The organism is Fulvivirga sp. (genome assembly GCF_040218215.1).
Classification (GTDB): Bacteria; Bacteroidota; Bacteroidia; order Cytophagales; family Cyclobacteriaceae; genus Fulvivirga.
This window is the reverse complement of the sequence record NZ_JAVJQL010000013.1, coordinates 1-341329: the sequence shown is the minus strand read 5'-3', so window position 1 is coordinate 341329 and position 341329 is coordinate 1. Positions and strand designations below refer to the sequence as shown.

Below are 341329 nucleotides of genomic sequence, written 5' to 3'. Positions count from 1 at the left end.
CCATCCTTACCGAATAGGGATTTGCCTGACTTGAACTGAGCAAGTGCTTTGCTCTGTAATTGGTCAATCTCTTCTTGTGTCATTGTCTATCTAAGTTAATTGTTAAAATCTTCTTAGACAGAGTTTAATTTACAGTCTCTTCGTGCCTCCGTAAATCTTGCCGTTTCCAAACCTTATCCCCTTACTAAATACTGTACCTAATAGCATTCGTCATGTCGATATGGAGTGCAACGGAACGAGACATCTCCTTTGAAGAAAATACATACTTTATAATAGCGAGACTTCTCACTCCACTGCGTTGCGTAGTGAGTGACGATCATATTTGATACATCTTCACTATATTTAACCATGGCAGGTTTAGCGTCAACTATTGTAAACAGTATTTCCAGGGGTTTTGTGTTCGGTCAAATTACCAAATACATAAACCCGGAACTGCTCTCAGCCTGCATGTATTTTGGAGTATTATGCTCAGCCGGTTTTCTAGACTATAGTACAGTTGAGAATTTTGGCAATTATATCATCGTTGAATTCCTGATGATCCACTCCAATGTAGGTATTGCGGTAGCACTATTCTTTTCTACAAATGAAAGCACCAAAAATCTTCTTCTTTTGGCTACTGGTGCTTTTTACTTTCTTTTCATATTAGCTATTGCAATAGGTTTTGGTGCCTGGTGGACAGCCATAATTTTCGTTTTGATTATATATTCAAGAATGAACGTGCCTCATACTAAAAACAAGAAAGATGATTTAATGGGAGAAATCATGATCACTTTCGGGAGGTTCTTTATTTATATGATTTGCGCTGGCTTTGGTTTTTTAATAGCAGAATACCTCTTTGGTGGTGAAGATGCCCTTGGCATGATAGTTTGGGCAATTATTTATTATTTACTACTCTTTTTGCTGCGGAACAAATTGGTTTTATTGCGGACGGTTTTTACTAGATGACAAATGAAGTGAGCGATAAAATTCCTTTTTTATTACAAACAGATCGGCTTATCCTGAGAAAAATTACACTTCAAGATGCCCCTTTCATTTTAAACTTAGTCAATACGCCTGGCTGGCTACAGTTTGTGGGTGACAGAAATGTGCACAATGAAATGGGCGCTAAAAGTTTTATTCAAACCTGGGCATTAGACAGGTATAAAACCTTTGGATATGGCCCTTATATGATCCAGTTAAAATCAACTGATCAGCTTATCGGTATTTGCGGTCTTTTCAAGCGTGACTATTTAGAATACCCTGATTTGGGTTTTGCCGTGCTACCCGAATATAACGGAAAAGGCCTGGCACATGAAGCGAGCAAAACTGTAATTAAGTATGCTTTTGAAGTGCTAAAAATACCAAAGCTTTATGCCATTACTGCTCAGAAAAATGCTAATAGCTCAAAGCTTCTAACCAGACTAGGCTTTAATGAAATACCTCCTTTCAACGGCAGCACCGATAAGACCTTTGAGCTAACGCATTAATTTGAGCAAGTCGCCAAAATTAAAACCCTAATTTCTTAGTTTTACTCCTTCAAAAAATTGTAACTCAATGGAAAAAGCCAACTGGATAACCGCCAAAGAATATACTGATATTACCTATAAAAAATCTGGTGCTACGGCCAGAATAGCCTTCAACAGACCCGATGTGCGTAATGCTTTCAGGCCTAAAACTACTGCTGAGCTTTTCGATGCATTTTTGGATGCACGGGAAGACCCGAATATTGGAGTAGTGCTGCTTTCCGCTGAAGGACCTTCTTCAAAAGATGGTATTTATTCGTTCTGCTCTGGTGGTGATCAAAAAGCCAGAGGTAAAAGTGGTTATGTAGATGAAAGCGGTGTCGGCAGACTCAACATCCTTGAGGTGCAGCGATTGATAAGATTTATGCCAAAAGCTGTTATTGCCGTGGTGCCTGGCTGGGCTGTTGGTGGTGGCCATAGCTTGCATGTGGTTTGTGATCTGACTTTAGCCAGTAAAGAACATGCTATCTTCAAACAAACCGATGCTGATGTAACTAGCTTTGATGGAGGATACGGTTCAGCGTACCTTGCCAAAATGGTGGGCCAGAAAAGAGCCCGTGAAATCTTCTTTTTAGGAAGAAATTATTCTGCACAAGAGGCTTATGAAATGGGCATGGTGAATGCCGTTATCCCTCATGACGAGTTGGAAGATACTGCTTACCAATGGGCACAGGAAATTTTGGCTAAATCTCCAACTTCAATTCGCATGCTGAAATTTGCTTTCAACCTTACAGATGATGGCATGGTTGGCCAGCAGGTGTTTGCAGGTGAAGCTACAAGGCTCGCTTACATGACGGAGGAAGCAGAAGAAGGAAGGAATGCATTTTTAGAGAAAAGAAAGCCTGATTTCAGTAAGTTCCCAAGAGTGAGTACCTAACGCTTAACTAGCTTCAATCCTTTTTTACGTCTTAGGTAGCCGAACAAAGGCATAATCAGCCCATATAACCAATAGCTGATACCTGCTATAAAGGCATTAGAGACCAAAGCAAAGAAAACAGAGATCAGGGGCACAGTGGCCATTAGGAAGTTGTAGTATACATTTGTTTTAGTGTGAAAGACTTCTAAAACAGTCAGTTTTAGATCATCTCTTCGTTTATAAGCAAGTACATACATAATGCCCAGCGTACTAAAAACCGCTGCCGCACCTAGTCCATAAATCACCATCAAGCTTGTCATCTGATCAGGCTGGATTACATCTGTAAATATCAGGTCTAGTGCTGCCTGATCTCCTGCAATCAGGGCGATATAAAGGTGCACAAGCATCTGGAACAAAAACTTGAGTGGGTAGATGTATGTCAGAACCAGAAACAGTAGAAAAGAATTGATCACAACTATCTTCAAATCCTTAAACCCATACCTAATAAAGAAGATATAGTGCTGAAACCAAATCATCATAAGCAGGGTAATGCAGATACCAAATGGAATAATGTTTACAAATGATTCAAGAAGCTGATCATAAGTAGTTGGTACGGTAGACGATAATACCAGCAATGTAACTGCCAATGCAAAAACGGCATCACTGAATGTTTCAATCCTTGTCTGTTCTTCGCCCCTATTCTTAAATTCAGGATTGATACCTAACGGGGAAGCCTTCAGCTTTTGCCTTACCATATTAGCTTGATGTTTAAACAGTTAAATCATTACCGTTCAAAATAGCTAATTGAATAATGACAACAAAAATTTACTAACACTATTAATGCTTTATAGCATATGTGAGGACTGGCTTTTTTGTATGATTTACTACTTCCTCAGCTATACTGCCACCTATCAAATGCGCCAGACCGGTTCTTCCGTGCGTTCCCATCACTATCAAATCGGCATCAACTTCATTGGCAAAATGTAATATCCCCTCCTCCTCAGACACATCATTATAAATCCTTAACTTATAATTGTCTATCTGATTGTTGTCTGCAAATGCCTTAAGCTCTAGTGTAGAATCACGATCGGTAAGGAAATTATTTGGGGTATTTACACGCACCAGATAAATGTCAAAATTATAGAACTCCCTAAGTGCTTTTACCACATCCAAATGTTCACCACCACCAATTTTACCATCGGTTGCAAATGCAACTGTACTTAATTTGAGTTCTTCGATATTATCATGAATAGTCAAAACGGGGCATTTAGCATGCCTTACAACTTTCTCGGCATTAGAACCTACCAGGAATTCCTGTATACCACTTGAGCCCTTGGTGCCCATTACAATAAGGTCAATATCAAAATCTTTGATAATCTCCTGAACCCCATAATACGGATTGCCGATTTTTATTTCTTCCTGAAATTTTATAGCAGGGTATTTCTTCCTTAGCTCCTGAAACTGATATTTAGCTTTTTCTATCAGTTTATAGATATACAATCGGTCTTCAATACCAGGCATGGCAATTTCACCTGTATAGCTGACCATAGAGATGGCATTATCTTCAATAACGTGAAGTAAAATAATCGAAGACTTGGTTTTTTCGGCCAACTTAGCGGCTATGGCTGTAGCGTTTTCAGCTTGCTTGGAAAAATCGGTAGGGACAAGTATAGTTTTCATGTGTGTAGTATTTTCTTACTTCAAATTTGAATAAAGAAAATAAGCCATTCCATGAAGGAAATCAACCAAGAAACTGACTGTTGTCATTTATAGAAGTTGACCAAAGCCAAAAAACAGGATAAATGCCAAAGTGGACAAGGCCATTTGCTTAAGATAAGGATCAAGCTCTTTAGCACTTCTTTTGTTCTTAACAGCTTTGATATTAATGGCAAAAAGCGGTGTGACAGCCACAAAGTAAAATTGGCTTATGGAGTGGTAATTGATAAAACAATATACAACCGAGGCCAAAACGCCAAAAAGAATAAGAGCGACATGATACCTCACTGCTGCTTCCCGGCCTATCCTTACCGGAATAGAATATTTACCGGCTTTTTTATCAGATTCTATATCCCTGATGTTGTTCACATTTAGCACTGCTACAGAAAACAAGCCGCATGAAATAGCAGGTAAAATCAAATCCAGACTTATGGAATTAGTATACAGATAGTAGGACCCCATCACCCCTACCAAACCAAAAAAAGTCAAAACCGACAAATCACCAAGGCCCATATAGCCGTATGGTTTTCTGCCTGCCGTGTAAGCTATAGCGGCAAATATTGCCAATATACCGAGGCCGAAGAAAAACAAGAAGGCCTGCATGTTTAGCCCAAACGAAACATAAAGCAACAATATTCCTGAGATAAGGCACAGTACAATAAAAACAGCAATGGCCGCCTTCATTGCATTTAAAGAAATCTCCCCTGATTGAACCGCCCTTTGAGGCCCTTCACGATGCTCGCTATCCGCCCCATTTACGGTATCGCCATAATCATTGGCAAGGTTAGAAAGTATCTGCAAGAAGATGGTAGTAAGGGCACAAAGAGCAAAAATACTCCACCTAAATTGTCCTACGGCAGCAGCCAAAAAACTACCCATTCCTATGCTGGAAAGTGCTAGGGGAAGTGTTCTCAACCTAAATGCCGAAAGCCATTTCTTCATTGCCAAAACAAATTAAAATAATTATATTTATACACTAGCCCTTTAGAGCATTCACAAAAATACACTGCCATGAAAAAGAAACTGCTATTAAGTATAATATTTCTCCCGCTTATTGTTTCCTTTTCAATGGCGCAAATCAAAAGTGATTTCACCTATGAGGCTCCATCCTTTTTAACAAGTGATTTTCAACATGTAAAAAGCACTAAGTTCAAATCAGGCTTCGAATTACAGACTTTAACCACTCATTCAAAAATTAGCAATCCGATAATGCAGAGTCAATTTGGCCCTGCCAAGGATGTATGGATCGGTGAAACTCAAACTTCGGTGATCAACTTTAAGAAGTTAATGATTAGCACCAATTATGATTTTGATGTACACGGCACATTAAAGAGAACCACTACCAACATCAGACTGAATAAACTTATCAGCTATAGGATATTTTAACCTACATCCTGCTCGGCACCTTGATGCCTAACAAGCCCATTGCCTTTTGAATAGTCTGTGCAACCACTGATGACAAAGCAATTCTGAACTTTAAAGCGTCCTGATCTTCTTCATTGAAAATAGATATCTCCTGATAGAATCGATTGTAATCTTTGGCTAAATCATACACATATTGGGCTATCACATCTGGTGAATAGTTTTCACCAGCCTCCTTTACCTTTTTCGGGTAGTCAGAAAGTGTGCCTATTATTCCTACTTCACTTCCATGCAAGGAGCTTAGATTATCGAAAGAATTGTAATCTGGCCTGATACCCAGTTGATCAGCTTTTCTTAAAATCGCTGATATTCTGGCATGGGTGTATTGTATAAATGGAGCTGTATTTCCATGGAACTGTATAGACTCTTCCGGATCAAAAAGCATGCGTTTTCTTGGATCAACTTTTAGCAAAAAGTACTTTAATGCACCCAGTCCTAATATTTCATAAAGTTCTTTAGCTTGCTCCTTGGTGAAATCATCAACTTTGCCTAGTTCAGTTGTATGGGCCTTCGCTGTATCTACCATTTCCTGCATTAGGTCATCAGCATCTACTACTGTTCCTTCCCTGGACTTCATTTTGCCAGTAGGTAAGTCAACCATGCCATAAGACAAATGGTAGCACTCTTTAGCCCATAAATATCCTAGTTTGGCGAGTATTTTGAACAAGACATTAAAATGGTATTCTTGCTCATTACCCACAGTATAAATCTGCTTTGAGATCTTAGGGAAATCGGTAAACCTTAAAATGGCCGTGCCTATATCCTGGGTCATGTAAACTGACGTGCCATCAGCCCTAAGCAGCAATTTCTGATCAAGCCCTTCGTCAGTTAAATCAACCCAAACCGATCCATCCTCCTTCTGAAAGAAAACGCCTTTTTCAACTCCTTCTAGTGCCTGTTCCTTACCTAACAAATAAGTGTTTGATTCATAGTAGAGTTTATCAAAATCAACACCCATGGTTTTGTAAGTCACGTCAAAACCATCATACACCCAGCCATTCATGGTTTCCCAAAGCTGATAAACTTCAGGCTCTTTGTTCTCCCACTTTAAAAGCAGTTCCTGAGCTTTTTTATAAATTGGTGCTTCCTTTTCAGCCAACTCCTTAGCCATACCTTTGGCCTCTAAAGCAGCAATTTCCTTCTTATACTCCTGATCGAACTTCACATAGTAATCACCAACAAGCTTGTCCCCCTTTTTGCCTGATGATTCCGGAGTCTCACCATCACCAAAAAGCTGCCATGCTACCATTGATTTACAAATGTGAATGCCCCTGTCATTAATAATCTGAACCTTATGAACATTATAACCATTGGCCTTCAAAATCTCCGCAACGGACCAGCCTAAAAAGTTGTTTCTCAAATGCCCCAGGTGCAATGGCTTGTTAGTATTCGGTGATGAATACTCGATCATCACTTCCTTACCATTAGCTGGATGAAAGCCGAAATTTTCAGCATTGAAAATATCCTTAAAAGTCCCAATCCATGTAGTATCGTTCAACACCAGATTAAGGAAACCTTTAACAACATTAAAATCTTCAACTAACTGAGAATGCTCAACAAGATGGGCACCTAAGAGCTTTCCAGTTTCTTCAGGGTTTTTCTTTGAAAGTCGGGCATATGGAAAACACACAAAAGTATGAGAGCCTTCAAACTCCTTTCTGGTTGGTTGCAGTGCGATTTCCTCTGCTTTTAGTTCGGCCTGAAATAAGCTGGCAAATGCCTTTGAGATGTCTTGTTGAAGACTCTTTTCTATGTTCATTTATTTCTTCAATTTAATGGCGTAGAGGTCGTGTCTACGGTCTTTTAAGTTTCTTACACTTCCGTGTGTGTGCAAATGTTTCAGATCATTAAGATCTACATCGCAGATAATTGTATTTTCAGTATTTGGTGTGCCTTCAGCAACAGTTGCATTAGATGGAAAAGCAAAATCAGAAGGTGAAAACACCGCTGACTGTCCGAATTGGATGTCCATATTAACCACTTTGGGCAAATTGCCAACACTACCGGATATGGCTACGTAACACTCATTTTCTATGGCCCTGGCTTGCGAACAAATTCTAACTCTTAAGTATCCATTTTGCATGTCAGTAGCAAAAGGAACAAATAAAATTTGTAAACCTTGATCAGCTAAAATTCTGCCCAATTCAGGGAATTCTGAATCATAACAAATCAAAATGCCTATTTTGCCTGCATCGGTATCAAACACCTGTACCTTATCACCGCCTGTCATTCCCCAGTCTTGTCTTTCTGCAGGAGTAACATGTATTTTCTTTTGTGTTTCGAATGTGCCATTTCTGCGGAACAGATAAGCTACATTGTAAAGCTTTTCATCTTCATAAACAGGCATGCTACCAGCAATAATATTGATATTATATTCTAAAGCATATTGCTGCAATCGCTCACTTATTTCATCAGTATAACCAGCTAGTTTCCTAATAGCAGTAGCAGCATTATCTTCATTAAACTCAGCCATTAATGGCGCATTGAAGAGCTCTGGAAAAAGAACAAAATCTGCCTTGTAACCACTTACTGCATCAACGAAAAACTCTACATTTTCAAAAAATGACTCCAGGTTTCTTACTGTCCTTAGTTGCCACTGCACTACGCCAATTCGGGCATGAGATTTCGCAGCGCCAATATCAATATTATCCTGATAGTAAATATTGTTCCACTCAATTAAAACTGCATTTTGCTTCGAGTCCTTGTCATCAGGCAGGTAATTTCTCAACACCTTTTTAACGTGAAAATCATTACTCATCTGGAAATACAATACCGGATCATAGATCTCCTTTTCACGAACTTTTTGAATATACTCTTTTGGAGAGAGCTCTTTGCTATGCTTATGATAATTTGGCATTCTGCCACCTGCCACTATGCCCTTAAGGTTCAGGTTCTCACAAAGTTCTTTACGCGCGTCATACAACCTTCTTCCTAACCGTAATCCCCGATATTCAGGATCAACACAAACATCGATACCATACAGGGTGTCACCTTCATCAGTATGTGAATCAAAACTGGCATTTTTACCAATTATCTCAGCATAAGTATGGTTATCACCAAACATTGAATAGTCGATAACAATCGAAAGGGCAAACGCCACTAAGACACCGTTATCCTCAACACAAATCTGCCCTTCAGGAAATATACTTAACAGCTTTTGGATGTGTCTTTTGTCCCATGTCTCGTTCATGGAAGGATAACTCCTGTCCATGACCTCAATCATAGTTTCGTAATCATCTATAGAGAGATTTCGAATATTTAATAGGTATGATCCGCTATCTGTAGTTTTAGTTTCCATTTTACCAACCTAATATATAGGCGAAAATTAATGGGGCAACAATTGTTGCATCAGATTCTACAATATATTTGGGAGTAGTGATATCGAGCTTACCCCAGGTTATTTTCTCATTAGGAACCGCCCCGGAATATGATCCATAACTTGTAGTAGAATCAGATATCTGACAGAAATAACTCCAGAATGGAATACTCTCCATTTCCATATCCTGATAAAGCATTGGCACAACGCAAATAGGAAAATCACCAGCAATACCTCCACCAATCTGGAAGAAGCCGATACCTTTGTCTTCAGCGTTTTTGGTGTACCAATCAGCAAGAAATGTCATATACTCTATTCCTGACTTCATGGTAGAAGGCTTCAGCTCACCCTTGATGCAATAGCTGGCAAAGATATTTCCAAGAGTAGAATCTTCCCATCCAGGCACTACCATTGGCAAGTTCTTCTTGGCAGCTTCAAGCATCCAGCTGTTTTTAGGATCAATTTCATAGTACTGCTCCATCACGCCTGAATTCAACAACTTGAATAGGAATTCATGAGGGAACATTCTTTCACCATTATCTTCGGCATCTTTCCATATTTTGAAAATATGCTTTTGAATTCTTCTGAAAGCCTCTTCTTCAGGAATGCAGGTATCTGTAACCCGGTTAAGACCCTTTTCCAGCAAATCCCACTCGTCCTGAGGCGTTAAATCCCTATAATTAGGCACTCTTTTATAATGTGAATGCGCCACAAGGTTCATTACATCCTCCTCAAGGTTAGCACCTGTGCAGGAAATGATATGCACCTTGTCCTGTCGGATCATCTCTGATAATGATTTTCCTAACTCGCCAGTACTCATTGCTCCGGCTAAAGAGATCAACATTTTTTTATTTTCTGCCAAATGCTTTTTGTAGCCCTTAGCTGCATCCACCAGAGCTGCTGCATTAAAGTGCAGATAGTGGTGTTCTATGAAATCTGAAATTGGACTGTTTGCCATAATCTTATTTTTTGGGTAAAAATACTTCCGCCATCATACATCTTGCACTTCCACCACCAAGGGCTTCAATTGTGTCTAAAGAGCTGTGGATTATTGGGCAGTATTTTTCTATTTTATTGATTTGATCTTTGTTTAATGATTGGTATGCCACTCCGGACATCACCAAATATAGTTCGTCATCTTTTGATCGTACCTGCAGCATATTGCCTGCAAAATGGTGTTTCTGATCTTCAGATATTGATATAACCTCCTTACCAGTGCCTTCAAGTTTATCAATAACCGCCTTTCTTTCATTTTGGTCATCAATACTATCAACACATAATATAGCAAATTCATCGGCTACACACATCATTACATTAGTATGATATATAGGTAGTCTTTTGCCATCTACATCCTGATTAGCCACAAATTTAACAGCTTCATAGCCAAAAGCCTCACAAAACTCATCAAGTGGCTGCTCCTGGGTACGCTCAGACATGGCGGCATAAACTATCTTATTCGGCCTGTCCAGTATCATGCTGCCAGTGCCTTCCAAAAAGACATTTGAGCTTTCAAACTCGGTGAAGTCAACAAGAGCACTTACTGAAAATTGATCCCTCAGTTTTTCAATAATGTCACTTCTTCTTTCCAATCTTCTGTTTTCAGCAAACATAGGATACAAGCCGATTCTTCCATCATCATGAAAGGATATCCAGTTGTTAGGGAATATAGAATCAGGGGTATCCGGATCTACGGTATCATCTACTACAATAACATTCACTCCCTTTAGACGTAACTTTGCTACAAAGTCATCAAATTCGGCCAAAGCCTTTTCCTGTACCTGATCTGCCGTGAGACCATCTAATACTTTTTGATAATAGTTATTTACAGCCGTTTGTTCGTTCATTCTAAAACGAACAGGCCTGATCATCATTATTGTATCTGTACTCTGTTTAGTCTCCATCAATATTCTCTTTTTAATGGTAGTGTTGAGCATCTTAACAAGCCTTCCATTTTAGCAATCTCTGAATATGGAATTTCTTCTACAGTCAACCCCCAATCCCTTAACTGATTATTAAGCCTTGTAAATCCCCTTTCTGACACTACAACTTTTGGCGATATCGAAAAGACATTTGAGTTCATATCAAACATCTCTTCTTTGGTGATATCAAATACATTTTCCTTACCAAAGAAGTCTACCAAAAAGCGATAATCTTCTTCATTTTTAAAGCCCTCTTTATGAATAATGGCCTTCTCTGTACCTACCGGCTGAAAGCAGCAATCTAAGTGAAGCGCATTATCGTAGGCATTGTCATCAGACTTATGAAGCTCAAAGGCTTTAACAGTTTTAGTCGGAAAAGTATCCATTAAAAACTTCACCCCATCTTCATTAGTTCTGGCTACAATATACTCATCGAAATCAGGCTGTTTTGAAAACCCAACAAAGATATGATCATGCCAGGGCATCACATCACCACCTTCTATCTGCACACCTTCAGGCACATTTATTACCTGGTCTTCAGGTATCTTATCTATAATGTATTGTATGCCCTCAATTTCCCGTCTTCTGTTTTTCAGAATTCTTGGCTTAACGAACTTATCCTCGATAACAAATCCAATGTCTCTTGAAAAAATCTGGTTATAATTCTCGATAACCTGTGGCCGGTACACTTCAACGCCATATTTTTTTAAAACGGCCTCAAAGGCATCCATCTCCAAAACCATATCTTTCTCTACAGGAAATGTGCCTGCCTCTATATGCATCTTACTTTTAGGATCATACGCATCCTCTAAATCCGGTTCTTCTCCGATTCCCTTTGCAGAACCTAAAATCACCGCTTTTAATGGAGCCGTTTCGTCTAAAATTTGGACATCTATCATAAAATATTGAGTTATCAATTTCAGGTCGCAAATGTAAGTATATCGCATTTCAAACCATAACATTAGATATTTAAAAAGATACTGTTATATTATCCCGCAAGGAAATAGGAAATTAGTATAGTTATTAACACCTATTCATTAAAATTGCATTAAGTAAAACTAGATAGACATTGAAAAAATACGTTGATTTAATAGAGCAGACCTTCTATTTTCCACAGAAAGAATTCCAGGTCACCAATAACGAATTGTACTTTCATGATGTCCCTTTGATGGATATTATTAAGCAGTATGGCACACCACTAAAGCTGACCTATTTGCCAAAAATTGGTCAGAATATAAGATATGCAAAAAAGCTTTTTGCAGATGCATTTAAAAAACATAAGTACGAAGGTTCATATACCTATTGTTATTGCACTAAATCATCGCATTTCAGTTTCATATTAAACGAAGCCTTAAAACACGATATCCATATCGAAACTTCCTCCTCTTATGATATTCCAATTGTGAGAAAGCTTTATGAGAATGGGAAAATAAGCAAGGACACTTTCGTTATTTGCAATGGCTTTAAAAGGCCTCTTTACAGGGATAATATTACAGGACTGCTGAATGATGGCTTCAAGAACTGCATCCCTATTTTGGACAACCTTACAGAGCTTAGCCATTATGAAGAACATGTAAAAGGCAGCTACAACGTAGGCATCAGAATTGCCGCTGATGAGGAACCAAACTTTGAGTTCTATACTTCTCGTTTAGGTATTCGCTATAGCGATATCAATCATCTCTATAAAGATCAGATTAAGCCAAGCAAAAAGGCGAAGCTTAAGATGCTTCACTTCTTTATTAATACAGGAATCAAAGACACTGCCTACTACTGGAGTGAGTTGAGCAGGTTCATCTTCAAATATTGTGAACTTAAAAAGGAGTGTCCGGAACTTGACACCATAGATATTGGTGGTGGTTTTCCTATCAAGGCTTCATTGCACTTTGAGTACGACTATAAATACATGGTTGAGCAGATCATTGAAAATATCAAATGGATTTGTGGAAAAAACAATGTTCCTGTTCCTAATATTTTCACAGAGTTTGGAAGTTTCACAGTGGGTGAAAGTGGCGCGGTTTTATATTCGATAATGAATGAAAAACTTCAGAACGATAAAGAATTGTGGTACATGATTGATGGGTCATTCATCACTCATTTACCTGATGCGTGGGGACTGAATCAGAAGTACATTATGCTTCCGTTAAACAAGTGGGACAACATGTATCACAAAGTGAATATTGGCGGCCTGACTTGTGATAGTATGGATTATTATAACTCTGAGTCGCATACGAGTGAAGTGTTTTTACCGATGCAGGATTCTAACCAGAGTGAACCATTGTATATCGGCTTCTTCAATACAGGGGCTTATCAGGAGTCTTTAGGAGGCTATGGTGGCATTCAACACTGTCTGATACCTGCACCTAAGCACGTATTGATAGATAAAAATGATAAAGGTGAAATAACTACCAGCCTGTTTGCTGATGAGCAAACCAGCGACTCGATGTTAAAAACATTAGGGTATTAACCTAATATAACTTCAACGGCAGCTGGCAGATCTGCAACTTTGTAATCTGCCAGTATGCTGTCTGAATGATCCACCTGGATGCATTTGATTCCTAACTTTTTGGCAGGCACCAAGTCTCTATGTTTGTCGCCAACCATCCATGACAGACCTATATCAATATTATGCCTGGCAATGGCGCGCTCAAACATTAATGAGCCTGGCTTTCTGGAAAGGCTTTCTGATTTTGAAGGGTGGCCCGGAGCAAAATATATATCATCGATAACACCTCCACATTTTTCCTGAATAATTCGGTGAACATTATTCATATCCTCTTCTGTGTATATACCTTGTGAAATACCTGATTGATTGGTGATGATTACTAGTAAGTAGCCAGCATTTTTCAAAGATTCAAGAGCATTTTCAACTCCTGATAAAATAAATAACTTTTCTTCAGAATAAACATAATCGACAAAATCTTTGTTTAAAACACCATCACGGTCAAGGAAAATACATTTATTCAAAATAATGAGATTTTTTGATACAACATTAAATCTCAAAAATAGTATAATGAGTAGAAAATTGATCAAAAGGTCAGAAAGATTGAAGAGTATTTATTATTTTTGAAACCCTGCATTAAATCTTTTTAAGTGAACGACAGTCTAGTAATTATTCCAACTTTTAATGAAAAAGACAATATTCGTCTGATCATAGACGCGGTCGTTAATTTACCCAAACCCTTTGATATTCTGATAGTTGACGATGGATCACCTGATGGAACGGGTGAAATTGTTAAGGAAATTCAAGCGGCAGGATTGCCAAATAGAACGCTGCATCTAATTGAGCGACAGGGCAAGCTAGGTTTGGGCACTGCTTATATCCGAGGATTTAAATTTGCGATTGAAAAAGGCTATGATTACATCTTTGAAATGGACGCTGATTTCTCTCATAATCCTAAAGACTTATTGAAGCTGTATGAAGCATGCACAACAGGCGGCAGTGATGTAGCTGTTGGCTCGAGGTACATATCAGGTGTTAACGTAGTAAACTGGCCAATGGGTAGGGTTATCATGTCCTATTTTGCCAGTATTTACGTTCGTTTTATCACCGGTATGCCAGTCAATGATACAACAGCAGGTTTTGTTTGTTTTAAGCGCATTGTCCTGCAAACGATTGACTTAGAGAACATTAAGTTTATTGGTTATGCCTTTCAAATAGAAATGAAGTTTACCGCACTCAAATTTGGCTTTAAGATCAGTGAAGTGCCTATTGTTTTTACTGATCGTACCAGAGGAAAATCCAAAATGTCAGGATCAATATTCAAAGAAGCATTTTTTGGTGTGATCAAGATGAAAGTAGATAGCCTTTTCAAGAAATATGTCCCAGCTTAATCATACCGAAGGGATAATATACACAAAACAAAAATTAAAAAAATTCATTTTTCAATTTTGTTCAATCGCAAAAAATCATAAATATCTGATTTACAAGTAGTTATTATTATTTCAATCGTTTTCCATTAGGTAAATTCACCTAATAAATAGATTCATTTTCCCTAATCCTTTCCCAATTTTTGGGCTCTTACAGGTTTTTAAAAGCTTAGCTTTTTACTTACCATTGAGTAAGATTAATCAGTACTATAAGAGAGATTTATGACTACACTAATAAAGGAAACGGCCAAAAGTAAATTATTGCCATTTGAAGGGTTTGAGGCTAAAATGGTGATGATACTTCAGAATAAGAGGGATAGAGATCACTTAAACAGTCTTACTAACGATAATGCCCGTTATGAATTCTTTATTAACCATTTCATAATGTCAGACATGGAGATGAGGCAGATACGCTCGTTTATTATTAGCTACGGCCTGCAATCTTTTATGACTTTACTGAAACATTACCTTGACCAAACTTCTGGTAATTAGCCTATAAAACCTTCTTTTTTGTGCGATCCGTCACAGAAAGGTTTATTTGAAGAATGTCCGCATCTACAGAAAGATGCAGCAGTCTCCTTCACTTCTGATGACCCGTCTTTATGAGTTATTTCCAAATCGCCAGTTACTCTTAACGGCCCATTCTCAAAGACCTGTATCTTAATCTTGCTCATAACTTCTTCTTTTGATTTTTCACTATTTACATAAGCCGAGAGTGCACCAGATGGGCACTTGTTAACCTGGCTCATCATTTCAGCACTTGTTGCCCCAGAGGTATCAATCCAGGGTTTCTCCTTTGGCTTGAATACGTTAGGGAGTCCGTGAAAACAGTTTTCTGAATGAATGCATTTTCCTGGTTGCCAAACCACGGTAATGTCTCCATTGGTGTATTCCTTTTTTACGTCCATAGAGTGTTTGTTATTTCATCAATTTATACATTAATACTGTCTTTATCAATGGCTAATCAAACTTGATGCTTTTGATTGGTTTAATTCTGGCAATTACAGCGGTAGGTAGAGCCACTATCAGGGTGACAATAACAAAAGTAAGTAGGTTAAGCGCTATCACAATGTCCCAATTCCAGCTAATTGGCACATAACTCATGTAATAGTCCGCAGGATTTAATCTGATGACCTGAAAGTAATATTGCAGTGCGCAAATTGTTAACCCCAAAATATTGCCAAGTACAAGCCCTTTAAAAATGAGCTGAACACCGCTGTAACTAAATATCCTCCTGATAAGAGCATCTGTGCCACCAAAAGACTTTAGCAGGCCAATCATTTGTGTGCGTTCCATAATAAGGATAAGGATGATGGAAACCATATTTACACAGACTACAAAAAGTATAATGCCTAAGAATATATTGACCTGTCGGCTGATCAAAAAAAGCCACTCAAACACCTGAATATATTTGTCACTGACCTTTTCTACATATAAATCTAAAGGTACAGTGGCATTGAGCTGCTCTTCAGCTTCGTCCATTTTATCTACATCATTAACAAACACTTCAAGTCCACCAGCCAATGAATCTGGCCAGTCATTAAGACGCTTAATTAAGTCAATATCCCCGATGATGAATTTATTATCATAATACTCGGACAAATTGGTTTCATATTTACCCACCACAGTAAGTCTTCTTACCCTTGGAGGATTTTGAAAAAAATGAACCAGTATATCCTCATTAAGTTCAATATTGAGCTTGTCTGCAATAACTTTACTAATAACTACCTCCTTGGAATAGTCATCTGAATCAAATTCGATAAACCTACCTTCAATTAGGTTGGTATTGAAGTTTGCAGTATCAAACCGGGCACTAACTCCTTTAAATACTATGCCTAGTACCTCATCTTCAGCCTTTATAAGACCTGCCTTATGGCTATACTCCTGCACATGCCTGACATAAGGAAAATCTTCAGGGTTGGTGAAAATCCCAGTATTAAGTGATATTGGCACCTCTTCAAATGAATTATCAAGTGTGTATTTTGTTAGCTGCAGGTGAGCACTAAAACTGTAAATTTTATCCCTTACCGTATCCTGAAAGCCTCTGAGGATAAGGAATGACACAATCATAGCTCCTAAACCAACAGCAATACTTCCTATAGCTATTTTGTGAATAGTGGATGAAAAACTCTGTTCTTCATTATCAGCAATTCGCTTGGCTATGAAATATGAAAGGTTCAACCGTTTTGATTAATTTTAGCGTGCCTCAAAGTAAAAGAAAACAAAAATGTAAAAAGTACTTTATCCCTTTCTTTTACAACATGGAGGGCATGTAATTGTAAAACATAAATATTAATGCGGCATTATTTTTTTCTCATCTTAATTATCATCTCTTCAAGTTGCAAAGCACAACAAGAGCAAAATCAAGCACCCGATAAAACCATTAGAGTAGGGGCCGAAAGTTTGGATGAATACTTACCCTTATTAAAAGACAAAAAAGTTGCACTACTGGCCAACCACTCTTCTTTAGTGGGTAAAACACATTTGGTAGACACGCTTCTAAGTAATGATGTCGATATTGTAAAGGTCTTTGCTCCAGAGCATGGTTTTAGAGGTGACAGACCAGATGGAGCCACCATAGACAATACCAAAGATCCTAAAACGGGCATTCCGATTGTATCGATGTACGGAAAAAATAAAAGCCTGCCTGTAGAACTTCTTGAAGGAGTTGACGTGCTGATCTTCGATATTCAGGATGTAGGTGTGCGATTCTTCACCTACATAAGTGCTATGGCTTATGCCATGAAATCATGTGCTGCTTCGGGGACTAAATTTATAGTGTTGGATAGACCAAACCCCAATGGCATGCTGGTAGATGGCCCCATGCTTGACTCTGCTTTCTCTTCCTATGTAGGTGCTTTGCCTTTGCCTGCTGTACATGGACTAACTGTTGGCGAGCTGGCTAAGATGATCCATGGCGAAGGTTGGACAGGAGATAAAAAGTGCGACTTGACGATTATACCTGTTAAAAACTATGATCATTCTATGCCCTATATTTTGCCAGTAAAACCATCGCCTAACTTGCCAAGTGATAAATCTATTATCCTGTATCCATCGCTAGCTCTATTTGAGGGTACTGCCATAAGTGTTGGCCGGGGGACTTACAAGCCGTTTATACAGTATGGGCACCCATCTTTCACAGATTTAAAACACACCTTTACTCCTGTCTCCATTCCCGACATGTCTGCTAAACCACCACTGGAGAATCAAAAATGTTATGGCTATTCATTTGAAGACAAAGATGTGAAACATGAATTCACATTAAAATATCTTTTGGATGCCTATAATAAATTTGAAGACAAAGAGTCCTTCTTTCTCAAAACCAACTATTTCAATTTGCTGATGGGTACTGATAAAACCATGCAACAGATCAAAGCAGGAATGAGCGAAGTAGCTATTAAAGCAACTTGGAAATCAGACCTTGACACCTATATGGTCATGCGAAAGAAGTACCTGCTTTATAAAGATTTTGAATAGCAGTATGGCTAGTTTTGCTGCAATTATTTAAGATATGCAAGACTTAAGAATCATATATATGGGAACGCCAGAATTTGCAGTTCCCTCTCTGGAAATACTAATTGGAAACGGGTTTAATGTAGTAGCTGTTATTACTGCACCCGACAAACCAAAGGGCCGGGGCCAGCAGTTATCAACATCACCTGTTAAGGATTGTGCCGTAAAACACAACATTCCTGTTCTGCAGCCTACCAATTTAAAATCACCAGAGTTTATAGAAGAGTTGAAAAGCTACAACGCCAATCTTCAGGTTGTAGTTGCGTTTAGAATGCTCCCTGAAATGATTTGGAATATGCCTGAAATAGGAACTTTTAACCTGCATGCTTCCCTCCTTCCGCAATATCGTGGTGCAGCGCCTATCAACTGGGCTATTATTAATGGTGAGAAAGAAACAGGAGTATCAACTTTTTTTTTACAGCATGAAATAGATACAGGCAAAATCATCTTTCAGGAGAAAGAAACTATACATGAAGATGACACGGTAGGTGATCTTTATGGCAGACTAATGGCAAAAGGTGCAGGGCTGGTATTAAAAACAGTGCAGGCCATAGCCAATGAAGATTACCCTCAGGTTGATCAGGATGAAAATCAGGAGTTGAGATCTGCTCCAAAAATATTCCGTGAGACCTGTGAAATTAATTGGGATCAACCAACTGTCACAGTTTATGATTTTGTAAGGGGTTTATCTCCCTACCCTGCTGCCTGGACTACAATAAACGATAAGAATTTAAAAATATATAAAGCCTCAAAAGTTGGAAAAAGACCTAATGGAAAGTCATCTGGTGATTATGTATCTGATGGAAAAACCTATTTGCATTTTGTAACAGCTGATGGCTGCTTAAATGTTAGTGAACTTCAAATAGAAGGCAAAAAGCGTATGGGCATTGAAGAGTTTTTAAGAGGGAATAAAGTATGAAAATATCAATGATAGCGGCAGTAGCCGAAAACGGGGTAATAGGTAAGGACAACGATCTGGTATGGCGGCTACCGGACGATATGAAGTTCTTCATGCAAAAGACCACTGGCCACCATGTGATTATGGGGCGTAAGAATTTTGAATCGCTGCCTCCCAAATTCAGCCCACTGCCTAACAGGACCAATATCATTATCACCAGGCAGAAAGACCTTAAGGTTGAGGGTGCTCATGTTGTTAATTCATTACATCAGTCATTAGAAATAGCCCGCATCAACAATGAAAAGGAAGCCTTTATTATTGGAGGTGGAGAAATCTACAAGCTCGGACTGGAAATTGCCGATATCATGTACATCACCGAAGTAAAAGGCACTTTTGAGGGTGATGCTTTCTTTCCGGAATTTGATAAAAATGAGTGGAAAGAAATCGAAAGAATTCCACATGGTATTGATGAAAAACATCAATATGCTTTTGACTTTGTAACCTATGCCAGAAAATAGCCCATGGATAAACCACTTACCAAAGAATTTGAAGTAAAATGGGCAGACCTTGACCCTAACAGGCACATGCGCCACTCTGCTTACAATGACTATGCAGCTCACATGCGTGTGAAGATTTTAGAAGAAGCCGGCTTGACCATGAGCAAGCTAGAAGAACTGAAAATGGGACCCATCCTATTTCGTGAAGAAACAAAATTTTTACGTGAGGTAGGCATGGAAGGAAGTATTACCATCACTGCGGCTTTGTCTAAATCCCGTGCTGATGGCAGTCGATGGTCATTCCGTCATGAAATGTTTCGGTCTGATGGCATTAAAGCAGCAATTATAGAAGTAGATGGTGCATGGTTAGATATTTTACAAAGGAAACTGGCCATACCTCCAAAAGAGATAGCTGACTGGTTTTTATCGATGCCTAAAACTGAAGATTTCATCTTAGAGTCAGCAAAATGAAAGTAAAAGATAAAGTTATTTGGATAACTGGCGCCTCCTCGGGTATTGGTGAGGCCATAACTTATGAATTGGCCAGAAAGGGTGCCAGACTGATACTTTCCGCACGAAGAAAAACAGAACTGGAAAGGGTAAAGAGCTCCTGCCCTGCTGAGGCTCAAAAATATATCGAGCTGCTTCCTCTGGATTTGGCTCAGCCCAATTCCCTTAAACTGATAACTGAAGCCGCTGTCCAGCTTTTTGGGCATGTTGATATCCTGATCAATAATGGTGGAATAAGTCAGCGCTCTTTGGCTGCCGAAACAAGTCTTGAGGTGGACAGAAAACTTATGGAGGTCAACTATTTTGGCACTATTGCCCTTACCAAATATCTTCTCCCGCATTTCACAGAAAGAAAACAAGGACATATAGCAGTGGTTTCCAGCCTTGTGGGCAAGTTTGGGTCGCCCTATCGCTCAGGTTATGCTGCCTCCAAGCATGCCTTACATGGCTTCTTTGATTCATTACGCGCAGAACTCTTCAAAGACAACATTAAGGTCACTATGGTGTGTCCCGGTTTTATAAAAACCAATGTTTCTGTCAATGCGCTGACTGAAACTGGTGATGCGCTCAACAAAATGGACGATGCCCAGGCCAATGGTATGGCGGCAGATGTCTTTGCAAAAAAAATGATCAAAGCATTAGAGAAGGAAAAGAATGAAGTTTATATCGGTGGCAAGGAAAAATACGGAGTGTATTTGAAAAGGCTTTTCCCTAATCTATTTGCCAAAGTTTTAAGGAAAGCCAAAGTGAGATAACTCACCCACTCCCCTTTGCCCTGTTGTACATTTTATTTGGTGGCACCAGAAATATGGAGAAGCTTAGATATGGTGTTGGGTCAGCGTCTATTTTCATTAAAGCATCTGCACGTCTATCTCCTGGTTCGGAAATGAACAGATTGATGGGAAAACGATAGCCTGCTGTTACACCAAACCACAACCAGTCATGGAGCTCGCGTTCATAAGTTAACAGGGCACGTACTGATGACCTTCTAAATTCTAAAAGATCGAAACCACTAAAAAGGCTGTCCTGCAGGCTATAGCTGGCACCTTGCAGCTCTAGGGCTCCTATAAAATGATTTGAAAGATTAGGAGAGTATCTCAATTTGGCGCTTTTTGGCAGCAGCAACTCATAGCCCCAGTGAAGGGAAAAATCATTATTGAACATCAACACAGGGTAAGCCGCTGGCTGACCAAAATCATAGCCAAAGGAGGCTCCAAAGCCCAACTGCTTGTGGGGGCCGCGCTGCTTGCCATAAATACCCGCCACCGACCATTTCAGCTGATAGTTAATATTTTCAGAACCAGGCCTGTCGCTATTCAAAGAGCTGTTAAAATAAATATAAACAAACTTTTTTTCCTTTAAAATCTGCTGCATGTAGGCGCTAAAGCTTAACCGCTTCAACGACTTATCATCAAAGCGGGTGAATAGTGGGTACACCTCGTCAGACTGTTCACTGAACTTAAACTGCTCGTGCCTGTAGCCTAAACCACCAATGATTTTGGTGCGCTCTTTTAGTACCATTGGAAATTTCAACTTTCCCTCCCTGATCAGGTTTTGCGACACATTGGCCTGCGCATCTCCTACTATAGCCGAAGTGGGTATAACCGTAAAATCCCTGAGCAGTTCCGTTTCGTAGACCAAAAACTTGGGCCTGGGTTTGAAACGCGTGGCCGCTTCAATGATAGGACCCTCAGCCTCAACATTGTCAGGAGCCACCTCCTGCGCACAGACACAGGTTGCGCTGAGTAGCAGACCAAATGTCACTAAAAATAAATAAAGCGTATGTTTTGCCAACAAAGGAAACAGGTCAGGTTTGAACTATAAATTAACAATTTGGCGAATTATTGTTCTTATATGCGAGAAAACATTTTGGATTTATAAAATTAATAGTCTCGTATCCACTTGCCCAAGAGTTAGCTTCATTTCAAAACACAAATAAATAACAATTAATTGCTATTTTTAGAGTAACAGCAGGGTATCTGTAAAATTCACAAATGACAACAAATGCTTACAAATAAAAAGGTGCGTATATCTGGTTGTTGTCAGCAAGCTTTTTCGGGAAAATGAAACAATTACGGACGACAACCTTACTGATGCTTATTTCAATTAGTTAATTTGGACAACAATATAACTTTGACCTTGATAAAATAAAGTTTAATGGACTTGGACTTATGACGACCAAAAAAGTAATAACAGAAAAATTCGAACAAGGAAGACGAGTTGAAACAAATTACGAATGTGGTTTCTTCACCAATGACTTACCTGGCGGGCCATAATACCAATTGGTGTATACTGACTTCACTTTTATTGGAAGTGACAAGGAATACTTCTACTTACAAAGTGTAAACTTTTTTCAGGACGAGTTAAATGAAACTCCACCATGCGGACAAAGTATTGAATGGGCAGACGACAAAGGAAGAATTCATTAAATTATTTGGCGATACCGTTAAGCAACATTTTGACAACCCCGATAATAAAGTAATTGTTTTAATAGCAACTGACTGTGACGATGGAGCAAGATTTACATTCAAAGACGGACGACCTGTGAGATTTGAGTATTGGACACCGCGTTCAGTAGAAAAAGCCAACGAGCCAACAAAGGATAGCCCACTTCTACTGAGTGAAGAATGCCGGGCGCCATGCAGAGTACTAAAGCAAGGGTGGAAATTGAATTTTCCGTCATGATTGAGGTTTTTTACAGCTACTGGTTATTTAAATCCAAACATTCCATTGTTGTGGGCCAAACCTTCGGTACGTATTTCCTTGATGACGTCCCAGTGCTCTACAATTTTGCCGTCCTTCATTCTGAATAAGTCGTAGAACGCTTGCGATTTACCACTCCACTCTCCTTCACTTACCGTAAGCACGAAATTCCCTTCGCCTAGTACCTTCTGGATTTTGGAATACTTAAACATGTTATTTTGCGAAGTGAGGTACTCAACGGCTTCTACAATTCCACTCAAACCGTCTTTTATCCTGGGGTTGTGCTGGTCATATTGTTCGGCACTAACATATTCTGTAATCTTACCTGGGTTCTTACCCATAAGCACATCTTCTATCAAGGCTACGGCCAGCGCTTTATTTGCATCGGTTTTATCCAGGTCTTCCACGGTGGTTGCCCCATCGGTTTGGGTTCTTCCACTGGCGGTTTCTTTCACAAGGGTCGTAATAGCATCCCAGTGCTCAGCAACTTTTCCGTTTTCATCTATACGTATAATGTCAAAGGCCACCATTTCGTTTGCACCAAAAGGTTCGGCATTTTTCCAGATATTGTGCATAAATACATAATCCACATCTACGAACATTCGCACGTTTTCTGCATACGTTCCATGTTCTTTTAAGACAGGTAAGAGTTGGATAAAGGGTTCCAATCCTGTCGGTAGGAATGGATTGTGCCGGATATAATCAGCATTTGCAAATTTGCGCATTGTATCTTCGTCTTGGTCGGCTACAGCACCTAAGAAAGTGCTTACGATTTCTTTGTTATTCATTGATTTAGCTTTGAATTTGTTTCGCTTATTAATTTTGTTTGCGCAGTTCCACAGGAAGCAAGAATGCCTGACAACACAAAGACGCTTATTACTTTTTTCATTGATCTTGTTATTTGATGAATACTTATTACTTTTGTTTTGCAAGCAATGATATAAAATAACTTACAACATGCAAGTAATAATTGAAATAACTTGCATTTAACAAGTAATAATTTATATATTCTTAACCTATGCCACAAGATTTCAGGTGTAATTGCCCGTTTACTTCAGCCTTGGATGTTTTAGGCGATAAGTGGATGTTGGTTATCGTAAAGCAAATGCTCATCGAGGGAAAAGAAACTTTCAAAGACTTTACAAAAAGTGATGAAGCCATTGCTACAAATATTCTTTCTGCCAAACTCAAACTACTAGAGGAAGTAGGGATAATCATAAAAACACAACGACCAGACAATAAAAAGACCAACCTCTATCTTTTGACTGATAAGGGATTGGCTTTAGCACCTGTACTTGTAGAGCTTGCCAAATGGAGCGATAGTAATCTCAGAGACATCAATCCGACTATTGTGAACGGAGAAGAAATGAAATTTTTACGAACTGATAAATCTGCTTTTACGAATGTATTAGTGACGAAATATAGAGAAAAACTGGCTACAACATTGTATAATAGCAACCTATAAAAAGGTTCAATTTATGGAAAAAACACAGACATTAAATTACATTAAACAAGTATTAAAAAACATGCCTTCGGATTGGCTTAGCCTTACTACTCATCGGCTTGATATTTATAATGAGAAGCTTGCCAAAGTTGAGTTTTTACAGGATTTTGACCAGTTAGCAAAAAACAATAATGCTGAAAAATCAGCTTTAAGTGAGTTGCCAACTGCTTATGATTATATCAGATTGGGGCATCCTTTATCATCTGTTTTAGAATGGACAATTGCTCAATTTTTAAATCTAGAAGCCGAAAGTGTTGTGAGCTTTTCATCAAGAACGGCTCCTGTCCTCGCCATTTTGCGAAAGAACTTTATTGAAGGTAAAAACACACGAATTATTCATGTCAATCAGCTTCCAAAGTCTTTTGATGCTGAGCTAATCCATCGTGTTTATGGCTATCACTTTGAAGCACAGCAAGTAGAGAGTATCCAGGAAATTCAGGACTTTGCTGGCACTACCATTTTCGTAACTGAACAAGAAATAAGTGAATCCCTTGAGTTGCCATCTAATATTGATTTCTTGATTAGTATGGATGATAAGCTTGGCAGCATTTTGATAGTTAATGGCCATGATAACAAGCGCTACATTTCCGAAATACAGCATGTAAGAAGAAGGGAAACTATTGCCATGACTCCTGATGATTGCTTTATTGCATTGGAGAAGTTATCTGAAAATGGTGCCGATCATTCTAAGGTCAGAAACCGTGTGGCTGATCAAAATGCTGTAGAGAAATGCATTCAGGAGATTACTGCTACTGACAATAAACCTCTGATAGGCTCAAGCGGATTGTCCGTTCAATATGCGATTATGATGGGCCTTGTTGACCATGCGCTAGAAACGTACCCAGGAAAAGATATTAAGTTCATTGTGCCCCCCAATTGTTATGGTGGAACTAACGATCAGGCCAGGCGAGTTGCGGCTTGCAATGACCGTATAGAAATCATGGACCTATTGGTAGATAGGGAAAATAACATGGTTCAAAGCATTGATGCTGTTTTAGATGCAGTGGCCTCGCAAGATGCAGTGCCATATATAATAGTTGAAATACCTACCAACCCACGGGTAGAAGTGCCAGATCTGGGAAATTTAAGAACCGTACTGCGTAAGTCACGAACTACCTCTCAGGGTACAGCTTCTGTAGCTCCTGTTTTTATTCTGGATCAAACTTTTTGTCCGAATGTGCGCTTTTTGGGTGAAGAGGATATACTATCAGGGATCAACGCCATTTCATATGTCAGTGGTTCTAAATTTCCTAGCGGTGGTAAGTGTACGGCCGGCTATTGTGTTGCTAACCAACAGGCAGCACATTTAATGGGGAAAATAGAAACTCACCTAAAGCTTTGTGACAATGAGTCCACGGATTTGCAAATGGAGCTACTTGCGCAGCAGTTGCCATCAATGAATGAAAGAATTGAAGCGGCTTATCAATACACCCGTGAGTTTGTTAATTTCATTCAACAGACGCTACCCGAAGCTAAAATCAATTTCGTTTCAGAAGAGCTGGCAAAACAAGGATTCACGCCATCTGTTTTTTCACTCGACCTTCCTACCAAAGGAGGTACTGACGAAGAAAGAGAAGCCTATAAGCGCGCACTAAACCTGAAGTTAATCAACTCAATGATTAAAGAAATACCTGAAGAAAGTAAATATTGTGTGAGTTACGGACAGCTAAAAGGCTGCTATTGGACCATTCCAGCAACCTCTACTCAGGGCACGACCAAAGAAGGTGATAAAGATTATATTGCACGTGTGGCATTGTCTGCAAACATGGATTTAGAACGTCATAAAAAAGTATTCTCTCAATTTGCAGCAAGTATTTAGTCTTATTGGCAGATTATGAAACAGGTGAATTTTGGACATTTATTAATTGCATGCAGCATCATATTTCAGACATCGGCATGCGGACAAACGAAAAGTGAGTTTACCTGACTTAATGGTGCTAAAGCTGCTATTTGCCTGACTTATGATGACGGTCTTTCGAGTCATGTCAATACTGTTGGTCCGGCACTAAAGAAATATAATTTCAAGGCCACCTTCTACCCTACGCTCGCTTCATCTTCTATTTATGATGAAATGGATAAGTGGAAATTGTTAGCTCAGGAGGGTCATGAGTTAGGAAACCACACCTTATATCACCCTTGTCAAAAATCGAAGGGTGGAATGGACTGGGTTAAGGATTATCAGGATTTAGACAAATATACCGTTGACCAGCTGTTGGAAGAAATTCAACTGGCCAATAGCTTTTTATCAGCGCTGGACGGAAAGAAAACCAGAACTTTTGCCTATCCATGTGCCCACTATTATGCTGGTGGTGTTAATTATAAAGACAGTATCAGTAAATATGCTTCAGCGGCAAGGGGCAGCTCTGGAAAGCAAGAGTCTCTACAAATTCCTGACGAAATAGATATTTACAATGTTACTTCCTGGGCACCTAACAATCATGATGCTGATGACCTTATTGCATATATTGATAAGATTATAGAAAGCAACTCCTTCAGCACATTTACTTTTCATGGCATAGGTGCCGAGCACTTGGTTGTCTCCAAAAAAGACCATGAGGCGATGCTCAAATATCTGGATGCCCATCGTGATAAGATTTGGGTGACCACTTTTAAGGAAGCAACAGATTATTTGAGATCACAACAGTTAAAAAAATAAAAATATGAGCTCTGGAATAAAGAAGATTGAAGATTTCTTCACTATATACAAAGAGTCCGCCTGGAACAAAGATTCAGTCTCCATGATCAATCTATACGATCATCAGTCGATCATATTTGATATGTGGGATAAAGGCAGTATTACTAATGAAAAAGAGTGGGTCAAACTTATTGAAGACTGGCTAGGCTCCTTAGGTGATGAAAGCGTGAAGGTCGATTTCGAAATGGTGAAAATTCAGGAATCAGATAATGTAGGTTTTGCAACTGCCTTCATTAAGTTTCAGGCTATCTCTAAAGAGGGAGAAGTTTTGAGAAGTATGAAAAATAGAATTACACTTGGTTTTACAAAGCATGAGAGCCAATGGAAAGTAATCCACCAGCACACGTCCGCACCAATAAGTTCTGAAGACCTCTCCGCTATTCTAGATCTATAGTCTATTTTGTAAATGACAGGAATAGCTGATACCAAAATATGGCTTAATCACGCTTAGGAAATAAATTTTCGCTATGTTGTAAATAGTTTACAGTGAAATAAGTGTGCCCCATCATTTATAAATTAAATGAGCGCAATTTTTCCTTCTTAACACCTTCATTCTTTCAATTTCAGGATTCATCATACTGACCCTCGCGGCTCCTCCATTATTTGTTAAAGAAAAACCATGAAAGGCTAAACGTGAATTTATAATCCAAATATTTACTATCATAACCGAAGCCACAGCAAGTTCATCATTAATGCATTCGCCAAATTCCATGATCCGTTTTGGTATTTGGTCTTGTGAATTATACGGGTTTAGAAGAAGACACTGATATAGAAATATTTTATGTAGAGTAGACACTCGGGTGAAGGTTTGAGGCTTGAGTATGTTATGCGTCTTTGATTTTCAAAGAGCAAAGCATATTAAATCATCTTGATACCACTGATCATAAATCGCTATAAATTCTTTCTTCCAAACAATATTCATTCGCTTTTGATTTGTACTTTGGCATTAAGATGAAGGGAAGGCTCAAAATCAAATTATACAGGCAAATTGGTCTCTTAGGACTAATAGCTACTGGGGTTTGCTCCATGCTTGGAGCCTCTATAAATGTTGTGCCATTTATGATTCAGCGCAATGTGCCCGGTATAGGCCCTTATGTGCTTCCGGCTTTTGTTTTCGCTGCTATACCAGCCATTTTCGCTGCTCTTGCTTATGCTATTTTATCTTCATCTATGCCGCGGGCAGGTGGCAGCTATCTGTATGCAAGTAGAGGCTTAAATCCCTATTTAGGGTTTATCGCCAGTTTCTCTCAATGGTTTGGTTTATCCATTGTTATTGGGGTGATTGCTTATGTGTGTGTGCCATTTATGCGAGACGTAGCCATTGGAATGGGTTGGGATGAACTTGCCGTAACTTTGGAGATACCTGTCATCAGAGTAGGATTGGCACTGGCGCTCATTTGGGTTTTTGTAGGTGTAAATATCCGCGGAAATAAAACCTATGAAAGAATACTTATTCCGATGATGTTCATGATGTTCATTCTAGGCAGTATTGTTATAGTCTCAGGCTTTTCATTTAATACAGAAGATTTCATAGCCGCTGTTAAACTTAAAGATAACGTAGATGTAAAATTAACTTCTGCTGAGGCCTTGGATTGGCGAACTTTTCTCTCAGCAGCAGCATTGCTTTTTTCCAGTTTTATAGGTTTCGATTCTATAGCCCAGGCTGGAAGCGAAGCGAAAAATCCTACAAAATCACTGCCCAAAGCCATATTGCTGACAATAATAACCGTTGGTGTATTCTATTTCCTTTTTACCTCTGCTGTCTACAATACCGTACCCTGGAGTTATGTGGCATCAGAAGCTATGGTCAAAGATATTAGCGCCCCTGGCCTGTTGAGCTATGTGTTACCCGCAGGGCTTGGTGTGGCCATTTTGCTTGGCGCTGCCATTGCCCTGATCAATGATTTGCCTGCCATGTTACTATCAGTTTCAAGATTAATGTTTGCCTGGGCAGAAGACGGCATTTTTCCCGCATTCATCGCCAATGTGCATCCTAAAAGACATACACCACATGTTGCACTTATTACTGCGGGTATTATGGCAAGTGTTGGCGTGCTCGGTTCTCACTTCGCTGGTGACTTCTTTTTAGGTATAGACATTATGGTGACTTCCATGATAGTCAACTTTCTTCTGATGTGTATAACACTTATTACCATTCCAATAGTAAACCCCGAACTGGCAAAGGAAATTTCAATTATCAAAGAGCGGCCTTTTCAACTATGGATTGGCTGGTCCGGCACTATTTTCTTAGTTGCTTTTTTAATCATTCACACCTATAAAGACCTTACAGCTGATGCCAGCGCCTGGTATTTTCACTCCACGCCAATCTGGTTGATAGTTATGGCACTTGCCAGCCTGCTATTTTATTCCAGATGGCTTGGCTTTAAAAAGGCAAGCATTAACACCAAAGAAAAATTTAAACTCCTTCCTGAAGAATAGTTATGAATAATTCAACCGCCTTAGCCTCTGACCTAACCATATCAAAAATAATTACCGGACTCTGGCAGATTGCCGATATGGAAAGAGACGGAACAACCCTTGACCCTCTTGAAACTTCCCTGGCAATGGAACCCTATGTAAAAGCCGGTCTCACCACTTTTGACATGGCTGATCATTATGGATCCAGCGAGATAATTACAGGAACATTTAAAAACACCAATCCTTTAGGAAGTAAAGTTCAACTTTTCACAAAGTGGGTGCCTGCTGCTGGAAAGATTAGTAGAGAAGATGTACGCGCAGCTGTTAATAAAGCATTAGATAGAATGCAGCAGCCATCCATTGATTTGATGCAATTTCATGCCTGGCACTACCCTGATCCTAGTTGGTTGGATGGCCTATTTTATCTGAATGAGCTGAAAGCGGAAGGACTAATTAAGCATCTTGGAGTCACTAACTTTGATGCTGCCCACCTGAGGGTGGCCTGTGCTTCTGGTATTCCATTAGTCAGCAATCAGGTGTGTCATTCATTAATTGATCAAAGGGCTTCAGGTAAAATGGCTCAGGTCTGTAAAGAATATGGTGTTAAGGTTCTAGCCTTTGGAACGCTGGCTGGTGGTTTTCTTACTGAAAAATGGTTGGGAAAACCAGAACCAAAGATAGATAGCCTGGAAACCTGGTCAGAAATGAAATACAAAAGATTCATTGATGCAGCCGGTGGATGGGAACCTTGCCAAAATCTGTTGAAAGTTGTAAAAAAGGTTGCTGACAAGCATCAGGTTTCGATGGCCAACATCGCCAGCAGGTATATTCTAGAAGGTGAGCATGTGGCAGCAGTAATAGTAGGTGCCAGACTTGGCAAAAGTGAGCACATAGAAGACAACGCTAAGCTGCTCAGCATTGACCTTAGCCATGAAGATATTAATAATATTAAAGTTGCACAGCAAGCGCTAAGCCCTATTCCAGGTGATTGCGGTGATGAGTATAGAAAACCACCCTTTTTAACTGCCTCAGGTGATTTGAGTCATCACATAGATGCAATACCTAAGGCTTTTGACCCTATCAACACAGCTGAAGACAGGACACAGGTTTTTAGCGGAACAGAATGGGAAGAATATGCTGGCTATTGCAGGGCAGTTCGTGATGGAAATAGAATCCATGTGTCGGGTACCACTGCCACTCATGGCAGCATGATGATTGGCGGCAATGATGTGGCAGCACAGACTCATTTTGTCATAGACAAAATTGAAGGAGCTATTGAATCTATGGGAGGCAAATTAAGTGATGTGGTTAGAACCAGAATTTTTGTCAATAATATTGATGACTGGGAGCCAGCGGCAAGGGCGCATGGTGATAGGTTTAATGGAATTAATCCTGCCAACACTTTGGTTGAAGCCAAGTTGGTTGGTGAAGGCTATCGTATTGAGATTGAGGCTGAGGCGGTGGTTAAATAGTAAAATTCATCTTCAGAATTAAGATACCGGATAAATAAACGTGAGATAAGTACAATGTAGATCGTCATGCCGGAAAAATCAGCTTTAATTTTTTATAAAGCTGATTTTATCCGGTATCTCAAAAACTAACTTGGGAGATTGCGGATATTTTTCTTCCATTAAAAAAATGATTGGAAGAAAAATTCCGCAATGACGCTCTGGGACAAGTATTTTATTAAACTCATGTAAATAGTACTGAGGACGGGCATGACATTCAATTTTTAGTACTATTCCAGCTTTTTAAAACCCAAATCTAAAGCATTATACGCTTCGGCAAATGTTTGCCATTCATTAGTAATAAACTCATCAACCTTAGTGGTAAATTCATCAACCAATTTTTTAGCATCATCAATAAGCTGAAGCTCTTGAGCAGAGGGAACCCTTACTCGAGACATAGCCACCATCAGCGCATCATTCACTTTTGAGTAAGCTGTAGTTTCATTGGATTGCCACGCTCCAACCTGTCGCTTAGGTCTTGGTGTCTGACCGTTGGCTCTCAAGGTTTCTAATTTCCCCTTCATCTTATCTAATACACTAACCACAGAATCTTTATTAGAGTAGTCAGATTCCTTCAATTGTTCAATCAATTTATCCAGGGATTTAATCCGGTCATCAATTGACAACAAAGCTTTTGAGAGTCTGTCAACCTCTTTATCAATTGCCTTATTATAAGCATAGAGCTTTTCGTCAACCTCCGGATTCAGATCAAATCGTGGATCTGCAATTATATTAACAGTAGTCTCATCCTCCACTTCTTGATAGCTCAGTACAATTTTATATTCACCAGGCAAAACAGGTATGCCTCTCGATTCTTCGTGAATCCATGCCCCTGGCAGATTTGAAGACTGCTCATCCAATTTCCAAATCAAATAATTCAGCCCCTTTTCTGCAGGTTTGGATTTAACAGTGTTAATTAATGCGCCAGCTTTATTGTAAATCTTGGCTACAACAAATGCTGATGTATCAGTTAATGAGTTGACAAAATATGGAATCTCAGTCTTTTGAAAAACCCTATTTTCCCCTTCAAATGTGGTGTGGAATCCTGTCCAGATGTTACCTGGAGGTGCTATAAAAAGCCCTTTCACCTGAACAGCATCATTCATCGGCAATGCGGTAATTTCTGGCTTTAGTCTATTGGCTGCAATTTCTCTAAGTGAAAGGAGGTCATCCAAAACCCATATCGCTCTTCCAAACGTTCCAATGATTAATGCCGATTCTCTCTCCTGAATGGTCAAGTCCATAGTAGAGACAGATGGAAACCCATTTTTCATTTGTTCCCAAGTATTGCCTTCATCTATACTTACCCAAAGGCCATTTTCCGTGCCTAAGAAAACCAGTTTTGGCTCTTTAACATCCTGCATGACTGACAAAGCATAACCTTTCACCTGAGTTTCATCAGCTAGCCGCTTCCATGATTTTCCAAAATCTTCAGTCTTGAACAAATATGGTCTGTAATCTCTCTTTCTGTAGTTATTCACCACCATCCAGGCAGTGCCTGCCTCATATCTCGATGCCTTAATCTGTGCTATCCATGCTTCATTAGGAAGTCCCTTTATTTGTTTAGTCAGATTCTTCCAGGTTTTGCCTCCATTTCTTGTCAATTGCACTTGTCCGTCATCTGTTCCTGCCCATATCACTTCTTTATCAACAGGACTTGCAGCAATGGTTAAAATGCTGTTGTAATTCTCAGCGCCAGAGATATCCAAAGTCAAGCCACCATAATCTTCTTTTTGATGCTCAGGATTGTTCGTTGATAAGTCGGGCGAAATGACTTCCCATGTGGCTCCCTTATCAGTTGATTTGTGCACAAATTGAGAGCCATAATAAACCCCGTTCTTATCAAAAGGATCTTTCTCAAATGCAGCATTCCAGTTAAACCTGAGTGTGGTTTGTAAATCAGGCGCATGAGGTTTTATACTGCTGTAATACCCTGTGAGTTTATCATATCTGTACAAATCACCGTTCTGAGAAGTGCCATAACCAAAGCGGCTGTTATCTAAGTCGGGAGAAATGTAAAAACCATCACCACCAACCAAGTATTGCCAATAAAGCGTTCTTATTCCTCCACGTTTCCATGTATATCCCGGACCAGACCAATTGCCATTGTCCTGCATGCCACCATAGACATTATAAGGCATATCATTGTCCACATTGATATGATAAAACTGAGCCACAGGTATAGTCTCTGGAAAATACCAACTTTTACCGTGATCATTGGTAATCCCTATTCCCCCATCGCCACCTATAATAAAATGCTCAGGATCATTGGGATTCATCCAAAAAGCATGGAAATCTGCATGGATACCTTTGGTTTCATCTGCCGGGATCATTGGAGTAGGGTCAAATGTCTTGCCACCATCATAGCTCACACTTAGCGGTTGATATATATTATACAGCCTATCAGGGTTTTTTGAATCAACTGCTAATTCCTGAAAATAGAAAGGTCTGTTGTTAGTAAATCTGGGGTTATCGTTAATCATCGTCCAATTTTCACCGCCATCATCACTTCTATATAAGGCATTCTTTTTGGCCTCTACCTTTGCGTAAACCCTACTGGTGTTGCTTGGAGCTATGGCAACTCCTATTCTTCCTAATTCTCCTTCTGGTAATCCATTTTGACTATTTAGTTGTTTCCATGTTTTACCCGCATCTGTAGTTACATAAAATCCAGAACCAGTGCCACCAGAAGTAAAGTAATATGGTGTGCGTCTGTGCTCATACATGGCAGCAAAAATCTTATTTGGGTTTTTAGGATCCATAACCAAGTCGGCAATACCAGATTGGTCATTCGTATATAATATTTTATTCCATGTCTGTCCACCATCAGTAGTTTTATAAAGCCCTCGATCTTCATTTGGTGTAAAAGGGTCACCTAAAGCCCCTACATAAACAACATCTGGGTTTTGCGGATCAATAATAATTCTATGAATAGTTTTAGTCTTCTCCAGCCCCATGTGCTTCCATGTTTTGCCACCATCCAAACTTTTAAAAATTCCCATTCCCAAATTCATTGAATTACGAGGATTTCCTTCTCCAGTGCCTACCCATACCACATCAGGATTATTTTGCTGAATAGCAATTGCGCCAATATTTTGAGTAGGTTGATCATCAAAAACAGGCTTCCAGGCGCTGCCTCCATTCTCAGATTTCCATACACCTCCTGAAGCGGCTCCCAGATAAATCAGCTTCGTATTAGCGGTATGGACGTCAATGGCTGTAATTCGGCCACTCATATTAGCAGGGCCTACATTTCGAATTTTAAGATTTTTGATCAATGACATGTCCAACTTCTGCCCAAAGCCTAGAGATATTGATAAAAAAAGGACTGCAGTTAATGTGATTTTTTTAGTCATAGGTTTACTGATTGATGACAGTAAGATACAACATACCAACCATCTTTGTCATGTCGAAAATGTATGAACGGTTATTGAGTTATAAGAATAATTAACCAAATTGAACTTTAAGAATCATAACCCATATTATCACTATGCTCAGACATGCTCATCTCCTTTCTATAGTTCTTGTAATTACTCTTTTGGGCTGCCAAAAGACAGAAGAACCCAAAGTAACCAATCAAGAAACAACTATAGCTTATAGCTCAGACAGCTATGATGATCTCGTGAGTCTTTTTAAGGAATGGCGGGCATTTGAACAGCCGCCATTGAAAGATGGTGCCCCTGATTATACAAAGGCAACTTTCCAAAAGAGATGGTCCGAATTCAAAGCACTGCAAGCAAAATTAAATGACATTGATAAATCAGGCTGGCCTACAAACCAGCAGGTCGACTGGTACATTGTGTGGGCAGAGATGAATGGCTATGACTTTAACCACAAGATTCTAAAACCATGGGAACGTGACCCTGCCTATTATAAAACAGTATGGATGGACAGAAGTGACGTACCTGCCCACGAAGGGCCTACTCATCACATGACCGCAGAGGTGTGGACTTATGACTTTCCGTTAGATAAAGCAGCAAGGGATAAGTTTATTGCTGATATTAAAGTAATTGCACCACTTAACGAGCAGGCTAAAATCAATTTAACAGGAAACGCCAAAGAATTGTGGATAGCAGGAATTAGGGATATAAAAACCCAAAGCTCAGACCTTAAAAACATACTGACATTTGAAGGTGTGCAATCAGATTCAGAATTGGTAACGGCTATCGAAAATGCCATCAAGTCTACTGACGATCTGGCTGCATGGTTAACTCAAGAATCAGCTTCAAAAACAGGTCCATCTGGAATAGGCAAAGACAATTACACCTGGTATTTACAGAATGTTCATTTGGTGCCACTAACCTGGGAAGATGAAGTGATGATTCTCAAAAATGAACTGGCAGGTGCGTGGACTTCCCTTAAGCTCGAAGAGCATAATAACAGAAACCTTCCAGAGCTTGATGATGCCAGTTCACAAGAGGAATATGCCGCTATGGCAGAAGCCTCAGCCACCAGTTTGATGACATTTTTGAAGGATCAGGATATTGTTACTGTTAAAGACTATTGGGAACCCGCATTAAGGGAGCACTTGGGCAGATATGTACCTAAAGAGACGCGTAATTTCTTTTGGATAACGGCACATCTGGACCAAAGACCGCTCTACTCCCATTTCTATCATTGGTTCGAGCTAGCCAGAATGGACACTGAGCCACATAAAAGTGAAATAAGAAAAGGCCCTTTATTGTACAATATTTTTGACTCCAGAAATGAGGGAACAGCCACTGCCGTGGAAGAGATGTTTATGGAGGCGGGACTTTACAATGACAGCCCCAGATCAAGGGAAATTGTTTATATCATGATTGCCCAAAGAGCTGCCCGAGGGTTAGGCTCTTTGTATGCACATGCCAACGAAATGACCATGGAAGAAGCCGGAAGTATTCACTCTGACTTTACACCAAGGGGTTGGATGAAAACAGAAAAGGAATTGCTTTTATTTGAGCAGCACCTTTACATGCGCCAGCCTGGATATGGCAGCAGCTATATTACAGGTAAATACCTGCTTAAAGATGCCATGCAAGACTATGCCATGCTCAAAGAATCAAAAGGTGAAGCATTTGAGGTGAAAGAATTCTTCGATAAGTTAAACAGCATAGGCAATATTCCAATTTCACTAGGCAATCTGGAAATGACCGGAGAAAATGATGAGCTGTTAGATATTATAAATGCTCAAAAATCAATTCAGTGATAAGCGCCAAATTCTGTAACTTTATTATGTGAACAGAAGAGTATTTACCGAAAAATCATTGAAGGCCGCAATGTCTTATGGCCTTGTGAGTTCATTAATTCAGACGCAAGCTATTGGTAAGCATATTCTTCCCATCACAAACCATTGGTCAATTGAGTTGAATGACTTTTGTCATGACTTAAGGAAATCAACCATTGGTGTTATGGAATGGCAACAAAAGGTTGAGGACTTGTTCGATAAAGTGCCTTTACAGGATTTGCTAAACTTTATAGATTTTGATCAGCTTATAAGAGGCTTTAATTACCCTGATCTTGGGGTGAATACGAAAAAAGTAACCTTTCCTAAATTGGATGGTCTTCCTGAAAGAACTGCTTTTGTCAAGAAGATTTTTGGAATGAAAAAGGACAGGGCCATCATTCCGCACGGGCATGCGAATATGTCTTCTGCCCACCTTGTACTCAAAGGAGGAATGCGTCTCAGGCATTACGATAATTTAAGGGTAGAGGATAATACTATGTTGATCAAGCCTACCATTGATAAAACTATTGCCGCTGGCGAATCTTCTTCCATCTCTGACGAGAAAGATAATGTGCATTGGTTTATCGCAGAAACAGAAACGGCCTTCACTTTTGATGTAATCATGCTAGACCTTGATGACAAACCTTACGACATCTACAACCTTGACATCCAGGCCAAGGAGGACCCGAACAATGGCAGCTTCAGGGTGCCCATTTTAGATGTAGATGCTGCTTTGAAAAAGTACGGTAAAGAAAGTCATCATTAAAAAACCAGTCAATAGGTTCAATCCCCTTTGCGACTTCCTTTCTATTTTATACTTTATCTTACATAGACTAGTATAATTCCAATCATATCATTCCCTTTGCGTCTTCAAATTTTTTACCACTATGAATAAGTACATTTTTACTTTACTTTTTTTAATACCTACATGGTATTCGTATGCTCAGCAAGACTTCGAGGATGGTCTTGTAATTACAAATGAAGGGGACACAATTAAAGCCAAAATAGAAAATAAGGATTGGAAGAAGAACCCCGAAAGCATTAATTATCAATCAGCAAAGGGAACCTCTGCCAGCTATTCACCTACTGATATTAAGGGCTTCTTCATTGAATCAAGCAAAGAATGGTATCAAAGTGCCATAATGGAACTTGATAAAAGCTCATTGAAAGACGGTGATGTAGTTAATGGCAGACATCAAATCGGAGTTAAACTGGATACAGTTTTTCTTAGACTTCTTATCAAAGGTAAGTTAAGCTTATACACCATAACTGATGAGAACTCTAGAGAACATTTCGTAATTGATGCTGGCAATGGACTTGAAGAACTAAGAATAGGTAAGAAGAAAGTTACCGAAGAATATCAGGGTATTACAGTAAAGGAAGGGGTTGTTAATTTAGACTACTGGAAGCCTCAACTTGATGCTGCCATAGCAGATTGCCCTTCAGTTACATACAAACAAAGGATTGCGCGTTACGAAGAAAAAACATTTGTGAAATTGATTACGGCATACAACAACTGTAATGGCCAGAGTGAAATTTCATATGCTAAACCAACCGAAAAAGCCATTCTTAATTTAGCATTTAGTGCAGGTGTAATACAATCTAAAATGAAGTTGGATGGAGATGATTATGGAAGAAATGTAAACAAAGATCCAGACGCCTTTATAACACCTTATTTTGGGTTTTCATTTGATGTGCTTCTGCCTAGGAACAATCGGTCATGGTCAATTAGTAATGATTTAATCTACAGAAGTTATAATATAGATGACTTTTTTAAAGTCAGTCAAATAAAAATATTAACAACTTTAAGATACAGGTTTCCATCACAAAGTAATTCCAGATTCTTTATTGGCGCAGGTCTAAACAATGGTATCGCTGTTAAAAGAGAAATAGAAGGAAAAAAAGGAAATGAATTTATGAGAGTGCATGAACAGGGTTTACTTTTTGAGCTTGGTCTCCAATCAAAAAAACTTGGATACATTTTCAGGTATGAATCAAAAAATGGATTTTCTCCATACCTAGAAACGAATACTGTATTCAAAAATTTACATTTCGGTTTAACCTATCTTTTAAATCATTAAAAAGAGTAAGCTCCATGATTAATCTCGTGGAGCTTCACTTTTTCAATCAATATTTCTATTCTTTTATATTTTTTGACGCGATAACTTATTAGCTTCATCGCTTCAATTTTGAGGTATGCGTCAAAATCTATTGCGACAGGGAGCGGATGAGCTCAGTTATGAAATCAGAGGTATAGTAAAAAAGGCTGAACAGCTTCAGGCACTTGGCTATAATATCCATTGGGAGAATATTGGTGATCCTATTCAGAAGAACAGGAAGCTACCCAGCTGGATGAAAGAAACGATCATCGAGCTATTGCGAGATGACAAAACTTATGGCTATAGCCACTCAAAAGGGCTTTTAGAAACCAGAAGGTTTTTAGCAGATAAAAACAACAAACTTAATGGCGCACAGATAGGCGTTGATGATATTACTTTCTTCAATGGACTTGGCGATGCTATTGCCAAAATCTACCAATTCCTCACTCCTAGTGCCAGGGTAATTGGCCCTTCTCCTGCTTATTCTACCCATTCCTCGGCAGAGGCAGCACATGCAAATGCCCATCCGGTAACCTATAATCTCGATCCTGAAAACTCCTGGTATCCTGATCTTGATGACTTGTACATGAAGGTGAAGTACAATACAAGTATAGTTGGGATACTGGTCATCAACCCAGATAATCCAACGGGAATGGTTTATCCCAGGCATATTTTGGAGCGTATGGTGGCCATTGCCAAGGAGTTTGACCTCTTTCTCATTTTTGATGAAATCTATCAAAACATAGTTTACAATAATGCCAGTACTGCAACCATGGCCGAGGTTATCGGAGATGTACCTGGCATTTCCCTTAAAGGAATTTCAAAAGAATTTCCATGGCCTGGCTCAAGGTGCGGATGGGCTGAGTATTATAACAGAACTACAGATTCGGATTTCAACAAGCTTTGCAGCACTATAGATAATGCCAAGATGATTGAAGTGAGTTCTACCACTTTGCCACAGCGAGCCATACCTAAGGTAATGAGTGATCCTCGTTATACTGAATTTTTGAAGGAAACCAATGAGCAAATTGGTCAGCGGAGTAAATATTTGACGGAGATTTTTTCTGATGTTGAAGGCATTCAGTTTAACCTCACGAACGGTGCTTTTTATAATACAATTATCTTTAAAAAAGGTGTTTTGCATCGGAACCAGAAAATGGCCATTGAGGATAATAAGGTAGAAGAACTGTTGGACAGTTGGCTTACTTCAGACATGCCTTTAGATAAGAGGTTTGTTTACTATCTGCTGGCTGCCAAGCAGGTATGCGTAGTGCCCATTTCGGCTTTCGCTTCTGATTTGCTCGGATTTAGAATGACATTGCTTGAAGCCGATGAGCAGGAACAGATAGAGACCTATAAAAGGATAAAAGAAGGGTTGATTGAGTATTTGGGTTCGTAATTACTGGATGTCATGCCGGAAAATAAAGACTTAACTTTTCAAAAGTCTTTATTTATCCGGTATCTCTCAACTGGTTAAAAGAGATTGCGGACATTTTTCTTCCTTTTAAAATATTGGAAGTAAAATTCCGCAATGACGTTAATGTATGTATTTCGTCATGTCCGAAATGAAGTAAAACGTAATGAGATATCCCCTTAAAGGTATTGCATTCATAACTAGAAGACTTCTCAGTCGTTCCTCCTGCGAAGTGACGAAATACTATTTTGTTTTAGTGGAAGGCTTAACCAACTCTTTTAAAAACCCAACACCATAGGCTGTGAGCTGTGTGAATGATGTAGCCATACTTAGAAATGCTACTTTAATGCTTTTGTTTTTCAGCAAAGAGCTTGAAAAGTTCAGTGCTAAAAATAGAAAATACACTCCAATTCCGAAGGCAGCTAATGGCCAGAATAAAAAATAAATTATTGGCAGGCTCAAAAAACCTAGTGTAAATAAAGATGGAAACCAGTGAAGCAATTTCACTTCTTCCGGGTAAAACCTGCCTACGTTAATTCTTGCCCGGCCAAAGAAATGAAGCTGTTTGTAAAATTGAGATAAGCTTGTTCTGCGCTTATGATACACAAAAGCATCTTCAATTAAAGCCGTTTGGTAGCCAGCTTTGATAATACGCATGCTAAACTCCAGATCTTCACCCATTCGGGTAATTTTATAGCCACCTACTTTCTCATAAACGTCCTTCGAAATGCCCATATTAAAACTACGTGGGTGGAAAGTGCCATAATGTTTTTTATTGCCTCTTATGCCGCCAGTTGTAAACGGTGAGGTCATTGAATAGCTAATGGCCTTTTGCATGGCTGTAAAGCTTTCATGGGCTTTATCTGGCCCACCAAAGGCACCAACAGGATTATCTTTCAAATAGTCTTCAACGGCCTGAAAATAGTGCCTTGGTATGATACAGTCTGAATCAAAGACAATAAAGTAGTCACCTTTGGCCTGGTCAAAACCAAAGTTTCTACTAAAACCTTGTCCTGTGTTAGGCTTAAAAAAATAAGTTATTTTTAGTTTATCCTGGTATTTAGGGACGATATGATCGCACTTATCTGAAGAGCCATCTTCAACTATGAGTACTTCAAAGTTTGTATAGGTTTGTTGAGTAAGACTTTCAAGAAGCTCATCAACTTCCTGTGGCCGATTATAAACGGGAATGATTACAGAATAGAACATTAATCAAGGCCAATCTGCTCTGACACTAAATAATCCTTTGATGAATTGGATTTCATCGCCAGCATTTCTGCCAGGAAGCCTGTAAGAAAAAGCTGGACACCTATTACCAGAGCAACCAGTGCTAAAAAGAATAACGGCTGATCCACAACGTCCCTTGCAGGAAGTTTATAATGAAGGTTATAAATCTTCAATCCTACTACCCAGCAGGTAATGGCAAAGCCTCCAAAAAAGGACAAAGAGCCAAGTAACCCAAAAAAATGCATCGGTTTGCGCTGAAACCTGCTCACAAAGGTTATTGATAGCAGATCGAGGAACCCATTAATAAAACGCTCCAGACCAAACTTGGTAGTGCCATATTTTCTTTCGTGGTGATTGACCACCTGCTCACCAATTTTGGTAAAACCATTCCATTTGGCAATAACAGGGATATAACGATGCATTTCGCCATATACCTTAATATTCTTAACCACTTGCTCTTTATAGGCTTTCAGCCCACAATTAAAGTCGTGAAGCTTAATGCCAGAAATCTTTCTGGTTACAAAATTGAAAAACTTGGAGGGTATAGTTTTAGAGATAGGATCATGGCGTTTCTTCTTCCAACCACTGACCATATCATAGCCTTCTTCTTTTATCTTTTTATATAGAGCGGGTATTTCATCGGGGCTGTCCTGAAGGTCAGCATCCATAGTGATTACCACCTCACCATTAGCCTTTTTAAAACCCGTATTTAGGGCTGCAGACTTGCCATAGTTTCTGTTGAACTTAATACCCTTGATGTTATTGTTGTTTTGTGATAAGGTATTGACTATCTCCCAACTGCTGTCGGTGCTGCCATCATCTACCAAAATCACTTCATAAGTAAAGCCGTGCGTTTGCATCACACGGCTTATCCAATCACATAACTCGGTGAGTGATTCTTCCTCATTAAAAAGTGGAACCACTACCGAAATATTGTTTTTATGCATACTTAATAATCGAGCTCTGGATTGCTATTTTTAGTTATAGCACTTACTATCAAAGATACTACAAAACCCGCAAACACAGCAAAAACTATAGCAAATACAGCCATTACGCCAGGTGTCATGAAGCCTTCTGACATACTCATAGCCGCTTCAATCTCGCTATCGCTCATCCCTTGCTCCTGAAATTGTGTAAGCTGAGCATCCTTTATGGCATCAATATATGTTCCATCAATAAATTTCACATAAATGAAAAAGAATGCTGTAGAAATAATTGATGAAATGAGGGAAATTAAGGTACCCATACCAAGGCCCTGACCATAAGACATATAGCCATCACCACTGTCTTTAAACTCTTTATGAGCCAAATAGATAACAACTATTGTAGGGATTAGACCAATCCATTGCATAGCTGAATTGCCCTGAAGCCCTCCTAAGGCAATAATTAGAAAAAAGCCTATTGAAATTAATCCCATGATTAACCCCCATTTCATTGCTAAAGACTTAACGGTGGGTGCTTCTAAATTTTCTTCCATTGTTTTTTTGTTTAAGGTTGTGGTTTGATTTTATACACTAAATGTATTAGTTCAAATTCACCTTTCAAAATTACATGTCATACAAGGTTTTTTTCAGCGCTGAGTGGCATATTGAATAAATAAAGGTTTTTTTACCTATTCATTAGTAAACCTGCTCTCTGATCTACGGAGTATTACGGCCATTATTATGGTGATGAAAAAGCCTAGCAAGCAGCTCTTTATGAAGTAATCTATACCCAGAACGTAAGTTGGTGAAGCTTTGAGCATTTGCTTCTGATTTTCAAATTCTTCTTCACTAATGGTTATTTTTCCCTGGCCTACAAGCTGCTCTTTGTCCAGCTCCAGTCCTCGAAGTGTACCTTCGATATAAGAATTATGAAAATCCGGTACCACACTGGAAAATGAAATAACAAAAATAGCTACCACCAAACCGATGATCACATAAATACCGATGCCAATGACCATACCCTGCCAAAACTGAAGGATTTTATTGTTGTAGTAATCCTTAAACTCCTTAAGCGCAAAGAAGATAAACAAACCAAAAAGCAATATTCTATAATCAAAGAAAATAGGAATGAGCAAAGGATGTTTGCCCATATAGAACAGCGCAACTATTAATACAATAGCCAATAAAGACCCGATGAGCCCATACTTAATGGGCACGCTATAAATAGGTTTTAGTTTGTTAAGCATTATTTATCTGATATTGACCATTATTGAAAACTGCAACAGCTTTTCCTTTTAGCTTTTGATTCCAATAAGGAGAATTTACCGATTTGGATTTGTTTGATTTACCGTTTAATGTCCATTCGGCATTTGGATCAAAAACTGTTAAGTCCGCTGAATTTCCCTCTTCAATAGTTGCAGCATCTAGCTTTAATAAGTTCCTTGGCGCTGATGTTACTTTCTCTATGAGCAGCTCCATTTCAACCTTTTCTGAGAGTTTGGCTATGTCCGTGGCTACTGTTTGCAGACCATTAATTCCAAAATCAGCAAGATCATATTCCAATTTCTTACACTCTTCATCATGAGGTATGTGAGAGCTCACTATTGCATCTATGGTGCCATCTTGCAAGCCTTTTATAATTGCCTTGTTGTCTGCTGCGGTTCTAAATGGAGGATTCACTTTATAGGCAGAATCAAAGTCGTGCAGAGCACTGTCATCAAATGATGTTTGATACGAAGCAATGTCACAAGTAACATTTAAGCCTTTCTTCTTAGCATTTTTTATCAGGCTCAAGGCGTGTGGTGTAGATATATTAGTCATATGAAGTCTACCTCCAGCATAAGCCAGAATATCCAGATTCCGTTGCACAATAATATCTTCAGCAAGATTTGGCATGCCTTTCATTCCCAGCATGGTGCTGTTAATGCCCTCATTCATTACCCCAAACATGTTCAAATGAATGTCCTCAGGTTTGTCGATAAGCAGACCATCAAACTTCTGTAAATATTGAAGGGTTTTAAGTAAAATATCTGAATGCCAAATTGGTTTTAATCCATCAGAAAATGCTATTGCCCCTGCCTCATGAAGGTCAATCATTTCTGTGAGATCCTCACCTTTGACATCAAGGGTTACAGCTGCAATTGGGTGCAATTGGGTTAGTGCCTTTTGATTTCCAGCTCTAACATAGGCCACATCATTCTTAGACTGGGTAACCGGTTTTGTATTAGGCAAAACAGCCACATGGGTAAAACCACCTGCCATGGCAGCCTCTCTACCAGACGTTAAATCTTCCTTATGCTCATACCCGGGATCAGCCAGCCATGCCCGCATATCCACCCAGCCCGGAGATAGAATTTTTCCTTTCCCATCTATCACTTCATTGGCCTTGGCATCAATCTTACCTATTTCTTTGATCTTGCCATTCTCAACCAACACATCTTTGGTCTTACCATGATGGCTCGACTCCTTATCAAGAATTTTAATCGATTTGATTAAGATTTTTGTCATAATATCTTCGAGTTAGGGAAAAAACCTGATTAATAAAACCTCAATAAGCAAAAATAACAAAGCCAGCATTATGGCATATTTCCATAATGGTTGGCCTATATATTTACTTTCCACCGCCTTAGAGAAGCTCGCTTCATCTGCAGCACTTATAACTTCATACTTACCTTGAAAATATTGATTCAAATCGTCTACAGGTGCTTGCCTTAGGTCAGATTCCTTTGGTGAATTATTGAATGCCAAGGTTGTAACTATCTCATCTGAGATTTTAACATCATAATATCCAGCCTCTAATTCATTCTTAGGTATCTCAAGCAATACCGACTTGTTATTCAATCTTTGAGAAGGAATAAATTCACCCTGCTCGCTTGATAGTTTAAAAACGTTATCTGCCAGCAGCGTATCGGTTTGCATGCTAACATAGTCATCGTCAACACTGTAATACAACCTGTCAATATCTTTACTGCTTGAAACTGCCATGCGATACACAATGGGCAAAAAGAGTGCATGATTTTGCAAGGTGTTGAACTCATTAGTCAGAGGGGAAGCCAATATATAAATGCCCTGATTTATCTTGTTTAAATAGGTTTGTCCATTGGTGAAATTCAAAAGTGCATTTCTATCGCTGCCTAAATTCAATAAAGGATTGGCTTTGGGCATCACCACTCGCTGGTTGCGCTCTTCAAAAATATTGGCAAAGAAAGGATTGTCAAAGTCTGGGGTGGTCAAAGACATCTCGTTACGGTCTTCAGCCATTTCAATAAACTGCAATCCGTTGACCAATTTGTACGAGTTGATATCAATTTCTTCAGTTGGAACAATGAAAATCTGTCCGCCTTCAAGCACTCTTCCATTGAGCGTTTCTGCCAAGGGTCCATTGATAGCCGTAAGGCTATTAACAACAACCAAATCAGATTGACGAACAAGATTATAATCAAGATTATCAACGCTCTGGGAAGTGAAATTAAAAAGCCTGTCATTTCCGAATACACTCTGAATATAACGCCCGTGATTATTTTCATGAACTTCCAGCACATTAATCTTTCTTGAATTGTTAAAAACAAAATAGAAGTCGTTGTCAAAAGTCACTGGAAAATCTTCAATACTTATTTTTCCTTTGCTCCACTTATTGCTATTAAATGACAAGTCGAAAGTTATTGTTTCAAAGTCATTGGCTTTTACGCCTACCGTAGCCGTTGCTGCCTGTAAGTCATCAATAAATACTTTGATGTTCATGTCATTTCTATCGATAGCACCTTTGTTTGAAACAATGACATTTAACTTCAGCTGTTGATCTCCTATTAAAAATGGATTATCCAGGTAGATGGAATCAATAAAGACATTGTTAACACTGGTAAACTGTAAAGGCACCAGATTGACCTCCATTGTTGAATCTAAAACTGCATGATCTTTACCTAGAGTAGATGATTGAAAATCGCTGAGCCAAAAAACATCGGGCTTAACAGTTTCTGTATCAAGCTGTATGCGGTCGTTTATCTCTTCAGTAGTTCTGGTCACTCCCGTCATCTGCTGCTCGGTGAGCAGTTCTGATATTTCGGTGCCACTTTTATAGGAATTGGAAGCAGCCTCAAGATCGTTGGTGATGAGTTTATATTTTGTAGAGTTTGGGTATAGCCCAATCAATTTATTGATAAAACCGATAGACAAGTCAAAAGCAGAAAGGTTATCATCTGCTTCATTGCTCATGCTATAGGAGTTGTCAAGGTAAATGGCCACTTGATTAGATACAAACCCATCCTTGGTTGAAGGAAGGTAGGGTTGAGCAAAGGCCATAACCAAAAAGAAGATGAACAGTAACCTTGAGAGTAAAATCAAATAATGCTTTATCCTCAGTTTAGAGCTGCTTGCCTCTTTTACTTTCTTTAAAAACCGGGTATTCGAAAAGTAAACCTTTTTAGTTCTTCGGAAATTAAAAAGATGAACAATAATAGGAATGGATAGTGCTAAAAGACCGAAGAGGAGCTGAGGGTACAAAAAATTCATTCGTGTGTAAAATTATAAAAAAGGAACGAGCTAAAGGCATGCAGGTTGCAAGATTTATATACACGGAAAAATAAAGGGGCTATAAACTCCAAAGGCGAGCAATGCTCGCCTTTGAGTTGGACTGTCATTGAAGTTATAATTTCAATGTACAAAGTACCATCTTTTCTGTGAACACCTCATGGTCAGTGACACTATGAAGTGCACAATAAAATTAGTAAGATGATGGTATTAAAAAAATGATAAAAATCATGTTTTTACTTTTTCCCACCAATCATCAACAACTCGTTCAGGTTTATCTCTGTGACATACCTTTTCTCACCTGCAGATGTTTCATAAGACCTGTGCACAAGCTTACCTTCAATGGCTACCTCCTGCCCTTTCTTCAAATAGTCACCAGCTATCTCTGCTGTCTTGCCCCAGGCCACCACATTGTGCCACTGTGTGTCTTCTACTTTTTCGCCTTGTGCATTTTTATAGCTGTCTGAAGTAGCTAAACTGAATGTAGTTAGGGTTTTGCCGCTGGTCAATTTTTTAACTTCTGGATCCTGACCTAATCTTCCAATTAACTGAACGCTGTTTCTTAAATTTTTCATGATAATAAATTTTAAAATGTTTAATAAATAATTTTTTGTAATCGTCTATCGGGTTTGTTTCGATTTGACAGTGGCAAAGAAAAGGCGAGAAAAAAGCGTTAGTCGTATGATAAATGCTTGTATTCGTTTAAATTACATTTGTAAACGTTTGTAAACGGATATATTACTGATTATCAATATTTTAAAAAAATGGAAGAAAAACAGTGTATTGAGTGTGGCACTAAGATATTTGGCAGAAATGACAAGAAATTCTGTTCTGACCAGTGCCGAAACAGCTACAATAACAAGCTCAATAGCGACTCTAACAACTACATCAGGAATGTCAATAATATACTCCGTAAGAACAGGCGCATTTTAGAAAAGCTCACGCCCAATGGAAAAAGCAAAGCTAATAAAACCAAACTAATAGATCAGGGTTTTGACTTCAACTTCCACACTAATACCTACACCACCAAGGCTGGCGCAACCTACTACTTCTGCTATGAGTATGGCTATTTGGAACTAGACAATGACTGGTACGCTTTAGTGAAGCGGGATGACGGGTGATATAAAATTCCTTAATAAGGTTTGGTATAATGAAGTGCTAATATGTGCTAATTTGTTTTTGTAATTCCTGTGCAATGCATAGAGTTTTGAATTTTAAATGATTAATACAAGTCATTTTAAAAAAAGGGATTTCGATAAATATCAAAATCCCTTATTAATGAACAAATTAATAGACCTCTAATCGGTAATATCCTAACTCAAGAAAGTCTAAAAATTAACACTTAACGACATAAACCAATTTCGTCCAGGAGCATAGATTGGATTACTAGTTCCTCTGACAGAACGACTCAGATGCTCATAAAAATTCTCATTGAATAAATTATTCACACCTGTTTGTAATTTGAATTTTTCCGTAAAACTGTAGCCAACTTTTATATCAAGTGTGGTAAATGAAGGTGTTGCTGTCTCACCAAACTCTTCTGAAATACCAGATTGTTCTAAAGCATGACGGACTACAACTTCAGGTTTTAGCTTATTGCTCAAATAAGACCCAATTAATACATAACGTACATCTAATGGTGGTATCTCTGGTAGTGCTTGATCTCTTTCTAAATCCTGAGCATATGTATAGGCCATACCTAATAGATGTTTCAAGCTTTTAGTCAAGTTTTGTGTCCATGTAAATTCAAAACCTGTTTTATAAGCATCTTGAATATTAATAAACTGACGTACACCTGGGCTAGAAGGTATTCTAGGTGTCAAGTCAGTATCAATCACCGAAGAAATATAATCTTGCATATAGGCAGCAAAAAGGTCTAGATTCAGGTTTGAACTTCCAGTCTGCCATTTAATTGTTAAGTCTATTTGATTATTCACTTCAGGATCCAATTGAGGATTACCAAGCATCTCGTAGGGATCTTGCCCAACAGGGAAATAGTTTATAAACCGTTCTGTTAAGCCAGCACTTCGTTGAGCTCTACCCAACCATAATCCCGCGCTGGCATTATTACCAAGTGACTTTATCATACCCATACTGAAACTAGGGTTAATCTGTGATATTTCTGTTTCTGGATAAACTGTTACAAACTCTGCGGTTGCCTCATTAACTGTGGCTTGATTAACCTCTACTCGTCCAGAAAAAACATAATTAAATAGCATGCCCACTGTTTGAAATTCAGCAAATAGGCCTGTTTTACTAATGCGTCCATCCTGCCAAACATTATCTTTTACAATATTTCCAGCGTTTGGCCCCATTAAAAACTCCCTAACTCTTGTTCCGTCAGCACCTTCAACCCTCAGATCTGCTCCGGAAAATAGCTTGCTATTAGAAAATTGCCAAACACTCTCAGTTCTGCCACCATAATTATAGGTTGTAGCAGCAGTTTCAGCGTTCATCATTCTTGGATCTAATGGTTTAAGTAAGTTATCCATCAAATGATCTACAAATGATCCAAAGACTGTGGTATTCCAAGATTTAAGGTTTCCCTTTTGGATTTGAATATCATGTCTGGCATTAAACATCCATGTATTGTCTTCTCTCAGATCCATAGCTAGAGCAGCAAAATCGGCATCTCGAGCCATATTATAGATTGCAGAGACCGCTAATTGTTGATACTCCGATAATTTAACTCCAAGATTAGCACCAAAACTTCCCCTTAAGAATCCAGCAGGCACTGTTTGACTGTTACCTGTTTGGTAATCGTTACCTTCAGACCATGAACCAAAAAGGCTTAAATCGTACTTTGAACCACTAAGTCCAATTTGCCCTTCTCCACGTACTATATTGCCATTACTTTCGTACCCACTTGAAAGCCTTCCATAAACTTTTGAAGCACTAACAAATCTTGGTTTTAAAGGTATAAAATTGATGGTGGCTCCGAATCCGGTGCCAAATCTAAGAGAATAAGGGCCTTTAAGAACTTCAATTCGCTCCATCATATTGGGTGCCATTTGGCTCGTGGGTGGGTCCATACGATTTGGGCAGGCTGCCGTGGCACTTTGTGCCCCATTTAACACTATATTCAATTGATCAAATTTAAACCCTCTGAATACAGGATCAAATCCATAGTTTCCGCCTTTACGAATGCTATTAAAAGCAGGTATTTGATTGAGTATGGCAGCACCATCATGTTGCATTCTCTCTTGATAGTCAATATTCACGCGTTCATCAGGTTGCTGCCCAGGCCTCACTCCAATAATGGTTACAGGGTATAGGTTAACACTAGTCTTTTTCCGACTGTATTGCTTACCCGCCAAATCTTTAATTTTCTGAGGGCCAAATTCCCAAGAACCATAACTGATATGTGATAATTTCATGATATCACTTTCTGTATATCGAAAGGAAATGACACCATCCTCATCAGACATTCCTTGCTGATCGCCATACAAATAGGTGGCGCCCACAATGGGTGTAGCGTCTTCCTTATCAAGAAGTTTAATTTGAACACTCTCTTGAGCGTAAGATGTCAAGGTGATTAAGGCACCCAAAAGAATTAATAATAATGTATTTATTGATTTCATTTTATTGATTTTCATAAGAATAGGACAGCCATCATTCAGGTTATACTGTACAGAATAGTCTGCAAGCACATACTGAAAGCGTATGCCCATGTGTTAAAAAAATAGTAATTAGGATTTTAGATTAATCCGGCAAAGAACTTATGAAAACTGAGGTGGCTTAAAAATATGTTTGATGAAATTACGGGTATGACCCGCATCAAAAGCGGAGCTGATTTGTGCACTATCCTGCTTATTCTTGGTGGGGAGATTCAACTCTGAGATAAGATGTTTAAAAAAAGTTATTTCAACTGTTCTTTTAACATCAGTGCCGTCTTCCTGGTGCTCTGCAGCCTTTTTAAATTGCTCACTTAAGTAGCATTGACCACCACATACAGTAATAGGTTTATCTCTGTTGATGCATAAAACTTTAGCTATATAATCTCTGCGTAGTTTGAAATCAATATGAATCAAAGGCATCATTAGTGAACCCACCATGATGTTTAATACAAGATAATATGATGTTATAGCCTTTATCACTTTGAATTATAAGCAGGTATCAATTTAACATATGAATATTGAGAATTTTCAATGAGATAAGTTAGGATTGAATTTCTTGAAAAACTTGAGTTTCATATCATCAAAAAAATCAGAATATAGTTATTCTTAATTTTTCTTATTGTTCTTACCCCCATGCATTTCCTTTTCATGTTCTTTAAACCAACTGGGTTCTTCTATCTCATTTTCATAGATATAAGTAACAATCTTTCTTATTTCATCTTCATTTAAGGCTGTTTTTGGCATTAAACCAAATCTTTTAACAGGTCCCTTCATTAGAGCTGCTTCTGTATTGGGAGTAAAAATAAAGCCAGACATGCGATTAATAAAGTCTTCCTTATCATTGGTCGCATTTATATACCTCATTTTGATTCCTGCAAGTGGTGGTGCTAAGATTTCGTCATGAGAATTCGTATTTGGATTGTGACAGGCATAGCAGTTAACAGATAGCAAGTTTGATACTTCTGAGGATTCAGATCCTGTTATGTTATCTGAAGTGATTTCAGCTTTTTGACCATTAGTACTATTACATCCAACCTGAATGATTGATATGATTACAAAAAGACTACTAATCAGTATTTTTATTTTCTGTTTCATGAGTATAAGACCCTCCTATTATTTAATTATTTCTTCCTTTACCTTTTCTTGCACCTCTCCCTTGCTCCATATCTGCATTGATAATTTCATCATATGCTTCTTGGGTTAAGTATTGCGGTTTATAGTCAATTCCTAATTTTGATAGGTTTTGAACAAATGATCTCAAATGATTTCTTGATCCTCTCAATAGGTTTTCAAACGTAAATATAATGTCCTCATTATCGACATTTGTATCTAGCTCTCGTTGAAGGTCCAATATATCTATTTCCTCTATTGCTGCACCTACTTTAAATGCATCCACCTGACTTAAGTTTCCTTTTTCTATTAAATCATTGTAAAGCATTTGAAGGTCTGAATTAACAAACTTTCCAGGTATGTCATTCTTAGCTGGATCTTCTAGTTCATATTTATTGATCAATGCAAGTACCGCATCCATGTGAGTCTGCTCACTTGAAGAAATGTTATCAAAAGATATTGAATTCCACTTGACAAAAAGAAAGTCGTAAACATCACGCGCGAGCTTTTCCTCCTCGCGCATAAAAATCAATGCAGCCCCTTCCGAATCATTTAAAGGCTCTATTGGAAACTCATTAATTTGTTTGACCATTTGATCATTTTCATTTGGATTAACTTCATTTGCTGCATCATCGCAAGATGCTGAAGTGAATAAAAACCCGAGTAAAGCGATGTGTATAATTTTCATGGCTCCCGTGCATTTGTATAATGTAAATAGACGAAAGTTCTAGGTAGTAATTAGTAACATTTGTTACGTTCGAATCAACTCATTTCATCAATTAATCAAGTTAGAGCAGTTAATTTCTTTACTTGATATAATCACAATATTCTAAGTCATTCCATAATTAAAATTGGCTTACAACTGATTTGGATAAACAGCTTACTTAATACTTTTCAAGTAGTTTATCACTTCGTCCTCTGCAAATGTAATGCTCCATATTCCTCTTAGATCTCCAAGTTCATGGTTCAATGCCTCATCGTTAGGATATAGTTCATGTATTAGTTCATACGTCTCGGTCAGAACTTGACTTCCAACTTTACCATGACAATTAAGACACATAGGATTATTCAGTAAAATTGGTTTTGCAAAAAGCACCTCTTTAGTTTCAAGTACTTCAATGGCAGCTTTTAATTCAGTTCCATTATCTAATTGAACCATATACTCTTCAAGTATTGCTCTTTCCGTTAGTGTAGGTTTATCTTTTGGGTTCCTTACCCGTAGCGAAGCTCGTTTTATAGTAGCCTTTAATTCAGTTTTTAAGGTATCAATTATTGTAAATGCTGCCGCATTACAAAATTGCACTGCATGAACTGGTCCATTTTCAACCATTGCTTTTTGAAGCTGTCTACCCAATGCTTGTTGGGCTGCTGAAGAGATCTTTTCGCCTTGTATTTGCACCACATTTATTATCTCTTTTCTTGTTGGTTCTGACTTGTCTTTTTGCTCGGTACAACTACTTAGCATCAGAACAAAGAATGATATCACTAATAGTCTCATCATTTAAAGTTTTTTACTAAAGATAGAAATAAAACACCTTCTCCTTGTGTAACATTTGTTGCATTAAACATCAATTAACATGTGTAAACTTGGTAAGTAAATAAACACAAATAACATGTCCAAAATAGTAATACTCGGAGCAGGAATAGCGGGCCATACTGCAGCCTCTCATTTGCGCAGAAAACTTTCAAAGGAGCATGAGGTGTTAGTTGTTTCACCTAACCACAATTATCAGTGGATACCATCTAACATTTGGGTGGGTATTGGCAGAATGAACCCACAAGAAATTATTTTTCCATTACCACCATTGTACAAAAAGAAGGGTATAAATTATAAACAAGCCAAAGTAGTTTCTTTTCATCCTGAAGGTGATTCTGAACACTCTCCCTATGTAAAGGTCGAGTATGTTTTTGGACAGCAAAAAGGGGAGATAGAAAAAGTTACTTATGATTATCTCATAAATGCTACTGGCCCTAAACTAGCCTTTGAACAGACCGAAGGATTGAATCCTGGTACGAATGATGTCTATTCTGTCTGCACCTATGACCATGCTCAGCATGCTGCCAGTGGTTTGGAAAAACTAATTGAAAAAGCTAAACATTCAAAGGAGAAACTTAAAGTTTTAATTGGAACCGGACATGCAAAAGCCACTTGTCAAGGTGCGGCATTTGAATACATTTTAAATGTAGAGCAAGAACTAAGAAGAAGAAAAGTTAGAGATAAAGTAGAAATTAAATGGATTTCTAATGAACCCGCCTTAGGTGATTTTGGAATGGACGGCATGCTATTATCTTATGGTGGGAAACCAATGAAGTCTAGTGAGGTGGTGGAAATGGTTTTTCGTGATAGAGGAATTGAGTGGGTTTTAGGAGCGGGCGTCACTAAAGTTGATGAGGGTACAGTGAGATATGAAAATTTAGAAGGAGAGATAAAGACAGAAGCTTTTGACTTTGCAATGTTAATTCCGGCATTCTCAGGCCACGGGTTTAATGCGTACGATAAACAAGGCGGTGATATAACAGATAAACTTTTTAAAGGTTTTATGATTGTGGATGCTGACTACGCACCTAAACCTTATGAGGAATGGACAGTGCAAGACTGGCCTGAAACTTATCAAAACCCAAGTTATGCGAATATTTTTGCCCCAGGTATTGCATTTGCCCCACCACATAGTATTTCCAAACCAAGAAAAAGCCCCAATGGAACAGAAATCTTTCCTTCTCCGCCAAGAACAGGTATGCCATCTGGCATCACTGCTAAACTTGTAGCTGATAACATTATTGATACAATAAAAAATGGTAAAGCAGTTTTAAAACATAAGGGTTCCATGGGAAATATGGGAGCCGCATGTATTGCGTCAGCTGGTTATGGACTTACCACTGGAAGTGGCATTAGCATCACGACCTTTCCTATAGTTCCGGATTATAAAAAATTTGAAAAGACTGGTGGTAGAGATATTAAAAAGACTTTTGGCGACATAGGATTGGCAGGTCATTGGGTCAAACTAGCATTGCACTATGCCTTTATTTATAAAGCAAAAATGAAACCCTTCTGGTGGCTCATTCCAGAGTAAATATTAATAACATGGTAAGAAAAATAACTAAGGCACAAAAGGCCTACATGAAGAATCCAATCATTCAATTTTTCAAATTTATCTATTTGAATATCAGGATAATGAGGATAGTAGCAGGTGGGCATGGCGGTACAAGAAAGTAACGTCTTTGGCTGGAATACTTATAATTTAATATATGGCGCCAACGTAACATTTGTTACGTCTTACAAGGCTCATTAATCGTTAATTAGAGTAAATCAAATAAAAATCAAGACGATGGAAGATAATATAGAAAACAACATTATTCAAATGCCAAGGATTGGAGATCAGGCGCCTGAATTTACTGCAAAAACAACCAAAGGAGACATCACCCTTTCTACTTTTGCAAAAGACAAGTGGATTGTGATGTTTTCTCACCCTGCCGACTTCACTCCTGTTTGCACAACTGAAATGAGTGGGTTTGCATTGAGAAAAGGTGAATTTGAAGCGCTTAATACTGAGCTTTTAGGATTAAGTATTGACAGTATTCATGCTCACTTAGGTTGGGTAAATAATGTTAGAAATAATACTGGAGTCTATTTTGACTTCCCAATTATTGCCGATTTGGACATGAAAGTGTCTAAACTCTACGGAATGCTGCAACCCAATGAAAGTGAAACTGCTGCGGTTAGAGCAGTATTCTTTATTGATCCGAAGAAGAAGGTCAGACTAATTATGTATTACCCTCTTAATGTTGGACGAAATATGGACGAGATATTAAGAGCATTGGAAGCCTTACAAACTTCTGATAAGTACAGTGTAGCGATGCCATTGGACTGGAAAAAAGGAGATAAGGTAATTGTGCCACCACCAAAAACCCTTAAAGAAATGGAAGAGAGATTGGCAGATGATACTATCGAACGAGTAGACTTCTACTTAGCAAAAAAAGAGTTGGTGGGTTGATTTGGTTTTGGTGGTCGTAGAGCATGTCTTTGCGATCACCTTTGCTTTATAATAATTACTGCCTTTTAATACATAACACGTAGGTGGTCAATTGCAACCTCACATCTGCGCCCTTGGAACTAGACAATATTTAATTTGGCTTACCAAAAGGGATAACTAGTGATTATATACAATAACTTTCAGATTATCTGAAAAATAGGTGAATACATATCCTTTATCATTAAAAACAACAAAAGGGGCCAAAAGCCCCTCTATACATTTCTATTAAACTAAATGGATTTACTTTATTACAAATAATTATAAACCACTTTTGGCCAATCTTCAACAAGCATTTTCTCGCTCTTAAACCAATCGGTGAGAGTTTTAAAATAACTGCTCAACTTAAATGGAGCAAAATCAAACCAAAGTTTAACTTCTAATGATTCATCGCCATTGATGATCAATCCATTTTTTATTTCAAAATCAAGAAACTCAATGTTGTTGGCAGTTACTACCTCCCCATTACTTTTAATAAAGCTGTTGTCCATGTTATTCAAATAATAACGCAAGGTGGTATAGGTGCCTGGTTCTAGAGCAACCATGCCGGCCGCTTTAATGAAGTGCCCTGTACCCAAGCCTTTAAATGTGACTGGGGTTTTACCAGAAAAATCCTTGATAATACGCTCATGCCCCTTGTCATCTATGGCTGAAAATCTGGTTATATTTAAGTTCATTTCAGAAACTTCAGCCGCTACACTAGAAGAACTGTTTAGAATCAATTCTTGTACTCGTCCACCATTCTGGAAAAAATCCGAAGCCCCATCAAGTTTATAGGGCACTGGCCACATAGAAGGATAAAATGTTAATCGTTTCATAATTGTTGTATTAAATTATACACTGCAAAGCTCAGCAGGAATTTCTAACAGAGTAACGACCATATTATCTAATTATGATACTAAATTAACCTAAAAGTAATAAAATCGATTTATTAATGATCAATATAAGTCATATGTAAGGTTTGACTTAGAATTTCAAATAAGAAAATTAGCCGAATCAGCCCTCTTCTTTGAATCTCTGAAACTATTGGATCCTATTCAGATTTTAACGCTTTTACGGGATTGGTAATCGTAGCCTGATAAGCTTTGAAACCTGTTGTAACCATGGCTATTATCAAACTAATAGCCCCAGCAGCTATAAACAGCTCCGGACTAATGTCAACCCTGAACTCAAAATCGTTGAGCCAGTTTTGAGCCACATAATAACCCAGCGGAACGGCCAAAACAAAGGCAATAACTATAAGTAAGGCATAATCCTTTAACAATAGCACAAAAAGCTGGCTCGATTGCGAACCCAGAACTTTTCTGACCGCAATTTCTTTTGAACGTTGCTCCACCGAAAATGTAGAAAGTCCGAACAGCCCTATACATGAAATAAAAATAGAGACCATAGCAAACAGTCTTACCAAAGTAGCGGCCGTTTCCTCACTCTGGTAGTTAGCTTGCAATATCTCATCTGTAAACTGATAATCAAATTCTTTAGAAGGGAACATTGATTTTGTTACACTTTCAATTTCACTAATAGCATTGCCAACATCACCATTTAATCTGACTATAACATGTGACAAGAACCTCGTCTGATAGCATGATAGTATCACCGGAGCAATGGGTTGATGAAAATTGCGCATATGAAAGTTTTTTACAACGCCAACGACCTGACCTTCGATGCCCCAGAACGAGAGTCTTGTGCCTATCAAATTGTCAACACCTATGATATCGGCCATTACCTCATTGACTACAAAACTGGTAGAGTCGGCTACTCGCTCATCAAATGCTCGTCCCTCAACAATTTCCATTTCCATGGTTTCGATAAAATTGCCATCTGCAAGCAACACGTTTACTTCGAAATCTTTGGTTGGATCTTTGCCTTCCCAGTTTGATGAGCTGGTTGAGCGCCCATAAGATGCAGGGTTACCCATGCTGGCCGTTACAGATTGTACCTGACTTAGCTTTGCAAGTTCTATTTTATAGGCATTTAGTTGTTGAAGTGAGTCAGCACTTAGCCTTATATCCAATAGGTTATCCTTATTGAGCCCTAGGTTTTTATTACTCACATAATTCATCTGAGCACTAATAACACCAGTGGCAATAATTAAAATGGTTGAAATAGTGAACTGCACAACCACGAGACCTTTTCTGATGAATGAATTGCCAGGAGCATTCTGATGTCTTAAACTTCTGTTGAGGTTTAAGGCCGGAAGTATTATGGCAGGGTATGTTCCAGAAAGAATGCCAATACCCAAAGCAAGGCCAACTATGGCATACCAGGTCTCAAGTGCATAAAAATCAAGCAGCAACTCTTTATCAACCAAAAGATTGAAATATGGCAGTAGTAGATATGCTATTAAAACAGAAGCGGTGACGGCAATAACAGAAAACAACAGCGCTTCGGTATAAAACTGTATGGATATGGAAGCTTTCCGTGCACCCAAAGCCTTTCTTACTCCTATTTCCTTAGACCTTCTGTCTGCTCTGGCTGTAGTAAGGTTCATAAAATTTATACAGGCGATCAGTAATATAAGAACCATTACTGCTGTCATTATACGCACATAATCTATTCTCCCTCCATCAACCACACCATTAGTAAAGTTTGAGTATAAATAGTAGTCTGCAAACTTGTGTAAAATCAATGTTTCATCCCCTGAATTTGCAGCTCCCTTGGTATGCTCCTTTATCTGATTAAAAATTCTTTCCGCTACCACTGGTACATCAGATTTCTGCGGGATACTCGCATAGACCATAAAACTGCCATTGCCCCAGTCATTCACCCAGTCATTAAGAGCAATGAAGGCTGCCGATGTCAATAGGAAATCAAATTGTAAAGAAGAGTATTTACCGGGATCTTCATAAACCCCGGAAATGATCACCTCGTATTGGTCATCAACAAGAATGGTCTGCCCTATGACAGATTCATCCCAGGTATCTCCAAAATAGTTTTTTGCCAACGTCTCAGACAGCAGAATATTCATTGGGTTATCAAAAACATTTTCTTTATCCCCCTCCAGAAGGTTGAAAGAAAACATCTGCATAAATTCTGGAGAAGCGAACCTTCCTCTCTGTTTGGAACTGGTTTGTTTATCGCCAATTTTAAATTCCATTAAGTTGCTCAACAGTGCTACACTCTCCACTTCCGGAAACTCCTCCACCATAAGATCCGCTGCCGGTTTGGGTATGTTTTCAGTGGTGATCACGGATTCATCGGACTGCTTCATATTTCTGAAGAGCTGATAAATGTTATCTCCATTGGAATGAAACTGATCTACTTTTATTTCATCATTGATCCAAAGTAATATAAGTATGCTGGATGTTATTCCTACCACTAACCCGAGGAGATTAATGACAGAATAGCCTTTATAGAGAAAGGCATTTCTTTTGGCGATTTTGAGATAGTTTGAGAACATGTCGTAATTTATTTTGGTTTGAAATGGTTTGAAGTTTTTGACAATTCCGGGCCGGAAAAGAAGAAGTACATCCTTCCAATAATGTAGTCTGGCCTTCCATTTTGAGCGTTCCGTTCGCTCAGCATAAAGCTCATAGAGGTCTCCCTCCACATCCTCCAAAATGTCAGGGTCGCAAAACCAATGGAGGAATTTATAAGCTGTTTTGGGAGGGCTTTTCATGCTAGTTTAAAATCGAAAGCCACAGATGGAATTGCATCCCATAGGTTTTTGCGTGTTTCCATCACCTGTTCCAGTGCTTCCTTACCAGACTTGGTCACTCTAAAATACCTTTTGCGCTTCCCTCCTCTTTTGGCTGTTGCCTCACCAAACTCAGATTTTAAGAAGCCTTTGCGTTCCAATCTGCTGAGGGCAGTACGCATCGCACCCACACTTACATTTCTTTTTAGCCTATTTTCTATTTCTTCTTTAATGGATATACCGTAGGCATTTTTATAAAGTAAAGCCACCGTTAAAAGAACTATTTCTTCGAATTCTCCTATTGAATTTTTACCCATAATATTTAATTTAAATCCTAATTGTATCTATTATATAAAAGTCCTAAACGTAGCTTTTATAATTAGGTTATGCAATGGATGGAATTTTAGCCATGATTAAGACAAAAGTGTAAAAGAAGTTTCCACTATATAAAATTGATATGTACCCACTATAGGGTATTTATAAAAATATTTAACCATCTATCATACCATAGTTAGGAAATGAATCCTGTTACCCTTAAATTATGTGTTTGTTTAATTAGACATCACTATGAATCGAATCTTAACTATTCTCTTTCTTTTTCTTATTTCAAGCTTCTCTTTCGCACAGACTTGTCCCGGTGATATAATTATTCTAGAGGATGAAAATCTATCCGTTTGGAAAGTAGAAAGCAACGGCACCCAAATTTTCTCTATTGCAGGATTTGTTGGAACCATTAACATTGGAGATTCAACTTATTTTCAGGAAGACATCGGACTTGGAGAAACAGGGCTTGTTCTAATGGCCCATGATATTTCAGGCAGTCTTCTATGGTCCAGAAAACTTGGTGGTATTTCATATTTTACAACAAACCCGGGATTGGCAGCAAACACAAATAATGTATATGTGGCTGCTACATCTGTAGCTAACGGAAATACGATTAATGACTTTAGAGTAGAGTCTTATTCAGCCCTTGATGGATCACCAGTTTGGTCTAACTCCTATATATCAACAATAACTAATAATAGTCCCATACCATATGATGCACAGGTAAACCCTTATGCCGCTGATATTGATAGTAATGGAAGACTTATAGTGACAGGTACTTTCTCAGATGTATTGAATATTGGCAGTGAGACTCTCTCAACAGTTTCTGGCATGTCTGAATCATTTGTAATGGCGTTGGATATAGCAGATGGTGCTGATTTATGGGCCATACAATCGACAGGGTCTAATGGTAGGGGTAGAGCATGGACTGTAGCCATATCACCAGCCAATGAGATTGTTCTTGGTGGCAGCTTTACTGGATCTATAAGCTTTGGTGGTGCTCCATACATAGCAGTAGATAACACAACTGCAAGTCCTTACTTGGCCAAATTAGATCCCATAGACGGAAGTGAGCTATGGCTCCAAGCCTTTGAAGGTCAATCTGGAGGTAGTTTCAATAACATTTATGACATCGATATCGATCCAAGCGGCAACATTTATTATGTTGGCTCCTTTCTTGACGCAATTGACGTGCAAGGAAATCTAGTTAACAGTGCACAGTCAGGTGATGGCAGCCTTGATGCGTTAATAGGATCTACGAACTCAAATGGGCTTTTTAGATGGGCGAATCAACTAGGTGGTAAAAGCACAAGTGATGAATTTGCTACGACAATTACTTATAGCGACACTAACAGCTCATTATTTGTTGGCGCCCAGTTAGTCACTGATTCTTTATTTTATTCAAACAATTATCTTACCCTGCCACCATTAGCCGGTCACTATGTTTTGGATGTCTCACCACTTGACGGATCCTTAGATCCAAACGTTGGCAATGCTATTACATTTGAAAGTAACTTTGGTTACAGTGCCCAATATGATGATGATACAAACACATATTTTAGTACTTCTTTAGTTGGAGGTAACGGAAAGAATATAGTAGCTGCCCAATGGACAGTAAGTAGACCCATTCCAATTGCTCACATCAGCCTCCAAGATGGATTACTAAACCCTACAGAAACACTCACGGCATTCGACCCGGGTGGCGGACTTTATACCTATCAATGGTATTTTAATGGTGCCCCAATTGCAGATGAAGTAAATTCAACTTATTTAGCAAACCTTAATGGCTTTTACTCTTTAGAGGTTGCAAACAGCAATGGATGCTCTATATTTTCAGAAGAAATTACCTTACTGGATGGTACAACCCTGGAGAGTGATTCGCTTGCATTGGTAGACTTTTATAATAAAACTAACGGGCCTGGCTGGAGTGATAATACAAACTGGCTAACAGGAGATGTAAGCACCTGGACGGGAGTCTCAGTCAACCTTGGTAGAGTAACTGAAATTAATTTAGAAAGCAACAATTTGGCTGGAAATATTCCAGCTTCTATTGGTAATTTATCTGAATTAAATTATCTATTCTTAAATAATAACCAGCTTAGTGGCAATACCCCCACTTCTTTGTGGAATCTCTCTAACCTCATAGAGATGGTTGTTCATGACAACCCCAATTTAAGGTTTAGTATAGAGCCCAACATAGGTTTAATGACCCAACTAGTAGTGATTCGTGCTTTTGAAACTAATATAACCGGTGTACTGCCTGTAGAAATTGGTAATGCAACAAATCTAATAGAGCTTAACATGTATACAGGACTAGGTCATTCACTCTCTGGCTCTATACCTGCCGAAATCGGGAATTTAACCAACCTTCAAATCCTAAATTTGGGTGGTGGAAATCTTACTGGTCCAATTCCTACAAGTATTGGAAACCTAACCAATCTTACATATTTGGCGTTCTGGGACAATAATCTTACAGGCCCTATACCTGCTGAAATTGGTAACCTGGCAGTGTTAGAGCAATTATATATGGATGATAATCAGATAACAGGAGCACTCCCATCTCAAATTGGTAACCTTACGGTACTAAGAGAATTAAATGTAGCGAGAAACAATCTTAATGGACCGATACCTTCGACTATAGGTAATCTGGATTCATTGCGAGTTTTAGAGCTCCACTCAAACCCAATAAATGATATAATACCGATTGAAATTGGCAACATGGATAAGCTGGAGTTTTTTCTGGCTGAAAACTGTAATTGGCAAGGTGCTATTCCAGATGAGCTATGGCATTTACCAACAATTAAAGAAATTGTCGTATCTCAGAATCCAGATTTAGATCAAAATTTTCCTGATGACCTCGAGACTTTAACACAGCTTCAAAATCTAACATTGTGGCGCACTAAACCAACAAATGTTCCCTTCCCTGAGGATTTATATAGCCTTACAAACCTGTTGAATCTTGATGTAGGAGGACTTCAAATGACTGGTGAAATAGACTCAAGAATCGGCAACCTTGTAAACCTTCACTCTCTTTATTTATGGGGCAATCAATTCACTGGTGATTTCCCAACAGAGATTAACAACATTACAGGATTACAATATTTATCTATTGGTGGAGACCTATTCAACAACTTCCCTAATGTCAGTTCAATACCAGAATTGATTAATGTTGATATTTCAAATAACAATCTTGATTTCAACTCAATTGTACCAAATATTGGTATTCCTGAATTCTCCTATGCCCCGCAAAGGCAGCGCGGTGTATCAGAGTATTTTGAAGTTAATGAAGGAGAGGACTTACCATTAGTGAATGATTATTCCGCTGCCGGAAACACCTACCAATGGGTGCGGAATGCTACAGATTCGATAGCAACTTCACAGGATTTCACTATTACAGCGACTGAATTAAGCGATCTTGGAGGATACTTTGCCTGGGTTACCAACCCTGGAGCCCCTGACCTTACCCTTCGAACAAGGTTTTACAATGTTGCTTTCGCGGGTGCACCCAGAAGCTGGACCGTAGATAACGACCCGGAGTCATTGGCAGACTTCAAGTCATTATATGCCGGAATCTATGGTACCAATACTGGCGATACTTTATATGTGGCTGGTTCTGATACACCGTATTACGAAAGTAATATGCGCCTGGAGCAGCAAAGGATTATTTATGGACCAGGTTACTTCTTGGGTGAAAATCCAGAAACACAGGCCAGTATAAAGGAGGCACTTGCACCATCCATAAATATAGCCAAGGGATCAGAAGGTACTGAAATTTATGGTATGACCTGGAATCAGATACTAATAAATAATCAGGCTTCAGCCATTGATGATACTGTTAGAAATATCCATATCATTAATAACAAAATAAATGAGATGAGTATTAATGACGACAGTCAGAATATATTGATTAGTAAAAATTTCATCAATCAATTTACTTTTGCATCCACCCCGTTAGTTGGTGTCAGCCGCTCTTATCAAGACATATTCATTGAAAATAACATTATTGATACGGTGACCACAGTCTTTGCCAAGGCAACTGTTGACAAAAACGTGATGAGTAATGTGAACTTTACCAGAAACACTATAAATGTGTTTACTGATAGTATTGAGAGTGCTATACTATCTAATAATATTATCAATGACTATCAGGCTACAGCCAATACTAACAATGGAACAATAGATTATGCAGGATCAAGCTTCTCTGACAATGCATTGCTGGTGGATAACGATTTCGTTTCCACAACCAATGTTGATGCCGGTGCTTTCAGTGGATCTGAACCTTATGTCTTATCCGGTTTACCTCCTGCTCCTCATATTTATGAACTTGTGGATGCAGGAAGAATCAGGTTCAATGTAAAGGCCAAAAATGAAAACCCTGAAGATATAGTACTCCTGAATTATAAGATAGGACAAGGAGGCAATACTGTTCTTACCGGTACTGTGAGAAGATTAGAGGCTGGTAACCCAGTAGAGGTATTATTCAGGCCAAAAGTTTCTGCTTTAACCCCTGGAGGCACATACAATATGATGATCTGGACAAAAGATGCCAATGGAATAAAAAGTATTCATCATAATGCGATTTTCACTGCTGAGACAGCTTCTGCTGGTGGTCAAATTTTTACATCAACTAATCAGCCGGTAACAAACGGTGAGGTTTTGCTTTTTGAAATTAACCAGGAGCAAACTGCCTTTGACACTTTGCAAACCACCATTAATAATCAGGGGCAGTTTACCTTTGGGAATATTGTAGTTGGCGACTATTTAGCCCTTGGAAAAGCGAATATATCTCAATTTCCAGACCAGTTACCTACCTATTTTACACAAACAGATTTATGGGAAGAAGCTGACACGTTGTTAATTGACGCCTCTAGCCCAACATTTGATATAACACTGTTAGAAGACCCCAAAGAAGATACTGGAGCAGGAGTGGTTGCTGGTACTTTAGTGGAAGAGCTGGATGAAGGGAATTCTGGTGGAAGAATCGAAGCGAGAGGAAGGGTTGCAGGAGCAGGCGTTTCAATGCGCAGAGCAAGAAGAACAGGCCGGACAGAGGAAATTGTCTATGAACTTGTAAATTATACATTTACCGATGAAAATGGAGAATTTTATTTTGAAAACCTCCCTGCTGATAACTATAGAATTAACATTCAATACCCCGGATACCCAATGGATACACTTACGAATGTTGACTTAATAATTGAAGAAACCAAGAATAATAACTATAGCCTTGAGGCCTTGGTAGATGAAGGTAAAATTTCAGTTACTATTCTTTCTACAACGGGTATCTTAAAAGATTTGGTTAGAGCAGTAAATGTATACCCAAACCCAACAGTAGAAAAAATAACCATCGCATTTAATGAAGATTTTAATATCAAAGGAAATGTGGATATTGAATTGATCTCTACAACTGGTGAAATGGTCTACCGAGGAAACTATTCTGCAGATCAAATCAATAAATTGGGCGAACTCTCACTCCCCGTAAGTCAATATCATCATGGAGCCTATCTGCTAAGAATAACTCAGCAAAAGAAAGAAATAGGTGCCATTAGGATTATGGTTGTTAAATAAACATATTACAAACTAATACAGTGAAGGTCAACCGATCGGTTGACCTTCACGCTTTATAGGAATATTTAAATAATAAAATTGTTTCCTTAAATTCGCTCAGGTATATGAATAGAAGCGAAAGGAAGTAAACGTAACATGAAACTCGAAAAATACGGATTCATTGTTGTCTTGTTATTGATTTTTGGGGCAGTGGCTTGCTCTAAATGTGATGAATGTCCTAATGACTTCTCTGCCCGCTTTCGATTTGTAGATACATTGAGACAGGAGATAAATGAAGACCCTGCCTTAATTGAAATGATTGACCTTTTCGGAAACTCCTATGAGGTTACTAGAAAAGAAACAGAAGCAGATACTTTTCATATAGTTAATCTAATGTCCATCTCCTCAGAGTTTGATAACCCAGATACGCTGCTTCTTAGGTACAACAATACATTTATAGATACAGTAGGTGTCGGCTATACGTTTAGTAGCGATAGCAGATGCTGCACCAACACACTAATGGTTGGGAAACTGGAGTTTTTCAACAAAACCTCAACACGTAAAATCAAACCTGAATTTGTTATTTACGATATCCGAATTGAAGACTAAGACTTCTTCTTAGTACTTATTCCGAATGGAAGATAAAGTGGACAAAAACTCATAAAACTGGTTGCTAAAAAAATAATAGCAAACAAACCAAAAATAATGGCTGCTGTTCCACTAATAAGCCCAACATAATACAAATAACCAACAACTGCTGCAATGATGACTCTGATGACCCTGTCTGCAGTTCCCATATTTGCTTTCATAATAGTTAAATTTAGTTTCTAATTTTCAATAACTAAATCTAACCATCAAAATGGGCAGATTACATGACCAAAATCAGTTTAAATCATTTCTTTAGTACTTTGAACTCAACCCTTCTGTTAAATGCCCGGCCTTCATCAGTATCATTTGATTCCAAAGGCACAGTCTCTCCGTAGCCTCTGGCCACCAGCCTGTAGCTATCCACGCCATGCTCAATCAAATAGTCAACTACAGCCTGTGCCCTACCTTGAGAAAGATTCAGGTTATAATCGTCAGAACCTTTACTATCAGTATGTCCGGAGATCTCAATTTCCAACGATGAATTGCTGGTAAGAAAATCAACTACTTTATCAAGTTCCACAAAAGATTCGGATTTCAGTGTGGTCTTGTCAAAATCAAAGAAAATGTTATTAAGTCTGACCGTTGTTCCTATCTCGATAGGTTTAAGGTAGATGTCTTTGGTGTATGATATTTTATCCTCACTGATATGCTCAATGCTGTCATTGCCATTAAGATAACCTTCCGCTTTTGTCACTATTCTGTACCATCCTGTTTTTGGAAGCTCCATCTGATAAAAACCAACATCAGAAGAGATAAGCTCCCTATTCAAATTATCCCCGTCAAGGCTAATATTGAGTTTTGCCGTTAATGGTTCATTGGTCTTTTCATCATAAACTATTCCACTCATCATCACTTTCTTCTTAAGTGGAATCATATTAATGTCTTTAATAACTGTTGTGTCGTGCACCACTTCACCAAGTGTAAATTCTGTGATTCCCGAATGATATTCAGGTGCTGTGGCATTTAAAACAAAATCACCATTACCTTCGAGCAAGACCATAGCATAAGTTGCCTGAGGTGATGCTCTTAATGTATCTATTATTTCACCATTTTTAGTCAGGGTTATTTGCGCATCCGGAATACCAAGGCCTGTTTTCTGATCTACTACCAAACCCTTGAGGTTGATATGAATATCCTTCAACTGCAACCAAAAAATATCAAGGTTTCCTCCATCAATGGTATTTCCTGATTGAGTAGTGAACACGTTATTATGCTTATCTACCGACATATATGCATCGAACGCCCTTGTGTTTAATGGCCTTCCTACATTTTCAGGATCACTCCAGTTTGTCCATGTATCGTCTTTCCTTATCACCTTGTAAATGTCCGACCCACCTATACCCATATCTTTTCTGGTACTTGAGAAATACAATGTTTTGTCATCAGGTGCTAGAAAAGGGGCAAATTCATCTCGGCTGGTATTAATATTAGTTCCCAGCTTAACTGGACGGGTCCATTTATTACCTTCTATTCTTTTACTTGCATACAAATCACTAAATGTACTGTTCTCCTTTTCGCTGAAATAAAGAATCATGTTATTACCATCAGAAGACACTGTAGCACCATAGAATTTTCCTTTGCGCATATTTTTAAAATCATCAATATCTATTTCATCAGGATTGCTCCAGCTACTGCCTACTTTCTTAGTGAATGAAAACCCATCCCTATTTTTTCCGGAACCTCCACGGATGAAAAGTGTCTGATTATCAGGCATAACAGTAAACACCTGATTTGCCTTATGGTCATTCAATGGTTTACCCAAATGCTGTGCCTTCCCCCACTTACCATCTTCCCCAAGTTCGGCAAACCAGATATCCTGACTACCTTCTTTGCCATAGGTGTTTTCCGGATGATTATGAACAAAGAAATATAACGTCTTACCATCTGCAGAAACAACAGGTGCTCCTTCATGGTAAGCAGTATTTACATCCCTCCCAAGGTTCACCAATTCATAGCGTTGGCTATATTCCTGAGCAAAAACAAGCGAACAACAAAAGACAAGTAAGATAAATAGTGATAGGTGCTTCATAAATGTTGGTTTTGAAAAGTAAAGATATAAAAATCCTGAGGTATAGTTAAAATTTCTTGAATTCATCAAAATCGCATCCTTTAATGCACCAGATACGTATCTTTGAGGTAATGAAGTATTTGCTCTCAACATTATTATTTTGTCTTTCGCTAGCAGCATTTGCACAAAATAAGCCAATAGAAATAATCGGTGAAATCCTTGATCCTGAGACGAATGAAGCCGTGCCTTATGTGCATGTTGTGAACCTTAGAACAAACAAGGGTTTTGTCAGTAATACAGAAGGTAGGTTTTGGATTAATATGGCCAAGGAAGATACTCTGATGTTCTCAGCCATTGGTTTTGAAAAATATCACTTCACTTTAAAGGAAAATGTAACAACTGATAAGCTGATTGTTACCATAGAACTAAGGCACTCAACGCTGGAACTGGAAACTGTAAAAGTGTTTGCATTTAAAGATGAGCATGCCCTAAAAAGAGCATTAATCGATGCAAAGGTACCTTTGCAAGATGAAAAACCCGGGCTAAAAATTCCTGGTGTTAAAACTTATAGAAGTGCTGAGAATGGTGGACTTGCCATTGGAGGTCCATTAACAGCGATTGGAAACCTGTTTAGCAAAGAACACAAAGAGCAAAAGAAATTAGTTGAAGTGTCTGCTGATTATGATTTTCAGAAAATAATCCGTGCTAAGTATAATGAAACGATCGTAATGAAGATCACGGGCATTCCTGAAGATAAAGTTGAGGATTTTATGAAGTTTTGTAAGATTGAGGATTCTTTTGTCAGCCGTGCCTCAGAGTACGAACTTACTGTGGCTATCCAGCAGTGCTTTACAGATTTCACAGCTCTAGACCTCAAAGACAATTAAAAAAACCTCCCCAATTATCAATCAGGGAGGTTTGCAAGCAAAGAGTGAATAATTAAATTAATTAGTCTAATCTACACGTTGGGCAATCGATTGTCAATATCCGTAAACATAAAACTGCATCAATTTCTTCAATGTAATTATAATTCAATTCATTTTCTTCTATTATTAATTCTCTACTAAAACGAACGCTCCCCAAAAGTATGGGTCTTTATATTTGGATTTTAATGATAGTTGCGCTTGCTTAAATGCCTTTTGTCTGTTACCAGATTTCAACCAATTGGCATAAAAACTCGTCATCAATTCCTGAGTTGCCTCATCGCTCACCTTCCACAAACTCATGAGCAATGATTTGGCGCCCGCACTCAGAAAGGCGCGCTGAAGTCCATAAACACCCTCTCCAGCTTTCACATCTCCAACAGCAGTTTCACACGCACTCAACACAACTAAATTCGTATTATCAAGTTTCAAATTAGTGGCTTCATAAGCAGTAAGTACCCCATTATTACTGTCATTCAATGAGGCCATCTGATCTGCTACTGTGCCTGCATTAGCCAATAATAAGCCCGACCTCAACAATGGGTTGTTCTTGGCACTCTCTGCACTAATACCAAATACTTTCTCCTTGTTTCCGTCAACATCCTGTAAAAAGTACCCGTGTGTTGCAATGTGCAGAATGGCAGGGTTATCAACTTTCTTGATATTTACTTCGGTGGCATCAGCCGCCAAATATTGACTGATCTTGTAACCATTGGAAGTCATTAGTTTTGAAACTGCCAGCAACTCACTTTTGGTGCCTGGAAGTGGGGCTATTTCAGAACCCCCGAAGGTCGGGTTGCCTATTAGAAAAGAGTTTTTAGTAGAAGTAGAAATGCTTGCAGCACCTAAGTTTTTACTACTACCCAGGTAATGAATATCATATTGCTCCAATAATGATTTGCCATCCTTTGATAAAGTATTCAAATTGATCTGATTGTAAATACCATCTGTTGAAACAAAAAGTGTGCGCTTGCCAGTGACTAGTGGTGATATGGTGGCCCAATACTGATCATAAGAATAGGTGTCTTCTAATTTTTGGTGAATGACATTGTTATAATATTTGAAATAGCGGGTCTCAAGGTGTGCCCCATTTTTTAAAATGGCAACATCCGGCACTGATGTGGTGCTGGACAGCACCAGCGCAGCATAGTAAACTTCATCTGTCCAGGTATTATCAAAATAACGATACCTTACAAACTCTATAGCCCCCTGCCCCTCTTTCAATTTAGCCTTTACCTCCTCAAAAGTCACTTGCTTCAACTGATACCCTTCTGAAAAAAGGTCGGACTTCTCAGAAAGCCTCTTTTCAGATTGATTGGTTGCTGATTCCAGGGAATCCCTGTTAATATTCTGCTCTTCCAGCTCTTCTTTAGAATAAGCATAATATTGCGCCAGCGTCTGTTTTTGGTCTATCCATAACAGGTATTCATCTATCAAAGCCTTATCACCGCTATTAAGTATTTTACTTTTAATCTTGTTGGTAGAATTTAACAATAGACCTTTAGTGGCAATATGATATTCATAAACGTCTTTTACTAAAGCCTTATCACTTTCACTTTGATCAAATGCAAATGAATAAAACCTTTCAAATCGGGGTCTCAACTTGTCCCAGTACTTAGTCTTCTCAGATTCACTCATTGGAGGAAAATATTCATTGATAAAGTCGAGTGACTGATTAAGGGTTTCTAAATATAGCTTCTTGGCCTCGGCAATATTTCCCAATTTCCATTCCACAATAGCCATGTCCTCTTTGCCCTGCACATATTCGGGGTGATCTTTACCCAGGGCCTTAAGCTTTATTTCCACAGCTTCTTCGAGCAATGGCTTTGCTTCATCATATCGCTTTGAGAACCTGTAAAAATTACCAAGATCACTCAACGAACTGGCATACAAGCTGTGCTCATCACCAAACTTCTTTTTGTAAATGTCCCTGGCCTCTTTGAGTAAACCTTCCACCTTATCTACCTTACCCATTTGAATATAAAGGGAGGCCAAATTGCTAATAGTGTGCGCATAATCAGGGTGATTAGACCCCAATCTTCGCTCCTTTACGCGCATCAACTCATTGTAAATCTCCTCAGATTGCTCGTATTTCCCCATCTCCTGATAAAGGAAAGCCTGATTGGACAGGAACTTCTGATGGTTATTGGACTTCTCACTTTGAAGTTCCTTAGAAATGGCAATGGCATTTTTTAAAATCTCATCAGCTTGCTCATATCTACCCACAGCCTGATACAACATGGCTTCATTGTTTAAGGCAATGGCGAGAGGCATACTCTCTTCACCGGAGGCAGCCCGTAGCACTTCCACCGCCTGCTTTGCGTTTTTCTCAGCCTCATTATAACGGCCGGTTTCCTTTTGCAGCACAGCCAGGTTATTCAATGAAGCACCATAACCGGCACTCTTCTCTCCAAGCTCCTCCTTTCGTTTCTCAAGTGCTTTAATATTAAACTCTTCCGATTTGGCATACCGGCCCATAGTACCATAAAGTAAACCCAGATCAGAAATTGTAGTCAAATAATTAACCCCACTGATGCTGTTGGTTTCATATTTTAGCATTGCCGATGTTAGCAACACCTCTGCCTTATTATAATAACCTTTGGCATAGGCCAGCTCACCAGCATCAAGCAGCCTACGCGCTTTTTCTTCTTCGGTAGACTCCTCATTGGTCTGCAGATTGGTAAAAGCTTTCAATACTTTATCGCTGCCTGTATCAGTATCGAAAAAGTCGGCATTATCGTTGACCGAAATGGCAAAACTGAAACTAGTAGAGTCCATTTCAGCCCGTGCTTCGTTAAGTTTATCTCCGGCTAGTCCTTTAAGCTTATTAATATTTTCCTGTGAGGCCAAATTCTTGGCCTTTTCTTTTAATAATTTTCCGAATTGCGCATAACTGCAAGTAGCAGTAAGTAAAATAATTAGGGTGGCTATTAGTCTCATATTGAGTGATTTGCCTCCTAAATTAGAAATAAGATCAGACACATAAAAACTATCGATAAAAACGGATTTATTGCTGCATTTTGTAATTTGGCCGCTTGAACTGATATGATGAGAAAGGTACTTTTAAAAATTTACATGGTTTGGGTGTTATTGGTGTTCAGCATATTTATGCTCCTGCTACTCCCTTTAATTGTTCTGCCTATATTGATAAGCACCCGAATTGGAATGGGCACCTTTTACGGTCTTAAAATATGGGCATGGATTTTTAGTAAATTAAATTTCATTCCATACGAAATATCAGGCCGAGAGAACATAAAAAAGGGACAGTCTTATATCTACACTTGTAATCACACTTCATTTCTTGATGCTCCGGGTATTGCATTAGGCATCCCCACCCAATTTAGGCCATTGGCAAAAAAGGAGCTTTTAAAAATACCAGTATTCGGGCTAATAATAAGAGTTGTAACCATTATAGTTGACCGTTCCAGTCAAGAAAGCAGAAAGAAAAGCCTTAAAGTGCTAAAAGGAATTTTGAGCAATAACATTTCAATTCTCATATTCCCTGAAGGGACCCAGAACAGAACAAAAGAGCCTCTTCAGCCCTTTTTCAGTGGAGCATTCCGAACAGCAATTGAAACGGGGACCCCAATTATGCCAATGGTGGTTATCAATGCTGGCAAGCTCATGCCTCCGGGAACAATGAGCATCAAACCCGGTAAAATAAAAGTGGTATTTGGTGAAGCCATCGACTGCTCAGGATATACCATGACCCAGGTTAATGAGCTAAAAGACCATACTTTTGAGGTGATGAGTAAGCTGTTGGAGGATAATAAATTTTAATCACTATTACACTCATCAAAATTAACAAAGCCCAAGCATTCAAAATAATCATAATTAATTACTATTTTTAAGTGAATCAGTCTGAGTTCTGGTAGCTAATAACGTTGCCAGATTAACCATCAAATACTGATACTAAAATGAAACTAACAACCAACCATTTCAAGGCTTTAGCTCAAACCCTGATACTATTTTTAACGCTTGCATCTGTCTCCGCATTAGCTCAAAACATTACAGTAACAGGTACTGTAACTTCTGAAGATGATGGGTCTGCCTTGCCGGGAGTAAACATCATTGAAAAAGGAACCACTAATGGAACGGTTTCTGATATTGATGGTAATTACAGTATCAACGTTGCCCCGGATGCTGTTCTTATACTTATATTTCTAGGATATGAAACAATAGAAATTAAAGTTAATGGAAAAACAGTTATAGATGTAAAACTAGAAGCAGCTGTATCAGAGCATTGGCCATTAGTTAACACAGGGTATGGTTTTATAACTTTAGTTGAATCCTCCTACTCCAATACTCGTCTCACATCTTCAAGCTACAATCAAGGTTATATTTATGATCCCTCTGAACTATGGCAGGCAAGGGTTGCAGGCTTATCCATTTATAAAAGAGGAGACAACCCCCATGAGGAAAGTGTGATGCGTATCAGGGGACTGACTACTTTCGATGAGGAAGCAGCCCCTCTAATTGTAATTGATGGCGTACCTATGGCTACTATGCATAACCTCGATCCACAGGATATTGAATCGATAAATGTACTCAAAGATGGATCTGCAGCAGCCATATATGGCATGCGTGGGTCTCAAGGGGTCATTATCATAACCACAAAACAAGCCACTTACGGCAGAAAAATTTCGGTATTAGCAAGTAGTGAAGTGGCAGCTTCAGTAATAGCTAAAAAACAACCAGTTATGACAGCCAATGAGCACATAGCGGCTGGTGCCAACGACTTGGGCTCCTCTACAGACTGGCAGGATGAAATAACGCGAACTGGCATATCAACAGGTCATCATGTTACTATTTCAGGGGTTAGTGAAACATCATCCTTCAGAGCATCTACACACATCAGGCAGGTTGAAGGTATTCTTTTGAATTCAGGTTTTGATCAAATAAATACAAGAGTCAACTTAAAACACAGAGCTATTGACGACAGGCTCCGATTTGATTTCAATATTGCCGTAACAAACAGAAAAAGTAATTTTTCATTCCCTGATGCATTTCGGTTTGCTAATGTATTCTCTCCATCCGCTCCCGTAACTTTCCCTAGTGGTGATTACTATCAGCCCATCTTATTTGACAACTTCAATCCTGTTGCCATACTCAAGCAAAATGTAAATTTGGGTAGAAGAAGGAACACCAATTATGGCGCTAAAATCGACTTTGATATTTTGGATGGTCTAACAGCAACTGTCAATGTTGCTCAACAATTTGAAAGTAATTTCAATGGTAAATATTATTCCAGAAACTCCCTATATGAAGGTTATAATAGAGGTGGTCTTGCACAACGTTATACTGATGACCAAAGTTTTACATTAGCCGAGAGTTATCTGACTTATGATAAACACTTCAACAATCTTAAACTAAATATGGTAGCAGGTTACTCTTACCAGGAAGATCGTTTTGAAAGTTTTGGTGCTGAACTAGGAGACTTCCCTAGTGATGAGCTTGGTTATAATGCAATCGGTTACTCAGCCGATATACTTGCAGGAGAAGAATACCTTATTGATATATCCAGTACTACTTCCCCTGTTAATACTATAAAAGGTGCTTTCTTGAGAACTACTGTAAGTCTGGATGACATAGCCACTTTCAATGTCTCTTTGAGAGGAGACCAATCGAACAAACTCGGAGAGAATAAGCAAAGTGGATTATTCCCGTCAGCAGGTATTAACCTCAATCTTCTACATTATTTGAAGAGTTTGAATTTATCACTACTCAATATGAGATTGGGGTATGGAGTTACCGGATCTATTCCATCGCAGTATGGCTTGGCTAAACAAAGGTTTGACTACTCATTTCAGAATGGAGGAACTGTCAGAATGGTTCATGACGCTAACCCTGACCTAAAATGGGAACAAAAGAAAGAGTTGAATCTTGGTATTGATCTCAATGCTGGCTCATTTTCTGCCATTCTAGATCTCTATCAGCGTACAACTAGCGATATTATTCAGTCAGTTAGGATAGACCCTGATGACTTTTTTTCAGATGATCGCTATGATAATATAGGAGGACTTAAAGGGCGAGGTTTAGAGCTAATGTTGAGCTATTATATTGGAAGTTCTTACGATATCAGTTGGCAACCATCACTAGTGATTAGCACCAACAGAACACTGCTTGATGCCTATAAAGTGACGGAGGAAGTAGGAGGTTATACAGGTGAGACAGGAGGGGCGGGTAATTCACGACCTATCAGAATTGCCGTTGGTGAAAAGGTTGGTGAAATATGGGGGCCTGTGTTTGAAGGTGTAAATACTGATGGATCTCCAATTTTAAAGGATGTTAATGGAGATGGGCAGTTAATGACAGATAATGGCAGCGCGCTACTTCCCGATACAGACTTCACAACATTAGGTAACGGCATACCTTCATGGGAGTTAGGATGGAGCAACCAGCTTAAATACAGAAATTGGGAGATCAACATGTTCTTTAAAGGTGTTTTTGGCCACAGTTTAGTAAATTCGTTGAGGCTTGGTCATGAAGCCGGTGCTTTAAATTCCTATAACAGCGTTATAACTGATAAAGCGGTTGATGGTCTCGCCTGGACGCAATACAGTTCTCTTTATGTTGAAAAGGCCAATTTCTTTCAATTGGATAATATTTCCCTTGTTTACGCACTTCCTATAAAAACTGATTCCTGGCTACGTTCCCTAAAAATCCGCTGTACCATTCAGAATGTATTTACCATTACCGACTATACTGGTGTCAACCCAGAACCTAATCTGGTAAGAGGTTTAGCATCAGCCCTTTACTCTGCTGGCCCAGATGTGCTAACACCTGGTATTGATCACAATAGTAGCTATGCTCCTGCTAGAACTTTTATGTTCGGTTTATCTTTGGGTCTATGATATTGCCATGAAACTAATAATACTTGGTATACTAATTTTCGCCATGCAAGCATCTTACGCTCAGGACTGGGCCAATACTGAAAGATATAAAAACGAAAATGCTTTACTTGAGGAACCTAAACAAGGAGAAAACAGGGTTGTTTTTATGGGCAACTCCATTACTGAAGGGTGGATAAATGCCAGACCTACTTTCTTTGAAAACAAAACCTTTGTCAATAGAGGTATTGGTGGACAAACCACACCACAAATGTTGGTTCGCTTTAGACCGGATGTGCTCAATCTAAAACCTGAATTGGTTGTAATCCTTGCCGGCACTAATGATATTGCCGGCAATACCGGGCCTTCCACTTTAGAAATGATTATGGATAATCTAATATCAATGACTGAACTTGCCTTGGCGAACAACATTAAAGTGGTGCTCAGTTCCGTGCTGCCAGCCTATGACTACTCATGGAAGCCCGAGCTTGAGCCTGCGCAAAAAATAGTAGCTTTAAACAAGATGATAAAAGATTATGCTGAAGAAAACGGCATTGTCTATCTCGATTATTTTTCTGCTATGGCCGATGAGCGTAACGGCTTGAAAGATGGATACACCTATGATGGTGTACACCCAAATGAAGCGGGATATAAAGCCATGGAGCCTTTGGCTTTGGAAGCTATAGCAAAAGCCCTTACAGAAAATTAATTGACTTAAAAATTGACACTTGAAACAAAATAAGCCCCCTCAAACCAAGCTCGAAGAGTGGTTCAATACCTTGTCTCATGGTATTACTGCCTTGGCCGCTATTGGAGGTTTGGTCGTGCTTATTGTGTTTGGTGCCCAAAGTGACAAACCGTGGAGTTTGTTCAGCGCGCTGTTCTATGGATCCAGTTTAGTATTGCTCTATACCTTTTCCACCATCTATCATGGACTAAGGCACGAGAAAGCCAAGCATGTTTTTAATATTTTAGACCACTGTGGTATTTACCTGCTTATTGCAGGCACTTACACCCCAGTTTTGCTCATTAGTATTGGTGGCACAGTTGGCTGGATTTTCTTTGGTATACAATGGGGTATGGCTCTGACAGGCATTATTTTAAAGATATTTTACACTGGCAAATACAATTTGATTTCCACATTAATGTACGCCTTCATGGGATGGATCATTGTTTTTAAAATTGAGTTGGTCAAATCAATACTACCTGCACCTGCATTTTGGCTTTTAGCTTCCGGTGGCTTTGCATATACAGTCGGCATTGTGTTTTATATCATCGACCACCGCATGCGGCTGGCACATTTTATTTGGCATCTTTTTGTGATGGCGGGTAGCATTATACATTTTATAATGATGGTAATGTACATCTTCAAATAATAATTACTCACTTCAATAAACCCTAATTATCATTTTTATACCCTCATGTTTTGATGATTCTTCAATAAGTCTTTAATTGTGATTTAAACCACAATAGGTTTATGTTGTTATCCTTTATAATTAACACAATTTAATCTGCATTTTGAATTTAGAATTTGTAAATCCGCTTGTTTGGGGTGTTCCCCTATTTATAGTCATGGTGCTTGTAGAGCTTACTTACAGTCACTCCCATGACAAAAATCTGTATCAATGGAAAGATCTATTGGCCAGCTCGGCAATGGGTCTGGGCTCCGTGTTAATAGGGCCAGCTATTAAGCTAATATCTGCTGCCTCTATCTTTTATGTAGTTTATGAAATCTTCAACCCTGAAGCGAATGGTGTGAGAACCAACATCATGGGCTATGAGTCATTCGGCTGGGCGTGGTATGTCTGGCTTATCTGCCAATTTTTAGATGATTTTAGTTACTACTGGCTGCACCGATTCAACCATACTGTTCGTTTTATGTGGGCGGCTCATATTGTGCATCACTCCTCAAAAAATTTCAACCTGGGCACTGGTTTGCGCAATGGCTGGTTTACCTTACTTTACAAACCCTTGTTTTATATGTGGCTGCCAGCTATTGGCTTTCACCCTGAAATGGTATTGGTATGTCTGGGTATAGAAGCACTGTGGCAGTTTCAATTGCACACACAGTTTGTGCCCAAACTCGGTTTTTTGGAAAAATTCCTGAACACTCATACTCAGCATCAAGTACACCATGCAAAAAACCTTGAGTACCTCGATAAAAATCATGGTGGTTATTTAAACATCTTTGATAAAATATTTGGTACCTGGAAAGAGCTGGATGAAAATATAGAGATTGAATACGGTGTGGTTCATGACCCAGAATCTTATAACCCATTTGTAATTGTTACCCATGAGTACAAAAACATCTGGCGCGACATCAAGAAGTCTAAAAATCTGTATGAGGCCTTTATGTACACTTTTGGTGAACCCGGCTGGAGTCCTGACGGCTCATCACTGACGGTAAAGCAGCTTCAGCGTAATTAATAAATCGGTTATATTAGTAAGAAAAATTGGCAGCACGATAGGATTTCTACACCCCTAATGGTGTACTTTCTTCATGAGAAAATTACTAATCATTACAATAGGAGTTTTATTGCTCTCATGCAATAACCGAGTTAAAAGATATCCTGGGATAAGTCTTTCTTTTGACGACAGATCGATAAATGAATGGTTTGAACTACGAGAATTGTTCAATGAAAATAATGTTAGAGTCACTTTCTTTATCACTCAACCAGATTCACTTGATAGCCAAGAAATTCATAAATTAAGATTGTTAGAAAACGATGGCCATGAAATTGGCTTTCATGGAAACATGCACGAATTATCCGAATACTATATTAAGGAAAACTCATATTCTGACTATTTAAAAAATGAAATTGATGAAGGAATGAGAAAAATGGATTCTCTAGGATTTGATTGTGTCTCATTTGCCTATCCTTATGGAGCAAAGTATTGGTTCACAGATTTCTTATTGCTTAAACAGTTTAAATTCTTGAGAGGAGTGGCTCCTTTGAATAAGGAGAAAGATATATCAAAGATTGATGAGGTCTATTACAAATTTGATGATGATAGAACTCTTTCAGCAATAGGTTTTGATAAAATTTCAGAAGTTACACCAGGTATGATAAATACTGCATTGGAGCGATCAATTGAGAATCAGGAAATATTGTTGATGTATGCCCACAGCCCGAGTATTAGTAATCAAGATCATGACTATACTTTTAATATCGACTTGCTCAAAAGTATCATCCAACTTGCAAATCAAAAAAATATTGGTTTTTACCCAATAGGAAAAATGAAGTTCAATAACAGCTCCCACTTGCGCTCGTTTCCAGAACGAGTGCATTGACTAAACCTATTGGCACTTAAGTAGTCAATCGATACAATTACACGACAGAACGAGCTTTATTCATTGGATGACTATCTGCGTGGCGAAAGATAGTCATCCGATGAATTGTGATGTTATCCAGGAATTTGATTCTTACATTTCCGAAACAGCATAAATTCATTTTCCCTATCTTTATTCGATAACTACTATATGAATGATGAAAAACTATACAGCAATACTATTATGTCTATTTTTATTTCTTTTTGCCAGCATTAACGTGAGCGCCCAGGTAGACAGGTTTGCGCCATTAAAATATGAAGATGGGAAAGGTGGTGTTCTAAACTATCAAATGCTTTTCCCTGATGCCAATCCGTCCAGAAAATATCCTTTAGTAATCTTTTTGCACGGTGCGGGTGAGCGTGGTGATGACAATAAAGCGCAGCTAAAATGGGGGGTACAGAATTTTGCTACTGATGAGTATATGTCAAAATATCCTGCCATTGTGATAGCTCCGCAGTGCCCTAAAGATATGCAATGGTCTAACCTTGATTTTGACAGGGAAGCAGGAACCATTACACTTAAAGAGTCACCTTCCAAGACAATGGAAATGCTTATCCAACTCATTGAAAAAACAATGAAAGAAATGCCTGTAGATCCATCAAGGGTTTACATTACTGGCTTGTCAATGGGTGGCTTCGGCACCTTTGACCTTACTATGCGTAAGCCTGATTGGTTTGCTGCCTCTGTGCCTGTTTGTGGTGGTGGTGATATCTCTAAAGCTTCAACCATAGCCAAAATCCCCACATGGGTTTTTCATGGTGCTGAAGATGCGGTTGTACCTTCAAAACTGTCAGCAGATATGGTAGATGCGCTTAAAAAGGCAGGAGCAAACCCTGGTTATACCGAGTATCCTGAAGTAGGGCACTTTTCATGGTTGATGGCCTACAGCGATCCATTAATGATCGAATGGATGTTTAGGCAGAGGAAGAAATAAGCCACTTCCTTGCCGGACAAAGTTCCGGCATCTCTTAAGCTATATTAGCTTTTGAAGTAAATTACGCTTACATGGATGAGACCCCGGAATAAATACAGGGGGGGGTGACAACTCCAAGCAAACTTAAAACCTGCCTTCCCAATCAGACGCCTGTCTCAATTTTTCGATTCTGCTTTTCACTTTAGGGTCATCAAGTACGGCAGAGCGTTCGCCCTTTGAGGTAAAATGATAGCCATCGCAAATATTGCAATGGTAAACATTAATGGGTCCGGCACCATGACTGAAATGATTTCTGCCCAAATGCTCTATCAACGCTTCTATAGCGGTTTGTTCATCAAAATAATAGTTCTTGCCGGTAGAGCAGTTCTTAATCATCAAATCAAAATTAAAGATTTAAGCCGGGAAACTGATTTCTGATTTTCGTATTTTTAGCCCAATAATCAAATCTTAAGTTATGTTGAAATCCCTATTTTCCATACTGATAGTAATTTCATTAATCATATTGGGATGCCAAAGCCAGAATAGCAGCAACTCTGACAATGAAACTAATAGTGAAGAGCAAAAGCCAATTCCTACTGGTGATAATAGCCAAAATTCACTTGACTGGGCTGGCACTTACCAAGGCACACTGCCCTGTGACGATTGTAAAGGTATCCAGACAGAGATTATTCTTAAAGGTGATGGGTCATTTACCATGACTACTCAATATTTAGGAAAGAGTAAAACGAGAAACACCGGCAACGGAACCTTTAGTTGGGATGAAACAGGCAGCAATATAACCTTAAGAGTTGATGGTACGAATAACCAGTACAAAGTTGGTGAGTATGTGCTTTTTAAACTGGACAATGAGGGCAACAGGATTACTGGCGATTTGGCTGAGAACTATATGCTGAGAAAGATTGATGATCAGATTACCGAACGCTATTGGAAATTGATATCACTTAATGGAAAGGCAATTGCCATGACCGAAACACAACCTCGGGAGGCACATTTTATTCTGAAAAATCAGGAACAGAAAGTGAATGGTCACACAGGGTGCAATACAATGAATGGAAAGTTTGAAACTGGCCCTGACCGGAAACTTGAATTTAAAGGGATAATTTCAACCAGAATGGCGTGTATGGATGTGCCATATGAAAGTGAATTTACTAAGATGCTGGATAAGGTTAGAACCTATAGCCTGGTAAGCGATACTTTGATATTAAGAAGTGAAGCTGATGCCGAGCTGGCCAAACTTTATTCAGTATATTTCAGATAGAAGTAAATAATATCTGACTAAACCCTACTTAAAGCAGGTCCATATGAAATTATATATTATCTTCATCTTTTCAACATTGTTGCTTATCTCCTGTCAGGAACAAAGTGAACAGGACATAAGCTCTATAGATCCGGTCAATTGGGATAAGAAAAAAGTAACAAGTCCTCTCCCTGATTCTGTTATAGAAGGAAGAACCTACCTTTCCGTATATTCTCAAATTTATACCCAGACAGAACACAAACAACTTGATCTTACTGCCACGGTAAGCTTGCGCAATACGAGTGACTCTGATACCATTTATATCTCAAAAGCAGAATATTTTAATACTTCAGGAAAGGCGCTTAGAAACTATTTTAAAGGAACCATCTTTTTAAGACCTATGGAAACAGTAGAAATAGTGATAGATGAAATTGACAAAGAAGGTGGTACCGGGGCAAATTTTATTTTTGACTGGAAAACAAAGCCTGGCACATCAGAACCACTTTTTGAATGCGTAATGATTTCCACGGCCTCGCAATATGGCCTTTCATTTAGCACCTTTGGTAAAAGATTGTATTAGTCTAGAACAACAGTCTTTCCAGTCTTAGCACTTTTACTGGCAGCTTCCAGTATCTCCATCACTATCATATTGTTTTCCAGCGAGGAGAGGTCGTAGGGAGGCAAAGTGATTTTTCCATTTACCACAGCAGCCAATAAAGAAAAAGGATCATCATAAGGAGAAGGCATCTCTTCCAGTTTTTCCTTTTCTTCCTGAAAGCCGTCATAACCTTCTGCCATCCGAACTCTGAAATCATGCCTGTTGTCAGCATAAATAGCACCCGTCAGCCCGTAGATTTCCATATCCTTTCTGCCCATCGGCCAGTTCCAGGAAGCTTCAATAATGCCTTGTGAAGTTTTATAGGCCAATATGATGGTGGCGTCATCATCCACCTTTGGATTATTTTCAGGCTGGAGTTGCTGCGTGACAGCAGTTACGGAAACTGGCCTTTCACCTTTATGCAGCCATGTCATTAAATTGGCACCATAGCAGCCAAAATCCATAATAGCCCCACCACCATTCTCCTTAGGGTCCAAAAGCCAATCTAAAAATTCACTATTAATATCCAGTTTTTTGGGTCCTTTATGCCCATCTCGAACAATCACTTTTCTGGCCTCTCCTATCTTGCCTTCGTGATATAATTTATAAGCCTTTTGATTGGTTGGGTACCATGTAGTCTCATAATTAGTGAGCAAATGTATGTTATGCTTTTTAGCCAATGCTTGCATTTGGTTCGCATGATCCAAGCTTACTGCAAGGGGTTTTTCCACCATAACATGAATGCCTAAAGGAGCACATTTCTGTACCACTTCCAAATGTTCATATATAGAACCAAACGCTGCAACAGCCTTTGGCTTAGCAGCAGAAATCATCTCATCCATTGTATTATAAACCAAATCCATAGAAAAACCATGTTGTTCTGAATACCGTTTAGCGAGTTCTCCATTTGATTCTACTATGCCTACAATCTCAATATCCCCTTTATCTGGCCTGCCCAATATCCAATGAACATGAGTGTGGGTAAGTCCGATAACACCTACTCTGAGTTTTTCTCCTGTTGTATTCTGTGCAAGAACTTCATTGGTACTTATTCCACAAATTATAAGTAAGAGTAATGCTATATTAAGTTTCATCGATTTTAGGATTTTTTGCTGTTGTTGATTCTAAAATTAACTGAAATATAGGCTAATATTAATGCTTGATTTAATTTTAGTGCATGAAGCAATCTTTTTTAATCTGTCTGCTACTGATTAGTGGCAGAGCCGCAATGGCTCAAGAGAATATCTATGAGTCTGAAAATCTTGTCATAGAACAAATCACTCCAAATTTTTATTTGCAAAAAACCTACCTTCAGACCAATGATTATGGAAAGGTTGCTTGCAACGGAGCCATTTTTATAAGTGACAATGAAGCGGTTATTTTTGACACGCCAAGTGACAGTATTTCCAGCGTTGAGTTGATCCACTTTGTTAAAAATACACTTAAAAGCAGTATAAAAGGAGTTGTGATTAACCATTTTCATATTGACTGTCTTGGCGGATTGAAACAGTTTCATAATCAGAATATCGCGTCTTACGCCAGTAACAAAACAATACAGCTGGCCAAAGGTGATCAGCAGGAAGTGCCGAAAAATGGCTTCGGTAATACTGATACATTGACCATTGGGAATCAGTCTGTGATTAACACATTCTTTGGGGAGGCACATTCCAAAGGCAACATTATCAGTTACATACCATCTGAAAATGCGCTATTTGGTGGATGTCAGGTAAAGGCTCTTGGAGCGGGAAGAGGAAATCTTGAAGATGCAAATATCCAGGAATGGTCAAATTCTATAGAAAATATAAAGAAGGCCTACCCGCAAATTCAATTTGTTGTACCCGGGCATGGCAAAGTTGGCGGCATCGATTTACTGGATTTTACTATCAAGATGTTTGAGGGCGACAGGGTCAATTAATCAAACTGAAGTTTCATCCGTTTTACTCTGTCCTCCAGTTTTTCTGAGGATAATTTTTCTCTACTCAGCCTGTCCACCATGATAGGGAAAGCAAAAGGTGTAGGCTTTTCAGGCTCGGTGATCACAATTTTCTGTTGATTGATTCTTTCCAGTGCTTTTCTAATTCTGGCTTCCTCCAATTGAAAATCCATTACCTCCTCATAGGCCTGTAACAGCAATAGGTTGGTGGAATCATGATCATTAAATACATCAAAAAACAACTGTGAAGATGATTGAATGTGACGGTCTTTAATCTGATGACCAGGATACCCTTTGAAAACCAGGCCAGAAATAGAGGCAATATCCCTAAACCGTCTACGCCCCATTTCCACTGAATTGATACCCGCTTGGATATCTTGCCAAAGATTGTTGGTAGTAAGTATATCAGTTTCTATGGCTTCATAAATGGGGATCTCCTGATCTGATAATAGCTCAAATCCATAATCATTCATGGCGATGCTAAAAGTGATAGGCATCATCCTTGAAATTCTCAATGCTAACAAAGCTGCAATACCTTCATGTACTGCGCGCCCTTCGAATGGGTACATCAAAACATGGAATCCCTCTTTGCTCTTAAAATATTCAACCAGAAATTCTTTCTTATTTGGTAGATGCGATCTTTCTTTCTGCAAATCCATTAAAGGCTTTAGAAATCTAAGTTCTACATCCTTTTGATTTGGCTTGGTCAGCTCATCAAGCTTTTGTCTGAGCATAACGGAAAGCTGTGAAGAGAGCGGCATTCTTCCACCCTGCCATGATGGAACAGATTTGGCCTTTTTATTACTGTTTCGAACCTGTATTTCCATTCCCTTAATTCGAATCAACTCTAAGTTTCTTCCCGCAAACCAAAAAACATCACCCGGATTAAGCCTTGAAATGAAATACTCTTCAACGGTACCAATATATTTACCGCTTGTATATTTCACTTTGAGTGAGGCATCACTCACAATCGTCCCGATGCTCAAACGATGCCGCATGGCTATTCTTCTGTCCGTAACCTTATATACGTCTTCCTCAATTTCTACTTTTCTATATTCATTATAGGCTGTCAGCGCCCTTCCTCCTGTGGTAATAAAATTCATTAACCAGCCCCACTCCTCCTCATTTATACTATCATATGCAAAGGTTGATTGTACTTCCTTGAATATTTCTGCAGGCACAAAACCATCAGAAACTGCCAGCGTTACCAAGTATTGGATCAACACATCAAATGAGCGTATGTACGGAATCCTGTCCTCTACCAATTTCTTTTCAATGGCCGCCCTTAAGGCCGCAGCTTCTATCAATTCCAATGAATGTGTGGGTACAAAATAGATTTTGCTGATGGCCCCCGGCTGATGGCCACTACGTCCGGCACGCTGCATAAACCGGGCAACACCCTTCGGACTTCCTACCTGAATTATGGTCTCTACTGGCCTGAAATCTACACCCAAATCAAGACTGGAAGTACACACCACGGCTTTGAGCTGACCATGATACAACTGATCCTCTACCCAATCCCTGAGTTCCCTGCTTATAGAACCATGATGCATCGCCATGATTCCCGCCAGTTCAGGCGCCCTTTCCAGCAATTTTTGATACCATATTTCTGCAAAAGATCTGGTGTTAGTAAAAATCAGGGTGCTTTTACTTTGCTTGATAATGGGTATTACTTTATCTATGAGATTGACACCCAGATGCCCAGCCCAGGGCAATTGATCAACATCATCAGGAAGCACCGATTCAACTTCAATCACTTTCTTAATGTCAGACCTGATGATTTTTAATTTCTTGCTATTGCCAAGAAGTGCTGCAATTGCTTCATCCATATTTCCAATGGTGGCTGATATTCCCCAGACCTTTAGGTTTGGACAAATGCTTTTGAGTCTGGAAAGCGCCAGTTCTACCTGCACTCCACGTTTGGAACCCATCAGCTCGTGCCACTCGTCACAAACAATGGCCCTTAGGTTTTTGAAGTAATTGGCATACCCTTTTTGAGCAAGCATCAGGTGCAGGCTTTCAGGAGTGGTAATCAGAAATTCCGGTGGTGTTTGCTTTTGTGCTGCCCTCTGCTTTGTTGTGGTATCACCAGTTCGTACACCAACCTGCCAGTCAACACCCAACCCTTCCAATGCCTTTTGTGTTGAATTGGCAATCTCCTTGGCAAGTGCCCTGATAGGAGTAATCCAGATTACTCTTAGTCCGTTGGAATTCTTAGAACTATTGCCTTCCTTAATAAATTCAAGCAGGGTTGGCACCACCAAGGAGTAAGTCTTTCCACTACCAGTAGGCGCATTGACCAACCCATGAAAGCCCTGCAAATAAGCTGCCCAGGCCTGCTGCTGAAAAGGAAATGTACTCCATCCTTTCGACTGGAACCACTCCTCTCCTTTGGCTATTAATTCATTGTTGGTCATTGATACTAAAGATAACGTTTCATGTTAGTATCATTCCAACCTTAAGGGAAAATAAAGGGTCATATAGTCAAGAAAACTTAATTTTAAACCCATGAAAAAAATCGTGAGCTACATAATTTTAGCCCTTGCCCTAATAGCTTGCAATACGGATGAAGGGCCTTTGTTTTTGGTAGAGCAACCAACTGCAGAGGGAGAATACATTTTGTTTGGTACATATGCCGGGGAATGTTCAGGAGAAGAATGTATTGAGATTTTCAAATTAACGGGAACAACCCTGTCAGAAGATAAAAATGATAATTATCCTAACACTCAAACTTCCTATTCAGGTGATTTCAACTTGCTATCAGATGAGAAGTTCGAAATTGCCAAATCGCTGTTATCAAGCACTCCAGCGTCATTGCTAATAATTACAGACACCATTATAGGACAGCCGGATTATGCAGATGGAGGCGGTATTTATTTTGAATACAATGTGAATGACATCCATCGTTATTGGCTGATTGACCAAGTTCAGTCTAATGTTCCTAGCGCCCTTCACCCATGGATGGATAAGGTGAATTCAGTTGTTGATCAAATCAATGAATAACAGATTTTTTGTATATTGAGTGTAATCAAAACTCAATAATTATGAAAATCAAAAACAACATGGTAGGCTGGTTTGAAATGCCAGTGGCCAATATGGAACGTGCAATGAAGTTCTATGAAGCGGTATTTGAAGTTAAAATAGAGCGGCATCAGATGGGTGAGTTGGATATGGGGTGGTTCCCAACAACTCAGGAGGGCTCAGGCGCAATGGGATCATTGGTATGCATGCCTGAATTTTACAAGCCCAGTCAGGAAGGTGCGCTGGTATATTTTACTGCACACTCAGGAGATTTAAATAATGAACTTGGCCGGGTTGAGGCTGCAGGAGGAAAAGTGATGATGCCCAAAAAGCTGATTGCCGAAGGCTATGGTTATATGGCCTTATTTGAAGATTCAGAAGGCAATAGAGTGGCGATGCATTCGCATGGATAAAATAAAAGGCCAATTCAACAATTGTGAATTAGCCTTTTATTTTTACTTAAGCATTAAAGTAAAAACGCTCGTGTTTTACATGATCGCCTTCCCATTGCTTCACAGCAACTTGCTCCAGTTTTATTGGGGCATCCATTCCTTTAAAAGTAACTTCCATCCAAACTTCAGCACAAGTAGTTGCTTCTTCTTCGTTAGAAGTAATCTTAGTGATACCAGCACCATGAAATGCTTCTACCTTTCCAAGGAACTCAATTTCGTGCTTTCTTGCTTCGTCTTTACCTACAAACTTATCTCCTGTTGGCTCCACCAACACAACATCTTCAGCATAAAACTTTTCAAATGCATCCATTAACTGACCAGAGTTTACCATGGTCTGTAGTTCTTTTTCTTTTTCTAAATAGCTCATATTTTTAATATTGATGTTTAAACATTGATTATACCCAAGTAACGGAATCTAAGTTTTAATGTTTAAACACTGATCAATTATTTTTGTGTGGAAATGAAAAAAGAGGATTTTTAGTCCTCTTTGAAATTTTATTCTATATCAGATAAGCGCTAGTCCTTCACCTCTTCCGTGCCATCAACATGTACTGCAAAGCGGCCTTTCTCTCTTGGGTGCACGTGCTGATGTGATGTCCAAGGCCAACCACCAAACTGTGTGGATTGGTAATCACGCATGGCCTCTTGAATTTCTGCCTGGGTATTCATCACGAAAGGACCATACTGAGCTACCGGCTCATTGATAGGCTTACCTTGAAGCAGCAAAAGTCTGGCTTTTTTGCTTCCGTTTTTCAGTTCCACTTCCATTTCAGGGTTCAGCTCTACTCCGTGATAATAGGGGATCTCCTGCCCTGCTACTTCCAAACCCTCGCCTTCAAAATAATAGATGGTTCTATTGGTACCTGCCGCGGTAGACGGAATAGTCCACTCTGCATTCGGCTCCATATCTATTGTCCATATGGCTACATCATTATCATCTGTAGCGGCCCACGATTTAGGTGGTGGTGCAGGTGCGTCATTATCATCCAAATTACCGGCAACAACCATCACTGAAGTTTTATTGCCGCTTTCATCTTCATATTCCAGCTGCGGAATGGTATCGTTCCATAGCATTGCAAAATGTGGTTCAACTAGTTTATGAGCCTGAGGCAGATTAAGCCAGATTTGAAAAAGCTCCAAAGGATTAGGGTTATTCTTATCCAGCAACGGGAACATTTCAGAGTGTTGCACGCCCTTACCCGCAGTCATCCATTGCACATCTCCATTCCCAAATCTTGCTGCAGCACCTAGTGAATCCGAATGATCAATAAGTCCTGTGGTGCAAATGGTAACAGTTTCAAAACCTCTGTGCGGATGCGCAGGAAAGCCCGGCACAGTTTCACCATGGTACATTCTCCACCCGTCCTTTATGGTAAAATCCTGACCAATGTTTCTGCCTGCAAGAGAAGCATCAGGACCTAATTGATCATTACCTTTTGGATAAAAATCGGCATGATGGACACAGAATAAAAAAGGATCGCTGGTTTGCCATGGAAAACTCAACGATTTGATTTTTAATATTGGTGATGACATAATTTCTAATAGTTGTTTGAACCAGTTATAAGAACAACATCAAGTTAAAGAAGTTCTCCAACAAATCTAAAATGACAATATTCATCTGTGCAAGAATCTAACTTTTATTTTACCCTTAAATGATGACGCAAAAATTCTTTTAGAAATTTTGGTCAGGGTAATCCAGACAACCAGCTTTTTAACGGCTGGATCGTCTGCCCTTGTGACAAATTATGCATTGAAGCATAATTTGGGATGAACGGAAAAACAAAATAGCTTCTGAGTTGTAACTTAGGGTGAATTAACCTAAAACCAATATGAAAAGAATTGCCCTTTTTCTATTAATTGTTGCCGCAGCCTGCGAGCAAAAACCAAAGACTATCATTCCTGCATGGGAGCCTTATGACGAAACAGCATGGCTTGAAGAAAATGCTGCTCACGAGTCAGTAAGAATGCAATACAAGTTGATCCAATCTAAAATATCAGACAAAAATGATATGCTGAATCAGATTGCTGATCAGATCATATACTTCTCAAAGGAGGATTACCAAAAGCTAACTCCCTTTATCTTGGAGCAAGATATTCCCACCATCCAGTCACATATTAAATCTGGCGATCTTTCTTATGAGACACTAACACAATGGTATTTGTATCGCATTGCACTATTTGAAAATAGTAAGGACTCAGCACTTAACAATATTATTGCCATCAATCCGAAGGCTGTGGAAGAAGCCAGAAAGCGTGACAAGAACAAGTCTGACAGCGACCATCTTATTTACGGCATGCCGATACTGTTAAAAGACAATGTGAATTTTGAAGGCTTACCTACTACTGCAGGTGCCGCTGCTATGGTCAGTAATTATGCTGAAGATGCATTTATTGTAAAGCGCATGAAGGAGAAAGGTGGAATAATTTTAGGCAAATCCAACCTAAGCGAATGGGCCAACTATTATGCGATGGTCAATCCAAATGGATATAGCACGGTTGGCGGACAGACGCTAAACCCCTATGGGCCAAGAAAATTTGATACTGGTGGCTCAAGTTCTGGAAGTGGCTCAGCCATAGCGGCCAACTATGCAGCAGTTGCCGTAGGTAGTGAGACTTCAGGCTCCATCTTATCACCATCAAGCTCTAATTCCATTGTCGGGCTTAAGCCAACCATCGGGTTATTAAGTAGAGGTGGAATCATACCAATTTCCAGCACGCTGGATACTCCTGGTCCTATGACCAAGAGCGTTATTGACAATGCTATTTTCCTTTCGGCCATGACTGGCAAGGATGCCGAAGATGCAGCTACTGCTGACAGTCCTGAAGGCCTTAAATATTATGAAGATATGAAAACCGGAACAGTTGAAGGTCTACGCTTTGGCGTGATCAAAGGATTTCTTGCCGACACAACCTATCTGGAAAATGTAAGTAAAATAGTGGCCATGGGCGGTGATACGGTAGTTATTGCTCCAGAGCAAATGGATTATAATGGTTTTACCACACTGCTGAGTGGCGATATGAAAGTAGACCTTCCTCATTATTTTAAAACTTATGCTGGCGATTCTATCAGCTATACAAGCGTGGGTGACATCGTGGCTTTCAATAAAAAGGATACAACTATCAATGTGCCTTATGGACAGGGTAGATTGGAGGAAATCGCAGCGCTGGACATTACCATGGACTCGCTCATTAGCCTTAGGGCAGAAATGAACAGAAGAGGTAAAAGCTACTTTGAAAAGCCTATGCAGGAGCATAACCTTGATATTATATTGTCGATAAACAACTGGACTGCAGGACAGGCGGCAGTGGCCAAATATCCTTGCCTTACTGTGCCAATGGGCTATTCCAAAGAAGGACAGCCAAAAGGCATTACTTTCATTGCAAAACCTTTTGAAGAGGCCAAGCTGTTGAAAGTTGGTTATGCTTATGAACAAGCTTCAAAATTGAGAAGGCTACCTAAGGCTTATCGTTAAGAAAAACATCACTATTGAGGATTAAGCTTTATTTCTCCTTCGATTAATCTTTGTGACTCTGTTAACACTGTGGTAAGAAAACTAACCGCAGATCGCGCGGAGAACCACAGAGAAGTAAAAGATATTGTCCACTTTACAGGTATCAAAACGATCAAGTGAGACTTTCAATATTATCAAATCAATAAATCAAAAATAAAGCGCAAGATTTAACATTGGCTCTATTATCTTGAAGTCAAATACAGTATTATGAAAATATCATTCCTTAAATACCTCCTACTATTTATAGTTGTTATTGGCTGCAATGCCCCTGACAAGGCCACAACTGAGGTCAAGACTTCTCCAACATTCGAGCATGATCTACAAGAAGGCCCTACCCCATGGACAAGTACAGAATTTGAATTGGAAGAAGACGATTTCACCTTTGCCATTATTTCCGACCTTACGGGAGGTGAAAGACCCGGAATTTACAAGACAGCCGTTGCCCAGCTCAACAGACTTGACCCAACTTTTGTATTAAGCGTGGGTGACCTGATTGAAGGAGGAACCGAAGACCCACAGCAACTGGCAAAGGAATGGGATTCTTTTAATGCGCGAACGGAACATTTGAACATGCCGTTCTTTCATCTGGGTGGCAATCATGACCTGACCAATCCTGTGATGAGAAAAGTTTGGAGTGAGCGCTTTGGCCCCACATACTATCACTTTGTTTATGAGAATGTGCTGTTTCTAATGATGGACACTGAAAATTATGAAGAAGCCAGGTTGATTGAAGTGAATAAGGCCCGTGAAGAAGCTTACAAAGTTATCAGAGGAGAAAAAGAAGGTAATTATGCAGATACAGAATATGCCAACATGCAGGAGGCCAAGACCGGAGGCATAAGTGCAGCTCAGCATGACTATTTCAAAAAGGTACTGACCCAACACCCAGAGGTACGCTGGACGTTTGTATTGATGCACAAGCCAACATGGAAACTGGATGGCGATAAAGGTTTCGGGCCATTAGAGGCCCTCCTGTCAGATCGTAACCATACACTTATTAATGGTCATGTTCATTCTTTCTCGCACCGTAAGAGAAACGATATGGATTATATAACTCTCGGCACCACAGGTGGTTTCCAGGCTGAAGATGATTCAATGGCCTATGATCATTTTACATTAGTACGTATGGCTGAAAAACCCGTGATCACTCATCTAAAAATGAAAGGAATTTTGGATGAGACCGGGGCTGTGCCTGGTGGTAATTAAATTTTAGCATTGTCACCTTAAATCCTCCAATTGGTGGAGAGAGGTCTCCGATAAGCCCAACGTCACCTCGAATCCCTCTTAGGGTGAGAGGTCTCCTTATTTGCAATAATGAAGCATTAGGTCGCTTTTATCGATTAGGAGACTTCTCATTACGCTGCGCTGCATGTCGAAGTGACGTTACTATTTTAGTTTGTTATTATAAGGACGTGACAACCTCTTAGAATAAAACCTGAAAGGTTTGATATTCCGTGCGCAGATAAACCTATGAGGTTTGATGCAAGTTCCTCCCCGGATTCCTGTCTGCCGACAGGCAGGTATTCCGGGGCCTCTTATTAATAAAGCCATCATCTTAAATACAGAGATGCCAGAATAAATCTGGGAATATAATTTTATAGTTAGTCCAGGTACTCACGCACACCAGTCTCCCTCTAACTCTTCATTTATTACCTTAAGTGCCTAGCATGAGCTCTTATCATCATTTGTGACTATTTTGAATCTTTCGATTACTCCAATTAGGGGGATTAACTAAAACTAATAGATGTTTAAATTCATTCTATACATTTTATTAATCACTAAATGAAATAGAATTTTTACTTAACTATAAATTTTTAGACCATGAAAAAGATAATTGTGTTGGCGTTATGTCTTATAGTAAGTCTAATCGCAAATGCTCAAGAAAGTGAGTTTGTAGCCCATTCTAATGGATTAATTTATAGCGAAACAACAATGAGTAAACTAACTAGTATCGTTGACTCATTGAATCTTAAATACCTGTCTTGCGAATTAAACAAAACTTATTTAGGTAAAGCGCAAACTGTGGGTCATTCCATAAAACTAGAGCAGGGCAATATATCAGAAGTCATAATAGACCTTGAAAATAATATCAGTTATGAAAACTTTAAGGAGAAGTATGCAAAAGCCGAGATTATGGAAAATGTACTTGTTGTTAGATTTCAATATCAAAATTATAAGGGGAAAGATATTATAGAGTTTAGTGAGATCGATGTAGGAGATGGTTATGGAATGGAAATAAGCTTTGATAAACAACTTGATGATTACAAAGGAGATTTGAAATCACCATGGATATATCATCACATTAAAAAAACTGATTACTGGGAAGAATCTATTAATATATTTTATCTGCCAAATAAACTAGAAACAAAGCCTGTACCGGATAAGTATGCAAAAATGATAGGCTATGCCGACTGCTTGATAGATACCACTACAGCTAAATTCAAAAAGAACCTAAAACGTGGCTGGGTAGATCTACCACGTAACTGGGAGAAATTATCACTTAAAAAACAAAGTAAAATACTCGATGAAATGAGGTCTACTCAGGTTGTAGGTTCTTGCAGTCAAGACAGCAGACCCAGAATTCATGCTATTAATATTGCCATTTTAGCAGCATCAACTGCAAATTGGCAAGTGTTTTTAAAATCACATTTAGATATAATGAATGACCGGTTTGACAGAGCCTCTGATGGAAGTTATGCATGGGCACAACGTAAAACATATATTAAAGAATTAGAGGAGTTGAATATAAATGTTCTTGATTTAATTCTGGGTATTTCCTTGCGTACGGAAAACCCATCTGAACATCATTATTATGGTAATATCCGCAGAATTGGAAGAGCTTTGGCGGAAGCACAACATCGCGAAAATGTTGAAAGTGAGCTAATAGCAATGATTAGCAATGATGAATTGGATGACTACAATAGGATATTGGGATATTATGTATTTCTTAATTATTTCTACTCTACTGAAGATGAAAGCTTGAAAGAGGTTAATAAAGCTAAATTAAAAAATGCCATCTCTCACCTTCCAGGCTATATAAGTGACAAAATTGAGATTGATTGATAAGTTAACTTTTGTAATTGTGAGAACGAGTCCATGGTGAATGCCATATTTTCGATATAAACCTCATAGATTTAATTTTCAGTGTGCAGATAAACCTATGAGGCTTGACTTGTTGTTCTCTTGGTTAAATTTCAATTTAATTCAGTATTTTTATTACTATTACTTAGATTAATACAATATATTTAACACATATTTCGAATAGCAGGACTTTACTACATGCGAAATAGCAGGCATGCCCGCTATCCTGTTGTTGGCGGTAATTTGAGAAAACGAGACCATTCAATTGAAATGATAAACTTTGACAACATAAAAACTTATTCAACTGACTTTCCAAAGACTTGGAGTTTTTTGTGGTCGCCTGAAGAAGCCAGTCAAATACCGCAGGAACATAAAGACCAAATCTTCTTTCTAAATGATGAAGCAAGCAAGTTTGTTAGAAACTATATTGACAGCTCAAAAATGATATCAGGGCCATTATGGAAACCTTTTAATGAAAAATACTTTAAGACAATACAAGAATTTGAAGTGACGGAAAATTGTGAGAAGGAAATTAAAAAATGGCTTTACTCAAAACCTATTACGTTTGAAAAATTTGTATTTATTGATAGTGAAAGAAGTGGACAATCCGTAACACTAACCTGGAAGATGGTAATTAAGTATTGGGAAGGGCTTTTCTTTTCTGACGACTTGATAATATTTGACGAGACACTAAATTGGGGGCTTTTTTATTTTCACGAAGACAGGCTTTACTTTGGGTCGGATAAGATTTACGACAAAGAAGTTGAATATGAAAAAACTAGAGAACTTAACGAGTTGAAACAAAAATATTTCAATAAAGACAATTTGAGTTTTAGTAATGAAGACAAGAAAAAAGCGGTTAGAAACTTAAAGGAGAAATATAAGATTGACAGAATTGAATAAAAACTACCGCCAATCGAGTAGACGGCCGTGAGCCATAAGCCCACGGTGCGCCTCTCACATGCTTGCGCTAAAGCTTCAGCGTAGGCGCCACCACCCAGCGTACGGTTCTCGTACTGGGCGGTTCGTAAAGCATAGCATCATCGCTCTTTACACCGATGATACCTTTCCGCTACTTTTAAGTATAGGCTATCCGCCAGATGGCGGATTCCTATACGAATTTTCACTTCACAATACGTTCAGCCCTTCGTTACCTTGTAAGACTTCCCTGTCTTTCAGGGCTTGTTGCCAGTAACTAATATGGCCTCTGCTGACTTCTCCCTATGTACACGACATAGTGAGATCTCCCCAGGTAAGGGCATATTCCTTCCTCCGATTCCTGCGGCATCTACCTAATAGAGATTATTGGCTACGGGTGTCACAAAGATGTGCTTGCTTACCCTCTCTATCTGGCCTCCGTATGCCGTTCCTGTTCGTCAGTACCGGATTTTGTAGTCCCGCTTTCTTCACTGCATTCCTCGCGGAAAACCAGCTTGCGGCTTACCAACAGGCTTCACCAACTTGCCTGTAAGGGACTTGCACCCTCTGGAATAATATGGTATCTTAAATACCAGATGCCCATACTGGGCACACACACCCAATTCCTTACCCCAAATTCAAACTCCAAGGAATTGTCATTCCATAAAAAAACCTCCCCCGAGTTAACGAGGGAGGTAAAAGCTAAAAAAAGTTGACAGGGCAGCACCGGCCAAAAAATTACAACCAACAACCACTACGAATTGGAAAGTAAGCCGGTTTTAATGCTGCGATGTCAAATTGTGGATCTAGTCCACATTATCATGCAAGAACTTGTTGTTGCCTAAGATCTGATTATCATCATTTAAATTATACTTACTTACATGTGGCTCGCTTGAGTGCGGTACATTCTGAAGCCTTACATCTTTGCGCAAAAATGCAGGCACATCCAGTTTGTCCTTAAATTCATTGGCACTCATCTCAGCTTTGTTCAGCCCTTTAAGCTTGTTAATGCGCTCCTCAGCCTGCATTCTTAACCGCTCTTTGGTGCTGTTCACTTCCATCATACCATCATCATTGATATGCTGATCGCTATCGTCTTCATCAACAATCTCAAACTCATCTTCAAGCTCGGCAAACAAGCCGTCTTCACCATCCATTTCGTCTTCTTCTATCCTGCTTTCAGGTCGGCCAAAAGCATAGCGTGGTGCCTCCTCTGCAGGCTCCTGCTTATCTTCCACCTCTCTTGAGGTAATATCCTTTTGGTTGAAGTCGTTAACCGTTTTGTCAGTATGAAAAAGATCTATCTGCTGTGGGGCTTCCAGATCATATACCCTGCGGCCATTATCTTCTGCCTTTTTAGGCTCGTCTTTAGTATATAGGTTATTGCTCTGCACCTTATCAAAACCAGTGGCAATAACAGTAACCCTGATGCTTTCTTCCAGATTAGGATCAACACCGTGGCCGAAAATCACTTCAGCTTCATCACCTGCCTGCTCCTGGATGTATTCTGTAATTTCAGTAAGCTCATCCATTTGCAGCTCTGCCTGGTCGCCAGAAATAATTGAAAGCAATATTTTCTGAGCTCCATTGATGTCTCGGTTATCCAATAATGGTGAAGCCAATGCCATTTCAGCAGCCCTGCGCGCCCTGTTTTCACCTTTGGTTTCTGCAGAACCCATAACCGCTGCACCAGCGTTATACATTACTGTTTTAACATCCTGAAAATCGACATTTACATATCCAGCTACAGTAATAATCTCAGCAATGCCTTTGGCAGCTGTAGTCAACACATTGTCGGCCTGAGCAAACGCATTACCAATAGAGAGGTTACCATGGATCTCTCTCAGCTTGTCGTTTAATATTACCAACACTGTATCGCAGCTTTCTTTCAGTGCATCAATACCTGCTTGGGCTTGAGCTATCTTCTTTTTACCTTCAAAAGAGAAAGGCGAAGTAACAATCCCTACGGTAAGGATGTCCATCTCACGGGCTATTTTAGCAATAACCGGAGCGGCTCCTGTACCAGTACCTCCACCCATTCCGGCAGTGATAAATACCATTTTCGTATCTGTGCCCAACAGGTCCCTAATATCTTCTTTACTTTCTAAAGCGGCATTTTTTCCTACTTCAGGATTGGCACCTGCGCCAAGACCTTCAGTAAGGTTTACCCCTATCTGTATTTTAGCGGGTATAGCGCTAGACTTTAAAGCTTGTGAATCTGTGTTACACACAACAAATTCCACATCTTTAATACCCTGATTGTACATGAAGTTTACAGCGTTGCTTCCGCCTCCACCCACACCAATCACTTTTATGATCGATTTATGATGTTTCGGAATCTCGAATTTATATCCATTGTCATCCATAATATTATTATTTAGTGGTTTGCATTAGTTGACTAATAATCTTTGCCCCCATCGAGGTCATCGATTAACAGTCCTTTGGTTTTGTTAAGTATTGATCTGAAAAAGTCTCCACCTCCGGATTCTTTTTTCTTTGCGGTAAGTTTACCGCCACCTTGCGCTGCCTTGTATCGGTCTTCCCTGTTATCTATGGCCCTGAACCCTGATAACACTAAGCCAACTGAGGTAGCATACATGGGGCTCTTAACACTGTCAACCTTGCTTTTACCAAGATGCTCGTTAGGATAACCGATTCTGGCATCCATGCCAGTCATATATTCTACCAATTGCTTCAGGCTGTTCAACTGAGAACCACCACCTGTGACCACAATGCCACCTGCCAGTCTGTTCTCAAATCCTGAAGTAATAATTTCTGTATGCGCCAGTTCGATAATCTCTTCCATTCTCGCCTCTATAATGTTGGCAAGGTTTCTTACTGAGATTTCTTTTGGTGCCCTGTTTCTAATACCCGGTATAGACACAATCTCGTTAGGGCTAGCCTCTTCTCCAATCGCCTTGCCGAATTTGGTTTTTAGCAATTCAGCCTGATGCTGCATTACCATACAACCCTGCTTAATGTCAGAGGTGATGATGTTACCACCGAATGGTATTACAGCAGTATGTCTGATGATATTGTCATGGAAAATGGCGATATCTGTTGTACCACCCCCAATATCGATAAGACAAATACCGGCTTCTTTCTCCTCGTCACTAAGTACCGCGATGCTCGATGCCAAAGGCTCAAGAATCAGGTTCTCAATTTCAAGGCCTGCTCTACGCACGCATTTGTTAATGTTGTTGATAGCATTAGTCTGTGCTGTGATAACGTGGAAGTCAGCTTCCAGCTTAACACCGCTCATCCCTACAGGATCTTTGATACCATCTTCATAATCCACAGTGTAGTCTTGTGGCATTACGTGTATGATCTGGCTCCCGGGAGGTATCACAATGCGATACATGTCATTGGTAAGCCTGTTAATGTCTTCAATAGTAATTTCGTCATCATTGGAAGATCGGGTGATGCTTCCATGATGGATAGAGCTTTTAATATGCTGGCCTGCGATACCAACATTGACCACCCTGATATCTATACCAGATTGATCTTCAGCCTCCCGCACTGCTTTTTCGATAGCGTTTACCGTTTTGTCAATGTTAGTGACAATGCCGCGGATTACTCCGTCAGATTCGGCTTTGCCCATTCCCAAAACTTCAAGTTTGCCAAACTCGTTTTTCCTCCCCACAATTGCGCAAATTTTTGTGGTTCCGATATCGAGTCCGACTACAATTTTGTCATTTTCCATGGTTGTAAATTTATTTTTAGTGGTTGTTTCTATTCTTAGTCATTTAGTCATTAGTCGTAAGTACTTTCCACTTACTACTCGCGACTAGAGACTTACTACTCTGCGATTATCTGATCTTTATATTCCAAATTCACGCGTTCATAAGTATTCCAGCCCTTTTGAGGAAGTATCTGCTTATAGAAAACTTTTAGTTTCTTAAACTTCGCTTCCAGATCATCTGGCTGTCCAAATTCTACAATCTGCTTTGTCACCTGTGGGTAGATCAAAACATTCATTTTCTTGTCAATATCTATTTGTGCTATCTGAGCTTTCCAGAACTTGTCACCATCGATAAACTTCAATAGCTCATATATTTTTTTACCCTCTTCTGTAGCGGTCAAATCGCTTTTTACCAACTCTTTCATAAAGCTCCCGCTAAGGATGATTGTTCTGGAAGTATACTTTCTGGATGGCGGTAAAATCACACCGTCTGTAGAGATATAACCTCTGGGCACTGAAGGCTCAACAATCCTGGCAAATGGCCTTCTTAGCTTGGCATTCACCAAAATATTGCCTTTCAAATCCCTATAGATTTCAGCTTTTTGCAAGAACTTCTGGGTTCTTACTCTTTCTTCAATGGTTTTGAGGTTGATCTCTTCGAAGTCCTTTCCAATGATAATGTCATCACCATCATCAGTCATTAAAGCGATAATGTCATTTTCATCGATAAAGAAATTGTCATACTGGTTGTCAAGCTTCACAACAATGTCCCGGCAGACTTCTGCTCCTTGTTTGCGTTCGGCAAAGCTGATAACTGACAGAAGCACGACTGCTGCCGCTATTATTTTTACTCCTTTACCGATCCTGATTTTTTTAAGCATGGTATTTTTCGGTTAAAAGGTTTTCAATAGGTTTTACTAGTTTGTCAATGTCTCCTGCACCAATAGTGGCCACTACCTCTAGCTCATAGTCATAAAGAACATCGAGCAAATCTTCTTTACTGCACTTTGACTTCTCGGTATTAATGTCTTTAAAGACAATGTCAGAAGTTACTCCCGGAATCGGCTCCTCCCTGGCAGGATAGATATCCAAAAGGATAACCTCATCGGCCAGGCTCAGACTTTCAGCAAATTCTGCGGCAAAATCCCTGGTGCGACTGTAAAGGTGCGGCTGGAAAATAGCCGTCACTTTTTTGTTTGGATACAACGCCTTCAATGATTTCAAGAAGGCCTCTATCTCTACAGGATGATGCGCGTAGTCATCAACAAATACTACTTTTTCAGACCTGATAATAAACTCAAACCTGCGTTTTACGCCTTTGTAGCTTTCGATACCTGTTCGTATCTGCTCTACAGTAAGGCCCAATTCCAATGCTACGGCTATAGCCACAGTAGCATTTTCAACATTATGAAAACCGGGGACGCCTAGCTTAAGCTTATTAATGCTGTTGATCTCGTCAGTGTAGTTGAATTCAAAAAAACCATTACCCATGGTTATATTGCTGGCAAAAAATTGCCCCCGGTTTAATCCATATGTGTTCACCGATTTGGTAAAATCTGTGGACACTAAATCTTTTGTTATTTTCTCGTTGATAAAGAGTTTGCCAGTGCTCTTTATCTTATCAATAAATGCCTTGAAAGAATGCTCCAAATGTGCTTTGTCTCCATAAATGTCCAGATGATCTGCATCAGCAGAAGTGATCACGGCCAAATCTGGATTAAGCGTTAAGAAAGAGCGGTCGAACTCATCAGCTTCTACAACAGCCACAGTATTTGGCGTAAGTGCTTCATTGGCTATGAAGTTCGAGTTGTAATTAGTAGCAATACCTCCTAAAAATGCCGCAATATCACGACCTGCGTGTTTCAGCAAGTGTGCTATCATGGAAGAGGTGGTAGTCTTACCGTGAGTACCAGCTACCGCTACTAATTTGAAATTATCTGAAATGACGCCAAGCACCTCTGAGCGCTTAAGCATCTTATAATTATTATCCTTAAAGAAATTGAGCTGCTTATGTGCTTTTGGGATAGCAGGTGTTATGATGATCAAAGTGTTATCAATATCTGATTTCACACTGTCACTGATAAAGCTCATATCATCTTCAAAATGAATGTCAATACCTTCTTTTATCAACTGGTCTGTCAGCTCAGTTGGGGTACGATCGTAGCCTGAAACAGCAAAACCATTGAGGTTAAACCATCTTGCCAAAGCACTCATGCCTATCCCTCCGATGCCTAGAAAATGGACGTTATGATATTGCTTCAAATTCATTTGATCATGTCCATTAATTCATTCACAATTTCTACAGCGGCATTTGGTTTGGCCAATGTTTTTATATTCATGGAAAGCACCTGCTGACGCTCTTCGTCCTTCAGGAGCTGTATCACTTCAGCGACCAAATTATCTTTGGCCCTATCATCTTTTACCATTATGGCTGCATCAATAGCTGTTAAGGCAGCGGCATTTTTTGTTTGATGATCCTCTGCCACATTGGGCGAAGGCACCAAGACTACTGGTTTGCCTACAATGCACAATTCTGAAATAGACAATGCACCCGCTCTGGATATTACTACATCTGCAGCAGCATAAGCCAGATCCATTTCCTTGATAAACTGCACAATCCTTATGTTGGTAAGGTCATAAACCTTTGCCCTGGCTTTAATGTCTTCGAAATAGAATTTTCCGGTCTGCCAGATCACCTGATAGCCATTCTTAACTACCTTATCCAACTCTCCTAGCACACTGTTATTAATTGTACGGGCACCAAGGCTTCCGCCCAACACTAATATTGTCTTCTTACTGGGATCTAGTTTAAAATGCTCAACACCCTCATTTCTTTTGGCACTAATGTCCAAAATATCCTTTCTTACAGGATTACCCGTCATGCTTATGCTGGCAGCCGGAAAGTATTTATCCATACCATCATAAGCCACACAAATGCGCTTGGCCTTCTTACCAAATTTCTTGTTTGTTAAACCAGCATAGCTGTTTTGTTCCTGAATTAAGGAAGGCACTTTTAACGAGTTGGCAGCAAACATCATTGGCCCACTTGCATAGCCGCCAAAGCCCAATACTGCATCCGGACGATAACTTTTTACAATGCGTTTAGCCACAAGGAAACTGTAAATCACCTTGATAGGAAACATCACATTATCAAGTGTCATTCTGCGTTGCAGTCCACTAATCCATAGCCCTACAATCTTGAAGCCTGCTTCAGGCACTTTGGTCATTTCCATTTTGCCTTTGGCTCCTACAAAAATGATTCGGGCATCTTCATACCGGCTCCTGATCTCATTGGCTACTGCCAATGCAGGATAGATGTGACCTCCGGTTCCCCCGCCACTAATTATGAATCGATATGGTTTTGTATTACTCAATTATGCTGCTTTAGCAATATTTCTTATTTCTCCTCCGGCACTCTCCCAGCTAGAGTCCGTCTCTCCACGGCTCACACTGATGATAATACCTATTGACAATCCTGTAAATAATAATGATGTACCCCCCATACTGATCAATGGAAGTGGTAATCCGGTAATTGGCCCCAAGCCTACAACTACACCCATGTTTACCATGGCCTGAAGCACAATGGCAAAACTCAGCCCTGCCGACAACAGCCCTCCAAAGGCGCGCTCACTATTAGTCACTGCCTTCATACCCCGTGATAGTAAAATCAGATAAAGTAGAAGCACCACTACGCCACCTACCATTCCGTACTCTTCAATAATGATGGCATACACAAAATCTGAATATGGATGAGGGAGGATATTTCTTTGCTGGCTTTGTCCTGGGCCTTTTCCAAAAACACCTCCGGTAGCAACAGCAATACGTGCATGCTTGGCTTGGAATGGCAGTTCATCGCCATTGATAAAACTCTCGATCCTGCTCTTGGCAGTCTCACCTCTAACCCCAAATGTAAGAGCGGCACCTCCAGCTAAAATCCCGACAAAAACTAGCATCGCCAGATATTTAATTGGCACCCTACCTATAAACATTATCAGCATGCATGTTAAGAATAGCAGAATAGCTGACGATAAGTTTGTCAATGCTATCAATCCACATATTACTCCACACCAGATCAGGATAGGAATCAATGATTCTTTAAAGTCCGCAATGTTTTGCTGGCGCTTTGAAAGCATACTCGCCAAACTGGTGATCAGTGCTAAACTTGCTAAATCTGACGGCTGGAATGATGCGTTGATTACAGGTAACTGAATCCAACGGGAAGCATCGTTAAGGCTTACTCCATTTGTAAATGTGTATATCAATAATGGTACACTTAACCATAAAGCAAAGCGCGACAGTTTTGAATAATATCTATAATCCACCTTATGGGCAACCCACATGGCCAAGACACCAAGCCCTACAAGCAAAGTATGCTTGATTAAGTAAGACTCTGGGTTGACCATTCTTTTGAATGCCAGTGTACCCGTTGCGCTATAAACCACTAATATACTTATTAGCGAAAGCGCAAAGATCACTGCCCAGATTACCGGATCACCTTTTAAGTTTTCATCTACCCAAGCTTTTACTCTATTCATTGTTCTAAAGCTTTAGATTCATGTGTATTGTTTATTTTCATTTGCCACATGGAATTCGCAATATTTGAGGCAATATTTTTAATTAATTGTTCCATCGTTTCTGCTCATTTCAAATTCATTTTTCAATTCAAGCACTGCTTGTCTAAACTGCTCACCACGATCTTCATAATTTTTGAACAGATCGAAGCTTGCACATGCCGGAGATAGTAGCACCACATCATGCGTAGCTGCATAATTCAGGGCCTCTCGCACTGCAGTTTTCATATTGTCAGTCTCAAGCATATTGATAATCTGGCCATGAAAGGCATCCCTTAGCTTGGAGTTATCTTTACCGAGGCACACCAATGCTTTTACCTTTTTATTGACAGCCTCCATGATTAAGTCATATTGATTGCCTTTGTCTATACCACCGGCTATCCAAACCAATGGATCCGAAAAACTTTCCAATGCATATTGCACAGCATCAACATTGGTAGCTTTTGAGTCGTTGATAAACCTCACATCATTAATGGTAGCGATGTACTCCATACGATGCGGTGCATTTTTAAATGTCTTAAGCGAAGATTTTATGCTGTCGGCACTAACACCAACCTCTAATGCAGTACTTATTGCCGCCATCATGTTGATGGCGTTATGTTTACCCAGAAGCACGGTGTCTTTCTGATCAATGTGCACTTTACCAAATAGGTGCATCACCTGATCATCAAAATATGCAGTAGCAGATTCATCAGTTAAAGAAATGGGTACCAAATTGGTATTATAGACCTTTTCTTTAATCGCCTCTTTAATCAATACATTATCCTGATAGTAGATGAAGTAGTCATCACGACCTGAATTCTGGGCTATTCTAAATTTAGAATCAACATACTTATTGATATCATATTCATACCTGTCCATATGGTCAGGCGTGATGTTCAGTAATATTGAGATATAAGGTTTCAGTAGATAGCATCCATCTAATTGGAAGCTGCTCATCTCCACCACATAATAATCAAACTCATCTTTGATCACCTGTTTAGCTAAGCTATGCCCAACATTTCCGGCCAGTCCAACATTAACCCCGGCTTCTTTTAGTAGGTAATAAGTCAATAAAGTGGTTGTGGTCTTGCCATTGGTTCCGGTGATAGCTATTAACCTTGCCTTAGTGTAGCTAAAAGCAAACTCTATTTCATCAATGATTTTTATACCTGCAGCTCTAATTTCTTTGACAATCGGAGCCTTTTCAGGGATACCAGGGCTTTTTATAACCAGTTTTGATTCTAATATTTTTGACTTAGAATGCTTTTCTTCTTCATAGGCAATACCTTCCGCCACAAGTTCCTGCTTGTACTTATCGGCAATCTTTCCGTTGTCAGAAACGAACACGGCATAGCCCTTAGCTTTTGCCAACAAGGCTGCTCCCGTTCCGCTTTCGCCTGCTCCTAATATGGTAATTAAGTGTCCTATTTTATCTAAGCTTTAAAGTTGCCAAAGTCATAATCGCCAGTAGTATTCCTACCATCCAGAACCTGGTGACAATTTTTGACTCATGTATTTCCATTTTTTGATAGTGATGGTGCAAGGGTGACATTTTAAAAACCCTCCGCCCTTCACCATATTTCCTTTTAGTATACTTGAAGTAGCCTACTTGTATCATCACAGAAAGACTTTCTATCAAGAATATGCCACATAACAATGGCAGTAAAAGCTCTTTTCGTACAATTAAGGCAAGTACAGCGATGATACCTCCAATTGTCAAACTGCCAGTATCACCCATAAATACCTGTGCCGGATAAGCATTGTACCATAAAAATCCGATGCAGGCTCCCACAAATGCCGCACAAAAAATTACCACTTCACTTAAATTCGGGATGTGTAGAATATTTAGATATTCACTAAAATCAACACGGCCAGAGAGATAGGCCAATATGGCAATGGTTAAGCCAATAATGGCTGATGTGCCTGCTGCCAATCCATCAATACCATCGGTTAGATTGGCACCGTTGGAAACGGCAGTTAATATGAATATGACAACAATCACATAAATAATCCATGTGGAATCATGGGTCAGGAATGGTATTACTTTATCATAATCCAATTCATTGTCCTTTAAGAAAGGAACCGTAGTCTTGGTGGATTTGACATCCTCATATTCCCTTACCACTTCATTTTCAGCATTGATGGTCTCGTCTCCATATTCCCTGACCACCACATTTTGATTAAAGTAAAGTGTAAGGCCGACAATAAGGCCGATTGAAACCTGACCTACAATTTTAAATTTGCCTGCAAGGCCTTCCTTATTCTTTTTAAAAACCTTGATATAATCATCCATGAAACCTATTAACCCAAGGGCCAGAGTAACACCAACCAGCAGAATTACATATACATTTTCCAGACGGGCAAAAAGAAGAACAGGGATCAAAATGGCACTGATAATGATAAGCCCTCCCATGGTTGGCGTTCCTTTCTTAGCCATTTGGCCTTCAAGGCCTAAATCACGAATGCTCTCTCCTACCTGCTTCTTTTGAAGGAAGTTAATGAGCCTTTTACCAATTAAAATGGTAATAACTAGCGATAAAACAGCGGCCATACCAGCTCTAAACGAGATGTATTGAAACACACTCGCCCCTATAAGACTATATTGTTTTTCTAAATAATCGAATAGGTAGTATAGCATAAGTTAGTTCGCAAATAGGTTTAACATTCTTCCCAATACTTCTTTATCATCAAAGGGGTGTTTCACTCCGTTGATTTCCTGATACTTCTCATGACCCTTTCCAGCCACAAGGATGATGTCCTTTTCTTTAGCCAAAAGGCAGGCTGTTTTAATGGCCTCTTCACGATCCATCAAAACCACCGTTTTTTTATAATCTGAGGGACTTACGCCCTGTTTCATGTCATTGATAATCTGCTCTGGATCCTCGTTTCTTGGGTTATCCGTAGTAAAAACCACCTTATCGCTTAACTTACAAGCTATAGAAGCCATTAGTGGCCTTTTTGCGGCATCCCTATTACCTCCACAGCCAATGACTGTGATTACCTGCTCATTGCCTGTTCTGAATTCAGCTATAGTTTCCAATACATTTTTTAATGCATCAGGAGTGTGCGCATAGTCTACGATAGCTGTGATGTCCGAATTATTGTCCACCTGCTCGAATCTGCCTAGTGCTCCATTTAATGATGAAAGCGCTGTAAGCACAGTATCAGAATCTTCGCCAAGCAGCATGGCTGCAGCATAAACGGAAAGCAAATTATAGGCATTAAAATCACCTATTAGCTTAAACCATACATGCTTGTTATCAATCTCGAGCTCAAGTCCCTGAAGTGTATTAGAAACCAGCTTGGCCTTAAAGTCTGTCATGCTTTTAAGCGAATAAGTTTTCTTGGCAGCTTTAGTGTTTTGTAACATGATCAGTCCACGCTTATCATCTTTATTCACCAAAGCAAAAGCCTCGCTAGTCAGTCCGTCAAAAAGTTTCTTTTTGGCTGCTATGTAAGCATCAAAAGTTTTGTGGTAGTCTAAATGATCATGCGAGATGTTAGAGAATATAGCTCCAGTAAAAGTCACCCCGGCTATTCTATACTGCTCTATAGCATGTGAACTCACTTCCATAAAACAATATTCGCAGCCCTTATCGACCATATTGGCTAAAAGCTCATTAAGTCTAAGCGCATCAGGTGTGGTATGCATTGAAGGCAGAACTTCGCCATCAATTCTATTATCTATAGTAGATAGCAACCCTGCCGCATACCCAAGTTTTTGGAACAGGTTGAAAAGTAATGTGGCCACGGTAGTCTTACCATTAGTTCCTGTTACACCCACAAGTTTTAGCTTACTACTTGGGTTTCCATAGAAATTAGAAGACACTATGCCCAACGCTTCAGCGCTGTTCTTAACGGCTACATATGTAACATCCTCATTAACTTGTTCAGGTAGTGTTTGACAAACAATGGCAACAGCCCCTGATTTAATGGCATTGGCAATATATTCATGACCGTCAACCTGAGTGCCCTTAACAGCTACGAAAAGCGCTCCTTTTTTGACTTCCCTTGAATCAAAGCTAACCTGACTAATCTGGCGCGTCATGTCACCACTGGCAGATACCAGCGAAACCTTATATAATATATCCCTTAACTCCGCCATCAGCTCAACTTGATCGTTATTTCATTACCATTAGAAATCTTTGTTCCCGGAATTTTAGACTGCTCAACTACGCGTCCTTTGCCAGAAACATTGACTTTTAAACCTGTGCTTTCCAATAAGAAAAGGGCATCACGTAGAGTCATACCTTTTACATTCGGTACCAGGTTTTCAATTACTTTATTTTCTTTCCACTTTACCGAATTGCCATAGCGCTCAGTAACAACCCAGTCCTTATCTGTGGCGCTGTGATTTGAAACGCCTAATTCATTGCATAGAAATTGCAATTCATCTTGCTTTCCAGACTGGATAAGAGGGAAAACACCTGCTTCTGCGGTAAACTCTTTTGGAAGAGGGGCGTGCATATCTATATCTCTTGAATAGATATTGTCAGCAATCTCTTTAAATACCGGAGCAGCCACATTACTGCCATACTGGCGCCATCCCTTTGGATTTTTAATCAATACTATAGCGCTGTATTTTGGTTGTTCGGCAGGAAAATACCCAGCAAATGAGGTAATGTACTTTTTGGTATATCGTCCATTTTCCAATATCTGAGCAGTGCCAGTCTTGCCTGCTATTTTATAATGGCTATTTTTGATATTCTCTGCAGTACCTCGCTCAACAACACCTTCAAGCATGATTCTTAATTTTATCAATGTCTCATCTGAGCAAATTTTATCATTAAGCACCGTTGGCTTGATCTTCTCCACCACCTTATCTGCCTTTCTTATTTTCTTAACAAAAACAGGCCTGATCATTTTTCCATTGTTAGCCACAGCATTATACAAAGCCAATGTCTGTAGTGGTGTTAGTTCCAGGCCATAACCATAGGCCATCCATGGTAAAGTAATCCCACTCCAGTCTTTATCGGTTGGTCGTTTAATGATAGGAATACCCTCTCCTTTAATCTGAACACCAAGTGGCTGAGATAAACCAAGCTTATCAATCTGCTCTATAAATTTTGATGGCTGTTTACCAAAATATTTGTCTACCAATTTGGCCATAGCCACATTAGATGATACTTCAAAAGCCTCCTTTACGGTGATAGTGCCGTAGCCACCTTTTTCGTGATCTCGCACAACATCCTTATAGAATTTATGAACTCCATTTCCTGTATTGATTGTGTCACTCAACTTGATATTGGTATTTTCAAGTAACGCAATCATGGTAGCCAACTTGAATGTTGAACCTGGCTCCCTCAATCCGCCAACAGCATAGTTGTAACGCTCATAATAATTGCCTTTGCTGTTTCTGCTGAGGTTTGAGATGGCCTTTATTTCACCAGTAGCTACCTCCATCACTGCCACTACTCCGTAATCGGCTTCATGATATTCTAATGCTCTTAACAAAGCTGTTTCACTCACATCCTGAAGGTTGATATCTATTGTCGTTTCAATGTCAAGTCCTTGTTCCGTTTTAATTTCCGTGCCATCAAAAACAGGCTTCCAGCTACCTCCCGCTATTCTTTGGTAAAGTGCTTCACCATCTTGTCCGGCCAGCTCATCATTAAAACTATATTCAAGACCCGCACCACGCTCATTTTCGTTGATGAATCCGATAGTTCTTAAGCTTAAATTTGAGAATGGCCTGAATCTCTTATCAACCTTTTCAAAGATGATTCCGCCCCTAAGCCTTCCCGCCCTGAAAATAGGCCACTCCTCCAGGGTCTTTTTATCCTGATAGCCAATAGTTGTAGAGCTTAAAGGTGTATATTGACGATTTGCCTCTCTTGCATTTCTCAGCATTCGTTTGTAGGCTTCAGCGCTTTGATCCTTAAAAAACCTTGAAAGCCTATATGCTAAAGAGTCTATTCCATTATTAAAAAGCTCATCAGAAGCAATAGTAGCATCAAATGCCACCTTATAAAAAGGCAATGAGGTAGCCAATAAGCTACCATTATCACTATAGATATTACCACGGGTAGCTTTCACCGGTCTGTATTGAAAGCTCATCTGATCGGACACCTCTTTCCACTTCTCCCCCTCAAAAAACTGAATGCGGCCCACTTTTATGGCAACCGCAGTAGCAAAGACGAAGACAAGCAAAAATGCTATCCGTACCCTGAGTAATATGGACTTTTTAATGTTCACTATTTATCACTATTTTTTCAGGTGGTCTTAGACTTTCTGTAATTCCCTTTCGGGCAATATTTTTGGCAACTTCTGACTGCTTTCCGGCAAACATATAGTCTGCCTTAAGTGTAGTATAATCTGCTCTTAGATCTTCAACTTCCTTTTCAAGGGCATCTATTTTGCGAACATTTTTTTCAGCATAATGACTGTTGCCGATGTAAAACAATCCGATAAATGCTACAAACAGAATGTGAGGTACAAACCTGACGGGGATTCCACTTTGAAAAGCAGCATCCAGCTTTAGAAGGTTTTCTAATTTAGAAAACACGCTTCCTCCTTTTTGTTCCTTCTTTATTCTAAATGTGTTTGTAGACATCTCTATATTTTTTCGGCTATCCGCAGCTTAGCACTCCTAGCCCGGTTGTTTATTTTCAATTCTTCTTCAGAAGCCTCTATTGGCTTTCTTGTTATCGCATTAAAAGGCTTAAGTACATTTCCATAAAAATCCTTTTCCAGCTCTCCCTGCACTTTGCCCTTAGCTATGAAGTTTTTCACCATTCGATCTTCTAGCGAGTGATAAGACATGATAACCAGCCTTCCCCCCTCTTTCAAAACCTCTTCACTTTGAACCAGTACTTCTTCTAATGCCTTCAGTTCTTCATTAACCTCAATTCTAATGGCCTGAAAAACCTGTGCGTAATACCTATTCTCTTTGCCTCTTTTGGCAAACCGGCTCAAAATCTTTTTAAGATCTTCAACCGTTTTAATTTCCTTATTTATCCTTTCGGCTGCTATGGCAGCGGCTAAAGTCTTTGCATTTCTCACTTCTCCGTACATTCCCAAAAGTTTGTGAAGTGCGTCCGTGCTATAATTATTCACTACAGTCTTGGCAGTCACATCAGCAGATTGATCCATTCTCATATCAAGCTCCGCATCAAACCGGGTAGAAAACCCCCGCTCTCCATCATCAATCTGGTGGGATGATATTCCCAAGTCACCTAAAATGCCATCTACCTGTTTTACACCATAAGCCTTTAGGTATCTTTTTAAATACCTGAAATTGCCCTCTATCAGCGTGAACTTGTTGGGATCCAGACCCTCTGCATTCTTAACAGCATCCTTATCCTGATCAAAGCCATATAAATGGCCACTTTCAAGGTGCTTTAGGATTTCTTTAGAATGACCTCCGCCACCGAATGTCAAGTCTACATATAGCCCGTTTGGCTTTATGTTTAGGCCTTCAATACACTCTTGAAGCATAACTGGCTGATGATATTCGTAGTCAGCCATTTCATTCATCTAAGTACTTCTGAGCCAATTTTGAGAATTCATCCGGATCATCGATCAAATGATTATTGTATTGCTCCGGATTCCATATTTCCACTTTATTACCCATTCCTACCACAATGGCATCTTTCTCAAGATGAGCATAACCCATCATCAATTTTGGTATGAGCAAACGGCCTGCGCTATCCAGCTCTACAGTAGAACTACCTCTAAAGAAGTTCCTTTGCAGCTTTCTGTATTCCTCATTGAATTCGCTTAGGCCAGCTATTTTAGAATAGATTTTTTTATACTCAATCATAGGATAAAGTATCAGGCATGGCTCGAAACCCCTGCGCACAACAAGCTCATTACCAGATGTTTCTGGTAAGCTCGCTTTGATTTTTGCCGGTAGGGCAAGCCTGCCTTTAGCATCAATCTTGCATTCGTACTCACTGGTGAAAAATGCCATTATCGCTTATATGCTACTGTTCTAATAAACAAACATATAAAAATATTTGACATTTTCCACCACTTTACTCCACTTTACTCCACTTTTTAACATTTTCTTACATAATTATTACACAGAAGCAAAAAGCTGCCACATGTCAGCCAAAGCGCTGAAATTATAGAAATTACAAAATGTTAAGAGTGATTGTTGCTTAGAGATCTAAAACGCCCTTTTTAGCCATTTCAGCTATATCATCGGCAGAAATTCCCAAAGAATTCTCCAGAATTTCCGTGGTATGTTCCCCATATTTTGGTGGTGGGAGAATGTGGGAGGATTTTGAACCTTTCTCGATATATGTGCGAATACCTTCAAGTTTACCCTGTCTAAATAGGCCTATATTCTTCGCATAGGCGCCAATTGCATCCGAAACCTCGTTAACCAAGCCCACAGGTACTTTTCGGATATTCAGCAAATCAATTAATTCCTGAGCATTATATTTTCCAATCTCTGTGGTCAAAAGACTATTTAAAGATTTCCTATTTTCCACTCTAGCTGAATTCTCTGAGTATTGAGGGTTGCCAGGAAGTTTTAGAACCTCAAATAGTTCCTTGAATTGTTTGTTATTACCTACCGCAAGCATAACCCTCTTATTGTCAGCTGTTGTATATGTTTCACCATACGGGGCGATGTTTGGATGTGCAGATCCTTGCTTTTTGGGCTCAACTCCCACTTTCAGATAATTAGAGGCCTGATTGGCAAGTGAAGCTATACCTGCATCTATTAAGGAAACCTCAACTTTACTTCCTTCACCAGTCTGTAACATTTTGATATAAGATAACAAAATAGCTTCCTTTAGTTGATGACCAGCTAGAATATCTATAAGAGCGACAGGCATCTTCAAAGGCTCAGAGTCAGGCTCACCATTTATCTTCATAAAGCCTGCCTCAGCTTGAATAATGGCGTCATATCCAACCTTATCTACATCGGAACCATAGCCAGTAATTTGACCATAAATAATCTTAGGGTTATGTTGTTTCAATGATCCATAGTCAACCCCAAACTTCACATCATCACCAGGCTTATAACTAGTAACTACTATGTCGGCTCTTTCAACTAATGAATACAGAATGTTCAACCCTTCTTGTTGTGAAATATCAAGAGCGATAGATTTTTTACCCCAGTTGATGCATGAAAAATAGGCTGAGTTATCATCTTCATTTTCACCTATAATTCGCCATGATCTGGTTACATCCCCTTTGGTTGTTGGGTTTTCAACTTTAATCACCTCTGCTCCAATCTCGGCAAAAAATTGTCCAATACTGGGGCCTGCCAGAACCGATGCTAATTCTAATACCTTTAAATTTTTAAACAACCGGCTCGAATCACTCATATCAGTAGACATCTTTTATTAAAATCTCCTACAAATTTGTTATATTCAAATGTGAAAACGACTATACTTATATTCTTTATTGCCTTAATTGGCTGTGCGTCAGCTGATAAGCAAACTTCCTCTGTGCAAGTTCAGCAGGATGTAGTTTCAAATGAACTTACCCCGGGTGACAACAGCACCTCTCTTGCTGATTATCTTAAAAGAATTCCAGGTGTTCAAATTCAAGGCCGTGGCCCCGAGGTTCAAGTCCTAATTAGAGGAAACAATACTTTCTCAGAAAATCGAGAGCCATTATTTATTATTAATGGGCTCAGGGTGGGTACCAGCTATCAATCAGCCGCTCCGTTAGTTGATGTGGCAGACATTTCAAATGTAAGAGTACTAAAATCAGGGTCTGAAACTGCACAATATGGAATGCAGGGTAATAATGGTGTAATTCTTATTACCACAAAAAAGAGATCATAATTTCAAACTTCCATTTAGCATGCCGCTAGTTAGCCATAATAGTTACTAGGTTTCCCTCTATCGTAATATTTAAGTATTTCATTTACAGAATCAAATTCACAAATCTTCTGAATAAATGAACGATTTTGACTTTTAATGACTTTAATTATTTAAATCAAATAATACTAGCTTTGCAATAATGAAAAGAGTGGTAGTAGGAATGTCAGGAGGGGTAGACTCCAGTGTAGCTGCATACTTGCTTAAAGAGCAGGGGTATGAAGTTATTGGTATGTTTATGAAGAACTGGCATGATGATTCGGTAACCATAAGCAAGGAATGTCCATGGCTTGAGGATTCCAATGACGCTATGATTGTAGCTCAGAACCTTGGTATACCATTTCAGGCAATAGATCTGAGTAAAGAATACAAAGAGCGCATTGTAGACTATATGTTTGATGAGTATCAGAAAGGAAGGACTCCCAACCCTGATGTGCTTTGCAACAGGGAAATCAAATTTGATATTTTTCTGAAGGCAGCTATTAAACTAAAAGCGGACTATATCGCTACCGGCCACTACTGCAGAAAAGCTGAAGAAGTGATTGATGGTGAAACTACCTATAAGCTACTGGCAGGTAAGGACAATAATAAAGATCAAAGCTACTTTCTGTGCCAATTAACGCAAGATCAACTATCAAAGGCGTTATTTCCTATTGGTGAATTAACCAAACCAGAAGTGCGTGAAATAGCCAAAGAAATTGGATTAATCACAGCTGATAAAAAGGACAGTCAGGGCCTTTGTTTTATCGGCAAGGTTCGCCTACCTGAGTTCTTACAACAAAAGCTTGAGCCAAAAAGAGGGAAGGTCATCGAAGTGCCTGCAAATGCCCCTATGTATCAGGAGCAAGTGTTGGCTGGTAGTGGAAACAATTTCGATTTAGCTGAAATGACTAAAAGCATTACCTATTCGGAAGACGATGGCAAGGTTGTAGGTGAGCATACTGGTGCCCATTACTTTACTATTGGTCAGCGAAAAGGGCTAAATATTGGTGGCACTCCTGAACCATTATTTATAATAGATACAGATACTACTAACAATATTATATATACAGGACAGGGCGAAAATCATCCAGGTCTTTATAAGAAAGGTTTATTAATAAACACTGATGACATCCATTGGGTAAGACCTGATTTGGAAATGCCTATTGGCTCAAGTAAAGATTACCTTGTAAGAATAAGGTATAGGCAACCATTAGAAAAAGCCACGTTGTTTAGAGAGGGCAATGGTCTTTATATGATCTTTGACAACCCACAAAAAGCAATCGCTCCTGGGCAATTTGCAGTATGGTATCAGGATGACGAGTTAATTGGATCTGGGGTTATTAGTTAATTAACCCCAGATCCAATTATCTACATTGACATGCTGTCCAGTTGATAATGGATCGTTCTGTAAAATCCAGTGCTTTCTGAATAGTCCCTGACAATATCAACTATTTCCTTCTTTATCTTCATCTCCCGTACCAACTCTCGATCAAGGCCATAGTATACATCAAAAAAACCATCTTCAGGATCAAGATTTTTGACTTTGCCATTGTAAGAAAACGAACTATAAGAAACAAAAAGGCTGTCCTCAGTAACGTCAACCACCTTCCACAAATAGTATTTATACTCTGTAGGCTCTGTTTCGTCTTTCAATGTATAAACATCACCTATGTTAGGATTTTCAAAAAAGTCGGCCGTTTCCTTTTGCTTTACACCACCAGCATAAGTTAAATAGCCAACCAATAAGGCTATAACTACCAACCCTGAGAATAAATATTTAGGCGTTGGTACTGATGATTTTAGTGCTGTGATGATATCTTTCTTATCAGATGACATCTGTTTTTCTTCAGTTGCCTTTTGGCAATGAAGGCAGTGTAGAATGGCTCGCTTTTTATATGGGAATAGTGGTATCCAAAAAATATGCGCATAAATCGAATAAATAAGTAATTCTGATTGCTGTTGATTACAACTATCGCATACCTGATTTTCTAAAGGTGCTTGCTTAAGCAGCTTACTATTAGTTCCGTAAATAATCATATCTATTTCTCCTCTAAACCAGAAACTCCACCAGACACAACAAATTTCATTGCTGCAGTAGAACTCATGTTTAAAGGTGTTATAAATTTCTTATCTACCAAAAATTGATTCCCCGACCACGCGTAAGAATGGGGCATATAAACAGAGATATAGCCTTCTAAATCTATTGTTTTTAGTGATTCATTAGTTACGAACCCAAGTTTTAACAACCTTCGGTTCTCATCCATAGCCACAAGAACAGGTTTGTTAAATTTCTTTTGATCACCTACAAAGGCACCTATCAAATCTTTCAAGGAACTATAGATAATATTAACCAAAGGAATCTTAATGAGGTATTTTTCGAAATACTCAAAGAATGGTCTTGTGATAAAAAATGAAACTAAAAAACCAAGAAAAGTGACAGCAGATACTATAAGTATAAAACCAAGACCGGGAATATCAACAGGTATCAAACCGTCTATCCAGTCCAGGCTCTGAAAAATAACATAAACTGTAAGTGCCAAAGGAACGACAAAGAGCAACCCTCTTAAGAAATAGGTTATAAATCGATTGAAAGTGAATTTTGACATAGCGGTAAAGTATTGCCCATAAAAAAAGGGCTTCATAGAAGCCCTCTAAATTACTTTATAATAATTATCAAATGGCAATACCTATAAACGATTTAAAAGCAATACCCATCAACCCTGTAATAAGCATTGTTATTCCAAGTCCCTTCAAACCATCAGGTACATTTGAATATTTAAGTTTCTCACGGATAGCTGCCAATGCAACAATTGCCAATAACCATCCAATCCCTGATCCAAATCCAAATACTGTAGCTTCAGCTAAAGTATAATCTCTTTGAACCATAAATAATGATCCTCCTAAGATTGAGCAGTTTACCGCTATAAGTGGCAAAAATATACCTAGCGATCCATACAATGCAGGTGATACCTTTTCAACTATCATCTCAACCAATTGCACCATACCCGCAATAATAGCAATGAACATAATAAATTGAAGAAATTCCAGGTTCACATCTGTAAATCCAGCTCCTAACCATGTGAGAGCGCCTTCTTTAAGCACATACTCCTGAATCAACCAGTTGATTGGAACCGTTATACTTAATACAAATATAACTGCTGCTCCAAGGCCTATGGCTGTACTAACCTTTTTTGAAACTGCAAGAAAAGAACACATGCCCAAGAAATAGGCGAAAATCATGTTCTCAATAAATATTGATTTTATTCCTAAGCTTACTAACTCCATAATTTCTAATGTTCTACGTAACCAGTTTTAGATCTCTGAACCCAAATGATAATTCCTAATATCATAAATGCACCAATGGAATCAACCATTAAACCATTTGTTACAAAGCTATCTAAACCAATAGCCTCAAATACTTTAAAATCAAATACAGATCCTGAACCGAACAGCTCTCTAAAGAAAGCCACGGCCAATATAATCCATGCATAGCCAAAACCACTGCCCAATCCATCTAATATAGAATCGTAAGGCTTATTCCCCATCGCAAATGCTTCTAGTCGTCCCATAACAATACAGTTGGTGATAATCAAACCAACAAATGCACCTAATACCTTGTACATATCATAGCTATAGGCTTTTAGCACTTCACTAACTAGTGTTACCAAAGTAGCCACTACAGCCAGCTGAACGATAATCCTTACCCTACTTGGTATTATATTTCGCATCAACGAAATGATGACATTGGAGAAAACTATTACAAAAACCACAGCTATTGACATGATTAATGTAGGCTCCATTTTAACAGTAACAGCTAATGCAGAACATATACCCAAAACCTGAATGGTTATGGGATTATCCTCATTTAATGGATCTGTTACAAGTCTTTTACGTCTCTTGGAAAACAGCTCCTCCGTTGGGGCCTTTACTGCTTCTTTTGGTTGTTCTAATGTTTCAGTACTCATTTTTACGCATTAAAGCTTAAAATATTTTTACAAACTGGCTACACCAGTTGATTTAACTTTTTTGAAATAAGATTGGTAAGAATTCAAATAGTTTTCAAGCATATCATTCAATCCACGACCGGTAATTGTAGCTCCTGACATCCCGTCTACTTGATGTTCAGATAACCCTACATTACCTTCTCCCTTAACCATGCTTACAGAAGCTATCGAACCAGACTCATCCAAAATTTTCTTTCCTACAAATCTGTTTTGTATTTCAGGCGTAGCTATTCTTGCACCAAGGCCTGGTGTTTCAGATTTGTGGTCAAAAGATGCACCGGCTATAGTATTCAAATCACCTTCCAAGGCAATAAAACCCCAAATCTTATCCCATAATCCTGCTCCATATAATGGTAAAATATATGCATCAACATTCCCTGAAGATGCATCTTTTGAATATTTAAACACAGGGTACATCCTTTCTGATGGATCCTTCTTATAATTCTTCAGGATATCTACTTCTTCAGCAATAATTGGTTTCCCTTTTGCATCTTTCTCAACAACATCGCCATTGATATCAACTACAAGTGATGTAATAGATTTATCGTAAACATCAAGAATTTCTTCCCTCGTCATGGTCGACAATTTCTTTCTATCCATAACAGATGATAAAATCTGACTTTTAGTATCTAACTCAACCGACTTCTTCTGTGCAGGAGCAAGCCCTTGAGAAGCCAATGACAACAACCCTCCTACTACTATTGTAAGACCGGCTGTGAATAATAAAACATAAGCATTAGACTGTCGCACGTTGTAACCTCCTTTTCTTGTTAGCGTTCACTACATAATAATCTATAAGCGGTGCAAAGACATTCATTAAAAGAATGGCTAGCATAATTCCTTCTGGATAGGCCGGGTTGAATACTCTAATAACAACAGTGAGCACTCCAATTAAAATTCCATACACCCATTTCCCTGTTTCCGTTTGAGCGGCAGTAACCGGATCAGATGCCATGAACACTGCTCCAAAAGCTAAACCTCCTATTACCAGATGGTAATGCGCAGGCATAAGCATAAATTCATTCAATCCAATGGCGTTCATTCCAAGGCCCATAAGGTAGGCTCCAGCAAAAACACCAGTGATAACTTTCCAGCTTCCTACGCCTGTTAAGATAAGAATGGCAGCACCTATTAAACACATTAATGTTGAAGTCTCACCTATACAGCCAGGAATAAAACCGAAGAACAAATTAGAGAACTCAAACATTCCATCTGCCCATCCAGTTCCAAATGAACCGAGTGATGCAACAACATTTTCACCTGTTGTTAATGACTGTGCTCCTATTGCTAAAGGTGTGGCTCCAGAAAATCCTGATACTGCACTTCCATCTCCAAGATAAGTCCAAACATCACCAGAGATTTGACTTGGATAAGCGAAGTATAAAAATGCTCTGGCAGTAAGTGCAACATTCAATATATTCATTCCTGTTCCTCCAAACGCCTCTTTAGCTATAATTACTGCAAAGACAGTGGCCAAGGCTACTTGCCATAATGGAATATCAGGAGGCATAACCAAAGGAATCAACATACCTGTTACCAGATAACCTTCATTTATTGGGTGTTGTCTTATTGTAGCAATTGCAAACTCAGTTCCCAATCCCACTGCATAAGAAACAACTACTACAGGTAGCACCTGAATAGCACCGATAAGAATAATATCCAATAAAGCTGCCTCTTGACCTAATGCCAAAAAATGTTGGTATCCAACATTGTAAATACCGAACAACAAACATGGTATCATAGAAATGATGACAGTCATCATCATACGCTTCATATCGATAGCATCCTTGATTTGAGCTCCTCTTGTTTTTGTCGTATGGTTTGGAACAAAAAGTAAGGTTTCGTGTGCCTCGTATATGTAATAGAATTTCTCCCACTTCCCACCTTTGTGGAAATGCGGCTTAACTTTATCTAACTGATCTCTTAAAAAACCCATGCTTTAAATAATTAACTATACTGAACTAAGTCCAAACCCTCTCTAACAATTGACTGAACGTCATGCTTAGAAACATCTACAAATTCGCAAAGGGCCAAATCCTCTTCTATTATTTCATATATTCCCAAAGCTTCCATATCATCAAAATCTTCAGCCAAAATCGCCTTAAGAAGATAAGTAGGAAGAATATCCATTGGTGTCACTTTCTCAAATACCCCAGTCTGTACAAATGCCCGAGGCTCACCTCTTTCATTTGTATCCACCACATATTCTTTCTTAGGATTAAGGAAAGACAACAGTCCAAATGCTCTTTGGAAGCTTAATTTTTTAGTAGTTGGAAGAATCCATCCAAACATTTCATAATAATCACCTTCTGGTAGAACAGTTACTAAGTTGTCATTATAGCCAATATGACCATCAGCATCTATTTTCTCACCTGTAAGTACGTTTCCAGAAACATATCTAACATTATCAGACTTAATATTGCCAGTCACCATCTTCTTGATAGATGCGCCAGTGTATGTTCTATAATATTGGGGATTTGTAACTTCTGAGCCAGCCAGAGCTACAACCTTAGAGGCATCATAAACACCTTCTAAGAATAGTTTTCCTATCTGAATAACCCCAAATGGAGAAATAGTCCATGCCACATCACCTTTGTTAATTGGATCCAAATGGTGAATCTGCACACCTACATTACCTGCAGGGTGCGGGCCAGAAAATTTATTAACCTGAACATTCTTAGCATGAGAAAATATCTGCGATACCTCAGCGTCAGAATTAAGGTTTAAATGGATAACTCCAGGAGTCAACTTTTTCAACACATCAATACCCGCCTGAAAGTACTGCTCTTCACCTTTGAACAATAAGTCGTAATCAGGTGCCAGTGGGTGGGAATCAAATGCTGAAATAAATATTGCCTTTGGAGATTCGTCAGGATCAGCAATGACACCAAAAGGTCTTTGAATCAAATTTACCCAAGTACCAGAGGCAAGCAGGTGCTCAACAGCTTCTTCTCTTGATGCATTATTGATATCTGAAACTGAATATTTTTTGTGCTCAATGTGCTCGATTTTTTTATCTGCAAGAATAACGATTTCCAGAAGCTTTCTTTTTTCACCTCTTTTAATCTCCACAATTTCACCACTTACCGGTGCAACGTGTTTTACTCTGTCATTTTTTTTGTCGAACAAGATTGGTGTTCCCGCCTTGACATTATCGCCTTCATTGACCGTCAATTTCGGCCTTAATATTCCATGAAAACTAGAAGGTTTATAGGCAAAGGTTTCAGGTTGATCAACTTCGGCAATTTTCTTTTCAGCTTTGCCCGCTAAGTTGATATCAAACCCTTTTTTTAGCTTGATGAATTTAGACATGTTTTCCTTTAAGATTCTTATCTATCGTTGAAAAATCGAAGTCAAAATTAATAAATTTTGGTACAATAAAAATCGATTACCGCAATTTAAGTCAAATAAAAAACGCACAATTCACGCTCTCATTAACAACCTGCTTAAGTATCAATAATTTTACTCAAAGCAAGATTTATAACTTCTTCAACTTGTTCTTCTAATGTTCTAAAAGTAGTATCAACAACAACAGCATCTTCAGCCTGTTTTAAGGGGCTTTCTTCCCTTGTTGTGTCCAAATGATCCCTACTTTTTAAGTTCTCTAATATCTCTTCCAAATCTACCAACTGCTTCTTTTCAAGATATTCTGCCTGGCGTCTAGCACCCCGAATATAGATATCAGCAACCATAAAAACTTTAAGCTCAGCATCCTCAAAAACCACCGTACCAATATCGCGCCCATCCATGACCACACCCTTCTTCTTCCCGAGCTTGCGCTGTTGCTCTACCATAGCATCTCTAACAGCCTTTATACTGCTCACCTGGCTCACTTTATTGGAGATATACATCTTCCTTATTTCCTCCTCCACATTTAGCCCATTGAGGTAGGTCTCGTTTAGACCACTTTTGGGATTAACAAGAAAGGTGATATCAATGTTTTCAAGAGCCTTTGCAATCTCATTCTCATTAGTGAGGCTGATATGGTTCTGTTCAAAGTACAAAGTTACAGCCCTATACATAGCACCTGAGTCAATGTAAGTGTAGCCCAAAATTGACGCTACCTGCTTAGCTGTAGAACTTTTCCCACAAGCTGAGTATCCATCTATTGCAACAACTATTTTCTTCATCGTATTAGCAGTCTTTTTGTGGACAAGGGATAGGCTTACCTTTTTTCAATGTACCATTTCGCTTATTACCAGATGCGCAAGCGCCTAGTAAAAAAACCAGTAAAAGCCCGAAAACAATCGTTTTTGATTTATTGATAAGCATATCAATACAAATATAGTGATATATGCTGCCGAATAAGAATGAGAACATTTAGAATTTCCCAGCTACTCCATTTTTTGTTGATAGCTCATCTGAAACCCAATCTTATAGCCCGCCCCTAAGGCTTGGGTTTTTTCTATTTTTTGATTTAGCGAAATCACTCTAATATTGGGGAATGGAGATGTAATTAAGTCATTATCAATAGATTGACTAATAACCAGCTGAGTTATAATATTTAAATCAAAATTAGAAATAGGCTTTTCGGACACACTCTCAAACATAAAATTCAACTGTCTTTCGCCTTCTACCAAAAACCTTCCTTCATGGTTAATGAATAACCTCGCCAACAGATAGCCAGGATCATTGATGCGGTTAAACTTCAATGAGTCGGCCATGAAATTATAGACATTGATTTGGCCAAGGTATTTATTAGCAGGATTCGCTTGAGTATAGGGGGATTTATTAAACCCATGCCCTTGATCAAGAACAATAATGTTTGTATGCATTATGAAGATTAAAAGGTCACCAGCCACCTTAATATGAAACTCCTGATCACTGATGTGTTCAACTTCTAATATAATATCCTTATCCTTCTTTGTGATTTTTTCATTAATCTGCTTTACAACGGTCTTGGCTTCCTTTTCAAGGAGTTTGAAGTTGCTACAAAGTTTTCTATAAGCCTCTTGTTTCACTGCTGACTTGGTTTCAATCAGGCCTGCGATGTGTTCTATTGGATTTTGATTATCAGACATAGTATTAATTTAAACTTTTCTCCATTATTACGTTTAACTTAAAATACAAACTTCAAAATATATGGGACGAAGACCTGAAGGTAAGGCAGAAAATTTATTTAAAAATCTTGGCAAAAGAATAGATGAACTTCTAAAGGAAATTAAAGATGCTGGCGAAAAAGCTAAAAACTCTGAAAGGTTTGAAGAACTGAAAAGAAATGGTGAAACGCTAAAAAAGGATTTTGAGAATTTCAGAGACAATAACAAAGGAATAATTGATGACCTTGAAAAAGGTATTGATCGGGTTGGTAAGGATTTAAAAGAAGCTTTTGATAAAGCTTTTAAAACAAAAAAGGAGGACTAATCCTCCTTTTCAAACTCTTAATTGCCCCAGTCTTCGATTTCAGTTTCGAACTCCTCAAGTTCATCAATAGCTTCATCAAATACATCCTCCAACCTTTGTTTGGAGCCATCAGCATATTGGATGTAAGGGATATCGTCTTCCTCTTCATCAATAATTTCTGTCACAAATACAATGTCGCCCACTTTGGCATTATTATCAAATAAGGCAAGGGTAATAAAGTCATTATAATCAACCTCACCGGCTGATTCAATGCCCTCCACGTCTATATCCCCTTCTAGTTTCATTGTTCTGTAAGTTACCATACCTTCTAGAGTTTTAACCTCATCCTTTTCATTTGAAAGGAATACTATGGTAGCACTACTATTGATAAGGGTTTCTGATTCAGATTTTAGAGAAAAGCTACCTGAAGTGCTTGTTGCATTGGAATCATCAAATGCAACAGTAAAAGTGTAAGGCTTTAAGAAAATAGACACTGCACCTTCAGTAGGCACACCTTCATTATTATAATCAGCTGAAAAATTGATCTCAACCAATTTCACATTTGCTATGGCAAGATCAACGGCAAGTGTAGTTGGCATTGCGTACTCTTCAAACTCATCTTCAAACAGTTCATCTTCATAGGCAGTAATCCTTAACTGAGCATTGTTAGTTATTGAGCCTTCTGTCGGGAAATTGATAACTATGATTTGCCCACTACTACTAGTCTTTTCAAAAATTTCTTCATCAAAATTCCAGTTATAAACCCCTACATTCTCTTGAAAATCAAATCCAGCATCTTCAGACTTTCCATTTTTCAGGTGTTTAGGGATAAAAATTGACTTAAAAGCTATGGCCTTTTCTTTGAACCATTTGGACTTACCTTCTACTGCCAACCTGCCACCAAATGGGTCGCTAAGTTCTGTTAGTGAAAATAAATCACCTATTGCATCGAGACCTTCAGCCTGAGTAATGTCAATTATGTCGGATGCCAAATCTTCTGAAAAATCATTCATTGATTCCTTAGCCTGATTTACACCAAGTTGTGATGTACCTGACTCGTCATCATCGCCACATCCCGTAGCAACAAGAGTCATAACTGCAAGCAAATAAATGCTTATTCTTTTCATCTGTTATATTAAAAATTTCGAGATGTGTATTTTAACGGTAAATCTTGAAAATAGTAGCACAAAAAAAGGGACTTATTACAAAGTCCCTTGAAAATTTATACGATTTCTGTTTTTATCCTATAGACACACGCTTAAACGCTGTTACTGTTAATCCTGAAGTTACAGTGTTAAGATAAGCTGCAACAGTTAAAGAGCTGTCTTTAACAAACTGCTGGTTCAACAAAGTGTTGTCCTTATAAAATTTCTGAAGTTTACCTTCAGCAATTTTATCAACAATATTAGCTGGCTTACCCTCAGCTAACGCTTGTTCTTTACCAATTTCCAATTCCTTTTCAACGGTAGTAGCATCTACTCCATCCTTGTCTACTGCTACTGGGTTCATAGCGGCAATTTGCATACCTACATCTTTACCAGCATCCTGAACATCAGTACCGTTAGTACCTTTCAAAGAAACCAAAACACCAAGCTTATTACCGGCATGGATATAAGGAACAACAGCTTCACCAGAAACCCTTACGTACTCACTGATTTCGATTTTCTCACCAATTTTACCAACAAGCTCAGTGATTTTCTCAGCTACAGTAAAGCTACCAATTGATTGATTCATCAATTCTTCAGTGCTGGCAGCATTAGAAGTAAATGCCACATCTAAAATAGCGTTTCCTAAAGCAATAAATTCTTCGTTTTTACCTACGAAGTCAGTTTCGCAATTAAGAGCGATCAAAACACCTTCTGAATTATCATCATTTGTTTTAACAAAAACAGAACCTTCAGTAACTTCTCTGTCAGCTCTGGAAGCAGAAACTTTCTGTCCTTTTTTTCTTAAAATGTCAATTGCTTTATCAAAATCACCTTCAGCCTCAGTCAATGCTTTTTTGCAGTCCATCATTCCTGCACCTGTCATTTGTCTTAGCTTATTTACGTCTTGCGCTGTGATAGCCATAGTCTTGTAATTATATTTTTAAAAATGGTTTAGTCCTTAAAGAAAAATTGAACACCAGCACTTGACCAATGTTCAATTTTAAATGAGTTAAATCAAGTGATTTATTTTGCTGTTGCTTCTTCAGTAGAATCTACAGCTTTTTTAGCTTCCTCTTCTTTTTGAAGATTAGCATCGTCTTTATCTTTTTTCCTTTCAGCAAGGCCTTCCTCAATAACAGCACCAATGTATTTCGTTATTAATGAAATAGATTTGAATGCATCATCATTAGCAGGAACTACATAATCAACACCTCTAGGGTCTGAGTTTGTATCTACCATTGCGAAAACAGGGATATTCAATTTTTGAGCTTCTTTAACCGCGATGTGCTCTCTTTTTACGTCAATAACGAAAAGTGCAGCTGGCAGCCTGTTAAGATCAGCAATACCACCTAATACTCTTTCTAATTTCTCTTTTTCACGAGAAATCATTAGTCTTTCTCTCTTCGCTAAGTTCAGGTAAGCCTCATCCTTCATCAACTTATCTATAGAAGTCATTTTTTTCAATGATTTTCTGATAGTTGCGAAGTTTGTTAACATACCACCTAACCATCTGTCGGTTACGAAAGGCATGTTCAATCTTTTTGCTTCTTCAGTAACAATGTCTTGCGCTTGTTTCTTAGTTGCTACAAAAAGTACTTTTCTTCCTGATCTAACGATGTTCTTAAGTGCATAAGATGCTTTGTCGAGGCACTCAAGGGTTTTATGTAGATCGATAATGTGGATACCGTTCTTCTCCATAAATATATACGGAGCCATTTTGGGATCCCACTTTCTCGTTAAGTGTCCAAAGTGAACACCAGCATCTAGTAAGTCGTTATACTCTAATTTATTTGCCATTAATATTAATTGTTTTCTCTTCTAACAGATCAGTTGCGAAAATATTAACGCTTACTGAACTGGAATCTTCTTCTTGCTTTTCTACGACCGTATTTCTTACGCTCAACCATTCTTGGATCTCTTGTTAAAAATCCTTCTTTCTTCAAAGCACCTCTGTGTTCAGGATCGATATCTACCAAAGCACGAGAAATGGCAAGGCGAATTGCCTCTGCCTGACCAGCAGGGCCTCCACCATCAACATTTACCTTAATGTCGAAGTTACCGTCTTGTTCTACGGTATTTAATGGTTGACGAACGATAGTCTGTAAGATACCTGCAGGAAAGTAATCTTGAACATTTCTATTGTTCACAGTAATATCACCTTTTCCGGCAGTTACATAAATTCTAGCTACCGAAGTCTTTCTTCTTCCTATTGAACTTATTACTTCCATTATTATAATTTAATTTCTTTGGGTTGTTGAGCCTCATGTGGGTGCTCTGCACCTTCATAAACATATAGATTGCCAAATAATGCACTACCTAATCTGTTTTTTGGAAGCATACCTCTTACAGCACGCTCAACAAGCAAAGTAGATGATTTAGCTTTCAACTCATTAGGAGTCGTCTTCTTCTGACCACCTGGATATCCAGTATGAGAAACGTAAACTTTATCAGTCCACTTTTTCCCTGTCATTTTTACTTTGTCTGCATTAACAACAATTACGTTGTCACCACAATCTACATTAGGAGTGTAGCTAGGTTTGTTCTTACCTCTTATGATCTTTGCTACATCACTAGCAAGTCTTCCTAATACTTTTGAATCTGCATCAACAACCACCCAATTTTTCTCAACAGTTGCTTTGTTGGCAGAAATCGTTTTATAACTTAAATTATCCACGCTTTTAAAGCTTTATTTTTTGACAATATATAGTTCCCCCTCTAAAAAGGGATTGCAAAGATAGATTGATATATCTTTATTTCCAACAGACACCAATAAATATTTACTTATTCTTCTCCAGTTGATGCACTAATACCTTAAAATCTTTTGGGTAGTCCGCATTAACCGCTTCTCTTTTGCCTTTTAATGTGTCAAAAGACAATAAATAAGCATGCAGCGCAAGCCTTTTAATAAGTGGCTGCTCTTCTACTTCTTTCTTGAGATTAAACTTCTTTTTCACGCTAGATAAGTAGAATGGTTTACCACCATAGGTGGCATCGCCAGTAATAGATGCACCGGTATGTGCTAAATGTATTCTTATCTGGTGCATTCTTCCTGTTAAGGGTTTGCATTCCACCAGCGTGTGAAACTTATAAGCCTCTAAAGTATTTAAGGTCGTAGTTGCCTCCTTACCTGCCCTGTCGATCTTTACCGTACCGTTCGAGAGCTTCAGTATCTTATCCTGTTTTAGCTCATTATTAAAGTCATGAATGCCGTCTGCTACTGCATGATAAACCTTTTCAACCTTGCGGGCTTCAAACTGCATAGACATGTGACGGTATGCCTCAGGGTTTTTGGCTATAATCAGAGCTCCGGAAGTTTCCTTATCCAATCTATGACAGACTTGAGCGGCAGGGTTCTCTTCCCTCGCAAGACTTAGTATATTAATAGACAATGCCCTATCTTCTAATGTGGAAATAAATGGAGGTTTATTGATTACCCAATAGTCCTCATCTTCCCATATTACTAAATCCGTGAACTTGATTTTTTGAGCCATTCGGCAAAGGTAAATAATTGTTGCCTTTGAAAGGGCTAATTTGCAAATAGAGGTTCTTCTTTGCCTTTAGTTAATTTGAAACTAAACTCAGAGCCTTTACCAAAGGTACTTTTAACTTCAATTTTGGATTTATGCTCTTCCAGAATATGCTTAACAATGGCCAGGCCGAGTCCGGTACCTCCTTTTTCCCTTGATCTACTTTTATCTACTCTGTAAAAACGCTCAAATATTCTTTTCACATCGTCAGAAGGAATACCTTCACCAGTATCTTTTACGTAGGTGGTGACATCATTCTTTGTAATTCTAAAACCAACTTCTACCTCACCAGCTTCATTAGTGTATTTAATAGCGTTGCTAATAAGGTTATTCATAACCTGATTGATTCTCTGCCAATCACCATAAACAGTTACTAAATCAGGAGTATCAGGAGCAAAGGAAATCTTTATCTCTTTCTTTTCAGCCTTATTTTCAAATTGGTCTATAATATCAGTAACAAGGCCTTTGATATCAAAGTATTCAAAGTGCATTTTAATTTCCCCAGTCTCGATATGCGATAATGTCAGGAGGTCTTGTACCAACATATCTAAACCGTCAAGACTTTTGGCTGCCCTTTTAAGGAAGCGGGTTCTAACATTTTTATCTTTTACTGCACCATCCAATAATGTATGAACGAATCCCTGTGCTGCAAAAATTGGCGTTTTCAGCTCGTGGCTAACATCAGCAATAAACTCTCTTCTAAATGCTTCAATCTTTTTAAGTTCATCTATCTCCTTCTGCTTAAGCGCTGCATAACTAAAGATTTCATCATTTATCTTTTTAAGGGGGTTTAATGGGTTGGATTTAAATGTATCGATAGTCTTTAGCTCCTTTTTACGCAGCCTATCAAATAGGTTGTAGATTTTATCAATCTCCCTGAAAATCAGAAACTCTAAAATTATAAAACCCAGAAGGTAGCTAACAGAAAAACTTATAAGCCCGGTTACAATCAATGCGGTTGCACTCACTTCATTAAATAAAGAAAGAAATGCAGATGTAACGGCTGCTATACAGGTAGCCAAAAGCAAGGCAATGACCCTGGAACTGTAAACCATGTTCTAATTTAAGCTAAACTTATAACCTACACCTTTAACTGTGGTTATAAATTCTTCTCCTATCTTCTCCCGTACTTTTCTAATATGTACATCCACTGTTCTGGCTAGCACATAAACATCGGATCCCCAGATGTTTTGAAGGAGCTCATCACGGCCAAATACTTTGTTTGGGTTTTGAGCAAGGAAATAAAGCAATTCAAATTCCTTTTTAGGTAATGTAATTTCGGCCCCTTTTAAGTTGATGGTATAGCTGCTTCTATCAATCAAAAGCTCGCCAATGGAAATTTGATCAGTTACAGATTTCTTTTGCACATCTCTTCTAAAAAAAGCGCTGATCCGGCTCATTAAGGCGCGGGGCTTTATAGGCTTGGTAATATAGTCATCAGCACCAACATCAAAGGCTGCTACTTCAGAATACTCCTCAGATCTTGCAGTTAAGAATATGATGAATGCATTCGCCATTTCAGGTATTTCGCGAAGCTGGCGGCAAGTTTCCACACCATCCTGTTTAGGCATCATAATGTCTAACAAGACAACATCAGGAAGGAACTTTTTGGCAATTTCAACACCTTTTACTCCATCTGGAGCTGTTTTAACACTATAACCCTGTTTTTCAAGGTTATACTTCAGCAATTCCAATATTGCCTCCTCATCGTCAACAACAAGCACTTTTTGTTCTTGCTTGTTTCCCATAGCACAATTATTTAGTGAGATTTACTCAATCAAATCGGATTTAAAAGTATGCAGAAAAAGCATTATTAAAAAAATAGATGCTATTTCTTAACAATTACTTAATGTTTCCTTGACTATAGCTTTGAACATCAATTTCGACCGAGCCTACAAACATTTGAGCCTTCACTTTTAATGGCACCTTGTTTCTATCATCTGATATCCAAACCCTGATGGAGTTCTCCCCATCAAACAAACTATTTTCTGGCATAATCGGAGATATTACAATTGAGCGTATCACACCCAATTTAGTTTTAACCTCTTCCCGGCCTAGAAACCTTATTTTAAAATCGTAAACCTCATCATCAAAAAAGGCTTTAAGTTTTATTATCTCATTTTCCTTCACCGATTTAAAATCTATAGTTCTCAGATAATAGTATCCGCTGACCATATCCTGAACATACCTAGGCACGTCAAACTTTTCGATCGGCTTCCATTCCTTTTTCTTAAAATGATAGGTATGTACTCTTACCTCTTCATTTTCATGATCAAAGTCTACTATTTCGTGCTTGCGGTACTTTCCTTCTTCAATTTTTCGATAGGCTTTTTGCGGAATAATAGAAGCGGTATCCAAATAGGTACCCCAATTGTCTCTTATTCTTAAAAAGAGGTCGAACATTCCTATGGACTGGCCATGCACATCTATCTTATAGCACTTACGTCCATTAATGTCATGCAAATCATCATGGATAACCATCTGTGCCTCTGCGGCATTTACAAAGCCATAATGCACTTTGTAATCAATTACTTCACCTCTAAAAAAACTGGTATTGGGTATTATTCTATAATCCCCAACTTTTGACGCGACATCCTGCTGCCGCGCCATAGATATAAGAATAACCAGAGCTCCCAATTTTAAAAACCAATTTTTTATTGATTTGAAGGTTTTCATAGATATGGATGCTTGTTTTTTAAATATTCGATAAAATTAACGAGTTCCTGATCAAATTCCTTATTGAAGAGGCTATCTAATTTACCTTGTTTCGACTGATACCTTTTAAAAGACATGAAGTAGGTGTTATTGGGGACAAATCCTTTGAAGTTACTGAGACGATTATCATTATAAAGCTTAAGAGTATCCAAATTGTTAATTATAGATTTAATTACTTCCTCCTTTTGCCTCAATTTCCGTTCTTCTGAAACCCCTTCAAAACTCTGATACAAGCTATCAAGAATATCATAACCCGATAGCATATGCCTGATGAACTTTTTATTATCATTTTCCTCATTGACATAATTTTTCATTTCATCGGAGTCAGCACCGAATTTTTCACTCATATAAATGAGTGTTCCTTTATCGGCAATGAAGGATGCAAGGTTTTCATTAAACTCAACACTATCTTTTACAAAAATTGTTGAGTGGACAAGCTCATGAATTATCAGGTTAGCAAGATCACCATTACTACGACTTAGCATTTCGCTCAGGATGGGATCGTTAAACCAGCCAAGCGTTGACCAGCCCCCAACAGTGCGCATGCCAGCATCAAGGCCTTTGCCTTTTATTTCTTCAAGTTCTTGATCAGCCAAGTGTTTTTTAAAAAACCCCTTGTAAGGAACTGAGCCCAGAACAGGAAATGTCCATTGATACGGTTGAAAACTAAAAGGTTCACAACCAGTAACCACCCAAAGTACTGGTTGACCTTGTTGGTCATACATCTCTGTATAATTATCGGTCTCTGCCAGGTGCAGTCGTTCATGGGCAAAGGATTTAACATCATCAACAAGCTTGAGTTTATCTTTCACCTCCTGTGATACTGTAGAATCATTTAAATACTCCTCTACTGGCCTGGCATTGTAGATAATATGCAGTTGACCTGAAGCCTGACGAATACCATATCTGATCAAGTCGAAATTAAAGATGACCAGAATGGCAATAATGATTAATACAATTAAGCCGATTTGCTTTTTCATATTAACTATTTACGGGCATTTTTGAGGAGTTTAAAGTCAGTACTATAATTTAAGTATAATGCATGTGAGAACTCGAAGCGATTATTCAAAAGATCAAAATATGGCTCAAATCTACCTGACAATACCAGGCCATCTGCCAGCTTCAGGTTGTGCATAAACCTTAAAATCAACAACTCCCTTTGCTCTTCAATATGAAAAGGGTTTTTGAAGGTGCTTGACTCTGATGGATAAAGTTTCCCTCCCTGGATGGTCAGGAATTCATTTCCCTTCCAGTAACTGGCCATTATATCCAAATGCATTTTTGTGAAAATCGTAGCATTTAACATTACCCCACTCCCATCCTCAAAAGGTCTCAACTGATCTGTAGAGAAATCTTTGTAGCCTGTGTAGTAGCCATCAACTCTGGCTCCTGTAACAAATCCTTCCCGTCCGTTATGAAAGTCCAGCATCAGACCCACGGCACTATTAACATAAGTCTGCAGTGGCCTCGGGCTACTATCAATTTGCCCCCCTACATGTGTTACAACCATTTGTAGAGGTATTGATATTTTAAAGTCCTTATCCATCAATATGTAATTCATCGAAAGCCCCCCTGTCACCTCCTCCTGATCGTCTTCTCCAACATACAGCATATTCTGCCAGTCTATCCAGGTATCCAGAAATATCCAGTTGTTGTTAACTGTAAACTGCAAACCATTTTCTAACCGATTGACCATAACCCTTTCAAAGTCATATAAAGGTTCTATAAGCCTATGTGAAAGACTTCCTTCTAAAGTTCCAATTACCAATTTGGAGTCACCAAAAGTATGGGAGAAGGTGAAAGTTGGCTGTATTTCCGAATAGTCATCATTACCAAAGTCCTTTTGGACATAAACGCCAATATCAAACCTTGTATTGCTGGTGGGCTGGTAGTAAAGTGATGGATTTATTTGATAGCCAAATAGTGTATAACCATCTGCTATCTTGCTGAAATATTCATTGTTTTTATTGAAAGCTAAAGTACGCAGTGTGAGGCCAAGTGTATTAGAGTCACTTTTAACCACTTCATTACGTTGCTCAAACATGGTGTTATTTAGCTGAGCCTGAAGACTGCCAGTGCCAATAAGTAGAAAAAATAGGAGTCTGAAACGCATTGTTTTTAATTTGTCGCAATATATAAAGAGCCAGGCACTTCTTCTTGCCAATTGAGATAAGATTTTTTACTAGCTGCTGCCATTATTATGGCCATATCTTATTAACTTCACCGCTCATAATTCACACTAATTCAAGAGAACAATGAGCGAGAAAGAACAGAAATTAAAAGCACTTCAATTAACCATCGATAAACTGGAAAAAACATACGGTAAGGGTGCCGTCATGAAGTTGAGCGATGAAAAGGTACTTGATGTTCCTGCTATTTCCACTGGTTCATTGGGTCTTGACATAGCCTTGGGCATTGGCGGAATACCAAGAGGAAGGGTTATAGAAATCTATGGGCCTGAATCTTCAGGTAAGACAACACTTTCTATGCACTGTATTGCAGAAGCTCAAAAAGCAGGTGGATTAGCAGCGTTTATTGATGCCGAGCATGCCTTTGATAAGAGCTACGCAGAGAAATTGGGCATTGACACTGAAAATTTATTGATCTCTCAGCCAGACAGTGGTGAGCAGGCATTAGAGATAGCTGAGCATCTTATTCGCTCTGGCGCCATTGATATTATCGTTATTGACTCCGTTGCTGCATTGGTACCTAAAGGTGAATTAGAAGGTGAGATGGGTGACAGTAAAATGGGCTTGCAAGCGCGTTTGATGTCACAGGCATTAAGAAAATTAACAGGTACAATTAATAAAACTGGTTGCTCTTGTATATTCATCAACCAGCTTCGTGAGAAGATCGGGGTGATGTTTGGCAACCCTGAAACAACTACAGGTGGTAATGCACTTAAGTTCTACGCTTCTGTCCGTTTGGATATTAGAAGAATAGGCCAGATTAAAGAAGGTGCTGGAGATATGATAGGCAATAGAACCAGGGTTAAGGTTGTTAAGAACAAAGTAGCACCTCCGTTTAAAGTGGTAGAATTTGACATCATGTTTGGTAAAGGAATATCGAAAGCAGGTGAGATCATTGACCTTGCTGTTGAGCTTGACATCATTAATAAAGCTGGATCATGGTTCTCTTATGCAGGAAATAAGCTTGGTCAGGGTAGAGATACTGTAAAAGGGCTTATTGAAGATAACCCAGAATTAATGGAAGAGCTAGAGAAGAAAATCAAAGAAAAGATAACTGGCGATGTGCTAGACAAGCCGATCGCTGCTAAGGAATAGTAAGAAAGCCCTTTTAATAATTGAAAGGGCTTTTTTGTTCATAAGTTATTTTTGATCATCCATTATTGAATGTCACTATAAAATCTGCTGTGATAGTTCCGGTAAATGTAGTGCCATCATCCATTAGCAAGTCCATCTCAACAGTATAATTATCTCCACTATTCTTTGTGATTGTTACCGTGCCTTCACTAAGGTTTGTGCCATCATAAGACGAGCCAACAAATACCGAATAGTTAGTTAAGAAATCGTCCAGGTATAAATCATCTCCTTGTGGAAAGCTATAAGTGCCGCCAAGCTTGGAGGTGCCATCATATTCAACATCAATAGTTAATGTCTTGCTGTCACCAGTAGAAGTGACATTGCCAAATGAAACTCCCGCATGACCTTCCCCGTCAATGGCTACCCCGGTGATTGTATTGAAATTGGTCTCAAAAGCCTCTCCATTGATCAATATTTTATTTGGAGTTCCTCCATCGTCATCTGAGCCACAGCTCATAAGTCCTATAAAACAGACAACCAATAAATAGTGTAATTTTCTCATTATTCAATTTTTAAATTAATAGAATTCAAATCTATTAAAACTAGAAACTACATAATGATTAACATCTTGCCATAAATAAGGCATGTAAGAAAACCTATAAAATTAAAGTGGGGAAAATCAGCTTCGTATAGCAATCACCGGATCTAATCTAGCCGCAAGTGCTGCTGGCACAATTCCTGAAACTGTTCCTATGATGGCAGAAACTCCCAATCCAAGCACAATATTTTTAAGGGTAAGGGTAACTTCCAAAGAGCCCATAGGAATAAACGTAATGAGCATTACAAGGAACAATCCTCCCAAACCTCCAATCACACTCAAGAATACGGACTCAAATAAGAACTGGAAAAGAATAAAATAGTTCTGCGCCCCTAATGACTTCTGCACTCCTATTATAGATGTCCTTTCTTTAACAGAAACGAACATGATATTGGCAATTCCGAAACCTCCAACGAGAATGGAGAACCCTCCGATGATCCAGCCTGCAATACCAAACACATCAAAAACACCTGATAACACATTGGCTATGGCTTCTGGTCTGTTGAGGGCAAAATTATCATCCTCTTTAGGTTTCAGCCCTCTTCTTGTGCGCATCAAACCCGTTACCTCACCCTCAAGCTCAATTAAACCTATGTCTTCTTCGCGGCCCTTAATAGCTATGGTAGACCCTCTTTCATTATAATTGCCCGTACCTGTGGTGTACATGGTTCTGAAAGCATCATACGGAACGATGCAATAGGTGTCCTTACTTTCAAAACCAAGAAAACTTTCTCCTTCCTTCTTCAGCACTCCGATCACAAAAAATTTCTTGTTTCTAATCTTTATCTCTTTGCCAACAGGGGTTTGACCGTTAGGAAATAGTGCCTCAGCAATATCAGCTCCAATGATGGTCACACTTCTTGCCCCAGACACTTCACTTGGAGAGAAATACCTGCCCGCTTCTATGTCCAACTCAACAATATCTTTGTAACCATAACTTCCCCCTACAAACTCTGTCTCGTAGAAGCTATTATTGCCCCTCTTAAGCACTACATTGCCTGCATTGGCAAATATTGAAATGGCGGTCTTGTTTTTTAGATTGTCTTCTAAAATTTTAAATTCATTAAAACTAGGATTTGGCCTTCTCCAAAAGTCCCACCAGCGGTATTCTCCATTTGAGTCTGCCGTAAAAGGCCATTTGTCTACATAGATTACACCGGATCCAAGAAAGTCAAAGCTCTGTTTTACGTTCTTTTCCAATGAATCAACAATAGTAAAAACAGCTATAATAGCAAAAATGCCTACGGTCACGCCAAGCAATGAAAGCACTGTTCTCAAGATATTCATCTTAAGCGCATTCCATGCAAACCTGAAACTTTCTAATATGAGTCTGAATACTAACACGTGCTATCTGATGCTATAAAAGTATTTTACAATATTATCCTTTAAGTCAAGGATATCTTTATCTTTGCGTCCTAATTTTAAAAACTCTTTTAAAATTATTTAATACCGTAATATTAAATATGAAATTATCAGAATTCAAGTTCGACTTACCGACTGGTCTTGTAGCCTTATATCCGGCAGAAAACAGAGATGAATCTCGTTTAATGGTTTTACACAAAAAAACGGGACAAATTGAGCACAAAGTCTTTAAAGATGTAGTTAACTATTTTGAAGATGGCGATGTAATGGTCAATAACGATACCATGGTATTTCCAGCGCGCCTTTATGGCAACAAAGAAAAAACCGGTGCTAAGATTGAAGTTTTCCTTTTAAGGGAACTTAATCAGGAAATGCACCTTTGGGATGTTTTGGTTGACCCGGCCAGAAAAATCAGGGTAGGAAACAAATTATATTTTGGAGAAGGTGATCTTGTAGCTGAGGTTATTGATAACACTACTTCAAGAGGAAGAACCATCCGATTCTTATTTGACGGAACGGATGAAGAGTTTTACAACACAATAGAAAGTTTAGGTGAAACCCCACTTCCAAAATACATTAAAAGAGAGGCTGAGCCTGAAGACAAAGAGCGTTTCCAAACGATCTATGCTAAAACAAAGGGTGCTGTTGCAGCGCCTACTGCAGGTCTTCACTTTACACCACAATTGTTAAAAAGATTGGAAATTCTTGGTGTTGATATGGCCAGCATCACCCTTCACATCGGCTTAGGTACTTTCAGACCTGTGGATGTAGAGGATTTGACAAAGCATAAAATGGATTCAGAGAATTTTGAGGTTACTCAAAAGACTGTTGACATTGTAAATAATGCTATTGACCACAAGAAGAAAGTATGCGCTATTGGCACAACAACAATGCGTTCACTGGAATCAGCAGTATCAGCAAGCGACAGATTGAAGCCTAAAGCAGGATGGACAGACAAGTTTATCTTCCCTCCTTACGAATTCAAAATCTGTAACGCTATGATCACTAACTTCCACATGCCAGAATCAACATTATTAATGATGGCCTGCGCTTTTGGTGGTTATGATTTGGTAAGAGAAGCTTACGAAGTTGCCAAGAAAGAGAAATACAGATTCCTGACCTATGGTGATGCGATGTTGATCGTATAAGCATAATCTAAGAATAAAAAGACTTGAAGCCATCGTATTTAAATGCGATGGCTTTATTTTTAGCCAAATTTTAGTGCAATGAAAGAATACGCAATAATAGTAGCCGGTGGTAAAGGCACAAGAATGAACAATGTCACTTCAAAACAATTTATTGAAGTAGCTGGTTTGCCCATCTTAATGCATACCATCAATGCATTTGTTGCCTATTCATCAGAGGTGCAGATCATCCTGGTACTACCACCAGACGAGCTGGAAATCTGGAAAGCGCTGTGCGTAAAATTCAACTATCAAGTGCCGGTGACAATAGCTACTGGTGGTGATTCCAGATTTCAATCGGTTAGAAATGGTCTTGCTAAAATTAACGATACAGAAGGCCTGGTAGCTATTCACGATGGGGTAAGGCCTTTGGTTGGTAAAGATATCATTGGCGCCTCCTACCACCTTGCAGCTGTACACAAGAGTGCTGTGGCCGCAGTGCGATTAAAAGAGTCTATAAGAATTACAAATCAGGATACAACCAAAGCCGTTGACCGCTCAGATTACAGGCTTATACAAACCCCACAGACCTTTGATCTTGCGATGATAAAGGCCGCTTATGATATTAAAGAAGAAGCAAGTTTAACTGATGATGCCAGTGTGGCGGAACGGGCTGGGCACAAGATTTCGTTATTCGAAGGCAGTTATGCCAATATTAAAATAACCACACCTGAAGATTTGATTATTGCAGAAGCGCTAATAAAGGAATAAAAAAGCCATCCCGAAATATCGCGATGGCCTTAAGTTTCTTTTAGTACTCGTCTTCATTGAAGAAGAAGTCTTCCTTTGTCGGATAATCCGGCCAAATCTCTTCGATGTTTTCGAAAGGCTGCCCATCATCTTCCAGTTCCTGAAGGTTTTCTACAACCTCAAGAGGTGCTCCGGTACGAATAGAAAAATCTATCAATTCGTCTTTACTTGCGGGCCATGGTGCATCTTCAAGATATGATGCTAATTCTAGTGTCCAGTACATAGTATAATCCTCCTATGATTTTGCCTTTAAAAATTTTGTGCAAAAGTAAAATTTTAAAGCACAAATCAAACTTTTTATCTATTTATTTCAACTTCTCATTTTATTACTTATTGTCTGCAACGTGATGATATTTTTAAAAGTTTTAAAAAAAATCGATTTTTTAAACGAATAATATTTCAACTACATTGAAGCAATCTCTATCAAAAGAATAAATTTGTTTGACAATTACAAGTATATCGACTGAATTATGAGTGACGAGAAAATAATCTTTTCAATGGCAGGGGTAAATAAGACCTACCCCCCAAGTAAGCAAGTATTAAAAAACATTTACCTGTCCTTTTTCTATGGTGCCAAAATTGGCGTTTTAGGACTCAACGGTTCCGGTAAATCTTCTCTATTGAGAATAATAGCAGGAATCGACAATAACTATCAGGGCGAGGTGGTTTTCGATGGCAGTTACTCTATCGGGCTTCTTGAGCAAGAACCACAATTGGACAAAAATAAAACAGTCAAAGAAGTGGTAGAGGAAGGTGCTGCTGAAACCGTAGCGCTGCTGAAGGAATTTGAAGAAATCAATGAAAAATTCGCTGATCCTGATATTTTGGAGAACCCTGATAAAATGGAGAAACTGATTGAAAAGCAAGGTGCCGTTCAGGAAAAACTAGATCAACTGAATGCCTGGGAGCTGGACAGTAAGCTTGAAAGGGCCATGGATGCGCTGAGAACGCCTCCGGGAGACGCTAAAATTGAGCACCTGTCAGGTGGTGAAAAAAGAAGGGTGGCCCTATGCCGATTATTACTTCAGGAGCCAGATGTGCTTTTATTAGATGAGCCTACCAACCACTTGGATGCTGAATCGGTGCATTGGTTAGAGCAACATTTAAGACAATACGCAGGTACGGTTATAGCCGTAACCCACGATAGATATTTCCTTGATAATGTAGCAGGTTGGATCCTTGAGCTTGACCGAGGTGAAGGCATTCCCTGGAAAGGAAATTACTCTTCATGGTTGGATCAGAAACAAAACCGATTGGCTAAAGAGGAGAAGACAGAATCTAAAAGACAAAAGACATTGCAGCGCGAGCTGGAATGGGCAAGAATGTCACCTAAAGGAAGACACGCTAAGGCTAAAGCCCGTTTAAGTGCCTATGACAAACTCCTTTCTGAAGAGTCGAAAGAGCGGGAAGAGAAGCTGGAGCTTTACATCCCGGCTGGGCCAAGACTTGGTGATAAGGTGATTGAAGCTCATGGTGTTGCCAAGGCCTTTGGTGATAAATTATTATATGAAAATCTGGAATTCAATCTGCCAAAAGCAGGAATTGTAGGTATTATAGGGCCGAATGGTGCTGGTAAAACCACATTGTTCAAAATGATCACCGGGCAACTGAAACCTGATGCCGGTACTTTCGAGGTGGGTTCTACTGTGGAGATTGCTTATGTAGATCAGGAGCATGATAACCTGAATCCAAATCATAGTGTTTGGGAAGCCATTTCTGGTGGTAACGAGATCATAGAGATGGGTGGCAAGCAGATGAATAGCCGAGCTTATGTGAGCAAATTTAACTTCAACGGTTCTGAGCAGCAGAAAAAAGTGAGTGAGCTATCTGGTGGTATGCGTGGCAGACTGCATTTGGCCATGGCCTTGAAACAAGGTGCCAACCTGCTATTGTTAGATGAACCTACCAATGACCTAGATGTAAATACCTTAAGGGCACTGGAAGAAGGTCTTGAGAATTTTGGTGGTTGTGCCGTAATCATCAGTCACGACAGGTGGTTCCTGGATAGGGTTTGTACCCATATCCTGGCCTTTGAGGGAGACTCTCAGGTGGTTTGGTATGATGGTAACTTCACCGAATATGAGGAGAACCGCAAGCAGAGAATGGGTGATGCAGCTCCTAAAAGAATCAAGTACAAAAAATTAGCTTAGCCGTAGCCTATGTGTGGCATAACGGGGGTATATGCATTTAATATGGTCGGTCGGGTTAGCATGGTTAACGTTGCTAACGCGACCGCTGCTTTAGCTAACCGTGGCCCTGACTTTCAGGACATTTATAATGACAATACCGTTGCCCTCGGGCACCGAAGACTTAGCATTATAGACCCGAGTCCGGAAGGACACCAGCCCATGTGGGATCTGGGCAGAAGGTATTGCATCATCTTCAATGGCGAGATTTATAACTATAAAGCCTTAAGAAAACAGCTTCTGGATCAAGGAGTTAAATTTCAGTCAGAAACAGATACGGAAGTTCTTCTTAATTTATACATCAGGGAAGGCAAAGCTTGTTTACAAAAACTCAACGGCTTCTTTGCTTTTGCTATCTATGATTACGAAGACAAAAGCCTTTTTATAGCGCGCGACAGACTGGGTATTAAGCCGCTGTATTTTATGATTGATGATGACCGACTGCTCTTTGCATCGGAAATGAAGTCTATCATCCAATATGGTATCAATAAAGAAATAGACTACACCGCGCTTTATACTTATCTGCAGCTCAATTACATCCCCGCTCCTGCTACCATCTTTAAATCGGTAAAGAAGCTATTACCGGGGCATTACCTGCACCTGACACCGCAGGAGTTTCTGAATGAGCCCTACTATGAGATACCTCATGACAAGGCCAACTATACAAAGCTTGATTACGAGCAGCAAAAACAAAAGCTTGCTGAGCTAATGGAAGCTTCGGTGAAAAAGCGATTGGTTGCTGATGTGCCTTTAGGCTCATTTTTGAGTGGTGGTGTTGATTCTTCAGTAATCGCCACTTTGGCCAAAAAACACAAAGACGATCTTCATACTTTCTCCATCGGTTTTAAAGATGAGAAGTTCTTTGACGAAACAGAATATGCACAAGCAGTTGCCAAAAAGATAGGTAGTGAACATACTGTTTTCTCTTTGACCAATTCAGACCTGTATAAGCATGTTGGTGACATCCTCGATTATATCGATGAGCCTTTTGCTGACTCTTCTGCCATTGCGGTTTATATACTGTCTCAGGAGACCCGGAAGCATGCTACTGTGGCATTGAGCGGAGATGGTGCTGATGAGCTGTTTGCTGGTTATAATAAGCATGCTGCCTTTTTGAAGATCATCAATGGTGGTGGCGCTGCCAGTGCGGTTAAAGCCTTGCAGCCATTATGGTATCTGCTGCCCAAGTCAAGAAATAACAGCCTGACCAATAAATTCAGGCAGCTGCACCGCTTTAGCAAAGGCATGAGCATGAGCAGCAAGGAGCGCTATTGGAGCTGGGCAGGCTATGCTTCCGAACAGGCAGCCACTAGCCTGCTGAGCCAGGCGAGTCGGGAGAACCTGGACAGGGAGCAGTATTCCAAATTTAAGTCCGGGATATTGAAAGACATTCCCGATAAGGAAGCGATTAACGACCTGCTGCTGACGGATGCCAAGCTGGTATTGCCAGATGACATGCTTACCAAAGTAGACCGCATGAGCATGGCCAATGCGCTGGAAGTGCGGGTGCCATTTTTAGACCATGAGGTGGTAGAGTTTGCCTTTCAGCTGCCCACAGACTCTAAGATCAATAGCGAGATTAGAAAGCGCATTGTTCAGGATACGTTTAAAGACATCCTTCCTGAAGCGCTATATAACCGACCTAAGAAAGGCTTTGAAGTACCTTTATTGAAATGGTTTAGGAATGAAATGCAGCATACTATCAAGAATGATTTGCTGGCCGATGCATTCATTGAAGATCAAGGCATTTTTGATGTTAAAGAAATCAGGAAGCTGAAAAAGAAACTATTCTCTTCTAACCCTGGCGATGTGCATGCCCGTATCTGGGGACTGATTGTGTTCCAGCATTGGTGGAAGAAGTATGGGAAGTAGTTTTATTCAATTATTTATCTTGTAGCAATGATTAGAATTAAGAAGAAAGTCTTTATTACTAAACTTATACTTCTTCTAGCATTAAATTTATCCGGTCAGAATTTAATCGACCCTAAAATTGTAATTCTAGTAGATTCAAATATTAACTTCAAAAAGGGAATTGAGAAGCAGTTAGATTTCTTTACAAAATATGGAATTGACGCTCAACGTGACTATTTCATAGATAAAAAAGACTCGTTAACACAATTAAACAATAAGGCGAGTGTTTCTTTAAACAATTACGAATTTTTTAAAAATCAAATCAATACCAGTTGCAACCTTAACTTTAGCAGCTATATTGGATTACGCTATGCTCAGATATTACAAAATTATTTAAGCCATTATTTACCCAACTGTTTATCAATCTACCAATCAGAACAAAAACCTTTTTTGAAGGATTCACTGGCAGTATTCTCAAAAACAAATAGTTCGAACTTTATAATTTTAATTTCAAATATTGAAGTAAATAGAAGTAAGGAGAATTTATTGATAAATGTAAAATTCCAGCTTTATGACAGTTCAATAGATGAAATTATTGAAATACCTAATCACAGTGTTGGAAGTTACAACTCTAATATCTTAACTGGTAATAATAAAACATTAGAAATTCTATTTAATGATGTTTATAGTATCTCAAATATTACTAGAATAGTAAAAGAGAATGGAAATTCTAAAGAGAGGAATCAAAAAAATGAAAGACGCAGAATCCTAATGAATCTTTTTGATAAAGGTAAAAAAAATCAGGAATTAAGCTCTCTCATACCCTCCGATACTTCTTTGTTAGGAAATAGTAGTTATTATACAGGAATATTTAATGCTAGTAAGAATCAATTTTTGACATTCTATATAAAAGATGGTGATTTTAAAATTCAAGAGTACAGGTATCCTCAGTGTGTAGAAATAGTTTGTGGAATAAAAACTGAAAACAACTGGGAAATAAAAAGAATTTCAAAAATATTAAGACCTGAAATTAGCTCACATGAAGAAGTGATGAAAGAGATATTTCTCAACCTTGAAAATATATATTTTTTCGAAGAAAATAGTTCGCAAATCAATTCAGAGTTTTGGGCTTTAAAATTGTTCGATAAATATTCTGTGAGATTCGGATTATGAATTAGTTATAATATTATAGAAAACCCTTCTGGTACTTTAGAAGATATACAAGCCTGCATTTGAGAGCTCTTTATCTCCCATCATTGATGGAAGTTAAATTATGATTAAAATTGATAACATACGAACCCTCGCCCTCTCCTTCCCCGAAGCCACAGAAGAACCTCACTTTGAGAAAAATTCCTTTAGGGTGAAAAAGAAGATTTTTGCTACGCACGACACTAGCAATAACCGATTAACCATCAAACTCTCTGAGGCGGATCAGAACCTTTTTTCACTGATAGACAAAAATGTGATCTATGCTGTGGATAATAAATGGGGCAAGCAAGGCTGGACAATTGTTGAGCTGAGCAAAGTGAGTGAAGAAGTATTGAAAGATGCACTTGCAACTGCCTACTGCGAAGTGGCTCCAAAGAAGCTTGCTGATATGGTCAGAAATGAAGAATAGCCGAGTATAAATAAAATGAAACAAACCCTTTTCATTATATCTTTAGTAAGCTCAATGCTTATGGCATGCAGCCAAACCGAAAAACCTACCCTAGCCATGAACAATACCGACAGTTTGATCTTTGAACACCACTATGCCGATGTCAACGGCCTTAAGATGTATTATGAGACTTACAAACCTGCTGACCATGCCGATAAAGGTATTCCGTTATTGCTGATACATGGTGGCGGTTCCACCATTCAGTCAACTTTTGAAAAAGTCATTCCTTTATTCGCGAAAAACCGGCCAGTGATAGCCGTTGAAATGCAAGCGCATGGCCGCACATCAGATAGGGATGCAGACCTAACCTTTGAGCAAGATGCCGATGATATTGCCGCACTTCTCAATACACTTAAAATCAACAAAGCCGACATTTTCGGATTCAGCAATGGTGGCACTACAACTTTACAAATTGCCATTCGACATCCCGAAATAGTAAATAAAATGGTTTTGGGATCGGCCCTTGCCAAGCGCAGTGGGGTTCCCGAATGGTTTTGGGGCTTTATGGAAAATGCTCGTCTTGAAAATATGCCTATACAACTGCAGGAAGCTTATTTAAAAGTAGCGCCAGACCCCAAAGGCCTGCAAATAATGCATGACAGGGATGCCAAAAGAATGGTGAATTTCAAAGATATACCTGATGAACAACTCAAGTCCATAGGGGTGCCAACGCTCATAATTATAGGTGATAAAGATGTAATCACTCTGGAGCACGCTCTTGAGCTGCACCAAATCATTAAGAACTCTGAACTGGCCATTATACCCGGAGGTCATGGCGAGTATATTGGCGAGGTCACCACGTTAAAACCCGATCTTAAAGAGCATGAACTTATTGTTCCTATAATAGAGAAGTTTTTAAATAAAACAGAATAGTGACCACCTAGTTATCGTCATCTCCTTTAGGGTGAGAGATCTCCTTAACTATTAGGAGACTTCTCAGTCGTGCCTCCTTCGAAGTGACGATACTTTTTAGATTACCATCACCTCGAATCCCTTTTTGGGGGAGAAATCTTCTTAGTCCAACGTCACCTCGAATCCGCCAGTTGGCGGAGAGAGGTCTCCTTATTAACAACAATATCTCGCCTTTGCATTTAGGAGACTTCTCACTTCACTGCGTTCCGTATCGAAGTGACGATACTTTTGGGTTTTCGTCACCTCGAATCCCTTTAGGGTGAGAGGTCTCCTTATTGATAACAACGAAGCGTTAAGTCTCTTTTTTACGATTAGGAGACTTCTCCTTCCGCTGTGCTATATGTCGAAGTGACGATAAATATTTAAATTCAAGAATGGAAAGAGGCGGTGCAGTGTATATCATGACCAACCAACATCATACGGTATTCTATACAGGTGTTACCTCTAACCTTATAGCTCGGGTTCAGGAACACAAAATGAAGGCATACCCTAAGAGTTTCACATCAAAATACAACATCAACAAGCTCGTATATTGGGAATCATTTCACTCAATTGAAGAGGCTATTATGCGAGAGAAACAAATAAAAGTTTATAGAAGAGAAAAGAAGCTCGCACTTATTAATGCATTCAACCCACAAGGGGTCGATCTGTTTGATACATTGGAATAATTTTCTTTAACGTCACCTCGATGCCTTTTTAGCGAGAGGTCTCCCTATTAGTACAAGGAGACTTCTCAGTCGTGCCTCCTTCGAAGTGACGATACTTTTTAGCTTATCGTCACCTCAAATCCGCCAGTTGGTGAAGAGAAGCTTAATTCGCCCAACGTCACCTCGATGCCTTTTTTTTGGGGAGAAATCTTCTTAGTCCAACGTCACCTCGATGTCTTTTTGGCGAGAGGTCTCCCCTTAGTACAAGGAGACTTCTCAGTCGTGCCTCCTGCGAAGTGACGATCCTTTTTAGATTACCGTCACCTAGAATCCGCCAGTTGGCGGAGAGAGGTCTCCTTATTGACAACAACGAAGAACCAGGTCTCTTTTTTACGATTAGGGGACTTCTCATTGCGCTGCGCTGCATGTCGAAGTGACGATACTTTGTAGTTTTCGCCTCCTCGAATCCGCCAGTTGGTGAAGAGAAGCTTAATTCGCCCAACGTCACCTCGATGCCTTTTTGGCGAGAGGTCTCCCCTTAGTACAAGGAGACTTCTCAGTCCTGCCTCCTTCGAAGTGACGATACTTTTTAGTTTGTGTCACCTCGAATCCGCCAGTTGGCAGAGAGAGGTCTCCTCTTAAGAAACGGCACCCTTTAAATCCAGAAGCCTCCTTATAGACCCTGGACAAACATTGCCTTTTTTAAAAATTTAGGCCAAAATCTTCCAGATAGCCGATTAGGTGTTTTCACTCATTTTGTTAGGTGAAATGACCTAATACAAAAGTTAGAATATTGCCCACAGTGTATTTGGATGAGCAAATGTATTTTGACTAAGTTTTGTCAAGCGCCAACAGCATGAGGTATTTGTCTATCTTATAAAAAAAATAGCAAACATGAGTGACTGTTATCCAGATATATCTTCGGGTAGCAAGCATTAATGCTTGCTATAAGTTGTTGGCATAAATTAAAAAAACATGAGCATACTTGGAATTAGATGCAGTTCGAAGGACTTTTCCTACTGCATTATGAACGGGAAACAGGAATCCGCATCATTAGTGGAATCAGGAACAATAACATTTCCAAAAGGCTACACTGAGGCTGAAACTCAAAAATGGCTCTCTCAAGAAATTGAAGGAATAATTAAAAAGCATAATGTTTATGGTATAGGAATAAAGGGCGTTGAACCTATGGCGATGAAAGGAAGATCTTATGGTGAAAGGATGGAAAAAGAAGGAATATTTTTCTTGCAGGCAGCTCTATGTGGTGTGAAATATATCAAAAGAAAAGTTAAAAGTACAATTGCTAAAGACCTTGGAATGAAAGGTAAAGGAAAATACCTTGAAACCAAGGCAGACTTTACAAAAATTGTAGGTTATGAAAAGGCAAATAAAAATACACAAGAGTCTATTCAAGTAGCATTAAGTATGTTGAATTAATATGGCAGCAACATTTGAATTTAAAAAACGATTAGGCTCAGGGTATTTCGGGGAAGTTTGGAAGGTTCGAGATACAGGACTGAATTCAACATTTGCCTTAAAACTAATTCCACCTGAAAAAGTGATTAATCCAAATAATTTTTATCAAGAAGCACAGACTTTAAAAGCTGCCGAACATGATAACATTGTAGAAGTCTATGAAACAGGCGAAATGGATGATGGAAGGATTTATGTCAAAATGGAATTCCTTACAAATGGAAGCTTAGAAGATGAAGCAAGCGGAGCTTACATTCCCTTATCCAGAGCCAAGAAACTTATGATTGACCTTCTCCGGGGACTTGAACATGCTCATTCAAAAAAATCCTACACCGTGATATTAAACCAGCTAATATTATGATAGGAAATTCAGGTGAAGGAAAGTTATCTGATTTTGGCTTGGCGTTACCCGACATTAAGAAAGTAGATGTTTCTGTTTTGAAGAAATATCAATATTGGATGCATTTAGCTCCAGAAGTAACTTCATTATCAGATTATGACTACTTATCTGACATTTATTCATGTGGAATGACACTTTATCGACTTGTAAATGGAGACAGTTTTCTGCCTCCCCTATCAATTGGCGAAATGAGAAATAAAGCTTTAGAAGGCAAGTTTCCTAATAGAAAAGCCTATAGAGAATTTATTCCAGTGTCACTAAAAAGAGTAATAAATAAAGCTTTAAATGTTGAACCTACAGAGAGATTTGAATCAGCGGAAGAAATGCGGCATGCTTTGGAGAAAATTGACTTGAACCACAATTGGGTAGAGAATAAGTTAACAAATGGCTACAGGTGGCGATCTTCACTTGGTGGTAAGCTTGTTCAGTTGCTCAAAGTTGAGAATGGAAACAATGATTGGGAAATAGAATTAACACAGGGTAAAAGCAAAACAACTCTTAGACGAATAAATGCGGACTGCTCAAAGGGGCTAAAAAAAGCAGAAGCAGAAAAGTTAGCTAGGAGAATCTTACAAGATTACGTGACAGGAAAAAGAAAATAACTAATGCCAACAACACCTATGCGCAATGCCCTTTGGGACACTGCACAAAGCCAAACAGTTAGTCCCTACTTGTCAACTTTTCCTCTCCCCAGCTACCACCCACCCCCTATTTAACAACCTTTAACATGCTTCTGCCAACCGTATAATAAATATAGCCGTACGAGGGAGCATGAAGCAACTCTACACCGCACTTATACTGGCTTGCAGCATATTAGGCTGTCAGGCGCAAAAACCGCAACATGAAGCTTTGGTTACTGAGCTGGCCCAGGACCTGAAGCAAAACTATGTTTTCGAAAAGGAAGCCAACGCCATGCATGATGTGCTGATGGCCAACCTGCAAGAAGGAAAATATAATAACCTAGAAAAGGAAGCACTTGCCGAGGCTTTGCATGAAGACCTGCGCGCTGTAGCCAATGACAAACACCTGCGCATAAGATATGGTAACAGGCGGTCGGCACCCGGTAAGTTTGCTGGCCGGGAAATCAAGAGCCTGCCCAATGGTGTTGGAGAAGTGGAAATACTGGAGGGCAACATCGGCTACCTGGAGTTAACAGGGTTTAGCAACCCCAATGGCAGCTACAGTACTATGCTGGCAGAAAAAATGGAAAAGCTGGCCACCACCAAAGCGGTGATCTTCGATCTGAGAAATAACGGAGGTGGGTCTCCCGGAGCAGTAAGGTTATTGTCAAGCTACCTCTTCCCGGCAGGTGAAGCCGTGCACCTCAACTCCCTCTATTACCGCAACAGGGATGTAAAAACTGACTATTATACTTTCAAAGAGGTAGAAGGGCCAAGAATTGACCAACTGCCAGTCTATATCTTAACCAGCGATTTCACCTTTTCTGCAGGCGAAGAGTTTTGCTACAACTTATTAAACCTACAGCGCGCTACTTTGGTAGGCGAAACTACGGGTGGTGGTGCGCACCCGGTCAACTCTTACCAACTCCCGAAAGGTGTTGTCGCTATCATTCCTGAAGGCAGGGCCATTAACCCCATTACCCAAACCAACTGGGAAGGTGTAGGCGTGGTGCCGCATTATAAAGTAGATGAGGCAGAAGCTTTGGATAAGGCTTTGAGTTTGATTGGGGAGGAACTCTAACGTCACTTTGAAGTAAGTATGATTCGATGGCTATCGGATGGGAAGTCGCCAATTAGAATGAGGGGACTTCTCACTTCACTGCGTTCCGTATCGAAGTGACGATCCTTTTTAGATTATCGTCACCTCGAATCCCTTTAGGGTGAGAGGTCTCCTTAACAATTAGGAGACTTCCCATCCGATAAATCTAAGTTCGAAATGACTTGTAATAATTAAAGATCCGGGAAGGAATTAAAAGTGACACTCCCATAATTCCTTTCAAAATCTCTCTACCCCCTTTAAAATGGAAATATTCCTCCCTTGAGGGAAGTGAGATGGGTGTCTATTAATAACAAAGTATAAATACAACGAGCTCTTCAAAACAGCAAATACACACTCGGGTGTGAAAGGCAAAGATATCTGGCACCTTAGCTGAGATTACGGCCTAAGCATGCGGCATGACTTGAGATATAGAGGAATTCAACTTAAAAAAAGATGCAGGAGCTTAGTGCAGAATATGGGATTAAAAGTTTTATTTAGCATCTCCATAGGCCGGCTCTGTGAGCCCTTTTTTTGATCTAAAATTTCCGTCATCATAAATGAGCAATTACTACCTCACTATTTTGGAGCTCGAACCGGGAGCAACCAAAAATGACATAAAGAAAGCATACCGAAGGCTTTCAAAGAAGTATCACCCCGACCTTAACAAAAGCCCTGAAGCCCATCAAAAGTTTATAGAGCTGACAGAGGCCTATACTTTTTTAAATCAGGTAGGTCCAAGGCCACATCAGGAGCCTGTAGCTTATGACTATAACCCTGAGGTGGATGAATATGAACTGTGGCGGGAAAAGGCCAAGGCTAAAGCAAGGTATAAAGCTAAAGAAGAAGCCAAACTTCAGCGAGAACTGATCAAAAGAATATTTAATCTGTTCAGGAAATATGCTATTGGACTGATTGTTTTCAACTTGTTACTGATTATTGATATCTCCCTGCCCTATCACGACTCTGACCAAACCGTAACTTATAAGTCCCCAACCTGGCAAGGTCAGGAGAGCTTCTCCTACTTATGACATCATAGGTTTTAATGATTACATGCTGACTGTCGATAAAGGAAAGTCAGAAAATATAAGGGTGGGCCAAAAGGCTAAAGTTCGTTCAACATTCATGTTTGACAAGCCTTTGAAAGCAGGGTTTGTGGTCAACGGCAGGCACTATCAGGTAAAGCAGGTTTATAATGTATATATCGTTTTTTGGATATTGATACCGCTTACATTTCTCATTCTCTTCTTATTTCAATATCGATTTAAAACGCTTGATACAAAACTCACTTTGGTCATTTTTATGGGTTTTATCAGCTGCTATCAGATGTATTTATTTTTCTATGTCTAGCTGGGGATAAGTTAAATCCCCCTTTTAAAGGGGGAATTATCACCGAATCGTGCCTTCCTTAATTTACTGGGCTATTTCAAGTTTTAAAAAATAAATCTCATCCTGTTTGTGACAAATGAGTTCAAATTGATACTAATGAATTAAAGACAAAACATAGTGTCAATTTCCAAGCAAGATTTTATACAATTGGTAAATAGTAATCAGGGCATTATCAAAAGTGTTTGCAAAGCCTATTACTCAGACTGCGAAGATCAAAAAGATGCTTTTCAGGATATTATTTTGCAGCTGTGGAACTCCTATAAATCATTTCGGGGCGAGTCTAAAATTAGCACGTGGGTTTACAAAGTAAGCCTCAACACGCTACTCAATAAAGCTAGAAGCGATAAAAGAAAAGTCTTTACTGAACCAATCAACACTTCCCTAACTAATAAGACTAATATAGCCTACCTTGCAGATGACGATTTAGAGCTTCTAAAAGCCATCATTCAGACACTTAAAGAAGTAGACAAGGCAGTTGTTATTCTCTATCTGGAAGGTTATAAGAACAAAGAAATTGCAACCATGCTAAGTATAACCACAACTAATGTAAGCACCCGATTAAACAGGGTAAAAGCTGAATTAAAGTTAAAATTTAAAAGGGCGCATCATGAATTTAAATAATCTAAAATCGACCTGGAAGCGGTTTGTTTTTTTAAACACACTGGACAGCATAAATGAGCAATTCATTCTGGACATCATAGAACAACATGAGCGCTATGATAATAGGACACTGCCAAGGCTGGCCTTGAATGCTTCCATGTTTATTATCTTAACCACTTGCTGTCAGGGCGGATGATGGCCTTTATATATTGGGATATTGACCCTCAGATATTTCCTAATTTCGAATATTTAAGATGGTACGGATTGTTTTGGGCGATAGGAATTCTACTTGCCATACAGGTAATGCAACATATCTACAAAAAAGAAGGCTTTGCCATAGCTGATCTTGATAAACTGGTGATTTATTTGATACTGGGAATTATCATTGGAGCACGATTTGGACACATACTTTTTTACGATCCGGTTTACTACTGGCACAACCCCATTGAGATATTGCCTATAAGTTTAAAACCTGGTTTTCACTTCACCGGGCTGGCCGGGCTGGCAAGTCATGGTGGTGTACTTGGGGGATTATTAGCGCTTTATCTTTATACCCGAAAATACAAAAAGGACTTTTTATGGATCCTTGACCGGTTAGTCATTGTAGGACCGTTACTCGGTGGCTTTATACGCTTAGGCAACTTGATTAATTCAGAAATATTAGGAACCCCTACTCAACTGCCATGGGCGTTTGTATTTAGCAGAATAGATTTGGTGCCCAGGCATCCCGCCCAGCTATATGAGGCCATTTTCTACCTACTGACTTCACTCATTTTATACAAGATGTGGAAATCCAGGAAATGGCAAGAACATAAGGGCTTCCTTTTCGGGATGGGCTTTACACTGATCTTTGTTCAGCGGTTTGTCATTGAGTTTATCAAAGAAGACCAGATGGCATTTGAAGGAAGTTTATGGTTGAATATGGGACAGACATTAAGCCTGTTTATGATTGCTTTTGGTATTGGGTTGATGTTTTGGAGTCAGAAATCAACAAGGCCATTAAAGCATAGAAAGGAATCCTCCGTTGGCTAATTAGGAGACTTCTCATTTCGCTGCGCTGCATGTCGAAGTGACGATACTTTTTAGTTTTCCGTCACCTCGAATCCGCCAGTTGGCGGAGAGAGGTCTCCTGATAAGAAAGATGAGACTTCTCATCCGATAGCTATCGGATCCACTGCACTGCATCTCGAAGTGACGTGCTATTTCATTTCCTTCTTTTAAAATTTAGGTCAATATTTTCCGGAATGACAGTATAAATTCTATACATTAGCCAAATACCAACAATCCAGAAATAAATCAACTATGGAAGATAAAAAGGACTTAAAGCTGGCTGTAGTAATTGACGCTGATAATGTGCCATATGCCAATGTAAAGGGCATGATGGAAGAGATAGCCAAATATGGCGTACCCACTTTCAAGAGGATTTATGGTGACTGGACAAAGCCCAATTTAGCGGGCTGGAAAAATGTGCTGCTCGAAAATGCTATCACTCCTATTCAGCAATATGGCTATACTCAAGGTAAAAACTCTACAGATGCTGCCCTCATCATTGATGCTATGGATATTCTGTATACAGGCAAAGTAGACGGCTTTTGCATTGTTTCAAGTGATAGTGATTTTACAAGATTGGCTGTCAGACTACGAGAATCTGGTATGAAAGTGTTTGGTTTTGGAGAGCGTAAGACCCCTAACCCATTTATAGTTGCCTGCGACAAATTTATTTATCTGGAAATACTGAAAAGTAAAAATGGGGCCGAAGCTGAAGAACCCGCCTCATCTAAAAGTAAAGCCGCTGAAAAAACACCAGTGCAAGTGGACAAACAAACCATTTCATTAATATCAGCAACTGTCAACGACATAGCCGATGAAGATGGCTGGGCATTTTTGGGTGATGTGGGCAATTTGATAAATAAGAAAAAACCTGATTTTGACCCCCGAAATTTTGGGTTTGACAAGCTGACCCCTTTCATTAAATCATTGAATAAGCATTTTGACATTGATGAACGCATTACCGACAGGGCCAAGATCAAGCTGGTGTATATTAGAAATAAAAAATAGGTATAGACTAAAGCTTGTACAACTTTGGGTTGAAGAGATACTACAATATCGTAAATTCTACTCTTCTATTTTCCGCTTTCCCTTCATCCGTATCATTAGTTGCTATTGGCTTTTCTTCACCATATCCTTTTGATGTTAGTCGGTCTGATGAAATTCCTTTGTTAATTATATAGTTCTTTACTGATAGCGCTCTGGCCTCAGACAATGTTTTATTATAAGGGTCACTTCCAACATTGTCTGTATGACCATTGATTTCGATTTTCAATGTGTTTTGATCTTTGAGAATAGCTATTAATCGATCCAGCTCTGTAAATGAGGTTTCTTTAAGCTCAGACTCGTTATTGTCAAAGAAAATATTATTCAATCTAATGTTTACTCCCTTTTTCAGCGGGGTTAAATATAGGTCTTGCTTAATCGTTTTTAGTACATCTGTTTCTGTCAGATCAATGTTTTGACTAATCGAATAATACCCTTCTTTTTTCCCTAAAAATCCATACACTTTTCCATATGGAAGTGCAATTTTATATTTCCCCTCCTTAGGTTCTGAATTGGCAATGCCTATCTCTACCTCAGTATTCAGATCCTCATAAATTATTTCTGCTGCAATTGGTGATTTTGTTTCACTGTCAAAAACTCTTCCTTCTACAAAAACGATGGGTTCTGGTCTGGCAGATTCAGATAATTGAACTCTAAAAATATCGCTTTCACCAAATCCTCCGTCCTTAATTTCTGAATTTTTATATAAATAGGCGTAATCACCTTTAGCACTAATTTTAAATCCAAATTCAGAACCACTTGAATTGATGCCTCTTCCTAAGTTTTCAGGTTTACTCCAATTGGTCCAAGTATCATCTAACCGTCTGCTTACAAAAACATCTGCCCCACCTAATCCTGGTATTCCGTCAGACGAAAAATACAAGGTTTTATCATCTGAGGCAATAAAAGGGGTGTCTTCATGACTAATCGTATTAATGACACTGCCAAGACCTACTGGTTTAGACCATGTATCATCCGTCCTTTTAAAACTAACGTACAGATCGCGTCCTCCAATAGTTTCATCCCTTTGGGCAGAAATAATCAATACTTTACCACTTGTAGAAATGCTATATCCACCATATTGGTTCCTATTGTGATAATCTTCAATTTCGATATTTGTGGGCACCTCCCATCCATCAACTGTCCTTTTTGTAATACTTATTCCCCCTCCAGCACTGGATCCATCAGGTTTGTATTTATTATAAAGTAATAAGGTATTGCCATCAGGAAATGCGAAGGCAACTGTATTTTTATCTTTATTGTTAATTGGCGCTCCTATAGATTTTGCTTCAAACCAGGTACCATCATTTTCAAGAGTTGAATAATAAATGTCATAATCCTGATCTTTAAATGGAATACTCGAGTCGTTTCTGACAAAATAGAGCGTTTCTCCGTCTGGAGAAATAATAGGTGACGACTCTGCTAAATTTGAATTTATTTTAGCACCTAAGTTCTCTAACACCACATCTTCTAATGGATTATCTACAAAATTGATGTTCAAAGTAGATGTCCATACTTTTAAGTAATCAACTTGAATTTCGGCCTTTCCACCTACATAAAATCCTGTTTTCGTTGTAAAATATTTGTTGTAAGTGCTGTTTCCAATCAAAGTATTATTGATATAATACCTCAATATATTTGCTTCTCTTTCTACCCTATAGATGTTATACTCTCCTATGCCATTAACAAGTTCAGTATCCTTTATCCAGTCCGTTGTGATATGGTCCTCTTTTGAGTAAAAATGTCTTACCTTATAGTATCCATTTGATCCAAAAAATAAGTCTCTATAATTTGAAAAATCATTGTAGATACAATGCCTAAAGCTCAATGCAATTTCAGGCGCTCCTGCTGTTATTTTTATTTTTGCTTCAAGTGTAAAGTTCTCTGAGTTAAAATCAATATTTGGTAGGTCTAAATAGAAATATTTTGATGTTTTTTCATTCTTATGATTAATAATGTAATGCCCGTTTTTAACTGTGACTTCGTCATCATCATCATTTTTTTCAACCCAAGCATTTGAGTTATCATTAAACTCTTCTTCAAAATGCAATTTCCCATAATCTTGAGCTATCGAATTGGTATATAGCACGATAGCAACTAGTAGAGCGAGTGTTTTTTTCAAAGTAAGTTATTTTAATTTGAAGCAAAATATTAAAAAAAGTTTAACCAATTATCTGTCAGCATAGTTTTATTTGTTGGAATTAGTCTTTGTACAGTCTTGGAAAAATAGGTTGGACAAGGTTTGACTATTCTTAACATTAAGAAGATGTTAAAGCGATATCATAACAAATATGATTCGTTAACTTTCCACCTCAAAATCGACCAATGGATTTAGCAGTAATCAACTGGTGACTGCCAAAAATTAACTCCAAAATGATTAAAAGAAATATTTTGTCCCTTTTTATTGTATCGATAAGCGCATTGCTTTTATCGTGTATTCAACTAGGCAAGAACGGTACAGATAGCACAGTAAACACCAATTCAGACGAATCTGTGCGAAAACCCTACCTTATTTTAATTTCCCTAGATGGCTTTCGCTGGGATTATGTTGAAAGGTTTCAACCTCCAAACCTAATGGCCTTTATTCAAAATGGAGTAAAAGCAGAATCGCTCATCCCGTCATTCCCGTCCAAAACCTTTCCCAACCATTATACCATTGCCACAGGCCTATACCCTGACAAGCATGGCATCGTAGGCAACACATTTTATAATTATGAGAAAGAAGTAACTTATACTACAGGCAACCGCCAGTTGGTGCAAGATGGCAGTTTTTATGGAGGATCGCCCATTTGGGTTCAGGCTAAAAAGGCTAATATGGTTAGTGCGAGCTACTTTTTTGTTGGAACGGAAGCCGACATTCATGGCAGCCATCCGGATTATTATCATAATTATGACGGCAGTATAAAAAACAGTCAGCGCATTGATGAAGCAATAAAATGGCTAGAGATGCCTGAGAAAAACAGGCCCCATTTGATTACCATGTATTTTTCTGATATGGATGATGTTGGCCATAAATATGGGCCGACCAATGACAAAGAACTAAAAACGGTGCTCTTTGAGCTTGATCGCAATCTTGGAGATTTGTTTAGCAGAACTGCTGCCACTAAACTTCCGATAAACATCATAATAGTTTCTGATCATGGTATGGCCAATGTACCTACCCCTAATATGATGCCTATAGAAAACCTGGACAACAGCAACCTATATTCAATAATTAACAATGGTGCCATTCTAAATGTACACCCTAAAGATGGTGTTAAAACAGACTCTGTCTATCAATATTTAAAAATGAAAGAGAATAATTTTAAGGTATATAGAACTGAAAATACGCCACAATTTGAAACTAAACCAGTCAACAAGGATTGGGGAAGTATCCAAATCATTCCAAATTTCGGATACTATTTCAATTCAAGGAAAAGTATTGAGCAGTTAAAAAAATATTCTATTGAGCTGACAGGTGTACATGGGTATGACCCTGAGTACAAGGACATGCATGGTATTTTTTATGCCAATGGCCCGGCATTTAAAATAGGGTATACCGTGCCTTCGGTCAAAAACATTCACATATACCCTTTAATGTGCGAGATTTTAGGTTTAGAGATTCCTGATGATATTGATGGAAGATTGGACCAACTTGAAGATGTGCTGAAAAAATAAAAATATAACTATGCCCATAATCAATGTAAAAACAGATTGCGGAAACGCTCCTAAAAGGGAGTTTTTAAAAAACTTTAGAATTGCAATGGCCAAAGGCAACCACGGTTTTCTTTTAAATAGTGTTACCGATGATATCGTTTGGAATGTAGTTGGAGGGAAATTAACAGAGGGAAAGGACAGTTACTCAAAAGAATTAAAGCAGGTGCTTTCCAATGACACCAAAGTGCTGACAATCCATCAAATCTTGTCTCACGGAAAAGAAGGTGCCATTAATGGAACGATAGAAACAGAAACTGGAGATGTAATCGAGTTTTCTGAATTCTATGTATTTCAGGGAGCAAAGGGTGATAAAATCAAATCCATTATCACTTATCTGATACAGGTAAAATGATTTTTTGCTCTGGCCCTACTATTTTTAAGTCCCCTTTATCCTTGTTTAAATTCACATCATAAATATTTAAAATAAACCTGACTGTCTTTGCAAACGGTCAGGTTTATTTACTTAAGCACTTAGTTCTTAATACAACGAACAGATTTACCATGTCCACGTGGATCAGAACCATCAGCGGCCTCAGTATCCCAAATATTTAAATAATAGACTTTCTTATCAGAAGTATTAGGAACAATAAGCGAGCTCGACCAGTATATGCCATTGGTGCCAACTTGTTGAATTGTACCTTCAAGGTCGCGATTACCTGCAAGAGGCAGTTTTAAAGCCGATCCAAATGCGCCTGCAGCATCAGTGCTGCTCCAACTTTCACGTTCAGCCTTCCATTCGCTTTCAGTAGGAACCCTAAATCCTGTCGGACATACATTATTAGTCCCTCCTGTGCTAGTCCACATATTATCGTTTTGTGGATTTCTCCAATCGCCAGGAAAGAAAATAAAGGCAATATAATCACTATGTCCCGGTATATCGCTGGTTGCTTGAGTGGTTCTAGTTCCTGATGTTCTGGATTCATGCCCATCGGTTCTTCTGCCCCATTGGTATAAACTACCATAAGAAGCTGCATCCGTGCTGCTTGTTGCTACCCTTGAAGCACCTAAGTTTCTATCCATCCAAATTCTACCGGTCGTTGGGTTATAAACTTCGTTAGTGCCCAATGCCGGATATGTGGTAAAACTTACTTGATCCCCGTAGGCTGTGCCGGCACTATTGGTAGCATAAGCACGTACAAAATATTGAGTTTCTGGACTCAACCCTGTTAAGGAACTGGTAAATGACCCTGTACCTGTGCCATCAGTGGTCTTGCCTGACGAATTGATGGTCGGATTTGAAGATTGACTCCAAACAATTCCACGTGTAGTCGTTGCATTACCATCTGATGTTACTTGACCACCTCCTGATGCTGTAGTGGAGTTAACATTAGTGATTACTTTGGTGGTAACTGTTGGAAGAACGGGTGCTTCCAAAGTTTGAAAAGTCAACTCATTACCATAAGCCGTGCCTGCACTATTGGTGGCATAAGCTCTCACAAAATAGGTTGTATTCTCATTAAGTTGAGTAAGAGCACTTGAAAACACCCCCGTTCCTGTTCCGTTCTCAGTTTTGGATGTCAGCTCTATTGTTGGAGCTGTTGTAGTTCCCCAAACAATACCACGAGCAGTTACTGTTGCATTACCATCAGAGGTTACTTCTCCTCCCCCTGCTGCTGATTCAAAAGTAATAGCTGTGATTGCTCCTGTAGTAATTGTTGGAACAACTGCTTCTTCTAAAGTTTGAAATGTTAACTCATCAGCATAGGCCGTACCTGCGCTATTGGTGGCATACGCTCGCACAAAATAGGTTGTACTTGCTGATAGCCCGGTTATGGTAGCAGAAAAAACTCCTGTTCCTGTTCCGTTCTCAGTTTTGGTCGTCAGCTCTATTGTTGGTGCAGTAGTAGTACCCCAAACAATTCCACGAGCAGTGACCGATGCATTACCATCAGAGATAATATCACCTCCACTAATTGCCGTGGTTGTAGTAATGTCACTTACAACAGATGTTGTCAAAGTAGCGGGCTCAACAGTCGGTGCCGCAGTCACAAAACTAACTTCATTGCCATATGCTGTTCCTGCACTATTTGTAGCATATGCCCTCACAAAATATTCAGTTTCTGGCTCTAGGTCAGTGATTGAACTTTCATAGGCACCAAGACCAGTTCCATCGCTGGTTTTCGTGTCTAATTCAATAGTTGGAGCAGTAGCAACTCCCCACACTATACCACGAGCTGTTACTTCTGATATCCCTTCAGATGTAACTTCTCCTCCGCCAGTCGCAGTGTTGTCAGTAATATTGGTAATTTCCGCTGTCGATAAAATCGGTAAATCAGAACTTGTCATAAAACTAACCTCATTGCCATAGGCAGTTCCTGCACTGTTCGTAGCATATGCCCTTACAAAATACTCTGTACCCGCATCCAGCTCAATAATTAAACTGGTATAGGTGCCTGACCCTGTGCCGTCTGAGGTTTTTGTAGCTAAATCTATTGTGGGTTCAGAAGTTAAACCCCAAACAACCCCGCGTGCTGTAATATCAGCATTTCCATTAGAGGTAATAACACCACCTCCTGTGGCTGTCGAATTTGTTATTGCCGAAATATCAGTTGTAGTTAATGTAGGTAGTTCGGCTAGCGTTGTAAAACTAACTTCATTGCCATAAGCTGTGCCAGCACTATTAGTAGCATACCCTCGCACAAAATAGGTTGTATTTGAAGTAAGCCCGGTGATTTCTACATTAAATGGGCTAGTTGCCGTTGAAGTTGCTCTCACAGACCTGTTACTTGTAGTTGGTGCAGGACTTTCTGAATAAACAATTCCAAACTCAGTGACACTCTCTGCCACACTCGTTACAATGCCTCCCGCAGATGCTGAATTGGAGGTTATATCAGTAATTGACGAGGTTGTTAAAGTAACCAATGGTGTTGAATCTTCTGAGTCATCACTACAACTTGCCAGCTGTATTAGAAAACCCAGGAATAGGATTGATATCAATAATTTAAGTTTCATATCTGTACTTTTAGGTGGAAAACATGAAACTAACACCCTTTTATTGGATAGGTGAGCCAAATGGGATTAACAGATGATTTTTGTAAATGAAGTGTCAATTTCTGTAGTGTACCAGAAGAATAGGTCAGAGCTTATTAAAGCACCCATGATTGCAGAATGACATCAAAATAAAACATTAGAAGCTAAAATATGGCACTTCAAGCCTGTCAATTTCAACAGCCTTGGTCTGTAGTCCAGAGCCCATTTGAAGAAATCCAACTTTACTATGCCAGAATTCTAAGGCCAGTTATGCCGTAAAGCACACATGATAATAAAGTGATACTTAAATTTATAATGCCCTACCACTATTCTTAATCAGTTGGTAATAAAAACGAACAGCATCTTCAAAATCAGCTACAGGTAAGCGCTCATCTATTCCATGAAAAGTTGAGATATTCTCATTATTTAAATGAAAAGGTGTAAATCGATAAATGTTATCACAGATCTCATAATAATGCCTGGAATCCGTAGCACCGATCACTAAATTAGGTGTTATCAATACCTCCGGAAAAATCTCTTTGATAGTCTTCTCTAATGAGATATAGCCAAATGCATCAGTAGGTGAGGCCCTTGGAGGTTCACTGGCAAAATCGCCAATCTCCACCTTGATGCGCTCATCATCAATTACCTCAACCACGTGGTTTCGCACTTCTTCAATACTTGAACCTGGTAATATCCTAAAGTTGACTGATGCCTTGGCCTGATAGGGAATGACATTGTCTTTTACTCCTGCATTTATAATAGTAGGAGCAGTTGTAGTTCTAATCAATGCATTTCCAGAAGGTGTTTTAGAATAGGTGCTCATAATCATACTTTCAAATAACCACGGATTGGCAAAGGCCATCTTTTGCACAAATGGCATTTCAGGGCCTGCATAGGTCATAAAATCCTTCACTGGCTGACTCAACTCTACTGGAAATAGGTTATCCTTGAGTTTTACAATAGCCCTGGACAAAATATCAATGGCCGATTCAGGAGCTGGCATAGAAGAATGTCCTCCAGCGATATCAATAGTTAAATTGTATGTTACAAACCCTTTTTCGGCTGTACCTATCAAGGCCACTTCTTTTTCAATGCCGGGGATCATCCCTTTGGTTATGGCAAAACCTTCATCCACCACATATTCAGCCTCAACTCCCTTCTCTTTGAGGTAGTTAACAATAGGAATAGCTCCATTCACCCCACCCAATTCTTCATCATGACCATAGCAAAAATAGATGGTGCGTTCAGGGCTGAAGCCTTCACCTAAAAGCAATTCCAGCGCTTCCATATTACCAATCACACTAATTTTATCATCAATGGCACCCCTGCCCCAGATTTGGCCATCTTTAATTTCCCCTCCAAAAGGATCAGCCGACCATTTACTTCTATTCTCTTGCGGTACTGGCACCACGTCAAGGTGGCCCATGAAAATAACAGGTTTCAATGTTTCATTGGTACCTGCCAGTTTCATCACCATGCTGTATTCATTGATATAGTTAATCTCCAAAAGCGAATCAGTAAGAGGATAGGTGTCCTTGACGAATTTTTTAAAATTATCGAATGCCGTAGAATCAAAGTCCGCTGGATTGGCATTGGATATTGTAGGTATCTGAATGGCCTGAGACATATGATCCTTAGCCGTAGCAGGAATATCGATCTTAGCCACCGGTTCTACTTGTATTTGTTTTGACTTAAAAGTGAAGGTGTTATACAATACAACAGATGCCAGTACAATTGCCACCAGCAGTATAAATAAGAGTATTTTCTTCATGTTATGTTCTGATTATGTCTGATTGGATGTGTATTTTATAAAATTGACCTATGATAGTTTTAAACAGTTATTTCAACCTCATCATATCAGCCTCTGCAGCTATATATCCAAATGCCGACCAATGCTTTCCGTCCAGTACTACAGAGAAAATTTCCTTAGCTTTTACACTATCACCTTGAGTCAGGTAGTAATTGGCAACACCATATCCTTGCGTGGCAATGGCGAGATCGTAATCTGCGCGGCCTTCAACATCCAAAACCTCTTCAGGTGCCAACTCGCCTTTGTACATAAGCAGTCTTTTGAGATAGCTGTCATTTTCGATAATCTTCAGCTCATCAGTAATATCAGCTAACAAGGCAGTAGCAGCTTCCTCCTTACCCATTCTAATAAGTGTCATGTACAACCAATCAGAGGTAGCTACGAGCAGATCATCATTTACAGAGGTTTCCATGCATTTTTGATAAGCTTCTGCCGCCAATTCATAGTCTCCTTTTAGGTAATATGCCAGTGCTAAATGATACCATACATTAAACTGCGTGGACGATAGAGGCTGGTTTATTTTATTCGGAATGCCATCAGGTTCTATTTCCAGTGTGTCTTTTGGCATTAGTTCAGCAGCCTTTAAAAAGTCGGCAATGGCCATATCTAACTTTCGGGTAGAGAGATATCGGTGGCCTCGGTGCCTGTAAAGTCTATAGCTATTAGGGTATTGGCCAATACCTTCAGTAAAGGTTTTTATAGCCTCATTATATTTGGACATGTAGGCCTGTCTGCGTCCCAGCCAGATACAATTAATTTCTGTTGCGCCACTATCAAAATTCTGTTGCGCCACTGCCAAGTTACTATCCAGCCTCGCTTGCTGCTTTTCAGAATAAACAGATTGAGGCAATTCGGTACCATCTAATGCAAAAACCACATTAGTGATGCTATCAGGTGCGTTATTATCAGCAGCTTCCTGTTTTGGCTTGTGGCATGACAACAGCGTCAAACTCACTACTGTTACAAAAATATATTTCATTTCTCTCCTGGTTGTTTAATTTCAAATCCTGTTTTAGCCTTCTCCTCGGCCACCATTTTCGCTACATCAGCCAATAGTGCTTTCGCATCATATACAATACCATCCTTAACCGTATATTTTACTCCCCCTACTCTAACCACTTCATTATCCTCAGTCAATTTAATGGCACCTGTGCCATATAATACTTTCAGGTTGGCCAATGGATTTTCTTCTACTATCACAAAATCAGCCAGCTTGCCCACTTCCACAGTTCCTATTTTATCATCCATGCCTAAAAGCTCAGCACCGTTTAATGTAGCCGCCCTGATCACCTCCAAGGGATGAAAGCCTGCTTCTCTCAACAGCTCCAGCTCGCGGATATAGGCAAATCCATACAGTTGGAAAATAAATCCAGAATCAGAACCAGCGGTTACTCTACCTCCTCTGTTTTTGTATTCGTTGATAAAGGTCATCCATAGCCGGTAATTATTTTTCCAATCAACCTCCTCTTCAGTGCCCCAGTAATGCCAGTAAGAACCATGTGAAATTTTGCTTGGCTGGTAGAACTCCCATAGTGACGGCATCGTGTAGGTTTCGTGCCATTCCGCCCTTCTTGCCCGCATCAAGTCACGGCTAGCTTCATAGATATTAAAGGTTGGGTCAAGTGTAAAATCAAGCTCCAACAATTCATTCATCACCTCACTCCACTTTTCAGAATATGGAGGAGCAGCCTGCTTCCATAAGCGGCCAGCCTCACCAAACCTGTGCTGCTCATTATTATAATTATAATCCAGCGGATAATCCTGAACGGTACGATCTGCAAACAAGGCCTCTGGTAACCCATACCAGTGTTCCATAGAAGTAAGACCTGCTCTAGCAGAATTTAAAACATTCCATCTGGCCACATCCATTTGCGCATGGTGACATGCAGACCCAAGGCCTAGTTTTTTATTTTCGTCTAATGCAGCGGCCATAATATCAGGACTGGCTCCAAAGAACTTGATACCATCAGCTCCCTTTTTCGCATTGCTTTGCACCCATGCCCTTGCCATTTCAGGTGAACTGATAGGCTTATCGCTACCCATTCCAAATGCGGTATAGGCCTTTATCCGTGGCGCAGTTATTTCGTTTTTCTCACTTTTATTCTTTTGGTCAAGCACCCAATCCAAACCATTACCAGCAGAAGGATCCCTTACCGTGGTTACCCCATGCGCCATCCATAATTTAAAAACATATTCTGCATTGGCGCCTTGAGCTTTGCCCCCAATATGGGCATGGGAGTCAACAAAACCGGGCATCAAATACATCCCATTAGCATCCAGCTCTTTTCCTCCGGCTTTTAGCTGCGGCCTTCTTGCAGGATCAATTTCAACACCGGGATAGCCCACCGTTTTTATATCTACAATCGTATTTTTCTCAACAACAATATCCACCGGCCCTGTGGGGGGTGCCCCATTGCCATTGATCAGCATAACACCACGGATAATGAGTTGCGACCATGGACCGTCACCCTCTGCCCTTGCCGGTGCCTTTTCTACCTGTGCGTAAAGGCTAATTGATACTAAAAATGCCAGAATGATTGATATCTTGAATTTCATGTGTATAGTGTTTGTTCTCAACGGTCATATGCAATTCACATTATCCTATTCATCCCTTGGTAAGTATAACTAGGGATTCCAGGTTAATGCTCATTTCATGTTTAGGAAGTTTAATCATTCAAGATAAGGAAGAAGATTTAAAATTCTTCGGATTTATTTCATGAGCGGTGAAATAGGGTGAATTACAGAGATCACTAAAATTATTTTTTATACTGACTTGTCCTTAGTATAAATTATTCCTAACTTATAAATTATTAAAGATAGTAAGTGAGTACTCACTTATGTAAAATTCAAACCAATGAAATCATTCTATACATGGCAAAGCATTACCTTATTATTAATAATAATTGCACTGGTGTCTTTTAAAAACATTAGTTCTGAAAGCGCAGAAGAAAATGTATCTGTCAACCCTGATGCCGAAGCTGCTTTTCATACTATGATGGATGTTTTGACACATAAAAGATGTGTTAACTGCCATCCAAATGATAATGTTCCAAAGCAGGGTGAAGACAGTCACGCCCATAGGTTTGATATTACCAGATCAAATGCGGTTGGTGCTACCAACTGCAATACCTGTCATCAGTCGTCCAACAATAATTACTCTGGTGTGCCTGGCGCACCCGAATGGGCGCTGGCACCTCAAAGTATGGCTTGGGAAGGACTTAACAGGTATGAAATTGCCAGGGTAATGATGGACAAATCAAAAAATGGCAATAGAACAGTGAATGATCTTATGCACCACCTTACGGAACATGAACTGGTACTTTGGGCGTGGGATCCTGGTATCGATGCTGAAGGCAATGCCAGAGAGCTACCGCCAGTATCGAAGGAAGATTATATTGAAGCAGTAAAAAAATGGGTTGATGCCGGAGCAATTATCCCTGAAGAAAAATGACAGTGCAATTGTTTCAAAGTATGACTTTGTTAGACTTTAGATTGCGGATCAAGTCCGCAATGACATAAAAATCGAATAGCTTGTCATTCCGGCCTTGAGCCTGCCTTTGTCGGCAGACAGGCCGGAATCATAGACTAATGGTATTTAATGCAAGACAACCAATAAGCAAACTACATTATGAAAATCTCATTCAACATAAATGGCAACACCCAGACAGTAGACACTGATGGTGATATGCCCTTACTTTGGGTCATCAGGGATATACTGGATTTGAAAGGCACCAAATTCGGTTGTGGTAAAGCCGCCTGTGGTGCCTGTACAATACAAGTTGATGGTGATGCCATCCGCTCCTGTTCGTATGCTGTTAAATATGCCGAAGGTAAAAATATTACAACTATCGAGGGATTGGGGAACAAGGAAAACCCTCACCCCGTACAGCAGGCCTGGATTGAAGAAATTGTGCCCCAATGTGGCTATTGCCAGCCTGGTTTTATGATGGCGACTGCGGCCTTGTTGGAAAAGACCCCTAATCCCTCTGACAAAGATATTGATGATAATATCATAAACATCTGCAGGTGCGGCACTTATTATAGGATGAGAAAAGCCATAAAGAAAGCCGCAGAAATCAAGTCTAACTCTATTATAAACTCCTAATTGCCATGGCCGAAAAGAAGAAACTATCAAGGAGGAAATTTATAGTCCGCACACTACTGGGAGGAACAGGCATACTTGTAGGTGCCGCCTATTTGGGCAGACATAGCCTAAGAAGGGCTTTGTACCAGGAGCTGAATACCGGAGAGTCGCCATACCTGGGAAGCACCAGCGACCCGATGATCTGGTTTGAAATTTCAACAGAAAACGTGGTCACCCTGTATAGCCCTAAAGTGGAAATGGGCCAGGGCACATTTACCAGTTTGGCACAGATAGCCGCTGATGAGCTAGACGTGGATATAGAGCAAATACGAGTGAAACATGCAGCATCAGTCTCTGGCAATTTGGATGAATTCTCTACCGGAGGCAGCACATCAGTCAATAGTCTATGGCAGCCACTTAGGGAACTGGCAGCCACTATGCGCGAGATGATCAAAAATGAAGCGGCCAGTAAAATGGGTATAAGCGCCAGTGAATTATCGACAAAAAGTGGTTCAGTTACTGGTGGTGGCAAGTCCATGACCTATGGCGAAGTGGTGACCGGTGTTGAAGTTTGGGAGATCCCAGATACACCCGCCTTGCGTGATATTAAGGATTACAAATATGTTGGCAAATATATCCCCCGTGTTGATTTGGAAGACAAGGTTTATGGGGAGCCGATTTTTGGGATGGACGCCCAAATGCCCGATATGTTATATGGTTCAGTCGTAAGACCTTCATTAATTGGCGCCAAATTTAATGGGGCTGACATCTCTAAAGCTGAAGGTATGCCTGGCGTTATTAAAGTTGTACTGGAGGATGACTTTGTAGGCGTTGTTGCTGATTCCTTCACAGCAGCAGAAAATGCAAAACTGGCCATTAAAGCTGAGTGGAAAACTGAGAAGAACTGGCAAACCAGTGATATTGAGGAGATGATAAAAGTGGGCAAAGGGGAAGCCGTAGTGATACAAACTGAAGGTGATGTTGATGATTATTTAGAAGATGAAAATGTTATATCTGCAGAATATTTTAGTCCACTAGGAGCACATGCGCAGATGGAGCCAAATGGTGCCGTGGCCTATGTTGAGAATGACAAAGCCACTATCATTATCTCCACCCAAGTGGTGAAAATAACAAGAGGTGAGGTAGCAGCTAGATTAGGACTAGATGATGAGCAGGTAAACATTATCCCTACATTTTTAGGTGGTGGATTTGGCAGAAGACTGCACACACCCAATGCCGTTCAGGCTGCTGTGCTTTCAAAGGCCGTTGGCAAACCAGTTAAATGCTTTTTCAACAGAAAAGAAGAGTTTCAGAACGATACTTTCAGGCCTCCTACCCACCATATCATGAAGGCGAAATTGAGCGATGATGGCATGATTACGGCCATTGAGCACAACCTATCCAGTGGTGATGTTATGTATGGCTCGGCCTTGCTTCCGGGGTTGGTGCAGAATGTAATCGGCTCTGATTTGGGTGCCTGGCGCGGTGGGATGATCCAATATGGTGCGATACCAAATTATAAGGCCATTTCATGGAGGGTTAAACTTCCGTTTGCCACAAGCTGGTGGCGCAGCCTGGGCTTACTGGCCAATACCTTTGCCATAGAAAGCTTTATGGATCAGCTGGCATTGACCGCTGGCAAAAATCCCGTGGATTTCCGTCTTGCCCATATCCAGGATGATGAGGCTGGTAAAAGGCTTAAGAAAGTTATTCAGGCTGCAGCCGAGAAAGGGAGTTATAGTGAAGAAGTTAAAAATGGCATAGCCAAAGGATTTGCCTGCTCAACAGATGCCAGCACACCGGTGGCGCACGTGGTGGAAGTGTCCATTGAAGGCAAAGAAATAAAGGTACATAAAGTTACTTGTGTGATAGACCCGGGGTTTGCGGTGAATCCTGATCAGGTGAAAGCCCAATGTGAGGGCTCCATTATTATGGGCATGAGTGCTGCCATGTTTGAAAGAATGTATGTTGAAGATGGAGCACTTAGGCCGACCATTTATGGCCCATATAAAATGGCCATGATGAAGCATGCTCCAAAGGAAATTGATGTAGAAATTATACAAAGTAGTGATGTACCCGGGCCTGTTGGTGAACCTCCACTCGGCCCAATTGGCGCAGCCATTGCCAATGCAGTTTTTAGATTAACGGGTCAAAGGCTTAGTGCCATGCCGCTGGAGTTGGCTTAAAAAGTCTGTAGTATAGATTGGGAAGGGATTCGTAGCGAAGGAACACTTTACCACATTTTAAGACTTAGCTTATCAAAATAATCCTGCTTTTGCACAATCAAAGCTTTGTCAACCACTTCCCCACTCGGTTTGGTCTCTTTCACCGGAGTGAAGGCATAGTCATAACAGATGTAATACACCTGGTTTGAACCAGACTTGTAGATAGATGAAAAATACCTATAGTCGTATTGCATGGTATCCAACACTTCTTTTCTGACCGTGGCTTTGCCTATTGGGCATAATGATTTTAGAATTCTTCTATTTTTACGAATCAGTCGGTTTACTTCCTGAATATATTTTTGATCATCTCTTTTGTTTTGATTGTTATATGTGCTTCTGCACTGATCATCACAGAATTTTTTATCTAACCTTCCGGTAAGCTTTTTACCACATTGTAGACAAACCACTTCTGTTTGCATATCCGTTTTTTAATCGTTTATATCCGACTATACCCGTTTATAAACTTACTAATAATTTTCAATTTACCGTTGTTTGACTATCAGAACAATCTGATATGGCTCAGCAATTAAAAAATATTACACTCAAACACTTATTAATCGATGGTAAAAAATGCATTGGTTTAAAATTCTATCCAGACAAAGTACTTCACGCTCTAATAAAACAGCTTCCTTCACCTAAATGGTCAGACACCTATTCTATGGTGTATTTACCCAACACATATGCTAACCTGGATGCTATAATGAAGACCTTTAAGGGTGTGGCGTGGCTGAATGGTCAGCATTTCTTTGGTAAAGTGCCAAGACCTCTAAATGAGAAGGCTCCTGAAATTGATCATTATAGAAAAAGAAAACTTACTAAAGGGTATATCCCATGCCCTGAAGACTATTTACAAAAACTTGAAGTAAGAAAATACTCATTAAATACAGCGAAGAGCTACATCGCTCATTTCGAAAAATTTGTCAATCACTATAAATCTATGCCCCTGATTGAAATCTCTGAAAATGAGATTAGAGATTATATATCTTCATTAGTAAAGAATGGACTTTCAGACTCTTATATCAATCAGGCCATTAATAGCATCAAGTTTTATTATGAGGTTGTACTTGGGATGCCAAATAGGTTTTACAGCGTAGAACGCCCAATAAAAAAGGAAAAGCTACCTGAAGTACTAGGTAAAAAGAGCGTACTTGAAATGATTGACAAAACAAGGAATTTGAAACACAGATGTATTATAAAATTGCTTTACTCTGCTGGCCTGCGAAGGGCTGAACTAATTAATCTTAAAATTGAGGATATAGACAGTGCCAGAATGCTTATTAAAGTAAAAGAGGGAAAAGGAAAAAAAGACAGACTAACATTGCTTGCAAACAATCTTTTGATTGACCTGAGAAAGTATTATAGAGCGTATCATCCAAAAGTGTACTTATTTGAGGGAGCTGGTGCTGAAAAATATAGCGCAACCAGTATAGCAAAAATTATAAGCCGGGCGGCACAAGCAGCAAATATTAAAAAACGAGTAACACCGCATATGCTACGTCATAGTTTTGCAACCCATTTACTAGAAGATGGAGTAGACTTAAGATATATACAGGCTCTTTTAGGGCATAACTCTTCGCGCACAACAGAAATTTATACTCATGTAGCAGTAAATAGTATAAAAAATATAAAAAATCTTATAGATTAGCCTAAAAATTACAGTGCGGATATGCACCATTGTTCATATCCGGTTGTTGTGGTGCATTAAAAAAAATGACGATTAAGAAGTATATATCGACAATATTGAACGGAATTTTCATTCTGACAATTCTACTTTTTGCCCTTGACGGACTAACCTCATTTGAAATTAAAAGCCAGGCGATAAAGTTATTTACATATTTCGGAATTATGGTTCTGACTCCACTGACATTGATTTGGAATCTGTGGACTTTTAAGACAGCAAAATGGAAAATAATCGGCTCAACAATTCCGACATTGACCTTAATTGGAATTTTAATAATTGGACCTTTTAAAATGGCGTTTAGTTCATCTGCTTGGAGAACTCAAAAAGTGATTTATCAAAACGGACATTTCAACTTTAAGAAAGTTGAATTCCAAATGCAAGATGTTGGAGCCTTAGGATACAATAAGAGAACTGTAGAAGTGATTTATTTGACTGACCTTTTTATGATAGTTAGTCCTGTAGAAAAGGACATTGATGACCGAGTTGAATGGGTGAAAGTCGACAAAGAAGTAAATGAACTCGGACTGAAATTTCCGTGAAGAAAAAATAAAAAACGCACCACAACAATGGGTATAAAACATAGGGCGGACAGTGGTTTCCGCAAGTTTCGGGCTCTTAGTAACCTTCGTCTCGGTGGACAAGTAAGTAGCTCCGAAATGCCCTACGTTTCATACCCGAGCCGTTGTAGGTAATTGTCCTCCTTAAATTTATGAGAATACTGACTGTTTTATTAGCCTCAATTCTATTTACTCCTTTTGTTCACGGACAAAAGTTGAAGGATATTGAAGCAATTAAACTGAACACCAAATTCATACTCGAACTAACCAAAGACGGTTCAAACAACTTCACTTACGAAATTGTATCAACTGAACCATTTGAAGATGAACTACAGATGGGTTCAGCTTTTAAACTTCTCGATGAGAACCTTACGAATAACAGAATCCAGGGAATATTAGCAATTGGAACATTTGGTTCCCGAAGGAGCATACTTCTGGTCATGAAAAATGGGCTTGAAAAACCATTGCAATACGAGTTGATGATCGACATGAAGGGTAGAGGCAAGTATAAGAAAACCTCAACTAACCCATTGACCCCTAGTATCCCTTCGACTGAAATATGGCCATATAATATCCACTCAATTAAGATAGTTGCGTTTAAGGAAATAGATCTTGAACCAATTACTATCCCTGAACCCGAAATTGATTCAACTTGCATCTTGAACCCAGAACTAACTGTTGAAAATGGTGAACTTCTTTTTAAGCAACACTTCAAAAAGGTGACTAGCGGGTTAACTGAAAAGTTGGGGTTTAACCTTGAATCCATGTTAACCTTTGAAGATTCAATTAAAGCTGAGGACGTTTCACTTGGACATTTTTATTCTCTTGGTGAAGGGATATATCCATTTTTCAACAACTATAAATTTGGAAATCCCCTTCAATACAGAAGGATTGAATGTCCATATTTTGACGGATATTCAAGTTACTTCTACACGAAGGATAAGAAACAGGTAAAAGTTGCCGGTTACAAATGGGGAGAGTTTAAGTTAAGTGATTGGTCAAGTGAACGGGTTGACAGAACCGAATTGAGAAACGCATTTGAACAAAAGTATAAATCAATTAAAGATTTGGTTTCAGAGATATTGGGAGAACCACTCCCTTTGGATAAAGAACCAGATTCTGGACGGATTGACACCAAATGGAAAAGTGATGATGGGATTAGCGCATATCTGTTCATGTTTGGCAGCTACAATGAAATTAGTTTGTTTGTTTATCGAGACTAATGAACTACCTACAACATTCGCTGATCAGTCATGGGGTTTCAGTGGTTTGGAAAAGCTTGGATATATTGGAAAGTTCAGTGCAATCCATAACTTTAGTAGATAAAAATCCCCACGCCTGATAGCGTGGCGTTGTGGCTCATTTGAATCAACCTATGCGAACAATAATCTACGATTCAACAGATAAACCAGAACAAATCATGAGCAAGTTGAAATGGACTACTGAACAAGTCAGTAACTCGTTTGGACTGTCATCAACATCTATTAGTTCTCATAAACTCTGGTTAGGCATTTTACATGAAAATCAGAATACCTTCAAATTAGCTGAACCTCGCAAAGTATTTGCGCTCAACCCATTTCGAGTTATTATTAAAGGCACAATACGTGACAACACTAAAGGTTCAGAACTGACAATTAATTTTAAGCCTGACTTTAAAACTGCTATGTTTTTAACCGTCCTATTTTTGGGTGTTATTGTCAGTTTCTTTGGACTTATTCAAGAATTTGGACTCGAAAGCATCTTGGGTATAATCTCATTCATTGTAATATTATCTCTTGCCTTTGCTCTTTACTCCTACAAGCTGAAAAAAAGTCAGGAGATGATTGAGCAAGCATTACATCTGGAATAACAAGCCACAACAAGTTGTAAGAGCGCATTTGGACTTCACCACGTGAAGTCCTTAAATGCTTTGGTGCGGTTAGCCCGCACGTTTTGGCTTAGCATTTCACATCCACTTTCATCTCTTAACTTGTGGACGACCAACAGAAACGCAGTGTCTTAAGCTGCGTTTTGTGGAACTAGGTTCTAAACCCAAATCGTGCTAGTTTTATGCTCTGAAATCAAGTAAACAAACGCACCTTACAGGGGCGTTGTGGGGCATTTTTTATGACAAGTTCAGACAAACTAAAACAGATCGCTGAGTTACTCGGAAAGAAAGTAAAGAAGTCCAATGTTGTTGGTTCAGGTTTGACTTTTGACCTGAAAGATTACAAGGGATTTAAGATTAAGTTTTACAGCTACCCTCTGACTATTAAAATTGACATTAAGGTCGACAGTTTCATCGCAGTGTCATTTAATCAACCTGATTCCATCTGCTTGATTAATCAGCCGGTATCGATTGAATATCCAACCAGAATTTTCGTAAGTTCCTCGGACAAAAAGAAGAACGTAATTGAATTTGCGGACAAAATACGAGCGCTAATTAATGAAGTGAATCTGGAGCATTCCGAATCCATTGTTATTTATACAAACCAGCTTTCTGCGGACATAAATCTTGACAGGGACATTGTTTCAACAATCGACATACTAATAAAGATCATCGGGCACAATGAAAGTAAAAACAAGACAATCAAAAACGTCAATGACTTACCAGACAATTTAAGAGATCTCCACACACTCTTTGACAAATATGCTATATCGGACGACCAAGAAAGGGGTGAATTGATTGAATCGCTGACCAGTAGAGAAATTAAAAGTCTAATAGATAAGGTGGACAAAAGAACAGGTGAAATTAATGAGTTTCTCGATTCATTTGACGACAGACCGCTGACCGACAATGCCCAGTTGTTAATGTCCTTGACTGAATTAGTGATGGAGTTAAAAAACGCCCCACAACAAAGTGTATAAAACATGGCGCTGATAAGGAGGAATTATTTTTTATTTTTGCTCAGCGCCACGTTTCATACACAAACGTTGGCAAACATACCTTCATGAAGAATCTGATAATTGTAGTTTTTCTGTTTTCCATTTTTGCATGTAATAGCACAAAGCCTAATGAGAATTCGACAGATATTTCAAAGGACTCGATTGCGATTTCTGTAATTAATCAGGAAAAAGAGTCTGTTCAAATATTTGATACCCTTTCAAGCTTCAGAATCATTTCTTCTAGACAAATTTCTAACTACCCATCATCTGACCCTGATACAGCTAAATGCTCAAACTGGATTTTATCTAAAGAGAGTATAAAGCAAATAATCCAGTCATCTCGATTAATAAATGGACATGAATGGCATTACATATTCTCTCATCTGCCTTGTGCAGCAAAAGGGCAGTTAAAACAGAACGAATTGACTTATGATTTTTCAATTAATAGTGGTTCATGGATGACAATTGGAAATTCGGACACCACCATTATGTTAGGCTATTTTGACTCTGAACTTGCTGGACTTTTTTTAGATGACCACTGGACAGAGGACGAAGAATAAACATTTGCCAACATTTTGTAAGAGCGCATTTGGTCTTCACCGTGCGAAGTCCTTAAATGCTTTGGTGCGGCTGCCCCGCACGTTTTGGGTTAGCTTTTCACATCCACTTTCATCTCTTAACTTGTGGACGACCAACTGGAACGTAGTGTCTTAAGCTGCTTGTATCTTGACTAGGTTCTAAACCCAAATCGTGCTAGTTTTATGCCTTGAACAAAGTAAACAAACGCGCCTTACAGGGGCGTTAATCTTTTATAACGAATGAAATTTATCAAAATTTTATTAATCGCACTGATTTGCATATCCACTAACTATAAAATTTATGCACAATCAGAACATACTCGTGAAACTTTAAAACCAATATTCAAGATTGGATATGTAAATTCTACACTTTATGGTACAGAGGTAGATTTAAGGATTGACGGAGGATCTGAATTGATAAATAGACATTCTTACCTTTTAGGTTTAGACTTACAAATAAATTTCCTTAAAATCCTTTATGTGAAACCTGGACTGAACCTAATAAATATTGGCGGGCACCTTGAAGGTGGTAGATGGGCTCATCGAGATCCGGTAAAACTAACCCGTTTGAGAATACCTCTATTATTCGGTTTATCCACTCCTGAATTTGAAGGATTCAGAGTTTCATTCGAAGCGGGGATTGGTTTGAATCTAGCACTTTCATCTGACATTGATTATTCGGACGATTTGGACCCATCTGGTGGGATGAGGTCGATTGAACAATCGCCTATCTCTAAACTTTATGGAATAAATTTTTCTAATTCAATAAACAAGCGCCTCGAAATCTCTTTTAACCTCACTTTTTTTAATGACACTGATTTTTTTCACAATCGAAAATATGTTGACGGTATTGATTTTAGTTATGAGTTATGGAGCAAAGGTTATCAAGTATCGTTTGGATTGACATATAAACCAGAATAACGCTAACACCATATGGTATTCATGCCTTTACTCAATCTTAACCAAGCCGGAGCGACTAGTCCATATTTCTTGTGTTTCGTGTTCTTCGCAAAGGTCTGTAGTTCTTCTCTGAAGTTATTATCTAGTGCGCAAATGTAGTTGCGCGGCTAGGATGTCGCCAAAGGCACTGCGACTTGGTTCAAAACACAAAAAATATTACTCTTCCTTGGCCTGTGGCACACAGGTCAACATAACAAATAGACAGGATTGTGAACCAGATATCTAAAAGAAATTGCAAACTGGCCACAGTAGTAAAAAAAAGAATATACCTTATATAATCAACCTTTTACAAAGCCCATCAAAGCTACTTTGTATATTTATTGTAAAGTATTATTCTAATTGCAACCATCTCACACACCACGATACAATTGGTCCCTGACAAAATGTAAAGGCATTTTAGTTGTCCTTTTAGTAGTGCTATTTTCACCAAGTTATGGGCAGGACTGGAAAACCCTGAACAGTCAAAGCATTGAGTATTACACTCAGGGTAAGTATGAAAAAGCGATTGAATTTGCGGATCAGGCGCTTGAGATAGCAATTGAAAAATATGGTGTTGTAAGCGAACAGTATCTCAATAGTTTATCTAATAAAGCCTATGCAGAATCTGGTTTAGGAGATTATCACAGAGCTACAGGGAATTTTAGAAAAGTTGTAAATCTTAGTTTTCAGCTTTACCCGGTTTCGCATGTGGCACAAGTTGAGTCTCTCTATGAACTTGCCAAAACGTATGTCACCCTATCCGTTTATGACAGCGGCACCTATTATATCAATCAGGGGCGCTATGTTTTTAATGCTATTTATAAAAACAACAAAGCTCATTATGATACAGCACTGTATGACATTGCCAATGCATATTTCAAACTTAACAGCCTGGATGCCAGTCTACACCACAGACTAGGTCAATATAATGAAGCCGTAAAAATGCTTGAGGCACAAGTGGTGTTTATAAAGGACTTTTATCCTGATAGCTATAGAACGCTTCGGGATTATCAGATTACCATTAATAATCTATGCAGCTATAGTCAGGCAGCAGGTGATATGGAAATGGCAAAAGATTATGCGCTTCATTATTACCAATTGATTAAAGATAATGACAAGATTCTTGATAGGATTAATGCACTTCAAAACCTGGGAAGCACTAACCGCAATATCGGGCAGTATGATTCGGCCATTTATTATTGGGGCAAAACATTGGTGACCCTTCATAATAGCGAGTATTTAAACGCGCCCATTCATAGCAGCACACTCAATAATATTGGTGAGCTCCACAACGATCTGGAAGAATATGATTCTGCTATTTTTTACCTTACAAATGCGGTCCAGATTCAAGAGAAAAAAGCGGCCATTGATCCTTATGTTTACCAAACCACAAGGTTTAATCTAGCCACTACTTACCATAATGCCGGCCACTACCCCGAAGCTGATAAAGAATATGCCTGGGTAATCGAAAACTTGCTGGAAGAAGTTACCCATAACTTTACTTATCTGAGTGATGACGAAAAATTGGCCTTTTATAAAAATCAACTATCAATAATAGAAGCCTACACCACTTTTGCACTCGATGTTTCCGGGGCTATTAACATTCAGGGCACTGAAGATCCTTATATCAATCCTGCCATTCCGGGCACCCTTTATGACCTGCAACTCACAACAAAAGCGCTGATATTAAACTCCAGCAGGAGAATGCGTGAGAATATTTTGAATAGTGGTGACACCACACTTATTAAAATCTATTCTCTCTGGCAGCAGCGAAAAGATCAGTTGGCCCAAGAAATAGTAAAAGGCAACAAGCCTGAACACGAGCTGGAAGCCTTGAGAACCAAGATTGAGGAAAATGAAAAATGGTTGGTGACCAACTCAAGAAGTTTTAGAACCGGGTTTGCAAAAGAAAAAGTAGCGTGGCAGGATATACAAAGACAATTGAAAAAAGATGAAGCGGCCATTGAAATAATCAGGTTGGCAGGTGGTTTAATTTATGGCGCGCTGATATTAACGCCAGAGACAAAAAGGAAGCCTGCCTTCTCGATTGTTATGAGCAGGCCTTCAAAATTTTTAGAGAAGGAATCGTTTAGTGGTTATAAAAATGCCATTCTTTTTCAGCAGCAGGACAACTTTTCTTACGCCAAATACTGGCAGCCGATCATAGACTCTGTTGCTGCTCACATGCCAGATAAAAAACAGCCGAGCAGAATATTCCTTTCGAATGATGGTATTTACAACCAACTGAACATCAATACCCTATTTGACACTGCAAGACAGGAATATGTGATAGACCAAACAGAAGTTGTAATAGTATCAAACACCAAAGAACTATTGAGAAAAACGAAAGAGACAAAAGATAAATCCTCTAAAAAAATAGTGCTATTTGGTGAACCACGCTTCTCAAGCTACCCTATTGAAAATGCCGAATATGCTGAGTTGCCGGGCACTGGCAAAGAGGTGAAGCTAATTGATGAAACTTTAAGATCTGCCAATTGGAAAACGGAGCTTTATAAGGAAGAAGAAGCGAATGAATTTACGCTTAAAGAACTTCAAAAAATGAATGTGTTGCATTTGGCCAGTCATGGCTTTTTTAAACCCTCATCTGGAGCAGTACCATTTTCAGTTACCGAAACATTACTACAGTCTGGTATAGCACTTGCAGGTGTAAATGACTCCACGCATGCAGTTGAAGACGGCATACTGACAGCTTATGAGGTTATGAACCTTCCGCTAGATTCAACCGAACTGGTGGTGCTTTCCGCTTGCGAAACGGGACAAGGAGTTAACAATTATGGTGAAGGAGTATATGGTTTACAAAGGGCCTTTCGGGTGGCCGGTGTTAACAACCTGATCATGAGCCTTTGGAAAGTTGATGACGAAGCCACTCAAAAACTGATGGTATCATTCTACAAAAACTGGATCAAACTGAAAGACATGCGCAAGGCATTTACTTTAGCCCAAAAAGAACTGCGAAAAGACTACCCCTCACCCTATTATTGGGGGGCATTTGTGCTAACAGGAATCTAGAAGCCCTGGATTCTCCTAAGAATATATCGGATTGCTTACAGTTTGGAGGCTATCAAAATATCCTTGGGCGACAGGATTTTTTTATTAAAACCAGCCTTGGTAACATTAATCATTGCCAAACCAAGTTGAGTAGTATTGACCACTGAGTTGGGTGCTATGAACTTAATAAACTTGATAAGCCACATTAAATAATCGTAAAAGAACTGATAGAGTTTAGTGCTGGACCTTATACCCCTTAAAGGAATAATGGTACCGGGTCTAAACATAAAAGCCTGCGAAAAAGCCATTTTGAGCAAATCGTTCTCTGTCCTCCCTTTAACCCTTGCCCACATCATCCTCCCTTTTTCAGAGCTGTCGGTGCCCTGTCCTGACACATAGGTTATTGTCATTTTAGGGTTCAAACCGTAAAGCGTTTTAGCAAGATTTATGGTAAACAAATAAGTAATCTCAGTATACCTTGTTTCATCCAGTCCGGCAGCACTGACACCCATGCATAAATAAGCAGCATCATACCCTTTCAATTCATCTACAATAGCAGTGTAATCAGAGAAGTCAGTATGAATAACTTCTACCAGCTTAGGGTGCTTCAAATCTATTATCCTCCTGTTAATAAGCAAGACCTGTTCTACTTCAGCATGATCCAGGCATTCAAGCAAAACTCCTTTCCCAACCATGCCAGTGGCTCCTGTGATTATGACTTTCATATGTTCAATATTGTAATTTGTAAGTACTCACTTACTAATTGGTTAATTTTTTTTATTCCTTATATTTCTCAATAAGAATGTTCACCGTTTCAACAATATCAAAGTTCTGAGACAAAAATAACTTTGTAACCAGACCGTCTATTAAAATTAATATTAGTTGTGCTTCCTTTTCCGGATGGGTATAACCCAACTTTTGAAAGGCAGTGGTAAGCGCCACTCTTATGGGTTCCATTTTTAAGTCGTCATAGGTTTCTGTTTCCCACTTCAATTTATACTGTAGCTTCCAAAAATGCGATTGCTCCGGATCAGTGGCAATAGCTTTAATGGCACTGAACATTTTGTTAATTACTTGCTGTGGATCCCGCTCTGATATTATATCTGCAAAAATATGGGTCAGTCTCTCCTCACCCTGATCCATCAGGGCTTTTAAGAGACCCTCCTTATTCCTAAAGTGCCGAAAAATCAAGCCTTCGGAGACACCCGCTTGAGCGGCAAGCTTGCTCGTTGAAGTAGCTTTAAAACCCTCCTGGGCAAATAGCTCTAAAGCTGTACTAAGAATATTTTCTTTCTTTGTGGTCATAAAGTGAGTAATTACTCATAAAGTAAAATCTTTTTCTCAACTCACAAAATCTTGAACCTCAATTTAGGCGAGTACTCATCTATTCAGCCAATATTTCTATTTCAACCCTTACATTTTGCTTGGCCTTGGTACTGTGTTTGTCATGAAGCATGCGCTTACCACCCCAGGCCCTAATTTCCATTCTTTCAGCACCAATGCCCTGATCAATCAGGTAGTCTCTTATGGTTTCAGCTCGTTGTTTTGACAGTGACTTAGCTGATCCAAAATCTTTAGGGTTATTGTCAGTCAAGGTAAAATAGTTGTTTCCATCTACTGAAATTATCTGACCGGGATGTTTACCATTAACGTGACCGTGAATTTTTATTCTCATGCCCTTATTCTCTTTAAGCATATTGAGCAGGCTATTTACTTCGTACCTAGATTCAGGTTGCATTACTGCCGCATCCTTAAAGTAAAAGACATTATACATAGTGATTATGTCGCCTTTTCTGTACCTAACAAGGTCAAATTTGATTACCGGCCCATTCTCAGATTCATCAATATCTGCGTTGGTTGCGCCTGTAAAAGGTTCATAATAATTAAACTCCTTTTGAAGCTTTCTAAAGCCAAACACATCAACTATCACGGTCAATTGGCCTGTTCTGTTGTCAGGGTCTTCAAGTTGAACATACTTTCCAGATTCCACCACATCAAGCAACTTTGATCTTTCCGTGTCAATTATTTGCACTTCCCCTGCAACAGGTTGGTTATTGGTTGTATTGATTAAATCAAAATATACTGCAAGCCTATCATCTACTTCTTCTTCGGCCTCTTCAGGTTGTGCTTCCTCTTGAGCAATAGATGTTTTCTCTTCTGATTTCTGTTCTTCCTTCTTTTCTTCAACCTTAGACTCACTCACAGGATCCACTTCATCATCGTCTGCTGTTTCTTCTTTATCCTTAAACCTCTCTGCATAGATATCTCCTAAAGAATTTACCACCTCCTTTTTCATAACAGCAGTAGTTTTTTCTGCCTTCTCTTTTTGCTCAGGAGTAAGCGCCAGTCTTGCCTGGCTGGTTTTAACATGTACCCATGTATCTCCAAAATTCTCCTTCTGGCGAATCTCATTCATTTTGGCAATAGCCTCCCTAAAGCTCTCGGTATGATCTATATAAACTAATATCAAAGACTTTGATTCGTTGATTCCGAACCTGGCATCATACCCCTGATCAGCAACATGCTTGGTAAATTTTAATGCCAAATCCACTTTATTGAGTGAATATGCACCTACAACAACAGCATAGCCTTTCGGGATATCATTGGTCTGAGCCGATGCAAAATGGAAGGCGATCAAAAAAATGACTGCCACTAATGCCTTTTTCATTGATTTTATATTTCTATTTCTCTAAGATTTCAATCTCAACACGAACATTCTTATCAGCGCTGGCACCATGCTTATCGTAAAGCATTTTTTTACCTCCCCATCCAACAATTTCCATTCTGTTTTCAGCAATTCCCTGATCCATCAACCAGTGTTGTATAGTATAGGCCCTATATTCAGAAAGTTTTTTGGCACTTGCTTTAGTCTCTAAATGCGATCCGTTCAAACTAAAAAAAGATTTATCATCCAAGTCCAAATGTTTGACCACACCATGGGAATTTCCATTGGTATGCCCATGAATTTTAATTCTTACATCTTCATCCTCACGCATCATTGCCAGAAGTTGGTTTAGTTCTAAAACAGATTCTTCTTTCATAATTGCAGCGTCTATGTAAAAATAAACATTCCACATGGTCATGAAATCACCTTTATTATATCTTTTCAAAGGGAAGTCTATAATTATGCTGTCACCAATTAGAGTAATGGCCTCATTGCCTTCTGCTAGTGGCTCATCTAAATCAATATTTACCTTTTCAATACGGTAGCCAAAGATATCTGTAGCAAACTGAACTCGATTAGTTCCATTATTAGGTGAGCTTAAAGTTACCAGCTGCAATGACTTTTCTGAACTCAAATCTTTATTTCTTTCTAAGTCAATAACATTCACATTGCCCCCTACCTCTGTAAGGTCAGTTACGTTATAAGTATTAAAATACAACCAGTATTTATCCTTAGGTTTAACCACTTTTGGCTCTTTCTCCTGCTCAATCTTTTTTTGGGCCTCTGCAGCCTCCTGCGCTTGCCTTTGCTCACGTTCCAATTCTGCCTCTTCAACATTTTCAACTAGTTCTTCCATTCCATTTGAACTATTAGAAGCGCTTCCTTTTAACTGGTCTGACGGAATATGAACACAATTAAAATTACCGTTGTAAAGCCATGCCTTTGAAAGATTATTAAACTGTCCTCTTAAATCAAGTACTCTTTGTCGCACCTCCTCCACATCATTTGACTCATAGGCATATACGTAAAACATGTTATTGAACAGATTTTTCTTCACCTTGGCATCAAGAGATTGAGACTTATAATAGTCAGAAAATCTATCCGCATTCCTTTCTAAGCTAAATACACCTATAACTGCATAGCTTTTAACTCCATCAAGAGCTTGAGCTTGTCCCGTATTGGTCAAACCAACAATGACAAGTGTTAATAATAATGATGATAATCTATTCATAGTACTGTAGTGTTTATTCTTCAACAATCTCTACCTCCACTCTAACATTCTTATAGGCTTGAGTATCATGTTTATCATAAATCATCTGCTTGCCACCCCAGCCTTTAATATCTATTCTATCTTCAGCAATACCTTGTTCTATTAACCAATGTTGAATAGTATAGGCTCTGAAAAGTGATAATTTCTTCGCACTGCCATTGTCTTCTTTATGATCAGCATTGAGAGAGAAAAAGTTCTTATCCTCAGGATCAAGATGGATAATCTTACCATGGGAATTTCCATTTGTATGACCGTGTAATTTAACCACAAGGCTCTCATTCTCTTTAAGCATATCCAGCAGGCTGTTCAGCTCGTATATTGATTCTGGTCTCATGATAGCAGCATCTTTAAAGAAATATACATTATACATAACCAGCACATCTCCTTTTTTAAACCGCTGTAGCTCAAAATCGACAATAATTGAATCTCCGATAGTATGAACAAAATTCTGTGTAGTGTCATTTACCGGGTTGTCAAGGTTGATGGTCTGCTGAACTTCCCTAAACCCAAAAATATCAGTTGCCAGCTTAATAACATTTCCCCCATTATTAGGATTCTTAACTTCAGTAACCTCATGAGATTTCGCTACTAACAATTGCTTGGCCCTAACTGGATCAATAACGTTCACCCTACCTTTAACCTCTTTCATGTTCTTAGCATTTATTGTATTCAAATAAACATGGTAGGTGTTTTCCTTCCTTTCCAGATTTTTAGGAGCTTCATGTTCGCCCTTTGTTTCAGATTCTTTTTCACTGTCAGCCGCTGCAATACCCGCATGCGTACTCTGATCTGTTTCGGTAATTACAAGTGTTTTATTGTCTCCCTCATTCTTAGCAACAACTGTAGATGTAGGTACTTTATTTAGTGAGCTCCGGCCAAGTTCGCCACGATAAACCCAGACATCATAAAACTCAGGAAAGTTCTCTTTAATTCGCTGTTTTTCAGCTAGAGGTTTATCTACCTGCTCATATACATAATACAAATCCTTGGTAGGATGAATTTGGTACTTAGCACTGATGTTCCTTTCCCTGGCATAGTCGATTAATTTAATAGCATTCTTTTCAATTGTAAATGCACCAATCACGACATAGCCTGGTGACTCCTTAGGTTCTTGCGCCTGACCACTGGCAGTAGTGTAGATGGTAAATGTAAATGCCAGTAAATAAAAAAATGTCAGTCGAGACCTCCTAATTGTATTTTGAGGTTTCATAATAAAATAAAAAATGGTCAATACAGTTTAAAAAATAGACTCGGTAATGTAATTATTTATAGGTATTGAAGCAAATGAATAATCCTAAGTTATTCAATTTCAGCTAATTATGAGATTATAATATAAATATAATATTTTTTAATATAATATTTTTAATTGATAAATTTCAACTTCCTCAATTTCACAAACTTATCTAAAGTTGATACCAACTTGTACTCATCAATGAAATGGTTAATTTTGAACAGTAAAAAATATCGTATCATGACCTACTTAAAAAACATATTGCCTTTTCTGCTTATAATCATGTTGATATCTGCTTGTGAAAATAAAACTACTGAACAGCAAGAAGAAGTGGTGACGGATGAAATTCCTGAAGAGGTAAAAATCGAGAAGGCCCTCTATGATGATGTTATGGATGTGCATGATGAAATGATGCCAAAAATGGAAAACATGATGAGCATGAAGGGTAAGTTGAAAGAAAAGGTTGATCTCCTTAAAGAGGAAGCTGCACAAAGTGAACTTGTAAATGAATTAGAAAATATTATTCAGTCACTTGAAATCGCAGACGAGGCCATGATGAACTGGATGCGGCAATTTGATCCGGAAACTGATAGCCTTAGCCATGAGGAGATAGTAGAATATTATACATTACAGAAACAGAAAATGGATAGTGTGAAAGTTATTATGGTGGAAGCTATTGAAAGTGCATCTGCCAAACTTGAGGAGCTTTAATTATCCTCCTTTCTGTGCAATCATTATTTCCATAAACTTACCGAGCTTGCCTGCGGGTAGTCCCTTTCTCTTAAACCAGATCAGGTACTCTACCGGCAAGTCCACAATTCTTCGTCCTTTGTATTTGCCAAAGGGCATTTTGTAATTAATCAGTTCCTGATATTCTTCGTAGACCTTTTTGGGGTCAAAGGCTTCTTCCAAACCGTATTATTTTAGTTCCCATTTGATTCCCAAATATAGCTCTCTTCCATGAATGGGGGCATAGGCATAAGAAGTATCAAACGAATTGCTAAAACCAGTATTGGCATTAGGGTCGTTATAGCCTACCAATGGTGAGACAGGCTGGCGATAATCAAACAGATTCTGAACACCCAAATACACATTTAACCCATTAGAAAAATCTTTTGAAACTTGAATATTATGGAAACTAAAGGGCTTTGAAATGGTAGGGCGAGCTGTTGTCATCGGGCTTCCATTCTCATCAAGGTCAAATACCTCTGGCAAGGCCATTGGCCCAGTTATTCTTGCCGTATAACCAATGGTCATTTTAGCCTTTTTAATTCTATAATTCACTGTTGCCACACCCGAATACTCCTGCGCGAACTCAATGTTTCTCACAACATTTTCACCATTGGCATCAGGTTCTGTTTCCGTGGCTCGCTGCCAATTAAGTCCAACGCTTAAACTCAACGGCCAATAAAACTCATGGTTAACATTAAAGCCCAACCCTTTGGTAAGTGCGTGCCCGGTAGTGTTGGCATAAACTATGACATTAGGATCATCATAATTGGGAATAATCTTATTCTCAAAATAGGTGTAATAGGCGTCTATATCAATCATTCCCTGGCTATTGCCGATAGTGTACAGGTGATTAATATTTAAAGCACCATTCAATGATGTTTCAGGTTTTAACGCTTCCGCAATGACAACTTCCCTTTGACCAGTAATAAAGGCATGATCTTCGGTAAACAGATTCACAACCCTAAACCCGGTTCCAAAATTGGTTCTTATAGTTGTGCTTGATGCGGGCTTGAATTTTAAATTTAATCGTGGTGAAAATATAAAACCATGCAGATCATAATGGTCTAACCGGGCTCCAGCCAAAGCAGTAAAAGCAGGACTAATTTCCCATTCATTCTGTGCAAATAACCCTGGTATGTATTGGTTGTCAGGTTTGTTGATTATGCCAGAGGCAACTGAATCTTGAGTAGCCACGGTATTATCATCGTACTGCTGTACGCGATTAGTCATGCCTATTAGCAAATTATGATGGCCGAGTTGCTTGTCCCAAACCAAATTAGCAAAAGCAATATTCTGATTGGCCTTGTAAAAATCAGCTCCATAATAGCTATTCTGATCATGGGTACTTAATGAATAGTCAATCTTGAAGTTTTCTGAAGTATTGAATTGATAAGTACCGAAAACCTCTGCCCTGTTGGTATAAATACTCTCACCATAAACCTCATCGCTACCTCTCAATTCCTTATAATTTCTATCCACTAAAAATTCCTCCACACCATTTCGTCTATCTTCATAGTAATACTTGGCCGCAATAGAAAATTTCTTCTTGCTGTTCCTTTTAAAATCCCACTTAGTAAAAAAAGAATACCGGTCCATATTGATATTATCTCCAAATCCATCTTCATTTTCATCATCAAAGTCATTGATATAGGCATAATTAAGGCCGATAAACCCACTCGCTTTCTTAGTTTTAATAGTACCTGCTATATTGCCAAAAGACTCCAAATGAGACGTTCCCATTACATCAATAGAAAACTTAGGTTGATTATCGGGATCTTTTGTAATAATGTTAATCACACCAGCCACAGCCTCTGAGCCATAGAGCGTTGAACTAGGTCCTTTAATTACCTCAAACCTCTCAATAAGCATTGACGGAATACCATTAAGCCCATACACTGAAGCCAAGTTTCCATAAATGGGTGTGCCATCCATAAGGATAGCCGTGTAAGGCCCCGGTAGTCCATTGATACTGATACTATTGGTAAAACAAACCCCACAAGCCACCACTTCCTGAATTCCATTGACCAGCTTCACACCTTCTATAATTGAGGATGCCGCTGCAGGTGTAAAGGTGTTCATATACTCAGAAGTAATAACATCCACTTTTATGGGCGATTTGGAAACATAGGTCGGCTGCATAGTTCCGGTGATAACTATCTCCTCCAAACCCAGGTTATCTACTTCCAGAAAAACATCAAGCACTTTGACTTCGCCATTTTTAAGGGTAACAGATTTCTGAATTGGTTTATAGCCCACCGCTCTAATCTCAACTTTATATTCGCCAGCAGTTAAATTTCTTAGTTGATAAAAACCATTGACATCTGCCGCTGTGCCTATTTCTGTATCCAGAATCTGAATGGTAGCCCCGGGCAAAATACTGTCCTCTCCTTTCAAAGTGCCTTGCAAGGTGCCCTGAGCCATGCTCTGAAGCACAAAACAGCTAACTAATACCACACAAATGATAATCTTCTTCACAATGTTTTCCCTAATATTTATACAAAGCTAATATTAAAAATGATACTTGTATAAATATATTTTTAGTCTAATCTAAAAATAATGAAGAATCCATAATAGTTGCCTATATTTATGCCTTATGGCCATTATTAGCAAAAAGAAAAATATCTATAAAATAAGTGCCACGCTCAGGGATTATCTCAAAAGGCATGATAGAGAGATCAAGTTGCCTATTAATTACAAAGACCTGTTGCGATATGATAATTCTATAGCACTCATAGATCAGCGTGGGAAAGATACCTTTTGGGAGACTGTCTTTTACCCTCAGGATGAAATGAAGGATATTCATCATAGTGTGAAAACCATTTATGCCATTCTGAAGGCTGATGGAGACCTTTCGGTAATGGAGCATCTGTTTGTAGATAGAATTGACCTCTGTATTTTTGGCAATACACAGCCTTTTAGAATCAGGATAGTTAACCGTATCAATGACAATTTTGATTATTTCTACATTAAAAATGCAGATGCTTCGCGTGTATATGGTTTAGAATTAGAACATCTGCTCTCCCCTAACAGAATTAGTTATGTGGTGCATGAGGAGACATTAATTGAGGAGCATATTGTTGGGATACCGGGCGATCAGTTTATAAAATACCACTTGAATGATGAGAACCTAAATCAAATCCGATTTGCCAAAGAGTTTGTAAAGTTTAATGAAAGATGCATTGTAAGGCTTTTGGGCGATATGCACTCCAGCAACTTCGTGATTGATATCACTCCTGACTTTGAAGAAGTAGATTATCGTCTGCGTGCTATAGATTTTGATCAGCAGTCATATGAAGGCAGGAAGGCTATTTACCTGCCTCAGTATTTCAAACAGAATAATCCGCTAATAGAAATCGGTCTTAAATGCATGACGCCTGAAACAGTAAAGCAGTACCAGAAGGAGGAGCGCTCATTAATAGCACACCGCTATAAGGCCAGTAAAGACAAAGTGAATGAATTGTTAGCGGCCATGTCTACTGACAATATTTCTACACCAAAGAATGTAAAGTCGTTGGCCAAGGATCTATCAAAGCATTATAACAACAATGACTTTTTGAGTTGCAATACCATGGGCGAGTTGGTTCGGAAAAGTCTGGAAACTGTGCTTAATCAAAAACCAACCTATCAATTTCCCTAGGTTAAAGGTTCAATTCTCTATATTCTTCTATTTTTACACCCATGATCGTTGTCAAACCGAAAGTAAGTACACTTTTTTCCCTGGGAATATTTGTGGCTGCATGTATATCCATTAGTGGCTACACCTTAAGCATTGTTTTAAACTCTTCAAATCCGCAATGGTACCATCTGGCAACAACTGCCTTGCTAGGTCCTCTAGGTCTTGGGCTATTATTCAGAATTGTATTTAAATACAAGGTGGTAAGTGTTGGTAAGGAAAGCATTATCATAAGATTCCCTACAAGGTTTAGCAGTAAAAATTACCCCCTTAAAGAAGTGAAAATGTGGCACGAGACGGCCATTAAAACTGCTGGAGGAAAGTATATGGAAGTTGAAATTCTTTTCACTGATATGAAAAAACTGAACCTCTCCATGCAGGAGCATACTAACTATGCTAATGTGATTAAATACATGAAGAAGAAGGCGTCTAAAAAAATGAAATAATGTTCAAGAACATACTACTGGTCGGTTTAGGTGGATTTTTAGGCAGTACGCTCAGGTATCTGGTTTATATTTTTGTAGACAAAAGATTCATCGGTTCATTTCCTCTGGCCACTTTTAGTGTTAATATTATTGGTAGTTTTTTACTGGGCTTGCTAGTGGCACTATCCTTCAAAAACAACCTTTCAGAATCCATGCGTTTGTTATTAGCCGTGGGACTGTGTGGAAGCTTTACTACCTTCTCCACCTTTGCTATGGAGAATTTCAGCCTGCTCTCTCAGAAAGACATCATGACCTCTTTCCTATACATTAGCTTAAGTGTAATTATTGGTTTAGCTGCTGCTTTTGCCGGGCAATGGGCAGGTAAACTTGGTTGATCAACTATCAGAAACTGCAATATCAGCAGCTAAACAATGATCAGGAATATCAAAGGCATCAGTCAATGCAATAGCATCTTGTCTAATTTCCCAGTTTAGTTGATTTACCAACTTTCTAATCGACTTAGTCTTTACACCTTCCATATAACCTTGCTCAAGGTACCACCCTCTGTTATTTTCGATGGTATATAAAGCAAACAGCTGCGCCAGCTTTCGAAGTACCTGCTGACATTCAACATCTGTAGTTCTTTCTACCTGATCTTGAAACTGCTCTAATATTATTCTTTCTATATATGCCTTGCCAACATTCACCATATGATGGCCGCTGACATTGAATGCGTCAAATGAATCCATCCCATCCTCAATCAATCGCTTCAATCTCTGTGCTGCAGAACTTAAGATTGACTCTTCCCTGTAAGTAAATGCCTTCATATGAAAATCAAAATCCAATAGATGCTCCTCATCGGTATTACGAACGGCCAAAGGATTTTTCTCAACAATATTGACTTTCGCTTTTTCAGCAACATAGTTAAACACTGTAACAAGGCTCATATTATGAAACTCCTGTTTAAATTCAGTAAGTCTATTTTTAGCCACCAGCTGCATCAGCACCGTATTATCTCCCTCAAAAGTGGTGTAAACATCAGTGTCAGCCTTCAGGTCTGGTATCCTGTTTTCACCAAGGTAGCCCTTACCTCCACAGGCCTCACGGCACTCTTGCAAAGTTGAAGTGGTAAACCACGTGGTATAAGCTTTTAACCCTGCGGCAAGTGCTTCTATCTCCTGAGCATCTTCTTCCGTTTTTTTAAGGAACCTGCTGGTGAGATATTTTAAACTAAAGTGTAAAGCATATGCGGTGGCCAAAGGTGGCAAGAGTCTCCTCTGATGTAACCTATAGTTTAAGATGGGCACCTCTTCTCCACTTTGCGGTCCAAATTGCTTTCTACCATCTGCATATCTAAGGGCGATGGTCAATCCAGATTTGGTAGCTGATAATCCCGACCTGGGAATACCGATTCGTCCGCCTACCAAAGTGCCTAGCATGGTGAAAAACCTTCTATTATCACTGGTTATTGGGCTTGTGAATTCTCCATTTTCATCAATACCGGCAAATTTGTCCAGCATATTTTCTGCCGGGATGATTACATTATCAAACCAAATTTTTCCGTTGTCAACACCATTAAGCCCCATCTTAGGTCCGCAGTCCTCTATTGTAACTCCAGGCTGTGCCTTGCCATCTGCTGTTCTTATCGGAACTACAAAAGCACTGACGCCATAGTCAGTACCATCAATCATTAATTTGGCAAATACCGTGGCCATTTGTCCATGGATGGCAGCATTACCTATGTATTCCTTGCAAGCCTTGTCATGAGGGGTATGGATAGTAATGGTCTTATTGCTGTGGTGGTAAGTGGCCGTTGTTTCTATGCCCTTCACATTGCTGCCATGGTTAGTTTCTGTCATCGCAAAGCAACCGGGTATTTTCAATGTGCCTATGTCTTTTAAATATTTTTTATGATGCCGCTCCGTGCCCAGAAAAAATACACTCATTCCCCAAAGTCCGAACTGCACACCAAACTTTATGACCATACTCAAATCATGAAAACTCAGCGTTTCCATAATTGTGAAATAGCCTCCCATATCACCTTTACCGCCATACTCCTTAGGAAAAGCCCAAGCACCAAATCCATGCTCCGCTAGTACCTGACAAAGTTTGTACACATCTTCGCGCTGCTGCGCCAAGCTCTCCTTAGCGGGATATTTAAAATTAGGACTTGCAATAACAGCTTTAACTTTACGAATAACCTCTGCATCATGCCCTTCCAGAATTGCGGTCATACTTGAAATATCAAAATTCGATTCCCTTGAAAGATTACCAGTAACCGTTTTATGCTCATCCTGAAAGATGTAGTTCACCTCATTACTGATCATCCCAAGCTGACGCTCCGCTTCCCGAAAAGCACTTATGGTATCATCTGAAATTTCAACTTTTTGACCATTTGAATGGTTATTTGCAAGGTCAAGTCCCAAATCGGTAAGGGTGCGATTTTTTTTAATGTCAGCGGTCAAAATTTTAGACTTCCACTCTTTAAGCTCCTTTGGCCTTACATCTTTTTTAGGGTCTAGGTAGCTTTGAAGAAATTGTAATTCATTCCCGGAGAGCCAATTCTGACTTTTCAACAAAGCATTGAGTGTGTCCTGTTCTGCCTTAGTGAGAATTGAATCTGCCCATAATGCATAGTAGATAGGCAGGAACAGGTATAGGTTTGGGTTTTTCTTAAGCTCTTCAGAGTGAATCATGATCTTATCATTTGAGATATTAAGTAATTCTCATATTAAATTACTCAACCTGATTCAGAACATCTTGCTTTTGGGGTTAATATACTTTGGGAAAGATAAAGGTGTCTGAATTATAGGTCTTTGACTCACAAACCAAGCAACCAGAATTTCAATTTTCAATCATGTCGTAGCAGAGCGGAGACATCTTAACTACCTAGTCTTAGCATCTCGTTAAGACTAAAACTTATATGGTCTTAGTGAGACACTAAGACCAGTTGGGGGGGGTTCAGAATGACAATTTTCTAACCCTATTTATCTTTAGGTGATATTTTATTGCCTTCTAAATCATATTCAGTCACAATTCCTTTTTTACTTAATGAATAGTCAACTTCACGCCTTATCTGGCCATTAGGGTAAAAAGTTCTTTTTAATCTAAATTGAACTGACATATATTTTTTACCCTTAGCAGTTATTTCATTTACTTCTAAATATTTCCTTTTTACCCCCTCTTTATATTCCGTTATTGACTTAAGGCTGCCTTCTTGATAATCCCTAACTGTAAAATCATTTCGATTCTTAGAATTATAAGCAATTTCTTCACCATCATATATATCCTCTTTAAAAGTGCATCGGTACATTAAAATGTCATCCTTAAACAAGTAATAATTTCCATTTTTCTTATTACCAAAAAAAGTTGTTACCTGTTCAATTTTGCCATTCTTATTGTATTTTCTCCCAATAACAAATCCATTTTCATGATACTCATATCTGGCCATTTTGGAAATATCCTCATGAACAGTATAGCTTCCCGTATCAATTGGTTGATATTGACGATTAGGTAATTGCCCGAATACCGATAAAGGTGTGAGTAATAAGAAAACAATAAACTTCATCTTAGAACCATACAAATGAAGCATTCTATTTATGACTCCAGTCATACCCATCCAACGACTCCAAACACGCTTTCAGTAGTTTGATGCTGTTATCAATGTCCTTTTTATGGGCCATTTCTATTACCTGATGCAAGTGTCTGGTAGGGATGGAAACTGCTCCTGATATGGCTCCGTTTTTTCCCATACGCTGGATACCAGCCGTATCAGTACCGCCAGCGGTAAGCAGCTCAGTCTGCCATTTGATTTTATTTTTATCAGCCACTTCTTTCATATAGTCCACCATTCTGTAATCGCAGATGGTCATGGCATCCATAATTTTGATCGCAGTGCCTTCTCCAAGAGCAGTCACTCTTTCGTGTGGTTGCGCGCCCGGCAGGTCAAAGGCAATGGTGGTATCCAGTCCAAAACCAAAATCAGGGTTAATGCTATGTGCTGCCACATTGGCTCCTCTTATGCCTACTTCTTCCTGAACAGTAAATACGCCATAAACATCATAAGGTGTAGACTTTAACTGACGAAGGGTTTCTATCAATATAAAAACCGACACTCTGTTGTCAATTGATTTGCAGTTAACACACTCGCCCATTTCTATCAGCTCACGCTCGCGGGTGATCGGGTTGCCGACACTCACAATCTTCTCCACCTCCTTCTTGGGCATGCCAAGGTCAATAAAGAAGTCTGTTGTCTTTGGCATTTTGGTGCGCTCTTCAGGACTCATTACATGAATTGGCTTAGAGCCCATTACACCGATCACATCCTTCTTACCATGAATGACCACACGCTGTGCAGTCAACGTTTTAGGGTCAAAGCCACCAAGCGTAGTAAACCTTACAAAGCCTTTATCGTCTATATGGGTCACCATAAAACCGATCTCATCCATATGAGCACCGATCATGGCTTTCTTAGCATCGCTTTTGCCTTTTTTTATGGTAATAACATTACCCATATTGTCCACCTCTACACTATCGACCAGCGGAGTAACCTCTTTGATGATAAGGTTTCTGATCTTGCTTTCATAACCCGGGACTCCAGGTGCTTCACATATTTTCTTGAGTAGTTTTACGTTAATAGCCATAACTATATTTTTTAATTAATTATTCTATATCATTGATTTTGCCTGTACTAAATACAAAAAGATTGCGGATCGAGTCCGCAATGACAAAAATAAGGTCTCAGTTGTCATTCCGGCCTTGAGCCTGCCTTTGTCGGGCAGACAGGCCGGAATCTAAAGCACCTGATTATGATCCATTACAAGCAATCACAATTTTAAATGATAAGATTTCGAAGATAAGTCAATTTGGAGAAAATTATTCCAAATTTGCCCATGAAGAGTTACAGAAACCTGACCGATTAGATGCCGAGAAAAAAGAAGGAGCAAAAACAAAAAAAATCATTCCTAAAAACTGCCTTTAAATACCTAAGCCTTTTATTCTTCGCAGGCTTGGGACTGGCCATTGTATTTGTGATGCTGATAAAGGCTGGCTTTTTTGGCGCATTGCCTAGTGACGAGTCTTTAAAAAACATTCAGAATAACATTGCCACTGAAGTTTATAGTGCTGATAAAGTATTGCTTGGAAGGTTCTTTGTTCAGGAGCGAAACCCCACCAAATACGAAAACATCTCGCCTAACGTGATCAATGCACTGGTAGCCACTGAAGATGCCCGATTTTTCGATCATAAAGGTGTTGACCCAAGAAGTCTGGTTAGGGTGATACTGCGGACAGTCATTTTGCAAGATCGATCAGGTGGAGGTGGTAGTACATTGAGTCAGCAGCTGGCTAAAAACCTTTTTCCCAGAGACATGAACAGCAAGTTTGATATTGCTGTAACTAAAGTTAAAGAAGCGCTCATTGCCTTTCAGTTGGAAAGCATTTATACCAAGGAAGAGATACTGGAGCTTTACCTCAACACCGTCCCATTTGGTGAAAACATCTATGGTATTGAAATGGCTTCCAAAAGGTTTTTTAATAAAAAGGCCGCTGAGTTAAAGATTCAGGAAGCTGCAGTTTTAGTAGGTATGCTCAAGGCCAACCACACCTACAACCCGAGGTTATTTCCTGACAAAACAAAGGTTAGAAGGAATGTGGTGATGAGCCAGATGGTGAAATATGACTACCTGAGTAAAGCAGAATATGACACGTTAAAAGAACTACCTATTGAAATTGATTATAATAAAATCTCACACAGCACAGGTTTGGCGACCTATTTCAGGGATTTCATTAAACCAGATCTGATAAAATGGACTGAAGAAAACACTAAAGAAGACGGCACAAATTATAATCTCTTTACTGATGGCCTAAAAATCTATACTACCATTGATTCCAGGATTCAAAAATATGCAGAGGCAGCCATGACCAGAAACATGGCCAATCTTCAACGGCAGTTTGATGATCACTGGTCGAGGCAAAAACCGTGGAGCACCAATCCGGATTTATTGAATACAGCCATCAGAAACACAGATCATTATAAGTCATTAAAAAAGAAAGGCCTTAGTCATGAGGAGATTTTGAAGAAAATGAAGACCAAAAACCTGATGGATATCTTCACCTGGGAAGGTCTTAAAGAAACAGAAATAAGCTCCATTGATTCCCTGCAGCATTATATGATGCTCCTTCAAACCGGAGTGGTGGCGCTTGATCCTAACAACGGCCATATTAAAGCTTGGGTTGGCGGTATTGACTTCAGCCAGTTTCAATATGACCATGTCATCAGGGCAAAGAGGCAAGTGGGTTCTACATTTAAGCCTTTTGTTTATGCAGCGGCATTAGAACAGGGCATGAAGCCCTGTGAATATACTTCAGCATCCAGAACGGTCTACAAAAACCTTGAAGGCTGGACACCTGGCAATGCCGATAAGGATGAAAATGTGATGAAATACTCTTTCACCGGTGCCCTGGCAAAATCTATAAATACCGTGACCATTAAGGTGCTGGAAGATGTGGGTATCGATAATGTGATAGAAACTGCCCGTGTAATGGGCATTGATGAGAAACTGCCAGAGGTGCCTTCTGTAGCGCTTGGCACGGCCAGCATCAGCCTGATGGAAATGACGAAAACCTACTGCACCATGGCCAATGGAGGCAGTAGAGTACAGCCTGTTTATCTATCTAAAATTTATGACCAAAAAGGCAAGCTGCTCTTTGAGCTGGAAGACCCTGAACCTAAAAGAGCAATTAAGCAAACCACTGCCCAGCTTATGAATGAAATGCTGAAATCGGTGGTGAATGAAGGTACAGCAGGATCTGCTCGCTGGAAATATAAATTACCCAATGACTTAGCAGGCAAAACGGGCACCACTCAATCCAATACTGATGGTTGGTTCATTGGCTATAACCCTAAGCTGGTGGTTGGGGTTTGGGTAGGTGCAGATAATCCTGCGATACGATTTAGAAGTACTGCTTTAGGTAGTGGCGGTAATATGGCCTTGCCCATATTTGTTGGCCTTTTTAATGACATGAACAAAGATGCTTCTTTGAATGTCATTACTCAGGCCAGATTTCCAGCTTTAGGTGCAGACCAATTGGCCTTGCTTGATTGTGACCTTGAAAAAGAGGACAAGAATTTTATTCAGAAAGTGCTTGGGTTAGATAAAAAGGACAAGGCGAAAGAGAAAGAATTTGGTGAAGAGAAAAAAGGCCTTTTCAAGAAAATTGGAGACATATTTAAGAAGAAGGAGAATTGAGATTCAATTCTTATTTCCATACAACTGCTCTACTTTCTGTTCGATAATTTTGAGTTGATCTTTATTTTGGTTGTTAATGATCTCATTGATGGATTGTGAAGTATTGTCCAATTCACGAATAGATTGCCTAATCAATTCTAAAATATTAGCGCGTTCGCTGCCATTATTTAACTTTTGAGCAATATTCATTAGGCCTTTAATTCTGGCGATGGGTGCTCTTAAAATATGAGAATTCATGAAGCCATATCGGATAATTTCCTTCTGTTGCTCCTTTAATTCCGTTGTTCTTATCTTAACCTTCTCCTCAAGACCTTCCTTAATGGCCAGTAGCTCTTCCTGAATAGATTTTAGTTCTTCATTTTGAGCCTCCTTCTCATTATTCTTCTCATAAATTTCAATAAGCTTATCGTTTAATGACTTATTGAGATCCAGGATAACATCGTACTGGTTACTATTATATCTTCGATAATTCAAGAAGGAAAGAACAAGAAATAAAATGGCTGAAAAGAATCCAATAATGGCCATCGGGTGATTCTCAAAAATCACAAAAAATTTATGTTCTGTTTGATCTGCAATAGAATATTGATAGACCAGATTGATTACTACAGTGAAAAATATGGTGAGTATCCAACTGAATATTATTCTAATATCTTTCCTGGCATTGTAATAAAGAATAGGGAGGGTCATACCAAAAATCAGCAATACCAACGGCAAAAATACATTCTCTTCAAACCTTCTGGAAATATCTAAAAAAGGATAAACAAAAAAGCCCAGGTACAAGGTGCTAATACTAAAAAAAGCAAGCTTTTTATAAGCAAGATTGCCCAGGAATTTTAAAATAACTAATTGACATACTAGCATCAATACCAACCTGTAAAAGCCATAGTCCATGGTCTTTTTTAGTATCAGCACTGTATTTAAGAAGTAAAAAAGTAATACAAAGGAAAGAATCCAGATCACTACCCGGCTTATTTCGAGTATGGTAACCCGAAGCCTGTTATCTGAATCTAATTCAGGGAATTGAAACGAATTATATTCCCTCATTTTTTGAATATCTGATTTGAATCATTTTCTCTACCTCTTTGATGCCTTCAAGATTTTGTAAATTAAGCACATCACTTATGGCATAGGTAATGGAGTCTAAGTCCTGCATGATGGAGTTCAACAGCTCGAGGTTCAAATCTGTACCGTTAAAATCCAAAGATTTATCATTAACTATTAACTCAATCGGCCCACGCACCAATTGCGAGTTTACAAAACCATATTTATTTAATGCTTCTGTTTGTTTTTCGAGCTCAGCGGTACGCTCCCTCACAACGAGTTCAAGTTTATCATTGAGTGATCCTATCTCATCCTGTAATCTTATTAACTCACGCGACTGATGATCAAGCACCGTGTTTTGGTCATTTATTAGTGACACATTTTCATCGAGCAAAGTATTGACCTCCTGAATCCTGACATTTTGGACCTCAATATTTTTCAAATACCTGAAAAACATAATTTGAATAAATATCCAGCTTGCAAAGTATGCAACCGCCAACATTGTGTATTCTGTAAAAACTACAATAAGGCCCTGATACTTCACTATGTCCATATTCAAAATAGAATATTTTACCGAAATCATAAATGTGACAAATAGTATAACTACCCAAAAAACAATCCAAAGCCTCTCTGATTTCAAGTCGAAAACAAGGTAAGGAAGAACAGAAAATATGATTAGGGTTGATGGTAGCAGAAATAAATTTTCGGCATAATTAGTCTCAAAAGGTAAGAGAGGATAAATAAAAAAAGAAAGGTAGCAGGATGCCATCATAATTGATGCGCTGTAGGTTCTTTTTATCTTATCAAGCAATTTGAAGTTGATATAGATAGTGACAAACCAAAATATGACCCTTAGATTACCTATGGATATGTAATCTACATCTACCTTAATGTAGACCAAAATCATACTCAGAATAAGTAGGCCTCCTATAATTTTAAGACCAATTTTATGAATGTTAAAAAGGGTAGATCTTATCAGTTGAGGCATATGAGTCTTAAAACAACCGTCAAACTACTGATATTTAACTACTTAATGAAAGTATTTTTTGAGAAAAATGAAGCGTGCGCATCTGACTTGATGGCAAGACAAGATTGCCAGAGATTCACATTAAGAATCTCCCTATTCGAGTGTAACCCCAAATCTGGCCACATAATCCTCAAGAGGTTCCATAAATAGAGAATCTCTCCTTGCCCGCACCTTATCTAAGTCATCTATTGGAGACAATTTGCTTACTCCTGATTCATCTGTAGAAATTTGGCTTCCATATAGCTGTGTTTTGCCCTGCCTCAAACGTATTCTATCAACCATAAGTACGAATGTGCTTGGTGAAATAATACCTTCTTTAGACCATTCTTTAAATAGATTGACATACTCTAGCTGAAATTCCAAGGGTGCATGCTGAGTAATAAAGAATGCAGCCCGTGTCGCCTGATCTCCAGCCCCTACAATTTTATCTGCTCCACAGCATTGCATAATACTATAAAACAAAGCTTGATTCGCTGCATCAACCTCCTCCATTGACATGTCTATTTCACCATTTCGAACTCCTTGATCAACTCTCAAGGCTTCCTCTAAGTAAAATCTAACCTGATCACAATCGACTGTATAGGCTATAATATTTAAACCATTCTGATCTCCACCTTGTAACTGGCTCGTCTCAATGTTGTTTGAACAAGCAAAAAATAATATTAGAACCAAAAAAAAGTATCTATTCAAAATTTTAGATTATTGTGCGCACGAGAGGAGTCTCCGCCCGACCGAATGACTCGGTCAGTCGGGCGGGGAACCTACACGACCATCACGTTTTTGAACATGCAAAGTAAAAAATTGATGATCAAAACAAAATCATTTTAAATACTAAGCTTATCTATGAATCTACGGCCTGCTGCAGTTTTAAAATATTTTTCCCTGGCGATAGCCCCCTCTCTTATGTCAAACTCTTCGAAATACACGATTTGCCATGGAATGTGCGCCTTAGTACTTTTTACCTTTCCTGAATTGTGATAGTTTAATCTCGTCTGCAAATTCTCAGTATGCCCTTTATATAAAGCACCATTCTTTTCACTTTTAAGAATGTAGGTATAAAACATGTGCGCACGAGAGGAGTCGAACCTCCACGACCTAACGGTCACCAGCCCCTCAAGCTGACGTGTCTACCAATTCCACCACGTGCGCATTAACTTTTGAGAAGGACGGCAAATCTAATGAGGAATTCCTATAATATCAATCACTTCCTCCAAACAGAATTCATAAAATACCTCTTATCATCAGTGAAGGTATAAATAATTTTAAAGCCTAATAACCTTGGGTCTTTACATTGGTATCAAAACCTATTAATTTCCATTCGTGAATGCGCGTGAATAAGCATATATTTGAATTGTGAAATCTTTAGCAGAAATAAAAAACTCTTTAACTCACCGGAAAACTCAGTTTTTCGAAAAATATCCTATAAAATCCATTGCTATTTTTGGCTCATATGCCCGAAACGAGCAGAATGAAGATAGTGATGTGGATATATTGGTTGAATTTACTGACAATGTAGGAATTAAATTCATTGATCTTGCCGATGAATTTGAGTCCTATTTAGGTTTAAAAGTTGACTTAGTTTCCCGTAATGGAATAAAAGCAAGATATTTTGAAACAATCAAATCAGATTTAGTATATGTCTAAAAGAGATCATCTCTTACTATTAATGGACATGAAAGATGCTGCAGATAAAATCTTAAGATATGTTGAAGGTTTAAATTATGATTCATTTGTCAATGATGAAAAGACTACAGATGCAGTCATTAGAAATTTTGAAATAATAGGCGAGGCTGCAAATCGTCTTAATCCAGATTTCAAAACTAACACTCCAGAAATAGCATGGAATAGACTAAGAGGTTTTCGAAATCGCATAGTTCATGATTATTTCGGAATTGACTATGAAATAGTTTGGTCAATAATCGAGAATGATATAGCAGAATTAGTTCACCAGCTTGATATACTTATTTCTCAGAATCAAAAATAATCAAGAGAATACCTGCCAAAAACTCACTTCCTCCAAACAGAATTCATAAAATACTTCTTATCATCTGTAAATGCATCTATAATCTCAAAACCTGCCTTTTCTGCCATGCCATTGATCATAGCCTGATCATACTTTTGTGATATTTCCATGTGAATTGGCTCCCATGCCTTGAAGTGAATGGCCGCATCCATGATCTCAACAGTCTGTTCCTTTTCACTAATCAAATAACTGGTAGTTGTTCCTGTCATAGGGTTATAGACAGGGTAATGCCTGAATTGTGAAGTGTTGAAATTCCCTCCCAGCTCATTATTTATTCTATCCAATAGGTTGAAGTTAAAGGCAGCTGTCACACCCTGCTTATCATTATAGGCATCCAAAATCACTTTAGGGTCTTTCTTCAAGTCAAAACCTATGAACAAAATATCATCCGGTTTCAAAGCGTCATAAAGGCCTTTGAGAAATGAATCTGCCTGTTCTTCTGTGAAATTTCCAATATTAGAGCCCAGAAATAGAATTACATTTCGTTCCTTTTCCTCTTTTAACTCTTCGAGTGCTTTAAAATAATGATTGCAAACAGGTGTAACATTCAAAGCTGGTAGCTCGGCCTTTAAAGAAGTCTCCAACTGCGCAAGTACATTGCTGGAGATGTCTATTGGCATATAACAGAAATTAGCTTTCTGCTCAAGAAAATGCCTTAGCAGCACTTTGGTTTTATAACCGTCACCTGCACCAAATTCTATCAGGTTAAATGGTTTGTCATCTGACTTAAACTGATCCAAAACCTGGCCTTTGAATTGATCCAGAATGGAGTATTCTGTTCTGGTAAGATAATACTCATCCAGCGCCATGATCTGCTGAAAAAGCTCATCACCTTTTTGGTCATAAAAATACTTTGAGGACAACCTCTTGGGTTGAGCAGAAAGTCCTTCAAGGACATCGCTTGCAAATTGGTTCATTGTGTGTTTTTAGTTTATAAATGCTTCGCAAGGCGCAAACCCGAAAACATCCATCTTAAATGTGGGTGAAAAAAATTTCTATAAGTTGCCCTGATATGATCTTTCGGTGTAGCACATGATCCTCCTCTCAATACCATCTGATTGACCATGAACTTTCCATTGTATTCTCCAACAGCACCCTCTGGTGCCTCATAATATGGATACGGCCTATAGGCACTGGCTGTCCACTCCCAAACTTCGCCATAAAACTGATTGTCATTCACAGCTGATTGAGGCTGGTATAGGCCATTATCACTAAAACCCTTAGCATGGTCGAGGCTTCCATATTGAAGACATGCTACCTCCCACTCAAATTCTGTAGGTAGTCTTAATCCTTTCCATTTGGCGAAGGCATCAGCCTCGTAAAAACTAATATGCGTAACAGGGGCATCTAAGTTAACAGCCTGTAAGCCGCCACTAAGGTTATACTGGTGCCATTTCCCATCCTGAAAGTGCCAGTGCTCTGGTGCTTTTATTTCATTGGTTTTTACCCACTCCCAAGCATCTGAAAGCCAGTGTTTAAAATTAGAATAGCCACCATCTTCCATAAATTCCAGGTATTCTCCATTAGTCGTCAGTCTATCGGCAACTGCATATTCATGCAGAAACACCTGATGCACTCCATGTTCATTGTCAAACGAAAAGCCTTGCTTATCAAAGCCTATTTTATAGGTTCCTTCTTCAATATTTAACCAGCCTAAGGGTCTGGCTGCGGTATCAGTCTTTTCTATTTGATTTTGATAGGCAGGAAACAATGGGTTGTTGCCAAGTATATATTTGATATCATAGATCAACAACTCCTGATGTTGCTGTTCGTGCTGTAGTCCCAATTCAAGTAGGTCATTTACCTCGTTTTCAACCTCACCACTGAGAAACATTTCCATATGTTCATCAACGTAAGCCCTGTAAGCCAGCACTTCCTGAACCCCTGGCCTGGTAATGTTTCCCCTGTCGGTTCTAATTACCCTGGCACCTACTGTTTCATAATAACTATTGAATAAATAACCGTAATCAGGATTGAATAATGAATAATCCTTAAGAAATGGTACCAGAATAAAAGTTTCGAAAAACCAGGTGGTATGACCCAAATGCCATTTCGGTGGACTGACATCAACTATGGGTTGCACCACATAATCTTCAGTCTTTAAAGGTTTGCAGATTCTCTCAGACTGCAACCTGACCTCTTTAAATTTTGATAATAGGGAAACGGAATCGGTAATCATATTTTCGATTTACTAACAACTTTAAATTAAAAGATGTTATATCGAAATACGAATAAATTGGACGTTAAATAATGATTAAACCTTCAAAAGGTAAACTAAATGACAAATATCAACTCTCTTCAGAGTTGTAATTGTTAGAACGAGCTACTGCCCAAAAGAAAGTTGAGAAAAAAGCCGCCATAGCTATCAAACACACGTAGTACATCATCTCCATAACTTTTTGATTGTTAACATAACAAAGGTAATTGGTTGATTTTTAATAATTTATGAACTGATGCTTGCCAGCCTACTACTGTAAGGTTTTTATTGAAAAAGTATGATTTTTAGAGATGGCCTGTGCAATAATTAATAAAGGGTCCGTTTTACCAACTTATAAATGACAGGTTTTTTCCATAACCTTGTATTTTGTCTATTAATAAAACTTGCTGTATGAAAAAGGTGGGATATATATTATTTGGTTTGCTATGCCTAAACCAAAATATATTTGGCCAGGAGTCAAAAAATAAAAATTACCAGGATAATCAATGGCACCTTAAGGATTTAAAGAAAGATAATGTTGCGGGCACAAGTACTGAATTGGCCTATAAAGAACTTTTGAAGAAGAAAAAGTCAAAAACTGTAATAGTCGCTGTAATAGATGGAGGGGTGGATACGCACCATGAAGATCTTCAAGATAAAATATGGACCAACAAAGGTGAGGTGGCCAATAATAATGTTGATGATGATAACAATGGATACATTGATGACATACATGGCTGGAGTTTTATTGGTGGTAAGGATGGTGATGTACTTTATGAGAATTATGAAATAGTAAGAATCTATAAAAAACTTAGTGAACAATACTCTGATAGTGTCTCGGCCGAAACGAGGGACTCTGAAGAATACCAATACTGGCTAGGCATCAGGGATAGTGTTCACAACCAGGTAAGAACTGTGGTTTCTAATTTTGAGTACTACAGTAGAATAAAAAGCACCTATGACTATTATGTTGAGTTTCTAAAGAAGGAAACTAATTCCGATGAATTATCTGTCAAAAAAATCAATTCACTGCCACGCACTGATTCTACCATAATAAGGGCGCAGGAATTTATGGAGCTCATTTATCAATACTATGGATCACTGGAGACTGATTTTGATCAGGTACTTGATGTGCTTGATGACGAACTGAAAATGTACAATGTAAATGCTGACTACCGAAGTCTGGTTGGCGATAACCCCAATGATCCGACAGAGCAATATTATGGCAACAACAATGTAATGGGTCCTGATGCTGAGCATGGTACCCATGTAGCAGGTATAATAGCTGGCACTAGAAATAATAAGATCGGCATTAATGGTGTGGCAGACAATGTAATTATTATGCCAATAAGGGCAGTGCCAGAGGGCGATGAACGGGATAAAGATGTTGCCAATGCCATTAGATATGCCGTTGATAACGGGGCACAGATTATTAATATGAGTTTTGGAAAGGCGTTTTCACCAAATAAGGAAGTGGTGGATGCTGCCATTAAATATGCCATGACCAAGAGCGTAATTATGGTTCATGCAGCTGGCAATGACGGTCAGGATATTGGCATAACACCAAGTTACCCGGTAAAATATTATACTGAAGGGGACTCTGCCAGATTGTGGATTGAAGTAGGTGCGTCAACATCAACGGCCGATGAGATGCTTCCTGCAGATTTCTCTAACTACAGCAAAATAAGGGTTGATGTATTTGCTCCTGGTGAAGACATCATGAGCACCCTGCCTGATAATACTTATGACGAATTGGGTGGCACCAGCATGGCGGCCCCAATTGTTTCAGGCATAGCCGCACTACTCCTCTCCTACTATCCTGAACTAAGTCCTGAGCAGGTAGTTGAAATCATAAAAAAATCATCAGTTAAATATCCTGATTTAGAGGTAATTACACCTGGCACTATGGATGAATTAACCAGTTTCTCTCAGCTTTCAAATACTGCTGGTGTAGTGAATACTTACAAAGCCCTTAAGATAGCCGAAGAATATTCTTCTAAATAGAATTTTGCTGACGAAAAAAAGGCGAGTATCTTTAAGCATACTAAAAGGCAAGCAGCATGTATGATATTTTAAGAAGTGCACATTCAGGATTAAGATGGTTGGTTTTGGCCGCTTTGATTATTGCTATTGTAAATAGTTTCGGTAAAACTAAAGGTGGTGTCACGTTTACCAATAAAGACAAGAAAAAAGCACTTTTTGCTCTCATATTTACCCACATTCAATTTTTGATCGGGCTTGCACTTTACTTTATTAGCCCCAAAGTTGTTTTTAGTGGCACTTCAATGAAGGACGATGTCCTTCGCTTCTTCCTGGTAGAGCACGTCTCATTGATGGTTTTGGCCATTGTATTGATTACTGTAGGTTACAGCAAAGCCAAAAGAATTACCATGGATGGTAAAAAATTCAAAACCATCATGGTATATTATATCATAGGGCTTATCCTTATGCTGGCATCAATTCCATGGCCATTCAGAAACCTTGGAGGAAGCTGGTATTAACATTATCTAATTAAGGCTTCTTTTCGTTTCTTAAGCTTTATCTCATCTGATAACCCGTAATTATTATCATAAATTGCGCCTTCCCATTCTCCATACATCGGGTTTGGAAGCATCACGAAATTGTTGAGCAGAATATCCTTTTTATTATCAACCAGTTTGAATCCCATATCCGACTCACGGTCGGCAAACTCTTCTGAGAAATCGGTAAGGTTGTCACCAAGGTAGACCATCACATTATGTGTTTCCAACACCTTCTCCCGTCTTTCTGTTTTATCACTGGCCGAGGTTTTAAGCATCACAAATGCATCGCTGGCATTGGGAAAATTTTCCCTTTTTAAATTTTTTAGGGTAGCGTCCAATTCCTGGACAGTGCGATTGGAAATATAGAAAACCTCAACACCTCTCGACTTGGCATACGTTACGAACTCCAAAGCCCCTGGCAAAGCTGCGGCCCTTGCTTCTGAGGTCCATTTTTTCCAGCTTTCAGTTTTATAGGTCTCCCCGTTATTTATAAGCCATGCCTCATAAGGGCTGTTGTCCAACACAGTTTCGTCTATGTCCAGCACTATGGCCGGTGGCTTAGAATTCCTGCTATTTGCCAATTTATTATCCAACAGCAACTTCCCATATTGGTATGCCTGGTAGTAGGCTAGCCTCATTTCTGCAGACCGTTGATACCATAGCACCGCATTACCTAACTGCTTGGATATTTCCTCTTCAGCACTGGATTCAGTAGATTGAGTTTGAACCTGGGCAGAACATGCACTTGCGATAATTAATAGGAGTAAATATTTTTTCATCTTAGATATTTTAGGTGGGAAATAAGCACAATTATTTCAATTACAAAAATGCTAACTTTAGCCAATGCGACTTACTAAATATGTCAGTTTGTTTGTTTTATTATTGCTTGGGTCGATAACGGCTGCCCAGGAAGTTCATAATTTCAAAATGGATCCTGAAAAAACAGATTGCCATCAAATTGAGCTTACTGATAACCTAAACGAAAATATACAGCTTATCGAGCAAAGCACATTCCGTTTCATGCAGTCCATCAAGATTTCCAGATACCACGTACCAAACAATGTCGCTTACTATTCTTGCGATGGCATTTCCGGTTATTTAATTGCCCAGGAAAATGATTCGTCATTGTTGTTTCGAAATGTACGCAAGACCTTATATGATTCACTGATTAGCAGTGATGACCCCATACAATTTTATGCTAACCACATTAAGACCAAACTAAAAAAACAATATGAATAGATTTACTTTACTTCTTATAGCTATAACTTTTTCCTGCTCTTCACCACCAAAAGAAGAGGTCAGTGCTGATCCTAATGATTTGATAAAAGTAGACAAAGAGTTTTCTGACATGTCAAAGCAAAATGGAATATCAGAGGCATTCATATTTTATGCTGATCAGGATGTAGTGAAATTAGACCAGGGCGCTGAACCAATTAAAGGAAAAACGCAGCTTACAGAGGTATATACCGCCATGGACGACTCTAAAATGGAGCTTACCTGGGAGCCGATAAAAGCGGAAATTGCTATGTCTGGAGAGCTTGGTTATACATTTGGCAAGTACTTTTTGATCACCAAAGACAGCGTAGAATCAACATCAACAGGGTATTATGTGTCGATTTGGAAAAAACAAGAAGACGGTAACTGGAAATTTGTTTTAGATGGTGGTGCTGAGGGGCCAGTAGAATGAAGCATACCATAAAACATCTGGAAGCTAATGGTTTAGTAACCGAGGCATTTGCCAGTGAGCTAAAAACCTATCAGGCAAACAAACCTATGTCCATTTTCTGGCACATTAGAACATTAATGTATTTGGGCGTGACCCTGCTGGCCACTGGTCTGGGCACTGTTATCTACAAAAATATTGACACCATTGGCCACATAACAATAGTTGGAATTATCGGCCTCTTGTCTGCGGGTTGCTTTTACTATTGCTTTAAAAATGCTGCTCCTTTCCAACCTGACAAATGGGCTTCACCTAATACCTGGTTTGATTACATTCTTTTATTAGGCGTACTCCTGTTCATCACTTTTGAAGGATACTTACAGTTTCAGTACAACATTTTTGGTGACCGGTATGGCACGGCAACGATCATACCTGCCGCAGTCATCTTTGGATTGGCCTATCGGTTTGATCACCTGGGGCTATTATCCATGGGCATCACTCTTTTTGCCTCTTGGTTGGGTATCACCCTTACACCAAAATCGCTTTTAATGGAAAGCACTTTTTCAGATGTTGATGCTGTGCAGGCAGGCTTTATTCTATGCGCTATTCTAATTGGAGCAGGGTACCTGGGGGCATCTAAAAGTTTTAAAAAGCACTTTGACTTCACCTATTATAACTTCGGGTTTCATCTAGGGGCAATAGCAGTCCTTGTAGCAACTTTCAACTTCAAGCTTGGCTGGTTATGGATATTCTTGATTGCCCCGTTGGTAGCTGGTGCTTTCTACTATGCTAAAATCAACAAGTCCTTTTATGCACTGCTTTGTGCCTTTATCTATAGCTATATCGCAGTGACTTATCTAATAATTAAGGGTTGTATTTCGATGGGTGCCGATTCCATTCTATGGGCTTATCTATTGCTCATGTATTTTATAGGTAGCAGTATTTTCGCTATCCAATTTTTAAGACGGACTTACAAACAGATGATCTGATATGCTAGGGTACGATAAAAAACGAAGGGATAACTACTTTCACTTTTTAGAGGTAAAAAGATGGGGTAAACTAAAGTGGATAGATGAGGAAGCTTTAAATAAGCTAGTGACTGCACTAATTCCACGCTATGAACCAACCAACCTGTTTGTAAGCATCGGTTTGTTTATACTTACCTGTATTATTATCAGTGCCGGTGTTGGATTTGCAGCCCTCATTTTCATTGAAGTGATCGACAGCAATAGTGGCTGGTTTCTAAGTTTGGTTGGCGCCTTGCTGCTTTTGTTTGTGCTACAAAAATTTGTGATTAACGAAAAGCATCAGTTTGGGTCTGGCGCAGATGAAGCCACATTATATTCCAGTTTGGCCTTCTTTCATTTAACCTTCATCCTGCTATTTGAAAACCTGTTTGACAGCACGCTTTTTATCAGTTCCTTTTATTTCATTTTACTGGGTGTGCCGGCCTTCATTTATAAAGATCGACTGTTAACAGCAGGAGCATATTTATCATTATTTGCCCTGGTCTTCTTTTTGGCGTACAATATCGGAGGGGTCATGACCTTACTTATCCCGTTTCTGCTCATGGGCTTAAGCTTCTTTGGGTTCAGGCTCTCTGAGAAGAGAATAGATTCAAGCACGGATCAGGCTACAGAACAATGCTGGGAGGTAATCAACTGGATTAGCATTGCGATGTTTTACCTTTCGGGTAATTACCTGGTGGTCATGGAGCTTAGTAAAGAACTAGGCCTTGCCGATGCCTTCCCCCTTTTTGTGAAAATCATATTTATGATTCTTACAGCCGCCATACCATTGGCTTACATTTATTTCGGGCTGGTAAAAAGAAACCTGGCTTTGCTTAATGTTGGTTTAATAGCCGTAGCACTAAGTGTAATGACGGTTAGATATTATCACTCCATTATGCCAATTGAATATGCTCTGATTTTAGGTGGGGCAATCATTCTTGGAATTGTCTGGCTGGCACTCAAATTTTGGCAGGAAGATAAACTAGGTGTTACCGCAAAAGCAGATGAAGATTTAGATTCGGGCTTAAAAATTGAATCTTTAGTGCTTGATCAGACGTTTGGGAAAATTGACAGTACCAACACATTCTCAGGAGAAGGAGGGAAATTTGGTGGTGGTGGTGCTTCCGGCAATTTCTAAACTATGACACCCAAACAAAAACACAACCTTCAGATAATAGTCAGATTTACTGCCTTCTGGACACTATTCGGCTCGCTGTATGGTATTGTAGAATATGGTATTTTAGGTGATAGCAACATTTACCCCTCAACCAATAATGTCTATGGTGGTAAATCACAAATAGTTTATGTTGTGTTCGGTGCAGCACTTTTAGGGATTATTGTTGGCTGTATGGAGGTGTTTATTTTTAAAAATCTCTTTGTTAAAAAGCCATTTGCTTTCAAAGTATTTTTTAAATCAGCATTCTATTCCTTCCTGATTTTTCTGTTTCTGGTTGTTCTAGGTGCAGTTTTTACTAGTCATAGATTGAACAAACCAATTATTGATGCTGCAGTTATACAAAGTCAAATGCGCTTTGTTAGCAATTTCGCCTTTACTTCAATTTTTATTTATATCGGATTCGCCTTCTTTTTGTCATTTTTCATTTTCGAAATGAGCAAGAGTATGGGTATTATGGTGGTTTACAATTTTATAATGGGCAAGTATCATAAACCCAGCATTGAAGAACGGGTTTTTATGTTTATGGATATGAAGTCCTCCACCACTATTGCCGAGCAACTCGGACATGTAAAATACTATGAGTTGCTCAATAAGTATTATGCCGATATGTCTGATGCCATACTCAATACACAAGGGGAAATATATCAATATGTGGGTGATGAAATCATCATTTCATGGCCGAAATCTGTGGGCATTAAAAACAATAACTGTTTGAATTGCTTTTTCGAAATTAAAGACAATATCAATTTAAAATCCAACGAGTATTTCAATGCTTTCAGCCTGGTTCCCCAGTTTAAGGCGGGTCTTCACTGCGGACCTGTAACAACAGGTGAAATAGGCCAGCTGAAAAAAGAAATTGTCTTTACTGGTGATGTACTTAATACAACTTCGAGAATACAGATGCTTTGCAATGAGTATAATGCACAACTTCTTATCTCACAGCAACTTTTAGATTTATTGAAACCCAATGATACTTACAATGTCCAGACTATTGGTGAAATTCAATTGAGAGGTAGGGATAGAAAAATAAATATTTCAAAAGTTACTAAGTAATTAACAATTAAACCTTTTGAAAGTTATAAAGTAAAAGGCCCGAGTTAATCTCAGGCCTTTTGTAAGCTGATTACTTTTTAAAGCTACTTCTAGCTACATTTTTATAATTAGCAACGGCTTATCCAGCATATTCTAAGGTAAACCTGTCAAGAATATCAGTCACAGCTTTTATCAATTCATTGTCACTACTATTCTTGGATATGGCACCATTTTTAAAACCTTGCCATAACATTTCTCCGCTATCACTATCTAAAAGTGTTACAAATAGTGTCCCCTTATCAACGTCTATTGACTCTGTTGCATTAGGAAAGGCATTCTCATTTTTATCAACAAAAGAACCTGTCAACTTTCCGTTTTCTTTAAAAATAGAATATGAAACATAGGCATCAGCGTTCATTTTGTCCACTTTCATACCATTATCAATAAGGCTCTGTTTTATTGACTTTTTAATTGTAGCCTTTTTCCTTTCTGACTGAAACATGGGATCATCATAAACCCAAATACTTTTCATCATAGGATTTTCGAAAATCAATAGTTCCTTTTCATTCATCCCTTTCTTACCGTTCTGATCTAGAAAGGCAAAAGTTTCATATTCCTTATCCATTAAACCAGGCTTACGCTCTGAATATATATTTTGTGCATGTAAACCCGTAAGTCCGAAACAAAAGGTTGTTAATATTAGAATTATATTTTTCATGACGTTATTAAAGTTTAGTCGTTAAAAATTTTAATCGCTGACATACATATTAGCTTCAGCGCTTTTAATTATTCTACTTTAATGACATCAATCTTTATTCCAGACATAGATATATGTCTTAATGGATAAAAAAGGGTTGATTGGGAATCTAACTGTTGATTTTTTACACGGTTGTGTATTTTTAGCGACTCGTCAAGCTTATTATTCCCGTCTTAATCGTACCACTTTCAGTATCTGTCCAGGCCACAATAATGTTTTCTCCATTGCTGGTGATTTGTGGAAACCCGCTGCTTCTGGAAGTAGATGAACTGGCAATCAAAAAGCGTTGCTCTATTTTCCCGTCAGCACTAACAATAGCAGATTCTATGTTCTCTCCCTCCATCCAGCTCACGAAAGCCCTTTTCTCATCAATCATTACAACGTCCACTCTGCCAATAGCTTTACCATTATCTAGCCTGATGGCTTCTGAAAATGTTTCTCCTCCATTATTAGAGAACACCACATTGACACGGGGCTCTGTAGCGGCAGTAAACCATGCTACAGCAGCATTATTACCAATAGCACTCACACGTGGGCCATTCACTGGACAGCCGGGTATTTTCCAGTTATCATTATATAATGGTTGCGGTTTTGTCCACTCTCCATTTACCAGACGAACAATATGCATATCTCTGATCTCTTCCTCAGACCTGTTTCTGTAAATAACAATAGGGCCGTTATCCGTTATCGCCACAGAGGTCTGGCAGCAGTCACATACACGATTATCAAGTTCCCATTCGGACTGTTTTACACCTAAAGTGTCCATGACAGCCGCTCGTAAGGTCATAGCACCATGGTGGCCCTCCATGTTTTCATGGCCTTCGGGCGCAACTGTATTTCTGCCATCAAGCCATACCACAAGGAAATTACCCTCATAAGGTGTGATGGAAACAAAGCCATGTTCTGCTTCCATACCATCATCATGCAATACAAATTTTGGTTTCCAGCTATTACCTGCTTCATTAGACATTTTCACCGTCACATCATAACTATAGGTACCTTCGCTACTCTTGGCCAAATGGTGCGAGAAAAAATTCTTGCCATGCATAGTGGCTATCATAGGATAATCTGCCCAGTTAACAAACCAGTTTTTACCTGAAGCTATCTGCCTGGCAGAAGACCACTCATTATTTTCAAGCTTAGCGAATTGGAAAATAGCAGAATCGGCTACCTTATCAACCCATGAAAGGTAAACCTGGTTATCAAGGTCAGTATAAAGATGAGGCAGCGCTCCCTTGATATCTCCTAGTGGGGCTAATTCCAAATTATAAGAAGCCTCACTCTCATTACTTTCATTTGAACTGCACGATGCAAAAATCATAAGTGCACAGGCACTTAATACAGGTAAAATTCTATTCATCTTTTAAAATTTTATTTATTAGTTCTGTACTTTCTTCACTATTCCAATCTCTGCTTCCCTTTTCCTCAAAAACAATGTTACCATCCTTACCAATAATAAAAGTTGCAGGCAAAGCATATACACCTAATGATTCGGGACTATTGTGAATTTTAAAATAGTCTAAGTCAAAAGGCTTTTTATTTTTGAACTGAACTATCTTTTCTACATCTTCATTCGATGCCAGTATAAATTCAACTTTACCTTCAAATTTCTTAGACAGTGCCTCGATAGAAGGCATTTCTTTAATACAAGGGGCACACCAAGTGGCCCATAGATTTAGAAATATAACCTTGTCAGAATATGCCCCTAATTCTACAGCCTTGTTGTCCAAAGTGTTAATAGCCAGCTTACTTCTGAAGCTGGCTTCTTGTTGGCAAGAGGTTAAAAAAATGAGTAAAGCAAATGAAAAAATATATCTCATTATACTATATCTCCTCATCTACTCTACCACATTTAAGCATCTTATCTCCAAAATAAGGATTTCTTATTTCTGAAGATGTGCTCACCCAATTTGCACCTGTATTGTCAAAAGCCATTGGACAATATTGAACATAAAGCTTAACACCGGGGCTTGAAGTTTTAGCATAACTAATAAACTCAGCAGTCAGATTTTGAAAGGCAGCACGCTGTGCATCTATATCAGCACCTTGAGTTACTGCCATGGTCGCATCAGCAAGACCCTTCAAAGACTCATCAGCCATCACCACGTGGTGTAATGCCTCAGCTTCCTTTTTAGCAGCCTCAAGATCTGTTGCTACCAAAGCATCTTTCACCTTAATGTAGGCTTCCACAACTTTATCCTCTTCTTTTACTGTTTCTGCAACTACTTCTGTAGCTGTAGTTTCTTCAGCGGCCTGTTCCTGTTTAGGGGCACCACAAGCGGCACAAAAGACCATAATTACCAATGCATTCATTTTAGTTTTCATCACGTTTATAAATTTAATAGTTAATCAATTATTTAAGCTCTTCTTCTACATTTCCACAGTTTAACATGGCATCCCCGAAGTATGGATTTAGTATCTCCTCCTCCATGCTAAGCCAATTGGCTCCTTGGTCATTATTAGCCATGGGGCAATACTGCACATACAACTTTTCGCCTAGCGGACTAAATGTCTTAGTTATGTCAATCATGGCCATTGATATTTGAATAAATGCCTTGCGCGTTTGTTCAATCTCTGACCAGTGCTCAGCATGCTCAAGGCTAGATTTTAATTCTTGGCTAAGCTGAGTCCAAACAGTATGTGCCTCGCCTTTAAAAACTGCCATATCAACTTTGCTCAAACTCGATTTAAGTTGTTTTGCGGCATCCTGTGATTTGTCAAATTGATCCTCTACCAAGGCATTTTTTAATAGCAGGTAGTCAGCGTAAAGCGGCTTTAAAGAATTTTTGGCTTTTGGATCAATTTTAACTGGTTCTACAAGTCTGTCGGAAGTAGGTATTTTATTCACATTAGTGGCCTCTTTAATAACCGATTTAGGACTCATCATGCTTGTTTTACCGGCCAGCTGTGCTGCTGCATCTATGCTGAAGGTTCCGTTTACGGCAATCTCCTGACCTGCTTCGAGGCCATCAACCACCTCATAATAATCACCAGTTTGTTGCCCTAATGTCACTTCTCTTAGCATAAAAGCCATGCCTCCATCATTCATTACCTTTTCATAGACAATAGATCTTTCTCCTGTCCACAACACCGCAGATTTCGGAATCTGTATAGTGCTGTTTTTAGAAGTTTCTAACTGCAACTGGGCAGTAGCCAACATTCCCGGCTTCAGCATCCCATCGCTATTTTTAGTTTCTACCCTTACGGTGGCAGTTCTACTTTGTGAATTTATAATGGGGTTGATGTAGGTTATCTTCCCTTCAAACACCTTAGAAGGTAGAGAAGCTACTTTAAAATTCAGCGGCTGGCCCACACTCACTTTACTTAAATCCTGTTCATAAACTTCAAGCAGTAACCAAACCGATGAAAGGTCTGAAATTATGAAGAGCTCCTGCCCCCTTGTCACATGGTCTCCCAGATTTACCTTACGCTCAAAAACATAGCCCGATTTATCGGCCAAAATTGGAAAAGTATTCTGAATCTCCCCTGAGGCTATGATTCTATCAATTTGACGATCACTCAATTTCCAGTTTTTGAGTTTTTGCTTTGATGCTTCAAAAAGAGCAGGTTGTGAAGATTTAATAGTATTTGCTTCCAGTAATTCCTTCTGAGCTGTTACTAAATCGGGAGAATACAAGGTGCCAATTGTCTCTCCTGACTTCACATAGTCTCCTGTAAAATTTATTTTAAGTGTCTCTATACGGCCAGGAATATGGCTTGTTTGGCTAAATATTCTTCGTTCATCACTTGCCACTTTGCCCACCAGTTTCAAACTCGTTTCATTAGTCTGCTGCCCCACCTTCCTGGTAACAATATTGGCCAGCTTAATGGCTGATTCCGACATCACAATAGCATCAACCAAATTTGATGAACCGCTATCTTCTACAGGAATTAGCGCCATACCGCAAATTGGACAGCTACCTGGCTCTTTTTGCCTGATTTGAGGATGCATAGAACAGGTATATTCTGTATCTGCTGTTTCCATAGTATGCTCATGAACTTCCCCATTATTTGAAGAAGAGAAAAACACACCTCCTAATACCAAACCTATTATTAAGGATCCAGCAATCAGGATATATTTATTATTGAGTAATTTTTTCATCACTATTATTTTTTAATCAAATACTTAACCTCAGCATAATTGATATTTAAATTGGCACAGGCATTTATTTTCCTTTCCTGATAGTCCAACAATTGTAGTTGAACCTGCAGAAGGTCATTCAAATTCTTGCCTGCAGTTTCATATTCTGTCAAAAGCAACCTGTTAATGGTCTCCGTTTGTTTTTCCAACTCATTATAAAGTCTCCATTTCTCCTTTTCACTGTAGATACGATAACTCAAATCTTCATAAGCAGTGGAAAGCGAGTTGATACGGGACGTTTCCATAAGTTCAAAACTTTCATTTTGCAATTCAACCTCATTGATGGCTGACCTGTACTTCTTTCTGAAAATTGGAAGTGTAAATGAAACCATTGGCATCAGTGCATTCTGACCATTATCAGGCACATTCATATCCATGCGCTCATCTACAAATACGTAATCAATGCCTACTCCAAATTTTGGCAATGATGATTTATCTATAGCTTGAATTTTGGCATCCCCAGCTTGTTTTCTGTAGTTCATCTCCTGCACTACAGGGTGAGACTCCAAGTCAGGTACAACAGATTGATCATTTGGTAATTTCAATGAATCATAGTAGATCTTAAACGAATCAGGTTGATTCAAAATGTTATTTAAACCAATAGTCAAAGGCTTCTCTCTTTCATCGAGCAATTTGATTCTGGACTCCAACTGCTGGATATTCAGGTCTATCCTCAGCACATCAGCCAGTGAAACGGCATCATTCTCATATAAAGTAGTAGCCACTGTTTTGATAAGTCTCAAATACTCCAAATTATGGTCAGCTACTTTCTGAAGCTGTTTAAGCTCCTGCAATGGAATATAAGCTTTGGCCACCTTCAATTCCACACTAAGCTGAGCCTCAAGAAACTGCTGATAATAGACTTGAGCTTCTATAGCAGCGGCATCACCCTGAGCTTTAAGCGTTCCAAACCATGGAAACATCTGATTTAAAGAAATTCTAGCCCTTTGCGGACCTACCCTTGTCTCCACCGGAGAAATAAAATAGCCGATAGAAATGGTAGGGTCAGGCAAAGCGTTTACCTGACTTGTCTTTTCCATGGCGGCTTCGAACAGCTTATATTTTGCCAATACCTCAGGGTTGTTTTGCAAAGCCATCTCCTGATAGCTTTCCAGATAGTTCTGACAGTAAGCAGAGCTCAAAGTGATAAGAAGAATCGATAATATAATGATCAACCTCATAGCTTTGGAATTAAAAGTTTGAATTCATTATTACCCAACATCACATCGTCAACATGGCCAGTGAGTGAAGAGCTTTCCTCCACAAAATGCACATGTGTTTTACTTGAATGATGCGTATAGACACCCTGTGCATCATCGGCATAAAAACCAAGAAGTGTTAACTGCCTGTTTTTAATTGTATCAACAAAAGCTCCCTTTTTATGATCAGATGGGTCTTTGCTTTTTGGATCAAGGTTCACAATATGATAATCGATTGCAGTTGGTTTGCCAATTACCATAAAAGGTGCAGGTGCTTTTATCCCATATTCTTTTAGTGATGATGCTACTAGCGATGCCAAATCATCACCTCCGGTAACTGATAAGGTATCCCAACTGTGTATTTGACTAAACACAAAAAGCGCAGCCTTTACATTTTCAGAGCTACCGATAACCGCCATGCTATCAACCACTTTCGAAACATAGGTTTTCCCGTTAACAATGGTAAGCTCACCTTTTAATTCCGCCAAAGCCCCCAGTGCATATACATTGGAAGTTTCCATGGTATCAATCTCCACCTTTGCAGAAATATCACCTTCATGCATGATATTTCTCAAGGCTCCGTAGTGCTTCACACTGTAATTGTCCGAAGACTCACAGGCGATGCACAGAAGTATTATTATGAATAAATTATATATTTTCATTTTGCTGTTTTCTTAATTTGAATTCTTCGCGCCAGCAGTAAAATACGGGCACAACAAAATAAGTGATTGCCGCTACCAGCATGCCACCAAAAGCTGGTATCGCCATAGGAATCATAATATCAGACCCCCGACCTGTAGAGGTAAGTATCGGCAATAAAGCAATAATGGTAGTTGCTGAAGTCATTACCGCAGGTTTGATTCTGCGTTTGCCAGCAGCAATTACTGCAAGTCGCACCTGCTCTACAGTTTCAGTCGCTCTTTTCTTAAAGCTCTGATCCAGGTACGTGGCCATCAACACGCCATCATCAGTAGCAATACCGAATAAGGCTATGAATCCTACCCATACGGCAACACTAAGATTAATACTATTGATTTGGAACACCTCGCGAAAACCAATGCTGCCAATGGAAAAATCTCCAAACCATGGCTGGCCATACAACCATATAAGAATGAAACCTCCACTAAACGCCATGGCCACTCCGGCAAAAACCATCAGCGAAGTCCCCACGGACCTGAATTGCAAAAACAGGATGAGGAAAACCAACATCAGCACTATTGGCACTATGATAGACAGTCGCTTCTCAGCCCTGATCTGATTTTCATAACTACCGGAAAATTTAAAACTTACACCTGATGGCACCTCCAATTCTTCATTATCAATAGCGGTTTGAATGGCCTTCTTAGCAGCTTCAACCACCTGTACCTCTGCATAGTTGTCCTTCTTATCAAAAAGCACATACCCGACCAGAAAGGTGTCTTCACTTTTAATAGCCTGTGGCCCCCTTACATATTCGATATCCAAAAGCTGACCTAAAGGAATTTGGGCTCCTGTTGGGGTGGGCACTAAAATATTTCTTATGGCTTCAGGGTCATCACGCAGCTCTCTTGGGTATCTGACCCTGACCGGATAACGCTCACGGCCTTCAACAGTGGTAGTGATTTTCATTCCCCCAATAGCCGTTTCAATTACTTGCTGAACATCCTCAATACTTAGCCCATAGCGAGCAATTTCTTCACGTTTAATATTGAGCTGAATGTATGGTTTACCAACGATCCTGTCTGCAAAAACAGCTTCTGACTTTACTGATGGCACACCTTTCAAAATCTGCTCCAGCTGCAGGCCAAACTCTTCAATAACAGTTAGAGATGGCCCATAAACTTTAACACCCATATGAGCACGCATTCCGGTTTGCAACATTACCAGTCGCGTTTCTATAGGCTGGAGTTTGGGTGCCGAAGTAACACCCGGTATTTTAGTCACTTTCAGAATTTCATTCCAGATATCGTCTGTAGAATGAATATGTGATCTCCAGTTTCTAAAAAACTGGCCATTATCATCTGGTATCAGCTGTTCTTTGGCAACACCTTGTTTTAGCGCTTCTTCATTTGAAAGTGCCGAGCCATCTTTTAGTACAAAGTTATTGTCACCATCAATTTCAAATCGCTGTCTGCGCCCTTTCTCATCAAGCAGGTATTCAGATTTATAATTGATAATATTTTCGTACATGCTTATAGGTGCAGGGTCCAGGGCAGATTCTACCCTTCCCAACTTACCCACAGTAATTTCTACTTCAGGAATGGCTGTTACCAACATATCCAATTGGCCAATCACCTTTCTATTAAACTCAATGCCCGAATGTGGCATGGATGTGGGCATCAATAAAAAGCTGCCTTCATCAAGCGAGGGCATAAACTCTTCACCTACACCAGGAAACTTATGTGATAGGTAAGACCAGGCACTATTGGTTCTGATGTTAACACCAATGGCATCAAACGACTTTGGAACAAAACCAAAAACGGTACTGAAACCCATCCAAATACTCAACCCCAGGATGCATAAAAATGCCGGTATAGACATGAACACGGCCTTATGCTCAAGACAAACCATTAAAATACTTTCGTAATAATGCTCCAGAACCCAAAAGAACCCCAGAATCAATGCTAGCAAAAGGGCTACAAAAAGGTAATTAAAAAAGAAGCCTGCCAATGGACCCAGCGGCAACCAATAGCTCGTCAACAGCCACGTAACCCCCAAGAGTATCACAATTAAGCTAAGGTGCTTAAACCAAATATTTTTATCACCATATGGCTCTTCAGCTGTCAAAGCCACAATGTATAAGATGATGAATGTAGCCAGAAACCATGAGCCTATAAACATGCAATAAATGGCCGCAAAACCAAGTAATGCATTAAATGCATACTTCACCTTCTTTTTATCTAATCGCAGCCCAAAGAACCAATGAGCTAATGTTGGCAGAATGAATAAAGCAACTAATAATGCCGCCACCAGTGCAAATGACTTGGTGAATGCCAACGGCCTGAACAGTTTGCCTTCTGCTGCTTCCAGTGTAAATACAGGCAGAAAACTTACTATGGTAGTGGCAACAGCAGTAATAATGGCTGAGCTTACCTCGCTGGATGCAGTGTAAATAACATCCTTAAGTGATTTACCATCCTTTGACTCTTCGACATGTTTGATGACATTCTCTGAGAGGATGATGCCCAGGTCAACCATGGTTCCGATAGCGATGGCAATACCTGACAATGCTACAATATTAGCATCAACGCCAAAATAGCGCATGGCAATAAATACCATTAAAACGGCCAGCGGCAATAGGCTCGAAATCAGTAATGATGCCCTTACATTAAACACCATAATAATCACCACCAAAATGGTGATCAGAATTTCTAATGATAATGCCTCTTCAAGCGTACCTAAAGTCTCATGAATAAGTGTAGACCTATCGTAAAAAGGAACAATAGTCAATTGTGAAACAGTGCCGTCTTCCAATGTTTTCTTAGGAAGACCTGAGGCAATTTCATTGATCTTGACTTTCACATCATCTATTACCTTCAATGGATTGGCACCATATCTGGCAACAACTACTCCGCCAACAACTTCAGCACCACCTTTATCCAAAACACCTCGCCTGGTTGATGGCCCGAGTGTAACATTGGCCACATCCTTTATCCTAATTGGCACATTATTATTAACCTGAACAACGGCATTTTCAATGTCCTCCACAGACTTGACATAACCCAATCCCCTAACAAGATATTCGGCCTGATTTATTTCCAGGGTTTTGGCGCCTACATCACGATTTGATCTTGATACCGCCTGAGCCACTTTGGTCAAAGGGATGTTGTAGACCTGTAAGGCATCGGGCTTTACATCGATCTGGTATTCCTTTACAAAGCCGCCAATAGAAGCCACTTCTGACACACCTTCGGTAGCATTTAATCCATATTTAACATAGTAATCCTGAACAGAACGAAGTTCGTGCAAGTCCCAACCTCCTGTCACATTGCCTTCAGCATCACGGCCTTCCAATGTGTACCAATAGACCTGGCCAAGCGCTGTGGCATCAGGGCCAAGTGCAGGCTGGACACCATCGGGCAATAATCCAGCAGGTATGGAGCTTAGTTTTTCAAGAATCCTTGATCTAGACCAGTAGAATTCTGTGTCTTCATTAAAAATGATGTAAATAGAAGAAAACCCGAAAATGGAAGAACTTCGGATAGACTTGACACCACTAATACCTAATAAATAAGTGGTTAAAGGGTATGAAATCTGGTCTTCAATATCCTGTGGCGATCTGCCCGTCCAGGAAGTAAAAACAATCTGCTGGTTTTCTCCAATATCGGGAATAGCATCTACCGGCACAGGATCACTGGGCAGCCAATCGGTTTTCCAACCAAATGGCGCTGTAACAATTCCCCAGCCTACAAAAAGGAGGAGAATAATGACTGTTATAAGTTTATTATCTAAAAAGTATTTTATGAGTTTATTGAGCATTGTTGTATGATTATAGTAAATCAATACACCGACTTGAAGTCGATGCTAAAACAATAATCTCTTAAGGCGCAATGCCAAAAGAGGCTCAATAAATCATATTAAGAAAGACTGGTGTAAAACAGTAAAGTCCTGCTGGAGAATGGGTGGACTGTATTCTTCAAACCTCGAAATTTCAAGAGGCTGAAGTTCTAGAGCCAACAGGCTGATTTCCGGTACTGGAATGAAGCACCAATTATGATCAACTTTTAAAGTTGCCTGCTTGAAATTGGTATCAGTGAGTAATGACACATATTCATTATCACAACAGCCTGATTGAAGCATGGTTTCATGACGGTCTTCAGCACCTTCTTTTTTAGAATCCATACCGGACATTCCGCAGTCCAAATGCTGATGCCCAAGCATTAACTGAGAGTCCACAGCCGTACCACCACAGAAGTGAGTGCCCAACGTAACATTGGCTCCACTTACCAGGATCAAAAGGGTGAAAAATATGGCTAAAATTCTTCTCACGATAGTGCTAAGATACGAATAAAGTTTTTAAAGGTTGTTTTTAGATATTTGTTGCCCTTCAAAAACGCCCACTTCTTCCTTTAGCCACTCAGGAATAACTTCGGTAGTTCTTGTTTTGGTGTTAAACATCACCTGCGTACTTCGGCCAGTAGCGTGCAACACTTCATGGTTTTCACCTGAGGTAATGGCATAATCCAATTCAAAGCTTTTTGTCCCAAATTTTCCCATCCGCACATGTACATGCGCATTCTCATCGGTCATTTTCAATTCCCTGCGGTAGTCACAACTTATATTGGCGATCAGGAACATATGCTTATGCCAGTCCCAGGTCTGGCTAGCTGTAACCATATATTTACCCCTGCCCATCTCAAAATACTGGATATAAAGTGCGTTATTAACATGACCTAAGGGGTCAAGGTCTCCCCACCTTACCTGAATGTACTCGCTGAAATTGAATTTATTAGATTCTGCCATTTGCTAATTTTATGGCAGCGAAGATATGCTAATCAAGTCATCAGTACCCAACCATTTATCTTCTTTATTGGTATACCACTTTCTTACTTTAGGAATTTGCATTCCCTCATACTCGATCAACTCAGACAATAAAATATACTCTCCATCATTTTTAGTCTCATCATGATAGAATTGGTAGACTTCCATGGCATAGGTTTCGGGATTCAAATAGATATACCAGGTGTCTGTACCCACACCTTCTTTAAAAGTGATCTTTAGCTTTAGGTACGCCTTTTCTTTAAACACTACATCCTCAACATCTTCATAAAGTACAGCACCTTCATCTTTTAGCTTCATAGGTAATCCATATAAGAAAGTGTAGTAATTTTTATACAACTCAGCCCTGTCACAAGTCAGCCCAAACTTTTTGCTCTCCTCATCTGAAAACTCTGACTTCCCATTAAATGATATTGTACATTCTTCTCCGTTCAGTGATCTCATTACAACATTCTCCCCTCTTCTTTCAGTCATGGAGAACTTTCCCTTCTGCAAATCAATATTAATATCACTTTCCCTCTGTGAGCCATCTGGCTGATTTAAATCAATCTTTAATGCAGCCTGAAACGAACTCCAATAGCCCTGAGGATCATGATAAGCGATGGATTTTTGTAATACCTCCGTTGCAGATTGTGCCAACAAAGAAATTGGCATTAACCCAACCAATACAGCAAAGAATAAGCTAAACAAGCGTTTACTTTTTATAAATGTCTCCATCCTTCATTACAAATTTTACATTCTTAAGTGCATTGATATCTTCAGACGGATTGCCATCAACGACAACAATATCAGCCAGGTAGCCTGTTTTCAATTCGCCTAATTCTTTTAGCTTAAAAACCCTGGCATTAACTGAGGTGATAGATTTTAACACATCAATATTTAGCATACCATATTCTGACATCATGGTAAGCTCAAGTGCATTTTCGCCATGAGGAAAAACACCAACATCACCACCCGCGATAATAGTAACACCGCTTTTTAAAGCCTTATCGAACGAAGCTCTCTTTGCCTTGATCTCCTCCGGTTCGGGAGAAGAACCATCCCAGCCTCTATATTTTGTTATGGAGTAAGTTGCAGCCAGTGTAGGGCATAAGGCTACATTTCGTTCCTTCATGAGCTTCAAAACCTCGTCAGTGGCATCAGTACCGTGTTCTATACTAACAACACCTGCCAGTGTTGCCCTTCGCATGCCCTCGTTGGTTGAGGCATGGGCAACTACATCACGTCCACTGCTTTTAGCTGTCTCTACAATTAGCTTCAATTCTTCAATAGAAAATGTAGGCATGGCCTCCTTATTTGGTCCCCAGCGATAGTCCGCATACACCTTTATAAAATCTGCCCCTTTCCCAATCTGATCACGCACTACTCTGATCAAATCATTACCATCTGCAGGTTCTGCACCCAGAGGAACTTCAAAATCAGGGTGAAATCCTTTAGGGCCATAACTTCCAGTAGCCACAATGGCCTTACCTGCTACTAACATCCGAGGCCCGATTGTTATTCCTTGCTCTATACTCTGCTTAACAGCTACATCTGCATATTCAGCTCCCTCAGACCCCAAATCCCTGATGCTAGTAAAACCAGCCATTAGATTTCTCTTAGCCATAACAGAACCTCTTATTGCCCTAAGACTTCTGGACTCCTTGAGTACCTGATCATTCCAATCAGCCTGATCATAAGGATAAAGAAGCACATGAGAGTGGCCTTCTATCATTCCGGGGATAATTGTGCCCCCAGAATAGGTTATTGTTGTATCATATTTTGTCTTAATCTTTGATATTGGCCCAACTTCTACTATTCTATTTTCTTCAACTACAACTCCCCAGTTGTTGTGCATTTCATTGCCATCGAAGAGATGATCTGCTGAAATGAGGGTTGTTTGAGAAAAGGCAAGATGGCAACTGAATAGAATTGTCAATAATAGTCTGAACTTCATCGCAGGTATGGTTGAATGGGAAACGACCAATTTATTTATTAAGCGTGGGATAAAAAAATTGATCTACATTATGTTTCAGTTTCAACATGTTTATTATTATCTCAATATGTGAATAATGTAAATCATAATTATTGCCATGTAACATAATCAAGACTTCATTATTGAACCTTTGTTGAAATAATTTTTAAACATTAGAGCATAAAACAATAAATAAACGTACCATGAAGAATTCAAATAGCACAGGAAAATTAGTTAGCTTTTTATTATTAGGAACGGCAGTAGGGGCAATTTTAGGTGCTGGTCTTGGCATTCTTCTAGCTCCTGAAACAGGAAAGAAAACGCGTAAAAACCTCTTAAATCAAGGAGATAAGCTTAGGGGTGTAATGGAGAAAAAATTCAATGAATTAGTTAAAGACATCAAGAAGGAAGTAGGAGTAGTGCAACATGACGCAAAAGAATTAATAAGCAATAGTGTGAAAAAAGCTGAAAATCTTATTTAAACTCTAATCTTTCAAAAGCTATCAATTGCAATAGTAAGGGCATTTTACCCTTACTATTTTAATTCGAAAATTAAATGGAATTTAAAACTGATACTAGTCAAGCAATTTTAGAAAAGGTTGAACAATTCAGCCTTGATAGTATAGCGTTATTAAAGTTAAAATCAGTAGACAAAACCGGAGAAATTACATCAAATATTGTTGCGAGCCTAGTTCTTCTTCTCGCCATTCTATTTTTTACCTTGATTTTAAGTATAGCTGTTTCTTTCTGGCTTGGTGATTTACTAGGCAAAGTCTATTACGGCTTTTTAATAGTGACATCATTCTATGCGATTATAGTAGTCATCTTATTTCTATCACAATCATGGATCAAAGCTCATGTCAATAATTCTATCATCAATAGGATGCTAAGTTGATTGATATGCAAAAAATCACAACTGCCACCGAGCTAAAAATTGCTATTCAAGAATTGGAAATTAAGCAAGCCAATGATTGGAATGAGTTGAAAGGTCAATTTATTGAATCCGTTGAAAGTTTAAATGCTGGAAAACTAATTAAAAATACCTTGAGTGAATTGATTCTTGCTCCTAATTTAAAAACAATAGCTATATCTACTTTGGCAAGTTTGGTAACTGGTTTTGTAACCAGAAAAATCAATGTTAGAAAGAAATTAAAGCAGGTAAAGAAGCTGATTCCCTAAAAAATTGCCCACCCCAAGCGCAGTTTGCAACTACGTCTAGTTGGGTTTAGCAGCTGATAACGATATCTAGGGGAAAAAACTTGCACGATTAAAACCATCGTTTTAGCCGCATATAGATTGTCATAATAGTGGCTACCAAAACCATTAACACCATGACAAAGAAATACCCCCAGTTGGCATCAAGCTCGGGCATATATCTGAAGTTCATTCCATAAACCCCGGCAATAAATGTGAGAGGTATAAATATGGCTGAGATGATAGTAAGGGTCTTCATAATCTTGTTCATTTCCATATTTTGATTTGAACGGTGTATGTCCAGCAGGTCTTTCAGCATTTCGCGGGAGGTCTCAAAAGAGGTGATGAGGTATTGCAAATTGTCCTGCAGATCTTGAAAATAGTTTATTGAAGAGGGTTTAATAAAAGAAGAGCCATCAACTTTCATCTTTACCAATGCCTCACGCATGGGCAAAGTATATGTTCTGAGTGTTTGAATATCCCTTTTTATTTTAACAATAGTTGAAACCACATTTTCTGAATTATTTGCCAGCATCTTGACTTCCAACTGCTCAGATTTTAATCTTAGTTTTTCAACTATTAACAAATAGTTGTCTAACACTGAGTTAAGAATATTATAAAAGAGAAAGTCGGTTTCATATTTTCTGACCAGTCCCTTACCTGCTCCTAGCCGACCACGTAATTGATCAAATACATCTCCCGGCAACCCCTCCTGAACTGTGATAAGCAAATTATGGGACATTAATATGCTTAAATGCTCTTCAATAATTTCTTCCTCTGAACTATTATAGTGCAACATCTTCGTACTGAAAAACAGCATGTCTTCAAATACTTCAAACTTGGGGAGCAGGTCTGCATCGGTTATATCACCAACTATTAGCGGGTGAATGTTAAAATACCTTGCCAGCTCATTTATTTCATCTGCCTTGATTGTTTCGAGATTAATCCAGTTCACACAATCAGGCCTTAACTTTTCGGAAGCCTGCCCAATATCAAGATCATTATCAATTAGATATTGCCCTGAATTATACTGAATCAGATTACATAAGGTGGTCTTTGTTCCTTGCATCGAAAAAAATATTAATATATAATTTGCTTTAGGCGATCCGTCATTATTTGATCCAGTATGTGGCCTCAATAAATGAATCATTATACCCAAGCCATCAATTGATTTAGACGGAAAAATGAAATAAAGTCACTGAACCCGTTAAGTGGTAAATACTGCCGGAGTATGAACAACTCTGGTATAGATATTATAGCAATGAGACGTTAGGAGCCTGGTTTTAATTGTTAAAATTCAATCCCCATTTTACCTTGTGCCAGACTCTTTCATGAAGATAATACAGAGCTACTTTTGTTAACGTCTCCACACCCCCTATAGTAAATGCCGACAAAGGATCACCTGTAAAAAACAAGGCAATTAAAATTGTATCCATGGTGCCCACCAACCTCCATGATACGCTCTTATAGAAACTTCTTAGGCGGCTGGTTTTTAATCCTCCCTTCCATCTTATTTTATTCCATATCCGTTCATGTACAAAGTAGAACAGTGTTTTGGTCGCCAATTCTGTAAAACCAATGCTTAAAGCAGATTTTGTGCTCCCGGTAATCAAATAAGACAGCACAATGGTATCCATTGTCCCAATCATCCTCCAGGTAATGGCTTTTGTAAGGCTTCTGTAGTAGGTGTTATTTACTAATCGGCCACCCGATTCAGCATGTATATTAGTCATTACAGCTTCTTATGCTCTATTATATTACCAAGATCGGTAAGCAGCAGCATGTATCGCTGTTTTTGCTGATCACGATAAATTACTTCATAGAATATCTCGTTTCCACGATTTAGCAAGACCCTATTCATAATTTCACCCTTTTCCAACACTTGCTGCCGAATACCCAATGGAAGATTACCTTCTGGAACAAACCTTCGGTATTCGATCAATTGTCCATCAGGGCTGAATAGTGCAATATGTTCCAAATTGTCTTTATAGAAAATAGCTTCAAAATTTGACTTATTGGCATGCCACTCCAACCCAACTGACCCACTAAATTTTTCATTGAATGCGTTCAAACATTCTGGAGTTGGATCTACATTATCGCTCTGAAGTATTTTTAAGATATCCTTTGTCATGTTTTACGTGGTTTATTATTGAGACGAAAGAGTTCTCTTTAGTAACAAAAACCTTATTAATCATTGAAATGCTTACTTTTATAGAGATACAACAATCTGGTTCTCGCTCTTTTTAATCTCATCTTAACAGCGCTTTCGGTAATTCTAAGTGCCAGACCAATATTTTTTAAAGATATGTTATCAATGTACTTCATGCGAAGCAGTACTTGCTCTTCTGTATGAAGTTCTTCCAACACCTTCATTAACTTGTCGTAGTCAAACTCTTCATTAATCTCTTCTATATTTTCAGGTATTATGGACAATTCCTGATCATTATCCCATTTTGGGTAATGGAGGTTCTTTTTAACCCTCAGAAAATCAATACAGTGATTATAAGTAAGTGAATATGCCCAGGTCGAAAATTTGGCGGTTCCCTTATAGGTATCCAATTTTTCAAAAATTTTCACCATTATTTCCTCAGTCAGATCAAGAGCCTCCTGTCTGTTTCTAACTATAGAATAACTTTTGTTTTTAACTCTATCGAAATACCTGTTATAAATAATTTCAAAGTACCGTGTGTTTTTGCCCCCAATTCTAATTAGGTCTATGACAGCATTATCATCCAACTTATCTTCTCCCGGATCTTCCATATAGCTAATGCCTCAACTTTAGTCAATAATTATTTTTTTTTGAAATACGCGTTACTTGTTCTGATTAGCTCGTCTAAAAAGCATTAAAGGGTTCTATACTTTGTCGTTAACAGTGACTGTAAAGTTTGGAAATCAAATAATGAAAACAAATATATTAATTCTAAGTGCTATTATACCAGGTATTTTAGTGCTTGCAAGTTGTCAGGAATTGCCTAAAGAAGTACTTGATAATGCCAAGTCTGCTGTGGAAAATGTGAAATCTCAAGGCGCAAATGAGTATGATCCTCAAAATTATATGCTACTGGAAGATTCTTTAAAAAATGCTTTGGCTTCAATTGATGCAGAAGAACCAAAGTTCTTTAAGGATTATCAAAAAGCCATTGAAAAACTTGAAGGTGTTTCTTCATTTGCAGCAACGGTTTCTTCAAATGTTGATGTAAAGAAAGAAGAAATTAAAACCAAAGTAACTGCTACAGTAAATGAGACTAAGTTACTAATTACGGAAAATCAGCAGTTGATTACTGATGCCCCTAAAGGTAAAGAAGGAAACGTGGCGTTGTTGGCAATGAAAGGTGAATTGGCGGTGCTTGATTCTATTTTGAACGAAACAAACAATATGCTTGCCCAGGGTCAATTACAGCCATCATTGGAAAAAGCCAGTGTTGCCAAAGATAAGGCTACTGCCTTAAACATTGAGCTGAAAGATATTATGAGCAAATACAAGTCGGCTAAAAAATAAATTTGGCAGTGGATTTTTGATTAATGCCCCAAAGGTTACTTAACCATTTGGGGCTTTTAATTTTTATAATATCATGCGCAGTTACCTTGTAATTTTTTCACTCTTTGTAATAACCCTTGGGTTATCGGTTCATTTTATAGAGTGGTCTTCACCACCGCTGCAATTACTCGAAGAATCGAGAAAATGCATGCTCAATGCTAAAAGGGCAGGCGCGCTTACATTATCTCCCGGGATGTACAATCAAGCGCAAGTGAGTTATGATTCTGCCATATTGGTTTGGAACAGTGAAAATACGAAAATGAAGCTCTTTAGAAATTACGAGCTGATGGAAGGTCATTTAAACAACGCCATCCTTACTGCCAACTTATCTAAAACTGCAGCCCTGGAAAAGGAACGTCAATATTGGGCTAAAAATCAAACAAGGTATGAAGCCGTGAGGGATTTATATGAGTATTTCAAAATGACTTATTCAACCTTTCCTTTAAAGGAGGCCGAACGAAAAAAACTTGCTGAGGCCCGTCTGGTTTTGGATGAAATTCAGTTGACCCTGAAAAACAAATCCTCCAGGGAGGTTGATCGCAAACTTGGTGAATGTGAGGCTTTCATTAATGATTTGATTAATAGTTTCACCGCCATTATGGAGAACTATTTCAAAGATTTTGAATTATGGGAATCACTACAAGTTAATGCATTGAAACTTGCTTCTAAAAACAACGAGAATGTGCTGATAATAGATAAGTTAAACAGGGAATGCAAGATATACTACCGCAGCCAGTGTATAGCTATATTTCCTGTTGAATTGGGGTATAACTGGATTGGTGACAAGGTACAATCAGGTGATAAAACCACTCCTGAGGGCATCTATAAAGTGATTAAGAAAAAGTCCAGTCCCGACACAAAATTCTATAAGGCACTGCTTTTAAATTATCCTAATGAAGATGACAGGAAACGCCATAAACTCAATATTTCAAATGGGTCCATTCCTAAAAATTCGGCCATTGGTGGTGACATTGAAATACACGGCTTTGGCGGCAAAGGCATTGATTGGACAGATGGATGCATTGCACTTTCAAATGAAGACATGGACAGTTTATACTCCATAATATCAACAAATACCGCGGTAGTCATAGTAGGTTCAACAAAACCTTTAGAAGATGTGCTTCATGTGCGATGAGAACGTTTTATAAAATGCCTATAAGGTACATATTCTTAATTATTGCCCTGCCTATTTCTTTCTATTTAGTAAATGTAGCAGGCATTTCAACTCTGGGTTTGAGTGAGTATATTCCTAATGGTACCAAATCTGATTCATTGACAAAAACCGTCACTGCTGAGTTGACTTTAATTGACGGAAGGATGAAAAATCTGGTTCCAAAGTCGGCTTATCTGGCAATTAACAGCACAGCAAATGAATTTTATTTGTTTGAGGGTGGCACGGTCACAAGACATGAGAAATGCTCAACCGGAAGCTATGTTTTACTCAAAAATGGTGACCTGCAGCAATGGATGTTTAAAACACCGAAAGGTGAATTTAAAATCTTAAATAAAAAGAGGAAGCCCGTATGGAAGAAACCAGATTGGGCCTTCATCGAGGAAGGGCTGCCTGTTCCATCTATTAACCATTCTTCAAGATTTGAATATGGCGTACTAGGAGATTATTCCCTTAGCCTTGGCGATGGATACCTCATACATGGCACCATATATCAGCGGTTTATTGGTTTGCCCGTAACGCATGGCTGCATCAGGTTAAATGACGAAAACCTGGAGCTGGTTTACAAAAAATTGGCCGTTGGCTCTAAAGTATATTTATTTTAAATGATACCCTTTCTCACTCAAATTAACCTTAAAAGTGAATTTCTTAAAAACACTTTGAAGGTATTACTTATCAGTGCCTTTGTGATTACAGCAATTCAACTTTTCGTAGCTCCCCATAAAATCAATAGTAAGTGGAAAGTCGATAACGACAACTTTAGATATAACAGGGAACAGAATCTGTTAATAAAACAACTGGCTTACTTTAGGGCCATAGAAACAGCCTCAAAGTATGATTCCATTTACCTTATTATTTCAATACCAGATAGTTTAGTTTCTATTGGTATTAATGGAGTGAAGTTTTATGGCACAAAAATTCAATCCTACCAAATGGATAAGTTCTTGACTGGTATTAATTCAACTACTGTTTTAAATCAGTTTCAAAAACCGTTAAAATCCAAGGAAACTTTTTCATCAATAGTTAAGGAACCTATAAAGGTTAAGATAGCTCCAAAAAATGCTGAAGAAGCGGCAAGAATGATGACCTTGCCAGATTCTGTGATCTTTGAACATGCAGAACTTACCTACCTTACAGAAAACGGCATTGTATTAACACTAAAAGCCAGAGAAGATAAAAGCTGGTTCGTAAACAAATGGAGCAATTCAATTTCTCAATTATCCGATATTTTAGTCAAAGCGCTTAATATAACTTTAGCTACGGGCCAATTTAAAATATATGATTATCAACCCGAAATCCAGTTAACCCTGGATAATATCGCACTGACCTCAATATATAGGGCATTGCCAAAAGAGCCCATAATTGTGATCAGTTATTAGCTTATGCCGCTTTTTGAGTATTGTTTTTAATTAAGTTGTTTAGATAATCTACCCACTTTTTAGCCAATAACAGGTGAAACCGGGAATTTAAGGGCTCATCAAATAATGAATTGAATATTTCCAGATTGATCACATCACTTGAATAAGTGTTTATTTGGATAGTTACAACATCATGGTTGGCTACTACTTTTGCGCTCTTCACATCCAACAGGTTAACATGCTTTTCTGTTGGCACATCGTTAAGAATGGAAATATAAACCAGCGCTCTTTTTGAACTATCAAAACCTAATCCTTTCTGGTTCCATATTTCAAATTCGGACAATCTCATGTCATGCCTCTTGGCCAATAATTTAAGTGCCTTTTCTATTTTCATTTTTTTTCTGTTCGACAAAAAATATAGGTAAAACAAGGGGGCGAAAATCGAAGTTGTTAATACGATACCAATTATTATCTCACCAGTTTTCATAGTTTTATTATTCTAATTATTGTTTTAAAGTTTTTGCATGTCGGTATTGTTCGCCAATCTTGGTTTCATAATTAAAGACAGTAATATGGAGCCAAAGAGAACTAAAAGAACTACTCCAAGCGAATGAAGGGTGTTAATGGTATAGATATCTTCAAAAAATATTTTAACCCCAATAAATGCCAGTATCAGGCCCAAGCCATACTTAAGCATGTGGAAAAGTGTCATAATACCTGCCAGTGAAAAGTAAAGCGCCCTTAATCCCAGTATGGCAAAAATGTTGGAAGTATAAACAATAAAGGGGTCAACAGTTATGCCAAGGATAGCTGGTACTGAATCCAGAGCAAAAATTATATCCGTGGTTTCAACCACTATCAGCACAATGAACAAAGGAGTGGCATATAATTTCCAATTTCTGGTAACAAAGAACTTATTGCCATGGTAGTTTTTAAACACGGGTATTATCCTTCTTATAAGTTTCCCAATCAAATTGTTTTTAGGGTCAACTTTAGATTCCTTGCCAAGCAGCAACTTAATGCCTGCAAAAACCAAAAAGAGCCCCATAATATATAGGAGGAAGTCAAAGTTTTCAATCAGCTTAACGCCAAAATATATGAAAATTGCACGCATAATAACTGACCCGATAATACCCCAAAAAAGCACCCTGTGCTGTAATTTTGAAGGTATAAGGTAGTAAGCGAAGATGATTTGGAATACAAATAAATTGTCTACACTTAAAGATTTTTCAATGAGGTAGGCCGTCAAAAACTCACCCGCACTTTTACTGCCAAGGGTATAGTAAACAACAACATTAAATGCCAATGAAATAAGAATCCATACGCCTGTTTCTATTAGTGAGTGTTTAAGGGTAATCACTTTATCCTTTCGGTGGATAATAAACAAATCAAGTGTAAGAAGAATAATAATCAGGACGCAGAAGAAGATCCACAGATAGGTGTACATAGTAATATTTTATACTTGTTGAGACGATGGATCAATTGAAAGTAACTGTCAGAACTGGAAATTATTTAGCCGTTACTTTTATCTCTTTTATCGTCTCACATGGTATGAATTTGACAAAAGAAACCTGGGGTTCCAGGTTAGGTCTGATACTCGCCATGGCTGGAAATTCTGTTGGCCTCGGAAACTTTCTAAGATTCCCGGTACAGGCCATTAACAATGGTGGCGGTACTTTCATTATCCCCTACTTGGTTTGCTTCTTACTCATGGGCATACCTCTACTCTGGATTGAATGGTCCATGGGCAGATTTGGGGGAAGGCACGGACATCATTCCACACCTTTTATCCTCAACTCGATGAGCCCAAGACCCCTTTGGAAATATATTGGTGTTTTTGGAATATTTACCAACATAGCCGTGGCCGCTTATTATTGTTATATAGAATCATGGACACTATCTTATGCCCTGCACAGTATTAAAGGTACATTTTCATCACTTTCTCAATCGTCTATTGCTGCTTACTTTGACAGTTATACCAACTTATCGACATCTTTTTTTGGTATCCCAAGTGAGGCAGTTTTTTTCTTTATTGTATGCGTGGGTATAAACACTTACATTCTTAGTAAGGGGCTGGCCGGTATTGAAAAAGTGGCCAAAATAGGAATGCCACTGCTTGTTATATTTGGTATATTTTTAGCCTACAAAGGCCTTACTGTTGGCACTAGTGCTGTTTCTGAACAATTTCCTCTTGCCAGTGCCTGGGATGGTCTCAATTATCTATGGACACCACAATATGATTCCCTGTTAAGGCCCGGCATTTGGCTGGCAGCAGCGGGTCAAATTTTCTTTACCTTATCAGTAGGCATGGGTACAATCCATTGCTATGCAGCCTACATTGATAGTAAAGATGATATTGCACTTAATGCGTCCACAGCTGGTTTTACCAATGAATTTGTCGAAATAGTTTTAGGCAGTTTAATAGTTATTCCAATAGCTGCCGGCTACTTTGGTATTGAATGGATTAAAGAAAACATGAGTTTTGGTATGGCATTTCAAACTATGCCTTTCTTGTTTAATCAATGGGGTGAAATACTGGCATCATTGGCAGGTGTTTTATGGTTTGGATTGTTATTTTTTGCCGGAATTACTTCTTCCCTGGCCATGGGCACACCATGGATGGGATTTATGAGTGATGAATTTGGTTGGAACAAAATAAAAGGGGCCATTTCATTCGGAGCCCTTGTGTTGGCTTTAGGTTTACCTTGTGTCTTGTTTTATAAATACGGTTATTTTGAGCAGTACGATTATTGGGCAGGTACGGTGTCATTAGTGATTTTTGCATTAGCCGAAACCATTCTTTTTGCGTGGATATTCGGGCTGGACAAAGGTTGGCAGGAAATTACAACTGGCGCTGATATTAAAGTTCCAGTGATTTTTAAGTATATAATTAAGTATGTAACTCCTATACTTCTTATCGGTGTGTTTATTGGTGCCCTCATCACTCCTGTCAAAAATAACTGGATTGATGCTTTCAAAAGCCTATCCAATGATGGAGTCTGGCCGCTGGACGGACAGTCGTTACTCCTGCAGATCAGCAATACGGAAATGTACACCGCACTTCATAATGCAGTTGATCCCTTGGTAATTGAATCAATCAGAAATGAAATATTTTATACCAATATAGCCCGATGGGTTCTTTTAATATTATTTGTAGGAATAACCACGTTGGTGTACATAGCTCATAAACGAAGAACCCAAGAAAAATGAATTTGGAACCCTTAATTTTCATGATCACCGTTCAATTGGTTGTAACCGGCATCATGCTTTATTGTTTTAAAAAGGTCTTAAAGAAGCGTTAGTTCAACAGCCTAGTAATTCTTATTTGGTTTAAGTTTTGAACTTAGACCTTTTGCTTTACTAAACTAACCACAAGTTACACTACGTTAAACTTGCGGTAGATTGGGGATGAAAGTATTAAAGGGTTAAAAGAGAATAAGTTTGAGAATGTATTCTAGCCAATCCATTAGACAATTTAATAAAATTTACTGCGCTTTCTCAAGAGTGTTTTCTCCATCTAACTTCAAATCAAAATGTGGTGATAAAAATGATGTAGAATTTGATGCTTAATTTATTGATGGTATTTCTACAAGATTTAGTTGATACATAATTATAGATATAGAAATTGTGTCCAAAATGTGGCACATAAATTTGCAAGGTAAATTAATAATAATTTTATTTGGTATAGTTGTGGTAAGGCACAACAATTCTTAGTTGCTGAAGATCGGTCTACAATAATTGATAAAGATCATCAATAAATGCAATAGCCCCAACGCATGGTATGACCAATTGCTGAGGCTATTGACCTCTAAATGAAGAGGCTTTTTGTCCTAACTGCCATTAGGACTCAAGAAGATAGTTGGATGTCGTATCAGATTGCAATCTTATGAGAATTGTCTGATGTCCATTACGCTTGGATATTCTATTGTTTCAAACGACCTGCTAACTAACTTGGAAAATCTTTAAGGGGGCTAAGCCCCCTTTTCTATTTCTTTTAATAGTCCTACTAAAATATAAAAGTGAAGTATTACGTCAAAATCATAGTAGCTAAATAATTCAATTTAACTACAGTCTTCTTAAAGCCCTGTAAAACAGTTAGTTATGTATGTATTTTTAATTATGACTTAGCCCTAAATTGGCTAAAAACGCATATAAAAAAAATCCAAAAACTTTTCCACATCTGCAAGCAATATCAACATTATAATGTTAGCTAGTTTTCCACACTAAAATTCAAATCAAGCAATAAGAATAATTATATTAAGATATATTTTAATTAAAAAACTATAATCTTGTGAAATATGTCAAAAATAGCACACTAAGAGGGTTTACAGAATCCAAGCAAACCAAGCAAAATGACCAAGCAAAGCAAAAATACTCAAAGAAAAAGTCATTAATTTTTTGAATACTTATTATTGACTTATGTAATTGTTTGCTAGAAGGCCAACATAAATGCATTGAAATTGAAAGATTTACCCTCCGCTGGTGCGAGCTTTTAGCTCGTATCCTGCCATATTACTTAACAGGATTTGCAGGACGTAAAGTCCGAGCTACAAGCTCGAACTAACGAGAGAGAGAGTATAAATGATAATAACAAAAAAGGCTTCCAAAATTGGAAGCCTTTTTGATGTGATCCAGCTGGGGCTCGAACCCAGGACCCTAACATTAAAAGTGTTATGCTCTACCAGCTGAGCTACTGAATCCTAAGATATTTTCCATTAAAAAAGCTCCCTTTCAGAGCCTCGTTTTCCAATGGAGTTGCAAATGTAATACCTCCCCTTTTAATTCCAAAACTTCTGTGAGAAATTTACTTAAAAAGTTCAGATTATTTGCCGCCTGCATAATCCCTTGTCTTAATGAAGCAAAATACAAAGCCTCAACTTATATTTGCGACATGAGAAAGGTAGTCTATATTATTTTATTAATACTTACTGCACAGGCGGCCAAAGCACAAACCACTTTAACATTGGCAGACTCTCTGTTCGAAAAAAAGAAATATACCGAGTCATTTGAACTGTACAAAGGCATTCTTGAATTGGAAAAGAAATCAAGCCCATCAATGCTTTTGAAAATGGCCTATATAAAGGAAGGGCTTGGTGGTTATAGTGATGCACTTTATTATCTCAATCTTTATTATCTACAGACAGCAGACAAAAAAGTGCTCTCCAAAATGGAAGAGCTTTCCAAAAAACGAAACATGAAAGGTTATGAATTCAGCGATTTTGAATTCATCCAAACTATATTTTATAAGTACTACTTTATCATCTGTGGGCTGGTATTCGCACTTTCCCTTTTATTTCTGGCCTTCACTTACCATATGAAGATCAATCTAAAAAGAAGCCCTGTTCTGCCCGCTTCTTTTATGTCCATTTCGCTGGCCATACTTTTTTATATCCTCAATTTTGGTCACGATTATGATAAGGCCATCATTAATCAATCAAGCACTTACATGATGAGTGGGCCTGGGGCTGGTGCCGAAGTGATTAGCATTATCGATAAGGGCAACAGGCTACAAACCAAGGGTGAGTATGATGTATGGACAAAGGTTGAGTTTGACAACAAGACTGGTTACATCAAAACTGATAAGCTTAAAAAAATAGCTTTCTGAAATTAATACATTACGGTCACTGAGCCCTGATATTTCTGATTGGTGTATCGGATTTGGTAATAGTATACACCGGCAGAGGCGTTTTCACCAAACCATTTGAATTCGCGATCATCACTCTGGAAAATTTGTCGCCCCCACCTGTTGAAAATCACAACTTCTTCAAATTGCCCGGCACAATTGTCAATAGGAAGTATATTTCTTAGCTCATTGGTATTTTCATCTCTCTTAAACATTCCAAAAAAGGCATTATACTCATCGCCATTTGGAGTAAAGAAGTTAGGTGGCAACAATTGTTCACCTCCGCTCTCCAGATCCTGAACATGGATTTTCAATGTTCTTAAAGTTGATCGTGACTCAAAGCAATTCTGATCCTGAACCAGAAATGTTAGTTCCAAATCCCGGTTTAAACCAGGTCCTGTTAGATCGACACATGCTGGTGTCCAGCTAAATAACGACTGAACTGCTCCTGCTCCTTCGGCAGCTTCAAAAACAAATGGGTCATCTTCATTGCGCTCCAACAGATCAAGAATAATAACATCACCCTCCAGATCAAGCGCGCGGATATTGACCTCAATGGCTTCTCCAACAATAACACTGATGCTGTCATTGATGATTTCAACATCATTAAGACTAGTCATAAATACCTCTGGTGCCGAATTTATTGGTGAGGAAAGCAATATGTCGATATCCAGTGTATCGGTATTGGTTAACTGGCAATCATCCAAATCTTCAACAAAAAATGACACCCTTAACGAATCGAGCTCCCCATCATATTGACAGGGGATGCTCCAAAATAAATTGCTTGTAATCCCGGGATTTCCAGCACCTGCCTTATTTTCAAAGGTCATTCCAACATCTTCAAAATTGAAGTTTCTGGGTATCCCAAATAAGGATATTAAGTCATTATCATTATCCTGGGCTTTGATGTTCAAGTCAACTACCTCTCCATATTTATATTTGAGTAGTTGATAACTTGCACCGGGTTTAGAAACCTCAAAAACCTTAGGTTTCGTTTGGTCAGGAAAATCAATATTTAGGGTCATTATTATTTCCTTTGGGTCTTCATAAGTGCACTGGTCAACATCATCAACCCTTAATAATATATCAAAAGCCTTTCTTACACCTGAACTCACTGGCACATCCCTGCCCTGAGAGAAATTAAGATCTTCAGTGTTGCAATCATACTTCCAGTTAAATGTTGTGGAGACATCATTACTACCATAGAGGGGCTCAGTAAATGTCATACCCACATCGGCTAAATTAAAGCCTAGAGGGGTGATGTCTAACAAAACCTCATCTTCCAAATCAAAACCATTGATATCAAAAGTTAAATTACCGTTTGCAACGGAAGTCACATTTTTAGTGATATTATTAATCTTTTGACTGTTGACTGTTTCTGCAAAAAAGGCCCTGGTATTTGGCGGTGGTTGTATATTTAAAGTAACTATTACTGTGTCCAGCGCAGGCTGCGGACAAGCGTCATCTAAAGCAATAATGCCTATTTTGTAAGGTTTGCCAATAACATAAGGGCATTGCGGAAAGCATACTTCAAATCTAGCAGTATCTATTACTGATTGCAAAGGAGCATTTAGGGTTTCAGTTATTTCAATACCCTCTAGCTGCGCATTAAAGTTAATTGGAATAGCCCTGATGGTAACATCTTCAGAAAAATCTCCACTGACAGGAACATCATTAACCAAAATCTCCACACAGCGCTCATCGGCTACATAAGGAAAGTAAAGTTCATTCCCTTCAACATAAAATCCCGACTTGCCTTTTTCTCGGGCCCGCACTACCGGAGACTCGTTAGCACAATTACTCACTACCAGCATCTGAAAGTCCCTGCGCATTTCGCCTATCTTCTCTCCATTTCTGAACTCTTCACATTTAACTGCAAAGACAAAGAGTCCTTCAAACTTGGGCGTTACTGTTAGAAGTCCAGCTTCAGATATTTTCAAATCAGGAGAGCCATTGACAATGTTTTCAAGCCCAAACCCTTGCTTCCATATTACCTCAGGGTAAGGCCCTGAATTCGGAGTTACAGGATAAGCCAATTGGGTATCAATTGTGCTGTAGGGTGTAACCATTGTATAAACCAATGAATCTCCATCATCATCAATTCCCCCAAAATCAGCAAAGTAGAATTTATCCACACAACCATAATCCCTTAAAGGGGGGAACAAACGAGGTGTTGAATTTATAAATTGCTCACCATCTTTTACAACCGGAGGGAATTCCAAATAAAAAGTTTGGCCAGCACTAATACCTGAACCCGGTATAGCACTTTCTATGTTGTTTATAGTATAATTTCTACAGCAACGCTCATAGGCAACATAGTAGCCGTCAGGGTGATCAAATTGAGAAGGTGGTAAGGTAATTATGTTGGAATAGTATAACCTGGAGGTAATCAACTGGCCATCGCTGCATTCTATATTGCTGTAGGGCACCAATTGATCAATGGTTTTATTCAGGGTGTAGGAACCCATTAGCGTATTATCATGCTTCCGATATATGTATACAATAATGGATTCTTCCCTTGCGCCAGCAGCACCATTCTTCTCATCGAAGTACATGATCATGTTGAGGCTGAATTCATAGTCTTGCAAATACAATAATTCAAATTCCCCACCTACGATATGCGAGGCAAAACTTGTAAGTTTGCAAGCCAGAAGAACAATTAGAGTAAGTAGAATTTTGCGCATACGCTAGCTTTCTAATAATAACAACTTCTAAAGATAAGCCTGATTGATTGCGTATTTTATAAAACATGAAGATAAAAAATAAAATCTTAAATAATATAGAAATTGAAGGGATTGCTGCTGAAGGAAATTGCATAGCCCGCCATGAAGGTCAAATCATCTTTGTTCCCAGGGTAGCTCCCGGTGATATTTGTGATATAAGAATCACCAAAAGAAAGAAAAGTTACCTTCAGGCTGTTCCGTTAAAGATTCATAGTTATTCTAAGCTAAGAAGTGAGCCTTTTTGTGAGCATTTTGGAACATGTGGTGGCTGCAAGTGGCAGCATATCAACTATCAAGTGCAATTGGACAATAAGCAACAGCAGGTAATTGACAATTTGCAGCGTATTGGAAAGATAGCTTTTGATAAGATAAACCCAATAATTGGTTCTGAACAAACCAACTACTACCGTAATAAACTAGAGTTCACCTTCTCTGATAGTCGATGGCTTACCAGAGAAGAAATTGATAGCGGAGAAGACATCAACAGAAGTGCTTTGGGCTTCCATATGCCAGGCAGGTTTGATAAAATTTTGGATATTGACCACTGCCATCTTCAACAAGACCCTTCTAATGGTATAAGAATAAGGGTGAAGGATTTTTGCATACAAAAGGAAATTCCATTTTTTAACCTCGTTCATCAAACAGGTTTTTTGAGAAACCTTATAATCAGAACTGCTTCAACAGGTCAGGTGATGGTAGTGCTGCAAATCACTCAGGATAATGAAGAGTGGACCAATTCCATTCTTGATATGCTTGCAGCAGAATTTCCTCAGATTACTTCATTGAATTATGTGATTAACAATAAGGGCAATGATACCTATCATGACCTTGAAATAGTGAATGTAAAAGGGCTGCCCTATATTGAAGAGCAGATGAATAAACCTGATGACAGTGGAAAGCTGACCTTTAGAGTGGGTCCTAAGTCATTTTATCAGACCAATGCCAGCCAGGCTGAGGTGCTGTATCATGAAGCGTGGAAGATGGCTGGTTTGACGGGCAATGAAATAGTTTATGACCTTTATACCGGAACAGGAACTATAGCCAATTATGTAGCCGGCAACGCGAAAAAAGTGATAGGTGTGGAATATGTAGATGCGGCCATTGAAGATGCAAAGGTTAACTCCGAGATTAACGGGGTAACAAATACTACCTTTTATGCTGGTGATATGAAGGATATAATGACGCCATTATTTATCAAGAAAAATGGAGCCCCTGATGTAATAATCACTGATCCACCAAGAGCTGGTATGCATCCCGAAGTTTGTGATGTACTTCTTGACAGCAATGCAAGAAAGATAGTTTATATCAGCTGCAACCCGGCAACACAAGCACGTGATTTAGCCATCTTGGACGTAAAATATAAAGTAAAAGAAGTGCAGCCAGTAGACATGTTTCCGCATACGCATCATGTGGAGAATATTGCTTTGCTGGAACTGAGATAAACAATAAAGGCAGCACATCAGTGCTGCCTTTATTGTTAGTTCTTATTGATTCTTAATCATGAGAATACCTTAACCCCTTGATATCGTTGTCAAAATACTTTTCGTAAATCTCAGCGTACTTCTTAGAGTCTTTATCGCTGATTTTAACTCTATTCACCTTAAACTGTCCATCACGACTTACTTCAAGAGTTTTAATATCTTCTGAAGATTTGATATAGCCGTCTTTCACCAATTCATTTTTAAGTTCTTCATCAAACTTCTTCATCTTTTGTTCAAAGACATCCATCTCTCTTTCCAGCTTCACCATTTCTTCTCTCAATGACTTCATGTTTTCTCTTTCTAGCTGCATCTGCTCTTTAGCCAAAACCATAGCTCGTTCTGCATCCTCTCTGCTGTGCTCTTCAGCAAACCTCATTTGTTCTCTTTGAGCCATGGCCATTTCCCTTTGTCTCATGGCAATCTCACGGGCTTCTTCAAACCTTTCGGTTTCTACCGAGCTCATAGTTTCCTGCAACTCTTGCATCATCACTTGCATTTCTTCTTTATGATCTTCATAGAAGTCTGCAAACTGCTCAGAAAACTTTTCTGCAAATGCTTCAGACCATTCATCTAAAACCATTGGCGGCATAGGTGGAAAATCAGGTATTACAGGTGCAGGGTGTACCGGGGCCGTTGGGGGCACGCGCCTTTCATACCTCCAGGCATCTTTATCCTTTTCAGTAGTGTCAACTTCTACTAAAACTGTTTCTGGTACCACTTCCTCATTTATGTCAGCATCTGGGGCAGGTTCATATACTGCAACCAGATCAGGTTCGACATCAACTTGAGGGTCAACCTTTAAATCCACATCTACATAAGGGTCTTCAAAAGATTCAACCTCTAAGGGTTCGTTCATTTCCTGCTGTGATTTCGCGTTTATTGAATACCAACCAAAGCTCATTAATGAGGCTGCAAATAATACCAGCATGACCATTCTGGTATCGAGTAAGTTTTGAGTTTTCATACCTGTTAATCGTTTAATTCTGTGAAATATGTTGTTATTGTTTGAGAAATATAATGCAAGCTGAGGTTGTCTGCGGATCTCCTCCACCCTGAGTAGCGTAGAAGCCAGACTATAAGAATCACCAGAAACTGAAAGTGCCAGATCATCACAGGCATTTTCCCTTTCTGTTCTTATCAAATTGGATATTAACCACACAAATGGATTGAAGAAGAACACTACTTCTACCAAATGCTGGAGTACGTTTACTATAAAATCATACCTTTTTACGTGTGCTAACTCATGCGCCAGAATGATTTCAAGCTGATCGTCTGATAAGCCTGTGAGTAGTGAAGTAGGTATTATAATTATTGGTTTTATTGTTCCAAATACCATGGGCACATCTACCCTATTTGAAACTTTTAATATGACATTTGCTGTCATTTTTAAGCGTGACTTCAACTGCTCCAACTTATTTAACCATAATTCATTAGAGCATCTAATAGCGTTTTTCTTAATTCTGGTAAGTAAATACCAGCCACCCAAAAGTCTGACAACCATTACTAAAACGCCAATACACCAGGCTGTTAAAATGATGTTGATATTTTGCGCCAGCCAAGTGGTAAACGAAAAGTTATAAGTAGTAGCGAAGTCGTTATCAAACAAAATTTGTATGTTTTTGATACCTGTTTGTTGTGCAATTACCGGATCAAAAATCCAGAAGAATGTAACTACTGTACCTATAAAATAAACCGATAATGCAGCTACTGAAAATACATATCTGATTTTACTATTGCTTACTCTGAAAATAGTAAGTACAAGAAACAACGAGCAATAAATCAATAAGCCCTGCCATAATGAATGCACGAGCGTATGACCAATAGTAGGTACAATTGAATCAATATTTTGAAGCAGATCAATCATTTTTATCGTTTTTAAGCTGATCAATATATGCTCTTATTTCATCCAACTCTTTATCGCTTGATTTGCTATTGCCAAGAGCCTGCATCACCAAGTTCATGGCTGAACCTTTAAATACTTTATCAACCACCTTATCCAACATTTTTTGTTGAGTAGCAGATTCAGAAACAATCGACTTATAAATATGGGTTTTGCCGTTAAGTTCCCGGGAAACCAAACCCTTATCATGCATAATCTGCAATAGCTTTAATGTGGTGGTATAACCTATCTCCTTTTCTGACTGAAGTTGGTCGTTTATCTCCCTTACAGTTTGTGGGCCTTTGGCCCAAAGTACCTGCAAAATATCTAACTCTTTTTCTGTTGGTTGTGGAATCATACTATCTACGAATAATTTCGTAATACAATTATAAAACAGGTTTTCTTCTTATCCAAGTTTATTACGAAATTTTTCGTAATTGGTTTTATACAGATATAGGCCGCATCAGGGCAAAGTAAGGCTCAATAAATAATCATCTGTCCTTTCAACTAAAAACAGCCCCAAACTCATTAATAAGATTTCAATTTTACTATCTTAGAATTTGATAGTCGATAAATGAAGAAACCCAATTACGTACGCTTTTTCATTGTAGTAGCTGCGTTCATAGTGTGTTATGTAGCACTATTAGCGATGCTGATAAAAATTGAAGCGCATAATCCCGAAGCAAACATAAAAAACTTTGGAGATGCCCTTTGGTTTTCAATAGTTACTCTTACCACGGTGGGATATGGTGACCTACACCCTGTCACTCACGAAGGTAAAATGTTTGCTTCTATCTTCCTTTTGGCTAGTCTTGGTTTCTATGGCGTTATCATAGGCCAGATTAGCAACATAATGAGTACTATAAAAGAACATAACAAACTGGGTATGAACGGAACGAATTTTACGAATCATGTGGTCATGATCGGATGGTCAGATTTTGGTAAGGCTGTTGTTGACCAACTTATAGCAGCGGGCAGAAGTATTGCCATTGTTACAAAGGAAAAAGACAATATCGATATCATTCAGGAATTCTACCCAAAGAAAAATGTATTCACCCTGTTCTCAGACTACAACAATTTTGAATACCTCAATAAAATGAACATCATGGACAGCTCCATTGTGTTTGTTAACCTTCATGATGATACCGAAAAGCTTGTTTATGTCCTTAATCTGAAAAAGCACTTCGACAATCTGAATTTTGTAGTTACCCTTGACAATGCCAACCTGAAAAGCACTTTCCAAAGCGCAGGGGTTACTTATGCGGTATCAAAACATGAGATAGCATCACGGCTGTTAGCCAGTTATATTTTCGAGCCAGATGTGGCCATTTACTCTGAGGAGATCATCGCTTACCCACAAACCGATGAGCATTATGATATTAAGCAGTATAAAGTAATAGAAAATAACCCATTCATAGACCAGTTTTATGACAAGGTGTTCTATGACATGAAAAAAGAGTTTAATGTTATTTTAATTGGTATTGTTAAGGTCAATGGTGCTGAAAGGAAGTTGATGAAAAACCCTGAGGAGACTGTCAAAATTGCCGAAGGCGACTACCTGATTATGATTACCAATAAAAACTCGGTAATAAAATTAAAACGATTCTTTAACGTAGAAGAAGGTCATTTATAAAAGTAAAAAGCCCTGACAGATGCTCCAATGAGTTAAAACATCGATCAAGGCTTTTACAACCAATCAGAACTAGATTTCCACTTTATCGAGATTTAAAAACTCGATTTGGCCATCAGTTGATACATCAACGCCAACTAAACTGTCTTTATTGATTCTACCTGCTAATATTTCTTTAGAAAGTTCATTAAGCAGTTCTTTTTGTAGCACTCGCTTCAATGGCCTTGCTCCAAATTGCGGGTCAAAACCGAGCTTGGCTAGCTGATCTAGTGCTTTATCAGAGATTTCAATCTTCACACCGTTCTCTGCCAGAGTATCTTTAATATGCTTGAACTGAATATCAACTATCTTTCTGATATCTGCTCTCGACAATGGCCTGAACATGATAGTCTCATCAATCCTGTTCAAAAACTCTGGTCGCACTGATTTCCTCAGCACTTCAAAAACTTCCAGCTTTGTTTTCTCAATCACTTCCTCAACATTCTCATCAGTGATATTCTCAAAATTCTCCTGAATGATATGAGAACCCATATTGGTAGTCATGATGATGATGGTGTTTTTGAAGTTGGCCACTCTGCCTTTGTTATCAGTCAATCTGCCTTCATCTAATACCTGTAACAATATATTGAAAACGTCAGGGTGGGCCTTCTCAATCTCATCGAGCAGTATCACAGAGTAAGGTTTTCTTCTCACGGCTTCAGTAAGCTGACCGCCTTCATCATAACCCACATATCCGGGAGGCGCTCCTACCAACCTACTTACAGAATGTCTCTCCTGATACTCTGACATATCAATCCGCACCATCGCATTGTCATCATTAAAGAGATACTCTGCCAAGGCCTTTGAAAGCTCGGTTTTACCTACACCGGTTGTTCCCAGAAATATGAAAGAGCCTATTGGCCTTTTAGGATCCTGTAATCCTGCCCTGCTTCTCCTCACCGCATCAGAAAGTGCTCTTATCGCTTCTTCCTGGCCTGCCACACGCTTACCCAACTCGTCCTCAAGTACCAATAGTTTTTCTCTTTCACTCTGTAGCATTTTGGATAACGGTATACCCGTCCATCTGGCTACCACTTCTGCTATATCCTCACTATCAACTTCCTCCTTCAACATAGCATTATTGCCTTGCTGCTCTTTTACCTTCTCCTGATATTCTGCCAAATGTTTTTCTGCTTCAACAAGTTTACCATATCTGATTTCAGCTACTTTACCGAAGTCTCCTGACTTCTCAGCCTGCTCAGCTTCAAATTTCAGCTTGTCAATTTTCTCCTTTTCATCCCTGATGCCCTGAACAACGGCCTTTTCATTTTCCCATTTGGCTTTTAGGTTATTTCTTGACTCAGTCAACTCTGCAATAGTTTTGGTAAGGACACGCTCCTTATCTTTGTCCTTCTCCCTTCTGATGGCCTCACGCTCAATTTCAAACTGCATGATCCTACGGTTCAATTCATCCAGTTCTTCTGGCATCGAATCCATTTCCAATCTCAACTTAGCCGCAGCCTCATCCATTAAGTCAATAGCCTTATCGGGCAAAAACCGGTCAGAAATATATCTGGATGAGAGCTCTACAGCCGCTATTACCGCGTCATCTTTTATTCTCACACCATGATGAAGTTCATATTTCTCTTTAATACCTCGTAAAATTGAGATGGCATCTACCTGATTAGGCTCATCTACAGTTACTGCCTGGAACCTTCTTTCCAAGGCCTTATCCTTTTCTACATATTTTTGATATTCCTTCAACGTAGTGGCACCAATAGCATGGAGCTCACCTCTAGCCAAAGCAGGTTTCAACAAGTTGGCAGCATCCATAGCTCCTTCGCCTCCACCTGCTCCTATAAGTGTATGAATTTCATCTATGAACAAAATGATCTGTCCATCTGAATCTGTCACTTCTTTGATGACAGCCTTCAAACGCTCTTCAAATTCGCCTTTGTATTTGGCACCAGCCACCAAAAGTCCCATATCCAATGAGATAAGGATTTTATCCTTAAGGTTTTCAGGTACATCACCATCTACAATTCGCTGGGCCATACCCTCAACGATGGCTGTTTTACCAACGCCAGGTTCACCTAAGAGAATTGGGTTGTTCTTTGTCCTTCTGGATAAGATTTGAAGTAGTCTTCTTATCTCATCGTCACGACCAATGACAGGGTCAATCTTGCCTTTTTTGGCTTGTTCGTTAAGGTTAATCGAATATCTTTCTAACGATTTATACTTAGATTCTGCATTCTGATCGGTAACCCTGCTGTTGCCACGAAGCTCTTTAATGGCAGTGAGCAGCCCTTTATATTCGAAGCCTACGTCCTTTAAAAGAGAAGCTACCTTATCTTTACCTTGTAGCAAACCAATGATAATGTGCTCTACAGCTATATATTCATCATTAAAAGTCTTTAACTCCTTTTCTGCCTTCTGCAAAGCAGCTCCAGCATCATTTGACAGATAGGGTTGCTGTCCACTTACCTTTGGGTAAGAGTCTATAATTTCATCAAGTTTATTGTTCAAATGCTGGGCATTGACATTAAGCTTTTTCACCAAGAATGATACAAGATTTTCATCTGCAGAAAGAATGGCTTTGAGAAGGTGCCCCGGTTCAATGGCCTGCTGACCAAAACCAGTAGCAACTTCAGCTCCTTTCTGAAGTACCTCTTGTGATTTTACTGTGTATTTATCAAAATTCATTTTATTAATTCCTCCATCCTCCATTGGTCAAATAGTACTCCAATGAAGATATCAAGTCAATATGGCCTACATTTCTGGTCGCTTTGTAATATTTTGTGCCATTATGGCAATATTTTGCGATTTAGGATCAAATAATATAGCAACTTGTCGCTTTTCAGGAATAAGATCACTAGGTCAAACTATACTTCACATAAAACTAAAAGCTCAATAAGTCCTAGTTGCTCTTCATTTTGCCTTGATGCAAAACGAAGCAAAAAATCAAGATTGTTGCAAGGTTTTCCGAGATACTTAATAACTATTAATCACATGAACACCACCAAGGACTCGAGCAAAAGACACATTCCATAGAACAGTACTTAGCACACTGCGCAACAATCAGTGTTAGTATTTTGATGTTGTGAGTGCTTAAAAAAACTCGTGTATCAGCCTTCTGTACAATGTGCTACTCCACTAACTATGAAAGTAGAAAGTTCTCAAGTCCTTAGTGCGTATCGATTGAACAGAAAGATTTCCTCGCTCGGAAAATCTTACAGAAGGCAAGATTTTTGGTGACTTTTCATCGAATGGAAAGTCACAAAATCATATTTTGAGTATTACAGAACTTTTATGATACACACTGACTATCTTCGACTAAACACAAAATCTATGGCCCGAATAAAACTTGATCTCCCTGAGAAATTCATCTTTTTCGCCAACTATACAGTCCGCATTTCTGATGTGAACTATGGCGGACATGTAGGCAATGATGCCATATTAACCATCATGCAGGAAGGCCGCCTTGCACTACTTAAAGCCATGGGCATAAAAGATGAGTTGTCCATTGATGATGGAGTTGGAATCATAGTAACTGATGCTATAGTGGTTTATAAATCGGAAGGATTTCATGGAGATGAGTTGGAGATAAAAATAGCCGTTGATGATTTCAGTAAGTTTGGGTTTGACATGCATTATCAATTGATAAACACAAAGAACAATAAAGAAGTAGCCAGAGGCAAAACAGGGATAGTATGCATGAACTATGCAGAAAAAAAGATCTCTCCTATTCCTCCAAAATTTGAAGAAGTGTTAAAGGAGGGGTTTTAGACTTAAAAGTTGTAAACCTTGAGTACTCTGGTAATATCAGATCTTGTTTCGATGTGTTATAAATAGAGTAAGACTAAAAAATAATAGGCATAAAATAAGAATACAATTTTTATTATATTTTCTGAATAGGGGCTCGTCATTCCCAATAACTACAAATGCCCCCCAATAAAATGGGTGTTGCTTTTCTGGAGAGGCCGATTCAAGAAATTCTAGTTTTGCATGCCGAAGCGCTTCACTTTTACCCTTTCCTTCAGAAAGATTTTGATAAAAATCAATCATAAGGTCTTTTGAAGAGTTATCATCAATACTCCAATAGGTCATAACAACGCTAAGCACTCCTGCATACGAAAATGCTCTTGCTAAATTCATAACACCCTCACCTTTAGTCAAAAAGCCAGTTCCCGTATTACATGCACTTAATACTGCTAAGTCTGCTTCAAGTTTCATATTGTACAGCTCAAAAGCGTGTAAATATCCATCTTCAGTATCACTTGAATCACTTTCAAAAACAAGCTTAGAATTCATTGGCTCTTTGTCATCGATTAATGCATGCATAGCAAAATGCATAATTCTTGGCTTATTTATGCTTTGTTTAAAATTCTTCTCAGTCGCATTTTGATCTAAATATGATGTGCCGTCAAATAGACTGGCTATCTCTGAGGCTTCCTTTTGATTCCACACTAACGGGCCAATAGAGGCTCCTCGAAACTTGAGTGAGTTATTATTTGATAACAGCGCATATCCTGGCGCATAGCTTACAAGTGGTCTGTCATATGCTATTTTCTTTCTTTCTTGCCGAAAGAGCAATGAAATACTGTTAGCATACCGAACTGAATAATTGTGAATTAAATACGGAAGATCTCCAAAATAATTAGCCTTCGAATTTCTAGAATTAAGTAATTCAAAAGGGATATATTCCAGTATATCATCAGGCACTATTATTAGTTGAGCTCTATGTACACCCTCCAGACAATCCTCAAGCAAAACATCATACAATTCCTTTGCAGCTTCGTTGTAGCGAGATGGAGTTACTGATTGTTGAAGGTTATTCATTTCAATAAACGAAGCTACCTTTGATTTAAAATCAACATCCAAATCAACTTTTTTAATACCGAAACCTTCATTAGTAACTGTAAACTTGAATAAGCTTGAGTCGGTCTTATAAAACTCTACTAACATTTCATTTGAATCCAGCCTTTTGCCTAGTTCTATAGTCAAAGTGTCAAAGGAATAGTTGTACTTAAGATCGTAATATTTGGGATATGAGGTTTCTATATCTTTAATAAACTTCTCTAAATTCCTTTTAGCAGTAAATAAAGAGTCAAATAAATGTTTATCATCATTTTTATCTTTTATTCTGGTTTGATAAAAAGAAATCTTCTTCCTTAAATCAGTTTCACTTCTCAATATTTCAGACGGAACACCACCATTTTCCAACCCATTACTTTCAGCCCACCTACTTAACAAAACATTTGACTTACCTTTTTCCGAAGCTCCTAGTGCATTTAACGCATACTTATCATCTCCGGTAGTTTTGTAAAGAATGTAATTGGCCTCTACCATCATATCATAGGCGTCTCTGGAATCTTCAGCCAAGCTAGCTATGTCTCTCTTTGAAAAAAGAGATTTTCTATAGGTCTCCATGAATTTATCATATTGCCCTAAGATATTAAGAATAGTATATACATCAGGTGTCTCCCTATACTCCTGCACTAGTTTGACTCTAGAAAAAATCAATCTGCACTTTTTGATCAAAAGCTTCATGAAAAGTCTTTGATCTAATACATCTTCTACATCAACATGTCCGATGTCATTCGCATCATGGTGAGATAATGTAACTATGGCTTCATTAATACAGGTTATTGCTTTATTGATGTATTGCTGCTTTTCATAGATATCTGATATAGCAGAATATATCTCAGCTATAACTGGATGTTTGATTCCAAATTGTCCTTTTGCAATTGATAGGGCTTTGCCCAGATATTCTAACGCTTCATCATATAGGTTATCATTAGCTAAATAGGACGAGTAATTAAGGTATGTAACAACAAAAAAATAATTCGGCTGATCGTAATTTTTATTTAATATATCTAGGGTTAGATGAGAATAATATATGGCCGAATCATTTTGTCCTAATTCAGGAAAAACTCGAGCCATGTTTAGGTAAGAATATAATAATATAGAATGATTCTTAGGATATACAGATTGCCTTATAGACAAGGCCTTGTGATGTACTTCTAATGATTTAGAATACTGTCCCATGTCAAAATAAACATTACCAATATTGTTCAGGGTAGAAGCCACACTTCCGTGTAAGTAACCATATGTCTTAATTTTGTCATTTTTAGCTTTTTCAAAGTATTCCAATGACTTGTCAAATTGTCCTAAATATTGATATGAATTGCCAAGATTGTTGTACGATTTTGCCAGTTCTAAATGGTCAGGGGTATATACTTGCTTTTTTAATGTTAATGACTCCTGATGATATTTTAGAGCATCTTCAAAATAACCTAAACCGTCAAGAGCGTTTGCAATATTGTTAAGCGTGTTAGCGACATCCTTTGAAACCCTTCCAGAAGTTGCTTCAAATAATACTAATGCTTTATTATAATCATTGATAGCATTTTGATACTCTGAAAGATCAAAATAAGTAACTCCTCTAGCTTTGTATGCATTGGCAAGAAGTCTTTTGTTATTCTCCTTTTCCTTTAGAATATTAATACTCTTGTTTACAAAATAAAGTGAAGAATCGTTATCTCCATTAAATATGGCCATTGCATTACCAAGGTTGATGTAAACGCGAGCCTGGAGCGTATCATTAGGCATTTTTTTTTCTAAGGTCTTAGAAAGTTGAATTGCTTCTTTACCCTTCCCAACCTTACAATACAACTCCGCTAATTGAAGCTCAGAGAGTAGATAAATCAATGAATTTGGCTTCTCATTTTTAAGCACCCTCAAATAATAATATTCAGCGCTATCATAATTACCAGATTGATAATAAGATGTACCTTTATTCAAGGTAGTCTCAGAAGTTTGACCGTACCCCAGACACGGTATTAAAATGAGCAGTAATGCGAAAGCTTTATTCATAGTTTGTTGAACGAACATAATTAAACTAAACTATGAAAATACATTTCGTTTCTATCAGTTAAGTATTGGGATTTTGTTTTAAACTTAATGATGACTATAGAAGCGCAACTTATTCTATCTGCTGCTAGTAGAAACAGAATATAATATTAGAAACACTGGGGGTATTTTGGACACTAAAAACTATGAGGACTTTAGTGTGAGTTGATAATATAGAATTTGATATGTAAACTGTTCATATTCTCACTTCTAAATGCAAATCTTAAATAAAAGGCCATAAACTGGCCTTTTATTTAATTCAATTTCAACTAGCAACCTCCAACACTGTACCCATAAGTAAATCTCAACTGACAAATTCTACTATTAAAGCCATTTAAAATTCCCTGGTAATACTGCTTTTCTGGATTACTTGTTGATTGGATTCTGTTCAATAAATTTGCTCTATAGCCAGACACAAAATTACTGAACGCACTATACATTTGGGCATTGGTAATATAGCATGATCCCGTTGTAATTATCATACTACTTCTGTCAATGGTTCCATCATCTTCAATAGTGATACCTGACCCAATACAACTGCCTTGGACAAAAGTCTGATCAACAAGCCAGTTCGCATCACTCACACCAAATGAATAGCCTTGGCTATAATAGGCATCTGTAGGTAATCGCCTACCTGAATTAGCCTGTTTAGTGGATTTATTAGTTTCTGTTTGTGAAGGTTGATCAAAATCATCAAGAGTATCCTCACAAGACATTGCTCCAATTAGTAGAAACAACAATAAATAATTTTTAATTGACATAATTATTAAATTTTAGGTTAAACATATACCCCCATATAATATTTTGATCAAAAGGTAAACATCCCAAACTGATAAAATTTATGTTTACGTTTTATGTAGTTTATTATATATCAGTGAATCAAGACGAACTCAACCATTTAAGAGCTGAAATGCTTGGAGGCAACAACTCAGGGCTTTCAAAAATATTTGAAAGCTGTGCCGAGTACTGTATTAGGGGTCTCATGAAAAAAACTAACATAACAAAGGAAGATGCTGAAGATATATTGATTGAGTCGGTAATGAATTTCCGTGAAAAGCTTATTGACAAAAGGTTAAGTTATATCACTAATATAAAAGCCTACATATTTAAGACCTGTTATAATATGTATTTGGCAAGAATAGAAACAGAAAAAAGATGGAGAAGAAAAATGTCGGATATTGAAAGGTTTTACTATGACACTGATATGTCTGATAAAGGAGATTTCGATCATGAGAGAATGAATGCTACTAAACATGCCTGGTCTCAATTATCTGAAAAATGTAGAGATATCATTTCTTACTTTTATATTGACAAACTGAGTATGACCGAAATAGCAGAGCTTCTAAACTTAGGAAATGCTGATGTGGCCAAAACATCAAAATCCAGGTGTTACAAAAAATTTGTGATTGAAGCCAAGTCATATTTAAATATTCAAAAGTAATGGCACTAACAATAGAGGAAATTGAACTTATTTATACTGCGTTGAGAGATCAACTGACAGAATCTCAACAGAAAGATTTTAATTCTAAAATTAATGATTCAGAAGAGTTCAAAATTGAATACGAGACCCAAAGGAACATTATGAACTATTTAAAAGCTCAGCAAAAAATCGAATTAAAAAATGAATTAAAGAAGCTTTATAGCAGTTCAAAAAAAACAAAAAGTACTACCTCTTTCACGTCATACCTCATGGCTTACAAATATGGAATAGCAGCAACTATCGCTCTCATCGTGTGTGTATCCCTATTCATTTTTAACTCTGGAAAGGATAATTTCGATAGTCTATACTTAGAATATTACGAGCCCTATGCAGGTGTTCCATTACTACGAGGTTCAGATCAAGACTCATTGCAAATAGCCCTTTCAAAATATTACAACCACAATTTTGAAGAAGCTCTATTAATTTTCAAGGAAATAGAAACACCCAATAGAGATTTGCTTATTGGAAACTGTTACTTAAACCTTTCTAAACTGACTGAAGCAAAAAAAGCCTTTGAAAACGCTATTGAAAGTAAAAAAGGAAATACTAATGCAGCTAAGTGGTACCTAGCTTTAACTTATATGAAGGAAGAAAATGTCCAACAATCCCTTTTACTATTAAGTGAATTGCAAAACAGTGAGTATGGAGAACTGGCGAAAAAGTTACTAGAAGATATTAAATAGCAATTATTTTTAAAATAAGTTGAGATTTTAGTGTACCAAAATTTCAAGAAAAACTAAAGCTGGGTTTATAAGTCCCTATCTTTGCAAAATATGGCAGAGGCAACCCAAAAAGACATAAGACAACTATCAGCAGATCAGATTGGTGAATATTTCGAATCTATCGGTGAGAAGAAATTTCGCGCCAAGCAGGTAGATGAGTGGCTATGGAAGAAATCCGCTAAGGACTTTGACCAGATGACCAACCTTTCGCTTTCGACCAGAGAGCAATTGAAAAAGGACTTTGTCATCAATCACATTGCGGTTGATCAAATGCAGCGCAGCAATGACGGCACCATTAAAAATGCGGTTAAGCTATTTGATGGCATGACGGTAGAATCGGTTTTGATACCGACTGACAAACGAATAACAGCTTGTATTTCTTCACAAGTCGGTTGTAGCCTTGACTGCCATTTTTGTGCAACTGCAAGGCTAAAAAGAATGCGAAACCTTAATCCTGATGAGATCTACGATCAGGTGGTGGCCATAAAAGAGCAGGGAGATCAGTTCTTTGGCAGGCCTTTGACCAACATCGTGTTTATGGGTATGGGGGAACCATTGTTGAATTACAACAATGTAATTGCTGCCATAGATAAAATCACTGGAGACAAAGGGCTAGGCATGTCAGCCAAGAGAATCACTTTGTCTACCGTTGGCATTCCTAAGATGATCAAAAAAATGGCTGATGATGGTGTTAAGTTTAATCTGGCCATATCATTGCACTCAGCCATTGATGAAAAGAGGTCTCAGTTTATGCCGATCAATCAGTCGAGTCCATTGGATGATTTGGCTGATGCACTAAAGCATTGGTATAATATTACCAAGCGCAAGGTGACTTATGAATATGTGGTTTGGAAAGGCCTGAATGATAAGAAGCAAGATGTCGAGGCACTGGTCAAATTCTGCAAAATTATACCAGCCAAAGTCAACCTGATAGAGTACAACCCTATTGATGACGGTGAGTTTCAGCAAGCTGCTCCTGAAGCTATAGGACTATATGTGAAGATGCTGGAAGACAATGATATTTCCGTGACGGTTAGAAGAAGCCGTGGCAAAGACATTGATGCGGCTTGCGGACAGTTGGCGAATAAGTCTGAAGCCGTTTAACAAATTCCTATACGAAGTTCCGACCCTATTTTAATTCTAAATCAGCCACTACCGGAAAGTGGTCTGACGGATAAGCCATGTCCTGGCTATCACTCAGCGTTGCAAATGACTTGACTTTGATTTGATCATTAACAAAAATGTAATCAATTCTTTTTTCAGGTTGCACATCAAAGTGAAATCCATTAAAGGTGGCCTCTGGACCATATGGATCAACATTATCAGCCAATCTGGTATCGTTTAGAAATTCAGTCATTCTCTTATAAGGTGCTGTATCATCTTCAAAATTGAAGTCTCCCATTACCACAACAGGTAGGTCATTCACCAGCTCCTTTATTTTATTAATGATCACCCCAATACTCTTCTCACGGGCAACCACACCAATATGATCAAAGTGCGTATTGAAAACGAAAAATCGCCTTTTAGAATTAATGTCTTCCATTTCTGCCCAACTGCAAACGCGTGGCAAAGCAGCATCCCAACTTTTAGATGGTGTTTCTGGTGTCTCTGACAGCCAAAATGTGCCTGACTGAATAGGTTTGAAATACTTGGTGTTGTAGAAAAAAGCTGAGTACTCTCCTTTTTGCTTTCCATCATCTCTAGCCACTCCTATATATTCGAAATTTGAAAGACCCGCTTTTATATCTTCAAGCTGATGATGTAGACCTTCTTGAGTTCCAAATATCAACGGCTCATGGTATTTCAAAAGACCAACAACCTGATCTTTCCTGTTAGCCCAGTTGTTAACCGGGTCATTTTTATCATCAAACTTGATGTTGTAGGACATCACTTTAATGGAGGTTTCTTTCTTCTGAGCAATTACTAAAACAGAAAGACAAATAAGTCCGACAGTTAATATTGTAGATTTCATGAGTTCATTTTTAATAAAACACCACCATTTAATATTTACCAATATTAAGGTTTTTAATTCTTATGATGTCACATAAAAATTCTCTGATTGCATCACTACGCTCAATTTATTACAGCAATGACCTTTTGTATTCAGATATCACCTGTTTATTGTAAAGTTGTAAAAAAGGGTCGAAGAGACTCCAGATATGAGCACAGCTTACCTGGACTCACTTGGTATGTATTTGAAATTTCTCCGACATATTCCTTTTTAAACACCTTAAGCACTAAAAAAACAAACCTCTTTTAATGACATAAGTATCTCCTCTTACTCAGACCATATAATATTGGTGGTCTTAACATTCGCTGAATTGGTACCCACCATTACTTGAAATGCTCCAGGTTCCCAGGTATAAATTATATTTCTATCCGTCTGATTATCATAGGTATAATATTTCAAATCTTCGGTGGTAATAGTGAAGCTCACCTCTTTAGTTTCTCCTGCCTTTATGAGTACCTTTTGAAATCCTTTCAATTCTTTAACAGGCCGGGTTGTGCTCCCTACCATATCACGGATATACAATTGAACGACTTCTTTACCGTCAATATCACTGTCATTAGTTACAGGAATAGTAACCGTTAAAGACTCATTACCCTTTAATTCAGTGCTACTCAATTTAATCTCACCATAGCTGAAATTGCTATAGCTAAGGCCATATCCAAATGGATAAAGTGGCTCATTAGACACATCCAGATAATTTGATCTGAACTTTTGAAACCACTTGCCTTCTAAAGGTCGGCCAGTATTCTTGTGGTTATAGTAAATCGGGATCTGTCCTACATTTTGTGGGAAAGTAGCACTCAGTTTGCCTGAAGGATTAACCTTTCCGAAAAGGACATCGGCCACAGCTAGTCCGGCTTCAGTTCCCGGGAACCAGGCGTTTAGAATGGCAGGCACATTTTCATCTTCCCACTTCAGCACCAATGGTCGGCCAGTAAAAAGGACAAGAACAACAGGCTTACCTGTTGCCAACAACTGCTTCAACAGTCGCTGTTGTACTGCCGGCAAATCGATATTAGATCGGCTGGAGCTTTCACCAGACATCTCTGATGCTTCACCCATAGCAGCAACAATAACATCGGCTTTTTTAGCTATAGAAAGCGCTTCGGCTGTCATTTCCTCTTCTGACCTATCATCACGATAGGTGTTTTTACCAAAAACACTTACCCTGGCTTCATAATCTGCATCATCTAAAATGTTTGCTCCCTTTGCTGTAAGCACTTTAACTTTGTCACCTGCTACCTCTTTGATACCATGAAGCAAAGAAATGGATTGTTTTACATCCGTAGAGACACTCCATGTTCCCGGCATATTTTCAACATTATCTGACAATGGCCCTATAAGGGCAATGGTTCCATTTTCCTTTAGAGGGAGTACATTATTTTCATTTTTAAGAAGTACTAATGATTCAGCGGCTATTGTCCTGGCTTTGGCCCTGTTCTCAGCAGTAAATACCTCATTGGAAGCACGGGCATCATCTATATACTTATATGGATCATCAAAAAGGCCCAGCTTGTATTTAGCTTCTAAAATTCTTCTGCAAGCCATGTCAATTTGAGCTTCGGTAATAGCCCCTTCTTCTAAAGACTTTTTCAATGTGGTAAGGAATCCTTCACCCACCATATCCATATCAACTCCGGCTTTCAGCGCCATGCCAGATACTTGCTGAAGATCACCAACACCATGATCTACCATTTCATTAACACCAGTATAATCCGTTACCACAAGTCCGTTAAAGCCCCATTGATTTCTAAGTACTTCGTCAAGCAACCATTTATTGCCTGTGGCAGGTATTCCATCAATCTCATTGAATGAGGCCATTACACTGCCCACTCCAGCATCCACCGCACCTTTATATGGCGGAAAATATTCATTGTACATTCGCAAATGACTCATATCCACCGTATTGTAATCCCTTCCAGCCTCTGAGGCTCCATATAGCGCAAAATGCTTAACACAAGCCATCATGGTATTATTTAGTGATAATCCGTCACCCTGATACCCCTTTACCATAGCTTTTGCAATCTGAGCTCCCAGATAGGCATCTTCGCCCGAGCCTTCTGAAATTCTACCCCACCTTGGGTCTCTGGAAACATCAGTCATAGGTGAAAATGTCCAGGCTATTCCCTCAGCAGTAGCTTCCTGGGCAGCAATACGGGCTGAAGCCTCAATCATTTCCATATCCCAGATGCATGATATTCCTAATGGTATCGGAAATGTAGTTTTGTATCCATGGATCACATCCATGGCAAATATTAAAGGAATGCCTAACCTGCTTTCCTCGACAGCTACCTGTTGTGCTTTTCTTATTTTATCAAGGCCTCTTATGTTGAAAAGTCCGCCTACTTTACCTTCCTTAATTTTTGTAGCTATGCCAGTATTATTGGCCAGACCTGTAGTAATATCTCCTGCACTGGGCAAATTCAATTGACCAATTTTCTCCTCAAGCGTCATGACACTCAACAAAGAATCTACTTTGGCAATTGAACTTGTCTCAGAATTGTTTTTCGTATCACAAGATGATAAGCTTAACAAAGCAATCGCAAGACCAAGGCAGAAATGGTTAAGTTTTAAAATATTCATATTAAGCATTTAAAAAAGTTTTTCAATAGCATCTAAGACTTACCAAAGTCTTCTCAATAAGTAAATCCTAATTTTTTAAGACCGGTTTGCACTTCAGGAGCAGACATAAATAACTTCCAGATCAACCCTGATCTGTAGTTTTCTATCATGACTGGTATTGGCCCCTGGTCGATAGCCAGGTATCTTGGTAAATACCAATTATTTTCAAAGCTAAAGGCATCATAAGGGCCAAACTCTCCAATTAAAGAATCTCGCTCAGGGGCATATAGAAACTTGAGCATTTGCATACTCTCTTTAGGTGTATATGGAAAAGAAGAAAGTGCAGCAGTTGGTGAAATAACACCAAGATCTTCGTCTGGTCGGTGACCTGCATACCCTTTCATAGAATAGCTCGAAGTAAGCCCCCAAAGGTTCTCACCATAGCCTTCAAAACCTTTAGGGTTGTCCACAGCATATTTATAATGGATCATGGCATGGTTTTGATTCAGCTTCCAATAGTCGGCATACTTATCCTTTAAACTGCTTGGATTCAGGCCAGTATGAGAATAATGTGCCCAGAACAATGGCCCTACCGGAGAATTGTTGGTTTCATAATGATCGAGCTCGGTCTCCAAACCATAAAAAGTGGTGTCGTTGCCAATATCACCATTTCTTGCCCAGCCCTGATGGTACACTTCCGGATCAATAGCATGAGTTGGTGAAGAGGCTGCCAATACGTACATAATCAAGCATTCGTTATAGCCGCCAACGGGGAAGTTCATGTCCCAGCCGTAATTTGGCGACCAATGCCAGTAGAGCACATTTTCACCACCCTTCGTATGCCAGTTAAACTCTATACCTTCCCAAAGTGCATTAATGCGATCAATTAAGGTTTTCTCTTTAGGATCATTGGGGCTCAAATACTGCCTTACCGTAATTAAGCCAGCAGCCAGAAAGGATGACTCAACCAGATCCCCACCATCATCCTTCTTGCTAAACGGTTTTACCTTACCTGTATCACCGTACCACCAATGTGGCCATACGCCATGAAAACGGTCGGCTGTTTCTAGAAAAGTTACCATCTTATCAAACCTTGCAACTCCTTCTTCCCTGGTAATAAATCCTCTCTCGATACCAACTACCAAAGCCATAAGGCCAAATCCTGAGCCTCCTGAAGTCACCACATTCTTATCATCACTTGGATAGATACCATCCATATGAACACGCTCGCAAGCCATGCCACTAACAGGCTCCGCCCCATCCCAGAAATACTGAAACGTTTGATATTGCACCAAATTCAAAAGTGAATCTTCTGAGATAGTTTCTTTATTCGTATTTTCCGAGACATTCTCCCCTTTTGGTCCGCATGCACTAAAAAATACTAGCGCCATAAGACTCAGTAATTGCCACAGTTGTTTATTGTTGTTAAAAGAATTCTTTATCATGATCAAAAGGTTAAAAGAGTGTTATAAATAATAGTCCATAAAACAATGGAAATAGAAATAATCGCTACCCAAACAATTGTCTTTATATAGTTTGCATTTTGAAATATCATCATTGCAATGCAGTTTTAGTAGATAAACCCAAGTTTATCCAGACCTGCTGTAACCTCAGGGTCTTTCATGAACAGATCCCACAAAAGTGCCGTTCTATGATTTTCAATCATAACAATTATAGGCCCCTGATCTATGGCCAAATACGAACTGGCATACCACCCTGCTGTCAAATTATAGGCATCGTAAAAGCCATAGTCACCCCAAAGTTTATCACCTAACAAATAATAGAAATATCTAATGGCTTCCATAGACTCCTCTGGAGTGTATGGGATTGAGCTTATTGCAGCAGTTGGGGTGATTACTCCAAGATCGTTGTTTGGGGAATGGGCTGAATAGCCATTGTCATTATCACTGGCCGTAAGCCCCCACGAGCCAGTAGAGTAACCAACAAAATTTGAAGGATTGGCGACACAATATGCCCGGTTAATAAGCGAATGATTAACATTTTGCTCCCAATAGTTAGCATACTGATCTTCAAGGCTTCTTGGGTCTAGCCCTAAGAAGGAATAATGTGCGAAGAACAAAGGTCCGCCACGGTCAGAACCAAGTGGCAAATTAATGTTATAAAAATCATTGCCATTGACCATAGCGCCATTCCGTGCCCATCCTTCATGGTAAACATTAGCAGCTATTGGATGAGTTGGGGAAGCAGCAGCTAGCACATATATAATCAGTGCCTCATTCCACCCTTGTATTTTATGGTTTTTCTGGAAACCAAAGTTTGGAGACCAATGCCAGGTAAGTGCATTATCTCCCTCTTGCACAAACCAATCCCACTCCACCGTTTCCCATAGAGTTGTGATCTTATCTATGATTGCCGCTTCCTGGACATTTGCATCATTCAAATATTGTCTTACAGCCAATAGACCCTGTATCATGAAGGCAGTCTCCACAAGATCTGCCCCATCATCATCTGCGCTAAAAGGAATTGTTTGACCAGAGGTGCCATTCATCCAATGTGGCCAAACCCCATGAAATCGATCTGCAGTCTCAAGGAAATCAACAATCGTCTCCACCCTGTCAATGCCTTCCTGCCTGGTGATAAATCCACGTTCAATTCCTACCAATATAGCCATTATACCGAAACCGGAGCCACCAATGGTAACGATCTCACCTGAAGTATTTCTTTCACGAGCCAATCCACTTGAAGGATGTCCAAAGTCCCAGAAGTATTTAAAGGTTTGTTCCTGAACTTTGGTTAGTAACTCTTCATCACTGATCTCAGGAAATTTATAGGTGGAATCAAGTTGGGTGTAAAAGTCTTTTTCGAAGCCTTTAAAAATAAACCCTTGCGCACTTTTAAGATCTTCATCAATTGATAAAGTGTATCTTTTAAGATGAGTTGCCTCATCGGTATTACTAATTAATAATGTCTTGTTATCATCTGTCAATTCGAAAGCCAGATTTAATGAACCTGCCCTTATAAAAGATGAGAAGTCTTCATCTGGCGATAAAGCCTCTGAAAATTGGGCCTCAATGCTAAATGAGGTAGGAATGTTTTGTACACGTGCAGCTGTATTTAAATTCTTACCAACTATCGAAATAGCTGTAAGTTCTATTTTGCCTTTAACAGTGCGGAACTGAAAATCAGCTCCAGGGAAAATTTCATTAGTTGTAGATTTTATTTCTCCGATATGAAGGAGATATTTAACATCGTTAATCAATGCAACATCAGGAGTGGCAGATATTGTTTTACCATTGTCCAGATAAGCAAAATTTAAAAGTATTTCTTCTTCAGATTCATTGGTTAGCACAATGGATGACTCTGCTGATGATGGATCAAGAGGCAAGCTAAAAGACATAAGAAGTCCCTTATCAATAGGCATATCTTCAATGGTTTCTGATTCAACCAAATTTATTGTTCCAACTCTTGCACTTACCAACTGCAAAATGCCAGATGCTACTTCAGGTTCGTTATCTTTTGTACAAGACAAGCCAATTACCACTAAAAAGAAGAATTTAAATTTGTTCATAAAATAAAATTAAAGGCCTCTTTAAAGAGGCCTTTAACTGATTATTAATAGTTGAATTTATGGTTTTTCAGCAGCATATAAATCAGCTGCATCTGCTGCACTAAACGCAGCCTTAAATATTCTGAAATCATCTAACCATCCTTTGAAGTGCTGAGAAGTAGGGATATCATATCCGCCCCATGGTTCAGCATCCCACATTGTACCAGCTCTTGACTGAACAAATCCAAATGCTAGATCATCAACAACATCAGGTTCAGCACCTCTATAAGTAACACCTGTTACTGTCTGCTTAATATCTCCGTCAGGCCACAAATCGAAATCAAAGCTCTTCATCAAGTCTCCATTGAAGTAAAGCGATCCTTTCTTTTCGGCTGCATCATATGTGTAAATAGCATGATACCATTTATCTTTGATAATATCCTGCATCTGCTGAGCTGAAAGGTTTTGAGCAAAGTCCCATCCTTGCCACCCACCAGTAGTATTATCTGTTGCACCATTTGGAAACCACATGTCTTCACTCACTGCAGTTTCATCTTCGGTAGTATAGCTTATTGCAAATTTAGATCCATCATACCCTCCAAAAATCTCATACTGAATTCCGAAAAATGCTCCTAAACCAAAAACAAACATTCCTGTAGGGTCATCATTTTCATTAACATGACCTTCTGTATTGGTCTTCACCCAAAAACTTACGGTAAAACTAGAGGCATCTGTCATTAAAGAACTTGCATTTGGTACTTCAATAATACTTGTGTTACCATTAAAATAAGCGGCACTTCCTACTGCACCAAAACGGTCAGTTTGATATTCAATTGACACTTCAGCATTTGCATCATATGAACCTGCATCATCAGTTGCATCTCCATCGAATTTCCAATATGCCATTTGATCTGCTTCACTTGGAGGAACCACTGGCTGACGCCCATCGGTTTTAAAAGTTCTTGTTGCACCAACCAACACACCACCATCTGCAGCAGTTAATGCCGAGGTAATAGTTAAAGTATAATCTGTACCTCTTTCAAATCCATCTGCAGGAGTAAAAGTTACATCACTTCCGGTAGCAGAAATGTCTCCTGTAATTGATGTAGAACCTGCAGTTATTGTAACTGAAGAAGCACTTACATTAGCTGCATCAACCTCTCTCGAAAAAGTTATTGTAATTACAGCATCTGGTGGCACATCCGATGCTGCAGTTGCTGCATTTAAATCAACAGTAACTTCATCACCTGATGACAAACTCGTTCCGGTTGCTGTGATAGCACTTATTTCCAAGGCTGCGGGCCCATCATCATCATCTCCACAACCCGAGAATGTCAAAACGCCAACGGCCAGCAACACTATAGACCATAATCTCATTTTTTTCATTGTATTCATCTTATTTTAAGTTTAGTAATTATTAAAAATTAGTTTAGTTAATTGTTCCATCTGGGGTCTTGCACGATAGCCCCATCAGAGATGTCTATTTCAGATTGAGGTATAGGAAAAATTTCATGTTTCCCTTGAACGAACCCTTTTGGCCCCAAAACTGTGGCTGCTCTATTCGTTCTAACCAAATCCCAAAATCTTAAGCCTTCCAGAAATAGTTCTCTACTTCTTTCGTCATAAATCTCTTGTCTTAATTGTACCTGATTTGTAGTTGTAATGTCAGGAAGAATAGCATTATTACCTCCTCGGGCTCTGGCTCTCACCTCATTCAAATAGTCCAATGCCATAGACGTTTTACCATTCTCATTTAAGGCTTCAGCAGCCATAAGCAATACATCTGAATATCTGATAATCCGTCTGTTATGTCCCCATATGGCCTGAGCTCCATCTCCCGATGCATAGGCTTTCTGATTATATGACTCTATTTCCAATATCTCTGTTTTGGTGGCATCGGTATAAGTAGTATCAGGGGTGGTAGCGTCTCCCGAAATAACCACGCCATCAACCACTTCATTAAGAAAAATAATTGAAGCATCTAATCTGGGATCTTGACCTCCCATAAACAGCATCCATTCATGCTCTGGTCTATTGAAGCCCCACCCGTAATTTGGTGTTCCTCTCACCCCTTGTGTATTAGCATACTGATTTCCACCTAAATTGAGGTTATTTTCAGGCAAAGCACCAACCTCAAAAACCGATTCTACACCATGCTCTCCAGCTACATTAAAGGCATCCTCAAAATCTGTCTCCAGATCATACTGCTGCGAATTAATTACCTCCAACGCATATTTTTCAGCGTTTGTAAAATCTCCTAAGAATAGATACAGTCTTGCCAGAAGTGCTCTGGCGCTTCCTTTTGTTGCTCTTCCCAGGTCATCGGCATCATAATCAGATTTCTCTGGGAGATTATCTATTGCAAACTCGAGATCGGGGAAAATAATTTGATCAAATATTTCCTGCCTTGAAGACTTACCCAAACCTGATGATGTTTCTGAAGATGTAACCATCGGCACATCGCCAAAACCTCTGGCCAGTATAGAGTAAAAGTAAGCTCGTAAAAATCTTGTCTCGGCCACCAGCCTATTTTTAAGATCTTCATCCATGTCAATTTGTGGCACTTTCTCCATTACCAAATGCGCTCTTCTAATACCCTGATATAATGCACGATACCAATTCTCTATATTCCCTTCTGATGCAGTGAATGCAAACTGATCAAATAGGTTGATCTGAGAACCATCACCTGGATTACTACCTTTTCTTGATTCATCTGACATAATATCCAGTAATGGGAACCCTCCCGTATTTATATGCCAAAGTCTGAGGGTATTATAAACACCATTTGTTGCAGATATTGCTTCTATCTCAGTACTAGGGTAGTTACCCGCAGTTAATGAACCTAGTGGTGCTCTTTCTAAAAACTCATCGTTACATGCCGTAGCAATAAGACAAATTAGAGATAGTATTATATATTTTAATTTTTTCATGTTTCTTGATTTAAAATGTCAGGTTTAAACCAGCACTTATAACCTTAGTTGTAGGATATACACCGAGGTCAATTATTCCACCTATGGCTGAATCGCTACCGCCCAACTCTGGTGTATAACCACTATAATCTGTTGAATTCCAGAGATTTGTACCTCTGACATATACCGAGGCTGTTAAGATCTTTAGCTTTTCTATCAAAGGGTTCGGAAATGCATAACTTATGGTAACTGTTCTTAGTTTTATAAACGATGCATCCTCAATAAAATAATCAGAAGGGTTATAATTAATTCCACCTGTAGAAGCCTTAGGATCAGTATTTGAAGTTCCTGGGCCTGTCCAGCGTTCATTAAATCTGTCTTCATAGTTTAGGGTTGCAAACCTTATGGCTTGTTTACCATTGTAAATTTGATTGCCTGATTGTCCTGCAAAGTCCAATGATAAACTAAGTCCCTTGAAGCCAACATTCGCATTGAAACCGTACACAAAATCTGGTATCCATGAACCGATGATCGTTCTATCATCTGCATTTAAAACCCCATTACCATCCGTATCAGCATAAATAAAGTCACCAATACCCTGCTGCGATAAGCGTGGTGTGCTTGCCAGCTGATCAGCATCCTGAAAAACACCTATAACCTTGTAACCATAAAAAGATCCAATAGATTGACCTTTCTCTGTGATAGTTACACGCTGACCATTACCTAAATCACCAGATATGATTTGTGTTCCGGCCCCGGGTATTCCTTCACCTAAACCCTCAACTTCATTCTTTACAGTATTGCCAGTTACTCCAAAACCATAACTAACCTGACCAACCTCATCCTGCCAGTTTAAAACAAAATCAAATCCACTGTTTCTTACATCCGCTGCATTGAATCTTTTCTGAACAAAAGCTCCTGCACCTGCATAGCCAGGCAAGTCGAGCAATACTAAAATATCGCTTGTAAGTCTATTATAATAGTCAATTTCACCAGAAAGACGGCCTTCTAATAAGCCAAATTCAACCCCAATGTCAAACTCTGAAGTCTCCTCCCATTTCAAATCTGAATTTCCGGGACGCCCTGAAAATGTAGCTCCAGAATTAATCGCCTCATTTTGACCAAAGACAGCATCTATTCCTGCACCAATTACTGAATACTGATCTAAGAACGGAATGTTTTGATTTCCATTAATTCCCCAACTGGCCCTTAATTTCAATTTTTCCAGAGGGATGCCAGCTGGAAAAAATGCCTCATTACTTAAATTCCAACCTAGGGCAAAAGCGGGGAAATTACCATAACGGTTATTAGCCCCAAAGCTAGAAGATCCATCTCTTCTGAAAGTGGCTGTAAAAAGGTATCTGTCATCGTAGACATAGTTTGCCCTAAATAATATTGAGCTTAAAGCCCTTACCGATGAGCCATTTGTGTTTTGCTGATTAACCGTTGAGCCCGCATTTAAATACCACAGGTCTTCGCTCTCGCCTAATAAATTCTCTCTGGTACCTGTCAAGTCCTCAGAATTATTTTCTTGTGCAGAATACCCTATCACAGCGTCAATTCTGTGAACACCTATTTCTTTATTGTAAGCAAGGGTATTTTCAAAAATCCAGCTTCTATTCTCCCCAAATTCAACTTTTAAGTCATTCTCTTCATTTTGCTGGGTAGGGGAAACATAATATACCGGAGTAAAACTTCTGGTTTTGTCATTTCCTATATCAAACTGGTAACTGGTTTTGAAAGTAAAGTCCTTTAGAAATGTAAGCTCAGTATAGACATTGCCAACTATCCTGAAAGCTTTGGTTTCAGAATTAGAGTATTCTATAGCAGCCAGGGGATTACCCGAGCCTTGTACCTCTCCAAATGAGCCATCAGCATTGAAAGGTGCATTAATCGGCCATGCCCAATATGCAGGGCTTACAACTCCCGGAGCATTGGTGGTGTTACGCAGTATGCCAGTCATGGATGTACCTATCTTCAGGTAATCACGCACTTTATAAGAAGTATTGAGTTTTAAATTCGCTCTTTGAAAATCAGATTTAGGTATTATTCCTTCTTGTTGAAAAAGTCCACCAGAAAGGTAATAATTCAGTTTTTCGGTAGCTCCTGAAACAGAAAGAGTATAAGTCTGCATGGGTTGCCAGTCTTCAAAAACTAAATCCTGCCAATCTGTATCTGGCAAAACGCTTATATTATTGTAGGTTCCAGGAGTTACATCGTTAATATATCTGGCAAACTCAGGACCAGACATCAGATCGAGTTTATTGGCTACTTTTTCCACACCATACTCAGCAGCAAAACTAATTTTAGCATCTCCAGTACCTTTTTTGGTCGTAACAATTATAACCCCATTAGCTCCTCGGGTTCCAAAAATTGCTTTCGCTGAGGCATCTTTTAGCACTTCAATAGAAGCGATATCCTGATTATTTAGAAAATTAATACCTCCATCTACAATTACTCCATCAACTACATAAAGCACTCTATTATCATTTAAGGTATTAATGCCTCTTAGCCGCACATAGCTTTCTGATCCTGGCGTACCCGAACCACTTAAAATTTGAAGGCCAGCTACTTTTCCTTGTAAAGATTGAACAGGGTCAGCAGCAGGAGATTTGATAAGTTCTTCACTTTTAATAGAAGTAACAGAGCCCGTCAGATCAGATTTCCTAACAGATCCATATCCTATAACTACTACTTCTTCAAGTTGGCTAACATCTTCTTCCAAGCGTACATTAACCTCTGAGCGGCCGTTAACTGCAACACTTTGAGTTTTATACCCTATGAATGAAAATATCAAAGTCATATTTGGCTTATCCAGTTGTATTGAGTAATTCCCATCAATATCTGTGACCGTTCCCAGTGATGTTCCCTCAACCACTACATTCACACCGGGCAGGGCTCCATCATTGGATGTTACCGTACCATTGACAATTAAACCCTGACCAAAAATATTTCCTGCAATGAAATAGAAAACAAGGCCAAGTAAGTATTTACTTTTGATCATAGTTGAAATTTAAATTTTACCAGTGCAATGTATACCTGATAGTTTCTGTTGAATAATGGTAAAATTACTTAACCTTATAAGCAAAAATTGGAAGGGAATAGTGACAAAAAACCTCCAAGAAATCGTTTACAAACTGGCTATTTATTGCGCTTAAAAAACAACGAATAAAAGCTTTGCAAACGTTTTTATAGTGCGATACTTAAAATTTATATCGCTTAAGAAGCGATAACAATATTTTAGCCAATTATGAGACCTTTTTGTTGATATGATACGAAAACAAATCAGTGATAATAAGATGGGAATCTTCTTTATCAGAAAAGGCCTGTTCAATCTTTTTCTTGAAATTCCAGACCGTATTTCTTCTAAGTGACAGCATCTCTGATAATTCATCAAGCGTATACTTATTCTGCCTGTTATTGGTAAGATATAAAATATAGAAGGCCTTTTCTATTGGAAACTTAATCTTATGAAAAACCGTGTTGCTGGTAACGGATTCATCATAACCACACCTGGTACACCTTCTCGAATATTTTTGCTGGCCGTCATTGTATTTTGTATTGGCACATTTAGAACACGAATATCCGTTTTCCCATTTTAGCCTGTCAAGAAACCGGAAGCAGCTCACCTCATCAGGAAATATTTTGTTAAACTCCTCTAGTGTGAGGTTTTTATTTATCAGCCTGTCCTGTAATATCTCCTTGATGTTGTTTTTGAGCTTCCAGTTATCAAGATCAAGTATAGAATTGATTTTCGATATCTCTGCTGTCTGCTGGTTAAGCTTTTGATTAGCCTCCTCCAACATTATATTCTTTTCCTGGATTTCCGTGGTGCGTTTGTCAACCAGCCGTTCAAGCTCTCTGTTTACCTTATCCTTAAGCTTTACATTCTCCTTATGTTGAAGAATAATACGCTGCATAGCCCTATCCCTATTGGACTTTAGAATTCTCACCCTGTCACTCAAAGCATAAGAAAGAAAGAGCATCTCCATAAGAAAGCAGATATGAAGGCTATAATATGATACAATGGAAAAAGGTATGACTGATATGTTTAGAAGCGCCTTGATAAGAAACCCAAGGAACAAAAGCCCATAGGCCATTACAAAAAACCTGGCTGGTCGGTAACCTCTTACCAGTACATACACTCCCGTATAAAAGATAAGTGAGAGTGGAAGAATCTCAATATTTCTATATTCAAATAAACTGTTATCAAAAACAATGGCGTAAATGAACAATAGTACCCTGGCAAAAATTACTGCCCAAATGGCTTTGTGGAGCCTTGGGGCACTGTTCTTTACATTTAAAAATCGGTGGCCAAAGACCATTGCCCAGAAAATAAGCGAAAACAGAAATACCCCGTGGGCTATCTGGTTCCATTGCGGTGAGTTAGGCCACAGGTACTGATAGGCTATGCCGTCCACACAAGTGGCATAAAGGCCTACACTAAAAATATAGAAGGTATAATACAGGTATTTCACCTCCCTGATAGCAATGAACATCAACAGGTTATAGAGAATGATAATAAATATCATTCCATAGAACAAGCCATATAGAAAATATTCGAATAGCGAGTATTCAATAAACCTGTTTATTGATCTTACAGCAATTCTTATGTCTGCGTATGTGTGTGACTTGACCCTAAAGTAATAGACAATTTCTCCATGCAACTTAGGATCAATCTGAATTTCAAAGTTTTTATGATCAAAGCTCTTTTGATAGAAAGGATAATGGTCTCCCATTGTAATCTTCTTATATGAACCGTCTAGCGTAGGTATGTATGCTTCTATAACATCTATAGTCTGGTCATAGAATTCAATAAGCCATTGTTTACTCTCAATATTATTAAGGTGGAGTGGAAAACGGATCCAATAGTATGAGTCAACACTGTAGTCTTTAGGCTGAAAGTCTTCTGATATTACAAATTCCACTTCCCCATTTAACACATCACTAAAATTTACAAAACCCCTTTCGTCAGCATAAATTTGCAATTCAGTAATAGGAAATATCACTTCATCATTTCCATTGCTAGGCAACTCCTTTGCGTGCAGGCCATCTAAGGCCATATAAAAAAGCAGCAGGAAAATAGGTAACACCTTCACAGTATAATATTAACAAATGATGCAGATAATCAATTTATAAAAAATGTAAAATGCATTGAGCAACGGCAGCCTTTATAATACCAGAACCGTGGAATATGAGCGATATTGTGTTCAATGAAGTTTAATGGAGCAACATAATCACTTGCTGCACAAGCCCTTATCAACATATAAATTGATTATTATCATGTTGGTTGTGGTAAAATGACTATATTTTAAAGTTTTATTTGATAAAGTAAATGATCACGTTTTTAAAAGACATTATAAATCTGGGGGTTAATGAGGATCAATTGTTGTTTGAACAACGAAAAATCAGGCTTGTCAATATTTTTTCAATAATAGGTGCCGGGCTAATGGTGATCTTCGGCTTACTCAATGTAGCCCTTGGTGCTAATGCCCAGGCACTTCTCATCCTCAGTGGTTGCCTGGTTATTGCCTTTCCCCCACTTTATTTTAATAAAAATGGAAAATATAACCTGGCCAGGTATTACCTTCTTGGTTTTGGGTTAGTTTTTGTTGACCTGGTTACTTTCAGAGCAGTTTTCAACTTTCAAAACAGGCACAATGAGGTTTTTCTTATTGGCATCTCAACCCTCATGGTCGTGCTCCTCGACAATCCGGCCAAATCCATCTTCTTTCTGCTTACGGTAATAAGTACAATTGCCATGATAACCACCCGGCAAATAATTGCCGGACTGCCTATTGGCAACGACACTTTTATGGCTTACTTAAATACAATTGTAGCCTTTGGTTGTGTTTATTTCTTCATCAATATTTTTAAAGAAGAGCAATTAAGAAGTGTGAGTAAGATTGAAGAATTTGGAGAAGAACTTCAAAGACAGGAAAAAGAAATATTGAAGCAACGTGATGAATTGTTTGCTAGTAGACAGCTACTGAGGTCAACCCTAGATAGCATTCCTGTTTTTATAAGCATGATTGACATGAAAGGCAAATACCTCATTGCCAATTCTAGGTATGGAGAGGTTTTTAATATGCCAATTTCAGAAATTGAAGGAAAGCATTACAGCGAAATACTGCCAGAATCACTTCTTAAAACACATAGGCATTTGATTAGTCAAGGACTCAGTGGCATTGGACTTGAGTTTGATGAAATTGCCGAAATCAATGAGCAAAATATCATTCATTCTTTGGGCAAATACATTCCTGTTTATGATTCACGTAATGAGCAAATAGCACTTGCCGTATATGCTGTTGACGTTACCAAATTAAAACAGACTGAAGCAGAACTGCTATCATTAAACGACACTAAAAACAGGCTTTTGAGTGTAATCAGTCATGACATTCGTGCTCCATTAAACTCATTGAAAGGCATTATCAATATTTCGGGAAATATTACTCAGGAGAATCTGTCTCAATTCATTAGTAAAGTTAATACTCGACTTACATCCGTAACCTTCAATTTGGATAACCTGCTCAACTGGGCCAAAGGACAGATGGAGGGTATAACCATTAAGCCTGAAGTAGTAGATGTTAAGGCGCTTATTGACCAAAATATTGCGTTGGTCGCTGACTATGCAGAAACCAAGAAAGTCAAAATCAAAAGCATTGGTTCTGCCGATTTAAAAGCCTTTGTAGATTCTGAATCATTAAGCCTTGTGATGAGGAATATTCTCAATAATGCTATCAAATTTTCACCAGAGCATGCAGAAGTTGAAATATCGGCAGAAAAAACAGTTACGTGCATTAAGATAGCAGTAAGCGATAAAGGTGAGGGCATGGACAACACACAAATCCAGCATTTGGCAAGTGGTGCCTCAGCACTTGTTTCGCAAGATGGAACGGCAGGGGAAAAAGGCACTGGTTTGGGGCTTGCGCTAAGTCAGGATTTGGTGATAAAGAACAAAGGCCAAATGAAAATTGAAGGAATAAAAGGCAAAGGTACCACTGTTGAAATTTGTATTCCTTTGGCTTAAAATTTGCATTCCTAAAAAAATTTGAATTATAAACACAAATTATCTTAACCCCATAAAACCATGAAAAAACTCATTATCCCTGCCATTATTGTATTTATGACATTTGCAGAAGCTGCACACGCTCAGGTGGAATACAAAGTAATTACCATTGTAGAGTCCATTGTACCAGGAGGGCTTGGTAGATCGAGACTTATAGAAAGCACATCAGAAGTAAACATTGATGACTTTACCACGGAAAGAACTGACGGTAAGAAAAGTGATCAGGGATCTGTAAAAAGAAAAGATGCCAAAGTTGACGAGTTAAACGAATCTAAATTGCTCAACTTTTATAGTCTGGCTGGTATCAACTTCCAAAACATAGCCTCCAATGATGCTCTCATTACTTCCAAAATGAACCAACTTTCAAATGATGGTTGGGAGTTAATGTTTGTCACCAGTGCCGCTGAAAGTGATTCAGGAAAAGATGATGGAACCGGAATCTACATTACCAGAATGATTTTTAAGAAGTAAAAATACAGGCATACCAAAATATGTAAATCAAATGTTTTGGTATGTCCTTTTTTTATTCCCCCAACCAGTTTTTAAAATCAGTGGCCTTTTCTACACTTACAGTTACAGGGTCATCTGTCTTTTGATAAAGCTCAATCAGCAGCTTTCCTTTATGATATTTATGGGTAGCATTTATAGATTGAAAGCTGACAAGATACTGCCGGTTTGCCCTGTAAAACTTCTCCGGATCAAGTTGGTTCATCAGTTCATCCAAATTGCTATCCATCAGGTATTTTTTATCTTCCAGTGTCACAAGATAGACCACCCCATTTCTGGTATAAAAATAGGCTATATCAACAGTCTCCACCGATATCAATCGCTCGCCCTGCTTTATCAAAAACCTGGATTTATACTTTCTGTCATCCATCCTGATTTGACCAATCAGCGTATTTAAATCAGGGTTCACAGAACTAGAAAAGGAATTCTTAAGGTCATTGTACTTCTGTAAACTTGCCGTTAGCTCTTCCTTTTTTACCGGCTTGAGCAGATAATCAATACTGTTCACTTTAAAGGCCTTGAGCATATACTCATCAAAGGCCGTAGTAAAAATGACAGGCTTGGTGATTTTGATTTTCTCAAAAATCTCAAAACTTATACCATCACTTAGTTGAATATCCATAAAAATAAGATCAGGAGACGCATTGCCGTCAAACCACTTAACTGACTCTTCTACGCTGTCAATGACTTCTACAATTTCTATATCAGGGTTTATCTCCTCGAGCACTTTCTGTAACCTTCTAAAGGCCGGAGCCTCATCTTCGATAATCAATATTTTCATGCAGATACAAGGGATTTTTCCTGAATTACCTCTATTAAAGGAACTGTTACCATAAAATCATCGGCTGTCACTATCACGTCAATTTTATGCTCTCCAAAGTAGGCATATCTACTTCTGATATTGTGTAACCCTGTTTTAGTTGACTTTCCAATTGACTTCTTTTCCTGTAGGTTATTCTTTACTGCTAATAACTTCTCATTTTCAATATAGATATCAATATGTAGCGGATGAGCTTTTGAAATCACATTATGCTTAATGGCATTCTCTACAAGCATTTGTAATGTCAGTGGCGCAATACTCTTCTTTCTCTGGTTTTCAGCAATGCTAATATCTACAGAAAGATTTTCAGGATAGCGCATTTGAAGTAGAAATATGTAAGCCTCTACAAACTCCAGTTCATCATGTAAAGACACCAACTCCTTTTCCTTGTTTTGCAAAATGTATCTGTAAACCTCAGATAGTTTTTCAGTGAAGCTTATGGCTACGTTCTGATCTTCAGCAATAAGTGTTGTCAAAGTATTCAGACTGTTAAACAGAAAGTGCGGACTCATCTGGTTTTGTAGTACTTCAAACTGTGTTCTTATCTGCTGGTTTTTGAGCTCCTCATTAAGTTTAATGGAAGTATGCCATTGCTCATAGAAATAGACATTTTCATAAATGGAGCCAATAATTGCTGCTGAAACAACATTTATTGGCACTTCATGCAAGTAATATTCTAGCGACAAATAATCTACCTCTTCATTAATGTTAAAAATATAACATAATATCGGATCGCCAACAAGCAAAAAAAGCACGAGACAAGTAAAAGTAATGAGTAAACGCTTGGGCGTTTGCCTGATCTGCGGATAGACCTTCCTGAAGTGCATAAAAATGGCAAATGCACCATTCCAAAAAACAGTAGTAAAAACGAGAGCCGTTAAATACTTGTCAAGCATTGTCTGACCTGGCTCACGGCCATGAAGAAAAATCATGACGTAGGCCAGCACAAAAATGCCAATCCACCTCACATAAACTTCCTTAACTGTTACACCTGCTATCTTCATCAGTCAAAATTTCTACAAAATACGGATTTCTTGAATTTTAATCGATGTCATTTTAAGGTGAAACCGCAAAATCATCGGTTGAAACCAGAAGAATATTGCCTCAACCTAAAAAAACAGCTTCTAAAATAGAATTGGGGATTGATTGAACCTCTTTACCGTTCCAGCAGACTTTATTGAGGTCTCGGGCAGTTTTGCATTTTAAAAATACACCACCACCAATAATTTGGCTCAAAATTCAAATAACCCAATTCATGAAAACATTAACAATTCTTTTAATCAGCATCTTTGGTTTAACGGCTACAGGTGCTTACGCCCAAACACAGGTGGTGAAGGGCACTATCATTGACGAGCAGGCAGAGTTTCCTATCATAGGGGCTTCTGTGGTACTTATTGGTTCTGACCCTTTGATCGGAGCAGTGACAGATTTAGATGGAAACTTCCGTCTGGAGAAAATCCCTGTAGGGCGCCAGTCCTTTGCTGTGCAATACATAGGTTATAAAACCATCACTTTGCCCAATGTGCTTGTAACTGCAGGTAAGGAAGTGGTGCTTACTATTAAACTTGAAGAATCAGTTGAGAAACTTGACGAAATCGTGGTTACAGCTGAAGCCGATAAAGACCTGCCTTTAAACGACCTGGCTAAAGTAAGTGCCCGTACTTTTAGCCTTGAGGAAGTTACCAGGTTCTCTGGCGGCAGAAACGATGTGGCCAGATTAGCTACTTCTTTTGCAGGGGTGAGCGCCCCAGACGATTCCAGAAATGACATCGTGGTGCGTGGCAATTCACCTGTAGGTTTATTATGGAGAATTGAAGGGATACCTATCGCCAACACCAATCACTTTGCCGCACTCGGCACTTCTGGTGGGCCAGTAAATGCATTGAATACCAACCTGTTAAGGACTTCTGATTTCCTGACTGGTGCCTTTCCCGCTGAATATGGCAATGCTAACAGTGCCGTGTTTGATGTCAACTTCAGAAATGGAAATACTGATAAATATGAATTTACCGGACAGATGAGCGCATTTAGTGGTATTGAGTTTATGGCAGAAGGCCCATTCAGGAAATCCAAAAATGGCTCCTTTGTTGCCTCTTACCGATATGGCATAGCGAGCCTGGCCGCAACAGGCACCAGCGCTACCCCATTCTACCAAGACTTTTCATTTAAGGTGAATTTTGGTGATACCAAAACCGGAAAATGGGAACTGTTCGGACTTGGCGGACTCAGCAGCATAGACTTCCTTGGTGATGAAATTGATGACACCGATCTTTTTGCCAACCCTGACCAGGATGCTTTTGTGGAAAATGAACTGGGCCTGGTGGGATTAACAAACACACTAAGACTTAGCAAAACGGCTTTCCTAAAAACCTCATTTGGCGCATCTACCAATTATCAGCAATACCTTCAGGACAACCTGATCAAAGATAATGATGGCAACCTGATCACAAAATTCAGGGCTACAAACGTCAATAACCGTGAGAACAGGCTTACAGTAACTTCGACACTGAACAAAAAGTTTGATGCCAGTTGGAGCCTACGAGCAGGCTTTACCAATGAACTTTACATTGCCGATCTCTTTACTGAAGACCGAGACAACAGGGTAAATATTCCTGATGATAATAATGACAATGTTCCGGATTACTTTGTGAATCGTGGTAACCTTGATCAGTCATATAACCTGACTCAGGTATTTGCCCAAGCGGAGAAAAAAGTAACTGATGACCTGAGCATTACTGCCGGTTTGCACAGTCAATACCATGATTACACAGAGAAATTTGTGGTGGAACCGAGGGCAGCAGTTAGCTGGCAGGCCAGGCCAAATCAAAGATGGAGTGTTGCCTATGGCCTTCATGCCCAGTCCATACCTTCACCGATCTTATTTTTAGATGAAGAAATAGCCCCGGGAGTTACAGCAAAAACAAATGATGGGTTAGATTTTATGAAAAGCCATCATTTTGTACTTGGCTATGATAGAAATCTTGGGCAGGACTGGAGATTAAAAGCAGAGACATACTACCAGATACTCTATGATGTTCCGGTTGAGTCTACGTCAAGCAGTTATTCCATATTAAATGAAGGTGCAGGTTTTGTATTTGAAGAAAAAGGAAGCTTGGTAAATGATGGCGAAGGATCTAACATTGGTATTGAGCTTACGCTGGAAAAATTCTTCAGCCGTGGGTACTATCTCCTGTTCACCTCTTCAGTATATGACTCAAAATATGAAGGTAGTGATGGCATAGAAAGAAATACAGCATTCAACAATAATGTAGTTGGCAACCTGCTATTTGGTAAAGAATGGAAGTTCGGCAAAGAAGGTAAAAATGCCTGGACATTTGACACCAAATTCACCTCAGCCGGTGGCAAACCCTATACTCCTGTAGACCTTGATGCTACCCGGGCAAATGCCGGCAGGGAAGTAAGAATGGACAACATGGCCTTTACAGAAAGATATGGCGAATACTTCCGCTGGGATGTGAAATTTGGAGTGCGTATCAACAGCCAGAACAAGAATATTTCGCACCAATTCTTTGTAGACCTGCAAAATGTAACCAACAGAAAGAATGAGTTTATAAGAAGATATAATGAAGTGACCGACCAGATTAATATAGTAGAGCAAAACGGTTTCTTCCCTGATGTTATGTATCGTATTCAATTTTAATAAGATGAAAGTAGAAGTATTTAAAACCAACATTAACACAACACAGAGTGCCAATATCATTACAGGGTTAATGCACCTGTGCTTCCCAACCATAAGCGTCAATGTGGACTTGCATGACAGTGATCATGTGCTCAGGGTGGCGTCTGAAAACAACGAAATTGATGAGGCTTTGCTCATCAGTTTCGTTCGTAATCTGGGTTTTAAAATCAACATTTTAAACTAACAATAATGGCCAATAAATTATCATACAATGACCGCAACAGGTTAATTACACGCTATGGGCGTTGGGCATTGGTAACGGGAGCCTCCTCAGGGATAGGTAAGGAAATCTGTAAGCAATTGGCAGAAAGCACTTTCAACCTCATTATTGTGGGTAGAAATGAAAAGCATCTGCAAAACCTACAGTCTGAGCTGCTGGCCAAATATAATGTTGATGTGGAAATTGTTATTGCCGATCTTTCACAGGACGAGGAAGTTCATCAGCTAATCAAAAAAACCAGCCAAAAACAAATTGGCCTGGCCGTGCTTAGCGCAGGTTATGGCACTTCTGGCAGTTTTATTGACAACCCACTTTCAGATGAGCTAAACATGTTGGACGTCAACTGTAAAGCGCTAACCATTTTGGCACATCATTTCGGCAACAGGTTTTCAAATAATATGACTGGCGGGCTGGTGCTTTTAGGTTCACTGGTGAGCTTTCAGGGTGTGCCTTATGCAGCACACTATGCGGCAACAAAGGCCTATGTACTTTCATTAGGTGAAGCGCTGCATCATGAGCTTAAACCCCATGGGGTAGATGTACTCACCGCCTGCCCAGGCCCAGTAGCCTCTGGTTTTGGCTCCCGGGCAGACATGAAAATGGATGGCGCCATGAGCCCTGAAGATATAGCAGTGCCTATATTGAAATCACTAGGCAAAAAGTCAGTGATACTTCCAGGATTATTGACCAAAATATTGACCTACGCCTTACGCACCGTGCCCCGTTGGGGCAAAGTGTTGATCATGAAAAAGGTGATGACGGATATGACGAAACATCAGAAATCGATTAGATTAGTAAATACATTAGCAAAGTAGCGAGTATGCTGGTTATTTTGTTGTTGGCATCAATTGGTCGCTATTCATCATAGCAAGAAGAAAAAGAACGGGATTTTGCAGGATATGTGGTGACCACGGACAACTAACCTTTGAACATGTTCCACCCGAAGCTGCTTTCAATAAAGGTCGCTTCTACTATCAAAGCGATCTTGATAAACTCGCGGGCTTAGAACATGATAACCCGGAAGACTACCTTGATTTCAAAAAAACCGGCACCTATGGGCGAAAAATGCAAGGCGGAACTGGTGATTATACCCTTTGCAAAAAGTGCAATAATTTGACTGGGAGATGGTACGCTTCAGATTACGTAAGTTATGCCCATCAAGTAATGTCAATACTATTAAAATCAAAAGGTAAACCAAGCTTATTATATCCGACATATTTTTTTCCGCTCCGAGTAATAAAGCAAGTGATTACTATGTTTTTCAGCCTTAAATATGAAGGATTCAATAAAGAATATCCTGAATTGGTAAAATTCATATTGAATAAAGATGCTAGATATTTACCTGACCACATTAAAGTCTACTGCTATTTTAACTTAGAAGGTGCATTGCGAAACAATAGCAACTCTATTATTGGTGACTTTAGCAGTGGCAAGATGAAAGTCATGAATATAGGTGAACTCACATTCCCACCACTCGGATTTGTATTGTCCATAGACTCCGAAAAACCAGATAAAAGATTAACTGATATCTCACATTTCGCCAACTATCGCTATAATGACTGGACAGACTTTTATCAAAAGCTCACTGTTCTCCCTACTCATTTACCTTATTTACCAGGTGACTACAGGACGAAGGAGGAAATTATTGAAGCGATAAGCAAGAGTAAAAAAATTAACTGATACCAACATGGTGTAGAAAAACATATACCAAAGAACCTTGTAGCCTCGACCCCAACTGGTCTTAGCGTCTCGCTCAATGCAGTCAACTTAAGGTATTATAGTGCTTTCTTCCGGGGCATATGGACTTTCTTCGGCTACGTTTAAAGTTTATGTCTGGGAAAGTTTCTATTGGGTCTGATAGCGGTCGTGCTCATCTTTATTTGTCTTTTGAGCTGTTAAAGCCTTATTCGGATATCAGGTTAGGAAAAGATAATGTCAGATGTTACGAAACATCAGAAATCAGTTAGATTAGTGTCCAAACATTATTGAATTGTTTAGACACCAAGGCAAAAACAGAACATTAAAGCATAACCTTCAACTTGCTACAATCTTGTCATTAATTGCAGGAATAGTAAATGTTTGTGGATTCTTGGCCATTAAGCAACTTACCACTAATGTTACTGGGCATTTCGCTTTGTTCATCAACGACCTTTCAAATGCGGATTTCTCAAAAGGTATAATCTATTTCGCATACATCTTTTCATTTTTCTTCGGCTCATTCGTTTCCAGTTTGCTTATAGAAAGCTTTCATGAGAATAAGCGCCTGAATGTTTATGTTATACCTACATTACTGGAGTGTGTCTTTCTGGTCTCGGTAGTCTTGCTTTTTCACAACACTGAATTAGAATTTCCTAACTTAATGGCTTGTCTACTTCTCTTTGCTATGGGTTTACAAAATTCATATGTGACCAAAATTTCAAATGCCGTTGTTAGAACAACTCACCTAACAGGGCTTTTTACTGATTTAGGGATAGAACTTTCTCAGCTTTTCTTTCGGAAATATTATCCCTTCAGAGAAAAAATAAAAGCTAATATCAAACTAAGGGCACTAATAATCACTTCATTTTTCGTTGGGGGATTGGCAGGAGGATTTCTCTACGTGGAATTTAACCTTAATCTCAACACCCTGATGGTTGCTGTATTAATATTACTGTTTGCATTATTCTTTGACGATTTTAAATTTAGAATTCTAAAAACCAGAAGAAGATATATCCAAAGAAAAACAGCACATTATTAAGTAGGTGGTCGGGAGCTACAGGATCAGAAGCAGAATAGCACCAACAGTTCTTATCGCTATATTTGAGATGTGAGACAGCCAAGAAACGCTAAAAACATATCAGGAAAATAAATTGATGTCGTATACATCAATTTTCAGAAATCCATTCTAGATTGGTAATAGCATATATCCCATTATTGGGTCAATAATTTAAATTCATATACAATGAAAATTCTAACAAGTAGAATTCAACAATTTGACCGGCTCAAGAAAACTTCAATTTTTATGCTGCTCGTATTTTCTGTATATGCCACCTCATTTGCCCAAAGTGCGATTACGGAAGATTTCCTTGTATTGAATAGTGGAGATACATTACATGGAAGCGTAGAATATATAAATTCAAAAAGGGTGAGCCCTGAATTTTATAAAAAGATTAGGGTAACCGATGAAAACGGAAAAAGGCGGCAATTCAAACAGAAAGATGTTTCTGCTTTTAAAGCGGATGGTAAAGTCTTTGAAAGTTATTGGTTGAGCCAGTCTTCTGATAAAATCACATTGGTCAATCCAAAATACGATATTGATCCCGAAAATGGAGCCCAATATTTTCTAAGGTTAATCAGAAAGGGCGAACTAAGCCACTATCAATGGGAATGGTGGGAACAAGGGGAATCTACTTTAATGTGGATGGATTTATTAAGAAAAAAGGAGGATCAATTTTTTATCAGGGCAACACAAGGGCTGCTGGGCTTAAAGAAAAAAGTGTTGACTGATTACTTTATGAACTGCCCTGATCTCAAAGAGAGGATTGAAAAAAAGGAATTGGACGAAGTGTGGCAATTAGTTGATTTTTACAATAACAACTGTGAGTATTAAGTTGAAACCAAATGGTCTTAGCCTCAGGATATAACAATCACTTTAATTTTTAATTGACTCATTATCAATCAATTAAAAAATTAATCCTACAAACTTCATTTGGAATGTAATTTTTCAACGCACTTTAATACTTACCTTCCAAAATTCAAGGAATCAAACAGTGACTGAAGAAGTTTTTTTGTCAAAAGTCAAGGTGCATGAAGGCATTATCAATAAGATATTGTACCTGTATGTAGACTCTAACGAAGACAGGCGTGATATGTATCAGGAGATAGTACTACAGGCGTGGAAGTCGGTAGAGCGATTTAGGGGAGACTCGCAGTTTTCTACGTGGCTTTATCGCATCAGCCTCAATACCGTTATGACTTTTATAAGAAAAGAAGGCCGGCTGAAAAAGGAGCGCCTTGATACGGCACTGCCAATAACCATGGCAGTAAATGAACAAAGTGACCGATCGATGAAGCTCATGTTTGCTATCAAGCAGTTGAACGATATCGATAAGTCAATCATCACGCTACATCTTGACGACTATGGTAACGATGAAATTGCTGAGATACTGGGTATTTCAAAGAACAATGTGGCCGTAAAAATCCACAGGATAAAAGAAGAGTTAAAAAAGAAAATGAAAGGCTGATGGACGAATTAAAAGAAGCCTGGAATGAGTTAAAAACTAAATCTCAAGGCCTTAACCTGGAGATTGACCAGCTAAAAACTGCCATACACAGTGCAAGTATTGGGGTAGTGGAAAAACTCAACAACAGACTAAAATCGAAGATGTATTACACATTGGGAGGAATAGCGCTCTTCATAGGGCTGCTTTTTGCTGCACCCAATACCATAACAATTGTGCTCATATCTATCATCTTATGCGCCTATGTTATTGGTGGGCTTATCCTGAACAAGGAAAGAAAGCTTATTAAAGAAGAAATTGACCTCAATAATGACCTCAAATCGACCCTTGAGAATTTTCACTTTAAAGTGAGCCGGGTTCTGAGGTATGAAGAACTTGTAGGCCTCACATTATACCCCATTTCAGCAAGCGCTGGTTTTATCATTGGGCTAAATGTAGATGGCGATATCGGTGATTTCTTTGATACCTGGAAAGGGTGGGCTATTTGGGCCGCGGTCATTACATTATTGACCCCATTATGCCATTGGTTGGCCAAATGGATGAACAGAATGGCTTTTGGAAAATATCTGGGCCAATTGGAAAAGAATATTGAAGAATTAAAAAAATACAGATGATAGAAGTTAAAAATAACACAGGTCAGGTACTGTTCAAAATTGAGAACAACACCTTGATAAACAATCAAGGGCAAGAACTACTCTTTCTTGATGATGGAACAGTTAAAAATGCTGGCGGTCGAACATTACTAACTATTAAAGGCAAAGATGCCATTTCAATAATGGATGACAAGCCAATCATCAGTTGTGTAGATGGTAATATTATTAACTTGAGCGGACAAGTAATTGGCAAGGTAGAAGGGGCAACTACTCAAGAAGAAATGACATTTGGAGCCGGAGGGTATATATTACTGGCCTAACTTTCATCCTTTATAGGCCGGACTTCAATTATCCCAACATTGGCTCCTCCAAGGCAAATATAAATAGGGTTCCAATCTACCACCCTATCAAAATATGAGATACTTTTGAAGTTTAAGTATCGATATGAAACCCATTATTGCTGTTTTGATTATAACATGTCTGGCGAGTTGCTCACAGTCAATCGTCATAAACAAGACATTGCCGGCAGAGTTTGTTTTAAATTCTGACGAAATAATTATTGTAGAAAATAAGTTTGATGTTTCTACATTGGACCTTGGCAGTGCAGAGGAAAGGAAACTAAACGTTTATTCCTCCGGTATTTCGGCTCTTTTGAAGAAACTGGAATCAGAATTAACCCAAAGGGAAGGTGTATCAGTAATCATGCTCGATTCTGGAATATTTCAAAACACGCCAGCTGCAGCTTTTGACAATACCATCGATTCGGTGTGTAACAGCACATCTGGAAATTTTTATTTTGTATTAAAGGAATATACCCTTGAGATGGATCAAACAGGCGTTGAAAAAGATGAGGATGGTGATAAAATAGCTTCATATGACCTTTTGGCAAAAGCTAAGTTTGATTTGTATTCGTGCGAAACAGGCCAAAAAGTTAAAGACTTTGAGCAGTCAGCCCGGGTTTTCTACGAAAACAGGGTAGTGCAAAGTGGGCTTTTGGCGAGAGGCCCATCGTTAAAAAAGGCCGATGAAGAAGCTGCTGTTGTTTCTGAAGATTTGGCCATTTTTCTAATCGATAAGTTTCATCCGGTCGAGATCCAGAAAGAACTGCACTATTACAGCGGAAAATCTATGAAAGAAGCAGCTAATCTGATAAACAATGAAGATTATGCTGCGGCCTTAACCACACTGCTGAAGTTGGCGGAAAATTCAGATAATACTATTGCTGGCGAGGCCGCTAATAACCTCTTTGTTGTATATGAAATATTGGGAAATAGTGATCAGAGTCAATATTGGTACAATCAAGCTAAGAAACTCAACCAACTGCACAGTTTAAATCAATTAGATTATTAATTTCGATGCCAATTAAGTATTGAGAAAGAAAATTGATACGACATTTCTATTTTATATTTAAACAATTGACGGCAATTTTTGTAATAAAGTCAATATTTAGTCTACTAACCAATAGCGATGAATCCTGATTCCTTTTTCAAGGATTTTGTGGAAGAAAACAAGGGCATTATCTACAAGATATGTAGGGTATATGCCAATGATAGGGAGGAAATGCAGGATTTTGTTCAGGAGGTGACCATTCAGTTGTGGAAATCAAGTCAGAATTTTGAGAACCGCTCTAAGCTCTCCACCTGGGTTTACAGGGTCACCCTTAACGTATGCCTTACCTTATCGAGAAAAAATAAGCGCAGGGTAGATACTGTTGGGCTTTTGTCAACAGATTATATTGATGACACAGACCACACAGAACAGGAGCAAATATCAGCATTGTATACTGGCATTAGAAAGCTTAATGATGCTGACAAAGCTATTATTTTGCTATATCTTGAAGATAAAAGCTATCAGGAAATTGCGGACATATTAGGTATTACGGTTAGCAATGTAGGGGTTAAAATTACGAGAGTAAAATCTAAACTTAATGATATAATCAATGGCTGAGTTAGATTTAAAAGAGCTTTGGAAAAAAGGGGAATCAAGTCTTGCTGACTCAAAAGGCTTTGATTTAGATAAGTCTGTAAAGTCAAAGTCGAAAGACATTCTTCAGAAGATCAAGTTTATCCTGACCATTGAATTTTGGCTAAACAATGTTATTACCACTTCATTGGGTGTCTTCTACTATTTTCAGTTCGGGGCATTTTGGGGCATTTTTACATGGGTGTTTTTTTTAATTTATTTCTTCTACTACACGTTTTTAATCAAATCGATAAATGCCTTTGATTACGCAGGTGAGGTACAAAGTAGTTTGCAAAAGATCTACAATTACCTTCGTTTCTACGTTTTGCATTATAAAGCAGTCATCTGGATCACCTTCATGATCTTACCTTATGCTATGGCAGCCTATGGATTTTATCTGGGTTTTACAGATCAAGTTCCTCCGGAATGGGTGGAAAGCAATGGCCCAAAATTTGAATTTACAAAATCACAAGCTTACATAGCCCTTGGTATTATCCTGGTTCTACCATTTCTAATTGCCCTTGGCTTCAACTCTTTAGTGAGCATGATATATGGCAGAAAAATAAAAAAGTTGAAGTCAATTATAAACGGGTTAGGGTAAAAGTATTCTTATACTATTCCCCGCTATCAAAAGTGATATTTATTTTAAAAAACATATTGTCTGACTGCTTTTCAAAAGCATAGTTTCCCATCCTTTGATACAGCCCAACTCCGAAAGAATATCCTAACGCCCTGACCAGCCTTCTCACTAAAATTCCCGCTTCAAAATAATAGTCATCCAGCTCCGAAAAGGCACTGCCTATATGTCGCTCCGAATTTTGCCCTTCACCGTAGGCCAATGCACCCTGCAGGACTAACTGTGGTTTAGAGTACTTTGGGTGAATAACAAACTGTGAGACATAATGCTGATAAAACAAATTGACATATTTACTGGTAACAAACTCGTTGATTCCCATGGTTCTGAAGGAGTTGGCCACATCAAGATATTCATTACTTGTTCCGTGAATATTAAACGAATTGGTAATTGGTAAAACTTCATCAATATAACCGGCTTGAAGGGTGAATGTTGGCTGTCCAAAACCCCTGGTCAAAAATTTCTTTTGAACCATGCCTTCAATTTTTCGGTATTCAAATTGTCCACCAAAATCAGAGAGGCCTTGCGTGTAATTTAGACCCAGGTAAAGATTGGATCTTGTAGTTCTTAACAGCTTATTAAAAGCCTCCACATAATTTACACCATAGTTATAGCCCAGTTTTAATGAAACCTCGGTAAAATCAAACTCATTAGTTGAAGTCAAATCTGCCTCATTGACTATAAATGAGTAGTCATTATTAACCGAAATATCCCGCTGTCTTAAGCTAATTTCCGTATCCAAATAACGAAGCCAATAAAACCTAAAACCTGCCTCCTTCTGTACCACATTAAACATATTATCTATCAAAAAGGGATAGTAGGTTTCAGTTTCCAGGGGCAAGGGTTTGTATTTGTAAAATTGAATTTTCCCAAATTGTTCAACATCCTCAGAATAGTTTATAAAAAAGTCGAGTCTCTTCTTATTCAACAGATGCAGGTCAAAATAGCCTCCAAACTTGTCCTCCTTATCTTTGATTCCGTAAGACCAGTAGCCACCTAATTCAAAGGTTTTTGAGATTTTCTCAGAAGTGCTTAATCCCATCCCTAACCTAAAGCCTTCATATTTATTGATATCAAAAGCACGATGAAGGTTAATGTCAAACAAACCAATGGCTATTTTCTTTTCTATCAATCCTGCCGTTAGGGTCATTATTTTTTCTACCTTATTGGCCTCAAACACCGAATCAATAACCTCATAAGTCTCAATCTCTTTAGGTGTTAATTTGGGTTCCCTATACTGGTTCCAAAATATTGAGTCCCGATCATTTGCCAAATCGTGATAGGTCAGAACTGTCCGATCAAATTTCACTTGCGAAACATCAGGATTTATAGCAATATTTTTAAGGTAGCTTTTACCAATTCCCATTAAAGGAAATGAAGGCGAATCCTTTTTCACAAACTCACCAAAAAAAACATCGAATTTCAGTTGATCAGGAAACCACACCTCATCCCTGATTTTGGTATAATGCTGTTGCAACTTAAAATTTACGGTAAGGTACGTTTCCAGATCATAGTAAGTACTGTGGTTCGGATCAAATTGAGATTGCCCCTCCGACAATTGGTTGTGCAAATCTGTGAAACCAGTAGTCTCGGCATCAATACTGCTTAAAGCAAAATCACTGGCATCTACATTCATTATACCCTTTAATCCATTAAAGTTTTTCTTCTTTGGCTCAAAAGCAATCACATATGATTTTCTGCCTACCTCATCATTTACTGAATCAACCAAATCAAAATAGTAATTGTCAAAACTATTCTTTGATATTGGGTTGAGGAAGTTGATGCTCATCACCGTAATAAAATCATCATAAAAACCTATGTTCTGGAAAGATGATGCCATTGTGGTGAATTGGGGCGATTTGAAGCCAGACACACGGTTGGCTAGTACTTCCTCTTTAACCTTGTTAAAGCTTTTGTAGTGCCGTTTGGTCACAGACTCCATGCTAAAAAGGAAATTTTCAGATAAGTATTTTTTCATGTTTACCTGAACACTGTCCTCCCTATCTATTTCTGGAGAAATGTCCGTGCCGAGCAAAAACTTATTATAGGATTCAAATGAATAACTATCCATGGCCGAGGGGTTTAATCGCGGCTTATTTTCTACCAACTTCCTTATGATAGGATGCGCTGGGTTTTCACCAGCCAATACAGTGACTTCATTTAAAACTTTGGTTTCTTGCTCAAGTTGAACCTGCTGTAAAACGGCTACCTGAGCATATGAAAGCGACAATGGTTGATAACCTACATATCTGAAATTGATGAGTACGTCCTTTGATGGCACCTCCAGTTCAAATATTCCATCAATATTGGTTATTGTTCCTTTTTTTGAGCCTTCAATACCTACTGACACAAAAACCAATGGTTCATTGAGTTTTTTATCGACAACTTTTCCTATTAGTTTTATTTGGGCGGTACTAACCAGTGGTACCATTAATAAAACTAAAGTAAAAATACTAGTTAAAATATGCCTGCCTATATCCATAATAGCATTAATATTTATTACAAGTTGGTATTATACAACCTTCAATTATTACACTAGTTTGAATATTAATTTTAACTTACTGACAATCAATTATTTAAAAAATTTCAGCAGTCATTTGTAATAAAACATTGTCAATTAACACTAACGCTGCGAACGTTCTTTTAAGAAATATTAAAAACATTAAATCAGAATAAAATGAAATTTAATAGAGAAGATAGATTTAAAAAAATTGGAGTAAAACTACTTGTATTTGCGGCTTCATTCTTATTTGGAATGTTGCTATTCAGAACAACCCATGCCCAGGAAGCTAACGCCTTGCTATGGAAAATTGAGGGCAAAGACCTTAAGAAAGCTTCCTACCTGTATGGTACCATTCATGCCATTTGTAAAGACGATTTTTTTCTGACAGATGCTGTCAATTCAGCGCAAAGCGAAACTGAACTCACAGTACTGGAGCTGGATATGGACGACCCGCAGTTTATGCAAAAAATGCAGACGCATATGATGAACCCCGGTATGAAAAACATATCTGAAGAATTCACTGAAGATCAGAAAGCCGCTGCTGATAAGTTTTTTGCTGCTAACTATGGAGCGGGCCTGGCTCAACTGGGAATACTTAAACCTTTTGGCTTGCTGGCTATGGTAATACAGAAGGCTATACCTTGTGAGACCATAGAAAGTTATGAGCAGACCTTTATTAAAAACGCCAAAAATAGGGAAGTTGAAGTTGTGGGCCTTGAAACCATGGAATTTCAAGCTACACTTTTTGATAATGAGCCTATGGCAGAGCAGATCAGTCTGTTGATGCAAAGTATTGAAGATGCTGAAAAAGGCACCGAGGATTTTAACAGGCTGGTAAAAGCTTATAAAGATCAGGATCTCAAGGCCATGAGTGATTTGATGTTGGAGTCTCCGGAATATGCCAAATATGAAGACCTAATGCTCAATGATAGAAACAAAGACTGGATACCAAAGATTGAGGCATTTGTAAAAGAACAACCAACTTTTATTGCGGTGGGTGCGCTACATTTGGCTGGAGAAAATGGGGTAATCCAACTGCTTAAGAAAGAAGGTTATAAAGTAACACCTATAAAATAGAAGGTGGATAGGAACTGAGTTTATAGAAAGAAAAAGAGGCGGATTAAAAAGTATTAATTAACATCATTGCGATCCGCCAGTTGGCGGATCGCAATGACGCTTGACTTATTAATTCGCCTCTTTTAACTTACAAAATTACAACTGAATTGTCTTCTGAAGACACACCGCTATTTACATAAGCGTCTGCATCCCAGTCATTAACCCATACTTTATTATCAATCAAATACCTGAATTGGTAAGTATGCTCTACTGGCAGCTCTATCGTGGCTTTAAATTCACCACTTTTCAATTTCTTCATTTCCACACCTTTGGTCCATGAGGTGAAGTCACCTACAACCTTTACATCCTTTGCCTTTGGTGCAGCTTCAGCTGGCAAACTTAGGGTAACCTTAGCCACTGGCTTGCCTTTCAAATACTGTTTCTTAATAGCCATTACTTTGAATTTTTACACAAAGCAAATGAAATTTTAAGCTGATTGTAAAGGCATAAGCAATAAAAAGTTCAGCAATCGTTAACGCAATCGGTGTAGTGATTCATGTCATTGCGGAAATTTTCTGCTTATACTCTATCAAGCAGAAAATTATCCGCAATCTCCTGAAGATTAAATAGATACCAAAATTTAACTTTTCTTGATTCTAAAATTAAATTTTCCTGTTTGACAAGGGGGGTGTGTTACTTACTAGCGTTGAACAACTTCTGTTTCTCTTCTTTGGAAAGGCTTTCATAGCCCTTCTCTGAGATTTTATCGAGAATAGCATCTATCTCCTCCTGACTCGCGTCACCACCTTTTTTTGAAGACGATGATCTGGATGATGAAGACCTGGATGCCGTTGTCTTCTCCTTTTTATAAGACACTTTTATTTTTGAAGAAGGTTTGAAAAAGCTCTTAAAGAAATTCATCGTGCTAATTATCCATTTGCCCCAGTCATTACCACTTTGCAGCTGAGTAATGTATAAATACCCCATAAAGGCGCCACCTAAATGAGCAATATTACCACCGGCATTGCCACCAACAGATCCTAAAAACGAAAGCACTATATAAAAGCCTGCAATGTATTTGATCTTTACTGGCCCAATAAACATTAGGAAAAAGGTGTAATTAGGCATTAAAGTAGCCGCTGCCACCACCACCGCATAAACTGCAGCAGAAGCACCAACCATACCTGAAAAGCCAGAACGCTCAACATAAAAGGGTATAAGGTTATACACCATGAGGTAAGCAACACTACCCGCCAGTGCGCCCAGCACATAAAGGATAATTACCTTATCACTCCCCAGGTATTCTATAATCAGCTTTGCAAACCAATAGAACACGAGCATGTTAAACAGGATATGAAAAATATCATTAAGACTATGTGCAAAGGCATAGGTGATAAGCGTCCATGGCCTGGTTAGGAAATCAGTAAAAACAGGTGGTATACTGAACTGATCGTATATAAAATGGAATACTCCTTGAAAACCGAACAAGGATGAAAAAACATTCAGCAAAGCCAAAAACAGGAACACCACAACATTGATGATAATCAACTGCGTGTGTGCGCTATTCGGCCTGTTGAAAGCGTTTTTAAAATCGTCCTTTATGCTACCGTACATTCTTATTAATAAAATTTATTCCTGTCATTCTTCCAAATCTGGATCATGATAAACGCAAAAACCATTCCTCCCAAATGGGCAAAATGAGCGGTGTTGTCACCCCCAGCCCTATTCAACCCTGAATATAGTGCGATTGCTCCTAATATCAACACCAAATACTTCGCTTTTATTGGTATAGGCGGGAATAAAAGCATCAATTCGGTATTTGGAAACAGTAAACCAAAGGCCATTAAGATCCCATAAATGGCGCCAGAGGCTCCCAGCATAGAACCAAAGTTGAAAGTTTCGTTATACAACTGCTTGGCATAAACAATACTTTGTTCCTCCAGCCTTTCATTATCAGGGTTTTTAGCATACGCATCTATAAAATCATAAATAGCTGGATTGGCTGATTCAATATTTTCAACAACTAGTCGGTTAAAAGCCTCAGGGTCGGGATTAGCGATATACAAATTGACTGCACTTTCGACATTGCTAACCTGAAAGTATTCAATACCATTATAGAGCAGTCCTGCTCCTATACCTGTCACCAGATAGAAAATCAGAAAACGCTTAGGCCCCCAAAACTGTTCTAACAAAGGCCCTAAAAACACCAGTCCGAGCATGTTAAACAATATATGGCCAAAACCACCATGGGCAAACATGTAAGTTAAGAATTGGTAAGGGGCAAAATTTACAGAACCGAACTTCCATAAAGAGACCATTTCAGTGAAATGGATGCTTGTGAAGAATTGCTGCAAAAGAAAAAATACAACATTTATAATTAGCAGGTTTTTAACAACCGGTGTCAGTCTCAGCATATAAGTCTAATTAAAATAATTTTCAATCGTTAATGTTTCGAGGATATGAAAAGTTTTTCTTCCATTGGGAGCGTAATTTGCATTTTTACAGGCAAAAAGTTGGTCTATTAGCACTTCCATTTCTTCTTCATTCAATCTGCTGCCTATTTTAAGCCCGGTTCGCTTTGCTAACGACCTGGCCAAATTCTCTTTTTTAGGAAGCGACAATTCCACATTCTTTTTAAACTGATCCACCAAACCTTCAAACACTTCCTTCTCATTTGTAGAAGTAAGATCAGCTGGCAAACCTTTGATCAGAATGTCACTCTTTCCGAAAGGTTCAATGATAAATCCCAATGAATTAATCTCCTCTTCCATCTCCATTACGAGGGAGAAGTCAGAAGGGTTGAGTGAAACTGCCTGAGGAAACAATGATTGCTGCGAAACACCCGATTGATGCTCAAGATAGAGCAGGTATTTTTCAAACAAAATCCTTTCATGGGCCGCTTGTTGATCAACTATCAACATCCCTGATTTTACCTGGGTAATGATATATCGATGATGCAGTTGAAAGATAGGCTTGCCTTTTTCAGGCTTGGCTTCTACATCGGCATCGTTGTTCATCCCGCTGCCAAACGTCAAAGTCATTTCTGAGCTCTCCTCCTCCCTTATGCCCGAGAAATCTGCTCTACCAGGAGTTTCATCAAAAAGACTCTCCCAATTGTCTTTATTGGATTGCTGACGTGTATCTGTATTTCTAAACTGGCTATAGTTCTTATCCTGAATGGTCTCCCTATTGATATGAATCTTTTGAGTCAAATTAATATCTGCCGAAAAATCCAAAGTTGGCGTAATATTATGTGTAGCTAATGACTGTCTTACGGCTGCCCGAACTATAGCATAGGCCGTTCTTTCATCATCAAACTTTATTTCAGTTTTTGTAGGGTGAACGTTGATATCAATATGTTTTGGATCGATACTGATAAACAACACATAGAATGGGAATGACCCTTCGCCTATAAGACCTTCAAAAGCCTTCGTTACTGCGTGGTTTAAATAATTGCTTTTTATAAACCTGTTGTTCACAAAAAAGAACTGCTCGCCTCTGGTTTTCTTAGCAAACTCAGGTTTACCAACGTAACCCTGAATTGATAAAGGCTCCAGCTGCTCTTCACAAGCCACCAATTGTTCTTTATAGTTCTTGCCAAACAAATGCACAATCCGCTGGCTCAGCTTACCGGGAGGCAGGCTGTAGGTCTCCATGTCATTCTGATGCAAACTAAAGCCAACTTCAGGATAGGCCAGGGCTATCCTTTGAAACTCATCCACTATGTGTTTCATTTCCACACCATTGGATTTCAGGAAGTTTCGCCTTGCCGGTACATTGTAAAACAGGTTTTTTACAGTTATTGATGTTCCCTTTTCAGCGGCTGCTGGTTCTTGTTTCTTTATTTCTGAGGCTTCAATTACAATAACTGAACCCAGCTCCTGATCGGCCTGCCTGGTTTTAAGCTCCATCTGAGATACGGCAGCTATTGATGCAAGCGCCTCGCCTCTGAAGCCCATAGTTCTTATAGAAAATAAATCTTCCGATTTGCTGATTTTTGAAGTAGCATGGCGCTCAAGGCTCATTCGGGCATCTGTCTCTGACATGCCCTTGCCGTTATCAATCACCTGCATAAAGGTCTTGCCCGCTTCCTTTACTATAAGTTTAATAAAAGTAGCCTCAGCATCTATAGCATTCTCCAATAGCTCCTTTACGGCAGATGCAGGACGTTGTACCACCTCACCGGCAGCAATTTGGTTAGCCAGTGAATCAGGAAGTAGTTTAATTATATCAGACATTCAAAGACAGCGGGCTATATGATCCTTCTCATTTTAAGGTAAAGTAATAATGTAGAAGCAGTCGCAAAAATATAAAGGGCAATATTCCCCAGATAGATATAACCAAAAATCGCAAAAGCCAGCAGCATCATAATGATGAGCTGCATAAACGTGGCGGAACCCCCAGAATTACTTCTGCCCCTTTTAAATGCCCCTGCTATTCTTGATGACCTGTATTCCACATCCTCATCTCCATTGGCTACCAATTCCCTTTTAATTTGGTTCGTACGCTCTTCAATCTCTTCTTTTACAGGATCATAGTAACGAGGCTCAATTCTAAATCTCTGATACTTGGCTATTCTAAATAATGAAGGGACTTTCATACAAATATTTTTTTGACCATTCAACGCCAACTTGTAGGTATGGCTTGGTGTTTCTTTATATAACTTCGTAGTATTACAAATCTACTTAATAATCGCTGTAATCATAAAAGTAACGGCCATATGCTCAGAAAAGTTTTAGTTGCTGTAACACTCGTTTTCATCACAAAAATGTCGGTTGCGCAGCTAAGTTCTGATGCCAAATCCAGATGGGTTGATAGTGTCTATCAGGCGCTTACAATGGAGCAGCGCATTGGGCAGCTTTTTATTATGGCCGCTTATAGCAGCGGCAATGAGCAACACCATGATGTGATTGAGAACCACATTAGGAAGTTTAATATTGGTGGGGTCATCTTCTTTGATGGAAGTCCCGTAAGCCAGATACGGCTTACCAATAAATATCAGAAATCAGCTGATGTTCCCCTGCTCATTGGACTAGATGCCCGAACAGGGCTAAGTAAATATTTAGACAGCACCTTATCCATTCCGGATTACCTGACCATGGGTGCTGTTCAGGATGATGGATTAATAAAAGACCTGGCCAATGACCTTGCAAAACAGCTGAATTTGATGGGTGTAAACTTTACCGTTGGCCCTTCAGGTTTAATGCCAGATGAGTTGTCCTATAATTCAGGCTTTAGTTCAGACCAGCTGGTCTTGGAAAATAAGGCTAAAATATTTATTGATGCTTTTAAAGAACATAATATACTGGGCTTTTCAGAGTACTTCCCAGGCTATTATCATGACAACCAGTCTGATAAAATTTTAGAAATCAAAAGGAGCAAAAAGGAGCTGGACATTCATGAATTAAGACCCATCAAATCTCTTGCAACAAATAATGCAGATGGAATAATTGTCAGCCATGTTATTACTGATCTGGACAAGAAAAAGACCCCTTCATCACTATCTGAAAACAGTATTAAAGTACTTAAGGAAGAAATAGGCTATAAAGGATTGGTCGTATCTGATGCGTTGAGTGACAAAATGCTTTTGGATATGTATAAGCCTGGAAAACTAGAGGCTATGGCTTTCAAAGCTGGTAATGATATTTTGCTGATGTCAACCAATATCAGCGCAAGTGTTAAGCAAATCAGAAGGCAGATCAATCGAGGCGATATTCCAAGATTTCGACTTGAGAACAGCGTAAAAAAAATACTGGCCCATAAATATGATTTAGGCTTAAACCAACAAAAAACTATTGACTCACAGAACATCCATCTTAAACTTAACAAGCCTGAGTCTCAACTCACTGTTAATAAAGTTTTGAGAGCTGCACCAACAGTAGTTCAACAGAAGGATATACTTCCAATAAAAGCATTGGATGAAAAAACCTTTGCTACAGTAAGCTTTGGAAATCAGCAATTGTTTGATGACTATCTTGATAAGTACAATTATATTATTCACTACAACTTGTCAATTGATAAGTACAGGCTGGAAGAAAATCTCTCGAGGTATGACTATGTGATTATTGGCCTATTCGATCAATTTCAAATTGTGCAGGCTTCTGAACTTGTCAACAAACTCAAAGACAAGACTAATGTAATTGTCTGCTCATTTGTCAATCCGTTTTTGCTCAAAAGTGTTGAGTCAGCTGCGGCACTGGTTATAAATTATAATACTGACATAGAATCAATAAAATTAGCACCACAGATAATTTTTGGTGCGCAAGAAGGGCAGGGAAGGTTGCCCGTCAATGTTTCGGAAAAACTTGCTTTAGGCGCTGGAGTAAACACCGGAAAAATAAACAGGCTATCATATGGCACCCCTGAAGAAGTAGGGATGGACAGCCAGGTCCTCGATAAAATAACAGATATCGCTATTGAGGCCATTAATGACCAAGCTACCCCCGGCTGTCAAGTAATTGTGGCAAGACATGGCAAGATTATATTCAATAAATCTTTAGGGCATTATACCTATGACAGCATAGACCCTATAAATGATCAGACCATTTATGATGTAGCTTCCATCACGAAAGTGGCCGCTACCACTCAGGCATTAATGTTTCTGGAAGAACGAAAGATGATTGATATGGATAAAAAAATATCCTACTACCTCCCAGACCTTAAAGGCACAAACAAAGAGGATATGATAATAAGGGATATTCTCACACATCAGGCAGGGCTTTGGCCCTATCTCCCGTTCTGGAAACAAACTGTAGAAGATACATTGAATTATAGCGCCTACTACAAGGAATCACCAAATGACGATTACACATTCCAAATTTCCAATGCGCTGTACAGCTCAAGAATGGTTAAAGACAGCGTGTGGAACTGGGTAATAAAATCGAAGGTTAGGGAGAAGCCTAAAAGAAAGCCTTATGACTATAAATACAGCGATATGGGCTATTACATGCTTATGCGTTTGGTTGAAAATATGGTTAACCAGCCTATAGATGAATTTCTACAGCAAAACTTTTATGACCCCATGGGACTGAGCACCATGAGCTATTTGCCTTTGTGCAAATTCCCAATAAGTCAGATAGCACCTACAGAATATGACAACTATTTTCGAAGAACTCTTGTTTATGGATTGGTGCATGATCAGGGAGCTGCCATGATGGGTGGTGTTGCGGGTCATGCAGGTTTATTTAGCAATGCACTAGACCTCGCTAAATTGATGCAGATGAACATGCAGGACGGAAACTATGGAGATAATAAATATTTTATGCCTGGTACGGTAAAAAGATTTGCTTCGCAGCAATATGAAAGTAACCGCAGAGGCATGGGTTGGGACAAGCCTGTTGTAGGCGAGTGGAATAGCCCTACATCGGCATATGCATCAGGAAAAACCTTTGGGCATACCGGGTTTACAGGAACGGCCGCCTGGGCTGACCCTGAATTTGACCTTGTCTATATCTTTTTATCTAATAGGATATACCCAAATGCAGAAAATGGAAAACTAATTAAAAATAATATCCGTACAAGGATTCAGGATTTGATCTATCAGTCAATGTGGAGTTATTCTGCGATCCATTGTACCGATGAGGTAAATAAAGAATAAGATGAAGATAGGAATTGTATGTTATCCAACATTTGGTGGTAGTGGGGTTGTAGCCACAGAGCTTGGTAAGGCGCTGGCAAAAGGCGGCCATCAAGTACACTTTATTACCTACTCACAGCCTACCAGGCTCGATTTTTTCAATCAGAACCTCTTTTATCATGAGGTTACTTTAAGAAATTATCCGCTTTTCGATTATGCTCCTTACGAACTGGCACTTGCCAGTAAAATGGTGGATGTAGTAAAGTACGAGAAGTTGGATTTACTGCATGTGCACTATGCCATCCCTCACGCTTCAGCAGCATACATGGCAAAACAGATTTTAAAATCTGAAGGCATTGATATTCCAGTTATAACCACTCTACATGGTACTGACATTACCTTGGTGGGTAAAGATGCATCATATGAGCCGGTGGTAACCTTTAGTATCAACCAGTCAGATGGTGTGACTGCGGTTTCTGAGGATCTTAGAAAAGACACCTATCAGCATTTTGATATCACTAACGAAATTGAAGTTATTCCCAACTTCATTGATCTGGAAAGGTTTAAAAAGCAGAAAAAAGAACATTTTAAAAAGGCCATTTGCCCTAATGATGAAATGCTGTTAGTACACACCTCAAACTTCAGGAAAGTGAAGCGCGTTGAAGATGTAGTAAAGGTCTTCCATAATTTGAGAAAAGTAATTCCAGCTAAACTTCTTTTGGTAGGTGATGGCCCAGAGCGTACACATATAGAAGCACTTTGCAGGGAATTGGGAGATTGTGATGACATTAGATTTTTGGGCAAGCTCGAAGCCGTGGAAGAAGTGTTATCAGTAGCTGATCTGTTCATAATGCCATCTGAAAAGGAAAGTTTTGGCCTGGCAGCACTTGAAGCCATGGCTTGTGAAGTTCCTGTAATATCCACTCAGGCTGGAGGTATTCCTGAGCTTAACATTCAGGGAAAAACAGGCTTTTTAAGCAAAGTGGGAGACATCGAAGACATGACAAAAAATGCATTGTTTATACTTGACAAGAAAAATTTGGCTGGTTTTAAGAAAAATGCCCTGAACAGGGCAAAAGAATTTGATGTAACTAAAATAATGCCGCTATATGAAGCGTATTATAAGAAGATTTTGGCTAAATCCAAACAACTACAAGTCAGTTAAATTTTTTAAACATATTTCATTTAAACTATTAAAATTTAAACGCATAATATAATTTTGTTGGGGAAATGAACGATGCTAAAATGACTAATCAAGCAGCAAAACCAAATAATAGTGGCACTAAAACCTTGTCAAACAATGCTTTCATCGAGCGTTTGACAAGAACTCATATATCTATTCCAATTACCTTGTTTTTTCTTTATTCGTCAGGGTTACTTTACTGGAGTGCAACACATACCAATTTAACATTGGGCATTACCATCGCCTTATTTTCTGTAGGCTTATTGGCCTTCTCTTTGGTAGAATACTTGATGCACAGGTATTTATTTCATATGAATGCGTACACAGCAGCACGTAAAAAAATGCAGTATATTATGCATGGTGTACATCATGAGTTCCCAAAGGATAAGGATAGATTGGCTATGCCTCCTTTGGCTAGTTTGACCATTGCCACCATACTATTATTCCTTTTTAGGCTAATAATGGATGACTATGTGTTTGCCTTTCTTCCAGGTTTTTTGATTGGATATGCCAGCTATCTATTTGTTCACTTTATAGTTCATGCCTTCCAGCCTCCAAAGAACTTTTTCAAAAAGCTATGGGTTCATCACGGCATTCATCACTATAAGGATAATGAAAAGGCCTTTGGTGTTTCTTCGCCTTTATGGGATTACATCTTCAGAACAATGCCATAAAAAAATCCTGACTTAAAAAGTCAGGATTCTGCTGTATGTTTTAGTTGTTTGGTTTTCGAGCTTGTGTACTTCTGCAACCTATACTTTAGCACAGTTTCCAGAAGTTTATTAATGTCAATATTTTTCAAATTCAATCGCATAAAGTTTTATATTCTTTCTTTTTGCATTGTTCTTTCCTTCTTCACTTTTTTGCTTTTTTTGGCGTATGTCGGGCAGGTGTAAAACCCACAAGATGACGCACAAAAACCAACGATTAAAATTAGAACTATAGACTTTTTCATTATATAAATGTTTAATTAACCAACTATGCAAAGTAACTTGTATTAGCACTCTTAAGTTGTACCTATTCTGGGCAGAAAAGCTTTAAATCTTACATTGTGGAAACGAAGTTGAAAATTAAATCGAATGGCGAATTGAACAGAAATAGACTAATATTGGTTTAAGTGTTATCTTAAAGAATAGATGCTATTAATACTTCATGCTAGGCCATAGATTTACCCATTTTATTCCTGATCCAAACAATAACAAGTCAGACTTTGACAAGCTGCTGGACATCTTCTTACAGCTGTTAGTTATTACAGCAGGTGACGTTTCCGAAGCGCTCAATTGGTTAAACAATGTGGATAGGCAATACAACCTTACAGGAAATGAATATGGCATCGGTGATTTTATTGAAGATTTGAAGAGCAAAGGTTACATTACCGATGAAAATCCGGAAGGCAAATTTGAGGTCACTGCCAAAAGTGAGCAGAAGATGAGAAGCAGTGCGCTGGAAGAAATTTTCGGCAAGCTCAAAAAGTCAAAGAAGGGGGATCATAAAACAAATTTTGGAGGAATGGGCGATGAGCCAAGCACTGACAAAAGAGACTATCAGTTTGGCGATACTTTGGAGCAAATCTCAATGACCGATTCATTAAGAAATGCCCAGATCAACCATGGCCTTGACAGTTTCATGATGACTGAAGGTGACCTTGAGGTGATGGAGAATGAGTTTAAAACCCAGACTTCCACTGTGTTGATGATTGACATCTCCCACTCTATGATTCTTTATGGTGAGGACAGGATAACACCAGCAAAGAAAGTAGCCATGGCTCTAGCTGAACTGGTCACTAAGAAATACCCTAAAGACACATTGGACATTATTGTTTTTGGTAATGATGCTTGGCAAATTCAAATTAAAGACCTCCCCTACTTACAAGTAGGCCCATATCATACAAACACCGTAGCCGGATTGGAGCTTGCTATGGACCTTTTAAGAAGAAGAAAAAATGCCAATAAGCAGATATTTATGATTACAGACGGCAAGCCAACTTGCCTAAAAGAAGGAATAAAATATTACAAGAATAGCTTTGGCCTTGATAGCAAGATTATGAACAGAACGCTGAACCTGGCCAAGCAATGCAAGAAATTAAAAATACCAGTTACTACTTTTATGATTGCCTCAGACCCTTACTTAAAGGAGTTTGTAAAAGAGTTTACAAAAGTAAATGACGGTAATGCATACTACAGCAACCTGCAAGGCCTTGGTCATTTGATATTTGAAGATTACAGAAGAAACAGACGTAAAAAGTTATAAGCATAAACATTTTATGAACCACAACGAAATTAAAACCTTAGGTGCATTGACGAAAGCGGGGTATAAACCCCGATCAGTAAAACAGGAATTAAGGGATAATTTGATTCAGAACTTAAAAGATAAAGTCAATGTATTTGAAGGAATATGGGGATATGAAGAAACGGTAATTCCTGATCTCGAACGTGCCATTCTCTCCATGCATGACATTAACTTTTTAGGACTCAGGGGTCAGGCTAAAACAAAAATGGCCAGAATGATGGTAAAGCTTCTGGATGAGTACATTCCATACATCTCCGGAAGTGAAATGAACGATGACCCACTACTGCCAATATCAAGATTTGGAAGGGATACTGTTGCTGAAAAAGGTGATGACACTCCTATCAGTTGGTTGCACCGAGATGAGAGATATACCGAAAAGCTGGCCACACCAGATGTAAGCATTGCAGATTTAATTGGGGATGTAGACCCTATAAAGGCCGCTACCATGAAGCTGCCTTATTCTGATGAGCGTGTAATTCATTTTGGCTTAATCCCAAGATCACACAGATGCATTTTTGTTATTAATGAGCTGCCTGATTTACAGCCCAGAATACAAGTGGCCCTGTTTAATATACTTCAAGAAGGTGATATTCAGATTCGTGGTTTCAAATTAAGAATGCCGCTGGAAATACAATTTGTATTTACCGCAAACCCAGAGGATTATACCAATCGTGGTAGCATAGTTACTCCATTAAAAGATAGAATTGACAGTCAGATCATAACACATTATCCGAAGTCAATTGAAATAGGCAGGAAGATAACGGAACAGGAAGCTCATATTAAGCCTGAACAGGAGGCTACTGTTACTGTGAATGAAATAGCCAAAGATTTAATAGAACAAATAGCTTTTGAAGCTAGAAACAGTGAGTATGTTGATGCCAAAAGTGGTGTCTCGGCAAGGTTAACCATCTCCGCTTATGAAAACCTGATGAGTGCAGCAGAAAGACGAGCACTGATCAATAATGAAAAGACCTACATCCGTGTCTCAGACTTTTATGGCGTTATTCCGTCAATAACTGGCAAGGTGGAACTTGTTTATGAAGGTGAACAGGAAGGCCCTGGCATTGTAGCTCACAACTTGGTTGGTAAAGCCATTCGTACCAAATTCGTAGAGTTTTTCCCTGATCCTGATAAAATAAGAAAGCAAAAAGCTCCAAATCCATACAAGACCATTACTGATTGGTTTGGAGAAGAAAATGTTTTGGATATTCTAAATGACTTTAGTTCGAAAGATTATGAAAAGGCTCTAAACGAAATTCCAGGGCTCAAAGAATTAATAAAATCTTCTCACAGCAAAGCAGATAATAATTTAAGGTTATTTTTGATGGAGTTCGCATTGCATGGTTTGTCGGAGTACAGTATGCTCAGTAAACACCAATTGGCGAAAGGGTTACAGTTCAAAGACCTTTTGAGCAGTATGTTTACTATGCCTGAACCTGATGATGATGCGGATGAAAGTGATTTTAGGTAAGCCCATGAAAAATGACTTTTCAAGAATTAAAACGACTTGTCTCACAGGGTGAGTCAGAAACATTAGAGTTTAAAAGAAAAGTAGCTCATCCGGAAAAGATCGTAAAAGAAATTGTGGCCTTCGCTAATACAAAGGGGGGCAAGCTCTTGATTGGTGTATCTGATGATGGCACCATACCTGGTGTTAAGTTTCCTGAAGATGAAATTTATGCGCTCAACAATACCATTGAGAAAATGTGCCACCCTCTCCCCGACTATGAGATCATGCATGTGGAAATCAATGAAAAAAACACTGCATTGGTATATGATATACCTGTGAGCAATAAAAGGCCTTTACATATAAAAGAGAATGCTGACAGCAAATGGGGACAGGTGTATGTGCGCTTCGGAGACAAAAGCATCAAGGCCAGCAGGGAAGTGCGGGAAATAATAAAAAGGCAAAAGCGTAATAAAGACATTAAATTCAACTTTGGTGATAAAGAAAAGATATTAATGTCATACCTGGAGGAACATAAAACCATAAATCTTTATCAATTTCAGGCAGCAGCCAAGTTAAATAAGTACACTGCATCAAACACACTGATAATCTTGGTGTTGGCAAACGTATTATCTGTAGAGCCCTGTGATAAGGGAGATATTTACAGGTTGAAAAATAAATTTTAAATTATTTCAAGACTTCTTTTGCCTTTATAAACAGTTGTCTATTTTTAGACTAACTACAAGGCATTTTTTAATCCTACCGGTATGGCGAAAGCGGAGAACAAAGAAAAGAAGATTTTTGTCCTTGACACTTCAGTAATTATTTATGAGCACAACTCCATCATGAATTTTGATGAGCACGATGTGGGCATTCCTATTACTGTTTTGGAAGAACTTGACCAGTTTAAGAAAGGAAACGACACTAAGAATTTTGAGGCCAGGGAATTTATCAGGTTGATTGATAAATTGGCTGAAGGAAAAATGCTTCATAACTGGAATCCATTGAATGGTAAGACCCGAGGGAGTTTTAAAGTTTTAATGGATCAGAGCAGCACAGTTGATGCTACCAAAGTCTTTGATGAAGAAAAGGCCGATCATAGAATACTGAACTCGGCACTCCAGCTCAAAGAAGAGATGAAAGACCGAAAGGTTATTTTAGTCTCTAAAGATATAAACCTGAGGCTTAAGGCTAAATCACTGGGCCTGCCGGCAGAGGACTATACTACTGGTAAGGTAAAAAATGTAAGCTCTCTTTATACTGGCAAAACGGTGCAAGACAGAACCCCTCCTGAGAAGATCAATGAGCTTTACGAGAAAGGGAAATGTATACCTGCAGAAATCTTAGGTAAGAAGAAGCCACAGAAAAATGGTTACTATATTCTTAAAAATGGGAAAAAATCCGTTCTCGCCTATTACAACCCTGTATTAGATCAGGTAGAACAAGTTGAAAAGAGGTCTGTGTATGGCATAAAGCCAAGAAATGCAGAGCAGGCATTTGCTATTCATGCCATACTTAACCCTGACATCAAATTGGTAAGCATGCAGGGTGTAGCAGGTACAGGAAAAACTTTGATTGCACTGGCAGCTGCGCTTGAACAAAAAAGGGATTACAAACAAATCTATCTTGCAAGGCCGATTGTGCCATTAAGCAACAAAGATATCGGTTACTTACCAGGTGATATCAAGTCCAAACTGAACCCATATATGGAACCGCTTTGGGATAACCTGAAATTTATCCAGAACCAATATCACGAGTCAGACAAGGAATACTCTAAGATTACCGAAATGGTAAATCTGGAAAAACTGGTTATTACTCCTTTGGCCTATATAAGGGGAAGAAGTTTATCCAACATCATCTTTATTGTAGATGAGGCACAGAATTTAACACCTCATGAGGTTAAAACCATCATAACTAGAGCTGGGGAAAACACTAAGATCATTTTTACTGGAGATATATATCAGATTGATACCCCTTATCTGGACTCACAAAGTAACGGCTTGTCCTATCTGATAGACAGGGTGAAAGACCATGAACTTTATGCTCATGTGACCCTGGAAAAAGGTGAAAGATCGGAGTTAGCAAACCTTGCTAATGAGTTATTATAAATATTAATTGTCCACCAAATTGCCCAAAAACACCCTTCTAAAGAGGGTGTTTTTTATTTGGATAGATCTAGAAGTTCTATTTTTCTAAACTCGGTAGGATGTGACTCAGCCTGAATTGAAATGGTGCCAGATGATAATCTTCCATCAGGATTAGGACTTTTGTAATCAGGGCTTTCTTCTATACTTATCTTAGGGTTATAGTAAGTAAGCACGGTATCTCCATTAATCAGATGGTGTATTACACTGTCACCATAAACAATTATCTCTGCCATAACCCAATCATCCTGATAATGCTTAGGCCCATTGCCCTCATAACAATGTTCAGTAATATACTTGCCATCAATTTTAACGGTCGTTCCGGGAGTACACAAATTTCCATTAGGGGCATTTTCCTCTCCATTCGTTCCCTTCAGTTGCATTTCCAGTGATACTGGAAAATACTGATCCAATGTCATAGACTCAGGCGTCTGACCATGGAGCATAAACCCGTTGTTTTTATAGCCCCATGTTGGCGAACCCTTAATTTGTTCTCCTTTAAATCTATATTCTGCTCTTAGTCTATAATGCGAATAAGGCTTCTCATAAAATAGATGGCCAAATTCATTGTTGAAAGAGTCATACTCGTTGTACTTCACTTTTAAAATACCTTCTTCTACGCTAAAGGTGTTTTTATAATTCTCACCTACAGGGTACCCTGCAATTTTTGGTGTCCATCCCTGAAGGTTTTCACCATTAAAAAGCTGGATCCAATTCTCCTTTTTCTCTGACTTACAGCTTACCAAGCCGGCTACGACTAATAGAAATACAAATTTCCGAATCATAACGTGGCTATGCATTTAAGTTCGATAGCTATAGGGGTAGGCAATGCATTTATTTCCACTGTTGTTCTGCACGGCTGATTGTCTTTAAAATATTCTGCATAAACAGCATTGTACTTCTTGAAATCATCCTTCATATTGGTCAGAAAAACTGTAACATCAACCAGTTTATCCCAGCTGCTGCCAGAAGCTTCTAATACCAACTTTACATTCTCAAATACCGAATGGCACTGAGCTTCGATATCATACTCCACTATATTTCCAGCCTCATCCAGGGTTACACCTGGTATATCTTTAGTACCTCTTTTTCGCGGGCCAACTCCAGATAAAAACAAAAGATTGCCAACTTTTCTGGCATGTGGGTAAAGCCCTACCGGCTCTGGGGCTTTGTCTGAGTTTTTTATACTATCTGACATCTTGTATTTGAGATTTTAATTTATCAATATCCTCCATATAAATCTGATCCAACACCTCAATATAAGGCCTTTTATGAAAAGAACCCGTTTTAAAAAGTTCTTCGGCTTTATCAACTAATTTCTTAGCCTCAACCAACTCACCTTTATAGAATAATGTGCTAGCCTTATGAAAATACCCATCAGACAAATTGGAATTATATTTTATGAGCTTATTGAAGTAAAGAATAGCACTATCTGGTTTTTCCTCTTTTAAATACCCTAACCCGCAATAAAGAAATGCATAGGTATCAACCCAACTCTCATCAGACTTAGATGTAATTTCATTAATGTATTTATGTAAATATTCTTGTGACCTTTCAATATTGCCAAGCCCGTAATAAGCAATGCCCCTCATATAATCCACACTTTGCCCTTGGGGATAATCAGTAAAATCTAAAGTCAAGGAATCTGTAGCATTAAAATCGGCAATAGCTCTATCAAAGTCCCGGTAGAAGTATAAATAGTTATATCCCCTGTATCCTTGCCAGGTTTCGGGTTCAAACTTTACCGCCTGGTCATAGTAGTAATAGGAATCATGATAATACCCTCTTTTTAAATAAGGGACTCCAAGTTCTCTCCAAATAGCAGCATTTGTTGAATCATACTTTTGTGCTTCAAATAACATATGCTCAGCGGGTGGTGTGCCTTGATAATAGCTTTTTAACATGCCTTGAAGTATTTGTTGGGCATACTCCTTTTGGTCTACCTCCGAGAAGTCCTTCTTATACCACTTTGTCTTTTGGCAAGAGACGCAGAGTACAAACAGGCTAAGGGAGTATATCAGTAATCTCACCATCTTTCAATTTAAAGGTAACATAATAGTGCGCATCCCTACTTTCATCATTTATAATAACAGGCCTCCAATTATTGAGGCTCCTTAATATTTCGAAAAGGTGATTCTTGGTTTCTATATCAAAGGCTTTGGGCTGGTATTCAAGATCATTTTCTTCTGCCGTAAAATAACCTGCATTACCTTCACAATTGACAATAAATCGAAAAGTAAGAAAACCAGATTCATTTTTTAATTTGGAGGTATCTAATTGAGCCTTTATATCATTAACCAAACCGTTCTTATTTTTAGCATACCTACCATCCGGTTCAGAATTATAGTAGTCATTTAAGTTATCCCATCCGTAACAAAGCTTAAAGTCGTCATTGTCTAACCTTTGTTCTGGGGCAATGTACCCTACTCTGTTTACTGTATTTTGCGACCTTTTTAAAAATTCGGAATATGGCATTTGCTCTACTAACTCCTGAATAACTTCGCTTTCGCTATTAACTGAATGTCCATAAATTAAACCAAGTCCTTCACTAAATACTATAGATTTTTTGATCTCCCATATCTCACCTTCATTAAAAACACTTTGCCTCTTATACTTGAATGCTTTTGATTGATAGTTAAGAAATAATGTATCAGCATTTCTCAATTGTTGTAACTCAACTTTTAAAATCCCATCAGGATACTGACTATCTGTACTTAACAGCCCATTCTGGTCAGCCCAGTTTATGTAATCATCTGAATTGATCTTAGAGATGATGGTATCCTTGCCTGTATATCTTTTTTCTTCAATGAGTTGTTGCCTCCCCGAATCAATCTTAAAAGTTCTGGAAATGAAAATGCTATAAGCAGGATTGAAATATTTCTGAATCAGGTTTCCGTTTCCATCTAAGAAATTGCCCTGATAGTAAATATTGATTTGTGGCGGTCGGCCATCAAAGAATTTATAATGTTCATAATACTTATTAACAACACCATCTTTCAACAAGTCCTGATTTGGAAAATATTTTTGAGCAATCCCCCAGCTTGATCTTTTTTCGCTACAAGACGCAAGTATAACAAGCAGAAAAATTGTAATAATTCGAACAGTCATTGAATCAAGAATTCATTATTTCCTCTATCTCATCGGTTTCAATAGGAATATTTCTCATCAGATCGAATGTGCCATCTTTCGTTATCACAACATTATTCTCTAACCTAACACCCAAATTTTCTTCAGGAATGTAGATCCCAGGCTCAACGGTAAAAACCATTCCTTCTTTCATCGGTTTGTATATGTTTGGCACATCATGCACATCTAAGCCCAAGTGATGAGAGGTACCATGCATAAAGTACTTCTTATAAGCAGGGCTGGCCGGATTTTGGTTTTTAACGTCAGTTGAGTCAATTAAACCCAAACCAATCAACTCCTTCTCCATTATCTTTCCCACCTCTTTATGGTATTCAGGTATTATATTACCTGGTCGGAGCATTTTTGTAGCCTCATCTTTAACTCTCAAAACAGCATTGTAAACGGCCTTTTGTCTCTCTGTAAACCTGCCGTTCACTGGCAAGCAACGGGTCATATCTGCATTATAATTTCCATACTCAGCACCCACATCCATTAAGAGTAAATCTCCATCCTTACACTCCTGATTATTATCAATGTAATGTAAAACACAAGCATTGGCTCCAGAGGCTACAATTGGTGTATAAGCAAAACCCCTGGATCTGTTTCTTACAAATTCATGAAGATATTCCGCCTCAATCTCATATTCCATGACTCCAGGCTTCACAAAAGCTGCGACCCTTCTAAATCCCTTTTCTGTGATATCGCAAGCCACTTGCAAAGCTTCGATCTCTATCTGTGACTTCACCGCTCTTATGTCATGCATTATGGGTGCAGCTCTTTCATATTTGTGCAGAGGATATTTGTCCCTACACCAATCAATAAATCTTCTATCCCTTGTCTGAACTTCCACAACTGCCCTGATATGTTCATTGGTATTTAAATAAATATATTCTGCCTCTGCCATTAAGGTATTAAAAACACTTTCAAACTGAGAAAGCCACATAATGGTTTGCACGCCCGATGTCGATTTGGCTTCCTCCTTCGTATATTTATGTCCTTCCCAAATAGCGATATTCTCATTGGTTTCTTTGAGGAAAAGAATCTCAGAAAATGACTTGTCATAAAAGTCAGGGAACAATACCAATATACTTTCCTCCTGATCTATACCAGACAAGCTTAAAATATCATTGTTTTGTCTGAATACCATTGTGCCATCGGCATTGGTTGGCATAATGTCATTCGAATTAAAGACAGCCAATGCGTTTGACTTCATTTGGCCAGCAAATTGCTTTCTGTTTTGAATGTAGAGTTGAGAGTTAAGAGGTGTATATTTCATGAATATGTATTTATAATCTATTTTCTATTCTAAAAACTTAAAATCAATTAATTTACAGTAATGTCAAAGTGGATAAGCCTTTTACTATTTTTATTGATCTCCCTGGGTACCCAAGGGCAACAAAAGTACTGGATATATCTAAAAGACAAAATGTCAATTGCAGGGGAAGAAAAGAGTATTGAAAAAGCTTCAATAGACTCTGTTTTTAATGCTTTCATAACTACTGAAAACATCCAAACTGTAGTCACATCCAAATGGCTCCACGCCACCTCTGCAGTTTTGGAGAACTCACAGTTAGAAAAATTAGAGCAACAACCTTTTGTTAAAAGTATCGCCCCGATAGATAGAAATATTAAAATATTATCCACTAATAGCCCTGATACTTATCAAATTGCACGGGTATTGGACCAAATCCAAGCTGACACATTAATTGAACTTGGTTTAAATGGAGAGGGAATCAAGATAGGAATTATTGATGCAGGTTTTTTAGGCGCTAATGAAGACAAATACCTCAAGGAGATTATTTCCAATGATCAAATCAAGGGGTATCAGAATTTCATAGAAAGAGAAATTGTAGACCCTTATGCTGGGCCAGAAAAAAACAACGACACTCATGGCACAAGAGTATGGCAAGCCTTGGCAGGATATGATGATGCCAGCTTTATTGGGCTTGCTCACCAAAGTGAATTTTATCTGGCTCGTACAGATCAGTCAGACAAAGAATACCACGGTGAAGAAGATTATTGGGTTGCGGCACTGGAGTGGATGCATGGTCAGGGAGTGAGATTAATAAATTCCTCATTAGGCTATAGTACTGGCTTTGATAATCCAGAAGATGATTATAAGCCTTCTCAGGTAGATGGCAAAACAAGCGCATTAACGCAGGTTGTAGATTTGGCCACCAGGGAAAAGGGGATGACGATCATAGTTTCTGCTGGTAATGATGGCAATGATGATTTTAAAATCATTTCTATTCCCGCAGATGCCAAAGGAGTAATTGCCGTTGGCTCGTCTGGTCACCGATATTGGAATAAATTAGGTTACAGCTCCATTGGCCCAGAGCACTTGAATCAGGTAAAACCTGAGGTATCATGTTTTGCAGCTGGGGGCACTTCATTTGCCGCTCCGGTAATTACAGGTCTTGTGGCTTGTTTGATGCAGGCAAAACCGGACATTGATAATGCTGAAATTCGTGATATCCTGATCAAATCAAGTCACTTATATCCATACCCTAATAACTATCTAGGTTATGGAGTTCCTAATGTAAAAAAGGCCATTGAACTACTTGAAAACACTGAATTAAAAGTAAATATCAACCCTGTAATTGAAGCAAGTAAGAGCTATGAAATAGTTTTACCCAAGAGTAATAACATTATGGCATTTCATAAGAAGAACAATATTATTGTGATTGAGCAAGAGAAACTACGCTGGGCTGATGACAAAGTTATTGTTACAAGGCTTGCAAATGCTTTATACACAACAGTAGCCAGCGAAGATGAAGTCTGGGAAATTAAGTGGAAGGACTAAAACCTATTGTCGAACTGAAATTCCTCCACCGCTTTGATCTTAATTTTGCTAAAGTCAGGATGATGAGGATTAATGAGATAATTACTTTCTTCAGGAATTATTGCTGATGGAACTTGCATTACAGCTGAACTCCCAGACTTACACCACCCATCACCCACAAATTTGGTATGTAACTGCCCCTTAAATGAAGTCCAGTTTTTAGGAAGTTTGCTTTGCTCAAAAGTCTCAATTTTTATTTTTTCAGGAATTTCAATTACTAGAGTCCTAAAGGAAGCGTCTAGTCCTTCTCCCCTTCTATGTACCAGGTTTTCAAGACATGCCAATGCTCTAGATGATGCCGAATATATCATGAATGTACCTGCGGAATTCCACCGTGCAGGTCGGCCAGAAGCATATAGTTTATCGGAAAATTTAGTAAGCGTAATTCTGAAAACAATCATGCAGTATCGCCATATTGGATACGGTCTAACTCATCCGTTATGAGATCAATGCCATCGGAGGTTTTAACCAAATCTAATGGTACATGACCTCCAATACCATAAGAAGGCTTTGATAGCCAGGAAATGAAAGCCTCTCTATTGCCAAAAATGGATACTCCTTTTTGGTAAAGTGCTATTAGCTTAAGCATGATCTCACTCCTAATGGGGCTGAATTTTATGTTTTGTGCGCGGTATTTGTTGATGGTTTTTTGTGTAAGCTCAACAACCTCGGCCATATAATCAGTATTTCCGAATAGCTTGACTACATCATCAAATATCTTAGCGGACACACCCTTTTGCGCAGAAAACACAATTGTGGCCGGGTCTGATAATTTTGATTTATACCTACTGTATATGGCTTGCGGCTCGTTTGCTTCCATACCCCAAAGGTACGGAAATTTTTCCTTATTTTTAAGAAACTTTTCCTAATTAAGCTCAGATAGCTCCAGCCACCTTAGTTCTTTGGTATCAATTTCTTCTTGAATTTGCTTCAGGTCTGTTCCCCATTGAGTCAGCTTCTCATGATCATTTTCTCCTGAGACCAGCAATTGATTAAGTTCGTATTTCTTATTAGTCAATTGCTCAATTTCTTTCTCCAGCTGCTCAAACTCACGTTTTTCAGCATAGGTAAGTTTCCTTTCTGAAGTTTCTGCTTTTACAACATCTTTCTGTTTTTCCTGCTTGGTTCTAGGAGTACTTTCATCTTGCGTATTTGCCTTTTCAGAGTTTCTGTAAGTAGTATAATTACCGGGAAAGTCAACTATGGCCTTATCCTTCTCAAATACAAAAAGATGGTTTACAAGCCTGTCCATAAAATATCTATCGTGACTAACTATGATAAGGCATCCCTGGAAATTGAAAAGAAACTCTTCCAACGTTCTCAAAGTAATTAAGTCAAGGTCATTGGTAGGCTCATCAAGAATAAGGAAATTCGGGTTTTCTATTAATACCCTGAGTAATTGTAATCTTCTCTTTTCGCCTCCGCTAAGCTTATCTACATAATCGTATTGAGCCTTTGCAGAAAAATTAAACTGGGTTAAAAATTTAGAAGCTGATACTGTACTTCCATTAGATAAAGTAACTATCTCAGCCACTTCCTGAACCACCTCAATCACTTTCATCCCAGGCTTAAAACTTGGCTCCTGCTGTTTATAATATCCAAAAACAGTAGTTTGCCCTTTATCCAGCTTCCCGGAATCAGGCTGAAGTGCCCCTGTTAGCAAATTAAGAAATGTAGACTTACCTGCGCCATTCTTACCGACAATGCCAACCCTCTCGCCCTTTTTAAAGATATAGCTGAAAGGTTTTATGATACTCTGGTTTCCAAACGATTTAGTAATTTCTTCAATTTCAAGAATCTTACCCCCTTGTCTGCGCTGATTGATATCCAATTCCAGTTCAACCTTATCAAGGTTCTGATGGGCTTTTTCTTTTATACCTTCAAATGCTTCTACTCTATATTTTGCCTTTGTTCCTCTGGCCTTAGGTTGTCTTCTAATCCAATCAAGCTCCTTTTTAAAAAGATTAGTGGCCTTTTCCTTTTCAGATTGGGCCATCTGCTCACGCTCTGACTTTTTCTCTAGGAAGTATGAATAATTCCCTGAATAGCGATACACCTGCTCATTATCCAACTCAATGATTTCATTGGTCACCTGCTCAAGAAAATACCTATCGTGGGTAACCATGATTATACCCATCTGGCTACTGGACAAAAACCCCTCCAGCCATTCGATAGCCTCCAAATCAAGATGGTTAGTGGGCTCATCGAGTATTACTAAATCTGGTTTTTCTATTAACGACTTAGCAAGTCCAACCCGTTTCTTTTGTCCACCAGACATATCACTGATCTTTTTCTCTAGATCATGAATGCCAAGTTTGCCCAAAACTTCCTTAATCTGCGATTCATAGGTCCATGCATCGGCCTTGTCCATCTCTTCAATCAAATCACCAATAATCTCCATTGATTTTGGATCGGTTTCTGCCAACTTAAGATGATGCTCATACTTTGAAATAAGCTGCGCCATCTTTTTATCACCACCAAGCACCGCCTCAATAATATCATCCGTATCTCCAAATTCAGGTTGCTGTTCCAGATAAGCAATCTTCACAGAATTATTTACCACTACTTCACCTTTGTCTGGTACTTCTATACCTGCCAAAATTTTGAGCAAAGTGGTTTTCCCACTACCATTCACACCAACAAGAGCCACCTTCTGCCCCTGCTCTATCCCAAAAGAAATGTTTTTAAAAAGCACCCTTTCACCAAAGGCCTTGGATATATCATCAACCGATAAATAATTCATGGTGCGAAATTAGCAAATGAAAACACTAAAAAATCAGTCATTTCTAAATTCATAATTTCTTTTTAACTTGATTAAGCAAAACCAACAAAATAACAACATGAAAATCTTAAAGATCATCTTAATCGTCATCGCAATCCTAGTGGTAGCAGGATTGGGAATTGCAATGATGCAACCTGCAGAAGGCAGTATCGAAAGCTCGATTGTCATCAATGCTTCTCCCGAATCCATTTATGAAGAAGCTGTAAATATCAAAAAGCTTGATGCTTGGTCCCCGTGGTATAAAATAGAACCATCAGCATATTCTTATGAAGGACCGGAAGAAGGTGTAGGTGCCACTTCAAAGTGGGATTCTGAAAATCCAGACCTCAGAAAGGGAAGCATTACCATCATAGAAGTAATTCCGAACGAGCTCGTCAAAACTGAAATGAAATTTGATGGAATGGATGCCAACTTTGGCAGCTGGGTTAAAATTGAGCAAGATGGCGACAGCTCAAAAGTGACCTGGGGCTATAACTATAGCGATTTGGGATTATTTTGGAGGTTTCTATTTGGCCTAGGCGATATGAATGCCGAAATGTTACCAAAATTTGAGCAAGGACTAAATGACTTAAAGCAAATTGTAGAATCTAAACCAACGCCTGAACCAGAAATTATGGAAGAAGAAATGGCAGCGGATTCATTGGCCATTGAAGAGTAACATTTAGGTTCAACTAAATAATTAAGGGCGTCCAAATCGGATGCCTTTTTAATTTTCAGACTCATGTTCACGTGATTTATATCTCTCTTCTTTCCAGCGCTTAAGTTCTTCCTTTCTTTTCTCCAGATCCTCTTCAGACAACTCAAAATCAATTAAGGATTTTAAATCCGGCTGTCCTGCATCTATCCAGCAGGTGTACCAAAAATCTCCAACCATTTTAACGGCTTTTTTCATCTGGCGTTCTACCATATTGTTCAGAGCATCATGATAAGCTTTTGAAAAATCCCTGGAGTAGACTTTGATTGTTGATGCTCCTCTGGTTTCAAAAGAGTATTTTTTATCTTCGCCAAACTTTCTTGAAAGCTCCTTTTCAAACCTTAATACAGAATCCAGGGCTTCATTGGCTTGAATAACTGCATCCCATGCGGCTAGTTGTACATTTTCTAAATAAATAGCCTGTCCAACAAAAAAATCATATTCTTCAGCATATAACTCTGGCAACCGTGATTCCCAAAACCCATGAATACCATACTGGCCGGTAAGCTGACCATTATAATTTTCTGTAGTGTGAAGTGGCACATTGGCATCTCCAATATAATGTCCTAAGTCAGCAGACAACCTCAATATACCTTCAGCATCCCTAATTCTCATAGCATCTGTAAGCCAGTTTTTCACAACATTAATATGCCATGGAACTATCCCATAAGCTTTTAGTGTGTCTTCGGTATATAATTCAACAGCATCGCTCCAGTATCTCGGCAATTTATAAACAGCACTATCTCCGTAGACATCGGCATCAAGGTAGTGTCTCGGAGCTTCATCCTTAACGGCATACCTTCTCCTGTCAGGGTTTACCGCATTTTCAGATATATATTGAATATTGTGCTTATAAAACCCGATCATTTCAGGGGGTAGTGTAAATACAGCAAGCCTGTTGATTTTTTGATGAGCAAAAAACCCCCAAATGCTAAAAGAAAGTGATAATATTGCAGTCAACAAAACAACTGTAAATGCTCTTTTCATTTGAGTTAAAGGAACTTAATGGTGATTATACTATAAATAACTTAAAAAATATTGAGAGTATATGTTTTGCAGAAATAAATATTAGTACTACCTTTGCACACTCAAAATTAAAGAGTAGTTGAATTAAGATCAGTTATGGCAAATCATAAATCAGCGTTAAAAAGAATCAGATCTAACAACGCAAAAAGGTTAAGAAACAGATACCAACATAAGACAACCAGAACTTTTGTCAAGAAGTTGAAAGAAACTACTGATAAAACAGAAGCTCAAGGTTTATTGAAAACTGTGATCTCTATGATCGATAAGTTGGCTAAGAAAAATATTATTCACCGTAACAAGGCAGCTCATAACAAATCTAAGCTTACCAAGTTGGTGAACAGCCTATAATTATTTAAATAGGCCAAAGACATTAAAAGTCTCCTGCTACAGCGGGAGACTTTTTTATTTTTCACTATTTTCAACCCTGTGAAAAAAGCTAGTGAATATCTAAATATTAAAAGTTGGGCCGAAGAAGACCGTCCGAGAGAGAAATTACTCCTCAAAGGCAAAGCGTCACTTTCAGAAGCCGAACTGATAGGTATCCTCATAGGTTCGGGCACTGCATCTTTGAGTGCAGTCGATCTGGCAAAGCAAATATTGAACGGCTCTGAAAACAACCTAAACAGCCTCGCCAAACTTTCAGTTAAAGACCTTACAAAATTTAAGGGTATTGGTGAAGCCAAAGCCATAAGCATTGTTGCTGCCCTTGAGCTTGGCCGGAGAAGGAAAAATCAGGAGATAATTAGAAATCCAAAGATCAGCAGTTCTAATGATGTTTATGAGTTCCTGAAAGGTGACTTGCTCGATTTGCAACATGAAGAGTTTTGGGTGCTCTTACTTTCCAGAAGTAATGAGATTATCAAAAAGAAATTAATAAGCAGTGGTGGTGTATCGGGTACAGTAGCTGATCCAAAGCTGATATTCAAATCTGCCCTTGAAGAATTGGCCTCCGCCATCATCCTTGTGCACAATCATCCATCAGGAAACCTGAAACCTAGTGCTCAGGATTTATCACTTACTAAAAAAATGAAAGAAGCAGGGGTCGTTTTAGAAATACCTGTTTTGGATCATCTTATATTTACCAATGAATCGTATTTCAGCTTTGCTGACGAAGGAATTTTATAATTTATGAATCAAAGAAAAATCTTGAGCATCGTTGTTGGCGTGGTCATAGCTATTATTATGGTTTACTCATTTTCTGGAGGTCAAACCACTGAAGAATACATTGAAGAAATCCTTGAAGAAAGGGAAGAGGCCGATATTTTTATGAAAAACAATTCTGACTCCCCTTTTAAAGATTCAGAAGTGAAGTATGAAGGGCTGAAATATTACGAGCCAAATATTAAATACAAAATTACTGCAAGGTTCACCAAAGCAGAACCAGCAAAAATTGTAAAACTAGGTACCAATGATGGTGTTGAAAGAGAATATTTGACGTATGGCAAGGCTGAGTTTTCGTTTGCCGACAAGCCTCAAACTTTATTGATTCTGGAAAGTGTAGAGGATGAAAAGCTATTTCTTGCATTTGGTGATGAAACAAGTGCCATTGAAACGTATGGTGCAGGACGATACCTTGATGTTACTCACAGTGGGGGCAACACCATCGTACTGGATTTCAATCTTGCATACAACCCCTACTGCGCTTATGCTGATGGCTTTAGTTGCCCTTTACCTCCACGGGAAAATCTGCTTTCAGTAGCTATTGAGGCAGGTGAAAAAACTTACCAATAAATTGAAATGCCCAAAGGCATTAACTGTCAAAATCATTAATTTTGCCAACTTTAAATTGAACCGCAGGGCAAGCATTACAATAATATTCAAATGAAGATATCTCTTAACTGGTTAAAAAATTATATAGATCTCAGTGAGTCACCTGAGGTTATTTCCAAGCTATTGACAGACACAGGGCTTGAAGTTGAAAGTCATGAAAAAATTGAGCAAATTGAGGGTGGTCTGGCAGGATTAGTTGTTGGAGAGGTACTTACCTGCGAAAAGCACCCTGATGCAGACAAACTTAAAATCACAACAGTTGATATTGGAGAAGATCAACCATCTCCAATAGTCTGTGGCGCTCCAAATGTGGCTGTAGGACAAAAAGTAATAGTCGCTACTGTGGGAGCTACTTTATACCCCACTGAAGGAGATTCATTCAAAATCAAAAAAGCTAAAATAAGGGGTGAAGTTTCTGAAGGCATGATCTGTGCAGAAGATGAGATTGGAATTGGTGTAAGTCATGCTGGCATCATGATTTTAGATACAGAATTGCCAAATGGCACACCAGCCGCAGAATATTTCAATTTAGAAGATGACACCCTTATTGAAATAGGATTGACGCCAAACCGTGCGGACGCTACCAGCCACATCGGAGTAGCACGTGACCTAAAAGCAGTGCTTAACAGAGAAGTGAAATGGCCATCAGTAGAGGGCTTTAAAAAAGACAATGATGCATTGACTATTGAAGTCAGTGTTGAGAATAAAGAAGCTTGCCCAAGATACTCTGGAGTAACCTTAACGGATGTAAATGTTGGTGAATCTCCAGAATGGCTCAAAGCATACTTAAGAACCATCGGACTGGCTCCTATCAATAACATAGTTGACATAACTAATTTCGTATTGCACGAAGTTGGTCAGCCACTGCATGCTTTTGATGCTGATAAAATCTCAGGGAATAAGGTGTTGGTCAAAACCCTTGCTGATAGAACGAAATTCACCACTCTGGACGAGAAAGAAAGAAAGCTTAATGCTCATGATCTCATGATCTGTGATGGAAACAGTAAAGGGATGTGTATTGCAGGTGTTTTTGGAGGAATTGAGTCTGGAATAACTGCCACAACCAAGAACATATTTTTAGAAAGCGCCTATTTCTCCCCTGACTATGTGAGAAAAACTGCTCAAAGGCATCAGTTAAAAACTGATGCTTCATTTAGATATGAAAGAGGGACTGACCCTAACATTACCATTTATGCTTTAAAAAGAGCGGCTTTGCTTTTCAAAGAGCTGGCTGGAGCCAAAATATCATCAGATGTTATAGATGTCTATGACAACCCAATAAAGCCTTTTGAGGTTGCTGTAAAGTATAAAAATATTGACAGGCTTATTGGTAAAAATATCGCCAAAGAAAAGGTTATTTCTATTCTTGAGTCTTTAGACATTGCCATTGAAAAAAAATCAGAGGCAGGCTTTACCGCTATTGTACCTCCCTACCGGGTTGACGTTCAAAGAGAAGCAGATGTTATTGAAGAAATTCTCAGAATTTATGGCTTCAACAATATAGAACTGCCAGATCATGTGGGCAGTAGCTATTTAGCAGACTTTCCTGCTACTGACAAGGATAAAATTCAATTCAAAATAGGTCAAACCCTGGCGAGTCGTGGCTATTTCGAGATCATCACCAACTCCCTGACTAAGCCTGCTTATGCTGCTAGTGATAGCAGCATCAACGAAAAAGAGGATGTTGTCATTCTTAACAAACTAAGTGAAGATCTTGGTGTAATGCGACAATCCATGCTGTATTCACTACTTGAAGTGGCTGCGCATAACATCAACAGAAAGCAGGCCGACCTTAAAATATTTGAATTTGGTAAAACCTATAAGCTTCAGGAAGGCAAGTACAAAGAATCGAACAGGCTGGGTATATTAATAACAGGAAACGTGGAAGCTGAGCATTGGGCAGAGAAGTTGAGGAAAGTGGCTTTTCATGATTTGTCAGCGGTAGTTAATGCAGTGTTAGACAAGCTAACCAACAAGCCGTATGAAAGCAAAGTGTCTCACAATTCACCATTTGACTATGCCTTGGAATATCACCTCAATGGAAAGCTCCTGGCTACCTTAGGGAAGGTAAATGCTGCCGTTTGTCGAAAAACAGGAGTAAAACAAGAAATATTTTATGCAGATTTAGATTGGAACTTGCTTTTAAAGCAGGCAAATAATAATATAGTATTTAAAGAAGTTTCTAAGTTCCCTGAAGTAAGACGAGACCTTTCTTTGGTAATCGATAAGGAAATAACTTTCGATAAAATTAAAGCATTGGCAACCACACAGGAAAGAAAATTACTAAAGAGAATAAATGTATTCGATGTTTACGAAGGAGATAAAATAGATAGCGACAAAAAGGCATATGCTGTGAGTTTTATCCTTGAGGACAAAGAAAAAACACTTACTGATAAGGTTATTGATAAGACAATGGCTAAATTGATGACTGCTTTTGAAAATGACTTGGGCGCAATAATACGAAAATAACAATGAGTCAAGACCTGCTAAAATCTAATTTGTCCTCGCTGGAAAGAAAACTTTCACTACTTCTCGATAAGCATAAAACCATTAAAGAAGAATTGGCTATGCTAAGGGAAGAAAACGGTGAATTAAGAAGCATTTTGAAGCAAAAAGAGGAACAGGTGAGCAGCTTTCAAAATCAGATTAAAATTAGTAAGATTGTAAGTGAAATTGATTCGGATGGGAAAGATGCCTCTGAATTGAAGAGTAAGATTGACGATTATATTAAAGAAATTGACAAGTGTATCTTACACTTGAGCAAATAAAAAATATTGATGGACGAACTCTCAATCAAAATTAAGATTGCTGACCGGGAATACCCAATGAAGGTGAAAACCGAAGATGAACAACGGGTAAGAAATGCCGGAAAATCTATAAACGAGAGAATACGCGTATATCGGGAACGTTTCGGTATCGATGACAAACAAGACCTGCTGGCAATGGTAGCTTTTGATTGTTTGGTGGACAAGATGGAGTTGGAAGAAAAGCACGTAGACACCGATGAGAGCGTAGTACAAAAAGTAAATCAGTTAAATAATCTAATAAATCAGGCACTATAAGCCGCTCTTCACTTTAGCATAATTCTGCCGAATATTTCATAGATGGTAATACTCCGCAAGTTGTAATCGATACAATAGCGCTGTTTATCTAAAACCTAAACTTATACCATAATGGCAGATTTAATCTATGTGATACTAAGCGCTGTGATAGCTCTGGCGGCCGGTATTTTCGTAGGTCGTTCTATGGTGGCCAAAGCCAATAAAGCCAAAGAAGAAGACCTTGAAAATAAGGCCAAGCTTATTATCAAAGAGGCTGAGATTTCAGCTGAAAATATCAAAAAAGATAAGATACTTGAGGCCAAAGAAAAATTTCTGAAGCTCAAGGCAGAGTTTGAAGAAGAAACTTCAAAAAAGAAAAACCTCATTATCACCAATGAAAACAAGATCAAGCAAAGGGAACAACACATCTCCAAAGAGCTTGAAAAACTTAATCGAAAGCAAGCTGAAGTTGATGATTTAAAAGAGAAGCTTGAGTTACAAATTGAAGTGGTTGATAAAAAGAAAGTTGAGCTTGACAAGTTCAACCAGCAGAAGGTCCAGATTCTCGAGAAGATTGCCAACCTAACTGCGGATGAAGCAAGAGAGCAATTGATTGAAACATTAAAAGATGAAGCTCAGTCTAAAGCATCTTCTCAGATCAAAGACATCATTGAAGAGGCTAAGCTTACAGCCACCAAAGAAGCTAAAAAGATTGTGGTGGAGTCTATACAAAGAACAGCCACTGAGCACGCTATTGAAAATTGCGTATCCATTTTCAATATAGAAAGTGATGATATTAAAGGAAAGATCATTGGTAGAGAAGGTAGAAACATCAGAGCACTTGAGGCGGCTACCGGTGTAGAAATTATTGTAGATGACACACCAGAGGCTATTATCATCTCTGGTTTTGATCCAGTCCGGAGAGAAATAGCCAGACTATCCCTCCACAGATTGGTTGTTGACGGAAGAATTCACCCAGCAAGAATTGAAGAGATTGTTTCAAAGACTAAAAAGAACATTGAAGAAGAGATAGTTGAAATTGGTGAGCGAACTGTTATAGACCTAGGCATTCACGGTCTGCATCCGGAGCTGATCAAGATGGTAGGGCGAATGAGATTCAGATCATCCTACGGTCAAAATCTATTACAACACTCTAGAGAAGTGGCCAATCTTTGTGCTACTATGGCTTCTGAACTTGGTTTAAATACTAAGCAGGCAAAACGTGCAGGACTATTGCATGACATTGGTAAAGTATGGCCCGAAGAGCCTGAAAAGCCACATGCTATTTTAGGTATGGAACTGGCTCAAAAATATAAGGAGCATCCTGTCATTTGTAATGCCATTGGTGCCCACCATGATGAAATAGAAATGACTTCATTGCTTTCTCCAATCATTCAGGCCTGTGATGCCATCTCAGGTGCTAGACCAGGCGCTAGAAGAGAAGTAATGGAAAGCTATATAAAGCGATTAAAAGAACTGGAAGCTCTTGCACTCAGCTTTGACGGGGTTAACAAGTGTTATGCTATCCAGGCTGGTCGTGAGCTTAGGGTTATGGTAGATGCCGACAATGTTACAGATGAAAGGGCAGGTCAGTTGTCTTTTGATATTTCGCAAAAAATAGAAAAAGATATGCAATATCCCGGGCAGATTAAAGTAACAGTTATTCGTGAAATGCGTTCTGTTTCTTATGCCAAATAGCAACTTATGACTGCAGATGAAAAATTAGATATTATCAATGCATTTCTAACACCAATAATTAGAGAGAAATTTTCGAAAGAAGAAATCCAGGAAATCTGCAAGCAGCTATACTTATGCGAAAGCAAAGATCAGATATCTGATAAAATAGATGGGTATGTTATTGAATTCGCTCACCGAGGAGAAAAAATAGATCATAGAAAAGGGGAGTTATAACTCTCCTTTTTTATTTGATGCTTTGATTGGCGCATTTTGTTTAAAGTCATATATTGAATAACTAAATGTACACCCCTGATTTTCATAAACCTCCATTAAAAATAATATCCATTTTATACCTCCTTTTCGTGTGCTTTAGCGCCAAAGCCCAATACAATGAGACCATAAGAACTGCCCGGCCCGGAAAATCTGTGGGACCTTTCACTACTGGAAAATCGATCTTTCAAATTCAGTCAGGTCTTAATATTCTAACCTTAGATAATGATGAAGCCGATCTTTATGGTAATGTAGTGACACAATTGAACTCGCTAAGATATGGTGTATCGGAAAGGTTTGAAATTAGATCAGCCTTCTCATATAGCAACCAATCCATAGAAATAGGTGACTCTGAAATTAATTCTAGTGGTATCAACTTATGGAATGTCGGGCTAAGAGCTAACCTCATAGATAATGCAGCTTCTGGCAAACCATCTCTCGGCATTCAGGGTGGTGTAGGACTAAAAACCGTAAGCAGCGATTACGAACCAGAATATCTTTCACCTCGCCTCATTTTAATATTGGGCATGAGGCTCTATAAATCAGTAGCTCTTACCTCAAACTTAGGGACTCAATGGAGCGGCTCAACAGGAAAACAATTTACCTTTTACACCCTCAATCTGAGCTTTGCCCTTACCGAAAAACTACGAGGGTTTGTAGAAAACTATGGCATCTTTCAGGAAAGCGAGCTAACCACCCGGTTCGATACGGGTATTGGCTATTTGATCAACAAAGACTTGGCAGTTGATATTTCTACCGGATATGGTGATAACAACAATCAGAACGACTACTTCGTAGACTTCGGCTTCTCCTACCGTATCAAAACGAACTAAATATCCTTCATTAATTGAACCTGTAATAACTGAAAGCTCTGAATCCGCTGCAAATTTCAAAAGGTGATTAAATGGAAAGTGTTGGTCATTTAGAGGATTAAATGCTAAGGGCAGTATTAAACTCCTTTATTCTACTTTTAGCGACTTGCACCTTCTCCTGATTTTTAAGAATCACCTCTGAAATACCATTGTTATTAAATGCCTGCACATAGTTAAGGTTAACAATATGCCTTCTATGGATTCTGAAAAAGTAAGCAGGCAGCTTTTTTTCTAATGTTTTTAAGGATGTTCGCATTACATATTTTTTACCTCCTGAAGTATGAACATCCACACAGTAGTCATTAGCTTCTATTTGCACAATCTCATCAAGCTTTATTACCTGCCTTGAATCACCAATCTTAGTTGACAAAACCTTGATACTCTGGCTCTCCTTTATTTCCTTCATCTCATCTTCCAGAGTTGTCATGTTTTCAACCAGCACCTCAAACTCTCTTTTGTTGAGATAAAGGTGAACCATGATGACCATAAAACCATAGGCAATAAGGCCGATGGGAGCTTTCTGAAACACTTTAAATATCACAACTTCAATAAAAGAAACTTCACCTCCACTTTTGAAGACTTGTATCACCGCATACATTGTAACAGTAATTAAAAAAGTGGCTATTACTAAACCTGACAATCTTAATAAAGATTTACCATTAAAATTTTCTATAGGATGGTTAAATAGATAATAAAAGAGTCCGGCAGCTATAGCTGACCACACCATCCACCAAACCAACTGGAGGTTTAAAATCTCTCCAAAGGTGACGATTGTTCCTTGCGGATGCAGGTCAAATGAGTCTATATAGTAATACTGTTGAGCTGATTCAAAAAATATTAAAACCACTAATGAAATAGCAAACAGCAATAAGTTTTTAAGCATGATTTATTATACTCCAAAAAGCCTGATAGTGTTGTTTATAAAGCCACAACCCTAAACTTCATCCTCCTGCATCTTCATTTCCCCGACAGTCATACCTCTTTCTTTGGCTTTCTTGCGTTCCAGGCTGGCTTCATAAGCAGAAATGCCGTGAAGCTCAGAAAGGTAATCCAAATGCCCAGGAGAAGTCACCACCATTATATCATCAGGAGTAATGTCGCTAGGTGTTTCATAACCGCAAGACTCGGCAAGCATTTGTGTTTCTTTATACAGTGCATCAGCATAAGTAGCTACACGTTTAGCTGCGGCTTCAATATCCAAAGCCTTTTCCAAACGCCTGTTTTGAGTTGCAATACCTGTTGGGCAATTGTTGGTATGACACTCCAAGGCTTGGATACAGCCTAATGATAACATAAACCCTCTGGCCATATATATGGCATCCGCGCCCAGCGCCATGGCTACAGCTATTTCAATTGGGGTAGCTACCTTACCACTAGCAAAAATCACCACCTTATCACGCACCTTGTGTCTTTTAAAGGCCCAATCCGCCACAGCTAGTGCTTGTTTCATTGGTAAGCCAGAATAAGAGCTAAGTACATAAGGTGCTGCTCCAGTACCGCCATCACCACCATCAATTACAATATAGTCAGGACCTCTACCGGGCTCTTTGCTCATTTTGTCCGCTATGGCTTCTATCTCAGCAGTATGGCCTATTACCATTTTTATACCAGTAGGCTTTTTGGTGATCTTTCTAACATGATCTATAAAATCAAAAAGTCCATCAACATCACTAAACTCCTTGTGACGTGCTGGCGCGTAGGCATCCTTGCCCATAGGTATTTTCCTGATGTTGGCAATTTCCTCGGTAATTTTTTCCTTCAAAAGCATTCCGCCTTTACCAGGCTTAGCTCCTTGAGCCAACTTAATTTCAAACATCTTAACCTGGGGGTGATTAGCCATCTGCTCAAGTAACTTATCATCCATATTACCCTCTTCATCCCTTATGCCGTACTTGGCTGTTCCTATTTGAAATATCAAATCCCCACCTCCATATTCATGACAAGGCGCCAGTGATCCTTCGCCTGTATTATGGAAAATACCCGCCATTTTTGCTCCCTTATTGAGTGCCGCATGAGCTCTGTAAGACAATGCACCGTAAGACATCGCACTTATATGAACAAAATGATTTAAAACAACCGGTTCCACTCCTGTATGCTTCCCTATTATTTTCTTATAGGTTCTACCTGTCTCCTCTCCTGTTTTAATTTTAGTATTGGTAAATGTTGCTGGCATTATCAATGTAGTGCCTACTTTATCCATATCAATTTGGCTACCGAAGCCAATGGTATTTCTTACACCATTGGAAGTTTCATGCACCCAGTTTCTGGTTATTCTGTTATAGGGTGTTTCTTCCTGATCGTTGAGAAAGAGGTATTGACGTAACAATGGCCCCATTTTCACAAGCATCTTCCTTCCCCAGATTATAACTGGAAACAATCGTTGAATTGGATTCTCAGTCTGCCTTTTATCATGGATGAAAAGAATAATGACACCAACGATTACAGCAAAAATGATGAACTCACCTGTTAATGTTGCAGCCCATTTTAACACCCCAACATTTTCTAATGTTGCCTTTTGAAAATAGTAACCGTACACAGCAGTAACTGCACTGGATAGTAGAAACCAACTTATGGTATAGGCATTAAAATTACTGAGGAACCCAACCAGTGTTGGAGCTTTTGAAATGCTCTGTTGATGAAATTTTCTTTCTGTAGCCATTTTTAAAGGTATTTAAATTTATAAGCTAGCATGAAAATCTCTCATTTACAACGTAAGAAGCTGAAAATTAGCTACTAACACATTTAAGCGGCACTAAAAATTGTCTTTACAATTAGTTTATTCAATTTCCGCTTCCATTAGCCTGTTTGAAGAGGTCTGAGGACGTTCGGATTATTGAATCGCAATTAACTTTTAGTTATTTAATGGGAAATGAGAAAAACAGCCATATATTTGCATCGTTCTAACAAAACGTTCATTTACATAACTTATCGAGAAAGGTGGAGGGATTGGCCCTTTGAAACCTTAGCAACCCTTAGTCATTAAGAAGGTGCTAATTCCAATTGCAAACTATGCAATAGAGATAAGTCAGAAGAATTTTCCGATACTCTTTTGGCCTATCAATCAAAGGCCTGTCTTACGAAACTTTTCATGATGATTTATTAAATGCTAATGGAATATCCGTGAGGATTTCAATTAATATTTTCTATTATGAAAAGAGACAAATTTGAAACACTAGCAATACGCACTCAGATGGAAAAGACTGCTCAAAAAGAGCACTCCGCACCTATCTACATGACATCGAGCTTTACTTTTGATTCAGCTGAGCATGGTGCACAGCTATTTAATAATGAGGTTGAAGGAAATTTATATTCAAGATTTTCCAACCCTAATACAGATGAGTTTATTGACAAACTCTGCCTTTTGGAAGAATGTGAAGCTGGCGTAGCTACCGCCTCGGGCATGGCTGCAGTGTTTAATAGTATGGCCGCACTTTTAAAGTCAGGTGACCACATTGTTTCTTCAGGGGCAATTTTTGGTAATTCCAGATATGTGCTGACCAATGTGTTTCCCAACATGGGCATTGAGCACACTTTTGTGGATGTTGATGATAATGAATCTTACAAAAAGGCCATTCGCCCAAACACTAGAATGATTTATGTGGAAACGCCATCAAATCCAACCTTGAAATCAGCGGATTTGGAATTCATCGGTGACCTCTGCAAAGAAAATGATATCATATTCTCTGTAGATAACTGTTTTGCAACTCCATACCTTCAGAAACCAGTTCATTACAAAGCCGACTTAGTTATACACTCTGCCACCAAATATATTGACGGGCAAGGCAGGGTTTTAGGAGGAGCAATTCTCGGAAGTGAAGAGTATGTGAAAATATGTTACGACTACATCCGTAGAACAGGAGCCAGTTTATCCCCATTTAATGCCTGGGTGCTTTCAAAGAGTTTAGAGACGCTTGCCGTGCGAATGGACAGGCACTGCGATAATGCCTCTGCTCTTGCCGATTTTTTATCAGGTCATGAGGCTATTGAAGTAGTAGTTTATCCACACCACGAATCCTATCCTCAATATGATTTGGCCAAAAAGCAAATGACCAAAGGTGGTGGACTTGTAGGGTGCGTAATTAAAGGAGGTCTTGAGCGAGGCACTAAATTTTTAAACTCGTTAAATATGCTCTCGTTGACAGCTAATCTTGGTGACACACGAAGTATTGCTACACACCCCTCTTCTACTACTCACTCAAAAATGAGCTTAGAGGATCAGTTAAAAGTAGGCATAACACCAGGTTTTTTACGTTTTTCAGTAGGGTTGGAACATATCGATGATATTATCTCAGATATTGACCAGGCACTAACAAAGTCTAAATAATGCAAGAACTTCAGTATTACAATTTTGAAAATCCATTTGAATTGGAAAATGGAAAGGTTATTAATAACCTCAAACTAGCATACCACACATTCGGTGATAGAAATGCTGATGGCTCAAATGTTATTTGGGTTTTTCATTCAATTTCTGCGAATACCGATGTGCTAGATTGGTGGCCTAAGTTATTTGGCGATGGCGGGTTTTATGACCCTAAAGACTATTTTATAATCTGTGCGAACTCAATAGGCTCCCCATATGGCAGCACAAAACCAACCGACTTGGATTTTCCTCAATTTTCAGTCCGTGATGTTGTAAAATCTCAGCAGCTTCTTGCTGAACATTTGGATATACATAAAATCCATACAGCCATTGGTGGTTCATTTGGTGGCAATCAGGCATTGGAATTCAGCTATTCTTTCAAAGGCACAATTGACCACTTAATTCTTGTGGCATCATGCTCCAAAGAATCTGCCTGGGGTATTGCCGTACATGAGTCTCAGCGAATAGCTATGCAGTCAGACCCAAGTTTTGGTACTGAAGACGGTGGTGTGGCAGGTATGAAAGCAGCCAGATCAATGGCACTATTAACATACAGAACATCCAATGCTTTTATAAATACCCAAACCGATATTGAGGAAAAAGTAGATGATTTTAAATCATCTAGCTATATGCAATATCAGGGCGAAAAATTTGTAAACAGGTTTAATGCACTTTGCTATTACTACTTAACAAAATGTCTTGACAGTCACCATATTGGCAGAAACAGAGGTGGCGAAGTGAAGGCCTTGAGTGAGATACAAATTCCAACCCTTATTATCGGAATAAGCTCAGACACATTGATTCCTGTTCGTTTTCAAAGGTTCATGGCGGAGCATATTCCCAATTCAAGCTTTCAGGAAATTGAGTCTGAATTTGGCCATGATGGCTTCCTCATAGAAACAGATCAGATCATTAATAAAATCAAAGGTTTTTATGACACATTAAATTATGGTAAAAGCCAGGAAAGGACAGTATTGAAGTTTGGTGGAAAGTCCTTAAAAAATGGTTCTACTTTGAATAATGTGCTGGAGATTATAAAAAGCGAATCCAATAGTAAAAGCCTGGCTGTTGTAGTTTCGGCAAGAGGAGAAAGTACTGACTTGTTGCAAAGTATATATCAGCAAGCAGCTAGTGGAAAGGACTATTCCCAAAGCTTAGAATCCTTCTTTGAGCTACAAAAATTAGAGGATGTAGATTTCAATTTTGACAGCGAAAAAACTGAGTTAGAGGATTTCCTAAAAGCACTTAGTATTATTAAAATCCCTTCTAATGCAATAAGGGATAAAATACTGTCCTTCGGAGAAATTATTAGTGCCAAGGCAATAGCATACGCTTTAAAAAAAATAGGAGTAAATGCTGGCTTTGTTGATGCCAGGGATTTACTTGAGGCAGAAGTGGTTGATGGCAATGCTGAAATAGACTTTTTCAACTCAAGAAAAAATGTAGCTGAATATTTTTCTAAAATAAAGCCCTCGTTTATACCAGTAATTACCGGTTTCATTGCTAAAAACAAAAAAGGTGAAACCATTACACTCGGTAGAAATGGAAGCAACTATACTGCAACAATAATAGCCAGCTTTATAAAAGCAGCAGAAGTGCAAAACTGGACAGACATTGATGGTATCTATAGTGCCAGCCCAAAATATGTAAGTAATGCTGTAAAACTGGAACATATTAGCTATAAGGAAGCCAATGAGCTGGCCAACTTTGGAGCTAATATTCTACACCCAAAAACAATTCTGCCGCTATTGTATAATGACATTCCTCTTATTATAAGAAACACAAACACACCCGCTAACACCGGAACATTAATTGATAAAAACGGATCAGGAAAAGGAATAAAAGCAGTTTCTGCTGTTGAAAATGTCTCTTTGGTGAGTATTGAAGGCAAGGGAATGTTGGGGAAAGTAGGTATAGATGCACGGATTTTCAATGCCTTAAGCAAAGATGAAATTAGCGTGAGACTAATCTCTCAGGCATCATCAGAAAGAGGTATTGGATTCATCATTGATACTGAAAATGCCACCAATGCCGAATTAGCTTTGAATAAGGAGTTTCAGGTTGAATTAGAAACTGGTGAAATATCTTCCATAAGAGTCAATAGTGATATGGCCATAATTGCCATTGTTGGTAGACATAATTTCGCTTTAGAAAAAGCAATTCAAGGACTTCGGAGAAATAAAATCTGGATGCACCTGATTAGTAATAGTATCAGCGGAGAACACATTTCACTGGTCATTGATAGTAAAAGGCTTAAAAAAGCCATGAATGTGGTGCATAATCAGGTATTCGGAGCCATAAAGACACTTAACCTTTTTGCCATTGGTAAAGGAACCGTTGGTGGTAAGCTTATTGATCAAATCTTGGAAACCAAGGAATCGATGATTGATCAGCGTGGTTTGAAGATCAATGTTATCGGGGTGGTTGATAGTCAGAGGTATATCATCAATGAAAATGGGCTATCTACCAACTGGAGAGAAGAGCTAAAGAACTCTCAGCACTCTAATAACTTCAATGAAATATTAAAGAACCTGAGCGAAACTGGTCTTGAAAATATCGTGATAGCTGATAATACATCAAGTCTGGAAGTGGCAAACCTCTACCCAACTTTTATGCGATATGGCATTGACATTGTTGCTTCAAATAAGAAGGCAAATTCCATCGACTACAGTTTTTACAAAGAGCTGCGTTCAGATTTAAAAAAGAGGGCCAGACATTTCTTTTATGAGACTAATGTCGGAGCCGGCTTACCTATTATTGATACACTCAAGCACCTACATAACTCATCGGATCAGGTAACAAGGATAAAAGGGGTGTTCAGCGGTTCTTTAAGCTATATTTTTAATGAGTATTCTGTATCAAACAAAGATTTTAGCAAAGTTTTAGAAGAAGCAAAGTCCAAAGGTTTTACGGAGCCTGATCCCAGAGAAGATCTTAGCGGTATGGACGTGGCAAGAAAGCTTTTGATATTGGCCAGGGAAGTGGGTATGACTTGTGAATTTGAGGATGTAGAAATTGGAAGCCTTATCCCAGATGAGCTAAGCAATGCCAATGATTATGTAGCCTTTATTGGCCAAAAAGAGATTCTTGATCAGCACTATGAAGAGATAAAGAACGGGCTTGAGACTGACGAAGTACTAAGGTATGTTGGCGATTTAGATACAACTGCAGGAACTTTAAAGGTTTCATTGATGAAGGCCTCTAAAAATTCACCTTTAGGAAATATAAAAAATGCAGACTCTATTTTTGAAATCTATACCAAGGGTTATGGAGAACAGCCTATGGTTATTCAAGGTGCAGGTGCAGGTGCAGAAGTTACTGCCAGAGGGGTGTATTCAGATTTGCTAAGAATCGGGTCTCAGGTATGATAAGATTAAGTGGCCTCTCCAGGAATCGAACCTGGATCTAAAGTTTAGGAAACTTCTATTCTATCCGTTGAACTAAGAGGCCATAATCAGCCTGTCACACAGGCAAAAATTTTAAAGTCCACAAAAATACATAAATCAAATAAAATATCGATTATTTGACTCAATAGTACTGATCTTTCAGATAATTAGGAAAAATCTGTAGGTGCCTTTTCTTTGCTTTTCTATAAATCTTATCTCTTAACTCATCAATATTTGTTTTTTGCTCTGCCGAGACAAACACCACATCCTTATCCTTATCTTCCAACTGTTTATAAAATGCATTGATACCCGCTAGCAGCTCATCCGAATTTTCTTCCTTTTGCAAAAGATCCACTTTGTTAAAGATGTAAATGGTTGGTTTTTCAGAAGCACCAATATCCTTTAATGTTTCCCTAACCACTTCTATATGATCCTCATAAGCCGGGTGAGCCACATCAACCACATGTAACAATATATCTGCCTCTTTAACTTCAGCCAATGTCGATTTGAAAGACTCAATTAAATGGTGGGGAAGTTTTCTAATGAACCCTACTGTATCCGAAAGTAAAAAGGGTATCATATTTAATACTACTTTTCTCACAGTTGCATCGACTGTTGCAAAAAGTTTATTCTCAGCTTTTACATTACTTTTTGATAGCAATGTCATAAGGGTTGATTTACCCGCATTAGTATATCCAACCAATGCCACACGTACAACACTGCCTCTTGACTTCCTTTGGACTTCATTTTGTTTCTCTATTTTCTCGAGCTTGCCTTTAAGAACAGATATTTGATTTCTAATATTCCTTTTATCAGTCTCTATCTCTTTCTCTCCTGCTCCACCACGGGTTCCTGTTCCACCTCTTTGTCGTTCAAGGTGAGTCCACATTCTGGTAAGTCTTGGCAGTAGATATTGGTTTCTCGCCAACTCAACCTGCGTTTTGGCCTGTGCTGTTTGAGCTCTTAAAAGAAAGATATCAAGTATTAACAAACTCCTGTCATAAATCTTAACTTCCAAATCTTTTTCCAGATTTCTTAATTGAGATGGTGTAAGGTCGTCATCAAAAATTACAGCTTTAATTTCCTGATCAATAATGTAAGCCTTAATTTCTTCTAGCTTTCCCTTACCAACAAAAGATCGAACATCCGGTTTATCCAGCTTTTGTTTAAAAATCTTAACTGTCTTAATACCAGCGGTTTTAGCCAAAAACTCCAGTTCAGCAAGATGCTCATCCACAATACTCTCATGAACTTGCTTCTCACTGACCGCAACTAATATTGCTTTTTCCTTTTTTAATTTTGTTTTATGGGTATTCTTCATAAAATGCAACGCATTCAAGATAAATTACATGTAATATTTAACCCCAACTTAATACTAGACAGGTTACTTTTTCATAAATTTGACAATTAAGCAAAAGTTGGTTGTGGTAATATTCACTTTGCAAAGATGTTCGAAGTTATCCACAATTCATCTTAAATGATTTAAAACATTAGAGTTGGCCTGTATGAAGATTGCAATAGTTTTAAATACCTCATGGAATGTCTACAATTTCAGAATGGGGTTAATCAAAGCCTTGCAAGAAGAAAATCACCAAGTGGTTGTAATTGCCCCAAGAGATGAGTATTCTGATAAAATTATTGCTCAAGGATGTGAATTTCACGAACTAACCATGGATAGCCGTGGTGCTAACGCACTTAAGGATCTTGGGTTAGTATTTGAGTTAATTAAAATTTATAAGCGGGTGAAGCCTGATGTAGCCTTACATTATACAATCAAACCTAATATTTATGGTTCCATTGCCTGCAGATGGCTTAATATACCAGCTGTAAATAATGTCTGTGGCCTTGGTACTGTTTTTCTTAAAAAGAATTTCGTTTCAAAAGTAGCATCTTGGATGTATAGGGTTAGTTTCAAGTATCCTAAGAAGGTGTTCTTCCAAAACAAAAATGACAAAAGGCTTTTTATAAAAAATGGTCTTGTTGATGAGAAAATAGCCGATATACTTCCTGGTTCGGGTATAGACCTCTCCAGATTTGTGCAAAGTGACTTTAAAAGAAATGATAAGTTCACTTTCCTTCTAATCTCACGATTGATCCATGATAAAGGAATTCTGGAATATATTGAGGCCATAAGACTTTTGAAAGCTAAAGGCATGGATGCTAAATTCCAGATTTTAGGTGCAAAGGATACCGAGCATAAAAGAGGTATTAAAGAAGAAATTATTGATGAATGGATTTCATCAAATACTATTGAGTATTTAGGTAAAGTTGAAGATGTAAGGGAATTTATAAACAATGCTGATTGCGTGGTTTTGCCATCCTATAGAGAGGGCACTCCAAAAAGTCTTCTTGAGGCAGCCAGCTCTGGCAAACCGATTGTAACTACCGATGTGCCAGGTTGTAGGGATGTTGTTGATCATCAGATAAATGGTCTGTTGTGCAAAATGAAAGACCCAGAAGACCTGGCAAAAAAGCTGGAAATTATGGCCTCTTTTAATGATGATGAGCTCAAAAGTCTTGGATTGAACGGCCGTAAGAAGGTTGAAAATCAGTTTGATGAGAAGATTGTGATCAAAAAATATCTCAATACCATCCAAGAATTATTATCCTAAATATTTTTCTGCCAACGTTTGACGTACTACTTTAGTATAACTTCACCTAGTTGGAGATGCTAAACAAATATTTTTTAGACTGTGTTATGCTAAATAATTGGTTGAAAATAACCGTGCTTGCCTTGTTGCTTTCCGCCTGTAGTTCCTATAAGCAAAACATTCTGTTTAAATCTGATCAATTAACTGGCCCAGATCCCAAAAAACTAGAACTCAACAGCAATAGAATCATTGAAATTGGCGATTATCTTACATTGGAAGTATTCACTAAAAATGGTGAAAAAATAATAGATCCTGATTTCCAACTCGCAAATACTAACATTAACTCAGAAAGGTTAAGGCCCAAATTAAAGTACTTGGTTCGCAATGATGGCTTTGTAAAAGCCCCTATGGTAGGAGAAGTTGAACTTCAAGGAAAGACATTACATGAAGCTGAAGAGATTCTTCAAAAGGAATATGAGAAGTTTTACAAAAGTTCTTTCGTTAATATAAACTTCCTAAACAAAAGAGTAATTGTTCTTGGATCTGCCGGAGGCCAAGTTATTCCGTTAGAAAATGAAAATACCACTCTTGTTGAAGTTATAGCTCTAAGTGGTGGCATAGATAATTATGGAAAAGGGCACAATATCAGAATATTAAGGGATAATGCTGCCTTTGTAGTTGATCTTACGACCATCGAGGGCTATCAATCTGGTAATATTATGATGGAGCCTGGTGATGTGGTTTATATTGAGCCGGTAAGAAGACCTTTTTCAGAATTTATAAGAGAGAATGGTCAAGTAATATCGATTTTCACAAGCTTAGTTTCTTTAGTTGCTGTTTTAATAAGTGTCAGGTAACATGGAAAATAGCAACGCATCCAGCTATGACGGCATAGATATAGACAAGGGACTTGATGTCCTTAGGAAAAGCGTTTTCTGGATTTTATTTATCTTTTTCATCACAAACTTAACGGCTTATTTATTTATCAGATGGACAAAACCACTTTATGAATCAAGCTCAGAACTAAAATTAGATGTTGAGACCAATGCCTCTGAATTAGGATTAACAACCCTCGGTGAAAATCAAAATTTAAACATTATTTCTGGCGAAATTGAGCTTATCAGATCAAAATTATTCTTCAATAAAGTAATTGAGAATTTCGATTTGGACATTTCATACTATACTATCGGGAATGTTTTGGATGATGAGAAATACAAGACCTCACCTTTTGTGGTAGAATACGATTTGAAGAACAATTCAGTACTTGATAAAAAAATATTCGTTGACCTTATAGATGAAAAATCTTATAGAATAAACTTCAATAATAACCAGGGCGAAGGCGAAATGTATCAATTTGGGCAGCCAGTGATGACTGAAGATGTTGAATTTGTAGTTTTTGCTACAGAATATCTGGATCCTAAGGCCTTCAGCCAACACTATTTCATCTTAAATAGTGACGAGGCACTAATTAGATATTTGGAAAATAACCTAACTGTTGTTCCGCTTAACCTTAATGCAAATACCATTAGAATTACTCTTAGTGACTACAATGCGTTAAAAGCACGCGATCTGGTCAATGCTATTGATAGCATTTACTTAAGTTATAGCCAAGAGGAAAAAAACAGGGAAAATATTCAGAAAATAAACTGGCTTAATAACGAATTAAAAAACATAGAAAATCAACTTGAAGGTTTTGAAGATTACTTTGAAAACTTCACTATAGAGAATAGAACTAACAACCTTGATGCAGACTTAGAGCGGACAATCAAATTTATAAATGAAATTGATTCGCAACGGTATGAAATCACCAAGATGACAGCAAATGCAACTGCCATTTTGAAAAGTCTGGAAAATAATATGCTTGACGTTATTGCTGAAATCAACCCAGTTCAATTTCCAAAATTCATTTCAGAATCAATTGAAAGTCTAATTAAGCTTTCCGCAGAAAGAGATAAGCTGAAGCTTTCTTATACTGAATCCACTTTTGCACTTACGAGCATAGAAGAAGAAATCAATAACATAAAAAGCAACCTGATCAATCAAATAAAGTCTTTAATAAGTAAATACGATGCAGATTTGAAGGATCTGCAAAACCAAAAAGCAAGACTTCAAAAGAATTTTGTTGAGCTCCCAGGCAAGAGTACTGAATACAATAAAAATCAGCGTTATTTTGAGCTATATGAAGAGTTCTATCTTTCATTAATGCAAAGCAAAGCTGAATATCAAATAGCTCAGGCAGGTACTACCACTCAATTCAAAATATTATCAAGTGCTACTTTGGGTAAAACACCAATATCTCCTGACAAGCTAATTATTCATGGAATTGGTCTTGTTGCAGGTCTTGTATTCAGCTTTTTCTTTGTAGGAATCAGGTACCTTCTTCATAATAAAATCTCAACAATTCATGAATTAGAGAAATTATCTAATGCACCTATTCTCGGCCATGTTCCGGAAGAAAAAGAAAAACTTGAAAACACTGCCTTAGTTGTGGATAAAAAACCAAAGTCAGCAGTGAGTGAGTCCCTTAGATCAATAAGAACAAACATAGATTTTATGGTTCCTAAAACACCCCAGAAAGTGATATCTGTTACTTCTACGGTTGGTGGAGAGGGAAAAACCTTTGTCGCTGTCAATCTGGGAGCCATTATAGCACTATCAAAAAAGAAGGTTATTGTTCTTGATTTGGACATGCGAAAACCCCGCGTTCATATGTCCTTTGGAAATGAAAACCCTAACCAGGGAATAAGTACAATCCTAATTAATAAACACACTTATTCAGAGTGTATCACTAAGTCAAGGATTGAGGGTTTAGATTATATTAGTGCCGGACCAACGCCTCCAAACCCATCAGAATTATTATTAAATGGGGAATTTGATACGCTATTGATGAAGCTAAAAACTGAATACGATGTTGTCATTCTAGACACACCTCCTGTCGGTTTGGTTACCGATGGTATACTGGCCATGAAAAAAGCTGACTTAGCAATGTATATTGTAAGAGCTAATTACTCGCAAACAGCATTTATGAAAACCCTGAATAGGCTTATTTCAGTTAACCAATTCAAAAATATAGCCGTTGTTTTAAATGCATTACCTCTATTGCGCTCCGGAAATTATGGCTATGGTTATGGTTATTATGAAGACCAATCAGATAAACCTCAATCGCTGATTAAGAAATTGATCAAGAAATAGTGTTTAACATATTCAAAAAAAAAGAAGTTGCAATTCCAGAATTAGGAGTTGATCTGCACTCTCACTTATTACCTGGTGTAGATGATGGTGTTCAATCATTTGATGAATCACTTGATTTACTAAAGAGATTTGAAGCTATTGGATATAAAAAGGTGATAACATCACCTCATATTATGAGCGACTTCTACGATAACAAGGAGTCTGACCTAAAAAGAATTCATGAATCCTTAAAAGAGAAAATTAAAGAGAATCAAATCAATATTTCATTAGAACTTGCTGCAGAGTATTATTTAGATGATCAATTAATTGAGCGTTTATCAAATAAGGAGGAAGAATTTCTAACTTTTGGCAATAACTATCTTCTGTTTGAAACATCTTTTATGAATGAACCTTTATACTTGAAGGAGTTTATTTTCAAAGCAAAATCCATTGGCATCAACCCTGTGCTAGCTCATCCAGAGAGATACTCCTACCTTCAAAACAATTCTGTGCTTTTGGAAGATTTAATTAACAGGCAAGTGCTCTTTCAAATTAATATCAACTCGCTATCAGGTTATTATTCAAAACCTATAAAGATTTTTGCTCAAAAATTAATTGATGCCAAAGTGGTCCACTTTATAGGTAGTGACTGTCACAATCATAAACACTTTGAGGTACTTGAGTCCTCTCGAAAAACAAAGTATTTTAGAAAAGCTTTAGAGCTACCTTTATTAAATTACGAACTATGATTTTTGTAACCGGAGCAAACGGACTTTTAGGAAGTCATATTTGTAAGTCACTAATTGATGAAGGACACAGCGTTAAAGCCCTAATTAGAGAAGGTAGCAAAACTTTCTTGTTAGACGGCTATCTTGACAAACTTAAAGTTGTAAATGGAGATATTCTAAACCCTGAATCATTTGCTGATGATTTAACAAATGTGAAATCAATAATTCATTGCGCAGCCGTGGTCTCATTTCATCAAACAGATAAGGCTTTGATGAATAAGGTGAATGTTGAAGGGACTGCCAATATGGTAAACTTAGCCTTGGATAAAAACATTGAGTACTTCCTGCAAATAAGCTCAGTAGCTGCATTAGGAAGGTTAACAGGGTTTGGTACTGTTACCGAGGATAATAAATGGCAAGAATCAAAATGGAATAGCAATTATGCTACCTCTAAATATTATGCTGAACTAGAGGTCTGGCGTGGCATAGAAGAAGGCTTAACTGCCGCAATGATTAACCCATCTGTAATTTTGGCTCCTGGAGTTGGCGCAAAAAGTAGTAGCCAGCTATTTAGCTATGTCTGGAAAGAAAGCACTTTTTACCCTATGGGGAAAGTCAACTATGTTGATGTAAGGGATGTTTGCAAGGCTGCGCTTCAATGCCTGAAACTAAAGAAAACAAAAGAGCGATATATTGTTAATGGTGGCATAACCACATACAAAGAACTTTTTGATTTGATCGCTAAGGGTTTCGGAAAGAAACCTCCTCACATCAAATCAAACTCATTTCTACTTAAAATTGGAATGTTCTTAGACAAACTGAGATCACTAATTACTGGAAAGAAAACTATCATCACCACCGAAACAGCCAGACTTACCAAAAGCGAGATTTATTTTGATAACACAAAAGCTAAAAACGAATTAAATATTAACTTTGCAGACTTGTCAGATTCCATAGAATGGACATGCTCGAAAATTAAAGAGCAAAAATCAAAACTTTACAACTAATGAAGTATAAATGAAAATATTTTTTCGTTATATTCATTAAACTTTCTCTATACGCTCAATGGCTAAAAACTTCAAGAAGAAAAAAGAAGTAGACGAACTAATCAAGCGCTTCGAAGAACATCAAAAAAACAAGGCCAGCCACTTTTTCGAACTAGACGGATTTGAAAATATAATTGCTCATTATCAAGACATGGGCAAATATGGGCAAGCTCTAGTTGCTGCAAATATGGCTGAAGAGCAGTACCCCTTTTCTACAGAACTTTTGATTATAAAAGCTCAAATACTGAGCAATATGGAAAAGTTTGAAGAAGCATTGGATCAATTAAATAAGGCAGAAGCATACCAGCCTAATGATGGTGAGATCTATCTCATGAAAGGATCCATATTATCTCTTACCGGAGAATATGATGAGGCCATTGAGAGTTATCAACAAGCATTGGTTTTTGCTGAAGAAAAAGACGAAGCATACTATAGCTTAGGATTAGTCTATCAGAGCATGGAGCAATTTGATGAAGCTATAGATGCGTATAAAAATGCAATAGAAGAAAATATTTACCACGATGGGGCATTGTATGAACTTGCCTATTGCCTTGATGTATGTGGTGAGTTGGAAAGCAGCATAGCTTATTACAAACAATTCATAGATGCAGACCCATACTCGCAGGCAGCCTGGTATAATTTAGGTATAGTTTATAACAAGTTAGGTCAATATGACGAGGCCATTTCGTCCTATGAATATGCTATTGCTATTGAAGAAAACTTTGCTTCAGCTTACTATAACATGGGCAACACCTACCTTCAAATGAAGGCCTATAGTAAGGCACTCGATTCATATAAATCAACAATTGATATTGAAGGCCCAAGTGCTGAAGTATACTGCCAAATGGCCACCACTTACGAGGGAATGGAGCAACATGAACTTGGTTTAAAATATTTTCAAAAAGCCACCAAGTTAGATAATCTGTATGATGAAGCTTGGTATGGGGCTGGAAAATGCCTTGAAAAACAACAGAAATGGTATCAATCGCTACATTTCTTCAATAAGGCACTTAAGCTTGACTATGAAAATCCAATATATTGGAAATCAGTGGCTAAGGCTGAGTTTAATATTGGTAATATCATCTCTAGTATAGATGCTTACCAAGAAGCAAGTATGCTTAGCCCTGAAGATAAAGAAATCTGGCTCGATTGGTCATTTATATATTATGATCAGGGCGAATACGAAAAAGCTATTGACCTGATGATCAATGGTTTAGAGGAACTTCCTGATGAATCAGACTACTTCTATAGAATCACTGCATACCTTATTGCAGCAGGTAAATACAAGGAAGCCTTTAATTATTTAGAAAATGCTCTAATTTTGGACTTCGATAATCATGAGGTGCTGTTTGAATTTTTCCCTCAACTGGAAACCCAAAAGGCATTGTACAAAATAATTGAACAATTTAGAAAAGAAAATTCCTAATGAATTACAGTTTGAATAACATTCCTGAGCGTACCAAAAAGCCCAGGCAGTTTGGCTTTACTATGGCTATGGACAAAGGCCTAAGTGTAAGAGAAGTTGAAGATTTTATCAGTGTTAGTGGAGAATATGTTGATATTGTAAAACTGGGTTGGGGCACGTCATTTGTAACGCCTAACCTTAAAGATAAACTTAAGGTATACAAGGAAGCAGGTATACCAGTCTATTTTGGTGGCACTCTTTTCGAAGCATTCATAGTTAGAAATCAGTTTGACGACTACCGCAAGGTTCTGGATAAATATGACTTAGCATATGCTGAAGTATCTGACGGTTCAATAGAACTCGATCATGACAAGAAATGTGATTACATTAGCAAGCTGTCTGATCAGGTGACCGTCCTTTCTGAGGTTGGATCAAAAGATGAAGAAAAAATTATCCCTCCTTACCAATGGATTAGCTTAATGCAAGCTGAACTTGATGCAGGAGCATGGAAAGTGATTGGAGAAGCACGCGAAGGAGGTAATGTAGGCCTTTTCCGTAGCACTGGCGAGGTACGGTCCGGTCTCGTTCAGGAAATCTTGACAAAGATACCCTTTGAGAAGATTATCTGGGAGGCTCCTATAAAAGCTCAGCAAGTATGGTTTATCAAACTACTGGGAGCCAATGTAAACATGGGTAATATAGCACCCAATGAAGTAATTCCTTTGGAGACAATAAGACTTGGTTTAAGAGGTGATACCTTCAGCCATTTTTTAAATACTACTACTGAAAATTAATTTCACGTATGGGCCGCTTTAAAAATCAGATTTTAACCTATCTGAAAGGTATTGCCATGGGTGGGGCTGATGTGGTTCCTGGTGTTTCTGGCGGCACAGTTGCATTCATTACAGGAATTTATACTGAGCTACTTGATTCCATAAAAAGCTGTGATTTGGAAGCCTTGAAATTACTCTCAAAGTTTCAATTTAAGGCACTTTGGAAAAAAGTTAATGGGGCATTCCTATTACCACTGTTTTTAGGAATACTTACAAGTTTATTGACGCTGTCCAAAGTAATAAAACACTTATTGGAGGCCGAACCAATATCCTTATGGTCATTTTTCTTCGGATTGATAATAATATCTTCTATTCTGGTGCTCAGGGAAATTAAACAATGGAAGGCAACAACGCTAATACCAATGGTTATTGGTATTGGCATAGCCTACTTTATAACCGTAACCACTCCAACTCAGACCACAGAAGCTCTATGGTTTGTTTTCATCTCTGGATGCATCGCCATTTGCGCCATGATACTCCCTGGAATTTCAGGAGCGTTTATTCTTCTTATTTTGGGCAAGTATGAATTTATACTTAATGCTGTTACCGAGCGTGACTTTTTAGTCATTGGTGTTTTTGCCTTAGGATGTATTGTAGGATTGCTTTCTTTTGCAAGAGGTGTATCATGGCTTTTAAGAAATTATCACGATATAGCCGTTGCTTTGCTCTCTGGATTTATGATTGGTTCATTGAACAAAGTGTGGCCATGGAAAATAGCTCTAGGCTTCAGAATTAATAGTGAAGGAAAGCAAGTTCCAACCATTACTGAGAACGTGCTCCCAGGTGAATATCTAAGACAAACAGGTGAATATCCCCTATTATTACAGGCCATTCTTTTTATGGCTTTAGGTGTTTTTATCGTAGTATTGATTGAGAAAATAGCACATTACAGAGCAAAACCGCATCAATGAAAAAATTTGGCCTAATAGGAAAGAAACTCTCGCACTCTTTTTCACAGGCCTATTTTTCCAAAAAATTTAAAGAATTAAACCTTACGGAGTATTACTATGATCTGTATGAACTTCCTTCAATTAGTCTTATTGAAGAGGTTTTTGAAGATGAATCACTAATTGGCTTAAACGTAACGGTTCCATACAAACAGGAAGTTATACCTTATTTAGACAACCTTGATCAATCTGCCCAGCGCATAGGTGCAGTAAACGTGATAAAGGTAAATGAAGATGGTTCAAAAAAAGGGTATAACTCCGACTACTATGGATTTAAACAGTCACTGACAAATTGGCTTCCGGAAAATTATAAGATAAAAGCACTAATACTTGGATCTGGAGGAGCTTCAAAAGCTGTAAAAGTAGCATTGGAAGACTTGGATATCGAACATAAAATTGTATCGAGGTCTCCTCAAGGAAATGAAATTACATATTCTGAATTAAATCAGGCTTTTTCGCAATATCAACTTGTTATAAATACCAGTCCATTAGGTATGTCTCCAGATATTCATTCATCTCCTGACATTCCTTATGAACTTTTAAATTCTAATTACTATTTATATGATTTGGTGTATAATCCAGAAACCACTGAGTTTTTAAAGAAAGGGTTAGATCGAGGAGCACACATCAAGAATGGACTTGAAATGTTACATCTTCAGGCTGAAGAATCATGGTCAATATGGAATAGCAACTAAAGAATGGAATATAATTTACAAAGCGAGTATGTACCTACGGGGGACCAACCTAAAGCAATTGAGCAATTGGTTGACGGAATCAATAGTGGCGAACAAAATCAAACACTATTAGGAGCCACAGGCACTGGTAAAACCTTTACCATGGCCAATGTTATTGCTCAAACAGGGAAACCAACCCTGGTGTTAAGCCATAACAAAACCCTCGCAGCACAGCTTTATGGAGAGTTCAAAAAATTCTTTCCAGAAAATGCGGTTGAGTACTTTATCTCCTATTACGACTATTACCAGCCTGAGGCCTTCATTCCAAATTCCAACTTATACATTGAAAAGGACCTCTCTATAAACGAAGAAATTGAAAAACTCAGACTAAGTGCCACCTCTGCGCTTTTAACAGGCAGACGGGATATTATTGTGGTTGCTTCGGTGTCATGCATCTATGGTATTGGTAATCCTGAAGAGTTTGGGAAAAATGTTATTAAGCTTAGGGTTGGCGAATCAATTCCCCGAAACAAACTTTTATTCGCCCTGGTTGACATCCTATATAGCCGAACGGAAGCTGAGTTTAAAAGAGGGAATTTTAGGGTTAAAGGAGACACTGTTGATATTTTTATTGCTTATGGGGATTTTGCCTATCGTATTATTTTCTGGGGCGATGAAATAGAAGCTATACAACAGATTGACCCGCAAAGTGGAAAAAAACTCTCAGATGAGCAGGCTATAACCATTTTCCCTGCTAACCTATTTGTTACGGGCAAAGACTCTCTTCATACCGCCATATCCGAGATTCAAGACGAACTGGTTGCCCAACTCAACTTCTTTGAATCGGAAAAAAGACACCTCGAAGCCAAAAGGCTAAAAGAGCGAACAGAGTTTGATATGGAAATGATGAGAGAACTTGGGTACTGTTCTGGTGTCGAAAATTACTCAAGGTACTTCGACCGAAGAAAGGCTGGAGCAAGGCCCTTCTGCTTACTTGACTACTTCCCTGATGATTACCTGATGATCGTTGATGAAAGCCATGTAACACTTCCCCAGGTGCGCGCCATGTGGGGTGGTGACAGGTCACGTAAAGTCAATCTGGTTGATTATGGTTTTAGGCTTCCCTCGGCACTCGATAACAGGCCTTTGACTTTCAATGAATTTGAAGGTTTGTTAAATCAGGCAGTATATGTGAGTGCTACTCCCGCGGAATATGAGCTAAGAAAATCTGAAGGCGTAATTGTAGAACAAGTCATTCGCCCAACTGGCCTTTTAGACCCTATCATTGAAGTAAGACCAAGCCATAATCAGATTGATGATCTTTTGGAAGAAATAGATGAAAGGATCAAGAAGGAGGAGCGTGTGCTAATCACTACGCTCACCAAGCGCATGGCAGAAGAGCTCACAAAGTACCTTGAAAGGGTGAATGTCAAATGTCGCTACATTCATAGCGAAGTGGATACCCTTGATAGGGTTGAGATATTGAGAGAGCTTAGACTTGGTGTATTTGATGTCTTGGTAGGTGTTAACTTATTAAGGGAAGGTCTGGATTTACCTGAGGTGTCCCTAGTGGCTATTATAGATGCAGATAAGGAAGGATTCTTGAGAAATGAGCGCTCACTTGTTCAAACTATAGGAAGAGCCGCCAGAAATGCCAACGGTATGGTGATCATGTATGCCGATAAGGTTACTGGATCAATGCAACTTGCCATTGATGAAACCAATAGAAGGCGCAGTCTTCAAATGGCCTACAATGAGAAGCACGGCATTACCCCAACTACTATTCTAAGATCAAAAGAGTCAATATTAGGACAGACTAAAGTTGCAGATAGAAAAAAATCATCAGTCAATTATTACATTGAAGATGAGCAATCTATTGCTGCCGATCCGGTTGTAGCCTACATGGACAAATCAGGGCTTGAAAAAATGATTGTTAAAACCCAAAAAGCGATGGAGAAAGCAGCAAAAGAATTAAACTTTATGGAAGCCGCACAGTTGCGTGACGAAATGCTGGAATTGAAAAAACTTTATGAAGAAAAACAGTAGTTTTCAAACTCACGTCCATTTGCTGCGTTAAAAAGTAAATCCTAGAGACTTTGTTATGAGTAAACGTTCACTTTTTGTTATAGTATTGAGCTCTTCCGCACTGGGAGCTATCTTTTCAGCTGTGCTAATTTTATCCTATTTTGAAAATAGCCGAGGCTATAATTACAACTCAATTTCAGAAAGGCAAAAGGCCAATATTACAAAGACCAACTATATTGACACCACTTCTATAATTCCGGAAGGGCTAAATTTTATAAGTGCAGCCACCAAGGTTACAGAGGCCGTAGTTCATATCAGATCGGTTTATTCTGGTGGGGGCACAACATTTAATGCATTGGAAGGGTATTTTAGAGGGCCTGCTCAATCTTCTGGGTCTGGGGTAATATTGTCTGACGATGGGTTTATTGTAACCAATTATCATGTGATAGAAAATGCCAGTGAAATAGAAGTGGTTTTGTCTGATAACAGAAGCTATTTTGGCAAACTTGTAGGCACGGATCCCACCACAGATCTGGCACTATTAAAAATAGAAGCCTTTGATCTGCCTTTTGTGTCATATGGTAATTCTGATAGAATTTTACCGGGTGAGTGGGTTTTGGCAATTGGCAACCCCTTTGACCTAAATTCCACAGTAACCGCAGGTATTGTTAGTGCCAAAGCCAGAAACATTGGCATTCTCAGAGATAGAAATAATTTACAGATTGAATCATTTATTCAAACCGATGCAGCAGTTAACCCTGGCAATAGTGGTGGTGCACTTGTAAACCTTAGGGGTGAATTAATCGGGATTAATACTGCCATAGCCACTCCTAACGGTAGTTATGCAGGTTATTCTTTTGCCGTACCAGTTACTTTGGTTAAAAAAGTAATGGATGACCTTCTGGAGTTTGGAAAAGTACAACGAGGGCTCCTTGGAATTAGAATTGGCGATGTAAACGCCCGGCTGGCGGAAGCTCAAGGATTGAGTGTTGTCAATGGTGTTTTTGTAAGTTATGTCAATGACAACAGCTCAGCAGAAGCAGCGGGACTTGAGCAAGGTGATGTTATTATCGGCATCAATGATCAGGCTATCACTAACGTTTCTGAACTGCAGGAAATGGTAGCTAGAAATAGACCTGGTGATGAGATCAGTGTGACATATTTAAGAAATGGCACAGAAAGTAAAGTAACTGCTACTTTGAGAAATACTGAAGGGACAACAGAAATGGTTAGAAATGTATATGATAATCAAATCGAGGGAGCGGTGTTTGAAGATGCCGATAACGATGATATGACAAGGTATGACCTAAAAGGTGGTGTAAAATCAATTAGAGTTGAGGAAGGCAAATGGAAAGAGTCAGGATTAAAAGAAGGTTTTATCATTACCAAAATTGATAAAGTAGATATTATAGACTTGGAAGACCTGCATCTTGTTTTAAAAAATAAAAGTGGCGGAATATTGGTTGAAGGCATTGATGGAGATGGGAATAAAGGTGTCTTGGGACTAGACTGGTGAAAATGAAATTCAAACGTTTGAAAGGGAGCTAATGCTCCCTTTTTTATTGCAGTTTATTACACCCTTTAAGAGAACATTCAATAGTTTTGCAGCCTATTAAATAATATAAAAATGAACAACAATTTCGGCATTCAAGAGGCTTTACAGCAATTAGGAATAAAAGAAGTAAATTCTGGTACTTCAACTGGCAGCAAATGGCTTTCCAATGATGGAGAAGTAATATCATCATACTCTCCAGTAGATGGTCAACTTATTGGTAAAATACATGCCACTACCGCAAGCCAGTATGAGCAAGTGGTACAATCTGCCGCTGAAGCATTTAAAACCTGGAGGTTAATGCCGGCACCAAAACGTGGAGAAATTGTTCGTCAAATTGGTGAAGAGCTAAGAAAATATAAAGAGTCGTTAGGAAAACTTGTTTCTTACGAAATGGGCAAATCATACCAGGAAGGACTTGGCGAAGTTCAGGAGATGATTGACATCTGCGACTTTGCGGTTGGTTTATCAAGACAGCTACATGGTCTAACTATGCACTCTGAAAGACCCAATCATAGAATGTATGAGCAATACCACCCACTTGGAATTGTAGGTATAATTTCAGCATTTAACTTCCCTGTAGCGGTATGGTCATGGAACGCAATGCTTGCCTGGGTGTGCGGAGATGTTTGTATCTGGAAGGCTTCAGAAAAAACACCATTGTGTAGCGTTGCATGTCAGAATATAATCAATAACATATTCAGCAAAAACAATGTGCCAGAAGGTGTTTCCTGCATCGTAAATGGTGATTACAAAATTGGTGAGCTAATGACCTCTGACAAGAGAGTACCGTTGGTATCTGCAACAGGTTCTATAAGAATGGGTAAAAAAGTTGGGGCAGCTGTAGGCGCAAGACTTGGCCGCGCATTATTAGAACTTGGAGGTAACAATGCCATCATCATTTCTGAAAATGCCGATCTTAATGTTGCCATTACAGGAGCTTTATTTGGTGCAGTTGGTACTTGCGGACAAAGGTGTACATCTACAAGAAGGCTTATCATTCATGAAAGTAAGTATGAAGAGGTTAAGAATAAGCTCGCTTCTGCATACAAGCAGTTAAGAATTGGCAATCCTTTGGATGAAAATAATCATGTGGGACCTTTGATTGATAAAGATGCCGTTGCCATGTATCAAAATGCCATTGAAGAGATTGAAAAACAAGGTGGTAAAGTGCTCGTTGAAGGTGGAGTGTTAACCGGGGAAGAATACGAATCTGGCTGTTATGTTAAGCCAGTTATTGCAGAAGCATCTAACGAGCTTCAGATTGTACAGGAAGAAACCTTTGCCCCTATCCTCTACCTAATGAAATACAAGGAGCTGGATGAGGCTATTGCAATACAAAATGGTGTTGTTCAGGGGCTTTCGTCAGCAATTATGACTACAAACATGCGTGAGGCTGAGAACTTCCTTTCTCATGCTGGTTCTGACTGTGGTATTGCCAATGTTAACATCGGTACTTCCGGTGCTGAGATTGGTGGCGCTTTCGGTGGAGAAAAGGAAACTGGTGGCGGCAGGGAATCTGGTTCTGATGCGTGGAAAGTCTACATGCGCAGACAAACTAACACCATTAACTACGGAAAAGACCTTCCTTTGGCTCAAGGAATAAAATTTGATTTATAAGCAATATAAGAAACCATAATATTATCGGCACTTTTACTCTAAAGTGTCGATAATATTATTTTGTAAAACCTATTTTAAAAACTATATTTAGCTTTCCCTAAATGTAGTAATAAATGGCAACGAAAAAATATCACTCTGTAATGCTAATTGATGATAATGAGATTGATAATCTTATTAATCAAAAGATGATTGAAGCAGCAGATATTGCAGAACACATTTATACTCACACCGGAGCTAAAAGTGCCATTGAATTTTTAAAGAACGTAAGTAAGCTTCCAGATATCTCTAAGGAAGTACTTCCAGATGTTATATTTCTGGATATTGATATGCCTTTAATGGATGGATTTCAGTTTCTTGATGAATTTGAAAAACTGTCTGAGCAAACAAGAAATAAGTGTAAAGTAGTAATGCTAACATCCTCGATTAACCCTCAAGATGTGAACAAATCTAAAAAGTATAGTTATGTGAAGGAGTATATTAATAAGCCTCTTTCTCAAGGTAGCCTTGAAAAGCTAGAAGTTTAGGTAATGGTGCCAAAAATGGTTGGTGATTTTTAGTGGATCATTGTATTATTTTGTGATTGTAAATCTGAAGAGGAAGTAGGCTCTGCTGAGGAGCAACCTGCCAGCAATAGGACTTACCAAGTGGAATGAACCTCTC

Annotated in this window: 306 protein-coding genes, 3 tRNA genes, 1 pseudogene and 1 riboswitch; of the genes and pseudogenes, 157 read left to right on the top strand and 153 right to left on the bottom strand. The window is 38.7% G+C overall.

The genetic code is table 11. The features are described from left to right. Nucleotides 1-348 precede the first annotated feature (348 nt). From RIB54_RS08660 to RIB54_RS08650, 3 genes are all read left to right on the top strand, one after another. On the top strand, nucleotides 349-945 hold the full coding sequence (locus tag RIB54_RS08660; protein ID WP_350100524.1) for a hypothetical protein: 597 nt from the start codon (nucleotides 349-351) through the stop codon (nucleotides 943-945). 8 nt (nucleotides 946-953) lie between these two features. Continuing rightward, complete coding sequence (locus RIB54_RS08655) at nucleotides 954-1466, top strand: GNAT family N-acetyltransferase (protein WP_350100523.1); 513 nt, start codon at nucleotides 954-956, stop codon at nucleotides 1464-1466. 67 nt (nucleotides 1467-1533) lie between these two features. Next, complete coding sequence (locus tag RIB54_RS08650) at nucleotides 1534-2379, top strand: 1,4-dihydroxy-2-naphthoyl-CoA synthase (RefSeq protein WP_350100522.1); 846 nt, start codon at nucleotides 1534-1536, stop codon at nucleotides 2377-2379. On the opposite strand, the gene RIB54_RS08645 is transcribed toward RIB54_RS08650, so the two are convergent. The 3 genes from RIB54_RS08645 to RIB54_RS08635 form a co-directional block, all read right to left on the bottom strand. Further along, entirely contained in the window at nucleotides 2376-3113 is a 738-nt protein-coding gene (locus tag RIB54_RS08645; protein ID WP_350100521.1) for a TMEM175 family protein, read from the bottom strand. The genes RIB54_RS08650 and RIB54_RS08645 overlap by 4 nt on opposite strands. Nucleotides 3114-3195: 82 nt before the next feature. Further along, entirely contained in the window at nucleotides 3196-4038 is an 843-nt protein-coding gene (locus tag RIB54_RS08640; protein WP_350066698.1) for a universal stress protein, read from the bottom strand. 87 nt (nucleotides 4039-4125) lie between these two features. Then, complete coding sequence (locus RIB54_RS08635; RefSeq protein ID WP_350100520.1) at nucleotides 4126-5016, bottom strand: 1,4-dihydroxy-2-naphthoate polyprenyltransferase; 891 nt, start codon at nucleotides 5014-5016, stop codon at nucleotides 4126-4128. A 69-nt stretch (nucleotides 5017-5085) separates the two neighbouring features. On the opposite strand from RIB54_RS08635, the gene RIB54_RS08630 reads away from it, so the two are divergent. Beyond that, a complete protein-coding gene (locus RIB54_RS08630; protein ID WP_350066702.1) occupies nucleotides 5086-5460 on the top strand; it encodes a hypothetical protein in 375 nt (124 codons plus the stop codon). 1 nt (nucleotide 5461) lies between these two features. Here the strand turns inward: RIB54_RS08630 and argS are convergent, their stop codons facing one another. The 5 genes from argS to RIB54_RS08605 are packed head-to-tail and all read right to left on the bottom strand — an operon-like array spanning nucleotide 5462 to nucleotide 11630. Continuing rightward, complete coding sequence (gene argS / locus RIB54_RS08625; protein WP_350100519.1) at nucleotides 5462-7255, bottom strand: arginine--tRNA ligase; 1794 nt, start codon at nucleotides 7253-7255, stop codon at nucleotides 5462-5464. Further along, nucleotides 7256-8794: a GNAT family N-acetyltransferase gene (locus tag RIB54_RS08620; protein ID WP_350100518.1), complete on the bottom strand. Its 1539-nt coding sequence runs from the start codon at nucleotides 8792-8794 to the stop codon at nucleotides 7256-7258. A 1-nt stretch (nucleotide 8795) separates the two neighbouring features. Next, nucleotides 8796-9770 (bottom strand): deoxyhypusine synthase family protein, encoded by a 975-nt coding sequence (locus tag RIB54_RS08615; protein WP_350066708.1) that lies wholly within the window; start codon nucleotides 9768-9770, stop codon nucleotides 8796-8798. Between the two features lie 4 nt (nucleotides 9771-9774). Then, nucleotides 9775-10713, bottom strand: coding sequence for a citrulline utilization hydrolase CtlX (ctlX, locus tag RIB54_RS08610; RefSeq protein ID WP_350100516.1), 939 nt, complete (start codon nucleotides 10711-10713; stop codon nucleotides 9775-9777). After that, on the bottom strand, nucleotides 10713-11630 hold the full coding sequence (locus tag RIB54_RS08605) for a dimethylarginine dimethylaminohydrolase family protein (RefSeq protein WP_350100514.1): 918 nt from the start codon (nucleotides 11628-11630) through the stop codon (nucleotides 10713-10715). The genes ctlX and RIB54_RS08605 overlap by 1 nt, the downstream gene beginning before the upstream one ends. A 170-nt stretch (nucleotides 11631-11800) precedes the next feature. Between RIB54_RS08605 and RIB54_RS08600 the strand changes: the two genes are divergently transcribed. Continuing rightward, on the top strand, nucleotides 11801-13195 hold the full coding sequence (locus RIB54_RS08600) for a type III PLP-dependent enzyme domain-containing protein (RefSeq protein WP_350069500.1): 1395 nt from the start codon (nucleotides 11801-11803) through the stop codon (nucleotides 13193-13195). Here the strand turns inward: RIB54_RS08600 and RIB54_RS08595 are convergent. After that, on the bottom strand, nucleotides 13192-13695 hold the full coding sequence (locus RIB54_RS08595) for a D-glycero-alpha-D-manno-heptose-1,7-bisphosphate 7-phosphatase (protein WP_350069497.1): 504 nt from the start codon (nucleotides 13693-13695) through the stop codon (nucleotides 13192-13194). The two genes, RIB54_RS08600 and RIB54_RS08595, sit on opposite strands and share 4 nt — an antisense overlap. 126 nt (nucleotides 13696-13821) lie before the next feature. On the opposite strand from RIB54_RS08595, the gene RIB54_RS08590 reads away from it, so the two are divergent. Both RIB54_RS08590 and RIB54_RS08585 read left to right on the top strand, forming a co-directional pair. Further along, complete coding sequence (locus RIB54_RS08590) at nucleotides 13822-14562, top strand: polyprenol monophosphomannose synthase (RefSeq protein ID WP_350100513.1); 741 nt, start codon at nucleotides 13822-13824, stop codon at nucleotides 14560-14562. A gap of 258 nt (nucleotides 14563-14820) precedes the next feature. Further along, a complete protein-coding gene (locus RIB54_RS08585) occupies nucleotides 14821-15090 on the top strand; it encodes a hypothetical protein (protein ID WP_350069491.1) in 270 nt (89 codons plus the stop codon). Here the strand turns inward: RIB54_RS08585 and RIB54_RS08580 are convergent. Beyond that, nucleotides 15087-15506, bottom strand: a complete 420-nt coding sequence (locus RIB54_RS08580; RefSeq protein WP_350100511.1) for a (4Fe-4S)-binding protein — start codon at nucleotides 15504-15506, stop codon at nucleotides 15087-15089. The genes RIB54_RS08585 and RIB54_RS08580 overlap by 4 nt on opposite strands. Nucleotides 15507-15558: 52 nt before the next feature. After that, nucleotides 15559-16779, bottom strand: coding sequence for an ABC transporter permease (locus RIB54_RS08575; protein ID WP_350100510.1), 1221 nt, complete (start codon nucleotides 16777-16779; stop codon nucleotides 15559-15561). Between the two features lie 114 nt (nucleotides 16780-16893). Here RIB54_RS08575 and RIB54_RS08570 point away from each other — a divergent pair, with 114 nt between their 5' ends. From RIB54_RS08570 to RIB54_RS08550, 5 genes are read left to right on the top strand one after another with little or no spacing between them, the layout of a single operon-like run. Then, a complete protein-coding gene (locus tag RIB54_RS08570; RefSeq protein ID WP_350100509.1) occupies nucleotides 16894-18075 on the top strand; it encodes an exo-beta-N-acetylmuramidase NamZ family protein in 1182 nt (393 codons plus the stop codon). A 34-nt stretch (nucleotides 18076-18109) separates the two neighbouring features. Continuing rightward, nucleotides 18110-19030 carry a methionyl-tRNA formyltransferase gene (fmt, locus tag RIB54_RS08565; RefSeq protein ID WP_350100507.1) on the top strand — a complete coding sequence of 307 codons (921 nt, stop codon included), beginning with the start codon at nucleotides 18110-18112 and terminating at the stop codon, nucleotides 19028-19030. Beyond that, nucleotides 19027-19527 (top strand): dihydrofolate reductase, encoded by a 501-nt coding sequence (locus RIB54_RS08560; RefSeq protein WP_350100506.1) that lies wholly within the window; start codon nucleotides 19027-19029, stop codon nucleotides 19525-19527. The genes fmt and RIB54_RS08560 overlap by 4 nt, the downstream gene beginning before the upstream one ends. Nucleotides 19528-19530: 3 nt before the next feature. Continuing rightward, nucleotides 19531-19977 carry a thioesterase family protein gene (locus tag RIB54_RS08555; RefSeq protein WP_350069473.1) on the top strand — a complete coding sequence of 149 codons (447 nt, stop codon included), beginning with the start codon at nucleotides 19531-19533 and terminating at the stop codon, nucleotides 19975-19977. Beyond that, the gene (locus RIB54_RS08550) at nucleotides 19974-20771 is read left to right on the top strand and encodes an SDR family oxidoreductase (RefSeq protein WP_350069470.1); all 798 of its coding nucleotides are present in this window, start codon (nucleotides 19974-19976) and stop codon (nucleotides 20769-20771) included. The genes RIB54_RS08555 and RIB54_RS08550 overlap by 4 nt, the downstream gene beginning before the upstream one ends. Nucleotide 20772: 1 nt before the next feature. Here RIB54_RS08550 and RIB54_RS08545 read toward each other — a convergent pair whose 3' ends face one another. Then, nucleotides 20773-21780: a hypothetical protein gene (locus tag RIB54_RS08545; protein WP_350100505.1), complete on the bottom strand. Its 1008-nt coding sequence runs from the start codon at nucleotides 21778-21780 to the stop codon at nucleotides 20773-20775. A gap of 603 nt (nucleotides 21781-22383) precedes the next feature. Between RIB54_RS08545 and RIB54_RS08540 the strand changes: the two genes are divergently transcribed. Further along, nucleotides 22384-22701 carry a hypothetical protein gene (locus RIB54_RS08540; protein WP_350100503.1) on the top strand — a complete coding sequence of 106 codons (318 nt, stop codon included), beginning with the start codon at nucleotides 22384-22386 and terminating at the stop codon, nucleotides 22699-22701. 23 nt (nucleotides 22702-22724) lie between these two features. On the opposite strand, the gene RIB54_RS08535 is transcribed toward RIB54_RS08540, so the two are convergent. Then, nucleotides 22725-23444 carry a nuclear transport factor 2 family protein gene (locus RIB54_RS08535; protein WP_350100502.1) on the bottom strand — a complete coding sequence of 240 codons (720 nt, stop codon included), beginning with the start codon at nucleotides 23442-23444 and terminating at the stop codon, nucleotides 22725-22727. A 293-nt stretch (nucleotides 23445-23737) separates the two neighbouring features. Here RIB54_RS08535 and RIB54_RS08530 point away from each other — a divergent pair, with 293 nt between their 5' ends. The 4 genes from RIB54_RS08530 to RIB54_RS08515 all read left to right on the top strand — a co-directional run bounded on the left by RIB54_RS08530 (nucleotide 23738) and on the right by RIB54_RS08515 (nucleotide 27312). Continuing rightward, nucleotides 23738-24184 carry a winged helix-turn-helix transcriptional regulator gene (locus tag RIB54_RS08530; protein WP_350100501.1) on the top strand — a complete coding sequence of 149 codons (447 nt, stop codon included), beginning with the start codon at nucleotides 23738-23740 and terminating at the stop codon, nucleotides 24182-24184. A 13-nt stretch (nucleotides 24185-24197) separates the two neighbouring features. Then, nucleotides 24198-26042, top strand: a complete 1845-nt coding sequence (locus RIB54_RS08525) for a PLP-dependent aminotransferase family protein (RefSeq protein ID WP_350100499.1) — start codon at nucleotides 24198-24200, stop codon at nucleotides 26040-26042. 129 nt (nucleotides 26043-26171) lie between these two features. Beyond that, on the top strand, nucleotides 26172-26879 hold the full coding sequence (locus RIB54_RS08520) for a polysaccharide deacetylase family protein (protein WP_350100525.1): 708 nt from the start codon (nucleotides 26172-26174) through the stop codon (nucleotides 26877-26879). Nucleotides 26880-26883: 4 nt separating this feature from the next. Continuing rightward, nucleotides 26884-27312: a YybH family protein gene (locus tag RIB54_RS08515; protein WP_350100498.1), complete on the top strand. Its 429-nt coding sequence runs from the start codon at nucleotides 26884-26886 to the stop codon at nucleotides 27310-27312. Between the two features lie 111 nt (nucleotides 27313-27423). Here RIB54_RS08515 and RIB54_RS08510 read toward each other — a convergent pair whose 3' ends face one another. Beyond that, the gene (locus tag RIB54_RS08510) at nucleotides 27424-27630 is read right to left on the bottom strand and encodes a hypothetical protein (protein WP_350100496.1); all 207 of its coding nucleotides are present in this window, start codon (nucleotides 27628-27630) and stop codon (nucleotides 27424-27426) included. Between the two features lie 239 nt (nucleotides 27631-27869). On the opposite strand from RIB54_RS08510, the gene RIB54_RS08505 reads away from it, so the two are divergent. Both RIB54_RS08505 and RIB54_RS08500 read left to right on the top strand, forming a co-directional pair. Next, nucleotides 27870-29357, top strand: a complete 1488-nt coding sequence (locus RIB54_RS08505; protein WP_350100495.1) for an APC family permease — start codon at nucleotides 27870-27872, stop codon at nucleotides 29355-29357. Nucleotides 29358-29359: 2 nt separating this feature from the next. Continuing rightward, a complete protein-coding gene (locus RIB54_RS08500; protein ID WP_350100494.1) occupies nucleotides 29360-30808 on the top strand; it encodes an aldo/keto reductase in 1449 nt (482 codons plus the stop codon). A 266-nt stretch (nucleotides 30809-31074) separates the two neighbouring features. Here the strand turns inward: RIB54_RS08500 and RIB54_RS08495 are convergent, their stop codons facing one another. Next, nucleotides 31075-34200: a WD40/YVTN/BNR-like repeat-containing protein gene (locus tag RIB54_RS08495; RefSeq protein ID WP_350100492.1), complete on the bottom strand. Its 3126-nt coding sequence runs from the start codon at nucleotides 34198-34200 to the stop codon at nucleotides 31075-31077. Nucleotides 34201-34334: 134 nt separating this feature from the next. Here RIB54_RS08495 and RIB54_RS08490 point away from each other — a divergent pair, with 134 nt between their 5' ends. The 4 genes from RIB54_RS08490 (at nucleotide 34335) to RIB54_RS08475 (ending at nucleotide 39545) form a co-directional block, all read left to right on the top strand. Then, nucleotides 34335-36029 (top strand): hypothetical protein, encoded by a 1695-nt coding sequence (locus tag RIB54_RS08490; protein ID WP_350100491.1) that lies wholly within the window; start codon nucleotides 34335-34337, stop codon nucleotides 36027-36029. A 28-nt stretch (nucleotides 36030-36057) separates the two neighbouring features. After that, nucleotides 36058-36813: a cupin domain-containing protein gene (locus tag RIB54_RS08485; protein ID WP_350100490.1), complete on the top strand. Its 756-nt coding sequence runs from the start codon at nucleotides 36058-36060 to the stop codon at nucleotides 36811-36813. A gap of 121 nt (nucleotides 36814-36934) precedes the next feature. Then, nucleotides 36935-38128: a hypothetical protein gene (locus RIB54_RS08480; protein WP_350100489.1), complete on the top strand. Its 1194-nt coding sequence runs from the start codon at nucleotides 36935-36937 to the stop codon at nucleotides 38126-38128. Between the two features lie 115 nt (nucleotides 38129-38243). Then, nucleotides 38244-39545, top strand: a complete 1302-nt coding sequence (locus RIB54_RS08475; RefSeq protein ID WP_350100487.1) for a pyridoxal phosphate-dependent aminotransferase — start codon at nucleotides 38244-38246, stop codon at nucleotides 39543-39545. Between the two features lie 258 nt (nucleotides 39546-39803). Here RIB54_RS08475 and RIB54_RS08470 read toward each other — a convergent pair whose 3' ends face one another. From RIB54_RS08470 to RIB54_RS08440, 7 genes are all read right to left on the bottom strand, one after another. After that, the gene (locus RIB54_RS08470; protein WP_350100486.1) at nucleotides 39804-40769 is read right to left on the bottom strand and encodes a glycosyltransferase family 2 protein; all 966 of its coding nucleotides are present in this window, start codon (nucleotides 40767-40769) and stop codon (nucleotides 39804-39806) included. Then, nucleotides 40769-41734 (bottom strand): glycosyltransferase family 2 protein, encoded by a 966-nt coding sequence (locus RIB54_RS08465; RefSeq protein WP_350100485.1) that lies wholly within the window; start codon nucleotides 41732-41734, stop codon nucleotides 40769-40771. Before RIB54_RS08465 ends, RIB54_RS08470 begins: the two co-directional genes overlap by 1 nt. Before the next feature lie 2 nt (nucleotides 41735-41736). Beyond that, the gene (locus RIB54_RS08460; protein ID WP_350068839.1) at nucleotides 41737-42264 is read right to left on the bottom strand and encodes a DUF4199 domain-containing protein; all 528 of its coding nucleotides are present in this window, start codon (nucleotides 42262-42264) and stop codon (nucleotides 41737-41739) included. Between the two features lie 135 nt (nucleotides 42265-42399). Further along, nucleotides 42400-42957, bottom strand: a complete 558-nt coding sequence (locus RIB54_RS08455; protein WP_350100483.1) for a DUF4199 domain-containing protein — start codon at nucleotides 42955-42957, stop codon at nucleotides 42400-42402. Further along, entirely contained in the window at nucleotides 42950-44218 is a 1269-nt protein-coding gene (locus RIB54_RS08450; RefSeq protein WP_350100482.1) for a dihydroorotase, read from the bottom strand. Before RIB54_RS08450 ends, RIB54_RS08455 begins: the two co-directional genes overlap by 8 nt. A gap of 12 nt (nucleotides 44219-44230) precedes the next feature. Continuing rightward, entirely contained in the window at nucleotides 44231-46219 is a 1989-nt protein-coding gene (locus RIB54_RS08445; protein ID WP_350100481.1) for a BatA domain-containing protein, read from the bottom strand. A 254-nt stretch (nucleotides 46220-46473) separates the two neighbouring features. Then, a complete protein-coding gene (locus RIB54_RS08440; protein ID WP_350069867.1) occupies nucleotides 46474-46812 on the bottom strand; it encodes a single-stranded DNA-binding protein in 339 nt (112 codons plus the stop codon). A 189-nt stretch (nucleotides 46813-47001) separates the two neighbouring features. On the opposite strand from RIB54_RS08440, the gene RIB54_RS08435 reads away from it, so the two are divergent. Next, nucleotides 47002-47358, top strand: a complete 357-nt coding sequence (locus RIB54_RS08435; protein ID WP_350069869.1) for a hypothetical protein — start codon at nucleotides 47002-47004, stop codon at nucleotides 47356-47358. 207 nt (nucleotides 47359-47565) lie between these two features. Here the strand turns inward: RIB54_RS08435 and RIB54_RS08430 are convergent, their stop codons facing one another. The 5 genes from RIB54_RS08430 to RIB54_RS08410 all read right to left on the bottom strand — a co-directional run bounded on the left by RIB54_RS08430 (nucleotide 47566) and on the right by RIB54_RS08410 (nucleotide 52465). Beyond that, nucleotides 47566-49908 (bottom strand): TonB-dependent receptor domain-containing protein, encoded by a 2343-nt coding sequence (locus RIB54_RS08430; protein WP_350100480.1) that lies wholly within the window; start codon nucleotides 49906-49908, stop codon nucleotides 47566-47568. Between the two features lie 48 nt (nucleotides 49909-49956). Then, nucleotides 49957-50292: a hypothetical protein gene (locus tag RIB54_RS08425; protein ID WP_350100479.1), complete on the bottom strand. Its 336-nt coding sequence runs from the start codon at nucleotides 50290-50292 to the stop codon at nucleotides 49957-49959. A gap of 168 nt (nucleotides 50293-50460) precedes the next feature. Next, nucleotides 50461-50949: a c-type cytochrome gene (locus tag RIB54_RS08420; RefSeq protein ID WP_350100478.1), complete on the bottom strand. Its 489-nt coding sequence runs from the start codon at nucleotides 50947-50949 to the stop codon at nucleotides 50461-50463. A gap of 22 nt (nucleotides 50950-50971) precedes the next feature. Further along, nucleotides 50972-51652, bottom strand: coding sequence for a DUF2202 domain-containing protein (locus RIB54_RS08415; protein ID WP_350100477.1), 681 nt, complete (start codon nucleotides 51650-51652; stop codon nucleotides 50972-50974). Nucleotides 51653-51844: 192 nt separating this feature from the next. Further along, nucleotides 51845-52465, bottom strand: a complete 621-nt coding sequence (locus RIB54_RS08410) for a Tll0287-like domain-containing protein (protein ID WP_350100476.1) — start codon at nucleotides 52463-52465, stop codon at nucleotides 51845-51847. Between the two features lie 112 nt (nucleotides 52466-52577). Between RIB54_RS08410 and RIB54_RS08405 the strand changes: the two genes are divergently transcribed. The 3 genes from RIB54_RS08405 to RIB54_RS08395 all read left to right on the top strand — a co-directional run bounded on the left by RIB54_RS08405 (nucleotide 52578) and on the right by RIB54_RS08395 (nucleotide 54956). Then, nucleotides 52578-54035 carry an NAD(P)/FAD-dependent oxidoreductase gene (locus RIB54_RS08405; protein WP_350100474.1) on the top strand — a complete coding sequence of 486 codons (1458 nt, stop codon included), beginning with the start codon at nucleotides 52578-52580 and terminating at the stop codon, nucleotides 54033-54035. 11 nt (nucleotides 54036-54046) lie between these two features. After that, nucleotides 54047-54178 (top strand): hypothetical protein, encoded by a 132-nt coding sequence (locus RIB54_RS08400; RefSeq protein ID WP_350100472.1) that lies wholly within the window; start codon nucleotides 54047-54049, stop codon nucleotides 54176-54178. Nucleotides 54179-54290: 112 nt separating this feature from the next. Then, on the top strand, nucleotides 54291-54956 hold the full coding sequence (locus RIB54_RS08395; protein WP_350100471.1) for a peroxiredoxin: 666 nt from the start codon (nucleotides 54291-54293) through the stop codon (nucleotides 54954-54956). Between the two features lie 287 nt (nucleotides 54957-55243). Here the strand turns inward: RIB54_RS08395 and RIB54_RS08390 are convergent, their stop codons facing one another. From RIB54_RS08390 to RIB54_RS08380, 3 genes are all read right to left on the bottom strand, one after another. Then, complete coding sequence (locus RIB54_RS08390; RefSeq protein ID WP_350100469.1) at nucleotides 55244-55810, bottom strand: hypothetical protein; 567 nt, start codon at nucleotides 55808-55810, stop codon at nucleotides 55244-55246. Nucleotides 55811-56025: 215 nt separating this feature from the next. After that, entirely contained in the window at nucleotides 56026-58611 is a 2586-nt protein-coding gene (locus tag RIB54_RS08385) for an FtsX-like permease family protein (protein WP_350100468.1), read from the bottom strand. Next, nucleotides 58608-58946: a PadR family transcriptional regulator gene (locus RIB54_RS08380; RefSeq protein WP_350069901.1), complete on the bottom strand. Its 339-nt coding sequence runs from the start codon at nucleotides 58944-58946 to the stop codon at nucleotides 58608-58610. Before RIB54_RS08380 ends, RIB54_RS08385 begins: the two co-directional genes overlap by 4 nt. Nucleotides 58947-59196: 250 nt before the next feature. Between RIB54_RS08380 and RIB54_RS08375 the strand changes: the two genes are divergently transcribed. Together RIB54_RS08375 and RIB54_RS08370 are read left to right on the top strand one after the other, a co-directional pair. Further along, nucleotides 59197-64521, top strand: coding sequence for a leucine-rich repeat domain-containing protein (locus tag RIB54_RS08375; RefSeq protein WP_350100467.1), 5325 nt, complete (start codon nucleotides 59197-59199; stop codon nucleotides 64519-64521). Nucleotides 64522-64656: 135 nt separating this feature from the next. Continuing rightward, a complete protein-coding gene (locus tag RIB54_RS08370) occupies nucleotides 64657-65109 on the top strand; it encodes a hypothetical protein (RefSeq protein WP_350071920.1) in 453 nt (150 codons plus the stop codon). Here the strand turns inward: RIB54_RS08370 and RIB54_RS08365 are convergent. Continuing rightward, a complete protein-coding gene (locus RIB54_RS08365; RefSeq protein ID WP_350071918.1) occupies nucleotides 65106-65309 on the bottom strand; it encodes a YgaP family membrane protein in 204 nt (67 codons plus the stop codon). The genes RIB54_RS08370 and RIB54_RS08365 overlap by 4 nt on opposite strands. 83 nt (nucleotides 65310-65392) lie before the next feature. Then, entirely contained in the window at nucleotides 65393-67177 is a 1785-nt protein-coding gene (locus RIB54_RS08360; protein WP_350100465.1) for an OmpA family protein, read from the bottom strand. Between the two features lie 83 nt (nucleotides 67178-67260). On the opposite strand from RIB54_RS08360, the gene RIB54_RS08355 reads away from it, so the two are divergent. Continuing rightward, entirely contained in the window at nucleotides 67261-68043 is a 783-nt protein-coding gene (locus tag RIB54_RS08355; RefSeq protein ID WP_350100464.1) for a carboxypeptidase-like regulatory domain-containing protein, read from the top strand. A 165-nt stretch (nucleotides 68044-68208) separates the two neighbouring features. Here the strand turns inward: RIB54_RS08355 and RIB54_RS08350 are convergent, their stop codons facing one another. Then, nucleotides 68209-71019, bottom strand: coding sequence for a CHAT domain-containing tetratricopeptide repeat protein (locus RIB54_RS08350; RefSeq protein ID WP_350100462.1), 2811 nt, complete (start codon nucleotides 71017-71019; stop codon nucleotides 68209-68211). A 105-nt stretch (nucleotides 71020-71124) separates the two neighbouring features. Here RIB54_RS08350 and RIB54_RS08345 point away from each other — a divergent pair, with 105 nt between their 5' ends. From RIB54_RS08345 to RIB54_RS08315, 7 genes are all read left to right on the top strand, one after another. Continuing rightward, nucleotides 71125-71859 carry a lysophospholipid acyltransferase family protein gene (locus RIB54_RS08345; RefSeq protein ID WP_350100461.1) on the top strand — a complete coding sequence of 245 codons (735 nt, stop codon included), beginning with the start codon at nucleotides 71125-71127 and terminating at the stop codon, nucleotides 71857-71859. Nucleotides 71860-71996: 137 nt separating this feature from the next. After that, a complete protein-coding gene (locus RIB54_RS08340; RefSeq protein ID WP_350100459.1) occupies nucleotides 71997-74933 on the top strand; it encodes a SusC/RagA family TonB-linked outer membrane protein in 2937 nt (978 codons plus the stop codon). A 7-nt stretch (nucleotides 74934-74940) separates the two neighbouring features. Continuing rightward, the gene (locus RIB54_RS08335) at nucleotides 74941-75618 is read left to right on the top strand and encodes an SGNH/GDSL hydrolase family protein (RefSeq protein ID WP_350100457.1); all 678 of its coding nucleotides are present in this window, start codon (nucleotides 74941-74943) and stop codon (nucleotides 75616-75618) included. 19 nt (nucleotides 75619-75637) lie between these two features. Further along, nucleotides 75638-76285: a PAQR family membrane homeostasis protein TrhA gene (gene trhA / locus RIB54_RS08330; RefSeq protein WP_350100456.1), complete on the top strand. Its 648-nt coding sequence runs from the start codon at nucleotides 75638-75640 to the stop codon at nucleotides 76283-76285. Between the two features lie 142 nt (nucleotides 76286-76427). Further along, complete coding sequence (locus RIB54_RS08325) at nucleotides 76428-77336, top strand: sterol desaturase family protein (protein WP_350100455.1); 909 nt, start codon at nucleotides 76428-76430, stop codon at nucleotides 77334-77336. Between the two features lie 73 nt (nucleotides 77337-77409). Continuing rightward, the gene (locus RIB54_RS08320; RefSeq protein ID WP_350100453.1) at nucleotides 77410-78201 is read left to right on the top strand and encodes a polysaccharide deacetylase family protein; all 792 of its coding nucleotides are present in this window, start codon (nucleotides 77410-77412) and stop codon (nucleotides 78199-78201) included. A gap of 193 nt (nucleotides 78202-78394) precedes the next feature. After that, on the top strand, nucleotides 78395-79174 hold the full coding sequence (locus RIB54_RS08315) for a carboxylesterase family protein (protein WP_350100452.1): 780 nt from the start codon (nucleotides 78395-78397) through the stop codon (nucleotides 79172-79174). A gap of 123 nt (nucleotides 79175-79297) precedes the next feature. Here RIB54_RS08315 and RIB54_RS08310 read toward each other — a convergent pair whose 3' ends face one another. Then, complete coding sequence (locus tag RIB54_RS08310) at nucleotides 79298-79549, bottom strand: hypothetical protein (protein WP_350100450.1); 252 nt, start codon at nucleotides 79547-79549, stop codon at nucleotides 79298-79300. A 79-nt stretch (nucleotides 79550-79628) separates the two neighbouring features. On the opposite strand from RIB54_RS08310, the gene RIB54_RS08305 reads away from it, so the two are divergent. Further along, nucleotides 79629-80432, top strand: a complete 804-nt coding sequence (locus RIB54_RS08305; protein ID WP_350100449.1) for a copper resistance protein NlpE N-terminal domain-containing protein — start codon at nucleotides 79629-79631, stop codon at nucleotides 80430-80432. 43 nt (nucleotides 80433-80475) lie between these two features. Next, on the top strand, nucleotides 80476-80991 hold the full coding sequence (locus RIB54_RS08300; protein WP_350100447.1) for a DUF3124 domain-containing protein: 516 nt from the start codon (nucleotides 80476-80478) through the stop codon (nucleotides 80989-80991). Here RIB54_RS08300 and RIB54_RS08295 read toward each other — a convergent pair. Then, nucleotides 80988-82103, bottom strand: coding sequence for a Gfo/Idh/MocA family protein (locus RIB54_RS08295; RefSeq protein ID WP_350100446.1), 1116 nt, complete (start codon nucleotides 82101-82103; stop codon nucleotides 80988-80990). The two genes, RIB54_RS08300 and RIB54_RS08295, sit on opposite strands and share 4 nt — an antisense overlap. Before the next feature lie 83 nt (nucleotides 82104-82186). Here RIB54_RS08295 and bla point away from each other — a divergent pair, with 83 nt between their 5' ends. Then, on the top strand, nucleotides 82187-82924 hold the full coding sequence (gene bla / locus RIB54_RS08290; protein ID WP_350100444.1) for a subclass B1 metallo-beta-lactamase: 738 nt from the start codon (nucleotides 82187-82189) through the stop codon (nucleotides 82922-82924). Here the strand turns inward: bla and RIB54_RS08285 are convergent. Beyond that, complete coding sequence (locus tag RIB54_RS08285; RefSeq protein ID WP_350100443.1) at nucleotides 82921-85359, bottom strand: ligase-associated DNA damage response DEXH box helicase; 2439 nt, start codon at nucleotides 85357-85359, stop codon at nucleotides 82921-82923. The two genes, bla and RIB54_RS08285, sit on opposite strands and share 4 nt — an antisense overlap. 91 nt (nucleotides 85360-85450) lie before the next feature. On the opposite strand from RIB54_RS08285, the gene RIB54_RS08280 reads away from it, so the two are divergent. Both RIB54_RS08280 and RIB54_RS08275 read left to right on the top strand, forming a co-directional pair. Beyond that, on the top strand, nucleotides 85451-85945 hold the full coding sequence (locus RIB54_RS08280; protein WP_350100441.1) for a hypothetical protein: 495 nt from the start codon (nucleotides 85451-85453) through the stop codon (nucleotides 85943-85945). Nucleotides 85946-85986: 41 nt separating this feature from the next. Beyond that, a complete protein-coding gene (locus RIB54_RS08275) occupies nucleotides 85987-86376 on the top strand; it encodes a VOC family protein (RefSeq protein ID WP_350100440.1) in 390 nt (129 codons plus the stop codon). Nucleotides 86377-86422: 46 nt separating this feature from the next. Here RIB54_RS08275 and RIB54_RS08270 read toward each other — a convergent pair whose 3' ends face one another. Both RIB54_RS08270 and RIB54_RS08265 read right to left on the bottom strand, forming a co-directional pair. Further along, nucleotides 86423-86782 carry a SnoaL-like domain-containing protein gene (locus RIB54_RS08270; RefSeq protein WP_350100438.1) on the bottom strand — a complete coding sequence of 120 codons (360 nt, stop codon included), beginning with the start codon at nucleotides 86780-86782 and terminating at the stop codon, nucleotides 86423-86425. A gap of 149 nt (nucleotides 86783-86931) precedes the next feature. After that, nucleotides 86932-87948 carry a pirin family protein gene (locus tag RIB54_RS08265; RefSeq protein ID WP_350100436.1) on the bottom strand — a complete coding sequence of 339 codons (1017 nt, stop codon included), beginning with the start codon at nucleotides 87946-87948 and terminating at the stop codon, nucleotides 86932-86934. Between the two features lie 296 nt (nucleotides 87949-88244). Between RIB54_RS08265 and RIB54_RS08260 the strand changes: the two genes are divergently transcribed. From RIB54_RS08260 to RIB54_RS08245, 4 genes are all read left to right on the top strand, one after another. Further along, nucleotides 88245-89888 carry an amidase family protein gene (locus RIB54_RS08260; RefSeq protein WP_350100435.1) on the top strand — a complete coding sequence of 548 codons (1644 nt, stop codon included), beginning with the start codon at nucleotides 88245-88247 and terminating at the stop codon, nucleotides 89886-89888. 246 nt (nucleotides 89889-90134) lie between these two features. After that, on the top strand, nucleotides 90135-91133 hold the full coding sequence (locus RIB54_RS08255; RefSeq protein WP_350100433.1) for a metallophosphoesterase family protein: 999 nt from the start codon (nucleotides 90135-90137) through the stop codon (nucleotides 91131-91133). Nucleotides 91134-91748: 615 nt separating this feature from the next. After that, nucleotides 91749-92990, top strand: a complete 1242-nt coding sequence (locus RIB54_RS08250; protein WP_350100432.1) for a hypothetical protein — start codon at nucleotides 91749-91751, stop codon at nucleotides 92988-92990. Between the two features lie 216 nt (nucleotides 92991-93206). After that, a complete protein-coding gene (locus tag RIB54_RS08245) occupies nucleotides 93207-93911 on the top strand; it encodes a hypothetical protein (RefSeq protein WP_350100430.1) in 705 nt (234 codons plus the stop codon). Nucleotides 93912-94732: 821 nt separating this feature from the next. Here the strand turns inward: RIB54_RS08245 and ftsZ are convergent. The 14 genes from ftsZ to RIB54_RS08175 all read right to left on the bottom strand — a co-directional run bounded on the left by ftsZ (nucleotide 94733) and on the right by RIB54_RS08175 (nucleotide 111442). Then, nucleotides 94733-96292 carry a cell division protein FtsZ gene (ftsZ, locus tag RIB54_RS08240; RefSeq protein ID WP_350100428.1) on the bottom strand — a complete coding sequence of 520 codons (1560 nt, stop codon included), beginning with the start codon at nucleotides 96290-96292 and terminating at the stop codon, nucleotides 94733-94735. A gap of 32 nt (nucleotides 96293-96324) precedes the next feature. Then, nucleotides 96325-97629: a cell division protein FtsA gene (gene ftsA, locus RIB54_RS08235; protein WP_350066379.1), complete on the bottom strand. Its 1305-nt coding sequence runs from the start codon at nucleotides 97627-97629 to the stop codon at nucleotides 96325-96327. A 95-nt stretch (nucleotides 97630-97724) separates the two neighbouring features. Further along, nucleotides 97725-98489, bottom strand: coding sequence for a cell division protein FtsQ/DivIB (locus RIB54_RS08230; RefSeq protein WP_350100426.1), 765 nt, complete (start codon nucleotides 98487-98489; stop codon nucleotides 97725-97727). Continuing rightward, on the bottom strand, nucleotides 98482-99876 hold the full coding sequence (gene murC / locus RIB54_RS08225) for a UDP-N-acetylmuramate--L-alanine ligase (protein WP_350100424.1): 1395 nt from the start codon (nucleotides 99874-99876) through the stop codon (nucleotides 98482-98484). Before murC ends, RIB54_RS08230 begins: the two co-directional genes overlap by 8 nt. Next, a complete protein-coding gene (murG, locus tag RIB54_RS08220) occupies nucleotides 99873-100982 on the bottom strand; it encodes an undecaprenyldiphospho-muramoylpentapeptide beta-N-acetylglucosaminyltransferase (protein WP_350066385.1) in 1110 nt (369 codons plus the stop codon). Before murG ends, murC begins: the two co-directional genes overlap by 4 nt. After that, nucleotides 100983-102143, bottom strand: a complete 1161-nt coding sequence (locus RIB54_RS08215; RefSeq protein ID WP_350100422.1) for an FtsW/RodA/SpoVE family cell cycle protein — start codon at nucleotides 102141-102143, stop codon at nucleotides 100983-100985. It abuts the gene before it with no gap. Nucleotides 102144-102221: 78 nt separating this feature from the next. Continuing rightward, nucleotides 102222-103532: a UDP-N-acetylmuramoyl-L-alanine--D-glutamate ligase gene (gene murD / locus RIB54_RS08210; protein WP_502879614.1), complete on the bottom strand. Its 1311-nt coding sequence runs from the start codon at nucleotides 103530-103532 to the stop codon at nucleotides 102222-102224. A gap of 58 nt (nucleotides 103533-103590) precedes the next feature. Next, on the bottom strand, nucleotides 103591-104799 hold the full coding sequence (gene mraY / locus RIB54_RS08205) for a phospho-N-acetylmuramoyl-pentapeptide-transferase (protein WP_350071300.1): 1209 nt from the start codon (nucleotides 104797-104799) through the stop codon (nucleotides 103591-103593). A 3-nt stretch (nucleotides 104800-104802) separates the two neighbouring features. Beyond that, nucleotides 104803-106266, bottom strand: coding sequence for a UDP-N-acetylmuramoyl-L-alanyl-D-glutamate--2,6-diaminopimelate ligase (locus RIB54_RS08200; protein WP_350100420.1), 1464 nt, complete (start codon nucleotides 106264-106266; stop codon nucleotides 104803-104805). Beyond that, entirely contained in the window at nucleotides 106266-108356 is a 2091-nt protein-coding gene (locus tag RIB54_RS08195) for a PASTA domain-containing penicillin-binding protein (protein WP_350100418.1), read from the bottom strand. The genes RIB54_RS08200 and RIB54_RS08195 overlap by 1 nt, the downstream gene beginning before the upstream one ends. Further along, nucleotides 108346-108714, bottom strand: coding sequence for an FtsL-like putative cell division protein (locus tag RIB54_RS08190; protein WP_350071292.1), 369 nt, complete (start codon nucleotides 108712-108714; stop codon nucleotides 108346-108348). The genes RIB54_RS08195 and RIB54_RS08190 overlap by 11 nt, the downstream gene beginning before the upstream one ends. A gap of 2 nt (nucleotides 108715-108716) precedes the next feature. Beyond that, nucleotides 108717-109628 (bottom strand): 16S rRNA (cytosine(1402)-N(4))-methyltransferase RsmH, encoded by a 912-nt coding sequence (gene rsmH, locus RIB54_RS08185; RefSeq protein WP_350100415.1) that lies wholly within the window; start codon nucleotides 109626-109628, stop codon nucleotides 108717-108719. Between the two features lies 1 nt (nucleotide 109629). Continuing rightward, nucleotides 109630-110073, bottom strand: a complete 444-nt coding sequence (gene mraZ, locus RIB54_RS08180; protein ID WP_350071282.1) for a division/cell wall cluster transcriptional repressor MraZ — start codon at nucleotides 110071-110073, stop codon at nucleotides 109630-109632. A gap of 190 nt (nucleotides 110074-110263) precedes the next feature. Then, a complete protein-coding gene (locus RIB54_RS08175; protein WP_350100413.1) occupies nucleotides 110264-111442 on the bottom strand; it encodes a CaiB/BaiF CoA transferase family protein in 1179 nt (392 codons plus the stop codon). A gap of 51 nt (nucleotides 111443-111493) precedes the next feature. Here RIB54_RS08175 and RIB54_RS08170 point away from each other — a divergent pair, with 51 nt between their 5' ends. Together RIB54_RS08170 and mnmA are read left to right on the top strand one after the other, a co-directional pair. Beyond that, a complete protein-coding gene (locus RIB54_RS08170) occupies nucleotides 111494-111907 on the top strand; it encodes a TonB-dependent receptor plug domain-containing protein (RefSeq protein ID WP_350100411.1) in 414 nt (137 codons plus the stop codon). Nucleotides 111908-112085: 178 nt separating this feature from the next. Beyond that, entirely contained in the window at nucleotides 112086-113273 is a 1188-nt protein-coding gene (gene mnmA / locus RIB54_RS08165; RefSeq protein ID WP_350100409.1) for a tRNA 2-thiouridine(34) synthase MnmA, read from the top strand. Nucleotides 113274-113293: 20 nt separating this feature from the next. Here mnmA and RIB54_RS08160 read toward each other — a convergent pair whose 3' ends face one another. The 9 genes from RIB54_RS08160 to RIB54_RS08120 form a co-directional block, all read right to left on the bottom strand. After that, the gene (locus RIB54_RS08160) at nucleotides 113294-113962 is read right to left on the bottom strand and encodes a hypothetical protein (RefSeq protein ID WP_350100407.1); all 669 of its coding nucleotides are present in this window, start codon (nucleotides 113960-113962) and stop codon (nucleotides 113294-113296) included. A gap of 2 nt (nucleotides 113963-113964) precedes the next feature. Further along, complete coding sequence (locus RIB54_RS08155; protein ID WP_350071274.1) at nucleotides 113965-114567, bottom strand: DUF502 domain-containing protein; 603 nt, start codon at nucleotides 114565-114567, stop codon at nucleotides 113965-113967. A 31-nt stretch (nucleotides 114568-114598) separates the two neighbouring features. Next, nucleotides 114599-115210, bottom strand: coding sequence for an NADH:ubiquinone reductase (Na(+)-transporting) subunit E (gene nqrE / locus RIB54_RS08150; RefSeq protein ID WP_350071271.1), 612 nt, complete (start codon nucleotides 115208-115210; stop codon nucleotides 114599-114601). Between the two features lie 5 nt (nucleotides 115211-115215). Continuing rightward, nucleotides 115216-115890 (bottom strand): NADH:ubiquinone reductase (Na(+)-transporting) subunit D, encoded by a 675-nt coding sequence (locus tag RIB54_RS08145; RefSeq protein ID WP_350071268.1) that lies wholly within the window; start codon nucleotides 115888-115890, stop codon nucleotides 115216-115218. Nucleotides 115891-115917: 27 nt separating this feature from the next. Continuing rightward, nucleotides 115918-116679 carry an NADH:ubiquinone reductase (Na(+)-transporting) subunit C gene (gene nqrC / locus RIB54_RS08140; protein WP_350071265.1) on the bottom strand — a complete coding sequence of 254 codons (762 nt, stop codon included), beginning with the start codon at nucleotides 116677-116679 and terminating at the stop codon, nucleotides 115918-115920. Further along, nucleotides 116666-117865, bottom strand: a complete 1200-nt coding sequence (locus RIB54_RS08135) for an NADH:ubiquinone reductase (Na(+)-transporting) subunit B (protein ID WP_350100405.1) — start codon at nucleotides 117863-117865, stop codon at nucleotides 116666-116668. Before RIB54_RS08135 ends, nqrC begins: the two co-directional genes overlap by 14 nt. Nucleotides 117866-117876: 11 nt before the next feature. Then, a complete protein-coding gene (locus RIB54_RS08130) occupies nucleotides 117877-119241 on the bottom strand; it encodes a Na(+)-translocating NADH-quinone reductase subunit A (protein WP_350100403.1) in 1365 nt (454 codons plus the stop codon). 134 nt (nucleotides 119242-119375) lie between these two features. Beyond that, a complete protein-coding gene (gene cmk / locus RIB54_RS08125; RefSeq protein WP_350071257.1) occupies nucleotides 119376-120059 on the bottom strand; it encodes a (d)CMP kinase in 684 nt (227 codons plus the stop codon). A 204-nt stretch (nucleotides 120060-120263) separates the two neighbouring features. Next, on the bottom strand, nucleotides 120264-120950 hold the full coding sequence (locus tag RIB54_RS08120) for a hypothetical protein (protein ID WP_350100401.1): 687 nt from the start codon (nucleotides 120948-120950) through the stop codon (nucleotides 120264-120266). 61 nt (nucleotides 120951-121011) lie between these two features. On the opposite strand from RIB54_RS08120, the gene RIB54_RS08115 reads away from it, so the two are divergent. Next, nucleotides 121012-121293, top strand: a complete 282-nt coding sequence (locus RIB54_RS08115; RefSeq protein ID WP_350071252.1) for a hypothetical protein — start codon at nucleotides 121012-121014, stop codon at nucleotides 121291-121293. A 17-nt stretch (nucleotides 121294-121310) separates the two neighbouring features. Here the strand turns inward: RIB54_RS08115 and RIB54_RS08110 are convergent, their stop codons facing one another. The 11 genes from RIB54_RS08110 to RIB54_RS08060 form a co-directional block, all read right to left on the bottom strand. Continuing rightward, a complete protein-coding gene (locus tag RIB54_RS08110) occupies nucleotides 121311-122399 on the bottom strand; it encodes a hypothetical protein (protein WP_350100399.1) in 1089 nt (362 codons plus the stop codon). A 112-nt stretch (nucleotides 122400-122511) separates the two neighbouring features. Beyond that, nucleotides 122512-123342, bottom strand: coding sequence for a translation elongation factor Ts (tsf, locus tag RIB54_RS08105; protein ID WP_350100397.1), 831 nt, complete (start codon nucleotides 123340-123342; stop codon nucleotides 122512-122514). A 101-nt stretch (nucleotides 123343-123443) separates the two neighbouring features. Then, the gene (rpsB, locus tag RIB54_RS08100) at nucleotides 123444-124217 is read right to left on the bottom strand and encodes a 30S ribosomal protein S2 (protein ID WP_350071243.1); all 774 of its coding nucleotides are present in this window, start codon (nucleotides 124215-124217) and stop codon (nucleotides 123444-123446) included. Between the two features lie 44 nt (nucleotides 124218-124261). Continuing rightward, a complete protein-coding gene (gene rpsI / locus RIB54_RS08095) occupies nucleotides 124262-124648 on the bottom strand; it encodes a 30S ribosomal protein S9 (protein ID WP_155188541.1) in 387 nt (128 codons plus the stop codon). A 2-nt stretch (nucleotides 124649-124650) separates the two neighbouring features. Continuing rightward, entirely contained in the window at nucleotides 124651-125094 is a 444-nt protein-coding gene (rplM, locus tag RIB54_RS08090) for a 50S ribosomal protein L13 (RefSeq protein WP_350071239.1), read from the bottom strand. A 103-nt stretch (nucleotides 125095-125197) separates the two neighbouring features. Continuing rightward, entirely contained in the window at nucleotides 125198-125911 is a 714-nt protein-coding gene (locus RIB54_RS08085) for an RluA family pseudouridine synthase (protein ID WP_350071236.1), read from the bottom strand. 35 nt (nucleotides 125912-125946) lie between these two features. Beyond that, nucleotides 125947-127002 (bottom strand): sensor histidine kinase, encoded by a 1056-nt coding sequence (locus RIB54_RS08080; protein WP_350071233.1) that lies wholly within the window; start codon nucleotides 127000-127002, stop codon nucleotides 125947-125949. A 3-nt stretch (nucleotides 127003-127005) separates the two neighbouring features. Next, nucleotides 127006-127695: a response regulator transcription factor gene (locus tag RIB54_RS08075; protein ID WP_350071230.1), complete on the bottom strand. Its 690-nt coding sequence runs from the start codon at nucleotides 127693-127695 to the stop codon at nucleotides 127006-127008. Between the two features lie 94 nt (nucleotides 127696-127789). After that, on the bottom strand, nucleotides 127790-128623 hold the full coding sequence (locus tag RIB54_RS08070; protein WP_350100395.1) for a DUF3108 domain-containing protein: 834 nt from the start codon (nucleotides 128621-128623) through the stop codon (nucleotides 127790-127792). Beyond that, nucleotides 128620-129642, bottom strand: coding sequence for an aminopeptidase (locus tag RIB54_RS08065; RefSeq protein WP_350100393.1), 1023 nt, complete (start codon nucleotides 129640-129642; stop codon nucleotides 128620-128622). Before RIB54_RS08065 ends, RIB54_RS08070 begins: the two co-directional genes overlap by 4 nt. Nucleotides 129643-129647: 5 nt before the next feature. Further along, nucleotides 129648-130775, bottom strand: coding sequence for a lipid A deacylase (locus RIB54_RS08060; RefSeq protein WP_350100391.1), 1128 nt, complete (start codon nucleotides 130773-130775; stop codon nucleotides 129648-129650). 142 nt (nucleotides 130776-130917) lie between these two features. On the opposite strand from RIB54_RS08060, the gene recA reads away from it, so the two are divergent. After that, on the top strand, nucleotides 130918-131946 hold the full coding sequence (gene recA, locus RIB54_RS08055) for a recombinase RecA (protein WP_350100389.1): 1029 nt from the start codon (nucleotides 130918-130920) through the stop codon (nucleotides 131944-131946). A gap of 55 nt (nucleotides 131947-132001) precedes the next feature. On the opposite strand, the gene RIB54_RS08050 is transcribed toward recA, so the two are convergent. After that, nucleotides 132002-132487: a hypothetical protein gene (locus tag RIB54_RS08050; RefSeq protein WP_350100387.1), complete on the bottom strand. Its 486-nt coding sequence runs from the start codon at nucleotides 132485-132487 to the stop codon at nucleotides 132002-132004. 117 nt (nucleotides 132488-132604) lie between these two features. Further along, the gene (locus RIB54_RS08045; RefSeq protein WP_350100386.1) at nucleotides 132605-133867 is read right to left on the bottom strand and encodes an ABC transporter permease; all 1263 of its coding nucleotides are present in this window, start codon (nucleotides 133865-133867) and stop codon (nucleotides 132605-132607) included. A 119-nt stretch (nucleotides 133868-133986) separates the two neighbouring features. Between RIB54_RS08045 and queA the strand changes: the two genes are divergently transcribed. Both queA and RIB54_RS08035 read left to right on the top strand, forming a co-directional pair. Continuing rightward, on the top strand, nucleotides 133987-135033 hold the full coding sequence (gene queA, locus RIB54_RS08040; RefSeq protein ID WP_350100384.1) for a tRNA preQ1(34) S-adenosylmethionine ribosyltransferase-isomerase QueA: 1047 nt from the start codon (nucleotides 133987-133989) through the stop codon (nucleotides 135031-135033). Nucleotides 135034-135111: 78 nt separating this feature from the next. Continuing rightward, nucleotides 135112-135780, top strand: coding sequence for a 2-C-methyl-D-erythritol 4-phosphate cytidylyltransferase (locus RIB54_RS08035; RefSeq protein ID WP_350100382.1), 669 nt, complete (start codon nucleotides 135112-135114; stop codon nucleotides 135778-135780). Between the two features lie 40 nt (nucleotides 135781-135820). Here RIB54_RS08035 and RIB54_RS08030 read toward each other — a convergent pair whose 3' ends face one another. Continuing rightward, nucleotides 135821-136042 carry a DUF2795 domain-containing protein gene (locus RIB54_RS08030; RefSeq protein ID WP_155188561.1) on the bottom strand — a complete coding sequence of 74 codons (222 nt, stop codon included), beginning with the start codon at nucleotides 136040-136042 and terminating at the stop codon, nucleotides 135821-135823. A gap of 247 nt (nucleotides 136043-136289) precedes the next feature. Between RIB54_RS08030 and ettA the strand changes: the two genes are divergently transcribed. The 15 genes and pseudogenes from ettA to RIB54_RS07955 all read left to right on the top strand — a co-directional run bounded on the left by ettA (nucleotide 136290) and on the right by RIB54_RS07955 (nucleotide 150708). Next, the gene (gene ettA, locus RIB54_RS08025; RefSeq protein ID WP_350071357.1) at nucleotides 136290-137969 is read left to right on the top strand and encodes an energy-dependent translational throttle protein EttA; all 1680 of its coding nucleotides are present in this window, start codon (nucleotides 136290-136292) and stop codon (nucleotides 137967-137969) included. Between the two features lie 9 nt (nucleotides 137970-137978). Further along, nucleotides 137979-139877, top strand: coding sequence for an asparagine synthase (glutamine-hydrolyzing) (gene asnB, locus RIB54_RS08020; RefSeq protein WP_350100380.1), 1899 nt, complete (start codon nucleotides 137979-137981; stop codon nucleotides 139875-139877). 27 nt (nucleotides 139878-139904) lie between these two features. Further along, nucleotides 139905-141029: a hypothetical protein gene (locus RIB54_RS08015; protein ID WP_350100378.1), complete on the top strand. Its 1125-nt coding sequence runs from the start codon at nucleotides 139905-139907 to the stop codon at nucleotides 141027-141029. A gap of 100 nt (nucleotides 141030-141129) precedes the next feature. After that, entirely contained in the window at nucleotides 141130-141474 is a 345-nt protein-coding gene (locus RIB54_RS08010; protein ID WP_350100376.1) for an MmcQ/YjbR family DNA-binding protein, read from the top strand. 15 nt (nucleotides 141475-141489) lie between these two features. Continuing rightward, entirely contained in the window at nucleotides 141490-142386 is an 897-nt protein-coding gene (locus tag RIB54_RS08005) for an alpha/beta fold hydrolase (RefSeq protein ID WP_350100374.1), read from the top strand. Nucleotides 142387-142799: 413 nt separating this feature from the next. Continuing rightward, nucleotides 142800-143093 (top strand): GIY-YIG nuclease family protein, encoded by a 294-nt coding sequence (locus RIB54_RS08000; protein WP_350100372.1) that lies wholly within the window; start codon nucleotides 142800-142802, stop codon nucleotides 143091-143093. Between the two features lie 954 nt (nucleotides 143094-144047). Then, on the top strand, nucleotides 144048-144509 hold the full coding sequence (locus RIB54_RS07995) for a hypothetical protein (protein ID WP_350100370.1): 462 nt from the start codon (nucleotides 144048-144050) through the stop codon (nucleotides 144507-144509). A 1-nt stretch (nucleotide 144510) separates the two neighbouring features. Then, nucleotides 144511-145547: pseudogene (locus RIB54_RS07990) on the top strand (serine/threonine-protein kinase). 169 nt (nucleotides 145548-145716) lie between these two features. After that, a complete protein-coding gene (locus RIB54_RS07985) occupies nucleotides 145717-146646 on the top strand; it encodes a S41 family peptidase (RefSeq protein ID WP_350100368.1) in 930 nt (309 codons plus the stop codon). Between the two features lie 575 nt (nucleotides 146647-147221). Next, entirely contained in the window at nucleotides 147222-147692 is a 471-nt protein-coding gene (locus tag RIB54_RS07980) for a DnaJ domain-containing protein (protein WP_350100366.1), read from the top strand. A 22-nt stretch (nucleotides 147693-147714) separates the two neighbouring features. Beyond that, on the top strand, nucleotides 147715-148011 hold the full coding sequence (locus RIB54_RS07975) for a hypothetical protein (protein WP_350100364.1): 297 nt from the start codon (nucleotides 147715-147717) through the stop codon (nucleotides 148009-148011). Nucleotides 148012-148167: 156 nt separating this feature from the next. After that, a complete protein-coding gene (locus tag RIB54_RS07970; protein ID WP_350100362.1) occupies nucleotides 148168-148671 on the top strand; it encodes an RNA polymerase sigma factor in 504 nt (167 codons plus the stop codon). Beyond that, nucleotides 148658-148846, top strand: coding sequence for a hypothetical protein (locus RIB54_RS07965; protein WP_350100360.1), 189 nt, complete (start codon nucleotides 148658-148660; stop codon nucleotides 148844-148846). The genes RIB54_RS07970 and RIB54_RS07965 overlap by 14 nt, the downstream gene beginning before the upstream one ends. Beyond that, nucleotides 148843-149682, top strand: coding sequence for a prolipoprotein diacylglyceryl transferase (gene lgt / locus RIB54_RS07960; RefSeq protein ID WP_350100358.1), 840 nt, complete (start codon nucleotides 148843-148845; stop codon nucleotides 149680-149682). The genes RIB54_RS07965 and lgt overlap by 4 nt, the downstream gene beginning before the upstream one ends. Nucleotides 149683-149952: 270 nt before the next feature. Beyond that, entirely contained in the window at nucleotides 149953-150708 is a 756-nt protein-coding gene (locus tag RIB54_RS07955) for an NYN domain-containing protein (protein WP_350100356.1), read from the top strand. 40 nt (nucleotides 150709-150748) lie between these two features. On the opposite strand, the gene RIB54_RS07950 is transcribed toward RIB54_RS07955, so the two are convergent. Next, nucleotides 150749-152866 carry an OmpA family protein gene (locus tag RIB54_RS07950; protein ID WP_350100354.1) on the bottom strand — a complete coding sequence of 706 codons (2118 nt, stop codon included), beginning with the start codon at nucleotides 152864-152866 and terminating at the stop codon, nucleotides 150749-150751. Between the two features lie 251 nt (nucleotides 152867-153117). On the opposite strand from RIB54_RS07950, the gene RIB54_RS07945 reads away from it, so the two are divergent. Together RIB54_RS07945 and RIB54_RS07940 are read left to right on the top strand one after the other, a co-directional pair. After that, nucleotides 153118-154401 (top strand): alkaline phosphatase family protein, encoded by a 1284-nt coding sequence (locus tag RIB54_RS07945; protein WP_350100352.1) that lies wholly within the window; start codon nucleotides 153118-153120, stop codon nucleotides 154399-154401. Nucleotides 154402-154411: 10 nt separating this feature from the next. Beyond that, nucleotides 154412-154792 carry a nuclear transport factor 2-like protein gene (locus RIB54_RS07940; protein WP_350100350.1) on the top strand — a complete coding sequence of 127 codons (381 nt, stop codon included), beginning with the start codon at nucleotides 154412-154414 and terminating at the stop codon, nucleotides 154790-154792. Between the two features lie 119 nt (nucleotides 154793-154911). Here RIB54_RS07940 and RIB54_RS07935 read toward each other — a convergent pair whose 3' ends face one another. From RIB54_RS07935 to RIB54_RS07920, 4 genes are all read right to left on the bottom strand, one after another. Further along, nucleotides 154912-157392 carry a hypothetical protein gene (locus RIB54_RS07935; protein ID WP_350100348.1) on the bottom strand — a complete coding sequence of 827 codons (2481 nt, stop codon included), beginning with the start codon at nucleotides 157390-157392 and terminating at the stop codon, nucleotides 154912-154914. A 328-nt stretch (nucleotides 157393-157720) separates the two neighbouring features. Beyond that, entirely contained in the window at nucleotides 157721-159184 is a 1464-nt protein-coding gene (locus RIB54_RS07930) for a M20 family peptidase (protein WP_350100346.1), read from the bottom strand. Nucleotides 159185-159251: 67 nt separating this feature from the next. After that, nucleotides 159252-160202 carry a tetratricopeptide repeat protein gene (locus RIB54_RS07925; protein ID WP_350100344.1) on the bottom strand — a complete coding sequence of 317 codons (951 nt, stop codon included), beginning with the start codon at nucleotides 160200-160202 and terminating at the stop codon, nucleotides 159252-159254. Beyond that, entirely contained in the window at nucleotides 160199-161779 is a 1581-nt protein-coding gene (locus tag RIB54_RS07920) for an amidohydrolase family protein (protein WP_350100342.1), read from the bottom strand. The genes RIB54_RS07925 and RIB54_RS07920 overlap by 4 nt, the downstream gene beginning before the upstream one ends. Before the next feature lie 298 nt (nucleotides 161780-162077). Between RIB54_RS07920 and RIB54_RS07915 the strand changes: the two genes are divergently transcribed. From RIB54_RS07915 to RIB54_RS07905, 3 genes are all read left to right on the top strand, one after another. Further along, nucleotides 162078-162674: a hypothetical protein gene (locus tag RIB54_RS07915; RefSeq protein ID WP_350100340.1), complete on the top strand. Its 597-nt coding sequence runs from the start codon at nucleotides 162078-162080 to the stop codon at nucleotides 162672-162674. 177 nt (nucleotides 162675-162851) lie between these two features. After that, the gene (locus RIB54_RS07910) at nucleotides 162852-163328 is read left to right on the top strand and encodes a (2Fe-2S)-binding protein (protein ID WP_350100338.1); all 477 of its coding nucleotides are present in this window, start codon (nucleotides 162852-162854) and stop codon (nucleotides 163326-163328) included. A gap of 5 nt (nucleotides 163329-163333) precedes the next feature. Further along, nucleotides 163334-165493: a xanthine dehydrogenase family protein molybdopterin-binding subunit gene (locus tag RIB54_RS07905; protein ID WP_350100336.1), complete on the top strand. Its 2160-nt coding sequence runs from the start codon at nucleotides 163334-163336 to the stop codon at nucleotides 165491-165493. A 47-nt stretch (nucleotides 165494-165540) separates the two neighbouring features. Here RIB54_RS07905 and RIB54_RS07900 read toward each other — a convergent pair whose 3' ends face one another. Further along, nucleotides 165541-165951 carry a hypothetical protein gene (locus RIB54_RS07900; RefSeq protein ID WP_350100334.1) on the bottom strand — a complete coding sequence of 137 codons (411 nt, stop codon included), beginning with the start codon at nucleotides 165949-165951 and terminating at the stop codon, nucleotides 165541-165543. A 95-nt stretch (nucleotides 165952-166046) separates the two neighbouring features. Between RIB54_RS07900 and RIB54_RS07895 the strand changes: the two genes are divergently transcribed. The 8 genes from RIB54_RS07895 to RIB54_RS07860 all read left to right on the top strand — a co-directional run bounded on the left by RIB54_RS07895 (nucleotide 166047) and on the right by RIB54_RS07860 (nucleotide 175182). Next, nucleotides 166047-167177 carry a tyrosine-type recombinase/integrase gene (locus RIB54_RS07895; RefSeq protein ID WP_350100332.1) on the top strand — a complete coding sequence of 377 codons (1131 nt, stop codon included), beginning with the start codon at nucleotides 166047-166049 and terminating at the stop codon, nucleotides 167175-167177. A gap of 65 nt (nucleotides 167178-167242) precedes the next feature. Next, nucleotides 167243-167752: a hypothetical protein gene (locus RIB54_RS07890; protein ID WP_350100330.1), complete on the top strand. Its 510-nt coding sequence runs from the start codon at nucleotides 167243-167245 to the stop codon at nucleotides 167750-167752. Nucleotides 167753-167985: 233 nt separating this feature from the next. Continuing rightward, nucleotides 167986-168993 carry a hypothetical protein gene (locus RIB54_RS07885; protein ID WP_350100328.1) on the top strand — a complete coding sequence of 336 codons (1008 nt, stop codon included), beginning with the start codon at nucleotides 167986-167988 and terminating at the stop codon, nucleotides 168991-168993. Nucleotides 168994-169145: 152 nt separating this feature from the next. After that, nucleotides 169146-169619, top strand: coding sequence for a hypothetical protein (locus tag RIB54_RS07880; protein WP_350100326.1), 474 nt, complete (start codon nucleotides 169146-169148; stop codon nucleotides 169617-169619). Between the two features lie 257 nt (nucleotides 169620-169876). Then, nucleotides 169877-170617, top strand: coding sequence for a hypothetical protein (locus tag RIB54_RS07875; RefSeq protein ID WP_350100324.1), 741 nt, complete (start codon nucleotides 169877-169879; stop codon nucleotides 170615-170617). Between the two features lie 83 nt (nucleotides 170618-170700). Further along, on the top strand, nucleotides 170701-171195 hold the full coding sequence (locus tag RIB54_RS07870; RefSeq protein WP_350100322.1) for a hypothetical protein: 495 nt from the start codon (nucleotides 170701-170703) through the stop codon (nucleotides 171193-171195). Nucleotides 171196-171453: 258 nt separating this feature from the next. Then, nucleotides 171454-172134, top strand: coding sequence for a hypothetical protein (locus RIB54_RS07865; protein ID WP_350100320.1), 681 nt, complete (start codon nucleotides 171454-171456; stop codon nucleotides 172132-172134). A 453-nt stretch (nucleotides 172135-172587) separates the two neighbouring features. Then, nucleotides 172588-175182, top strand: a complete 2595-nt coding sequence (locus RIB54_RS07860; RefSeq protein ID WP_350100318.1) for a CHAT domain-containing protein — start codon at nucleotides 172588-172590, stop codon at nucleotides 175180-175182. A 35-nt stretch (nucleotides 175183-175217) separates the two neighbouring features. Here the strand turns inward: RIB54_RS07860 and RIB54_RS07855 are convergent, their stop codons facing one another. The 5 genes from RIB54_RS07855 to RIB54_RS07835 form a co-directional block, all read right to left on the bottom strand. Beyond that, on the bottom strand, nucleotides 175218-175886 hold the full coding sequence (locus RIB54_RS07855; protein ID WP_350100316.1) for an NAD-dependent epimerase/dehydratase family protein: 669 nt from the start codon (nucleotides 175884-175886) through the stop codon (nucleotides 175218-175220). Between the two features lie 52 nt (nucleotides 175887-175938). Next, the gene (locus RIB54_RS07850) at nucleotides 175939-176466 is read right to left on the bottom strand and encodes a TetR/AcrR family transcriptional regulator (protein WP_350100314.1); all 528 of its coding nucleotides are present in this window, start codon (nucleotides 176464-176466) and stop codon (nucleotides 175939-175941) included. 79 nt (nucleotides 176467-176545) lie between these two features. Next, entirely contained in the window at nucleotides 176546-177829 is a 1284-nt protein-coding gene (locus RIB54_RS07845) for an OmpA family protein (RefSeq protein ID WP_350100312.1), read from the bottom strand. A 13-nt stretch (nucleotides 177830-177842) separates the two neighbouring features. Then, nucleotides 177843-179057 (bottom strand): OmpA family protein, encoded by a 1215-nt coding sequence (locus RIB54_RS07840; protein WP_350100310.1) that lies wholly within the window; start codon nucleotides 179055-179057, stop codon nucleotides 177843-177845. A 13-nt stretch (nucleotides 179058-179070) separates the two neighbouring features. Further along, on the bottom strand, nucleotides 179071-180306 hold the full coding sequence (locus RIB54_RS07835) for an OmpA family protein (protein WP_350100308.1): 1236 nt from the start codon (nucleotides 180304-180306) through the stop codon (nucleotides 179071-179073). A 261-nt stretch (nucleotides 180307-180567) separates the two neighbouring features. On the opposite strand from RIB54_RS07835, the gene RIB54_RS07830 reads away from it, so the two are divergent. Continuing rightward, nucleotides 180568-181038 carry a hypothetical protein gene (locus RIB54_RS07830; protein WP_350100306.1) on the top strand — a complete coding sequence of 157 codons (471 nt, stop codon included), beginning with the start codon at nucleotides 180568-180570 and terminating at the stop codon, nucleotides 181036-181038. On the opposite strand, the gene RIB54_RS07825 is transcribed toward RIB54_RS07830, so the two are convergent. Further along, the gene (locus tag RIB54_RS07825; protein ID WP_281350411.1) at nucleotides 181039-181239 is read right to left on the bottom strand and encodes a DUF3820 family protein; all 201 of its coding nucleotides are present in this window, start codon (nucleotides 181237-181239) and stop codon (nucleotides 181039-181041) included. A gap of 6 nt (nucleotides 181240-181245) precedes the next feature. Then, entirely contained in the window at nucleotides 181246-183534 is a 2289-nt protein-coding gene (locus RIB54_RS07820) for a TonB-dependent receptor (protein WP_350100304.1), read from the bottom strand. Nucleotides 183535-183652: 118 nt separating this feature from the next. On the opposite strand from RIB54_RS07820, the gene RIB54_RS07815 reads away from it, so the two are divergent. The 3 genes from RIB54_RS07815 to crcB are packed head-to-tail and all read left to right on the top strand — an operon-like array spanning nucleotide 183653 to nucleotide 185552. Further along, the gene (locus RIB54_RS07815) at nucleotides 183653-184696 is read left to right on the top strand and encodes a hypothetical protein (RefSeq protein ID WP_350100302.1); all 1044 of its coding nucleotides are present in this window, start codon (nucleotides 183653-183655) and stop codon (nucleotides 184694-184696) included. A gap of 41 nt (nucleotides 184697-184737) precedes the next feature. After that, complete coding sequence (locus tag RIB54_RS07810; RefSeq protein ID WP_350070920.1) at nucleotides 184738-185178, top strand: hypothetical protein; 441 nt, start codon at nucleotides 184738-184740, stop codon at nucleotides 185176-185178. Then, the gene (crcB, locus tag RIB54_RS07805; RefSeq protein ID WP_350100300.1) at nucleotides 185178-185552 is read left to right on the top strand and encodes a fluoride efflux transporter CrcB; all 375 of its coding nucleotides are present in this window, start codon (nucleotides 185178-185180) and stop codon (nucleotides 185550-185552) included. The genes RIB54_RS07810 and crcB overlap by 1 nt, the downstream gene beginning before the upstream one ends. On the opposite strand, the gene RIB54_RS07800 is transcribed toward crcB, so the two are convergent. From RIB54_RS07800 to RIB54_RS07790, 3 genes are all read right to left on the bottom strand, one after another. Then, entirely contained in the window at nucleotides 185553-187853 is a 2301-nt protein-coding gene (locus RIB54_RS07800; protein WP_350100298.1) for an acyl-CoA dehydrogenase family protein, read from the bottom strand. Between the two features lie 287 nt (nucleotides 187854-188140). Further along, nucleotides 188141-188725, bottom strand: a complete 585-nt coding sequence (locus tag RIB54_RS07795; RefSeq protein ID WP_350100296.1) for a hypothetical protein — start codon at nucleotides 188723-188725, stop codon at nucleotides 188141-188143. Between the two features lie 25 nt (nucleotides 188726-188750). Beyond that, nucleotides 188751-189800: a M42 family metallopeptidase gene (locus RIB54_RS07790; protein ID WP_350100294.1), complete on the bottom strand. Its 1050-nt coding sequence runs from the start codon at nucleotides 189798-189800 to the stop codon at nucleotides 188751-188753. Between the two features lie 279 nt (nucleotides 189801-190079). On the opposite strand from RIB54_RS07790, the gene RIB54_RS07785 reads away from it, so the two are divergent. After that, nucleotides 190080-192407 (top strand): penicillin-binding protein 1A, encoded by a 2328-nt coding sequence (locus RIB54_RS07785; protein ID WP_350100292.1) that lies wholly within the window; start codon nucleotides 190080-190082, stop codon nucleotides 192405-192407. A gap of 3 nt (nucleotides 192408-192410) precedes the next feature. Here RIB54_RS07785 and RIB54_RS07780 read toward each other — a convergent pair whose 3' ends face one another. From RIB54_RS07780 to RIB54_RS07760, 5 genes are all read right to left on the bottom strand, one after another. Then, nucleotides 192411-193451: a hypothetical protein gene (locus RIB54_RS07780; protein ID WP_350100290.1), complete on the bottom strand. Its 1041-nt coding sequence runs from the start codon at nucleotides 193449-193451 to the stop codon at nucleotides 192411-192413. Next, nucleotides 193438-194355, bottom strand: coding sequence for a hypothetical protein (locus tag RIB54_RS07775; RefSeq protein WP_350100288.1), 918 nt, complete (start codon nucleotides 194353-194355; stop codon nucleotides 193438-193440). Before RIB54_RS07775 ends, RIB54_RS07780 begins: the two co-directional genes overlap by 14 nt. A 213-nt stretch (nucleotides 194356-194568) precedes the next feature. Next, nucleotides 194569-195165, bottom strand: coding sequence for a DUF6624 domain-containing protein (locus tag RIB54_RS07770; protein ID WP_350100285.1), 597 nt, complete (start codon nucleotides 195163-195165; stop codon nucleotides 194569-194571). A gap of 134 nt (nucleotides 195166-195299) precedes the next feature. After that, the gene (locus RIB54_RS07765; RefSeq protein ID WP_350070952.1) at nucleotides 195300-195539 is read right to left on the bottom strand and encodes a GIY-YIG nuclease family protein; all 240 of its coding nucleotides are present in this window, start codon (nucleotides 195537-195539) and stop codon (nucleotides 195300-195302) included. A gap of 1 nt (nucleotide 195540) precedes the next feature. Continuing rightward, nucleotides 195541-195624 (bottom strand) — tRNA-Leu (locus tag RIB54_RS07760). Between the two features lie 204 nt (nucleotides 195625-195828). Here RIB54_RS07760 and RIB54_RS07755 point away from each other — a divergent pair. Together RIB54_RS07755 and RIB54_RS07750 are read left to right on the top strand one after the other, a co-directional pair. Further along, entirely contained in the window at nucleotides 195829-196119 is a 291-nt protein-coding gene (locus RIB54_RS07755) for a nucleotidyltransferase family protein (protein ID WP_350070955.1), read from the top strand. Then, nucleotides 196112-196459 (top strand): HepT-like ribonuclease domain-containing protein, encoded by a 348-nt coding sequence (locus RIB54_RS07750; protein WP_350100283.1) that lies wholly within the window; start codon nucleotides 196112-196114, stop codon nucleotides 196457-196459. Before RIB54_RS07755 ends, RIB54_RS07750 begins: the two co-directional genes overlap by 8 nt. A 23-nt stretch (nucleotides 196460-196482) precedes the next feature. Here the strand turns inward: RIB54_RS07750 and egtD are convergent, their stop codons facing one another. Then, the gene (egtD, locus tag RIB54_RS07745) at nucleotides 196483-197415 is read right to left on the bottom strand and encodes an L-histidine N(alpha)-methyltransferase (protein WP_350100280.1); all 933 of its coding nucleotides are present in this window, start codon (nucleotides 197413-197415) and stop codon (nucleotides 196483-196485) included. A 14-nt stretch (nucleotides 197416-197429) separates the two neighbouring features. Next, nucleotides 197430-198677, bottom strand: coding sequence for an ergothioneine biosynthesis protein EgtB (egtB, locus tag RIB54_RS07740; protein ID WP_350100278.1), 1248 nt, complete (start codon nucleotides 198675-198677; stop codon nucleotides 197430-197432). A gap of 429 nt (nucleotides 198678-199106) precedes the next feature. Here egtB and RIB54_RS07735 point away from each other — a divergent pair, with 429 nt between their 5' ends. Together RIB54_RS07735 and RIB54_RS07730 are read left to right on the top strand one after the other, a co-directional pair. Then, complete coding sequence (locus RIB54_RS07735) at nucleotides 199107-200699, top strand: S8 family serine peptidase (protein WP_350100276.1); 1593 nt, start codon at nucleotides 199107-199109, stop codon at nucleotides 200697-200699. A gap of 56 nt (nucleotides 200700-200755) precedes the next feature. Then, nucleotides 200756-201196 carry a cytochrome B gene (locus RIB54_RS07730; protein ID WP_350100274.1) on the top strand — a complete coding sequence of 147 codons (441 nt, stop codon included), beginning with the start codon at nucleotides 200756-200758 and terminating at the stop codon, nucleotides 201194-201196. 2 nt (nucleotides 201197-201198) lie between these two features. Here the strand turns inward: RIB54_RS07730 and RIB54_RS07725 are convergent, their stop codons facing one another. Then, on the bottom strand, nucleotides 201199-201996 hold the full coding sequence (locus RIB54_RS07725; protein ID WP_350100272.1) for a 5'-nucleotidase, lipoprotein e(P4) family: 798 nt from the start codon (nucleotides 201994-201996) through the stop codon (nucleotides 201199-201201). A 64-nt stretch (nucleotides 201997-202060) separates the two neighbouring features. On the opposite strand from RIB54_RS07725, the gene RIB54_RS07720 reads away from it, so the two are divergent. From RIB54_RS07720 to RIB54_RS07700, 5 genes are read left to right on the top strand one after another with little or no spacing between them, the layout of a single operon-like run. Next, on the top strand, nucleotides 202061-202456 hold the full coding sequence (locus RIB54_RS07720) for a hypothetical protein (protein ID WP_350100271.1): 396 nt from the start codon (nucleotides 202061-202063) through the stop codon (nucleotides 202454-202456). Beyond that, nucleotides 202449-202904: a YybH family protein gene (locus tag RIB54_RS07715; protein WP_350100269.1), complete on the top strand. Its 456-nt coding sequence runs from the start codon at nucleotides 202449-202451 to the stop codon at nucleotides 202902-202904. The genes RIB54_RS07720 and RIB54_RS07715 overlap by 8 nt, the downstream gene beginning before the upstream one ends. Then, nucleotides 202901-203869, top strand: a complete 969-nt coding sequence (locus RIB54_RS07710) for a DUF2157 domain-containing protein (protein ID WP_350100267.1) — start codon at nucleotides 202901-202903, stop codon at nucleotides 203867-203869. Before RIB54_RS07715 ends, RIB54_RS07710 begins: the two co-directional genes overlap by 4 nt. A gap of 1 nt (nucleotide 203870) precedes the next feature. Then, entirely contained in the window at nucleotides 203871-205028 is a 1158-nt protein-coding gene (locus tag RIB54_RS07705; RefSeq protein WP_350100265.1) for a hypothetical protein, read from the top strand. A 3-nt stretch (nucleotides 205029-205031) separates the two neighbouring features. Then, nucleotides 205032-206120 (top strand): adenylate/guanylate cyclase domain-containing protein, encoded by a 1089-nt coding sequence (locus tag RIB54_RS07700; protein WP_350067188.1) that lies wholly within the window; start codon nucleotides 205032-205034, stop codon nucleotides 206118-206120. A gap of 118 nt (nucleotides 206121-206238) precedes the next feature. Here RIB54_RS07700 and RIB54_RS07695 read toward each other — a convergent pair whose 3' ends face one another. From RIB54_RS07695 to RIB54_RS07640, 12 genes are all read right to left on the bottom strand, one after another. After that, a complete protein-coding gene (locus RIB54_RS07695) occupies nucleotides 206239-206817 on the bottom strand; it encodes a DUF4136 domain-containing protein (RefSeq protein ID WP_350100263.1) in 579 nt (192 codons plus the stop codon). 181 nt (nucleotides 206818-206998) lie between these two features. After that, nucleotides 206999-208216, bottom strand: a complete 1218-nt coding sequence (locus tag RIB54_RS07690) for an exo-alpha-sialidase (RefSeq protein ID WP_350100261.1) — start codon at nucleotides 208214-208216, stop codon at nucleotides 206999-207001. After that, the gene (locus tag RIB54_RS07685; protein ID WP_350100258.1) at nucleotides 208209-208676 is read right to left on the bottom strand and encodes a TlpA family protein disulfide reductase; all 468 of its coding nucleotides are present in this window, start codon (nucleotides 208674-208676) and stop codon (nucleotides 208209-208211) included. The genes RIB54_RS07690 and RIB54_RS07685 overlap by 8 nt, the downstream gene beginning before the upstream one ends. A gap of 4 nt (nucleotides 208677-208680) precedes the next feature. Then, nucleotides 208681-209181, bottom strand: coding sequence for a DUF3347 domain-containing protein (locus RIB54_RS07680; RefSeq protein ID WP_350100256.1), 501 nt, complete (start codon nucleotides 209179-209181; stop codon nucleotides 208681-208683). Between the two features lie 28 nt (nucleotides 209182-209209). Beyond that, nucleotides 209210-210958 carry an efflux RND transporter periplasmic adaptor subunit gene (locus tag RIB54_RS07675; protein ID WP_350100254.1) on the bottom strand — a complete coding sequence of 583 codons (1749 nt, stop codon included), beginning with the start codon at nucleotides 210956-210958 and terminating at the stop codon, nucleotides 209210-209212. Between the two features lie 5 nt (nucleotides 210959-210963). Further along, nucleotides 210964-212178: a TolC family protein gene (locus RIB54_RS07670; protein ID WP_350100252.1), complete on the bottom strand. Its 1215-nt coding sequence runs from the start codon at nucleotides 212176-212178 to the stop codon at nucleotides 210964-210966. Next, nucleotides 212175-212858 (bottom strand): acetolactate decarboxylase, encoded by a 684-nt coding sequence (locus RIB54_RS07665; RefSeq protein WP_350100250.1) that lies wholly within the window; start codon nucleotides 212856-212858, stop codon nucleotides 212175-212177. The genes RIB54_RS07670 and RIB54_RS07665 overlap by 4 nt, the downstream gene beginning before the upstream one ends. Further along, nucleotides 212845-216654, bottom strand: a complete 3810-nt coding sequence (locus tag RIB54_RS07660) for an efflux RND transporter permease subunit (protein ID WP_350100247.1) — start codon at nucleotides 216652-216654, stop codon at nucleotides 212845-212847. The genes RIB54_RS07665 and RIB54_RS07660 overlap by 14 nt, the downstream gene beginning before the upstream one ends. Before the next feature lie 93 nt (nucleotides 216655-216747). After that, nucleotides 216748-217164 (bottom strand): HYC_CC_PP family protein, encoded by a 417-nt coding sequence (locus RIB54_RS07655; RefSeq protein ID WP_350100245.1) that lies wholly within the window; start codon nucleotides 217162-217164, stop codon nucleotides 216748-216750. 27 nt (nucleotides 217165-217191) lie between these two features. Then, nucleotides 217192-217638: an acyl-CoA thioesterase gene (locus tag RIB54_RS07650; RefSeq protein WP_350100243.1), complete on the bottom strand. Its 447-nt coding sequence runs from the start codon at nucleotides 217636-217638 to the stop codon at nucleotides 217192-217194. Between the two features lie 9 nt (nucleotides 217639-217647). Next, entirely contained in the window at nucleotides 217648-218391 is a 744-nt protein-coding gene (locus RIB54_RS07645; RefSeq protein ID WP_350100241.1) for a DUF6503 family protein, read from the bottom strand. After that, nucleotides 218369-219610: a metal-dependent hydrolase family protein gene (locus RIB54_RS07640; RefSeq protein ID WP_350100239.1), complete on the bottom strand. Its 1242-nt coding sequence runs from the start codon at nucleotides 219608-219610 to the stop codon at nucleotides 218369-218371. Before RIB54_RS07640 ends, RIB54_RS07645 begins: the two co-directional genes overlap by 23 nt. Nucleotides 219611-219831: 221 nt before the next feature. On the opposite strand from RIB54_RS07640, the gene RIB54_RS07635 reads away from it, so the two are divergent. From RIB54_RS07635 to RIB54_RS07625, 3 genes are all read left to right on the top strand, one after another. After that, on the top strand, nucleotides 219832-220110 hold the full coding sequence (locus tag RIB54_RS07635) for a YtxH domain-containing protein (RefSeq protein WP_350100237.1): 279 nt from the start codon (nucleotides 219832-219834) through the stop codon (nucleotides 220108-220110). 74 nt (nucleotides 220111-220184) lie between these two features. Further along, on the top strand, nucleotides 220185-220523 hold the full coding sequence (locus RIB54_RS07630) for a hypothetical protein (RefSeq protein ID WP_350100235.1): 339 nt from the start codon (nucleotides 220185-220187) through the stop codon (nucleotides 220521-220523). Between the two features lie 5 nt (nucleotides 220524-220528). After that, nucleotides 220529-220807, top strand: a complete 279-nt coding sequence (locus RIB54_RS07625) for a hypothetical protein (RefSeq protein ID WP_350100233.1) — start codon at nucleotides 220529-220531, stop codon at nucleotides 220805-220807. A gap of 88 nt (nucleotides 220808-220895) precedes the next feature. On the opposite strand, the gene corA is transcribed toward RIB54_RS07625, so the two are convergent. The 4 genes from corA to RIB54_RS07605 form a co-directional block, all read right to left on the bottom strand. Beyond that, nucleotides 220896-221891: a magnesium/cobalt transporter CorA gene (corA, locus tag RIB54_RS07620; RefSeq protein WP_350070767.1), complete on the bottom strand. Its 996-nt coding sequence runs from the start codon at nucleotides 221889-221891 to the stop codon at nucleotides 220896-220898. Between the two features lie 214 nt (nucleotides 221892-222105). Next, nucleotides 222106-222555 carry a DUF2061 domain-containing protein gene (locus RIB54_RS07615; protein ID WP_350070770.1) on the bottom strand — a complete coding sequence of 150 codons (450 nt, stop codon included), beginning with the start codon at nucleotides 222553-222555 and terminating at the stop codon, nucleotides 222106-222108. Further along, nucleotides 222555-222953, bottom strand: coding sequence for a hypothetical protein (locus RIB54_RS07610; protein WP_350070773.1), 399 nt, complete (start codon nucleotides 222951-222953; stop codon nucleotides 222555-222557). The genes RIB54_RS07615 and RIB54_RS07610 overlap by 1 nt, the downstream gene beginning before the upstream one ends. A 56-nt stretch (nucleotides 222954-223009) precedes the next feature. Continuing rightward, nucleotides 223010-223582, bottom strand: a complete 573-nt coding sequence (locus RIB54_RS07605; protein WP_350070776.1) for an RNA polymerase sigma factor — start codon at nucleotides 223580-223582, stop codon at nucleotides 223010-223012. A gap of 139 nt (nucleotides 223583-223721) precedes the next feature. On the opposite strand from RIB54_RS07605, the gene RIB54_RS07600 reads away from it, so the two are divergent. The 4 genes from RIB54_RS07600 (at nucleotide 223722) to RIB54_RS07585 (ending at nucleotide 226910) form a co-directional block, all read left to right on the top strand. Next, nucleotides 223722-224321, top strand: coding sequence for a hypothetical protein (locus RIB54_RS07600; RefSeq protein ID WP_350070779.1), 600 nt, complete (start codon nucleotides 223722-223724; stop codon nucleotides 224319-224321). A gap of 73 nt (nucleotides 224322-224394) precedes the next feature. Then, nucleotides 224395-225495: a L,D-transpeptidase family protein gene (locus RIB54_RS07595; protein ID WP_350100231.1), complete on the top strand. Its 1101-nt coding sequence runs from the start codon at nucleotides 224395-224397 to the stop codon at nucleotides 225493-225495. A gap of 14 nt (nucleotides 225496-225509) precedes the next feature. Then, the gene (locus RIB54_RS07590) at nucleotides 225510-226136 is read left to right on the top strand and encodes a L,D-transpeptidase (RefSeq protein WP_350100229.1); all 627 of its coding nucleotides are present in this window, start codon (nucleotides 225510-225512) and stop codon (nucleotides 226134-226136) included. Continuing rightward, nucleotides 226137-226910 (top strand): hypothetical protein, encoded by a 774-nt coding sequence (locus RIB54_RS07585; RefSeq protein WP_350100227.1) that lies wholly within the window; start codon nucleotides 226137-226139, stop codon nucleotides 226908-226910. A gap of 1 nt (nucleotide 226911) precedes the next feature. On the opposite strand, the gene RIB54_RS07580 is transcribed toward RIB54_RS07585, so the two are convergent. Continuing rightward, entirely contained in the window at nucleotides 226912-227283 is a 372-nt protein-coding gene (locus tag RIB54_RS07580) for a hypothetical protein (RefSeq protein WP_350100225.1), read from the bottom strand. A gap of 117 nt (nucleotides 227284-227400) precedes the next feature. Continuing rightward, nucleotides 227401-228336, bottom strand: a complete 936-nt coding sequence (locus RIB54_RS07575) for a TerC family protein (RefSeq protein WP_350100223.1) — start codon at nucleotides 228334-228336, stop codon at nucleotides 227401-227403. A gap of 26 nt (nucleotides 228337-228362) precedes the next feature. Between RIB54_RS07575 and RIB54_RS07570 the strand changes: the two genes are divergently transcribed. Next, nucleotides 228363-230099: an SLC5/6 family protein gene (locus RIB54_RS07570; protein WP_350100221.1), complete on the top strand. Its 1737-nt coding sequence runs from the start codon at nucleotides 228363-228365 to the stop codon at nucleotides 230097-230099. Between the two features lie 1417 nt (nucleotides 230100-231516). Here the strand turns inward: RIB54_RS07570 and RIB54_RS07565 are convergent. Next, nucleotides 231517-231589: transfer RNA gene (locus tag RIB54_RS07565), tRNA-Lys, on the bottom strand. A 191-nt stretch (nucleotides 231590-231780) separates the two neighbouring features. On the opposite strand from RIB54_RS07565, the gene RIB54_RS07560 reads away from it, so the two are divergent. Next, complete coding sequence (locus RIB54_RS07560; RefSeq protein ID WP_350100218.1) at nucleotides 231781-232494, top strand: SH3 domain-containing protein; 714 nt, start codon at nucleotides 231781-231783, stop codon at nucleotides 232492-232494. Nucleotides 232495-232496: 2 nt separating this feature from the next. Here RIB54_RS07560 and RIB54_RS07555 read toward each other — a convergent pair whose 3' ends face one another. Next, a complete protein-coding gene (locus RIB54_RS07555) occupies nucleotides 232497-235196 on the bottom strand; it encodes a T9SS type B sorting domain-containing protein (protein WP_350100216.1) in 2700 nt (899 codons plus the stop codon). Nucleotides 235197-235261: 65 nt separating this feature from the next. Here RIB54_RS07555 and rlmD point away from each other — a divergent pair, with 65 nt between their 5' ends. Further along, the gene (gene rlmD / locus RIB54_RS07550) at nucleotides 235262-236677 is read left to right on the top strand and encodes a 23S rRNA (uracil(1939)-C(5))-methyltransferase RlmD (RefSeq protein ID WP_350100214.1); all 1416 of its coding nucleotides are present in this window, start codon (nucleotides 235262-235264) and stop codon (nucleotides 236675-236677) included. 52 nt (nucleotides 236678-236729) lie between these two features. Here rlmD and RIB54_RS07545 read toward each other — a convergent pair whose 3' ends face one another. Then, nucleotides 236730-238580 (bottom strand): M56 family metallopeptidase, encoded by a 1851-nt coding sequence (locus RIB54_RS07545; protein WP_350100212.1) that lies wholly within the window; start codon nucleotides 238578-238580, stop codon nucleotides 236730-236732. Next, the gene (locus tag RIB54_RS07540; protein ID WP_350100210.1) at nucleotides 238573-238953 is read right to left on the bottom strand and encodes a BlaI/MecI/CopY family transcriptional regulator; all 381 of its coding nucleotides are present in this window, start codon (nucleotides 238951-238953) and stop codon (nucleotides 238573-238575) included. Before RIB54_RS07540 ends, RIB54_RS07545 begins: the two co-directional genes overlap by 8 nt. A 216-nt stretch (nucleotides 238954-239169) precedes the next feature. Here RIB54_RS07540 and RIB54_RS07535 point away from each other — a divergent pair, with 216 nt between their 5' ends. Continuing rightward, the gene (locus RIB54_RS07535) at nucleotides 239170-240228 is read left to right on the top strand and encodes a potassium channel family protein (protein WP_350100208.1); all 1059 of its coding nucleotides are present in this window, start codon (nucleotides 239170-239172) and stop codon (nucleotides 240226-240228) included. A 69-nt stretch (nucleotides 240229-240297) separates the two neighbouring features. Here RIB54_RS07535 and clpB read toward each other — a convergent pair whose 3' ends face one another. Beyond that, a complete protein-coding gene (clpB, locus tag RIB54_RS07530; protein ID WP_350100206.1) occupies nucleotides 240298-242907 on the bottom strand; it encodes an ATP-dependent chaperone ClpB in 2610 nt (869 codons plus the stop codon). Nucleotides 242908-243552: 645 nt separating this feature from the next. Between clpB and RIB54_RS07525 the strand changes: the two genes are divergently transcribed. After that, complete coding sequence (locus tag RIB54_RS07525) at nucleotides 243553-243990, top strand: acyl-CoA thioesterase (protein WP_350100204.1); 438 nt, start codon at nucleotides 243553-243555, stop codon at nucleotides 243988-243990. A gap of 36 nt (nucleotides 243991-244026) precedes the next feature. Here RIB54_RS07525 and RIB54_RS07520 read toward each other — a convergent pair whose 3' ends face one another. Beyond that, nucleotides 244027-247080 (bottom strand): CHAT domain-containing protein, encoded by a 3054-nt coding sequence (locus RIB54_RS07520; RefSeq protein ID WP_350100202.1) that lies wholly within the window; start codon nucleotides 247078-247080, stop codon nucleotides 244027-244029. Between the two features lie 305 nt (nucleotides 247081-247385). After that, nucleotides 247386-247877 carry a hypothetical protein gene (locus RIB54_RS07515; protein ID WP_350100200.1) on the bottom strand — a complete coding sequence of 164 codons (492 nt, stop codon included), beginning with the start codon at nucleotides 247875-247877 and terminating at the stop codon, nucleotides 247386-247388. 80 nt (nucleotides 247878-247957) lie between these two features. On the opposite strand from RIB54_RS07515, the gene RIB54_RS07510 reads away from it, so the two are divergent. The 3 genes from RIB54_RS07510 to rlmN all read left to right on the top strand — a co-directional run bounded on the left by RIB54_RS07510 (nucleotide 247958) and on the right by rlmN (nucleotide 250422). Continuing rightward, the gene (locus RIB54_RS07510; protein WP_350100198.1) at nucleotides 247958-248557 is read left to right on the top strand and encodes an RNA polymerase sigma factor; all 600 of its coding nucleotides are present in this window, start codon (nucleotides 247958-247960) and stop codon (nucleotides 248555-248557) included. Continuing rightward, on the top strand, nucleotides 248557-249279 hold the full coding sequence (locus tag RIB54_RS07505) for a hypothetical protein (protein WP_350100196.1): 723 nt from the start codon (nucleotides 248557-248559) through the stop codon (nucleotides 249277-249279). Before RIB54_RS07510 ends, RIB54_RS07505 begins: the two co-directional genes overlap by 1 nt. 90 nt (nucleotides 249280-249369) lie before the next feature. Continuing rightward, a complete protein-coding gene (rlmN, locus tag RIB54_RS07500; protein WP_350100194.1) occupies nucleotides 249370-250422 on the top strand; it encodes a dual-specificity RNA methyltransferase RlmN in 1053 nt (350 codons plus the stop codon). 25 nt (nucleotides 250423-250447) lie between these two features. Here the strand turns inward: rlmN and RIB54_RS07495 are convergent, their stop codons facing one another. From RIB54_RS07495 to RIB54_RS07460, 8 genes are all read right to left on the bottom strand, one after another. Then, nucleotides 250448-251290 carry an endonuclease/exonuclease/phosphatase family protein gene (locus RIB54_RS07495; RefSeq protein WP_350100192.1) on the bottom strand — a complete coding sequence of 281 codons (843 nt, stop codon included), beginning with the start codon at nucleotides 251288-251290 and terminating at the stop codon, nucleotides 250448-250450. 306 nt (nucleotides 251291-251596) lie between these two features. Next, nucleotides 251597-253912, bottom strand: coding sequence for a beta-glucosidase BglX (gene bglX / locus RIB54_RS07490; protein WP_350100190.1), 2316 nt, complete (start codon nucleotides 253910-253912; stop codon nucleotides 251597-251599). Between the two features lie 53 nt (nucleotides 253913-253965). Further along, a complete protein-coding gene (locus RIB54_RS07485; protein ID WP_350100188.1) occupies nucleotides 253966-255336 on the bottom strand; it encodes a glucoamylase family protein in 1371 nt (456 codons plus the stop codon). Between the two features lie 125 nt (nucleotides 255337-255461). Further along, on the bottom strand, nucleotides 255462-257420 hold the full coding sequence (locus RIB54_RS07480) for a glucoamylase family protein (RefSeq protein WP_350100186.1): 1959 nt from the start codon (nucleotides 257418-257420) through the stop codon (nucleotides 255462-255464). Between the two features lie 57 nt (nucleotides 257421-257477). After that, nucleotides 257478-258785 carry an Ig-like domain-containing protein gene (locus RIB54_RS07475; protein ID WP_350100184.1) on the bottom strand — a complete coding sequence of 436 codons (1308 nt, stop codon included), beginning with the start codon at nucleotides 258783-258785 and terminating at the stop codon, nucleotides 257478-257480. 47 nt (nucleotides 258786-258832) lie between these two features. After that, nucleotides 258833-260329, bottom strand: a complete 1497-nt coding sequence (locus RIB54_RS07470) for a RagB/SusD family nutrient uptake outer membrane protein (protein ID WP_350100182.1) — start codon at nucleotides 260327-260329, stop codon at nucleotides 258833-258835. A 10-nt stretch (nucleotides 260330-260339) separates the two neighbouring features. Continuing rightward, complete coding sequence (locus tag RIB54_RS07465) at nucleotides 260340-263312, bottom strand: SusC/RagA family TonB-linked outer membrane protein (protein ID WP_350100180.1); 2973 nt, start codon at nucleotides 263310-263312, stop codon at nucleotides 260340-260342. A gap of 244 nt (nucleotides 263313-263556) precedes the next feature. Beyond that, a complete protein-coding gene (locus tag RIB54_RS07460; RefSeq protein WP_350100177.1) occupies nucleotides 263557-265407 on the bottom strand; it encodes a 7TMR-DISM family protein in 1851 nt (616 codons plus the stop codon). Between the two features lie 236 nt (nucleotides 265408-265643). Here RIB54_RS07460 and RIB54_RS07455 point away from each other — a divergent pair, with 236 nt between their 5' ends. Both RIB54_RS07455 and RIB54_RS07450 read left to right on the top strand, forming a co-directional pair. Then, nucleotides 265644-267338, top strand: a complete 1695-nt coding sequence (locus RIB54_RS07455) for a sensor histidine kinase (protein WP_350100175.1) — start codon at nucleotides 265644-265646, stop codon at nucleotides 267336-267338. A gap of 60 nt (nucleotides 267339-267398) precedes the next feature. Then, the gene (locus RIB54_RS07450; RefSeq protein ID WP_350067631.1) at nucleotides 267399-267848 is read left to right on the top strand and encodes a hypothetical protein; all 450 of its coding nucleotides are present in this window, start codon (nucleotides 267399-267401) and stop codon (nucleotides 267846-267848) included. A 52-nt stretch (nucleotides 267849-267900) separates the two neighbouring features. Here RIB54_RS07450 and RIB54_RS07445 read toward each other — a convergent pair whose 3' ends face one another. Next, nucleotides 267901-268665 carry a LytR/AlgR family response regulator transcription factor gene (locus tag RIB54_RS07445; RefSeq protein ID WP_350100173.1) on the bottom strand — a complete coding sequence of 255 codons (765 nt, stop codon included), beginning with the start codon at nucleotides 268663-268665 and terminating at the stop codon, nucleotides 267901-267903. Next, nucleotides 268662-269708, bottom strand: a complete 1047-nt coding sequence (locus tag RIB54_RS07440; protein WP_350100171.1) for a sensor histidine kinase — start codon at nucleotides 269706-269708, stop codon at nucleotides 268662-268664. Before RIB54_RS07440 ends, RIB54_RS07445 begins: the two co-directional genes overlap by 4 nt. Before the next feature lie 251 nt (nucleotides 269709-269959). Here RIB54_RS07440 and RIB54_RS07435 point away from each other — a divergent pair, with 251 nt between their 5' ends. From RIB54_RS07435 to RIB54_RS07380, 12 genes are all read left to right on the top strand, one after another. Beyond that, complete coding sequence (locus RIB54_RS07435; protein ID WP_350100169.1) at nucleotides 269960-272365, top strand: TonB-dependent receptor; 2406 nt, start codon at nucleotides 269960-269962, stop codon at nucleotides 272363-272365. A gap of 4 nt (nucleotides 272366-272369) precedes the next feature. Beyond that, a complete protein-coding gene (locus RIB54_RS07430; protein WP_350100167.1) occupies nucleotides 272370-272588 on the top strand; it encodes a hypothetical protein in 219 nt (72 codons plus the stop codon). Between the two features lie 5 nt (nucleotides 272589-272593). Beyond that, nucleotides 272594-273439, top strand: a complete 846-nt coding sequence (locus RIB54_RS07425; RefSeq protein WP_350100165.1) for an SDR family NAD(P)-dependent oxidoreductase — start codon at nucleotides 272594-272596, stop codon at nucleotides 273437-273439. A 439-nt stretch (nucleotides 273440-273878) separates the two neighbouring features. Beyond that, nucleotides 273879-274304 carry a hypothetical protein gene (locus RIB54_RS07420; RefSeq protein WP_350100163.1) on the top strand — a complete coding sequence of 142 codons (426 nt, stop codon included), beginning with the start codon at nucleotides 273879-273881 and terminating at the stop codon, nucleotides 274302-274304. 310 nt (nucleotides 274305-274614) lie between these two features. Beyond that, nucleotides 274615-275361 carry a YoaK family protein gene (locus RIB54_RS07415; protein ID WP_350100162.1) on the top strand — a complete coding sequence of 249 codons (747 nt, stop codon included), beginning with the start codon at nucleotides 274615-274617 and terminating at the stop codon, nucleotides 275359-275361. A 204-nt stretch (nucleotides 275362-275565) separates the two neighbouring features. Then, entirely contained in the window at nucleotides 275566-276213 is a 648-nt protein-coding gene (locus RIB54_RS07410; RefSeq protein WP_350100160.1) for a hypothetical protein, read from the top strand. A gap of 160 nt (nucleotides 276214-276373) precedes the next feature. Continuing rightward, nucleotides 276374-276847 carry an RNA polymerase sigma factor gene (locus tag RIB54_RS07405; RefSeq protein ID WP_350100158.1) on the top strand — a complete coding sequence of 158 codons (474 nt, stop codon included), beginning with the start codon at nucleotides 276374-276376 and terminating at the stop codon, nucleotides 276845-276847. After that, nucleotides 276847-277458, top strand: coding sequence for a hypothetical protein (locus RIB54_RS07400; RefSeq protein WP_350100156.1), 612 nt, complete (start codon nucleotides 276847-276849; stop codon nucleotides 277456-277458). The genes RIB54_RS07405 and RIB54_RS07400 overlap by 1 nt, the downstream gene beginning before the upstream one ends. Then, a complete protein-coding gene (locus RIB54_RS07395; RefSeq protein WP_350100154.1) occupies nucleotides 277455-277757 on the top strand; it encodes a 5-fold beta-flower protein in 303 nt (100 codons plus the stop codon). Before RIB54_RS07400 ends, RIB54_RS07395 begins: the two co-directional genes overlap by 4 nt. 124 nt (nucleotides 277758-277881) lie before the next feature. Then, entirely contained in the window at nucleotides 277882-278787 is a 906-nt protein-coding gene (locus tag RIB54_RS07390; protein WP_350100152.1) for a DUF6340 family protein, read from the top strand. 117 nt (nucleotides 278788-278904) lie between these two features. Beyond that, the gene (locus RIB54_RS07385; RefSeq protein ID WP_350067657.1) at nucleotides 278905-279384 is read left to right on the top strand and encodes an RNA polymerase sigma factor; all 480 of its coding nucleotides are present in this window, start codon (nucleotides 278905-278907) and stop codon (nucleotides 279382-279384) included. Then, nucleotides 279377-280000, top strand: coding sequence for a hypothetical protein (locus RIB54_RS07380; protein ID WP_350100150.1), 624 nt, complete (start codon nucleotides 279377-279379; stop codon nucleotides 279998-280000). Before RIB54_RS07385 ends, RIB54_RS07380 begins: the two co-directional genes overlap by 8 nt. A gap of 13 nt (nucleotides 280001-280013) precedes the next feature. On the opposite strand, the gene RIB54_RS07375 is transcribed toward RIB54_RS07380, so the two are convergent. Continuing rightward, nucleotides 280014-282464, bottom strand: a complete 2451-nt coding sequence (locus tag RIB54_RS07375) for a DUF5686 family protein (RefSeq protein WP_350100148.1) — start codon at nucleotides 282462-282464, stop codon at nucleotides 280014-280016. A 246-nt stretch (nucleotides 282465-282710) separates the two neighbouring features. On the opposite strand from RIB54_RS07375, the gene RIB54_RS07370 reads away from it, so the two are divergent. Further along, on the top strand, nucleotides 282711-283613 hold the full coding sequence (locus tag RIB54_RS07370) for a TraB/GumN family protein (RefSeq protein WP_350100146.1): 903 nt from the start codon (nucleotides 282711-282713) through the stop codon (nucleotides 283611-283613). Between the two features lie 127 nt (nucleotides 283614-283740). On the opposite strand, the gene RIB54_RS07365 is transcribed toward RIB54_RS07370, so the two are convergent. The 5 genes from RIB54_RS07365 to RIB54_RS07345 all read right to left on the bottom strand — a co-directional run bounded on the left by RIB54_RS07365 (nucleotide 283741) and on the right by RIB54_RS07345 (nucleotide 288192). Further along, entirely contained in the window at nucleotides 283741-284046 is a 306-nt protein-coding gene (locus RIB54_RS07365; RefSeq protein WP_350100144.1) for an isoamylase early set domain-containing protein, read from the bottom strand. Between the two features lie 239 nt (nucleotides 284047-284285). After that, nucleotides 284286-285206, bottom strand: coding sequence for a rhomboid family intramembrane serine protease (locus RIB54_RS07360; protein WP_350100142.1), 921 nt, complete (start codon nucleotides 285204-285206; stop codon nucleotides 284286-284288). Nucleotides 285207-285211: 5 nt separating this feature from the next. After that, complete coding sequence (locus RIB54_RS07355) at nucleotides 285212-286006, bottom strand: rhomboid family intramembrane serine protease (RefSeq protein WP_350100140.1); 795 nt, start codon at nucleotides 286004-286006, stop codon at nucleotides 285212-285214. A gap of 6 nt (nucleotides 286007-286012) precedes the next feature. Further along, on the bottom strand, nucleotides 286013-287830 hold the full coding sequence (gene mutL / locus RIB54_RS07350) for a DNA mismatch repair endonuclease MutL (protein WP_350100138.1): 1818 nt from the start codon (nucleotides 287828-287830) through the stop codon (nucleotides 286013-286015). Between the two features lie 14 nt (nucleotides 287831-287844). Further along, the gene (locus RIB54_RS07345; protein WP_350100136.1) at nucleotides 287845-288192 is read right to left on the bottom strand and encodes a hypothetical protein; all 348 of its coding nucleotides are present in this window, start codon (nucleotides 288190-288192) and stop codon (nucleotides 287845-287847) included. Nucleotides 288193-288312: 120 nt separating this feature from the next. Between RIB54_RS07345 and RIB54_RS07340 the strand changes: the two genes are divergently transcribed. The 7 genes from RIB54_RS07340 (at nucleotide 288313) to RIB54_RS07310 (ending at nucleotide 298195) form a co-directional block, all read left to right on the top strand. Continuing rightward, complete coding sequence (locus tag RIB54_RS07340) at nucleotides 288313-291189, top strand: serine hydrolase (protein ID WP_350100134.1); 2877 nt, start codon at nucleotides 288313-288315, stop codon at nucleotides 291187-291189. 1 nt (nucleotide 291190) lies between these two features. Next, nucleotides 291191-292333, top strand: coding sequence for an N-acetyl-alpha-D-glucosaminyl L-malate synthase BshA (gene bshA / locus RIB54_RS07335; RefSeq protein WP_350067676.1), 1143 nt, complete (start codon nucleotides 291191-291193; stop codon nucleotides 292331-292333). A gap of 65 nt (nucleotides 292334-292398) precedes the next feature. Then, on the top strand, nucleotides 292399-293025 hold the full coding sequence (locus RIB54_RS07330) for a sterol desaturase family protein (RefSeq protein ID WP_350067678.1): 627 nt from the start codon (nucleotides 292399-292401) through the stop codon (nucleotides 293023-293025). A 478-nt stretch (nucleotides 293026-293503) separates the two neighbouring features. Beyond that, entirely contained in the window at nucleotides 293504-294601 is a 1098-nt protein-coding gene (locus tag RIB54_RS07325) for a vWA domain-containing protein (RefSeq protein ID WP_350067680.1), read from the top strand. A 13-nt stretch (nucleotides 294602-294614) separates the two neighbouring features. Next, nucleotides 294615-296111, top strand: coding sequence for a P-loop NTPase family protein (locus tag RIB54_RS07320; protein ID WP_350100132.1), 1497 nt, complete (start codon nucleotides 294615-294617; stop codon nucleotides 296109-296111). 11 nt (nucleotides 296112-296122) lie between these two features. After that, nucleotides 296123-296773 carry an AlbA family DNA-binding domain-containing protein gene (locus RIB54_RS07315; protein ID WP_350100130.1) on the top strand — a complete coding sequence of 217 codons (651 nt, stop codon included), beginning with the start codon at nucleotides 296123-296125 and terminating at the stop codon, nucleotides 296771-296773. Nucleotides 296774-296854: 81 nt separating this feature from the next. Then, a complete protein-coding gene (locus tag RIB54_RS07310; RefSeq protein WP_350100127.1) occupies nucleotides 296855-298195 on the top strand; it encodes a PhoH family protein in 1341 nt (446 codons plus the stop codon). Between the two features lie 53 nt (nucleotides 298196-298248). On the opposite strand, the gene RIB54_RS07305 is transcribed toward RIB54_RS07310, so the two are convergent. Genes RIB54_RS07305 through RIB54_RS07285 form a run of 5 tightly spaced genes read right to left on the bottom strand, consistent with a single transcriptional unit; the run spans nucleotide 298249 to nucleotide 302633 of the window. Next, on the bottom strand, nucleotides 298249-299016 hold the full coding sequence (locus RIB54_RS07305; protein WP_350100125.1) for a 3-keto-disaccharide hydrolase: 768 nt from the start codon (nucleotides 299014-299016) through the stop codon (nucleotides 298249-298251). Then, nucleotides 299013-299429: a RidA family protein gene (locus tag RIB54_RS07300; RefSeq protein ID WP_350100123.1), complete on the bottom strand. Its 417-nt coding sequence runs from the start codon at nucleotides 299427-299429 to the stop codon at nucleotides 299013-299015. The genes RIB54_RS07305 and RIB54_RS07300 overlap by 4 nt, the downstream gene beginning before the upstream one ends. Next, complete coding sequence (locus tag RIB54_RS07295; protein WP_350100121.1) at nucleotides 299419-300264, bottom strand: tetratricopeptide repeat protein; 846 nt, start codon at nucleotides 300262-300264, stop codon at nucleotides 299419-299421. The genes RIB54_RS07300 and RIB54_RS07295 overlap by 11 nt, the downstream gene beginning before the upstream one ends. Then, a complete protein-coding gene (locus tag RIB54_RS07290; RefSeq protein ID WP_350100119.1) occupies nucleotides 300236-301339 on the bottom strand; it encodes a hypothetical protein in 1104 nt (367 codons plus the stop codon). The genes RIB54_RS07295 and RIB54_RS07290 overlap by 29 nt, the downstream gene beginning before the upstream one ends. A 4-nt stretch (nucleotides 301340-301343) precedes the next feature. Then, nucleotides 301344-302633 (bottom strand): aminopeptidase P family protein, encoded by a 1290-nt coding sequence (locus RIB54_RS07285; RefSeq protein WP_350100117.1) that lies wholly within the window; start codon nucleotides 302631-302633, stop codon nucleotides 301344-301346. 60 nt (nucleotides 302634-302693) lie between these two features. Between RIB54_RS07285 and RIB54_RS07280 the strand changes: the two genes are divergently transcribed. Further along, entirely contained in the window at nucleotides 302694-304160 is a 1467-nt protein-coding gene (locus RIB54_RS07280) for a S8 family serine peptidase (RefSeq protein WP_350100115.1), read from the top strand. Here the strand turns inward: RIB54_RS07280 and RIB54_RS07275 are convergent. The 3 genes from RIB54_RS07275 to RIB54_RS07265 are packed head-to-tail and all read right to left on the bottom strand — an operon-like array spanning nucleotide 304157 to nucleotide 306942. Further along, the gene (locus tag RIB54_RS07275) at nucleotides 304157-304600 is read right to left on the bottom strand and encodes an RES family NAD+ phosphorylase (RefSeq protein ID WP_350100113.1); all 444 of its coding nucleotides are present in this window, start codon (nucleotides 304598-304600) and stop codon (nucleotides 304157-304159) included. The genes RIB54_RS07280 and RIB54_RS07275 overlap by 4 nt on opposite strands. Continuing rightward, the gene (locus RIB54_RS07270; RefSeq protein WP_350100111.1) at nucleotides 304597-305019 is read right to left on the bottom strand and encodes an Xre family toxin-antitoxin system antitoxin; all 423 of its coding nucleotides are present in this window, start codon (nucleotides 305017-305019) and stop codon (nucleotides 304597-304599) included. Before RIB54_RS07270 ends, RIB54_RS07275 begins: the two co-directional genes overlap by 4 nt. A 45-nt stretch (nucleotides 305020-305064) precedes the next feature. Then, nucleotides 305065-306942, bottom strand: coding sequence for an ABC-F family ATP-binding cassette domain-containing protein (locus tag RIB54_RS07265; RefSeq protein ID WP_350100109.1), 1878 nt, complete (start codon nucleotides 306940-306942; stop codon nucleotides 305065-305067). 97 nt (nucleotides 306943-307039) lie between these two features. On the opposite strand from RIB54_RS07265, the gene RIB54_RS07260 reads away from it, so the two are divergent. Beyond that, complete coding sequence (locus tag RIB54_RS07260; protein WP_350100107.1) at nucleotides 307040-307639, top strand: SRPBCC family protein; 600 nt, start codon at nucleotides 307040-307042, stop codon at nucleotides 307637-307639. A gap of 48 nt (nucleotides 307640-307687) precedes the next feature. Here the strand turns inward: RIB54_RS07260 and RIB54_RS07255 are convergent, their stop codons facing one another. Further along, nucleotides 307688-308662 (bottom strand): zinc dependent phospholipase C family protein, encoded by a 975-nt coding sequence (locus RIB54_RS07255; protein ID WP_350100105.1) that lies wholly within the window; start codon nucleotides 308660-308662, stop codon nucleotides 307688-307690. Nucleotides 308663-308797: 135 nt separating this feature from the next. On the opposite strand from RIB54_RS07255, the gene rpsT reads away from it, so the two are divergent. The 9 genes from rpsT to RIB54_RS07210 all read left to right on the top strand — a co-directional run bounded on the left by rpsT (nucleotide 308798) and on the right by RIB54_RS07210 (nucleotide 316292). Beyond that, complete coding sequence (gene rpsT / locus RIB54_RS07250) at nucleotides 308798-309049, top strand: 30S ribosomal protein S20 (RefSeq protein WP_155185294.1); 252 nt, start codon at nucleotides 308798-308800, stop codon at nucleotides 309047-309049. Between the two features lie 78 nt (nucleotides 309050-309127). Further along, nucleotides 309128-309826 carry a RadC family protein gene (gene radC, locus RIB54_RS07245; protein ID WP_350065942.1) on the top strand — a complete coding sequence of 233 codons (699 nt, stop codon included), beginning with the start codon at nucleotides 309128-309130 and terminating at the stop codon, nucleotides 309824-309826. 3 nt (nucleotides 309827-309829) lie between these two features. Beyond that, entirely contained in the window at nucleotides 309830-310432 is a 603-nt protein-coding gene (locus RIB54_RS07240) for a DUF1684 domain-containing protein (RefSeq protein WP_350100103.1), read from the top strand. A gap of 90 nt (nucleotides 310433-310522) precedes the next feature. Next, entirely contained in the window at nucleotides 310523-312940 is a 2418-nt protein-coding gene (gene pheT, locus RIB54_RS07235; protein ID WP_350100101.1) for a phenylalanine--tRNA ligase subunit beta, read from the top strand. Nucleotides 312941-312942: 2 nt separating this feature from the next. After that, entirely contained in the window at nucleotides 312943-313239 is a 297-nt protein-coding gene (locus tag RIB54_RS07230) for a hypothetical protein (RefSeq protein ID WP_350100099.1), read from the top strand. A 9-nt stretch (nucleotides 313240-313248) separates the two neighbouring features. Continuing rightward, entirely contained in the window at nucleotides 313249-313533 is a 285-nt protein-coding gene (locus RIB54_RS07225) for a cell division protein ZapA (protein ID WP_350065934.1), read from the top strand. A 111-nt stretch (nucleotides 313534-313644) separates the two neighbouring features. Next, a complete protein-coding gene (gene rny / locus RIB54_RS07220) occupies nucleotides 313645-315210 on the top strand; it encodes a ribonuclease Y (RefSeq protein ID WP_350065932.1) in 1566 nt (521 codons plus the stop codon). A gap of 6 nt (nucleotides 315211-315216) precedes the next feature. Beyond that, complete coding sequence (locus RIB54_RS07215) at nucleotides 315217-315423, top strand: hypothetical protein (protein WP_350065930.1); 207 nt, start codon at nucleotides 315217-315219, stop codon at nucleotides 315421-315423. 65 nt (nucleotides 315424-315488) lie between these two features. Continuing rightward, nucleotides 315489-316292, top strand: a complete 804-nt coding sequence (locus tag RIB54_RS07210; RefSeq protein ID WP_350100097.1) for a transporter — start codon at nucleotides 315489-315491, stop codon at nucleotides 316290-316292. A 97-nt stretch (nucleotides 316293-316389) separates the two neighbouring features. On the opposite strand, the gene RIB54_RS07205 is transcribed toward RIB54_RS07210, so the two are convergent. Beyond that, nucleotides 316390-317214, bottom strand: coding sequence for a LytR/AlgR family response regulator transcription factor (locus RIB54_RS07205; protein ID WP_350100095.1), 825 nt, complete (start codon nucleotides 317212-317214; stop codon nucleotides 316390-316392). A 51-nt stretch (nucleotides 317215-317265) separates the two neighbouring features. After that, complete coding sequence (locus RIB54_RS07200) at nucleotides 317266-318990, bottom strand: glutamate synthase-related protein (RefSeq protein WP_350100093.1); 1725 nt, start codon at nucleotides 318988-318990, stop codon at nucleotides 317266-317268. Between the two features lie 263 nt (nucleotides 318991-319253). Further along, nucleotides 319254-319358: riboswitch (SAM riboswitch) on the top strand. A 121-nt stretch (nucleotides 319359-319479) separates the two neighbouring features. Between RIB54_RS07200 and RIB54_RS07195 the strand changes: the two genes are divergently transcribed. Beyond that, nucleotides 319480-320655 carry a trans-sulfuration enzyme family protein gene (locus tag RIB54_RS07195; RefSeq protein ID WP_350100091.1) on the top strand — a complete coding sequence of 392 codons (1176 nt, stop codon included), beginning with the start codon at nucleotides 319480-319482 and terminating at the stop codon, nucleotides 320653-320655. Further along, nucleotides 320655-324059: a bifunctional aspartate kinase/homoserine dehydrogenase I gene (thrA, locus tag RIB54_RS07190; RefSeq protein ID WP_350100089.1), complete on the top strand. Its 3405-nt coding sequence runs from the start codon at nucleotides 320655-320657 to the stop codon at nucleotides 324057-324059. Before RIB54_RS07195 ends, thrA begins: the two co-directional genes overlap by 1 nt. Nucleotides 324060-324069: 10 nt before the next feature. On the opposite strand, the gene RIB54_RS07185 is transcribed toward thrA, so the two are convergent. Together RIB54_RS07185 and hflX are read right to left on the bottom strand one after the other, a co-directional pair. Continuing rightward, nucleotides 324070-324141 (bottom strand) — tRNA-Arg (locus tag RIB54_RS07185). Nucleotides 324142-324219: 78 nt separating this feature from the next. Continuing rightward, the gene (hflX, locus tag RIB54_RS07180; protein ID WP_350100087.1) at nucleotides 324220-325398 is read right to left on the bottom strand and encodes a GTPase HflX; all 1179 of its coding nucleotides are present in this window, start codon (nucleotides 325396-325398) and stop codon (nucleotides 324220-324222) included. Between the two features lie 184 nt (nucleotides 325399-325582). Here hflX and RIB54_RS07175 point away from each other — a divergent pair, with 184 nt between their 5' ends. The 13 genes from RIB54_RS07175 to RIB54_RS07115 all read left to right on the top strand — a co-directional run bounded on the left by RIB54_RS07175 (nucleotide 325583) and on the right by RIB54_RS07115 (nucleotide 341193). Then, nucleotides 325583-326689 (top strand): glycosyltransferase family 4 protein, encoded by a 1107-nt coding sequence (locus RIB54_RS07175; RefSeq protein WP_350068044.1) that lies wholly within the window; start codon nucleotides 325583-325585, stop codon nucleotides 326687-326689. An 86-nt stretch (nucleotides 326690-326775) separates the two neighbouring features. Continuing rightward, complete coding sequence (locus RIB54_RS07170) at nucleotides 326776-327525, top strand: polysaccharide biosynthesis/export family protein (RefSeq protein ID WP_350100085.1); 750 nt, start codon at nucleotides 326776-326778, stop codon at nucleotides 327523-327525. Between the two features lies 1 nt (nucleotide 327526). After that, nucleotides 327527-329860 (top strand): GumC family protein, encoded by a 2334-nt coding sequence (locus RIB54_RS07165; protein WP_350100083.1) that lies wholly within the window; start codon nucleotides 327527-327529, stop codon nucleotides 329858-329860. Beyond that, nucleotides 329860-330588: a tyrosine-protein phosphatase gene (locus RIB54_RS07160; RefSeq protein ID WP_350068041.1), complete on the top strand. Its 729-nt coding sequence runs from the start codon at nucleotides 329860-329862 to the stop codon at nucleotides 330586-330588. The genes RIB54_RS07165 and RIB54_RS07160 overlap by 1 nt, the downstream gene beginning before the upstream one ends. After that, nucleotides 330585-331574, top strand: coding sequence for an NAD-dependent epimerase/dehydratase family protein (locus RIB54_RS07155; protein WP_350100081.1), 990 nt, complete (start codon nucleotides 330585-330587; stop codon nucleotides 331572-331574). Before RIB54_RS07160 ends, RIB54_RS07155 begins: the two co-directional genes overlap by 4 nt. A gap of 58 nt (nucleotides 331575-331632) precedes the next feature. After that, nucleotides 331633-333039 carry a tetratricopeptide repeat protein gene (locus tag RIB54_RS07150; protein ID WP_350068038.1) on the top strand — a complete coding sequence of 469 codons (1407 nt, stop codon included), beginning with the start codon at nucleotides 331633-331635 and terminating at the stop codon, nucleotides 333037-333039. Continuing rightward, nucleotides 333039-333812, top strand: a complete 774-nt coding sequence (locus RIB54_RS07145) for a phosphosulfolactate synthase (protein WP_350100079.1) — start codon at nucleotides 333039-333041, stop codon at nucleotides 333810-333812. The genes RIB54_RS07150 and RIB54_RS07145 overlap by 1 nt, the downstream gene beginning before the upstream one ends. Nucleotides 333813-333820: 8 nt before the next feature. Further along, nucleotides 333821-334762: a polyprenyl-phosphate transporter gene (locus RIB54_RS07140; RefSeq protein WP_350100077.1), complete on the top strand. Its 942-nt coding sequence runs from the start codon at nucleotides 333821-333823 to the stop codon at nucleotides 334760-334762. Next, nucleotides 334759-335493 carry a shikimate dehydrogenase family protein gene (locus RIB54_RS07135; RefSeq protein ID WP_350100075.1) on the top strand — a complete coding sequence of 245 codons (735 nt, stop codon included), beginning with the start codon at nucleotides 334759-334761 and terminating at the stop codon, nucleotides 335491-335493. Before RIB54_RS07140 ends, RIB54_RS07135 begins: the two co-directional genes overlap by 4 nt. Before the next feature lie 3 nt (nucleotides 335494-335496). Then, nucleotides 335497-337518: an excinuclease ABC subunit UvrB gene (gene uvrB, locus RIB54_RS07130; RefSeq protein ID WP_350100073.1), complete on the top strand. Its 2022-nt coding sequence runs from the start codon at nucleotides 335497-335499 to the stop codon at nucleotides 337516-337518. 55 nt (nucleotides 337519-337573) lie between these two features. After that, nucleotides 337574-339013, top strand: a complete 1440-nt coding sequence (locus RIB54_RS07125) for a S1C family serine protease (protein WP_350100071.1) — start codon at nucleotides 337574-337576, stop codon at nucleotides 339011-339013. 111 nt (nucleotides 339014-339124) lie between these two features. Then, complete coding sequence (gene amaB, locus RIB54_RS07120; protein ID WP_350100069.1) at nucleotides 339125-340669, top strand: L-piperidine-6-carboxylate dehydrogenase; 1545 nt, start codon at nucleotides 339125-339127, stop codon at nucleotides 340667-340669. A gap of 113 nt (nucleotides 340670-340782) precedes the next feature. Beyond that, a complete protein-coding gene (locus RIB54_RS07115) occupies nucleotides 340783-341193 on the top strand; it encodes a response regulator (RefSeq protein WP_350068025.1) in 411 nt (136 codons plus the stop codon). Nucleotides 341194-341329 lie beyond the last annotated feature (136 nt).

What these genes read in the sequence shown, in the direction of transcription:
- argS (WP_350100519.1), bottom strand. Translation starts at nt 7,255, where the DNA reads ATGAACATAGAAAAGAGTCTTCAACAAGACATCTCAAAGGCATTTGCC.
- RIB54_RS07360 (WP_350100142.1), bottom strand. Translation starts at nt 285,206, where the DNA reads ATGTACGGTAGCATAAAGGACGATTTTAAAAACGCTTTCAACAGGCCG.
- rsmH (WP_350100415.1), bottom strand. Translation starts at nt 109,628, where the DNA reads ATGGCTGACTACGAATATCATCAGCCAGTTATGCTTCAAGAGTGTATT.
- RIB54_RS07830 (WP_350100306.1), top strand. Translation starts at nt 180,568, where the DNA reads ATGACCTACTTAAAAAACATATTGCCTTTTCTGCTTATAATCATGTTG.
- RIB54_RS07700 (WP_350067188.1), top strand. Translation starts at nt 205,032, where the DNA reads ATGACACCCAAACAAAAACACAACCTTCAGATAATAGTCAGATTTACT.
- RIB54_RS07750 (WP_350100283.1), top strand. Translation starts at nt 196,112, where the DNA reads ATGTCTAAAAGAGATCATCTCTTACTATTAATGGACATGAAAGATGCT.
- RIB54_RS08430 (WP_350100480.1), bottom strand. Translation starts at nt 49,908, where the DNA reads ATGGGCATACGCTTTCAGTATGTGCTTGCAGACTATTCTGTACAGTAT.
- RIB54_RS07170 (WP_350100085.1), top strand. Translation starts at nt 326,776, where the DNA reads ATGCTAAATAATTGGTTGAAAATAACCGTGCTTGCCTTGTTGCTTTCC.
- RIB54_RS08415 (WP_350100477.1), bottom strand. Translation starts at nt 51,652, where the DNA reads ATGAAAATTATACACATCGCTTTACTCGGGTTTTTATTCACTTCAGCA.
- RIB54_RS07280 (WP_350100115.1), top strand. Translation starts at nt 302,694, where the DNA reads ATGTCAAAGTGGATAAGCCTTTTACTATTTTTATTGATCTCCCTGGGT.
- RIB54_RS07635 (WP_350100237.1), top strand. Translation starts at nt 219,832, where the DNA reads ATGAAGAATTCAAATAGCACAGGAAAATTAGTTAGCTTTTTATTATTA.
- amaB (WP_350100069.1), top strand. Translation starts at nt 339,125, where the DNA reads ATGAACAACAATTTCGGCATTCAAGAGGCTTTACAGCAATTAGGAATA.
- ettA (WP_350071357.1), top strand. Translation starts at nt 136,290, where the DNA reads ATGAGTGACGAGAAAATAATCTTTTCAATGGCAGGGGTAAATAAGACC.
- RIB54_RS07520 (WP_350100202.1), bottom strand. Translation starts at nt 247,080, where the DNA reads ATGAATAAAGCTTTCGCATTACTGCTCATTTTAATACCGTGTCTGGGG.
- RIB54_RS07475 (WP_350100184.1), bottom strand. Translation starts at nt 258,785, where the DNA reads ATGAAAAAAATGAGATTATGGTCTATAGTGTTGCTGGCCGTTGGCGTT.
- RIB54_RS07985 (WP_350100368.1), top strand. Translation starts at nt 145,717, where the DNA reads ATGAAGCAACTCTACACCGCACTTATACTGGCTTGCAGCATATTAGGC.
- RIB54_RS08635 (WP_350100520.1), bottom strand. Translation starts at nt 5,016, where the DNA reads ATGAAGAAATGGCTTTCGGCATTTAGGTTGAGAACACTTCCCCTAGCA.
- RIB54_RS07485 (WP_350100188.1), bottom strand. Translation starts at nt 255,336, where the DNA reads ATGATAAAGAATTCTTTTAACAACAATAAACAACTGTGGCAATTACTG.
- crcB (WP_350100300.1), top strand. Translation starts at nt 185,178, where the DNA reads ATGTTCAAGAACATACTACTGGTCGGTTTAGGTGGATTTTTAGGCAGT.
- RIB54_RS08190 (WP_350071292.1), bottom strand. Translation starts at nt 108,714, where the DNA reads ATGTCTACAAACACATTTAGAATAAAGAAGGAACAAAAAGGAGGAAGC.
- RIB54_RS08215 (WP_350100422.1), bottom strand. Translation starts at nt 102,143, where the DNA reads ATGAATAGAGTAAAAGCTTGGGTAGATGAAAACTTAAAAGGTGATCCG.
- RIB54_RS07315 (WP_350100130.1), top strand. Translation starts at nt 296,123, where the DNA reads ATGACTTTTCAAGAATTAAAACGACTTGTCTCACAGGGTGAGTCAGAA.
- RIB54_RS08630 (WP_350066702.1), top strand. Translation starts at nt 5,086, where the DNA reads ATGAAAAAGAAACTGCTATTAAGTATAATATTTCTCCCGCTTATTGTT.
- RIB54_RS07265 (WP_350100109.1), bottom strand. Translation starts at nt 306,942, where the DNA reads ATGAATTATTTATCGGTTGATGATATATCCAAGGCCTTTGGTGAAAGG.
- RIB54_RS08345 (WP_350100461.1), top strand. Translation starts at nt 71,125, where the DNA reads ATGATGAGAAAGGTACTTTTAAAAATTTACATGGTTTGGGTGTTATTG.
- clpB (WP_350100206.1), bottom strand. Translation starts at nt 242,907, where the DNA reads ATGAATTTTGATAAATACACAGTAAAATCACAAGAGGTACTTCAGAAA.
- RIB54_RS08335 (WP_350100457.1), top strand. Translation starts at nt 74,941, where the DNA reads ATGAAACTAATAATACTTGGTATACTAATTTTCGCCATGCAAGCATCT.
- RIB54_RS08050 (WP_350100387.1), bottom strand. Translation starts at nt 132,487, where the DNA reads ATGAGAAAATTACACTATTTATTGGTTGTCTGTTTTATAGGACTTATG.
- mraY (WP_350071300.1), bottom strand. Translation starts at nt 104,799, where the DNA reads ATGCTATACTACCTATTCGATTATTTAGAAAAACAATATAGTCTTATA.
- RIB54_RS08315 (WP_350100452.1), top strand. Translation starts at nt 78,395, where the DNA reads ATGATGAAAAACTATACAGCAATACTATTATGTCTATTTTTATTTCTT.
- RIB54_RS07645 (WP_350100241.1), bottom strand. Translation starts at nt 218,391, where the DNA reads ATGGAGACATTTATAAAAAGTAAACGCTTGTTTAGCTTATTCTTTGCT.
- RIB54_RS08475 (WP_350100487.1), top strand. Translation starts at nt 38,244, where the DNA reads ATGCGTCAAAATCTATTGCGACAGGGAGCGGATGAGCTCAGTTATGAA.
- RIB54_RS07640 (WP_350100239.1), bottom strand. Translation starts at nt 219,610, where the DNA reads ATGAAGTTCAGACTATTATTGACAATTCTATTCAGTTGCCATCTTGCC.
- RIB54_RS08615 (WP_350066708.1), bottom strand. Translation starts at nt 9,770, where the DNA reads ATGGCAAACAGTCCAATTTCAGATTTCATAGAACACCACTATCTGCAC.
- rlmD (WP_350100214.1), top strand. Translation starts at nt 235,262, where the DNA reads ATGAAGATAAAAAATAAAATCTTAAATAATATAGAAATTGAAGGGATT.
- RIB54_RS08075 (WP_350071230.1), bottom strand. Translation starts at nt 127,695, where the DNA reads ATGGGAAACAAGCAAGAACAAAAAGTGCTTGTTGTTGACGATGAGGAG.
- RIB54_RS07930 (WP_350100346.1), bottom strand. Translation starts at nt 159,184, where the DNA reads ATGAAGAAAATACTCTTATTTATACTGCTGGTGGCAATTGTACTGGCA.
- RIB54_RS08360 (WP_350100465.1), bottom strand. Translation starts at nt 67,177, where the DNA reads ATGAAGCACCTATCACTATTTATCTTACTTGTCTTTTGTTGTTCGCTT.
- RIB54_RS07685 (WP_350100258.1), bottom strand. Translation starts at nt 208,676, where the DNA reads ATGAGATATATTTTTTCATTTGCTTTACTCATTTTTTTAACCTCTTGC.
- RIB54_RS08285 (WP_350100443.1), bottom strand. Translation starts at nt 85,359, where the DNA reads ATGACCAACAATGAATTAATAGCCAAAGGAGAGGAGTGGTTCCAGTCG.
- RIB54_RS08035 (WP_350100382.1), top strand. Translation starts at nt 135,112, where the DNA reads ATGAAAGAATACGCAATAATAGTAGCCGGTGGTAAAGGCACAAGAATG.
- RIB54_RS07345 (WP_350100136.1), bottom strand. Translation starts at nt 288,192, where the DNA reads ATGAAAGTCCCTTCATTATTTAGAATAGCCAAGTATCAGAGATTTAGA.
- RIB54_RS07900 (WP_350100334.1), bottom strand. Translation starts at nt 165,951, where the DNA reads ATGCAAACAGAAGTGGTTTGTCTACAATGTGGTAAAAAGCTTACCGGA.
- RIB54_RS07200 (WP_350100093.1), bottom strand. Translation starts at nt 318,990, where the DNA reads ATGGCTACAGAAAGAAAATTTCATCAACAGAGCATTTCAAAAGCTCCA.
- RIB54_RS08440 (WP_350069867.1), bottom strand. Translation starts at nt 46,812, where the DNA reads ATGAAAAATTTAAGAAACAGCGTTCAGTTAATTGGAAGATTAGGTCAG.
- RIB54_RS07720 (WP_350100271.1), top strand. Translation starts at nt 202,061, where the DNA reads ATGCGACTTACTAAATATGTCAGTTTGTTTGTTTTATTATTGCTTGGG.
- RIB54_RS07715 (WP_350100269.1), top strand. Translation starts at nt 202,449, where the DNA reads ATGAATAGATTTACTTTACTTCTTATAGCTATAACTTTTTCCTGCTCT.
- RIB54_RS08175 (WP_350100413.1), bottom strand. Translation starts at nt 111,442, where the DNA reads ATGAGTGATTCGAGCCGGTTGTTTAAAAATTTAAAGGTATTAGAATTA.
- RIB54_RS08540 (WP_350100503.1), top strand. Translation starts at nt 22,384, where the DNA reads ATGAAACTCCACCATGCGGACAAAGTATTGAATGGGCAGACGACAAAG.
- RIB54_RS08585 (WP_350069491.1), top strand. Translation starts at nt 14,821, where the DNA reads ATGACTACACTAATAAAGGAAACGGCCAAAAGTAAATTATTGCCATTT.
- RIB54_RS07910 (WP_350100338.1), top strand. Translation starts at nt 162,852, where the DNA reads ATGAAAATCTCATTCAACATAAATGGCAACACCCAGACAGTAGACACT.
- RIB54_RS08375 (WP_350100467.1), top strand. Translation starts at nt 59,197, where the DNA reads ATGAATCGAATCTTAACTATTCTCTTTCTTTTTCTTATTTCAAGCTTC.
- rpsI (WP_155188541.1), bottom strand. Translation starts at nt 124,648, where the DNA reads ATGGAAGTAATAAGTTCAATAGGAAGAAGAAAGACTTCGGTAGCTAGA.
- RIB54_RS07270 (WP_350100111.1), bottom strand. Translation starts at nt 305,019, where the DNA reads ATGGAAGCAAACGAGCCGCAAGCCATATACAGTAGGTATAAATCAAAA.
- RIB54_RS07275 (WP_350100113.1), bottom strand. Translation starts at nt 304,600, where the DNA reads ATGATTGTTTTCAGAATTACGCTTACTAAATTTTCCGATAAACTATAT.
- RIB54_RS07465 (WP_350100180.1), bottom strand. Translation starts at nt 263,312, where the DNA reads ATGATCAAAAGTAAATACTTACTTGGCCTTGTTTTCTATTTCATTGCA.
- RIB54_RS07425 (WP_350100165.1), top strand. Translation starts at nt 272,594, where the DNA reads ATGGCCAATAAATTATCATACAATGACCGCAACAGGTTAATTACACGC.
- RIB54_RS08015 (WP_350100378.1), top strand. Translation starts at nt 139,905, where the DNA reads ATGATTAGAATTAAGAAGAAAGTCTTTATTACTAAACTTATACTTCTT.
- RIB54_RS08260 (WP_350100435.1), top strand. Translation starts at nt 88,245, where the DNA reads ATGAAAAGAATTGCCCTTTTTCTATTAATTGTTGCCGCAGCCTGCGAG.
- RIB54_RS07680 (WP_350100256.1), bottom strand. Translation starts at nt 209,181, where the DNA reads ATGAAAACTAAAATGAATGCATTGGTAATTATGGTCTTTTGTGCCGCT.
- RIB54_RS08435 (WP_350069869.1), top strand. Translation starts at nt 47,002, where the DNA reads ATGGAAGAAAAACAGTGTATTGAGTGTGGCACTAAGATATTTGGCAGA.
- RIB54_RS07955 (WP_350100356.1), top strand. Translation starts at nt 149,953, where the DNA reads ATGGAAGATAAAAAGGACTTAAAGCTGGCTGTAGTAATTGACGCTGAT.
- RIB54_RS07165 (WP_350100083.1), top strand. Translation starts at nt 327,527, where the DNA reads ATGGAAAATAGCAACGCATCCAGCTATGACGGCATAGATATAGACAAG.
- egtD (WP_350100280.1), bottom strand. Translation starts at nt 197,415, where the DNA reads ATGAACCAATTTGCAAGCGATGTCCTTGAAGGACTTTCTGCTCAACCC.
- RIB54_RS07290 (WP_350100119.1), bottom strand. Translation starts at nt 301,339, where the DNA reads ATGACTGTTCGAATTATTACAATTTTTCTGCTTGTTATACTTGCGTCT.
- RIB54_RS07845 (WP_350100312.1), bottom strand. Translation starts at nt 177,829, where the DNA reads ATGAAAAAGGCATTAGTGGCAGTCATTTTTTTGATCGCCTTCCATTTT.
- RIB54_RS08350 (WP_350100462.1), bottom strand. Translation starts at nt 71,019, where the DNA reads ATGAGACTAATAGCCACCCTAATTATTTTACTTACTGCTACTTGCAGT.
- RIB54_RS08425 (WP_350100479.1), bottom strand. Translation starts at nt 50,292, where the DNA reads ATGGTGGGTTCACTAATGATGCCTTTGATTCATATTGATTTCAAACTA.
- RIB54_RS07210 (WP_350100097.1), top strand. Translation starts at nt 315,489, where the DNA reads ATGTACACCCCTGATTTTCATAAACCTCCATTAAAAATAATATCCATT.
- cmk (WP_350071257.1), bottom strand. Translation starts at nt 120,059, where the DNA reads ATGAAGAAAATAGTTGTTGCAATAGATGGATACTCAGCTTGTGGGAAA.
- RIB54_RS08115 (WP_350071252.1), top strand. Translation starts at nt 121,012, where the DNA reads ATGGGACGAAGACCTGAAGGTAAGGCAGAAAATTTATTTAAAAATCTT.
- RIB54_RS08525 (WP_350100499.1), top strand. Translation starts at nt 24,198, where the DNA reads ATGGAAAAAACACAGACATTAAATTACATTAAACAAGTATTAAAAAAC.
- RIB54_RS07175 (WP_350068044.1), top strand. Translation starts at nt 325,583, where the DNA reads ATGAAGATTGCAATAGTTTTAAATACCTCATGGAATGTCTACAATTTC.
- RIB54_RS07225 (WP_350065934.1), top strand. Translation starts at nt 313,249, where the DNA reads ATGGACGAACTCTCAATCAAAATTAAGATTGCTGACCGGGAATACCCA.
- rlmN (WP_350100194.1), top strand. Translation starts at nt 249,370, where the DNA reads ATGGCAGAGGCAACCCAAAAAGACATAAGACAACTATCAGCAGATCAG.
- RIB54_RS07295 (WP_350100121.1), bottom strand. Translation starts at nt 300,264, where the DNA reads ATGGTGAGATTACTGATATACTCCCTTAGCCTGTTTGTACTCTGCGTC.
- nqrE (WP_350071271.1), bottom strand. Translation starts at nt 115,210, where the DNA reads ATGGAGTTAGTAAGCTTAGGAATAAAATCAATATTTATTGAGAACATG.
- RIB54_RS07545 (WP_350100212.1), bottom strand. Translation starts at nt 238,580, where the DNA reads ATGATTGATCTGCTTCAAAATATTGATTCAATTGTACCTACTATTGGT.
- RIB54_RS07230 (WP_350100099.1), top strand. Translation starts at nt 312,943, where the DNA reads ATGAGTCAAGACCTGCTAAAATCTAATTTGTCCTCGCTGGAAAGAAAA.
- RIB54_RS07730 (WP_350100274.1), top strand. Translation starts at nt 200,756, where the DNA reads ATGTATGATATTTTAAGAAGTGCACATTCAGGATTAAGATGGTTGGTT.
- RIB54_RS07890 (WP_350100330.1), top strand. Translation starts at nt 167,243, where the DNA reads ATGACGATTAAGAAGTATATATCGACAATATTGAACGGAATTTTCATT.
- RIB54_RS07865 (WP_350100320.1), top strand. Translation starts at nt 171,454, where the DNA reads ATGAAATTTATCAAAATTTTATTAATCGCACTGATTTGCATATCCACT.
- RIB54_RS08130 (WP_350100403.1), bottom strand. Translation starts at nt 119,241, where the DNA reads ATGTCTAAATTCATCAAGCTAAAAAAAGGGTTTGATATCAACTTAGCG.
- bshA (WP_350067676.1), top strand. Translation starts at nt 291,191, where the DNA reads ATGAAGATAGGAATTGTATGTTATCCAACATTTGGTGGTAGTGGGGTT.
- RIB54_RS07555 (WP_350100216.1), bottom strand. Translation starts at nt 235,196, where the DNA reads ATGCGCAAAATTCTACTTACTCTAATTGTTCTTCTGGCTTGCAAACTT.
- RIB54_RS07515 (WP_350100200.1), bottom strand. Translation starts at nt 247,877, where the DNA reads ATGTCAATTAAAAATTATTTATTGTTGTTTCTACTAATTGGAGCAATG.
- bla (WP_350100444.1), top strand. Translation starts at nt 82,187, where the DNA reads ATGAAGCAATCTTTTTTAATCTGTCTGCTACTGATTAGTGGCAGAGCC.
- RIB54_RS07630 (WP_350100235.1), top strand. Translation starts at nt 220,185, where the DNA reads ATGGAATTTAAAACTGATACTAGTCAAGCAATTTTAGAAAAGGTTGAA.
- RIB54_RS07965 (WP_350100360.1), top strand. Translation starts at nt 148,658, where the DNA reads ATGAATTTAAATAATCTAAAATCGACCTGGAAGCGGTTTGTTTTTTTA.
- rpsB (WP_350071243.1), bottom strand. Translation starts at nt 124,217, where the DNA reads ATGGCAAATAAATTAGAGTATAACGACTTACTAGATGCTGGTGTTCAC.
- lgt (WP_350100358.1), top strand. Translation starts at nt 148,843, where the DNA reads ATGATGGCCTTTATATATTGGGATATTGACCCTCAGATATTTCCTAAT.
- RIB54_RS07330 (WP_350067678.1), top strand. Translation starts at nt 292,399, where the DNA reads ATGAACGATGCTAAAATGACTAATCAAGCAGCAAAACCAAATAATAGT.
- RIB54_RS08550 (WP_350069470.1), top strand. Translation starts at nt 19,974, where the DNA reads ATGAAAGTAAAAGATAAAGTTATTTGGATAACTGGCGCCTCCTCGGGT.
- RIB54_RS07285 (WP_350100117.1), bottom strand. Translation starts at nt 302,633, where the DNA reads ATGAAATATACACCTCTTAACTCTCAACTCTACATTCAAAACAGAAAG.
- RIB54_RS08160 (WP_350100407.1), bottom strand. Translation starts at nt 113,962, where the DNA reads ATGATTATTTACGGAACTAATAGTAAGCTGCTTAAGCAAGCACCTTTA.
- RIB54_RS07135 (WP_350100075.1), top strand. Translation starts at nt 334,759, where the DNA reads ATGAAAAAATTTGGCCTAATAGGAAAGAAACTCTCGCACTCTTTTTCA.
- RIB54_RS07605 (WP_350070776.1), bottom strand. Translation starts at nt 223,582, where the DNA reads ATGGAAGATCCGGGAGAAGATAAGTTGGATGATAATGCTGTCATAGAC.
- RIB54_RS08660 (WP_350100524.1), top strand. Translation starts at nt 349, where the DNA reads ATGGCAGGTTTAGCGTCAACTATTGTAAACAGTATTTCCAGGGGTTTT.
- RIB54_RS07540 (WP_350100210.1), bottom strand. Translation starts at nt 238,953, where the DNA reads ATGATTCCACAACCAACAGAAAAAGAGTTAGATATTTTGCAGGTACTT.
- RIB54_RS07895 (WP_350100332.1), top strand. Translation starts at nt 166,047, where the DNA reads ATGGCTCAGCAATTAAAAAATATTACACTCAAACACTTATTAATCGAT.
- RIB54_RS07395 (WP_350100154.1), top strand. Translation starts at nt 277,455, where the DNA reads ATGATAGAAGTTAAAAATAACACAGGTCAGGTACTGTTCAAAATTGAG.
- fmt (WP_350100507.1), top strand. Translation starts at nt 18,110, where the DNA reads ATGCAAGACTTAAGAATCATATATATGGGAACGCCAGAATTTGCAGTT.
- RIB54_RS08410 (WP_350100476.1), bottom strand. Translation starts at nt 52,465, where the DNA reads ATGATGAGACTATTAGTGATATCATTCTTTGTTCTGATGCTAAGTAGT.
- RIB54_RS08495 (WP_350100492.1), bottom strand. Translation starts at nt 34,200, where the DNA reads ATGACTAAAAAAATCACATTAACTGCAGTCCTTTTTTTATCAATATCT.
- RIB54_RS07695 (WP_350100263.1), bottom strand. Translation starts at nt 206,817, where the DNA reads ATGAAAAATATAATTCTAATATTAACAACCTTTTGTTTCGGACTTACG.
- RIB54_RS07480 (WP_350100186.1), bottom strand. Translation starts at nt 257,420, where the DNA reads ATGAACAAATTTAAATTCTTCTTTTTAGTGGTAATTGGCTTGTCTTGT.
- RIB54_RS07795 (WP_350100296.1), bottom strand. Translation starts at nt 188,725, where the DNA reads ATGAAGTTTATTGTTTTCTTATTACTCACACCTTTATCGGTATTCGGG.
- RIB54_RS07615 (WP_350070770.1), bottom strand. Translation starts at nt 222,555, where the DNA reads ATGACTAATATACATGCTGAATCGGGTGGCCGATTAGTAAATAACACC.
- RIB54_RS07195 (WP_350100091.1), top strand. Translation starts at nt 319,480, where the DNA reads ATGAAAAGAGACAAATTTGAAACACTAGCAATACGCACTCAGATGGAA.
- RIB54_RS08530 (WP_350100501.1), top strand. Translation starts at nt 23,738, where the DNA reads ATGCCACAAGATTTCAGGTGTAATTGCCCGTTTACTTCAGCCTTGGAT.
- RIB54_RS07260 (WP_350100107.1), top strand. Translation starts at nt 307,040, where the DNA reads ATGAAAATCTTAAAGATCATCTTAATCGTCATCGCAATCCTAGTGGTA.
- RIB54_RS07665 (WP_350100250.1), bottom strand. Translation starts at nt 212,858, where the DNA reads ATGAAAATATATAATTTATTCATAATAATACTTCTGTGCATCGCCTGT.
- RIB54_RS07435 (WP_350100169.1), top strand. Translation starts at nt 269,960, where the DNA reads ATGAAAACATTAACAATTCTTTTAATCAGCATCTTTGGTTTAACGGCT.
- RIB54_RS08465 (WP_350100485.1), bottom strand. Translation starts at nt 41,734, where the DNA reads ATGCATAAAAACAATATTTCGGTAGTGGTTCCACTTTTTAATGAGGAA.
- RIB54_RS08405 (WP_350100474.1), top strand. Translation starts at nt 52,578, where the DNA reads ATGTCCAAAATAGTAATACTCGGAGCAGGAATAGCGGGCCATACTGCA.
- RIB54_RS08060 (WP_350100391.1), bottom strand. Translation starts at nt 130,775, where the DNA reads ATGCGTTTCAGACTCCTATTTTTTCTACTTATTGGCACTGGCAGTCTT.
- RIB54_RS07585 (WP_350100227.1), top strand. Translation starts at nt 226,137, where the DNA reads ATGATACCCTTTCTCACTCAAATTAACCTTAAAAGTGAATTTCTTAAA.
- RIB54_RS08395 (WP_350100471.1), top strand. Translation starts at nt 54,291, where the DNA reads ATGGAAGATAATATAGAAAACAACATTATTCAAATGCCAAGGATTGGA.
- RIB54_RS08320 (WP_350100453.1), top strand. Translation starts at nt 77,410, where the DNA reads ATGAGAAAATTACTAATCATTACAATAGGAGTTTTATTGCTCTCATGC.
- RIB54_RS07470 (WP_350100182.1), bottom strand. Translation starts at nt 260,329, where the DNA reads ATGAAAAAATTAAAATATATAATACTATCTCTAATTTGTCTTATTGCT.
- RIB54_RS07590 (WP_350100229.1), top strand. Translation starts at nt 225,510, where the DNA reads ATGCCTATAAGGTACATATTCTTAATTATTGCCCTGCCTATTTCTTTC.
- RIB54_RS07975 (WP_350100364.1), top strand. Translation starts at nt 147,715, where the DNA reads ATGCTGACTGTCGATAAAGGAAAGTCAGAAAATATAAGGGTGGGCCAA.
- RIB54_RS07880 (WP_350100326.1), top strand. Translation starts at nt 169,146, where the DNA reads ATGCGAACAATAATCTACGATTCAACAGATAAACCAGAACAAATCATG.
- asnB (WP_350100380.1), top strand. Translation starts at nt 137,979, where the DNA reads ATGTGTGGCATAACGGGGGTATATGCATTTAATATGGTCGGTCGGGTT.
- pheT (WP_350100101.1), top strand. Translation starts at nt 310,523, where the DNA reads ATGAAGATATCTCTTAACTGGTTAAAAAATTATATAGATCTCAGTGAG.
- RIB54_RS07775 (WP_350100288.1), bottom strand. Translation starts at nt 194,355, where the DNA reads ATGATTTTGGTCTACATTAAGGTAGATGTAGATTACATATCCATAGGT.
- RIB54_RS07595 (WP_350100231.1), top strand. Translation starts at nt 224,395, where the DNA reads ATGCGCAGTTACCTTGTAATTTTTTCACTCTTTGTAATAACCCTTGGG.
- RIB54_RS07205 (WP_350100095.1), bottom strand. Translation starts at nt 317,214, where the DNA reads ATGCTTAAAAACTTATTGCTGTTTGCTATTTCATTAGTGGTTTTAATA.
- RIB54_RS08450 (WP_350100482.1), bottom strand. Translation starts at nt 44,218, where the DNA reads ATGACAAAAATCTTAATCAAATCGATTAAAATTCTTGATAAGGAGTCG.
- RIB54_RS07935 (WP_350100348.1), bottom strand. Translation starts at nt 157,392, where the DNA reads ATGAAACTTAAATTATTGATATCAATCCTATTCCTGGGTTTTCTAATA.
- RIB54_RS08305 (WP_350100449.1), top strand. Translation starts at nt 79,629, where the DNA reads ATGTTGAAATCCCTATTTTCCATACTGATAGTAATTTCATTAATCATA.
- RIB54_RS07525 (WP_350100204.1), top strand. Translation starts at nt 243,553, where the DNA reads ATGGCCCGAATAAAACTTGATCTCCCTGAGAAATTCATCTTTTTCGCC.
- RIB54_RS08275 (WP_350100440.1), top strand. Translation starts at nt 85,987, where the DNA reads ATGAAAATCAAAAACAACATGGTAGGCTGGTTTGAAATGCCAGTGGCC.
- RIB54_RS07690 (WP_350100261.1), bottom strand. Translation starts at nt 208,216, where the DNA reads ATGAATAGAATTTTACCTGTATTAAGTGCCTGTGCACTTATGATTTTT.
- RIB54_RS07610 (WP_350070773.1), bottom strand. Translation starts at nt 222,953, where the DNA reads ATGACAAAGGATATCTTAAAAATACTTCAGAGCGATAATGTAGATCCA.
- RIB54_RS07920 (WP_350100342.1), bottom strand. Translation starts at nt 161,779, where the DNA reads ATGAAATTCAAGATATCAATCATTCTGGCATTTTTAGTATCAATTAGC.
- RIB54_RS07570 (WP_350100221.1), top strand. Translation starts at nt 228,363, where the DNA reads ATGGATCAATTGAAAGTAACTGTCAGAACTGGAAATTATTTAGCCGTT.
- RIB54_RS07125 (WP_350100071.1), top strand. Translation starts at nt 337,574, where the DNA reads ATGAGTAAACGTTCACTTTTTGTTATAGTATTGAGCTCTTCCGCACTG.
- RIB54_RS07800 (WP_350100298.1), bottom strand. Translation starts at nt 187,853, where the DNA reads ATGATTCACTCTGAAGAGCTTAAGAAAAACCCAAACCTATACCTGTTC.
- RIB54_RS08390 (WP_350100469.1), bottom strand. Translation starts at nt 55,810, where the DNA reads ATGAAACGATTAACATTTTATCCTTCTATGTGGCCAGTGCCCTATAAA.
- corA (WP_350070767.1), bottom strand. Translation starts at nt 221,891, where the DNA reads ATGCAAGGAACAAAGACCACCTTATGTAATCTGATTCAGTATAATTCA.
- RIB54_RS08480 (WP_350100489.1), top strand. Translation starts at nt 36,935, where the DNA reads ATGAATAAGTACATTTTTACTTTACTTTTTTTAATACCTACATGGTAT.
- RIB54_RS07310 (WP_350100127.1), top strand. Translation starts at nt 296,855, where the DNA reads ATGGCGAAAGCGGAGAACAAAGAAAAGAAGATTTTTGTCCTTGACACT.
- RIB54_RS07255 (WP_350100105.1), bottom strand. Translation starts at nt 308,662, where the DNA reads ATGAAAAGAGCATTTACAGTTGTTTTGTTGACTGCAATATTATCACTT.
- RIB54_RS08135 (WP_350100405.1), bottom strand. Translation starts at nt 117,865, where the DNA reads ATGGGTTTTTTAAGAGATCAGTTAGATAAAGTTAAGCCGCATTTCCAC.
- mnmA (WP_350100409.1), top strand. Translation starts at nt 112,086, where the DNA reads ATGAAAAGAGTGGTAGTAGGAATGTCAGGAGGGGTAGACTCCAGTGTA.
- RIB54_RS07560 (WP_350100218.1), top strand. Translation starts at nt 231,781, where the DNA reads ATGAGAAAGGTAGTCTATATTATTTTATTAATACTTACTGCACAGGCG.
- RIB54_RS07980 (WP_350100366.1), top strand. Translation starts at nt 147,222, where the DNA reads ATGAGCAATTACTACCTCACTATTTTGGAGCTCGAACCGGGAGCAACC.
- RIB54_RS07375 (WP_350100148.1), bottom strand. Translation starts at nt 282,464, where the DNA reads ATGGTACCACTGGTTAGTACCGCCCAAATAAAACTAATAGGAAAAGTT.
- RIB54_RS08370 (WP_350071920.1), top strand. Translation starts at nt 64,657, where the DNA reads ATGAAACTCGAAAAATACGGATTCATTGTTGTCTTGTTATTGATTTTT.
- RIB54_RS07365 (WP_350100144.1), bottom strand. Translation starts at nt 284,046, where the DNA reads ATGGCTATTAAGAAACAGTATTTGAAAGGCAAGCCAGTGGCTAAGGTT.
- RIB54_RS08400 (WP_350100472.1), top strand. Translation starts at nt 54,047, where the DNA reads ATGGTAAGAAAAATAACTAAGGCACAAAAGGCCTACATGAAGAATCCA.
- RIB54_RS07505 (WP_350100196.1), top strand. Translation starts at nt 248,557, where the DNA reads ATGGCACTAACAATAGAGGAAATTGAACTTATTTATACTGCGTTGAGA.
- RIB54_RS07945 (WP_350100352.1), top strand. Translation starts at nt 153,118, where the DNA reads ATGATTAAAAGAAATATTTTGTCCCTTTTTATTGTATCGATAAGCGCA.
- RIB54_RS07905 (WP_350100336.1), top strand. Translation starts at nt 163,334, where the DNA reads ATGGCCGAAAAGAAGAAACTATCAAGGAGGAAATTTATAGTCCGCACA.
- RIB54_RS07575 (WP_350100223.1), bottom strand. Translation starts at nt 228,336, where the DNA reads ATGTACACCTATCTGTGGATCTTCTTCTGCGTCCTGATTATTATTCTT.
- RIB54_RS08515 (WP_350100498.1), top strand. Translation starts at nt 26,884, where the DNA reads ATGAGCTCTGGAATAAAGAAGATTGAAGATTTCTTCACTATATACAAA.
- ftsZ (WP_350100428.1), bottom strand. Translation starts at nt 96,292, where the DNA reads ATGGATGACAATGGATATAAATTCGAGATTCCGAAACATCATAAATCG.
- RIB54_RS08310 (WP_350100450.1), bottom strand. Translation starts at nt 79,549, where the DNA reads ATGATTAAGAACTGCTCTACCGGCAAGAACTATTATTTTGATGAACAA.
- RIB54_RS08560 (WP_350100506.1), top strand. Translation starts at nt 19,027, where the DNA reads ATGAAAATATCAATGATAGCGGCAGTAGCCGAAAACGGGGTAATAGGT.
- RIB54_RS07780 (WP_350100290.1), bottom strand. Translation starts at nt 193,451, where the DNA reads ATGAGGGAATATAATTCGTTTCAATTCCCTGAATTAGATTCAGATAAC.
- RIB54_RS08570 (WP_350100509.1), top strand. Translation starts at nt 16,894, where the DNA reads ATGCGGCATTATTTTTTTCTCATCTTAATTATCATCTCTTCAAGTTGC.
- RIB54_RS07535 (WP_350100208.1), top strand. Translation starts at nt 239,170, where the DNA reads ATGAAGAAACCCAATTACGTACGCTTTTTCATTGTAGTAGCTGCGTTC.
- RIB54_RS07380 (WP_350100150.1), top strand. Translation starts at nt 279,377, where the DNA reads ATGGCTGAGTTAGATTTAAAAGAGCTTTGGAAAAAAGGGGAATCAAGT.
- RIB54_RS08500 (WP_350100494.1), top strand. Translation starts at nt 29,360, where the DNA reads ATGAATAATTCAACCGCCTTAGCCTCTGACCTAACCATATCAAAAATA.
- hflX (WP_350100087.1), bottom strand. Translation starts at nt 325,398, where the DNA reads ATGAAGAATACCCATAAAACAAAATTAAAAAAGGAAAAAGCAATATTA.
- RIB54_RS08445 (WP_350100481.1), bottom strand. Translation starts at nt 46,219, where the DNA reads ATGAATTTTTTGTACCCTCAGCTCCTCTTCGGTCTTTTAGCACTATCC.
- RIB54_RS08005 (WP_350100374.1), top strand. Translation starts at nt 141,490, where the DNA reads ATGAAACAAACCCTTTTCATTATATCTTTAGTAAGCTCAATGCTTATG.
- RIB54_RS08080 (WP_350071233.1), bottom strand. Translation starts at nt 127,002, where the DNA reads ATGGTTTACAGTTCCAGGGTCATTGCCTTGCTTTTGGCTACCTGTATA.
- RIB54_RS07325 (WP_350067680.1), top strand. Translation starts at nt 293,504, where the DNA reads ATGCTAGGCCATAGATTTACCCATTTTATTCCTGATCCAAACAATAAC.
- RIB54_RS07675 (WP_350100254.1), bottom strand. Translation starts at nt 210,958, where the DNA reads ATGAAAAAATTACTCAATAATAAATATATCCTGATTGCTGGATCCTTA.
- RIB54_RS08535 (WP_350100502.1), bottom strand. Translation starts at nt 23,444, where the DNA reads ATGCGCAAATTTGCAAATGCTGATTATATCCGGCACAATCCATTCCTA.
- RIB54_RS08380 (WP_350069901.1), bottom strand. Translation starts at nt 58,946, where the DNA reads ATGGGTAAAAATTCAATAGGAGAATTCGAAGAAATAGTTCTTTTAACG.
- RIB54_RS07925 (WP_350100344.1), bottom strand. Translation starts at nt 160,202, where the DNA reads ATGAAATATATTTTTGTAACAGTAGTGAGTTTGACGCTGTTGTCATGC.
- RIB54_RS08420 (WP_350100478.1), bottom strand. Translation starts at nt 50,949, where the DNA reads ATGAAACAGAAAATAAAAATACTGATTAGTAGTCTTTTTGTAATCATA.
- RIB54_RS07995 (WP_350100370.1), top strand. Translation starts at nt 144,048, where the DNA reads ATGAGCATACTTGGAATTAGATGCAGTTCGAAGGACTTTTCCTACTGC.
- RIB54_RS07430 (WP_350100167.1), top strand. Translation starts at nt 272,370, where the DNA reads ATGAAAGTAGAAGTATTTAAAACCAACATTAACACAACACAGAGTGCC.
- RIB54_RS07215 (WP_350065930.1), top strand. Translation starts at nt 315,217, where the DNA reads ATGACTGCAGATGAAAAATTAGATATTATCAATGCATTTCTAACACCA.
- RIB54_RS08385 (WP_350100468.1), bottom strand. Translation starts at nt 58,611, where the DNA reads ATGAAAAGCCCTCCCAAAACAGCTTATAAATTCCTCCATTGGTTTTGC.
- RIB54_RS07840 (WP_350100310.1), bottom strand. Translation starts at nt 179,057, where the DNA reads ATGAATAGATTATCATCATTATTATTAACACTTGTCATTGTTGGTTTG.
- RIB54_RS07140 (WP_350100077.1), top strand. Translation starts at nt 333,821, where the DNA reads ATGGGCCGCTTTAAAAATCAGATTTTAACCTATCTGAAAGGTATTGCC.
- RIB54_RS08355 (WP_350100464.1), top strand. Translation starts at nt 67,261, where the DNA reads ATGCACCAGATACGTATCTTTGAGGTAATGAAGTATTTGCTCTCAACA.
- RIB54_RS08340 (WP_350100459.1), top strand. Translation starts at nt 71,997, where the DNA reads ATGAAACTAACAACCAACCATTTCAAGGCTTTAGCTCAAACCCTGATA.
- RIB54_RS08455 (WP_350100483.1), bottom strand. Translation starts at nt 42,957, where the DNA reads ATGCTTAACAAACTAAAACCTATTTATAGCGTGCCCATTAAGTATGGG.
- RIB54_RS07790 (WP_350100294.1), bottom strand. Translation starts at nt 189,800, where the DNA reads ATGGCTATTAACGTAAAACTACTCAAGAAAATATGTGAAGCACCTGGA.
- RIB54_RS08200 (WP_350100420.1), bottom strand. Translation starts at nt 106,266, where the DNA reads ATGGCGGAGTTAAGGGATATATTATATAAGGTTTCGCTGGTATCTGCC.
- RIB54_RS07410 (WP_350100160.1), top strand. Translation starts at nt 275,566, where the DNA reads ATGAAAATTCTAACAAGTAGAATTCAACAATTTGACCGGCTCAAGAAA.
- RIB54_RS07810 (WP_350070920.1), top strand. Translation starts at nt 184,738, where the DNA reads ATGATCGTTGTCAAACCGAAAGTAAGTACACTTTTTTCCCTGGGAATA.
- RIB54_RS07155 (WP_350100081.1), top strand. Translation starts at nt 330,585, where the DNA reads ATGATTTTTGTAACCGGAGCAAACGGACTTTTAGGAAGTCATATTTGT.
- RIB54_RS07450 (WP_350067631.1), top strand. Translation starts at nt 267,399, where the DNA reads ATGAAAAAACTCATTATCCCTGCCATTATTGTATTTATGACATTTGCA.
- RIB54_RS07870 (WP_350100322.1), top strand. Translation starts at nt 170,701, where the DNA reads ATGAAGAATCTGATAATTGTAGTTTTTCTGTTTTCCATTTTTGCATGT.
- RIB54_RS07815 (WP_350100302.1), top strand. Translation starts at nt 183,653, where the DNA reads ATGGCCATTATTAGCAAAAAGAAAAATATCTATAAAATAAGTGCCACG.
- RIB54_RS08270 (WP_350100438.1), bottom strand. Translation starts at nt 86,782, where the DNA reads ATGAGCTATTTAGAAAAAGAAAAAGAACTACAGACCATGGTAAACTCT.
- RIB54_RS08230 (WP_350100426.1), bottom strand. Translation starts at nt 98,489, where the DNA reads ATGCTTAAAAAAATCAGGATCGGTAAAGGAGTAAAAATAATAGCGGCA.
- RIB54_RS07855 (WP_350100316.1), bottom strand. Translation starts at nt 175,886, where the DNA reads ATGAAAGTCATAATCACAGGAGCCACTGGCATGGTTGGGAAAGGAGTT.
- ftsA (WP_350066379.1), bottom strand. Translation starts at nt 97,629, where the DNA reads ATGGAAAATGACAAAATTGTAGTCGGACTCGATATCGGAACCACAAAA.
- mutL (WP_350100138.1), bottom strand. Translation starts at nt 287,830, where the DNA reads ATGTCTGATATAATTAAACTACTTCCTGATTCACTGGCTAACCAAATT.
- RIB54_RS07300 (WP_350100123.1), bottom strand. Translation starts at nt 299,429, where the DNA reads ATGTCAGATAGTATAAAAAACTCAGACAAAGCCCCAGAGCCGGTAGGG.
- RIB54_RS08085 (WP_350071236.1), bottom strand. Translation starts at nt 125,911, where the DNA reads ATGGCTCAAAAAATCAAGTTCACGGATTTAGTAATATGGGAAGATGAG.
- RIB54_RS07495 (WP_350100192.1), bottom strand. Translation starts at nt 251,290, where the DNA reads ATGAAATCTACAATATTAACTGTCGGACTTATTTGTCTTTCTGTTTTA.
- RIB54_RS07735 (WP_350100276.1), top strand. Translation starts at nt 199,107, where the DNA reads ATGAAAAAGGTGGGATATATATTATTTGGTTTGCTATGCCTAAACCAA.
- RIB54_RS07765 (WP_350070952.1), bottom strand. Translation starts at nt 195,539, where the DNA reads ATGTTTTATACCTACATTCTTAAAAGTGAAAAGAATGGTGCTTTATAT.
- RIB54_RS07145 (WP_350100079.1), top strand. Translation starts at nt 333,039, where the DNA reads ATGAATTACAGTTTGAATAACATTCCTGAGCGTACCAAAAAGCCCAGG.
- RIB54_RS08010 (WP_350100376.1), top strand. Translation starts at nt 141,130, where the DNA reads ATGATTAAAATTGATAACATACGAACCCTCGCCCTCTCCTTCCCCGAA.
- uvrB (WP_350100073.1), top strand. Translation starts at nt 335,497, where the DNA reads ATGGAATATAATTTACAAAGCGAGTATGTACCTACGGGGGACCAACCT.
- RIB54_RS08605 (WP_350100514.1), bottom strand. Translation starts at nt 11,630, where the DNA reads ATGATAGATGTCCAAATTTTAGACGAAACGGCTCCATTAAAAGCGGTG.
- RIB54_RS07580 (WP_350100225.1), bottom strand. Translation starts at nt 227,283, where the DNA reads ATGAAAATAGAAAAGGCACTTAAATTATTGGCCAAGAGGCATGACATG.
- RIB54_RS08365 (WP_350071918.1), bottom strand. Translation starts at nt 65,309, where the DNA reads ATGAAAGCAAATATGGGAACTGCAGACAGGGTCATCAGAGTCATCATT.
- RIB54_RS08295 (WP_350100446.1), bottom strand. Translation starts at nt 82,103, where the DNA reads ATGAAACTTAATATAGCATTACTCTTACTTATAATTTGTGGAATAAGT.
- RIB54_RS07355 (WP_350100140.1), bottom strand. Translation starts at nt 286,006, where the DNA reads ATGCTGAGACTGACACCGGTTGTTAAAAACCTGCTAATTATAAATGTT.
- RIB54_RS07915 (WP_350100340.1), top strand. Translation starts at nt 162,078, where the DNA reads ATGAAATCATTCTATACATGGCAAAGCATTACCTTATTATTAATAATA.
- RIB54_RS08250 (WP_350100432.1), top strand. Translation starts at nt 91,749, where the DNA reads ATGAAAAAGATAATTGTGTTGGCGTTATGTCTTATAGTAAGTCTAATC.
- RIB54_RS07150 (WP_350068038.1), top strand. Translation starts at nt 331,633, where the DNA reads ATGGCTAAAAACTTCAAGAAGAAAAAAGAAGTAGACGAACTAATCAAG.
- RIB54_RS08255 (WP_350100433.1), top strand. Translation starts at nt 90,135, where the DNA reads ATGAAAATATCATTCCTTAAATACCTCCTACTATTTATAGTTGTTATT.
- RIB54_RS08640 (WP_350066698.1), bottom strand. Translation starts at nt 4,038, where the DNA reads ATGAAAACTATACTTGTCCCTACCGATTTTTCCAAGCAAGCTGAAAAC.
- RIB54_RS08245 (WP_350100430.1), top strand. Translation starts at nt 93,207, where the DNA reads ATGCGAAATAGCAGGCATGCCCGCTATCCTGTTGTTGGCGGTAATTTG.
- RIB54_RS08650 (WP_350100522.1), top strand. Translation starts at nt 1,534, where the DNA reads ATGGAAAAAGCCAACTGGATAACCGCCAAAGAATATACTGATATTACC.
- RIB54_RS07670 (WP_350100252.1), bottom strand. Translation starts at nt 212,178, where the DNA reads ATGAGGTTGATCATTATATTATCGATTCTTCTTATCACTTTGAGCTCT.
- queA (WP_350100384.1), top strand. Translation starts at nt 133,987, where the DNA reads ATGAAATTATCAGAATTCAAGTTCGACTTACCGACTGGTCTTGTAGCC.
- RIB54_RS07115 (WP_350068025.1), top strand. Translation starts at nt 340,783, where the DNA reads ATGGCAACGAAAAAATATCACTCTGTAATGCTAATTGATGATAATGAG.
- mraZ (WP_350071282.1), bottom strand. Translation starts at nt 110,073, where the DNA reads ATGGCATTTTTCACCAGTGAGTACGAATGCAAGATTGATGCTAAAGGC.
- RIB54_RS08505 (WP_350100495.1), top strand. Translation starts at nt 27,870, where the DNA reads ATGAAGGGAAGGCTCAAAATCAAATTATACAGGCAAATTGGTCTCTTA.
- RIB54_RS07510 (WP_350100198.1), top strand. Translation starts at nt 247,958, where the DNA reads ATGTTTACGTTTTATGTAGTTTATTATATATCAGTGAATCAAGACGAA.
- RIB54_RS07400 (WP_350100156.1), top strand. Translation starts at nt 276,847, where the DNA reads ATGGACGAATTAAAAGAAGCCTGGAATGAGTTAAAAACTAAATCTCAA.
- RIB54_RS07370 (WP_350100146.1), top strand. Translation starts at nt 282,711, where the DNA reads ATGAAATTTAATAGAGAAGATAGATTTAAAAAAATTGGAGTAAAACTA.
- RIB54_RS07710 (WP_350100267.1), top strand. Translation starts at nt 202,901, where the DNA reads ATGAAGCATACCATAAAACATCTGGAAGCTAATGGTTTAGTAACCGAG.
- RIB54_RS07455 (WP_350100175.1), top strand. Translation starts at nt 265,644, where the DNA reads ATGATCACGTTTTTAAAAGACATTATAAATCTGGGGGTTAATGAGGAT.
- RIB54_RS07940 (WP_350100350.1), top strand. Translation starts at nt 154,412, where the DNA reads ATGCCCATAATCAATGTAAAAACAGATTGCGGAAACGCTCCTAAAAGG.
- RIB54_RS08065 (WP_350100393.1), bottom strand. Translation starts at nt 129,642, where the DNA reads ATGAAAAAGCAAATCGGCTTAATTGTATTAATCATTATTGCCATTCTG.
- murC (WP_350100424.1), bottom strand. Translation starts at nt 99,876, where the DNA reads ATGAATTTGAAGCAATATCATAACGTCCATTTTCTAGGCATCGGAGGG.
- RIB54_RS08110 (WP_350100399.1), bottom strand. Translation starts at nt 122,399, where the DNA reads ATGAAAAGAATAAGCATTTATTTGCTTGCAGTTATGACTCTTGTTGCT.
- RIB54_RS07600 (WP_350070779.1), top strand. Translation starts at nt 223,722, where the DNA reads ATGAAAACAAATATATTAATTCTAAGTGCTATTATACCAGGTATTTTA.
- RIB54_RS07705 (WP_350100265.1), top strand. Translation starts at nt 203,871, where the DNA reads ATGCTAGGGTACGATAAAAAACGAAGGGATAACTACTTTCACTTTTTA.
- RIB54_RS07390 (WP_350100152.1), top strand. Translation starts at nt 277,882, where the DNA reads ATGAAACCCATTATTGCTGTTTTGATTATAACATGTCTGGCGAGTTGC.
- RIB54_RS08510 (WP_350100496.1), bottom strand. Translation starts at nt 27,630, where the DNA reads ATGGAATTTGGCGAATGCATTAATGATGAACTTGCTGTGGCTTCGGTT.
- RIB54_RS07725 (WP_350100272.1), bottom strand. Translation starts at nt 201,996, where the DNA reads ATGAAAAAATATTTACTCCTATTAATTATCGCAAGTGCATGTTCTGCC.
- RIB54_RS08620 (WP_350100518.1), bottom strand. Translation starts at nt 8,794, where the DNA reads ATGGAAACTAAAACTACAGATAGCGGATCATACCTATTAAATATTCGA.
- RIB54_RS07420 (WP_350100163.1), top strand. Translation starts at nt 273,879, where the DNA reads ATGTTTTTCAGCCTTAAATATGAAGGATTCAATAAAGAATATCCTGAA.
- RIB54_RS08145 (WP_350071268.1), bottom strand. Translation starts at nt 115,890, where the DNA reads ATGAGTACTGAAACATTAGAACAACCAAAAGAAGCAGTAAAGGCCCCA.
- thrA (WP_350100089.1), top strand. Translation starts at nt 320,655, where the DNA reads ATGCAAGAACTTCAGTATTACAATTTTGAAAATCCATTTGAATTGGAA.
- RIB54_RS08280 (WP_350100441.1), top strand. Translation starts at nt 85,451, where the DNA reads ATGAAAAAAATCGTGAGCTACATAATTTTAGCCCTTGCCCTAATAGCT.
- RIB54_RS08265 (WP_350100436.1), bottom strand. Translation starts at nt 87,948, where the DNA reads ATGTCATCACCAATATTAAAAATCAAATCGTTGAGTTTTCCATGGCAA.
- RIB54_RS08155 (WP_350071274.1), bottom strand. Translation starts at nt 114,567, where the DNA reads ATGAAGCCCTTTTTTTATGGGCAATACTTTACCGCTATGTCAAAATTC.
- RIB54_RS07875 (WP_350100324.1), top strand. Translation starts at nt 169,877, where the DNA reads ATGACAAGTTCAGACAAACTAAAACAGATCGCTGAGTTACTCGGAAAG.
- RIB54_RS07340 (WP_350100134.1), top strand. Translation starts at nt 288,313, where the DNA reads ATGCTCAGAAAAGTTTTAGTTGCTGTAACACTCGTTTTCATCACAAAA.
- rny (WP_350065932.1), top strand. Translation starts at nt 313,645, where the DNA reads ATGGCAGATTTAATCTATGTGATACTAAGCGCTGTGATAGCTCTGGCG.
- RIB54_RS08030 (WP_155188561.1), bottom strand. Translation starts at nt 136,042, where the DNA reads ATGTACTGGACACTAGAATTAGCATCATATCTTGAAGATGCACCATGG.
- RIB54_RS07835 (WP_350100308.1), bottom strand. Translation starts at nt 180,306, where the DNA reads ATGAAACCTCAAAATACAATTAGGAGGTCTCGACTGACATTTTTTTAT.
- egtB (WP_350100278.1), bottom strand. Translation starts at nt 198,677, where the DNA reads ATGATTACCGATTCCGTTTCCCTATTATCAAAATTTAAAGAGGTCAGG.
- RIB54_RS07445 (WP_350100173.1), bottom strand. Translation starts at nt 268,665, where the DNA reads ATGAAAATATTGATTATCGAAGATGAGGCTCCGGCCTTTAGAAGGTTA.
- RIB54_RS07305 (WP_350100125.1), bottom strand. Translation starts at nt 299,016, where the DNA reads ATGATTCGGAAATTTGTATTTCTATTAGTCGTAGCCGGCTTGGTAAGC.
- ctlX (WP_350100516.1), bottom strand. Translation starts at nt 10,713, where the DNA reads ATGGAGACTAAACAGAGTACAGATACAATAATGATGATCAGGCCTGTT.
- RIB54_RS07660 (WP_350100247.1), bottom strand. Translation starts at nt 216,654, where the DNA reads ATGCTCAATAAACTCATAAAATACTTTTTAGATAATAAACTTATAACA.
- RIB54_RS08645 (WP_350100521.1), bottom strand. Translation starts at nt 3,113, where the DNA reads ATGGTAAGGCAAAAGCTGAAGGCTTCCCCGTTAGGTATCAATCCTGAA.
- RIB54_RS08460 (WP_350068839.1), bottom strand. Translation starts at nt 42,264, where the DNA reads ATGGAAGAAAATTTAGAAGCACCCACCGTTAAGTCTTTAGCAATGAAA.
- RIB54_RS07785 (WP_350100292.1), top strand. Translation starts at nt 190,080, where the DNA reads ATGCCGAGAAAAAAGAAGGAGCAAAAACAAAAAAAATCATTCCTAAAA.
- RIB54_RS08000 (WP_350100372.1), top strand. Translation starts at nt 142,800, where the DNA reads ATGGAAAGAGGCGGTGCAGTGTATATCATGACCAACCAACATCATACG.
- RIB54_RS07320 (WP_350100132.1), top strand. Translation starts at nt 294,615, where the DNA reads ATGAACCACAACGAAATTAAAACCTTAGGTGCATTGACGAAAGCGGGG.
- RIB54_RS08490 (WP_350100491.1), top strand. Translation starts at nt 34,335, where the DNA reads ATGCTCAGACATGCTCATCTCCTTTCTATAGTTCTTGTAATTACTCTT.
- RIB54_RS07440 (WP_350100171.1), bottom strand. Translation starts at nt 269,708, where the DNA reads ATGAAGATAGCAGGTGTAACAGTTAAGGAAGTTTATGTGAGGTGGATT.
- tsf (WP_350100397.1), bottom strand. Translation starts at nt 123,342, where the DNA reads ATGGCTATCACAGCGCAAGACGTAAATAAGCTAAGACAAATGACAGGT.
- RIB54_RS07850 (WP_350100314.1), bottom strand. Translation starts at nt 176,466, where the DNA reads ATGACCACAAAGAAAGAAAATATTCTTAGTACAGCTTTAGAGCTATTT.
- RIB54_RS08555 (WP_350069473.1), top strand. Translation starts at nt 19,531, where the DNA reads ATGGATAAACCACTTACCAAAGAATTTGAAGTAAAATGGGCAGACCTT.
- RIB54_RS07650 (WP_350100243.1), bottom strand. Translation starts at nt 217,638, where the DNA reads ATGGCAGAATCTAATAAATTCAATTTCAGCGAGTACATTCAGGTAAGG.
- RIB54_RS07625 (WP_350100233.1), top strand. Translation starts at nt 220,529, where the DNA reads ATGCAAAAAATCACAACTGCCACCGAGCTAAAAATTGCTATTCAAGAA.
- bglX (WP_350100190.1), bottom strand. Translation starts at nt 253,912, where the DNA reads ATGAATATTTTAAAACTTAACCATTTCTGCCTTGGTCTTGCGATTGCT.
- rpsT (WP_155185294.1), top strand. Translation starts at nt 308,798, where the DNA reads ATGGCAAATCATAAATCAGCGTTAAAAAGAATCAGATCTAACAACGCA.
- RIB54_RS08300 (WP_350100447.1), top strand. Translation starts at nt 80,476, where the DNA reads ATGAAATTATATATTATCTTCATCTTTTCAACATTGTTGCTTATCTCC.
- RIB54_RS08470 (WP_350100486.1), bottom strand. Translation starts at nt 40,769, where the DNA reads ATGTTCTATTCTGTAATCATTCCCGTTTATAATCGGCCACAGGAAGTT.
- RIB54_RS07385 (WP_350067657.1), top strand. Translation starts at nt 278,905, where the DNA reads ATGAATCCTGATTCCTTTTTCAAGGATTTTGTGGAAGAAAACAAGGGC.
- RIB54_RS08580 (WP_350100511.1), bottom strand. Translation starts at nt 15,506, where the DNA reads ATGGACGTAAAAAAGGAATACACCAATGGAGACATTACCGTGGTTTGG.
- RIB54_RS07240 (WP_350100103.1), top strand. Translation starts at nt 309,830, where the DNA reads ATGAATCAAAGAAAAATCTTGAGCATCGTTGTTGGCGTGGTCATAGCT.
- RIB54_RS08070 (WP_350100395.1), bottom strand. Translation starts at nt 128,623, where the DNA reads ATGAAAACCTTCAAATCAATAAAAAATTGGTTTTTAAAATTGGGAGCT.
- RIB54_RS08120 (WP_350100401.1), bottom strand. Translation starts at nt 120,950, where the DNA reads ATGTCTGATAATCAAAATCCAATAGAACACATCGCAGGCCTGATTGAA.
- recA (WP_350100389.1), top strand. Translation starts at nt 130,918, where the DNA reads ATGAGCGAGAAAGAACAGAAATTAAAAGCACTTCAATTAACCATCGAT.